A 458280-nucleotide genomic window follows, 5' to 3' on the forward strand; every position below is an offset into this window, starting at 1 on the left:
CGCGTCGAGCGCATGTTCGGAAAGCTCAAACAGCAACGACGCATCGCCACTCGATATGACAAAACCCTTCTCTCGTTCGAGAGCTTCCTAAACCTCGCCGCCACGCGGCTATGGCTGAAGTCTTTTGTCAACGCGGCCTAAAAACCGGCCGCACTGAGTGGTCCGCACCGATTGTTTCTACAAGTCTGCTTCTGGCACCAATACGGTCCGCTGGTGGAACGTGGCGGAACGGGATGGCAGCCGTGGCGGTGTCACGCCTTCCCTGGAACAAGGCCGATAGTGAAACGAGCTGTGAGACCCGGCGGTGCTGTATCAAGGTCAAGCAGTAGTCATTTGATCTGCCCCCTTCTGAGTGGTCCAAAATTGATGATATTTTGGACGACGAAGGAGATATGGAATGCCGAGCAAGAAGCATCGCCCGGAAGAGATTATCGGCAAGCTGCGTGAGGCGGAGGTTGTGCTGGCGCAGGGCGCCACGACCGCCGAGGCGTGCCGTCGGATCGCGATCAGCGAGCAGACCTATTATCGTTGGCGCAAGGAGTATGGCGGCCTGAAGACCGACCAGGCGCGGCGGATGAAGGATCTGGAGAAAGAGAATGCGCGACTTCGTCGTGCGATCTCGGACCTGACACTCGACAAGCTGATCCTGCAGGAGGCCGCCCGGGGAAACTTCTGAGCCCCGCGCGCCGAAGGCGCTGTATCGATCACATCAGAATGATGATGCCGGTGTCCGAACGGCGGCTCTGCCGTGTGCTGGGGCAGCACCGATCGACACAGCGCAAGGCGCCCCGCGGGGTGGATGACGAGGCGGCTCTCACCGAGGATATCATTGCGCTGGCACGGCAATATGGTCGCTATGGCTATCGCCGGGTGACGGCGTTGCTGCGCGATGCGGGGTGGCATGTGAACCGCAAGCGGGTCGAGCGCATCTGGCGCCGCGAGGGGCTCAAAGTACCGCAACGGCAACCGAAGCGCGGCCGCTTGTGGCTGAACGATGGGTCGTGCATCCGGCTGCGGCCGGAATACCCCGGGCACGTCTGGTCCTACGACTTCGTCGAGGGCCGCACCCATGACGGCCGCAAATACCGTATCCTGTCGATCATCGACGAGGCGAGCCGGGAGTGCCTGGCGTTGCCGGTCGCGCGCAAGCTCAGGAGCGATGACGTACTCGCCGCGCTGGCCGACCTGTTCGTCACGCGCGGACCACCCGCGCATATAAGGTCGGACAATGGCCCCGAATTTATCGCCACGGCGGTGCAGCAATGGCTCGCCCAGATCGGCGTGAAAACGCTGTATATCACGCCAGGGAGCCCATGGGAGAATGGCTATTGCGAAAGCTTCAACGGATCACTGCGCGATGAACTGCTCAACGGCGAGATCTTCTACTCGCTCGCCGAGGCCCAGATCCTGATCGAGGCTTGGCGACGACATTACAACACCGTCCGGCCACACAGCTCGCTCGGATACCGACCACCGGCGCCGGAGGCCGTTCCATCGCCAGTGTCGCCCTCCGGTTCCGCTTCGCTCCACCTACGGCCAACACTGGCGATGGAGGCGTCAATGCACTAACAATCCGCACGGACCACTCGGTGGGGGCCGGTCACGATGCGCCATCGTCGAAGCGAGAGACTGAGATGATTACCTTGCACCTCCCAGAAGGAGCAGATTGTATAGCGTGAGTTCTGACGCCGCGCGCTGCAACCGGGGGATTCCTTTGCATGCTCTTTCGGAAGCTGCGCCTGATCCATTTTGAGGCTGGCATTCCCCTTGCGCTAGCGATATTGGCTCGGCTCGCCGACACCGATCCCGCGGCACAGATCCGCGATCGTTCCGCCCTGCACCCGAACAATCTCCACTACTCGCAGCTTAGCGATGTTTTCTTTCAGATGGTGCTTCCTCACCATTCCGTCACTCTCTTAACCAATTCAAAAATAGAAATCGGGCCAATTAGAAGAGTGCAGATCAGCTAACATGCCGGTAGTCGCAGTAGATCAGCGTCACTTTAATTTCGTGGATGTTCTGGTTCATCTCGGTCCTTGGAGCTTGTTTGCTCGGCTTCTCTTAGGTCTAATGATGCTGCTGCTAGACCTATCTGGCCCAACGCTCGCTGTTTCATTGCGATAACAGGACAGAGACTGAAAGGCGATTCCTGAGTTCCGACCGGAATATTTTCGAACGAACATCCTGCAAGACAGCAATAAACCCTAATAAGCCAGGCGCATAGCTAGGTGACACGGTTTGCGACGGGGCTACAAAACGATGGTAGCCGGTCCCCTCTTGCCGAGACGATCGATCGTCTCGGCGTTATTCATCCTATAACCTCGCTTGCCGGGCCGTAGCCTGCATCCTCCGGGATGGTCAGGATATTCTTGCCATCTCGCTGCAAGACCCACGGCAGGACAGGCACGATCGTGCGCGCCTGCGCGCGATCTACGCAGTCCGTAGCACTGTTCGCCTTGGACAACAGTTCCAGGTTCAGTCGGGTCGGGAAAATGACCGTGCGCTCGCCCGATTGCCCCATCTCCAGAGCACGATTTGGTGACAGCCATTCGGCATCTACCGTCTCATAGCCATCGCACGCGGCAATTTGGCGTTCCGGGGCTCGAGCGACGTAGAACCAGGTGTCGAACCGCTTCTTCATGAAGACCGGGGTAATCCACCGGGCAAAATCGGTGAGGCTATCGAGCCGCAAGATCACATCGGACTCCCGGACGACATCGAGGAACGATCTTTCCCCCTGTTCGACTGCCCGGCGGCTGTCCGGGTCACAGGCCCCTTCGAAAGGGCTGCCATCGCGGTTGACCGCCAGCAAAATGCCAGCCTCCTCGTAAGCTTCGCGGATCGCAGCGATCTTTAAAATTCTCTGGGTCGTATCGACCTGATCCCGCCCGTCGCAGTAAGCGGCCCATTCCTCCAGAGAATCATCGGAGTGGGGTTTCCCGCCGGGGAAGACCAGTGCGCCAGATGCGAAGTCTATCTGATGATGTCGCTTCACCATGAGAACCTGAAACTCCGGTTCATCCCGCACCAGCAGCATGGTGGCGGCAGGCACCGCCTCGGCTGGTTTCTGTTCGGTCATTTCCACTCTTCTCCCTTGATGTAGCCAATATCGGTGCCGGGCGGCCGTGATCTAAGCGTTCAACGCGTATGGTCTTATCAGTTCCATCTAGGAATGAGTGCTATTCCCGCGAAAGCCAGAACAATGCCTGCCAGTAACAACGATTGGTCGGCCAGCAATGCGGCAGAGACGATCAATGCGGCGACCACCGGACCCTTGACGGGGGTGCTGCGGTCCTCTTCCCGCGTCAGATGGTTCAGGCTGGCTGGGTCGATGGACACCTGAATCGTACCTGATCGAGCGACCGAGGCAACGTTCTCGATTAGCTCGGGCAGCGATGCCGAGAAATCAAGCAGCCCACTGCGGACCTTGGCCAAATGATCCCGCGCGGCTCCGATCGAAAATCGCTCGGCAAACAATTGCATCACGATCGGCTTCGTTTCTTCGGCGATATTGTAGTCCGGCGCCAAAGAGCGAACGAAGCCTTCTGCGGTCAGCAGGGTGCGCAGCAAAATAGCGAGGTCGGGCGGCAATACGAGGCGATACTCGCGCAACAATCCGAAAACCCGATCGAAGATTGCCGAGAATTCAATCCCCGCAAGAGCTGTGCCGCGAAATTCCTCGATCAGCTCATCCAGATCCATCGCCAATTGCGCGCGGTCCACGAGTGGATTGCCTGCCCAGTCAAGCAGCAGATCGGCCACCTTGTCTATCTGATCGTTCGCGATAGCAAAAATCAGGCGGACGATTTCCTGACGCCGCGCGCCGCTGAGAAAGCCGACCGAGCCGAAATCGATGAAGCCTACCTGGTTCCCTTCCATCCAGAAGACGTTGCCGGGATGCGGGTCGCCATGAAACTCTCCGTTGAGAAGGATCATCCGTAGCACCGCATCGGCATAGCGCTTCGCGAACCGGGCATTATCTCCCTGACCAGTTGCCGGGGGCCGCGACGCAGGCTTTCCGACCAGGGCTTCCTGCACATTGATCGTCATGCCTGTAAGTTGCCAGTGGATCGCGGGGGTCTTCACCCCAAGCATCTCCAGATAACCGCCAATCCGTTCACAAGCGCGTGCTTCTGCCGCCAGGTCCATCTCCCGCGCTAAATTCTTGGCGAATGTCTGGAGGAACTGCACGGGTCGATAGCGGGCAATGTCGCTTGACCGACGCTCGGCGAGGCCCGCGAGCCGTGTCAACAGCCTCATGTCCGCCTCGATCCTGGGCGCCATGCCGGGTCGGCGGACTTTCACGATAGTCTCGCTTCCGTCCAGCAGGGTTGCGACATAAGTCTGCGCGATAGAGGCTGAGGCGATCGGGTTTCTCTCGAAAGCGGCGAATTCACATTCCCAGTCGCTGCCCCAAGCCGATACAATCACCGGTTCGATCTTATCGAACGGCAGCGGTTCCACCTGGTCGTGGAGAGTGCCGAACGCGGAAATCCAGGGTTGTGTAAACAGATCGCTTCTGGTCGCCAGGAGCTGGCCAAGCTTTATTCCGACAGGGCCGACATCGCGCAACAGCGCCACCACCGATGCAGGACGCAAGTCCTCGGTATCTGGCTCCTTCTCCGAAACCGGCATAACGCCAAATAAGCTTCCGAGATTTTTCAGACCGTGCCGGGCGAAAATCTGACCGAGTTCTGCTAGCCGCGTCAGTTCACCGACACTGTTTTCCAGATCATGCTTCATCGGCTTTCTTCGCAAGTGTCAGCCTGCTTCTGATTCTCCGCAACTTTTCGAAGCATCGTACGCAGGAGGTCGATTTCAGGCGCAGACATTTCCTTCCAGAGAATTTCGTGGAGTCGATCAGCCGCTTCGCGCAGTTCTGGCCAGATGGTTCTTACTTGCTCGGTGAGGTGGAGGTTCCAAACTCTTCGATCGTGCGCCGCCCGCTCTCGCTCGATCAAACCTTTTTCAACCAAAACTGCGACAGCCTGTCCTATCGTCGCCGATTCAAGCTCGAGCAGGCGAGAAATCTCGGTCTGTGTTAGCGTAGGTTCCCTCAACAAGGACGCGATGATCCGCCATTGTGTTTGATTGAGGTCGAGCCCCACGATCAGAGCGTCGAACGTCCGCCGAGCGGTCCTGTTCACCTCTTCTAGCAAATATAGAATGTCATCCTTTTCGTTGGGGGCGTAATCACGTATCTCATCTTTCGACATATGCTTATCCATCGCGCTATCTTGGAAGGCTCGCGCAAGCCTGGCGTGTTCATGATCTGCCCCCTTCTGAGTGGTCCAAAATTGATGATATTTTGGACGACGAAGGAGATATAGAATGCCGAGCAAGAAGCATCGCCCGGAAGAGATTATCGGCAAGCTACGTGAGGCGGAGGTTGTGCTTGCGCAGGGCGCTACGACCGCCGAGGCGTGTCGTCGGATCGCGATCAGCGAGCAGACCTATTATCGGTGGCGCAAGGAATATGGCGGCCTGAAGACCGATCAGGCGCGTCGGATGAAGGATCTGGAGAAGGAGAATGCGCGGCTTCGTCGTGCGATCTCGGACCTGACGCTGGACAAGCTGATCCTGCAGGAGGCTGCCCGGGGAAACTTCTGAGCCCCGCACGCCGCAGGCGCTGTATCGACCACATCAGAATGATGATGCCGGTGTCCGAGCGGCGGCTGTGCCGCGTGCTCGGGCAGCACCGATCGACGCAGCGCAAGGCGCCACGCGGGGCGGATGACGAAGCGGCCCTCACTGAGGATATCATCGCACTGGCCCGGCAATATGGTCGTTATGGCTATCGCCGGGTGACGGCGTTGCTACGCGATGCGGGGTGGCATGTGAACCGCAAGCGGGTTGAGCGTATCTGGCGCCGCGAAGGGCTGAAGGTGCCACAAAGGCAGCCGAAGCGCGGGCGTCTGTGGCTGAACGACGGATCGTGCATCCGGCTGCGGCCAGAATATCCCGGCCATGTCTGGTCCTACGACTTCGTCGAGGGCCGGACGCACGATGGTCGCAAATACCGGATCCTGTCGATCATCGACGAGGCGAGCCGGGAGTGCCTGGCGTTGCCGGTGGCGCGTAAGCTCAAGAGCGACGACGTGCTCGCGGCACTGGCCGAGCTGTTCGTCACGCGTGGGCCGCCGGCGCATATCCGGTCGGACAACGGCCCGGAGTTTATCGCGACGGCGGTGCAGCAATGGCTCGCCCAGATCGGCGTGAAGACGCTGTATATCACGCCCGGATCGCCATGGGAGAATGGCTATTGTGAAAGCTTCAACGGATCCCTGCGCGATGAGCTGCTCAACGGCGAGATCTTCTACTCGCTCGCGGAGGCCCGGATCCTGATCGAGGCTTGGCGGCGGCATTACAACACCGTCCGGCCGCACAGCTCGCTGGGATATCGACCACCGGCGCCGGAGGCCGTTCCATCGCCAGTGTCGCCCGCCGGTTCCGCTTCGCTCCACCTGCGGCCAACACTGGCGATGGACGCGTCAATGCACTAACAATCCCAGCGGACCACTCGGTGGGGGCCGGTCAGTTCTCGACACCTTGTTGGCCGGCCTCACGGATGGCGTGCTTGTCGAAGCAGACGGCGAGAAGGTGATGCAGTCCGTCGCCGATCTGACCTCGGCGATGCGATCTGATGTCCTTCACAACGTGCCTCCAACGTCAATGGATATAGCGAGCGCCATTCGCCGAAATTCGAGCCGAATGGAACAACTTGACGATCTCAGTTTCGAGGCGGAGGTTGCGACGAATAAGGAGAACAGCAATGCGCGCTCATAACTGAAGCGTCCCGGGTTTTCCGGAGGCGGTTTCATTTGAGTCATGCGACCATATCGAGGTTCTCTCTGGCTGCATAGTAATTGGCTTCGGCCTCGGCGGGCGGGATATGCCCGATAGGGCCGAACAGCCGGTGATTGTTGAACCAGTCGACCCAGCGCAGGGTTGCCATTTCCACAGCCGATACGCTCGGCCATGATCGCTGTCGCCAGATGACCTCGGCCTTGTAGAGCCCGTTGATCGTCTCGGCCAAGGCGTTGTCGTAGCTGTCGCCAACACTGCCCACCGACGGAACGAGGTTGGCCTCAGCCAGGCGCTGGGTGTAGTTCATGGCCAGATATTGCACGCCCCTGTCACTGTGATGGATCAGGCCGTCATCGGGCCCGGGCCTGCGCGCATGGATCGCCTGCTCGAGGGCATCCAGCACGAAGTTCGCTGTGGCGCTGGTGCTAACCTTCCAGCCCACGATCCTGCGGGCGTAGGCATCGATCACGAAGGCGACGTAGACGAACCCCGCCCAGGTATGCACGTAGGTAAAGTCGACCACCCACAGAGCATTGGGCCGACTGACGCGGAACTCGCGATTGACCTTGTCGAGCGGGCATGGCGTCTTCGGATTGCTGACGGTGGTGACCGTTGTCTTGCCGCGCCGCACGCCTGCCAGCCCCATGGTCCGCATCAGCCGTTCCACGGTACACTTGGCTACCGCGATGCCCTCGCGGCGCAGCTGGTGCCAGACCTTGCGTGAGCCGTAGAGGCCAAAGCTGTTCTCGTGGACACGCTTGATGTCTTCCTTGAGTTCGTCATCGCGTCGCACACGGGCCGGACGCCTGCCGGGATCGGCAAGACGGACGGCATGCTCGTGGTAGGAGGATGGGGCGACCGCCAGTTCGCGGCAGATCGGCTCGATACCCAGTTCCTCGCGGTGAGCGTCGATAAACGACATCACCATTTGCCGTGGCGGTCGAGCTCCGCCTGAGCAAAATATGCGGACGCCTTGCGCAGGATCTCGTTGGCCCGGCGCAACTCCTTCACTTCGCGTTCCAGCGCCTTGACCCGGTCCCGGTCGCTGGCGGCCTGCGCCGCTGGTCCCGCTCGTCGGCCAGCCTCCTCACGGCACCAGCGGCGCAAGGTCTCGGTCGTGCAGCCGACCTTCCCGGCAATCGAGGACATCGCCGCCCACTCCGACGGGTAATCCCCCGGTGCTCCTCCACCATCCGCACCGCGCGATCGCGAAACTCAGGCGAAAACTTGTTCCTTATAGCGCTCATCGTAGCTCCTTCTCACAAATAGGAGCCTCCGGAAAACCCGGGACGCTTCAAACCGTTGGGGGCGTACCTTCAAATGAAAGCAACCCGTGGGTAATTAGTCCTGTCAAGGTGTTGTTCGCCTTCCCTGTGTGTGCCGCGCGATCAGACGGATACAGCGATACTCGAGATCAGCCTGATTGTGATGTGGCGGATCAGCCGACAAAGGCTTGCCGTGCGCGTGAAAAAGCAGTGGGAAAAAAATGTGGCTTGGCGCGAGACCCAGCGCCGCCCCGCAGCGTAAGTGATCCTCCAACTTCACGGCCGGATTGCCACTCTCAATTTCGCGCAGCCACCGAATGCTAATACCGACCCGCGCTGCGAACTGTCGTTGCGAGAGGAATTGACGTCGTCGTTCTCCCTCAATCCGTCGACCTGAAGATTCCTTCAGTTGCGCCAGCAATGCATCGTGACTGGTGGTTACGATTGTCATTTTAATTCCTGCCCGAAATGGCCAAGCATTGACTGCGTTCGGCAGGTGCAATGCTGATCGGCCATCGTGAGCCGGGCAACGGGAACTGCTTGCAAACCGAAAGTTTCGTTCAGCTTGTCGCCAGATTGGGATCACCCGGATCCCGCTCCGTTTAGAAATGGCGCGCTCATCGGCGGACCCGCTTTGCACTCTCCTGCCTGCTATGGGCAGCACGGTGCCCCCTGCCTTGTCCCGCCGCGCCGTAACCGCGATCCACCCTCCACATGAACAGCGGTCAGGGCGCAATGATGTCTTCATGCCCAGTCTCCGCCCCGGTCAATGTCGAATGGCGCACTCCGCGCTGAGGAGGACACATGCTACGCAATTTTGCCGATGATTGCTCTTCGCGCCTTTTGTCCGTCGCAAGCCTTCCGCTGATTGCGGCGTTGTTCAGCATCAGCCCCGCCGCCAATTCCCAGGAAATCGGCGAGAGGATGGCACTGGCAAAAGCTGCTGCCGACGCGGAGCAACAGCTCCACCAGACCTTCACCAATCTCCAGTTCGAGGACTTCGGGCCGGCACCGGTGAAAGGACCGCTCTACCAGGCAAGTGCCGGTGGCCGCATCGTGTACTATGCCCCCGAGAGCGAGCATCTGCTGTTCGCGTCGATCTTCGACAAGAACGGCGTCAACCTGACGGCGCTTGCGCAGGAGGCCGGGGCGGCGAAGCGACTGAAGGCGATCGACACTGCGGTCGCATTCGCTGTCGGCCCCGAGAACGCGCCGACCATCATCGAGTTCACCGATCCCGATTGCCCCTATTGCCGCGCGCTCGACCGCTATTGGGCGGCGAAAGCAGCGGAAGGCAAGCCGGTCCGACGCCTGGTCTTCTTCGTCAGCGGCATCCATCCCGAGGCGGCCGCGAAGGCCGAGCATATTCTCTGCTCATCGGACAAGGAGGCTGCATTCAAGTCTATCTACGCCGGCGCCGCGCCCGCGGTGCTCCGAACTTGCGCCGAGGGCCGCACCAAGGTCGAGGCCCACGCGCGGATTGTCGGCTCGGCCGGTATCACCGGCACGCCGACACTGATCGCCGGCGGCAAGCTGATCTCCGGCTTCCAGCAAGCCGAGATCGAGGCGTTCCTCTCTTCAGCGAAGACCGCCCATGCGCCTCGCTGACGCCTTCCCCTTTTTGGCGGACGCCCGAGCACCGGGAGCATCATCGCTCCCTGCCCGGGCGCACCGGAATGCCGGCGGCGGCGCCCCCATCGGGCCGTCCAGCGCAGTCGTCGGCCGACAGCGATACTCGTCGATGCCGGCAGGCAGGTCAGCGGACAGCCCGACTTTTGAGAAAGTGAGTAATGTGATCAAAAATCTCCGAAACAATGCGCTCTCGGTCGCCAACATCGGCATCCCGGTGCTGCTGCTGTCGATCATCGCCGCGAGCGCGCATGCGTTCACCGCGCCGGTCGCCGGCGACCTCGGTTACGACATCTACGACATCGTCGTGAACCAGGGGGTCAAGGGCCCGCTCGGCTTCGTCGGCGGCGTCGCCGCCTTCCTGTTCGGCGTGTCGCGGCTATTTTCCAACATCATGATCGGCATCCCGACGATCGTGGCGGCGGTCTGCCTGATCAAGGCGGACTCGATCCTCCAGACCTTTGGCATGGTGATCTGACGGCATCGGATTGCAGGCGATCGTTCCGGTTCCACCGTTCGCTTGCAATCCGGTCACCGGGAGGATGGCTCCCGGAAAAAGCCCCGTGGCCAGCGCCTGCGGACGCGGGGTTGTGAAGCAGGAGGAGAAGGGTCGATGGACGAACGCCTGCCCCAGTATCTGCACAAGCCGGTCCAGATCCTCTGGTTCGGATCGGACGAGTTCGTGCTGGTGGTCACGACCATCTTCGTCGCCGTCATCGTCGGCGGTCTGGTCGGCTGGGCGTTCATCGCGGCCCTTCTCCTTTTCCTGCCGTGGAAGCGCGCGCAGCCGCGCGGCTTCCTCGCGCATCTCGCGTGGCGATGGGGAATGCTGCGCTTCCGTCATTATCCGGGTCCGACTCAGACCCGCTTCTACGAATGAGGGCGCCCATGTTTTCGCGTTCCCGCAAAACCGCTCCCGTCGACCCGCTGGTTGGCAAGCCGGCGAGCTTCGGCATCCACCGTTATGTCCAAGGCTCGTCGAACCTGTTCGAGGAGAACCGGCTGCTCAAGTTCGCGATCGTCGGGCTGTTCGGCATCACCGCGGTGCTCGGCGCTGTCATCTACAGCTCCGACCAGAAGCAGCGCACCGTGGTCGTGCCGTTCGGCGCCGGTGGCGATCTCTATGTGACGGGCTCGAAACCGTCAGCCGCCTATATCCGCACGATCACGCGCAACATCGTCGCGCTTGCCGGAACCTATTCGGCCTATTCGGCCGATCGGCAGTTCCAGGAACTGCTCTCGATCGTCCATCCGTCGGCCTACAACAGCATGCGCGACAGCCTGAACAGCATCCTCGACGAGCTTGCCGGCAACCCGACGCTGTCGATCGCAACCTATATCCGCCCCGACCAGCCAGTCCAGTGGACCGACCGCGACATCCTCGTCCCCATCGAGAAGGTGCGGGTCATCGGCGGCGTCATCCGCAAATTCCGCGGCAACCTTCGCATTCGCTACGCCATCGAGAACGGCCGCTTCTGGCTGGTCTCGCTCACCGAGGAGAGTTTTGATGTCCAGGCTCGCTAGGACGGGCGTGGCGCTCATTTGCGCCGCGTCGCTGCTGCCGACTTCCGCATTCGCGCAGGCGATTACCGCGTTACCCGATCAGGTCAGCACGATCCGGCTCTCGAACCGCGACGTCAATCATATCGTCTGCGTCGGCGGCGAGATCGAGGATGTGAAGTTCTCGGCCGAGAAGGCTATCGCCGTCGAGCGCGCTGGCTCGGACGCCTGGATCAAGTTCCTCGTCAAAGAGATCGACGACATGGGGGCGGTCACCCGCACCTATGTGACGACACCGAGCGAGTTCTTCATCTCCTGCAATGGCGCCATCTATCCGCTTCACGCCGAGCCGTCGGATATCCCGGCCCAGACCGTGACTCTCGTACCCGGTCGTCCGCAACGCGCGCGGGCCAACGAGGATTTGCTCGGCCCACTGGTCGAGGAAGAGCGGGCCATCTCGATCAGCCTCGCCATGCTGCAGGACCGCGTGCCGGCGAGCTTCACCGAAGTCGCACCGCGATCAGGCCTTATCACGATCCAGGCTATGCCGTCGGCGACACTCACCGAACGCCGCCAGCTAGAGATCGAAGGATCTGGCCTCTCGGCTTCCGAATATCGCATCACCAGCGACAGCGATGCGGCTCTGGAGGAACGGCAGTTCCTCGACCGTGCGCTCGGCTCCGACATCTTTGCGGTGACGCTCGACCGGCTTTCCCTCAAAGCTGGCGAGAGCGCCCGGCTGGTCGTCATCCGGCGCGGAGATGGACAATGACCGCCGCCCCCGAACAGGAGGCGCTCGACCTCGGCGAGATTGGCCAGCCGCTACCACCTGAATCCGCGCGGCCCGAGCGTGGCCCAGCCCTGCTCGCGCTCAAGGAGCGCTGGGCGAGGATGAACTCGAAGCAGAAGCTACGCGCCAAGCAGCTCGGCGTCGCCGGCGTCGTCGCGCTGCTCGGCACCGGCCTCTACACCGCCAGCACGGGCGGTGATGACAGCAAGCCCGAAGCCCCCGCGGCGACCAAGCTCGACATGGGTGCGGGGCTCCGCGGCGACAGCCTCGAGGTGAAGCTGCGCGGCGACCTCCAGAAGATCCTCGAAGGCCAGTCGCTGCTCGGCGAGCGCGTCGCGGCGATTGAGGAAGGCAAGGTCATCCCCGGCAGCAAACCCGCCTCGTCTCCCGATGGCGATCCGGGGCTGCCGCCCGCGCTGCCCGGCGCCATTCCCGATTACCCGCCGGCGCCCGGCGAAGCCGAAGGCATGGCGGGCGAAATCCCGGCGCCGCCCATGCCGCCTGCCGCTCCCCCTGCCCCGCCCGCACCACCCGTCGAAAAGACGATCGGCGCGATCGGTGCCGCCGTGTCGGCGCCAGGAGCGGTCGCTGCGGCCGACGGGAAGGCCGCGCCAGGTAGCGCTAAAAAAAAGACGCGGACGATCTATTTGCCGCCTGGTTTCATGAAGGCGAGGCTGCTGACCGGGATCGACGCGCTCGCGAGCCGCGATGCGACTTCGAACCCCGAGCCGCTGATTGCCCGCGTCCAGGCGCCCGCGGTCTTGCCCAATGATGTGAAGGCAAACCTCTCGGGATGCTTCGTCATCGGCAACGCGACGGGCAGCCTCGCGAAAGAGCGGGTCGAGGTCCAGCTCGTCTCGCTGTCCTGCGTCGATTTCGACGAACGCTCGGTGGTCGACCAACCGATCAAGGGATTCTTCGTGGACACGGACGGAAAGAAGGGGCTGTCGGGCAAGGTTGTCACGCGCGCCGGGGCGAGCCTTGCCCGCGCGTTCCTGGCCGGCACGATCAGCGGCATCAGCCAGACGGTCGAGAACACCATCGGCGACGTCTCGACGTCAGCGCTTGGGTCGGTGCGGACGCTCGATGCGGGCGACGCCGCCAAGGCTGGGATCGCCGGAGGTCTTTCGAAGTCGTCGGACAAGCTGACGGATTTCTATCTCGATCTCGCGCGCCAGGCCGGTCCGATCGTCGAAGTCGGCGCCGCGAAAGATGTTGTCGTGGTTATCCAGGAGGGCGTTACCCTCGAGATCAAGCCGACGGCCGGAAGCAAATTCTGATTTGGCGGGTTGCCCTGCCGTCCTTTGCGGCGACTGCCGCGAGATCGCGGCCGCCCATGGTCCCTATGACCTGATCATTGCCGGTCCTCCTTATTGCATCACTACCCTCTGCTGGGACAGGCGTGTCGAAGGCCGGCATGCGCTCGCCGCGGCATTGCTCAAGCCCGTAGGCTCGCTTTGGGTCTTCGGTTCGTTACGCTATCTGCTCGCCGACGCTGGCCGTTTCGAAGCAGTGGGGTTGCGTTACGCCCAGGACATCGTCTGGCGCAAAGCCAACGGAACCGGATTTGCAGCCGACCGCTTCAAACGAGTCCACGAGATCATCGTGCAATATTATCGTCACGACGCGCTTTGGAGAGACGTCTACAACGACGTTCAGCGCGTACCAGCGACAACGCGAAACAAATCGGTTCAACTGAGGCGAGCGCGGACGAAACACACCGGGTCAATCGGCGCCGGCGCCTATCATGACGACGGCACGCGGATCATGAAATCGGTGATCGAGATAAACAGCGTGCGCAGCGGCCTCCATCGCACCGAAAAGCCCGTGGCGTTGCTCGCGATCCTTATGCGCACCTCCTGTCCGACTGGCGGTCTCGTCGGCGATTTCTTCGCCGGCTCCGGCGCCGCCGGCGAGGCGGCTGCGTTGACCGGGCGCCGCTATGTCGGCTGCGAGGTCGATCCGCTCATGGCTGCAAAGGCGCGGGCGCGATTGAACGCACTGCATAACCGTCCCTCCTAAGCCGGCAGCAAAAAGAAGGGCCGGCTCACGCCGACCCTGCGAAGTTTTGGGAGAGGATGCCTGAAAGGCATCAGGGATATGGGTATCCTCATTTCATGCTGCAAGTGCGAACAGAAGAAATTCTGACCGGTTAGTTTCGGCCGACGGAAGGGAAGCACGACGCTGCCTCCGACCGGCAGGTTCCTGCCCCTGCCCTTGTTCGCGACCCGGAAACGCGGCCATCCAAAGATTACTAACCCCGGTTCGCGAGCATCCAATCCACAATGATTGGTCGACCCTCGCACGGCCGCTCTCACCCCGCGCCACCGGCGCAAAGGAGGACTCATGATGCATTGCCGCCCACACGATCGCCCCATTCGCAAAGCATGGCTGTCATCCCTCGCTGTCATCCCCACGTTGCTGTCGGGCTGCACGGCGCTCGGATCGGCGATGTCGCCCTACAGTGAGAAGTTCAGCTGCAAGAACGACGATCACGGCCAATGCATCCACCCCGAGAAGGCCTATGAAGATGCGGCGCTGGGCCACGCGTCGCACTCGGACCCGCCGGTCACCCGCGACAAAGCTCTGCTCAAAACGAACTCGCGCGGCGCGGTAGGCCGCGGCCGCGGCGACACCGGCGCCTACGGTAGCTATCGCGACAGCGTCTATCGCGAGCTCCAGGGACTTATCGACGCACCCGATACGCCGATGCTGCGGCCCGCCCAGGCCGTGCGGACGCTGATCCTCCCCTATGCTGATCGCAATCGGCCCGACCGGCTCTACATGCCGCGCTTCGTCTACTCGGTCCTCGAAACCCCCTCCTGGGTGGTCGGCGGCTATCTTGTCCCGCCCGTCTCGGCCGCTACGCGCGCGCCGGTGCTCGAACAGGTGCGCGAGACGCCCGGGACCGAGCCAGCCCCAACGATATCGCTGCCCGCCGAGCTGCGCCCGTGAAGGCGCCCGGGACGCGAACGGGCGGCGGCCTCACCTTTGCCGACCTCCATCGCGGCGTCGCGCGCGACCGTTATTCGGACTTCCTGCCGCTCGTAGCGTGGGTCGAGGAAGAGGAAGCCTTTCTCTGCATCGACGACGGCTGGGGCTATGCCTGGGAACTGACGCCCGCGGCCTATATGTTCGCGCATGTCCACCAAGCCCTTCTCGGTCTGCTCAATATCCAGTTCCCCGAGAACAGCGTCGTCCAGCTCATCAGCTTCGCCGACCCGCTGATCGCGCCCGCGCTCGACCAATATCTCGATCTCAAGACGCGGCCCGATCCGCTGATCCAGGCTTCGGCGCGGCGAACCCATGCCTATCTCAACGAAGGGCGAAATGGTCTCGCCGCGCTTCACGGCATCCCCGTGCGCGATTTCCGGACCTTGCTTGCCGTCAAGACGCGCGCGCCGATGCACAGCGACCTTCGCCGCCAGATCGAGGAGCAGCTTGCCAAGCTCGGTATCCGCCGCCTCGAGCCCGAAGAAATGGTCGCCTTCTATCGGCGCATCTTCAATGGCGTCTTCGACGCCGCGCCCGGCGTCTACGCCACGGCTGCAGCCGCCCACGCGGCGCCGCCGATCCGCAAGCAGATCATCGATGCCGGCCCCGATCTCGCGTTCGATGGTCCGGAAGTCTTTCTCGGCAACCAGGTCGCGCGCTGCCTGACGCCGAAAGCACCGGCGCGGCGCGTCACCGCGGAGCGCGCCAACCGGTTGACAGGCGGGATGCGGGGGAGTGCCGAGGACAGCGACCAGATCGGCGGGCCCTTCCTCTATTGCCTCAACATCCTCTTCGACCATTCGCAGTTCGAGATTCACAAGCGCGCGCAGATCCTCTCGGCGCAGAAAGCCGCGGGAAGCTTCGCGGTCGAGGTCGGCAAGCAGATCGAGGAGATCGGCTGGGTACTCGACGAGGCAGGCAACAGCCGCTTCGTCTCGGTGATGCCCTGCGTCTGGGTGTTCGGCCGCGACCGCCACCAGGCGCGCGAGATGGCCGCGCGCGCGAAGCGCCTCTGGGAAAGCGAGCCGCTCCCCTGGATGGTGCAGGAAGAATCCTACCTCAATCCCATCCTGCTCACCGCGAGCCTGCCGTTCGGCCTCTATCCCGAACGCCGGACGATCAGGATGCTCGAGCGCGATTTCAAGATGCCGGTGAAGGCGACTGCCCTGATGGCGCCGATCCAGACCGATTTCCGCGGCGGCGGCCGCCCTGCCCTGCTCTACACCGGACGCAAGGGCCAGCTCATCACGCTCGATCTCTTCGACCCGCGCATCAACAATTATAATTTCATCGTCGCGGCCGAAAGCGGCGCCGGCAAGAGCTTCCTGCTCAATGACCTTTGCCGCCAATATTTCGCGCAGAACGCGCTGATCCGCATCATCGATATCGGCGGCAGCTACCGCAAGCTCTGCACCCTCTGTTCGGGCCGTTATATCGACGTCGGTGAGGAACGGCTCGTTCTCAACCCCTTCGATCTCGGGCTTGCGCTCGACGGCGAGGACAAGCAGTCGGCGATCGCGATGGCGGTCGCGATCGTCGCCGAGATGGCGAATGCCGCGACGCGCAAGGGTGTCTCGACCTCGGAATGGAACCTTATCAAATCGGCGGTCCAGTGGACGATCGACGAGGGCCATGCCGACGAAGGCATCGATTCCGTCCGTGCGTGGCTCGGCGCCTATCCGCAATTTGCCGCAGCCGACCTCGACCGCGTCGACCATCTGAAGCCAGTCGCCCGCGAACTCGCATTCAACCTGCGCGATTTTGGGTCGGACGGAGCCTATGGGCATTTCTTCAATGGGCCGTCGACCTTCGACATCAGCTCGGACGAGTTCGTCGTGCTCGAACTCGAACGCCTGAAAGCCATACCCGACCTGTTCAACGTGGTCGTGATGGTCGTGATCAACGCGGTGACGCAAGAGCTCTACCTCTCGGCCCGCGATCGCCCGCGATTCGTGATCTGCGACGAAACCGCGCAGTTCATGCCCAACAACCCGGGCCAGGATTTGTCCCGCCTCGCCGAAGCCATCGCCCAGGGCTATCGCCGCGCGCGCAAATATCGGGGCAGTTTCGGTATCATTCTCCAGAGCATGAACGACCTTCTGCTGTTCGGGGGCATCGGCCAGGTGATCCTCGAAAATGCCGCCACCCGGTTCCTGTTGCAGGGATCGACCTACGACAAGGCGGTCGAAAACAAGATCCTCGATTATTCGGGGTTCGTTCTCGACCTCCTGAAGTCGGTTCGCAACAACAAGCCGAACTACAGCGAGGTCTTCATCGACAGTCCGCTCGGGCTCGGCATCGCTCGCATCGTTGTCGATCCCTTCTCGTACTGGATCAACACGTCGGCGCCCGAGGATGTGGCGGCTTTCGAGGCGCTGGTACGCAGCGGTCGTTCGCCGCTCGAAGCCGTGTGCGAACTGGCGGGCGTGGACCCGCGCGAGATTCTCGGCGAGCGGTCGTTGCCAGCCACCGCGCATGAGCACCTGCCATGACGCGGCGCGCGGCTAACGCGGACCAGCTTCGGCTCGATCTGGCCGCCATGCTGCCGTCCGACCGCATGCGCTTCGAGGCAGCTGTCGCGGCGGAGGCCGAGCGTCGTGCCTTCTATTGGCGCTTCCGCCTTGTCGCGATCGAGACGGTGATGATGTCGGGACTGGTGCTGATCGCCGGCCTGCTTGTCGAACAGCCGACGGACATCGTCGTCCAGGCATCCGTGACGGTCGGCATCGCCTGCTTCGCAAGCGGGATGCTGCTGATCTGGCTGTCGAACGTCGCGAGCGGGTTGATGATCCGGTGGCGCGGGCGTCGGCAGCGGTGAACGGCATCTTCTCCAATGCGCCGTCGCCCGGCGTGATCCGGCTCGTGGTCTCAGGGCTCCTCTTCGGCGTGGTGCAGGCCGCAATCCTGCTGGTTGCGCCTGCGAACATGCCTTCCCCTCGGTCGCTGATCATCCTCCTCGGTCTGCTGACCCTAGGCTGCTTCATCGGCGCGGTCATCGGCGAAAGCGCGGTCGATCCGAAGGACAGGTGGAGAAATCGCGGTGGACCATGACGCCCAGCGTATCCGGCTCGCGGCCTTGCAGTTCGGGATGTCGATAGGGCTTGTCGCCGCCGCCGTCTTCATAGGCGCGTCAGCGCATGGTCAGACGTCGATCATTGGCCGGACCTGGCCGATTGCCGAGCCCGACGCCCTCGCCGAGATTGAGGCGCGCGCGGCGCGGCAGCCGCCGAGTATCGCCGAGCGGTTCGGGCCACGAGAAGGCTGGAGCGCTATGAAATCCGCGGCCCTCGGCGTCGCGGCGGTGGATCGGCGGCGCACCGTCATCCCCTTTCATACGCTCGATTTCGAAATTCGCTTGCCCGATGGCAAGCTGCTCTACCCGAAGGGCTACACCTTCAATCCCCTTGCCTATGTATCGTTGCCGCAGCGGCTCGTGGTCGTGCATCCGCGTGATATTGGCTGGGCGATCATGCAAGCCCGTCCGATCGACTGGATATTGCTGGCCGGGGGAGAGACAGCATCGACCGATCCGATCGCGCTCGGTGAGAAGGTGGGACGACCGCTTTTCATCCTCGAAGAGCGTATCAGGGATCGGCTCGGACTGACCGTCGCGCCCGTCATCGTGGAGCAGGTTGGGCAGAAGCTCGAACTGCAGGAGTTCGAGATCGAACGTCGACGTCCGATTAAATAGACCGCGCGCCCTTCGCAACGATTGGCCATTGCTCGCTGCCCAGAGCGGAACAATCTTTCGCGTCCTGGCCTTTTGGCGCTTTCATCCAATCCCGAATCGAACAGAGCGCATAACCCGGCACTGCGACCCAGGAGAGCTCTCCCTCGGCAACGAGGACAGGGATCTTCATCTTGACACCCATTCGGCTTCGGCCGGGTGGGTGTCATTTTTTTGATCGTTATTCGACGAAGTTGGCGAGCTTCTTGAGCATCATATCCATCCCGGCGCGACAATCGCCTTCGCTGATCCCGGACGGAACATCCGCCGCCGCTATCGTAACCTTTGTCCCGTCTTTGACTTGCTCGAGTATGGTCGTGATCGACAATTCTCCCTGCGAGGGAGGGTTTGCGATGTCGAAGCGGACGCTCTCGACGATCCGCTCGTCGGGAAGAATTTCCGCGAACCTGCCGTCGACGACACCGGCAACCTTGCTCGATTCGCTCTCCTCTGGCCCCTCCCGCGATTGCTGAAATGCGATGCGGTAAGCCCCGCCCGGGCGAGAGTCGAAATGTTCGATCTGGGCCGTCACGCCGCTCGGCAGGCGCCACGCCGGAATCGTCTCAGGGTCGAGCATCGTGCGAAATATCGCGCGCGGCTTCGCGAGGATGACGCGGGAGTTCTTGTGAGTCGCCGGGAAGGTCATGACCTTCCCACCTATTGCGACGACAGCCGCGAGAACAAGACATTCCTGCGCCGGCACGCCAATCTCGTGAAATACTAACCAGAGCGACGCGGCTTCCAGGCCGCCGACGATCGATGCGCGCTGGGTGATCACCGCTGAGGCGCCAGTTCGAGCGGATCGTCACTCGTCATTAGTCCGGATAGTTCGCGGGGATTCCCGAAGCCTCCGCCGGCAAATGCGGAACAGCCGCGCCTCTCGTCGGCACGTTCGCGCCCCACCCGTTGTTGCGGGGCGTTCAGACCTGCATTCCTGCCCGCGGATAGGGCCGAGATACCGGCAGATCGCAGGATCGAACACCGCCTTTCCATCTTTCGCTGACCTTCACGCGCCCCGAGCGGCGCAACGGAGATTCTATGCTCGCTCGCTCCGTCCCTTTCGACGCGCCGTCCGGCACCGAGCCGCGCGGCGCGAGCGCGAAGCGGGCGAGACGGTTGAAGTTCGCCGCGCTTGCCGCCGCGCTCCTCGCCGGAATCGCGTTACCTGCAGCGCCCGTCCACGCCTCCAAATGCCCCTCGGACGCGATCTTCAACCCGATCACCAAGGTACGCTGGAACTGCATCTTCCCGATCACGATCGGCGGCGTGCGCGTCGGCAGCTATGACAAGCTCGACAAGGCGCTCGACGCCCAGTCGGCCTCCAGGCCGCTTTGCGCCTGCCGCAAGGGCGCGAGTTTCTGGTTCGGCGTGAAGGTGAGCTTCTGGACGCCCAACCGGATGATCGACGTCGTGACCGAGCCCGGCTGCATGATGGCGCTTGGGCTGGACATCATGCCGACCGGCGGGCGCCTGCAGGGCAGTCAGTCGTCGATCTCGGATGGCACCAACACGACCAAGCTGTTTGCACAGATGCATTATTACCAGGCGCCGGTCTGGAAGATGCTCGACATGTTCACGGACCTTCCTTGCCTCGAAGATGACGGGTTCGACGTTGCGCTGATGACCGAGGTTATGCCGACCTGGCAGTCGGGAACATTGGGTGCGATCATCCAGCCCGAAGGCATCCTCTTCGGTAACCCCGCGGCGGGTCTCGCTTGCATGGCAGACAGCGCGGCCGCCGCCGCCGGCAAGGTCGTCGATCCGCTCTTCTGGTGCATGGGAAGCTGGGGCTCGACCTATCCAGTCGCCGGCGACATCCACATGGGCGACCGGGTCGAGGCCTGGGCAGGGCTGGCCGCGCGCGGCACCTTCATGATGGGCCGCATGGGCGCGCTCACTATTCATTCGGCGGACGGCTGCTCGTTCAAGCCGCAGCCCATCTGGACCAAGAGCCGATACAAGCTCCAACTGATGGAGCCGGTGAAGGGCGGCAAGTGCGTCAACATCGGCCGCCCGGGCGCACTCTGGACCTCGGGCAAGCATGCGCCCGGCAAGGACAACGCCCAGTTCATGCTCTTCGAGAAAGCGATTTGCTGTGCTGGCATCTCGACGCCCTGATGCGGCGCCGGTTCCGGCGCATACCGATCGCCTTGCGCGCAGCCCGGAATCGGCCCGGTCTGCCCGCCACAGCCCTGGTGGCTGCCGGCAGGCGCGCGAGGCGGGGGCGGCGCCCTGCCCCCTCTCCTTGGGCGCCGCTCCACCTTCAGCCGAGGCGGCCACCGAACCTCGGACGGCGGAAAGCTGTGCCTCAACCCCGCTGCGTTCGCAGGTGAAGGCCGTGCTCACCGTCTTCGAAGGCCAGGCGGCGTTTCGGCTCCTCCCGCCCGGATGCGATGATTTCCGGGCGGGAGACCTGTTTCGCGTGGCCCATGGCTCGCGCACCATCGACGGGAATCGCTCGTGACCCCGCGGTTTCTTGCCCTGTTGCCTATCTCGGCCGCGCTCCCCGGCGTGGCGCTGGCCCAGACGATCGAGGACCGTGCGCGCACCGCGGCCGAGGCGTCGCGCTCCAAGAGCAGCGACAGCGAAGCCATCCTCGAAAATTACATCAGCCCCGGCCTCGCCGGGCAGTCCATCGCGACGGTCGACAAGAGCAAGAGCTTCACGCCGAACCTCGCCTGCCAGAAGACGGCGAACTTCCTTGAAATCCTGATCCAGCCTGGCGCGGGCGGCGATATCACTACCGTCCGCATCGCGCGCGACAAGGATATCGACGGCCAATTCGATAGCGTGACGACCTTGCCCGTGCCGGTGTCGGGGATTTGCGCCAACGGCGTGATCTCCTGCCGCCCCGGGAGCTGGAGCGACTGCCGCAGCTTCCAATGGGATGTCGACAGCAGCGGCGACCTCAAGCTCGCCGAAGTCGAGATGCCTGCGCTCGCCGGCTGCTATTGCGTCAACAACAGTTGCGGCGCGAACCTCGTCATGGGCAATCTGCCGTCGGTGCTGAAAGATCTTGGCGGCGGTGCGGTCGGCGCGCTGTCGAGCCACGATCCGCGCAACGGTGTCGCCGACGCACGGGTGAACGGTCCCGTCATTCAATATGTCGGCGCGCAATCGACCGCGTGCAGCCCCGATCCCGCCCTGCCCCAGACGGCCTATCGCGCGAACCCGACCGCAATCCAGGGCGACGCTTTTGCCGCATCGCGGTCGAACAGCCTGTTCCAGTCGCTCGCTGGCTCACCTGCCGGCACGGGCCGTGCCGAGCAGGTCCGGGCCTGCACGATCGAGCGCGAAGTGACCTTCCTGCCGCTCGGTTACGACGATATCGTCTCCGCGTCGGGCTCCATTTATTCGGTTCGCGACTGCGGCGAGGGATGTCGCCGCTATCGCATCATCGGCGACGGCGATTGCAGCGGATCGCCGCCAATCTTCACCGCGCGCTTCGAAGTCAGCGACCCCGCGAAGCTTATATCCGCACAGATCGTCGAGATGGGCGCCGACGACTGGGTCCAGGGCCGCGTCAACGGCCGCATCGTCAGCTCGGCCGGACCGCGCCCCTGGCTGACCACTGGATTGCCTTCTGGCGATTGCCGCACCGACGGCGGCGCGGCGCGCAACTATACGCCTTATGATTTCACGGCCGACCTCCGGGCAGGTCCCGCAACCGTATCGGCGCGCGTGCGGGGCGGGGGCGGCGGCGCGCCGCTCACGACCCAATGGGGTCTCGTCGATGTCGAGATCCGCGTCTCGCCCGGCTGCGAGCCCAGCGAGCGGCTCGTCGACCTGTGCGCGGGCACAGGCGGCGATACGAAGTGCCGCCTCGACAGCGAAAATGTCGACGGCGTCCAGACCTTCCGCAATGGCATCAGCACCGGCCTGAGACCCCTCACCCAAACCCGCCTGTTCGGCACCGGGTCGTGCACCATCCAACTCACCCGCGACTTCTTCCGCCGCGAGCGCAGCTATAAATGCGTCGTCGACACGGGCTCCATGCCCGAGCCCGATCTCAGGCGCGGCGCGTGGATCATCGACCATTCGACCGAGACGATGCTCGCCGACCGCGTGCGCACCGCCGACGGCGGCATGGCGTCGTTGACGCGGCCGTTCGCGCTCCCCGACCGCGGCTCGGTGCCCGCCTGCGAGGCGATCTGCAAGACGCGGGCGCCCAAGGCGAACGCAGACGCCGCGCCCGATGGCGTCGTCGGCGCCAGGCAGACGAACCCGACCGGGTTCGACACCTTCTATCATGTCTGCCGCGCCGACAATGTCTGCCCGGCGGGTCCCGGCGAGACGATCGTCAGCCCCTGCGGCTGTCTCGACGATTTCCCCGAAGCGGTGGTGGTGATGCAGACGGTCCGGCTCGCCGGCGCCGATCTCGCCTGCACGGCGACGGCGCGATGAGCTGGCGCGACATCCCTTGGCCGCACCGGGCCGCGCTGATCCTTTTGCTAGTCCTGGGGCTGGCTATCGGCAGCGCGCTCGCGGCCGCGCCAGCGCACGCCCAGCAGATTTGCGCCGCCGATCTCGACGGCAGCGGCGAGGCCGACGGCCCCGGCGAAACAGCAAGCTGCACCGGAACAGCAAACGGCGGATGGCAATGTCCGCTCGAGCGCGCCTGGTGCGCAGCCGAGCCCGGCGGCGGCTGGTCGTGCCCGCTTGGACCCCAATATGGCTGCGAGACGCCGACGAGCGGCGGCGTTCCGGCCTGCTCGCCGCATAGCTGTATCGATACCGCCGCGAACCCGATCGAGGATGAGCCCGTTATCGACGATCCCGGCGCGCCCGCCGATGGGCCGGTCGATGCCGATGGCAATTGCCTCGGCAATATCGAGATCTTCGCGGGCCGCGCGCTGCGCTGCCGCCCCGCCGGGCTCAAGACCGGCTTCCAGAGCTGCTGCAAGGACAAGGGCAAGATCGTCAAGGACGGCATGGGCTCGTCGCTCGCATCGACCCAGACCAAGATCGCGATCGCCAAGGGCGTGTTCACCGGCGCCAAGGCCGCCTATGCCGCCTTCCAAGCCGGGGCGACAGCGAGCCAGGCGGCGAGCGCGGGCGCCAATGCGATCATCGTCGGCATCGATCCGACCTCGATCGCGATCAGCCTCGCGATCAACGTGATGATCGATTTCCTGCTCACCTCCTGCGACCAGCAAGATATGGAAGTCGGCATGCTGCGCGGCTCGGGCATGTGCGTCGAGATCGGCAGCTATTGCTCGTCGAAGATCCTCGGCATCTGCGTCCAGAAATCGCGCAGCCATTGCTGCTTCAACACCAAGCTCGGCCGCATCATCCAGGAACAGGGCCGTCCGCAACTCAAGTCCTTTGCCGATGGCTGGGGGCCGGTGAAGACGCCGAACTGCCGGGGGTTCACGCCCGAGGAATTCCAGGCGCTCGACTTCAGCCGGATGGACCTGTCCGAATATTACAACGAGATCGAGGCCCGCGCGCAAGCCGACATCCAGATCGACATGAAGGATCGCATCGATGCCTATACGCAGGCCATCGGCCGCTAGGCCGCGCCTTGCCGCGCTGATCGCGCTCGCCGGATGGGCGGGGATGCCCAGCGCCGGGACAGCGCAGGTGTCGCCGGGGACCGAAGAGCCCTCGTCGGCGCGCAGTGAGATCGAACGCGAAGGCAATGCCGCGATGGAACGGCTGCGCGGCGCAATCTCGCGGCCAAAAGTCGAGTCTGTCCACGCTCCATCGGAGCTGCCGGAGCCGACCGAAGCCGAGCGCCGCCGCGCCTTCGAAGCCCTGCGCGGCCACTCCAAGTCTCCGGCAATGGAATCACGTGCGCGCGACGCGCTCAAGGCCGGCAAGGATCGCTTCGCTGCCGAGCGCGAGGCGATGGCGAAGCGGCTCGGCCAGGCGCTCGGCCTCGAAGCGCCCGACATGAAGGCCATCGCCGATGCGGGGCCGGCGCAAGCGACCAAGGGCTGGGTGCCCGTGCTGTTCGTCTCCTCGTCGATGCCGACGGCAACGCTCAGAACCTATGCCGCGCAGGTTGAGAAGGCGCGCGGCGTGATCGCATTTCGCGGCATGCCGGGCGGGATGACCAAGGTGGCGCCGATGGCGAAGCTCACCGCCGAGATGCTGCGGCTCGATCCGGGCTGCGAAGGCCCGGCCTGCGTGATGCGCGACATCCAGGTGATCGTCGACCCGCTGGTCTTCCGCCAGCACGGCGTCGCCCGCGTGCCTGCGCTCGCGATGATCCCGGGCGATCCGGCGCTCCCCTATTGCGAGCGCGAGGACGAGAGTCCGCGCGCTTCCCATGTCGTTTACGGTGACGCGGCGCTCTCCGGCCTGCTCGAAGAAATTGCCCGCCTCGGCGGAAAGGAGGAGGTGCGCGATGCTCAGTCACGCCTGGAAGCTCGGTAAGCGACTTGCCATCGCGCTGAAAGGACTGCCGCGCCGCGCGGCGGTCGCGCTCGGCAGTGAAGGGCTTGGGCAGCCCGCGCGCCCGAACCGGCTATGGAAGGCCTGCGCGATCGTCATTCCCTCGGGCCTTTTCGCCTGCTGGGCGATGGCACAGGTCACTTGGGTCATGTCGCCGTCGATCGACGCCTGGGCCGTGCGCGCCGCGCCGGGGCCGATCGCGAAAGGCGACCTCGTCATGTTCACGCTCTCGCATCCGCTCGCGGGACCAAAACCTGTCAATGTCACCAAGTTCGCGCTCTGCTTTCCCGGCGAGCGCATCAGCCTGATCGAGAAGCCTTCGACCTTCGAACCCAATGCGCTCGACGGCTGGTATTTCTGCGAAGGCAAGCTGCTCGGTATCAGCAAACCGTTCGGGCGAAACGGCCAGCGGCTCGAGCATTGGCGTCCCGACAACGGGCTGATCCTGCCCGGCACCATCTATGTCGGCTCGCACCATCCGAGCGGGTTCGACAGCCGCTATTATGGCCCGGTGCCGATCGGCGAGCTCAAGCGGATGGAGAAGTTGTTGTGATGCGCGCTTCCCTGCTCTCGCTCGTCGCGCTGGCCGTCGGCGTTGCGGTGCCCGCTGCGGCTCAGCTTTCCCGCACGGCTCAGCCCGAACCCAAGCAAGGCTATTGGTGGTATCAGGCCCCGCCGCCTAAGGATGACGATGCGGACCCCGAAGCGCTGGCGAAGCCCCGGATTCCGCCGATGGCAGAGCTTGCGCGCCTAACGCCGCCGAAGATCCGCAAGCTGATCGAGGCGCAGCGCGACTATGCCGCGACCGTGCTCACGATCGATGCCGTCGCCGATTTCTGGCGCTTGCAGGACTTTGCGAGGCGAAAGGCCCGCGCCTTCGCCGGCGTCACCCAGGTCGCGATGCTTCATCACCCCGAACTCAGCGCCAAGTCCGCCAACCCGATGGTCGGGGACGCGCGTGCCACGATGGGGGCCGAGAAGGAGCAGGTCCGGCGGCACTATCTTCGCGGCCAGGCCGGGCAGTTCGCGCTCGTGATGTTCTCGCGCTCGAGCTGCGGATACTGCCGCGTGCAGTGGCCGATCATCGAGCGCTTCCGCGAGGAAACCGGTTGGCAGGTCACGCTGATGGACATCGACCAGCGGCCCGAACTCGCCACGCGGTTCGGGGTCGAGATCACGCCGACGACGATGGTGATCCGCCGCGGCAGCGCCCAGCGCATGGTGATCGCGAGCGGCGTCGAATCCTATCCGAACCTTTCGCAGACCGCTTACCAGGCGGTGCGGCTGCTGCTCGGCGATATCCGGCCCGAGCAATTCCTGACCGGCGCGGGCGAAGAGGACGGCTTCTTCGATGCCCTGTCGGCGGGGCCGGTCTCTGCGACCGATCCCCGCGCACTCGGCGGCGATCTCGTCACCTCGAGCCTCGAACCTCGGCCATGAAGGCGCGCGCCCTCCTCTCGCTGCTCTGCGTCGGCCTCGCCTTGCCGGCGCTCGCGCAGTCCCCTTCGCGCGAGCAGGCGGCGCGCGCCGCGATCCACCCGGTTGCGAGCGCGGCCGAGATGAACGTCTGGCTCGCGCGCGTTCCGGTAACGCGGTCCTTTCCGCCTAACTTCGCCGAGGAGTTGCGCGGCGCGGGCGGCGCCTTCATCGTCGAGATGAGCACGGCGCCGGGCTGCCTCCCCTGCGCCGACCTCTGGCCGAAGCTCCAAGACCTCGGACGCCGTTATGGCTGGCGGGTTCGGGCGCTCGGCGCCGACGAAGCGATGCTGCGCTCGGGTCGGGTCGGCCTCCCCTGGGTCGGGCATCCCGTAGCCTGGGTACGCCCGGTGAAGGACGCGAACCGTATCATCCCGATCGCGGTCGGCACCGACCATAGTCCGAACCTCGCGCGCAATCTTTATCTGTCCGCCAAGATGCTGACTGGGGTGAAACCCGCTGTCGGCGTGCGTGCGCTTTCCAAGTTTACGGGGATCGTCGGGAACAGTCCGGGAGCGCCATCGCAGCGCAGTGCCAAGCCATGAACACTGCCCGCCTATACCTCCGCGAGAAGTGCATGACCGGCGACCACAACCGGCATCACTTCGACGCCATCGGCAAGCGGGTAGCGCTCGCGGCCGGGATAGATCAGCAATCGCTTCGCGGGCGAGAGATCGTCGCAGGCATGATGAAAGCCGCGTTCAAGCTTGGGTTGCAGGCTCCTCTTAATCTCGATTGCCCAAAGCTCGCCGCCAGGAAGCGTCAGCAGCAAATCGATTTCCGCGCCCGCCGCCGTCCGATAGAAATTGGCTTTCGTCCCCTCCGGGGCAGCGGCGATCAGCGTTTCGATGACGAAACCTTCCCAACTTGCCCCCGCGATGGGATGGCCGAGAATATCTTCGTAGGACGAAAGCCCAAGCAGTGTGTGAACGAGTCCGCTGTCGCGGACATAAATGCGCGGCGATTTGACGAGACGCTTGCCTGCGTTGCTGTGCCACGGCTCGAGACGTCGGACCAAGAGAAGATCGACCAGAAGATCGAGATATCCAGCGACCGTCTTGCCGTCGACGCCGAGGCTCCGGGCAAATTCGGCCGCATTGAGAAGGCCGGATTGATGATGTGCGAGCATCGTCCAGAAACGGCGGAGTGTCTCGGCCGCGATGCGGGGACCGAACATTGGAATATCGCGTTCGAGATAGGTGCGGATAAAATCCTGCCGCCATCGCTGGCTTGCCCGATCGCTCGCCGCAAGGAAGCTATCGGGAAATCCGCCGCGTACCCAAAGCCGGTCAATTTGATCATCGCCGACTTCAAGCCCGTCGAGCGGACGCATTTCGAGGTAGCTGATACGTCCGGCGAGACTCTCTCCCGACTGGCGCAGAAGATCGATCGATGCCGAGCCGAGGAGCAGGAAGCGGCCTGTCCTTTGGCCTCTACGCCGACCGGCGTCGATCAGCCCGCGCAAGATCTGGAACAGTCCCGGCAAACGATGGACTTCGTCGAGGATGACCAGCTTGTCCGCATGTCCGGCAAGATAAAGTTCGGGTTCCGCCAGCTTGGCGCGATCCGCATCGGACTCGAGGTCGAGGTAGATCGAGGGTCTGGATTCGCCGATTTCAACCGCGAGCGTGGTCTTGCCGACCTGTCTTGGGCCGATGAGCGCAACAGCTGGCACTTCGGCCAACCTTTCCGCCAGTTCCGTCGAGATACGGCGATCAATCATCCTTGCATTTATGGAGTTCTATTCCAGTTTTGCAAGGTTAATTTGCATAACATGCTGATCATGGCGAACCCGGCCCGAGAGGATTGAAAGGAGCAAGTCATGCCAAAATCCCGCCAGATGATCGCTGCGCTCACTACGCTATCAGCTATGGGAATGGCCGCGCCGGCTCATGCCCAAAGCTGGGCCGAGCATTGGTTCGACAATGTGACCTACACCTCGCCCGGCAGCTTCGAGGATCAGGCGCGCGGCTATGTGACCGCGGGCGGCTTCTCGGGCCGCGTCGACGTCCACAACGATTACCTCATGAGCGTGACGTTGCCGAAAGTGCGCGCCGGCTGCGGCGGGATCGACATGTTCCTCGGCGGCATGTCCTTCCTCGATCCCGAGTATCTCGTCCAGAAGCTGGAAAGCATCCTGCAGGCCGCGCCCGCCGTCGCCTTCCAATATCTCCTCGAAACCCTCGACGAGAAGATGGGCAACATCATCTCAAAGATGGAGGCGGCGACCAACTATCTGAACTCGATCCAAGTCAACGACTGCCGCCTCGCCAACCGCATGGTCCAGATCGCCAAGGGCGACGACAATATGTCAGGGATCATCGAGGAGATGACCGGCTACAAGTCGATCAAGGAAGGCTATGCGAAAAGCTATCAGCAGAGCCGCGAGAAGATCCAGGCGAACCAGAACAATCCGACGGAAGACCTGCGCGACGCGCTCGCCAACTGCCCGCGCGAGGTCACCGACATCTTCCGCACCGGCTCGCTCCTCGCCCATGCCGCCGCGCGGGTCGGCGCGAGCGAATGGACCGGGGTCATGCGCGCCCGGGTCGGCGACGTCTATATGCGCTGGGATGCGACCGACAAGGTGCCGCTCTTCTCGGCGATCCCCGCCTGCCCGCGCCAGGAGACCGAGGGCGTCGAGGATTTCCTGACCGGACGCGTCCGGCGCCGCGCGCTGAACGTGCCGCCGACCGGCGCCGATTGCGGCGTCGACGGACCGGGCCGCGGCGCGCTGATCCTCGCGCGCGAGCGGATGCAGGCGATCGCGACGAAGATCCGCACCCGGGCCGCGCTCACGGCCGAGGAACGCCAGTTCGTCGCCAATGTGAAGACGCTTCCGATCTACCGCATGCTTGAGTGGGGCGTCCGCGAAGGCGTCGAGGATAGCGTGATTGGCGACACCGACGAACTCGTCGCGCTGACCCTCGCCTACCAGATGCTCAACGACCTCACCCGCAGCCTCGACTTCGCGCTGTCGAACGCCGAGCGCGGCGCCGCGGCGGCGGGCGCGGCCGATGCGGGAAATTCCAACATCTGCCAGACGCGCATCCTCACCAAGGGGATCGAGCAGCTCCACGGGCTGCGCGAAGAGGTGCTGCGCCAGCGCGCCCAGATGCGCCAATCCTATATGGCCGCGCTGAACCAGGCGAACCTCTCCGCCAATTACGCCGGTCTCGTCCGCCAGCGCGACCGCGATGCTCGTGATGCCGCGGGCGCCGCGGCCAACCGCTGACCGCCATGCGCGCGCCCTTCCCTTCCACGCTCGCCGCCGCCTTCGCGCTCGTTCCCGCTCCCGCGCTGGCGCTCGAGACGAGCTTCCACACCTATGACGGGTTCAACGAGACGGTCGACGCGTTCCGCCTTGTCTCGATGATTTTCGCCGACCCGCGCTACGAGACGCTGGTGGTGATCATCGCCGTCGCCGGCATCGCGCTCGGCGCGCTCCTCGCGAGCGTGCGCGGCAACGGCATGGGCATCGTCGCCTTCGGCTTCCAGACGCTCGTCGGCATCGGCCTCTTCGTCGGCCTCGTCGCGACGACGGGAACGGTCCATGTCTACGACCGTGTCCGCAATGCCTATCAGCCGGTCGGCGACGTGCCGAACCTGATCGTGCTCGTGGCCGGCGTCACCAACATGATGGAACGCGCGATCGCCGAGACGATCGACGACAATACGCTCGATCCCAATGCCAAGCTCGAGTTCGGCGCCGGCGGGCACAGCTTCGATCTCTTTCTCAATGCCGTATCCCCGCGCGGGCCGATGACCGACAGCTTTCTCGACGCGACGATCAAGGACTATGTCCGCCAATGCTACCCGGTCGCGCGCGTGTCGCCCGCCTATGGCATCGACGACGATCAGCTGTTTAGGACCACCACCGACCTGCCGCAGGCGTTCGCCGCGATGGCGGGGCCGGCGACCTTCAGCACGGTGTTCACCGCCTCCGACAAGGGCGGCACCACGGTGAGCTGCACCGAGGCATGGACGCATATCTCGGACCGCCTCTCCGATCCGGCGCTTTTCGAGGATTATAGCCGGCAGGTGTGCGAACGCACCGGCTATGACATATCGAACGCCGCCCAGCTCCAGCGCTGCCGCTCGAACCTTGGCGCGCTCGGCGACAAGATGCTCGGCACCCCGCTCACGCTCCAGCAACTGATGACCAACATCAACCTCGGTAACGCCGTCGGCGACGTGCTCTTCGAAGACAGCCCCGCGACCGCGGCGCGCGTCATGGCGAACCGCGCCGTCGTCTCGAGCGGGCTTGCCACCATGTCGACCGCGAACGAATGGATGCCGACGATCCGCGCGACCGTCTTCGGCATCATGCTGTTCATGATGCCGATCGCCCTCCTCTTTATCTTGACCCCGATCAACCTGCGCGTCGCGAGCTTCGCGCTCGGCCTCTTCGTGTTCGTCGCCATGTGGGGGGTGATCGACGCCGGCATCTATCAGCTGACCCTCGGCCGCGCGATGGACGTGCTTGCCGAGATGCGTTCGAACCATGTCGCCGCCAATGCCTGGATGCTCGCCCCCGGCTCGGCGATGAAGGCGCTCGCGATCTTCGGGTCGTTCCGCACCGCCGCCGCCGGGCTCGCCGGCGCGTTCGTGTTCACCGTGTTCCGATTCTCCGGAAACGTGTTCACCTCCTTCACCAGCGGCGCGCTCGGCGTCCAGGGCCAGGGCACCGCGGCGGCGACCTCGATCATGACGCACGAAGGCCGCGCGCAGGCGCTCGAGGCGCAATCGTCCGCGACCGGCACGATGGCACGGCGCAGCGCCACATCGAGTTTCGGGGATTTCGGGGAGCGCTCGACGCTCGGCAGCAACCGCGCCTTCGGCGCCGCCGGCGGCTATCTCGCCGATCGGACCCCCGGGGTAGGCGGAACGACGGGCTTCGCACTCGGCGCGACCGATGCCGCACGCGATCTTGGCGGGCTCGCGCCCGCACTCGTCGGCCGCGACCTCACTCATCCCGCGACCGCCGCGGCCGTGCGCGCCAATGCGACGACGGCGGCGATCCATAATTTTGCCGAGAAGGACGCGCTGCGCGGGCTCGGCACGAGCTATTTCGGCGAGGGACAGGCGGGCGAGCGCGCCTTTGCGCGCTTCGCACAGAACATGGTCCAGTGGAAAGCATTCGGCGACACCCGCGCCTATGACATGATGTTCCAGGGCGCGCAGCGGCACTTCGAGCGCAACGGCTATGCGGGGAAGGATGCCGAGCTCAAGGCCTCGACGGTGATCGCGCAGGCGTCGGCCGATCCGACCTTCGCGAAGCTCATCGCCAACACTTTCGACCAGGAGCAGATGCTGCGGAACGATCTGACCGGGGCTGAGGTCAATGTCGGCGCGATGGAAGGGCGGCGCGACTATGCCGGCGATAATGTCGCGGCCGTCGAGCGGCGCAATGTCGCGACCGAGCAGGCGTATCGGACCGGCAGCAATGAAGGCCAGCGCAATGCCGCAGCGATGCTCGGCCTTCCCGTCGACGAAACCGCGCGCCGCATCTCCTTCATCAACACCCTCTCGGGCGAAGCGCGCTCGTCCGCCATCTCCTCCCTCTCCCGCGCCACGGGCCGCAACGAGGCGCAGGTCATGCGCGCCCTCGAAACCTACAACGCCTCGGTCCAGCTCGGCACGGCCGACGGCGCGACCGAACAGGCGGGGCGCGAGGGTACCAGCGTCTATGGCCGCACCCGCGAAGCGGCTGGCTATGATTTTGCCGAGCGGTCGGGCAAGCTGGATGCCCAACGCGAAATTGGTCATTCGGGCGTGCGCGGCGCCGCGCGGATCGGCGAGCAGCGGCGGCAGAGTGATAATTTCGGATTTGCCGAAGGCGCTGCGGCTGCCGGCATGTCGACCCGCGGCGCGGCGCAGCTCGATGCTTTCATCGGGGCGCTCAGCCGCACGGCGGGCAACCAGGTCGACATGGCCGAGGGCGGCGCGGCGGGCATCGCCGATCGCGCACGCAACGAGCGGCTGACGCGTATCGTCGACAATGAGCGGCTGACGCGCATGCAGGGCCTACTGCGCAGCGAGGGCATCAACATGACCAAGCGCGAGCTCGCGATGGCGCAGAATGGCGACCTCAATCTCAATGTATCGCCCGACGTCGCGCGCCAGCTCCGGGCGGCAGGACTCATCAACGACAGCCAATATGGCGCCATCGCCGAAGGCGGCCGCGCACGGTTCAGTTTCGCGGACAATGATCTGCTGGTGTCGAGCAGCACGGGATTCTCGCAATCGGCGCGCAGCGACACCAGCACCAAATATGAGGCCGGCAAGCAGGCCGGACCCGACACGATCGAGAATATGCTGAGCAGCGAACAGGGTCAGGCCATGATGGCGAACTGGCTCAAAGGCGGGTTCGAGATGGATCGCAATGGCGAGTGGCGGCTTAATCCGCAGGTGGCCGATACGCTGCAGCGCGATGTGTCGGCAATCATGGCGCAGACGGGTTGGCAGCGTTCGATATCGCGCTCGGCACAGGATCAGATCACCATGGGAACGACTGTCGGCGGCAACATCGGCGGCAGCGCGCAAAGCAGCGATTATGCTTCCCGTGGCGGTAAGCAAAAAGGCGGTTCACGATCGCAAACCGCGACTTCGGGAAATGTCGGCGGAAGCCTCGGGTTTTCCAGCCGCGACGTCGGGATCAGCAGTGAAAACGCCCAAGCTTCCCTTGATATCGTCAACTATGAAGTTCGCGGGGCGATTTCCGCAGCAGAACGCGCCGCCGCGCGGTCAGAAACTCCCGAAGCGACGTTCACCCGCGAGTTGAACCGACAAGTGCTTGGACAGGAAGGGCTACGGAATCGCTATCTTGGTCAGGCCGATTCCGCGCGAGGTACTGCGGACATCACGGCCCCGATGACGTCGTATGAGCAGTCATCGATCTTGAGCAAAGGCCGGTTCTCGACTGATCTCGCCAACGGTCCATTCGACGGAGATAACAGCGACAAGAAGCGCTAGATTCGCGAGCCGTTGTTGGGACTGAGCGGATTGCCGATATAGATCGTGCCCGAGAACGGATCGTAGATATCGCCTACGGGACGCAAATGGTCTGGGGGATACCGCAGAGTTTCCTGCTCGATCTTGATACGTTCGAGTTCCTCGATTTCCTCATCCGAGAGCGGGTCGCCGGCGAAAGGCCTATCGAGCCACGCGCGCACGAATCCGAACCCCAGTACGAGCAGCGCCGTGAGCGGGAAGAAGAGGGCGGTCAGATAGCCAGCGAAAGCGCTCTCGAAAAACGCCCGCAGGGCCGGGATCTTCAACGACGCCGCCGCCACCGTCCAATATATTGGGATCGCTGCCCACCAGAGCTTGGCATACCACGGGCGCCACAGCCAATCGGCCGCAGCGGGCTGCGGAATTTCAAGCTCCGGGATCGCTGAAGAAGGCGTGTTCTGCATGGCTTACCTCGCGTTCAAATGTAGCATCGACGGCAACGCATGGGAATTCGGAGTGGTGCCGAAATCGAACGAATTACCTCGGGAGCTAAGCGACATGTGCTCCCCTCGCCGATTTCGATTGCACGCTCGCCACGCCCCCTCCCTTCCCTCAGGTTGCAATGGGCTAATTCTTCAGGGCTGGCGCTGCAGCCCTGTTCGCCACGCAATCGTCAAAGATGCACCGAAGAGATGCTCTCCCGCGTGCCGAAAGCGCCACATTTGTTCGGCGCGCATCGTGCGGATCTCGTTGACGTTCGACGATCGCGCGCGCTTCTAGACTTTGGGTCAGCCGAACGGCCGTCGCGATCGAAACGCCGCTCGCATAGCCGAGGCTGGATACGGACAATCGTTTGCTAGCGGCGTCAGCTGAATAAAGCTCGAGCAAGATGATCCAGCTTGCAGGGCTCAGGCTGATTTCCCGGATATAGCGGTCCATTATTCGCCGCTCCATGAGCAGCTCGCGGCAGAAACGCAGTCGGTTGGCTTCGACATCGAAAGTCGGATCATCTTGATGTGCCGCGACATCCGACATTCGCCCAAACCAAGCCTCTGCGCTTTCCGGCGCGAAAAGCCAGATAGGCAGGCGCCGCAGACGAAAGCTGCGGCCCGGCGCCGGTCTTGCAGAGGCTCGAATATTGGTACCACAAAAAACGAGCCTCCCGTTTGCTTGCGGTGATTCCAACGCCCCTTAGGCTGGTCGGTTGATAGACGGCACATAAGATGATAAGCGTATAACCGCTTTAGCGACGATGAGGGAATGTGTGATGGGCGAAGTAACCCGCTGGACGGTGAATGTCGCACCGGAAACCGACATCGATGTCCGAACCTATCTTGCCCAGCGTGGCATGAAGAAGGGCGACCTGTCGCGTTTTATCGAAGAATCGGTGAAATGGCGCCTGCTCGACCTGACGTTGGCGGAGGCCCGTGCCGGTTTCGATGACCTGTCACCGGAGGAGATGGATAGTCTGATAGACGAAGCGGTTGCCGACGCGCGTCGGAACTGACGCATGCGCGTCATTATCGATACCAATGTGCTTGTGAGCGCCCTGTTGCATGAACGGTCGCTGCCCTACCAGCTGATTGCCCTATGGCGTCAGGGCAGGGTCGCGCTGGTCACATCTGCCGAACAATTGGACGAACTTCGGCGCGTCACTCGTTATCCCAAAATCCGCGCCCGGCTGAATCCTGCAGTCGCCGGACGAATGGTCAACGAGTTGAAGGGCGCCGCCATAATGGCACAGGACCTGCCGGACGTCTCCGTCAGCCGCGATCCGTGGGACAATTATCTGCTGGCAATGATCGAAGCGGCGAAACCCGGATATCTGATCACGGGAGACAGGGCCGACTTGCTGAGCCTGGAACGCCATGCCGGAGCACAGATCGTCACAGTACGAGAATTCCTGAAACTGATCACGGGCAACGAACCAGGATTTTAGCTGCCGCCGGCAGCTTTCTTCAGGTCCGCGATATGTGAACCGCAGATCGCCTCGACGATCGCGCGCAATTTCTCGGCCGACGCTGCAAGCGCTTCGAGGTCGGCAGCGCTAATTTCGTAACTGGCAGAGTATCGAGCCTCAACATAAGCGCGTTTCAGCAATTCGAAGCGGCGGCGGTCGATCTTACTGTCGCGAGCCCAGGCTTCAACCAGGCGCGGCTCGCGGTCCTCTGCGAGCGATCGCAGGAACTTGATATTGTGCGAGCGTGGAAAATAGAACGTGTTTGCAAGCAAATAGCACCCGTAAAGCCGCTCAACGGCTTGGTGCAATGCGAATGCAGCTCCCTTTAGCCATCCCCCGTCAAGCATGGCCTTACCAAACTCGAAATCGAACGCTTCCAGTCTGCGCCCGGCTTCCGCAAAATTTGCCGAGAAATACCCCACGGCCATTTCATAGGCATCAACTGGCGTCAGCGGCTTCGGCGTTGCCAAAGGATGGTTCGGCAGGTCGTATAGCATCACGCCATCGCGGATGATATCGACCCAGAAATATTCGCCGCGGCTGAGCGCGCGGTTCACGTCGGCGAGCGTATGGACAATGATGTTCAGCGTCCGTCCGACATCGGGGTCGCGGAGGATCTTGTCCTCGGCGATGTACCAATGGTCGGAGATGTCGGTGAGATCCTCATGGCTGACAACGATCAGCAGGTCGAAATCGGACTGATAGCCATTCTCCGGCTCATCGACCCAATCGTCGCGGGCATAGCTGCCGAACAGGATGATCTTCAGGATCTTGCCGTTGCGTTTGCCAGGCTGTGTCGCGCGCTCGATCGATCGCGCGAACTCCTCCATCAGCACGGCCTTGATGCGTTCGAGTTCGCCCTGCTGCTTTGCCGGAAGGTGGTCGATTTCTGTTTTCATTTTCGCCCTGCGCTTCGGAACTGCCGCAGCCCCTTATGCCGCGGTGTCGTCGCGGAAACGATCCATCTGATGCATGCGTTCGTGAAGGATCGTAACGATGCCCGCAGTTCCGTCGCCGAGCAAACGCCAATAGACATAATGATGTTCGCACTTGCCGTAATAGCCATCAACACCGAATTCAGCCGGAATAGCCCGCCAAAGAAGCTCGCGCCTGGCGATCCGACCAAAACAGTCGAAAAGGCCCCGCACATAGGCTTCTGCCTGCGCATCTCCCCACTTCTCCCGCGTATAGGCATAGATTTCGTCGAGCCGCTGCCCGGCGATCGCGGAAACCCGAAAATTAGCCATCGTCAGTTTCGGCGCGCCCGACCGATCACCGCATCGGCATCGAGAGCCACGAAGTCAGAGTCAGGCGCTGCGAAGGCCCTTTGCAACTCCGCCTTCAAGCGGGCGAATTGCTCCGCTTCCGCGCGTTCCTTATCGCGCCGAATGAGATCACGGACATATTCGCTGACATTCTCATAGGAGCCGTCGTCGCCAACATTGGTCGCCACGAAATCGCTGAGGGCGCCGCCAATACGGACATTCAGGGTCGTTTGTTTGTTCATAAAAACCTCGCGTCCGTCACAATGTAGAGGAATAATATGGACAATCAATCCTGATCATATTGACCCCGGCATAGTCGGATATCTTTCTACCTACTGGCCGCCGCTTCGACGACGGAAATAGACGCATTCGCGAGCCGGTTTGGCAACCGCCTCGAAGCCCGCATCGAGCCAGGCACGTCGATGGGGCGGCTCTACTTCCGAAAACTCTGCCGCTGACCACCAATCGGCACCGAACGCCGCGCGCGGAAGAACCGCGCCAATGATGCTCTCGATGTGCGAAAAGCTGAGCTCGACGCCATCGGCATCGTGGCAAACCCTCCACCGCCTGAGGAAGGCGCCAAGCGCATCATATTTTCCCATGACGCCGTTTCAGGGCGGTGGCGTCTCGAAGTCAAGGGCGCGGCCTTCAATAGCGCCAGATCTGCCACCACGGCGGGGGCGGCGTGGTGATCAGGATATGGACGGCGCGCGCAAACGCCTTCTCGATCTCTTCAATGCCCATGCCGTGTCTTTCGGCCAAATCCTCGTAGCCCGCGTTCTCGAACCGGATCGCAAGAAAGACGGCGCGATCGAACGGCTCCATTCGGCGGATCGCCCGCCGCGCGATCCGCAACCGCTTACTCCCGCTCCCGTTGCTGGACATGATGATCCTCCTGCCAGACCGGCAGCCTGAGCGACCGCCACCACCTTTCTGACTCCCCCCCTTCACTCCCTGCATTCCGAACAAGAAGCGCGCGCATCCCCTTGCTTTTCCGAGTGTCCGGGCACGATGAGGCATGGTCCGGCGGAAGTCTTGCTCTTGGAAAGCAATCGATTATGCTGAACGGGCATCGGGCTGGCAGGCGGCGCGATGCCGGGGCTTGAGAACCCTTTGAGCAAAAACACCTGTTCGCCATCCTGTCCGGGTGGCCGTCGCGTATGTACAAGCCTTCGGGCTAAAGGCGACGGCGCACGCGCCTCAAGTGTGTTCTCAACACCCGGCTTTAGGCCGCCTTTCCTCCCGTCCGGGAAGGCGAGACAATGGATTATGACGAAGAGGCTGCCGAAGCGCGCCGGCGAGCGGAGCCTGCATTTCAGATCGAAATCGATGACTGGGGCAACCAGCATAAGTCTGCGGCTATCGAAGCCATGTATCAAGAGCACCAGCCGCAACTTTCCCGTTTCCTGCGCCGACGGACGAATTCACAGGATGTCGGGGATCTGGTCCAGGAGTGCTTCCAACGCCTTGCCGCAAGCGGCGCGGATATTGTGTCGCGGATCGAAAAGCCCGGAGCCTATTTGGCACGAGCGGCACGCAACCTGCTCATCGAACGTGCCCATGTCGACCGGCGTCGCTTCGCCTCGGCACATCATGAATATGACGATACCGAGCATCCAGGGTCCGACCCCCACGCCGCGCTCGAAGCAAGGGACATGATGCGCCGTGTCGAGGACCGTCTCGAACGCCTGAAACCGAAAACCCGCGACATCTTCCTGATGCACCGGTTCGAGGGTATGTCCTATGCCGAAATTGCGGCTGCAACAGGAATGAGCGAGAAGGGCGTGGAAAAGCAAATCGCCAAGGCCATGACGGCAATCCTTCGCGTAAAAGGTCCGCGGTCATGAGCCGCGAGGTACAAGCGGGAAAATGGTTCGCGCGCATGCGCGCGAGCGATGCGGCGGCTGATCGCGCGAAGTTCGATGCGTGGATGGCCGATCCCGAAAATGCCGCGGCCTATGCCGAGGCGGAAAAGCGCTGGGCGGCTCTCGATGTGAATGTCGCGGGCCGGATCAGGGCGCGTGCGCTGCGCCCTTCCGGATCAAACCGGCTACGCTGGGCAACGGCTTTCCTGCTCGTCGTCATGCTTGCCCTCGGAGGCGCCTGGTATGCCGGGCGTGCCGGGACCGGTCCGCAAATCGCGACCCGGTCCGTCGAGGGCGAAGCCGTTCGGCTGGTCGACGGCACATTGGTTGAACTCCTCGACGGAGCGAAGATCGAGACCAGATTTTCGGAGCGTGACAGGGAGGTCGTCATGACCGGCGGCCGTGCCCGTTTCACCGTAGCGCACGATGCCTCCCGGCCCTTTCGTGTCATCGCCGGGGGATCCGAAATTGTCGCACTCGGCACCATCTTCGAAGTCGATCTGACACGACGCAATCCGAGCGTCCGGCTGGTCAGCGGCTCTGTCGATGTGCGGGCGACAGCGCCCGGCGGACGCACGGTCAGACTGAACCCCGGCGACACGGTCGAGGTACAGGGCGGCGAACCGCTTCATCTGCCGCGCGGCGACGCCGCTCGGTCGACGCCCGACACGGCAATGACGCTACCCGTGGCAAACGTCCAACCGACATCTCGGGTCGTCGCCGACAAGTTGCCGCTCAGCGAGGTCATCGATCAAGCGAACCGGGTGAACAGCAAGTCAATCCGGCTGGCTGACCCCGCGCTCGGATCGCTTGAGGTCACGGGCCGGTTCGATGTCACCGACAGCGCGTCGCTCGCGCGAAAACTCAGCGCGGTTTTCGGACTTTCGGCCCAAGAGAGTGACGGCGCCATCATCCTGTCCCGAAAAAAAACGGGGGGATAATTCAGCCGGCCTCGTCTCGCCCTTCCAGACGGCCATCACGGCCGCGCGGGAGGGAAAGATGAGAGTGAGACTTCTGGCAGCTATCCTGGCTTCGACGGCTGCGACGATTGGGCTTCCAGTGCCCGCCGCCTCGGCTGAGACGGGCCAACAAAGCTATGACATCGCGCCGCAGGATCTGGCGGACGCTTTGCGGCAATATTCCGAACTTTCGGGCCGGGACGTCATCGCCAATTCGGACGTTGTCGCGCGCAAGAAAAGCGCCCGGGTCAGCGGCACCTTCAACGCCGATGCGGCCCTGGCGCAGCTTCTGGCCGGCACCGAACTGGTCGCCGAAAGCGTGGACGGAACGCTCGTTATCCGCGAGGGAAAGGGCGACAGGTTCGCCGAAAGCTCGGCAAATCGCGGGACCGCGCAGAGTGATGACGCGCAGATCATTGTCACCGGTACCCGCATTCGCGGAGCCGGCCCGGTCGGCTCGCCCGTGACGATCGTGGATCGCGATGCGCTTGACCGGAGCGGGCGCACGACGCTCGCCGACTATCTTCAAACCATCCCGCAGAATTTCTCGGGCGGCCCCAGTGAGGCCACATTTGGCGCGACCGCGCGAGGCAATGCGAACACAAATCTCAACTTCGGGTCGGGGATCAATTTGCGCGGTCTTGGCAGCGCCTCTACGCTCACCCTGTTCGACGGCGTTCGCCCGGCCATGGGCGGTGCCTGGGGTGCGTTTACCGATCTCTCCTTGATCCCCTCGTCCGCGATCGACCGTATCGAGATACTGACCGACGGGGCGTCGGCCATTTACGGTTCGGACGCGGTAGCAGGCGTCGTCAATCTTCGCTTCCGCAATCGCTTCGAAGGTGCGGAGACGCGCATGCGAGCCGGGACGGCGGACGGCGATTTCAGCGAGATGCAGATCGCCCAGCTGCTCGGCAAAAAATGGAACAGCGGTCACCTCGTACTCGCCGCCGAATATTACAGCCGCGGCAACCTGCCCGCAACGAAGCGGCGCTTCACCAGCGAAGATCTGCGCCCCGTAGGCGGCCCCGACCTTCGGTCGAATTTCGCCAATCCCGGGACGATCCTTGCCGCCAATGGCCGCGTTTTCGCAATTCCCCCTGGACAGGACGGGCGGGGCCTCACCGCGGCCGATCTGATCGAGGGGAGCTTCAATCGCGCCGACGCGCAGCGGCTCGTCGACATCCTGCCGCGCCAACGCAGCCTCAGCTTCTATGCCTCAGCCGAACAGGAGATCGGGGCGATCACCCTTTTTGCGCGGGGTCTCTATGCGGACAGGCGTTACCGTGTGAACCAGCGCCGGTTCGGACCCGTTCCCGTCACCGTCACGAGCGCCAATCCCTATTATGTCGATCCGATCGGCACCGGTCAGCCGATCACGGTATTCTACGACCCGTCGGCCGATTTCGGTCCCGAGGGCGCGCGCGGTAGAGCGCGCGCCCTCAACCTCTCAGGCGGGGCACGCGCCAATGTTGGCGACTGGTCGCTCGAGATCAGCGGCGGCTACGGCCTGCAGCGCGAGCGCGCCGACGACATCAATATCATCCACATCACGCGCCGCTCCGAGGCGCTCGTATTATCCGACCCGGCAACAGCGCTGAACGTGTTCGGAGACGGCGCGGTCAATGATCCGGCGCTTGTCGGCAGACTTCGCGGCGGCCTTGTCTCGCGGGTGCGCTCGCGAGTCTGGACGGCGGCTCTGCGCGCGGACGGCAGTTTGTTCGATCTTCCCGCCGGCACAGTGAAACTCGCCGCCGGCGCCGAGATTCGCGGCGAACGCCTCGACTATACGTCGGTCTTTGACCTCTTCGGTAACAGCACAACCACCTCGCGCCTGCCCGGGCTTCCGGGCAAGCGCACGGTTCGAGCCCTTTATGGCGAGTTGGTAATTCCCATCTTCGATGCAGGGACGAGCCTCCCGGGTGCGCTGCAGCTGTCGCTCGCCGGACGCCATGAGGATTATTCGGACGTCGGCAGCACGAGCAACCCCAAGCTGGGTCTGCGCTGGACGCCCGTTCGGGGCGTGGTGGTCCGGGCCTCCTATGGCCATTCCTTCAGGGCACCCTTCTTCACCGAACTGGTCGGCGCCGCCAATGCGACCTACCAGCCCGTCTATCTGCCCGATCCTCAATCGCCGACCGGCCAGACGCTGGCGCTCGCGCTACTTGGTTTCCGTCCCGACCTTGGCCCCGAGAAGGCGACGAGCTGGACGGCGGGCGTCGACCTCGAACCCGTCGCCCTGCCGGGGTTGAGGCTTTCAGCCACCTGGTTCGACATTGCCTATCGCGACCGTATCGCGAGCGCCTCCTTCGATATTTTCAACTTCCTCGCACGGCGGGATGTCTATGGCGAGCTTGTCGACGAGACGCCCGACCCGGCGGAGGTCGCTGCCTATTTCGCAAATCCGAACCTCAGAAATCCGCTCGGTGTCCAAGCTTCGGATATCGAGGTCATCGCCGATGCGCGAACTTTCAACCTGTCGCGGGTGACGATCCGCGGCCTGGATTTCGACGCTTCCTACCGCCATTCCATTCCGAATGGCGCGCTCACGCTTTCGCTGGGCGGATCTCGCCTGTTCAGCATCGACCAGCAGGTCACGCGCTCCGCGCCAGCGATCAACGCGGTCGGGACGCTTGGCAATCCCGTGAAGCTCCGCCTGCGCGGTCGCCTCGGCTTCGAGGCGGGGCCCTTCGACGGCGGGCTGTCGCTGCTCCATATGTCGGGTTATCGCAACCAGACCGCGACGCCTGCCGAAAAGGTGAAGAGCTGGACGACATTCGACCTCCAGCTCGGCGCGCGCATCGCTGGCGCTCCAGGTGGGCGAGCCTTCCGCCTGGCACTCAACGTCAACAATCTCTTCGATCGGGACCCGCCTTATGTCCTTTTCAGAACGGCGACCTCGGTACTCGGCTATGACCCCGAGCAGGCGAGCGCTGTAGGGCGAACGATCGCGCTGCAGGGGATCGTAACATGGTGATGCTGGCGGCGGCGATGGCCGCCGCCACGCCGCTCGTCACCGTCGAGGATATTGTGGCGACACGCGACATCAGCGGCGTCACCATATCGCCCGACGGCCGCTGGGCTGCCTATCGTGTGAGCGAGCCTTCGGTGGCCGAAAACCGCGTTGCACTTGGCTGGCATATCGTTGGGGTCAATGGCGGCGACCATCGCCGCGTCGCGGATGGAGGCGCGGCGAGGTTCAGCTTTGCCGGCACGCTGATCGAGAATGCGCCCATATGGGACGCGGATTCGAAAGGCTTCCACTTTCTTGCGATGCAGGACGGCGCGGTCGGCGTGTGGTCGTGGCGCATGGGCGGCAAGGCCCGGCTCGCGATTTCCGATCCTGCCGACATCGTCGATTTCCGGATGGCGGACGATGGTCGCCGCATCATCTATCATGTCGGGGCGACACGAGCCCAAATCGCGGCGGCGGAAAAGCGGGCCTATGATGAGGGGGTGCTCGTTGATCCAACGGTCGATGTCATGCAGCCGTTCGCCGGGGGCGCGATCGTCGACGGGAAGCGCGTCATGCAGCGGCTTCGGGGAGGATGGTTTGAACGCGTGCGCCTCCTCGCGGACACGCCGCCGACGGAAAAATCGGCGATGGTGTGGGGATCGGCCCAGCCCGACTCTCCCGTGCCGCAGACCTCTGCGATCGGGCAACATGTCGTCGCCGGCGACAGCGCGGAGGCCAGAATCGTTCGCGATGGAGGCAAAACCCGCGTCGACGTGTTGCAGCCGGGCCATCCGCCCCTCGAATGCGCTATCGCTGCCTGTGCATCACCCAGGCTCCGCGCGCTTGGCTGGCGCCCCGACGGCAAGGCGCTTTTGCTCTTCGAGGCCAGTCCGGGATCCGAAGAGACAATTTCGTTGTGGCGTCTGAATGGCGAAGCGCCTGAACGGCTCGCGGTCACCGACGGGGCGCCCTTCTCGCCCTTCAATCCCGATCGCTGCGCGATTGGACCCGCCTTCCTTGTCTGCGCCGAAGCCTCAGGCGTCTCGCCGCCGAGGCTTGTTCGCGTCGATTATAGCAGCGGGGCCCGGAAACTCCTGGTCGACCCCAATGCGGACCTGCGGCGCAAGATCGCCACAAAGGCCACGCCCATGTCCTGGTCGATCGCCAGTGGGCAAAAGTTCAGCGGTTTCCTGCTTCGTCCAGCGCACGCTGCGCCGCCCTTCCCGCTCGTGATCCAATATTATCATTGCGACGGTTTCTTGAAGGGCGGCGTCGGCGACGAGATCCCGATGCTGCCCCTCGCGGACTCCGGGATAGCGGTTCTCTGTATCCGAAAGGCTCAGGGCAAATTCTCCAACGCTGAGGAAGAATATGACCTGGCGCTTTCGGGCATCTCCGCCGCAATCGATACGCTCGCCGCAGACGGCATCGTCGATCCACGGCATGTCGGTATTGGCGGCCTCAGTTTCGGATCGCAGGTCGCCCTCTGGGCCATCCGCAAGTCGGATCGCTTCGCCGCCGCGACGCTCTCGTCGGCGCAGTTCGAACCCCATTTCTATTGGGCCACTGCGTTGCCCGGCAGCGGTATGCCCGACACGCTGGCGAACCGATGGGGCCTCGGCGATCCCGACACCGATCCCGAAGGCTGGAACCGGCTTTCCGCGACAAGCGACGCCGCCGGCCTCGACACCCCTCTCCTGATGCAACTACCCGAAGCCGAGGCTCGCCTTGTCATCGAGTTTCACACGCGCCTCAAACGGGCCGGAAAGCCCGCCGAGCTCTTCGTGTTCGCCGACGAGCCTCACATCAAGACCCAGCCGGTGCATCAATTTGCGGTCAATGCGCGCAACCTCGACTGGTATCGCTTCTGGCTGGCCGATTTCGAGGATCCGAACCCTCAAAAGCAGGATCGATATGCGCGTTGGCGCGAATTGCGCGCGGGACATCCCTTGCAACGTCCCGCGCCATAGGTTCGTGCCGGGCGTCCGTTCCCCGGCGGACATCCGGCACGGGCTATTGGCCGCCAGCCGTCGGTGCCCCTGCAACCGAACGCGCCCATCTTTCCATGTCGACGAGTTGCAATATGCGAACATAGTCATTGTCGAGCGCGCCAGCAGGACGCGCGGTCGCGGCGCCAATCGCGTCACAATCAATGATACCCAGCGCCGCCAGCAGTCCCTCCTGCAAAAAGTCGCGCAGATGTGCGCGGTTTCGATCATAGGCCGGCACAAACAGGGATTCGAGTCCGCCCTTCGTTCGGCGCTGTAAAACAAGCGCCGGAAGATCGCCCGCAAACGCCTTGCGCGCTAGTGAGCGATCGTGCCCGCCCGCCGACCATTGCCAGACCGGGACGCCAAGGCCGTATTCGACCAATGGTTGCGAAAGCAGCGGCGCGATCACGGGCACATGAAAAGCGCGGTCATAACCGTCGAGAAAGGGCAGGATGCGCATCAGCATGCCCACATAGGCGCGCTGTCCGTCGCTGGCGGCGGACGCATCGGCAAACCAGGGATGTTCTGGCACCGTCGAAGCATGACGGCTAGCCAGGAACCGCTCATCGCGAGGCCAGGGCGGAGGCCGCTTCAGAAGGCGCCTGATAGCGAAGCGCCATGCTTCGAGCATATGGGTGTTAGTGAGGCGCCCAAGGTCGGAGGCCGCTCGCCAGGCCGCGCCGAGCCCGGCAAAGCGCAGCGCGTCGACTACGGGAGCTGCGGAAATGATATAGCCGAAGAGATTATCGCCGCCGACGCCGGTGAATATCGCGCCCGCACCATAGCCCTCGGCTGCTTCGCATAACCGGATATCGCTCTCGTCGATCAGGCCGAAGCCGCCGGGCCTGACGCGCGGTTCGCCGAGGGCAGCAAGCGGGTCCGGTGGGGCCGCATTCAGCAATATTTCGAGAAGCGCTATGTCGGCGTGATCGGCGACCGCATGGGCGTATCGGCGTTCGTCCCCATCAGGACGCCGCGTCACAAGCGTCACCGCGCGCCACGTCGCACGCGTCCGCGCGAGCGAGGCGGCGACGATCGAGGAATCAAGCCCGCCCGAGAGCTCGAGCTGGACGCGCTCGAACCGCGTCGACCATGCGCCGACCGCTGACATGACGTGTCGGCGGAGCTCGTCGAGCGACGCCTCGACTGGTGGACGCACGGTGAAGGACCATGGCGACCAGGCTTGGCGAACGACCGCGGGCGAACCCATCATGAGTGTTTCGCCGGCGAGAAGCTCGCGCACCATGGCGATCCCGGTTGCCGGACCGCGCAAGATAGGGAAGCGAAGCTGGGCATCGATCGCGGCGGGATCGAGCCTGTCGAGGGAAAGGCCCATCGCCTTGCCAATCTCGAGGTGCGAAAATGCGCAGGCGCCGTCTTCGGCGAAAAAGAGCGCTGGTCCCGTCACCGGCGATCGCAGGACATGGACATCGCCCGCCGGCTCCTTCCAGGCCAGAAGATAATTGCCCCACAAATGTTTGACGGCCCATTCAGCGCCGCGCGCTTCGATTTCACGGGCTTCGTCATCACCGAGCTCATCGCAGGCGCGATTGTCCGAGCGGCGGAACGCCCAGCCAAACAGAAGCGTGTTACCCTTCTTCGAAAACGCTACCGCCGCGTCGCTCAGCAACCGGACATGGGCCAGTCGCGCGACCTCGCGGAGGCTCCCACGGGGTTCAGAATGCGACGCAGCGCGCGCTTCGAAGGCGATGCGCAAAGTCACAGCCTGAAGACCGGTGTGAAACTGAGCACATTCGCCAGCGGATCGGACAACAGATAGTCTTCGGCCTGCACCCAGCAATGCGCGGCGAAAGGATCGAGGCGAACGCCGAAATAGAGGTCGGCGTCGAGGCCCTTTCGCCAGAGGAGGCGCATCAGGGCGAGCGAGTCCGGAACGCAGCTTCGCTGGATCGGGACGTCGGCACGTCGAAGAGCGAAGGCGCGCGCGTGGTCCGCAGTTTCGATCGAAAACTGCCGCCCGACATCCACCGGGCGAGCCCGGCGCCATGCCGCGATACTGCGCTTGATGCCCAATATCCGCAGGCTGGCGCTCGCCTCCAGTTGCGCGCGCAGCGCATGGTGAAATGGAAGATGGGCTGACACACGGGCTTCCGCCTCGAGGACACTTGAGCCGGGCAGCGCAGCCTCCACCGGTTCGAAACCGTTGCTGCCTTCGACCAGCAGCGACCGCCCGCCGGGCCGGGGAAGGCGACGAATTGTGCCTGCATCAATGGTCCCGGCGATCAGGTCCCGCAGAGCCTGGGCGGCCTCGGCCTTGATCAGAAAATAGCGGTTGATGTCGAGGTCGAGCAAAACGGCGCGTTCGCCGATGAAGCCAAAGGAAAGCCCGGGTCGAAGCTGATATGTCATGAGAATGTGGAGGGCGCGGCGATGTGCCGCGCCCTCCCCGGCCTTCAGTCAGCCAGGATGGCCGGAACGAGCCGTTCGAAGCCGCCGATTTCGGCGACGTAGATGAGCGAGCCGCGCGTCTCGATGCTCGCGACGCCCAGTTCCTCGATGCCGTCTTCGACAATGTCATTGCGGTCCATGGGACTCTCCTTCGTCAATGCCGCGGAATTGCGACACGGCCAAGGCTATGCTCCCTCGTTCAAATAGGAATTTTATACGGCTCATATGGGTCGAATATATTCTAGAGCGACTCTTCGCGCGGCCTGAGTTCCGCCACGACGCGGCCCGCGAGAAGGATACGGCGGCGATGGAAACGTGTGATTTTGCTGCGCAAGGCGCTCCAGCGCCCGAAACGAAAATCATCGTCCATCGCGATGATCGCCGCGTCGCTCCGCCGGTCGACGCGTACTTCGGCGGCCCGAAACACATGGCAGCGTTCGATCAAACTCACCGTCGCAAATCGAAGTTCTCGATTAGAGTTGGTCCAGGCGATCGCCCGAAACAGCGCCGCAACCCGCTCGGGATAATCGCCGGCGCCTGAGTCGCTGAACGATCTCTGCGGAATGTGGGGGTCGGGCGGCTGCCCCTCGAGCGCCAGCGCCAGAAGCGACGCGCCCCAGGCATAAAGGTCGTGGAGGTCGGCTTCGGCCAGTATCGGTTGCCGAAACCCTTCGTGACGCCAGGCTTCGAGCAGCCTTTCGCCCGAAAGCCGGTAGAGGGCGTCGCGGACCGGCGTCGGGCTGACGCCAAGCACCCTCGCAAGTTGCGCGGGTTCGAGCCGCTCCCCCGGCGCGAAGTCGCCGCGCATCACCTTCGCCTTGAGCTCGGCATAGACGAGTTCCATCGTCGCGCCGGGACTCATGATCTCGTCCCCGAGGCGACCGCTTGCTGGGACGCGACATGCTGCGCGAGCATGGCGGCTTGATCGGGCCGAAGGGCATCGACCGCCGCGCGCGCGTCCTCGGGGTCGGCATCGAAGAGGACCGACGGGCATTGACCCTCGAAATTGCCGAGATTGGGCCGGTGCTGGACATAGCCGACGAGTTCGGAGATCTCCCTTGGAAAGGATCGCGCGATATGCGGAGGATAGGCCAGCCATTGATTCTCATAGGGCTTGAGCCATCCAAGACAGTAGCTGACAATGATCCCCCGCCGGACAGCTTTGCTATGGTTTGCGCCGGCTCCGTGCAGCGTCGACCCGAGGAAAACGATCGCATCGCCGGGTTCGGCCTCAGCGATGATGGGCGCCTCCCTTGGCTCTTCCACCAGCGCTTCGAGCCCATGGCTGCGCGGCCAGATGATCGTTCCGCCATTTTCTGCAGTGAACGAGGTCAGCGGCCACATGACGTTGACGAGATATTCGACCTCGCCGAGCGCGCCTTGCCACATATCCTGATCGCGATGCGGGAACTGGGCGAGCGCGCCGGGATGAAGCTCGATCGCCTGCGCTAGGTTGAGCTGAATGCGCTCGCACCAATTGCCAAGCGCGATCTCGGCCAATTCGAGTATCGCGCGGTTCATGACGAGGTCCGCCATGTGCGGCGAGCGAATGAGCAGGCGTCCGAAGCGCTTGGTCCTCGCGCCGTAGAAGCCGCCTTCACAGAAGGGTGTGGCAGCATAACGCGAATCGAGGTCGACATTGATACGGCCGAGCAATGACGTTGGCGCGGCGCCCCGGATGATCGCGAAGCCATTGGACATGAGGTCACGGGCCGCGGGCGAGCCTCGACGGTTTATTCCGTATGATGCTGGATTGATGATCATCGCGCCCTCCTCAAGCGGCACGCGCGGCGGGGGCCGCAGCGGACTTGACGGCGATGCCCGCTGCGGCGAGCTTCGCCACCGTGGAGCGATCGATATCGATGCGAAGCGCCACAAGCGCCTGTCCCTGGTGGAGGACCGGCTCGCCAAGCGCGTGGCAATCCCAGCCGAAAGTCTGAATCTGCCGGAACCAGGTATGTTCGGCGACGCCAGTGTAGGTGTGGATGTCGTTCGCGAGGGCATGTTTGGCGAGACCCACGAGGAGCACGTCGCGCGCGATCCGGCGCTGCCGCGCGCCGATCCCCGGCGAGAGACAGAAGCGGGTGATTTCGAAGATGGCTGGCCCCTGAGGGATGGGGCCGGTGACGAGAAAGGGAAAGAGCGCATCGAGCAGCGCGGGCCGCGTGGTTGGCAGCAGACGTGCCGAAGCGAGATGTTCGCCCGCCTCGTCGGTGACGATCAGATAGGTGGCATGGATATCGTCAAAATGATCGACTTCATATTGATCCGCGAGGGCCGGAATGTCCCATTTCAGAAGATCGATGAAGACGCGTTTGCGCGCCGCGAACATCGAACGAAGCGCGATATGTTCGCGGTCCCGGCTATCCTGGTCGATGGTGAGAAGCATGAGATTGTCCCCTTGTTTGAAAAGAGACAATTCAGATGAACCGGGAAATGCGGCCGTGCCATAACACAAAGGGGGGGTGTCAGCCTCGGGCGACATCCCCGAAACAGATCGCGCTGTCGAACAGGGCGCGAATGGCGAGCGCTATCCGCGTCGGCGCGTCATAGGCTGCCCGCGCATTGCGCAAATGCTCGCGCACCGTCTCCTCGCTAATATCGAGCAGCTGCGCGATGACCGAATTGGATTTGCCGCGCGCCGCCCACATCAGACATTCGATCTGCCGATCGGTAAGCTGCGGCCGCTCATCGAGCGAGACGGGATCGCCGAGCCGGCGCGCGGCTTCGAAGACGAACGCCCCGAGGCTTTGCGCAAAGACAAGCGCTTCGGGCGGCATCGATCCGCTATCGGTCCATGCAAAGGATACAGAGCCATGCGCCTCCCCCGGCAAATGCACAGGGACCGTCAGTCCGTCGGCGATGTTGTGACGGCGGGCGCGTTCCAGCACCTCGGCATCTTGAGGTCGCGGCCGATGGAGCGTCATATCGCGCCAGCGAAAACCCGATGTTCGGCGATGACTGAAGCGGTGCACGGGATCCGAGACGCCGAGGCGATTCTCGTCGAACCAATGCGCAAAGCCTTCAGGATAGTTGTGGAGACGGATGCCCTTGTCGGGAGCCGCGAGAAAATCGACATGGTGGCTGATCGCAAACCAGGCGCAGCCCATATGCGAGCAAATCTCGCGGAGGATATCGACGAGCGCGTCCTCGCTATCGACCGCCATGATGTCGTCTTCAAGTTGCCGCGCGGCCTCGATTGTGCGCATTCCGACCCATTGGCGGCACCGGCAGCGTCCTCAAGCCTGACTGCCGGGTGAAGCCCCTGTTTCAGTGCTGCCCCCCAGCCCTCTCAAGCAGGCGAAAGTCCAGCCATGACGCCTGCCGTTGGTCCACCAGCAGCGCGGAACAGGGGCGACGCTATCGGCGGCGCCATATGTTTCAAATATATTCGTCAGTTAGAACCAGATTGGGGATTGTTTCGAAGTCGAAGCACACCGACAATCAAAGGTCACCGCCCGGTCACGGGCAATATCTGTTCGAGGATGGGCTTAATGAAGAAGCCAAATTTCAAAAGCGGCTTGCCTCAATATACAATGTCACGAAACTGACGGGATGGATGGGGCGCAGGAACCTGACGCAGCCGAAGCAAGGCTCTGGGCGCTGCTCACCGACAAGCAGCGCCTGTGCCTCGACCTCGTGCTACAGCGCAAGACGTCGAAGCAGATCGCCCGCGAGCTCGGCATTTCGCGGTACACGGTCGATCAGCGGATATCGGCTGCGCGCAAGACGCTCGCCGCCATCAATCGTGACGATACCGCCATCCGCTATGCCCGGCTGAAGAGCATATGCGATCGGATCGCATATGATCCGGTAGAGCTTCCCATCATGCCCTCCCTCGCGCCATCCGATTTCCCGGACGGCGATCCGGACCATTATCTCGATGTCCGCGAGGGCAAAGGGGCGATGGCCGGATTATCGGGCGAACGCCCACCGTCCGGGACGATCTGGAGGCATGACCATGCACCGACTGCCAAGGCTACAATCATCGCCATCATGCTCATGGTGGTGGTGTTCGCCCTGCTCGGCGGGCTCGGTATTGCAGAGGCGCTGACGCGGCTCATGTCCGGCTAAATCCCTTCATCTTGCCCTACAGCAACAGCCGGAAGCCCTGCTTCTGGCAAAGGAGAAGTCATGTCCGAACATCTCATATCCATTGCCACCAGCTTGCAGCAGCAATTGCCGTCAGCCGAAATCCGGATCGACGATGCCCTCATCGCCGTATCGTCGCTCATGGCGAGCGTGGTCACGGCGCGGCGTGATACCGAAGGCGTGCCGCCCGCCAAGGGGCAGGCGACGATCCAGCGCCTTGCGAAAGCGCAGATGGCACTGATCGACGCCGGCGGCGATGTGCTGCGCGTCCATGGCGAACTGGTCGCCATCGGCCAGGAAACGGCGGGTTATGACCTGCACGAGGAATGCCCGAAGCGGGCAGCCGTCCACCGGCTGCATGCGGTCGCAACGTAAGAATTTGACCGGGGGCCGCGAGAGTGAAACAGATGCGAAATGCGTGTCGCGATCTTCGCCCTGTTCCTGCTCGCGGCTCTTGGCTACGCCGCCTGGCGGGGTGGCGGCCCCGAACGGGTGATGGCGGGGATCGCGGCGACGATGGTCGGATCGGACCTTCTGCTGCACCAGTTCGTTGCGCCCGAATATGCGGTTCTCGACTTCGGGCATTTGCTCATCGATGGTTTCGGCGCCTCCGCGACATTGCTGCTCGCACTTTTCGCCTATCGTTTTTGGCCGATGATCGCGGCCGTTCTCCACATATTGCCGCTGCTGGCCCATTCCAGCCGCGCCCTCAATCTCGCGATGGATCCGGCGGCCTATATGGTCATGCAGGTAGCGGCCTCCTGGGCGGTTCCCCCTCTCCTGTTGTTCGCAACCTGGCGGCACCAAAGACGGCTTCGCACCAACGCCAATTATCCGTCCTGGCACAGCTCATCGCAGCGATTTCTCCGGAAGACAGCGAAGACCTAGCGCGCGCGCTTCTCGAAGAGTTTCACAGCCTCGAGAGGATCTGGGCCCAAACGCCCGAAGCCCTGGCCCGCATTCTCGGCGACCACGCAGCGGTGATCGACCTGCTCCTCTGCACGCGGCGCGCGATGCTCGCATCGATGCGCGGCAGGCTCTATTCGAGGCGGATCGATCTGGACGATGCGAAACTCGGAGACTATCTCATCGCATCCATGGGGTCGCTCGCCGACGAACATCTGCGCATCCTGTTCCTCGATGGGTCGCGCCATCTTATTGCCGATGAATGCCTGCAAAGCGGCAGCCTCGCCCATTTGGCGCTCTATCCGAGGGTCATCTTCCGCCGCGCGCTCGAACTCAATGCCGCCGCGATTCTGCTCGTCCACAATCATCCGAGCGGAAATCCGCATCCGAGCGACGAGGACATCGAAGCAACGCGCCGCCTCGCGGATATCGGACATGCACTCGATATCCGGCTGTCGGGTCATATTGTCGTGACCGCAAACCAGACATCACGGATAATCGTCGATGATACGGCCCGACGCGGCACCTTCTCCTTCACCCTGAAGAGCCCCGATACCGCCGCCGATCGGCGGGCCAAGGCAGAGCTCGTGCTGACCAACGCGCGCATCACGCAGCGTCGCCGCTTTCTGCGCCGACAACTTATTGGCGCCGAATGTCTTTTCGTCGAGCCTGCCTGGGACATGCTGCTCGACCTGTTCATCCACCAGTGCGAAGGCCGGGTGCTCCATCTATATCCCATGTGCGTCGCATCGGGCATCCCGATGAGCAGCGCGCTACGACTCGCCCAAAAGCTCTGCGAAGCAGGCATATTACGGCGGCAGCCCGATACCTTCGACGGGCGACGGAGCATCATGACGATCGAGCCCGAGATTATGCATCGACTCAGCGCCTATTTTGCGGAAGGTGCCGAATAGCCGGCTAGCCCTGCTCCCGGCGCCGCATGTGCGCGCCGGAGACCCGCAAGCCCGGACAATGCAGGTTCGGGTCCGCGGAGGTAAAGCAGCGTTGCAACCACCTCGCCTGGCGCAACCGGAACGTGCCGCACGGCACGACATCACCACTCGCCAAGCTTCCGGAATCTGAGGGATATCGACAAGGGCCAGAACGACGCTTCATGAAAATATTCCGAATATATTCCGGCTATTTTGCATGAACAGCGGTCCGCCTGCAGCCGATTGGCAGGTGGCCAGTGAATATTCGGCGCTTATGCTGTGCGACCGCCGCGCCTTCGCGTGGGAATGGCTGCGGCGAACACCCCGGTATCGCCGCCTATGGGCGGCCCGGGACCGGCTCCCGATCGATGCACCGATAAGGGTCGGTCTGCTTGCCTGGATCGACCCCGCCATTTCCGCACCCGAAGCTCGCCCCATCTGGTCGCCTGACGTCGACCCCAAAGTTCTCCAGACGCGCGCCGGACGCCGCGCGCCTGGTCCCGGCGATAATTTCGATGTCCTCGCGCTCGCCGACTATGTCTCGATCTCGGTCGATCAGGCGAACAGAGAACATTGGCTCATTTCGGACGGTCGCTGGCTGATCCGGCTTATGCACCATGATGGCACCTTGCTCGGCCGATCCACTCTTCTCGTGCATGAGATCGAAGGCGTGGATTCAGCGGCCCCAAAGATCGCGGCGTTGCAACAGTTTCTGGCATTGACGGCGCGCGGCGAAATGCCGGCGTCGCTGCGTCCGCGCGAAAGCCGGGCCGCGCGCTGGATACTCGAGCTACGAACCGCCGATGCGCTGGCCGCGGGCGCATCGCAGAAGAGAATCGCCGAGGTCCTGTTCGGTGAGAGTGTCACGGCGCGTCGTTGGCGAATTGAAAGTGCATCCTACCGCTCGCGCGTCCAGCGGCTAGTGAAGGCCGCGCAGCAGTATCTCGCCGACCCATTCAGCGGGCCGTGGTTCCGCTGAGCCACCCAAGCGCGGGTCATCTCCGCAATATCGGTGTCACCATATCGATCGTCCAAAGCGCCGCCGTAAATGGACTGCGACGCTGTTTGCATATCGCGCCTGCCTCCACCCCGTTGGACTATGATAGACGCCGACCGCTTTCCAATAATCGCCTGTGACGGCCAGCCCGGACAGAAATATCCAGCGCGCGGCCTCGGCGTTGAAGCAGGCATCGTTCTGCAACCATGATCGGACATGATCCTCGGGACGTCCGACGAGTTTGGCGATTTTCGGAACCCACCAGCTGTTGACCTGAAGGGGTCCGAGATCATGTGTGCCATTGCTGTTGGCGACCGCGGCGCCGATCCAGCCGCCCTCCTGATCGCGGAGTCCCCACAGGGTGCGCTCAAGCCAGGCCCTGCCTTTTGAGGCCTTGCGAATGCAGGTGGCGAGTTCGACTTCCTGCTGCGCGTCCGGAGGCTTGGCCGATGCCGTGCTTGCGTACCCGGCAAAGGTTGAAGCCGCGACAATGATGGTCAGCAAACGGCAGACAATAGGGAATTTCATCATGGGGCTCGTCGCTCCGACAATAAAAGGGTGTCGATGTCGATGGGTTCGAACGCCATCGGTCCGACGTGACTTCCGCTCGCTGATCCGCAGTCTTCGTGGTCCGGTCCGGGACCATCGGATTTCATCGATCATGGCCTCCGCGATCGGGTTCCTGGTGGCGCCGCTGTTCGGGTACCGGCTCGGGTGCCGCTTGCTTGCCCGCACCCAATAGCCCGTGCAGATAGTCATCGAATTGGCCTGCCGCACGGTGGGCGCGCCCGGCAAGCCGTTCGGCGAGGCTGGCCGGACGGAACATCTCCGCCCAAGCGCGTTCTCGGTCCGCCCGCCGCTGCGCGCGCTCAGTTCGTGACTGCAACATTGCAGCGCGCTCGCGTTCGATTGCGCCCGGGTGGCGCAGGCTCCGTATTCGGTGGCTGTCGCGCGCGAGGCGCCCCAGCCCCTCCAGCGCCGATGTCTTCTCGCCCGAGTTCGCCTCGAGCTTCCGGACGAGGCGCTCGGGATCCTCGGTCCAGAGCTTGACGCCGAAGCGCGCGCGCGTGATCGCGGTGTAATAATTCTGGGCATTGACGAGGCCCGATCCGAGCGGCGCCAGCACATAGGCGCGGTCGTAGGTTTTCGACTGCGCCGAATAGACGGTCTCGGCATAGCCATGATCCCAGGTGCGATGGAGCGCTAAATCAATAGCTTGCGGCTCGGCCTTGCGATCCCAACGGATTGTCGCGACCGAGCCGTCGATCCGCTCCACGGTCCCACGTTCCGCATTTTTAAGATCGAGCTCCTTCGCTGCCAGGCGCCACTGGATGCGGTCGCCCGCTGCCACGTCGCGTGTGTCCTCCAGAAAGACGGCGACCTCGGATGCCCGTCCCAGCCTCGGGTTCCAGAGAAGCTGACCGCCATTCTCGCCCGCCAGCCGTACCCATTGGCGACCCTTGCTATCGGGCTCGATGCCGGCGACGCGATATTCATGGTCCTTGGCAATTCCGCGCGCTGCGTCATCGCGCGCAAACCGGACGACCTGCCCGCACGAATAGAAGCGGGCGAAGCGTTTCTCCTCGTTGGTCATGCCCGACGATGTGAGGACGGAGTGCCGCAGATCCTCAAGCCCAATTGCGCCTTCCCGTTTCAGCACCTCGCGAATCCGGCTGTTGACGATCAGCCGCGTCGCATTGTCGAGAACGAGAATGTTGGTCGTCTCGCGGGTGCCGGGTTTGAGCCGCGTCCATTCGCCAACCAACGATTCCGCAAGCTTGTCGGCGCGCTGGCCGCTAACCACCTTGTCGAGCGCATCGAGCGACGCGGCATAATCGCCGCGCCGCGCGTTTGCGACGGCAGCCTTCATCGACTTGGTTTCCTGCCGAACCGCGACCTTCAGCCGCGCTGTCGGAAGACCGAGCTGCTGCATGAGCCAGGCGGGTTTTCCCTGCTCGATCGCCCCGGTCTGCTTGTTGTCGCCGAGCAAGATGACGCGGGCGCCCGTGTCGCGGCTGATTTGCAGCACGCGGAGCGCCTGCCGGCTGCCGAGCTGGCCAGCCTCGTCGAGGACGAGCACATGGCGGTCGGTAACGTCATGACCGCCGCCGGCAAGCAGCGCCGCGACGGTTCGCGATTCAATGTCGGCATCGGCGCCGAGCTTGCCCGCTGCCGACGAGGTGGGCGCCAAACCGACGAACGTCCAATCGGGATCGGCGGCCGCCTTCAATTGCTGGACCAGCGTCGATTTGCCCGAGCCCGCAACCCCATCGACGCTGACGACCCGGTCACTCGACAATGCGAGCCAGCTTAGCACCTTGCGCTGATCGTCATTGAGGATGCTGCCCCGAAGCGATCCCTCGATCCGTTCTGGTGAAGCTAAGGGTATAGTGTCGTCGAGACTGAGCGAGATCTGGCCCGAAAGCGCGATCTCGAGGCGCGCGGTACGGCGCGAGGTCCGTCCGCGCGTCAGTACGCCGTCGCCCGTTTGCTCCCTGGTCCGCAGCAGCTTGAACCTTTCTTCATGCGCTTCGAAGAGGGGCCGGACATCTTCGAGCCGCACCTCGCCGACATGCGAGGCGAGCCCGGTCCGAATGAGCCGCCCGAGATTGTTGACGGCCTCGCGCGTCTCGGACTGGCGAAGTCCGTAAAGCGATGCCCGGCTCGCGGTCGCCCGATCGACGCCTATTTCCCGTTCGCCGCGCTCGTCCGCGCGGCTGCGAATTGCGTCGAGAGTTGGAGCGTGCGCCGCGGACCGCACCGACCATTGGCTATGAAGGCCTTCGAGCCCGACCTTCTGCTTCGCGCGGCGGGTTTCGAAGAAGGATCTCGTGCGTGCCGCCTGCCCCTCGAGGCCATGATCCTTGGCGTGGGCGTCGATCTGTTCGGCGCGCCGCGACATGTCGGCGATCATGTCCTGCGGTACGCCGCGTATCTCGAAGAGCCCCCGCCGCGGGTCGAAGTCGATATCATATCCGAGTCCGCGCAGGCGATGCGCGAGATCGTTGCGGTAGATTTGCCCGGCGGTCATCTGCTCGGCGAACATGGCGCGGGTTTCGAGGCTGACCATTTGTTCATCCCCCGCGTGCCGGGTCATGTTGAGAATGACGACATGGGTGTGGAGATGGGGGTCGAGCTCGCGGGAGGCATGTTCGGTGAAGCGCGCGTAGAGAAGCTGGCGGGTCGTCTCGTGGACGATGTCGCCGTTCATGCGGCGGCGAAGCGCGGCATCTTCCTCGATCCAGCCGATCGCAGTACCCACCGCTTTCTCATGGGCTGCAACGATACGCTCGTCGCCCGCGACCAGCGCCATGATCGACACCGATTTCGGCGCGTTGACCGAGAAGTCCCAGCCGGGATGATGCTCGATGGTGCCATGGCGGCGACGGCCGAGATGCTGCTCGCCGACCTTGCCGGCGAGCAGCATCTCGAGCGCCCCGCGCTCGACCGCACCTTCGAGCCCGAGTTCGGTAGCGATCCGCCCGCCCCATGCCGAGGGCTCGTTCCCTCCCTTCGTATAATAGTCGCCGATGGTGTAATAGCGGGCGACATTAGCGGGCGTGCCCCCGAGGCGGCGCGGATGGATCATGCCGGATTCGCGGGACTGCGGCGGCCGCCCGGGCGACCGTGCTGGCGAAGCGAGTGCGTCCACGGCGTGGCGATGATCTCGAGGCGTGCAATCGGCGCATCGGGGTCATGTCCCCCGATACCACCGGCAGGATCGATCGGTGCCTTTCCGTCGCCTTTGTCGCCATCGCCAGCGGTGGCGACCGGACCCAGAGGAAGTTCGGGCGCCGCCGAACCGGCGGCCTGTTTCGGCGGGCGCTTGCGCGTGGCAGGCGGTTTGGATGGAGCAGCGGGAGCAGGCAGCGAAGGGGTCGACACGGTGCGCAGCGGGGGATCGCTCCGCTCGATGAAAGCCTCCGCGGAGGACGGCGTCCGGTTGTAGCGATCGTCGAACCGGATCACCGGCAAGCCGCGGCCGAAGCGCAAGAAGCCTGCAAGGTTCGGCAGGTTCGTGACCTCGGTGTGGAGGACGAGCGGCCGCGTCACCTGGATGCGCGAGAGATTGACCCCGTCGCGCATATCATTGACGCCGTAGCTCATCCCCTCATTGGCTTCGACCTGCTCGACCTGTCCCAGATTCTTCGAGACGAGATCGGCGGTGTCGCCGTCGTTCCCCCGGAGTGCGACCCAGGTCGAGCAATAGCCGGTCACGGCGGCGGCTTCCTCCTGGCCATAGGTTGCTTTCAGCTGCGGATAGGACTGGAACCCCAAAATGCCGCAGCCGCCATATTTGCGGGCGCGGGCGAGAAAATCCGAAAGCGAGGGCAGTTTCTGGAGGCTCGGCAGCTCGTCGATCACGCAATAGAGGCGCCGGGCCTGATCGGGTTCAAGGCTCATGATCGCGCTGATCGCAATGTCGAGCCAGACGGTGATCAGGGGGCGGAGCGACGGAAGCTGGTCGGCCTTGACGGTGATGAAAAGCCAGCTGTCATCCCCCTCGGTGGTCACCCAGTCGCGGATCGAGAGACCATCGTCGGTATCGTCGAGATAGGCGAAGCTGCGCATTACCGAGGCAAGCTCGGCCTGCACCCCCGCCGAGGTCCGCTCGCCTTCCGACGACACAAAGGCCGCCGCATCGGTCCCCGCGACATAGGCGCCGAGGGTCTTCAGCGGCGAACGCACGATGGTCTCGAGGAGCGCCGAGACATAGGTGCGCTTCTCGGCCGCGAGCTTGCGCATGACTGCGACCAGAGTCCCGCGCGCGGCCTTCGACCAGAAGGGGTCGCCATGCTTGTCCGGGATCATCGATTCCGCGATCTGGTCATAATGATAGTCGCGCGGGACATCGACCCAGGGCGACCAGATGGCGGTTCGCTTGTCGAGCGGATTGAGGAGGATGTCCTTCCCGGGCCGGTAGAATTTCTCGACGAAGGTGCCGGCGGTATCATAGACGATCGCGCGCCGGCCCGAGGCGCGGATGCCGGCGAGCATCTTGACGATCATGTTGGTCTTGCCCGTGCCGGGAGCCCCGCAGATCAATATATGTTCGGGCTCGAAAGCAAGCGGAACCTTGACGCCGCCGATCGCGAAACTCCCCTTGCGTTCGCGCCAGAGCGCGCGGCGGATTTGCCAGACGGACCCGAAGCGCGCGCCGCGCAGATATTCGTTCGAACCGAGTCCACGCCCCATCCGGGTAAAATAGAACCAGGCGACGAGGAGCGCGCCGAGCGCGAAGAAACCGGAGAGGATCGCCCCGGTGATGATGTCGCTCTCGAGCGTTTTCAGCGCTTCCTTCATGATCGGCGCGCCGATGAGCAGGTCGGCCGAGGTCCAATATTCACGCCCCTCGGGGCTGCGGAACAGCACCGGGTCGGTGGTCCCTCGCGCCGTATCGGACTTGAACAGGGCCTCGGCATATTTGAGGAGAAGGTAGCGCTGATAATCGCCCGACTTTTCGAGCGCGTACCAGATGGCGCCGATGATCCAGATCGCGGTTCCCGCCATCACGGTCTGGAAGAAGACCTGGGTGGTCATGCGGACATTGTGGACGATAGCTTGGCCGCCGCGCGTCCAGCTTCCGAGGGTGTCGTTGCGAAAGATGCTCATGACATCCGCCCTCCCCCCTGGCGAGCAAGCGCATCGCCGGTCGGCAGCCCCCGTTCGCGGAGCAGCCGGTGGGTGTCCTCCATCCCCTTGGCGAGCGCCCGGGGGTCGCGCGCACCAACGTCCGACGCGAGGATCGCGAGTATCTGGATGACGGTCGAATGAAGTTCATCGAAGCGGGCGTGGAAACCGAAGGGATCGGCGCCATTGAGCTGTTCGAGTGCCTCGCGGATATAAGCGGACGGGGTCATGCCCGCCGCGTCCGCCGAGGCGAGCAGACGATCATAGAGAGCGTCGTCGAGCCGGAGAGATAATTTTGCCAAAGTGATGCTCCAAAAAAGTGGAGCCTTTGGACATGAGGTTGTGAAGCGGCTCGACTATAGCCGCAAAGCTCCAATATTCCAATGGCCTAATGCGTCCGACGCGTCGGGCAGAAGATGGCGCTATGGATCAAGGGGTTAGCGGCGCTGTCGGACAAAGTCCGCCGGTCTTGTCCGACATGTCCGACATATGACGCCCAACGAGGATCTCGCGAATTCGCGCGAAAATCCTCGATTTTGCGGGCCAGAGCGCGGCGCAGCACCCGTGCGTAGGGTGCATTACAAACGCCAACGGCGTGCGTCCGCCCACCGCAGCGACCATGTCGCTGCGCAGCCTCGTGCCGGAAGGCGCGCGGGCTCCCCCGCCAGGGGGATTTCTTCCTTCCCGGCGGCCCGCCGGGCATATTCTCGGGAGACTTGATTCATGGCGTATCCATTCGATAGGAAAGTGCGTGGCGGGCAGACCATCGAAAGGAAGATGGACATGCCCAAGAAGAGTGAACGCGAGCGCCTCGCCGACCTCGAAGCGCGCCAGCGCAAGGTCGCAGACGATGTCGAAAATGCCCGCCGCGCGCTGCGCGGCAAATATGCCGCGATCGTGCCCGAGCTCCCTGTCGAGACGCTCACCGAGCGTGAATTTCGGGAGATCGTCGATCTTGCGATCCGTGCTGGAGGGACTGCATCTGTCGCGGCGCTAAAAGCCCTCTCGGGGATGGCCCCGAACAAATGACGCCCATCCCGAAGGGATGGTCCCAGCGACGAGCACGGCGAAGCCGCGCGCAGGAGGCCGGTGCGCCGCACCGCATCGCCGCCCGACGGGACCGGGCGCTCCCGCGTCCGGTTCCCTGAGGGTGGCGACAGGACGCTCGACATAAAAAAGGGGATCGGTCCGAGCTTGCGCCCGAACCGATCCCCTCGCCTTTCTATGCTCGCACCCGTTCGCGCGGCATATCGTGATGCGGGAGCAGCACCGGGTCTACCCCCGCCGCCCGCAGCACCCGCACGAGCTGCGCCTGCACCCCGGTACCCTCGGCGACCACGGCACCCACCGGCTGCAACCGCGCGATCTGGTCGTTGCGGACGAACCCCGCCCGGTTCCCCCAGCGCGCCTTGTCGATCCCCAGCGCGACCAGCGGCGTCTTCGTTCTTGCTGCCCACGCCGCGGCGATGGCATCGGCGCCCCTGTCCTGCGCGGTGGTCAGCAGCACCATGTCGGGGCGCGCCGCTTTCATCTCCTCAAGCGCCTTGTAGATCGGGCGATGGTCGGCCCAGCGAGCGCCCCCGGAGAAGACCACCAGCGGCCCCGCCGGAAAATGCTGCGCGAGGCGGCGCTGGCGGCGCGCCGCGAGATAATCGGTCCCCGCGATAACCGACGCGGTGCGCTTCGACGATACCAGCGTCGCTTTCGGCGCCGACCACGGACGCCCCGTTTCGGCATGGAAGATGTCCGCTGCATGATCGCGCATGCAGGCTATGGCATCGCTCGCTTCATCGAGCGATTCCAGGAGTTGCTGCTGTTCCTCAAGTTCGACGCCGTGGATCTCGCTGCCGTCGGCCGAGCGCAGCAACTCGCGCACCTCCTGCGCCGCCCGGTCGGACTGTCCGGCGAACTGTCCTGCGACGCGGTGGAAGCTGTGGACGATCCCCCATGCGATCCGTTCGGCCGCGCTTTCGATGCGCGTGTCGCGCAGCACGTCGAACACGGTCGTGATCATCAGTTCGACGGCAAGCTGCACCTGCATCGCATCGGGCATATCGCACGTCAGTTCCTCCTCGCTTTTCCCAAGCTTGCTGCGTTCGAGATCGGTGTCGAAGGCGGCGCTGAAGCTGTCGTTCGCCTCTCCCGTCTCCTCGGCAATAAGTGCGGCGATTTCCGAAAAATCCCTTATGCTGCGTTTGAACGTCGTCATATTGACCTCCTCTAGATTGAGAGGTCATTCCCCCTGCACGGGCGCCGAGCATCGGGGTCAAGGATCGGGCGAAGCCCGACCGCGAAGCGGCGGTGGGGGTCACGATTTTCTCTGGCGGCCACCGCACATGGAAGGAAGAAGCCCCGCGCCCGACCCGCCAGGGAAAATGGTGGGGCCCCGCCGTCCTTGAGGCCGATGCGGTCCCGTGCCACGATAAGAAGACTTGAGAGAGAGGAAGAGGTTTGCGGAGCGGGGGCTCGATGCCCCCGATCCGCAAAGGCTCCCGTTCTTGTACGGCGCGATATGCGAGCACGGCGGTGTGGCTGGTTCGGCGCAGCCTGGGCGGTCAGGACGTGCGGCAAATCCCCTGCAGCAAAAAGAAAAGCCGGCGCGCTTCAGCGCACCGGCTCAGGGAGATCAAAGTGACGGTCGGGCCTATGGCCCGGCCGATGTCAGGCGGCGGCGAACATCGGATCGCCGCGCGCCGCTTTCATCGCGCCATGCGCGGTGGGGCGGCGGACGGCGCTCTCCTTCTCAGGCGCCTGGTCCGTCTTGCGGAAGGCGTGGATCGGGACATTGGCCTGTCGCAGCGTCTGGTAGAGATTGGCCTGCAATCCCGACCCCTCGCAAACCACCGCTTCGACGGGACGAAGTTCGGCGAGCTTTCGGTTGCGGGTGAAGGCGGTCTTACGCCCGGTCCCGTAGAGGCCGAAGGCCACGACGGGTACGCGGGTTTCGGATCGCCCCGCCCACGCTGCAGCGATCGCGTCGGCGCCCTTGCGCTGCCCGGTCGTCACCAGCGTCATATGGGGCACGCGGGCGCGGATCTCGTCGAGCCGCCGCCAAAGCATCTCCCAGTCGTGCCATTGCGCGGGGCCGGAGAAGACTACGACCGGCCCCTGCGGCAGGTAGCGCTCGCGCGCATCGAGTGCCCGTTCGCGCAGGAAGTCCTGCGCCGCGATCTGGCTCGCAGTCGAGGCCGAGGATGCACGCGATCCGCGCGCGGGCGACCAGGGCCAGCCCGACTGGGTGCGATACATTTCGGCGGCATAGTCACGCATGCATTCGATCGCCGCGCGCTGTTCGGCAGTCGATTGGCACAGGAGCTGCTTTTCCTCGAGCTCGCTGTTGAACACCTCGCTCATGTCCATGCGCCGGACCATCTCGCCAACCTCGGCCGCGAGAGCATCCTCGCGGCGCTCGAGTTTCCCGGCGACGAAGTGGAAGCTGTTCACGAACCCCCACGCGATCTCGGCGGAAAGCGGCGCGAGCCTCGTGTCGTTGAAAAGGTCGAAGATCGTCGCGATGATCCCGCCGCATTCGGCCTGCGCCGCGAAGGGTTCGGGCATGTCATGCTCGCCCGGCTCGTCACCGGGTTCGATGATCGAAAGCGGGATGGGATCGCCGAACGATGCCTGGAATTCGGGCGTGGCGATCTGTTCGGCGTAGAGGGCACGAAGGTCTGCAAAGCTGTCAACACTTTGCGCGGAAGAATGAGCGACCATGTTCGGTCTCCTTGGATCGGGCAAGAAAAGAGCCGGGAAGCGCAGCTGCGCCTCCCGGCCCGGTTGCGGCGCCTTCGTCAGCCGAAGGGCACCTCGTCGTCGAGGTCGGCGCCGGCGCCCATCAGCGCGCCGTTCGAGCCCGCCGTGCTCTCGCCGAAGCCGCGGTCCTGCGGCTGCTCGTCATAGCTGCGCGTGCTCGCGCCGAAACCGCCGCCGAACTCGGCACGGACGGTCTCGCGGCGCCACGCGATGGTGTAGCCGCCGTCTTCGGACGGAAACAGAGCCACCGGCAGCGGTTCGGGGAGGCTCGGGTCGTCGATATTGCCCGCGAGGAAAACCTCGCCGGTCTTCTTCGACGCCGCTTCCCACAGCGCCCCGACCTGCACCCAGCGCCGGGCGACGTTGAGCGCCAGCACCTCGTAAACGGGTGCCCGCGGGTTCATGCTCTCGACCTTGCGCAGACCGATGCGCGGGAGGTCGATCGTGCGGGTCGCGATCGAGCCAGTCAGACGATCATTCACATTCCTGATTTCACCGATATTCATGACACTTACTTTCGAATGTCGCGCGCGAACCATTTCCCGGCGACACTCTTCCCGATCCTTCTCTCCTCTGTGGCGCCGCGCCCTCGGCCCACGCCGCTGCCCGCATGCGCGCGCTCACCTCGCCGCCCGCGCCGTGGCGTGCGGAGGCCGAAAGCCGATCACTGCGTCACTGAGAGGACTGGCTGGGTCAGCGGAAAGAAGGGGAGCGATATAGGGGAGGTGGCCTCCCGAACTGACGGGCAGCAATGTCATGAGATAGCAGTGGCGACGTCAGCTCTGCGTGCACCACGCCGCATGGATGCGCGGCGCCCTCACCCCGTCACCCGCCTCGCGTGACCAATGCGGCTCGCGGGCTCTCCGCGCTGCCACGTCGGGTTAATGCGTGGCTTCTGACCGTTGGATATGGCGGTCAGGTAGTTTGTAGGCGCGCACTCGCCGAAGCGAATATTCCGAGCGCAGCCCCGGGTGGCCTTAGCCCCTGAAAATGACGGCACCCCGCGCCCGGAAAACCGGGGTCTGGACGCGGAGCGCCGCCCAGATACGGCCGGGCGGGTCGCGTGCCCGGCCGACTGTTATCGGAATGATGAGACCGGTCCCTTTATCGGCACCAGAGGCCCCTCCACCGACGCGGCCGCCGTTAGGGAAACCTCGCCATTCTCAAAAACAAAACTTTCCTGCAGCCGGGATAGTTTGTCTTTTCCGTACAAGGTTTGCCAATCTGGAGTAATCTTTCCTCTCTATAATTCGGCGTCACTGACCCGGCGCAAAGCACGATCGACCAGCGTGCGCCCCGCACAGCCAAGCTTAACACAGGGTATCCCTGGGCTCCAAAGATACCCGCTTTGGCGTTTCGGGCCGATTGCTATTGGGCGGCTTCTTGGAAAATGCCGAAATGGGCGGACGCCCGGACGGCCGAGCCCGTCCGTTCGGCTTGCGCCGGGGCCGCTTGCGTGGCGGCGGCATCGCGAAGACGGGCCCACGCGCGCGTACCGCAGCTTGCTCATTTGTTCTTTTTATGTTCTCATTGATCCATGATGAGAATCGACCCTGACCGAGTCGCACGCGCACTCCTGGACGCCCCAGGATGGGCGCGCGTCGGCCTCACCGCGCCAACGGAAATCATACGCGAAGCGGCCGCGCAGGAACTGGCGCTGACGATCGCGCGCATCCACGGTGAGACCACGGCCGCCGCCGACGCCGATCAGCTGGTGCTGGCGCTGTGACGTGCAGCATACGAAATCGGGCATTCCGCGGGCCACGCACATTTTCGAGGCGGCCATCTGGCATTATGCGGTGCAGCCCGTTTGCCGCTGCGGTCATCACGCCAAGTTCGATGCGGGACTGCTTTGGTACCGCTTTCACCGCAAAGGCTGGGACGATAATCTTCGCAAGGCGTGCCGCCATTTCTGGTGCCGGCAATGCGCCTGGAGTTCCGGCCGCCGCGTCGAACCGCTCCGCCTCGAAGTGGTCAATTGGGACAAGGACGCGATCTGCATCAAGGAGCGGGTCGACGAACGCGAATGGAAGCGCGCGATCCGCCGCTACCGGAGCTAGGAGCTAGACGATGGAGAGAGATTTCGACGACGTCCTGCAGGGTGTCGGCAAAGGCGGGCACCGGATCATGATCTGGGATGGCCAGGAAGAACGCCAGATCGAGGCGCATTGGGGCCTCCGGTCGCGCGACCCCGAGATCGGACAGATCCCGCTGCTCAAGTCCGAAACCGCGCGGATCGAAAGCCCCTGCCTCATCCTCGCCAACGAGTTCGGCATCAAGCGCGACGGCAAGACGCTCTATGCGGCAAGCCTCGTCACCGACATCCCCTTCTTCTGCATTGCCGGGGTCTGGCAGCGAGGGACGCGCGACTATCTCGATGCCTTCGCGGCGTTGACCGTCCCCGCCTATCCGGACCTTGCGCCGCACAAGGACCGCCATGTGGCGGTCGTCGATCCCGACGATTGGTTCGACTGGATGCAACAGGAGCGCCCGCCGCTGGACATCTTGCGCCCCTTCCCCGAAGGTAGCTTCACGATCACGCCGCCGATCCAGCCCAGTTTCGAGGGGCTGCTCGGCGCCGCCTGAACGGGAGCCGCCGATGTGCAACCAGATCACGCTCAAGGCCTCGGTCGACGAGGTCGCCTCGCATTTCAAGGCGCAGCGCAAGAAGCAGACCAATGCGAGCACCGGTGATGTCTGGAAGGGCGGCACGGGCTTCGTCGTTCGCGAGGTCGCCGGCGAACGCCAGCTCGACGCAATGGTGTGGGGCTTTCCGCGGCATTCCACCAACAAGAAGACCGGCAAGCCCAACAAGCCGACCCACGTCAACAACGCCCGCGACGACAAGCTGATGTCGCCTTACGGCATGTGGCGCGAATGGTTCGTCCAGCCCGGGCATCGCTGCCTCATCCCGATCACCGCCTTCGCCGAAGCCGTTGGGCCCGAAGGGCAAATGACACGCACATGGATCAGCATTGCCGACCAGCCGCTGGCCGCCTGCGCGGGCTTCTGGCGTCCGACCGACGAATGGGGCGACAGCTACACCATGGTGATGGTCGATGCCGTCCCCGAGATGCTCGAGGTCCACGACCGCATGCCCGTTATCCTACATCCCGAAGACCATGAGGCATGGCTGCACGCACCGGCCGAGGAGGCGATGAAGCTCGTCACCCAATATCCCGCCGATCGTCTCGTCATCGATCACACGCCCGAGCTCTGGTACGCGGGTCGTACCAGGAAAAATGCGGCACGCACGGCCGCAACCCTGCTGTGACATCGAAAAACCCGAACCGCGCGACACGCCGGCCCACGCGCACCGCGATCGCCGCTATCATCTTCTCGCTCGCCCTGCCCCCTACCCCGTCGGTCGCACAGGACGTGAGCGGCCCCGCGCGGGTCTCCGACGGCGATACGCTCAACCTCACAGGTATCGTCGTCCGGCTTTACGGGATCGACGCGCCCGAACTGAAGCAGACCTGCACGCGCGGCGACGGTCCCTGGGCCTGCGGCCAGGAAGCGGCCGACAAGCTCGCCGCGATCGTGGAAGGCCAGTCCGTGCGCTGCGAACAGCGCGACATCGACGACTATGGCCGCACCGTCGCGATGTGCCAGGTCGGAATAATCGACCTCTCCGCCGCCGTCGTCGATGCGGGCCTCGCTGTGGCCCTGCCAAAATTCACGGCCGCCTATGTTCCCAATGAAGCAAGAGCGCGTGAGCGCAGACTCGGTCTCTGGAGCGGCGAGTTCCAGATGCCCGCCGACTATCGGGCCGCCAACCCCGCCCCGCGCCAGCCGACCGCGCGCGTGTCAGACGGCCCCCGACCGGCGACGCCGCCTCCAGCATCCAACGCATATTTCCGCAACTGCAAGGAAGCCTGGGCTGCTGGTGCCGCGCCGATATATCGAGGGCAGCCCGGCTATCGCCCCGAGATGGATGGCGATGGCGACGGAATCGCCTGCGAACCTTATCGCCCTCGATAGAAACTCGTGGCCGATTGCGGACAGGCGGCTTTGGATCGTAGCCCCGCCAAAACGGACATATGGTCGCCGACTATCGCGGCGTAAACCACATGCTCTACAGCGATAGCAGAGGCTGGCCGGTTAGAAGTGGTCGGCCTTGCGCCGTCCCTCATAAAAGACAGGCATCGAATTAGGTTCGGCGTTTCGAAGAACGCCCCGCTCTTGCGCCAAACACAACGAGCGTTGCGAATTGCCGACTCGCCCTGCGGACAGGGGTCGATAGGCTGCCGGCATGACCGACAAGACACGCGCGCAACCCGTCCGCCAGAATGAAGGGTTACAGATACACCGCTCGGGCACGCTCGATATACTGACGCTCAACCGTCCCGACAGGCTCAACGCCATCGATCCGCGCATGGCCGATGCGCTGACCTCCTATTTCAGGCAAAAGCGCGACGACGATGATTGCCGCGTGATTGTGCTGCGCGGAGCCGGACGCGCTTTCTGCGCGGGCGTGGATCTGAAGGCAACGAAGGACGCGCCCCCCGACCTTCAATTCGGCAATGCCGGCGTCCGGACCGAACTTGCGATCCAGCGCGCCAATCGCGAATTCATCGTAGAAATGCGCCGCTGTCCTCAGCCGGTCATCGCGCTGCTCCACGGCGCGGTGTGCGGTGCGGGCTTCGCCCTTGCGCTCGCTGCCGACATCCGGATCGCGACCCGCGACGCGCGCATGAACTGCGCCTTCGTTAATGTCGGCCTCGGGGGCTGCGATATCGGCGTCAGTTATCTGCTGCCGCGCCTAGCCGGCGCGTCGATCGCTTCCGAACTGATCCTGACGGGTGACTTCATCGATGCGGAGCGGGCCCATTCGCTGGGCCTCGTGTCGCGGCTGGTCGACGACGCAAGCGCGCTGGAAGACGAAGGGCGCACGATGGCCGACCGGTTGCTCAAGGTTGCACCGACCGCGCTTCGTCTGTCGAAGGAAGCGCTCCGCCATGCGATCGACGCCCCGTCGATCGAGTCCGCCATCGCGATGGAGGATCGCAACCAGGTTCTCTGCGCCCGGACCGAGGATTTTCACGAGGCGATGGCTGCCTTCTTCGAGCGGCGACCCGCCGAATGGCGCGACGCATGATCCGCCCCCGCCGCGCGAGCGATCCGCGTGTCGCGCTCGGCCTTCTTCTCACGGTCTATTGCTTCAACTTCATCGATCGCACGATCATTTCCGTCCTCCAGGAGCCCCTGAAACAGGAGCTGGGGCTGAGCGATACCCAGCTCGGGCTCGTATCCGGCACGGCCTTCGCACTCTTTTACTCGGTACTCGGCGTGCCGATCGCCCGCCTCGCCGAACGCGTCGACCGGCCACGCATCATCGCGGCGGCGCTGGCGATCTGGTCGCTGATGACGATGGTGTGCGGCCTCGCGACGAGCTTCATCCAGCTGTTCCTGTACCGCGTCGGAGTCGGCATCGGCGAAGCCGGCGGCACGCCGCCCGCGCACGCGCTGCTTTCCGATCTCTTTCCGCCCGAGCGGCGCGCGACCGCCATCTCGATCTATTCACTCGGCGTTCCCCTCGGAATATTGTTCGGCGCCGTTGCCGGGGGTGCGCTCGGCGAAGCGCTGGGCTGGCGCGCGACATTCATGCTCGTGGGTGCGCCCGGCCTGATCCTCGCGCTTGTCGTGCTGCTCGTAATCAGGGATCCGCGCACGGCGGGCGCGACGCGGACCGCACCCGCCGCGCCGCCTTCGCTCGGCCGAACGCTGGCGCATCTGGCGGCGCGCCGCGCTTTCGTCCATCTGACGATCGGCATCACCGTCGCCTCGACCGCCGGATACGGCATTCTCGCTTTCACCGCTCCCTTCTTCATGCGGCAGTTCGAGATGGGACTCGCCGCCGCCGGATATACGACCGGTCTGATCTCGGGCCTGGCGGCCGGGGTAGGAACACTTCTCGGCGGCCTCGCCGTCGACCGGGCGATGCGGCGCGATACGCGCTTCGGCGCATGGATTCCGGCGACGGGGCTCGCGCTGGCGGCGCCGCTCTCGATCGTCGCCTATTTGCAGGAGGAACAGACGGTGGCGATAGCATTGCTGCTGGCTTCCGGAATCGCCCAGTTTCTCTATCTCGGCCCGACATATGCCCTTGTTCAATCGCTCGCAAAACCGACGATGCGCGCCACCGCCAGCGCGCTCGTGCTGTTGACCGTCAACCTCGTCGGGCTCGGCATGGGACCCCCGCTCACCGGCTGGCTCAGCGACCATTTCGCGGCGGCGGCCGATAACGCGGATAACGCGGCCTATGGGCTGCGTATCGCACTGGTCCTGACCGCGTCGCTCTTCGTCTGGGGGGCGCTGCACTACCGGCTCGCGGCGCGCTATCTCGCGGCCGATCTGGAACGGGCGGGCTGACCGTTGCCGGTTGCGCAACGCGCGTTGGGAAGTTCGCGATACCTGGTCGTCCGGCAATCCGCCTACCGATTATCGCGATGAGCCAAAGAACGGAAAAGAAGACGGATTCGTTGCCGCAACCGCTGGGCGGGACGATGACCGCGCTGCTCGAAAATGGCGTCCCGGGACTATGCGGGCCGGTGTCGATCAGCCCGCTGGCGGGCGGAAGGTCGAACCCCACGTTCCTGCTCGATGCCGCGAACGGCCGCTATGTGCTGCGCAGCCGTCCGGTGGGAGTCACGTTCCCCTGGGCGCACAGGATCGACCGCGAAGTGCGGATACTGACCGCGCTTGAGGGATCGGATATTCCGGTGCCGCCGGTTCTGCTGCATGTCGACGATCCTTCGCATTTCGGTGCCCCCTTCTATCTGATGCCATTGATCGACGGCGCCGCCGAGGAGGATCCAGCGCTGCCGGCACTTTCGCCCGGGCAGCGCGCATCCGCCTATGAGCAGGCTATCGACATATTGGCACGCCTGCACCGGCTCTCGCCCGGCGCGATTGGCCTTGCCGGGTTCGGATCGTCGGGAGACTATAATCACCGCCAGCTAATGCGATGGTCGGAGCAGGTCGCCGCCGACGGAATAGTCCCGCCAGCGCTGCTCGAACTCGGCAGCCTGCTTTCGCGGATCCTGCCTTCGCAGTCGCGAACGAGCATCGTCCACGGCGACTATCGCTTCGGTAACCTGCTGCTCGCGGACGGCCGGGTAACCGCCGTGCTGGACTGGGAGCTTTCGACACTCGGTGACCCCTTCGCCGACCTCGCCTATTTCCTGCTCGCTTTCGAATTGCCGCACGATAATCCGATTCTGCCGGGTCTAGCGGGACGTTCGCGATCCGGTTCCGGTATTCCCGCGCCAACCGCGCTTGTAGAGCGCTATTGCCGCGCCACGGGCTTCGCGCTGCCCGCCGCCTGGCAAGCCTATCGCGCATTCGCGCTCTATCGCACCGCTGCGATCGCGCACGGCGTGCTGCACCGCAATGCGACCGGTGCCATCGCTCCCGCCATGCTCCGCCAACTCGACGTCATCGCCGAAGCCGGACTCGCCTGCCTCGGCCTCGCCCCGCCCGCAAAAGGATAATGCCTGTGAATTTTGAGTATTCCGACCGCTGCAAGGCGCTTATCGAGCATCTCCAGTCGTTCATGGAGCGCCATGTCTACCCGGCCGAGCGCACCATTTACGATCAGGTCTTTGCACAGCCGGACGATTTTCGCCAATGGCAGCCATTGGAAATCCTCGAAGATCTGAAGGAGAAAGCCCGTGCGGCCGGGCTTTGGAATCTCTTCCTCCCCGAAAGCGAATTCGGCGCGAACCTCGGCAATCTGGACTATGCGCCGCTCGCCGAGATCATGGGCCGATCCTATTGGGCCCCCGAGATATTCAACTGCGACGCACCGAACACCGGCAACATGGAAGTTCTTGTCCGCTACGGCACGGCTGAACAGCAGAAGCAATGGCTGCAGCCGCTGCTCGACGGGACGATCCGGTCGGCCTTCGCGATGACCGAACCCGCCGTCGCCTCATCGGACGCAACCAATATCGGCACGCGTATTCGCCGCGACGGAGACGAATATGTGATTACCGGGCGCAAATGGTGGACCTCGGGCGCCGGCGACCCGCGGTGCAAGATAATGATCGTGATGGGGCAGAATGACCCCGAGAATCCGAACCGCCACGCCCGCCAGTCGATGATCCTCGTGCCGACCGATACACCCGGGGTCCATATCCGGCGCTACCTGCCGATCTTCGGGGTAAGCGACGCCCCGCACGGCCATATGGAAACGATCTTCGACAATGTTCGCGTCCCCGCCGAAAACATGCTGCTCGGCGAAGGCCGCGGGTTCGAAATCGCGCAGGGCCGGCTGGGCCCGGGGCGCATCCATCATTGCATGCGGTTGATCGGGGTCGCCGACCGCGCGCTGGAACGCGCATGCCGCCGCTTGTCGGAGCGCACGACATTCGGCACCCTTATCGCCGACCAGTCGCTCTGGCGCTTCCGCATCGCCGAGGCGCGCTGTCGCATCGAACAGGCGCGACTGATGACGCTGAAGGCGGCGTGGATGATGGACGTCGCGGGCAACAAGGCGGCGAAAGCGGAAATCGCGATGATCAAGATCATCGTCCCGCGCATGGCAGCGGAGATCGTCGACATGGCAATCCAGGCCTTCGGCGGCGGCGGCTTCGCCGATATCCCGCTGACGATGGCTTATGTCTATGCGCGCACGACGCAGGTTGCCGACGGCCCCGACGAGGTCCATTCGAACCAGCTGGCAAGATTCGAGCTTGCCCGCCACGCCGCCGCCGATCCCGCAGCGACCGCCGGCGAAGGCGAGGTGATGGTGGCGCAAGGCCGCGATTATGAACGGCTCGAAAATTGGGCGTTCGGCTGGTGACGCGCCGCCTTCACGGCGCCACCGCCCTCGTGTAGACGGCAGGGAGGGAGGCTTGAGCAGAACCATCCGACGACAGGCACCTCCACTCGAGGCGATCGAAGCCTTCATCCTCGCGACGCGCTCGTCAAGCTTCCGCGACGCGGCTGACCGGCTTGCGCTCAGTCCATCAGCCTTTTCGCGTCGGATTCAGGCGCTCGAAGCCTTTGTCGGCGTGGCGCTGTTTGTGCGCGACAAGGGTTCGGTCACGCTGTCGAAGACCGGCGAACGCTATTTGCGGACGGTCGAGCCCGCGATCGATTCGATCCGCCGCGCGACCGTCGACCTGCAGGCGGAGCGCGGCGGCATGGCGCTCCGCATCGTCGTCCCGCAATCCTTCGCGATCGGCTGGCTCATCCCCAACCTGCCCGATTTCCAGCGCGCGCATCCGGAGGTCAATGTCGAACTGCGCATCGGGCGCGACATCGACGATCTCAGACGGGGGCACGCCGATGCCGCGATCTATGTCGGGCCCGGCGACATCGGATCGATGCCCGCAATCCGCATCGCCCCAATCAACGGCATATTGGTTTCGGCCCCGGAGCTGGCTTCCGGACGGTCGCCGCCGACCCGCCTCGCCGAGCTGCCCGATGTCGACAGGCTCGCCGTTTACCGTCCCGAAGGCCTTTGGGAGCGATGGCTGCGCAATATGAAGTATGACGGCGCGCCGCTGTCGCCGCCGACCTATTTCGAGGCGCAGTTCCTGATGTTCGAAGCGGCGGCGGCCGGACTCGGCGTCGCGATCGTTGCGCCGATCCTCGCGCACCGGCTGCTCGACCAGGGCCGACTCGTTCGGATCGGCGGCTATCAGGCGCCGCTGGGCATCGACTATTATCTGGTCTTCGCCGACGAAGCGGTGCAACGCCGCCCCGACGCCATCAAGTTCCGGAACTGGATCAAGAGCGGACTCGATCGCTTTGTCTGAGCGCCGTCAAACGTTGTTCAGCCGCAGTCCGGGCCGCGGCCACCGTGTGGAAACCACCCGGCCGGTGCCCGAAAGGGTAATATAGGCGGTCCGCATGTCGGGACCGCCGAAGCAGATGTTGGTGGTGAAGACGTCCGGCGTCGGCACGAACTCAACGAATTCCCCGGCGGGCGAGACAACCGAAATGCCCGGCTCGCCGATCGTGGCGACACAAATATTGCCATCTGCCTCGACCGCAAGACTGTCGAAATAGCGAAAGCCCGCGGGACGATGGAGGAAGCGCCCGCCATGACCGAAGAGATTGGGGTACGGCACAATCTCTCCGGGCCCCGATATGTCGAAGGCCCAGAGCTGGCAGGTATAGGTTTCGGCGACATAGAGCGTGCAGCCATCGGGCGAGAGGCCGATTCCGTTCGGGTTTTCGAGCGGAAAGATTACCTCACGGATGAAACTGCCGTCGGCGGCGGCATAGAACACGCCCACCCGATCGCGCTCGCGGTGTCCCGATTTGCCATGATCGGTGAACCAGAAGCCACCATGGCGGTCGAAAACCAGGTCGTTCGGCCCGCGCAGCGGCACGCCCCCCGCCGCGGTGTAAAGCGTCCGGACCTCGCCCGTTTCGGGATCGACGCGCTGGATCGACCCGCCAGCATAATCCGGTGCCGGTCCGACCGGGATGTTGATCGCATAAAGCTCCACGTCGCCGAACGCGAACCCGCCATTGTTGCAGATATAGATGGCGCCGTCGGGCCCGACCGCGGCCCCATTGGGACCGCCCGGCAGCGCGGCGACGATCCGCCGGTCGCCGTCAGGAGCGATGCGCGTCAGGCATTGGCCGCGGATTTCGACTACAAGCAGGCTTCCGTCGGGGAGCACGACAGGCCCTTCGGGGAAGGCGAGACCGTTGGCGACGCATTGAAAGTCATCCATGTCAGTTGTCCTTTTTTGTCGCTGCGTCGCGAAGATCCTTGCGCGACAGCTTGCCCGCCGCCGTGCGCGGGAGCGCTTCGTGGATCTCCAGCCGGGCGGGCAGTTCATGCCGGCCGAGCTTGTCGGCGAGAAACTCGCGCAGTTCGCCAATGTCCAGCGTCTGGCCGGTTCGCAGCGAGACCGCGGCGACCGCCACCTCGCCGCGATAGGCATCGCGCTCACCGTACACCAGCGCCTCGGCCACCGCGGGGTGCTCGTAGATCGCCTCCTCGACGACACGCGGATACACGTTGAAACCCGACGCGATGATCAGATCCTTGCGGCGATCGACGAGATGGACCTGTCCCCCGGCGTCGATAAACCCCATGTCACCCGTCAGCAGGCGCCCCGCTGCGAAGGCCTCTGCGCTTTCTTCGGGGCGGTTCCAATAGCCGGTGATCACATTGGGGCCACAAATCGCTATCTCCCCGACCTCCCCGATCCCCATCGGTTTCCGGTCGGCGTCGAGCGTCAAAATCTCGATCGACGCGCCCGGCAGCGGATGACCGATCGCGCCCGCCTCGCCCGCCGCGCCCTGCCGTCCGAGCGTTCCTGCGCCGCAGGTTTCGGTCATCCCCCAGCCGACGACCGGCGGTTGTCCGACGAGCTCGGCCATGCGCGCGGCAACCTCGCCGGGCAGCGGAGCGCCGCCCGAGACGCAATAGCTGATCGACGCAAGGTCGCCCGCGGCGATGCCCGGTAATTCGAGCAACGCGACGAACATGGTCGGAACCCCGAAAAAGAAGCTCGCTCCGCCATGACGAATGTCGTCGAGCGTCTGCGCCGCGTCGAAGCGGTCGCGCAGCAGGATCGTTTCACCGTTCGCGATCGCGCGCAACAGGACGCCGGCAAGGGCATAGATGTGAAAGAGCGGTAGAACGCCGAGATGACGCTCCTCGCCGCGGCGCCAATTCGAGGTCGCGGCGATCGCCGCATCGAACATCGCGACGGCACTCACGAGATTTCCGTGGGTGATCAGGGCGCCCTTCGGCACGCCCGTCGTCCCTCCAGTATATTGGATAAGCGCAAGGTCGCCGGGCGCGACAACCGCGGCCGGACAGGCGGCCGCCTCCGCGACCATCGCATCGATCGACAGGAACGCTTTCCCGGCAGGTGCAAGCGGATTGCCGCCAGTCCAGTAAGCATCGCTTCCGAGCAGAAGGAGATCGATGAGACCGTCATCAAGCAGCGTCGCCGCCTGGCTGCGAAACGGCTCCTCGTCGAGCGTCGCCAGGATTCTGGCCCCCGTATCGGCCAGCTTGAACCGCAACTCGCGCGCCGCATCGAGCGGGGTCAGGTTGACCACCACCGCGCCGAGGCGCATCGCCGCGAAGAACAGCACAGGATAGTGGGGCGTGTTACGGAAATAGAGCGCGATGACATCGCCCTTCGCGACCCCGCGCGCCGCCAATCCCGCCGCGACGCTGGCGGCCGCCGAGGCGATTTCCCCGAAGCGAATGGCACGGCCGCAAAACTCGATCAGCGCCCGCTCCGCAAAACGATCGCACGCGCCGGAAAACATCGCGCCTACGCTCTGGGCGCCTTCGCAAGCCACAGCGTCCATCAGCTTCATTGCAGTTCCTCCTCACTCTGCCAAACCGGCGACAGGCCCCTCCTATATCGCCGCTCCGCGACTTGACCGTTGCCGAGGCTGCAACGGGATTTGCGTGTCGCGCGCCGCGCCCGCATTGCGATCGGCGCAACGCGGGTCGCGAACCCGTCAATGGCCGCGCCTGCCATTCTCCCCCATCCTTGCGACAGGGCGGATCTCGACGAATCCGCCGCCAAGGGAGACGGATATGAAAAACAGGCTTCTCGCCGGCGCCAGCCTGCTTTTGATGGCCGCACCGGTGCCGGTGCTGGCCCAGAACCCGACCGCGACAACCGAACCCGCAACGCAGGCCGACGATCAACTGAGCGAGATCGTCGTTACGGCGCAAAAGCGTGACCAGAATCTTCAGGATGTCGGCGTCTCGATCGCTGCCTTTACGGGCGATCAGCTAAAGGATCTGGGCGTGACGTCCGCCCAGCAGATTTCGGAATCGGTCTCGGGCGTCCAAGTCTACAGCTATCTCGGCCGCCAGCCGACCTTCGTCATCCGCGGTGTCGGGGTTCAGGATTTTGCGCCGAATGTCGCACCCGCCGCCGCCGTCTATCTCGACGAAGTCTATCTCGGCTCCAACATCCTCACCGGCTTTCAGATTTTCGACACCGACCGCGTCGAGATTTTAAAGGGGCCGCAAGGCACCTTGTTCGGCCGGAATACCACCGGCGGCGCGGTAAGCTATTCTACCCGGCGGCCGACCGATGCCGCGGAGGGCTATGCGGAACTCTCCTATGGGAACTACCGGACGATCACGCTCGACGCGGCGGTCGGCGGCCCCCTGTCGTCCACGCTCAAGGCCCGGATCGCCGGCCGCTACGCCAATCAGGCGAGCGGCTATTATATCAACGACTGGACACCCGCCGACACGGCGTTGCCGCTCAGCCCGCTGTTCTTCAACCCGAAACGCAGGCCGGGCGAGCAGGAAAGCTGGGCGCTCCGCGGGCTGCTCGAATTTGACGACGGCGACGGCGTCGACCTGCTGCTCAATGTCCATGGCGGCGAAACAACCGGCGACGTTCTGCCGCTGACCTCGATTGGCTTCTCTTCGATCCCGGGGGCTGCCCAGCCTTGCGCGGCGACGCCGCTCACCGGCATCCGCGATCCGCGATTCTGCGGCGATGCCTTCGGCTATACCGATCTCGACGGCGATCCCTATCGTGTCCGGGTCGATTTTGTTGGGCGCAACCGCGAGCATAATTACGGCGGTTCGCTGCGCGGCGAGTTCGACCTGGGTGGCGCGATGCTGACCTCGATCACCTCCTATGACGAGGCAGGCAAGCGGGCATTCACCGATACCGACGGCGCGCCGCATCACGAGCTCAACCAGCTCCGCGACACGCAGCTCGAGCAATATTCTCAGGAGTTACGACTGGCTTCCGATGATAGCGGACGAGTCTATTGGATCGCTGGCCTTTATGGCGCGCGCGAAAAGATCGACCTGCGCTTCTTCGGCACGCTGTCGCCGCTGCTCGGCCTCACCAATTTCACCGACCCGGCGCTTGCCAGGCGCGTCGCCGACCAGCTCGAACTCAACTTCGCGCAGGACACATGGAGCGCAGCTGCTTACGCTCACGCCGAATGGAAGGCGACCGACCAGCTCACCCTGATCAGCGGCGTGCGCTACTCCTATGAAAGCAAGGATTTCCGGAGCCGGTCGGAGTGGATTTACAATGACGGGCTGACGCCGGTGCGCGCGCGGGTCAATTTCGGCTCAACCTCCGCCGATGCCGCGGTGGTCGATGACGAAGCTGTCTACAAGAGTTTTTCGGGCAAGATCGGAGTCAATTACAAGCCCTCGGACGCGGTGCTGATCTATGGCAGCGTCAGCCGCGGCTTCAAGAGCGGCGGCTTCGACGGCGACTTCGCCTTCACGCGCCAGCAGCTTCAGCCTTTCGAGGAGGAGACGCTGACGGCTTACGAGGCTGGGATCAAGTCGACCTTGCTCGACCGCCGCCTGTTCCTGAACGGGTCCTTCTATCACTATGATTTCCGCAAACCGCAGGTCCGCGTCGCGCAGGTCGACACCGTTACCGGACTGCCGTTTAACCAGCTACGAAATCTCGCAAAGGCCCGCGTCAACGGACTGGAAATCGACGCCACATTCCGTCCCGTCCGCGGTTTTGACCTGCGCGGAGGCCTCGCATGGATCGACACGCGGATCGACGATCCGGCGCAGCCGGTCTTCGACGGCAACGACCTGCCGCTGGCGTCCAAATTTTCGGCGAACCTCCTTGCCCGCTATCAGTTCGGCGTCGGCGACGGGTGGGATATGGCGATCCAGGTCGACGGCAAATATAATGGCGCCTTCTTCCTCAATGCCGAGAATACGCCCTATCTGAAGGAGCGGTCCTACACGCTGGTCAATGCGCGCATCAGCCTGACGAGCGAACGCGGGTGGGACATCGCGCTCTGGGCACGCAACATCACGAAGGAGAGCTTCGCCGTGCAGAGTTTCGCCCTCTTTGGCGCCTACTCCGTCGCCTATAACGCGCCGCGTACCTATGGCGCGACGCTTCGGCTCGACTGGTGAGCGCCCCCACCGACCCGCCTGCGGGGTTCGCGCGGCACTTTCGCCGCAGCCCCGTGACCGACGCGTGGGAGCCGCTATATTCAAAACGCGACGCCCGTCGCTTTGTAATCGGCTTGCGTGTCGCTGAGGCACATTGCAATGCGCGCGCTATGCTGCACGGCGGTGTGCTGTCGACGCTTTGCGACAATGCCATGGGCATCGCCTGCGCACTCGCGGTCGGCGAAGGGACCAGTCTGGTCACCATCCATCTGTCGGTCGATTTCCTCGGCGCGGCGCGTGCGGGGCAATGGGTCGAGATTGCGGCCGAGTCGACGCAACCGGGCCGGACCATCGCCTTCGCATCGGCCGAAGTAACCGCGGACGGGGCGCTTGCGGGCCGCGCCACCGCCCTGTTCAGGGTGATCACCCGGGACGCGGCATCATCCAGCTAAGAAAAAAGGGAGCCGCCGTTGTGGCGCTCCCCCATTTTCAAACCGGCTTCCCGACTGGGCGAGCCGGCCCCTTCCCTTTGCGGCTATCGTATCTTCGTCCGCAATGTCAGGCCATAGGTGCGCGGTTCGCCCTGCGCTCCAACCAGCGTTGCGCCCTGGAAGGTCGCGGGAATCATCGATCCGATGTAGCGCTGGTCGGCAAGGTTGCGCGCCCATAGCTCGAACGTCCAGCGCTCGTCCGCCGCCCCCAAACCCAAACGGGCGTTGAACAAGGCATAGCCCTTCTGCCCCGACGTCGGCCGGAGCAGGCGTTCGGTCAGCACATCGGACTGATAACGTCCGTCGACCTGCGCGAACGCCCGCAGTTTGCCCGCCGCAACCAGATCATCCCACCCGATCGAGCCGGTGACGACCCATTTCGGCGCGTTGGCGAGTTGCTGCCCGGCGATCGCGACGACATTGGCGGGAGGGCCCGGCGGGATCGCGCCATAGCGTGAGCTCGCATAGGTCACACCCGCCGCCAGTTGCCAGGCCGGCGCCGGCCGCACGCTGGCTTCGAGTTCGAAACCCTTGGCGGTAACGCGCGGGATGTTGGTCGTGATCAGCGCGGCCCCCGTATTGTAGCTGAGCTGATAGTCGGTGAAGCGGGTGTAGAAGAGCGCGCCGTTGACCGTGACCGCGCCGCCCGGCGAGCGGAGTTTCAACCCGGCTTCGTAGTTCGTGGCAAGTTCCGGATCGAAGGCGAGGTCGTCGGCGTCCGGCGCCTTGACCGTGATCGGACGAAAGCCGGCGCGGTCGAGCACGAAGCCGCCCGCCTTGTAGCCGCGGCTGTACGTCGCATAGCCATGGAGCGCGTCGCTGAAATCATAGCTGATCGTCGCGATCCCGGACCATTCCTTCTCGACCTTTCGCGCTGTGTATGATCCGTCGTAGCGCGCGTCGAACAGTTGCAGGCACTGGATGCCCGAGATCGGCGTTGCGCCGGGGGCCGACAGGCCCGCGGCGATCAGCGCCTGGCAGCCGGGATTCAGCGTGTCGACGATATCGACGTCGACGCGTTTGGTCTCGCGCGTGAAGCGAAGGCCGCCAATCAGATCGAGCCGGTCGGTGACGTGCCAGACATTGTGCGTGAATACCGAAATGCTGCGCGACGTCTGGCGGAAATCGTCACGCCCCACGCCCGATCCCTCGGGATAGCTCGCCCCGACCGGCAGACCGGTGTAGAAGGAAATCGGATTAGCCAGCCCTGTCGTCCGCCCGAAGAGCCGGTCGAGGAAGGGTTCGAGGTCGCGGCCGACACGATAGCCATAGCGGCCGAAAGCCTTTTCATGACTGTAGAAGCCGCCGACCATCCAGTCGACCGGCCCCGCTGTCCCGTCGAGGCGAAGTTCCTGCGTGAACGTGTCGAATGCCTGCGCCGCGGCCTTGAAAGGGATGTAGACGAGGTCGGCCTCGGCATAGTCGACCTCGCGCGCCTGATCGTTACGCCAGCGCCGATAGCCGGTGATCGCGGTCAGCTTCGCACCGCCGAGCTCCCAGTTGAGTTCGCCCGACAGGCCCCATTGATCGGTTTCTTCGAGCGAAGCGCGATCTTCTGTCGTCGTTATGGTCAGGTCCCTGCGGCCGATATGGCTGTCGAAACCCATCGCCGCGAAAATGCCGACATAGAGAGGGTCGTTAACGGTGGGCGAATAGGTATCGGGACCCGTCTCGCGCCGATGTCCATAGTCGGCGATGAGCCGGATATCGAGGTCGTCCGCGGGCGTGAGCAGAAGCTGGCCACGCAGCGTCACGCGATTGCGGTTGCGATAGCGCTGGCCGCTGTCGAAATCGCGCAGGAAGCCGTCACGGCGCTGCCAGGCGGCATCGATCCGGAAAGCCGCGGTGTCGGCGATCAGCGTCCCGCCCCCTCCGGCATTCAGCCGGACCATGTCGTAATTGCCATAGGATGCGGCCGCATCAAAGCTCGGCTCGAATTTCGGCGCGAAGGTGATGACGTTGATGAGGCCCGCCGACGTATTTTTTCCGAACAGCGTCCCCTGCGGACCGCGCAGCACCTCGATCCGCTCGATGCCCGGGATGTCGGTCAGGCTGAGATTGGAACGGCTGCGATAGACGCCGTCGACGAAGGTGGCGACCGAGGATTCGAGTCCGGGGTTGATCGCCTCGCTGCCGACGCCGCGAAGACGGATAACGACACCGGCAGAATCGGATGTGGTGCTGGTCAGGTTCAGGCTGGGGGCGAGCGTCATCAGTTCGCGCGTATCGTTGATTCCCGACTTCTGGAGCTGTTCGGACGAAAAGGCCGAAACCGCGATCGGTACGTCCTGCAGATTCTGCGACCTCTTGGTCGCGTTGACGACGATGTCGCCCGATCCGTCGACATTCCCCTCTCCCTGCGCCCATGCCGACGGAGCGAACGCAAGCGTGACGAGCGACAGCCCGCAGCGAAAATTCATTCTCATAAACCCTCCCGATTTTCTTTTGTGGTCAAAAGGATGCAACGACCGCCCTGGTGGGATCGCCATTGCCGAAGCGAATCCGCGCCCAGACGTCGCGAATGGCCTCCGCGCCGCGCACCGCGTCGATCGCGAGCCATTCGCGTGACGCGTCGATGAAATCGCGGGTCGCGCTGGCGAGCGCGGCATCGAAGCCGGCCGGCCCCAGTTCGGCCGCCACGGCGATGATCGCGTCGGGCGCGAAGAAAAAATGCTCGTCGGGGCGGGGCACGGCGGGTTCATCGCGCCCGTGCGTCAGGCCGACGCGGCAGAGATGGACCGGCGGCGACCGCTCGCGCAGGCTGGCGAGCACGGCATCATTCCCGGAAAAATCGATGATCGCGGCCCCCGTGATCGCGGGCAGCGCGCCGTAGGTCGCCACGTCGTCGAAGAAACCAAGATCCGCAACCGCCGCGCGATGGCGTTCGGACGTGAGGCCGATGACCCGCAACCCCGGTCTGTTTCGGCGCAACAGCCAGCCGAGCCCCAGCGCCGTCTTGCTCGACGCGCTGGTGACGATCACCGTGTCGCTCCCCCAAGCTCCGGTCCGCCCGATCAGCCGGTCGAGCAAGAAGGAGGTGATGAACAGCGGACGGATGACCGCCTGCCGTTCTTCGGTACCGGGCGCATGGATCGGGTCGGCATCAACCCGGAAATAGCTGTTATAGGCTGGCGGCAGCGGGCGCCGAGACGGCGCGTTCTCGACGATCAGCCGGGTGTTGACCCGCCCCGGCTCCAGTACCGCCGACGACGCCATCGGCCACAGGCCGTACAGGCGCTCGCCAACCTCGACCGCGGCATGGCGGCTCTCGACGACGGTCGAAAAGCCCCAGGCCGGCACCATGCCCCACGGGTCCGGCCTGGGGAAGAGCGACCAATAGCCCAATCGGTCGCCGAGGAGCGCATAGGTCAGATTATTGGCGCTGAGACTGAAACAATCGATCGCGAGCCGCACAGCCCTGTCTTGCAGCACCGCGGCAGGAGCATCGCGAACCATGACGAGGTCACCGGGAAGCGGCCCGCTGCGATCGACAACGAGGTTGACGGCTTCGGCACTGTGCAATGTCTTTCCCCTGCCCGTTGCCCGTCGTCGCACGACATGGCTTGGCGGGCAGGTTCGCCGCAGACGGGCTGGCAATCAAACGGCCAGAATCGAACGACAATTGCACCGGATGCAATGACCGGCCCGTCGTTCTCCGGCCGGTGTCAGGCGAAGCCGGGTCGACCCGCCTCGATCGATCGCCGCTCAAGCGAGACGCATTGCGCCGCCGGATCGGTGAGCGACGATACGGCGCGCAGATCGACATCGAGCCGCTGCGGAACAAGGTCGAGCAGCGCATATCCGGCATGCGCATTGTCATGGAAGCGGACGTGCGAATTCCTCGCCGCCGCACCATCGAACAGCGCGGCCGGACCACTTCGCGAGGCGAGACAACTTGTCACCACCTCGCTCGCCACGACCTTCGATTGTGGATCGTCGAAGTCGGCGAGGATATTGTTCAGCCAGAAGGAATGGACGTCGCCGCCCAGCACCACGGCGTTGCGAACCGCCGGACGCGACAGGCTCGCAAGCGCGCGCATCCGGGCCGCCTCGTAGCCGTCCCACATGTCGGACCAGCGGGCGTCGGGTCCCTGCGGCAGCGCAAGGCGCGCGAAAAGCGTCTGCTGAGCGATCAGACTCCACCCGGCCGTCTCGCGCATCAGTCCGGCGTCGAGCCAAGCCTCCTGCTGCGCGCCCAGCACCGTCGCAGCGGCGTCATCGACGGCGGCGCAATCCCGCACGACCTGTCCGCCGCGCTTTGTATCCGAACAGGGCTGGATACTGCGATGCTGCCGGGTATCGAGCATATGGACCGTCGCAAGCCGGCCCCAGCGGAACCGACGATAGAGCTGGAGTCCGCCGTTACTGAGCAGGGCCGACGGACGCAGCGGCATATGTTCGAAATAGGCCTGCCAAGCCGCAGCCCGGCGGCGCAGAAAGGCGGTGCGTTCGGCGGTCACACCGCCATGCTCGCCGACATAATCATTTTCGACCTCATGATCGTCGAAGGCGACGATGAAGGGCATCGCGGCGTGCGCTGCGGCGAGATCCGCATCGGTGCGATAGAGAGCGTGGCGAGCGCGATAATCGCCCAGCGTCTGCGGATCGGGCACACCGAACGAACGAACGTCGGGACCGCTTCCGAAGGATTTCTCATAGATATAATCGCCAACCTGCAGCACCGCTTCGACGCCTTGCTCGATCATGTCGCGATAGGCGCTGAACCAGCCATGTTCCCAATGCTGGCACGAAGTGAGCGCAAGGCGAAGCTGCTGCGGATCAGCCGCCATCGTCGCGGTCCGGCCGATGCGGCTGACAGCATCGCCGAGATGGAAGCGATAGAAGAAAGGTCGACCCGGCGGCAACCCCCGCACCTCCAGATGCGCCGCGCCGCCGCGCGCCGCCGGCGCATCGACCCGGCCCGAACGGACGATGCTACGAAAGCCCTCGTCGCTGGCGATTTCATAGCCGAGGCGGGTATCGCCGATTAGCCCCAACGCCCGCGTCCACAGAACGAAACCGTCGGTCGCCGGCTCGCCCGACGCGACGCCAAGGGCAAAGGGGTCGGCAGACAGGTGCGGAACATGATCCGCCGGCGCCGCGCGTGCTGCCGCGAGGAACCGGGTTGCGGCGAGCGATGCCGCCCCGGCGAGAAGCTGGCGCCGCCCGAACATCAGAAGCGCGCCGTCAGCCGGGCATACCAGGTGCGCCCGTTGAGTCCGATCGGCGTTTCCTCGCCGGTCGGAAAGCTCCCGCCGGTCGCGGCGATCGCCAGCACCTGATCGTCGATCGTGTCGGGCCGTGCGTCGAACAGATTCTGGACCCCCAGGCCCACGCGCACGCCATCGAATATCTTGTAGCCCATCGACACATCGACTGTCTCCTTGCCGCCGAAGGTCTGCACTGCGGTCAGCGGCTGCGAGGTGTAGGTACCAAAGGCGGCTACATTGACCCCGACGTCGAAAGCACCGTGCGTCAGACTGCCCTGAAAGGTGAATTTCGACTTCGGCTGCGCCTCGGTCACGAACAGGATCGACTTCATGTTGAGCAGCGGCAGCGCGGGCAGGACCGGGTTGGGCCGCAGCGTGTCGAGCCGGCTCTTGAACCAGCCATAGCCCGCGGTCAGCGACAGTTGCGTGTCGGGGGCCAAGTCCCCCTGCCACCGTGCTGTCAGCTCGACGCCGCGCGTCGTGGTGTCGATCGCGTTGGTGAAGAAGCGGACCTGCTGGAAATTGGTGATACCCGCCGCGGTCAGAATATTCACAACCGCCGCGCCGCCGAGCTGTTCACTGAGCGCGATACGGTCCTTGATCCGGATCCGGAAATAATCAGCGGTAAAGGAAAAACCGTCGATCGGACCGACGACAAGGCCTGCAGTGAAATTGCGCGACCGTTCGGGCTTCAGGTCGCTCGCGCCAAGCGCGCGCGCGACGGGGTCCCCGACCGGCAGCGTCCCGACGGTGACGAGCCGCCCGGCACTGAGCGCGCCCTGCACCGCGCTGAAATACTGCTGCTGCAGCGATGGCGCCTTGAAACCCGTTCCATAAGTCGCGCGGATCGCCGCGCCTTCCATCAGTTCGAGGCGGGAGGTTGCGCGCCAGGTCGTCTTGCCGCCGAAATCGCCATAATCATCGTAGCGGATCGCGCCGCCGAGCAGCAACTGTTCCACCGGCCGCAGTTCGAGATCGAGGAAAGCGGCCCAGGCGTTGCGGCTCTCGTTCGTCGGGTTACGGGGGTTGAACCCCGCAAAACCATCGGCGCCGGTACCGAAATAGGCATTGGGATCGCCGCTTCTGATCTTGTATGATTCATGCCGATACTGTCCCCCTGCCGCGATATTCCCGCCTGCGAGCACGCCGTCGAGCGGCAGCGAGAGCGTGAAGTCGGTGACATATTGGCGATAGGTCACCCCGCCCGAATTAAAGCGGGTCGGGCTGGCGAGGCCCAGCGAGACGTTGGCAGTATCGAAGACGCTGAAATCGGCCTCGTTCGAACCGAAGCTCTGACTGAGATCGGCCTTCAGAGCGCCGATGTCGCCGCGAACACCGACGGTGCCCCCGACGTCCCATATCCGCGGTTCGATGATGGGGAGGAAGCCGTCCGGATAGATCGGTGAAAAGCCCGGGACCCGGAAGCCCGCGCCATTGTTCGAAATCTTGCGCGTCAATGTCCCGAAACCATAGATTTCGGCCGCGTTGCCAAGGGGCAGCGCGGTATCCAATGCGAGGCTCGCAACCGACGCCTTGGGGTCGCCGATGCGATAGGTGACACGGTTGAACCGCTGATCGACGAAGGCACGATTGGTGGGACGTTGCGCACGCGCCGATACGCTGACAGTGAGATGCCCGCCGTCGCCGAGCGCGAGGCCGGCGCTCGCGCTCGCAAGGCCCGTTTCGCCATCTCCTTCCTCGGTGACGCTGCCGAACAACTCGGCGCTCGCGCCGCTGGCGTTGGACTTGAGGATGATATTGACGACCCCGGCGATCGCATCGGACCCATATTGCGCAGCAGCGCCATCGCGCAGGATCTCGATCCGCTCAATCGCGCTTTCGGGGATGGTGTCGAGGTCAACTGCCGCCGACCCGCGTCCGATGCTGTTATTGACGTTCAGAACCGCGTTGGCATGGCGCCGCTTGCCGTTGACGAGCACCAGCGTCTGGTCGGGCGACAGGCCGCGCAACGTGACCGGCTTCGTATTGGCCGCGGTAGCGGTCGTTGCCGCGCGCGCAAAATTGACCGATGGCTGCAGAAAGTTCAACGCACGGCCCAGATCGGGGAAGCCCGTGTCGGCGATCGTGTCACCGCTGACAACATCGACCGGCGCCGACGATTCGAGCGCCGCACGGCCCGACGCGCGCGTTCCGGTAACGATGATCTCGTTGTCGGGGTCCGGACGCGTTTCGGTCTGCGCCTGCGCCGTGCCGCTCGCCAGAATCGCCACCCCCACCGCTGACATCGCATATCTCATCAAAGCTGCCCTCCTGAATTTCGGGCCCAATCTATGAGCGCAGCGGAGCGCAGCGTTATTGCTCAAGCGGAGAGCGGCGTTGCGAGATGCGCAACGCGGCGGCACTTAAACTGTCACGGTGGACGAGTAGCGTTGAGAGTTTCCAGCGCCAGTTTTGAGCCGTTTGGAACAGTGTTTGACGGGCTGTGGTCCTGCTGCCCTCAGGGTAGTAGGGCAAGAAGCCAACGTTCGTGTCGACAAATAATAATGAGGTGATGGCCGATTTCGGACTGACAAGTTTTAGTTCGAAATCGGCGAAAGCTGACGTCGCGATTGCAGCGGCGGTGCGGATCGTGTGAATAAACAGGAACAATGTCTGCTACGCTCGTCATCAAGGAGATTCGGCGCTTTCTCGAGAGCGAGAAGGCCGAGGTGCTCTGCATCAAAGGCCGCTGGGGCGTCGGGAAGACCTATGCCTGGCTTCAGATTCTCGGCGAGACGCAAACCGGCGGCAAACTCCACGCCAAGAAATATTCCTATGTCTCACTCTTCGGACTGAACTCGCTCGACGAGGTCCGGCACGCGATTTTCGAAGGCCGGGTTTCACCGGATAAGGCGATAAGCGGTCCGGATAGCGAAAGCCTCGCCGACCTGTTCGAAGCGGGGAAATCCCTTGTCCGCAAATCGCGAGGCTGGCTCGGCGCCGCGCTCGGCCCCGTCGGTTTTGGCGAGATCGGCAACATGCTCGCGCGTTCGGCCTTTTTTCTCGTGCGCGATCAACTCATCTGCATTGACGATCTCGAACGTGCCGGCGCCGGATTGTCTCCGCGCGACCTGCTGGGACTGATCTCCTTCCTAAAGGAACAGCGCAATTGCCAGATCGTGCTGCTCCTCAACGATGGGGCAATGGGAGATTTGGATCTCGATCAGTTCCAGCGCCTGCTCGAAAAGGTGGTCGACACCGCCGTCATATTCGCGCCCTCGCCGGCCGAGGCCGCGGCAATTGCGATCCCGGGCGATGGCGCGATCAGCGACGAACTCCGCCGGGGCGTGATTACGCTCGGAATCACCAATATCCGGGTGATCAAGAAGATCGAGCGGATCGCGTTGCAACTCGTCGACCTGCTTCCCGGCGCGCCCGAGCGCATAATCTCGCAGGGCATCGTCGCCTGTCTCCTCGGCGGCTGGTCCGTCTATGAGCCGGGCCAGGCACCATCGCTGGAGTTTCTGCTGGGTTATAATTCGCTCCATGCTGCCATGATGGAGCGCGAGAACGGCCCCGACGAGGCGTTCATACGCTGGCGCGACCAACTCTCGAACCTGCCCTACAATGCGAGCGACGATTTCGATGTGGCCATCTTCGATGCCGCCGCGGCGGGCTATTTCGATGCCGAGCGGCTGCGGACGGAAGCGGCGAAGCTACACGAGGAGTTGCAGCGCAACAGCCGCATCAACCCTCTGTCGAAGGCATGGGAACGCTATAGGGAGTCGCTCGTCGAGGATGACGCTTTCGTTATCGACGCCATCGAAAAGGCGGCGCACGAAAGTCTCGCGATTACAGACTCGATCAACATCAATGGCACGATCGCCTTCCTCCGCGAGCAGGGACGCGGACAGCAGGCCGACGCGATTGCCAAGGCCTATGTCGATGCGCAGCCCGAGAATCCCGATTTCTTCAACATTCTCAATCATCATTTCCCGGCCGACCAACCCGCCGATCCGGCGCTCGCCGCGGCGCTCGCGCAGCGGCTCGCGACGTTCCGGGACGAACGCGATCCGAAGGCCGTCATTCTTGACATCGCGCACGGCCGCGCCTGGCAGGATGATGATCTCGCCCTGCTCGCCGGCATTGACGTGGATGCCTATCAGGCGATGTTCGAGGGAACCGAAGGATCCGACCTCTCTCTCCTTGTCCGAACGGCGCTTCAGATGGCGCGTGGCCACGAACATGACCGTCCTGAGATCCGGGCCACGGTAGAACAGGCGCTCGGCCGTATCGCCGCCAAGTCTCCGCTCCGGGCGAGGCGGCTGCGCCAATGGGGGTTCGCGCCGCCAGCGGAAAATTGAGGCAATCCCGACCTTCGTTCAGGCCTGGTTCCATTTGAGCATGGTAAGCCATGACTGGCAGCGAAGCGATTCCGCTTGACAAACGTAATCCTATACATTACAAGCATACAAATGACGTCACCCACCGCCTTTCCCGACTCTGCAACAGAGGACGCCGCCTTGGCGAAGGCGAAGGAAATCGCGGCGTCGCGGCCCAGAGGCGATTCCTCTCGCGAGCCGGTGGCGCACGACCCATCGCATACGGCGGGGTTCGCCAAAGACGTCGCGCGACAATCCGAACCGGCGGAAAGCGCCAAGACAGCGCGCAGCATTCTTCGCGAGATGCTGGGACGGCGCGAGCCGTTGACAGAATCGCAGATGGCGGCGGCGGAAGCTGCCAACTTCGGGTCGCGTCTCCTCATGCCGATGTTCAAGGACCCGCTGGAACGGGCGCGCTCCAGCGCATTCGCCTATACCAAAGCGACCGAACGGATTCACCATATCTGCGATGGTCATAACAGGATGCTGGGGACGTCCGAGGCGCTTCGCCATGTTTGCGACGGACAGCACTCGGCATCGTCGGCGCTGCTTGAGAGGGCGCGCGAGGTTGCCGAAGCCTGCTCGGCTGCAACAAGCATCAAGGGAATGACCCTTTGGTCGACGTCGCTGCAAGCGCCGCCAGAAATGGTCTCATTGTTGGCGCGGTGCAATGCGTCGAACCCGCGTTTACCACTACTGCGTCAAGCCGAGACCCACGGTGTCAGCGGATATCGCTACCTTTGCAAACCGCCGCTTCCAAGCGACGAGACCGCCGCACCGGTCGGTTCGGATGTAGACAATTCCTCCCCCGCAAGTGACGGCAGCAAACCGGCGGAGCTACGCAAGTCGGTTTTTGCCGAACGCGAACAATCCTGGAATGACTTTCGCGAGACCGCGCTGAACGCGGTCGATCCGGCGGCGATCGGCGTGCAGGCGAGGATGGGCGCCCCGCGGGTTTGGTCCATCTATTATCTGAGCAACTTCCTCAATCGCCAGGTCGCCGTCAATCAGACGACCCGCTCGGCGCTGCGCAAGCCGGCGCCGCCGCTTAAGTCGTTCGGCATGATCCAGCGGATGGGTCTAGATCTCCGCCTGACCGAGCGGCTGTTTGACAATGTCCTCGCGCGCATCAGCAAGATGGGCGATCGCTCGGCCGAAACGATCGAAGCATTCGTTCGCGACATTTTCGAACAGGTCGCGCTCGTCATTGGACAGCATCGTCTTGTACGCGCCGTTGCCCGACCGGACGGGCGAAACACATTCGAACGTATCCGAATCTTCGACATCCATACCGGCGTCTCGCCACCTCTAGCCCTGGATCGCCAAGCGCTTTGCCGCGCATCGATCAATCAGGTCCCTGGAGTGAATGAATATGGATATCCCCGACCCGCGCCTTGCGCGCATCTTTACCACCGCCGCGTGTCCCGAACTGCCTTTGCCGGTCGTCCGGAACGCGCACCGCCTTATGCGCCTGCTGACGGCCGCCGCCAGTTGGTCCGACATCGGCGTCTTCACCAAGGTCGCCCTTTTGAAGGACGGCCGGTTCGCCGCGCCGGTTCATGGCCGGTGGGCGATCAGTTTCGAATGGGACGACGAGCTTGACCGCATCGTCAACCCCAGCCTCGAGCGTTTCTAGACCAGGAGTTTTCATGTCGAGCGAAGCCGAAGTTGAGTCCGTCGGCACTGTCTTGCGCAAGCACATTCTCGAAATGGGCGGCGTCAAGCAGGATGAACTCGCTTCGGCGCTCGGCGTTTCGCGCCTGAGCGTCAATGAACTCCTCAATGACAAGCGCGCCGTCACCGCGCCGATGGCGCTCCGCTTGGGTCATGTACTTGGGACGACGCCCGACCTCTGGCTGAACCTGCAGCGCGACGTCGATCTTGCTGCGGCGCGCAAGCGCTTCGGTGCTGAGATCGCAGCACTTGCCATTCTCCGGCAGCCACAAACACAAGAGCAAGTCATCGCGCCCTTCGAGGAGTTGTTTGCGGAAGCCGACGAAACGTAGGCCAAGCGACTCCTCTCGATCAGCATTCCAATTTGGTGCTCAAACAAAACGCTGCACTCTTCACTCTGCAGCCTGCCGCCCTAAGGTACGCCCATGGCCGATTTTGGACTGGCGGGTGGCAGCGGTCGCGTAAAGCGGACGGCTGCGCTCGTAGACGCTTGGCCAGCGACAGGTGACAACGATCCGCCCGGAGCCACATCAACATCGACGCTCTGACTATTCACTATAGCGAGTAAACACCCAGTCCCGGTCGGACACCTTAACTTCGTGATAGGCGGAGCAGGCTTGGTACTGGGCCTCATCGGTAGGCTAGCAGCTGAGAAATCGTCCGAACCCCCAGCCTCAGGATTTGGTAAAGCGTTTGCTGTCCCTGACCATGATTAGCACCGTCGTCGCGGGGCCGGCCACTGTGGCGGACGCTAATTCGGCCGAGGGCGTGCGATTCCACCCCAGCTTCACAAGCGTCGATCCGTCGACGATAATTCCGAACGCGGTTTTGTCGTGTCCCTGACTGCCAGTTTCCAGCGCAGGCACTTCTCGTGAACTGGAATGGGGGTTTTTATATCCTGCTTGTTGGAACAGATACGGAACGCTAAAGGCCGGGGAAAGGAGTTTTGCACGTGGCGACGCTGTTCTTTTCCTATTCCCATCGCGACGAGGCGTTGCGCGACGAGTTGCAGACGCAACTGGCGATGCTCCAACGTCAGGGCATCATCGAGACATGGCATGATCGGAAGATCGAGCCGGGAACCGCGTTCGACAAGGTCATCGGCGCGCATGTCGAAGAGGATGATATCCTTCTCCTTCTCGTGAGCCCTGATTTTCTCGCCTCGGATTATTGCTACGAAGTCGAGATGATGCGCGCCATGGAGCGCCACGAAGCAGGCGAAGCCGTGGTGCTTCCCGTCATTCTACGGGCCTGCGATTGGAAACATGCGCCGTTCGGCAAGCTCCTTGCCGTTCCCACCGATGGCAAGCCGGTGACGCTCTGGCCTGACCGTGACCAGGCATTTCTCGAGGTTGCCAACGCCATTCGCACCGCGGCGGCGTCGCTTGCGCCGCAAATGGCTACACGTGAAAGCCCGGCGATGCGGTCGGTTTTGCCGTCGGGGAGAAGCGCCGTCGTGCCCGAGGCGCCGCGGTCGAGTAATCTGGCACTCGCCAAGACATTTTCCGACCGCGACAAGGATGAGTTCCTGCACCGTGCCTTCGATTATATGGTGCGGTTTTTCGAAACATCGCTCGACGAACTAGGACGGCGCAATCAGGGAATCGAGGGAAGTGTCCGCCGTATCGATGCCGATCGGTTTTTTGCGACGATTTATCGCGATGGCGCGGCGGCGGCGCGCTGCACGATTTTCATGGGCGGCATGCTGGGCCGGGCAATTCATTTCCTCGAAGGCCAGACGAGCGATACCAACAGCTTTAGCGAATGCCTCCATGTCGAGGCCGACGATCAAAGCTGCTTTCTTCGCGCGATGAGTATGAACGTCGGCCGTGACCCCGCCGCGAAGCTCACTTTCGAGGGGGCGTCGGAGATGTTTTGGGCGGCCTTCATCCGGCCGCTGCAGCGCTAGGGAGATCGAGCGATGCTGCGAGGAATTGTCGGCGTCGTTTATCCCGCCGCGCTAAAACCGGGACAATTTTATGTTCGGTCCGATTATGCTGGCGGGCGCTGGCTCGCGCTCTGCGTCGGAGCGGCGGCAGGCGATGGCCGGGCGCCGGATCGCTGGGAACCCGTTTTCGACCGTCCCGATCAGAGCGGGCCGTTTCTTCAGCTTCCAAGTGACAGCGAACCCGTCGCATTGCTGCCCCCTGTGGCCGTGCGCGTGGATCCCGTCGCCGCAGCGGCCAGCCCCTATATCGGGCAGTCTTTCAAGGGGCAACTCCTCGTGGCGGGCCATTCTTGCTTCGTCATCGCTCCGTTCGAGCGCGGGATTGGCCGAGCCACGATCGACCTCGCCAGCGGCATGCAGGCCGCCACATCGCTGCCCGATGGATGGCTCGGCTTTTCGGACTGGTCGTTGGTGGTTGGCGACGGCGACGAGGAAAAAATCCTGATGCGATATGGCGGTTCGGACTGACCCGTGCCCGGTCGTCAGCCGTAGAAAGCGGGGACGGCTCGCGGTTCATTCCGGCGGCCGCCAATAGCGCGCTTCGATAGCGCGCGGTTGCGCATCCGGGGTGTCGAAACGCCGCTCCCTGGCCGAAATGCCCAGGTGGCGGTGAAAGAGCGCGACATAGTCGGGATCGTCGGCGAGATCGGGTGCGAACGCATCGAGCCGCTTGCCGACTTCGATCGTGGCGCCGCCGGTCGAGACCACCGGGATAATCGCGGCCTCTGGCTGAAGCTCCCGGAACAGGTCATATTCGTCGATGATCCCGCTCATGCCGCCGATGAAGACGGCGGCGGCGAAGCGATGCTCGCTGAACATCCGTCGACGCATATGCAGCAAGCTTTGCGCGCGATCGCCGGCGATATCGTCGGTGAGCGTGACATTGCCGAACCGTGCGTTGTCTTGCGGAAACTGGTCTTTGAAATGGCGTGACTGATAGAGCCCGACCCAACGTCCGTAATCGAGGTCCAAGTCTTCGGCGATGACCCAGATCATCGGCGTGATCGCAGGATGGCCGCCCCAGATCAGCGGACGGCGTCCGAGCGTGACATAGACTAGCGCCGAGACCGCGGCGGTAATCGCCACCGTGTCGGCGGTCGCGGCATATTCGGGACCGCGCCGCGGATCGGGGACGCCGGCGGACAGGAAAATTGCGTCCATTTTCAAGCCTCCCATCCTGCCAGTTCCCAACCGGCGTCGGACACCTTGATCGCGCGCACGGCCGCAATCTGTTCGTCGAGCCACTTCAGATGCGCCGTCCAGGCCTGCCGGATTCCAATATGGTCGTAAACGAGCACCGGTATGCCCTGCTGCTCGGCGCGCCGCGCCTTTTCTACCACATCGTTCAAAATTTCAGCGGTCGGGATTCCGACGATCGGATAGGCCCAGACCTTGCGTTGATCGAGCAGGCGCACCGCGATTGCCCGATGCGCGCCGATTCCCTCCACCTCGGCCCCAATCTTCACAATGTCGGCCCTGAGCTTGCCAGTGATCGACATGAAGCGCGCGGCAATGCTCCGGCTGCGCAAATCCTCGACCCGCAGCAAGATCGCATCGGCGGCGGTATCGACGATCGGACCGTCGGAACCCGTCAGTTCGTCAGCATCGAGGTAGACCGTCTCGGCAAGGTCCGTCATGCGGTTCGGCTCGAGCCCTGGCCATATGACACGGAGGACATGGATTTCCTTGGCACGGGCACGGCCAATTTCCTGCCGGGTCCAGCGGCTCTCGAAATAGGTCGGTGTGTCGAGCATGACCATGACATCCGAGTCGACAAGGCGGTGCCACAACACTTCCTGGAAGGGATCGCCGGGTCGAATGTCGTGCGTGTCGAGAAAGACGTCGAACCCGCGTGCCGACAACAGGTCATGGAGTTGCAGCGCTGCGGCGCGCGCCTCGGTACGGCGGTAGCTCACGAAGACACGCCGCTGCTGACGAAGCAGGCCGATGCATTCGAGGAGCGCTGCTGCGAGCTCGCGCATCGGTTCGTCGTCACCCCGCCGGCGAAGCCCGTTCGCCGACTGGAGGAAATCGGGAATGCAGGTGCCAAATTCCTGGGTTGGCCCCACGGTCGGGATCACGGGCGCGCTTTGCGCAACGAGCATCCGCGCCGCTTCGACATCGCTTGCGGGGACGCCCCCGAAATAGGCAGCAACGAAGGCGGCGCGGGGGTTGCGCCCGGCCACGCTAGCGCCGTCGTGAAGGATCAGCTCGCGACCGATTTCTATCCCGAAATCGCCGACGAGCGTGGCAATCGCGCGGACAAGCGCAGCTCGCTCGGCCTCGGTGGGCGAACCGAGAATGGCGAGTTCGTAATGGCTCATTGCGGTCTCTCCTCGCGTCAAAAGGGAACGCATGCCAACCGCATCATTGCGGCGCCTCTGGACGACGGAAGTCCTTTAGATGGCGTTCGGCATAGCCGTCGATATCCCACGCGACGGGATGGATCAGCGCGTTTTTCGGTGGGCGCCGGCGACGGAAAAGATTGAGGCGGCGTGTCGTTCGCTGGGTCTTGTTGTCCCAGCGCTTCTTGGGAAGAAATTCTGCCGGCCACCAATAGAAGGGCATGCGGTGAATTTCAGCCTTCGGCGAGGCGGGCGTGAAATGGCTCCCCTCGCTCTCGCCGAGTATGTCGGCAAGGCGGTCTTTATCGATGCCAAGCCCTTTCGCCGCGGCTTCGTCGGCCATCCAGCGGAGCGAATATTTGCTGAGGCCGGATGCCGATTCGGCATGACCCCCGCCGACGTCGCAATGATCGCCCGGAAACCACATTTCCGCACAATCCTGCCGGGCGTGCGGGCGGAAGCGGTTTGTCCTGAAAAAGGCCCGCTTCTCGTCGAGCGCAATCGCATGCCGGATATGCGCGATATCCGGATTGGCGCCCGTATAGGGTAGCGCCACGGGTGTTCCGATCCAGCCGACCGAACTCACCGTATCCCAAACGCCAACAAAATGGGGCTTGCATTCGGCCATCGAGAGATTGGCCTTGAAACGCCTAGCGAGCGTCATGACCGTGTCGAACGCTGCGCCTTCGGCCCCATTGGCGCGCCAGAACATCTTGATCGCATAGGGTAGAAGCGCCTCGTTGCCGGGCATCGGAACGCCGTAAGTGGAGAGCAGGGCAGCGAGGATACGGACGGTATAGGCGCCGCGGCTGAATCCGAACAGGAAGAGCTGGTCGCCTGGCCGCCAATGGTTCATGATGAACACATAGGCGTCGCGCAGGTCGTCTTTGATCCCATAGCCGAACGCCATGCCCCCAACCCGCGCCAGAAAATTGCCGACGGGAAGCGGGAAACCGGGCGACGCGCGCGTTCCAAGGCCCGGCTGATAATAGACATGCTGCGTCTCGAAGTCCTTTTCGAGTGCGTAGACCAGGCGTGCGACATTGGTTTGGTGTTTTGCCGGCTGGTTCGACGTGCCGTCGCAGCAGACAATGACGTTACGCGGCCGCTTGCCCTCCACAGGCCCTCTCCCTGATTTTCGAGACCGGCACGATAGCTCATGGCCGCGCGCTGCAAAGCGCAATCTTCCCCGATATGCTATTTATCGGTAGCGTGCGCCCGCCCCGGCAATCCTTACCAAAGCCGATGCGATAATGTTTGACAGCCGGGTACGGCCCTCGCACCTTCGAGCATGTTCGGCGTGTCGCGTGTTCGCGCCGCATCGATGCTCGCGCGGCCGTGACGGGAGGGGACATGATCATTCTGGGTCGCGAGGTGGTCAACAGCCTCGTTCTTGGTCCCGACGCTGATGGGCGTCTCGTGCAGGATTCGCCGGTCCGCAGCGACGTCTGGGCGGGCTATGCCGGGGCGCCAGGCGAAGCGCTCGATCTCCTGGTCGAGGCCTATCGCGACACGCCCACCGGGCTTGTCGCGGCGCGCATCGCCGCGCGACTTTACGATACGCCCGAGCGCCCCGGCTTCGGCGACGCCGGCCATCGGCTCGGCTACGGCCTGTCCTTCGTCGAAGGTCTTGTGGCGGCCCGCCTGCGCATCAAGGAACTTGCCTATTCGCTGCTGCCTTTCACCCGCTGGGCACGGTCGCTTGGTCTCGCTGCCGACGATGGTGTCGCAGCGCGCGTGGAGGAGCGCGTCGCGCGGCAACTGCACGAGCTGCGCCGCAGACGCGGTTGGGAAAGCGCGACCATCGAGACGCCTCCCGGGATCGAACGTCTCGCCGCGACGCTGCGCGTGCTGGCATCGCTGCTATGGGCCGAAGGCGCCGAGGCCGCCGACGCTGCCGAAATCGGGACGCCCGCCGACTTTTATCGCCGCGCCGACATTGAGGCGATCGCGGCGCTTGCCGGCGAGATTGGCGAGCATCTGGTGCGGCTGCGCCCCATCGGCCTAGGCAGCGATTATGATATATTCGCGGTATCGCTGAACCGCCCGGTCGAGCTCGCGATCGACCGCTCGGTGCCGGCGATCAAGGGCGACGCGGCCGCGACGCTTTTTTCTGTGAACTGCGAGCGGCTTGCCTGGGCGGTCCTCGACACGGGGATCGATGCGAGCCATCCCGCCTTCAAGGATTTGCGCGATCCGCCAAACAGCCGGGTCGTTGCCACCTATGATTTTACGCAGCTTCGCCGCGCCGTGCTCGTCGATCATCTTTATAATGGCGACATCCTCCGCGACAATGCGCAGTTCCTCGCCGAAAGCAGCGGCCTGCCGCTCGGCTTGGTCATAAAAGATCTGTTATCGCTCGCGCAGGACGCACGCGAGCGTAGGCCCATCGACTGGATGCGCGCCGAGAAATATGTTCTCGAGGCCTCGCCCGGCGTGCCGGCGCACCCGCACGGTACGCATGTCGCGGGGATCATCGGCGGCGGCTGGGATGCGGCCGACTTCGCAGGCGGGGCACCGACTGCGCAGCGCGGGGTGTGTCCCGATATCCGTCTCTATGATTTCCGTGTCGTGACCGGAGGCGGCGGCGATAGCGAATTTGCGCTCGTCGGCGCCTTGCAGTTCATCCGTTATCTCAACGCAAGATCCTATCACACCGAAATTCATGGCGCCAATATCAGCCTCTCGATTCGCCACGATGTGCGTAATTATGCATGCGGCCGAACCCCTGTTTGCGAAGAGGCGAGCAAGCTCGTTGCTTCGGGTGTGGTCGTCGTTGCGGCCGCCGGCAATCACGGCTTTCAAAGTTACCATCTTAGCGATGGCGGCGCGTTCGAATCCTACGCACCGTCGAGTATCACCGACCCGGGCAACGCCGAGGCGGTGATCACCGTCGGTGCAACGCATCGCACCTCGCCCCACAGCTATGGCGTCAGCTTCTTCTCGAGCCGCGGGCCCACGGGCGACGGTCGCCAGAAACCTGATCTGGTCGCGCCCGGGGAGAAAATATGGAGCATGATCCCCGGCCCGAGCGAGGACGCTCTCAGCGGCACGAGCATGGCCGCGCCGCACGTCAGCGGCGCGGCGGCGATGCTGATGGCGCGCAACCCCGAGTTCCTCGGCCGCGCCGCCGAGATCAAGGCGATCCTGTGCGAAAGCTGCACCGATCTCGGACGCGAGCGCAGTTTCCAGGGGGCGGGCATGCTCGATATCTTGCGCGCAATGCAGCGGGTCTAGGGTGGTGAGGTTGCGGTTGCGAAAAGGGAGAGGGGGAAAATATGGAACTCGAGGTCCTGCCTGCCGCCAAGGGCGATTGCCTGCTCCTCCACCATGAGGAGAATGGACATAAGCGCCTGATCCTGATCGACGGCGGTCCCGCTGGCGTTTACAAACAGTCGCTCAAGCCGCGCTTGCTCGAACTACGCAAGGAGCGGATCGCCGAAGGCGCGATCGGCAAGTCCGATCCGCTCGTCATCGACCTCATAATCGTTAGCCACATCGATGATGACCATATCAACGGCATCGAGGCGCTCTTCGACGATATCGCGGCGCAGGGGGGCACGCATAAGCCCGATTTTCGGGTCGATCGCCTGTGGCACAACAGCTTTCTGAGTCTCGTCGACACCAAAAGCGGTGACGTTGCCGCGCTCGCCGGGGCGGGCGATGCCATCATCGCCAGCCTCGGCGCCATAGCGCCCGAGGCCACGAAGGAGGGCGCCGAGGACCTCGGAATGGTGCTTGCGAGCATTGCCCAAGGCTATAATTTGCTTACCCAGGCCAAGGCGCTCGGCATCGCGATTAACCCCGAATTTAAGGGTAAAGCGATCGAGGCGCATAGCGCCGCGCCGCTCGACATCGACGGGCTGTCGATCCGGCTTCTCGGCCCGCGAAAGACCGAACTCGACGCTTTGCGAAAGGATTTCGCAGCCTGGCTCAAGGCGCGGAACAAGGGCCAAGCGACCCCTGCATCGCTGCTCGCGAGCTTCACCGACACGTCGGTCGCCAATTTGTCGAGCATTGTCCTCCTCGTCGAAAAGGAGAAAAAGCGATTCCTTCTCACCGGCGACGCACGCGGCGACAAGATGATGGAAGCGGCCGCAGCCTTCGGTCTCGCCAGCAAGTCGCAACCCTTGTCGGTCAACATTTTCAAGGTGCCGCATCACGGCAGCGACCGAAACAACAGCGCCGAATGCTTTGCGATGTTCCCGGCCGAGCACTACGTCTTTTCGGGCGACGGCAAGCATGAAAATCCCGACCGCGAAACATTCGAATATCTGGCGGTGGCGCGCGCCGGCGCAAAGACGATCGTCGAGCTGACATATCCGCCCGCCGACATCGACAAGGTGCGCGCGCAGGAATGGGAGAAGAAGCACAAGCCCCGCCTGTTCGATCCCGCGACGCAAGGCGTCGCGCCCTATTTGTCGAAACAGAAGAATTTCGTTGTTCGCCATCCGCCGCCCCGCTGATCCTAACATGGAGTCGTAGATGCCCGACAAAAAGCTTCGCGTGATGATATCGAGCCGCTGCAACGACCCGTTTCCCGAGGGCGGGTCGCCGCTCAGCGATTTGCGCCGCGCAGCGAAGCGCGAACTCGAAGCCGTGCGCCTCTTCGGGAAACCGATGTTCGAGGTTTGGATCAACGAGGATGCCCCGCCCGGCGACGCCGCGGGCGATTCGATCGACATTTGCCTCGGTCAGGTCGACGAAGCCGACATCGTCGTTGTGCTGAGCAATGGGAACGCCGGCTGGGCGGCGGGAGCATCGGATATCGGCATCTGCCATGCCGAATTGATGCGCGGCGTGGCAACGACGGCGGGCAAGGTTCGCCTCGTTGCGCTCCCCGACATCGCCGACAATCCTAAAGATCCTTCGCAGATCGCGCGCAATGCGCGGTTCCGAGAGTATCTCCAGACCCAGAACTTCTTTCGTGGCGGTTCGGTACGAACCCGCGACGACGCCCTCGAGCGGATTCGCGAAGCCGTCTTCGACGCAGTTCAATCACTCGCGCGCTTGGGCGTGCGCGAGGCGCGCAAGGGCAAGTTCCACACCGGCGAGGCGCTGCAGTGGAGCAGTCTCAACTTTCGCGATCGCCAGGCGCTAATGGTCGACACGCTCGCCGACTGTTTTGCCGCGCGGCCTGGTGGCAAGCGCGCGGGAAACCGCGTCGAATTACCGGTCGCGGGAAAAGCCGTGCTGTTCGCGGTCCACGCGATCCCGGCGGCTTTAACAATTGCCGCGGCGCGCGAGCTCGTCGGCCAACCGTTTTTACGCGACTTCGAATATGAGGCGGCGCTCGCAGCCGCGGCGGGCCCCGTTCATGTGATCGGTTGCCAGAAAGGTGCCACCGAAAGCCAAGCGATCGCGATGCTTGGCTTTCCCGACGCGACGGTGGTGGCGGCGCCCTTCGGTGTCTATGCCGCCGACCCCCTGCAAAAAGTGCAGTTTCTCTTTCTGCAGAATTGCCGCGACCGAACAACGACCCGCTTTAGCGCCCAACGCTTTTTCGATTGGATCGACCAGTCTGGCGAAGCGGCGGCGCTGCTTGCCTGCGCCCAATCGCGGCGGCGGATCGTCAAAGCCATCGCAGGCGAGCAACCATCAGGCTCTCGTTGATCGCGAGGGGCAAAACGATTGTTCCCCTAAAGCGATGCGATTTCGACGCCATGCTCAGTGTCGCCTGGTTGCCAAGCTTTGAGCCTTCTTCCTTCGGAAAAATTCACCCTTCGATAGAGATCGAGATATTCGTTGCCATGGATTCCCCCTCCGTCCCTAGTCGCGGCGACGAAGATTCGGTCCGATTGCTTGACGCCATCGGCGTAGCCGATTTCCCAAGGGCACCAGCGTGACTTCATGGCATTGGGCGTCGCCAGAAACATGAAATAGGTCGATTGCTTGATCCGTCGCTGGATATTCTCGGCGGTTTTGCGGTTTGGACGCGGCGGCATGTCATGGTCCATCCAGTCGACATAGGCGTCCCAGCCGGCATCATTCAGCAGCTGGACGAAGCCTTTGACATATTGCTCGTCCTTGTGGCTGTGGCAGAGAAAGACAGTCTTGGCGTTTCGGGTCCGCGCTTCCTCGACCATGGCCTTGGTGACATGGACCCGAAAGCGCGTGGAGGCTTCGGTAAGCGTCGACAGATCAATCGCCATTGCTAGCGGCCCGCTGCCTTGGCGGCCGCCTCGATCCATGCGGGCATATTGTGATACCCGTCGTCGCCCACCCAGCTGTAGGTCGGATAGATTTTCGAAAAAGCGGTTTTGATGCCGCCGCGGTCGATGCTCCAGTGGTCGAGCGGATTGCGCCCCGGCACATCGATACCCGTCTGCGGGTCTTTCACGCCGAACAGGTCGATCGCGAGCAGTCCCTTGCCCAGCTCGTAGCTGCGCTTGATCTCGTGCTTGACCCAAGGGCGATCATAGGTCTGGGCACCAAACAGCACAACCGTCACCGACGTGCCCTTGAGCTGCTGCTCGATCCAGTTTTCGATACCGCCCGCGCGCCGCTTCGCTTCCTCGAACTCGGCCTTGTCGTAGAAGGGCTGCGCTTCGCCCTCGGGCCTGACGACCCAGCTCTGCCGAACTTGCTGAATGCGGCGCACATCGCGCGCATAGTGAAAACTGAAAAATACCCGACGTGCCATGTCGCCCCCACTATTTTTACGCGCCACCGAATGACCAGATAGCGATCCGCGTCAGCCTTCAAGGGGCCGATGATAGCGATATGGACCGCTCGCCGACAGCATCAATGGAGCCTTTAAGTCAAATTATATCCGATTGGGAGATAGTTCGGGCGCCGACAATTTCCAGGGATGTCGCTGCGCCCATCCGCGCCAATGCGAAAAAGGGGATGGCGAGACGTTCGACCAGGTCGCCATCATCACATCGATGGATGGAGCCGCCGGCTGCAACATTCAGGCGTCTCGCGCCAAGGACGCGACCAGGGCTCTAGGCCGGTGGCGGCGGCGCCGTCCCCGGGCCGCGTTGCGGCGTCCTGGCCATTCGGTGACGATCTCCTGGCGGGTGGGCCGTCGGCCCCACGCGGCCCGCGCGCAACCGCGCGGCGCTCTTGTCGGCCCTTCCCTCCGTCGTGGCGCTGGGGTAGCGCACAGCCTTGGGCGTGGCCCGGCGCGTCGCAAGCCAGCCTTAGCCGCGCTACGGCCCTTGCCACCCCATCGCGGCTCCGACGGGGCCCCGGCGGCGCGTCCATCGCGCCTCGCTGGCCGCGCCCCTCGGTACATTTGGTCGCGCTGCTAAGCGCTGAAGTGGGACACAAGCATCGAAACCAAAGCTTCGTGTCTCCTCCAGTGAATGGCCGCTTTTGGGAACAGCGTAATCAGGATCTAAACGACCAATATCAGGCGCAAATCGGACGCCGCCGCCATCGCCTCCCCTGCTGTTCTCAAGCCACAGCCCAGACTTGGTTGATCACTTTCGCTGCCAGCGCAATTTTGTTCTCCGGCAGAAACCGCCCGTAATGCTGGGCGACCACATCTGCGGTATCTTGAATTGCATAGCCCGCCTGCTCGTACGATCCGGTTTCTTTGAGGATATGCGTGGCAAGAACATCGCGCACATTATGAGGCCCATGCGGCAACAATCCCTCAATCGCTCCACGCTTGGTATAGGGGTTGAAAATCCCATAGCGCTGAATGGTCAGCCGCCATGCTTCATAGAATGCAGACTGGCTGTATGCGGCTTCTCGGCTGGTGGATTTTACCGTCTTCACAAAGAAGTTGCCGGGATCCGGAGCACCGTTGAGCAGAACCGGGCGATGTATCCGGATATATCTATCAATAAAGCGATAGAGATCTCCAACGTCCGGCAGCAGCAGCCGATACGGCCGCTTCGCGAAGAAAGAGGAATTCGCGTTCTTGAAGGCCGCAGCGGGGATGAGCACCTCCCACCCCTTCTCCTTGGTGCTCCAGCGCAGTTCGCCGCACCTCTGCGCTTCAAGCTGGCGCTCCGACCTCGGAGTCCCGCCACGCGGACAAAGGAGCAGTTCCCGCATGTTTCGTTGTCGGATGCCCAAATGCAGCCCGAGCCGGATCAAGAGCAACGAACGCATGGCTTCGGCTGCCGGACGAGGATAGCGCCCCGCAGACGGCATCAACCGTACAATCTCCTCCGCGATCCGCCGATACTCGCCGATGGGGCTATCCGCCTCCAGCTCGACCATAATCGGTTCGAACGTATCGCGATGGACCTTTGCGACACGCTGAATCTCTTTCGCTCGGACCATGCCGTGAGAGTAGAAGGCCTCGCAAACCCCGTCCCAATCCGATTGCGCAGCTTGGATGTCCGCTTCCGACACCAACCCGGGGATCTGGCGCAGCCTATGCGCCAGATCCGGTCGCTGCCGGAGCCAGCCGGTGTCCGCGCGGGTCATCGCCAACCCAAGCTGCACCATGTTGACTTCCCAGATAGTAAAGAAGCCGCGCCGCCGCTCTCGCCATCTTACGTACCAGTCCCAGACGGCAGGAAAAACCAGCAGAGCGACGCTGAGCTTGGCGAGTGGCACGCCCAAACCAGCGACTGCCCCGTCGGGCGACGCGGCGAGCGCGCCGAATAGCAGTCCAAGATGATCGACTTTTTGAAGCGCGGTCTGCTCATTCCAGACGCCGTTGCGCTGATAACCGATCTCGGTAAGCGTCGCCGTCTTGAATTGAATGAGATGTGCGACTTCCTCCGCCAACGCTCGCGGGGCATCGCGCGATGTCGACACGAGTTCGAGTTCGATGTCATCCAGTTCGCCGAGGTCGAACTCTTCGGCAGGCTCAACCGGGACCTGCGGCCGAATGTTGTTCAGATCCGGGAAGCGAAGCGCATAACGTTGCCGCATGGCCATGGCCTGATAGCGACGATAGTCGGTGGCGCCGGAAATAATGACCTTCCGTACCCAGTCCAAAATCTCGCGGCGCTCGCGAAGGGGGCGCCTGTCAAAATCATTGGGCAGATGCCAGGCCATCCGGCGGCGTTCCGCCACACTCATCTCGCCGAGTTTGGTATGCCCGCTCCCCGCTCGCCCGGTATGCGGAAGCTTGGCGGCGAAGTAACCGGCCGGAAGGCGATAGCGCGTCTCGATGCGGCTCAGAATTTCCAGGCTTGTAACGGATCGCGGTACCTTTGTGCCAGCGACCCAATGCACGATGGTCTTCCGGTCGATACGGTCCTTTGGTCCAATAATCGCTTTATGCAGATGCCACGCGGTGTCGCCGTGCCGCTCCATATGCAGCGCCAGCGCCTCGTGGAATATGTCCCGATCGCCCCACATGGTCGAGTTCGGCTCGGGAAACTCCACGATAGCGCGCGGCTTGGGACCGCGTTTCTTATTTGGTTGGGCCGGGAGCACTGGTGCTTTGGAAATTCGCTTGCGACGGCTCTTGGGAATCATGAAATGGATGCGATCCTGTAATCAGTTACGGCGTGGGGTTGGGCTCCTTACAGGAACAAAATGATTTCGGAAGCTCAATGGGCCGAGTGCGGATGATCGATAGAAGGTGCTTCTATCGATCATAAAATACCGCTATCGTGATCGATAGAAGGGCTCGGTATCGATCATGCAGTGGAATTGGCAACAAGCAGACTGGCCGTCATTCCGTTATTCCCCTTCCCTCCTCCAGGATGTGGAGGCCAGTTTCCTAAAGGGAGCCGGCGTTGTCATCGGCGCACTACATCACGTCGATCAGGAAGCGCGGCAGGGTTTAACGCTGGACCTCATCTCTCAGGAAACGATCGAGAGCTCAGCGATCGAGGGTGAGATTCTGGATCGCGCAAGCGTGCAGTCGTCCCTCGCCCGCCACTTGGGCCTGACTGCTGAAAAACGGCGCGTCGGCAATGCCGAGGCGGGCGCCGCCGAGCTCATGGCGGACCTGTTTCAACGCTACGCAATGCCCTTGAACGACGAGCTTCTGTTCAACTGGCACGCAATGCTGATGAACGGCAGGCGCGATATCGTCGACGTCGGGCGTTATCGAACGCATGAGGATGCGATGCAGATCGTTTCGGGCCCTCTCCATGCGCCGCGCGTCCACTTCGAAGCACCGCCCTCATCTGAGGTCGCGGGGGAGATGAAAGCCTTCATTGCCTGGTTCAACGATAGCGCACCGGACGGGAGGAAGCCGCTCGGCCCCGTCTTGCGCGCTGGCATTGCTCATCTCTGGTTCGAAAGCATCCACCCCTTTGAGGACGGCAATGGACGTATCGGGAGAGCGATCGCGGAAAAGGCTCTCGCGCAAGCCCTGAACGCGCCCACACTGACCGCTCTGGCCAAAACCATCCATCGGCATCGCAAAGACTATTACGCCGCTCTTCATAGAGGGAGCCGCGATCTCGGGATCGACGACTGGTTGAACTGGTTCGGAGCGATCGTGCTGGAAGCGCAGGAACGCACCCTGCTCGAGGTTCGCTTTTTGATCGGAAAGACACGCCTGTTCGACAGCATCCAAGGGCAAATCAACGAACGACAGGAGAAAGCTATCCTACGCATATTCGCGGAAGGCCCTGATGGCTTCACAGGTGGATTGAGTGCTCGCAACTATCAAACGATCACCGGCGCCGCTCCTGCGACGGCTACGCGCGATCTAACAAAGCTGGTCGAGCTCGGAGCGCTTTACCGAACGGGTGAGCATCGCCATGCTCGCTATCACCTCAAGTTCTTGGCTGAGGTCATCTGAAGAACGATTTACCGCACAGGCATTTGGCCATATGTGGCCAATAAATCTGCGACATACGGACAATCTATCCCTATCATTTCAGGCCCTGACCGTGTGAGAAATAACGGGGCCGACGACCTAAAAACCTTTGGCCTGTTTGCCGTTTACGTGTGGGAGGCCCCAACGAAAACGGAAAGAATAAAAAGACACAAGATCAATATTTTAGAAGAACCAATGACTCTTAATCAGCGGGTCCTAGGTTCGAGCCCTAAAAAAAGTGCGTCCACCATTTTTCCTTTGGAAATCGACGGCACCCTCATCGATCGAACCGTGAGCCCGGCTACGAAGTGGGCCAGCCATCCTATAGTGTCCGTCATTGGCCGTATAGCGGACCGGTAACTTTCGGAAGCAAGCTCGAAATAGCGGCTATAACTGCCGAGCCCTACCCGATGCCCGAATTGGCGGCATAGACCGTCCGCATTTAGGGCCATGGCTCATGCATCAGAGCCGGAAGTTCGAGGTTTGCAGCGAGCGCGAAGGGTGAGCAGAAAGCCGATCCACGAGCCGCAATAAAGGGACAAATCGACAGGATAGTCGAGCATGCCGGCGGAGCTGGCTGATGACGTGGGCACTGGACCGGAGCAAATGATCGCCGGCGCCGCTGACGGGTTCGGTGACTTCTTGAGTTTGCGACTGTCTGCGCGTGTGAAAGTTCCCACGCGCGCCATTGCAGTTCCATTCATGTCCCGATCTTCACCGCTACTCTGCGGCGCAGGGGGCCTGCCCAGCCCTTCTGCGGAGACGGCCCGAATCGGGCCCGTCCAATGCTGGCGGGAGGCTGCGGCATTTTTACCGGTTCTTGCGCCCCTCGATCAGTCCGTCAACGAGGCTGGGGTCGGCGAGGGTCGAGGTGTCGCCGAGCGATCCGAAATCATTTTCGGCGATCTTGCGCAGGATGCGGCGCATGATCTTGCCCGAGCGGGTCAGCGAAGCGGATTGGGCAAGCGCCATGTCCCTTGCACAGGACCGCTTCGGCGGCCTGGACATATTGGTCAACAACGCCGGCCTCTTCCTGATGAAATCGCTCGCGGATACCACCCTCGACGATTGGCGGCGCATCCATACCGTCAATGTCGAAGGGGTATTCCTCGGCTGTCGCTATGCGGCCCCTCTTCTCGCGGAACGGGCCAGCCTTTGGGCCGCCGGTGGTTCGATCATAAACCTGTCTTCGGTCGCCGGGCTGATCGGTTCGCCGAACACCAGCTGCTACAATGCGTCCAAGGGCGCCGTTCGCCTGTTCACCAAGGGGGTCGCCATTGAACTCGCCAGCCAAGGCATCCGCGTCAATTCGGTCCACCCCGGCGTCATTGACACGGTGATGGGCAGCGAACTGGTGGCGGGATTCTCCGATCGGCTCGGTGTCGTCGAGAGCGACGCCCGCGTCGCGGTAGGCGGACTGCACCCGCTCGGCCGCTTCGGACGCGATGCCGATGTCGCCGCCGCGGTTGCCTTTCTCGCTTCGGACGACGCCGCTTTCATGACCGGCTCGGAAATGGTCGTCGATGGCGGCATGACGGCCCAATAAGATTCGGCGGCCGGCTCCGCATTGCGGGACCGGCCGTCGACCATCATCATCAGCCAGTCGGTCTTCAGTCGCGATTGACGTCGACAACAGTTCGGCCGCGAATTTCCCCGGCCAGGATACGCGGCGCGCGCTCGATCACATCGGACAGCCCGATCTCCTCGACCATCGCCTCCAGCTTCGCTACGTCGAGATCGGTCGCGAGGCGCGCCCACGCCTCTTCGCGCGCCGCCATCGGCTGCATGACGCTGTCGACGCCCGACAAGGTGATGTCGCGCAGAATGAATGGAAACATCGTCGCGGGAAAGTCGATCCCATGCGCAAGCCCCGTGGCAGCGACCACGCCGCCATAACGAATGCCTGCGATGACATTGACCAGCGTATGACTGCCCGCCGTATCGATGGCGCCCGCCCAGCGCTGCCGCTGCATGGGTTCGCCGGGTGCCGCCAGTTCGGCCCGGTCGAGGATTTCCGCGGCGCCGAGCGATTTCAGATAATCCGCCTCGCTCATCCGGCCCGTTGCGGCGACGACCCGATAGCCGAGCTTGCTGAGCAGCGCGACCGCCACGCCGCCGACGCCGCCGCTCGCCCCGGTGACCAGAATATCGCCATCGTCGGGAAGAACCCCCAGCCTTTCCAGGCGGAGCACGCAAAGCATTGCCGTATATCCCGCTGTGCCGATGGCGGCGGCTTGGAACGGCGAAACATTGTCGGGCAGACGAACCAGCCAGTCGCCTTCCACCCGTACCCGCTGAGCAAGCCCGCCAAGATGGCGCTCGCCAAGACCGAACCCGTTGGCGACAACCCGGTCACCCTGCTGCCATCGCGGGTCCTCGCTATCAGCGACAACTCCCGCAAAATCGATGCCGGGGATCATCGGGAATTTGGTCACGAGCGACCGCTCGCCGGTGATCAACAGTCCGTCCTTATAGTTCATCGTCGAATATTCCACATCGACGACGACGTTGCCAACGGACAAAAGCCCGTCGTCGATCTCACGCAACGCGGCGACATGCTTATCATTTTCGCGCTCGATCAATATCGCTTTGGTCACGAACATTCCTTCTCGTAAGGGTGACGCCGGTCACCCCGGCCGTGGAATTCAAGGTTCGAACCCGATCGCACGCTCGTTCATCGCCATCTGAGCAACGAATGGAATGCCCTCCCCGGCCACACACTTATCCCTTTTCGCCATGGCAGCGATATTCGCGCCGGCGCCAGGCTACCAGTTTTGCCGCAGCCAAACGTCGGACGCGTCGGGGTGAGACCGGAAGAGTAAGAGAAGATCCCAACCGGCAGCTTTTGGGCCGCGTTCGGAAGGCCTGTTACGAGCAAGTTCCAGGCGCCTTGTCGCCGCAGATCCGTCCGACGCCCGCTTTCCGAGATCCGCTTAGGCCATCATCTGAACCGCGAACGCAGCGGCCGGCGACATACAATGAGGGGATGGGCCCCACAGCGTGACACCGACACCATTACGACCTATCTTGTGCCATGCTTAACATGGGCCAGTGCGACACCATGGGGCCGCAGCATATCACCCTGCACATCATCGGAATGTAGCCAACCAGCTCCAGCGGGCAGAGATATTCGCTTTGCCGTTTCACCGTGGTTGACGGCGATGATGAAGCGTTCGGCACCGCGCGCGCGCGTCATGAACTCGACACCGTCGACCGGCGTCATCAAGGGACGCGGCACGGCGGCCTCCGTGATCATCCAACGGGTAAAGCGGCCCTGCCCCTGCTGATCGAGAATGGCGCCAAGGTAGGCGATGCTGCCTCGTCCAACCTTTCGTCGCAGGAGGGCGGGCTGCCCCGAAAGCCAACCCTGATCGCTGCCGAAACGCCCCAGCACCTTAGTGTCGTCGGCGACGGGTTCGAGCACCTCGCCCCATATATGCGCAGTGGTGTCGCCAAATATCGCCGACATTGCAACTGGGCCGTCCAGCGGATAATAATAACCGACACGTCCGCCAAGCGAGGTCCCCAGCGGTCCGGGCTGGCGCATCGGCCACAGTGCGTTGTCGCCGTCCTTCATTCCCGATCGGGGACCGAGGACCAGATGGCCTCCCCGCTCGACATAAGCCTTCAGCCGTTCCGCGGTGTCGCCCGACAAGATATTGAGATTCGGCGCCACGACCAGGCGATAGCCTGCAAGATCCGCGTCGGGCGGAAGTACGTCCACTCGATAGCCATCGTCGGCGAACGGGCGATACCAGTCCGTGATCGTTGCGACGGGATCATAGTCGCGACTGTGCCGCTCCGCCTCGATCGCCCAACGGCTTTCCTGCGAGTAGAGCAGAGCGACCTCGGCTTTCTCGGGCTGCGTATCTTTCAACCACCGTGACATCGCCGCCATTTCGCGTGCCGTCCGCGCAATTTCATCGAAGACCGGCATCGGCTGCCCGTCGGGACCGACAAGCGTACCATGATATTGCTCCTGCCCGTTCAATGCGCTGCGCCACTGCCAGTAGAGGATCGCATCGGCGCCACGGCCGACCGCCTGCCACGCCAGTTCGCGCGTCTGGCCGGGGTCGAGCGATCGATTGAGCGCCCCCCAGTCAACGCGGCCGGGCTGGGTTTCCATGATCCAGAAATTGCGCTGCCTGTACCCACGAACGACGTCATGATGCAGGGCATTCGCGGTCCAGTCAGGACGGCCGTTCGGAACATAATCATCCCATGCGGCGAGATCGAGGCCGCGATGAACAAGATACTGGTCGAAATTATTGTTCCATGCGGTCGAGTTGGTGGTAACGAACTGCCGCCTGTCCGCGTGGGTGCGGATCGCGGCCGCCTGCTCGTCGACATATTCCGCCCAGAGGAAACTGGCGAACCGTTTGAAGTCGAGCAGCAGTGCCGGGTTCTGCGGTCCTTTCGACTTCAGCGGCACTTGATCGAAGCGCTGGTATCGCTGGCTCCAGTAATCGGTCGTCCAGCGCCGATTGAGTTCCTCGACCGTACCATAGCGCGCAGTGAGCCACCTCGCCCACCGTGCCTTCGCCTCGCGATCGAACGAAGGTACGCCAATCTCATTGTCGATCTGCCAACCCACCACGTCAGGGTTGCGCCCGTAACGCCGCGCCATCTCTCCCGCTATGCGCACCGTATAACGGCGATAGGTCGCGCTGGCGAAAGAGAACTGGCGGCGTTCGCCGTGCCCCTCGACGCTACCGTCCTCGTTGACCCGAAGCACGTCGGGATGCGCCTCGGTCAGCCAGACCGGCGGCGCGGCGGTCGGTGTGCCGAGCACGACGCGAATGCCATGGCGCCCGGCAAGCGCCACCGCGCGATCGATCCAGCCGAAATCGAATTCGCCATCGCGCGGTTCGAGCCGCGCCCAGGCGAACTCGCCGAGCCGCACGACCGAAACGCCCGCCCGCCGCATCAATGCGAGGTCCGCTTCCCATTGGCTTTCCGGCCATTGTTCGGGGTACCAGGAAACGCCGATCGAGAGCGGCGCGGCTTCGAAGGGTGCCAGCGTGGGGGCCGTCGTGGACAGTGTCTTCGCATGAAGAGGCTGCGTGGCCGGAAAGGTCAGAAGCACAATCATAACCAGCGCAAGAAATCCGCCCGCGCGCGGCGGAAATGGCTTCGACAATAGCCTCATATTGCCCGATTCCCTTCGCCTTCGATCGTAAAATGTGCTTCGAGTTCGGTTGCCGAACTGCCACCGACGTAAAGCGTGAAACTTCCCGGTTCGACTACCGGCCGGAGATCGTGGTCGAGCAACGCGAAATCGCGCGCGCCGAGCGTGAAACGGACCGGCTTTGTTTCGCCGGGCGCGAGCGCGACGCGAGCGAAACGCTTGAGCGCCTTCAATGGTCGCGTCGTGCTGGCGACATCGTCGCGCAGATAGAGCTGGACGACCTCCTCGACCGCATGCGCGCCCGCATTATGAACGGAAAAGCCTACCTGCAGCACGCCATCCGAAGCCAACCGCTCGCTCGACAACTCCAACCCCGCATAGCGCACCGGCGAATAGCCGAGACCATGTCCGAACGGATAAAGCGGAGTCCACGGCGCATCCACATATTTGGCGCTGTTCCGTTCGCTTTCGCTAGCCGGTCGCCCCGTGCTGCGTCGGTCATAATGGATGGGGATCTGACCCACGGCCCGCGGGAAGCTCATCGGTAGACGACCCGAGGGACTGACGTCGCCGAACAGGATGTCGGCGAGCGCGTGCCCCGCTTCGACGCCCGGATACCAGGCCCATAATATCGCGGGTGCGCGGTGTGCGAGGGTGTTGATGGTGAGCGGTCGGCCGGCGAAGATCACGACCGCGACAGGCTTTTCCAGCGCAAGGATCGTGTCGGCCATCGCCTGTTGGTCGGGCGCGAGGTCGAGCGCGACCCGGCTGCGCGCTTCGCCGCTCTCGTCCCAATGCTCGCCGATGCACAGGACGACGGCGTCGGCGCCGCGCGCGGCGTCCAGCGCCGCATCGCCGCCCGCAGCGCCGAAGATTTTCACCCTCGGGCCGAGCGCCGCCTTCACGCCTTCGAGCGGCGTGATCGCATCGCCGGCGACGCCCGTGGGGGCCCAGCTTCCGAGCATCGAGCGACGATCGTCGGCGAGCGGTCCGATGACCGCCACCGACCGCAGCGCTTTCGATAGAGGCAGGATATTGCCCTCGTTCTGCAACAGCACCATGCTCTTGCGCGCCAGATCGCGCGCGGCAGCACGATGCGCGGGGCGAAGCGTCTGGCGTTTGGCCCGCGCCGGGTTGCAGTTGCGATAGGGGTCGTCGAACAATCCCAGCACCGCCTTGGCCGACAGGATGCGGCGCACCGCCGCGTCGATACGTGCGACATCGACCTTCCCGCGCCGCGCCGCGCCCGGCAACGTATTGACATAGATGCCGCTCACCATGTCGACATCGATGCCCGCCTCCAGCGCGAGGATTCCGGCCGCCTCGTCGTTCGCTGCGACGCCGTGCGCCACGAGTTCGCGGACGCCCGAGTAATCGCTGACGATCAGGCCGTCGAAATGCCAGTCGCCGCGCAGTACGCCCGTCAGGAGATCGCGATTGGCGTGCATCGGTACGCCGTTGACCTCGTTGAACGCGACCATGACACTCGCGGCGCCGGCCGCGATCGCATCCCGGAAGGGAGGATAATAATATTCGGCGAGCCTTCGGTCGGATACATCGGCGACATCATAGTCGCGCCCGCCTTCGGCATCGCCATATGCGACGAAATGCTTGGCCGTCGCCAGCATCGCATCGGGGTCCGACAGACTCCGTCCCTGGAATCCCCGCACACGCGCCTCGGCAAAGCGGCAAGCGAGCTCGACATCCTCGCCCGCGCCTTCGACGACGCGGCCCCATCGCGGATCGCGCGCCATGTCGACCATGGGAGCATAGGTCCAGTGGAGGCCGTTGGCGGTCGCCTCGATCGCCGCGATCCGCGCCGCCGCTTCGGCCGCCGCCAGGTCGAAGCTCGCCGCTTCGCCGATCGGCACTGGAAAGATGGTGCGGAATCCGTGGATCACATCGTCGGCAAAGAGCAGCGGAATGCCGAGACGGGTTTCTTCGACCGCGATCCGCTGGAGGCGCCGGGTCGTTTCGGCGCCATAGACGCTCAGAAACGAGCCGACCCGGCCGGCACGGACATCGGCTTCGCTTCCAGCTGGCACGAAGGGGCCCGTGTCGTTCCGCTCGCCGCGCGCCTGAGCGAGCTGGCCAAGCTTTTCGTCGAGGGTCATGCGGGCCAGCAGCGCGTCCACGTCGGCCGCTGCGATGCGCGGTGCGGCGCGCGCACCGGCGCTCGACAGGATGGCTCCCGCGATCGCGCTCGCCTGCAGGAAATCGCGGCGGCTGACGCAGCCCTGCATATTACGCCCCCGAGCTATTTTACGGCATCTACGGCAGGACGCGTGCCGGTCTCGACCCAGCCTCGCAGCGCTTCCCAAGCCGCGGCCGACTGCTCGGGACTGAAGCCGCAATGTGTGTAGCCTTCGACTCCGCCGACCGGCAGCGGCGCCTTCGTGCCCGGCACCGTATATTGGACGAGCCGCTTTTCATTGCCCGCGGCCTTGACGATACGGCCCAGTGCTTCCGATTGTGCATAAGGGACGAGCGAGTCGATGCGATTGTGGATCGTCACCAACGGGACGCGAAAGCGCCCTGTTGCCTGATGCCAGTGGCGCGCATTGGCGACCGCGCGCGGGTCCGCGACAATGCGCTGGACCTTTGCGTTGAAGGCCGAGGCTTCCTCCGGCGTCATTTCGGGGCTCGCATAGACCTTGCCCATATTGCCATAGATATTGCCGCCGAGCGTCTGGTTGAGGTCATCCATGCCGAGCGTCGCGGTGACCAGCGGAAAGGCGATCGACGCCGGTTCAGGCTCGAACCCGCCGATCGAGGCCACCTGCTTCATGATGCGCGCCTCGCGCCCCGCCGGATTGGCCTGCGCTGCCTGCGCGAGCGCCAGCACGGGCATCGCGATCTGGCCGATCCGGCCCCAGCGAAACGCCTCGCTGGTTGCCGCCTCACCCGCAGGCGGGTCCATCGGCAAGGCCGAACGGGTCAGGTCCTGCTCACCGGGCAGCGCATAGGGCGTGCCTTCGGTGAGCAGATTATAGGCGGCGCGCATGTCGATGAGCTGGCCGAACAGGCTTTCCCATCCGTCGGTGACCCCGCAGGACGACAGTGCACCGGCAAAGGCTTTCGGATATTGTTCGATCAGCGACAGGGTGATGTTGCCGCCCATCGACGTGCCCGCGACCAGAAATCGTTTCGCGCCGAGTTTCGCGAGAAAGTCCCGCAGGCGCAGCGTGTTTTCGGTGGCGGTCTGAACCCCCATTCCGGGCTTGTCATAGGCGCTGTGGCCGGCAGCATATCCGTCGCGATAGGCTTCGAGCAGCACGCCGCTCGCGCCCGTTCCCTTGGCGAGCGGGTCGACCGCGACCGCGACGGGCGTTCCCGGAGTGGAATAGCCGTGGACATAGAGAAGCGCCTCGCGATTCCACTTCGCGGGAATAGCCACCGAGAACTGGTCGCCCGCCAGCTTGCCCGCAAGGATGAAGCCGCCATCGGGTGCAGCAAAGGTAGCGATATCCGTTGCGCCAAGCTTGCGAGCGTCCGCCGCCAGGACCGATTGCGCGGTGGTGAGAGCCGCGGGCTGAAGCTCCTCGGCGGATAGCGCGGCCGGAGTGGCCAGCACGAGAAGCACCGGAATCAGCCGGGCAAAATATCCGCCTCTACTCTTGCTATCCATTCACGCCTCCTGTCGTTATCGCCTCTATATCGGATGCGCCACCTCGGCGCGTTGCAAGCAGTTCGATCGTCACGCCGTTGGTCCATCCAAAACCCGTCTCGGTCGCATATTCGCCGCCCGATCCTGCAGCGCAGGCGACGACGTCATATTTTTCGAGAAGCTGGCCGCTCGCCTCATAATGGGCTCGGACCATCGCGAGCCAGCGCTCTGCGATCTCGTCGGCGAGCGTCATTTCGTCATAGCGGCGCAGACCGATAATCGCGATCCATTGCAGCGGGGCCCAGCCATTGGGAGCATCCCATTGCTGTCCGTTTTCACTTAACGTCGTCATCAATCCGCCCGGGCGGAGCAATCGTTCGAGCGCGACGGCCGTGCTGCGTCCCTGCGCGGCGGATGCAATACCGGCAAAGAGCGGAAAGGCGGCGGCAGCGGTCAATCGATCCGACACGCGGCCGCTGTCGAGATCGAAGTCCGCATAATGACCGCCTAGTGGATTCCATAAATGCGCCGCGACCGCCCGTCCGCGACGCTCGGCGCGCGCAGCAAAATCATACGACAGGTCATTCTCGCCAAGACCGGATGCGGCTTTCGAAATAGCCTGCTCAAGACCGAAAAGCAGGGCGTTGAGATCGACTGGAACTAGCCGGGTGGTGCGAATGCTCGTGAGCGCGCGCGGGTCGGCAAACCAGCGCGAACTGAAGTCCCATCCACTCTCCGCCGCGGCGCGAATGTCGCGCCAAAGCTCACCCCGATTGCGCGCAGGAGCTTCGTCCGCAAGCGCAACATCCTCGCGCCAGCTTTCGTCGCGTGGCCTGTCGCTGTCATCCCAATATCGATTGAGCAGCGCCCCGTCGTCCAGCCTCACGACACGTCGCCCTTCGCCTCCCGGCGCGAGATCCTCGGCGCCCGCCATCCAGAAGCGATGTTCCTTGCGCATCCAGTCCAATCGACGACGGCGGCCTTCGACGCTATCATCGCGCGATAGTGCAGCCATGAGGTGAAAAAAGGGCGGGTGCGACCGGGTCGTGTAATAGCTGCGCGTACCGTTCGGAATATGGCCGATCCGGTCGAGCAGGCTGCCGAAATCGCCGATCATATTCTCGATAAGATCGTAACGGCCCGATCGTGCCAAGCCGAGCATCGTGAAATAGCTGTCCCAGTAATACAGCTCGCGAAAACGGCCGCCGGGAACGACGTAGCTGTGAGGCAGCCATAGTTCCGAAGATCCGGGCGCGGGATTGGCGGACTCGCGGGTCAGGAGCGGCCAAAGCGCCGAGATATGCGCTGCAAGCTCAAGACCATCGGGTGAAGGCGTCGGCAAATCTTGCGGAATATCGAAGTTGGCGAACACGAAGTGCCGGAGGCCTTCGCTCGTTCCCGGTCGCTGTCTTTGCCAGTCGGCAAGGATCGCCGCGGGCGCGCGCAGCGGACGCGCATCGGCGAATGTCTTGGAATCTGGAAAAAGCCCCGTCTCCTGCACCGCAGCGAACAGCGGACCGAACAATTGGGCGGGTGTGTCTGTAACCATCATGCCGTAACCCCCGCGATCCGGCGACGCACAAGCGATAGCGCAAGCGCCACGAGCGCTATGGGTACCAGCAGAAAATAGAAGGCCGCCGCACCCGGGAGCGACTGGAACAGCAATCCGACGACGAACGAGCCAATCGTGCCGCCGAGGGCCGAGAAGATGACAATCAGCCCGATCATTGCGGCGTGCCTGTGTTGCGGCAGCGCACTGAGCGCGACCGAACAGACCGTCGGATAGATAGGCGCGAGAAACAGGCCGATCAGCGGGAAAAGATAGGCGGCGAATGGTGCATTCGCCCATCCCGTATCGGCGCGCGGTCGCACGCCTTCAGCCAATGGCAGCGCAGCGACGACCAGCAGCGCGAGCGCGGCGAGGCAGGCGAGAAGCACCGGCAGCCATGCGACGCGGCGCAGTACGAGCCCCGAAAGCAAGCGCCCGAGCGCGAGCGCTGCGACGAAGATGCTCGACATCTGGACGCTGGTCGTCGCGGGCAGATGAAGGATTTCGCGGTTGAAGGTTGGAAGCCAGGTTCCCACACCCTGTTCGATCAGGACATAAAGAAACAGCGTAGCGAGCACGGCGACGGTGGCGGGCAAGACCGCGAGGGCAAGCATGTCTTTCCATCCCGCTGCAACAGAGGCACTCCGCTTCGCGACCGGCACAGGAGCTTCATCGAGCCGGATGCCGAGCCAGGCGCACGACGTCACGACGCACAGCGCGGCAAGCAGCCAATAGACGCGCAGCCAATCGCCCGCGTCGATGAACCAGCCGAAAATCCACGCGCCAGCGAGGACGCCACCCATGAACACCCCTTCGACGAGTCCGGTGATGCTTGCATGGTCGGCGGGATTGCGCGCTATCAGCCCGATGGTTGAATAGGTTGCAATCTTGGTAATCCCGAACGACAGGCCAGTGAGCACGAATAGCGCCTGCATCGCAATGAAATTCGTCGCGAACGACGCCAGCAGGCAGGCGGTCGCCATCAGCACGAGCACAGCGACCAGCGACCAGCGATAACCGAATGCCGGCACCGCAGCGACAAGAAGGAGAGAGGCGGCGACGACTGACAGGTCCTTGCACGCCTCGAGCGTCGACCCCATCAGCTTGGTCGCGCCGAAATGGGCGATCGACTGGAGAATGACGATGCCGACGCTGTTCATCATCAAGCCGAGCAGCGCATAGGTCAGAGCGAGGGTTATGATTGTGCGTGTTCGCATCAGCGCGCGCGCCGTCCCAGATGCCGATCGAAGAAGGAGGCGATGAGCCCGTAGGCCTCGGTGGACTCAGGCATATCCGGCCAGACGAAGAAGGCGTGCGGTAGCCCGTCGAACAGATGGAGCTCGCTTTCCACGCCCGCCGCCGCAAGACGACGATGCGCGAGCGTCAGCGCGCTCGCGGCGAAATCGCGACCGCCCGCGAGCAGCAGCGTCGGCGGCATCGCCTTCACCTCCGCGTCGGACACCAGCGGATAGGCGGTGGCATCGCCGGGCGCCGCGTCCTGCATATAGGGGAGCGGCAGGACGTCGGGGAGCGCCGGCGCCGCGAGCACCGCGCCGCCGGTGATCGGACCCGCCAGGTAAGGACTGTCGCCCGAATAGGGCGCGCCGGTCCCGCAGAAGGTGCCTATGGCCCCCGGGCGCGACAGTTTTTCACGGCGAATCCACGCCGTCGCCTGCGCCGTGATGACCCCGCCCGCCGAACAGCCGTAGATGCCGATGTTGGCGGCCGGATATTGCCCCAGCAACGCCTTGTAGACGGCGGTCACGTCTTCGGAAGCGGCGGGGTAACGATGTTCGGGCGACAGACGATAATCAACCGTCACCACCCTGATCCCCATCGTCGCGGCGATCGGGATCGCCTCGACCAGCGCCCCGCTGCCCGATCCCCACATGAACGCTCCGCCGTGAACATTGATGAGAACGCGGCCTTTTTGGCTCCCCGCCACGCCGCTCGCCGGCTCGACGACATCGACTGTGACGCCGTTCATTGTCGTACGCCATTCGCGGGTACGGAAATGGCGACGCATCTCGGCGAGCCTGTCATCATTGTAGCGACCATAGAAGGCGCGCTGCCGAGCGACGTCGCCGACGATCTCGGCGGGCGCCGTAGCCTGCTTCATGCGTTCGAGGACCTGCCGCGCCTCCTCGCTGAGCTGGTTCGACGCCGGGAGATTGAACGCCGGAACCGAAGTCTGCGACGCAGCGGGTGAAGCCGCCAGAAGCGCGGCGAGGATCAGTATCTTTCTCATTTTTCCGCTCCCAGACTTGCGATGAAAAACCGCGCCATCACGGCGAAGGCCGCATCGGTTTCGGGCGCGTCGATATAAGCCCAGAAGGCGTGCGGTAGTCCGTCGAACACGATGAGCTTCGCGGGCGAGCCCGCCCCGTCGAGCGCGCGGCAGAAGTCGGCGGTGCCGCTGAGGAGGAAATCGCGCGTGCTCGCGAGGCAGAGCGTCGCCGGCCAGCCGGCGAGGTCCCCGCGTTGCGGCGAGACGAGCGGATCATGCGTCGTCCGCTCTCCTGCATAGAGGCGCGCGAGCGCATCGACGCCGGACGCGTCGGCGAATAGCCCCGCGCTGTCGCCGACCGCCGACAGATCGGCAGCGCCCGAGAAAAAGCCGAGCGCGGCGGGCTGCGGCAGCTTGTCGGCGCGCAATCGCGCGACGAGTTCGGCCGACAGGATCGCGCCCGCCGATGTGCCGTAAACGCCTATCGCTTTCGGATCATGCTCCTTCAATAACGCGCGATAAACGGCGACCGCATCCTCGACCCCGGCGGGAAAGCCGTTTTCGGGCGCGAGACGATAGCGCACCGCGACCACGCGATAGCCGGTGAGCGCCGCCACCGCTGCATTCTCGCTGATGGACCCCGCATCGACGAGGAATCCGCCGCCGTGCAAGTTGAGGAGAACCGGATCCTTGGCAGCGCCCTTCGCCGGCGTGAAAAAACGCACGGGGACACCCGCGATCACGTCGTCCTTCATGGTCACGCCGTAGCGCGCGAGCCGCGGCGCGCCGATCTCCTGCTGGATCGCATCGGCGCGGGCGCGGCGCCCCTCGATCGTCGCGGGTTCTGGCGGTCGTGCGTCGTTCGCCTCCAGCCCCGCGCGCGCCTCGGCGGACAGGAAGGATGGCCACGGCGCCTTGACGAGTTGCGCCGACGCGGCGGGCGCCAGCGCCAGACCCAGAAGAAGCGTCAGCCAGGGTCGTATCATGATCTTGCCCTCACCAGATCGGCATAGAGACGCGCGCTCGGTTTCGGCGTGCGGCGAAAATTTCCGCGATCGACGGCGACCAGCCCGAAATGCTGGGCGTACCCGCGCCGCCATTCGAAATTGTCAAGCAGCGACCAGTGGATATAGCCGAGCACGGGCACGCCTTCCTTTCGCGCCGCATCGAGCGCGTCGATGGCAGCGGGCAGATAGCGGCAGCGCTGCGCGTCATCGGCGGCGGCGATCCCGTTTTCGGTCACGAACACGGGCCGCCCGGTCCGGGCGTGCGCATGACGGACGCTGGCACCGAGGGCCTGCGGATAAAATTCGTCTCCGCTCTGGGTAAGCTCTGCACCGGCGGGCGGCGACAGGACCGCATCGCGTCCGAAGCGCAGCCGCCCATAGGTCTGGACGCCGATGAAATCATCCTCGCGCGCCGCAGCGAGGAAAGGGTCCTCGGCATGGCGGCGATAGGCAGCAATCGCGTTATCGTCACCCTGCGCGTCGGGCAGCGCGAGGCTCAATCCGACAAGCGCGGCGGGATCGTTCGCTTTCCATGCCGCGCGGGCGTTACGGTGTCCGGCAAGCAGCCGTTCGAGGTCGGCGTCGTCGCCGCGCGAGTAGACCCAGACGTCGAACCGTTCCGACCCGGTCGTGCGCGCCGCCGCCGCGAGCATAGCGTCCAGTCCTTCGCGCACCGGATCGGCAAGCGGCGTCGGCGCCCAGCGCCCCATCAACGGCAGATTGGGTTCGTTGAACGTCACCACGTGCCGAGCCAGTCCCGCGAGCCGGCGCCCGACCATGTCGGCGAAATGTGCGAACCGTGAAGGCGCCTCCGCGTCGCTCCAGCCCCCCGCCGCCGCGAACCAGCGCGGCGACGTGAAATGGCTGAGCGTCACGACGGGGGCAAGTCCGGCATCGCAGCAAGCCGCGGCGACGCGCGCATAATGGTCGAGCCAGGCGCGGCTGAACTGACCACGCGCGGGCTCGATCCGCGACCATTCGACCGAAAAGCGATAGGCGTTGAGCCCCAGCGCCTTCACGATCGCAATGTCCTCCTGCCAGCGGTTCAAGCTGTCGCACGCATCCCCCGACGGCACGGCGAAGCGGGTTTCGCGCACTTGCTCGAGCAGCCAAATGTCAGCGGCGACATTGCTGCCCTCGACCTGATGCCCTGCCGTCGCGGTGCCCCACAGAAAAGACGCAGCGGCTCTCAACGGGCGCCGGTTCCGCCAGCGCGCGCGATCGCGCCGAGCCGCTTCGCACTGGGCTTGACCGTGCGTTTGAAGGTCTGACGATCGACGGCCACGAGACCGAATTTCGGGCCGTATCCCGAGAACCACTCGAAATTGTCGAGTAGCGACCAGTGAATATAGCCAAGCACCGGCACCCCATCCTTGCGCGCCGCCTCGACCGAGGCGATCGCTTCCGGGATGAAGCGCTCGCGCTCCGCGTCGTCGGCGGCGTCGATGCCGTTTTCGGTCACCATTACCGGCAAGCCGGTCGCCTCATGCGCGTAGCGCACGACATTGCCGACCGCTGCAGGATACCATTCGCCGCCGCCCGGCCGGCGCGGTACGTCGGCGGGGATTTCGACGTCGCGTTCGGCCCCGACATAGGCACGGCCATAAGTCTGCACGCCGACGAAGTCATCCTTGTCCATCACCGCGAAGAAGGGACCGTAGACGTCTGCGCGCTTGCGCTCGATCGCACTGTTTTCCACGACCGCGACATTGTCGGGAATGGCAAGGCTCAATCCGATCGGAAGGTCGCCGCGCGCCGCGCGGATCGCTTCGCGGCCCTTGACATGCGCGGCAGTGACGCCCGGGATCATCGGCGCCGGATCGCCCGTGTTGAGTAACGAGAAACGGTCGGAACCGCTCGCCTTCGCCGCCGCCGCGACGCAGGCGGCGATGCGATCCATGAAGGCAGGCGGCGGCGGGCTCGCCGACCAGCGCCCGCCCAGCGCCAGATTGGGTTCGTTGAAGGTCAATGCGTGGCTCATCCCCGCCGCCATCGCACGCGCGACCTTGTCGCAATAGCGAGCGAACAAATCGGGTGCATCGCTATTCTCCCACCCTCCCGCCGCCGCGAACCAGCGTGGCGTGGTGAAATGGTTGAAGGTGACGACCGGCGCGAGGCCCTGTTCGCGGCAACGATCGACGATGCGCGCGTAATGATCGAGATAGGCCTGGCTGAACTGTCCCGGTGCGGGCTCGATCCGCGACCATTCGACGGAGAAGCGATATGCGTTGAGCCCCAGCGCCTTCACGATCGCGACGTCCTCGCGCCAACGGTGCAGGCTGTCGCACGCGTCGCCCGACGGTTCGGCAAACACCGTCGGATCGACTTGTTCGAGCAGCCAGATGTCGGCATTGACATTGTTGCCCTCAACCTGATGTCCGGCAGTCGCAGCTCCCCACAGGAATGGCTTCGCGGGTTTCGACGCCGCGCTCACTCGGCCGCTCGCCACCGTCGCGATAGCAGCAGCGCCCAGGCCAAGCATGTGCCGACGATCGAGTGCGAGCCGGTCTTCGGTCACTTTACCGCCTCCGGTCCCGGACGGCGGCCGGTGCGTACCCATGCGCGCATCGCATCGAAGGCATCGGCGTTCTGCTTGGGTGAAAAGCCACAGTGGGTATAGCCGTCGAAGCCCCCGGGCAGCGGCATCTTCGTAGGCGGCACGGCATATTGCGCTATTCGTGCGCCATTACCTGCCGCAGCGACGATCCGCCCCAATCCTTCCGACTGGGAAAAGGGTACCAGCGAGTCGATCGTCTGGTGCACGGTGACCAGCGGAACGCGAAATTTTCCGGTTGGTTCGTGCCATTGCCGCGCATAGGCAATGGCGTGCGGAGCGGCGTTGTAACGCTGCATGCGCCGATTGAAATCGGCTGTCTCCTCCGCGCTCATTTCCGGGGGCGCATAGGTCTTTGAGCCGTTGCCGATCGGCAAACCGCCCATCGTCGCGACGATATCGTCCATACCGAGAACCGCCGCATAAACGGGCGCGCCGATCGCCGCCGGGTCGGGCGCGAAGCCGCCCACTGCCGCGACCTGCCGAATGATCCGCGCCTCGCGCCCGTCAGGCCTCGCCTTGGCCGCCTGGAACAGCGCGAAGATCGGCATCAGGATGCGCATCTTCTGCTGCGCGCGAAAGGCATCCCCGGAGTTCGGGTCGCCCGCAGGCGGCTCAGTCGGCAATCCCGAACGCGTCAGATCATGCGCACCGGGAAGCGCATAGGGCGTTCCTTCGGTCAGAAGATCATAAGCGCCGCGCGTGTCGGCGAGTTGCTGGACGAGCGGCCGCCAGCCCTCGGTCACGCCGCACATCGATACCGCGCCCGCGAACGCCTTCGGATAGAGCTCTATCAGCGCCAGAACGATGCTGCCGCCCATCGATCCGCCGACGGCATAATGCCGCTTCGCACCGAGCCGCGTTGTCAGCGCGTGTAACCGCATCGCGTTCTTGGCGCCGCTTTCGGTCGCAATTCCCGATTTGTCGAACGCCGCGACGCCGACCGCGAGGCCCTCGCCATAAATATGCCGCAGGACGCCGCCGCTTTCGGACGGCGCGGTCGGATCTTCGGGCACCTTCGGGGTCGAATCGGGTGTCGCATACCCCTGCCCGATCAGCACGACCTCGCGGTTCCAGTTCGCCGGAATGGCGAGCACGAAGATACGCCCGTCGAGCTTGCCGTTCACAATCATCCCGCCGTCCGGAGCCGGACGCGTCGTGATGTCGGTCGCCCCCGCGCGGCGCGCCTTGGCGACAAGCGCCGCCTGCGCGGCGTCGGGAACGAAGACGCCCGGCGCAGAGGCGGAGGCGACTGCCTGCCCAGCCTGCGCCGGCCCCGAAAGGCCGATCGCCAGCGCTAGGAAGAAGGGGAAAGCAGATCGCGTCATCGCCGTGCGCTCAGAAACGATAGCGAAGCTGCACGCCATATTGCGCCGGCTCTCCGTAGATCGAGTTGATGAAACCCGAATTATTATAGCCCGGGTTCGCGGTGACGCGATATTCCTTGTCGAAGATGTTGGTGCCATAGATCGCGGCGTCGATGGGCGCACCGAACATGTTGTTCCACTCGAAGCGCAGGTTGACGAGGCCATAGCCCGCGATCGTGTCGAAAGGCTGTGCCTCCGGGGTCACCCGCTGGCTCGACTGGTAGGTCCAGTTGGCGTTGAACGCCATTTCGCCCACGCCCTCGACCGACGGCAGGTCGATCCGTCCGTTGAGACTGAACTTGTGCTTCGGCACGAAGGAGAAGGGGGTACCCGACAGGTCGCGGCTCGGCTGCGCCGCGGTCAACGCCTGTGGGATCGCCGGGATCGCGATCGAGTCATATTCGAGATATTTTGCCGAATTGTAGGAATAGACCGCGCTGAATGTCAGACCGCGCACCGGCACGAGCTGTCCTTCGAACTCGAGCCCCATGACCCGCGCCTTCTTGGCGTTGGTCAATATGTCGGAGCCCGCGATCGATGCGCGCTGGATCACCTGGATGTCGTTGTACCAGGTATAGAAGGCGGATATGTTCGTGCGCGCCCGCGCGTCGCCGCCGAGGTTCCAATCCTTCTTCACGCCGAGTTCGAGATCGGTCACCTGCTCGGGGCGGACCGCGAACAGCGGATGCTCCTCGCCGAGGAACAGCGATACGATCGGGTTGCTGGCACCCGACTTGTAGCCGCGCCGCGACACGGCATAAAGCAATGTATCGGGGTTTGCCTGCCAGTCGAGACCGAGCTGCCAGGTCGGCCCGTCGCTCTTGCCCTTGAACGTCGGTGTTGTGCAGTTCGGATAATAGAGCGTCGGGAAGCCGCCCGCCGCCACCGCCTTGAACGCGTCGTATACGCAAAGATTGGCATTCAGGCCGACCACCTGCGCCGCTTGCGCCGGAGTGATCACCCCGAGCGTGGCAAGCTGGTTGAATATCTGATAGCTTTGCGGATCCTGATAGGCTTGGATGTCGCCGCCGAAACGATCCCAAGTCCAGCGAAAGCCGGCCGTGGCGGTAAGATCGGGGGTCAGCTTATATTGCATCTGCGCATAGACCGCCTTGCTCCGCCCGTCGACATGCGCGGTGGGTTGCAGGCTGAGCGCCGGCGCGAGCGGCGTCGGCAAGCCGAGCGCGGCCTGCAGCGCGGGCGGCAGGATCAGCGGTCCGCCGCCGAGCAGGCCGAGTTGCTGCATCGGGTTGACGGTCTGGAAGGTCAGCGGCGACGGTGTCTTCTGGTCGAGGAAAAAGCCGCCGGCCTGGATGCGCAAGGTGCCATCGTCGTAACGCAGTTGGAGCTCTTCGGTAATCGTGCGGAGATTGTTGTTATAGCTGCCGGGGTAGGCGCCGAGCAGATCGGCGATCGGCAACGGCGTCGAATCGCGATCGGTCGCGCTCGTCGAGCGGGTGCGGGCATAGCTGAAGATATTCTTCAGTGTGAGCGTGTCCGAAAGATCGAACTCCGTATTGTTGAGCGCAAGAAAAGCCTTCGCGACTTCGCGGGTCGGGACGCTGAGCGCCGTCTCGCGCACACCTCGCGCCTGCTGCGCCAGCAGGTAGGGCTGCAGCAGGGCCGCGTAGGGACGTGCCGGATTGACCGCGAGCAGGATGCTGCCGCCGCCATGCTCCTTCACATCGACATAGCTGACCGCAGTATAGCTGCGGATCGTGTCGGTCGGGTTGAACTGCAGCCCGAAGCGCAGGCTGTAGTTGTTGCGGTTGAGATAGTCGAAACCCGTGACGGCATCGCGGACATAGCCATCGCGCTTGTCGAACTGCCCGGCGACGCGAATCGCCAGCACGTCATCGACCAGCGGAATGTTGAGCGCGCCCTGCCCGCTGCGGCGATTATAATTGCCAAGCGTCAAATCAGCATAGCCTTCGACCACGCCCATCTTCGGGCGCGCTGGTTCGAGCAGCACCGCGCCGCCCGTCGTGTTGCGGCCGAACAACGTCCCCTGCGGTCCCTTCAGCACCTGCAGCGAAGCAAGATCGTAGAAGCTGCCCGGTCCGCTGACGCTCGTCGGCACTTCGGCGAAATAGCCGACGACACCCGGGCCGCTCCCGGTCCCCGGTCCCCCATTGCCCCCCATGCCGCGGATCGAATAGGTTTCCTGGTTGCGAGCGACATCACCGAGCACCGACAGTGACGGCGTATAGTTCTGAAGGTCGGTGCCGGTGTTGACCCCCTTCTCGCGCAAGCCGTCCTGACTGAACGCGGTGATCGCGATCGGCACCTGCTGCGCGCGCTCCTCGAAGCGGCGAGCGGTAACAATGATCTCTTCAAGCCCGCCGCCCGCCGAGTCAGCTTGCGGCGCATCCTGCGCTGCGGCCGACGACGGATTGGCAGCGAGTGCCAACGGTGCCACGCCCCAGCAAAGCGACGTCAAAAATTTGCGCGAGATTGCCATCGATCATCCTCCCCATGACGGACCATATCGCCCGTTCGCGCAATTTGATAGGTTTTTATGAAATGCATTTCAATACAAAGTTTCATAATGGCGACTATTGGCGATTGCGCAGGGCCTGCAGCTGCCATATGAACGCAGAATGGCGCAAAAAAGCAGCGATACGACCACGATGCCGCGCACAACCCGGCCGACGATGGACGACGTCGCGCGCATTGCAAAAGTTTCAAAGCCGACGGTGTCACGGGTGTTGAGCGGAAGCCCGCTGGTCAGCGCGGATACACGCGAGCGTGTGCTGGCGGTCGCACGCGAGCAAGGATATGCGCTCAACCGTCATGCCCAGAAATTGCGGCGCGAACGCGCCAATGCGATCGCGGTCGTGCTCGACTTCGGATCGCATCGGCAAGGCGCGATCGGCGACCCTTTCATTTTCGAGTTGCTCGCCGGGATTTCCGAGGCCCTGTCGGTCCGCGATCTCGACCTGCTGCTATCGCCGTCGGGGCTGGACACGATCGACGGCTTTGTCGATCTTTACCAGTCGCGCGGTGCCGACGGCTTCATCGTGCTCGGCCAAGGCGCGCGCGACGCGCTGCTGCAAAAGGTCGCCCGCAAGGATATTCCCATGGTGGTCTGGGGAGCGGTCAATGAAGCGAGCGCCTACTGCGCGGTCGGAAGCGATAACAGCCTTGGAGGACGCCTGGCCGGTGAACGCTTCCTTTTGCATGATCGCCGCCGCTGGCTGTTCGTCGGAAGCCGCCAGCACGAGGAAATCCGCCTGCGCTTTGAAGGGCTGCAGGAAGCAGCCCGCAAAAATTCGGATGTCGAGATCGATGTTCTGTCGATCGAGTCCATGGCTTTTTCCGCGATTCACGACCAGGCCAACGCCTATCTGAAAACCTGTACCGTCCGCCCCGACGCAGTCTTCGCCTTTTCCGATACCGCAGCGATGGCGGTTATCGGCGCTTTCAGCAAAGAGGGGCATTTGACCCCGCGCGACTATTCGCTCGTCGGCTACAACGACATTCCGCCCGCGGCGCATTTTACTCCGTCGATCACGACCATCGCCCAGCAGACCGGAGTCGCAGGCGCGTTACTGGTGGAGAAACTGATGCAAGCGCTGGACGGTAGCAGGCCCCGATCCGCAATGCTACCAACTCAACTTGTCACTCGGCAGACCTAGCTGGCCGGTCGTCATGGCAGCTTTAAAGCGATGGTCCAAATCGGATAAACGACCGGCATCAGGCGCGTAGCTGCCATCCTCGCGGGGGTAAACGAACGACAGCTTATGGGCAGGCCCGCTGATTTCTCGAATGACCGCGATTAGGCGTATTCTGTTGAAAAACTCGGACGACGCACCTCATCCATGCCTCTTCCGTAATAAACATATAATAAGAACCCAATTGGCGATCCAAAGTTATGTAGCAATTAGAAATGTGCTAATATTTTTACTTGTGTCGAGGCGCCCAAAGCCGTGTGGATAGTTTTTCAACAGAATAAGGCGCATTCCCGACCAAATTCCATCGAAGCTCGACGTCTCGACGCTTGGCTTAGGAATCTGACGGACCGACATGCCTCTTGTGACGTCGTTGACCCGACATAAATGGCACCTACACCAAATGTGTGCCCAGGGAATGTCGGCTTCAGGCTACCCAGACCAGCAGATGTTCACCTAGCGGCGGCAATGTCGGAGAGACACGAAATGGCTGAATCGGCTTGCCGGTGCACACGATGAATTGACCACGACCGGTCGCGCCGCGGAGCTGAATCGCAACGGCATAGGCGTGGTCGAACGAGGCGAGCCGCGTCCGAAGGGGTGACAGGGCGGTCATGGATCACTCCGGCTGTGGGGGTAAGGGTAGAAGCGGACGCAAGGTCGCCAGCCTGTCATGGTCCGAATGCTATGCAGCGGTGGGCTCGGTTTCAGGATCAGCGGCTGCCAGATCGATTAGAACCTTGGCGACATCGGCCTTGAGGGTGAGTGTTCGACCCTCGGGGATCAGCCATTGGACATCGTCGCGGAAGGCCGATCGGATCTGTTCCAGAAGCGCCTCGTCCTTTCCGAGGAGGAGCTTGTTCGCCAGGTTACGCGCATCGCGGATGAAATCGTCATGCTGCCTGCCCCAGCTGTCGCTATCGCAATCCTCGTCATAAGTGAAGACCGCATCCTCGATCAGCTGCGCGAGCGCCTGCGGCGTGACGATTGCGCCCTCCCGGACAAAAACATGTGCTTCGCCGATATGGCTGCTCGCGTTCGCGCAGACGAGCATATCGACGGGAAGGCGAAGCGTGGCGGCGGGTTCATCGAGCCCGGCGCAGCGAACTATCGGAACATTAAGGGTGATCGCAGTCACCCAGCCCGATTCAACATGATCGAGCATCTGGTCGTCGTCGGCATAGTGGAACAGTTCGCCCTCCCGTTCGACCGCAAAGGACAGGCGGGGGACGCGCGGAAGCACATCATACCATCGATAGCCGGCAAATTTGTCTTCAGCGAAGACAGGTCGGAAGCCGAGCTTCTCCTCGGTCAACACCTTCGCCGCGCATTGTTCGATATCGGCCTCGTGCCTGGGGATCAGGATCATTGGGACAGCTTCGACGCGCTCGTCCTCGACGTAGGCATTGCCGTCCGCGGTTCGCGGGCGCCATGCACAGAGCCACGGGCTGGCTTCGGGAAGGCCAACGCCGAGCTCGGTAGCGCGCTTCCAGTCCTTGAACGACAGGCGATGTTGGCCTTTGAGCGCGATGGTCCGGAAAATGGCCGCCTGCACTTCAACCCGCAGATCGGCGAGTGCGGCATTCTCGACCATCTCCTTGCGCGCGGGCAAAACGAGCTGGAGCGAGGGCGCGTCGACGATGTCGATCCGGACCGTCCATTTCCGCCGTGCGTCGATTTCCCCGATGGCGGGCATGCGGCAGGGAACCTTGATGCCATGAAAATTGATGCGCGGATCGCTCGCGATGTCATAGGAATCGCTGAAGATTCCGATCCGGCAGCCATGCCACTCTTCGATCCGGCAGGCGCCCTTGAGGAAATCCTCGCGCGGCAAGACTGCGCCCTGAAATTCGACGGGCAACGGGAAATGCTTCGCCGCTGCTTCGACCCGCGATTGGAGATTGGGCAACCATTCGGCGGGCATGGCAATGACGAGCTGTGTGCCTTTGCGGACCTCGTAGGCTTCGACCGTTAGGGGATTTTCGCCCTGCCAACCGTCCTTGGGAAACGTGACCGTCCATCCGGCATTGGCGGCTCTCGAGAAGGATCGCACAGTAACGCGCTTGCCGGCGAGGCTGAACACACCCATTCCGGCAGGGTCTTCCCGCCGTGCGATCTGGTCGCTCCAGTCAGAGCGGCCCAGCGTCACGAAGGCGGCGGGATCATCGATGCCGGTGCCGTCGTCTGCAATAAAGAGGGCTGGATTGCCTTCATGCTCGCCGAGATCGACGGCGATTCGCTGCGCACCGGCACGGCGGGCATTCTGGAACAGCTCGTTGAGAACGTCGGTGATCGTCCCGTTGAAGAGGCGCGACACCTTAGTGATAAGCTGCTCGCCGACGGAAGGGCGGATTTGAGCGGGAAGCGTCATGGGAATACTCCGGTTGCGCGGCAGCCTCATTGCCGCCGCACGTCCCCGCCTCCTTTCCTCCCGGCCGATGACGATCGGTCGCGAGCGATTGAGTGCGGGCGGCTCAGGCTTCAGGCGGAGCGAAGTGCCTTCTCGGCCGCGGTTTCGACATAGATTTGCCGCGCGCGCCCGCGACGCCGTTTCCGGATGCGGCCCTCAGCATAGGCCTCAGCCCATCGTTGCGCCTCGGCGGCACGCGCTCCGGCGGAGCATTCGTCCGCTTGCTCGAAGATCGTATAGGCGAGCGCATATTGCTCGCGTTCCGGAAGCGCGAGCAGCGCCGAGGCGATGGGCAAGGTGCTTTCGTAGAATTCGAGAGCGTGGCGACCGCCGCCATGGTGCATCAGTATGGCGAGCCGGCCCTTGCTACCGATCCCGGTCGGCCTCGCAATCATCACATCGTGCGAGGCATAGGTGACGGCGCCAAAACCATCGGGTTCCGCCGGATAGAAAATGCGGTTATCACGATGGGGAAGCGGGTGCGCGAGAATCTCATATCTGTCGAAGTTCTCGACTTTCCGGATGTCATTATGTCCGATGACCGTCATCGCAGGCCCTTTCTGCTGGGGTGAAGTAACTATGCCCAGGGCAGGCGCCTTGGGCGGCTCGTCGATGACGGCAATCAGGCAGCCCGGAGGCTGTCGCGCTGACGCAGACCGAGGTCGATAGCTGAGAGGCTTGCGAACCCAGGTTCGACGGCATCAAAGATGCCGGTTAGGTCGTCGAGGTCGGCCCAGACGCAGGCGTCGCCCGGATCAGGATCGAGCTGGAAGACGATCGGTAACGAGTCCGCGGTCATCTCCCGGAAGAAGGTGCGAATGATCAGCCACTCGATCCGGCGTCCGACTGCCCCGACGCGCGAGGCAAGCGCCGTCCGCTCGACAGGGCGCATCGCGAGGTAGCGCTCGGGCGCAATGAGCGGAGCGATCCGAATGCAAGCAATACGACCGGCGACCCCGGGCGCGTGAACGGTGCCGGCGCTCGCGATACGCTCCACCGCAACACCCTCGGCCGGAACCAGCGCGCGATAGACATAATGGGGCAGCGCCCCCGCGATGCGGGAACGCGAGACAATGACTTTCATCGACGTTCTCCTCAAGCGACCAGCCGCATCGGCGGCGTTCCGGGTTCGGCGAGGTGCAGTTCGCGCCGGATGCGCGCGGCGAGGCGGTCAGGCTCGAGCAGTTCGCCGACCGCGGCCCAGTGGTTGCGGTCGCCGCAATAATCCTTCCGCCCGGCGACGCGGCGGAACATCACTTCACGGCCGGATCCGATGCCAAGCCGGAGCTGGACATAGATTTCCTCGGTATGAAGGATGATCTCGCCGCTGACGGCAATACCGCCCTTGATCGATCGAAGATCATAGGTGCCGTCCTCCATGCAAAGGGCCTCGGCAAGCCGCTTCAGGGCCTTTCGGCCGTCGCTATGGAAGAGCTTCTTTGCCTGCTCGTCGTAGCTGACACCCCTATGCGCCAGCACCACGAGTGCGGATTTGCCGCGCATGTCGGCGATGCGGTCCAAGCAGGCGCGCCGAAGCGCGGTGTCGCCGCCGCCCGTGGCGCCCGCAACGGCACCGAGATGCCGCGCGAGCAACAGTACTGCGGGATCGGTTTCGTCGGGATTGCCGGCATTTCGGCAATCCTTGATCGCCGCGATCAGCGCGTGGAGACAGGCCGGCAGCGTCGAGAGTGCCGAAGGATCGAGCGCCTGCTGGAAGCGGAACGCGATATCGTATGACATGGGACAGGTTCCTTCTCCGGACGCCTATTGCGCCCGCCCCTGTCCTTCCCTCTCTCCTCCCATTTCGCAGGGATATTGAAGGCACCCCAAGTGCCCGCAGCCGCGATGTTCCACATCTGTCGATCGATGGCGAGCGGGAGGCAAGCGAGCGGGCGCCCCTCGGGCTCGGGTTCGTGCAGTGCACGTCGTGGCGCTGCAATTCATCGCCGAGAGGAGAATTTGCGCAGCCGACGATCGTCCGAATGTGCTAGATTACGTGCCTGCCCAAAATTGCGTCCCGCGGAGAATGACGATGCGCGAACTGGACGAGGAAGAACGCCATCTATTGCGCGCGCTCGATGGCCCGCTTGCGACCGGCGATCTGATCACGATGGTCAGGGATCTCGGCGAAATCCTGCGCAATCGCGGCCATGTGATCCAGGCCAATGTCGCGGAGCTTGCCGCCGATCGGCTGGAAATGCTCGATGCGCGGTCGCAGGCTTAATGGGAATTACGCCAAACATACCAAGGACCGGCTTCACCAGTCATGCTTCGGCAATGCCTCGACGCTGCCAGCGTCGCAGTCGAACAGGATATGGTCGAAGCCATGTGCACGAGCAAATCTCATCGCGGCAAGAAGATCGGCCGGTAGCTTGGCCTGCGCCGGCTCATCCACCTCGCGCGCCGGAACGAACCATCCGTATATGGTACTCGCAACATTGATCGGCCGGTCGGAGGTTGCCGCCGCGCACCATTCATCAAGCATGGCTGCCGTCGCAGTCGACAGATGCGCCGTGGCAATGACGCAATAGTGCCCGGTTTCGGGGCCCAGTGTCTGCATGTCGGCGAGTAGCGGATCGATATGGACGCGGTCAGTCTTGAGATTCTCGCTCGGATGATCATCGAAATAGATGTCCGCGATCGTTTGATCGTCGAGCGTCGCCGGATCGCGCCCATCTTCGATATCGGACCACCACTCGCGGCAATATTCGGCGACTTCCGCCATCAAGGCTTTCTGAGTCAGCGCGGCATAATGGTTGGTGCCATGCTTATGATCGATTGAACCGATGTGGATGTCGAAGCCCCACGGAATCAATCCCCGCGCAAGGCAATCCTCGAACGCAGCGATATCCTCGATCACCGCGGCGCGGGCAGCGTCATCGAGGTCGGCCGGCGTTTCGATGGCGGCACGGGCACGAGCGAGCAGTTGCGCCAAGGCGCGGATGCCAATGTCAGACATGATATAATCCTGTTCGGCTGATGTGAGCCTGCGCCGGCACTCGGCGAACTACGGCGCTTGGGCATGCTGGATCGATCAAATGACAATCGTTTGATCGATCGCGTCGATAACGCAGCGAATATCAGCTGCAGCCATTTCTAGGCGGCGCAGCGCTTCTTTCCGGCAATCACAGCCCTCGCTCGATGCTAGCTCAGCCATGAGAAAGGCAAAGAGCGGATCGCCCAAATCGTGGGTCTCCTCGATGCTTTCGATGTGGGCAAAGTCGCCTTCACCGTATGCGACGGCGCAAATTCGCTGGAATGGATTCAACATCGTCGGAACCGTTTCGGCAATGGTCATGCTCCCAAAGCAAGAAGGGACATGCCGGGCGTCCGGCATTGATCTCGCGAAGTGATGACCTTCACGAAGGATGAGGCCTGTCGGCGCGTGTCGATGACGTCCACGGAAAGGGAGCCTGGGCCGATATTCGTCGCATTCGGTAGCCAGCGACAGCGCCGTTCGCGCCATCGTGGGGACCGATCGACAATCATATCGGCGCGTCGGGATCGTCCATCGGCCTCGCGGTCGCGGCGCGCGAGAGGTCCGGAATGCGCGGGTCGTTGTAAATGCAGTCGAGCGACATCGACAGCGCGTGGTGCTCCGCCCCCTCGGGTGTCGAAGCATCGATCGTATAGACTGCGCTCGCAAAGCAATCGTCGCCGCTGAAAAATGCGACATCGACAAGGTAGGTAGCGACGACGGCGGTTGAGACCGCGCCTCGGCAATGCCTGTCGATGAGGTCCGCGACGCTCGAACGCAGCCCATCGATGTCAGGGTCAAAATCTTTCCACGTCACATCGTTGGGGCATTCGTCGAGGAGATAGTTGGACATGAGGTCCTGCATCGTATCGAGCAAGCGGTAGCGCGCATCGGTCATGGCGGGTCTCCATGGGAAGGAAGCCGCCGGATCGAACGAACCGGCGGCTTCGGACGTCAGTGGGCGGTTTCGAGAAGCTTGCGGGCCTTGCCCTCGACTTCGAGCCGGCTGTCCTGGTTGGTCCTGGTGCGCGCAAAGGCCGTGATGCCCTGCACGAAATCATAGATCGTCTCAGGCGGGCGGCCCTCTTCATTGAGCACCGTCGCGACGATCTTTGCGGTTTCGGCCTTCGAGAAGCCGCGTTTGCGCAGGAACGTCTCGCGGTCCTCATCCTTGCGGGCGACGATGCGCTCGCGCGCGGTCTTGATGCCGCTCAGGAATGGCATCGGCGAAGAGTCCGCGAAATGCTCGAGCGCGGGCGCTGCTTCATGGGCGAAGCGGTTGGCTGCGAATTTCGAGTGGCGGATCTTCACCTCCTCGAAATTCTCGACGCCCCAGAGGTTGCGGTTCATGCACACGGCGCGCAGATAGAAGGTCGCCATGCCGAGCGTCTTCGCGCCGACCTCGGAGTTCCAGCAGTAGAAGCCGCGGAAATAGAGATCGGGATCGCCATTGGGTAGCTTGCCCGCCTCGATCGGGTGCGTGTCATCGACCAGGAAGATGAAGACGTCGCGGTCGGAGGCATAAAGCGTCGTCGTGTCGCGTGTGACGTCGACATAAGGATTATAGTGCATGCTCGACCAGTCGAGCACGCCGGGGACCTTCCACCGCGTTTGCCCGATGCCGTCGCCGGCGATCTTCATCACCGCTTCCACGAGCTCATAATCCCAGATACGGCCATATTCGGGCCCGGTCGCGGCGCGAAGTTCGGTCCGCCCGTCGTCGGTCTGCAGCAGTTTCACCTGCTCGCCGCGGTGCGCGACGAGGCCGTGCTGAAGATTGATGCCGGCAAGCGCAGCCGGAAGCTCGCGAAGATAGGACGCGGGCGCGCCGACGAGGCTGCAAAGCTGTCCGAATGCCCAGTTCGTCGGCGCAACGGGCCGCTCTTCGTCGGGGACCATCAGCGAGAGTCGCTCGGGGCTATCGCTCCGCGCCTCGACACGGATCGCCTTGCTGTCGACGACGCGCGCGGTTGCCCGGTCGGCGCGGGCGCGAACGACATCATAGAGATCGGTCAGCGAGAGGAAGCGCTCGTCGTCGGGACGCGAGAACCATTCGGACGAAACGCGGCCGATGTTGCGGCCGCGGGAGATATCGACGCGATAGGCGCCGCCGACCGGACGGTCGGCAGCGGGGACAAGATTGGTCATGGGAAATCTCCGGCAAGAGTGGAACGTCGAGCCGGACCGAAATCACTGACCGGCTCGCCCCGTTCCCACCCCCTTCCCTCCCGACCGGCAGTCAGATGGCGTGGTGCGCGCTCGTTTGGTCGGTACCGCGCCGGTTCGCCTTGAGCAGCCCTCAGGCGGTGCAGAACGTGACCGTCTTGCCATCGACGCCCATCAGCGAGGCAAGGAAAGACGTGGTCAGCCGAACGGCTTGCCATTCTCCACGAAGGTGTATCCGTTGGCGGTTATCGCCTCATCTACGGCCTGCTCGGACGTCAGATACTCGAATTCGCTTTCGAGGCGCCGATAGAGCCAGCGGGCAAGGTCGCGCAGTGCTTCGATGATGGTTTCTTCCGCGGGGGAACCGAAGGCGATCCCTTCGCGCTCGACCGCGATGTCCATGCAATATTCATGGTAATAGCGACCGCGGTGGCGAATATCGGCGCTGAGCCGGTAGAAATGCTGGCGCTGGATGTAGCGAAGCGCATCGGCGATCTGGTGAAGCCTGGCATCCTGCGGCGCGTAGACCCGGATGGCTTTCGATGATCTGGGCCGATAGGCGTAGCTGCCGGCAAAGCTGGCGCCGTCTCCCTGGCTGGCAAAGCCCGTGAAGAATATCTGCGGCTCTTCGCGCTTTGTGCCTCCGACATGGGAAACCGGGTTGGTGCGAAGCGTGATACCGAGGATGTCGCAGATCGCCTCGAAGTCGCTGAAGACGAAGTCGTACCAGTCATGGTCGAAGGCGCCCTGACGATACCAGTCGCGCGCCTTGTCCTTAGCGCGCTCGTCCAGTTCGTCGAACTGATAGACGGTGATGGGGATGATTTCGGGCATTGCGGAAACCTCTCCGATTGGCGGCGCCGCGGTTCAATCGAACAGCGGCAGGCCCAGTTGAGGCGAAACGCAGCCGAGACCGCAGAGCCCGAGCGGGCACGGTCCATACTTGCCCTCGCGGTCAGCGAGGATGTCGCGCGAGGTGTGAAATTCGACGAATGGCCCGCTATGCCCACTCGGCCGGCGGCAGCCGACACCTACCGCGGCGTGGCAGTTGGGGCAGACAACCTCGAGAATGGGATCGCGGTGCCGGGACATTGTGCAGCCCGGTTTCTGGCAGAGGGCCTAGCCTTTGACGATGTGCGCCATCACGCCGCCTTCGCCACCTTGGCGAACCGCTCATCGACCTCACTGGGCGTGGCGGCGAACACGGTCCAGTCGCCATAGTAGATGCCGTCATATTCGACATAGTCGTCGAAGATGGTCAGGCGCCAATCACAGAGCGGACCCGCGACGTTGGACAATCCGCGTGCGCACCATTCGGCCATGACCGCCGGGAAGAATCGGTCCATGACATCGGGAGCCGCCGCGAACTTGACGTCGCACATATAGGTCGTGTGCACATAGGCGAGCGGGCCGATCACCGGTCCTTCGCTCCCCCAGTCTTCAAGATTTTCGTCGGGATCCTTGCGGCCGTGATAGAGATGCAGGTAGAGTCCGGGCGCCTCCGGGACAGGCGAGGTCGCGTCGGTGTCCCCGGCAGTATCGTGCGGCTCGCCAAGCACGCGCGCCGCAATCCAGTCCCGATAGCCAAGGCGTGTGTCGTCGTTCGCGATCTGGTATTTCCAATCCGCGAGCGGGTGGGCTGGATACTCGGTCCAGGCATCACGTTCCAGGTGAGGCGGGTCGCTCGGCGCGGACTGCCCGAGCGCCGCCGACAAGGCCTCGCTTGTCGAATGCATCTCGATGCGATCCGCGAAGATGGCGCACCAGCCGCCGCCAAACTCGCCCTCGCGAGGTTTGGAGCAGCTTTCCGACCATTCGAAACCGATAGCGGCGCGAAGAAGGGATTCGGCGCAGCACCGATGGATGACCGTTGCGACCGGGTCGGGCTGGAAGGTTGGCGTGCCATAGATATGCGCGATCTGACCGACCCCGTCGATCGACGCAGTTCCCGCCTCGAAACGGGCACCGAAATCGGGAAAATACGCATCGCAGAATATCGTGCCAAGGCCGCTCCACAGATCATCTTCGTCTTCAGGAGGAAAGAGTTCGAGGATTTTCGGGCTTGGCGCCGGTGCGACGATACCGCTCATCATGTCGCTGGCCGCCCCGAATATCTCCTTGAGCAGCGCCAGCTCGGCATCTGTGCAGGCGAAGCTGAAGCTTGCCTCGAGATAATGTTCAGCCATCGCCATTCTCCCGGCACAAGGACGGGCTTTCGCGGGTTCCGATGGACAAGGGCGGCAGAGCGAAATCGCCCGCTTGAAACCAGGCGTTCGCCGCAGCGATCGAACCAAGGTCGTTCAGCTCTCGTTGATTGAGGACGATCTGGTCAGCGTCATTTACCTCGTAGTGTCGGGGCGCCCGATCGCCCGTATGAACCGCGCGCTCGGGTCCGAATGCGCCGGAACACGCGTCCGAGCGCCGAACGAAGGCGATGCCGTGATTGCAGCAGAAGGCTTCGACACATTCGAACTGACCGCCGATCAGTTCATAGGCACAAACCTCCAGGATATGCCCGTCGGCAATATGGGAAAACTCGATCGAATTCCCTTCCCAATCGGCTTTCCCGCCATCGCATTCGATAGCTTCGAGAAGCGCGGGTATCAGATTGCGAGAAATCGTGCCGCCGATCCGGATCATGGCGGATGCCCGGTCTGCCATGGGAACCTCCATCTTCTTGGTGGTCGGCAGACAATTCCGCCGCCACTCCCCGCTCCACCCCCTTCCCTCCTCCGGAGAATTGCTTTCGCGGGGCGAGCATGGAGGCGCGTAGGTTCCGCGTTTGACGAGCCAAGTTCAGCAAGTCCCCCCTCGTCGAGAAGCTCGAATATGGTGCAATCGGTCGGCAAGGTCGCGGGCGGCATGCTCGCCCGGCTTCCAGCACGGGCATCGCGGTGTCGAAACCGTCGACGAACTGCCGGTCGACCTGCCCATAGGCCCGCGACATGACCCTCTCCCTATGAGAGGTTCGATTTCACTGTGGCGGCTCGGCGATGATGGTGCTCAGGATTTCATCGGCCTTTCCCGCCGGGAGGAAGAGCCGGGTCTTGTATGCAATCACCTCGCTGAACGCGCCGCGCGCTTTCAGCCATTCGCGGTCCTGAGGCCGGAAGTCCCGGATCTCGATCCGGCGGCTGTCGTTCACCATCGCCGACACGAGACGTGCGCCGTGCAGCCCAGGGATCAAGGCGCCGTCGCCATGCCGGGCAGCCTCGATCAGTTCGCCAGGCGTGAGCATGATCGAGGAAGTGAGGCCGAAAGCCGATTGCAGCTTCTCGATCGCCCCGGGCATGACGATGCGGCCGAGGATCGACGTCCCCGCCGCGTCGTCGATCCGCCAGACACGAACGTCGTCCTGCGGCAGTTTGTTCCAGACGGGGAGCAGGAGACCCGTTGCGACACTGATCGTCTCGATATCGACCTTGTCGAGCGCCTCGGTCACTTCGGCTTCCCAGAAGCTCTGGAAGCTCTTGCGGTCGATCTCCTCCCAGTGCGTGTGCGCGAGCCCTGCAAGCTGGATGCGGTTCGAACCTGTCGGGCGGACAAGCTCCATCATCTTGACGGGCCTCCCGTCGTCGTCGGTGATCGACCAGGACGGAACGCAAAGGGCGACGCGCCCGGAACGGCTGTTCCGCAGAGACCGGCCATCCGCGGAACCGCCCCAGATCTTGTCAAGGCGCGCCCACCCCGTGACGCGCGGTTTGAGGTGAAGCTCGAGGCGGAGCAGCCGGGTCTCGGCGCCGGATACCGGATCCTCCCTCAGCACCTGCTGCGAGAGCTCGACGATACGCTCGGCGCGGATCGCCTCGACGCCAAGATCAAGCGTGCCGGCCTCGCGAGCGGCGTCGACGCGGGCCTGGATGAGCCCCATATATTCCTCGAAAATGGCATCCTGGGTCGCGATGCGTAGCGCGAGGATGCGGTTCAGCCAGCGCTGGATCGGCGGCAGCTTGTCGAGCAGGGTTCCATTCTCGTCGACGAGCTTCAGGCCCGTGATAATCTGGAACTTCTCGAGACCGATGCTCGCGAGCTTGCCGGCATGGAGCAGATGATACCATTGGGTCAGCGCTTCGCGAGCATAGCTGCTTTCGAGATTATCCGCGGGGTCGAATAGATTCTGGCCGCCGGTCTGACGCTGGCCGCGCGTGAGCGCGCCGAGGGTATCGAGACGGCGCGCGATGGTGCTGATGAAGCGGCGTTCGCCCTTGCAGGTAGTCGTGACCGGCCGGAACACCGGCGGCTTCCACTGGTACGTCCGATGCGTGCGGCCGAGACCCTGGATCGCGATGTCGGCGCGCCAGCCCGGTTCGAGCAGGAAATGGATGCGCCGCTTGTTCGCGGTCGGACAATCCAGGTCGGCGTGATAGGAGCGCCCGGTGCCGCCCGCTTCCGAGAAGACGAGGATCGGCTTGCGTCCTGACATGAAGGCGTCGGTCTCGGCGATATTGGAACTGGCGCTGCGGCGCTCGAGCTTCTGTCGGCCTTGCCCGTCAATGACAACGCGACGGCTGCGGCCAGTGACTTCTGCGACCGCGTCGGTTCCGAAATGCGCGATAAGGAAGTCGAGCGCGGCCGGGACCGGCGGCATCGAACAGAGGCTTTCGACCAGATTATCGCGCGCCTCGACCGCTTCCTGGCAGAGGACAGCATTGCCGTCGCCATCGTGCATCGGCTCGGAGCGCAATGCTCCGTCGGATGAGCGAAAGGCGCGCATCTGACGCGTCGGGAAGGCTGTCTTCAGATAATCGATCAGCGTATCGAGCGGCGAGACGTCGATCGCGAGGTTGGCGCGTTCGTCCGGCGAAAGGCCCGCAAGGCGGCGCTCGAGGATCGCCTCGGCCGTGCTGGTCAATTGCACGACGGCGACATGGCCTGCTGCCAGCTCCTCCTCGATCGAACGAACGACGGTCGGCATTTTCATCGCGATCAGCACTTGGGAGAAGAAGCGCTGCTTGGCGCTCTCGAACCGGCTGAGCGCCGATCCCTTGGCCATGGCATTCATCGTCTCGCCCGACATGCGGTCGACAATGTTCGACGCCTTCAGCACCTCGTCGAGGTTCTGGTGAACGATCGCCCAGGCGTCGGCATAGGCATCGTAGATCTCTATCTGGTCGGGCGTCAGCCGATGCTCGAGCGGGTCATATTCTACGCCGGCGAAACTGAGCGCACGCGCCGTGTAGAGACCCATGGACTTGAGGTCGCGGGCGACGATTTCCATCGCCGCGATACCGCCGTCGGTCATCGCAGCGAGAAAAGCGTCGCGGTTCACGAAGGCCGTGTCGGGCCCCCAAAGCCCGAGCCGCGAGGCATAACTCAGATTCTCGGGCTTGGTGGCGCCGGTGGCCGATTCATAGACCACCCGGGCGCGCGGCAGTGCGTTCTGCAGGCGCACTCCGGCCAATCCCTGTTCAGACCCCTTGGCCTGGCGATATTCGTCTTTGGTGCCCGCCGCATTGCCCATCGAATGGGATTCGTCGAACAGGATCACGCCCTCGAAAGTGCCTTCCGCCCATTGGAGGATCTGCTGGAGACGTGAGCATTGATCGTGACGCTGCGAGCGGAGCGTCGCATAGGTGAGGAAGAGGATGCCGCTCGCCATGCCGATCGACTGCCCAAGCGGAAAGGCATCGAGCGGCTGGATGTCGATCGGAAGGCCGCCGAGCGCGGTCCAGTCGCGGCGCGCGTCTTCAAGGAGCGTCGCGCCCTTCGATATCCAGACGGCGCGGCGGTTGCCGCAGTTCCACTGGTCGCGGATGATAGCGGCGCCCTCGCGGCCCTTGCCGACGCCGGTGCCGTCGCCGATGAAGAAACCCATGCGATAGGCGTGCCCGTCGGCATCCTCGCGGAGTTGGTCGCCCGCCTCGTTGGGCACGAATCGGCCCGGCAGGTCGCGCGAGAAGGCATCGCCAGCATAGATGATCGCTTCGAGTTGGGCGTCGGACAGCGCGCTGCTTGCCCGCTTCTGGAAGAGCGGCCGATATCGCGGGATCGGCGGCAGCACCGACGCCATGGCAAGCGATTCCACGAGATTGTCCGGATGCGGCGTCGCGCCCGGTATATCGATGCGCGCAAGCCGCCAGGGAGCGTAGATGCCGACCGGATCGCCGACCGGAAGCGGCGCGTCGCGAACCGAGTAAGCAAGCGGCTCGGCGCGATCGTCCTTCGCGGCGATCCGCGACGGCGCGATGACCTTGGGGCTCGCGAGCCCGGAAAAGAGCGATGCCGATCCGGATTTGAGCGCCGGACGGAACGGGATCACCGCCGGGGTGGCCGGGGGCGGCTCATCGGACGATCCCAATCGCGGCGGGAGCGCGAGCACGATGGGCAGCGCCGCCTCGATCGAGTCGACGGTGTGGCGTTCGGTCTCGCCGATCCAGCCCTTGTCGAAGACGATCAGCCGAACGGCGATGCCGGTGCCATGCTTGACGTACGGGCGGCCGAGAATGGTGATCTCAACGCGCGGACGTCCGATCTCGGCGACCGAGACATAGCCGCGGGCACCGCTGCCGTCGTGCGCGAATCCCGGCGACATAATCGCAACGCAGCGTCCGCCGTCGGCAAGACGGAGGAGCGCGGAGCGAAGGTGGCGAGCGCCGGCATGGCGATCCTCGCCGCGGCCTTCGCTACGGCTGAAGGGCGGATTGATCAGGACGACGGTCGGACGGACATCCGGCGGCAGCCGGTCGTGAATGAATTCGGCATCGTGTGTGGTGACGTCGCTGTTCGTCACGAGAGCGAGCAGTGCGGCGCGGCAGGCATCGCGTTCGTTGAGCGTTACGGAGGCGCCCGTGGCGATCGCGCGGGCGGCGAGCATGCCGATGCCCGCCGACGGTTCGAGCACATGGTCGTCGGCCGTAATCGCCGCTGCACGTGTCGCTAGCCAGCCCAGCGCGTCTGGCGTGCTGAACTGTTGCATCTCGACTTGATGCTCGCTGCGATAGGTCTGCGTTGGTAGCGCCTTCTCGAATGCAAGAATGGCTGCGAAGGCATCTTCGGGCGGGCAGTCCGGGTTCTGGTCTTCACCGAGCGACAACATGTTCGAAGCCTGCGCCGCTTCGAGCGCATCATAGGCGTCGCGCATCGACCAGTGTCCGTCGGCATCGGATCCGCCGAACGCCTCCGACATGAGCCCTTTGAGCAGCGAACGGGTGACCGAATGCGGGTCGGCGAGCCGGGATTGCAGAGCCCGCGCTACGCCGTGAAGACGCTCGGCCTTTTCCCGGGCGCTGGAATCAGGGGTCTCGGCGAGATTGAGAAGCGGAAGGGTCATGGAAGATCTCCTGAACGGGCTCCGGGGCACCTGCCCCCGCCGCACACAGCCCTCCCCCCTCTCCTCCAGGGTGGAAGGCGGCATGAAAAAGGGGCCGCGACGCGTGGTCACGGCCCCAATCGAGGTCGGCTTTGCCGGGTCAGGCCGCGTCGGCGATCGGTTCGTCCTCGTCGCCATCACCGACCGCTTCGTCGTCGAACGTTATTTCGGCGGCATCAGCAGGCTCCAGGTCGGCATCGTCGTTCGCCAGCGCAGCGACGGGATGCTCGAAGCGCATCGCGTCGGGAAGCCAGGCGAGCGCCTTTTCCTTGACGTCGGCTTCCACGATGATGTTGCCCGCGAAGAGCTGTTCGGCCGAGGATGCAAGGAGATCCTTCTTTGACGCGCCATAGCGTTGGCCGAGTTCGCTGCCGCCAATTTCCGCGAACAGGTCGAGGATCGTCGTCTTGGTGAGCCGCTTGAAGTAATTCTTCGCGGTCGGTCGCCACCAGGCGGCGACATCGATCCCGAGCTTGCAGCCGAGATGGTCGACGAAATCGCTGCCGGTCGTCTTGGCGGGCACGGCGTGGATCGTACGGGCGATCGCCCAACCCAGCCATGCCGCGCGTGCTTCCTCACCAAGCGCACAGAAGGCATCGTAGCGGCCAGTGACACCGGCATCGGGGTCGATCCAGCTCCGATCGAGTCCGGCTTCGAGCTTAGCCCATTCCTCGGCCGCCGTCGTGCCGCTCTCGAACCCGATGACGCGCGACGGCGCCGCATCGGCCCTCAGTTCGCTCGCGAGATCGCTCGCCCCGTAACGCCGCTGCGCGGCATCGACCATCACGAACGTCCCGAGATCGAGCGCGAACCGCGGGTCGCTGGCGACATGGACGCGGAGCAGTTCCGCCTTCATCGTTGCGAGTTCGTCAGCAAGCCGCTGGCTGATCGCGGGTTTGCCTGATGCTCCGCCAGGAGCCGCATCGTCGCGGTCATCGTCCGAGTCATCGGTTTCGCTCATCGCTTCGGGGGTTCGGTAGACCTGATGATGAACCCGGGGCTGGCCATCCTCACCGAGGACGACGAAGGCGAGCGCCGAGGCCTTCTGGTCATCGGACAACACCGGCGGACGATTCTGGATTTCACGGAGTTCGGATTCCAGATCGCGATAACGCTGTTCGTCATCATCGGTGATGCCGTCGTCGCTTTCGTTCGCGGCTTCGCCGATGATGGTCATTTCGGCCTCGATCTCGGCGCAGCGCGCTTCATCCTCTGCCGTGGGTGGCGGAATCTCTCCGCGAACCGGGCTCAGACCGTCAAGCTCGATGTAGGAGACGCGCGTCGTCGGCAGCGCACGGATTTCGCCAAAACCCTCACGTTCGCGGATAGCCTCGGCTTCGACCGCGAGTTTTTCATCCGTCAGCCGGTCGAGTATGTCACCGTCGATCCAGTTTTCGGACGCGCTGTCGGAGAAGAGGTCGGAGTCGATCCGTCCGCCCGCTTCGAGATAAGCTTCGCGGCCGACAAGCAGCGCCTTGGGGTCACCGCCGCGATAGCTGCCGGAGGCGAGCTCGCGCCGGATGGTGTAGACGTCGTCCCCGTAATAGCTGTCCTGATACTGCTCGAACACACGGGCCTGACGAACGGTGTCGGACGTGCTGCCATAGGCCTTGGCGACCTCGAGCGTGATGTCGCCCTTGCGGAGCGCCTCGAAGATCGTCTCGTGAAGATCGGCGAGACGAACGCGCCCGAGCACGAAACGCTCGGTCTTGCCGAACCGCGCGGCAACCTGCGCGGGGGTTTTGCCTTCCTTCTCGATCATATTCTTGAAGGCCGTGCATTCATCGGCGGCGGTCATCGGCAGCTTCTGGTTTTCAGCGAGGCTGAGCTCGATGGCGTTTTTCGCGTCCGGCATCACCATAACCGGCACGCAGAAGTCTTCGGGAAGCTGGCCCTTTTCGATCAGGGCATGAACCCGCGCGAGACGCCGGCCGCCGCCGAAAATGCTGTAGCTGTCCTTCTTGCGTTTTATTGCGGTGCCAATCAGGTTCTGGAGCACGAAGCCGGCTTGGCCGATCATCGCTTCCAGTTCGGCGTCGGCGTCGGAGTCGCTTTCCGTTCGGACATTCAGCGGGGAAGCGACGCAGTTACGCGCAAGCGCGTATACGATCGGATATGTCATAGTCCGTCTCCTGGCGGCGGAGGCCCGACCATCAGGCCACTCGGCGCCGCCAGTCCCCCACCCCCTTCCCTCCTTCCCGTAGGACATCGTTCCAGTCGTTCCGCCCGTGCCACGGCCAGATCGTGCCGATCTGCCGCCCGGGTGCCGTATAGGCCTCGGTTGCAAGCGGCACGGCCAAGCGTCCCGCATTGTCATTGTCGGGGAGCAGGATGAGGCGGTTCACGGATTTCGGGATGGCAACATGGGGGAGGCGTTCATTGCCGAGCGTCGCCCAGACCGGGATGCCGAGCAGAATCATCGCCGAAACCGCTGTCTCGACACCTTCGGCAATCCCAAGCGTCTCGGTGGCGGAAGCGAGCCGAACAGCACCGGCGCAGGGGTTGCCTAGCAGGCGTCGAGGATGGCGAAGGTCGCGTGCACGCCGCCCGCGGGCATCGAGAAAGGTCCTCTGGACGGCGAGCAGACCGGAATCGTCGGTAACGGCGGCGAGCATCGCCGGGCGAAACCGTGCCGCCTTGCCCTTGCCGAGCGGAGTTCGGTCGCAGAAGCGCAAAGAGTCGAGCGCGATGTGAATCGACCGATTGCGTAGGTAGGTCTCGGCGATAGTCCAATTTATCGGCCGTCCGACCCTCCAAAGATCGAAGGCGCGCTTTTGCAGCCATCGGTCGAGCTTGAACTGCTTGGCGATTCCATTGCCCTTTGCGCCCAAGGCATTCGGATCGAGCCGCCGAATGGCGCGCAGCACGTCGCGCGTGTCGCAGCCGGCAAAGCATTTGAACAAGAGTCGGGTGTCGCCAACGCGAACCGATAGGCTCGGCGTTCGGTCATCGTGGGCTGGGCAGCGACACATTCCAGTCGACCCCTGCCAGAAACCGCCAAGGCCCCTGACCAGTGCGGCCCCGGCAGCCTCCAATTCGGAATCATGGAGAGTCGAAAGGACAACAGACATTGGAATTCTCGCAATCAGATCAGACTTCGCTCAAGCTCCCCCTCTCTCCTGCCGTGCTTTTCGCGGCCACCTGGTGACGAAGTCACGCGGCGCGGCGACACCGCTCAACGGCACGATCCTGCCCTGATTATTGTGAGGTGGCGTAGCAACCGGCACGCTTGCGATGGCGAATGCTGCGTTGGAACCGCGCTCGCGACATTGATCCATCCCGAGGACAAGGAAAATGCAGGATCTCGATTTGTCACGGTCCGAAATCGTCTTCATGGAGCCATTGACCGTGCGGATTCCGACCGCAGTCGAACTGACAGGGCTCAGTCGGTCAAGAATCTACGAGTTGATCGTGTCCGGCGACCTTGAGGTCGTCAAAGTCGGCCGGTCCACGCTGGTCCTCTATACGAGCCTCAAGGCCCTGATCGGCCGCTAGGCGGTCGAGGTCGCACTCTTGCCGAAGGCGGGGCGCAGAATTTGCGCCCCATCGCGCAGCTCGTCGAGATAATCGGACCAATGCTGCATCATGCGAACACGTTCGTCCCAATATTCGCCGCGGGTGTAGACCCGGCGCGTCGCATTGGCATCGAGATGTGCCAGTTGCCTTTCGATCGCATCCGGGTGCCACATTCCCATCTGATTGAGGAGAGTGGCGGCCGTCGCGCGGAATCCATGAGCCGTCATCTCCTCACGGCTGTAGCCCAGCCGCCGAAGCGCGGCGCTGACAGTATTCTCCGACATGCAACGGCGGGGCGTCCGAAAGGACGGAAAGAGGTATCTCCCATGGCCGGTAAGGGCGTGGAGCTCTTCGAGCATCGCAAGAACTTGCCGTGACAGGGGGACGCAAAGCGAGCGGCGCATTTTCATCTTTTCTGCCGGGATCGACCAGACGGCATCATGGGAATCAATCTCCGCCCATTCTGCCTGGCGCAGTTCGCCCGGTCTGACGAAAAGATGCGGCGTCAATCGAAGCGCGACCGCGGTGAGCTCGTGACCAGCGTAGCCATCGATCGCGCGGAGCAGCGCGCCGACTTCCTTCGGGGCCGTGATGGCGGCGTGGTGCTTCACCTTCGGAGTGATCAGCGCACCACGGAGATCGGCCGCCAGATCGCGGTCGGCCCTTGCGGTCGCAATGGCGTAGCGGAACACTCGGCTAATCACGCTCCGCATGCGCCGCGCGCTTTCATATCGGCCGTTCGCCTCGACTTTACGGAGAACGGCCAGGATTTCCTGCGCGGTGAGTTTCGATATCGGGCGACTGCCGATCATCGGTTCGGCGATGTCGAGGAGCCATCGCACCTTCCGAAGCGTGACTGGCGCGCGCTCTTCTCGTTCGATTTTCACCAGCCATTCCTCGGCGATCGCCTTGAACGTATTGTCCTGCGCGATCTTCTGGGTGATCCGCGCGACCTTCTTCTCCGCTGCGGGATCAAGCCCGGCGACAAGCTTCTTGCGCGCCTCGTCGCGAAGTTCCCGAGCGGACGCGATGCCGACATCGGGCCACGACCCGAAATACAGCGTCTTTTGCCGTTCGAGATAGCGATAGTTCATTCGCCAGACTTTTGCGCCGCTCGGCCTGACCACGAGGTACAGGGCGTCGGCGTCAGCCATTTTATAGGCTTTTTCCTTGGGCTTAGCGTTCGAAATCTGGATGTGGGTAAGCGACATGATGGTTTCACCTTCGATAGGCTGACCGAAACCATCAAAAACACCATCAAAGCTGATGGTACGCTGATGGTTCCGGCTGGATCAGCCTGGATTCCACTCAGCGAGTCTCATCGAAAAAGCGGTGAGAAACCAGCCGCTTACTGGACGTCCTCGGACATTCCGAGGAGAACAGATGGTGCCCAGAAGAGGACTCGAACCTCCACGACCTTGCGATCGCCAGCACCTGAAGCTGGTGCGTCTACCAATTCCGCCATCTGGGCACGGGGTAGGAGCGGGCGCTTAGCGGGGCGGCCATCGGCTTGTCAACCGCATCGCGCCCACCGGGATGCATTTTATCGTAAAGCGCGGAGTTTCGCGTCGCGTCGCCGCCGTCGCCCCTTGCTCCTCTGCGCGCTTCGCGGCATGGGGAAGGCCATCGGCGCGCCCCGCGCCATCCAGAGAATCGTTACAGGCGGACGCAATGCAGAAAATCGACGGGCAATTGATCACGGTGATGGGAGGCGGCGGCTTCCTTGGCCGCTATGTCGTGCAGCGGCTGCTCGCCCGCGGCGCGCGCGTCCGTATCGCGCAGCGCGAACCTCGCGCCGCGACCTTCCTCAAACCCCTTGGCGGGCTCGGCCAGACGCAGTTCGTTGCGTGCGACATCCGCGATGCCGCGAGCGTGGCGCGCGCGGTGCAGGGCAGCGAGGCTGTCATCAACCTCGTCGGCGCGTTCGACGACGTGCAGGCGGTGCAAGCCGATGGCGCAGGTCATGTCGCGGCGGCGGCGAAGGCGGCGGGCGCGGGTGCGCTCGTTCATGTCTCGGCGATCGGCGCCGACAGCGAAAGCGCCTCGGCCTATGGCCGCAGCAAGGGCGACGGCGAAGCCGCGGTGCGCGCGTCCTTCGCCGATGCCGCGATCCTGCGCCCTTCGATCCTGTTCGGCCGCGAAGACCGGTTTATCAATCGTTTCGCCGCGATGATGCGCCTGTCGCCGGTGATTCCGGTGATCGCGCCCAATGCGAAATTCCAGCCCGTCTATGTCGGCGATGTCGCGGACGCGGTGGTCGCGGCGCTCGATAGCGCCGCGACAGGCAAAATTTACGAGCTTGGCGGGCCGCAGATAGTGTCGATGGGCGAACTGCTCCGCTGGATCGCCGATGCGACCGGACGATCGCCGCTGTTCGTCGATGTTCCGGGCGCCATCGCCTCGGCGCTTGCGACGGGATTCGGCTGGGCGCCGGGCGCGCCGATCACCAAGGATCAGTGGTTGATGCTCCAGCGCGACAATATCGCCGCCGAGGGCGTTCCGGGGCTGGGGAGCCTTGGGATCACGCCGACTTCGCTGGCATCGGTTGCCGACGGCTGGCTGGTGCAATATCGCCGTCACGGCCGCTTCGCCCAAACGGCCTGACACAGATGAACATCTGGCTGACCGCCATCATCCTCGGCATTGTCGAGGGGCTGACCGAATTTCTGCCCGTCTCTTCGACCGGCCACCTGATCCTCGCGACCGAACTGCTGGGCTATGACGCATCGCGCTGGGCGATCTTCAACATCGCGATCCAGCCCGGCGCGATCCTTGCGATCGTCGTCCTGTATCGCAAGCTGTTCTGGGAGATGTTCACCGGCTTTTTCCGGCGCGATCCGGTTGCGATCGCGTTCGTGCGCAACCTTCTGCTCGCCTTTTTTCCTGCTGTCGTCCTCGGCCTCGCCTTTGGCGATTATATCGAACTGCTGCTGGAGAATGCGGTGGTCGTTGCATGGGCGCTCATCATCGGCGGTTTTGCGATCCTGCTCGTCGAGCGCTTTGCGAAGACGCGCGACGTCGGCGGCGTCGCCAATGTCACCGCGCGCCAGTCGATCCTCGTCGGGTTGGTGCAGTGCATCGCGATGATTCCGGGTGTCAGCCGCTCCGGCGCAACGATCCTGGGCGCGATGTCGTTCGGGGTCGATCGCAAGACGGCGGCGGAGTTCAGCTTCTTCCTCGCACTCCCGACGCTGACCGGTGCGACGGTGCTTCAGCTGTTCAAGCACCGCGACGCGATCACGACGAACGACCTTGGCCTGATCGCGATCGGATCGCTTGTCTCCTTCGTCGTCGCCTGGGTTGTGGTCAAGGCCTTCCTCGCCGTCGTCACGCGCTATGGCTTCACGCCCTTTGCCTGGTATCGAATCATCGTCGGCGCTGCGGCACTGATCTGGCTGGGTCTGAGATAGATCCGAATCTGTACTAATTGACGAAAGATAATTGCGCAGAGGCGATTTTCGAAAAAATGACCACCATTTTTGGTAAGTGATATTGTCCTAATTGCCATTTCGTCCGTGACAGAGCCAGAGCGCCCGTGCATTTCCCCTTCCAACGAAGGGGATATTGCATGGCTTCCGAACGCATGCTCCAATTTGTGGGGCGTGAACAATCCTACCCGGACAAGCGCTCCGCGGGCGAACGCGCGCGCGATTTCCGCGAGATCGCCGAGCGCTACGCCGCTCCGCAAGCCGACGCGCAGGCGTCGCGCTGCTCACAATGCGGCGTGCCCTATTGTTCGGTGCATTGCCCGCTGCACAATCACATTCCCGATTGGCTGCGCCTGACCGCCGAGGGGCGGCTGCGCGAAGCCTATGAACTGAGCAACGCGACCTCGACGATGCCGGAGATCTGCGGTCGCATCTGCCCGCAGGATCGCCTGTGCGAAGGCAATTGCGTGATCGAATTTTCGGGCCATGGCGCGGTGACGATCGGGAGCGTCGAAAAATATATCACCGACACCGCCTGGGCCGAAGGCTGGGTCGAGCCGCTCCATGCGGGTCCCGCGACGGGTCAGTCGGTCGGCGTGATCGGCGCGGGCCCCGCCGGACTGACCGCCGCCGAATATCTGCGCGCAGCGGGGCATGAGGTCCATGTCTATGATCGCCACGACCGTGCGGGCGGCCTGCTCACTTATGGCATCCCCGGCTTCAAGCTGGAGAAGGATGTCGTGATGCGCCGCATCGAGCGGCTCGAGCAAGGCGGGATTCATTTCCATCTCGGCTTTTCGGTCGGCGACGACGCGACGCTCGACGAACTGCGCCAGAAGCATGATGCGATCCTGATCGCGACGGGGGTGTACAAGGCACGCGAAATCAACGTGCCCGGCAACGCCGCCGAAGGCGTGATCGCCGCGCTCGACTATCTGGTCGCGTCGAACCGCAAGGGCTTTGGCGATGCCGTTCCGGCCTTCGACGACGGCCGCCTCGATGCGAAGGGCAAGCATGTCGTCGTGATCGGCGGCGGCGACACCGCGATGGACTGCGTCCGCACCGCGATCCGCCAAGGCGCGAACTCGGTGAAATGCCTTTATCGCCGCGACCGCGAAAATATGCCGGGATCACAGCGCGAGGTCGCGAACGCCGAAGAGGAAGGCGTCGAATTCGTGTGGCTTTCCGCCCCCGAAAGCTTCACCGCCGACAAGCATGTGAAAGAGGTCGCGGTCGCGGGAATGCGCCTTGGCGCCCCCGACGCGAGCGGCCGCCGAAGCCCCGAGGTCGACCCCGGCCGCAAATTCGACGTGCCCGCCGACATGGTCATCAAGGCACTGGGCTTCGACCCCGAAGAGCTGCCCAACCTGTTCGGCGCGCCCGACCTCAGCGTCACGCGTTGGGGCACGCTGCGCGTCGATCACCAGACAATGATGACCAGCCTGCCCGGCGTGTTCGCCGCAGGCGACATCGTGCGCGGCGCCAGCCTGGTCGTGTGGGGCATCCGCGATGGCCGCGATGTCAGCGACCAGATGGCAAAGTGGTTGAAGGCGAAAGCGAAAAGCGAAAAGAAGGCAGCATGACCAACAACGAAGGAATTGCATGATGCCGCGTTTCAAAACCCTCCTGCTCGCCGGCGCCGCCGCCATGTTGCCGCTGGGTGCCTTTGCGCACGCTGCGCAGCGGGAAGCCCCCGAAGCCGAAGTGATCGCGGTCGACGAAGACAGCGATACGCCGTTCGACAGCGAGGCTGACGCTGCCAGGGCCAAGGCCAAGATGCAGAAGGAAATGGACGAGGTCATCGCCCTCGTCGAAAAAATGTTCGATATTGAAAGCCTGCCGCCGATCGACCCGGCGCGGCTGTCGCTTGCCGAGCGGACGAGCGCTGCGCTAATCCCGAACGGCAGCATCGAGAAGATGGTCGATAATCTTTACGGCAAGATGTTCGAGACGGTGATGGGCGAGTTCGGCGGTCAGTCGGACCTGATGCTGTCGATCAAAACCGGCGTCGAAAGCGAACAGATCGCTGCGCTCGATGAAGGCACGAAGGCGCAGATCGCCGACCTCTTCGACCCCCATCGCAAGGAACGCGAAGACCAGATCACGCGCGTGATAAGGCCACTGATCAGCGAGGCGCTCGCCGATATGGAACCGCCGATGCGCGCGGGGCTCGCCAAAGCCTATGCCCGCAAGTTTACCGGAGCGCAGCTGGCCGACCTCAACGCCTTTCTTACGACGCCGACGGGCAGTCGCTATGCGAGCGAGTGGATGGCCCTGCAAGCCGACCCCGAAGTCATGGTCGCTATGGTCAAGGCCGTCCCGCCGCTGATCACCAAATTCATCGACCGCGCGCCCGAGATCGAAAAGGATTTCAAGGAACTGCCGAAGGAAAAACAGCTTTCGGACTTCAGCGACAAGGAGCTCGGACAGCTCGCCAAGCTGATGAAGGTCGACGTCAAGGTGCTGAAGGAACAGCGCGACATGTGGAAATCGGACAGCATGGAAGCGACCGAGGCCGCAGCTGCCGACGATTATGCGGCCGATGCCGCCGCCGACGCAGCGGCCGATGCCGCCGACGCCGCTGCGATGGCAGCCGAAGACAGCGAATATGACCGCAGCAACTGGTCCGATGCCGATCGCCAGCGCGTCGAGGAACTCGAGGCTGCCTATCTCGAAGCCGAAGCCGCGGCGGTCGCGAACGCCCGTGCGCGGCTACCGGATTAACAAACATCCGTCACCCCGGCGAAGGCCGGGATCTCGACGGTCAGATGGAAATGCACCGATGAGATCCCGGCCTTCGCCGGGATGACGAGTTGTAGAACATCAGGACAAAGATGATGACCCACTACCCCACCCCCGATCATGCGCGGCTTGCCGAACAGGGCATGTATCGCCCGGACATGGAATCCGATGCCTGCGGCGTCGGCATGGTTGCGGCGACCGACGGCAAGCCCTCGCGCCGCGTCGTCGAGGCGGCGATCGAAGCCTTGCGTGCCGTGTGGCACCGCGGCGCGGTCGATGCCGATGGCATGACCGGGGATGGCGCGGGTATCCACGTCGACCTGCCCGAACGCTTTTTCGACGATGCCATTGCGGCGTCGGGGCACAAGGTGCTCCCCAATCGCCTTGCCGTCGGGATGATCTTCCTGCCGCGCACTGACCTCAATGCGCAGGAGGAATGCCGCACGATCGTCGAGGCCGAGATCATCGACGCGGGCTTCACCATCTACGGCTGGCGGCAGGTTCCCGTCGACGTGTCGGTGATCGGCGACAAGGCGCAGCGGACGCGCCCCGAAATCGAACAGATCATGATCGCGGGACCGCTGCCCGAAGAGCAGTCGATCGACGAATTTGAAAAGCAGCTCTATCTCGTCCGCCGCCGTATCGAGAAAAAGGTGATCGCGGCGCAGGTGGCCGATTTCTATATCTGCAGCCTGTCGGCACGCTCGATCATCTACAAGGGGCTGTTCCTCGCCGAAAGCCTTGCGGACTTCTATCCCGACCTCGCTAACAAGCTCTTTGAAAGCCGCGTCGCGATCTTTCACCAGCGCTATTCGACCAATACCTTTCCCCAATGGTGGCTGGCGCAGCCGTTCCGCACCCTCGCCCATAATGGCGAGATCAATACGATTCGCGGCAACAAGAACTGGATGAAGAGCCACGAGATCAAGATGGCGAGCCTCGCCTTTGGCGAGCATTCGGAAGACATCAAGCCGGTGATCCCCGCCGGCGCATCGGACACTGCCGCGCTCGATGCGGTGTTCGAGACCCTGTGCCGCGCGGGCCGCGATGCGCCGACCGCCAAGCTGATCCTCGTGCCCGAAGCCTGGGCGAGCGACCCCGACGTGCCCGAAGCGCACAAGGCGATGTACTCCTATCTCGCCAGCGTGATGGAGCCGTGGGACGGCCCCGCCGCGCTTGCGATGACCGATGGCCGCTGGGCGGTCGCGGGCATGGACCGCAACGCGCTCCGTCCCCTGCGTTACACGCTGACCGCCGACAATCTTCTCGTGGTAGGCTCCGAAAGCGGTATGGTGCTGCTGCCCGAGGCGAGCGTCCGCAAAAAGGGGCGCCTTGGTCCCGGCCAGATGATCGCGGTCGACCTCGACGAAGGCACGCTCTACGAAGATCGCGCGATCAAGGACCGGATTGCGGGCGCCGCCGACTATGCCTCGCGCGTCAAGGGATTCCGCACGATGGCCGACCTGCCGAAAGGCGGCCGGGCGAGCCTCGCAGCGTGGGACCGCACCGAACTTCTGCGCCGACAGGTGGCCGCGGGCCTGACCATGGAGGACATGGAGCTGATCCTCGCGCCGATGGTCGAGGATGCGAAAGAGGCCGTCGGGTCGATGGGCGACGACACGCCGCTCGCGGTTATCTCCGACAAGCCGCGCCACGTCGCACAATTTTTCCGTCAGAATTTCAGCCAGGTCACTAACCCGCCGATCGACAGTTTGCGCGAGCGGCACGTGATGAGCCTGAAAACGCGCTTTGCGAACCTCGCCAACATCCTCGACGAAAAGGGTCAGAGCGACCACGTCCTCGTGATCGATTCGCCGGTGCTCGTCGGCGACGACTGGGATCGCCTGCGCGCCTATTTCGGCGACGCGGTCGCCGACATCGACTGTACTTTCCCCGTCGGTGGCGACGCCTCGACGCTGCGCGACGCGATCGCGCGGGTGCGACGCGAGGCCGAAGATGCGGTGCGCGCGGGGCGCAGCGAACTGTTCCTTTCCGACCAGAATATCGGCGAGGGCCACGTCGGCATGGCGATGGTGCTCGCGGCCGCGGCGGTCCATACGCACCTCGTGCGCAAGGGACTGCGCAGCTATGCCTCGATCAACGTGCGGTCAGCCGAGGTGCTCGACACCCACGCCTTTGCCGTGCTCATCGGCGTCGGTGCGACCACCGTTCACGCCTATCTGGCCGAAGCGACGATCGCCGACCGCCACGCGCGCGGCCTGTTCGGCAACGAACTGACGCTCGACGATTGCCGCCAGCGTTTCCGCAAGGCGATCGACGACGGGCTGCTCAAAATCCTCGCGAAGATGGGGATCGCGGTGATCTCCTCCTATCGCGGCGGCTATAATTTCGAAGCGGTCGGTCTGTCGCGCGCACTCGTCAACGACCTCTTCCCCGGTATGCCGGCGAAGATTTCGGGCGAAGGCTATCAGTCGCTGTTCATCAACGCGACGGAGAAGCATGAGGCCGCTTTCGACGCGCGCGTCACCACCCTGCCCATCGGCGGCTTCTATCGCCAGCGCGCGGGGGGCGAGGCGCACGCCTATTCGGCGCAGCTCATGCACCTCCTTCAAACCGCAGTCGCGACCGACAGCTATTCGACCTATCTGCAGTTTTCGCGCGGCGTCGCCGACCTGCCGCCCATCTATCTGCGCGACCTGATGGAATTTAACTATCCCGCGCAGGGCGTGCCGCTCGACAGCGTCGAGGCGATCACCGAAATCCGCAAACGCTTTGTTACACCCGGCATGTCGCTCGGCGCGCTGTCGCCGGAGGCGCATGAGACGCTGGCGATCGCGATGAACCGCATCGGCGCCAAGGCGGTATCGGGTGAAGGCGGCGAAGCGAGCGAGCGCTACAAGCCCTATGCCAATGGCGATAACGCCAACAGCAATATCAAGCAGATCGCGAGCGGTCGCTTCGGCGTCACCGCCGAATATCTCGGCGCCTGCGACGAAATCGAGATCAAGGTCGCGCAGGGCGCCAAGCCGGGCGAAGGCGGCCAGCTTCCGGGCTTCAAAGTCACCGAGTTCATCGCGCGGCTGCGCCATGCGACGCCGGGGGTCACGCTGATCAGCCCGCCGCCACACCACGACATTTATTCGATCGAGGATCTGGCGCAGCTCATCTACGACCTGAAGCAGATCAACCCGAAGGCGCGCGTGTGCGTCAAGCTCGTCAGCTCGGCGGGCATCGGCACCGTTGCCGCGGGGGTTGCAAAAGCCCATGCCGACGTCATCCTCGTCGCGGGCAACACCGGCGGCACCGGCGCCTCGCCCCAAACGAGCGTCAAATATGCCGGAACCCCTTGGGAAATGGGGCTGAGCGAAGTCAATCAGGTGCTGACCCTGAATGGCCTGCGCCACCGCATTCGCCTGCGCACCGACGGTGGGCTCAAGACCGGACGCGACATCGTGATCGCCGCGATCCTCGGCGCCGAGGAGTTCGGTATCGGGACGCTCAGCCTCGTCGCGATGGGCTGCATCATGGTGCGCCAGTGCCACAGCAATACCTGCCCGGTCGGCGTGTGCACGCAGGACGAGAAATTGCGGCAGAAGTTCACGGGATCGCCCGAAAAGGTCATCAACCTGATGACCTTCATCGCCGAAGAAGTGCGCGAAATCCTCGCCAAGCTAGGCTGCCGCAGCCTCGACGAGATCATCGGCCGCACCGAGCTGTTGCGCCAGGTCAGCCGCGGCGCCGAGCATCTCGACGACCTCGACCTCAATCCGATTCTTGCCAAGGTCGATGCGCCCGACGAGCAGCGCCGATCGCAGGGACCGCATTTCCGCAATCCGGTGCCCGACAGCCTCGACGCGCAGATCCTGAACGACGCGAAGCCCTTGTTCGAACGCGGCGAACGGATGCAGCTGACCTATAATGTCCGCAACACGCACCGCGCCGTCGGCACGCGCCTGTCGGCCGAGGTGACGGCGCGTTTCGGGATGAAGGGACTCGCCGACGACCATGTTCAGGTCCGCCTGCGCGGGACCGCGGGCCAGTCGCTCGGCGCCTTTCTGTGCCAGGGCATCACGCTCGAAGTGTTCGGCGACGCGAACGACTATGTCGGCAAGGGGCTGTCGGGCGGCCGCATCATCGTGCGCCCGACCGTCTCCAGCCCGCTGGTCAGCCAACATAACAGCATCGTCGGCAACACCGTCCTTTATGGCGCGACCGCGGGCACGCTCCTTGCGGCGGGCCAGGCGGGCGAGCGTTTCGCGGTGCGCAACTCGGGCGCGAATGTCGTCGTCGAGGGCTGCGGCGCGAACGGCTGCGAATATATGACCGGCGGCACCGCGGTCATCCTCGGCCCCGTCGGATCGAATTTCGGCGCGGGGATGACGGGGGGGATGGCCTTTGTGCTCGACACCGACGAGCAGTTCGAGCGCCGCGCCAACGGCGAATCGATCGTCTGGCAGCGGCTCGCAAGCAGCCATTGGGAAAGCGTGCTCAAGCGACTGGTCGAAGACCATGCCAGGGCGACGGGCAGCAAATGGTCGGCGGAGGTTCTGGCCGATTGGGACCGTTGGCGTGGCCGATTCTGGCAGGTCTGTCCGAAGGAAATGCTGAGCCGCCTGACGCACTCGCTGAACGAGGAAATGGCAGAGGTCGTCGCGGCCGAATAGAGGAAACCTCCCTGTCGCGGAGCGATGGGGAGGCGGTAGCGCGCCGCGATGACGGAGGAGCCACTAGCGCGAGGTCGCAGCCCCTCCACCATGTTTCGCATGGTCCCGCTCCCCACGGCGTCGCCGCAGGGAGGATCATCTGTCGCGCCCCTGTTGCGGTTTGTCGCAAGCGTCGGCCACGTTCACCCCAGCGAAAGCGTCCTTCCCCTATGGACATCGCTTCGCTGACCCCCTCGTCCCCCGAAAGGATCGAGCCATGACCCGCCTCGCCCTTATCACCCTCCCCCTGCTCGCTCTTGCGGCGCCGCTGCCCGCGAGCGCCACCGAGATGCAGGGCGCCGTTGCGACGCTCAACGATCCGGTGAAGCAGGAACGGATGGCCGAAACGATCACAGCGATCGTCGGCGCGTTGATGCAGATGCCGGTCGGCCCGCTCGCGAAAGCGGTGGCCGACATCGACCCCGAATCGGGCGCCGCCTATATTCCGCACGACGCGACGCTTGGCGAAGTGGCTGGTCGCGATCCCTATTATGCCGAGCGCATGGGCGACGATGTCCGCGCGACGACGCGGATGGCGGGCCATGCCGCGTCGGCGCTTGCAGCTTATGCCCCTGTCTTGAGGGATATGGCGCGCGATCTTGCCGCCCAGTGGGAATATGAGCGCGACGCCGCGCGACGGTAAACCCTCCTTCGGTCATCCCGGCGCAGGCCGGGATCTCGACCTTGCCTCGTGACGCACCGGCGAGATCCCGGCCTGCGCCGGGATGACGGTGGGTTGTTAGCATAGCCGTTGCGCGCCACGCCCCGCTGCCGCTATGCCGGGAGCATGTGGCAACTCTATCAATTCCCGCTCTGTCCCTTTTCGCGCAAGGTCCGTCTGCTGCTCGGTGAAAAGGGCGTCGGTTATGAATTGGTACGCGAATCGCCGTGGGAACGCCGCGACGAATTTGTCGACCTCAATCCCGCGGGCCGTACGCCGGTTATGGTCGACCAGGCGCGCGGGCAGGTTCTGATCGACAGCATGGCGATCACCGAATATTTCGAGGAAACGGTCGAGGGCAAGGCGATGATCAACGGCACGGCGGCCAACCGCGCCGAAATCCGCCGCCTGACCGCCTGGTTCGACCAGGATTTCTATTATGAAGTGACCGGCCCTCTGCTCTTCGAACGGATGCAGAAGCGCATCGTCCACCGCCAGCCGCCCGACAGCGGCGCGCTGCGCGAGGCGATGAAGGCCGCGAACAACCATCTCGACTATATCGATTATCTGATCGACCATCGCACCTGGCTCGCAGGCGCGACGATGAGCCTCGCCGATCTCGCCGCTGCGGCGCATATTTCGGTCGCCGACTATCTCGGCGGCATCGACTGGACGGGGCACGAGCAGACGAAGGGATGGTATTCGGGCCTCAAATCGCGGCCGAGCTTCCGTCCCTTGCTCGCCGAACGGATGGAGATCGTGACCCCGCCCAAATATTATGAGGACGTAGACTTCTAGCCGCTTGGCCCTCCGATGCCCGCGCAAGCCCCGCTGTCTTCTCCCGCAAGAGGAGAGAGAATCAAGCCGCCTTGCGTAGCTTCGCGAGCTTCTTCAGCACCATTTCGCGCTTCAGCCGCGACAGATGGTCGATGAAGAGGATGCCCTCCAGATGGTCATGCTCATGCTGGATGCACGTCGCCATCAGGCCGGTCATGCGTTCCTTGTGGTGCTTGCCCTCGACATCCTGCCAATCGACCGTGACTTCGGCGGGGCGCGTCACATCGGCATATTGTTCGGGAACCGACAGGCAGCCTTCCTGATAGACGCTGTGCTCCTCCGAAAAGTCGGAGAAGACGGGGTTGATGAACACGCGCGGATCGCGGATCACCTTCTTCCCCTCGGGGTCCTCGGGGTCGTTTTCCTGCAGGTCGATCACGAGGATGCGCTTCGGCACCGCGACCTGGATCGCGGCCAGCCCGATGCCCGGCGCGTCGTACATCGTCTCGAACATATCGTCGACAAGCTGCTTCAGCTCGGCGTCGAACGTCTCGACGGGCTTGGAAATGACGCGCAGCCGCGGGTCCGGCGTCTCGATGATCGGTAGGATGGCCATGGGTGCGAGGTATGGTCGAGGGGGCGCGGGGTCAAGGGGCTGGTGGCGCGTCACATTCGAGGATTAATTCATCGGTTGGGATGACATAGCCACCGAACAGACAGTCTGGTTCACGGCATCCGCCCGCAATTGCCCAATCCACATAGTGGTTTAGATGCTTTCTACCCGCAACCGTCACCTTCCCGTCTGCTCTTTGCAACGTGAATTCAATCATTCTGCTGTCGAACTGGTCGGCTTCACTCTCCAACGACTCCTTGCGCACATAAGCTCGCTGCCAGTTATCGAGATTTCCGACGCAATGATTGGTGGCAAGCTTGCGTTCGAGCTTTGCGATTTCCGCATCGCTCGGCTGAAAATCCGTCGTCGAAGAACAGGCTGAACAAGCAATCAATGTTGCGGTCGCAAAAAGTCTTTTCATCACTTTTTCCCATTAACCAACCGGCCGCCGCGCCCTGAGCGCCTGCGCCAACGTCCCCTCATCGAGATAATCGAGCTCGCCGCCCACGGGCAGGCCGTGCGCGAGCTGCGTCAGCCGCACCGGATAGCCCTCCAGCCGCTCGGCGAGATAATGGGCGGTCGTCTGCCCCTCCAAGGTCGCGTTCATCGCGAGCACGATCTCGTCGATCCCGCCCGCGGCGACGCGCTGGGCGAGGGCGTCGATGCTCAAATCCTGCGGCCGCACACCCTCCAGCGCCGAGAGGCGCCCGCCGAGCACATGATATTTGCCGGGGAACAGCCGCGACTTGTCGAGCGCCCAGAGGTCCGACACCTCCTCGACGACGCACAGGCTGCGCGCGTCGCGGCGCGGATCGGCGCAGATCGCGCACGGGTCCTGCGTGTCGACATTGCCGCAAATGCCGCAGGTGACGAGCCGCTCGGCCACCGTCTGCAGCGCCGCGAGCAGCGGCGCAAAGGCGCTCTCGCGCTTTTTCATCAGATGCAGCACCGCGCGCCGCGCCGACCGCGGACCAAGGCCAGGGAGCCGGGCCAGTTGCTGGACGAGCGCTTCGATTTCGGTGGAGGCCATGACGGGGTGGTAGTGGCGCGCAAGCAGGCGCGCAATATCCCTTCCCTATGTCCTCTTCGTCACCCCGGACTTGATCCGGCGTCCATCTCACATCGGCGCCGGATTGGATGCCGGATCAAGTCCGGCATGACGAAGATGGCGAGCATCGATCTTGCACATCGGCCCGTCGTCCGCCAAAGGCGCAGCCCATGCGCATCGCCTTCATGGGAACGCCGCCCTTTGCGGTTCCGACGCTCGCCGCGCTCCACGCGGCGGGGCATGACGTGGCCGCCGTCTATACCCAACCGCCCCGGCCCGCACAGCGCGGCAAGAAATTGCAGAAGAGCCCGGTGCAGGCCTGGGCCGAAGAGCATGGGCTGCCTGTCCGAACGCCAAGGAGCCTGAAGGGCGAGGAGGCACAGGCCGCCTTTGCGGCGCTCGACCTCGATGTCGCGGTGGTCGCGGCCTATGGCCTGATCCTGCCGCAAGCGATCCTCGATAGCCCGCGCGAGGGCTGCCTCAACGTGCATGGATCGGTCCTGCCGCGCTGGCGCGGCGCCGCGCCGGTGCAGCGCGCGATCCTGGCGGGGGATACCGAAACGGGGGTGACGATCATGCAGATGGACGCGGGGCTCGACACCGGCGCGATGCGGCTCGTCGAAACGACCCCGACCGGGCGCAAGAGCGCGGGGGTTCTGACCGACGAACTTGCCGAGATGGGCGCACTGATGATGCGGCGGGTGCTCAGCGACCTCCACGCCTTTCCGCCCATGCCGCAACCCGACGAGGGGGCGACTTATGCGACCAAGATCGACAAGAGCGAGGCGCGGCTGGATTTCCTGACGAGCGCGGTGCAGGTCGAGCGGCAGGTGCGCGCCTTCAACCCCGCGCCCGGCGCCTTTTTCGAGCTGGAGGGCGAACGCTACAAGATATTGGCGGCGGAGATCGTCCATCCGTCGGAGGCCGTCGCGGGCGCCGCGCCCGGCGTCACGCTCGACGACGCGCTGGTCATCGCCTGCAACCCCGGCGCGATCCGCGCGACGCGCATCCAGCGCCAGGGCAAGCCCGCGATGGATGCCGCCGAACTGCTCCGCGGACGGGCGATTGCAGCGGGGACGCGGCTGGCATGACCACAGCTCCCCTCCGTCGGGGCGGCGTCCGCCCGTGACGCGCTTCGCCCTCACGATCGAGTATGACGGCCGCCCCTATATGGGCTGGCAACGACAGGCGCACGGCCCCAGCGTTCAGCAGGCGATCGAGGAAGCGATCCACCGCTTCACCGCCGAAGAGGTACAGGTGCTCAGCGCCGGGCGCACCGATGCCGGTGTTCATGCCATCGCGATGCGCGCGCATGTCGACATCGAAAAGCCCCTGACCCCGTTCAAGCTGACCGAGGCGTTGAACGCGCAGCTCCGCCCCGCGCCGATCGCGATCATCGGGTGCGAAATCGTTCCCGACGACTGGCACGCGCGCTTCGCCTGCACCGGGCGATCGTATGAATATCGCATCGTCAACCGCCGCGCGCCGCTGACGTGGGACAAGGGACTGGCGTGGCAGGTCGCGCGGCCGCTCGACGTCGATGCGATGCACGCCGCGGCGCAGCAGCTGATCGGCCTCCATGATTTCACGACCTTCCGTTCGGCGCATTGCCAGTCGCAAAGCCCGGTCAAGACGCTCGACAAACTGACCGTCAATCGCCACGGCGAAGAAGTGATTGTCGAGGCCGCCGCGCGCAGCTTCCTCCACCATCAGGTCCGCTCGATGGTCGGATCGCTCACGCTCGTCGGCCATGGAAAGTGGTCGGCGCGCGATTTGAAGGCGGCGCTCGACGCGGCGGACCGGCAGGCGCTGGGGTTGAATGCCCCGCCCGACGGGCTCTATTTCGTGGGTGCGGTGTATCGCTGAACGAAAAAGGGCGGCCCTGCCAGGCCGCCCTTTCCTTCATCGCAGTGGACGCGATCAAGCCTTTTCGGTGTAATAGAGCGGCGCGTGCTCGTTCAGAATCTGCAGGATTTTCGCCTGCGCCGTCTTTTCGTCGCTTTCCTCCATCGCGGCCAGTTCGCGCGCGAGGCGGCTCGACGCCGCTTCGAAAATCTGACGCTCCGAATAGCTTTGCTCGGGCTGGTCGTCGGCGCGGAACAGATCGCGGGTCACTTCGGCGATCGACACCAGGTCGCCCGAATTGATCTTCGCTTCATATTCCTGCGCACGGCGCGACCACATGGTACGCTTCACCTTCGGCTTGGTGGTCAGTACCTGAAGCGCTTCCTTCAGCGTCTTGTCCGACGACAGCTTGCGCATCCCTACGCCCTCGGCCTTGTTGGTCGGGACGCGAAGGGTCATTTTTTCCTTTTCGAAGCGCAGGACATAAAGTTCGAGCTGCATTCCGGCGATTTCGGATTTCTGCAATTCGATGACGCGCCCCACGCCATGTTTCGGATAAACGACATAGTCACCGACTTCGAAGACGAGCGTGCTTGCGGACATTCAAGTTCCTTTCATTGGCCTTGTCGGGTAGGGCGGGCGTCAACAGCATTATATCCGGCCCTCGAATGGAGGGGGACTGGGGCTGGTTGGGCGGCGCTCGCCGGTCAAAGTGACAAGGGATGTGGCTCCATCGGAAACGCCGGACACGCCCCAGCCCGGCAGCGGGAAGAGGCAGAATGTCGGCGTGTTGTTATTAATTATAACAGATTCGCAACAAAATTGCCACCCCTGCACGGAAAAGCGCCATTGCGGCGCCTTGACGGCCCATTGCGTCCGTTTCAGGCTGCAACCGAAACCAAGATAAGGAGCGGATATGAAAGATCAAATCTGGTGGGTCACGGGCGCGTCCTCGGGCATCGGCGCCGCGCTGGCACGCGGCCTCGCGGCGCGCGGGGCGCAGCTGATTTTGTCGGGCCGCAACGTCGCGGCGCTTGAAGCCGTCGCCGACGAATGCGCGGCCGAGACGCTGATCCTGCCCTTCGAGGCGACCGACTATGCGGCGCTGCCCGCGATCGCCCGGCAGGCGTGGGACTGGCGGGGGCGGGTCGACGGGCTGGTCAACAATGCCGGCATCTCGCAGCGCAGCCTGGCGGCCCAAACCGACTTTTCGGTCTATCAGCAGATCGTCGATGTCGACCTGCTCGCACCGATCGCCCTCACCCAACAGCTTTTGCCGCGCATGATCGAAGCAGGCGGCGGTCGGATCGTCGCGATCTCCAGCATCGCGGGTATCGCGGGCGTGCCGCTGCGCAGCGCCTATTCGGCCGCGAAACATGGCCTCATTGGCTATCACGACGCGGTGCGGGCCGAAAATGAACATCTGGGCCTCAAGGTTCTGGTCGTCGCCCCCGGTTCGGTGCGCACCAATGTCAGCCGCAACGCGCTGAACGCCGACGGCAGTGTTCGGGGGACAAGCGACGCCGCGATCGACAACGGCCTGCCGCCGGACAATGCGGCGGCGCAAATCCTCGCCGCGGTCGATGCCGGACAGCGCGAGCTTGTCGTCGCCGAAGGCACCGAGGCCGCGATTGCAGCGCTGCGCCGCAGCGATCCCGACGCGCTGTTCGACCGCATGAGCGCGATGGTGCAAGCGGGCTATGCCGAGGCGATGAAGGCGGGCCGCTCGTCCTGACAGGCGCGATCGCGCCGCCCGCTTCGCGGCGCAAATGCCCATATTCCAGCCAAATAGCTTGATCTGCCCGCATCGAGCGGGCAGTTTCGGGGCGGGGACAACAGGGGGCATTTCGGGAACCTTGCGACTGGACGGCTGGAAATCGATCGCGGCATATTTCGGGCGTGAACGCACGACGGTCATCCGCTGGTCCACCGAACGCGGAATGCCCGTCCACCGTATTCCGGGATCGGCGCGCGGCAGTGTCTATGCGCTGACCGAAGAGCTGGACGCATGGTTGGCCCGGCCGGACGGCGACGATATCAGCGACGCGGGCGTTGCCCCTCCAATCGCAGCTACCAAGGCCACCACCCACCCGTCATCCTCCTGGCGGGCGGTGTCGTTGGCCGTGCTGGTCGCGGCAGCGGGAATCGGCCTCGCCGTTTATGCCTGGCCCGAACCGCCTTCCACGACTTCGATCCCGATGCCGCAGAACGATCAGGCGGCCGCGCTCTATGTCGAAGCGCGCGCCGCCTGGGCGCGGCGCACCCCCGCCGCCCTGACCGATGCGATCGCCAAGCTGGAACGCGTCGTTGCCATGGAGCCCCAATTCGCTCCAGCCTATTCGGCGCTGGCCGACTGCTATCTTCTTGCGCGCGAATTCGGATCGCTCCGCGATGTCGAGGCGTTCGGGCGTGCGCAAGCCGCGGTCGATACAGCGCTGAAGATCAACCCAAGCCACGGCGGGGCCCTGCGCGCACGCGGTTTCCTCGATTATTGGTGGCACGGCGATCGAAACGCGGCGTCGCGATCCTTTCGCCAGTCGCTCGCGGTCGACGGCAAATCGGCGCAAACGCTGTTCTGGTTCGCCAACGCGCTGATCGACAATGGCGATTTCAAGGAAGGATTGCAGCGCTTTACCGAGGCCCAACTGGTCGAACCCGCATCCCCCTCGATCGCGGCCGACCTCGCCTGGGCGCGATGGTCGACGGGCGATGCGGCAGCGGCCAAAGCCGCGCTGCTCGAACTGCGTCGATCCGACGCCAATCTTGCGACGATCGCCGATTATTTGTCGGTCATCGCGCTGGCGAGCGGCGACGTGGAGGGCTTTGTCGCCGAGGTGGAGGCGATGGCGCGCCTGCGCAAAGAAACGGCGCTGACGGCATATGCCGCCGATCTGCGCGCCGCACTGCCCGCGGGTTCGCAGGCGGTATCGGACCGGATCGTCGCCCATGCAGAGACAGAGGTGACATCAGGCGACCGGCGGACGTTGGTGTGGCCCGCATTCGCGGCTTCGGCGACCGGCGATCGCGCGACGCTGATCCGCCTTCTCCGCAAAGCCGAAGCGCGCAGCGAAGTCTGGGGCTCCGCGGGACTCCGGCGGCATATCGCCGGGCGCTGGCAGCGCGATACAGAGGTCGCCAACCTCCTCAAACGCCGCGCGCCACCCTCGCTCGGCGCCACGGAGCGATGATCCGCCACACCCGGCGCGACGATTTTCCGCAAGACGCAACAAGTTGCAACGCTGCGAACCGCACGCGGCAGCCTAGGCTCGTCGTCACATCCGACGCGATCCACAGGAAGGCTCCATCATGCTTGCTCCGTCCCGCTCCGCCCTGCCGCGACGTTTTGTCGCCGGGCTGCTCCTGACCACGACCCTCGCCGGCGCTGCGCCGGTGTTCGCCCAACAGAATATCGTGTGGCGCGGCGATACGAATAGCGATTGGGGCGAAGTCGGAAACTGGGATGTCATCAGCGGCGCGCCGCCGCCGCCCGATCGCGTCCCGCGGGGGGCGGACACGGCCTTTGTCACCCAGAGCGGCGCGCCCAGTCAGCCGGTGATCGGTGCGGGCGATATATTCAGCGTCCGCTCTGTGATCGTCGCGTCCGATTCCGGCCCCGTGTCGCTGACCGTGAACGGGACGCTCGGCCTTGGCGATTCGGGGGCGAGCGGTTCGCTGCGCATAGCAAGCGGGGATTCGCAGCAGGTCGGCACCGTCGTCATCTCCGGCGCGGGCGCGAGCATCGGCCGCGCGGCCGACGCCTTTGGCGCCGCCGACCCACAGCTTCAGATCGGAGACAATCTCTCCAGCGACGGAACGCTGCGGATCGAGAATGGCGGCACCGGCACCTTTGCCACCTTGTGCCTTGCCTGCGGCAACCCGGCCTTTGCAGGGGCGGGGCTGATCGAAGTGACCGGCGCGGGTTCGACGCTGAACCTGACCTCAAGGGCGGCGGGCGTCCGGATCGGCAACGTCAATCCCGGCGGCGGGATCGGGCGGCTGCGCATTCTGGATGGCGGGAGGGTGATCGCCGCAGGCGGCGTCGGCGGCACGCTGGGCCTGGGCAGCAGCATCGAAGTGCGCGGGACCGATGGTGCGGGGGCTGCTTCGCATTTCCAGATCGGGACCAGCCTGGACTTTCGCGGCGCCGTGATCGTGGCCGATGGCGGGCATTTCGAAATGACCGACACCTCTGGCGCCAACATCTTTGGCGACGAGGCGTCGCTGACGCTGACAAACGGCGGGCGCATGGACATATTGACTGTTGCCGCCACGGGCATCGGCCAGCAGACCAACGTGCTGATCACCGGGGCCGGGACTCAGCTCAATCTTGCCAGCACATTGGCAATCAACAGCAGTACGGGCGGCGCCGGTTCGGCCGATTTCGTGATCGCCGATGGCGCAGTGGTCAACGTCAACACCGGCAGCGAAAGCTTTTTGGCATTCGGTGAGGAGCGGCTGCTGAGCGTTACCGGCGCGACGCTGAACATGACCGGCGGCCTGCGAATGAATCGGGGCAATCTGACCGCCACCAATGCCACACTGAATTTCGGTTCGGGCAGGGTAAGCCTGGGAAGCATTTTTGACGGCAACACGCTCTCGCTCTTCAACACCGACATCACCGCCGGACAGATCGCGACGAACGGGTCGAGCGCGGGGATCGGCAATGTCATCAACCTTGGCGGCACCGCGGGCGGCCCGGCGGGCGAGGTCGGCGCCTTCAACGTCGCGGCGATCAGCCTGAACGACGGCATCCTCGGCGCGCCGACGGGGGAGTTCGTGATCAACCATGTGGCGACGAACTATGACATCGCCAGCAACATCAGCGGGACGGACGGCATCATCCGCCACATTGCCGGCGACACGATATTTTCGGGCACCAGCAGCTTCGCGGGGATAACGGCCGTCACCGGCGGCAGCTTGCGGATCAACGGCACCCATGGCGCGGCCGATTCGCTGGTAACAGTCGGCAATGGTGCCGTTCTCGGCGGGTCGGGCACGATCGGCGGCGACCTTCTGATCCGCGATGATGGGCGGCTGGCACCGGGCAACGGGGTCGGGACGCTGCGGATTCGCGGCGGCCTGTCGCTTTCGAGCGGGTCAATCCTCGATTTTGAACTGGGGGCGCCCAATGGCGTGCCGGGTGTCGGGAGCGATCTGATCATCGTCGACGACAACCTGTTCCTCATCGGGACGCTCAACGTCATCGACGCCGGGGGCTTTGGTCCGGGCCTCTACACGCTGATCAGCGTCGCCGCACGCGCGTCGTTTCAGAACCACGGCCTTACCATCGGCGCGGTACCCACAGGATTTCGTGCCGACGACCTGCTGGTGCAGGTGGTCGATCCGAACGGCGAGTCCGACGGGGCGGTGAACTTGCTTGTCGGCACGCCCGACCGCGATTTCATCTTCTGGGACGGCAGCAATACGGGCGCCGACAATGCCATCGCCGGCGGGTCGGGGCGCTGGACGGTCGACGGCACCAACTGGACCGTCGCCGACGGCAGCGCCAACGGCGCCTTTGACCCCGAAGATTTCCTGATCTTTTCCGGAACGCAGCAATTTGGCGGCGGCGACCAGGCGGTCGCGCCGCTGGGGCGTATCGCCGCAGTCGCCGCGCCGTCGAGCGCCGCGGGCACCGTGACCATCGACAATAGCGCGGGCGCGGTCAGCATCGCGAACGGCGTCCAATTTGCAATCCATGGCTATACGGTGACCGGCGATGCGCTGACGCTGGCGCCCGGCGACATCAGCGTACGCGTCGGCGACGGCACCGCCGCCGGCGCCGACTTCGTCGCGACGATCGCGGCGCCGATCACCGGCGGCGGGCGGTTAGTCAAGACCGACCTTGGCACGCTGATCCTGTCGGGCGCGAACGATTATAGCGGCGGCACCGCGGTCAACAGCGGACGATTGCAGGGCGATACGGTGAGCCTGCAGGGCAATTTTTCGGTCGACGGAACGCTGACCTTTGATCAGCGCGCCGACGGCAGCTTTGCGGGCACGATCGACGGGACCGGGCTGATCGAAAAGGAAGCGGCGGGCGTGTTGACCATGACCGGCGACAGCAGCCTGTTTACAGGCACCACCGCGATCAATGCGGGGGCGCTGCGCCTCGACGGCCAGCTTGGCGGCACCCTGCGCGTCAACGATGGCACGCGGCTGGGCGGCATCGGGGGCGCGGGCGTGGTTCAGGTCGCTTCGGGGGGCACGGTGGCGCCGGGCACTGGCATCGGAACGCTGAACGTCGCGGGAATCGCCTTTGACGCAGGGTCGGTATTTGCGGTCGAGTTGAACGACGGCGGCAATGTCGCGGGGATCAACAACGATCATATTCTGTCGAGCGGTCCCGCGTCGATCGCGGGCGGCACGGTTCATGTCGCGCCCGCCAACGGCACCGACAATGGCACCACCTATGCCCCCGGCAGCGTCTATACGATCCTGACCGCGCAGGCGAGGGGCGAAGGCGGCGGCGTCAGCGGCCGCTTTGACAGCGTGACCGACGATTTCGCCTTCCTCGACTTTCTGCTATCCTATGACAGCAGCCATGTGTTCCTGACCTCGCAGCTCGTCAAAACCAGCTTTTGTCTGCCGGGCATGACTTTCAATCAATGTTCCACTGGCGAGGGCGCCTTCTCGCTCGGCGGGGGCGCCCTCTTCAACGCGATTCTGCCGCTGTCGGACGCCGAAGCGCCGGTCGCGCTCGACCAGCTGTCGGGCGAAATCCATGCCTCGGCCAAAAGCGCACTGATCAACGACAGCCGCTTCGTTCGCGAAGCCGCCCTCGACCGCTTGGCAAGCCGTGACGGCCCCGCGCTTTGGGGCCGCGTGCTCGGCAGCGGGGGGCATTGGAGCGGGGACGGAAATGCGGCGCGCCAGGGCCGCGACCATTCGGGCTGGCTGATGGGTGCCGACACGGCGCTGGGCGATGCCGTGCGCGCCGGGGTGATCGGCGGCGTCAGCCGATCGAGCCTGGACGTCGACCGCCGGACGTCGGACGGCCGCGCGGACAGCTGGCACCTCGGCTTCTACGCTGGCGGCCGCTGGGGCGGGCTGAGCCTCCGCGGCGGAGCGGCTATGGCGTGGCACGATGTGCGAACCGATCGCGCCGTGCTGTTCACCGGCTTTTCCGACGCGCTGCGCGGCCGCTACCGCGCGCGAACCGTCCAATATTTTGCCGAAGCCGCCTATCGTTTCGGCGGGGTCGAGCCTTATGCAAATTTCGCACACGTTCGGCATCGCACCGGCCGCTACGCCGAAACGGGCGGCGCCGCAGCGCTGACCGCCACGGGGCGCGACACTGCGAAGGTCAGTTTTTCGACCCTGGGCGTTCGACTGGGCATGGCCGTATCGGATAGCATCCGGCTCGACGGCAATCTGGGATGGCGTCATGCTTTTGGCGCAGATCGCCTGCCACGGACCTTTCACGCCTTTGCGGGCGGCAATACGTTCGAGATCCGCGGCACGCCGATCCGCGACGACAGCGCGGTGATCGACGCCGGGCTGAATGTCCGCCTGTCGGGCAGGGCGCAGCTGGGCGTCAGCTACAACGGCCAGCTCGGCTCTGGCCTTGCGGACCATGGCGGCAGAGCGACGCTTTCGATCCAATTCTGATCGCGGATCGCCAAAAATGAAAAAAGCGGGGACAAGCCCCGCTTTTTTCGTGTCTCCCGATACGACCGGGCTTGGACAAGCCCGGTCGTATCGATTGTATTAACGCTTCGAGAACTGGAAGCTGCGGCGGGCCTTGGCCTTGCCGTATTTCTTACGCTCGACCGCGCGGCTGTCGCGGGTCAGGAAGCCCGCCGCCTTGACCGGGCTGCGCAGCGCCGGTTCGAAGCGGGTAAGCGCCTGGGCAATGCCGTGCAGCACGGCGCCCGCCTGACCCGACAGGCCGCCGCCCTTGACCGTCGCGACGACGTCATACTGGCCAACGCGATCGGTCAGGCCGAAGGGCTGGTTGATGACGAGGCGCAGCGTCGGGCGCGCGAAATAGACTTCCTGATCGCGGCCGTTGACGGTGATCTTGCCCGTGCCGGGCTTGACCCACACGCGCGCGACGGCGTCCTTGCGGCGGCCGGTCGCATAGGCGCGACCCTGCTTGTCGACCTGCTTTTCGCGGAGCGGAGCGGCCGGGGTAGCCGGAGCGACGGTGCCTTCGACGGCGCCGGCGAGATCCTTGAGATCGGTCATGGTCTGTTCGTCAGCCATTATGCACCCACCTTGTTCTTGCGGTTCATCGACGCGATGTCGATCACTTCGGGGTTCTGCCCTTCGTGCGGATGTTCGGCGCCGGCGAAGATACGCAGGTTGCGCATCTGCTGGCGGCCAAGGGGGCCGCGCGGGATCATGCGTTCGACGGCCTTTTCCAGCACGCGCTCGGGGAAACGGCCTTCAAGGATCTTCGCCGGGCTGGTTTCCTTGATGCCGCCGGCATAGCCCGTGTGCTTGTAATAGCGCTTGTCGGCCATCTTCTTGCCGGTGAAGGCCACCTTGTCGGCGTTGATGACGATGACATTGTCACCGCAATCGACGTGCGGCGTGAACGACGGCTTGTGCTTGCCGCGCAGGATGTTGGCGATGATCGTCGCGACGCGGCCCACGACGAGACCGTCGGCGTCGATCAGCACCCATTTCTTTTCGACCGTCGCGGCGTTCGCCGACTGGGTCGTCTTGGTCAGCGCCTTCATGGCACGCTCCTTGACAGATATGGACCGGAGCACGAGCGCCCCGAAACAAAGGGCGCCGCCAATCCGCGATGGACGAGGCGGCGCTTCGGAGCGGGCCAATGACGCCGAACATGCCAAAAGTCAAGCACAGCGCGGCTTTGCTGACGGGTATTATGATACCCTGGACGATCAGGCGGGCGGCTCGATGGCGCGAACGCGCTCTTCGACAAGCGTACGCCCCTCCTCCCCCGTATCGACGAGCCAGCTCTGCCGCTGCTCGCGGACAACCAGCCCGGTCGCGGTATCGACTGTCCAGATATGGTCGGTGGCCAGCGCGCGGTCGGCGCCACCGACCGCCATCGACGCGCGCTCGGTCTTCGCGACGATCCGCGTCGCGCCATCGTGCCGTATCGAGGCATCGGCGCCAGGACGGGAGGGAATTTCGCGCATCGTCGCCGCCAGCAAAGCCCGAATATCGGCGCTCGCCAGCCGGTCGCGTTCGGCAGGCGGCAACGCGGCCACCAGCTTCGCAAGCTGTTGCGCCTCCGCGCGCTTGCCCTCGGCGCCCGCCGCCTCGATCCGTCCCAATGCCCGTTCCCACAGGCGATCGGGATCGATCAGGTCGATCCGGCTACCGTCCACGGCGACCATATAAGCCATGGATTCGTCCACCAGCGGTTCGAGCATCATCGTCAACGCGCGCATAACGGCTGGCGGCGCGTCCGAATCGATCCGCCGGAGCACCGCGTCGAGCCGATAACCGCGCCCCGCGCGCTGCCATTGCAGGTCATAGGTGATCGCAAAGTTGATAAGCGCCCCGTCGCGGCCGATCCGCCGTGTCGTGACGCGATAGCGCATCGGCCGACCGAGCGGCGGCGCGAACTGAATGTCGGAAGCCGAAGCTATCGGCGCTTCGCCTGCGACAGCGGCGGGCAAGGCCGGAGCTGCCAACAGCAAAGCGCCAAGGCTGGCCCCCAGCATCACGCCTCGCGGCGGCCCAGGCGGTGCAGCCCCGCCGCCGCCACGGCGACAAGGATCGCGCCGACGACCTGGTGCATCACCGCGACCCACATCGACACGCCCGACACGACCGTCCAGATACCGAGCAGCATTTGCACGGCGACGACCGCAACCAGATAAGCCGCTTCGCGCCGCGCGCCGCGCCGCGCCAACGCACGCGCAAGCAACAGCAGGACGACGGCGGCGGCCCACGACCACCAGCGGTGGAGGAAGTGGATAAGGAAAGGGTCGTTGGTGAGCGCCAGCCATGCGCCGCCGCTCCAATCGATCCCCTCGGGCACGAAATGATCGTTCATCATCGGCCAGCTGCTCGATACATAGCCGGCGTTCAGTCCGGCGACCCATGCGCCGAGTAGCAGCTGGACGAACAGGATCGCAACCACGCCCATCGCAGCGCCCGTCAACCGCGCCGGCCGCGCGGCCGGATCGCGGGCGAGCGCGCCCAGGTCACGCGCGGTCCATACCAGCCCGGCGAGCAGGAACAGCGCGGTCAGCAGATGCGCCGCAAGGCGATAATGGCTGACGTCGGTGCGATATTCGAGCCCAGATGCCACCATCCACCACCCGATCGCCCCCTGCAAGCCGACAAGCGCGGTCAGCGCGAACAGCCGCCAGCCATAACCCGCGGGAATGACGCGGCGCCAAGCATAAAAGGCAAAGGGAAGGACGAGCGCCATGCCAACAAGGCGGCCCAGAATCCGATGCAGCCACTCCCAGAAAAAGATCGCTTTGAACCCCGCCAGCGTCATGCCGAGGTTGATCTCCTTATATTCGGGAATCTGCTTGTATTTCTCGAACTCCTTGACCCAGTCGGCTTCATTGAGCGGCGGCAACACCCCCGACACGGGGCGCCATTCGGTGATCGAAAGCCCCGATTCGGTCAGCCGGGTGATGCCGCCGACCCCGACCACGACAATTACGAGCAGCGCCACTGCCCACAGCCAGCGCGCCAATGCGCGCGGACGCGCAGCGGTCGAGGGAGACGATGGAGAATGGGCCGGGTCATGGGTCATCGCCGCCCTATCGGCGCTTGTCCGTCGATAGGCAAGAGGCTGGCAAGCGCCGGATGTTCCCGAAATTCATGGTCGCGACAGCCGCCGCTTGATAAGCGGCCCCATGCCGCGCCGCATCCGACCGATCCTTGCCCTTCTCGCGCTCCTTGCGCCGCCGTTCGCCTCCGCAGCGCCGAACGCCGCCCCCTCCCCTTACGCGGCGCTGGCCGCGACCGAAGCACGCGTCGCGGCGATCGGTTTCCGGCTCACCACCGCCAACGCGGCCTGGTGTCCGGTCCGGCAAGCGCAGATGGGCATCATCTGGGGCGACCGCCGCCTCTATGACGAGCAGCAATGGGAATCCGCCCGCGCTGCTTATGAAACCGGCGCGTTCGACACCAGCTTTGTGGCGGCCGCGGCCCCCGGCTCCCCGGCCGGCCGGTCCGGCTTGAAAAAGGGCGACGCGATCGCATGGGTCGACTTCCGACCACTCGATGAGGGAGACGGAAGCGATCCTTTCGGCCGAATTGCGGCGCTGGAGCGGCTGCTGGCGGCGCGAAGTGCCGATGCAAAGATCATGATCGGCTTGACCGACGGACGGACAATTCCGCTCCGCATGGTTCCCGGCTGCGTCAGCGATTTCCGCGTCGAGCCCAAGGAAAAGCCCGGTGCAGTCGCCGACGGACGGTTGGTGCTGATCAATCAGGGCCTCGCCGATTTTACGGCAGACGATAACGAACTTGCCGCCGCCATCGCGCACGAACTCGCGCACAACATCCTCCGCCACCGCGAACGGCTCGACGCAGTGGGGGTCGATCGCGGGCTGGGCAAACAATTCGGACGGAGCGCCCGGCTGTTTCGCCAGACCGAAATCGAGGCCGACCGCCTCTCGGTCTGGCTGCTGGCGGGCGCCGATTATGACCCCGCCGCCGCAGCGCGCTTCTGGTCCAAGTTCGGGCAGCGCAGCGGACGGCCGTTATTTCAGGCCGGCACCCACCCCGGCTGGCGCGACCGCGTCAAGGCGCTGGAGGCCGAAGCCGCCACGATCGCGGCCGCACGCGCGGCCGGCCAACCGCTGCGCCCGCCGCTGGTCGACGCACCGCCGCCCTTGGAATAGGCGGGCAGCCACCCTATTTCGGCGCCATCCCGTTTCCCCTGAAAGGATCGACCCCATGACCCGTGAAACCGCCATTTTCGCCGGAGGCTGCTTCTGGTGCACCGAAGCGGTGTTCCAGTCGCTCGCGGGAGTCGAGGGGGTCGAAAGCGGCTATATCGGCGGAACCGTCGCCAACCCGACCTACAAGCAGGTATGCGGCGGCGACACGGGCCATGCCGAGGCGATCCGCATCACATTCGACCCCGCGGTAATCAGCTATGACGATCTGCTCGACGTGTTTTTCGCAACCCACGATCCGACGCAGCTCAACCGCCAGGGCAATGACGTCGGCACGCAATATCGCAGTGCGATCTTTCCCCTCGATGACGCGCAGGCCGCAGCCGCGCGTGCGGGTATCGAGCGCGCCGCGCCCGAATGGCCGGCGCCGATCGTCACGACGATCGAAAACGCATCCCCATGGTATCCGGCCGAGGATTATCATCAGGCCTATTGGGAGGGCGAGGGCCAGCGCAATCCCTATTGCATGGCCGTGATCCCGCCCAAGCTTGCCAAGCTGCGCAAGGGATTCGCGGCGCGTATTCGCAGCTGATCACGGGCGGCCTCGACTGTTGTATTATGGTCGCACGACGTCAGTTTTCATTGACTTTCCAGTCGTTTTGACTAGCGGACGCGCCTTTGCCGGGGCAGGATGACCCCGAAACGCTGTGGGGGCACTATATAGTGCTGACATCATTGTTGCTGATCGGCGCGGTTTCGACCACGCCCCAGATGGCGGCTCACGCAGCCACGCAGTCGCTCGTCGGGGACGGCGGGACGACACAGGCGGTCAACCGCATGGTGGGGGGGATCGCCAGCTATGCCCGCTGGCCCAGCGGAACGCCCGCAACGAGCCGCCATATGTGCGTCGTCGGCACCCCGCGGCTGGCGCAGCGCATGGCGCCCGACACGCCCGGCCGCGGTTCGATTTCGGTAAGCTATATCGCGGCATCGGCGGTCGATCCCGATTGCGACATATTGTTTCTCGGCCGGATGCCGGTCGCCGACCGGCGCCAGCTGATCGCCTGGGTGCGCGGGCGCCCCGTGCTGACGATCACCGACGACGACGCGGCCTGCGTCTATGGCGCGATGTTCTGCCTCGGCAGCCGTGCGGCGAGCCTCAGCTTCTCGGTCAATCTCGACGCGATCGCGCGCGGCCCGCTGAAGATCGATCCCCGCGTGCTGCGCATCGGGACCGATCAGGAGGGCGCGCGATGAGCGGTCCCGACCAGCGCCGACCCGTCGAACGCATCGGCTCGCGCACCACATTGCAAAAGCTGTTGTCGCGGTTCCATTTCGGAATCACATTGTTCGCGGTGGCGCTTTCGGGGCTGACGATCCTGCTTGCGGGCGTCACTGCGCTTCGCGGTTATGCCGACCGCAACATGGAGTTGGCGGCCCAACTCGGTGCCTATGGCGTCGAGCCCGCGCTCGTCTTCAACGATCCCGTCGCCGCACGCGAAGGGATCGAGCCGTTGACGCGCATCCCCGGCATCGCGCGACTGCGCGTGCTCAACGACGTGGGCAGACCGGTCATCGAATGGAGCTCTCCTGCCGGAGATCCCTCGCCCCTCCTCAGCCGCGCTTTTTTTGCGCGCCCCTTCGCCGTCACCGTCCGGCGCAACGGATCGGCGATCGGCACCGTCGAAGTGTGGGGCGACAGTACCACCTTGATCGATTACGTCCGCCTCGGCCTGCTCGCCGGGCTGGGCTGTTTGCTGATTACCGCATTGGGAACGATCTTCCTTGCGCGCCGATTCGAATATGAGCTGGTCAAGCCACTGGGCGAGATCGCAACCGTCGCGCACGACGTCCGCCTCCACCGCCGCTTCGACAAGCGGGTGAAACCGCTGGGCATCGCCGAACTCGACCGGCTGGGCGGCGATATCAATGCACTGCTCGACGAACTGCAAGGCTGGCAGGGGCATATGGAAAGCGAAAGGGCGATGCTCGCGCACCGCGCATCGCACGATCCGCTGACCGCGCTGCCCAACCGCGCCGCGTTCGACGAACAGCTTGCACTGCGTGTCGGCGCGGCAAAGGCGCAGGGCGGCCGTTTTGCCTTGCTGTTCATCGATGCCGATAATTTCAAGGCGGCGAACGACAATTTCGGCCATGCCGCGGGCGATGCCGTGCTCGTCGCCTTGTCAGCCTGCATCAACGGTACATTGCGCAAGGGCGACTTTGCCGCGCGTATCGGAGGCGACGAGTTTGTCGTCCTCATCGACCCGCTCGAAGCCGACGCCGTCCCCGCCGATCTCGCGAACCGGCTCCGTACCTGCATCGCGGACCCCATCGTGCTGCCCGACGGCGAATCCTATCGCGCGTCGGTCAGCATCGGTGTCGCCATCTATCCCGATGACGGTGGCGACGCCACGGCGCTGCTCACCGCCGCCGACAGCGCCATGTATGTCGAAAAGCTGACCCACCGTTCCCGATAACACTGCGGAGAAACCCCCATGACCGTCGCCGCTATCCAATCACTACGCATTCTGATGCTGACCGCATTCGCCACGCTGCTTACCGCATGCCAAAGCCTGCCCGCGCCCACCGGCTTGTCGGCCGAGCAGGTTGCGGTGCTGAAAGACGAAGGTTTTGTCGAAACCGCGCTGGGTTGGGAACTCAGCATGCCCGAACGGCTGCTGTTCGCAACCAACGAAAGCGTCCTGCCCGCGACGCAGGGAGAGCGGCTGCGCCAGGTCGCCGCACGGCTTGTTTCGGTCGGCATCACAACGGCGCGGATCGAAGGCCACACCGATTCGACCGGAAGCGCGGCCTATAATCTGACGCTGTCCCAAGCCCGCGCGGAAGCCGTGTCCACCCCGATGCGTGCGGGTGGCATGCAGTTTGCCCCCGACCAGATCGTCGGCCGCGGGGAAACATTGCCGCTCTCGAGCAACGACACGCCCGAAGGACGCCAGGACAACCGGCGCGTGGTCGTCATCGTCACGCCGATGCCGGCGTCGCAATAAGGCGCCGCCGGCATCGGCCAGCCCTTTTCCTCTTCCCCGTTCGTCGTTAGGCCCTGCGTTTATGAAACCGATCCGCAAAGCCGTCTTTCCCGTCGCCGGCCTCGGCACGCGCTTCCTGCCCGCGACCAAGGCGATTCCAAAGGAAATGCTGCCGATCGTCGACCGGCCGCTCATCCAATATGCGGTGGACGAGGCGCGCGAGGCCGGGATCGAACAGATGATCTTTGTCACCGGCCGCGGCAAGAGCGCGATCGAGGACCATTTCGACATCGCCTTCGAGCTTGAAAAGACGATGTCCGAACGCGGCAAGGATCTGTCGGTGCTGGCGCCGACACGGCTTGGCCCCGGCAATTGCGCCTATGTCCGTCAGCAGGAGCCGATGGGGCTGGGTCATGCAATATGGTGCGCGCGCGACATCGTGGGCGACGAACCCTTTGCGATCTTCCTGCCCGACGAATTCATGCACGGCACCCCCGGCTGCATGAAGCAGATGGTCGACGCCTATGCGCGCGTCGGCGGCAACCTCATCTCCGTGCTCGAAGTACCGCACGAACAGGTATCGAGCTATGGTGTGATCGCCCCCGGCAAGCGCGACGGCGCACTCACCGAAGTCAAGGGCCTGGTCGAAAAGCCGCCGGTCGACGAAGCGCCGTCAAACCTCATCATCTCGGGCCGCTACATCCTCCAGCCCGAAGTGATGCGGGTGCTCGAACGCCAGGGGAAAGGCGCCGGCGGCGAAATCCAGCTCACCGATGCGATGGCGGCGATGATCGGCGCCCAGCCCTTCCATGCCGTGACCTTCGATGGCGCGCGCTATGACTGCGGATCGAAGGCCGGTTATATCCAGGCCAATCTGGCGGTCGCGCTCGAACGTCCGGACATGGCGGCGGACGTGCGCGCCTTTGCCATCGACCTGCTGAAATAGGCGCGGCGGAGGCGTTGCGCCCCCGCCCGTCCGCCGCTTATTCGCCTTCGATGTTCGGCTTGGGGAAACTGTCCGCGCCCAGCGTCTTGTACAGCACGCCGCCCACGATCCCGCCGACGATCGGCGCAACCCAGAAGAGCCACAATTGCTGGATCGCAAGCCCGCCGACGACAAGCGCGGGCCCGGTGCTGCGCGCCGGATTGACCGAGGTGTTCGTCACCGGGATCGAGATGAGGTGGATCAGCGTCAGCGCCAAACCGATCGCGATCGGGGCAAAGCCCGCAGGCGCACGCCCATCGGTCGACCCCATGATGATCCACAGGAAAAAGGCCGTGAGCACGATCTCGATGAGCACGCCCGACCAGATGTCGAAGCCGCCGGGCGACCCCTCGCCAAAGCCGTTGGCGGCGAGGCCGTTCGTGGCAAGATCATAGGCCGGGCTGCCGCTCGCGATATAAAAGAGCAGAAAGGCGGCGACGATCGCACCCAGCACCTGGGCGACGACATAGAGCGGAATATCGCGCGCGTCGAACCGCCCGCCCGCCCATAGCCCGACCGTCACCGCGGGGTTGAGATGGCATCCCGAAATATGGCCGATCGCATAGGCCATGGTTACAACGGTCAGGCCAAAGGCCAGCGACACACCGAGCAGGCCGATCCCGACATCTGGAAAACCCGCGGCGAGCACCGCACTGCCGCAACCGCCGAATACAAGCCAGAATGTACCGATAAATTCGGCCAAACCCTTTTGGATATTCGTCATGATGACCCTCCTCCCCGCCGGCGGCCCAGACGCCTCCGGCGCCCGGCGATCCTACCAGCGCTGCGCCGCCGGGCAAGCCCTTGCGAAAAGCGGTAAAATCAGGCCGCCGCCACCGCCTCGACGAAGTGACGCGCGCGCCGGTCGAGCGACAGCGCCGCCCCCGAAAGACCCGCCGACAATTGCCCAAGCGCCTGCGCGCCGTCGCCGACCGCGCTCGCGCCGCGGCCGATTTCCTGCACCCGCGTGTCGATCTCGCGACCCGCAACGACGGCTTGTTCGACATAGGATGCAATCGTCAGCGTCGTCGCGCTCTGCCCGTCGACCGCGCGGTCGATCGCATCCGAAAAGCCGTTGGTCGCATCGATCGCGCGTTCGACATCGGCAAAACCCGCCGACACCTGGCCGACAAGGTCGCGGACATGATCAACGTAGCGCGCGATGTCGCCCGCTGCGGCGCGCGTCTGTCCGGCGAGGATCTTGACCTCCGACGCCACGACCGCAAAGCCGCGTCCCGCATCGCCCGCGCGCGCAGCCTCGATCCCTGCGTTGAGCGCGAGCATGTTGGTGCGGCTCGCCATATCGATGATCAGCGCCAGCATCTGTTCGATCGACTGGCTCGCCGTTTTCAGCGCGCTCGCTCGCTCACTCGCTTGCCTGATCTTGTCGTGCGCGTCGCTGCGCACCGTCCGCGCCCTTGTGCTGTCCTCGACGATCCTGGCCATCGTCGCGGCAAGCGCGTGGCCGCGATCGCCCAGATCCTGCAAGCCGGCCAGCGTCTGCGCGGTCGCGCCCGCGACCGTTACCGCATCCCGGCCTGTCTGATGCGCCCGATGCGACAACTCGCCCGCCACCGCCTCGACCTGGCCCGCCATGTCCGACAGGCTGGCGGTCAGCGCCGCAATATCGCGCTGGAACGCGCGTCCCGCATCGTCGATCTGTGTCGCGCGCGCCGCGCGCTCCTGCGCCAGTTCAACCTCGCGCAGCATCGCCAGCCTGGCAAGCTGGCCGCCATCGAGCGTTTCTACGAAGCGCCCATCCCGGACCAGGATCAGATCCTGCCCGTCCGCAGCCTCCGCCGCGATCCGCAAGAGCTCGGTCGTCGATCGTTCGACATCGGCCGTGGGGCATTGTTCGATCATCGATGCAATCGAGCCGCCGATCGTCGGATTCTGCATCAGCGAGAACCAGAATGGGCAGAACAGCAGTTCGCGCACGCGCTGTTCGCGGATCACCCCGACCGGCCGATCGGCCGCATCAACGACGGCAAGCGTGCGCAGGCCGGGATGAGTGCGGAACTGGTCGATCACCTCCGACATATGCGCATCGACCCCGATCGCCGCCGCATGGCCCGACGTTGGCGAAAAGGCGTTGGCGATGGCATTCATGGGGTCGCGAAGCTCCGTCCAGTGGGTATTGGCGCGTCCTACGCCGCCGCAGTAAACAGGAATTTAACCATTTGTTTCAGTGATGTGACACCTGGGCCCCATCGCCCTGCGGTTCACCGCAATGGGCTGTTCAGCTCGAACCGATTATGCGATGGCCACCCGCCGCGAGGAGAGAGATGATGCGTGTCTTGATATTGCCCCTGTTCGTCGCTCCCCTGCTCGCAGGGTGCGTCAGCACCGTAAAGTCGGTCGTCACCGCGCCGGTCAAGGCGGTCGGTCAGGTCGCCGACTGGTCGACGACAAGCCAGGATGAAGCCGACCGCAACCGCGGCCGCGAACTGCGCAAGCGCGAGGAACAGATGGGCAAGCTGTCGCGTCAGCGCGACAAGGCGGCTGAAAAATGCCGCGACGGCGACGAAGAGCAATGCCGCCGCGCCGAAGTGCTCGACCATGAGATCGAAGCATTGATGACGGCGCCGCGATAGGGCTGCGCCGCAGGAAGCATCGTTACCGCACCCGCCGCCCCGTCCACACGACCCGCCCGACGAGCCGGATCGCCGACAGCGGCAGGTCGTCCCAGCTGCGGTAATGCGGATTGTCGCTGATCACCGACACGCGCCCCTGCCCCGGCGCGCGCGCGATGCGTTTCACCATCAGCACATCGTCCATGCGCAGCACATAGATGCCGTCGCGCAGCCGCGCGGCCGCATCGCCGCCGTCGACCAATATGTCGTCGCCATCGTCGAGCGTCGGCGCCATCGAATCGCCTTCGACCCGAATGATGCTGAGCGCACGCGGATCGGCGCCAAGGTCGCGCAGCCATTTGGGATCGAAGGCCACCTCGCCCTCGACCGGCTCGCCATCGATGCTCGCCCCGGCGCCCGCCGATGCGCCGATCGCAAGCTTGGGCACCAGGATCATCCCCGGCCCGCGCCCCCGCGCCGGCGTCGCGACACGCTGCACCGGCCCACCCAGCATCGCTTCGGAGATACCCAGATAGGCAGCGATGCGTGCGCGATCCTGTTCGGCGAGCCGCCGCGGCGAGCCGCGCTTGATATATTGCTGAATATAGGCGGGGTTGCGCCCGATCACCTGCGACAGGCGCGCGTAATCGACGCCCTTTTCGGACAACAGCCGGTCGAGCGCGGCGCGCGGGTCGTGAACGGGGTCGGTCATTGGGCGCTTCGTTCCGCTCCTTCCACTTTCTTCCTAGCAAGCGGATTTTTCCTAGACAAGTAGGAAATTGAGTACCAGATAGGAAATATCCTATTGGACGACTCGTCCGGTTTCGTGGACTCGCAGGGAGGATATGATGGAGCGCAGCCTGTTGCAGCAGATCGAGGCATTTCTGAAGGAAGCGGCGATGCCGCCGACGGTCTTTGGCCGCGCGGCGGTTCGCGATCCGCGGCTTGTCAGCGATCTACGCGGCGGCCGCGAACCCGGCATGCGCATGAAGAATCGCGTGGAACATTTCATGAACAAATGGCGAGCCGAGCACGCCCGCGAGTGCCGTGGAGTCGGGGCGTGATGCGCTGGTCGCCGGCCCGCCCGCCCCGCCCCGGCTGCCCGCACCGTCGCCTGTCGGTGCTATTGGCGCGCGAACTGCCGAAGGCCGTGGTTCCCGCCGCCTCGACCTTCCGCCCCTGGGCCAGCGCGAGCTTTATCGGCGCGCGGCATATCTTTCCCTGCCGGATCGAACCCGCCGCGGGCAGGACGGGAGCGATGCGCGCCGATCTTCAGCAGCGGCTGAGCGTCATCGAATGGCGGCTGCCCGGCCATATTGTCGCAGATGTCGTGGTGGAACGCAGCGACGATCCGCATTCACTCCGCATCGAGATTTTGACCGTAGAGGATTAGCCCGCCGATTGCCGAGTCATGCGCTGCAAGGTGCCGAGCGCGGCTTCGAGCGCGAAGTCGACCTCCGGCTCCTCGTCCTGCATCGCTTCGCCCGTGCCCGGCAACGCCCCCTGGGCGATGGCCATCTGACGGCGCCGCGCCAGCCCCGCCTCGAAACGCGCAACCATCGCACCGAGCGATTTGTCGGCCGGGTCGGGCGTCGGCGGGGGCATCGTGATTTCGGCGGGCTGGAGCCACGGCGGATCGGCGCCGAAGTCCTCTTCGGGCGCCAGGTCGGCCAGAACCAGTTCGGCCTCCTCCTCGCTCGCCGCGCCGCCGGCAAGGAGGGATTCGGGACGCGTGGTATCGAATCCGTCGAGCCCGCCCGCAGGCAGGTCGCGGCCCGCGCGGAGCGGCGGACGCGGCGGATCGTCGGGATGGAGGTCGACGCGGCGGCGCATCGGCGCCGGTGCATCCTCGTCGACGGCTGCGGCGCGGCGATGGAAGGGATTGCGCAACGACGACAGCCCCGCCGCCTCCGGCTTCGCGATCAACAGGGCGACGAAACCCGCGATCAGCGACGCGGCGGCCGCCATGCCAAACGCGAGCGCGAGGCGCCCGCCATTTCCGATTGGCGGAACGAAAAGGTCGGACAGGCGATCGAGATAGAGGTTCCAGCTGATCGCGCTGACCCATGCGAAGGGCATCAACGCGGCGAACAGAAAGGTGAGCGCAGCCGCACCGATCACCGCCGGTATCGCAGGCTGAAGCGCGCGCAGCAGCGCCCCCGCCGTCTTCTTCAACCGGTTTTCACTCGTTTCGTCCATATCGTCCCAAATCCATAGGCCCGCCGGGCCCTTATCGCGTCATACCGGCGGCATCAGTCGCCGCGCAGCAATCGCTGGTAAACCGGCTCATAACGTAAAATGTTTGATGACCAGTTACGATGGTTTTCGACAAAAATACGTGCGACACGCCGCCGATCTGGCCACATATCCCTGTTTTCCAACAATTTGTTAAGCGCATCGGCAATCGCCGGGGGGTCGTCGGGGGCGAAGAGGCAGCCGGTTTCGCCATCCTCGATCAGTTCGCGATGGCCGCCGACGTTCGACGCCGCGACCAGCTTGCCCTGCGCCATTGCCTCAAGCGGTTTCAGCGGCGTGACAAGGTCGGTAAGGCGCATCTTCTTGCGCGGGTAAGCAAGGACGTCGATCAGCGAATAATAACGCTCGACCTCGCCATGCGGCACCCGGCCGACGAAATGAATGTGCGACGACGCGGTCGAAGCCGCGGCCTGCGCCTTGAGCGCCGCTTCCATCGGCCCCCCGCCGACCAATAACAGGCCTGCCTTCGGCTGCGCCGCCACCAGCGCGGGCATCGCGGCGATCAGGTCGTCGATCCCCTCATAGTCGTAAAAGCTGCCGATATAGCCGATCACCGCATCGTCGGCGGCGATCCCCAGCGCAGCGGCAAGCGCATCGTCGCGCGGCGGCGGATCGCCGAACAGGTCCAAATCGACGCCATTGGGCGACACCGTAATCTTGGCAGGGTCGATCCCGCGCGCGATCAGGTCGCCGCGCAGCCCTTCGCAAATCACCGCGACCGCGTCTGCCGATCTGACCGCATGGGTCTCGACCGCTTTGGTGAGCCGGTAGCGCAGGCTCCCTTCGCGCCCGGTGCCATTTCCGACCGCCGCATCCTCCCAGAACGCCCGGATTTCATAGATGACCGGGATGCCTAGCCGCTTGCCGACGCGCAGCGCAGCAAGCCCGTCCAGCACCGGCGAATGGGCATGCAGAACATCGGGCCGCCATTGCTTCGCCAGCGCCTCGATCCGCCTGGCCAGCGCGCCGATTTCGCGCCATTCGCGGATCGGCGAGCGCGCGGACGCGATTGGCGGCGTGCGGTAAAAGGTCAATCCATCGATCGTCTCGCCGTCGGGCCCGGCTTCGGGATGACGCACGCCGGTTACGCCCGCGACCTCCCACCCCTTTGCAACCTGCGCCTTCATCAGTGCGCGGGTACGAAAGGTGTAGCCGCTGTGCGCGGGCAGGCTATGATCAAGAATGTGCAATATGCGGGTCATCGTGCAGGGCTTTGACAGACAAGGCTTAACGCGGCGTCAACCCCGATAGCCTAGGCGGCGTCCGATATGGTCGACAATTTTTCCATTGGTCTGACGCACTTGCTCATGGCGATCGCGCTATGGCGCCTGCTTTATCGCGACGACCTGGATCGCGAGGTGAGCCCGCGCCAGCTGTGGCAGCGCCGCCGCGACGCCGAACGCACCGCCGCGGACACCTCGTCCGATGCGTGACCTCGTCTTCGTCGCTTTCCTGTTCGCCTTCATCGGGGTCGGCTTTCGCAAGCCGTTCCTGTTCATCCTCTGCTTTTGCTACATCGACATCGTCGCACCACAGCGGCTGAGCTATTTCCTGATCAATTCGATTCCGATTTCGCTGATCGTGTTCGGGCTCGCCATCCTCGGCTGGCTGATCGCCGACGACAAAGGCGATACACGGTGGTCGGGTCGGCAAAGCCTGCTCGTCCTGATCCTCGGCTATTGCTGGCTCACGACGATTCAGGCCGATTTTCCGGTCGAGGCCGCCGACAAATGGAGCTGGGTGTGGAAAGCGTTGCTCTGGGCGATCTTCCTTCCGCTGACGCTCCGCACCAAGCTGCGCATAGAAGCGCTCGCGCTCATCATGCTGCTGTCGGCGGCCTCGATCGCGATCGCTGGCGGGATCAAAACCGCGGCGGGCGGTGGCGGTTACGGCACGCTTCAGCTGTTGCTCAACGAAAATTACGGGCTCTACGAAGGGTCGATCATGTCGACCGTCGGCATTGCGATCATCCCGCTGATCCTCTGGTACCGCCGCCACGGCACGATCTTTCCGCCCGACTGGCGCGTCTCGCTCTTTGCCTTCGCGCTGTGTTTCGCGTGCATGTTGCTGCCCGTGGGAACGCAGGCGCGCACCGGGCTTGTCTGCCTCGCGGTGCTCGCCGTCCTGTCGCTGCGCGCGGTCAAGCACCGTTTTCTCTATATCGCCGGGGCGGGGCTGCTCACCGTCGCGGCCATACCCTTTTTGCCGCAAAGCTTCACCGACCGGATGGAAACCATCCGCGACCACCGTGCCGACCAGTCGGCCTCCACCCGCGTCGCGGTGTGGCAGTGGACATGGGAATATGCCAAGGAGAACCCCTTTGGCGGCGGCTTCGAAGCCTATATCCAGAACAGCGTCCGCGTCGAACGGGCGGCGAGCGACTATGATCCCGACGCCCCGCAAGAAGCCGGACCGACGGTGTATGAAGAACATTCGCGCGCCTATCACTCCAGCTATTTCGAGATGCTGGGCGAACAGGGCTATCCGGGGCTCGCGCTCTGGCTGCTGCTCCACGCGATCAGCCTCGCCCGGATGGAGCAGCTCCGCCGCCGCTACCTCAAGACGCGCCGCGCCGAGGAACAATGGATCGCGCCGCTGGCGACCGCGCTCCAGCACGGCCATATCGTCTATATGGTCGGATCCCTGTTCGTCGGCATCGCCTTCCAGCCGTTCATCTATATGATGCTTGCGCTCGAAATCGGCCTGTCGACCTATTGCCGCCGCCGCGAGCTGGAGGCCGGGTGGCGTCCGCTGACCGCGCGCCCGGCTCAGGTCCCCGCGCGCCATGCGGCAGCAAGGCCGCAATAGCATTGCTGCTCGCGGAGCCGGAACCATCGGGCGCCTTGCCGCGCTATTCCTCCATGGCCGCCCCCCGCCTTATCCACGTCGACGACAGCCTGCCCGGCATTACGCGCGAGCGCTCCGCCGACGGCTGGCGGTATCGCGACGCCACGGGAAAGCTGATCCGCGATCGCGACGAGATCGACCGGCTGAACGCGATCGCATTGCCGCCCGCGTACGAGGATGCGTGGTTTTGCCCCGCCGCCAACGGCCATATTCTCGCGACGGGTTATGATGCGCGCGGGCGCAAGCAATATCGCTATCACCCCGAATTTCGCATGGCGCGCGAAGCCGACAAATATGATCGCTGCGCGGCCTTTGGCCACGCGCTGCCGCTGCTCCGCGCGCGGCTCGCCGACGACCTCAGGCGCCGCACGCTCTGCGCCGAACGCGTCGTTGCGGCGGTGGTGCGGCTGCTCGATCTCGCCGCGCTTCGGATCGGCAACGAGCAATATGTCGCCGCGAACAAAAGCTTCGGCGCCACAACGCTCCGCCAGCGCCACGCGCGCCTGTCGGGCCGGACGCTGCGCCTCAGCTATCGCGCCAAAGGCGGCGCAAAGCGCGAGGTGTCGATCAGCGACCGCAGCCTCGCGACCCTGGTGCGAAGGCTGCAGGATCTGCCGGGGCAGCATCTATTCCAATATGAGGATGCAGGCGAGCTTTGCGCGGTCGGATCGGACGAGGTAAACGCCTATATCCGCGCGGCGATGGGGGCGGATTTCAGCGCCAAGCATTTCCGCACCTGGTCGGCGAGCGTGGAGGCTTTCGCCTTTCTTTACGACGCCGACGAACCGCCAACGCTCAAGGCTTTGCTCGAACATGTCGCCGATCGGCTGGGCAACACGCCCGCCATCGCGCGCAAGGCCTATGTCCACCCCGCAATGATCGCTGCGGCGCAACTTCGCGGCGATTTTGCGGGAGCGGTGGGACAGCTGCCGCGCGCGACCAAATATCTTTCGCGTTACGAACGCGGATTTTTGACCTATCTGGAGCAGGTGCCCGACGCGGCCGCGCTGCTCCGCTCCGCCTGACCGTTCCCCGCAACAAGAGGATCGACGTGATTTTTCCGATATTCGCCGCAGCCCCCACCCAGACCGTTCCGAGCGAAGCCGCAAAGGCTGCTGCCGCCCCGGCCGCATCCCTCAGCCCTCTCGATGACCTGCGACACTGGTGGGACGCCAGCATCGCGTGGGTGAACGACCATTGGCTGCAGATCGGCATCGCGATTGCCGCGGGTCTGATCATCTATTTCTTGCTGTCGATGATCCGCACCTTCGCGCTGAAGCGTGCGCAGTCGGCGCCCGGACAATTCACGCTGACCGACATCGTCGGGCGGGTGATCCACAAGACGAAATCGCTGGTGCTTGCGATCATCTCGATCCGGCTCGTTGCAGGTTATGCGCAGCCGCCCGCGCTGGTGATGCAAATCATCCATTTCGCATTCACGGTGGCAGTGGTGATGCAGGCCGCGATCTGGGCGCGCGAAATCGTGCTTGGCCTGATCCAGCGCCGCGCGGCAGAGGGCCACAACGAAACGCTGAGCAATGCGATGGGGATCATTCGCCTGCTGATCAGCGTCGCGCTGTTCGCGGTCGCGGGGATCGTCATCCTCGATAATATGGGGGTCAATGTCACCGGCCTGGTCGCCGGCCTCGGCATCGGCGGCATCGCGATCGGCCTTGCCGCACAAGGCATTTTTTCCGACCTTTTCGCCTCGCTCTCGATCATCTTCGACCGGCCCTTCCGCGTCGGCGAGACGATCAAATATGATAACAGCATCGCGACGGTCGAAAAGATCGGGCTCAAGAGCACGCATCTGCGATCGATCAACGGCGAGCTGCTGGTGATCTCGAACACCAATCTGCTTGGCAAGGAGATCACCAACTACGCCAATCTGCACCGCCGCCGTGTCCAATATGCCATCGGCGTCGTCTATCAGACCACGCCCGAAATGCTGCGCGCGCTCCCCGCACTGCTCAAGGCACAAGTGGAAGGCGAAGGACATGAATTCGTGCGATCGAGCTTCATCGGGTTCGGCGCCTCCAGCCTCGATTTCGAGCTGGTCGTCGATGTCCACAGCGACGATTATAACGAAGTCATCGCCGCGCGGACCGAGATCGGCATTCGCCTGTTCGAAGAGATGACCGCCGCTGGATACGACTTTGCCTATCCGACCCAGACGACCTTCACCGCCGCCCCCGACGGGACGATGATTCTGCCCTATGCCGAAAGCGTCACGATGAAGACGCCCAAGCTCGCCAAGAACTGACGCTACGGCGGCGCGGGCGCGGGGCTTGGCCCTTGTGCAATGCGGCAAGAGAGGCCTAGAACGCGCCCCGAACCAGAAATTGAGGGGATCGAAAATGGCCACCATCACGCCGCAGGAGCTGCAAACCAGGGTCGGAGAGCATCTCGGCACGTCCGAGTGGGTGCTCGTCGATCAGGAGATGATCAACAAGTTCGCCGACGCGACGGGCGATCATCAGTTCATCCATATCGACGAGGAAAAGGCGAAGCTGACGCCCTTCGGCGGGACGATCGCGCACGGCTTCCTGACGCTTTCGCTGATCCCGATGCTGGGCGCGCGTACCGACGGGCCGAAGATCGAAGGCGTCAAGATGGGCGTCAACTATGGCGGCAACAAGGTGCGTTTCCTTGCCCCCGTCCGTTCGGGCAAGCGCGTTCGCAGCCATGTCAAACTGCTCGAACTCGACGAAAAGCGTCCCGGACAGTGGCAGCAGACCAACGAGATCACCGTCGAGATCGAGGACGAGGAAAAGCCCGCACTGATCGCCGAGTGGATTACGCAATTCTTCGTCTGAACAGGATTTGACCGGCGGACCTCCCCCGAAAAGACAACCGGAACCAAAAAGAAGGATCAACATCATGCGTGACGCAGTCATCGTTTCCACCGCCCGTACGCCGCTGACCAAAGCGGCGCGCGGTTCGTTCAACAACACCACTTCGCCGACGCTCGGCGCTTATTCGGTCGCCGCCGCGGTCGAGCGCGCCGGGGTCGAGGGCGGCGAGATCGACGACGTCCTGTTCGGCGCCGCGATGCAGCAGGGATCGCAGACGATGAACGTCGCGCGCCTGATCGGCCTTCGCGCCGGCCTGCCGGTGACGGTCCCCGGAATGTCGATCGACCGCCAGTGCTCGTCGGGCCTGATGACGATCGCGACCGCCGCGAAGCAGATCATCGTCGACCGCCAGGACGTCGTGGTCGCCGGCGGCGTCGAAAGCATCTCGAAAGTCAGCGGCAGCGGCAAGACTTTCTTCGAGGCCGACCAGGAATTGCTGGCCATGCACAAGGACATCTACATGCCGATGATCGGCACGGCGGAGGTCGTTGCGAAGCGCTATAATATCAGCCGCGAGGCGCAGGACGAATATTCGCTCCAGTCGCAGCAGCGCACGGCCGCCGCGCAGGCCGCGGGCAAGTTCACCGACGAGATCGTCCCCTGCAAGGCGACGATGGCGATCGTCGACAAGGAGACGAAGGAAGTTTCCTACAAGGATGTCGTCGCCGACCGCGACGAATGCAACCGTCCCGACACCACGCTCGAAGGGCTGGCCAGCCTCAAGCCGGTGATGGGCGAAGGCCATACGATCACCGCGGGTAACGCCAGCCAGCTGGCGGATGGGTCCTCGGCCTGCGTCGTGATGGAAGCGAAGCTCGCCGAAAAGCGCGGCCTGACCCCGCTCGGCCGCTATGTCGGCATGGCGGTGGCCGGCACCGAGCCCGACGAAATGGGGATCGGACCCGTTTTCGCCATCCCCAGGCTGCTCGAACGCTTCGAGCTCAAGATGGACGACATCGGCCTTTGGGAACTCAACGAGGCGTTCGCCGTGCAGGTGCTCTATTGCCGCGACAAGCTGGGCATTCCCGACGAGCTCTTGAACGTCAACGGCGGCTCGATCTCGATCGGCCACCCCTTCGGCATGACGGGCGCGCGCTGCGTCGGCCACGCGCTGATCGAGGGCAAGCGCCGCGGCGTCAAATATGCCGTCGTCACCATGTGCATCGGCGGCGGCCAAGGCGCGGCAGGTTTGTTCGAGGTCTTCTGATTTGCGCCTGGATAAACCGCGTATCGAGCCGGTCGATCTGGACCGGCTCGATACCGACCAGCGCGCCGCGCTCGAACCCTTCCTTGCTTCCGACGGCGGCAAGGTCGGGGGCGGCAAGATTCTCAACATCTTCCGCACGCTGGCCCATGCGCCAAAGGCGCTCACCGCCTTTCTCGGCTGGGGCAATTATATCCTGTCGCGCCGCAATGCGCTTTCACCCCGCGACCGCGAACTTGTCATTCTGCGCACCGGCTATAACTGCCGTTCGGGCTATGAATGGACCCAGCACAAGCGGATCGGGCTCGATTGCGGCCTGACCGACGAGGAGATCGCGCGGATCAAGGCCGGACCCGACGCTGCGGGTTGGAGCGACCTCGACGCGGCGATGCTGCGCGCGACCGACGAGCTTTGCACCGACCATTTCGTCACCGACGCCAGTTGGGCCGCGCTCGCGCCGCTTGGCGACAAGGGCCGCATGGACCTGGTGATGACGGTCGGGCAATATACGCAGGTATCGATGATCCTGAACAGCTTTGGCATTCAGGTCGAGGAAGGATGGGAGGTCGACCCCGATCTCAGAACCTGATGGCGAGAGGAGAGAGACATGAGCAGCATCGGCATCATCGCGACCCTGCGCGTGCAGCCCGGCAAGGAAGAAGCCTTTGAAGGCGTCTTCGCCGAACTGGCCGCCGCGGTGAGCGCAAACGAAACGGGCAACAGCTATTACAGGCTTTTTCGCACCGAGGAAGCGGGCGCCTACAAGGTCATGGAATGCTATGACAGCGAAGCCGCAGTCGAAGCCCATCGCGCGTCGGACCATTTCCGCACGCTGGGCGCCAAGCTCGGCCCTTGCCTTGCCGGAGCGCCGGAAATCGAGCGGTTAACGGCGGCTTGAGAGGTGGTTGCGGACGGCTGGTTCGGGTGATGGCGCCCCCCTTCCATCGTCATCCCGGCCTTCGCCGGGATGACGAATAATGGAAGGTCTGGAATCCACCCAAAAGCCGACGGCGCGCCCCCTTCACCCCACCTCGGCAATCTCCCCCGCCCGGTCGCCCAGCACATAGCGCGGCCCGGCGCCGCGCTGCGCCGCCTTATCCTCGCGGTTGTAGAGCCCGCATTTCTTCAGGGACAGGCAGCCGCAGCCGATGCACTGGTCGAGCAGTCCCCGTGTGCGCGTCAGCGCCGTGATCTGCGCGTCGATCCGCGCGCGCAGCCCGGTGCTGATCCGCGTCCAGTCGGTGGCATTGGGCGTCCGGCCCGCGGGTAATCGGGCAAGCTCGTCGCCGATCTCCTCAAGGCTCAGTCCCATCTGCTGCGCGATCAGGATGAATGACACGCGGCGGATGTCGGCGCGCAGGAATCGTCGCTGTCCGCCTCGGGTGCGCAGCGCTTCTATGAGCCCCTTCGCTTCGTAAAAACGGATCGCCGATACCGCGACGCCGGTGCGCGCGGCCAGCTCGCCGATCGAAATCAGGTCGGTGCGGTGCATGGGCATGTCCTTTCCGTTTCCGTCGCCATGTCGAATAGCCTTGATCTAAACCTGACTTCAGCTTTCATAAACCGCCGCGTCAATCCGAATCAGGAGTTTCCAAGTGACGCACCCCTTCATCGAACATGTGAATCTGACCGTCAGCGACCCCGATCGTACGGCCGCCATTCTGTCGGCGATCTTCGGCTGGCACGAGCGCTGGCGCGGCCCCGCGCGCGACGGTGGGCGCACGATCCATCTGGGCAGCGATACCGCCTATATCGCGCTCTACACCGGCCCCGACGGCGAGCATGAGGGCGCACGCTATCCGAAAGGCGAGCCGCTTAACCATGTCGGCGTGCAGGTCGATGACCTCGACGCGATCGAAATGCGCGTGAAGGCGGTCGGACTCACGCCCTTCAATCACGCCGACTACGAACCCGGCCGCCGCTTCTATTTCTTCGACCCCGACGGCATCGAATATGAAATCGTCAGCTATGCCGAGCCGCGGCAGCGCTGAGCCGGGCAACATTGGCGCACGTGCCGCGTTGGTTGATCATTGAGGGGGCCGAAAGGAGCCATTCGATGAGCAACGACATCAAGCAGCAATTCTGGAAAGCGCTGGCCGACAGTCCCAATCTGATGGTGGGCGCGACGGGTGAGCGCGACCATCATATCCCGATGCGGGCGCAACTCGACAAGGACGCGAACAGCGCCTTCTGGTTCTTCACCGCGACCGACAACCGGCTTGCGGGCGGCGGCCCGGCGATGGCGCAATTCGCCTCGAAGGATCACGACCTCTTTGCCTGCATATCGGGCACGCTGCGCCGCGAAACCGACCGCGCTGTACTCGACAAGCTCTGGAATAACGGCGTCGCGGCCTGGTATCCGGGCGGCAAGGACGATCCGAAGCTGCTGCTGCTTCGCTTTGACCTGGACGACGCCGAAATCTGGACCGCCGATCCGGGGATCAAGGGCCTGTTCAAACTTGCGACCGGAATGACGATGAAGGAAGGCGAGCTGGGCCAGCATGGCACGGTGGCCCTTTAGACCGGTCGACGCGCTCCGATCCCTATCCCACCGGCGGCCCGATCCGCCCCTCGCGAAACTCGAAGCCGTCCTCGCGGTCGCGCGCCAGCAGCGCGGGGCCGTCGAGATCGACCCAGCGCGCGCGCTGGGCAAGCACAAAGGCAGGGGCGATGGCGAGGCTGGTCGAGAGCATACAGCCGACCATGATCGCGAGCCCCGCCGCGTCCGCCGCATCGGCGATACGCAGCGCCTCGGTCAACCCGCCCGCCTTGTCGAGCTTGATATTCACACCATCGTAAAAGGGACCGATGCGCGCCACATCGGCCGCGGTCTGGCAGCTTTCGTCGGCCACGAAGGGAATCGACGCATAGATGGGATCGAGCAGCGCGTCGGCGCCGACCGGCACCGGCTGCTCGATCATTTCCACGCCCATATCGGCGAGCGCCTCTGCCTCTTCCAACAGATCGACCTGCCCCCAGCTTTCGTTGGCGTCGACAATCAGCCGCGCATTGGGCGCGCCCTTGCGCACCCCGGCGACGCGCAACCGATCGCCCTCGCCCGTCAGCTTGATCTTGAGGAGATGATAGCCGTCGGCTTCCGCCGTTGCCGCCTGTTCGGCCATCGCGCCCGGTGTGCCGAGCGAGATGGTGAAGGCGGTCGTCCGCGCGGTCGGCGCACCGTCGCAGCCGGCAAGCTGCCAGAGCCTGAGGCCGCGCTGCCGCGCCTCCAGATCCCATAGCGCGCAATCGAGCGCGTTGCGCGCCGCGCCGGGTGCCATGATTTCCTGTATCGCCGCGCGCGCCTCCACCGCGTCCATGTCGGCGATATGTCCGGCGGCGAGCAATATCTGGTCGCGGCACGCCGCCGCGTCTTCGCCCAGATAATAAAGCGGCGTTCCCTCGCCGCGCCCGACCGCGTCCCCATCGCCGCTGGCGCCTGCGATTTCGGCGACGACGACATCGACATGATCCTTGGCGCCGCGGCTGATGACGAACGATCCCGCGACCGGCCAGCGTTCGACGCGCGCACTTTTCAGTTGGATAGCCATGCCCGGACGTTAATGAACGATGCGATGAGCGGCAAATCCCTTTCGGAACGCATCGCCGATCTTGGCCGCCGTCTGGCGGTCGAGGCGCATGCCGCCTGGCTCGCCGCCCGCGATCCGCGCGTGCCATGGTTCGCACGGCTGCTCGCGGTCGCCGTTGCCGCCTATGCGCTGTCGCCCATCGACCTCATCCCCGATTTTATCCCCGTACTTGGCTGGATCGACGACCTTATCATTCTGCCGCTCGGCCTGCTGGCCGTGCGGCGGCTCATCGCGGCGCCGCTGTGGGCCGAATTGCAAGCAACCGCCCAAGCGGCCAGCGAGCGGCCGTCGAGCCGCGCGGGCATGGTCGTTATCCTGCTCTTATGGGCCGTTCTGCTTACCATCGTCTATTGGGCGGTGCGCACGTCCCCGCTGCACTAAATTTGCTATTTACTTCGTGATTCCGGCGAAGGCCGGAATCTCGCCGTTGTGTTTGAACGGAAGGGCGAGATCGTGTTTCAGAGTCACGTGCCTCTGAACACCCTTCGCCGGGATGACGATTCAGGCGGGGTCGATCCCCAGCACTGAATCCGCTTGCCCCACCCTTTTCCATCCTTACATATCGGCGCACGATAATTTCTTTCCGGATAATGAGGATCGCCTTGCCATGCCCGCCAAACGCCTGTCCGCGCCGCTCGCGCTGGTCGCCCTTGCCATGACGCCCGCCGCTGCACAGGCAGCCGATGCCGCCGCCGCATCGGCCCCCGCGCCCAGGCTCGCCTATCCCGACACCGCGCGCGGTGACACGGTCGATCCGCAGTTCGGCGTCGATGTTGCCGACCCCTATCGCTGGCTGGAGGACGACGTTCGCGTCAATCCAAAGGTCGCAGCGTGGGTGGCAGCGCAGAACAAGGTTACGGACGCCTATCTCGACACGCTACCCGGCCGCGAGAGTTTCAAGGCGCGGATGACCGAGCTTTATAATTACGAACGCTTCGGCCTGCCCACCAAGGCGGGCACGCGCTATTTCTACACGCGCAACGACGGGCTCCAGCCGCAGTCGGTTCTCTATGTTCGCGAGGGACTGAAGGGCGAGGGCCGCATTCTGATCGACCCGAATCTGTGGGCAAAAGACGGCGCGACCGCGCTCGCCGAATGGGAGCCGTCGGAGGACGGCAGGCATCTTCTCTATTCGGTGCAGGACGGCGGCACCGACTGGCGCATCGTGCGCGTCAAGGATGTCGCGACGGGCCAGGACCTCCCCGACGAGGTGCGCTGGGTGAAGTTTTCGGCGCTCGACTGGGCGAAGGACGGCAGCGGCTTTTTCTATTCGCGCTTCCCCGAACCCGAAGAGGGCGAGGCGTTTCAGTCGCTCAACGAAAATCACAGCGTCTATTTTCACAAGCTCGGCACGCCGCAGAGCGAAGATGTGCTGATCCACGCGACGCCCGACAAGCCAAAGCTCAACAATAGCGCGATCGTCACCGACGACGGCCGCTATCTGCTCGTCGTCGCATCCGAAGGGACCGACGAGCGTTATGGTTTGACGCTGCACCCGCTCGATAAGCCGGGTGCCAAGCCGATCACTCTCGTCGACGATTTTGCAAACAACTGGGAATATGTGACCAACGCGGGAACGCGCTTCACCTTCGTGACCAACAAGGGTGCGCCGCGCGGCCGGCTTGTGTCGTTCGACATCGGCAAGCCGGACAAGCTTACCGAACTTGTTGCCGAAAATGCGGCCACGCTGGTCGGCGCGTCGCGCGTCGGCGACCGGATCATCCTCTCGTACCTCGGCGATGCCAAGTCAGAGGCGCGGATGGTGTCGTTGGACGGCAAGGCGATCGCAACCATCAACCTTGCCGACATCGGTTCGGCATCGGGTTTCGGCGGCAAGTCGAGCGATCCAGAAACCTTTTATGCCTTTTCGAGCTATGCGCGGCCGACGACCATCTATCGCTTCGACACGCAAAGCGGGGCGAGCGAGATTTTCGCCGAACCCAAGCTGACCTTCGAACCCGACCAATTTTCGGTCGAACAGCGCTTTTACAAGTCGAAGGACGGCACCGAAGTGCCGATGTTCGTCGTGATGAAAAAAGGGCTCGACCGCAGCAAGGGATCGCCGACGCTGCTGTACGGCTACGGCGGGTTCAACGTCTCGCTGACGCCGGGCTTTTCGCCGACGCGGCTCGCGTGGGTCGACAAGGGCGGCGTGCTCGCGATCGCGAACCTGCGCGGCGGCGGTGAATATGGCAAGGCGTGGCACGACGCAGGCCGCCTTGCGAACAAGCAGAATGTCTTCGACGACTTTATCGCGGCGGGCGAATATCTGATCGCCGAAGGGATCGCGGGCAAGGGCCAGTTGGCGATCGAGGGCGGCTCGAACGGCGGTCTGCTGGTCGGCGCCGTGACCAACCAGCGCCCCGACCTGTTTGCGGCCGCTCTGCCCGCGGTCGGCGTGATGGACATGCTGCGCTTCGACCGCTTCACCGCCGGGCGATACTGGGTCGACGATTATGGTCACCCCTCGAAAGAGGCCGATTTCAAGAATCTGCTCGGCTATTCACCCTATCATAATATCCGCAGCGGGATGTCCTATCCCGCCGTGCTGGTGACAACTGCCGACACCGACGACCGCGTCGTGCCGGGGCACAGCTTCAAATATACCGCCGCGTTGCAACATGCCGAGGCAGGCGACAGGCCGCACCTCATCCGCATCGAAACGCGCGCGGGCCATGGCAGCGGCAAGCCGACCGACAAGATCATTGCCGAAGCCGCCGACAAATATGCCTTTGCCGCGAAATGGACCGGGCTGGACGTCGAATAGGATGAGCTATGCGCTATCCTTTGCGGCGACCGACCCTGCCGAACGCTGGGCCGAGGCGGGCGAAGCCGCCGCGGCGCTCGTCGCGGGCGAGCGCGACGGGATCGCCAATATGGCGAATGTCGCGGCGCTGATCTGGCAGGCGATTCCCGACCTCAACTGGGCGGGCTTTTATCGCTTCGACGGCGAGGAACTTGTGCTCGGCCCCTTTCAGGGCAAGGCCGCGTGCATCCGCATCCCGCTCGACAAGGGGGTGTGCGGCGCCGCCGCGCGCCTTCGCGCCACCCAACGCGTCGAGGACGTCCATGCCTTTCCCGGCCATATCGCGTGCGACGCCGACAGCCGCAGCGAACTTGTCGTGCCGGTGATCGCGAACGACCGGCTGATCGGCGTGCTCGACCTCGACAGCCCACTGCCCGCGCGCTTCACCGCCGCCGATCAGGCTGGGGCGGAGGCGCTGGTCGCCCGGATCGCCGGAGCATTGGCGTGACCGGAAGACGGCGCTAGCGCGTCGAACGCTCCGCCACGTATTCGTATACACAGCGCCAACCGGCTTGCCCTGCCCGCCCGACGCTGCAACACCCGATGCCAAGCAGGCCATAGACGGCCCATCGGGGAGAGACGTATGGACAAGCCGCGGCAGGGCTTTGCCGGCCTGTGGAACATCAGCTTCGGCTTTTTCGGCATCCAGATCGGCTTCGCGCTGCAAAATGCGAACATGAGCCGCATCTTTCAGTCGCTCGGCGAGGATATCGAGCGGCTGCCGGGCCTGTGGATCGCCGCGCCGCTGACCGGGCTGCTTGTCCAGCCGATCGTCGGACATCTGAGCGACAGGACCTGGCTCGGCCGGCTCGGGCGCCGCCGTCCCTATTTTCTTGCCGGCGCAGTCCTTGCCGCGATCGCGCTGTTCGCGATGCCCGAAAGCCCCGCCATCTGGTTCGCGGCGGCGATGCTGTGGTTGCTCGACGCCTCGCTCAACATTTCGATGGAACCGTTCCGCGCCTTTGTCGGCGACATGCTGCGCAAGGACCAGCACAGCGCCGGCTATGCCGTGCAAACCGCCTTTATCGGCGCCGGCGCGGTCGTCGGATCGCTGTTTCCCGCGGCGATGGAAGCGATGGGGGTCGCCAATGTCGCACCGCCGGGGCAGATTCCCGACACGGTCAAATATGCCTTCTGGTTCGGCGGCGCGGCGCTGTTCCTGTCGGTGCTTTGGACGATAGTGACGACGCGCGAATATGATCCGGCGACGATGGCGCGCTTTGCCGCGAGCGAACTCGCAGCCCCGGCGCCGCCCGCAGCGGACCTCGCCGGGCGGGGGTTCGGCAGCGCCTTCGCATGGATTGCGGCGGGAATCGCGGTTGCGGCGGTCCAGCAGCATTTCGCGCTGCTGCGCGAGGTGCTGCTGCTCGGCGCGCTGCTCGCCGGATACGGGCTGGCGCGCATCGCCGCAACGCTGCTGGCGCGTCGCGGGCGGACCGCCAACATGCTGGCGAGCATCATCGGCGATTTCGCCGGGATGCCGCCATTGATGAAGCGGCTCGCACTCGTGCAATTTTTCAGCTGGTCGGCGCTGTTCATCATGTGGATCAACACGACCCCGATCGTCGCCCAATATCATTATGGCGCGGTCGATGCGGCGAGCGCCGACTATCAGGCGGCGGCCAACTGGGTCGGCGAATTGTTCGCCGTTTATAATGGCGTGGCCGCGGTGGCCGCGCTGACGCTGCTGCCCTGGCTGTCGCGGCGAATGGGACAGGCGCAAACGCACATGATCGGCCTTGCCTGCGGCGCGATCGGCTTCGCCAGCTTTTTCGTGCTGCGCGACCCCGCACTGCTCGTCGTCAGCGAAGTCTTCATCGGCATCTTCTGGGCCTCGGTGCTCGCCATGCCCTATGCCATCCTCGCCTCCAGCCTGCCGCAGGCAAAGCTCGGCATCTACATGGGGTTGTTCAACGTCTTTGTCGTGATCCCGCAATTGCTCGTTGCGTCGCTGATGGGGTCGGTGATGCAGGCATTTTTCCCTGGCGAGCCCATATACACCATGGCCTTCGCGGCGGTGACGCTGCTGCTTGCGCTCGCCGCCATGACGCGCATCGTCCCGATGCTGACCGCGCCGCGCAATGGCTAGGGCTGCTCGGCGTCGCGGCCCTCCGTATAGAGCGCAAGCGCCCTTGGGACATTGACTATTTGGGACGGTCCCCCCCCGCCTGCCGAACGATTGGCCGGGGGTTGTCATCCTGTTGACTGCGAATTGACGCACGTTTGTCCCCGAACTGACGGCTGCGCGTCAGAATATTCGCCTAGCTGCCCGCCCACCGAAGCTTTTTTCAGGGGGGTTTTCCAGCATGTCGTTCCACAGCCGCCATATCCTTATCGTCGGGGCCGGCCTTGCCGCGATCGCTGTCGCTTCGCCGGCCATCGCCGCCGATGCGGGCGAGGCGGCCGAAGCCGCTACCATCGTCGTCACGGGATCGCGCACCAGCTACAACAACGCCGCAGCGACCGAAACGATGATCGCCGAGCAGCCGCCGCTGGTATCGGTGCTCGGCGTCATCGACACGCTGCCTGGCGTTCAGGTTCAGGAAGGCGACGCCTTCGGTTTCGACGATTGGTCGACCACCGTGGCGGTGCGCGGGTTCCAGACCAATTTGAACCAGCAACAGGTTGGCATCACCGTGGACGGGCTGCCCAATGGCGGATCGGGTTATGGCGGCGGGTCGAAAGCCAATCGCTTTATCGACACGATGAACCTGCGCACCGTCGAAGTGGCAAAAGATACGGCCGACATCGGTTCGCTGTCGAACGAGGCGCTGGGCGGCACACTGAATTTCGTCACCTCCGATCCGCTCGACGAGATGCGCCTCCGCGTGTCGGGATCGGTCGGCGATTTCGAGGCGAGCCGCATCTATGCCCGGTTCGATACGGGGTCGGTGCTGGATGGCCAGGCACGCGCCTGGTTCTCCTATTCGCGGCAGGAGGCGACCGACTGGATCGAGGGGTCGGCGCAGAACCGGCGCGAAAATTTCGCGGCCAAGTTCGTCCTCGACACGCCGGTACGGATCACCGGCTATGCCAGCTATGACGATGCGCACGAGGATAATTACGATCAGGTCTATTCGGCCGAGCAGTTCCGGCTGCTTCCTGAAACCGATGGGCTCGTCGGCGTGTGGACCGGCATCCCCTATCAGGACCAGGCCTATCGCCGCGCCTGGTCGACGCTCCGCAAGAATGTCTTCGCCTATCTGAAGGCCGAAACGACAATCGCCGACGCGCTCGATCTGCGCGCGTCGTTCTATTATCACGATATGCAGGGGCGCGGCGACTGGGTACCGCAATATGTCGCCAATGTGATCGCAGACGGCACGGGCAATCCCGAAAGCGAACTGGCGGGCGGTCTTGCGAAGGGGGGTGCGCCGGCGGGGCTCATCTATTTTGTCGATGCCAATGGCGTGGCGCTAAGCCCGATCGCGGGCTGCACCGGGTCGCTTCCCTATCCTTATGGCGGGACGACCAACCCGGTTTACGACCCCGCCTGCTACGCGCCGGGCGCGATCGGCGCGCAATCCTATCGTCACACCCATTACCGCAAGGACCGCATCGGCGGTACGGCCGAGGCCGCGTGGACCGCGAATTTCGGCGCAGGCCAGAACAAGCTCCGCGGCGGCATCTGGTACGAGGATACGCACCGCAGCGAATGGCGCGACTGGCACAATGTCGTCGACACGGGCGTCGGCCCCGACTTCGATCCCGCGCCCTATTGGATCCAGTACAGCCGCAAATATCCGCAGGACACGTTCAAATGGTATGTCGAGGACAGCCTGACGTTCGGGCCGGTCACGGTCAATGTCGGCGCGAAGCAGTTCATCAACAATATCGACCGCATCGACCTGTTCGGCGAAACGCCGAACGCGCGCATCGAATCGAAGTCCGACGTCCTCTTTTCGGGCGGCATCCAGATCGAACCGGTGGCGGGGCTCAACCTGTTCGGCGGCTATGCCGAAAATTTCAAGGCGCTGAGCGACGCCGTGCTCGAGTTCAGCAACGCCGACTTTTCCGAACTCCAGCCCGAAACCGCCGAGAACTGGGAAGCGGGCGTCCGCTATCAGAGCCGGGCGTTCAACGCGTCGGCGACCTGGTTCAAAAGCAAATTTTCGAACCAGGTAATCTTCGTGTCCAATTCGACCGAAGCCGGCAATGATTATCTCGGCGAAGGCGACGGCAAATTCTTCAACGCCGGCGGCATCGATTCGCAGGGTTTCGAACTGCTCGCCAACGTCCGCCCGGCGCAGGGCCTGAACCTCTACGCCGCCTATACCTATATCGATGCCAAATATCGCGGCACGGGCAATGCCGTGCTCGACGCGGAACAGGGCGTTACGCCGGGCAACCGCGTCACGGGCATCCCCAAGGATATGTGGGTGCTGTCGGGCCATTATGAAACGGGCCCGTTCCGCATCGGACTGACCGGCAAATATACCGGCGACCGCTTCGTCACCGCCGACAACAGCTGGGAAGCGAAGCATTATTTCCTGACCGATTTCAGTGTCGGGATGCGGGGCGAGGCGCTCACCGACTGGCTGCAGGCGCTCGATTTCAGCCTGACGATCAACAATCTGACCGACGAAGATTATCTGGGCGGCATTTCGGGCAATGCGGCGTGGATCGGCGCACCGCGCTCGATGATCTTCACCGTGACGGCCGATTTCTGATTGTGAACGAAGGCGGGCGGCGGGGCCCGATCGCCCCTCCGCCCGCCGCGGCGACCAACGCATAGAAACAACAAGGGTATCAGAGCATGACGAGCCGTCTCCACCGCGCGGACATCTCGCGCCGCGCCCTGCTTTCGGGCATGGCGGGCGGGGCGACGCTTTTCACGATGCCGCGCGGACTGCAGGCCCGTGTCACGCCCGCCAACCCGACCTTCCGTCACGGCGTCGCGAGCGGCGACCCCGACGCGACCAGCCTTGTCTTGTGGACGCATGTGACGACGGCGGGCCGCGCCGATGTCGCATGGGAATTGAGCACGACGCCGGATTTCAAACGCATCCTGCAATCGGGCACAACGGCGACCGATGCCGAGCGCGACCATACGGTCAAGCTGCTCGCGCGCGGGCTGACGCCCGGCGGGGTTTATTACTACCGCTTCCGGTTGGGCGAGGCGTTTTCACCCGTGGGCCGCGCGCGGACCCTACCTGACGGTCGGCTCGACCGGCTGGGCATCGCGCTCGCGTCCTGCTCCAACTTCGCTTTCGGTTTTTTCAACGCCTATGATGCGATCGCCCGGGACTCGAGCGTCGATTTCGTGCTGCATACGGGCGACTATATCTATGAATATGGCGGCGTCGACAGCTGGGGCGCTACGGTCGCTCGCAGCATCGGGCGCGTCCATGCACCGGGGCACGAAATCGTCTCGCTCACCGACTATCGGACGCGGCACGCGCAGTATAAGACCGACAAGGGCGCGCAGGCGATGCACGCGAACCATACGCTGCTCGCGTGCTGGGACGACCATGAAAGCACAAACAACCCCTGGACGGGTGGCGCGCAGAATCACCAGCCCGCGACCGAAGGCGACTGGGCCGCGCGCCGCTCGGCGTCGATCCGCGCCTATTATGAGTGGATGCCGGTGCGCGAACCCGAATGGCTGGATCGGCCCGGGCGCACGCGCGCCCAGTTCTGGCGCGCCTATCGCTTCGGCGATCTCGCGCTGCTCCACACGCTCGAAACGCGCCACACCGGGCGGGCGCAGCAGGTCGAATATGCCGATCATGTCGCCGCGATCACCGACGCAGCGACGGCGGCGCGCTTTCGCCGCGACGTGCTGGGCGCCCCCGGTCGCGCGATGCTGTCGGCCGAGCTCGAAACCGATCTGGAGAAGGCGCTTGCGCAGTCGGTCGCCGAAACGCAGCCGTGGCGGATCATCGGTTCGCCGATGGTCATTGCGCGCGTCGACGTGCCCGATGTCGCCGCGCTCGGTATCCTTCCCGACCCCTTCGCCAAACTCGCCGCCGCCGCGCCTGCCGAACGCGTAAAGCTTGCCGCCGACCCCGCTGTCGCGCTGGCGTGGAAGGGACGCTACAACCTGCCGGACTATACCGATGCCTGGGGCGGCTACCCCTGGGCGCGCGAGCGGCTCTATGCGCTGTCGCAACGCGCGGGAGCGGGCGATCTCGTGTTCCTGTCGGGCGACAGCCACAGCTTCTGGGCCAATCGCCTTGCCGATGCGGCGGGGCGCCCCGCGGGGATCGAGTTCGGGACAGCAGGCATATCGTCGCCCGGCGACTTCGTCGAAAGCGGCTTCGGCGATGCCACGTCGCGCGCGCTGGACGCGGCCTATGCCGCGCATATCCCGGAGGTCGCGTGGACCGACAATATGCACCAGGGATATGTCCGCATCGAATTCGGCCGCTATCGCGGTCTCGCGACCTTCATCGCCGTCGACACCGTGCTTTCCACCGATTATCGAACAACGGTTCTGAAAACCGTGCCCTTCGCGCGACGGGGTGAACAGATCGAATTGGGGCAGCCGCATTCTGCAGGCCCATGAGCAGCATAGCGCCATCGCGCCGGGCAACCCGATGTTGCTGAGAATGTTGCGTAAGCTTGCCGAACATGCGCTGAATGTGTTTGCGCTCCGTTCGTCAACGCGGCCTCAATCGCTCGGGCCTGTTGCGGGGTAGCTCACCTCATTTGGTGGGTTCGCCCCAGCGTTCCCGATACCATGATCCGCTGGGCGAAAATGGTGACCCCGGCGTGATTCGAACACGCGACATTCGGTTTAGAAGACCGATGCTCTATCCAGCTGAGCTACGGGGCCCCAATATAGTTCGCTACACGGTTCGCTGGAGGACCGGCAACGGCTAACCTGCAACACTCCCATCCCTTTCGCGGCCCAGACCCTTCGCTTTGAAAGCGGCTGCTCTATCCGGCGGAGCTACGGGCGTGCAGAGCCGGTGACGACGTCCGCGCGAATAGCGTGGTTTGCGCGGGCTGCAAAGCAGGTTAAGCAACGCGTCGATGACCGACACGCCCTCCCCGCCAACGCCGCCCGTCCCGACGAGCGCGTCGAGCGTTCGCCATTTTCGGTATTACGACCTGCTGATGGCGGCCTTTGTCGCGATCCTGCTCTTGTCGAACATCATCGGCGCGTCAAAGCCGAGCTATATCCTCTTGCCGGGCGGCAGCGAATGGGCGTTCGGCGCCGGGGTTCTGTTCTTTCCGGTCAGCTACATCATCGGCGACGTCCTCACCGAAGTTTATGGCTATGCGCGCGCACGGCGGGTGATCTGGACGGGCTTTGCCGCGCTTGCCTTCATGGCCTTCATGGCATGGGCCGTCGTCTCGCTGCCGCCCGCGGACGGCTGGCCGGGGCAGGAATCCTATGAATTTGTGTTCGGCAACAGCTGGCGCATCGTCCTCGCCTCGATGACCGCCTTTTGGGCGGGCGAGTTCGCCAATGCCTATGTGCTGGCGCGCATGAAGCTATGGACCGGGGGACGGTTTCTGTGGATGCGCACGATCGGATCAACGGTCGTCGGCCAGGGTCTGGACAGCCTGATATTCTACCCCCTCGCCTTTTACGGCCTTGCCGGCTGGCCGCCCGAGCAGCTTTATCAGGTCGTCTTGTCGCAATGGCTGATCAAGACTGTGTGGGAAGCGGCGCTGACGCCGGTAACCTATCTGGTCGTTGGCGCGTTGAAACGGCGCGAAGGCATCGACGTCTTTGACGAGGGTACCGATTTCACACCGTTCCGAGCCGGGATTTGACCGAATGACATTGATTCAACTGGCCGCATTGTTTCAGGAACAGAAGCTGTGGTTCGTCACGACCAGCGAACTCAGCAAGGACGCCCTGCATATCTATTTCGGGCTCGCGCTCTTCCTTGTCGTGCGCTTTGCGTGGCGCTGGCGTGGCGGGTGGTTCGTTGCCTGGCTCGCGGTGCTGGCGATGGCGCTGGGCGGCGAGTGGCTCGACATTGTGAACGAAACGCGGAACAGCGCGCTGCAACCCGACGCGGCGCACTGGCACGACATAAGAAACACGATATTCTGGCCGACCGTGCTGGCGCTGGTCGGCCGCTGGTTTCCGCGTGGCGAGCGCATCGCCGCCGGCGCGGAGAAGCGGCAGCGTTCAGGCGATTACGCCGAGCGCAGCCTCGAACAGACGTAACCCGTCGGTGCCGCCGTGCGCGCGATCAATCGCGCGTTCGGGATGCGGCATCATGCCGAGCACATTGCCCGCACTGCTGAGCACGCCCGCAATGTCGCGCGCCGAGCCGTTGACGGCATCGAGGTAACGAAAGGCGACACGTCCCTCGCCCTCGATCCGGTCGAGCGTTTCGGCGTCGGCAAAATAATTGCCGTCGTGATGCGCGACGGGAATGGCAATCTCCTCGCCCGCGCTGTAGCCCGCGGTGAACAGCGACTGGCTATTCTCGACCTTCAGCGGCACGGTGCGGCAGACGAAGTTGAGGCCCGCGTTGCGCATCAGCGCACCGGGAAGAAGGCCCGCCTCGGTCAACACCTGAAAACCGTTGCAGATACCGAGAATCGGGACGCCGCGCGCCGCCGCATCGGACACTGCACGAAGGATCGGCGAGCGCGCCGCCATCGCGCCCGAGCGGAGATAGTCGCCATAGGAAAAGCCGCCAGGAAGCGCGACAAAATCGGTGCCCTGCGGCAGATCGGTCTCGCGGTGCCAGACCATCGCGGGCGCGCGTCCGGTGACGGCCTCTAGCGCGACCGCCATGTCGCGGTCGCAGTTGGAGCCGGGAAAGACGATAACGGCGGTCTTCATGGGGCAGGCTCCTTGTCGGCGCTCAAGCGCGTTCGATGCGATAGTTTTCGATCACCGTGTTGGCGAGCAGCTTGGCGCACATCGCGTCGAGATCGGCGTCGCTCGTCCCATCGGCGACATCGAGTTCGATGAAGCGGCCCGCGCGTACATCGCTGACGCCGTCAAAGCCCAGCCCCTCGAGCGCGTGATGGATCGCCTTGCCCTGCGGGTCGAGTACCCCCGGCTTGAGCGTCACATAGACATTGACTTTCATCGGGCGGACCTTTGTTCTGGAAGGGCGTGAAGATGCGCGCGCCTATGCCCGCGAATCGCCTGCCGGGCAAGGGCCGTGCCCGTGAAAAATGCGCGTCTTCGGATTGCGAACCACTCGCATCTTTCTTCTTGCGAATCTGTCGCACTATCCCTAAATCGGGATTGTTGAGAAGGATTCGCACATGGTCGTCTGTGTCTGCAACGCAATAAGGGAAAGCCAGCTGCGCGACGTCGCGCGGAATGGCGGATTGCGGTGCGCCAAGGCGGCTTATGCGCAATTGGGTCGCAAACCCAAATGCGGCCAGTGCCTGTCATTCGCTCGCAATATCATCAGCGACGCCACCGCAGCCGCCTGATCTTCCGCAGTTTTCTGCCATTTTCACCCTTGGCCTGATGGGGTCGGGGGCGGTATAATGCCGCCACTCCCTACCCCAAGAAAATGACAGGACTGAATATCATGAAGGGCGACGAAAAGGTCATCGATTTCCTCAACGAAGCGCTGAAGAACGAGCTGACCGCGATCAACCAATATTGGCTGCACTACCGTATGCTCGACAATTGGGGCGTCGCGCGGCTTGCGCATTTTGAGCGCGAGGAATCGATCGACGAGATGAAACATGCCGACAAGCTGGCGGACCGCATTCTCTTTCTGGGCGGCCTGCCCAATTTCCAGCTGCTCGGGCGGTTGCGCGTCGGCGAAACGGTCGAAGAAATATTGAAGGCCGATCTTGCGCTCGAAGAGGAAGCGATCCCGCTGCTCAAGGATGCGATCGCGCATTCGGAAAGCGTGCGCGACTATGTCAGCCGTGACCTGTTCGCCGACATCCTCGAAAGCGAAGAACATCATGTCGACGAACTGGAAAAGCAGTTCGAGATGATCGAACGCATGGGTATCGAAAATTATATCCAGCTCCAGTCGAAGCCCGCGGGCGACGATTGATCCGCATCCGTCATCCCGGCGAAGGCCGGGATCTCGCCGGTGCGGTCAACCGTCAGGGTGAGATCGTGTTTCAGAGTCACGTGCCTCTGAACACCCTGCGCCGGGATGACGATATGAAAGCTGATTTTCAGGGGCGCTTTCGAGCGCCTCATTTTTTGCTTGTCTTTGCGACTAATTCTCAATAGCACAGTCGGGCAGTCCCCTCCTGCCGGCCGCTGCACCTTCAAGCTGCGTCAAGGCGGCCGGCATCTTTTTTCCGCTGAGGAGGCAGCAGACCGGCGGACTGCTTCGCTCCGGGAGAGACCAATCATGCAAAGCAGCACGCTGATCCGCCAACTGACCAAACAGCCGCTGGTGCGCGATCTGTCGGTCGAGGCGGCGCAGACGGTACTCGCGCTGCGCTATTCGATCCTCTGCCGCCGGGGCGGCCGCGACCCCATGCCCGAACTCGAACGGCGCTGGGGCAATATTCTGGCGGCGCGCCGGTTCCGGCTGGTCGTCGAAGCCGTGGCGCATATCTGGCCCGACCCCTTTGCCGTCGCCCCGCCCTGCTGCCCGCGGCTGAGCTTCGACGAGGCGCTGCTCGCCGCGACCGTCGGCGCCGCGGTGTGCGGCGATCGCGTCGGGTTCGATTTGCTCACCGCCGAAATGCTGGGCAGCGACGCACGCGAAATGCTGTTCACCGCGCTCGAAAACTTCATCCGGGCGCGGGCGCCGGGGCAGGTCTAGGCGGCCACCGCTTGCAGCGACAGCGACAGCCATTTTTTTGGAGGAATGCCGGTTATTGAAGGGATTGTGCGGCGGCCGTATCGACCGCTCCGCCCCCAAGCCGCCTGACCTATCAGGCATGAGCCGCGCCGCTTTGGCTTCGGTGCAACCCAGTCCTATATCTGCCGCAACGACGGAGCAACGCATGGCCGGGCAAAGCCAGTATCAGCTTTTCGAAACCGCCGCCGGGGTCGCGGCAATCGGCTGGTCGGGAGCCGCCGTCACCGCGTTGCGATTGCCCGCGCCAGCCGCATCCGAAACCGAGCGGGCGCTCCGGCGGCGCCTGCCCGATGCGGCTCGCGCCGAACCACCGGCACACATCGCCGCGGTGATCGACGCCGCGATCCACTATTTCGACGGCAAGCAGGTCGAATTTTTCGCGGTGCCGATCGACCTTGGCGAGCAGCCGTCTTTCTTTGTCGGCGTCTATGACCATGTCCGCACGCTCCGCTGGGGCGAAACAACGACCTATGGCGCCGTCGCACGGAGGCTCGGCGTGGGACCCGAACAGTCTCGTACGGTGGGGCAGGCGATGGCGGCCAATCCCTTACCGCTGATCATTCCCTGCCACCGGGTCATGGCGGCGGGCGGCATGATCGGAGGCTTTTCGGCACCGGGCGGTGCCTTGTCGAAGGCGCATATGCTGCGGCTCGAAGGCGTGGCTCTCGCGCCGGTCCAGCAGGGGTTCGACTTCTAGGCCGCGACGATTTCCTCGTTGCCGCTCGCCGCGGCCTCCAGCAGCCGCCTTTCCAGCGTCTTCACGCGCGCGGCGCTGTCGATCTTGTCGCCGATCAGGTCGGTAATGTAAAAAGTATCGACCGCCCGCTCGCCATAGGTGGCGACGTGCGCGCTGTGCACCGTCACCTTCGACTGGAACAGCGCATAGGCGAGTTGGTTCAGAAGCGCCGGGCGATCCTGCGCGTTGACCTCGATCACCGTGAAGCGATTCGACGCCTTGTTGTCGACGAAAACGCTGGGGGCGATACGGAACGCCTCGGCGCGGGTGCGCGGCAGCGCGCGCGCCTCCAGCTTCGGGAGCAGTTTCTGCCGGTTGGCGAGCGCGTCCTCGATCGCACGGGTGAGGCGCGCGATCTGCCCCGGCTCGTCGAACGGACGGCCGATCGGGTCCTGAACAAGGAAATTGTCGAGCGCGAGGCCGTCGCGCGTCGTGTGAATGCGCGCGTCGATGATGTTGCCGCCGGCGAGGTGAATGCCCCCCGCGATGCGATAAAAGAGCCCCGGATGGTCGGCGGCGAGTACCATCACCAGCGTCGCGCCGCGATCGTCGTCGGGGACCGCGGCGATGTGCAGCGGCGCGTCGCCCGCCTGGCGGATATGGACAAGGTTCGCGGCGATGACCTCGACCGGCTCGGCGATCCAATAGCTTTCGGGCAGACGCCGCGCGACCTTGTCGAAGCTTTTCCGGTCGAAACCGAATTGCGCCGCGACGGCTTCCTTCTTGCTCGCGATCCGCTGTTCGCGCCCGCGCTGCTTGTGGCCGAGGCGCAGCACTTCCTCGGCGGCGTCGAACAGTTCGGACAGCAATTGCCGTTTCCAGCTGTTCCACACGCCGGGGCCGACCGCGCGGATGTCGACGACGGTGAGGACGAGCAGCAGCCGCAGCCGTTCGGGGCTTTGCACGACCTGCGCGAAATCGAGGATCGTCTTGAAATCGGCGAGGTCGCGCTTGAACGCCGTCGCCGACATGAGCAGGTGATAGCGCACGAGCCACGAGACGGTTTCGGTCTCCGCCTCGCTCAAACCCAGCCGCGGGCATACCCGTAAAGCGAGTTCGGCGCCGAGCACGCTATGATCGCCACCGCGCCCCTTGGCGATGTCGTGGAGGAGCACCGCGACATAGATGACGCGCCGCGAATGGATCTGATCCATGATCGCGGTCGACAGCGGATGATCTTCCTTGAGGCGCCCCTGCTCGATCTCGGCCAGCAGGCCGATCGCGCGGATCGTATGTTCGTCGACCGTATAATGGTGATACATGTCGAACTGCATCTGTGCGACGACGCGGCCGAAATCCGGAACGAACCGCCCGAACACCCCCGCCTCGTTCATCCAGCGCAGCACCGTTTCGGGGTCGCGCGGGCTGGTCAGCACATCGACGAAAAGTTCGTTGGCGCGCGCATTGCGGCGCACCCCTTCGGTCTCGATCAGCTTGGCGTCGTGGCGTGCCTGCCGCATCGCCTGCGGATGGATTTCGAGCCCATGCTTGTCGGCGAGCGCAAAAATCTCGATCAGCCGCACCGGGTCGGCCGCGAAAAAATCGCTCGACGGCAACGCCAGGCGGCCGCGGTCGAGGACGAAGCCGTGAAGCTTGCCCGGCCGCCGCCGGATCGAGGGGAGGAAGCGGCGCCCGCGCGCCGCCATCTGATCGTCGAGATGCGCGAGGAAGGTGCCGGTCAGGTCGCCGACGCTCTTCGCATGGAGGAAATAGAGCTGCATGAAGCGCTCGACCGCGCTCTTGCCCGGCCGGTCGGCGAATTTCATCCGGTTCGCGATCTCGCGCTGGAAATCGAAGGTCAGCCGGTCCTCGGCCCGGCCCGCGAGAATATGAAGGTGGCAGCGCACCGCGAGCAGGAAATTTTCGGCGCGCGCGAATTGCTTGAGCTCGCGCGCCGACATCAACCCCGCATCGACCAGTTCGGGCACCGTGCGCACGCGGTGGATGAACTTGCCGATCCAGAAGAGCGTGTGAAGATCGCGCAGACCGCCCTTGCCCTCCTTCACATTCGGTTCGACCACATAGCGCGAATCGCCCATCCGCTTGTGCCGTTCGTCGCGTTCGGCAAGCTTTTCGGCGACAAAAGCGCGCGCATTGCCTGCGACGACCTCGGCATCGAAGCGCGCCGACGCCGAATCGTAAAGGTCGCGGTCGCCCCAGATGAAACGTCCTTCGAGCAAAGCCGTGCGGATCGTGAGGTCGTCCTTTGCCGCGCGCACCATCTCGTCCAATGAGCGGCTCGAATGGCCGACCTTCAGCCCCAGGTCCCACAGCGTATAGAGCTGCGCCTCGATCACCTGTTCGGTCCAGCTCGTCTGCTTGAACGGCGTCAGGAAGCCGATGTCGATGTCGCTGTGCGGCGCCATTTCGCCGCGACCATAACCGCCGACCGCGATCAGCGTGATCCGCTCGCCCGCCGAACGGTTGTTTGCCGGATAAAGATGCTGGACGATGAAATCGTGGCTGAGCCGAACGATCTGGTCGATCAGAAAGGCGGTCGCCTGCGCCGCGACGCGCCCCGACGAGGGATGATCGTGCAGGCGGCGTTCGACCTCGGCGCGGCCCGCTTCGAGCGCGCTTTTCAGCAGATCGACCATCGCGCGGCGCCGCTTGCCGGTGTCGCTGCTTGCGGCGGCGATCGCATCGAGCTCGCCCGCGAGCGCGCGGCGATTGATGATCGCGCGGCGCTGGTCGAGATTGGCGAACAACTCGCTCATGCCTCGTCCGCCAGCAGCTGTTTGAGCGCATAGAGCGCGTCGAGCGCCTCGCGCGGGGCGAGCGCGTCGGGATCGATCGCCGCGAGCGCAGCGCGCAGCGCGTCGGTCGCGGCGGCGGGGGCTTCGGCGAGCGTTGCGGCGAAGAGCGGCAGGTCGTCGAGCCCCGCGGCGAGCCCGCCGGTCTTCTCGCGCCCGGCCTCGAGCTTCGCGAGCACGGCTTCGGCGCGCTTGACGACGCCCGCGGGAACGCCCGCGAGGCGCGCGACCGCAAGGCCGTAGCTGCGATCGGCGGGACCTGCTGCGACTTCGTGGAGCAGGACAAGATCGCCCTGCCATTCGCGCGCGCGGACATGGTGGAGCGAAAGCGCATCGAGGCTTTCGGCGAGGCGCGTGAGTTCGTGATAGTGCGTGGCAAAAAGGCAGCGGCAGCGATTGACCTCATGCACCGCCTCGACCACCGACCAGGCGAGCGCCAGCCCGTCGTAGGTCGAGGTGCCGCGCCCGACCTCATCCAATATAACAAAGCTGTCGGGCGTCGCTTGCGCAAGGATCGCGGCGGTTTCGACCATTTCGACCATGAAGGTCGAGCGCCCGCGTGCGAGATTGTCGCTGGCGCCGACACGGCTGAACAGCCGGTCGACGAGGCCGAGCTTCGCGGCCGCCGCCGGGACGAACGCGCCCGCCTGCGCGAGCACGACGATCAGCGCATTCTGGCGAAGAAAGGTTGATTTACCGCCCATATTCGGGCCCGTCACCAGCCAGAGCCGGTCGGTTTCGGAGAGCGCGACATCGTTGGGAACAAAGCGTTCGCCCGATTTCGCGAGCGCCGCCTCGACGACCGGATGGCGCCCGCCGGCGACGTCGAGGCACGGCGTATCGGCAAGCTCGGGGCGGCACCAATTGTGACTCATCGCATGGTCGGCGAGCGCCGCTGCGACATCAAGGCGCGCCAGCACGTCGCACGAGGCGGCGATCGCCTCGCGCCGCTGGATCGCGGCGTCCGTCAAGGCCTCGAGATGCGCGGCCTCGGCGGCGACCGCGTGGACGCCCGCCTGCGTGACGCGGCTCGCGGCTTCATGGAGATCGGACGAGTTGAAACGCACCGCCCCGGCAAGCGTCTGCCGGTGGGTGAAGCCCGAATCGGGCGTCATCAGCGCGTCCGCGTGCTTCGCGGGCACCTCGACATGATAGCCGAGCACGCCATTGTGGCGGATCTTCAAAGAGGCGATGCCGGTCCGCTCGCGATACTCTGCCTCCAATGCCGCAATCGCCTTGCGTCCGTCGCGCGCGGTTTCGCGCAGCGCGTCGAGCGCATGGTCATAGCCTTCGGCGATATAGCCGCCCTGCGCCGCGTCGACCGGCGGCGATTCGACAAGCGCGCGGGTCAGTTCGTCGACGAACACGCCATGGCCGTCGAGCCCCGGCAGCAGGCGGGCGAGCAAAGGCGGCAGGTCGGCACGGCGCGCAAGATGTTCGCGCAGGCGCCGCGCGCCGCCCAGCGCATCGCGGAGCTGCGCAAGATCGCGCGGCCCGCCGCGCCCCGCGACGAGGCGCCCGAGCGCGCGCCCCGCGTCGGGCAGCGCACGAAGCGCCGCGCGGAGCTCGCCGCGCCACAGTGCATCGCGCGCGAGCGCGTCGACGAGGTCGAGCCGGTCGAGAATCGCCGCCCGGTCGGTGAGCGGGCTGGCGAGATCGTCGGCGAGCAGGCGCGCACCCGCCGCCGTCACCGTGCGGTCGATCGTCCCCAGCAAACTGCCCTCGCGCGTTCCGGCCATCGTCCGGATCAGTTCGAGGCTCTCGCGCGTCGCGGCGTCGATCGCCATGCGATCCGACGCGCGGTGGCGCAGCGGCGGCTGGAGAAAGGTCGGCGACCCCGTTCCGACATGGTCGAGATAGGCGACAAGCGCGCCCATCGCGGCGATTTCGCTGCGCGAAAATGCGCCGAACCCGTCGAGCGTCCGGACGCCGAAAAAGCTTTCGAGCCGCGTCTGCGCAGCCGCGCTCGCAAAGTCCGACGGCGGGCGGCGCACGATCTGGCGCGCCGCGGCGATCGGCAGGTCGTCGGCGCTTTCGCTCAGCAAAAGCTCTGACGGCGCAAGTCGCGCCAGTTCGGCATCGACCGCCTGCGCGGGGATCGCCACCACTTCGAAGCGCCCGGTCGAAATATCGGCGGCGGCGATCGCCACCTCGCCCTCGCTCCCGACCCGCGCCAGCGCGGCAAGCCGGTTCGCGCTGCGCCCTTCGAGCAGGCTTTCCTCGGTCAGCGTTCCCGCCGTCACGAACCGCACGATGTCGCGCGCGACAAGCGCCTTCGACCCGCCGCGCGCCTTCGCCTCTGCCGGCGTTTCGACCTGTTCGGCAATCGCGACGCGGTGGCCGGCGCGGATCAGCCGGGCAAGATAGGATTCGGCGGCGTGGACCGGCACCCCGCACATCGGCACCGGCTGTCCGCCATGTTCGCCGCGCGAGGTGAGCGCGATGTCGAGCGTCGCCGCCGCCGCCTTGGCATCGTCGAAGAACAGCTCGAAAAAGTCGCCCATGCGGTAAAAGAGCAGGCAATCGCCCGCCTTGTCCTTCAGCGACCAATATTGCGCCATCATCGGCGTTGCGCCGGGCATCGCGGCGTTGCTGTTGGCGGGTTTGGGAGCGGTGGCGGGCATCGCCCCCTGCTTAGTGATTGGGGGCCGCATGGCAAGGACGGAGGGCAAGAGCGAAGAAATGACCGGCTGGGCGCTCCATGACCTTATTCGTCATCCCGGCGGAAGACCGTGGTGGCGGATCAAGTCATGTTCGCTCCGCCGCCTTTGCGGAAATAGGGCCGGAAAAACATATAGAGGCCGGAGAACATCAGCAGGAAAAGCGGCGGCAACGGCAGGTAATAGACCCACTCGGCCGGTTGCTGCCCCGCGCCGAGCATCGCGAAGATCGCGATGACGATCGCGGTGAAGAGAATCGACACCCAGCGGTGAAACTGCCGGACCCAAAGACTCCAGTTCATAATATTCTCCCTGCCTGATCAATCGAGCGTAGCGACCACCTTTTCCAGATTTTCGAGATGGATCTTCCAGCCGCTCTGGGCGCCGCCGAAGGCCTGCTTCTGGTCGGGGCGGAAACCGACCTGTTCCATACGAAGCAACGTCCCTGCCGCGGTGGGTTCGAGCGCGAAGGTAATGGTGCTGTCGAGACGGTACGCCGGATCGTCGTGTGCGTGATTCCAGCTATAAGAGAGGCTCCGCCCCGGATCGACGTCCAGAATTTCGCAATCGACATGGCCCCAGTCGCCGCTGAGTTGGAAACGATGGCCGAGGTCGAGCGCGAAATCATTCTTCATCAGCCATTCCTCGACCAGATGCTGCGTCGTCAACGCGCGCCAGATTTTTTCGGGCGGATGCGGAATTTCGCGCTCCACGGTCACGCGGCGCACATCGGTGTCGGTCATTGATCCATCCTTTTCAGCAAATCTTCGAGGTCGTCGAACCGCGCTTCCCAGAAGCGGTTCATGCGCCCGGTCCAGTCGACAAGCGGCGCGAGCGCGCGCTGCTGCGCACGGTAATGCGTCTGGCGGCCCTCGTGCCGATCGCGCACCAGCCCCGCCTGTTTGAGCACGCCGAGATGTTTCGAAACCGCGGGCTGCGAAATACCGGCGCCTGCGGTGAGAGCACCAACCGTCGCCTCGCCATCAAGACAAAGCCGTTCGAACAAGGCGCGGCGCGTCGGATCGGCGAGCGCCTTGAACAATATGTCGGTGGGCGACTCCATTAATCCATAACTCCTCAGTTATGGATAATTCATAACCATCCAGTTATGAGTGTCAAGCGATGTCGAACCTCCGCTTGCCGCGCATCGCGGTCATGCTGTGCGTCGCTTTCAGCAGAGGCGAATGCGCGCGGATCGTTTCGACGCTGTGCCAGTTCGCGGTCACGCGCTCGCGCGTCAGCCGCACGGTCACATAGCCGCGGTCTTCGGTATTCGCCCATTTGAGCTGCGGCGACGAACGGCGAAGCGCGGCGACGCGCACCGCGTTGCCGACGCCCCGGATATGGCTTTCCAATCCCGGCGACGTGACGCTGTGTCCCGCGATCTCGATGCCCGCCGCACGGCCGTCCTCTTCGAGATCGAACGCCCAGGCGTTGTGCGTGTCGCCGGTGAGCGTGACGAGGTCGGCGTCGGCGCGCTGCGCGGCGGCGAGCAGGCGCGAACGCGCCGCAGGATAGCCGTCCCACGCATCGAGGTTGAGCGGCAGTCCCGCCTTCGCCGCCAACTGCCCCGTTTCGACGCGGCGGCGGGCATAGTCGGGCTGGTCGCCCGCGAACCAGTCGCGGGTTTCGGGCGGGGTGAAAACGCTGCCCATCACCACCTGCTGCGCGCAGACCTGCCAGCGTGTTCCCGCCCTGGACGAGCGCGCGAAGCCGTCGAACAGCCATTTTTCCTGTTCGGCGCCGAGCATCTGGCGCGCCGGATCGCGATAGTCGGTCTCGGCAAAGGCCTTGAGCCGCGCCGCCGGATCGCCGGCACCGGCAATGATCTCGCCGATCTCGAACTGCCGGTCGCGGCCGGTGACGCGCGTTTCGGGGAGGAAAATCGTCGCGAGGTCGCCGACCTGATAGTCGCGCCAGCGCGTGTCGGCGACCGGCATCCATTCGCGGTAAGCGCGTTCGGCCGCGGCCATGCGGACGGTCCAGTCGCCCTCGCCCGCATTGTGGTTCTGGGCCCCTCCCTTCCACGCATCGTTGGTGAATTCATGGTCGTCCCATTGGGCGATCATCGGGAAATGCGCGTGCAGCCGCTGAAGGTCGGGATCGGCGCGATAGGAAGCGTAGCGCAGGCGATAGTCGGCGAGGCTGACCATCTCGTGCGTCGGCTGGATGTCGCGGCCGGGCAGCGCCTGCTCCGCCGAGGGATAGTTGCCGACCGGATATTCATAGAGATAGTCGCCCGCATGGACGACAAGGTCGATATCCTGCCGCGCCGCAGCATGGGCATAGGCGTTGAACCAGCCGAAGGGCAGGTTCGAGCATGAAAAGAGAGCAAGGGTAAAGGCGCTCGTCGGCCCGGCGGGAAGCGTTCGCGTGCGTCCCGTGATCGACTTCGTCCCGTCGGGTGCAACGAAGCGATAATAATACCAACGCCCCGCTTCCAGCCCGTCCACCGTGATTTTCGCGACATGATCGCGCTCGCCCATCGCCGTCACGCTGCCACCCCCGGCGATGCGCGCAAAATCGGCGCTTTCGGAAAGTTCGGCGGTGAGGCGCGTGTCGTTGGCGGCGGCGTAGCGTGTCCAGAGCAGCACCGAATGCGCGCCGGGTTCGCCGCTCGCGACGCCGTGGGTAAAGCCTTGCGCCATCGCCGCCCGCGCCGCGCCGGGCAGCGCCAGCGCCGCCAGCCCTGCGGTGCCCAGCTGGATCAGCAGGCGCCGGTCGATCTCTCCCCATGTCGCGTGCATCGCTATCCTCCTTCATGCCGGGAATGTCGGTTGCGGATATGTGCGCGCCGATTGTTACAGCATTTGCTATCCGCTGACCCCAAGCGCGAGCAGCAACAGCATGAACCAGATCACGGCGAACAGGCTGAAAAAGAGCAGCAGATTGGCGCGAACGAAGGCGCCGAAACGCGACGAGCGATAGGCACCGCGAAGCTGGCGATACATGTGGAAAGGCACATAGAGCATCGCGAAAAAGATCGCGGCCTCCCCGAAAATCGTCAGGTTCAATAGCCGCACGACGACAAACAGCAACAGCATGAACGAGATCGAATAGGTTACGAAAACGAAATGGTCGTAGGTGTGAAAGCGGCGGCTGAAGGGATAGAGCAGCCACATGAAAGGCAGCGAAAGCGGGATCAGCGCCCATGCGAATTTATAGGCGTTCGCCTGAAGCTTGTAGAGCACGAGCGCGGGGTTCGCGAACGCCTTTTTGAGGCCCTCGTCGATGATCGGGATGCCGGTGTCGACCTTGTTGCGCGAGATGAAATCGGCGCTCGTTGCGACCTGGTCGCGCGGATCGTCGAGCACGGGCGGGCCCGCGGCACGGTCGGCAACGCGTTCGTTCCGGCTGCGCGCGCGCGCGACACCAAGATAAGCGGCGCTCTGTTGGAGTACCGCGCGTTCGGATTCGAGCGCGCGGCGCCGGTTGTCCGCAAGGCCGGTTTTCGCGAGCGCGGCGTCGATCCGGTCGACTTCCATCTGGATGCTGTCCTTGATCGCCGTGGTGCGCGTCTGCTCGTCGGCCGCCTTGCTCAGCGCCGATCCGAAATCGCCGCCGCTGCCGATCATCGCGAGCACAGCATAGGTCAGGAAAACCGCGAACAGGAACAGCGCAAGCGGCGAAATGAAGCGCGCGCGCTCGCCGTGGATATAGCGGCGCGTCAGGTCGCCCGGCCGCCACGCAAGCAGCGGCAGCGTGTTCCAGATCTTGCCTTCGAAATGGAAGATCGCGTGGACGAGATCGTGGCCGATCGCGCCGAAGCTGCGATGAACATCGGCGCGCTGCCCGCAATGGTGGCAATGCGAACCGGCCAGGGTCGTCCCACAGTTGAGACAGCGCATCGGCGTCGCGCGGCCCACGGCCTCGCCATGGCGCGGTTCGACCGTGCGTGCCGCAAGACCCGCCGTCACGGCGTTCCCGATACCCTCGATATCCCCTGTCATGGCGCCCTGCCTAAAGCCGCGAGCGGCGCGGTGCAACGGGGCTTTCGGCAGGCACGCGAAACATGATAGGGCCGCGCCATGAACATTGAAACGCTCTCCGCCCCGCCCCTGCCCAGCGACGTCGCCGCGCTGATCGCCGACATGGGTACGCGCGCGCGCGCCGCCGCAAAACGGCTGGCGCTGACCCCGACGGCCGACAAGGCCTCGGCTCTGAAGGCGGCAGCAGGGTCGATCCGCGCGGAGGCAACGGCGATTCTGGCAGCGAATGCCAAGGATATGGCGGCCGGGCAAACCAACGGCCTGTCGGGCGCGATGCTCGACCGCCTGCGGCTCGACGAGGGCCGGCTTTCGGGCATCGCCGACGCGATCGAGGCGGTGGCCGCGCTGCCCGATCCGGTGGGAAGCGCCATCGACCACATCACCCGCCCCAACGGGCTGGCGCTCAGCCGCGTGCGCGTGCCGCTCGGCGTCGTCGGCATCATCTATGAAAGCCGCCCCAATGTCACCGCCGACGCGGCCGCGCTGGGGCTGATGTCGGGCAATGCCGTGATCTTGCGCGGCGGCAGCGAGGCCGCCCAGTCGAACCGCGCGATCCATGCGGCCTTTGCTGCGGGGCTGGTCGATGCCGGCCTGCCCGCCGACGCGGTGCAGCTTGTCCCCACGCAGGACCGTGCGGCGGTCGGCGCGATGCTGCGCGCGCAGGGCGTCATCGACATCATCGTTCCGCGCGGCGGCAAGGGACTCGTCGCGCGCGTGCAGGACGAGGCGCGCGTACCCGTGCTCGCGCACCTCGACGGGATCAACCATCTTTACATCGACGGCGCCGCAGATCCGGCGAAGGCAATCGAACTCGCGGTCAACGCCAAGATGCGCCGCACCGGCATTTGCGGGGCGACCGAAACGATCCTGATCGACCGCGCCTATCCCGCTCCGCTCGCGATCATCGACGCGCTGATCGCCGCAGGCTGCGAAGTGCGCGGCGACAAGGGCATCGCGGCGCTGAGCCCGCATGTCGAACCCGCCAGCGCCGGCGACTGGGATACCGAATATCTCGACGCGATCGTTTCGATCGGACAGGTCGACGGCCTTTCAGGCGCGCTCGCGCATATCGACGCGCATTCGAGCAAGCACACCGACGCGATCGTCACCGAGGACGCGGCGACTGCCGAACAATTTCTGTCCGGTGTCGACAGCGCCATCGTGATGCACAATGCCTCGACGCAATTCGCCGACGGCGGCGAATTCGGGCTTGGCGCGGAAATCGGTATCGCGACGGGCCGGCTGCACGCGCGCGGGCCGGTCGCGCTCGAGGGGCTGACGACCTACAAATGGCTGGTTCGCGGCACAGGACAGACTCGGCCGTGACCGACCATATCCGTTTGTGGCGCCCGGTCGGACCCGATGAATTGTCGCTCATCGCGAGAAGCGGAATGAAGGAGTTTCCGCCGCGCTTGCCAGAACAACCCATCTTCTATCCAGTCACGACGTTCGATTATGCCGTGAAGATCGCACGAGATTGGAACGTCCCGGCGTCCGGATCGGGGTTCGTGACCGAATTTGACGTATCGGCAGACTATCTGGGCAACTATCCCATCGAACAGGCTGGCGGACGCGAGCATGAGGAATACTGGATTCCTGCCGAGGATCTGCCGAAATTTAATCGGGCGATCATTGGCCATATCCGGGTGGTGAAATCCTTTCCCGAATGATCCCCACCGGCCTCCTCGGCGGCAGCTTCAATCCGGCGCATGGTGGACATCGCGCGATCAGCTGCAACGCGATCGACGCGCTCGAGCTGGACGAGTTGTGGTGGCTGGTATCGCCGGGCAATCCCCTGAAGCCCAAGGCAGGCATGGCACCGCTTCCCGCACGGCTCGCCTCGGCGCAGCGCATGGCGCGGCGCGCACCGATCCGCGCCACCGCGATCGAGGCCCAGCTGGGCACGCGCTACACGGTCGATACGCTTAAAAAACTCGTCCGGCGTTACCCGAACCGCCGGTTCATCTGGATCATGGGCGCCGACAATCTGGTCCAGTTGCCCCAATGGCGCGATTGGCGGGAGATTGCGCGATTGATGCCGATTGCGGTTGTCGCGCGTCCGGGCTATAATGGCCGTGCCCATGCAAGACGTGCGATGGGATGGCTGCGGCGCTTTGTCCGGCCCGCAGGCCAGAAAAAGCATTGGACAGACTGGAGACCGCCCGCCCTCGTGTTTCTGCGATTTTCGCCCGATGTGCGATCCGCGACTGCGATACGGCAGGCCAACCCCCGCTGGTTCGAACGCTATGAAGGCCGCGCGCTGCGCGACCCGATTACGCGCTCGCGGCTTTCGGGACCGACCAAGAAAGGACGCATTTGATCTCCGCCACCCAGGGGGCCGCGCCCGGCGCCGCCCCTGCCAACGACAGCGTGGACGCGCTCCACGCGCTGATCCTCCACCAGCTCGACGAGGATCAGGCCCAGGAAACCATCTCGATCCCGCTTGCCGGCAAGAGCAGCATCGCCGACCATATGGTGATCGCCAGCGGCCGGTCGACGCGCCACGTGTCGGCGATCGCCGAAAAACTGGCGCAGCGGATCAAACAGGAAGCGGGCCGCAGCGTCCGCGTCGAAGGACTGCCCAACGCCGACTGGGTGCTGATCGACGCGGGCGACGTCATCGTCCACCTTTTCCGCCCCGAGGTGCGCAGCTTCTATAACCTGGAGCGCATGTGGTCGTTCGGCGACGCGCCGCCGGTTGCGGCCGCGAATTGACCTGAATCCGTGAGCGCCGGTGACGCGACGCCCGTGGAGACGCGTCCAACTTTAACGCCCGAAGACTTCGAGGAGCGGGCCACCTATGTCGATTCCGGCTGGTGGCTGACCGGCGAAGGCTTGATCCATACACCATCGGTGATGAACATCCCCGGCTGGAATCTCTACGGCCATTCCGGCAATGCGCAGCTCACTGAAGCGCAGCGGGTTCTGATGATGTGGGCAGACCTGGTTGGCCAAGTCGCAAACGGTGGTTTCGAGCAATTCATATCCAATTATACGGAAACGCTAGCGCTGGCGCATCGGCTCATCCCAAAACTGGAATGGCCCGAACTGTTCGAACGCTTCGATCCCGCTTTCCGTGAGCAGGCTGGAGATCCGGCGAACCCCCAGCCCGTCGATTTAAGCCCATGGGGGTGGGAAGCCGACGAACCGGGAGCCCATCGAGCCCATATGCTGGACAGCCTCGCGCGCAACAAAACGCGATGGCGGCCATGGGCGCGGCGGCGCGAAATCGCCCTGTACGATCAATTGTCCGACACAATTTTGCAGACCTTGTACAATAGGGCGGTGTCGAACGGCGAAATACAGCCTGTAGAAAAGCATCAGGTAGAATATGAGCCACCTTCCTGTGTGGCAGCGGATGCTTTCGACACATGGTTTTACCTCGACAGCACGCGTCAGGAATCGCGGCATTATGTCGGCTCCTATATTCGCGCGCACCGCGATCAATTGTGCCGAATAGACGGCTGATATGTTGCTGCACATCATCGCGCGCGGGCGCATCGGGCGCTCTCCCGAGGCCGAGCTGGTCGAGCGTTACATGAAGCGCGTGAGTTGGGCGCAGAAGATGTCGGAGCTTCCCGATACTGGCGGGCGGATGCCTGCGGCGGCCGATAACAGCCGTACCATCCTGCTCGACGAGGGCGGCGAGCAGATGTCGTCGCTCGAATTTGCGCGGCTCCTCGAAACATGGCGCGACAGCGGTGTGCGCGAGGCGCGCTTCTGCCTGGGCGCGGCCGACGGCTTTACACCGCAAGAGCGCGAGGGCGCCGACAAGGTCATCGCCTTTGGCCGCGCGACCTGGCCGCATTTGATGGCGCGCGCGATGCTGGCCGAACAATTGTGGCGCGCCACCAGCATCATCGCCGGACACCCCTATCACCGCGAGGGGCGCCAGTGAGGCGCGCGCTGTTCGCGCTTCCCGCGGCCGCCGCGCTGGCCGGCGGTGCCGTTGCGCTGGCCCAAAGCGACCTGTTCGACCCGGGGACGATTGCCGCGCGCGAGCGGATGCAATTGGTCGATGCCAAGGAACAGTCGGCGGCGGCGATGGCGCGCAGCGCGCTGCTCGAAAAACAGGCGGCGGCCGCCACGAGCGAGGCCGACCGGCTGAAAAAGCGCAGCGCAGCGCTCGCCGCGCGCATCCAGTCGGCCGAAGCCGACATCAGCGCGGGCGAAGCGCGCGTCGCGCTGGTCACGCGCCGCCTGTCGGCGCGCCGGGCGCGTCTGGCGGAACAACAACAGCCTTTGCTCGAACTGACCGCATCGCTCCAGCAACTCAGCCGCCAGCCGCCCGTGAGCGTGCTCGCGCAGCCCGGATCGCTGCGCGACATGGTCCATGCGCGCGCGGTGATCGACGCCGCGATGCCGGTGATCGCAGAGCGCACCGCGGGGGTGCGCCGCGAACTCACGCTGCTCGATACCGCGCGGCGGCAGCAGGCGATCGCGCTCGACGCGCTGGCGGCGAGCAAGGCACAGCTTGCCAACCGCCGCGCCGCGCTGACGCGGCTGGAAAATGAAGGGCGGCTGCGATCGCGCGAATTGATGAGCAGCGCGCGGCTGGAGGCGGATCGCGCGTTGGGATTGGGCGAAAAGGCGCGCGACATTGTCGAGCTGATGGATGCGCTGGAAGCCGATGGACTGGTGCGCGCCGAACTCGCGGCGCTGGCAGGGCCGCTGCCGCGCCCGCGCAATCCCTCGGCGGGCGCCACCGGGCCCATCGCCCCGCCGGCGGCGCGCGAGACCGGATTGACCGCCAGCGTCTACCGCCTGCCCGTGGTCGGACGCATTGTCACCGGACTGGGCGAGGTCAATGAAAGCGGCGTTCGGTCGCGCGGCATCACCATTGCGGCCCATCCCGGCGGGCAGGTCGTTGCGCCGGCCCCCGGCCGCGTCAGCTTTGCGGGCGATTATCGCGGCTATGGCAAGATCGCCATCATCGACCATGGCGGCGGCTGGATCTCGCTGCTCGCGGGGATGATCGCGCTTTCCACGGGGGTCGGCGACACGGTGGACGCCGGCACGCCGGTCGGCCGTGCGGGATCGGACGACAGCCGCATCACGGTCGAGCTGCGCCGCGCCGGGCGGCCGGTCGACATTGTCGCGATGATCGGTTGATCGCGGGCGTTCCATCGGCCATTCGGCCGACGTTCCATATCGGGATAGCGCGCTTGACCGCCGCCAAAATGCGTAGGATGATCGCGCGCCGGGGATTATAAGGCGTGGTTTATCTCGCCTGAGCGAAAGACTGTGATGACCGACTCGAACACCACCGCCGCCCGCCCGTCCGCCTCGCCGCGCCGCCGCTTTGCGCTGTGGCAGGGTGCCGCTGCGCTTTCGACGCTGGCGCTGGTGCCGCTCGCGACGGGCGCAATGGCCAGCGTCGATTCGAAAACGCAGCAGGAAATCGCGCGTTTCATGGACGTCTATCTGGAAGTGAAGGCGAACTATGTCGAACCCGTCGACGATGCGAAGCTGGTCGAGGGCGCGATCAACGGGATGCTCGCCAGCCTCGACCCGCATTCGGGCTATCTCGACGCGCACGGCTTTTCCACGCTGCGGACCCAGACCGACGGCGAATATGGCGGCCTCGGCCTGTCGGTCACGATGGAGGACGGCGTCGTCAAGGTCATCGCGCCGACCGCCGACACGCCCGCCGACCGTGCGGGGATCAAGGCGGGCGATTATATCACCCATATCAACAAGGAACTGATCTTTGGCCTGACGCTCGACGAAGCGGTCGAGCAGATGCGCGGCCGTCCGGGCACGCCGATCGAGATCACTATCGTCCGCGAGGGCCAGGACAAGCCGATGGAACTGTCGCTGACGCGCGAGATCATCGACCTGAAACCCGTCAAATGGGAAGTCAGCGGCGATGTCGGCGTGCTGACCGTCACCAGCTTTTCGGCCGACGCGACGACCGACCTCAAGGCCGCGATGATGGCGGTCGAAAAGTCGCTCGGCAAAAAGCCGCGCGGGTGGGTGCTCGACCTGCGCTCGAACCCCGGCGGGCTGCTCGACGAAGCCGTGGGGATCAGCGACCTGTTTCTCGAGCGCGGTGAGATCGTTTCGCAGCGCGGGCGCAAGAAGGGCGACATCGAACGCTATTTCGCCGAACCCGGCGATCTGGCGGGCGGGGCGCCGGTGATCGTGCTGATCGACGCGGGCTCAGCCTCGGCTTCCGAAATCGTCGCCGGCGCGTTGCAGGACCAGCATCGCGCGGTCGTGATGGGCGAACGCAGCTTTGGCAAGGGATCGGTGCAGACGGTCCTGCCGCTGAGCGACACCACCGCTTTGCGGCTGACCACCGCGCGCTATTACACGCCATCGGGCCGCAGCGTGCAGGAAGGCGGGATCGAGCCCGACATCCGCGTGCCGCAACTCAGCGACCCCGACTATGCCTCGCGCCCCAAGTTCCGCGAAAGCGACCTGCGCCGCCACCTGATCAACGAAAAGAAGGTCGACAACGGCCTCATCGAAAAGGATGAAAAGGCCGATCCCCGCTTCACCGCCACCGCGGCCGAACTGAAAGCCAAGGGGATCGAGGATTTCCAGCTTCACTATGCGCTGCAGACGATCGGGCGGATCGGTCCGGGAACGCCGCGCATGGCGGCGGCGGCCAAGCCTGCGCCGAAACCGGCACGGCGCAACTAATCGGCTGCCTGCCATGCCCTTCCTTTCGTCATCCCGGCGAAGGCCGGGATCTCGCCGGTTCGGCAAAACGATAGGGTGAGATCGTGTTTCAGAGTCACGTGCCTCTGAACACCCTTCGCCGGGATGACGATGCAATTCAGGATCAGTTTGATGTTCGGATCGCGCCTCTCTGCCCCGCTCGTTGCTCTTGCGGCGCCGCTGCTTCTCTATGGCGGTGCGCTCGTATCCCAATTCGGCTTCGGCCTTCATCCCTGCGAAATGTGCTATTGGCAGCGCTGGCCGCACCAGGCCGCGATCGTGCTGGCGCTGCTCGCGCTGTTGCTGCGGCGGAGCGACAAGGCGATGCGCGCGCTGACGCTGCTCGCGGCCGTCGCGATTGCCGTCAGCGGCGCGATCGGGATTTTCCACGCCGGGGTCGAATATGGCTTTTGGGAAGGCGTCACGACCTGCGCAACGGGCGCCGGCGGCCCGGTGACGCTCGAATCGATTATGGACGCGCCGCTCGTCCGCTGCGACGCGGTCCAATGGTCGCTGTTCGGCATCTCGCTCGCCGGTTTCAACGCGATCTTCTCGCTCGCGGCGGCCGCGCTTGTCTTGACCTTGCTGCGCGCCAAGCGCACATCAGCGGCATGACTGAGGAAAAGCCCGGCGGAACCCAGACTGGCAGGCGCACCGCATCGATGATCCGCGTCGATCAGGCGGGCGAATATGGCGCGACGCGCATCTACGCCGGTCAGCTCGCGGTGATGGGCGACCGGCATCCGATGGCGCGCGAGATCGCGCATATGGCCGAGCAGGAAGAGCGGCATCGCCAATTTTTCGACGCGATGGTCGCGCGCCGCGGTGTGCGCCCCACCGCGCTTCAGCCCGTCTGGAATGTCGCCGGATTTGCTCTGGGCGCGATCACCGCCGCGATGGGCCCGCGCGCGGCCATGGCGTGCACCGCCGCGGTCGAGACCGAGATCGACCGGCATTACCGGCAGCAACTCGACGAATTGGGGGACAGCGACCCCGAACTTAGCGACGCGGTCGCCGATTTCCGGGCCGAGGAGCTGGAACATAAGCAGGCGGCGCTGGCCGCGGGCGCCGAAAGCGCCCCCGGCTATCCGTTGCTGAGTGCCGCGATCCGCACCGGTTGCCGTGCAGCCATCGCGCTCTCGAAACGTATCTGATACAAAAGGCCGCGCGTCGTTCATGGCCGATGCAGGGTCGCGATGCCAAGCCGTGCCGAAATGAAAAAGGAATATCCGATGGCCCGCCTCCCCCTTTTCGCGCTAATCCTTGCCGGAAGCGCTGCCGCTCTGCCCGTCGTGGCGCAGGAAGCCACGGCCGAGGCCGAAAAGATCAATCAGGTCATCGTGTACGGCGACGACAAGTGCGAAGCGTCGAGCGCCGACGAGATCGTCGTGTGCAACCGGCTGCCCGAAAGCGAGCGCTATCGCGTTCCGCCGATGCTTCGCGGCAATCCGCTCGACCCGCGTAACGAGGCATGGGCGAACAAGGTCGTCGCATTGGAGCGCGTCGGCCGCTTTGGCACCGACAGCTGCTCGCCCGTCGGACTGGGCGGCTTTACCGGCTGCACGCAGGCGCTGCTGGCAGGCGCGCGCGCCGAGCGGCAGGCCGCGGACAAGACCGACTGGCAAGCGATGATCGCCGACGAACGCGCGAAGCGTCTTGCCGGTATCGACGCCGCCGCCGCCGAGGTGGAGGCCGCGGTCGTCGCCGAGGAACGCGCGCTGGCCGAGCGGCAGAAGGCGGCCGAGGAGCTCGAACGGCAGGCCAGCGGCCTCGCCCCCGCCCCGACCACGCCCGACGAAGCCGACGCCGCGCCGCTGCCGACGCCGCCGCAGCCGTAATCCACTTATTGTCATCCCGGCGAAGGCCGGGATCTCGACGGTGCTTGATGACGCGGCGATGAGATCCCGGCCTTCGCCGGGATGACGGCTACCTTAATCTTAATTCAATAGATATTGCTTCCAGAAGAGCAGCGACGCCCAGAACTGATAGTCGGCATTTTCCTTCTTCGCGAAGCCATGCCCTTCGTTCGTACCGACAAGGTGCCAGGCGCTGCCGCCATTTTGGCGCACCGCCGCGACGATCTGGTCGGCCTCCGACGCCGGGACACGCGGATCGTTGGCGCCTGTGACGACAAAAAGCGGCTTTTTGATCTCCGCAACGCGGGTGAGCGGCGAAATCTCGATCAGCTTGGCGCGCTGATCGGGCACGCGCTCGTCGCCATATTCGACGCGGCGCAGGTCGCGGCGATAATCCTGCGTGTTTTCAAGGAATGTCACAAAATTCGAGATGGCGACGACGCACAGATTCGCGCGCAGCTTGTCGGCATAGTGGATCGCCGCCGCGTAGCACATATAGCCGCCATAGCTTCCACCCGTCAGTCCGAAACGCGCCGCGTCGAGTGTGTCGTCCTTTGCCAGCCGGTCAAGGAAGGCCCCCATGTCCTTGACGCTGTCTTCGCGCTTGAACGGCCCGTTGTCGAGGCTGACGAATCTTTTGCCATAGCCGGTCGAGCCGCGAACATTCGGGTAGAAGAGCGCGATCCCCAGTTCGTTCAGCAGATAGTTGTTGCGCCCCATGAAGCCAGGGCGCGACTGTCCCTCCGGCCCGCCGTGAACGCTCATGATCAGCGGCCGCTTGCCGGGGAATTTCGCGGGATCGGGGCGATAGAGGAAACCCGACACCTTCAGCCCGTCAAAGCTTTTGACCTTCACCAGTTCAGGCTCGACATTCTTGGTGACGTCGAGCCCGCCGGTCTCGCTTTCGGTCCAGCGCGTCACCGCGAGCGTGCGCGGGTCGATGCTGTAGGCGTCGGCCGCGCTGCGCGCCGAGGTGAAGGTGACGCCAATCTCGCCCCACGGCGCGATGGCGACGCCGCCGATGATACCGGCGGGAAGCGTGTCGACGGTGCGCACCGTCCCGCTGTTGGGATCGAACAGGCGCAGCTTGCTCATCCCCGCTTCGTTGACGACATAGGTAAGGAAGCTGCCGTCTTCCGCAATGTCAAAGCTGGAAACGTCCCATTTTTCGGCGGGCCCGCGCGGGGTGAATTTGCCGCTGGCGGGGTCGATCGTGCCCAGCCGCTGGAAATCGCTGCCTTCATCGCTCGTGGCCCAGATGGTGCCGTCGGGAGCGATCGACGCGCCGCCCAGCGAAACCTGCTTCCGATGGTCGCCGATCGGCGTCAATTTGCCGCTGGCGATGTCGAGCCGGAACAGGTCCGATTTCTGGACCGAAGTATATTTGCCGACCAGCGCCCAGCTTTTGTCCGGAGAAAAGCCCGCGACGAACCAGCCGCCCCCGGCGACCTCGGCCACCAGCCGCGCCGATGCCGGGTCGCGCGGGTTCATGATATAGATGTCGTTGTCGCGGCCGTTGCGGCGCGTCGAGGTATAGGCGACCAGTTCGCCGTCCTTGCTCCAGGCGTTCAGGCTGTTGCGGCTCTTGCCGTCGGTCAACAGCTCCAGCCGCCCGTCCTTCATCGCATAGATCTGATAGAATTCGTTGCCGCCGATATCTTTCTGAACCAGCATGATGTCGCCGGTCCGGGGCGCCCAGGTCGCGCCCGCAACGGGCTCGGCTTCGAAGGTCATCTGCTTGCGCGCGCCCATCGGCACCGCGACGCGGTGGATTTGCGATGTGTTGCCAAAGCGGGTGGAGATCAGCATCGATTTGTCGACCGGGTGCCATCCGGCGAAACCCGCGCCGCGATTTTCCATATAGGGCCGCGTCGCCGCGGGCAGTTCGGCCGGCACGTCGGGCACGCCGTCGGCGATCAGCGCGGCGGGCCTGGGCTCGATGGCGGGCGGGGCCGCTTCTTCCGCGAGGGCGGGCGCAAGCGGCAAGGCAATCGCCGCCAAGGTGGCAAGATAACGCATCGATGATTTCCCCTGTGCTGAAAAGCGCGTAGCAGGATAGACGCTAGCGGCCGCATGATCGGATGCAAGGTTTCGACGGAAACCGCTTTGGAATCGACGAGCAGCGTCGGAAAGCTCTGTTGCCAAGCTTTTCCAGCCAGTTGGCGCCATATCTGTAGCGATTTGATGCTCCGACGCGATTTCGTGCCGATTCCGCGACGAAATGAGCAAGAATTTTAACGAATCACTGCCAACCTGTCTTGACTTGGGAATTTTTGGGGCAAATCGTGGCGTTTCTGGGAATCGCCGGCCGGGGAGGCTGACAAGATGGCATCGACGTTCGGACCGCGCCTTTGGCGCCGCTCGACTGCAAGTGTTCCGCCCGCGCGGAGCCTGGGCCGCCGAATGACCTGGCACGCCGCCGCCGCCCTCCTCGTTTTCGCCGCCATCCAGATCTGGCTCGTTACCAGCGCGGTCGCCGCCGGCGCCCCCTCCGCCTTCACCGTCGTGGCGCTGGTCATGCTGCTCGCGCTCGCGCTTCCCGTCGCGCGTTCGACCGAACGCCGCTGGTATCACCTCAGCCGTCAGGCGCTGGCGAGCTGGGGGCTTCACGCCCGCTTCCGCCGCGATGTCCGCCGCCTGTGGATCGCCGCGCTGACCCTGCCCTTCCTGTGGATCAGCGGGGCGATGGCCGCCACCGACGCGATCGCCGCGATCATCGGCTGAACCGTCGCTTTAGATTTTGACGCCCTGCCGCGCGCCGTATAGGGCGCGGACATGCTCACCGTTTCCGAAGCCCTCGACCGCGCGCAGATGCTCTGCGACGCCGCGACCAAGGCGGGCGCCGACGCCGCCGATGCGCTTTATTATTGCAACGCCGCCACCTCGGTGACGATGCGGCTCGGCGCGCTGGAGGACGTCGAACGGTCGGAGGGGCAGGATATTTCGCTGCGCGCCTTTGTCGGAGACCGCAGCGCGAGCGTTTCGACCGCCGACATGGACGCCGGCGAGCTGGCCAAGCTGGTCGAACGTTGCGTCGCGATGGCACGCGAGGCACCCGAAGACCCCTATGCGGGCCTTGCTCCCGAGGAATTGCTGTTCAAGGGCCCGGTGCCCGATCTCGACCTTGACGATGCGAGCGAGGCCGACCCGGCGGCGCTGCGCGAGGTCGCGTTGGCCGTCGAGGACACCGCACGCGCGATTCCCGGCGTCACCAACAGCGAAGGCGGCAGCGCAAGCCACAGCCGCACGCGCTTTGCGCTCGCCACCAGCCATGGCTTTGCAGGCGGCTACGGGGCGAGCGGCCACAGCCTGTCGGCAAGCGTCATCGCGGGCGAAGGCGCGGCGATGCAGCGCGACTATGCCTGGCACAGTGCGCATCATCTGACCGATCTTGAAAGCCCCACCGAGATCGGCGCGCGTGCCGGTGCCCGCGCGGTTGCGCGGCTCAATCCCGGCAAGGCACCGAACGCAAAGCTGCCCGTCTTTTTCGATCCCCGGGTCAGCGGCGGCATCATCGGCCATCTGCTCGCCGCGATCGCCGGTCCCGCGATCGCGCGCGGGACAAGCTTCCTGCTCGGCAAGGAAAAGGACAAGCTCTTCGACAGCAGCATCCTTATCCGCGACGAACCGCACCGACTGCGCGGATTGCGCAGCCGCGCCTTCGACGGCGAAGGGCTACCGACCGCGGCGCGCGACATCGTCGTGGACGGCAAGATCACGGGCTGGCTGCTCGACAGCGCATCGGCAAGGCAGCTCGGGCTGACACCCACCGGCCATGCCAGCCGCGGAGGCGGCGCGTCGGGCGTTGCGGCAAGCAACCTTCATCTCGCTGCCGGCACGCAGAGCCCCGCCGAACTGATGGCCGATGTGGGCGAGGGCGTCTATATTACCGAACTGATCGGCCATGGCGTGAACCCGGTGACGGGCGACTACAGCCGCGGCGCATCGGGTTTTCTGATCCGCGATGGCGTGGTCGCCGGCCCGATCGCCGAATTCACCGTCGCGGGCAATCTGGTCGATATGTTTGCTGCGCTGGTTCCGGCGAGCGACCTGCATTTCCGCCACGCGACCAACGCGCCGACCCTGCGTATCGACGGCATGACCGTCGCGTCGAGCTGAGGGCAGCGCACCCGTGCCCGGCCGCAACCTCGAAGCCGTGATCGCCGCGACGCGCGAGGTTGGCGACATGGCGATGGCGCGCTGGCGCGGCGAAGGCAAGGCCGTCAACGTCTGGAACAAGTCGCACGACAACCCCGTCAGCGACGTCGACCTTGCAGTCGACGCTCGGTTGAAGGCGGTGCTCGGCGCAATGGTGCCGGAGGCGGGCTGGCTGTCCGAAGAGACGGCCGACAATAAGGAGCGGCTTTCGCGCCGCGCGATGTGGTGCGTCGATCCGATCGACGGCACGCGCGATTTCATCCGCGGTCGCCCCGGCTGGGCGGTGTCGGTCGCGCTGGTTGTCGACGGCTCACCCGAACTCGGCGTACTCTATGCCCCCGCGCTCGACGAATTATGGGTTGCGCAAAAGGGCAAGGGCGCGACCTTGAACGGCGACAGCTTGCGCGCCAGCCGCCGGATGATCTTCGACGGCGCCCGCGTGCCCGCCGACAGCCTGCCCAAGATCGACCGCGACCTGATCATGGTCACAAAACCCAACAGCATCGCGCTGCGCATGGCGCTGGTCGCCGACGATCGCGCCGATCTGGTCGCAACCTTGCGCTGGGGGTTCGAATGGGACGTCGCCGCCGCCGCGCTGATCGCGACCGAAGCGGGGGCGGCGGTGAGCGATGCGTTCGGCGATCCGCTCATGTTCAACACGCCGCGCGCGCAGGCGTTCGGCGTGATCGCATGCGCACCCGGCATTCACCGCGCCGTCGTTGGCCGGCTGCACGATCGCGCGGTCGCGCTGACGACGCCGTCCTGACGCGAACAGCCGGGATAGTCAGCGTGTCGGCCTTGGGGTGGTTTCTCGACCTTTCTTTATCCGTCATCCCGGCGAAGGCCGGGATCTCGTCGGTGCAATAAACCGTTAGGGTGAGATCCCGGCCTTCGCCGGGATGACGATGAGAGAAGGTCGTGTTTCGATCGCTAGCGGTCATCGCGACAACCCCGATCATCGAGAACCCGACCGGTCCGGTCCCAGACCGCCCGCCTCTCTCTCGCCATGCCGCGCGAAGTCGCCGCGCGCCGGTGCAGTTCCCCGCGCTTCGCTTGACTTTCTGTACGACTCAGCTTAGTTGCCCATCCATTCCGACAGCCTGACCGGACGGCGAAGCGCAGCGGCGCATTCGTGGTCCGTTTTTTGCGTTGGAAAACAGACGCTTTGAGATGGGGTCGTTGCCAGCGGCCCTGTGGAGCAGGAGAAAGTTACCAATGGCACGTATCGCGGGCGTCAATCTGCCCACCAACAAGCGCGTGATCATCGCGCTCACCTACATCCACGGCATCGGCCGCAAGACCGCCGTAGACATCGCCGACAAGCTGGGCATCGACCACAGCCGCCGCGTGCAGGATCTGTCGGACGCCGAAGTGCTTCAGATTCGTGAAACGATCGACGCCGACCACACGGTCGAAGGCGATCTTCGCCGCAACACGGCGATGAACATCAAGCGCCTGATGGACCTCGCCTGCTATCGCGGCCTGCGCCATCGCAAGGGCCTGCCGGTCCGCGGCCAGCGCACGCACACCAATGCGCGCACCCGCAAGGGCAAGGCCAAGCCGATCGCTGGCAAGAAGAAGTAAGCCGGTTTTTCCGCGCCGGTGGCCGCCTTCATGGCGCCCTAGCCCCGGCCCGCTTCAGGATTAGGTAGGATAGATCACAATGGCTCGTGAACCGCAGCGCCTTCGTCGGCGCGAACGCAAGAATATCTCGTCGGGTGTGGCCCACGTCAACGCGACCTTCAACAACACGATGATCACCATCACCGACGCACAGGGCAATGCGATTGCCTGGTCGAGCGCCGGCATGATGGGTTTCAAGGGCAGCCGCAAGTCGACCCCTTATGCGGCGCAGGTCTGCGCCGAAGACGCCGGCAAGAAGGCCGCCGAACACGGCGTCCGTACGCTGGAAGTCGAAGTCAAGGGCCCCGGCGCGGGCCGTGAATCGGCACTCCGCGCGCTGCAGGCGGTGGGTTTTCACATCACCTCGATCCGTGACGTGACGCCGATCCCGCACAATGGCGTCCGCCCGGCCAAGCGCCGCCGCGTCTGATGCCTTTTCGGGCGCGTTCGGCCGGAACGTCGCCCGTACCAAATCTCTCGCTGGACCGGTAGCCGACCCCTGCCCGTCCCGCCACTAGCAAAGGGAAGTCCATGACTGTCAACATCCGGAACTGGCAGGAATTGAAGAAGCCCAGCAACCTGGAAATCAAGGCCGGCGGCGACGGCAAGCGCAAGGCGACCTTCGTTGCCGAACCGCTTGAACGTGGTTTCGGCCTGACGCTGGGCAATGCGCTGCGCCGCGTGCTGCTCTCGTCGCTCCAGGGCGCGGCGATCACCTCGATCAAGATCGAAAATGTGCTGCACGAGTTTTCGAGCCTTGCCGGCGTTCGCGAAGACGTCACCGACATCGTGCTCAACGTCAAGCAGATCGCGCTCAAGATGGAAGGCGAAGGTCCGAAGCGGCTCCAGCTTTCGGCGACCGGTCCCGCGACCGTCAAGGCCGGCGACATCATGGTGTCGGGCGACATCAAGGTGATGAACCCGAACCATGTCATCTGCCACCTCGACGAAGGTGCGACGCTGAACATGGAACTCGTCGCCGATACCGGCAAGGGCTATGTCCCCGCGACCGCCAACCGCCCGGCCGACGCGCCGATCGGCCTGATCCCGGTCGACTCGCTCTATTCGCCCGTCCGTCAGGTCGCCTACAAGGTCGACAATGCGCGCATCGGGCAGGAACTCGACTATGACAAGCTGAACCTGACCGTCGAAACCGACGGCACGGTGACGCCCGAGGACGCCGTCGCTTACGCCGCGCGCATCCTGCAGGATCAGCTCCAGGTCTTCGTCCACTTCGAAGAAGCGATGAACGACAGCGGCCTGATCGGCATGGCGGCCCCGAGCCAGGCCAGCGACGAGTCCGACGTCAACCAGCTCAACCGCTTCCTCCTGAAGAAGGTCGACGAACTCGAACTGTCGGTCCGCTCGGCCAACTGCCTCAAGAACGACAATATCATCTATATCGGCGATCTGGTTCAGAAGACCGAGGCCGAGATGCTCCGCACGCCGAACTTCGGCCGCAAGTCCCTGAACGAAATCAAGGAAGTGCTGTCGTCGATGGGTCTGCGCCTGGGCATGGATATCCCCGGCTGGCCGCCGGAAAATATCGAGGAAATGGCCAAGAAGCTCGAACAGGAGCTGCTGGGTTAATAGCACGCCGCCCCCGCGACGGCGGGGGCCGCCTGCACCCTTAACGCTATGCCTCCAGCGGCCCCCGCCTTCGCGGGGGCGACGGGGCGGGAAATGGGTCGGCCCTTTAATCGACCTGGCTTGGGGTTCCGTCAAACGGCCCCTCTGACAAACGAAGGATGAAATCATGCGTCATAAATCGGGTGGCCGGAAGCTGCAGCGCACGAGCGCGCACCGCACCGCAATGTTCCGCAACATGTCGGCCTCGCTCATCAAGCATGAGCAGATCACCACCACCGTCGCCAAGGCGAAGGAACTGCGCCCCTATGTTGAAAAGCTGGTGACGCTGGCAAAGCGCGGCGGGCTTGCCAATCGCCGTCTTGCGCAGAGCCGCCTGATGGACGACACGCAGCTCAAGAAGCTGTTCGACGTCCTCGCCGAACGCTACAAAGACCGCAACGGTGGCTACACCCGCATCATCAAGGCGGGCATCCGCGCCTCGGACGCGGCGCCGATCGCGATCATCGAATTCGTCGACCGCGACGTCGATGCCAAGGGCCAGGATTCGGGCCCGGTGATGACCGACGAGGAACTGGAAGAAGCGTAAGCCGCATTTCGCGCAATACAGGATCAAGGGCGGCGTCCGGTTGGACGGCCGCCCTTTTTCTTTTGGCGGGGCGGCGGCTTTGTGTGGGAAGCGGTCATTACCGAAGAACAGTGATCGGTTGCGCGGCACCCGGACCGGGCAGGATAGCGAACTGCTGGTAGCCGCCGCCTCCAAGTGCCAGCAGTTCGATGCGGTAGACCTGACCGACGCTTAGCGATTGGGCTTTGACCTTGACCGCCATCTTGGAGGGCGATGCGCCGTATCCAAGTTCGCGCAAGTTCCTACCATTGTAGTCGATGCTGCCCAGTTCCCACACAACCGGCTGACCGTCTGAGAGCTGCCTGACCCACAGATGTTGAACTGGGACCGGGGCACTTCCGGCAAACCAACCACTCTTGGCGAACCGAAATACAATGTGGCTGCCCTGCGTTAGCACATCCACCGTATAGGCAATGCTACAACTGCCGAGTGCGAACATCATGATTCCGCAGAGTGCAATCCTGCACAAGCCAACGCATGCCATCCAGTGAGAGTGCACCGTTTCTCAATGATCTGCAATGGCTCGAAGCCGGTCGTTCCTAATGGCAGGAACCGGTTATCAGCGGACTGCAGCGCGCACCTCAAAAAAGGAAAACCGGCGCAGATCGCTCCGCGCCGGTTTCCCTCGGTTAATTTGTTGATGGGCGCAAAGCGTCAGGCGACGCGGCGCACCTCATTACCTTCGTCGTCGATGTCGCGCAGCACATAGCCGCGTCCCCAGACCGTCTCGATGTAATTTTCGCCGCCGCAGGCCAGCGCGAGTTTCTTGCGCAGCTTGCAGATGAAGACGTCGATGATCTTGAGTTCGGGCTCGTCCATCCCGCCGTAAAGGTGATTCAGGAACATTTCCTTGGTCAGCGTCGTGCCTTTGCGCAGGCTCAGCAGTTCGAGCATCTGATATTCCTTGCCGGTCAGATGCACGCGGATGCTGTCGACCTCGACCGTCTTGGTATCGAGATTGACTGCGAGCTTGCCCGTCTTGATGACGCTCTGGCTATGCCCCTTGGAGCGGCGGACGACCGCATGGATGCGGGCGACCAGCTCGTCGCGGTGGAACGGCTTGGTCACATAATCGTCGGCGCCGAAGCCGAACGAGCGCACCTTCGAATCCATTTCCGAAATGCCCGACAGGATCAGCACCGGCGTCTGCACCTTGGCGGTGCGGAGTTTCTTGAGCACGTCATAGCCGTGCATGTCGGGCAGGTTCAGGTCGAGCAGGATGATGTCGTAATCATAGAGCTTACCCAGATCGAGGCCCTCTTCGCCCAGATCGGTGGTGTAAACATTGAAGCCCTCGGTCGTGAGCATCGTGTCGATCGCTTTCGCGGTCGTCGGCTCGTCCTCGATCAGCAGTACGCGCATTGGGCACCCCTTGACTGTTTCCACGATGATCCCGCGAACCGATCGCATGACCATCAAGGATGTCACCGACCAACCCCCGTTGCAGGACTGCCGGAACATTAACCATGAAAGCAATGAAGGGAAAAGGTTAATTTTGATTTAACCCGCGGAAATCCACGAGTCGCGCCCTTTGTGCAACAGTCGCGCGCGCCCGTTCAGCGCGTCCGAAGCGCGGCATAATGCGCATTCGCGCCGCTGCACGAGCGTTTGAGCGTGTCGACCAGATGGTCCGAAAAGGCCCGGACACGCGCGGGACGCAGCCGCGATGGCGGTGACAAAAGATGCAGGTGCGACTGCGGCAGCGACCAATCGGTCAGGATCGGGACGACAGTGCCCGCCGCGAGTTCGTCGGCGGCGATGAAGTCGGGCAGCACCGCGATGCCGCCGCCCGCGACGATCATCGGCACCATCACATCGCCATTGTTCGCGAACAGGGGGCCGGTCGGGAGCACCGTCGCCTCTTCGCCCTGGCGCGAGAAATGCAGGGGCATCGCGCGCTCGCGGTGGCCATAGCCGATCAGCCGATGCCGCGCGAGATCGAGCGGATGACGCGGCGTACCATGTTTTTCCAGATAGGCGGGGCTGACGATCACCGACGCCGCGACGGGCGCGATCGTCCGGGCAAGCAGGCTGGAATCGGCGAGCGCCGCGATGCGCAGCGTCAGATCGATACCCTCGGCAATCGGGTCGTTGCGCGCGTCGCTGAGCAGCAGATCGATCTCGACCGCGGGATGGCGATCGAGAAAGGTCGCCAGCACGGGCCCCAACACCTTGATCCCGAAGCTCATCGGCGCGGCGAGGCGGATCGGCCCCACAAGGTCAAGGCGGTCGCCGCGCGCCGCTTCGGTCGCCGCGGTCGCCGCCGCCACCATCGCACGCGCCTCCCCCAGCAGCCCCTCTCCCGCGGTCGAAACCGCGACAACGCGCGAACTGCGATGAAGCAAGGTGATGCCGAGCGAGCTTTCGAGCCGCGTTACCGCTTTCGACACGCTGGCCTTCGAGAGACCCAGCGCGGCGGCGGCGGCAGTAAAGCTGCCATTGTCGGCCACGGCGACGAAACAGGCCCAGCCTTCATAATCGGGAAGCGCCATCGAATACCTCAATATTGGAAACAATGGATTTCCATCTACGCTATTTCAGAAACGATCCAAAGCCCTATTTTGTCCCCAACGACTGAACGCCACCAGGCATTCGCGCCCGGACGGCGACAGAGAAAGGACAGGCCAATGATCGACATTCGCAAATTCGACACGCTGGGCCACGCCGACCACGGCTGGCTCGATGCCCGCCATCATTTTTCCTTCGCGAATTATCACGACCCCGATCGCATGGGTTGGGGTGCGCTGCGCGTCTGGAATGACGACCGCATCGCGGCGCACCCGGGTTTCCGCCCCCATCCGCACCGCGACATGGAAATCATCACCTATGTCCGCACCGGCGCGATCAGTCATCGTGATTCGATGGGAAATGCCGGCCGCACTGCTGCGGGCGACGTTCAGGTGATGAGCGCGGGGACCGGCGTAACGCACAGCGAGTTCAACCTTGAGGATGAGGAAACGACGCTGTTCCAGATCTGGATCATTCCCGATCAGACGGGCGGCAATCCCGGCTGGGGTGCGCGCCAGTTCCCCAAGGCCGATCGTTCGGGGGCGTTCGTCACCCTGGCCAGCGGGATCGAGGGCGATGCAGACGCCTTGCCGATCCGCGCCAATGCCCGTGTGGCGGCAGCAACGGTGAACGCCGGGGAAAGCGTGTCCTATGACCTCGAAGACGGGCGCCACGCCTATCTGGTTTCGGCCAACGGGCGCATCCGCGTCAACGGCCAGGCAGCCGACCCGCGCGACGGCATCGCGCTCCGCGATGTCGGAACGATCACCGTCGAGGCGCTCGACGACGCCGAGCTGGTGCTCGTCGACAGCCTCTAAGGCGCGTTTTCGGGCCGCCCCTCCCCCCTCCCTGAAGGCGGCGGTCCACCAGGTGCCGCGAGTTCCCCCGGCTCGCGGCACCCCCTCTCCCCTCTTGATTTCAAGCCAAAGGAGCGATCAAATGTCCCATATTCTTCGCATCGATACCTCGGCCCGCTACAGCGGCTCGACCACGCGCCAGCTCACCGATCAACTCGTCACGCGTCTTGTCGAACAAGGCTATGGCGCTGCGGTCACGACCCGCGATCTCGCACGCACCCCGCCCGCGCTGCTGACCGAAGGCTGGGTTGGCGCCAATTTCACCGACGATGCCGACCGCAGCGACGAACAGCGCGCGACGCTCGCCAGCTCGGATGAACTTATCGCCGAGCTTGAAGCCGCCGACACGATCGTCATCGGCGTGCCCGTCTATAATTTCGCGATCCCCGCCGCGCTCAAGGCGTGGGTGGACCTGATCGCCCGCGCGCGCCGCACCTTCCGCTACACCGAGGCGGGACCGGAAGGATTACTGAAGGGCAAGAAGGCCTTTCTGGTGGTCGCGTCGGGCGGCGTTCCCGTCGGCAGCGACTATGATTTCGCTACCGGCTATCTGCGCCACGTGCTCGGTTTCGTCGGCATCACCGACGTGCAGATCATCGCCGCCGACCAGCAGATGATGGACGGCGGGGCCATCTCCCGCGCGACGTCGGCGATCGAGGCCCTGCAACAGGCGGCCTGATTGCCGTCGCCAACGAAAAAGGGGCGGCCCATCGCGGCCGCCCCATTCCTTATCGCGATCGGGCGCGAGTGCCCGTCCTATTTGAGTTTGCCGCGATTGGCATAGAGCAGCGCCGCGATCACCGCCGCCGACCCGATGCCCAGCCCCGCGGCGGCCGCGGTTTTCCATCCGCGCTTCGCCTTGCCCGCCTCCATGTCGGCGGCTTCGGCAGCGTCAGCCGCCTCGCGCTGCTGTTGCAGCTCGCGCGCGGCGCGCAGCACTTCATTTTCCTCTTGGTCGTCGTCGTAAGGCGGCGGGGCTTGGTCGGTCATGTTGCTCTATCGTCCTTGTATCAGGCGAGTGCCTGTTCGACAGGCACATAATCGGTTCCGATCGCTTCCGCTACGGCTTCGAACGTCACCTTACCATTCCATACGTTCAAACCCTGCAAAAGATGCGGATCGCGGCGCAAGGCCTCTTTCCAGCCAAGGTCGGCGATGCGCAGCGCGTGCGGCAGCGTGACGTTGTTGAGCGCATAGGTGCTGGTGCGCGCGACCGCGCCGGGCATGTTCGCGACGGCGTAATGAACGATGCCGTCGACCACATAGGTCGGGTCAGCGTGCGTGGTCGGATGGCTTGTCTCGAAACAGCCGCCCTGGTCGATCGCGACGTCGACGAGGACCGAACCCAGCCGCATCGTGCCGAGCATGTCGCGATTGACGAGCTTGGGTGCCTCGGCGCCGGGGATCAGCACCGCGCCGATGACGAGATCGGCCTCCGCAACGCATTCAGCGAGGTTCGCACGGTTGGAGAAGCGCGTCTTGGCACGCGATTCAAAGAAGGTGCCGACGCGCTCGAGCACTTCGGGATCGCGGTCGAGGATGGTGACGTCGGCGCCGAGCCCCGCCGCCATCTGCGCCGCATTGAAGCCGACGACGCCGCCGCCGATCACGCACACCTTGCCCGGTGCGACGCCGGGAACGCCGCCGAGCAGCACGCCGCGCCCGCCATGCGCCTTTTCGAGCGCGGTCGCGCCGGCCTGGATCGACATCCGCCCCGCGACCTGGCTCATCGGTTTGAGGAGCGGCAGGCCGCCGTGCGGGCTGGTGACGGTTTCATAGGCGATGCACACCGCGCCCGATTTCATCAGATCGCGCGTCTGATCGGGATCGGGCGCAAGGTGGAGATAGGTGTAGAGGATTTGACCTTCGCGCAGCATCGCGCGCTCGACCGGCTGCGGCTCCTTGACCTTCACGACCATGTCGGCGGCCGCGAAAATCTCTTCGGCGGTCTGCACGATCTCGGCCCCGGCCTCTTCATAATAGCGGTCGTGCGCACCGATGCCCTCGCCCGCACCGGTCTGCACCAGCACGCGGTGGCCGTGCACGGCCAGTTCGCGCGCGCTTTCGGGGGTCAGGCCGACCCGATATTCGTGATTCTTGATTTCCTTGGGGGTGCCGATGATCATCTTCGCTCTCCAGACTATACGCGCTCGCGGCGCGCCGGGGCCGACGCGCGGAGCCTTCGGACAAGAATAGCAGCAAAGCGCCGCGAGGTGCTTGCATATGATCCTTTGCTTCGCCACAATCGTGCAAGATTTTGGCGTCATATTCGGATTTTACGCACAATGATTGATCGGATCGATGCAAAGCTGCTTCACCTGTTGCAGCGCGAGGGACCAAAACCCGCGGCCGAGCTTGGTGAAATTGTCGGGCTTTCGCCATCGGCCTGTCACCGGCGCATCCGCGCGCTGGAGGCGGCAGGGATAATCACCGGCTATGCCGCGCGGCTTTCGCCCGACCGCATCGGCCTCGGGCTCGACGTCTTTGTCGACATCAGCCTCACCTCACAAAGCGAAGAGGCGCTGACCGCGTTCGAGAGTGCGGTCAAAAGCTTCGACGAGATATTGGAGTGCCAGCTATTGTCCGGCGCATCCGATTATCGCCTTCGCGTCGCGGCGCGCAGCGTCGCCGATTTCGACAGGCTGCACCGCCACTGCCTGTCACGCCTGCCCGGCGTTGCGGCGATGCACAGCGCCTTCGCACTGCGTACGATCAAGGCATTTGAGGGCTATCCGGTGTCGACGGCCAGTTAACCGTCAATTTACCAGTTTCACCGCATATCCCGTTCACCAGTTTCGTGGGACGCAAGCGGATAGAAATCCGCGCGGCTTCGGATCGATTAGGGATGGGATCATGGTGAAGGAAAATCCGATTCACAAACAACAGATCGACCCGATTTTGATGTCGGAACGCTTTCCCTATTATGATCTCGACGGGCAGCTCGCCGCGAATGCGGCCGAGGTTCATGCGATCGTCGCCGGGCGCGAGGAAGCGATCGGGCGCGCCTATTGGGACGCCTTCAATGCGCTTCCCGGAATCGAGCGGCGGGTCGAGGGCGATCTTTACGAAAGCTATGTCCGCGGCAGTGCGCGTCACACATGGGCCAAATATGCCGACGCCGCGGGGCAGGAGGTCGCAACGATCGCGTGCCAGAATGCGCATATGGCGCGGCGCGTGAAGCTGCCGCTCGCCTCGGTGATGTCGTGCATCGCCGAAAGCCAGCGACTGACGATCGAATATGTGGTCGAGGCGTGTATTGGCGACGGCGAACGGCTGGTACGGCTCACCAGCGCGATCAACCGGCTCGCGCTGCTCGAACTCGACATCATGCAGCGTTATGCCAACAAGCTCGACCGCGCGGTCTTTTCGAGCGAACGGCAGGCACTCGCGGGCGATTTCGACCGATCGATCGCCTCGCTAGTCCAGGATACCGAAGGGGTACGCGAACAGCTCGCCAAACAGGCCGCCTCGGCCGATCAGGCCGCGAAGGGCATGATCGCCAAAACAAGCGAGGTCGCCGCGGCGTCCGAACAATCGGCGATGGCGATGCGCGAAGCCGCATCGACCGCCGCAGGACTGATCCGCGCGATCGAAGACGCCCGCAGCGAGGTCGAGGCGTCGGCAAGCGTCGCAACGCGCGCATCCGAACAGGCCGGCGAAGCCGTGGCGATGTCGGAAGCGCTCTCTCATCACGCCGAGTCCATCGAGTCGATATTGGGCCTGATCCGCGAGATCGCCGGGCAGACGAACCTGCTGGCATTGAACGCCACGATCGAGGCGGCGCGCGCAGGCGACTCGGGCCGCGGCTTTGCCGTGGTCGCGCAGGAGGTAAAAAGCCTCGCCAATGAAACCGCGCGCGCGACCGACGACATTGCCGGAAAGATCGCCGCGATCCAGCAGGCGACGCGCGGATCGGTGAGCGCCAACCAATCGATTCAGGCAACAATCGACGAGGTGCAAAGGTCGGCGCAGCGCATCCGCGACGCGATGGACGCTCAGGCGCAAACGGTCACGTCGATCACCGCTGCGGTCGACGAAACCGCGCTCGCCGCCGATTCGATGTCGTCGACGATCGCGAGCATCCGCAATGATTCGGGCATGGTCGCGACCGAAATCAGCGTGTTGAGTCAGGAATTCACCAAGATGGGCGGGCGGCTCCAGCAACTCGAACAGGCCGCGAGCGAGTTCAGCCGCCGCGTGGCGTAAGGTCACATATTTCATCGTCATCCCGGCGAAGGCCGGGATCTCGCCGTTGCGTATGATTGCGAGGGTCAGATCCCGGCCTTCGCCGGGATGACGGTTGGGCCTGCGCCAACTTGGCAAGCCCTGCCCCGCTGCCTAAAGCCGCATCATGCAAACCCACATTCTGATCACCGGCGCGAGCCGCGGAATCGGCGCGGCGATTGCCGAAGCGCTGACCACCAACGCAACGAAGGTCGTGGCGTTGTCGAGCGCCGACGGCGACCTTGCCGACCCGACCACCCCCGACCGGCTTTGGCAGTCGAGCCTCGACCGGCTGGGCGGCCGCATCGACGTGCTGGTCAATAACGCCGGGGTGTTCGAGGCGAACCCCATCGACGACAGCGATGCCGACTGGCTCGCGAACTGGAATCGCACAATCCAGGTCAATCTGACTGCCAGCGCCCAGCTTTGCCGCCACGCCGTGCGGCACTGGCAGAATCGCAAATCGGCGGGCCGCCTCGTCAATATCGCGAGCCGCGCAGCCTATCGCGGCGACAGCCCCGCGCACTGGCACTATGCGGCCGCAAAGGCGGGCGTGGTCGCGATGACCAAGACGATCGCGCGCGCCTATGCCAAGGACGGCATCCTCGCCTTTGCCATCTGCCCCGGCTTTACGATGACGGGCATGGCCGACGAATATCTGGAAAGCCGCGGCGGCGACAAATTGCTCGCCGATATTCCGCTGGGCCGGGTCGCGATGCCCGATGAAGTGGGCGAGATGGCGCGCTGGTGCGCGACCCAGGCACCCGCGTCGATGACGGGCGCGGTGCTCGACGTCAATGGCGCCAGCTATGTACGCTGACCGATGAGCTGGATCGTCTCGCTCCCCTGCACGCGCGACGAGGCGGAGGCGCTGTCGGGCGAGATCCCCGAACTCGACGCAATGCCCGAGGCGCCCGTCGTCGTGACGCGCGAGATCGACGAGGATGCAGGGTTGTGGCAGCTCGACGCCTATATGGACAACAAGCCCGGCGCGGCGCTGCTGAAACTGCTCCAATCCTTCGTGCCGAGCGCGAAAGGCGCCAAACCGGCCGTCGAAGAACTTCCCGAAGAGGATTGGGTGACGCTGAGTCAGCAGGGGCTCGAACCCGTGCAGGCGGGACGCTTTTTCGTCCATACGAGCAGCCATTCGGGCCGCGTGCCCGCGGGCACCACATCCTTTTTGATCGACGCGAGCCAGGCGTTCGGGACCGGCGGTCACGACACCACCGCGGGCTGCCTTGCGATGCTCGACCGGCTGGCGCGACAGGGCGCGAGCCCACGCAACATCGCCGACATCGGTACCGGCACCGGGTTGCTCGCCTTTGCCGCCATGTCGCTGTGGCCGCGCGCACGCACGATCGCTTCGGACATCGACCCCGCGAGTATCTTTGTCACACGCGATAATGCCGCGATCAACGGCGTGCCGCTGGGGCGCAGCAGCGGGCGGCTGGCCCTCGCCATCGCGCCGGGGACCGACCATCCGGCGATCCGCCACCGCGCGCCCTATGACCTTGTTATCGCGAACATCCTTGCCGGGCCGCTCATCACCCTTGCCCCCGATATCGCCGCGGCGACGGCGCCCGCCGGCCATGCGATTCTGGCCGGGCTGATCGCGCGCCAGATGGACCCAGTGCTCGCCGCCTATCGCGCGCAGGGCTTCCGCCTCGCCGCGCGCGGGGGCAGCACCGAATGGCCGTGCCTGATGCTCGTCAAGCGCCGCCGTTACGGGTGGCGCCGCAAGCAACGCGCGCTGCACCGTGCAAGCCCGTCGGACGCCAGTTTCGGAAGCTGGTAGCACCATCCCTCCCGCAAGCGGGACGGACGGCAAAGGTGGTCATGCTTTCGCCGCCGCATATTCCTGCGTTCCGCGCGTAATCACGGCGTCCTCCGGCAATATGTCGGCGATCGGGATCGGCGGCAGCGCCGCATTGGCGGCATAAAGCGGTGCGAAATCGGTGTTGACCGTCGTGTCGAGCAACTGCTCTAGGCTGTCGATGACGAAATAATTCTGCTGGAAATCGTCGATCCGGTAATCGGTACGCATCACACGGGCGAGGTCGAAGCCGATGCGGTTGGGGCTGTCGCTATCGAGCGCGAAAACGCTCTCGGCAAAGGACGACACGATGCCCGCGCCATAGATGCGAAGCCCCCCCGCCTCGCGGATCAGGCCAAATTCGACCGTATACCAGTAAAGCCGCGCGAGCTGTTTCAGCGCGTCGAATTTGAGGCTGCGGAGGCCCCCTTCGCCATAGGCGACCATATAATCGGCGAACACGGGGTCGGCGAGCATCGGGACATGGCCGAAAACGTCGTGGAAAACGTCGGGTTCCTGCAGATAGTCGAGCTGATCGGGGGTGCGAATGAAATTGCCCGCGGGAAAGCGCCGGTTCGCGAGATGGTCGAAGAAGACATCGTCGGGGACGAGCCCGGGCACCGCGACGACCTGCCACCCCGTTGCCGCCATCAGCCGCGCGTTGAGCTCATCATAATCGGGAATGCCCGGCTTTTCGAGCCGCAAGACGTCGATCCCGCGCAGAAAAGCCTCCGACGCGCGGCCGGGCAGCATCTCCGACTGGCGCGCAAAAAGGCGGTCCCACATCGCATGTTCGGCGGAGGTGAAGGCATCCCAATTTTGCGGAATCGTCCAGTCGGCCGCGGCGCCCGGCGGCGGCGTATCGTGGACATGGGTAAACTGGCTTTCCATGGGACCGCTTCTATCATAAATATGGTTTCAAGTGAAACTTCATTCGCCGATTGCGACAAGCTGCGTCGCCAGCCGCTCGACCTCCGCGCGGTCGTGGCTGACATAAAGGATCGGAAGCCGGAGTTCGTCGCGGATGCGTTCGATCACCGCCATGATGTCGGCGCGGCGCGCGACATCGAGCGACGAGAGCGGTTCGTCCATCAGCAGGATTTCGGGTCCACTCAGCAAGGCGCGCCCGATCGCGACGCGCTGTGCCTCGCCGCCCGACAGGCTGTGTGGCCAGCGGTCGAGCAGCGACGCGATGCCAAGAAAGGCCACTGCTTCGTCCAGCGTCATCCAGCGGTTCACAGGCGGCGCAAGATCGTGGCCGTAAAGGAGGTTGGCGCGCACGCGCTTGTGCGGGAATAATCGGCCGTCCTGAAAGACATAGCCGACGCGACGCGCCTCGGGCGGCAGGTCGACGCCGTCGCCGAACAATGTCCGGTCGCCGATGCGGATATGGCCGCGATCGGGCCGGAGCAGCCCCGCAACCATCGCGAGTATGCTCGTCTTGCCCGCGCCCGACGGGCCGAAGAGTGCAGTCAGCCCCGGACCCGCGGTGAAGCGCGCGGCGACAGTGCGATCGCCGCGCCGCTTTTCGACGTCGATGTCAATCGCCATGGCGCAGGCTTTCGCGGTGGCTGCGGCGCACGAGCCATTCGGAGAGAATGAGCGCGCCGAGCGAGAGGGCGACCGAGAGCAGCGCGAGCCGCGTCACCATCGTCTCGCCGCCCGGCACCTGCAACGCCGAATAGATTGCGAGCGGCAGGGTGCGCGTTTCGCCGGGGATGTTCGAGACGAAGGTGATTGTCGCCCCGAACTCGCCGATCGAGCGAGCGAAGCCCAGCACCAGCGCGGCGAGAATGCCAGGTAGCGCGAGCGGCAGGCTGACCGTCCGAAAGGCGTGCCAGCGCCCCGCGCCCAACGTCCGCGCCGCGCCCTCGAGCCGCCGGTCGACCCCCTCGATCGACAGCCGCATCGCACGCACCATCAGCGGCAGCGCCATGATCGCGGCCGCGAGTGCGGCGCCCGTCCAGCGGAACATCAAGGTCACGCCGAACCAGCTTTCGAGCCAGCGGCCGACCGGGCCGAACGGGCTGAAGGTGATCAGCAGCAACCAGCCGGTGACGACCGGCGGGACAACGAGCGGCAGATGGACGAGCCCGTCGAGAACCACGCGCCCCGGAAAGCGATACCGCGCGAGCACCCAGGCGAGGCCGAAGGCAAGGGGAAGCGTCGCGAGCACCGCGACGCCGCCGACCTTCAGCGACAGCGCGACGATCCCCCATTCTTCGGATGACAGCATCAGGGGGCCCCGAAGCCGTGACGGGCGAAGATGGCGCGCGCCTGCTTCGAGAACAGGAAGGCGCGGAAACCCGCGGCATCGCTGTGCCGCGACACCTTCAGTTGCGCGATCGGGTAACGGATCGGCGGATGGGACGAGGCGGGAAAGGTGGCGACGACGCGCACGGCCTTCGACGCGCGCGCATCGGTGGCATAGACGACGCCAAGCGGCGCTGCGCCGCGTTCGACGAGCGCCAGCGCGGCGCGGACATTTTCGGCGGGCGCGATTCTGGCCGCGACGCCCGGCCACACGCCAAGCCGGATGAGCGCCACCTTCGCATATTTGCCCGCGGGGACTGCGTCGGGATCGGCGAGCGCGAGGCGCCCGGAGCCGAGCGCCCTGGCGAGCGGGAAATCCCGTGTCGGGGTGAGGCGGATCTTGCTCGCCGCCGGGGCAATGAGCACGAGCCGGTTGCCGAGCAATGTCGCGCGCGTACCCGCGCGCAGCAACCCGGCCTTGGCAACCGCATCCATCCACGGCTCGTCGGCCGAGAGGAAGAGGTCGGCGGGAGCGCCGGCCATCACCTGCCGCGCGAGGGCCGACGAGGCGGCGAAGGAGAGGGTCGGTCGGGCGTGGCCCTTCGCGGCCCAGGCATCGGCGGCTTCGGTCAGCGATTCCTGCAAACTCGCCGCCGCGAGCACCACGGGGCCGCGTTCCCGCGCCGCGGCGGCTGATACCGGCGACAGCGCGAAGAGCAGAGCAAACAGGGTCAGGATGCGGGCCATCGGCAAAGCTATAGCGCCCTCACCCACCCGGCGATAGCGGCGCGCACAGTCGAATGCGCCCATAGCCGCGGGTGATGACGCCGCGCGTTTCCAATTCGCGGAGCGCGGCGCCGAGCGTGACCCGCGACACGCCAAGCAGGTCGGCGAGCTGCTGCTGCGTCGCGGCGACCGTGCAGCCGTCGGGAGCGTCGGCGGCCATCGCCGCAAGCAGGCGCAACAACCGCTCGGCGGTGGGGAGCCGCCGCTCGGCATCGATGATGTCGAGCGACACCGCGAGCTGGCGCCCGAGGCTGCGCAGCAGCAGTTCGGCCCAGCCGACATCCTCCTGCATCAACCGGCGCAGCAACGCCCGGTCGATCGCGATCAGGCGCGCAGGACCGCTGGCGATCGCATCGACCTGCCGCTCCATGCCGGTGAAAAAGGCAAGTTCGCCGAAAATGTCGCCAGGACCGAGCACCGCAAAGGCGGTGAAGGCGCCGTCCTCGGCATAGCGGCCGACGAGGACATGCCCCTCCACCACCGCCCAGAAACTGTTACCCGGATCGCCCTGATGCTGGACGAACTGGCCGTCGGCGAACAGGCGCGGCGGACGCACCGCGAGCAGGCGGTCCCGCTCGGCATCGGCAAGGCGTGTGCGCTCGGCAAGCGCCAATTGATAACTTCTTTGCATTTATACTGCCGCTTTTGCGGCACGATGCGCCCAAAGACAAGCGGCAAGGCCGCAATGGGAGAATGGCGATGCACCTAACCTCGGCCCAATCGAGTGCGATCGTTGCGGCAATCTTTCTTGGCTTCTGCCTGATCGAGCTTGTCCGCACGCGCCTGTTTGCGAAGGACGAACAGTCGCGTAACGACGGAATCGTCGAAATCGTCAGCACCTTCATGCTGCTGATCGTCACCCAGCCGACGATCCTGCTGGCTGTCGGCGCGCTCGGTCGCCGTTTCTTTCCCGAATATGAAGGCGCGCTCGCGAATGCGCCTTTCCTCGCCGCGCTCGCGCTGTTCCTCGTTTTCGAGGATATGATGCAATATTGGTGGCACCGCGCGAGCCACAGCTTCGCCTGGCTCTACAACCTCCACCGCGCGCACCACAATGCCCGCTATATGAGCGTGCGGCTCGTCTATCGGAACAACATCATCTATTATGCGATGATGCCCAGCATCTGGTTCGCGGGCCTCCTCGTCTACCTCGGCCTCGGCTGGTTCTATGCCGGCTATCTGATCGTCAAGATGGCGGTGATCATCGGCGCGCACAGCGACGTCGCGTGGGATGCGCCGCTTTATCGCATCAAGGCGCTGTCGCCGATCATGTGGGTGGTCGAACGCACGATCAGCACGCCCGCGACGCACCACGCGCACCACGGCCGTCACGCCGACGACCCGGCGGTGAACTACAAGGGCAATTTCGGGAATCTGCTCTTCTTCTGGGACGTGCTGTTCGGTACCGCCAAGATCACGCGCCGTTACCCGCAAAGCTATGGCGTCGAAAATCTGCCGCCCGCGACGCTCGGTCAACAACTGCTGTGGCCGATCTTCCCCGAAAACAAGAATATGGACGCGGTCATCCCTGGCGCTACCCCTGCCACCGGGCCCGATCCGCGTCCCCTCGCCGCGCGGTAGTCCTTTCGACCTCGCAGGCGCGCGGCCCGGCATCTTGGGAGAGGGATTGCCGGGCCGCTTTGCTTCAGCCTGGTACGTAAGCGGCTCCCAGCCAGCGTGCGAAGCACGATCCGCACCCCCCCTCCACGTAGCCGAGGCCCCTAGAAGCGCGCGCGGATGCCGGCGGAAACCGCGCGGCGCTCGGCGGGGTAATAGATCGCCGACATGTCGGTGACGGTGATCGCCGCGCTGATGTCGCCGATCGCCTTTTTGCCCGTGATGTTGCGGACATCGACAAAGGCGTCGATGCCGTCGGCGATCGTCGCGCCGCCGGTCACGCCGATCAGCGCATAGCCGGGTGTCGAGACGCGATTGTGGTAGTCGGCGAAGGGCCCGTCGGGCATCCATTCCAGATTGGGCGCGATGTGCAGCGCATCGGACCCGATGCGCAGCTCGGCGCGATAGACGTGGCGCGGCACGACCGGCAGGCGGTTATCGCCATAGTCGGCGTCGGCGCGAAAGCGGAAGCTGCTGTAGGTATAGACCTGCCGCAGCCGCAGCCAGTCGGTCGCATCGAATTGCAACGCCGCCTCAATGCCCTCGTGCCGCGTGCGCCCGGCGTTGAAGGTTGACGCCGGAATCGTGGGGCCGATGTCGAATTGCAGCAATTCGCCCTTGATGTCGCTGCGATAGAGGCTGAGATCCCAGCTCACGGCCCCCGCACGCCCGCGCGTGCCGACTTCTGCGGTCCACGCGCGCTGCGGATCGAGCGGGACGAAATTCGCAATCTGCGCCAGCTCGTTGAAGCCTGGAAATTCGACCGAGCGACTGTAGTTCGCGTAAAATTGCATCCCTGCGGCAGGCTCGAACAACAGCCCGATCTTGGGCGAAAAGGCGTCGAAGTCGGCGCGCGCGATCGTGCCGTCCTGCACCGGGGCGGCGCTGTTGCGGTTGATGCGCTGTTTGCGCTTTCCGTCGGCATAGATGCCGCCCGCAATCAACGACAGCGTATCGACCGGCTTCACGCGCACTTCACCGTACAATGTCGCGGCGCGCGCATCGAGGTCGGCGTCGAACGTCAACGCCCCGCGCCTCCCCGCCAGATTGACGAAGCGTCTGGATTTGATGTCGCCGACGCGCAGCTCGCCGCCCAGTGTCGCCTCGATCCTGTCGCCCGCATAGTCGAAGCGGAAATAGCCGCCGCGGTCGACGCCATCCTGGTCGATGACCTGAAAAATCGGGTGATAGAGCGTCTTTGCGTTCAGGAAAGCGCCGACGTCGAGCGTGACCGCGCCCCAGTCGAAGCGCGTTCGGTTCTGCAGGCGCAGCGAATCGATGTCGCGCGCATGATCGCCCGCCACGCTATTCGGATTGGCCATGCGCGGTGTGCTGAGCGCCTGCGTTCGCGTCAGCGCCCCCGGTATCTCCTGATTGATATTGTTGAAGCTGACATAGACGCGGCTCGACACGACATCGCCGAACTGCATCCCGGCATTGCCGTGGAAACGAAAGCTCCGCCGCTTCACATGGTCGCGGTCGCCGTCGGACGTATCGGCGCTCACCGCGCCCCACGCATCGACGCGGTCCCCGGCCACGCCCGCCGACACCAGCCCGCGAAAACTGTCGAAGCTGCCTGCGTCGCCGCGCAGATAGAGGCCGTCGGCCGTGCGCCCCGTAGGGGTTACGCCATTAATTGCGCCGCCGAGCGTTCCCGATCCGAAACGCAGCGCGTTCGATCCGCGATAAACCTCGAGATGGTCGAAGAAGATCGGCTCAAGCTCCTGGAAATCACCATTGTCGTCGGCAAGATTGATCGGCACGCCGTCCTGCAGCAGCGTCAGCCCGCGCATGTGGAAACCGCGCGATAGTCCCGATCCGCGGATCGAAATGCGCACCTCCTGCCCGTAGCGCGGCTGTAGGTAGACGCCGGGGGAAAAGGCGAGCGTGTCGCGCAGGGACATGATCGACTTGTCGGCATAATCCTGATGGCTGACGACGTCGGCGCCGCCTGCTGTCCTCGCCACGCGCGCTTCGGCTTCGTTGGTGAGCTCGGGGGCAGTGACGATGATGGTCGAATCGGCGTCTTCGGCTTGCGCGGGCATGGCGGCGATAGCGGCGGCGAGCGCCAGCAGGGGCGCCGCGCGATAGGCGAATTTTGTCATTGAAATTTCTTCCCTGGATACAGGCATGGGGCCGCGCGGTCGCGCGACAGCTCAAACTGTCATCCCGGCGAAGGCCGGGATCTTCACGGTGCGTCAGGACGCAAGGTCAAGACCCCGGCCTTCGCCGGGGTGACGGTTTTATGCCGGGGAAGGTGGTCCGGTGCTCGGCGGAAGCGGCGAGGCGATGCCCGGCGCAAAGCCGAGCGAAGGCGAAGCCACCGGTGCGACCCCGGTAGCCAGCGGAGCGGCAGCGAGCACGGGCAGAGGGGGGACGATCGGCGCGTTAGCGAGCGCGCCCCACGGGCAATGTCCTTGCACCTCGCCCGCATCGTGGCTCCCGGCCTTTTCGATCGGGATCGTCATCGTCCCGCCGGGATTGGCGGGGTCCGAACAGATGCGTACGGTGATCGAACCGCCGGCATCGCTCTCGATCATCCAGCCCGGCGCAACAAGTATTCGCGCCGCAAGCGCCAGCATCAGCGGCGCGAGCAGCAAAAAGCCGGGACGGCGAAAGGCGGCGAGAATGCCCACGCGCCGCGCCTTAGGGTGCGGCCGGACGGCTGGCAAGCGGGCAAAATGACCCAGGTTCCGCTTCGCACGTCAAGGATGGCTCCTTCCCGCAGTACGTCCGTGGCGAGCGGGGCCGCGGCCCGATTGCCTATCGATGCAGGGCGACATTCACCCCGCCGCTTCGACAATCTTCGCCCACTCCGCTTCGTCGATCACCTTGATCCCGAGCGCTGCCGCCTGCTTGAGCTTCGATCCCGCCCCCGGCCCCGCGACCACCAGGTCGGTCTTGGCGCTCACCGATCCCGCAGCCTTGGCGCCCAGCGCTTCGGCCTGCGCCTTCGCTTCGTCGCGGCTCATCGTTTCCAGCTTGCCGGTGAACACGACCGTCATCCCCGACACCTCGCTGTCACGCGTTTCGACCACGTACGGAGGCGGCGACACTTCGGAGAGCAGATCGTCCCACAGCGCACGGTTGTGCGGTTCGTGGAAGAAATCACCCAGCGCTTCGGCGACCGCCGGGCCGATGCCGTCGGCGCGCACGTCGAGGATCGCCCTGATCGCCTCCATCCGGCGCGCGAGATATTTGCCGTCCGACTCATCTTCGCCCTGCGGATTGGCATCAAGCCAGCCGCGAATGCCCGCGGCGGCTTCGGGAAGCCGCGCAATGTCGCCAAGCCCTTTCAGGAGGTCGCGCGCGGTCACTGCGCCGATGTGACGAATGCCGAGCCCGAAGAGCAGGCGCGCGGCATCGGGCGACCGCTTTGCCTCGATCGCGGCGAGAAGATTGTCGACCGACTTTTCTTTCCACCCCTCGCGCGCGAGCAGCTCGCCCCGATGAGTCTTGAGCCGGAAGATATCGGCCGGCCCCTTGTCGAGCCAACCGAGGTCCAGAAACTCCGCGATGCTCTTTTCGCCCAGCCCTTCGATGTCGAGCGCACCGCGGCTGACGAAATGGCGGAGGCGCTCGAATTTCTGGGCGTTGCAGATGAGGCCGCCGGTACAGCGCACGTCGACCTCGCCCTCCTCGGCGACCGCCTCGCTGCCGCATACCGGGCAATGGTCGGGGAAATGATAGGGCGCGCGATCTTCGTCGCGGGTCAGATTCTCGACGACTTGCGGGATCACGTCGCCCGCGCGCTGGATGACGACGCGGTCGCCGGGGCGCACGCCCAGCCGCCCGATCTCGTCGCGGTTGTGGAGCGTGACGTTCGACACAACCACCCCGCCGACGGTGACGGGGGTGAGCCGCCCGACAGGGGTGAGCTTGCCGGTGCGGCCGACCTGGATGTCGATCGCTTCCAATGTCGTCTGCGCGCGTTCGGCGGGGAATTTATGCGCGACAGCCCATCTTGGAGCCTTGGCGACGAAACCCAGCCTCTGCTGCCAGTCGAGGCGATCGACCTTATAGACGACGCCGTCGATGTCATAGGGCAGATCGGCGCGTTCGGCCTCGATCGTCCGATAGTGCGCGAGCACGGCCTCGACGCTGTCGAAGCGTCGGAGGAAGGGCGACACCGCGACGCCCCAGCCGGCAATCGCCTGCATCACGCCGAATTGCGTGTCGGCGGGCAGCGCGCTCACCTCGCCCCAGCCATGCGCGAGGAAGCGCAGCGGGCGCGAGGCGGTGACGCTCGCATCCTTCTGGCGCAGCGATCCCGCGGCCGCGTTGCGCGGGTTCGCGAACTGGCGCGCCTTGTCGCGATCGTCGGCCTCGGCGAGCAGCCGCGCGTTGAGTGCGGCGAAGTCGGCTTTTGCCATATAAACCTCGCCGCGCACCTCGAAGATGTCGGGGACCGCGCCGGTCAACTCCTGCGGAATGTCGGCGATGGCGCGAACATTGGCGGTGACATCCTCCCCCACGCTGCCGTCGCCGCGCGTCGCAGCCTGTACCAGCCGCCCCTGTTCGTAGCGCAGCGAACAGGACAGGCCATCGATCTTGTCCTCGGCGGTGAGCGCGACCGCCTCGCTTGCGTCGAGATTGAGGAACCGGCGGACGCGCGCCGCAAATTCCGCCACGTCCTCGGCGCTGAACGCATTGTCGAGGCTCATCATCCGCTGCGCGTGGGTGATTTTCGCGAGCGGAGAGGTCTCCACCGCCGCCCCCACCAACCTGTTCGGACTGTCGGCGCGGACCAGATGCGGAAAAGCGCTTTCGATGGCATTGTTGCGGCGGACGAGCGCATCATAGTCGGCGTCCGAAATCTCCGGCGCGTCCTCGGCGTGATAGCGCTTGTTATGATAGGCAATCTGCCGCGCGAGCCGCATCAGCTCGTTGGCGGCGTCGGCCTCGGTCAGCGATTCAATCTCGGTCGTCAAAGCCCCTCCCCTTCAGGGGAGGGGTTGGGGTGGGGCCATCGGTCAACGCAGCCTTCGAGTTTTACGCGCAGATATTCCAGCACCCCGTCCATATTTGTCAGCACATCCTCATTCGTCACGCGAACCACCGCAATGCCTTGATTCAGCAAAATCTTGTCCCTTTTAGCATCTACGTCTGCGATGTGGGTATCGCCGTCTATCTCCACCGTCAGATTTTTCTGCGGGCAGAAGAAATCGGCGATGTACGGACCGACGATCGCTTGGCGGCGGAATTTATGGCCGCCCAATTTGGCACCCGAAAGATGGCGCCACAGCCGCTTCTCTGCTTCGGTTGGTTGACGGCGCATTTTGTGTGCATAGCTAAGCAGAGTTTCGTTGCGTTTGGTACGACTCATACCCCCACCCCAACCCCTCCCCTGAAGGGGAGGGGCTTGATTCATCGCATCGGCCTGAACTCGGCGCGAGTGCCTAATCCGGCGATCAGCGGACGGGCCTTTTTGATTGCAGCTTGCACCGCGGGCAATTGCAACGACGCAGCGTGCGAAGCCTGGGTGTCCCACAGCTCGACGATCCAGATCGCGTCGGCGTTCGCGCTATCCTCGCCGATCAGATAGCCCATATTGCCCGGCATCTCATCCGTTCCTTCGGCCAGAATCGCGGCCAGCGCCGTCCGCTCGCCGGGCCGGGCGATCATCTGGCCGATCAGCCCATATTCGGGAATAACCTCTTCCATCACCGCCTCCAGAGCCACAACTTTACGACCCGGCAGAACCATCGCCGCCATTGCCAGCATCGCCGTCAGATGCGCGCGCCGGTCGATCATCGTGCAATCACCAGCACATACACCTGTCGCCGGACGCGAAAGCCCAGCGTTTCATACAGGCCGATCGCACCCGCATTATCGGCATAGCTGTGCAGGAAAGGCGTCTCGCCGCGCGTCACCATCGCGCGCATGACATGACCGATCAGCGCGCGCGCCAGCCCGCGACCGCGGCAATCGGCCCAGGTCGCAACCCCGCTGACCTCGGCCATGCCGGGCATCAGCATCCTTTGTCCCGCCATCGCGAGCAGGCGGCCCTCGTCGCGGACGCCAAAAAAGGGGCCGTAGCGGTGCGTCGCCGGGCCCCACGGCCCCGGCCTGGCATGATCGGCGAGCGCCGCCATTTCAGGGGCGTCGGCATCGGTCAGCAGCGCGATGGGCGGTTCGTCACCGCGCGGCTGCGGCGGCGCGCCGCCATCGGCGACCATCTGCGCCAGCACCGCGCGCTTCACCTCGCGCACGCCTGGCGGCACCGGCCAGGGCTCGCCCTCGACGATCCAGAGCTCGCCATCGGCGGGAACCAGCGCGGCAAGCGCCGCCTGCGCCTCGGCGCCAGTGTCGGCCGCCACGCCGAACACGCCATAGCCGCGGTCGATCCGGAACGCAGCCGGGCCGCCCTCGGCCAGATCGGCCTGCCGCCCGGTGAGCATCGACCAAATCGGGCGGTCGAGGGGGTGGGTCGCCGGGGCATCAGCCATGTTCCATCGCCAGTGCTTCGGTCGGCAGAATGCGCACACCCTCGAACGCATGGTCGGCGTAGGGGCCATCGGGATCGACCCAATGCAGGAACAGGTGCGCCGACCAGCGGTTGGGGTTGGGCTGCATCCGTCCGTGCAGCCGGTGAACGCCTTGGTAGAGGACGGCATCGCCAGGCAGCATTGGCACCGACCCATAAGCCTCGTCGCCGAAATCGGGATCGGCGCGTTGGCGGGGGCTTTCAATGTGCCGCGATCCGACTTCGAGCGGCCACGGCTTGCCGTCACTTGCCGCGAGCAGGAGCGACAAGCTGTGTTCGCAGGCGTAGCGGTCCGAATGAATGCGGCAGACGTCGCCTTGGCGATACATACGAAAATAGCAGTAGGTCGGCCGGAGGGCGTGCCCAACGAGCGCGCTGATTGCCGGAGTCATGCCCCAGAGGAAGGTCGAGAGCGGCATATATTGCATGCCGTAAATCTCGATCGCTTCGGTCGCCAGCAAATCATGCTTGCGTTTCAGTTGCTCGAACGGAACCCCGCCGCTGACAAGGTCGGTCTTGAGCGCGGTGAGCAGCGCGTGAGTCACCTCGGTCGAAATAAAGCCAGGGAGGCCCAGATAACCATCCCGCCGATAGTGTTGCGCCCGATCCATCATATCGTCTCCAACAACCGCTCGGCCTGCGCCCGCGCTTCGTCGGTGACTTCGGTTCCCGACAACATCCGTGCAATCTCCTCGCGGCGGCCGGCGTCGTCGAGCGCGCGGACGCTGGTGCGCGTCACCGTTCCCTGGCTCGATTTGGCGATGATGAAATGGGCAGCACCTTTCGCGGCGACTTGCGGGCTGTGCGTCACCGCGAGCAACTGCTTGCCCGCACCCGCCAGGCGCGCCAGCCGTTCGCCGATCGCGCTCGCGACGGCCCCGCCGACGCCGCGGTCGATTTCGTCGAAGATGATCGTTTCGGCGCCGCCCTCTTCGGCGAGCGCAACCTTGAGCGCGAGGATGAACCGCGACAGTTCGCCGCCCGATGCAATCTTGGCAAGCGGCGCGAACGGCGCGCCGGGGTTGGTCGAAATCAGAAATTCGACGCGATCGATACCCTCCGGCCCCCAGCGCTCGGCGGGAAGCCGTTCGATCAGCGTCCGGAATCGCGCAGCGTCGAGTTTGAGAGGGACGAGTTCGCCCGCCACCGCCGCGTCGAGCCGCGCCGCAGCCTTTGCGCGCTGATCGGACAATAAGGTCGCGGCATGCGTATAGGCCGCCGCGGTTTCGGCGACCGCCGCTTCGAGCTTCGCCAGCCCGGCGCTGCCGCCCTCGATCGCGTCGAGCCGCGCCGCCAGATCGCCCGCCAGATCGGCCAGTTCGTCGGGCTGGCACCCGTGTTTGCGCGCCATCGCGCGCAATTCGAACAGCCGCGTTTCGGTCGCTTCCAGCCGCTCGGGATCATATTCCATCGTGCGTGCCGCTTCATTGAGCTTGGTTTCGGCCTCGTCGGCTTCGATGATCGCACGGTCGAGCGCCGCGAGAGCCTCGGCGAGCAGGGGATGATCACCCGCGAACCGGTCGAGCCGCCGCGCCGCGCCGCGCAGCAGCGCCGGCCCACCCGCGCTGCCGTCAAACGCGTCCATGATCGCGGCGAGCTCCCCCGCGAGCCGCTCGCCCTTCTGCATCGCCGCGCGTGCCTCGGCGAGTTCGGCTTCCTCGCCTGCCTGGGGAGCCAGCGCCTGCAATTCGGCGACGCAATGCTCCAGCCACTCGCGGTCGCGCTCCGCTTCCGAAATCGCGGCCTGCGCGGCGGCAAGCCTTGCCTCGGCGGCGCGCCACGCCGCATGGGCGGCGGCGACCGCACCGCTGTCGGCGCGCGCATAGGCGTCGAGCAGCGCGCGGTGTCCCGCGGGCGCGAGCAGTCCGCGGTCGTCGTGCTGGCCATGGATTTCGACCAGATGCCCGCCGACCTCACGCAGCAGCGCCGCCGAACAGGGCTGGTCGTTCAAAAAGGCGCGGCTGCCGCCGTCGGCCTTCAAGGTGCGGCGGACAAGCAAGGGTTCGCCCGGCTCGACCTCGACCTCATTCTCGGCGAGCAAGGCTGCAAGCGCGCTGTTCGCTGCGGGCGCGGCGAAGCTCGCCGTCACCTGCGCCTTGTCGGCGCCCTGCCGCACCAGTGCGCTGTCGGCGCGCGCACCCAGCGCCAACCCCAGCGCGTCGAGCAGGATCGACTTACCCGCGCCCGTCTCGCCCGTCAGCACGCCCAGCCCGGCCTCGAAATCGAGGTCGAGCCGTTCGATCAGCACGACATTGGCGATGGACAATGCGGTCAGCACGCGCCGTCCTTACCGCAGAACAAAGACGGAATCTATTTGGTAGTGCAGCACGTCGCCCCTGCGAAGGCAGGGGCCGCAGTCGGCCTTGCCCTTCATCGCTGCATAAACCCTCCAGCGGCCCCCGCCTTCGCGGGGGCGACGTCCGGGCATCACGCGCTCGGCGCGTGCCGCTGCATCAGCTTATAGGCGCGCTGATACCATTCGTTGCCGGGATAGTTCGCGCCGAGCACCGCGGCGGATTTCTTCGCTTCTTCCGGAATGCCGAGCGCGAGGTAGGATTCGGTCAGGCGATAGAGCGCCTCGGGCGCGTGGCTGGTCGTCTGATATTTGTCGACCACCTCGCGGAAACGGATCGATGCCGCGAGCCAGTTCGAGCTGCGCTGATAAAAGCGGCCGATTTCCATCTCCTTGCCCGCAAGATGATCCTGCACCAGGTCGATCTTCAGCCGCGCGTCGGCGGCATAGCGGCTGTCGGGATAGCGGCGGACGATCTCGCCCAGCGCGGCCTGCGCCTGCTGCGTGATTCGCTGGTCGCGCGTGACGTCGCTGATCTGCTCATAATAGCTGAGCGCGATCAGATAATAGGCATAGGGCGCATCCTTGTTGCCCGGATGGATCGCCAGGAACCGCTGCGCCGCCTCGATCGCCGGCGTATATTCGCGGTCCATATAATAGCTGAAAGAGCTCATCAGCTGCGCGCGGCGTGCCCAGGGCGAATAGGGGTGCTGGCGCTCGACCTCGTCGAACAAGGCGGCGGCGATACCATATTGGCGGCGGTCGAGCCGGTCCTGCGCGGCGCGGTACAGCGTGTTCACGTCGCGCGCGACATAGCGCGTGTCCTGCTTGACCCCGCCACCCCCGGCGCAGGCCGCCAGCATGGGCGTCATCAGGAATGCGGCGGCGAGCAGGCGCGTCGTGGCGCGGATCGAGGAACGCTGAGTCATGCGCGCGGTATAGCCACAGCGCGGATGAACGCAAAATAAATGATGGACGCCAGGGCGCAACTTCCGATGCGTCACCCCGCCTTGACGACGCAGCCCGCTTCGGCGCCCGCCGGCGCGGGCACGCGGCGCGCCGTCTGGATCGTCACGTGCGGGTCGAGGATCTGTCCGACCATCACCCCTTCGCCCGCGGTCGGGGAGATAGGCGCATTGAAAATCGCCGCCGCGACATCGGCCCCCGCGACGATTTCGCCGAACACGGCAAAACCCGCTCCGTCGCCGCCGGGCGCATCGGCGTCAAAGCCCTTGATGTCGGACAGCAACAGGAAAAAATCGGTCGTCGCATCGCCCGGGTTGAGCCGCGCCATCGACAGCGCGCCCTTGCAATTGGTGAGGCCGGTCGCGGTCGTGGGTTCGTGCGCGATCGGCGGGAAATTCTTGCCCGCATCGCCGCGATTGCCCGCCTGGATCAGCTGGCTCGCGGGACCCCAGCTTTTGGTCGAGCGATAGAATTTGAACCCGTCCATCCGTTTCGTATCGACATAGCGGAGGAAATTGGCCGCCGTGATTGGCGCGCGCTTGTCCTCGATCCGCACGGTGATGGTTCCCAGGTCGGTCTTGAGCGCGACATGGGGCCGCGTGTCGACCTCGACCGCCGGGGGCACGGGCGCGGGTATGGCGGGGACGGGGGGCGGCAATTGCGTCGCCTGCGGCGGCGCGGCGGGCGACTGGACGGCGGCGAGCAGGGCGGTGACGAGGTTCAGCATGGCGCCCACCATAGCCGCAACCGCCGCGCCGATGCGAGTGCTTTCCCATCCGATGGCTGCGGGCGAAGCTGTCCGGTTGGAAAAACACGCCGACCACGCTAGGCCCTGCACGGTCAGGAGAGCCCCGTCGATGTCCGATCCGTCCGATCACGACACCCCCACCCCATCCGCGCCATCCGCCTCCTCGCCATCGGCGGTCGGATCGCACCTGCTGCGCTATCTGCCTTTCATCACGATCGCGCATTTCCTGATCGGCCTGCCCGCGCTCATCGCTTCGCTCGCCCTCGCCTATTTCGCCTTTGTTCAGGCCGACGCGACGCAAAAGATGCAGACCGGCGGCGTGATGCCCTTCGTCACTTTCGGGACCAGCAACGGCGACGAGCAGGGCAATCAGGATATTGCGCTGTCGCTGACGAACAATGGCGTCGGACCGGCCATCCTCGGCCCCATCGAAATCCGTTATGAAGGGAAGCCGATCGCCACCCCGCTCGACCTGCTGGAAAAATGCTGCACGGATCGAGAACCGCGTGGGCTGCGCTTCTCCACTTCGCCCTCGACCGGGATCGCGGTGCGGCCCGGCGAAACGGTCGAATTTATCAGCTTTCCGCGCACGCCCACGACCGAGACGGTTTGGCAAGCGCTCAACAAGGAGCGATGGAAGCTCAAGGTTCGCGCCTGTTATTGCTCGATTTACAACGACTGCTGGGTCACCGAGGGGATGCAGGGGCTGCCCCGACCGGTGAACAAATGTCCGGCCGACTGGACGCTCTATCGGGAAAACGCCGGAAACCGGATCGCCGGGGTCGACGAACAATAATTCAACCAAATGGTTGACAATTAAAAGACGAGCGCCATATTCAACCCCATGGTTGAACATGATTCGCATACGCTCGACACCGTTTTTCACGCGCTAGGCGACGCGACGCGGCGCGCGATGCTTCGCGAACTTGCCGACGGCGAGCGCAGCGTCGGCGAACTCGCCGAACCCTTCGCCATGTCGCTGGCGGCGGCGTCCAAACATATCAAGGTGCTTGAAAAGGCCGGACTCGTCCGCCGCGACGTTCGCGGACGCACGCATATGTGCAGCCTCGACCCCGTGCCGCTGATGCGCGCCGACCAGTGGATCGCGATCTACCGCCGCTTCTGGACCGACCGCCTCGACCTGCTCGAAAATATCCTGCGCGCCGACGACGCGGCAACGCCGCCGCCTCCGAAAGCCCCCCTCCCCCGAAACAAAGGAGAATGACGATGACGACGATGCTTGACGAAGACCGCTACGGCCTGCTCACCGAACCCGCGACGCTGACGATCGCGCGCCTGCTGCCGGGCCCCGTCGAGCGCGTCTGGGCCTATCTGACCGACGAGGATTTGCGCCGCCAGTGGCTCGCCGCGGGCGCCATGGAGGAAAAGGTCGGCGCACCGGTCGAACTCGTGTGGCGCAACGACGAACTCACCGATCCGCCGGGCATCCGCCCCGACGGTTTCGGCGACGAACACCGGATGCTGTGCGAGGTTACGGCGATCGACCCGCCGCGCCTCTTGTCGATCAGCTGGGGCAGCACCGGCGGCGTGACCTTCATGCTGGAGGAGCGGGGCGCCGACGTCCTGCTCACCATCGTGCACAAGCGGATCGAGGACCGCGATATATTGCTGAATGTCAGCGCGGGGTGGCACGCGCATCTCGACGTGCTCGAAGCGCGCGTGCGCGAGACACCGGCGGCGCCGCACTGGGACAATTGGGTGCAGCTGCGCGAAGCCTATGCCGAACGGCTGTTCGGCTGACCGGCGACGCCAGCACGGGAAAGGGGCTGCGCGAGCGGCCCCTTTTTTGCGTCACGCGCCGCGTCAGATCGTGCCGCGAACACCCAGGAAGAATCGCCGCCCCAGATAATCATATTGCGTCCCGAATGCCGGCGCCTGCCCGATCACCGGCGGCGTTGCGGTAACGACGGTCGAAACGCGCGGCGGCGGCGTGTCGAACAGATTGGCGACGCCCAGCGTGATGCGGAAGCGGTCGGCGACGTCGCGGCTCAGCGACAGCGCGTGATAAAAGGTCGCGGGCACGCTGACATCGGGGCAGAAACGCCCGCCGGGGCGGAAGGCAGAGCTGCGGCACGGGTCGCCGCCCTGCGCGCGGAGCAGATCCTCCTTGTTCGATGCCGCGCCGGTGACGTCGAGCCCGTAAAAGAGCGTCCAGCTGCCCTTCCTCCAGCCAAGATTGAAATCGCCGACCCATTTCGGATTGCCGATCTTGCCATTGTCGTCGATCTCGGTGCCGGGGAAGAGCGCGACCTTGTCCTCCACCTGCCAGGTCATCTGCGCGCGGAAGGCCAGCGAGCCGAGGTTGCCGAGCTCCTGATCGAGCGCGAGCGACAGGTCCACGCCGCGACCCTGCTGGCGGCTGATGTTGACATAGCGGTCGGTGACACTCGCGACGCTTTGCGCGTTCGGCCCCGCGGCGACGCGCGTGAACAGTCCGCACAGCGGTTCGTCGGCAGCGTCGGAATCATAGCATCCGCGCAGGATGTTGCCCGCGCCGAGCAGGGTGATCTCTTGCCTAACCTTGATGTCGAAATAATCGACCGCGAGGCGCGCCTTCATCCCGCCCCACAGCGCGCCCGACAGATCGGGGGTCAGGATGACCGACACCGTCTTTGCGGTCGAGCTTTCGGGCTTGAGCCGCCCGATACCGCCGCCCGACACGATCGTCGCGGGCGCGATACCACCGGCGTAATCGGGCGCGATGCCGTCGGCGGCGCAATTGTCGAAGATGCGCTGGCTGATCGCCCCCATCGCCAGCCGCGCCGCGGTCTGGATGCACGGGTCGATCGCCTGCTGGCCAAGGAACCCGGTCTGATCCTGAAGGAACAGTTCGAACAGCGCGGGCGCGCGGAATGAGGTCCCCCAGGTGCCGCGCAGGCGCAGCCAGCCGGTCACGGCCCAGTCGGCGCCGACCTTCCACGTCGTATCGCTGAAATGATCCTCTACACCGTCGCGGCGCGTCGCCTCGACGTGGGTGTAGCGCGCCGCGCCCGACAGCGTCAGCCGTTCGATCATCGGCACGCCTTCGAGCAAGGGCACTTCGACTTCGCCAAAGACTTCCTTCGCGACGGTGCGGCCAGCGGTGATGCCCGAGGTGGTGAAATTGGCGACATTGCCCGTCAGCGTCGCTTCGCCCGGCGTGTCGTCGATTTCGTCGCGCCGGATATTCACGCCGACCGCGACACCGACCGGCCCCGCAGGCAGGTTCAGCAGCTTGCCCGTCAGCAACGCTTCGGCCGACGTCTGTTTGAACAAGGTCCGCCCCGTGTCGCGCCCCATCAGAAACGCGCGCTCGGCGGGGGTGAAGTCGCCGCGGAGGACGCGCGGGTCGGTGAAGTCGATGTCGATACACTCGGCGCCGCGGATCGCGGTCGTGGTGCCGGCGCACGATCGCGTGCGCAGCGTCTGCGATGCGATCGCATCCTGATAGATTACATCCTGCGTGTAACGGGCGTCCGATCGACTGTGCTGACCGTGAACATCCCATTTCCACGCTTGGCCGAAATCGCCGCGCAACCCGAAGACCCCGCGATAATAATCGACGTCGGCGCGGCTTTCCGACTTCACAAGCACGCGCGGCCGGAGGATCAGATTGCCGCCGAACTCGGCGTTGAACGGATCGCCAAGGTCGGCCGGGCTGCAGTTGAACTGCGTCGGATCGCACAGAAACTGCGGCAGGAAGGACGCGCCGGTGAACTGGTCGATCTCGATCCGCTGGAACCCGTTGTTGTGCGACTTGCGGTTGCTGAACAGGAACTCGCCATAGGCGACGATGCCGCCCGTCACCTCATAGGCACCGTCGGCAAAGGCGCTCACGCGGCTGACGGCGGAAAACACGTCCGAATCCTGCTCGACCGGCTCGAACTGGTTGAGCGCGCCCGTCGAAGGGCCGTCGAAATTGACCCCGAAGAAGTCGGCCGGGCCGAACACGCCGATGGGGTTATAGGCGTTGATCGGGATGCCGACGCCCGCAAACTCGGCGCCATATTGGCCGGCAAAGATCGCCTGCCCGTTCGGCGCGATGAGGCCGGGGCCAAAGGTCGGAAATCCGTTCTGATCGACCCCCGAAAAATCGCCGAAGACGATCGCATTGCCCAAGGTGCTGCTGCACGCCGGGGCACCGGTGCGGAAATCGATGATGTCGGCGCGGCTGCCGTCGGCCTCGCGCTTCAGATACTCTTCCGAACAGAAAAGGAAGCCGCGGTCGCGCCGCGTCAGATTCTGCTGGCGGAACAGGTCGACCGTCGCAAAGAAATGCCCGCGGTCGAACTTTTTGCCGAAACTCGCATCGACGCCATAGCTTTCGCCGCCGCCATGCTCGGTGATCGACGAGAAACCCCCGCCCTCGAACCCGTCGAGGTCATCGCGGGTCAAAATGTTGACCACGCCCGCAACCGCATCGGACCCATAGATCGACGAGGCGCCGGTTTTCAGAAGCTGGGCCTCCCGCACCACCGACAGCGGCAGCACGTTGAGGTCGAAGGGTGCGACCGATCCGCGAATGCCCGCGGGCCCCGCGCGGCGGCCGTTGATCAGCACGAGGGTGCGTTCAGCCCCCAGCCCGCGCAGCGACAGCGACTGCACATCATTGCCGCCGTTCGCGACAAAGCGGTTCGAAATCGCCGAGGTGATCTGGATCGACCCTTGCGCCGCGGGCGCCGATCGCAGCATGTCGGCGAGCTGGACTTGCCCCTGCAACTTCGCGGTATCGGGGTCGATGATCTGGATCGGGTCGGCGCTCGTAAATTCGCTCTTCGCGATACGCGACCCGGTGACGACGATCATGTCGCCATCCTCTTGTGCCATCGCCGGATTCGCCGTCAAAGCGAGCGCCGAAGCCGTTGCGGCCAAAACCACCTGGGAGCGGGTGCCCATCATTACCATCCTTGTCCGACTGAAATCGATATCGCCCCCCGGCGCGCCCGACCTTATGCCCAAGGCGTTTCAATATGGTTGACGGCGCAGTAATTTTTGGGCGGCGCTTGCCCACGCTGGCCGCGCGCGGTACCACGCCCGCGAAAGGATCGTCGTGATGAGCAAGGCAATGGGCGACACGCTGGGGCGACTTGAACAGGTCATCCACGACCGGATTGCCGCGGGCGAGGCCGAACTCTCCTATGTGGCGAGCCTCGCCGCGAAGGGGCGCGGCAAGATCGCGCAGAAACTCGGAGAAGAGGCAGTCGAGGCGGTGATCGCCGCGGTGAGCGAAGACGATCCCGAATTGATCGGCGAGGCGAGCGATCTCATCTTTCACCTGTCGATTCTGCTCGCCGAACGCGGCCTCACCTGGGACGCGATCGCCGCCGAACTCGACCGCCGCCACGGCACCTCGGGCCACGCCGAAAAAGCCAGCCGCGCGTGAGGGGTCTATCGACCAGAACCAGCCTGCCTTTGCATATTCGTCATCCCGGCGAAGGCCGGGATCTCACCCTGTCGCCAAGACCCACCGGCGAGATCCCGGCCTTCGCCGGGATGACGTAAGAAAGGAGGGAACAATCATGCCGATCGACGCCACCCTGCCCTATGACGACAGCAATATCTTCGCGCGCATCCTGCGCGGCGAGCTTCCGTCCAAGACCGTCTACGAGGACGAGTTTGCGCTCGCCTTTCACGACATCAATCCGCAGGCGCCGCTCCACATTCTCGTCATTCCCAAGGGCGCCTATGTCAGCTGGGACGATTTCTCCGAACGCGGCAGCGACGCCGAAATCGCCGGTTTCGTTCGCGCGGTGGGGCAGGTCGCGCGCGACGCGGGGCTCGTCGTCCCCGGCTATCGCCTGCTCGCCAATGTCGGCCCCGACAGCCATCAGGAGGTGCCGCACCTCCATGTCCATATCTTTGCGGGGCAAAAGCTCGGGCCGATGCTCGCACGCTGACCGCGCGCCGATCCCTTTTTCGCACGTCTGTGATCGCCGTCACAGCCCGGCCGCGATCGTCGATTAAGCGTGCGCGAAGTGCGGTGGCGGGTGGACTCATCCCCTTCTTTCCAGCAGGATAGACGTGCGGGCCAGCGAGGGGGAGGCGGTGTGATGACGATCGAATGGCGCAAGCTGGGCAGCTGGCTGGGGAGCCGCACGAAACTGGCGCTGATCGTCCCGCTGACGCTCGCGATGGCCGCGACCGCCGCCGATACCGTGCCGCAGGTCACGCTCGCGACTCCGGGTAGCAGCGGCACCGGCGAAGGCACGATCACCCGCTTCACGCTGCGCTTTTCCGAAGACATGGTCGCGCTCGGCGATCCGCGCGCCACCGCCCCGGCGACCAACGACTGCAAGCGCCCGTCGACCGGCCGCTGGGTCGACACGCGCACCTGGGTGCTCGAATTCGACAAACCGCTTCCCGGCGGGCTGCGCTGCCATGTCGAGCTGCGCCAGGGCCTCGTCACGGCGCGCGGCGTCGCCGTCACCGGCAACGACCGCTTCGCGATCGACACCGGTGGCCCCTCCGCGCGCGCGGTGCTCGCGGGCGGGATCGACGGCGGGATCGAGGAGGAACAGGTCTTCCTCGTCGCCACCAACGTCGCCGCCGACCGCGCCTCGGTCGGCCGCTACGGCTATTGCGCGGTCGACGGGATCGGCGAGAAAATCCCGCTCGACGTTCTGCCGCGCGCGACCGCGACAGAGATTTTGACGGGCCTTGGCGACGGCAATTGGTCGCGCCAATCCTTTGCCTATGACGCCGGGTTGCCGCTGCATATGCCCGCAGCGGGCGCGGATCGTGAGGCGCTGCTCGACCGCATCGTCCCCGTCAAATGCCGCCGCCCGCTGCCGCCGGGACGCGACATGGCGCTCGTCTGGGACGCGCGCATCGCGCAGGCGGGGGTGCCCGGCCGCACCGCGGGACGCGACCAGCGCTTCGACTATGACGTGCGCCCTGCCTTCACCGCCAAAATGTCGTGCAGCCGCGTCAACCCGCAGGCGGGGTGCAACCCGATCAAGGATGTCACGCTGCGCTTCACCGCGCCCGTCGCGCGCGACACCGCGCTCGCGGCGAAGCTCACCACCGCCGATGGCAAGACGATCGCAGCCAAGGTCGATGACGATGACCGAAATGACACCTATCTGACGCAGGTGCGCTTTGCGGGTCCGCTGCCGCAGAATGTCGATGCCACGCTGATCCTGCCTGGCGGTGTCACCGACCAGAGCGGCCGCGCGCTGCTCAACGCCGCCAATTTCCCGCTTAAATTCCACATCGACCGAACGCCGCCGCTGGTCAAATTCGCCGCAGAGTTCGGCATTTTGGAAGCGAGCGAGGGCGGCGTGCTGCCCGTCACCGTGCGCGGAGTCGAAGCCTCGCTCGTCCAGAAGAACCTCAAAATGCCAGCCGCGACGCTGCGTGTCGGCGACGACGATGCCGCGGTCGCGCGCTGGCTCCGCCGCGTCGAGGATGCCGACGACAGCGACTATCGCGAGGAAAAGGACGCCCGCGGCAAAGAGATCACGGTCAATTACACGGGCACCAAATCGGTTTTCGCGGGGGCCCCCTCGGGCGGCGAGCGTCGCGACATGCAGCTCACCCCGCCCGCGGGCGGCAAGGCGTTCGAAGTCGTGGGAATCCCGCTCGCCGAAAAGGGGTTCCACGTCGTCGAGATAGCCAGCCCCGAGCTTGGCGCCGCGCTGCTTGGCCGCAAGACGACGCGCTATGTCGCGACGGCCGCGCTCGTCACCGACATGGCGGTGCATTTCAAATGGGGCCGCGAAGGCTCGCTCGCGTGGGTGACGTCGCTCGCGAGCGGCCAGCCCGTCGCGGGCGCCGAAATCCGCGTCACCGACAGCTGTACCGGCCGCCTGCTTGCGCGCGGCACCGCCGACAAGGCGGGGCGCCTCGCCTTCCCATCGGGCCTGCCGCAGCCCGAAACCTACTCGAACTGCGAAAAGGACGCCGACCCCGCGCACAGCGAAGGCCATGCGCTGATGGTCAGCGCGCGGTCGGGCGACGATTTCAGCTTCACCCTCACCGACTGGGGCGACGGCATCCGCCCCTATGATTTCGACCTGCCCTATGGCTGGTCGGAGCGCGAGGACATCCTCCACACAATCTTCGACCGCGCGCTCGTGAAAGCGGGCGAGACGGTGCATATGAAGCATGTGCTGCGCCGCCCCGTCGGGCTCGGCTTTCGCACCCCCGAAGCGATGGCGGGCAAGCTTCGCCTCGTCCACCGCGGGTCGGACACCGAGTTCGAGATGCCTTTCGCGATTCCCGCGGGCGGCAGCGGCGAAACCATCTGGAACGTCCCCGCCTCGGCACCGATGGGCGATTATGAGCTCGTCTTCGTCACGAAGGACAAAAAGGGCGAGGACGACAGCATCTGGACCGGCCAGAGCGTGCGCGTCGACGAATATCGGCTGCCGACGATGAAGGCAGCGATCACCGGGCCGAAGGGATGGCTCGTGCGCCCCGCCACGGTGCCGATCAATCTCTTCGTCGGATATTTGTCGGGCGGCCCCGCCCCCGGCATCCCGGTCGAGCTGCGTACCAATTTCCGCGCCGCCTGGTCGCCGCCAGAGGATTATCGCGACTGGGATTTCGACGGCCGCCCGGTGAAAGAAGGCATCGTCCAGCTCGACGACAGCGGCGAGGAGCCCGGCGGCGAGCTGCCGCTCGCGCGCTCGGTACCGCTGACGCTCGGCGCCGACGGCACCGCGCGCACCGACGTCGTGGTCGATCAGCCGATCACCGAGCCGACGATGATGGCCGCCGAAATGGATTATGAGGATGCCAATGGCGAAACTTTGACGTCGAGCCGCCGCATCACCCTCTATCCCTCTGCCGTGCGCCTCGGGCTCAAGACCGATGGCTGGATGATGCGCGACGACGACCTGCGCCTCAACTTCATCGCGCTCGACTTGGACGGCAAGCCGATCCGCGGCCAGCGCGTCAATGTCGCGCTCTACAGCCGCCAGATCATCACCGCGCGGCGGCGCCTGATCGGCGGCTTCTACGCCTATGACAACCAGATGCGCACGACCAGGCTCACCGCCGACTGCGCCGCGACGACCGACGCGCTCGGCCGCGCAAGCTGCGCGATGGCACCGGGCGTTTCGGGCGAAGTCACCGTCGTTGCGACCACAACCGATGCCGACGGCAATGAAGCGCGCGCTGTGCGCTCGGTCTGGCTTGCGGGAGACGACGACTGGTGGTTCGGCGGCGACAATGGCGACCGCATGGACGTGATCGCCGAACAGCCGCGCTACGCCGCCGGCGACACCGCGCGTTTCCAGGTGCGGATGCCGTTCCGCGAGGCGACCGCGCTCGTCACCGTCGAACGCGAAGGCGTGCTGTCCAGCTTCGTCGTGCCCTTGAAAGGCACCAACCCCGTCGTAAAGGTCAAGCTGCCCGCAACCTACGCTCCCGATGTCTATGTCTCGGTGATGGCGGTGCGCGGACGTGTGACAGGCCAGGAAAGCTGGTTCCGCAAGATGAAGCGCGCGGTCGGCTTCAAGATCGAGACCAGCGAGGGCGCGCCGCCCACCGCGCTGGTCGATCTGGCCAAGCCCGCCTATCGCCTGGGCATCGCGCGTATCAAGGTCGGCTGGGAAGGGCATCGGCTCGGCGTCAAAGTGAAGGCCGACAAGGAAAAATATGCGGTGCGCGAAACGGCAAAGGTCGGCATCGAGGTCAAGACCCCCGACGGCAAGGCGCCCCGAAATGCCGACGTCGCCTTCGCCGCGGTCGACGAGGCGCTGCTCCAGCTCGCGCCCAATGAAAGCTGGGACATCCTCTCGGCGATGATGGGACAGCGCACGCTCGACGTGCTCACCTCGACCGCGCAGATGCAGGTTGTGGGTAAACGCCACTATGGCCGCAAGGCATTGGAGCCTGGTGGCGGCGGCGGCGGCGATCTCAGCGGGCTGACGCGCGAGGATTTCCGCCCCGTGCTTTTGTGGAAGGGCCATGTTCCGCTCGACGCCAAGGGCCGCGCGAGCATCGACGTGCCGCTCAGCGACAATCTGTCGGGTTTCCGCCTCGTCGCGATCGCGACCGACGGATCGCAATTTTTCGGCACCGGCGAAACGAGCGTCCGCACCGTGCAGGATCTCGGCGTTTTCGCCGGGCTGCCCGAACTCGTCCGCACCGGCGATGCCTACGACGCGCGCTTCACGCTCCGCAACGGGACCGACAAGGCGATGGAGGTCACGGCTACGGCGACCCTGACGCCCGCGATCGCAACCGCACCGCCGCTCACCGTCACCATCCCCGCCGGCGGAGCCGTGCCGGTGAGCTGGCAGATGACGGCGCCCGATAAGGCGGGGCCGATCGAATGGACGGTCGAAGCCGCAACCAAAGACGGCAAGGCGCGCGACCGGCTGGTCTTTGAACAGGTCGTCGAACCCGCGGTGCCCGTCGAAACCTGGGCCGCCAGCCTGTTCCGCGTCGGCCCCAACACGACCTTGCCGATCGCGGTGCCCGCGGGCGCGCTGCCCGGCGGATATGTCGATGTCGCGCTCGCGGGCACGCTCGCGCCGCCGCTCGCCGGGGTGCGCGACTATATGAGCGCCTATCCCTACACCTGTTTCGAGCAGCAAACGTCGCGCGCGATCGCGCTCGGCGACCTCGGGCGGTGGCAGGCGCTGGCGGGTGCGATGCCAACCCATCTCGATGACGACGGGCTGCTCCGCTACTGGCCGAACGAACGCCTCACCGGTTCGATCGAGCTTACCGCCTATGTGCTCGGCATAACCGCGGCGAACGGCTTTGCCATTCCCGAAGCCTCGCGCGCCAGAATGGTCGCCGCGCTGCAAGCGGTGGTCGAAGGCCGACTGACGCGCCGCGGCTATGGCCCGTGGGATATTCGTCCCGTCCGCATTGCCGCGCTCGCCGCGCTCGCACGCGCCGATGCGTCGAACGCGCGCCTCGTCGCCGCGATCGACATGGCGCCCGGTGAAATGGCAACGGGCACGCTCGCCGACTGGCTTGTCGCGATCGAGCGGACGCCGGGGGTACGGGGTGCCGCCGCGCTGCGCACCGCGGCCGAAGCGGAGCTTCGCAAGCGCCTCGTCTACGAAGGCACGCGCCTCGACCTTGTCGACGATGCACGCGCGCCGTGGTGGATGATGGTCAGCGGCGACGAAATGGCGATCAAGACGCTCGAAGCCGTGCTCGGCCGCAAGGGCTGGGAAGATGACGCGGGCAAGCTGATGGTCGGCGTCGCGCAGCGCCAGCGCAAGGGGCATTGGGACACGACCCCGGCGAATGCGTGGGGCGCCGTCACCGTCCGCCGCTTTGCCGAGCTGTATCCGGCGAGCGCGATCACCGGCGTCACCACCATCGGCCTTGCGGGCGAGACGGCCGCGCAAAGCTGGCCGCTTCCGGCCGAAGCCCCCTCGCCGCTCCGCGTCGCGCTCAACGCCGCGACGATGACCCTCAACCATCAGGGCGGCGGCGCGCCCTGGGCAACCGTCAGCGTGAAGGCGGCCGTGCCGCTCAAGGAGCCACTGAACGCGGGCTACCGGATCAAGCGCTCGGTCAGTATCGTGAAGGCCGCGAACAAGGACCGGCTGACGCGCGGCGATGTGATCAAGGTGCGGATCGAGGTCGTCGCGGCGGCGGGGCGGACGTGGGTGGTGGTTAACGATCCGATCGCGCCCGGCGCCACGATCGTCGGCAACCTCGGCGGCCAGTCCGAAATGCTGGCGAGCCAGGCGGGCGGATCGGGTGCGCAGCCGAGCTATGTCGAACGCGGCAAAGACAGCTGGCGCGGCTATTTCGGCTGGATGCCTGCGGGCACGCACGCGGTCGAATATGTCGTGCGCCTCAATGGCTCGGGCCGCTTCACCCTGCCGCCAACGCGCGTTGAGGCGATGTATTCGCCCGCGATCCGCGGTCAGTGGCCCAATGCGCCGGTAACGGTGGCGAGCGTGGGATCGTGATGGAAAGCTATCGGCCCTGTTCCCGTTCGTGTCGAGCGAAGTCGAGACACCCCGAAAGCGTGAGCAACGGCGGAGCATCTGGACTTCGCTCGATGCGGACGGGCAAAATGGACCGGGCATTTCGGCCATGAGCTCCTCATATGAGACCGTCATCCCGGCGCAGGCCGGGATCTCGACGGCGCAAGCGGACGCCATGATGAGATCCCGGCCTTCGCCGGGATAACGGAAAGTGGATAATCGACTTCCCGTGCGCCGCCTCCGCGACGCCCTCGCGTGGTTCGCCCTCGCCGCGCTCATCCTCACCACCATTGCGCACCTGCTCACCCGCCCCCCCGCGATGCCCGCCTTCGCCGCAGTCCGCGCCAACTGGCAACCCAGCGAAGCGTGGCTCTACGACCGCGACGGCCGCCTGCTCGACAGCGAGCGCGTGGATTTTCAGCGCCGCCGCCTCGCGTGGGTGCCGCTAAAGGACATCAGCCCCGCCGTCCGCACCGCCGTCGTGCGCGCCGAGGACCGCCGCTTCTGGTCGCACGGCGGGGTCGACTGGCTCGCGGTGGGAAGCGCGATCCGCGCGCGATTGACGCGCGAGAGCGGCAACAGCTCGCGCGGCGCCTCGACGCTCGCGATGCAGCTCGCCGCCTTCCTCGACCCCGGCCTCGCGCAGCCGGGGCAGCGCGACTGGCGCGCCAAGCTGCGCCAGATGCGCGCCGCGCAGCACCTCGCCGACGCCTGGACGCACGAACAGATGCTCGAAGCCTATCTGAATCTCGTGCCCCTGCGCGGCGAAGCCCAGGGCATCGGCGCGGGTGCGGCGAGCCTGTTCGGCAAGGCCCCCGCCGAGATGAACCGCATCGACGCCGCGCTCTTCGCCGGACTTCTGCCCAACCCCGGCGCGGGCATCGACGCGCTCGCCCGCCGCGCGTGCCGTATCGCGGGGGCCAGCGATTGCGCGGCGATCCGCACCGCCGCCGCGACGCTCGTTTCGGGCGAGCACGCCGCGCGCGCCGACCCCGGCCTGGCGCCCCACCTCGCCGTGCGCCTGCTCGACAAGCCCGGCAAGCGCGTCACCACCACAATCGACCGCCGCATCCAGAGCGCGGCGATCGTCGCGCTGCGCCGCCAGCTTGCCGGGCTGGGGTCGGATCGGGTGCGCGACGGCGCGGTCGTCGTGCTCGACAATGAAAGCGGCGATGTGCTCGCCTATGTCGGCGGCGTCGGTCTCAAATCGACCGCAGCGTCGGTCGACGGCGCCAACGCGCGGCGACAGGCGGGATCGACCTTGAAACCGCATCTCTATGCGCAGGTGATCGAACATGGCTGGCTCACCGCAGCGTCGATCCTCGACGACAGCCCGGTGCAGCTCGACACCGCGTCCGGTCTCTATGTCCCCAAAAACTACGACCGCAGTTTCAAGGGGCCGGTCAGCGTGCGCCATGCACTCGCCGCCTCGCTCAACGTCCCCGCGGTCCGCGCGCTCGTCATCGACGACGTCCAGCAATTCCGCGACCGCCTGTGGGCACTCGGCTATCACGGCCTTGTCGAGGACGGCGAATATTATGGCTTCAGCCTCGCGCTGGGATCGGCCGAGGTGTCGCTGGTCGAACAGGCCAATGCGTTCCGCACCCTGGCCAATCAGGGCCGCCACGCCCCCGTCCATTTCATGCGCAGCGAAAAGACAGAGCGCGCGCGGCAGGTCGTAAGCCCCGCCGCCGCCTTCATCGTCGGCGACATTCTCGCCGACGCGTCCGCGCGCGCCGATGCTTTCGGCGCCGACAGCGCGCTCCGCCTTCCCTTCTGGGCGGCGGCCAAGACGGGCACGTCAAAGGGTATGCGCGACAACTGGTGCATCGGCTGGTCGGACCGCTTCACCGTCGCGGTGTGGGTCGGCAATCTGGAGGGCGATTCGATGCGGGCCGTGTCGGGCACGTCGGGGGCCGCACCCGTGTGGCGCGACGTGATGCTCGCGCTCCACGCGGGCAATCCCGGCAAGGCGCCTGCCATGCCCGACGGCGTCGAAGCGCGGCGGATCAACCTGCCCGGCACGCGCGAGCCGCCGCGCCGCGAATATTTCGTTCGCGGCACCGCGCAAAGTGAAATGGCCGCCGCGCCCGCACTCGCGCGCCGCCCACGGATCACCAGCCCGGTCAGCGGCAGCGTCTATGCGCTCGATCCCGACATTCCGCTGGACCGTCAGCGGCTGGCGGTCACGGTCAGCGGGTCGGTCGCGGGATACCGTCTGCTTCTGGACAAAAAACCGCTCGGCGATGCGGATGCGGGCGCGCAGATCATGCCGCGCCCCGGCAGTCATATGCTCGCGCTGGTCGACCCCGGCGGGCGGACGATTGACCGCATACGCTTCACCGTACGATGAACTGTGTGTCACATGTCTGAAATTAAGTTGCGCTGACGTGCGGAGCGGTTAGTCTGCCCCGCCAGGAGAGGCCCGCGCCGGGCCCCAAAGGGGACTATTACATGATATTTGGTCGCGTCAAACCGCTCGACGCCATCTTGGCCACTGCCGAGAAAAAGTCGCTGCACCGATCGCTCGGTGCGTTCCAGCTCACCATGCTCGGTATCGGCGCCATTATCGGCACCGGCATTTTCGTGCTGACGGCCGAAGCCGCGCAAAAGGCGGGGCCGGGCATGATGTGGAGCTTCGTGATCGCGGGGCTCGTCTGCGTCGTCGCGGCGCTCTGCTATTCCGAACTCGCGTCGATGGTGCCCGTTTCGGGGAGCGCCTATACCTATACCTATGCCGTGATGGGCGAACTGCTCGCCTGGACCGTGGGCTGGGCATTGATCCTCGAATATGCGGTCGCCGCCTCGGCGGTGTCGGTCGGCTGGTCGGGCTATTTTGTCGGGCTATTGGCGAATGCTGGGATAAACCTGCCGATGGAGCTGACCGTCGGGCCCTATGCGGGCGGCCTTGTCAACCTGCCGGCGCTGGTGATCGCACTGCTCGTCACCTGGCTTTTGATGATCGGAACGACGGAAAGCGCGCGCGTCAATGCCGTGCTCGTGGTCATCAAGGTCACTGCACTCACGCTGTTCATCGTGCTGACGCTGCCGATGATGAAGGGCCAGAATTTCGACCCCTTCATGCCGAACGGCTGGTTCGGCCAGATGGCGGGGCTCGGTGCGGTCGGCGCCGCGGCGTCGATCTTCTTCGCCTATGTGGGCTTCGACGCGGTTTCGACCGCCGCCGAAGAAACCAAGAATCCGCAGCGGAATGTGCCGATCGGGCTGATCGCATCGCTGGGCATTTGCACCATCTTCTATCTGCTCGTCGCTGCCGGTGCGATCGGCACCATGGGGGCGCAGCCGGTTTCGGGCGCCGCGGGCGAAATCCTCTCGCCGGGTTCGACCGCGCTCGCCGAACGCTGTGCCTCGCTCGCCGCGCTGGGTCAGGAACCGCTCGTTTGTTCGCGCGAGGCGCTGGCGCATGTGCTGCGTGAAATCGGCTATCCGGCGATCGGCAATGCCATTGGCATCGCCGCCTTCCTTGCGCTGCCGTCGGTGATCCTGATCATGCTCTTCGGCCAGACGCGCATTTTCTTTGTGATGGCGCGCGACGGCCTGCTTCCCGAAAAGCTCGCGACGATCCACCCCAGGTGGAAAACGCCGCACGTCGTCACCATGATCACCGGCGTCGCGGTGGCCTGCTTCGCCGCCTTCCTGCCGGTGGGCAAGCTTGCCGACATTTCGAACTCGGGCACGCTCTTCGCCTTCTTCATGGTGGCGATCGCGGTGCTCGCGCTGCGCGTCAAGGATCCCGGCCGCCACCGCCCCTTCCGCACGCCGCTGGTGTGGGTCATCGCGCCGCTCGCGATCCTCGGCACGCTCGGCCTCTACCTCAACCTGCCGTTCGACGCGAAGATGGTGCTGCCCGTGTGGGGAGCGATCGGGCTCGTGCTCTATTTCCTTTATGGCTATCGCAAGAGCCACGTCGGCCGCGGCATCATCGAGGTGCACGAGGACGACCCCGATGCGCCGCCGCAGCCGGTCCCGCCGGTCCCGTCGCTCGACTGAGGCGCATGATGACAAGGGAAAGGGGGCTTCGGCCCCCTTTCTTTTGCCGGTCAGAAGGGCGCGCGCGGTGCGGTTCCGGGACGGGTGAACAGCTTGCCGCGTTCGGCCCAGATCACCAGCAGCAAGCCCACGACACCGGCAATCAGAAAGGCCATGGCGAGCGGCAGGGTGGTGCCGTCATATTGCTGGCCGATCGCCGCCCCCGCGATGGCGGCGAGCAAGGTCTTGGCAAAGCTTTGGTAGGAGGAGGCAATGCCCGCCATCTGGCCGAAATCCTCCATTGCGATCGACCCGAAATTGCTGCCGATAAAACCGATCAGCCCGACATTGACCATCATCAGCAGCGTGAACATCCACAAGGTCTCGCCGCCGCTGAGCGCAGCCACAATCTGCGCGAGCGCGACCGCCATATAGACGAACACCGCGGTCTGCGAGACGCGGCGCGCGCCAAAACGCTCGACGATCGCGGCGTTGGAAAAATTGGCGATGGCTATGCCGATCGCCACGACCGCGAACACCAGCGGGAACATCGCGCGCGCGTCGAACACCTCGCCGATGATCTGCTCGCTGCTGTTGAGATAGCCATAGAGCGCGCCCTGCATCAGCCCCGACGCCAGCATATAGCCGGCGGCGCGGCGATGGCGCGTGACCACGCCCCAACCCGCCACCATCGTCCGCCAGTCGAGCGGCCGCACATTGGCGGGCTCGAGCGTTTCCGGCAGGCGCCGAAGCCACAGCAGCATCACGCCGCCCATCGCGGCGAGCACAATGAAGATGGCGCGCCAGTTGGCGACCGCGACAATCCCCGCCCCGATCGCGGGCGCGATGATCGGTACGATCATAAAGACCAGAAAAATCAGCGACAGCCGCCTGGCCATCGCGTCGCCCGCAAACAGGTCGCGGATCACCGCCACGACCACTACGCCGAGCGCCGCCGAAACCGCGCCGTGCCCGAACCGCAGCACGAGCATGAGCGGAAAGCTTGTCGCAAGCCCGCAGCCGACCGAAAAGGCGATATAGGCAAAGAGCGCCGGCACCAGCACGCCCTTGCGCCCGAACCGGTCGGCAAGCGGGCCATAAAATAGCGAGCCCACACCGATCCCCAGGAGATAGGTGGAGATGATATATTGGCGGTCGTTCGCCACCGCCACGCCAAGCCCGTCGCCCATCGCCGGCAGCGCAGGCAGCATCGAATCGATCGCGAGCGCGTTCAGCGCCATCACCATCGCCATCATGAAAACCATTTCGCGGTCGCCGGGCATGCGGGACCGTTGGGGGGAGTCGGTCATTTTATGCATGGCGGCGGATATGGGCCTGCTCGACCGCTTTGGATAGCCCCGACGTCAGAATTTGTCGGGCCACAATGCTATTCAACGAAAAGGGCCGCCCTGCCAGTGCGGCAAGGCGGCCCCTCTTTGGTTCGGAGGCGGATCAACCCTGGCGCGTGCCGGTCATCGCCATCGACCCGAAGGCACCCGCCTTGATCGTGCCGGTCAGCGCGTCGCCGTCGATCGTCGCTTCGCATTCGAGCGTCATCGGCATCGGCACCTTCATGTTCATGGTCCAGGTCAACTTGTTCCCGTCGACCTTGCCGTTTTCGACGTCGAGCGAACCCATCGCCCCGGCGTTCTGGCCGGTGAAGCTGTCGCCGTCGCTCTTGACGGTGAAGACCGATTTCTGGTCGCCCATCGGCGACTTGGTGACGCAATCATAGCTGCCATCGACTTGGGACATATGCGCTCTCCTTACTGAAACTGATGTTAGTTAGCGGGAGACACCGTTTCCACGGGTAGACCCAATCCGTCAAGCTGCGGTTTCACCACCGCTGCATCGCCGACGACGACATAGACAAGGTCATCGACGCTGAAGGTCGCGCGCGCCGCAGCGTCGATCTCTTCGGCGGTCATCGCCTCATAGGTCGCCGCGAGCGTTTCATAATAATCGTCCGCGCGGCCGAACTTGGCGATCGCGCGTAGCCCGCCGAGCACGTCACCCGACGTTTCGAAACTGCCGGGAAGCTCGCGCACATTGCCGTTGATCGTGCGCTCCAGCTCTTCGGCGGTCACCCCCTTGTCGGCAAGGAACGCGCGAAGGTCGCTTTGCAGCTCCTTGATCGAATCGCCGGTGCGATCGGCCTGCACCGGCGCCGCCGCGACCCACGACAGCCGGTCCTTGTCGGCCGAGATGCGCGTGCGCACACCGTACGACCAGCCCTTCGTCTCGCGCAGGTTCATGTTGAAGCGCGACAGGAAATTGCCGCCGAAAATATCGTTCGCCGCGCGCAGCACCTCCAGCTCGTCGCCGCCTTTCGCGTCGATCACACGGCCCGCCAGGATCACCGACTGCGGCGATTTGGGCCGATCGACGAGCAGAATGCGCGGCTCGGGCTTTGGAATCGCGATTTCGAAATGCTTGGTCGGTTTCGGCGTCGCGGGCACCTTCCAGTTGCCGAACGCGGCGTCGAGCTGGCGCGTCACCTCTTTCAGCGTCGTGTCGCCGACGACAAAGATCGTCGCGAGGTCCGGGCGCACCCACGTCGAATGAAAGTCCGCGAGTTGTTCGCGCGTCGCGCCCGCCACCGACTTCGCATTGCCGAGGCCCGATGGCGGGATGCCATAGGGATGCTCGGCCCCGTACAGCACGGGCGCCAGCACACGCGAGGCGATCGCATTGGGATTGTTGAGTTCGGCCTTCAATCGGTTGAGCTGCTGCGCCCGCACCCGTTCCAGCTCCTTCGCGTCGAACGCGGGGTTGCGGATATAGTCGGCGAGCAGCGCCAGCGACGGCGCCAGATTGGGTTTCAGCGCGAACAGGCTGAAAATCGTCTCGTCGGCGTTCGCCGATCCGTCGATCTGCGCGCCAAGCCGTTCCTTCGCCTCGGCAAAGGCGATCGAATCGAGCTTTGTCGTACCTTCGTCCATCAGGCTCAGCATCAGCGACTGGGTGCCGAGCGCGCTGCGCGGGTCGGCGGCATAGCCCGCGTCGAAGCTGACCGCGACATTGACCGTCGGCACCGCACTGCGCTTTGCGAAGACGACCTCGATCCCGTTCTTGAGCTTCGCGCGCTCGATCGCAGGGAAATCGAGCGCCTTGAGCCCGGCTACCTCCGGAAGCTGCGAGCGGTCGGCGATCGATGTGCCGAGGCCCCTATCGGGGCCCACGTCACCGAGTGCCGGGTTCCAATAGCGGTCGGGCGCGACCGCTGCCGCGGCCTTGCCCGCCGTCACGGCACCGCCGCGATTCTCGCCGCCTTCGGTGCGCTCCCCGGGGGTATAGGTCAGCGAGAAGGCCGGGCGCGACAGCCACTTATTCGCCGCCGCCTTCACCGCTTCGGGCGTTGCCTTCGCCAACCGGTCGAGCTCGACCTTGTAATAGCCGGGATCGTTCGAATAGAGCGCGCCCTCCGCAAGCGCGACCGCCTTGCCGCCAAAGCCGCCTACCGATTCAAGCCCGGCGATCGCCGTGCCGAGATAGCTTGCCGCGGCGCGCTGCAACTCGTCGGCTGTCGGGCCGGTGGCGAGGAACGACGCGATTTCCTGGTCCAGCCGCTGCGCCACGACGGCGGGTTCGACGCCGTCCTTCACATCGGCCTGAACAAGCAGAATGCCCGCATCCTCGAACGGCTGGGCATAGGCCGACACGCTGACCGCCACCGGATCCTTGCGGACCATCGCATTGTCGAGCCGCGACGACGACAGGCCGCCGAGCACACTCATCGCCATTTGCAGCGGTACGGATTCGGGGTCATTGAGTCCGGGGATCGCCCACATGCGATAAATGCGCGTTGTGGGGATGAGGTCCTTGACCTCCTTGGCGAGCGGCGCGGGCAGCGTCGGAACCGACACGGCCGGGGACTTGACCTCGGGGCCGCGGGGGATGTCGCCGAACCAATGCTCGACCTTTGCCTTTGCCGTCGCGACGTCGATGTCGCCGGCCAGCACCAGCACGGCATTGTTGGGGCCATAATTATCGGTGAACCATTTTTTCACATCGTCGAGGCTCGCCGAATTAAGGTCGGCCATCGAACCGATGGTGCTGTGGTGATAAGGGTGCCCCTTGGGAAAGAGATTCTCGAAAATCTCGTAGCGTAGCAGGCCATAGGGATTGTTATCGCCCTGGCGCTTTTCATTCTGGACGACGCCGCGCTGATTATCGAGCTTTTCCTGCGTCACCGCGCCGAGCAGATGCCCCATGCGGTCGCTTTCCAGAAACAGCGCACGGTCGAGCGCGCCCGTCGGCACCGTTTCGAAATAATTGGTGCGGTCAAGAAAGGTGGTGCCGTTGAAATCGGTCGCGCCGACCTGCTGCAATGGTTCGAAAAAATCGCCCGGCGCGTTTTCCGATCCGTTGAACATCAGATGTTCGAACAAATGGGCGAACCCCGTCTTGCCCTTCGGCTCATGCTTCGATCCGACGCGGTACCACACCGACACCGCGACGACCGGCGCCTTGCGATCCTCGTGCACGATGACGCGCAGGCCGTTATCGAGGGTGAAGGCCTGATACGGAATGTCGACCGCCTTCACGAGGTCGGCGACCGGCGCCGGATCGGCCGCCTTGGCAAATGCGGGCGCCGGCGCGACGAGCGATGTCGACAGGGTAAGAGCGAGAGTGAAACGGCGAAAGCGAGCCATGAAAATCCCCTGGGTCAAGGCGCGCAGGCAGGGCCTGCGGAATATGGGGTGCCGAACGGCACTGTATCAATGGTCTAGGACAGCGCCCGGCGCCTTTCAAGGCCGATAGAAACGCGCCCCGCTCGCCCGCAGCATCGCGGGGTCGAACAGCACCGGTTTCAACCGGTGGCGCACGAACAGCGGCGCCTGGTCGTTATAGTGCGGGCTGTCGGGGCGCGTTGTCGCCGCACCGAAAGGCTGGATCGATTCGGACCGGACCCGCCCGGCCCGATCCCATGTCACGAACATGATGAAGCTGTCGCCGTGGCGGACCTTCAGCCGCCCGTCGGGTTCCGCGTCCCATAGCGTCGACGCGCGCACCGTGTCGTTGCCGCCGTCGAGCGGCAGGTCGATCCGGTTCGGCCCCTCGCCATGGCGGAGCCGCAGCACTGTGCCGAGCTTCGGATCGAGCCCGCCGAAATGCTCCTGCAGATGCGCGACGGTTTCGCTCAGCACCTCGCGCGGGTCGGGTGCGGCGCGGCGTTGATAGTGCCGCCCGTTCGCCGGGCGCAGCACCATCAGCGCCAGCGCGTCGCCCTTGCCCTTGCCATCGAGATTCCAGTCCCATTTGCGCAGCAGCGCCTGCGCGTCGGCAAGCGCCGGGTCCCCCTTGGTATCGAGCGCAAGCAGCCGGTCGATCCACGCCTTCGCATAACCGGTACGCGAATAGGCGGTGTCATATTTGATCGCCTTCAGCCGCGCCTCGTCGATCTGTCCCGACGACTCGAACAACTCGATCAGCCGCACCGCGCGGTTCGTCATGTCGTCCTCGACCCCGAGCAGGGGCGAAAAGGCCGCCGCGTCGAGTTCGTCGCCCGGCCCTGCGGCGACCCACGGCGTGTTGTTCGCGTTCATCACATAGCCCGAACGCGGATTGACGAGCGCCGGCACCCGATCGAACGGCAACGTCTTGGTCCAGACCGCCGCCGACGTGTCGCCGGGCAGCACGCCGCGCCAATTATACCCCGCAGGCCGATCGGGAAACATCGCATTATAGAAAAGGCCGATATTGCCCCTCGCATCGGCATAGACGAAATTGGTGGCCGGAACGCCCTGCCCCGCCATCGCCGCGCGCCACTCGGCAAAATCCCTGGCCTTGTTCAGCCGGTAATATTGCGTCACCATCGCCGCCTGGTCCTGCCCGGCATAACGGATGGCGAAAGCACCGCGATCATTCTTCACGACCGGACCGTGGACCGAGCGATAGACGGTGCGCGGCACCGGGAGGACGAAGGGCCCGAATTTGACCTTGAGCCAGACGCGCTCTTTTTCGAGCGGGCGCCACGCGCCGTCGAAGCGGTAATTCTCGCCGCTTTCATCCAGCACAAGCTTGTAGACATCGATGAGGTCGGGGCGGTTCACCGTGTTGGTCCAGCCCAGATATTTGTTGTGCCCAAGGAAGGGATAGGGCGATCCGGGGAAGTTGGCGCCCGCGAAATCCCAGCCCTCCTCGCTATGCACGACCAGTTCGTACCAGGCGACGCCGCCCGTCCACGGCTGGTGCGAATTGGAAACGAGCCGCGTCGCGCCATCGGTCGAGCGCGCGGGAGCGACCGCCATCGCATTCGATCCATTGTCGGCCGGGTCGCGACCAACCGGCGTCAGTTCGCGCGGAACCAGCTTGCCCGTGGCATCGAGCGCGGGACCGCCCTCGCGCCCGATGGGCTTGCCCTCGACAAGCGATCCGAGCACCGAATCGAGGCCGAAGAAAAAGGGCGAGCGCAGTACGAAACCCGCGACGACATCCTCGCCCGTCACCGGGAACAGGCCCGACAGCCGTACCTCGTCCGGATGCTTGTCGGCATAATGGTTGAGTCCCGCGGCATAGGCGGTGAACAGCGTGCGCACATCGGCGGGTAGCCGGGGCCAGTCGCGCGCCGTCGTCGCGCGTATATCGAGCAGCGCAGCCGCATAATCGACCTTTGCGCCATCCTCGCCCAGCATCGCGCCCGCGCGCCCGCGCGTCATCGCCAGCACTTCCTGAAGCGTCGAAAAATCATCCTCGGCGTGCGCGTAAGCGACGCCATAGGCGACGTCGGCGTCGGTCTTGCCAAAGATGTGCGGCACGCCGAATCCGTCGCGGGCGATGCGGACATCGGCGGGCTTGAATGCGGGCGCCGCCGTTGCCTCGGTCGTCAATGGTTCCCAGACGGCCAGCGAGACGGCGGTAAGCGCCAACAGCAACAGAAATCCCAGAAAAGTCCGTCGCAGCATCGCCGATCCCTTCGCTTTCGCTCTCGCGGCATCTGTGGCGGTCATGTCGTTCGATGGCAAGCCGCTGTCGTTCGTCGAGCCGGATTTGCGGACAGGTGAACGGTGGCTATGCAGGTCACAGCTCATCAAGCAACGGGGAACATCATCCATGCGCATGAAAACACTGCTTCTTTCGGCCTGCCTTTCGCTCGTCCTTGCGCCCGGCGCGATGGCGCAGGGCGTCGCCGGGTCGGGGGTCGCGCCGGCAACCGCGACGAACAGCGCCGAACGCGCGATCGGTTTCGCCTCGCAGGCGCCGGCGGGCGCCGCGCTCGTTATCGTGATGACCGACGCGACGCTGCCGCCGCTCGACGGCGCCCAGCTCACCACGGCCGAGCGCCAGGCGGTCGAAGCCGCGATCGCGGCCGCAAGCTTCGAGGGCAAGGCGGGATCGACGCTGTCGCTGCGCGGCATCGGCGCGCATCCGCGCATCCTGCTCGTCGGCGCTGGGCCGGTGCCTTCCTCGCTTGCGCTAGCCGAAGCGGGCGGCAAGGCGGCACAGGAGATGAAGGATGAGGCGCATCCTGTTGCCATCGCGGGCGCCTTTGGCGACGCCTCGGCCGCCGAGGTCGCTTATGGCTACACGCTCGGCCAGTATCGCTTCGACCGTTACAAGACGGTCGACCGCAAGGCCCCGCCCGCCGCTCCCGTCACGCTCGTCGGCGCCAATCCTTCGGCCGCCGAAGCCGCTTTTGCGGCGCGCTGGCAGCCGCTCGCCGATGGTGTGCGCCTGTCGCGCGATCTCGCCAACGAACCCGCCAACGTCATCTACCCCGAAAGCTTCGTCGCGCGTGTGCGCACGGCGTTTGCGGGCGTTCCGGGGGTGAGCATCGAGGTGCTCGACGAAGCGGCGATGCGGCGGCTGGGCATGGGAACGATCGTCGGCGTCGGCCAGGGTAGCCCGCGCGGATCGCGGCTGCTCGCCGTGCGCTATCGCGGCGCGGGCGCACCCGCCGCTCCGACGGCCTTTATCGGCAAGGGCATCACCTTCGATTCGGGGGGCATCTCGCTGAAGCCGGGCACGGGCATGTGGAATATGAAAGGCGATATGTCGGGCGCTGCATCGGTCGTTGGCGCCGCGCTGTCGCTCGCCAAGTCCAGGGCGCCCGTCCACATCGTGGCGGTCGCGGCACTCGCCGAAAACATGCCCGACGGCAACGCCCAGCGCCCCGGCGATGTCGTACGCACGCTGTCGGGCAAGACGATCGAAATGCTGAACAGCGATGCCGAAGGCCGTCTCGTCCTTGCCGACGCCAATGAATATATCGCGCGCGAATATAAGCCGCGGGCGATCGTCAATATCGCGACGCTCACCGGGTCGATCGTCGGCGCGCTCGACGATCAATATGCCGGCCTTTTTTCGCGCGACGAAAATCTCGCCGCCGCGCTGCTCGCTGCCGGCACCGCGAGCGGCGAGGAATTGTGGCGGATGCCGCTGCACAAAAATTACGCCGACAAGATGAAGTCCGACATCGCCGACATTCGCAACATCGCGTCGGGCCAAGGTCCGGGTGCCAGCCTCGGCGCTCATTTCATCGGCTTTTTCGTCGCAGACGATATGCCGTGGGCGCACCTCGACATCGCGGGCGTCAACCGCAGCGAGTCGGCAAGCCCGCTCGTGCCCAAGGGGATGACGGGCTTTGGTGTCCGCCTGCTCGACCAGTTCGCGCGGGGCGGGGCGTAGGTGAACCCTTCCCTCATCCGTCACCCCGACGGAGGCCGGGGTCTCGACCGAGCGTCCAAACGCGGCGGCGAGATCCCGGCCTCCGCCGCGATGACGATCAGGGAGGGATAGGGCCACGCACCCCTTGTGTTGCCAAAAAGCAACACTATCTTCGCCGATAAGAAAGGGGCTTATCCTATATGAACCTCGAAAAATTCACCGACCGCGCCAAGGGCTTTCTGCAGGCGGCGCAGACGATCGCGATCCGTATGAACCACCAGCGGATTTCGCCCGAACATATTGCGAAGGCGCTGCTCGAAGACAATCAGGGCATGGCCGCGGGACTGATCGCGAACAGCGGCGGCGACACGGCGCGCGCGGTGCAAGGCATCGACGCCCTTCTCGCCAAAGTTCCCGCGGTGTCGGGGTCGGGCGCCCAGGCGACGCCGGGGCTCGACAACGACGCGGTGCGCCTGCTCGACCAGGCCGAACAGGTCGCCGCAAAGGCGGGCAGCGAATATGTCGCGGTCCAGAATATCCTGCTGGCCATGGTGCTGGCGCCGAGCACGCCGGTGGGCAAGGCCCTTGCCGATGCGGACGTCAGGCCCGAGGCGCTCAACGCCGCGATCGCCAAGCTGACCGGCGGCCGCACCGCCGACACCGCCTCCGCCGAAGACCGGTACGACGCGCTGCAAAAATTCGCCCGCGATCTCACCGAGGTCGCGCGCGAGGGCAAGCTCGATCCGGTCATCGGCCGCGACGAGGAAATCCGCCGCACCGTGCAGATCCTCGCGCGCCGTACCAAGAATAATCCAGTGCTGATCGGCGAAACCGGTGTCGGCAAGACCGCGATCGCCGAGGGGCTCGCGCTGCGCATCGTCAACGGCGATGTCCCCGACAGCCTGAAGGACCGCCGCCTGCTCGCGCTCGACATGGGCGCGCTGATCGCGGGCGCCAAATATCGCGGCGAGTTCGAGGAGCGGCTGAAAGGCGTGCTCGACGATGTGAAATCCGCCGAGGGCGAAATCATCCTCTTCATCGACGAGATGCACACGCTCGTCGGCGCGGGAAAATCCGAAGGCGCAATGGACGCCTCGAACCTTTTGAAGCCCGCGCTGGCGCGCGGCGAACTCCACTGCATCGGCGCGACAACGCTCGACGAATATCGCAAGCATGTCGAAAAGGACCCCGCGCTCCAGCGGCGCTTCCAGCCGGTGTTCGTCGGTGAGCCGACGGTCGAGGATTCGATCTCGATCCTGCGCGGCATCAAGGAAAAATATGAGCTGCACCACGGCGTGCGCATCACCGACGGGGCGATCGTCGCCGCGGCGACGCTGTCGAACCGCTATATCTCCGACCGTTTCCTGCCCGACAAGGCGATCGACCTGATGGACGAGGCGGCGAGCCGTATCCGCATGGAGGTCGAATCGAAGCCCGAGGAGATCGAGACGCTCGATCGCCGCATCATCCAGATGAAGATCGAGGAATCGGCGCTCGGCAAGGAAAGCGACGCCGCCTCGAAGGACCGGCTCGCCGCGCTCCAGGCCGAGCTTGCGAATCTCGAACAACAGTCGGCCGAACTGACGCAGAAGTGGCAGGCGGAGAAGGACAAGATCCACGCCGAGGCGAAGATCAAGGAAGAGCTCGACGCCGCGCGCTCGGCGCTCGACCAGGCGCAGCGCGCGGGCGATCTCGCAAAGGCGGGGGAGCTGTCCTACGGCACCATTCCGGGCCTGGAAAAACGGCTCGCGGAGGCCGAGGCCGCGTCGGGCAACGCCATGCTGCGCGAAGAAGTCACCGCCGACGACATCGCCGCGGTGGTGAGCCGCTGGACCGGCATCCCCGTCGACCGGATGATGGAGGGCGAGCGCGAGAAGCTGCTCGGCATGGAAGAAACGCTGGGAAAGCGCGTCATCGGTCAGGACGAGGCGGTGCGCGCCGTGTCTACCGCGGTGCGCCGCGCGCGCGCGGGGCTTCAGGACCCCAATCGCCCGGTCGGCAGCTTCCTCTTCCTCGGCCCCACGGGCGTCGGCAAGACCGAGCTCACCAAGGCGCTCGCGCGCTTTCTGTTCGACGACGACAATGCGATGGTCCGCATCGACATGTCCGAATATATGGAAAAGCACAGCGTTGCGCGGCTCGTCGGTGCGCCGCCGGGCTATGTCGGTTATGAGGAGGGCGGTACGCTCACCGAAGCGGTGCGCCGCCGCCCCTATCAGGTCGTCCTGTTCGACGAGGTCGAAAAGGCGCATGGCGACGTGTTCAACATCCTGCTTCAGGTGCTCGACGACGGGCGCCTCACCGACGGGCAAGGGCGCACGGTCGACTTCACCAACACGCTGATCATTCTGACCTCGAACCTCGGCAGCCAGGCGATCGCCGCGCTCCCCGACGACGCGCCGGTGGAACAGGCCGAACCTGCGGTGATGGAAGTGGTTCGCAGCCATTTCCGGCCCGAATTCCTGAACCGGTTGGACGAGATCGTGCTGTTCCACCGTCTCGCGCAGCAGCATATGGGCGGCATCGTCGACATCCAGGTGGCGCGCGTGCAGAAACTGCTCGACGACCGCAAGGTCACGCTCGACCTCACCGATGCGGCGCGCAACTGGCTCGGCCGCGTCGGTTATGATCCCGTCTATGGCGCGCGGCCGCTGAAGCGCGCCGTTCAGAAATATCTGCAAGACCCGCTTGCCGATCTGATCCTGAAAGGCGAGGTCAGGGATGGGTCGACGATCAGAGTTGACGAAGGCGACGGCGGACTGGTGTTGTCCGCCGCCTGAAACCGCGTCGGGAGCCTCTGATAATCGTCAGTTGCTACTGTTGACGGGTGCGCGCGTCATCGCCTCGGCGGTGTCGCGCGCATTCTGGTTCCCCTCGGCCCACGCCTGCTTCCACTGTTCGTTGGTGCGGCACACGCGCGCCTTCTTCACCCAAGAACCGATCTCCTCGATCTTTCGGCACTTGATATAATAGGGATGGGTCATCGCCAATCCATCATTATAGGCCTTGATCTCGGCATTGGTCATCTCCGACGGCGCCCGCGCCGGGGGTGCCCGTTCGGAGTTCGCTTCGGCTGCGGGTGCCGACGCGGCGGCAAGCAGCGCAATGGCCATGAAATTCAGCATCCGAATATCCCTTCCCATTCGATCCGCGATCGACGGATCAGTTCGAGCTACCTGCCTTGCTCGTCATCGCCTCGGCCGTGTCGCGCGCGGCCTGATTGCCTTTCGCGCTGACTTCCTTCCACTGCTTGTTGGTGTGGCAAACGCGGTTCTTCTTCACCAGCGAGCCGACCTCGAGCGTCTTGCGGCATTTGATATAGGCAGGATCGGTGGCGAGCAGCCCCTCGTTATGCGCCTTGATCTCGGTCGGTGTCATCGCCGATGGCGCCTTGGCGGGCTCGGGCTGAGCGAAGGCTTGGGCGGTGGAGGCCGACAGCAGGCCGGCGAAGACGAAAACGGCAGATGCAATCCGGGTCATATGATATCTCCTGTCGCGGGTCTTCCCGCAGGATCAGGCAGGCTATCTTATTGGCGATGCGCCCTTTCGCAAGCCCCAATCGAACCCGCAACGACCCTAACGCGGCACCGCATAGCCCGACGCATCGGCCGATGCGAAATAGCGCAACAGCAGCTCGCGTTCTCCAGCAGTCATGTGCGGGTTCCAGACGTCGAAGATCAAAACCGCGCGCAGCTCGTCGCTCTCGTTCCACGCCTCATGCTCGATCGTGTCGTCGAAGGCGAAGGCGACGCCCTCTTGCCACTGGCGCGTCTCTCCGCCCACCCGAAAACCGCAGCCCGGGGGAACGATCAGCGGCAGATGCACGATCGCGCGCGTGTTGGTCACGCCCGTGTGCGGCGGGATGCGCGTGTGCGGTTTCAGTATCGAGAAGAAGGCGCTTGGCGCCCGGCCGGGAATGCGCGCACCCGGAACCGCGGCAAGTGCCGCCGCCGTCGCTGGACAGCGATCGAGGACGAGCTGGTTGGGTTCGCCATATTCCCACAGGAAACAGGCGCCCCAGTCGAGCTGGTTGTCGAGCGGCGACCAGAGGCTTTCGGGCGACCCCGGCTCCATCCGGACGTAGGGCCTTAACGCTTCCCCCGGATCGGCGAGCAGCGCCTGCAACTCGGAACGGATCGCGTCGGTTTGCGACTCGATCTGGGCGAACCAGGGGAAATGCCCGCGATCGAAAAACTCGTCGGCGGGCAGAAAGGGGTAATACACCCCTGCGCATTCGTTATGATAGATACGACGGCGGCCCAGCGCGCTTGCGACGAATGCTTCGCCGCGTCGGGCCTCGGTTTCGGACAAATCGCCGCGCATGTCTTCGAACGCCGCCGATGCGGCCGTGAACATCGCACCCGTCGCCTGGGTGACGAAATCTTGCCCATGCGCCAGCAGCGGTACAAGCGGCGGCGGCACAGGGTCCAGCTGCCCGCCCAAGGCGACCGCCGCGCTCCATGCGGCAAGCGCCTGCCCCATCTCACCGCGCATTTCGTGGCGTTCGCCCTTGCGCACCCACGCGATCAGGTCGCGGCGATCAATGGCCAGCGCAGCATCGAGCGCCGCCAGTTCCCCCAGATCGTCGCCCAGCGCGCGCCGGGCCGAAGCCAGGTTACGCTGCAAGGCTCCCGAATGTGGGTCGGCGGAGATCGCCTCGGCAAAATGCCTCGCTGCCGAAGCATGGTCGCCCGCCTGCAGGGCCGCGATGCCGCGCCGATTGGCTTCGACCGCTAAAGTGGGAGGAGATGCGCTGGCCATGCCCATGCTTGCCATCGCCAACGCCAATCGGCAAGGTCGATCGATGCCCGCTCCGCCCTCTGTGTCCGCCGTCGTCGATGATGCCACCTGGCTCGCACATCGTTACGATCCCGGTCATGACGCCTTTCACTTTCGCTCGGTCACGCGCCCGGCGCGTATGGCCGTCCCCTTCCTCACCGATCAACATTTGGGCGAGGCGGCCGAGCCGCTGGTGCTCCGCCGTACCGATTGCGCGGCGGCGGTTCAGGGGCGGCAGGCGCCGCTCCATTTCCTCTTCCATTCGGCCTATTGCGCCTCGACGATGCTCGCACACGCGTTCGACCGGCCGGGCGTTGCAACGTCGCTGTCAGAGCCCGTTCTCCTTAACGACATGATCGGGTGGCGGCGTCGCGGGGCGGATGCGCGAATGCATGGCCGCGTGATGGACGACGCGCTCGCCCTGCTCGGGCGGAGTTTCACGGCGCAGGAGGCTGTGGTCGTCAAACCCTCGAACATCTTCAACCCGCTCGCGCGGGGCGCGCTGATGTTGCGACCGCAAGCACGCGCGATCCTGCTTCACGCGCCGCTACGCGACTTCCTGCTCTCGGTTGCGCGAAAGGGATTGTGGTGCCGCCTTTGGTGCCGCGAGCTTCTGGAAAATTACCTCGCCGACGGCTTCGTACGGCTTGCGTTCGAGCCGCGCGACTATTTTCGCCAGTCCGACCTGCAAGTCGCGGCGATCGGCTGGCTGGCGCAGCAGCAGGCCTTTGCCGCGCTGCTGGACTGGGCGCCCGACCGGATTGCGTCGCTCGACAGCAGGGCGCTGACCGGCGATCCGGTCGCAGCAGTCGCCGCGGCGACCACCCATTTCGGTCTCGCGGCCGACGAGACCCAAATAGCCGCACATCCGGCGTTGGGACGCAACAGCAAGTCGGGCGCAGCTTTCGCTCCCGGTGAACGACAGCGCGACCTCGCCGCGGCCGAAAGCGCGTATGGGGACGAAGTGTCGCAGGTTTTCGACTGGGCCGCGGCGGTCGCGGAACAGGCAGGCATCCCGCTCACCCTGCCCGGTGCATTGCGGTAACCCTTCCACCGGCCGTCACCGCGCCAACGTAGAAACGCGCGGCCGGTTTCGGCCGAAAAGCAGCCACATCTATCATCGTCATCCCGGACTTGATCCGGGACGACGAATCGGGGGAGCGAAACCGCAGCTCTCCGCCCCTGAACGGCCAATTCATCGACCGCTCAGCCGCATAGAAAAAGGGGCGGACATTGCTGTCCGCCCCCAATTCTTGCCAAAGCCTGGGTTCGATTAGAACTTCAGCTTCGCCGACACCGCATAGCGGCGACCCAGCGCGTCGTAGGTCGACGGATAGGTGTTGCCGCTGTTGTAGGTGGTCGCACCGATGGTGTTGCCCAGCAGCGGCGGCTTGTTGTCGAGCAGATTCTGCACCGTCGCCGTGAACACCAGATTCTCGCTGACGTTGAACCGCGCCGTCAGGTCGAAATAGCTCTGCGCCTTGACCTTGCGGAACTGCGGATCGACGACGCAACCGTTCGGATCGGTACCCGTCGGGTCCGGACAGCCGGTGGTCGGGCTCGTGCCGGCAGCAACCGCGGCGGCGATGTCGTCGGCCAGCTGTTGCGGTTCGAACGAAACGCCATCAATCCAGCGCCACAGCAGCGAAACGTCGACGGTGTCGAAGCCCAGCGTGAAGCGGTTCGAGAACTGGAACTCCGGCTGGATCGAGCCGGTGAACGAGCAGTTCACGCTATAGTAGCCGACGCATTCGCGGTTGAGCGAATCCGGGTTGGCAACATTGGCGTTGAACTTCGAGCTGTTCGTCCAGTTACCGACGAACGACCAGGCGAGGTTCGCGAAGCCAAGGTCGGTGTTCCAGTTCATCAACAGGTCAATACCGTCGGTGAACAGGCGGCCCTGGTTGTTCGTCAGGCCGAACAGGCCCGGCGTGATCGACGGGTCGCCGTCAAGACCACCGGTGATCGGGTTACGACGGATCGACGTACAGGCCGGGTTGGTTGCGCTCGATGCCGACAGACCGTCGAAACAGGCGGCAATGATGTCGCCCGGCAGCGGCGTGCCCAACACGTCAGTGATCTTGATGTTGTAATAGTCGACCGACATGTTGAAGCGCGGCAGGAAGTCCGGCTGCCACACGACACCCACCGTCCAGGTGTTCGCCTTTTCGGGCTGGAGGTTCAGGTTGCCGCCGACCGTGATGTTGGCCTGCGCCGCGGTCGGGTTGGTGATCGAACCGATGGTTCCGACCGGAGCGCCCTGCGCGATACAGACCGCGCGCAGGTTGGCATCGGTCGTCGGCGCCGAACCGGCGCAGGGATCGATGCCGAGGTTGGTGAGGCCAACCGTCTGCGGCGTGAACAGCTCGCCGATGTTCGGCGCGCGGACCGCGCGGCTGTAGTTACCGCGGAACTTGACGCCCGCGCCCGGTTCCCAGCTGCCGCCGGCTTTCCAGGTCCAGGTGTCGTAACCGCCGGCGCCGCGGATGCTGTAATCCGAATAACGCACACCGGCTTCGAGGGTCAGGCTTTCAAAGAAAGGCTTGTCCTCGATCAGCGGCGCGACGATTTCGGCATAAGCTTCATAGACGTCATAGGCGCCGTCGATGTCCGGAGCCGCGCCGCCTGCACCGCCGAGTTCACCCGGGGTCTTGGCGAGCAGATCCGACGCCTGCTGCGCGGTATATTTGCGATATTCGCCGCCCAGCGCGAAGCCGATCGGCTGCACCGCGCCCGGCGAGGCGAAGCCGAGGTCGCCCGACACGATCGCACGGACCTGCGCCAGCGAGGTGCGGTTAACGGTCGTGCTGTTTTCCGACAGATAATTGGCCATTTCGGGCGTGATCGAGCCTTCGGGACCGAACAGGTTGACCGGAACGCAGTTGGCGTTGCCGCTCTGGCACGTCACGCCGTCGTTCGACAGCGCGGCTTCGCGGAAGCGCGACTGCAGCGTGTAGTTCTGAATCGTCTGGATATTTTCCGATTCGCCATAGGCACCCTCGACGCTCCAGTCGATCGTGTCGGTGATGCCGCCACGGACGCCGACGCGATAGTCGAAGAAGGTCGTCTGATAGTCGCTGATGCGCGGGCCAACCTCGGGCGTACGACGGTTCAGGGTGACGGCGGGGTTCGGATTGTAACCTTCACCGGCTGAAATCACGCCATCGTTATTGACGTCGAAAGCAACAAAACCGCCCTGCCCGATCTCGCGATAGTTGGGATCCGACCGGCCCGTCGCAGTTGCGGCGGCGGCGCATTCAGCCGGCGTGAAGCGAGCCGTGTAAATGTCCGGACGCGGGTTGACGTCGAAAGCACAGAATTGGTTACGCAACGTCGCGGGCAGGAAGGGGTTGTTGAGGTTGATCGGCACCGTGCCGCCGAACGAACCCGAAGGCGCGATGATCGTCGAAACGGTGTTCTTCGAGAACATGCCGCGCGTGTAGACTTCGACCGAGTCCGACACTTCATAATTGGCCTGAGCGTAAATGTTGAAGCGCTCAAACGGCGTCTGGAAGATGTTGAACGGGTTGAAGTTATAGGTTGCGAAAGTGCCGACACCCGCACCTGCCGCGTTGACCTGGCGAAGACCACCGTTGGTAGCACCGCCGGGGTTGGCGACATAGATGGGGCGGCCATCGGCGTCATAATTGCCGGTGAAGACCGATTCGGGGGTCGTATTCGGCGTACCGGCGGCGGTCAGCGGACGAGTGCCCGCAAAGCGCGACGGAACCGAAGTGCCCGAACCGATGAAGGTGTTCGAATAGCTGTCGAGCGTGTTTTCCGAGAAGGACCGCGCGCCCTGATAGACGGGGTCAGCTTGCTGATAGCCGATGCTCAGCACCGCGTTGCCGCGGCCGTCGTCGAAGTTCGCACCGATCGTCGCGTCGACGCGGAAGATGTGGCCGTCGCCGCGTTCGGTAATCTGGTTCGAAGCGGTGACTTCAAGGCCCGCGAAGTCGCGCTTGGTGACGAAGTTGACGACACCGGTGATGGCGTCGGCACCATAGGTGGTCACCGCGGCGCCGGTCAGCGCGTCGACGCGCTCGATAAGCGCGAGCGGAATATTGTTGAGGTCGACGCGGCCGTTAACGTCCGACGGCGCGACGCGGTTGCCGTTGATCAGGACGATGTTGCGGATCGAGCCGAGACCGCGAAGGTCGACGTACGACGCACCGCCGTTGCCGTTGTTGACCGCCGAACCGATGTTGGCGACAACGCCGGGCAGTTCGCGCAGAACTTCTTCTGCGACGTTCGATTGCTTGAGCTCGATCGTGTCGGCGGTCGTGACGTTAACCGGCGTCGACTGTTCGAGATTCGGATTACGGATCAGCGTACCGGTGACGACGATTTCGCTGTTGCCGGTGGCGCCTTCCGCGGCGTCCTGCGCATAGGCAGGAGCCGAAACCAGGGCGACGCTCATCACGAGCGGCGCGGCACCCAGTTTCAGCTTGGAATAGTGGGTTTTCTTCACAGTGCAGTCCCTTGCTACTGGTGGATTGAATTACCCGGACCCCTGATGCGGCGACGCAAAGCCGACGCGCGCAGATGCCCCGATAGCGTGCGGGATGACCCCTCGTTCAGCTTGAGTAAAGGAAATTTGCCCCGCTAACGGCCGTTTCGCGGCGCATTGTGACGTATTTGCAACAGACTTGGGATGCCACGACACACATCGCGCGACGATGCCGCATCCTGCGACATTTTGTTTCACTGGTTACGATTTCACAATGATGCCGCCGTCGCGGCGAGCGGCTCAACCACCCATCGGGCCGGCAAGCTTTCCGGGGTCGAGGCGCGCGCCCTGCCAGCTCAGTCCCCAGTGCATATGCGGACCCGTCGCGCGTCCGGTGCGGCCGACCGTACCGAGCTGCTGCCCCTGCACGACACGGTCGCCTGCTTTCACGTCGAGCCGCTGGCAATGGAGGAACGCGCTCGACAGCCCCATGCCATGATCGACGATGAGCAGATGCCCCTCGAGCGTGAAAGGCGCATCGGCGGCGAGCGTCACGACCCCGTCGGCGGGCGCGAGAAAGGGCGTTCCGGCGGGAACCGCGATGTCGGTGCCGCTGTGATAGGGGCCCGGCTTTCCCTGATAGACGCGCTGCGCCCCGAAAAAGCCCGACAGGCGCCCGGTCACGGGCCAGCGGAACGTCTGCCGCCAGCCGTCCGCGTCGACTTGTTTCGCACGCGCCGCCGCGATCTGCGCAAGTTCGGCGGGACGGCGGCGCGCAAAGTCGGCGTCGCTCGACGCGTTGCCGCGGTAGGGCGCGTTGATATGTTCGAGCCGCCAGCGGCCGGGGGCGACCGCGATCGAGCGATTGATGCGCGCGCCATCGGCGAAGGTCGCGGTCAACTCGGCCTCCGCCCCCGCATCGCGGTCGAAACCGAGCAGGAAGACGCCATCGGGCGCCACCGGAACCGGCTTGCCGTCGAGAGTCAGGCTGCGCACGCCCGGCGACACGCGCCCGGTAATGGCAGCGCCCTGTTCGGCGGTGCCGGACAGCGTGACTTCATGGCGGACAGGTGGAGGCGGCGGCACCGGCGTAGGGGCTGGTGCCGCGACGGGCGGGGGCGCAGGCCGACTTTCGGATTCGGTCGCCGGAACGCAGCCTGTCGTCGCCAGCAGCGCGCAGATCGCGCCGCACCGCCAATCGAACGCGGCCCTCATGCGCCGCGCGCAGCGTCCAGTTCGGCCTGTACCGACAGCGCGGCGCTTGCATAGGCTTCCTGCCGCGCGACCGACCAGTATCGAAGCTCGTCAAGCCCGATCGGCACACCCGTCACCGCGCACAGCACATGATCGCCGGGCGCCAGCACGCGAAACCCATTGGGGCCATATTGGAGGCGGGCGAGGCGGTTGCTGCTGGCGATCAACATGATTCTGCGTCCATTCGGCGGGAAAGATAAAGCGGGACTATAGCAGCATCGCCCGCGCGGACCACCCCCGCGCGCTCAGAACAGCTCGCCCTGTCCCGCTTTGGGCGCGGATCGCGGCCCCTTGCGCGCGGCGCGCGGCGCAGAAGGCGCCGGGGCGGGGTCGCCCCCCTCCCCTGACGCCGCGGCCACCGGCACCTCGCCATCGGCGAACTGGAGCTGGAGGTGCCCGGCCGCCCGCGCCCTCGCCGCGCTCGCGACAATCGCGCCGCTGCTGTCGCGCACCATCGCGTAACCGCGCGCGAGCAATGCCCGCGGATCGAGCGACGCGAGCAGCCGCCCCAGCCCTTCGAGCTTTGCCCGGTCGCGGTCCCACGCGCGCGCGAGCAAGGGAGGCCGCAACGCCGCACCGCGCGACGCCAACCGCTCGCCCAGCACCGTCAGCCGCTGGCGCTGCCCGCGATCGAGCCGGTCGCCCGCATCGTCGAGCCGCTGGCGCTGCGGCGCGTAGAGCGCGTCGCGTTTGGGCAGGTGCCGCGCAAGCGCCGCCAGCCGCTCGCCGCCCAGCGCCTGCGCCCGGTTCGCCGCGCCGATCATCCGCCCGCCCCAGGTCGCGAGCTGGGCGAGCAGCTCGGAACGCACCGGCACGGCCATCTCCGCCGCCGCGGTGGGGGTTGGTGCGCGCCGGTCGGCGGCATAGTCGGCGAGCGTCACGTCGGTTTCGTGCCCCACCGCGCTGATCGTCGGGATGCGGCAATCGGCGATCGCCCGCACGACCACTTCTTCGTTGAACGCCCACAGATCCTCGATCGAGCCGCCGCCGCGCGCGACGATGACCAGGTCGGGGCGCGGCACCGGTCCGCCCGTATCGAGCGCGTCGAAGCCGCGGATTGCCTTCGCCACCTGCGCCGCCGCGCCATCGCCCTGCACCAGCACGGGCCAGACGATCACATGCGTCGGGCAACGGTCGGCAAGGCGGTGGAGAATGTCGCGGATCACCGCCCCGGTCGGCGAGGTCACGACGCCGATCGTGCGCGGCAGATAGGGAAGCGGCTGCTTCCGGTCGCGGTCGAACAGCCCTTCGCCGCCCAGCCGCGCCTTCAATTTTTCGAAGAGCAGCATCAGTGCGCCTTCGCCCGCGACCTCCAGGCTTTCGACGACCAGCTGATATTTGGAGCGGCCGGGGTAAGTGGTGAGTTTGCCGGTCGCGATCACCTCGATCCCGTCCTCGGGCCGAAAGGCCAGCCGCGCCGCCTGCCCCTTCCACATCACCATGTCGATCAGCGCATTATCGTCCTTCAGCGCTGCGTAAAAATGCCCCGACGCCGCGCGCTTGGCGCCCGACAGCTCACCGCGCACGCGCACGCGCGCGAAACCATCCTCGACCGTGCGCTTGATCGCCGCCGACAATTGGCTGACCGACAGCGGCGGCACATTGTCCCCCGGCGCCTCCTCGGCTAACAGCCGCGCGTCGGTGCCATCGTCGGACGCCTCATCGGGAAAAGGAACTGCCATGAATATCCTGCTCATCGGATCGGGGGGCCGCGAACATGCGCTGGCATGGCAACTGGCACAATCGCCCAGCTGCGCCAAGCTCTATGCCGCACCGGGCAACCCGGGAATCGAACTCCACGCCGAATGCGTGCCGATCGCCGCCGACGATCTGGACGGGCTGATCGCCTTTGTCCGCGCGCATGGCATTGATTTCGTCGTCGTCGGACCCGAAGCGCCGCTGGTGGCGGGCCTTGCCGACCGGCTGCGCGACATCGGCATACCCACATTCGGTCCCTCGGCCGCCGCCGCGCGGCTCGAAGGATCGAAGGGTTTTACCAAGGATTTGTGTGCGCGCGCCGCGATCCCCACCGCCGCCTATGTTCGCTGCACGAGCGCCGAGGAGGCGCTGTCCGCGCTCGAGGGTTTCGCGATTCCCGTGGTCATCAAGGCCGACGGCCTCGCCGCGGGCAAGGGCGTGATCATCGCCGAAACGCGCGCCGATGCCGAAGCCGCGATCGCCGATATGTTCGCGGGCGCCTTTGGCGGGGCGGGCGCCGAAGTGGTGATCGAGGAATTTATGACGGGCGAGGAAGCGAGCTTCTTTGCCCTGTCCGACGGCAAGGATGTAATCGCCTTTGGCAGCGCGCAGGACCACAAGCGCGTGGGCGACGGCGACACCGGACCCAATACCGGTGGCATGGGCGCCTACAGCCCCGCTCCCGTCCTCACCCCCGAACTCGAAACCGCGGTGATGGATCGCATCATTCGCCCGACGGTGACGACGCTCGCCGCCGACGGCACGCCCTATGTCGGTGTGCTGTTCGCCGGGCTGATGCTCACCGGCGAAGGCCCGAAACTGATCGAATATAATTGCCGCTTCGGCGATCCCGAATGCCAGGTGCTGATGATGCGGTTCAAGGGCGACCTCGCCGCGCTGCTCCACGCCGCGGCAACAGGCGCGCTCGCGGCGGCCGACACGCCGGCCTTTGCGCATGATTATGCGCTCACCGTCGTGATGGCGGCCCGGGGCTATCCCGGCACGCCCGAAAAGGGCGGCGCGATCCGCCGCATCGCCGATGCCGAAGCAGGCGGCGTGCGCGTCTTTCACGCCGGAACCGCGCGCGAGGAGCGTACGCTTGTCGTCGCGGGCGGGCGCGTGCTCAACGTCACCGCGACGGGAAAGACCGTCACCGAGGCACAGGGGCACGCTTATTCGGCGGTGGACAAGCTCGACTTTCCGAGCGGCTTCTGCCGCCGCGACATCGGCTGGCGTGAGGTCGCGCGCGAGGCCGAATGAGGCGCTGGACGCGCCGCGCACCACGGCATAGGCTGGACCAAAACAGCGAGCGGAGAAATATATGATCTGGCTTCAGGAAAACTGGATGATCGCGGTCGTCGGCCTGGTCGTGGCCGTCGTGTTGCTATGGTGGCTGTTCGGCCGCGCCAAACCCGCCGAGATCGCCCCGCCGACCGCAGAGCCCGTCAAACCCGCAAAGCCGCTCGAACCGGTGAGGCCCGAGATCGTCGCGGCCGAACCCGCGCGCTTCAAGCCTGTGGAACCCAAGCTGCAACCTCCCGCGCCCCCTGCCCCCTTGCCCGCGGACACGGCGCCGCCCCCGGCGACGGCACCCGCCCCAACGCCCGCCGCCGAAGCGCAGCCGCCCAAACCGGCGACCAAGCCCAAAGCCGCCGCCAAGCCGACGGCAAAGAAAACGGCGCCAGCCAAGGAACCCGCCAAGGCCACGGCCAAAAAGGCGGCCGCCAAGCCAGCCGCCGACGCAGCGGCGATCCCGTCTGAACCGACGGTGCCCCCGCCCCCAGCGCCCGCTGCCCCGGCGACCAAGGCCGATAATCTGCAACTTTTGAAGGGCGTCGGCCCCAAGCTTGTCGTGCTGCTCAACAGCCTCGGCGTCACCAGTTTTCGCCAGATCGCCGAGTGGACCGACGCCGATGTCGCGCGGGTCGACGCGCAGCTCGGCGCCTTTCAGGGCCGCATCGCGCGTGACAATCTGATCGATCAGGCCGGCTATCTCGCCCGCGGCGACAAGGCCGGGTTCGAGGCGAAATACGGCGCGCTGGGCGGGGAGCTTTAGGCCCGCGGGCGCTTCAACGCTGAAGGCGCTGCCAACGGCACAGATGACGGGGGGCCTCGCGAACCGCCCCCCGGTTGGCGCCTTTGCATGGCCGTGGAGGCGATCAAATCTTACGCGTGTTGCTTTCGATCAGCTTCGTCGCCTCGGCAATGGCCTTGGCCGTGCTCAGCTTTCCGTCCTGCACCTCGTCGGCGATTTCGAGCAGGCGGCCACTGATCACCGTGCCCGTGTCGGCTTTTTCGTCGATCGCGATCCCGCCCTTGGCCGCGGCCACGCGCTCCCACGCTGCACGCACCGCCGCCCAATAATCCTTGGTCGCGGTCCAATAATCGTCGGCGGCCTTCACGTCATATTGATCATATTTCAGATAGGTGTTGAGGACATATTCCTGGACGATCGGCACCAGCTTGCCGTCCTTTGCCCCCATTTTCGTATTATCCTGCCAGTGGATCCAGCCGTCGGGGGTCGGCTGGTGGCGGTTGATCGCATAATAGCGGTCGTAAACGGGGTTGCGGACGGCGTCGCGGCGCGCGAGCGGGCGCCACGTCCAGTTGGAACGCCAACGACGGATACCCGCCTGCGTCTCGAACTGGCCCCAGCCGCCGTAGCGCGGACTGTCATCGACCTGGTAAACGGTCTGCGACCAGCGGCCGGTACGCATCCGTTCGGGCACATCTTCCCACACCCACTGGCCCTTGTCCGAATAGACAAGCACGCGCGCGGGTTCATATTCCCAATCCTGCCGCCAATGCTTGATGATATGCGTCTGCCCCTCATGCTCGATGACGAGCAGATGCTGCAGCATGATCTTGCGCCCCGTGTCCTCGATCACGCGCACGACCTCGTTGCCGCCCGACCTTTTGGGATCGAGCTTTTCATAATCGGCATCCCAGCGCGTCGATTCCTGCATGTTGAAGCTGACGCGGTAGTTACCCGCCATCGCAAGGATGTCGGCGCGATCCTGTTCAAAGCTGGCTGCGGCCGTTTCGGCCGCGATCGGGGGGTGCGCCGATGCGGCGACAGGCAATGCGGCGGAAAGCAGCAAGCCCGCGATGATTACGATCTTTTTCATGGTGCAGTCCTTCGTCCGGTTCAGAAACGGAAGCTCAGCGAAGCCGATGCGTTACGGCCGGGCTGGGTATAGGCGTCGGTGACGGTCGAATTGGCGGCGAGCCCGCGCGCATCGCTCCACCACGCATATTTCTTGTCGAAAATGTTGAAGACACCGGCGCGCAGCATCAGCCCATCGACGATCCGCACAAAGGCGGTCGCGTCGAGGATGGTGAAAGCGCCCGGGCGATAACATTCGGCCGCTGTGCAGGCACCGACGGCGCGCGATGCTTCCTTGCGCGCGCTGTGCGTCATCACGATCTGGCCACCGAAGCGGCCGCTTTGCGGTTCGCGATAACCGGCGCCGACAACCAGCTTCAGCGGATCGATCGACGCCAGCGGAACGCGCGTTCCGTCGGGCTGGACCTCGTCGCCCTTGGCGTAGGAAAGGGCGAGCGTCGTATACAGGCCGGACGACGCCCGCCCCTCGAACCGCGCTTCGGCGCCCTTGACGCGCGCACGGTCGAGATTGACGAACTGGAAGAGGATGGGATCGGCGATGGTGCCGGTGCCACCGACCTGTTCCTGGCTGATGAAATCCTTGTAGCGCGCCGAAAAGGCGGTGACGTCGAGGCTGACATGGTCGCTGCCGAAGCGCACGCCGCCCTCGAAACTTTCGCTGCGTTCGGGGCCAAGGTCGGGGTTCGGCAGCGTGCGGTAGGAGAAAAAGGGCGAGGTCAGATTTTCAAAGAACTGGTTGACCTGCCCCGGTTCGGGCGCCTTGAAACCCGTCGCATAATTGGCGAACAGCCGCACCTGGTCGGTGATTTTCACCACCGCGCCGATCTTGGGCGACAGGCGCGAACCGTCCTGCCCTGCGCCCGCAAAGGCCGGCAGCAGCGGATCGTCCTGCGGCGAGAGATCGTACCAATCGAAGCGCAGCGCGGGATAGAGCATCAGCCGCCCATCGGCGATCGCGATCTCGTCGCCGACGAACAGCCCGCCACGCGTGAAGTCGGTGACCGGGAAAGCGCGCGTCGGATAGACTTCGCCCGCGGGCGGGACCGTCCCGTCGCGCACACCGCGCTGGCGCGTCTTGCTGATGTCGCCGCCGAAAACGAGCCGGTGGGTGATCGCGCCGGTCGCAAAGTCGGCGCGGGCGTCGGCCGCCGCACCGAAGACACGGTTTTCAAAGCTGTTGAGGCGGGTGCGATCGGCGGCGGGCGTCCGATCTTCCTCGGTATATTGCCGGTCCTCGCCGTCCTGCCAGTAAAGTGCGACGCGCGCAAAATCGATCGCGCCTTCGCCTTCCCAGCTCCAGTCGAACGAGACGCGCTTGCGCTCCCCCGTGTCCCAGCCTTCGAGCCGGTCGACCGTACCCGCAAGACCCGCGCCGAGCCCCGACAGCGCGTTGGTGTAAAGCCGCGTGTCCAGATATTCGCCCGTCAGGCGCAGCTTGTGACCGTTTGCGGGGTCATAGACGATCCGCCCCAGCGCGGCGTTCGAGCGGCCATCCTGCGGATTGGGCCGGGTCCGCGTCGCCCCCGCCCCACCCACATCGCCCTTGTTATCGAGTTCCTGATAATCGCGGCGCGTATAGGCGGCCATCAGCGACCAGTCGCCGCTCCGTCCTGCCAGAACGGCGGTTTCGGAAAATTCCTTGTCGGCGCTGGCATAAGCGGCACGAACGAGGCCGCCGACGCCATTTCCTCCCTTCAGAAAGTCGGTCGGGTCGGCGGTGATAAAGCTGACCGCGCCCGCCAGCCCGTCGCTGCCATAGAGCGCCGACGAGGGGCCGCGCAGGATCTCCACCGATTTGATGAGGCCAAGGTCGACATAGTCGCCGCGTCCCGACGCCTGGGCGCCAAAGCTGAAACCATCGGGAACGCGCACGCCGTCGACCTGGATCAGGACGCGGTTGCCGCCGATGCCGCGGATGTTGAAGCTGTCGTTGCCCGCGCGCCCCGTCGCGCCGAGCGCGGCGCCAAAGCGCGCCGGCTGGCGCTGCACGCTCACGCCGGGTTCAAAGCGGACAAGGTCGCGAATATCGGTGACAAGCTCGTCGGCGATCTGCTCGGCGGTTTTGATCGATACCGTCACCGGTACATCCTCGATCTTCGCCTCGGTGCGCGTCGCGGTGACGACAATCTGGTTTTTGCGCGCCAGCCAGTAAGCTCCATCGTCATCCTGCGCCATTGCGGGCGAAACGGTCGCCACGAGCGCGAACCCGGTGGCACCGCCCGCAAGAAGACGGGACAGGAGCGATGAACGGCGGCTGGTCAATTTTCTTCCCCTATTAGCTTGCGATTGATTCGCAATAGCGGCGCTTTACGGGGTCAAAAATCGCGGGTCAACATGATATTGCGACTCGTTCGCGAAAAGTCTCGGCCGACCAGAAGCATTGCGGGGCGGGCGCCGGATCATTCAGGGCGTTTCCGTTTCAGGCCGCTGAGCCCGGCAGACGTTCGGCTGCCCCACTCTCAATGGTCCCCGGACGGATGACGGGAGGCACACGCTGGCGGCCTGGCTTCGCGATCATCCGGACCGAGCAGGTGAGGGATTAAAGTGCGTCCGCTCGCCATCCCAAGGGCGACAAAAAAGGGGCCGCCTTGCGGCGGCCCCTCTCTCATATTCGGTGCCGAAGAACTCAGTCCTTCAGGAAGTCGGGCACATGGCCCTGGTCTTCCGGACCTTCGCTGCGCTCGCGACGCGGACCGCGATCGCCATCACGCCGCGGGCCCCGGTCGCGGCCGCCGCGGCCCCGATCACCACGGCCTTCGCCGTCGCGACGCGGTCCACGGTCGCCGCGCGGTTCGCGCGCCGGGCGGGTGTCTTCGAGTTCTTCGCCGGTTTCCTGATCGACGACGCGCATCGACAGGCGGACCTTGCCGCGCGGGTCGATCTCGAGCACCTTGACCTTGACTTCCTGGCCTTCGCTCAGGACGTCGGCGACCTTCTCGACGCGCTCATTCTTGATTTCGCTGACGTGGACGAGACCGTCCTTGCCGCCCATGAAATTCACGAACGCACCGAAATCGACGAGATTGACGACCTTGCCGTCATAGATTTTGCCGACTTCGGCTTCCTCGACGATGCCCGCAATCCACTTGCGCGCGGCTTCGATCTGCTCGAGGTCGCTCGACGATATCTTGATGAGGCCTTCGTCGTCGATGTCGACCTTGGCGCCGGTGGTCGCGACGATCTCGCGGATCACCTTGCCGCCGGTGCCGATGACGTCGCGGATCTTCGCCTTGTCGATCTGCATCGTTTCGATGCGCGGCGCGTGCGCCGACAGCTCGGTGCGGGCTTCGCCCAGCGCCTTTGCCATTTCGCCGAGGATGTGCGCGCGGCCTTCCTTCGCCTGGTTCAAAGCGGCTTCAAAGATTTCGCGCGTAATGCCCGCAATCTTGATGTCCATCTGCATCGTCGTGATGCCTTCGGAGGTGCCCGCAACCTTGAAGTCCATGTCGCCGAGATGATCTTCATCGCCCAGAATGTCCGACAGGATCGCATAATCCTTGCCTTCGAGGATCAGCCCCATCGCGATGCCCGACACGGGGCGCTTGATCGGCACGCCGGCATCCATCATCGCCAGGCTGCCGCCGCACACCGACGCCATCGACGACGAACCGTTCGATTCGGTGATGTCGCTGGTCAGGCGGATCGTATAGGGAAACTCGTCCTTCGTCGGCAGCACGGGGTGCAGCGCGCGCCACGCGAGCTTGCCGTGACCGACTTCGCGGCGGCCCGGCGCGCCGAAGCGGCCGACTTCACCGACCGAATAGGGCGGGAAGTTATAGTGCAGCATGAAATGCTGGTACGACAGGCCGTTGAGGCCGTCGATCATCTGCTCTGCATCCTTGGTGCCGAGCGTGCAGGTCGCGATCGTCTGCGTCTCGCCACGCGTGAACAGCGCCGAACCGTGCGCGCGGGGCAGGAAGTGCGTTTCGGCGACGATCGGACGAATCTGCGTCGTCGTGCGGCCGTCGATGCGCTTGCCGTCCTTCAGGATCGCGCCACGGACGATTTCGGCTTCGAGCTTCTTGGTGAGCTTGATGCCGGCCATCACCTGCTGCGGGTCGAGCCCGTCGGCGGTGAACTGTTCCTTCGCCTTGGCGCGCGCTTCGTTGAGCGCGTTCGAGCGCGCCGACTTGTCGGTCAGCTTGTAGGCGGCAGCGATGTCCTTGCCGATCAGCTTCTTGATCTTGTCCTTGAGCGCGGCATTGTCATCCGAGGGAGCGATTTCCCACGGGTCCTTTGCGGCCTGTTCGGCGAGGCTGATGATCGCCTTCACGACTTCCTTACAGGCATCATGCGCGAACATGACGGCGCCGAGCATCACCTCTTCCGACAGCTCGTTTGCTTCGGATTCGACCATCATCACTGCGTCGTGCGTCGCGGCGACAACCAGGTCGAGGTCGCCTTCGGCAACCTGTTCGTCGGTCGGGTTGAGGATATATTCGCCGTCGACATAGCCGACGCGCGCGGCGCCGATCGGACCCATGAAGGGCACGCCCGAAATGGTGAGCGCAGCCGACGCCGCGACCATCGCGAGGATGTCGGGCTCGTTATGGCCGTCATAGCTCAGAACCTGGGCAATGGCGTTGATTTCGTTATAGAAACCTTCGGGGAACAGCGGGCGGATCGGACGGTCGATCAGGCGGGAAACCAGCGTTTCCTTTTCGGTCGCGCCGCGTTCGCGCTTGAAGAAACCGCCCGGGATGCGTCCGGCGGCCGAATATTTTTCCTGATAATGGACGGTGAGCGGGAAGAAGTCCTGCCCGTCCTTCACCGACTTCGCGGCGGTCACGGCGCACAGGACGACCGTTTCGCCCAGCGTCGCCATCACGGCGCCGTCGGCCTGGCGGGCAACCTTGCCCGTTTCGAGCGTCAGCGTTTCACCGCCCCACTCGATCGATACTTTTTTCACGTCAAACATGTGGTTTCCTTCGCCCGCCGGGCCCTATGCCGGGCGGGGCCTCTAGTTCCCGGCAGTCCGGCCGGGGGCGGTTCAGGGCGTCGGTCTGCCCCATGGCGGTCCCGCCGGATGCGGGAGCGGCCCTGCGGTCCGGCGAAATATCCGCGGGACCAATATGACAGCGGCCCCGGAAGTCCGGGGCCGCCAGAAACTCTTATTTGCGAAGACCCAGCTTCGCGATCAGCGCCTGATAGCGGCCCTCGTCCTTCTTGCGAAGATAGTCGAGGAGGCTGCGGCGCTTGTTGACCATCATCAACAGGCCGCGGCGGCTGTGGTTGTCCTTGTGGTGCGCCTTGAAATGCTCGGTCAGCGTGTTGATGCGGTCGGTCAGGATCGCAACCTGGACTTCCGGCGAACCGGTGTCGCCCTTTTCGCGGGCATTGTCCTTGATGACTTCGGCTTTGCGCTCGGCGGTAATCGACATAATCTTTCTTCCTCGAACATCGTGACTTACAGATTGAAGCCCCGCACGACCTTCAGCGTTCCCGCCAAAGCCTCGATCAAGGCAACGGGCCGGTTTTCGGCGTCGCGTCCCCAATAGAGCCCGTCGTGCGTGCTAACCCCGGTCCAGACGCGACCCTGACGGATCGCCCCTGCCGCTTCCGGGGAAAGGTCAAGAGCCGGGATGTCGACCAGCCCTGCCTCCAGCGGCAGAATAATCTCTGATTGCGCGGCGCCTTGGCCGAATGCGTTCAATTTGTCCAGCGAAATCGCCTGTTCGAGCGTGAACGGCCCCGCTTTGGTGCGGCGAAGCATGATGACATGACCGACGCTCCCCACCGCGCGCGCGATGTCTCGCGCGAGGCTGCGGATATAAGTACCCTTGGAGACATGGGCGGTGAGGGTGATTTCCTCAAGCCCCTCGCTTGCCCCACCATCGCCACCCCGGCGAAGCCTGTCCTGAGCGCCTGCAACGCAGTCGAAAGGGCCGGGATGACGGACGGTGAGAGAATAAACCGTCACCCCCCGCGCCTTCATCTCGACGTCTTCGCCCTTGCGCGCCCGGTCATATGCCCGCTCGCCATCAATCTTGATCGCCGAATAGGCGGGCGGCACCTGCTCGATCGCCCCCGTGAAGCGCGGCAGCACCGCCGCGACTTCGGCGAGCGTCGGCCGCACATCGCTCGTCGCGACAATCGCGCCCTCGGCATCGAGTCCGGCGGTCTCGGCCCCGAAAGCGATAGTGAAGTCATAGGTCTTCGACGCGTCGAGCATCCGCCCGCACAGCTTCGTCGCCTCGCCGAGCGCGATCGGCAGCACGCCCGACGCCAGCGGGTCGAGCGTGCCGCCATGGCCGACCTTCACCTTTCCCAGCCCCGCCTCGCGGCAGACGCGCTTCACCGCACCCACCGCCTGCGTCGATCCGAGCCCCACGGGTTTGTCGAATATGATCCAGCCGTTCATCGCCGGCGCGCTATGCCCGCCGGGCGGCGCTTGTCAATTTGCCGCGGGCTTTTCGCCCATGATGTCCTTTGCCTTGTCGCGCTTCGACGGCGGCGGCGCCGATGTCACAAAGGACGAGAGCGGACAGCGTTCGCCGCGCACGACGATCGACGCGAATTTGTCGAGCCGACCCGCTCCGCGCGTTTCGACGCCGATCGCCTGCGCGAAATCGAGGTCGCGGCAAAAGCCCGCGAACGTGCCATAATACCATTCGCCGCGGCGCCCTTCGATCCAGATGCCGCGATCGCGATCGGCCCGCCAGTTACGGATCGTGCTGTCGCTGGGAAAGAGGATGCTCGATTCGACGCCGAGTTGGCGTGGCTCTTGAGCGGGCTCGGTAGCCGCCGCTGCCGAAAGGGGAAGCAGCATGGCGGCCAGGGAGAGTGCGAGATTCCGTTTCATGTTCAATCTTTCTGCTGCCCCACCCGGCATGGGATGGGCGCGCTAGCAGATCGAGTCTGAACTAGGGCTGACCTCCCCCACGCGCACCTTCGGCTCCCCCACCCGTCATCCCGGCCTTCGCCGGGATGACGGATTGAAGGTGTGCCGCCCACTCCTCCGCCAGCAGCGACCAGAGCCCCGTATCGCGAACATGGCCGGTCCAGGTGATGCGTTCCGCCAGCAGCACGCCTTCCTTGGTACAGCCGAGCTTGGCGACCGCTGCCTGGCTTCGCCCGTTGCGTTCGTCGATCCGAAATTCGATGCGGCGGATGCCGACCGCGAAAGCATGATCGATCATCAGCTGCTTGATCCGGCTGTTGAGGCCGGTGCCGCGCACGGCGGGATGGAGATAGCTGTTGCCCAGTTCGACCGTCTGCGCCGACACGTCGGGGCGCAGCCAGGCGGTCATGCCGACCAGCCGCTCGCCATCGAAGATCGCATAGGGCATCCGGCTTCCCTGGCCGATCAGCGCGGTGAAACTCGCATCGAAATGCTGCGGATCATAGCTGGTCGAATAGATGGGCCAGATGTCGGCGTCAGCGGCGCAGGCGGCGCGCAGTGCATCGCGGTGCGTTTCGCCGAGCGTCGCGAGCCGCAGGTCGCCATCAGCAAGCTCGACATAGAGCCGGTCAAGCATCGCCCGCCGCCGCGCGCCTTTTGGCCATGAAATGCCGTCGGCACATCGCGATATAGCGGTCATTGCCGCCAATCTCCGTCTGCGCGCCCTCGACCACCGCACGGCCCTGCTCGTCGACGCGCAGATTCATCGTCGCCTTGCGTCCGCATTCGCACACGGCCTTGAGTTCGACGAGCGCGTCGGCGAGCCCGAGCAGCGCTGCCGATCCGGGGAACAGGTTCGCCGCGAAATCGGTGCGCAGGCCATAGCAGAGCACGGGAATATTCGCCTCATCGGCAAGGCGGGCGAGCTGCAACACCTGTTCGCGCGACAGGAACTGCGCCTCGTCGACAAGCACACAGGCGAGCGGGCGCTGTGCATTTTCGGCATTGACCGCTGCCCACAAATCGCTGTCGGGATCGAATTTATGCGCCTCGGCCATCAGCCCGATACGGCTCGTCACCTGCCCCGCCCCGTAACGATCGTCGAGCGCCGCGGTCCAAAGCATTGTTTCCATACCGCGTTCGCGATAGTTGAAGTCCGCCTGGAGCAACGTGGTCGATTTGCCTGCGTTCATGCTGGCATAGTAAAAGTAGAGCTTGGCCATGCCCCGGCTATAGACCGCACCGCGCCAACGACAAGACGATCGAATAAGGGATTAGGGATGACCGACAGTACCACCGCCGCCACGCCGCCGCAAAAGGGCGTGCTGGGATGGATCGAACGGGTGGGCAACCGCCTGCCCGACCCGGTCGTGCTGTTTCTGTGGCTCGTCGGCATGCTTGTTGTCATTTCGGCGATTGCATCGGCTGCGGGCTGGTCGGCGCTGCACCCGACCGAGATCGATCCCGAAACCGGGCGGCAGAAAGTCATCGCCGCGACCAGCCTCCTCAGCGCCGACAATATCGCGCGGCTGTGGGTCGAAATGCCCGCGACCTTCACCCATTTCCATCCGCTCGGCTATGTCCTCGTCGTCATGCTCGGCGCGGGCGTCGCCGAACGCAGCGGCCTGTTCGGCACCGCGATGCGCGCGAGCGTGCGCGGCGCGCCGAAGTGGCTTCTGACCCCGCTCGTCGCCTTTGTCGCGATGATGGGCAATCTTGCCGCCGATGCCGCCTATGTCGTCCTGATCCCGCTCGCGGCGGTGATTTATCACGCCGCCGGGCGCCATCCCGTCGCCGGGATCGCCGCGGCGTTCGCGGGCGTGTCGGGGGGCTTTTCGGCCAATCTGCTCCCCGGCCAGCTCGACGCGCTGCTCTTCGGCATTACCGAGGCGGCGGTCGAAACCGTGTTTGGCGACTGGCAGGCGAATATCGCGGGCAACTGGTATTTCATCGCCGTGATGCTCTTCATCTTCCTGCCCGTCATCTGGTACGTCACCGACCGGATCATCGAACCACGGCTCGGCACCTATGTCCCCGCCGGGCTGGCGGCGAAGGGCGACATCGGCGAACAGGACCGTCCGCTGAACGACGGTGAGCGCAAGGGACTGCGCCACGCGGGGCTGGCCATCCTCTTCGTCATCGGTCTGTGGCTGCTCTTCACGCTAGGGCCGGGCACGCCCCTGATCGCCGAGGATGGGCCGCCCGAAGGCCGTTTCACGCCCTTCTACCAGTCGCTCGTCGCGGGCTTTTTCCTGCTCTTCCTGCTCGCCGGCTGGGCCTATGGCCGCGCCACCGGCGTCGTCGGCAACCACCGCGACCTCGTCAAGATGATGAGCGAGTCGATGGGCGACATGGCCTATTATCTCGTGCTCGCCTTTGCCGCGGCGCACTTCGTCGCGATGTTCGCCTGGTCGAACCTCGGCCTCATCCTGGCCGTTCACGGCGCGGACGGGCTGAAGGCGATGGACCTGCCCGCGCCCGTGCTGCTCGCCGCGATCGTCCTGCTCACCGCGGCGCTCAATCTCTTCGTCGGATCGGCGAGCGCGAAATGGGCACTGCTCGCGCCGGTCCTCGTGCCGATGCTGATGCTGCTCGGCATCAGCGCCGAAATGACGACAGCGGCCTATCGCGTCGGCGACGGATCGACGAACATCATCACCCCGCTGATGGTCTATTTCCCGCTGATCCTGATTTTCTGCCAGCGCTGGCAGCCGAATTTCGGGCTGGGCAGCCTCGCCGCGACGATGCTGCCCTATTCGATCGGACTGCTCGTCAGCGGCACGGCGCTGGTGATCGGCTGGGTCGCGCTCGACCTGCCGCTCGGGCCGGGCGCGAGCGTGCATATCCCGGTGCCGACCACGGCGCCCTGACCGCATCGGCTTGACTCGCCGTTCCCCACTGCCATGCTGCACCCAAAGACGCAGCATTTTGAGTGGGGAGGGCTGCCATGCGGTTGATGCCGGTGACCGATGCGATGTTTCTGTGGGGGGAAAGTCGCGAGATGCCGATGCATATCGGCGGCATCAACCTCTATACGCTGCCCGAGGGGGTCGACGAGACCGAATGGCTCAACGACCAGCTGGCATTGCTCCGCCAGTCCGAAGGACTCCGGCGACCGTTCAGCGAGGTGCTGAAACTCACTCCCTTCGGCCAATATGGCCCGATCCGCCTTGTCCCCGATCGCGACATCGACATGCACTATCATGTCCGCGCCGCCGCTTTGCCGAAACCGGGGCGCTATCGCGAGATGTTTGAGCTGGCCTCGCGGCTGCACTCGGGGCTGCTCGACCGCACGCGCCCGCTCTGGGAAATCACGCTGATCTCGGGACTACCCAACCGGCAGATCGCGACCTTCAAAAAGGTCCATCACGCGTTGATGGACGGCGCGGCGAGCATTCATTTCTATAATTCGATGTTTTCCGCCGACCCTGAGGAACGCCGAGCGGCTTCGCCGCTGTCGGTCGAGGCCTATGAGGCGTATAAGCGCCGCTTTCCCCCGCCCAAAAAGCCGCCGCGTCCCGACCTCACCGACATCAAGGCGATCGGCGATTTCCTCAAAGACCAATGGGGCAACAGCGTCGGCGTGACCAAGGCGATGAATCAATATCTCGCCGCAATGTTCGGTATCGGCGGCGACGGGCTGGTCACGCCCTTTGCCGGGGTGCCGCGCACCAGTTTCAACCGCAACATCACCGGCGCGCGGCGCTTCGTCGCGCAAAGCTGGTCGCTGGAGCGCGTGCGCGCGATGGGCAAGGCCTATGACGGGACGATCAACGACGCGGTGCTCGGCATGTGCGCGGGGGCGATGCGCAAATATCTTCAATCGCTGAACGAATTGCCCGACAAACCGCTGAAAGCCATGGCGCCCGTGTCGATCCGGCCGAAGGACGACGTCGATTCGGGCAATTCGGTCGCGTCGGTTACGGCCAATCTTGCGACGCATATCGACGATCCGGCGAGCCGCATGGCAGCGATCCAGGAATCGATGAACTCGGCAAAGGCGCAGCTGCGCGCGATGACCGCGCAGCAGATCCAGCTTTACACCGCGATTACCAGTTTCCCGATGATGCTCACCGCGCTCACCCGCACCGCCGACAAATTCCCTGCCTATTCGGCGACAATCTCCAACGTCCCCGGCCCGCGCGAGCAGATGTATTGGAACGGCGCGCGCCTCGACGGCATGTATCCTGCAAGCATCCCCGTCGACGGCATGGCGATGAACATCACCCAGGTGTCGAATTTCAAGAATATCGACTTCGGCATCACCGCGTGCCGCCGCAGCGTCCCGCACGCACAGCGGATGATCGACTATCTGGAGGACGCGCTGGTCGAGCTGGAAACGGCGGCGGGGATCAAGAAAGCGAAATAGCCCCGCCGCTCCGGGTCAGAAATCGACCTGTGTTCGCAGGCCGAAGGTATCGGCCGTATAATCGCGATCGCCCGTTGCCGTCGCGACGCGCGCATCGTCGATCCACAATTTGCCGTAATTGGCAGAAATGCGGATATAGTCGATCGGCGCCCAGACGAGCCCGATCAGCGCCGTCTGCTGGCGTCCGCCGACGATGCCACTGTCATTGAGGTCGAGGTGATCGTACCGGGCGTTGACCTGGAACGCCCCGATACCGCCCGCGGTGATGGGCTTCGAGGGCTTCAGCCGGTCGAACCCGCCGTCCTTGTATCCGCGGCGGTCACCCGGCGTCAGCACCACGCCGACCTCGGCATAGCCGCCGAAGAAGGTCGGATCGGCGGCGCCGGTGCGGTTGACGCGGTGCCAATAGGCTTCACCCGCGGCGTGGAACGGCCCCGCGATCACCGCGCCTTCCAGCCCGATGCCGCGCTCGCTCGCCACATCGAGCTGCCCGGTATCGACGAGCCGAACGTCGGTGGTGTGCGCAAAGGGCCGCGCGCGATAGCGGCCGAGCGCCGCCGGGTCGTTGGGGTCGCGCCAATGGCCCGATGCCGCAAGGTGCAGCTGTGCATCGCCGAGCTTGGGCATCCACACGATACGCCCATCGAGGCTGACGGCATTGTTTTTGTCGTCGAGCAGATCATTGGCATTGTCACCGAACACCCCCGCCTGCAGCAGCAGGTCGCCGCCCTTATACTGCGCCGACAGGCCGACGCGGCGTTCGAACCCGAACGCCTGCGCAAAGGCGGCGCGCTCCATGAAGCTGGTGAAAAGGTCGCTCGTCATTTCGTCGAGCGACCAGAAGGGTTTGATCTGACCCGCCGTGACCGTCAGCGGGCCCGTGCCATAGCTCAGATACACGTCGGTAAGCTCGACCGAGCTGTTCGCGACATCGGCCTCCACGCGATAGGCAAAGCCGCCGGGGATCTTGCCATCGACGCCCAGATAGATGCGGCGGAATTCGGTTTTCAGGCCGCCGCGCGCGCCCGTGACCCCGGCAGGCGTGTCGACCGCGGCCAGATCGAGCTGCATGCGTCCGCGCGGCTTGAAGCTCCAGCCGTCGGCGGTCTTGATTTCGGGAGCACCTTTCCAGCTGATTTCGCTCGCGGGCTTGGCCGTGACCGAAGGCGTTGCGGCTGGCGTCGGGGCGGCAGGCGTCGGCTGCGCGGTCGCGGCGTCGAGCCGCGATTCGAGCGTCGCGACCTGCGCCTTCAGCGCGGCAAGTTCGGCGCGGAGCGCGGCGGCTTCGTCGGCCGTCATCGCCTGCGCGCGCGCCGCCGTGGGAAGGCATAGGGTCGAGGTTGCCAGCAAGGCAGCGGTGAAAGTGTGACGCATGGGCGCGGAAGCTCCGTGGCGAAAGGGTTACAAACTGGCGGCGCTGTTATGACGCATAAGTGACAGGCGCGCGTCATTTAGATGACATTTATGTTGCATCGGACATTTTTCCTGCCCCCTTGTCAGCGGGGCGCGAGCGGCTAAGGACGTTCCAGTTTTTTCGGGCAACCTTTATGCGAAGGGCCCTTTGCGGGAGACCATCATGACGATCAATTTTGACGGCCGCGTGGCCATTGTCACCGGCGCGGGCGGCGGACTGGGCCGCGCCTATGCCCTCGAACTCGCGCGCCGCGGCGCGAAGGTCGTGGTCAACGACCTTGGCGGTGCGCGCGACGGCACCGGCCATTCGGACGCCGCCTTGCAGGTGGTCGAGGAAATCCGCGCCGCGGGCGGCACCGCCATGTCCAACGGCGGCAGCGTCACCGAATACGAGCAGATGGCCGAAATGGTCGCACGCGCGAAAGAGGAATGGGGCGGCGTCCACATCCTGATCAACAACGCCGGCATCCTGCGCGACAAAAGCTTTGCCAAGATGGACCCCGCCGATTTCGACCTGGTGGTCAAGGTTCACCTGCTCGGCAGCGCCAACGTCACCAAGGCGTGCTGGGACATCATGCGCGAACAGGCCTATGGCCGCATCCTGATGACAGCATCGTCGACCGGCCTCTATGGCAATTTCGGTCAGGCCAATTATGGCGCGGCGAAGCTGGGACTCGCGGGGCTCACCAAGACGCTCCACCTCGAAGGCGCGAAATATAATATCCGCTGCAACACCATCTCGCCGGTCGCGGGCACGCGGATGACCGAGGACATCTTCCCCGCCGAGCTGTTCGAAAAATTCACCCCCGAAAATGTCGTTCCCGCCGCGCTCTATCTCGTCAGCGAGGACGCACCGACGAACATGATCGTCGGCGCGGGCGCAGGGGCGTTCCACGCCGCCTATGTCACCATGACGCCCGGCGTCGCGCTGCCCGAAGGCGAACGCACGCCCGAAGGCGTTGCGGCGGCGTGGGACAAGATCATCGACCGCGCGGGCGAAACCGTCCCGCAATCGGGCAGCGAGCAGTCGATGAACGTGATGAAGGCGCTGATGGCGCTGGGGTGAGCCAATCCAGATCGTCATCCCGGCGAAGGTCGGGATCTCGCCGCCGCGTGGGAATGCGAGGTTGAGATCCCGGCCTTCGCCGGGATGACGGCGCGAGCGCTGCACCGTATTGACACAGCAATACAGTTCTGGAATAATCGCCGCGGGGCAAGGGGATCGGACAGAAGGACGACCCCGATGTATAGTGAAAGCGACCTGCAAGCCGCGGTCGATGCAAAGATATTGACGCCGGAGGCCGTGGCGGCCTTCCGCGGCCACATTGCATCGGTGCGCGCCGCCCCCGGAGCGGATGAAGAATCCTTCCGCCTTATCACCGGCTTCAACGATATTTTCGTCAGCATCGCGGCGGTGATCCTGCTCGTCGCGGTCGGCTGGATCGGCGCGTCGATCCATACCGCGCTCGGCGGCGCCTTCGTCGCCGGCTCGGCATGGTTGCTCGCCGAATATTTCACGCGGAAGCGCCGCATGGCGCTGCCCAGCATCGTCCTCGTCCTTGCCTTTTCGGGCGGCGTCTTCGCGGCGATGGTCGGTTTCCTCGTCCGGCATGGCGAGGATATTTTCGGCAGCAGCCCCAGCGAAACCGTTGGCGCAATCCTCGTCGGCGCCATGGCGCTGATCACCGCGGCGGCGACCTGGGCCCATTGGAAGCGCTTCATGGTGCCGATCACCGTCGCCGCCGGCACCGCTGCGCTCGCCGCGACCGCGGTAGCGCTCGTGCTGGCGATCACCGGAATGCCCAGCCCCGACGGCACCCTGCCGATGGTGCTGGTGCTGATCGCCGGGTTCGGCGTCTTCACGCTGGCAATGTGGTGGGACAAGAGCGACCGCCTGCGCCAGACGCGGCGCAGCGACGTCGCCTTCTGGCTCCACCTGCTCGCCGCACCGATGATCGCGCATCCCATCTTTCACCTGCTCGGCGTGACCGAGGGGGATAATATCGGCAGCGGCGCCGCGGTGATGGTCGTCGCCATTTACGTGCTGTTCGGGCTGATCGCGCTCGCGATCGACCGCCGCGCGCTGCTCGTCTCCGCGCTCGCTTATGTGCTGTTCGCATTGACACAGCTCTTCAACCAGTTCGGCGCGGTCGAGCTCAACGTCGCGCTCACCGCCTTCGTCATCGGTTCGGCGTTGCTGCTTCTCTCGGCCTTCTGGCAGAATGCGCGGGCGACGGTCGTGGGGTTGCTGCCGGCCAACATCGCCGGCCAGCTGCCGGCGACGACGCGGGCCGTGCAGGCCTAACGCTGCCGTCATCCCGGCGAACACCGGGGTCTCGCCTTCATCGCCATGACGTGAAGTTGAGATCCCGGCCTTCGCCGGGATGACGGCGTGGGGGCGCCGTCAGTCCCCCACCAGCTTCATCAACTTGCGTTCGACGGGGGCGAGTATGTTCGACAGCTCGTCGCCGCGTTTCAAAATCGCCCCCGCTTCGGACACCAGCGCCCACATGCCCTGGCGGTTCCGCAGCGCGGGACGCTTTTCGATGCGATATTCGGGGCGTTCGGCGGCGCGGCGAAAGGCCGAAAAGATCGCGGCGTCGCGGTGGAAATCCATCGCATAGTCGCGCCAATGTCCCGCCGCGACCATGCGGCCATAAAGATCCAGGATACGCATCAGTTCGGGGCGCTCGAAACCGGTCTGGAGCGGCACCGTCCGGCCAGCGAACGGCAGGGGCGTGACCGTTCCCATCAGGCGCTTTTACGCCCTCCCTTGCGCCGCGGCGTCTGTTCATTATCGACCTCGCGCTCGGCGATCAGCGCGGCGAGCTGTTTCTGCATCTGTTCGAGCTGGCATTGCAGCAGTTCGACCTTTTGCGTCGCGGGATCGAAATTTTCGCTGCACGGCGTACCATAGGGCACAAATTCGCGCGCATATTCGGTGGCGTCGAGCAGGGTCGAACGCGCCGGAATGCCGACCATCACCGCGCCCTCGGGCACATCCTTCGTCACCACCGCATTGGCGCCGACGCGAGCGCGCGCGCTAACGGTGACAGGGCCCAATATCTGCGCGCCCGATCCGACGATGACATCGTCGGACAGCGTCGGGTGGCGCTTGCCGCCGATGCCGTTCGCGGGATCGGTCCCGCCCAGCGTCACGCCCTGATAGATAGAGACATTGTCGCCGATCTCCGCCGTCTCGCCGATCACCACGCCGAAACCATGGTCGATGAACAGATGGCGGCCGATCGACGCGCCCGGATGGATGTCGATCGCGGTCAGAAAGCGCGACAGGTGATTGACGAAGCGCGCAAGGAAGAACAGCCGCGCCTCGAAAAGCCAGTGCGCGACGCGGTGCATCCCGACCGCGAGCAGCCCCGGATAGAGCAAAATTTCCCAGCGCGACCGCGGCGCAGGGTCGCGCGCCTTGATCGAATCGAGATAGGCGATCAGCCCGTTGAACATCCTTATGTCCCCTGCGACCCTATTTCTGTACCGCGCAAGATAGATGTTCGTCGGCGGCATTTCCACCCCCGGCGGCATTTATTCGATCAACATCCCAGCAAGCCGATGCGCAAGAGCAGCAATCCCTCGCGCCGCAAATGCCGCGCGCCATTGCGCCGGGCGACCGCCGCAGCCCAACGGTCGAGCATCCGCAGCGCGCGGCTGCCGCCCAATTCGCGGCGTGCCGGGGCGCCGACGTGCCTGGCTTTGTGAAGAAGCACGCGCGTTTCGTCTTCGCCGTCGACGACCCCGGCGCCCCACAGCAGCCCCCAGCGCCGGCCACCCGCGACGGTGCCGCCCGACAGCGCGAACAACTGCCCCCCGAACGCTTCGGACGCCGCGCACCGCTCGGCATCGCTTTCGGCGAGCAGCATCGCTTCGGCCGCGTCGACGAGCGCGTCGAGCCCGCCCTGCCCGCCCCAGCTTGCCTGCAATTCGGCGAGCAGCGGTTCGCCCTTCGGCAAGGCTGCGGGGTCGGCCGCGATCATCGCCGCCATATCGCGCCACCACGCCAGCTTGATTTGCCCGATCAACGGCTCGCGCGCGTCGAGCAACAGCTTGGTCAGGCGCGCGGCGAGGCCCCACAGCGCCGCCATCGCCGCGCGCCGCTCGCGCGGGACCGCGACCATGACGCGCGGATCGCGCATGTCGGGGTAATTGCTGGTTTCGAGGTCGGCGTTCACGCGCCGCTCGGTATCACCACAGCTTCGTCATTGCGACCCCGGCGAAAGCCATGTGAAGCAATCCAGAGCGGTTTACGCCACCCTGGATTGCTTCGTCGTTCCGCTCCTCGCAATGACGAAGGGGCTTATGCGCGATTGAGGACCGCCTTCACCGCCTTCACTACCCGCGGCGTATCGACGAGCGCAGCCTTCTCCAGATTGTTGGCATAGGGCAGCGGCACATCCTCGTTGCACACGCGCATCACGGGTGCGTCAAGGTCGTCGAAGCCATGCTCCATCGCGACCATCGCGATTTCGCTGGCGATCGAACAGACGGGCCAGCCTTCCTCGACAACGACAAGGTGGTTCGTTTTCTTGAGGCTGGCGAGCACCGTCGCCGTATCGAGCGGGCGCAGCGTGCGAAGGTCGATCACCTCGGCGTCGATCCCCTCGCCCGCCAGTTGGTCGGCGGCTTCGAGCGCAAGCCCGACGCCGATCGAATAGCTGACGACGGTGACGTCGCTGCCCTGCCGCATGACCCGCGCCTTGCCGATCGGCAGCACATGATCGTCGAGGTCGGGCACGTCGAAGCTGCGGCCATAGAGCAACTCGTTTTCCAGGAAGACGACGGGGTCCTCGGTGCGGATCGCCGCCTTCATCAGCCCCTTGGCGTCGGCGGCGTCATAGGGCGCTATCACGATCAGGCCGGGGACGCTGGCGTACCAGGGCCCGTAATTCTGGCTGTGCTGTGCGCCAACGCGCGCGGCGGCGCCGTTGGGGCCGCGAAAGACGATCGGACAGCGCATCTGGCCACCCGACATATAGTTGGTCTTGGCCGCCGAGTTGATGATGTGGTCGATCGCCTGCATCGCGAAGTTGAAGGTCATAAATTCGATGATCGGCCTGAGCCCGCCCATCGCCGCGCCCGCGCCGAGTCCCGCGAAACCATATTCGGTGATCGGCGTATCGACGACACGCTCGGCACCGAATTCCTGGAGCAGCCCCTGCGTGACTTTGTAGGCGCCCTGATATTCGGCGACTTCCTCGCCCATCACGAAAACGCGGTCGTCCTTACGCATTTCCTCGGCCATCGCATCGCGCAAGGCTTCGCGGACGGTGAGCTTGACCATTGCGGTGCCCTCGGGGATCGCAGGGTCGGCGGCGCGTTCGATCGCGGCGGGTTTTTCGACCTTCTCCGTTGTCCCAGCGGAAGCTGGGACCGCTGGCGTGGGAGCGGCTTCGATAGCCGCCCCAGCTTCCGCTGGGGCGACGTTCTTGGCAGGCGTCGCTGCCTCCTCACCCTCGCCCGTAATCGTCGCGATCACGGTGCCGACCTTCACATTGTCGGTGCCTTCGGCGACCAGAATCTGGCCGATCGTGCCTTCGTCGACCGCTTCAAATTCCATCGTCGCCTTGTCGGTTTCGATCTCGGCGAGGATGTCGCCCGATTTGACTTCGTCGCCTTCCTTGACGAGCCATTTGGCGAGCGTGCCTTCTTCCATCGTCGGCGACAGCGCCGGCATCTTCAGTTCGATGGCCATCTCAATATTGCTCCACCAGCACGTCGGTATAAAGTTCGGACAGGTCGGGTTCGGGCGCGCTTTCGGCAAAGTCGGCCGATTCGGCGACGATCGCACGGATTTCCTTGTCGATATCCTTGATCTTGTCCTCGCCGATTCCGGCGTCGGTCATCAGCTTCTTCAGATGCTCGATCGCGTCCGACTTGTCGCGAACCGCCTGCACTTCCTCGCGGCTGCGATATTTGGCGGGGTCGGACATCGAATGGCCGCGATAGCGATAGGTTTTGAGTTCCATCAGCACCGGACCCTTGCCCGCGCGCACCCATTCGAGCGCCGCCTCGGCCGCGCCACGCACCGCGAGGACGTCCATGCCGTCGACCTGCATACCGGGGATACGGAAACTTTCGCCGCGACGGTAAAGCTGGTCTTCGGCCGACGCGCGGTTGACCGACGTGCCCATGGCATATTGGTTATTCTCGATCACGAAGATGATCGGCAGCTTCCAGAGCTCGGCCATGTTGAAGCTCTCGTACACCTGGCCCTGGTTCGCGGCGCCGTCGCCGAAATAGGCCATGGCGACGCCGCCGTCGCCGCGGTATTTATGCGCAAAGGCAAGGCCGGTGCCGAGCGACACCTGCGCGCCGACGATGCCGTGGCCCCCATAGAATTTATGCTCGACGCTGAACATGTGCATCGAGCCGCCCTTGCCCTTGGAAATGCCCGCGGCACGGCCCGTGAGTTCGGCCATGATGACCTTGGGATCGATGCCGTACGCGAGCATGTGGCCATGGTCGCGGTATCCGGTGATCACGCTGTCCTTGTCACCGTCGAGCGCCGACTGGAGGCCGACCGCCACGGCTTCCTGGCCGATATAAAGGTGGCAGAAACCGCCGATCAGGCCGAGGCCGTAAAGCTGCCCCGCCTTTTCCTCGAAGCGGCGGATGAGCAGCATCTCGCGGTAGAATTTCTCCAGCTCCTCCGGCGTCGCGTCATAGGGGACGGGATCGCGCGGCTGTTCACGATTGGAAGAGGGGGCTGGGGTGGAAGCGACTTTTTTTGGCGCGGCAGTCTTACGCGCGGGTGCTTTGGCCAAGGCGGATTTCCTTTGCGATTAGCCGTTACGGCAAGGCCCCTATAGGAGCGCCGCACCCGGTTTGGCAACGCCTGCCATGGCGGCAGTCAGGGCCGCCTTACGTATGCAGCAGCCATGCAGCAAAAGGCCGTTATTGCGAACGTAGCGAAGCAATCCAGAGCGGTTTAGGGTGGCTCTGGATTATGCTTCGCTCGCGCAGAGCGCGAGTTTATCCTGAGCGCCTGCAAGGCAGTAAGGGCTCGCAATGACGACGAGGGGCGTTACTCCGCCTCGGGCTCCATCGGAATGATCACCTCGTCGGGGTGATAGGCGCCGAGTTTCGAGCGCACATATTCCTCCGCCAGATCGGGATCGACGCGCCGCTGGTCGAGCAGGTTGACGCGGTTCTGAAGCTCGCGTTCCTTCTTCGCCAGTTCGTTCAGCACGACGCGCTGCTTCTCGACCGACTGGCTGTAATCGCCCCACGCATAGAGGCCAGTCGGCCCGAAAATCGCATAGCCGAGCATCGCCAGCACCGCGATCACCGCAAGCGCGGGACCGGTCGCGCGGCTCATGGATTTGCGGAATTTATGGCGCTGCGTCATCGCCGCCCTTGAATCACAGGCGATTCAAGGCGTCAAGGCGCCAGCGCGGACTTATCCCCGCTTTGCGATCAACCGAAAATCGCGGCGCCCGGATAGCGCGCCATGTCGCCCAACTCTTCCTCGATACGAATGAGCTGGTTGTATTTCGCGAGCCGGTCCGACCGCGCGAGGCTGCCGGTCTTGATCTGGCCGCAGTTGGTTGCGACCGCGAGGTCGGCGATCGTCGAATCCTCGGTTTCGCCCGAACGGTGCGACATCACCGCAGTGTAGCGCGCGCGGTGCGCCATATCGACCGCATCCAATGTTTCCGACAGCGTGCCGATCTGGTTGACCTTGACGAGCAGCGAGTTGGCAAGGCCGTCCTTGATCCCCTGTTCGAGCCGCGCGGGGTTGGTGACGAACAGATCGTCGCCGACGAGCTGGCACCTGTCGCCGATCAGGTCGGTGAGCGCCTTCCAGCCGGCGAAGTCATCTTCGCTCATCCCGTCCTCGATCGACTTGATCGGGTAATCGTTCACCAGCGCCGCAAGATATTCGGCCATCTGTTCGGGGGTCAGCGACAGGCTTTCGCCGCTGATTTCATATTTGCCATTTTTGAAAAATTCGGTCGCGGCGCAGTCGAGCGCGAGCACGACGTCGCTACCGAGCTTGAAGCCCGCCTGATCGACCGACGCGGCGATGAAGTCGAGCGCGTCGCGCGTTGAGGCGAGGTTGGGTGCGAAACCGCCCTCGTCGCCGACCGCGGTGGCAAGCCCCTTTTGCGACAGCCCCTTTTTCAGCGTGTGGAAGATTTCGCTGCCCCAGCGCACGGCCTCGGCGATGCTGCCGGCGCCGACGGGCATGATCATGAACTCCTGCACGTCGATCGGATTGTCGGCATGTTCGCCGCCGTTGATGATGTTCATCATCGGCACGGGCAGGGTGCGCGCCGACACGCCGCCGACATAGCGATAGAGCGGCAGGCCGCGCGCGTCGGCGGCGGCCTTCGCGGCGGCCAGGCTGACGCCGAGGATCGCGTTGGCGCCGAGACGGCTTTTGTTCGCCGTGCCGTCGAGGTCGATCATCGCCATGTCGATCTCGCGCTGGTCCTCGGCATCGAGGCCGATCAGCGCTTCGGCGATGTCGCCGTTCACCGCGGCGACCGCCTGGGTCACGCCCTTGCCCAGATAGCGCGCCTTGTCGCCGTCGCGAAGTTCAACGGCTTCATGCGCGCCGGTCGAAGCGCCCGAAGGAACCGCGGCACGGCCAAAGCTGCCGTCTTCGAGGAGCACATCGACTTCGACGGTCGGATTGCCGCGGCTGTCGAGGATTTCGCGGCCGTGGATGTCGATGATGGCGGTCATGGATGTCGTCCCTGCTGACGGCCGGATGCGGCCGGGTGGATAAGGCGCCCGCCTGTTATCGGCGCCTTTCCGCTAGTGCAACTGCTGCGTAGGAATTTTGCGCGCCTATGGAACCAATGGGCGCCGCTTGCTATATATCTTGCAGGACCAAAAAAGGATGCCCGCCCGCGCGGCGCCCGACACGACAGAAGAGGACAGATTAATGGCAAAAGCCGCTACTCCCGCGACCAAGAAGGCCGCAGCGCCCCGTCCCAAGGCCCCCGCAAAGGCTGCCGCCACCAAGGCCGCGCCCGCGCGCAAGCCCGCGTCGGTGAAGGCTGCGAAAGACCATCCGATCCGCGATCAGCTCGCCGCGACGCGCGACACGATCAAGTCCGAAGCGTCGAAAAAGGCGGCCTCGCTGAAGGAAGAAGCTGCGACGCTGAAGAAACAGGCATCGGCATCGGCGCGCGACGCCGCGACGAAGGGCAAGGACAAGGCGGCCGAGGCCGTCGGCAGCCTTGCCAAGCTGCTCGAAGACAGCGCGGGCACGGTCGACAGCAAGTTCGGCAAACAATATGGCGACTATGCGCGTTCGGCCGCATCGACGGTCGCCGGCCTCGCCTCGACGCTCGACAAGAAGGATCTCGACGAACTCGCCGCATCGACGCGCGACATGGTCAAGAAGAACCCCGCGATCGCGGTCGGCGCCGCGACGGTGATCGGCTTCGTGCTCGCCCGGATGCTCAAGGGCGGCTCGAACGATTGATCGGACGTTGGCATCCTCCGATCCCGAAACTCCCGCGCCCGACGGGCGCAGCTTTGACGGCATAAGCCACGGCTATGCGCCGGGCGGACGTCCGGCGACAAGCGAGCCCGTGCCGCTCGACCAGATCGCCCGCGACGTCGTCGAAAATCTGTCGGCGACGGCACAGGCCGAACTGGCGCTGATCGAGGCGCGCGGCGAACTCGCGCTGCACGGGGCAACGTGGAGCGCCGCATGGGGCGCGGTTGCCGCCTGCGCGCTCGGCGTCGCGATGCTGGCGCTGGCCTTCGGGGCGATCCTCGCGCTGGCGCCGCACACCGGTCCGTTCGTGGCGACGCTGATCGTCGTCGCGGCGCTCTTGCTGATCGCGGCGCTCGCCGGCTGGCGCGCGCGGCGCGCCTATGGCGACATCCGCACCGCGTTGCGGCGCGATCTGGAACAGGAAGGGATCGACGACTGATGCCGCGCACGCGCAACCGCCTGATCGCCGCCGCGCGCCGCTCGATGCTCCAGCGCGCCGAGCTTCACCGGCGGCTCGACATCGCCAAGGCGGCGCTCCGTCCCGCGGCGCTGGTCGACCGCGGCAAATATCGCGTGCGCACGAAGCTCGACGACGCCGCCCATGCCGTGCGGCAGGAATTTCGCGACAATCGCTGGCCGATCGCCCTCGCCGCCGCGGCCGGGATCGCCTGGTTGATGCGCGAACCGATCAAGGAACATGCGCCCAAAGTGGCGCGCAAGGTGCAGGATATGGCGACCGCGCTCGCCGATCATTTTCGCGCCGGCCCGGCGTCCGAAGATGATGATGAACCAGTGGAGGAAGATGATGAAGCCGCTCAGTGAAACCGCGCGTGATGCGCGTACAAAAGCGAGTGAACTTGCGGAGAAAACCGCCGAAAATGCCCGGCTGACCGCCGAGGCGGCAAAGGCGCGCATTCAGGATGGCTATGGCCGCGCACGCGCCGCGACCGGAGATCTGGCTGCGCGCGCCAGCGAACAGGCCGACGCGGCGCGCGAAGCCGCGGGCGAAGCCTATGCCAAGGGCAAGGTGCAGGCGAAGCGCGCCGGCGGCAAGCTCAAGGACGTTGCCGAAAAGCAGCCGCTGGCGCTGGTGGCCGGTGCGGTGGCGATCGGCGCGCTCCTCGGCTCCTTGTTGCCCAAGGGTCGGTCGGGCGACGAATGACCATGCTTGCGGGAGAGGAAAAGCGCTGTTAGGGGGCGCCGCTTCTCCCCCACCAGCGGTACGCCGCAAGGAAAGCAGCCATGAGCAAATTGCACCTCGTGTTCGGCGGACGGGTCAGCGATCCGCAGGGTCTCGACTTCGTCGACCTCAACAACCTCGACGTCGTCGGCCTCTATCCCGACTATAAGGCCGCCGAAAAGGCGTGGCGCGCCGCGGCGCAGCGCACCGTCGACGACGCCGAAATGAAATATGTCGTCGTCCACCTGCACAAGCTGTTGCAGCCCGACGCGGAGTAATCGCCGACAAGGCGATTAATCCGCGTCGCCCCCGCGAAGGCGGGGGCCGCAGGAGCCCTGGTCCTGCATCGCTGCGTAAACCCGGCAGCGGCCCCCGCCTTCGCGGGGGCGACGTTTAATTAACGGAAATTGTCGGCGTAAGCCTGGATCTTCAGCTTGCGCACGGGCGTCGGCATCACCTCTGTATCGATACCGTATTTTTCGGCATAGGCAACCGCCGCTTCACGGCTCGGAAAGCCGAGGCGAAGCTGGCGCTGCGTGTCGCCGCTGCCAGCCCAGCCCATCAGCGGGTCGGCCTTGCGCGCTTCGGCGGGCGCAAATTCCAGCATCCAGCGCTCGGAGCCCGCACGCCCCGACTGCATCGCATTTTTGGGCTTCTGGTAGATACGCGCTTTCATCGGACAGTCCCTGATCGGATAAGATTGCCGACGCCTTAGCGCCAAGCTGTCCTTGCGAAAAGAGGCCTATTGCGCATCGCGCCGCGCCTGCGCCGCTTTGGTCATCAGCGTCGGGCGCGCGCTTGCGGGATCGTCGGGCCAGCTGTGCTTGGGATAACGGCCGCGCATCTCGCGCGCGACATCGTGCCAGCTGCCGCTCCAGAAAGAGGCAAGATCGCGCGTCGTCTGGATCGGCCGGTGCGCGGGCGAGGTCAGCGCCAGGATCAGCGGCACCGGCGGATCGCCGACGCACGGATGGCGCGACTGCCCGAACATCTCCTGCACCCGCACGCTCACCGTCGGGCCGCCGTCGGCGCCATAATCGATCGGATGCCGACTGCCGGCCGGGGTCAGATAATCGGCGGGCGCATGTTTTTCGAGCAATTGCCGCGCCGGCCAGTCGAGCATCGCCATCAGCGCATCGCAAAGCTTGCGATCGCCGATGTCGCGCAGCCCGCGGCAATCGGCGAGCAGGGGTTCGAGCCAGATTTCCAGGCTGTCGCCAAGCGCATTGGTCGAAAGCGCGTCGAGCGCGGCAAAGGATGCACGCTGGCGCAGCGCCTGCGCCGCCGGTCCCCAGGCGATCAGGCCCAGCCCTTTGTCGCGTACCGCCGCCATGCGGACAGCGATGTCGTCAGCCGCATTTTCGTGCCGCGCCGCCTGCCCGCTGGTCAACGCGATCGCGCCGAGCCGCCGTTCGCGGCGATGATCGACGCGGTCGCTCGCGCTGTCGTATCGGCTCGCCGAATGCTGGACGATACGATCGGCGAACAAAGCTTCGATTTCGGCCGCGTCGGTCGGCGCCGCCGCAAGGATGCGCACGCCCGCGGCATGCCCCTGCGCATCGGCGATCGCCAGCCATTCGCTCCCGGCGAGCGGGTCGAGCGGATCGAGACGATAGGCGCGGCCGCCGACGCTCAGATAATCGCCGCGCTGCCCCGCGCGTTGCCGCGCGACCCGGTCGGGCCAGGCGGCGGCGACCCACCCCCCGATCGAACGCGGCGGCGCGTCGACAGCCTCCGCCGCCAGCCGTTCCGATATGTCGGCAAGCCGCCGCGCAAGGCGGAACGCACCTTCGGACCGCTGATCGCGCTGTCCGCGCCAGCGTGCCAGCCGCGCCTCGACATCGACGCCGCGCCCGCCGAGCCCCGGTTCGGTGAGCAGCACCGCGAGCCGTCCTGCCAGCTCGGCCTCGCCCGCGCGCGCCGCGTCGAGCAGCATATGCGCGAGCGGGACGGGCAGCGGGATCGCCGCGAGCGCCTTGCCATGCGCCGTGATCCGGCCGTCCGCGCTCAAAGCCCCGATGGCGACAAGCCGCGACTTGGCTTCGGATATGGCCGCGGGCGACGGCGGATCGAGCCAGCCCAGCTGGCGCGGGTCGACGATACCCCAACTCGCGCAGTCGAGCACCACGGGCATCAAGTCGCTTTCGTGAATCTCGGGCGGGTCGAACGGCGGCATCCCCGCGGTCGCCGCGGCTTCCCACAGGCGATAGGCGACGCCCGGCCCCTGCCGTGCCGCGCGGCCCGCGCGCTGCGTCGCCGACGCCTGGCTCGCGCGTTCGGTGACGAGCCGCGAAATGCCCGCCGCCTTGTCGAAGCGCGGTCGCCGCGACAGGCCGGCGTCGACGACGATCCGTACGCCCTCGATCGTCAGGCTGGTCTCGGCAATGCTCGTCGCGAGGATCAGCTTGCGCCGCCCGCCGGGATCGCGGACGAGCGCCTTGCGCTGCAATGCCGGGTCGATCTGGCCGTGCAGCCGGTGGACCGCGAGCGGCAGGCGCGCATCTTCGGCCGCGCTTGCCGCGCGCTCGATGTCTGCCGCGCCGGGGAGAAAGACGAGGATGTCGCCCTCGGCTTCGTCGGCGAGCGCCTGCCGCACGGCCGCGAGCACCGACGCTTCCAGCCGATCCTCGGCGCGTCGGCCGATATGGCGCAGGTCGAGCGGAAAGATCTTGCCCTCGCTCTTCACCACCGGCGCGTCGCCGAGCAGCGCGCCGAAGCGCGCGCCGTCGAGCGTCGCCGACATGGCGACGAGGCGCAGGTCGTCGCGTAGCCCCTGCTGTGCGTCGATGGCGAGCGCGAGTGCAAAATCGCCGTCGAGGCTGCGCTCGTGAACCTCGTCGAACAGCACCGCCGACACGCCCGAAAGCTCGGGATCGGCAAGGATGCGGTTGCGGAAAAGGCCCGGCGTCATCACCAGGAGGCGCGTCGCCGCCGACTGCTTGCTGTCGAGCCGCGTCGCATAGCCGACGCGGCCGCCGACCGCCTCGCCCAGCTCCTCGGCGATGCGTTCGGCGGCGGCGCGCGCCGCCAGCCTTCGCGGCGAGAGCAGCCACACCGCGCCGCGGCACCACGGCTGGTCGAGTATCGCCGGCGCGACGCGCGTGGTCTTGCCCGCGCCGGGCGGCGCCACAACGACGGCATTGGGCTTGAGCAGCAACGCCGCCATGATGTCGGGCAGCACCGCATCGATCGGCAGCGGCGTGGTCGTCATACGCGCGCCGCGGGATTGCCCAGGTCGATGTTGAGCCGATAGGCCGCGGCGGCGAGTCGCCCGACCTGTTCGGCTGTCACCTCGGTGGCCTCGGTCATCACCAGATTGCCGAGTTCATATTTGCCACTCGCCTTGATCCGCGGTTCGAGTTCGCGCAGCCGTTTGCCACGCCAGAAGCCCAGCAATACGCGCTGTTCCTCGGCGCGGATCAGGATGCACGGACCATTGGCCATGAAGACCAGATTGGTCCATTTGATCGTTTCGTCAAAGGCGGCTGCGCGCATGACAGCGGCGCGGAGCATCGTGCAACGCTCAAGCTGCCAGCCGGACAGCGCGGCGATATAGGCGTCGGGGCTTTCGGCCGCTGGACCCATCATCGGCATTTGCCGCTCCGTTTGAAAAAACCCTGTTCCCCCGCGAAGGCGGCGGCCCATCACCGGACGATTCTATTTCGCACCGCCGGAAGATGGGTCCCCGCCTTCGCGGGGACACAGGGATATAGACAATAGATGAAAAACACTAATAAGCGCGCGCGACGGCGAAGGCGACCGCTTCGGTCAGGGCCGATTTCGCCTGGCTGGCCCTGAAGCCCCCGATCGCGTCGACCGCGCGCTGGCCATAATGGCGCGCGCGCGCCAGCGTGTCGGCAACCGCGTCGTGCTTCATCAGCAAGCCCTTGGCGTGGGCCAGGTCCGCGTCCGAAATCCTGTGGCCGGTGATCGCCTGCTTCCAGAATTCGCGTTCTTCGGCATTCCCGCGCGCATAGGCAAGGATCACCGGCAGCGTGACCTTGCCGTCGCGGAAGTCGTCGCCGACCCCCTTCCCCATCGTCTCGGCGTCCGAAACATAATCGATCGCATCGTCGACCAGCTGGAAGGCGATGCCCAGGTTGCGGCCATAGGCGTCGAGCGCGGCTTCGGTGGCTTCGTCGCGTTCGGCAACGACTGCGGCAATCCTGCACGCCGCGGCGAACAATTCAGCGGTCTTCGCGTTGATGATCGAAAGATACTGATCCTCGCTCGTTTCGATCCGCCGCTGCGCCGACAGCTGATTGACCTCGCCTTCCGCAATCACCGCCGACGCGCGGCTCAATATCTTGAGCACTTTCAGCGAGCCATCCTCGACCATCACCTCGAACGCGCGGCTGAACAGGAAATCGCCGACGAGCACCGATGCACTGTTGCCCCAGATGAGGTTCGCGGTCTTGCGCCCGCGGCGGAGATCCGATTTGTCGACGACATCGTCGTGCAGCAGCGTCGCGGTGTGGATGAACTCGACGGCCGCCGCCAATTTGCAATGGCGGCGCCCCGGATAATCGAGCAGCTGGCCGCACGCCAAGGTCAGCATCGGACGCATCCGTTTGCCGCCGCCCGCGATCAGATGCCCCGCGAGTTCGGGGATCAGCGGCACTTCGGACTGCATCCGGTCGAGGATGACCGCATTCACCTCGTTCATATCGGCGGCGACGAGCGCCATCATCGGGTCGAGCGAGGGCGGCCTTTGCCCATGCAGCTGGTGGATTTCGGCAGTCATATCGCCGCGACCCTTGGCGGCGCGGGCACGAATTTGCAACGACTTTCGGCTTGCCAGCGCCCCCCCGCCGGTGCCAAGCGGGCCCGGCAGAAAAGGAACCGCGCATGGACAACCAGCTGAGCCGTTACCGCCAGAGCATCGACAATATCGACGCGGCGCTCGTCTATATGCTTGCCGAACGCTTCAAAGTGACCAAGGCGGTCGGCGAGCTGAAAGCGCGCGAAGGCTTGCCCCCCGCCGACCCCGGCCGCGAGGAACGGCAGATCGAGCGGCTGCGTGCGCTGGCGCGCGACGCCGACCTCGACCCCGAATTCAGCGAGAAATTCCTGCGCTTCATCATCGACGAGGTGATCCGCCACCATCAGCAGGCAAAACGCGATCAAGGCGCATGAGCATGGACCATCCGATCTTCGCGCGCTGGCCCGCCGCGCACCCGGACCGCCTTCAGCTTTTCTCCGCGCCGACGCCCAATGGCGTGAAAGTCGGCATCATGCTCGAAGAGACGGGCATTGCCTATGAACCGCACCGCATCGACATCATGGCGAATGAAAGCCATGACCCCGCCTTTCTCGCGCTCAATCCCAATGGCAAGATTCCCGCGATCTACGATCCGCACGGACCGGGCGGCCAACCCCTTGCCCTGTTCGAATCGGGCGCAATCCTGATCTATCTGGCCGATAAAGGCGGGCAGTTCCTCTCGCCCGACCCCGCGGCGCGCTATGAGACGATCCAGTGGGTGATGTGGCAGATGGGCGGCGTCGGGCCGATGTTCGGCCAGCTCGGCTTTTTCCACAAATTCGCGGGGCGGGACTATGAAGACAAGCGACCGCGCGACCGCTACGCCGCCGAATCGGCGCGGCTGCTCGGCGTGCTCGACGGGCGGCTGGCAGGCCGCCAATGGGTGATGGGCGACGATTACAGCATCGCCGACATCTCGCTGCTCGGCTGGGTGCGCAACCTGATCGGCTTTTACGACGCCGCCGAAATCGTCGGCTTCGATCGCTTCGCGCATGTGCAGCGCTGGCTGGGCGCCGGACTGGCGCGGCCGGGCGTGCAGCGCGGGCTGGAGGTTACGGCAGGCTGAGCGCGGGGACACCCGAACGTCAGTCCATACTCCATCGTCATCCCGGCGAAGGCCGGGATGACGGGGTACGCCCAACCGTCCACTTTACCTTCATGCCCCACCCCTACCGGGCAAACAGCCGCCTCAACCAGTCATCAACCGTCGCGGTCGCCGGATAGGCGGGATCGCCCAGACTGCGGTTGATCTCTGCATGACCTTTCAGCCCCTCGCCCGGAAAGCTGCCGTGCTCGACGCGGGTTCCGCCCTTTTCGAGCGCGTCGCCGAGCGCCTTCGCCTGCCGCACGCCATCGGCGCGCTGGACATAGAGGAGCAGGAACGCCCGCGCATTGGGCGCCGCCGCCTGCCGCGTCGGCGACAGGGCGTTCTGCCGCGCAGGGTCGCTGCCGAACGCCTGGGCATAGGTTTTCCGCATGATCGGCGGCCCTTCCTGCATCTGGGCCGCGACATCATACGCGGCGCCGTCGATCGGGATCACCCCGGCAATGTCGGCAAAGGAGAGCCCCGCGCCGCGCAGATAATGTTCGTCGGTGCCGACGAGCGCCACCAGATGCGCGCCCGCGCTGTGCCCCATCAACACGATGCGGCGCCGGTCGACGCCGAGGCTACCCGCACGGTCGATCAACGCCTTCACCGCATAGGCGACATCGCTCGCCTGCTCCTCGACGGTCGCGGCGGGGACGAGCCGATAGTTGATCGAGGCAAAGGCATAGCCCTGCCCCGGATAATGCACCGCCTTGAAGCGCCCGGTCGCATTATCCTTGTCGCCGCGCTTCCACCCGCCGCCGTGGACAAAGACGACGAGCGGCGCGGCGCCGCCCGCCCCCTTTGCGCGCCAGATGTCGAGCGACTGGAGCGGATCGCGGCCATAGGCGATCGTCTCGCTGCCCGGCACCTTCGGCGCCTTGTCGCCCCCCATCCGTTCGGCCAGCCGGTCGCGAATCCGCTCGCGCATCGTCTCGCGCGCAACCGCAAAGGGGCCGGGGATCGCAACGCTGCCGATCGCAAAGGCCAACAGCCCCAGCCATCCCGCCCACCGACGTCCATTCATCGATCGTCTCCTGTGCTTCCTGCCGCTGCAGCTAGGCTGCAATTGTCGCAATTTCATGCCGCCCGCGGCTTGTATCCGCGCGCAAATCCGCTAAGGCCGCGCCGGGCCGAAATGGCCGCACTCAGCAGGACAGCATCATGGCAAATGTTACCGTCATCGGGTCGCAGTGGGGCGACGAGGGCAAGGGCAAGATCGTCGACTGGCTCGCCAGCCGCGCCGACGCCGTGGTCCGGTTCCAGGGCGGGCACAACGCCGGGCATACGCTCGTCGTTGGCGAACAGGTGTACAAGCTGTCGCTGCTCCCTTCGGGCATCGTCACCGGCACGCTGTCGATCATCGGCAACGGCGTCGTGCTCGACCCGTGGGCGCTGCGCGACGAAATCACCAAGCTGCGCGGCCAAGGGGTCGAAATCAACGCCGACAATTTCGCGATCGCCGACAATTGCGCGCTCATCCTGCCCTTTCACCGCGACCTCGACGGCTTGCGCGAAACCGCCGCGGGCGCGGGCAAGATCGGCACCACCGGGCGCGGCATCGGCCCGGCTTATGAAGACAAGGTCGGCCGCCGCGCGATCCGCGTCTGCGACCTTGCGCATCTCGACAAGCTCGAACCGCAACTCGACCGCCTGACCGCGCACCACGATGCGCTGCGCGCCGGTTTCGGCGAGCCGCCGATTGACCGCGAACGGCTGGTCGCCGACCTTAAGGAAATCGCCGATTACGTCCTTGAATATGCGCAGCCGGTGTGGAAACGGCTGAAAAAGGTCCGCAAGGCCGGCGCGCGCATCCTGTTCGAAGGCGCGCAGGGTGTGCTGCTCGACATCGACCATGGCACCTATCCCTTCGTCACCAGCTCGAACACGGTGAGCGGCACCGCGGCGGCGGGTTCGGGTCTCGGCCCTTCGGCGGTCGGTTTCGTGCTCGGCATCGCCAAAGCCTATACGACGCGCGTGGGCAGCGGCCCCTTCCCGACCGAGCTCGACGATGAAACCGGCCAGCGGCTCGGCGAGCGCGGCCATGAATTCGGCACCGTCACAGGGCGCAAGCGCCGCTGCGGCTGGTTCGACGCGGTGCTGGTGCGGCAAAGCTGCGCGGTGTCGGGCGTCACCGGCATTGCGCTGACCAAGCTCGACGTGCTCGACGGCTTCGACAAGGTCCGCATCTGCACCGGCTATCGCCTGCGCGGAAAGATCCTCGACTATTTCCCGGCGCATGCCGCCGATCAGGCCGAAGTCGAGCCGATCTACGAGGAAATGGACGGCTGGCACGAATCGACCGCGGGCGCACGCAGCTATGCCGACCTGCCGGCGCAGGCGATCAAATATATCCAGCGCGTCCAGGAACTTATCGAAACGCCGATCGCGCTCGTTTCGACCAGCCCCGAACGCGAAGACACGATCCTGATCCGCGACCCGTTCAGCGATTGATCCTTGCCGAAATAGAAGGAATTCCTTATATGAGCAATTATGAGGCGCTGGCTGCCTTTTGCTCGGAAGGAATCGATGCAGGCGTCGAACTGGAACGCCTCGGCGACGACCAGTTGCGATACTGGATCAACTTTCTGGGCAAGATCACGTCGCGCCAACAGGATTACCGCAGCAATTCCATTTATCTGGAATGGAATGGGATTCCGATCTTCTGCGCTGGTACCGGCGATATTCTGGTCGTTTATGCAGTCGAAGAGGAAACGGACGGGACGATGGTTGCAACGATCCTGCTGGCAGGCCGTAAAGCGCCGTCCAACATATCGCTTCCCGCCGAAGCTTTGTGGACGACAGATCAAATGCGGCACGAAGTGGAGCGGCGCGCGCGGATACATTTCCCCGGATGAAGGGCAAATCGTAGAAGCTGTTCCGTAAGGAGAATTGGTCATGTCAAAAGCTGACCCGGCGACCCGCCGATCGATCGCCGACCTGGTGGACAAGGTCGCCAAGATGCCAACGCCGCCCGGCGAGCGTCCGATCGATGGTGACACGTATCGCGCTGGAGCGTTGGTTCGCAAGATGCGCCGGATGCGGGCGCTTACCCAAAAGCAGCTGGCCGAGCGACTGGGCGTCAGCCAGGCGCGCGTCAGCGAGATCGAAACCGGCATCGGTGTCCAGGGGCTGACCTGGGCCTTGATGGAACGGATCGCGCGGGCCTGCGAAATGGGGTTTTTCGTTCAGCCCAATGACGATGCACATCTGATCGATGCCTACACGCTCGAACAGCATGGGAAGGTCATCGCCGACGAAGATGACCGCGGCGTCGCCTATGGCTGACGGCCTGCTGCTGGCCAAGGAGGCGTTTGGTTTTGGGGGCGCGATCCTGCTCGCCGTTCCGTGGCTGCGCGACTATCGGCGCCGCAAAGACGCCCGCAGCATTGCCCGCGTCGAAGGGCGCGGAACCATGCAACGAATCCTCGCCCGGCTGAAAGCCGAGGATCAGGCCTGGTTCAATGCACCAAAACGCATCGATGGCCTGTGCGCGACCTGGGGGCTAATATTGATCGCCGCCTCCTTTCTTATCGGCATTTTGACGAACCTGCGTTAGCGCAGTCGGTCGAGAGGAGACCCATGGCCCGCAACATCCTTATCCTTTACGGCAGTTACCGCCGCGACCGGCAGGGGATCAAGCTGGCGCGCTGGCTGGTCGATGCGATCGCCGCGCGCGGCGACAGCGCCGAACTGATCGACGCCAAGGCGGTCGACCTGCCGATGCTCGACCGGATGTACAAGGAATATCCGAAAGGCGAGGCCCCGCCCGCGATGGAGGCACTGGCGGGCAAGATCCGCAGTGCCGACGGCTTCGTATTTGTCACCGGCGAATATAATTGGGGGCCGCAGCCCGGCCTTAAAAATCTGACCGACCATTATCTGGAGGAATGGTTCTGGCGCCCCGCGGCCATCGCCTGTTATTCGGCTGGCCCCTTTGCCGGAGTGCGCGCGATGATGGGGTGGCGCGACACGCTGGGCGAAATGGGCATGGCGGTGATCAGCTCGATCCTGCCCGTTGGCCGCATCGGCGGTGCGTTCGACGGCGACGGCAAGCCGACCGGCGACGAGGGCGCACGGCTTGAGAAAGCCTTTCCCCGCTTTGCCGACGACCTCAACTGGTGGATCGACGCCGCCAAGGCGCAGCGCGCAAAGGTCGATCCGCCCTACTGAGTCGTCATTGCGAGGAGCGAAGCGATGAGGATATTGAGATTTAACCCGACTTCAACTCGGCCTTAAGCCGCAGGCTGGCGCGCCAGAAGAAAAACGCCGGGATCAGGCCCAGCCACGCCGCTCCATAGAGCACATAGCGCACGCTTTCCTGGCCATAGGCGGGCGCGAGCGCGTCGGACAGCACGCCGAACAGGAATGGCCCGAAACCCAGGCCGATCAGATTCTGTCCGAACAGCATGATCGACGCGGCGACCGCGCGCGCCTGGGGCCGCACCAGCCCCTGCACACAACCATAGGCGGGGCCGTAATAGGCCGTATTGAGCACCGTCGGCACGATGAGCAGCGCAACCGCGACGATCCAATTGTCCATATAATAGCCGAGGAACAGGATCGGCGCACCGACCGCCATCCCATAGGCGGGAAAGGTCAGGATATGCTTCTTGTCGCGTTTGCCGAACACGTCGGCCATCTTGCCGCCGAGCCAGGTGCCGAGCACTCCGGCGAGCCCGAGCACGACCGCCATCGACAGCCCCGCCTCGGTCGTCGAGAGACCGTGGCTGCGGATGAAGAAGCTGATCGTCCAAAGCGCCTTTCCATAGCCAAGAAAGGCCGTGACCGACGCGGCGATGAGGATGAAGACGAAGGCGCGCGAAGCGAAGATTTCCTTGAGCGCCGCACCGGTCGACAATTGCGCCGGCGCTGCCGCCACAGCTTCCGCAGGGCGCAGATGACGCGGTTCGCGCAGGACAAACAGGATGAAGAGCGCGAGCAGCAATCCCGGCAACCCGACGAGCATCAAGGCGACGCGCCAGCCGTAAAGATCGTTCACGATGCCGCCGATGATCAATCCGAGCAGCGAACCGATCGGCACGCCCATGCCGTAAAAGGCGATCGCCGACGAACGCTTCTCCGCCGGTACGCTGTCGGTGATCAGCGAATGCGCCGCAGGGGTGCAGCCCGCCTCACCCACGCCGACGCCGATGCGCGCGAAGAGAAGTTGCACGAAATTCTGGGCGAGGCCGCACACCGCGGTCATCGCCGACCAGACGGCGAGCGCAGCGGCGATCAGCCGGACGCGGTTCGTCCCGTCCTTGTCGGCATAGCGGGCAATCGGAATGCCGAGCAGCGCGTAAAAGACGGCGAAGGCCGGGCCCGCGAGCAGGCCCAGTTCGGTATCGGACAGGCCAAGGTCGCCCTTGATCGGTTCGGCGAGGATATTGACGATCTGGCGATCGAGAAAATTGAAAATATAGACGACCAGCAAAACCCACAGCATCGTCCGGGTACGCGCGGCGGCGCTGTCGGCGGCAGGCGACCCAGCGCCCGCGGCAAACGCAGCTTTTTCGTTCATCATTCTCTCCCGGACGCGGACGGTGCAGATGGGGGATGCCGCTGTCAATGCCGCTGCGGCGCGCCGAAAAACGGCGCACGCAATTGCCGCTACGGCTGCCAGCCTTCATTCCCTGTAAAAAAAAATCCCGATCGCATCCGCGCGCCTCTCCCGCCGCCGCCGGAGGCTAACTGGAGCGACGCCGATGTGCTGCCGGCGAGCTATTTCTATGAGCAGGCGAAGGGGAAGCGGGTGACGCCGACGTTTCGAGTGCGTGTGGGGTGCTGATTGTTGAAGCTATGTCCGTTGACGCCCGAAAGCCGCCCTCAACTCTATCGTCATCCCGGCGAAGGGTGTTCAGAGGCACGTGACTCTGAAACACGATCTCGCCGGTGCGGCAAAACGACAGGGCGAGATCCCGGCCTTCGCCGGGATGACGGATAAGGGAAGGTTGGGAAACCACCCCAACCCGGACGTCCGAAAAACCTGTCCTACATTGCCCGGCTGTGCCAGGCTTCGTCCCGCTTCTTTCAATCGACGGACAGAAGGTCGCTACCCCGCATTTTACGTGGGCCGCCGCCGTGCGCGGCATATCCATCGGGCTGGTGAATCGGAAGCTGCACAAGGCTGACTTTTACTGACCTTTGGAATGATGTGCCCCCTCGATCACCGACCGCGCTCAGAGGCGCTCCTGCCGCTTGCGCCAGCCCATTTCCTCGAGCTCCAGCAATTCCATCGGCACGTGGATCGTCCGCGTCGCAAGCCTGACCTCGACGAGGAAGAGCAGCAGCGACGCGAGCAGCAGCAGCATCGCCAGCGCGAACACCCACGCCGCCGCAGCGCCAAGGTTGAAGCCGACGAACGCCTGCGCGAACAAGAGCGCGACGAGCAGGCAGACGACGATCCCGCACGCCACCGCCGCGGCGATCGAATTGTTGATGATGTCCATCCGCCGGTCGACGACGCGCAGCTCGGCGACGAGCCGTTCATGCTCGCGCCCCTCGGTCGCGCCCCATTGTTCGATCAGCACGCGCGACCGGTCGACCACCCGCGCGAGCCGTCCGGTGAAGACGTTGAGCAGGCTGCCGGTCGCCACCAGCAGGAAAACTGGCGCGACCGACAGCTGGATGATCTCCGCAATGGCCCCAAGGCCGGCGGCGGTGGACATCAGCCCCCGCCACCCGCGGCGACCGACGGCGTGTTCACGCCGTGCATCGACAGGAATTTGCGGACGTTGCGCGCGGCCTGGCGAATGCGCTGTTCATTCTCGACCATTGCGATGCGAACATAGCCCTCGCCATCCTCGCCATAGCCGACCCCCGGCGCGACCGCGACCTTGGCGTGGGTCAGCAGCTGCTTTGAAAACTCCAGGCTGCCCATCTCCTTGAGAGCGGGCGGCAGCGGCGCCCAAGCGAACATCGAGGCGGGCGGGCTCGGAATCTCCCAGCCGGCGCGGCCAAAGCTTTCGACCATCACGTCGCGGCGCTTCTGGTAAAGCTCGCGGTTCTTGGCGACGATGTCCTGCGGCCCGTTGAGCGCGGCGCACGCCGCAGCCTGGATCGGGGTAAAGGCGCCATAGTCGAGATAGGATTTCACGCGCGTCATCGCGGCGATCAGCCTTTTGTTGCCGACGGCAAAGCCCATGCGCCACCCCGCCATCGAATAGGTTTTCGACATCGAGGTGAATTCGATCGCGACGTCCTTCGCCCCCGGCACCTGCAGGATCGAAGGGGTCGGGTTGCCGTCGTAATAAAGCTCCGAATAGGCAAGGTCGGACAGGACCCAGACCTTGTTCTCCTTCGCCCAGGCGACGAGGCGTTCGTAGAAAGCAAGGTCGACCGCTTCGGCGGTGGGGTTCGACGGATAGTTGACGACAAGGATCGACGGGCGCGGCACGGTAAAGGCCATCGCGCGGTCGAGCGCGCGCCAGTAATTCTCATCCGGGGTCGTCGGCACGCTGCGGATCGTCGCGCCCGCGATGATGAAACCGAAGGTGTGAATGGGATAGCTGGGATTCGGCGCGAGCACGACGTCGCCGGGACCCGTGATCGCGGTCGCAAGGCTCGCGAGCCCCTCCTTCGACCCCATCGTCACCACCACCTCGGTTTCGGGATCGAGATCGACGTTGAAACGGCGGCCGTAATAATTGGCCTGTGCGCGACGAAGCCCCGGAATGCCCTTCGATTGCGAATAGCCGTGCGCGTCGGGCTTGCGCGCGACTTCGCACAGTTTGTCGATCACATGATCGGGCGGCGGCAGGTCGGGGTTGCCCATCCCCAGGTCGATGATGTCTTCTCCCGCGGCACGCGCGGCCGCTCGCATCGCATTCACTTCGGCGATGACATAAGGCGGCAGGCGCTTGATGCGATAGAATTCATCTTCGGACATGGGAAACTAGAACAACTCCTTTACGTGTGCGTTTACATTGACGCGAGCGGCAACCTCGCCAGCCGCATCGCGGCTTGTTATAGGGATTCTGACGGCACTGACCAGCAGGAACGAGCATGACCGATATGGGTGAGGACAAGAACGGCGGCACGATCAATTCCTTTATGCCGTCGCCCGAGGACATGCAGCATTGGGCGAGCGTCATGGGCCGGGCGCAGCAGATGATGCTTGAATATGCGCTGGGCCAGGCGACGGGGGGAAAGGGCGCCGCAAACGGCCTGTTCGATCCGGCTAGCTGGCTCCAGAGCCCCACGACGCAACTGTGGGCCGAACAATCGGCGAAGATGTGGGAACAGGGCGCCGCCTTCTGGACCTCGCTCGCGACGCTCCAGCCCGCCTTCGCAGCGGATACCGACGCGCCAAAGGACAAGCGCTTCGCCGACCCCGAATGGACGGCGAACCCGGTCTTTGCGTTGATCCGCCAGACCTATGGCCTGCTCACCGACCAGCTTCTTGCGACCACGCGGTCGATGCAGGGGCTCGACGAGCAGGCCCGCGCCAAGCTGGAGTTCGCGGCAAAGAATGTCGCGGAGGCGCTGTCGCCCACGAACCTCGCGATCACCAATCCCGAAGTGCTGAAGCGCGCGGTGGAAACGCGGGGGGAAAGTTTGCTCAAGGGGCTGCAACATATGCTCGCCGACCTGGCGCGCGGGCAGCTCAGCCATGTCGATCCCGAAGCGTTCGAGGTCGGGGTCAATATCGCGACCACGCCGGGCAAGGTCATCCACGAGACCGATCTCTATCAGCTCATCCAATATGATCCGGCAACGAAGGACGTGTTCGCCGTCCCGCTCGTGATCTTTCCGCCGTGGATCAACCGCTTCTATATCCTCGATCTCAATCCCGCCAAAAGCTTTGTCAAATGGGCCACCGAACAGGGGCTGACCGTGTTCATGGTGTCGTGGAAATCGGCCGATGCGTCGATGAGCGAGATCGTCTGGGACGATTATGTCGCGGCCCAGGTCGACGCGATCGACACGGCGCGCGACCTGCTCGATGTGCCGCACGTCCACACGATCGGTTATTGCGTCGCGGGGACGACGCTCGCCGCCACGCTCGCGATGCTTGCCGCGCGCGGTGAGGCCGACAAGGTCAAATCGGCAACCTTCTTTACCGCGCAGGTCGATTTCGAGCTGGCGGGCGACCTCAAGATGTTCGTCGACGAAAACTATCTGGCGCTGCTTCAGCAGCTTTCGGCGTCCGGCTATCTCGACGGGCGCTATATGGCCGCCACCTTCAACAGCCTGCGCGGGCGCGATCTCATCTGGAACTATGTCGTGAGCAATTACCTGCTCGGCAACGACTATCCCCCCTTCGACCTGCTCTATTGGAACGGCGACACGACGAACCTTCCCGCCAAATGGCACCGCCAATATCTGACCGATCTGTACCGCGACAACCGGCTGGTGATTCCCAACAGCCTGTCGGTATGCGGCACCCCGGTCGACCTTCGGAAGATCAGGACCCCCGCCTATATCCAGGCGGGGCGCGAGGATCATATCGCGCCGCTGTCCAGCGTGTGGCGGCTGATGCACCACCTGTCGGGGCCCAAGACCTTCCTGCTCGCCGGGTCGGGACACATCGCCGGCGTGGTCAATCCGCCCGCCGCGGGCAAGTATCAATATTGGACCGGCGACAATGACGCCGCCAGCCTGGAAGAATTTGAAGCTGGCGCGCGCGAGACCAAGGGCAGCTGGTGGCCGCACTGGATCGACTGGATCGCGGCACAGGCGAAGGAAAAAACACCGGCCAAGGGCGCGCGGCTGCCCGGCAAGGGACGGCGCAAAGCCATCGAGGACGCACCCGGACGCTACGTCAAACTGCGGTAATATCCGGCGCCTATCCTGACGGCGGGCCGGAGTTTTCGATTTTTTGTGCACTGCACAAATTTTCTCTTGAAATCGCCGATCCACTCCTATATTGTGCAGTGCAACATAAAGGAGTTGTCCCGATGGCTACCAAGATGGATAGTGCCGAAAAGGCTTTCGAAGCCGCGACGCTGGAAACCGCCGCCAAGCCGGTGGCTGCTCCTGCCGCCCCGGCTCCGGCCGCGGCGCCCGTAACGACCAAGCCGGTGAAGGCAAAAGCCAAGCCGGCTGCCAAAAAGGCTGCCGCTCCCAAAGCAGCCGCCAAAAAAGCCGCCCCTGCGAAGGCGGCCGCGAAGAAAATTGCCCCCAAGGCCGCGCCGAAGCAGGTCGCTGCCACTGCCAGCAAAGGATTCAAGACCATGAACGATACCGTCAAAAAGTTCGCCGACGAAGCCAAGACCCGCGCCGAAGCCCTGACCGCCGATTTCAACGAAAAGGCGAAGGAAGCCATGGCCAAGAGCAGCAAGCTCGCCGAGGAAGCCGTCGAATTCAACAAGGCGAACCTCGAAGCGCTCGTCGAATCGGGCAAGATCGCTGCCAAGGGCATGGAAACGCTCGGCCAGGAAGGCGTTGCTTTCGCCCGCAAGAGCTTTGAAGACACGACCGCCGCGCTGAAGGGCTATACCGCCGTCAAGTCGCCGACCGAATTCTTCAAGCTCTATGCCGAAAACAGCAAGAAGGCCTTTGACGCCGCCGTTGCGCAGACCTCGAAGACCAGCGAACTGGTCGTCAAGCTGACCAACGACAGCTTCGCGCCGATCTCGAACCGCGTTTCGGTCATCACCTCGAAGATGAAGGCGGCCTAAGCGCTTTCACCTTCCTGTCGTCGGCGCGGTCATTCCCCTCCCTCCCCGTCCGCGCCGACGCCCCCAAGGCCGCCCGCTTCCCCCCGAAGCGGGCGGTTCTTGTTTGCCGGTACGCCGCGGTGCGTGAAAAGGGGTTAATGCGGCACCGCACCCCTTGCGATTCCGGCCCGGCTTGCGATATTCCCCCTGATGATGCTTCCCGCTTCGATCCCTCATGTCGTCCGCGCAATGGCGGACAAAGACGACGACGCGGGCGCGCCCGGCGTCGGCATTGCGACGCGAACGCGCGCCAAGCCCAAAAAGCCGTCGATGTACAAGGTGCTGCTGCTCAACGACGATTATACGCCGATGGAATTCGTCGTGATGGTGCTGCAACGCTTTTTCAACATGGATATCGAACAGGCGACGCAGGTGATGCTGCACGTCCACCAGCAGGGCGTGGGCGTTTGCGGCGTCTTCAGCTATGAAGTTGCCGAAACCAAGGTCAATCAGGTAATGGACGCGGCGCGGCAGAACCAGCACCCGCTGCAATGCACGCTGGAAAAGGCTTGATCTAGCTCGTACGCGCCGCCTGCTCGGCGCTCAGCGCAGGCGACGCTTCGCCTTTCAAATCGCCATAGCCCAGCACCGCGCCGCAACCCGGACACACGGTCGCCGTGCCGACATCGGCACCGCAGGTGCGGTGAATATATCGCATTGCTGGGCCGCCCCCCGTCTCACCCTCGCGATATGCCCAACGCTCGGCCCAACCCCGCATCGCATAGAGCACCCCGAACAGATCCTTGCCCTTGTCGGTCAGCCGATACTCGTGGCGCGGCGGGCGATCCTGATAGGGGCGGCGCGCCACAACTCCTTCCTCCTCCAGCATCCTGAGCCGCGCCGACACGAGCTGCGGGCCCAGCCGCGTGCTCGCCGTGATCGCCTCGAACCGCCGCCGCCCGAAAAACAGGTCGCGCAGGATCAGCAGCACCGCGCGGTCGCCCAGAATTTCGGCCGAGCGCCCGACGGGGCAGAAAGTGTCCGACAGGTCGGCGCGTTTGGGCATCGGCAATGACTCTCATAAAATCGCTTGTCACTATGATTATCATAGTTACTATCGGGTGCAAGAGGAGATTCGCTGATGCCCCATCCCGCCGCCGTCATTATCGGCGCAGGCGACGCAACCGGCGGCGCGATAGCCCGGGCCTTTGCCGCCGAAGGCCTGGTCGCCTGCGTCAACCGCCGCCCCCGCAATGGCGAGCAGCTGGAAGCGCTGGCCCAATCGATCCGCGACGCGGGGCATCGGGCGCGCGCCTATCCCGCCGACGCCCGCGACGAGGAAGCAATGATCGCGCTGTTCGATCAGGTCGAAGCCGAGGTCGGCCCGGTCGAGGTCGCGGTTTTCAACATCGGCGCCAATGTGAATTTCCCGATCACCGAAACGACGCTGCGCGTTTACACGAAAGTCTGGGAAATGGCGTGCCTCGGCGGTTTCCTGATGGGGCGCGAGGCGGCAAAGCATATGACGCCGCGCGGTCGCGGCACAATCATCTTCACCGGGGCTACGGCCAGCTTGCGCGGGGGTCCGGGCTACGCCGCCTTTTCGGGCGCGAAGGGGGCGCTGCGGATGCTCGCGCAGTCGATGGCGCGCGAACTGGGGCCGCAGGGCATCCATGTCGCGCACACCGTGATCGACGGGGCGATCGATACCGACTTCATCCGGGGCCGCCACCCCGATTTCGACCATGCAAAGGCGCAGGATCTCGTTCTGAATCCCGAGGCCATCGCCGCCAATTATGTGATGCTCCACAAACAGCCGAGGAGCGCGTGGACCCACGAACTCGACCTTCGCCCCTGGGGAGAAAAATGGTGACGAAAAACCTCGAACTCATCTTCGATTTCGGCAGCCCCAACGCCTATCTGGCGATGAAGGCACTGCCGGACCTGCTCGACCGAACGGGCGCCGAACTGGTCATCACCCCCTGTCTGCTGGGCGGCATTTTCAAGGCGACAGGCAATAAGGCGCCGATGATCCAATATGCCGATGCTCCGGCGAAACTGGCCTATGAGCATTTGGAGATGCGGCGCTTTATCGAACGCCACGGCCTGACGCGCTTTCGCCTGAACCCGCATTTTCCGGTCAACACGCTGACGATCATGCGCGGCGCGATCGTCGCCGAAGACGAAGGCCATCTGGACGAATATGTCGATGCGGTGAACCGCGCAATGTGGGAAGAAGGGCTCAAGATGGACGATGCCGACGTCATTTCCACCTTCCTCTCGGCCAATGGTTTCGACGGCCCCGCGCTGCTCGCGCGGGCACAGGAAGCGGAGATCAAGGCCCGGCTTGCCGCCAACACCGAAGACGCGGTAGCGCGCGGTGTCTTCGGCATCCCGACCTTCTTTGTCGGCGACGAGATGTTTTTCGGCAAGGATCGGCTGCATCAGGTCGAAGAGGCGCTGGGCAGTTAAAAAATGAGGGGACCAGTCATATTTCGGTGAATCCCAACCATTCCCTTATTCGTCATCCCGGCGAAGGCCGGGATCTCTTCCTGTCGGAATGACGCGTCGGCGAGATCCCGGCCTTCGCCGGGATGACGATCGAATATAGGTCGGCCTTCGGCCCTCTTGCGGCGCCACCCCCACCGCTTCGCTTGCACGGCCCCGTGCATCCGCTAAAGACCCTGCATGGATCAAATCGTCATTCGCGGCGGCCAGCGACTCTCCGGCCGCATTCCCATTTCCGGTGCCAAAAACGCGGCGCTCACGCTGCTGCCCTGCGCGCTTCTGACCGACGAGCCGCTGACCTTGCGCAACCTGCCGCGGCTCGCCGATGTCGACGGGTTCGGGCATTTGCTCAACCAGCTTGGCTGTTCGACGACGATCGAGGGATCGCGGCCCGAGGATTTCGGGCGCGTGATGACCGCGCGCGCAACGACACTGACCTCGACCGTCGCGCCCTATGACATCGTCCGCAAGATGCGCGCGTCGATCCTCGTGCTCGGCCCGCTGCTCGCGCGCGCGGGCGAGGCGACGGTGTCGCTGCCCGGCGGCTGCGCGATCGGCAACCGCCCGATCGACCTGCATTTGAAAGCGCTGGAGGCGTTCGGTGCCGAGATCGAGCTGGCGTCGGGCTATGTGAAGGCCGTTGCCCCCGGCGGCCGCCTCGCGGGCGGCAAATTCACCTTCCCCGTCGTGTCGGTCGGCGCGACCGAAAATGCCGTCATGGCGGCGGTGCTCGCCAAGGGCACCTGCGTGCTCGAAAATGCAGCGCGCGAGCCCGAGATCGTCGACCTGTGCAACTGTCTGGTCGCGATGGGCGCGCATATCGAAGGCATCGGCACCGAAACGCTGACGATCGAAGGGGTCGACCGGCTGCACGGCGCGACCTATCGGGTGATGGCCGACCGGATCGAGGCGGGCAGCTATGCCTGCGCCGCGGTGATTACCGAGGGCGATGTGGAGCTGATCGGTGCCAAGGCGTCGGAAATGGAAGCCACGCTGTCCGGCCTGCGCGACGCGGGCGCGACCGTCGAAGAAACCAAGGGCGGCATCCGCGTCGCCATGTCGGGCCGCGCAGAACCGGTGACGCTGTCGACCGCGCCCTACCCGGGCTTTGCGACCGACATGCAGGCACAGTTCATGGCGATGGCGACGCTGGGCAAAGGCGCATCGCTGTTCACCGAAACGATTTTCGAGAACCGCTATATGCATGTTCCCGAACTCGCGCGCATGGGATGCGACATCCAGGTCAAGGGCCGCACCGCGGTCGTGCGCGGCGTCGACCATCTGGTTGGCGCGCCGGTGATGGCGACCGACCTTCGCGCGTCGATGAGCCTGATCATCGCGGGGCTGGCGGCGCAGGGCGAAACGCAGGTCAACCGCGTCTACCACCTCGATCGCGGTTATGAGCGACTGGAGGAAAAGCTCCAGGCCGTCGGCGCCGACATCGAGCGGATCAGCGCGGGCTAAGCCGCTCGGCGCGGCCATAGGTGCCGCCTGTACGGCCTTTGATCCAGTCGCCGAGCAGCTTCAAATAGCCGTCGGTGATGCGCGTCGCGCGGCGGCTGCCATCGGCGGCGGTCGTATATTCGAACATGCCGTGGTCGGTGTCGGGGAAGAGATAGACGTCGACCGTCTTGCCCTCGCTCGCAAGTCCTAGCAGCGCGCCCCGCGTCGTTTCAATCGGCGCCTCTCGATCCTCGCCCGCGAGCACCCACAGCAAGGGGGCATCGAGCTTTCGCAGCGCAGCGACCGCATCATAATCCCAGATCAGTTCGAGATTGTCGAAGCGCGCGCGCCCGACGCGGCGCAGTTCGTCGTTCGACATGCGCGCGATCACCCCGCTATGTTCGCCCTCGATCCTCGCCGTCCACGCCAGGCCGGCCATCTCGCGCCGCACGGCATCAAGGGCATCATAACCCTCGGTGAAGTTCGACAGCAGCAGCGCCGCCGTCGCCTCCGAAAGCCGGCCGACCAGCGCCTCGGCATCCTTTCCCAGCCCCGCCGCGCGCACTTCGGACACCATCTGCTCGCGATCCTCCTCGATCGGCGATGCGACAAGCCCGAACCCGACCGCCACGAAATCGGCAGGCGTCAGCGTCGCCGCGCGCGGCGCAACCCAGCCGCCCTGGCTGCCGCCGAAGAACCCCGCACGCCCGGTGCGTCCGGGCAGCATCGAACGCGCCTTATCGAGCGCCGCGGCGGCATCGCTCGCAAGCAGCTCGAAATTCTGAGTATATTCGCCCTCCGACGCGCCGGTGCCACGCTTGTCATAAACAAAGACCGAAATCCCCTGCGCGGCCATCGCATAGCCATAGAGGCCGCCGATCGGCGAGGAGCGTTCGGAGCCGTGAACCATGACGACGAGCGGCCGCTGCGGGTCGTCACCCGGCGGCTCTATCAACACCCCGTTGAGCCGGCTTCCCACGCTGGCAAAGGTCGCCGGGGTTTCGCGAAAGGCGATCGGTTTCCACGCCTGACCCTGCACGTCGATGCTTGCCGCACCACAGCGCAGCGGCGCCGCCGGATCGGAGGTCGCCCCACGCCGACCGTCGCGAAACTGATAACGCAGCGCGGGCGCCGCTACCGCGGGCGAAGGAACCAGCACGACAAAATCGCCATCGGGGGCGGCGTAAGTCGCGGGGTGGCAGGCCGGCTGCGCCCACGCGGGCACCGACAGGAACACGGCAAGAAATGCGAGCGCGGGGGGAAGAATCTTCATGACACCGTGTTATCTATACAACACAGCTAGCGCAACACCCTATGGCCCCTCGTCACCCGGCTTGACCGGCAGCGAAACCATATTGCCGCTGACCGACGGTTTATCCGGACGCTTGACCACCGCGATCACCAACCCGACGAGCGCAATCGCTCCCCCCGCGATCGAGAGCATCGCCCAGCGATACCCCTCAAAGGCGGTCGAGATGCCCATGGCGATAATCGGGATCAATACGCTCGACCACGCCGCTTGACCCGGCCCGACCGCGCGAATGACGTTGAAATAGAGCGGAAAGGTCACGGCGCTCGCGATGATGCCGAGATAGAGGACGCCGCCCAGATAGGTGGCGGTCGGCTCGATCACCGGCGGCCCGGTGGTGATCCACGCATAGCCGCCGTCGGCGAGCGCGCCGAACGCCATCGCCCACGCGATCATCACGACCATCGGCTGCGCGCGCGCGATCGTCGTCCCCTGCATCACGTTGGCGGTCGACGCGCTCAGAACACCCGCAAGCGTCAACGCGGTACCGATCAGCACCTCGCGCGCGCCCACAGCTGCGGCGCGATATTCCTGCGCGATCATCAGCGCGACACCGACGATGGCGATCCCCGCGCCGGCGAGAAACCGCCCTTCGAGCGGCGTCTTCAGAAACGCGCGCCCCAGCAGCGTGTTAGGGACGATCAGCAGCGCGAACAGCACGGCGACGAGGCCGGAGGTGATATGCTGTTCGGCGCGATAGACAAAATTGAAGTTGATCGTGAACTGGGCGATGCCGAGTACCGCGGCAAAGATCAAAGCCCTGGGTTCCAGCCACAATTTTTCCCGCCGCACCGCGGCGAAGGCGAACATCGCCGCGGCCGCAACCGCGAAGCGATACGTCACCGACCAGCTGGGCGGCACGATGCCGAGCTGTCCCTTGATGACAATCCACGTCGACCCCCAGATCAGCGTCACCAGCGCAAAGGGCAGCAGCACCCGCGGGCTCAGCAGGGTCGGCGGAGTAGCGGTCACAGCGCGCGGATCGCAGCGGCGAGCGGCGCGACCGCCGCGGCGTCCTGATCCCAGCTGACGACCAGGCGTGCCGCGCCCTCGCCCCAATCATAGAAATCGAATCCCGCCCTGCGCAGCCCCGCGGCTTCGCTGGCCGTCAGGCGGACAAACAGTTCATTGGCCTCGACCGGGTACATCAGCCGATTACCGCACGCTTCGGCAAGCCGGGCCGCGCCCGAATTGGCCGCACGCGCATTGGCGAGCCACAGATCGTCCGTCAGCATCGCGCGGATCTGCGCCGCAACGAAGCGCCCCTTGCTGAGCAGGTGCCCCCCGCGCTTCTTGAGCTCGCGCACCCCAGCCCCGCCGCTCTCGCCGAAAAAGACGATCGCCTCGGCCATCATCGCGCCATTTTTGGTAAAACCGAACGACAGCGCGTCGACCCCGGCGCGCCACGTGGCATCGGCGGGCGCGCAGCCCAGAAAGGCGACCGCATTGGCGAATCGCGCACCGTCCATATGGAGCTTCAGCCCCTTGCTGCGTGCAATCTCGCTGATCTCGGCGACTTCGTCCGGCCGCCACGCGAGTCCATATTCGGTCGCGTTGGTGATGCTGACCGCGGCGGGCTGGACCTGATGCACATCCTGCCGGATTCCCGCGATCCGCGCCTTCAGCGCCGCGGTGTCGATCTTGGCGCCTTGGCCAGGAAGCGGCATCAGCGTGGCGCCGCCCGAATAAAAGGTCGGCGCGCCGCATTCGTCGACTTCGATATGGGCTTCCTCGTAGCAGAGAATCCCCTGCCACGGTCTGACGAAGTGCGCGAGGATGATGCTGTTCGCCGCTGTGCCGGTCGATACCCAGACAACCTCGCATTCGGTTTCGAACAGGTCCGAAAAGGCCGCGTCGAGCGACCGGCTGATGGCATCCCCGTCATAAGCCGTATCGACGTGGTTGGCGGCAACCAGCGCGTCCATTACTGCGGGATGGACGGTGGCGGCATTGTCGGAGAAAAATCGGGTCGCTGTCATGCCCCGCGCCTTAGCGCAGGTCGGAGCCGCTTGCTAACGCTTCCTTTTCTTGCGTTCGCCCTGCCACGGCCGACGCCGGCTGCCGTCAGTCGCGGGCACGTCGGTAGATGTTCTTGCCGATCGAGCGGGAGCGCCGCACGAAGTATGGACCGGGGAGAATCCAACGCCGCTGAACACCATAGCCGCCAACCAGCAGCGCCCAGCGCGGCAGGACGATCCAGCACGGTCGCCATTCATCGCCAGCGATCTCGGAACCTTGCTTTTCGAGCATGGGCCATCATCCACCCTGTGGTTGCCCCCCCGAAATCAGTTCATAGTCTATCCTGCCCGATCATGGCAGCGCGGCGCGCGCAGGTCAGCCCAAAAGACGCCCGGCGAGCCGCAGATTCGTGGTTCGCCGGCGCTTTGGTGACTGGGAGCATCGAACCGAGACCGCGCGCCGCCCACCTCGCTGATGCAAGCGCGGCGCCGCGGTCTCATCCGCCCTGCTTTGCCAGCAGTTTCAGCCGCAGGGCGTTCAATTTGATGAAGCCTGCCGCGTCCTTCTGGTCGTAGGCGCCGGCGTCGTCCTCAAAGGTCACATGGCGCTCGCTGTACAGGCTGAACGGAGATTTGCGGCCGACGACGCTGGCACTGCCCTTGTAGAGCTTGAGGCGGACGGTGCCCTTCACATTGGCCTGGCTATGGTCGATCGCCGCCTGCAGCATCTCGCGCTCGGGCGCGAACCAGAAGCCGTTGTAGATGAGCTCGGCATATTTCGGCATCAGCTCGTCCTTGAGGTGCGCCGCGCCGCGATCGAGCGTGATGCTTTCGATGCCGCGATGCGCGCGCGCATAAATCTCGCCGCCCGGCGTTTCGTACATGCCGCGCGATTTCATGCCGACGAAGCGATTTTCGACAAGGTCGAGGCGGCCGATGCCATGCTTGCGGCCAAGGTCGTTCAAGGCCGCGAGCAACGTCGCCGGCGACATCGCCTGCCCGTTAAGCGCGACGCCGTCGCCGCGCTCGAAATCGATCGTGATATATTCGGGCGTGTCGGGCGCGTCCTCGGGATTGACCGTGCGCGAATAGACATAGTCGGGCGTCTCTTCCCACGGGTCCTCGAGCACCTTGCCCTCCGACGAGGTGTGGAGCAGGTTCGCGTCGGTGCTGAACGGGCTTTCGCCGCGCTTGTCCTTCGGCACCGGAATCTGGTGCTTTTCGGCCCAGGCGATGAGCGCGGTGCGGCTCGTCAGGTCCCAATCGCGCCACGGCGCGATCACCTTGATGTCGGGGTTGAGCGCATAGGCGCTGAGTTCGAAACGCACCTGGTCATTGCCCTTGCCGGTCGCGCCATGCGCGACGGCGTCGGCGCCCGTTTCCCTCGCAATTTCGACCAGCCGCTTCGAAATCAGCGGCCGCCCGATCGACGTGCCGAGCAGATAATCGCCCTCATACCGCGCATTGGCGCGCATCATCGGGAAGACGAAGTCGCGCACGAACTCCTCGCGCAGATCGTCGATATAGATATGCTCGGGCTTGATCCCCATCAGCTCGGCCTTGGCGCGCGCGGGCTCCAGCTCCTCGCCCTGCCCCAGATCGGCGGTGAAAGTGACGACCTCACAGCCATAGGTGACTTGCAGCCATTTCAGGATGACGCTGGTGTCGAGACCGCCCGAATAGGCGAGGACAACGCGTTTGATGGAATCGGACATGGCTGCACCTTGATCGTGTGGGATGACGCGGGCGCGGCTAGCAGTCCTTCCCCCACGACGCAACGCCTGCCAGCAAAGAGAAATCGCCGCCATGGCTGCAGAACGGAACACGCATTTCCTGCGACTTGGCAGCACCCCGAGACACGCCGTTCAAAGCCAAAGACTTGACGCACATCTCATCTTCCGGAAACTGCCGCAATGCGAACTCCTTACCTTTCGGCTTGGGCCCTGCCGCTGTTGGCGGCTTGCTTGTTTGCAGCTCCCGCCGCTGCCGCCCCAGCGGCGAAAGTCTGGCAACCATCGGGACCGACAAATCTCCATCAACAACCCGAATACTGTACGCTCTCGCGCAGCTTTGTTCTCGGCGAAGAGACGATTCTTCTCCAGTTCCGGTCAGGCTTCTCGCTCGCGACGTATCAAACGACGCTGGCCAGCCTGACGGCATTGGATAAGGGTCGGTCGGGCAAGGTCGAGCTAACACTCGCCGGACAGGATATGACCGGAGATTTCGATGCGCAGGCTGGCCGTGTGCCGGGCCGCAATGAACGCTTTCTCCATTGGTATTCGCATGATTTTTACCTTCCCGGCATGGTGTCGGAAGATCAGATATTTCGCATTTCCAACGGAAGTCTGACCCTCGATCTGCATTGGACTGGCGCGGGCGAGGCCTTTCGCCAGTTTGCGCGATGTCAGGATGCGACGCTCGCTGTGTTGGGGATGGATGTTGCGGCCATGCGCGCGATTCCTGCCGCGCCCAAGCCAGCCAATTTTCCGGGCATGTGGGCGACCAGCAACGACTATCCGCCCGCAGCACGCCGGGCCCGAATGGAAGGGGAAGTCGATTTCCTGTTGACCGTCGGACCGGACGGCGCCGTCGCCGATTGCCGCATCGTGCGGTCAAGCGGACATCAGGACCTCGACCAGCGGACATGTTCTCTGTTGCGGCAGCGCGCGAAATTCGCGCCGGCGCGCGGCGCCGATGGTGAAATGGTGACCGGCTATTACCTTAATCGGCTTCGCTGGAAATTGCCCCATTGATCATCCTTGCCCGCCACATATGGCTTGGCGGCCCGCGCAGGCCTCGTTAGTGTCAAAAGATACTACATCTCATCCACGGGGAGTTTCATGCGCCTGACCCTTGCTTTCGCTTCCGTCGCCGCGGCCGCCTTTGCCGCCGCCACGCCCGCTGCCGCCGAAGAAGGCATGTGGACCTTTGACGCGGTGCCGACCGACGCGATCAAGGCGGCCTATGGCTGGGCGCCCGACCAGAAATGGCTCGACCATACGCGCGCGTCGGCGGTGCGGCTGACCGGGGGCTGTTCGGCATCCTTTGTGTCGCCCGACGGGCTGATCCTGACCAACCATCATTGCGTCGTCGGCTGCCTGCAAAATCTGTCGAGCGCCGACAATGATCTGGTCGCAGGCGGGTTCAACGCCGCCGATCGCGCCCGCGAGCTGAAATGCCCCGGCCAGCAGGCCGAGGTCGTCACGTCGATCACCGATGTTACCGGAGAGATTTCGAAGGCGATCGGCAGCCTGACCGGCGAAGCGCTGGTCAAGGCGCGCGACGCGCGGATCGCAGAGATCGAGGCGGCGGGCTGCACCGACCGCGAAAAGACACGCTGCCAGGTCGTCATCCTGTTCGGCGGCGGCCAGTACAAGCTCTATCAATATCGCAAATACAGCGATGTCCGCATTGCCTGGGCGCCCGAATTTCAGGCCGCCTTCTTTGGCGGCGATCCCGACAATTTCAACTTTCCGCGCTATGCGATGGATGCGGCGTTCCTGCGCGCCTATGAAGGCGGCAAGCCCGCCGCGACGCCAACGCATCTGAAATGGAACCCGCGCGCGCCGCAGGAAGGCGAAATCACCTTCGTCGTCGGCAACCCCGGATCGACCCAGCGCCTGCTGACCGAAGCACAGCGCAGCTTTGAACGCACTGAGCGCCTGCCGCTCACCCTGCTTCTGCTCTCCGAATATCGCGGGCGGCTGATCGCCAAGATGGAGGAAAGCCCCGAAAAGGCGCGCGAAGGCGGCGACGAGCTGTTCGGGGTCGAAAACAGCTTCAAGGCGCGGTCTGGCCAGCTTCGCGCGCTGAACGATGCGGCCTTCACCGCCAAGCTCGCGGCCGAAGAGGCGGCGCTGCGCCAGCGCGTCAAGGGCAATGCCGAAATCGGCGATCCCTGGACCGAGATCGAGGCCGCGGTCGCGACCCGCCGCAACCATTATCTCGACAGCAGCTTCCTCGAACGCGGCCCGGCGTCCTTCTCGACCCTCGCGGGCTATGCCCAGACGCTGGTGCGCGCCGCCGCCGAACGCGCGAAACCCAACAGCGAACGGCTGCCGGGCTATACCGATTCGGCGCTGCCGCTGACCGAAAAGCGGCTGACCGACGCGGTGCCGACCTATGGCTGGATGGAAGAATTGGGCGTCAGCTTCTGGGCCAGCAAGGCGCGCGAATATCTGGGCACCGACAATGGCGACATGCAGGCGCTGCTGGGCAAGGAAAGCCCCGAGGCGCTGGCCAAGCGGCTGGTCGAGGGCACGAAGCTGGCCGACCCCGCCTATCGCAAGCAGTTGTGGGAAGGCGGCGCGGCGGCGATCGCGGCGTCGGACGACCCGATGATCCGGTTTTTCGTGAAGCTCGACCCGCGTTCGCGCGCGATCAAGGCGGCGTTCGACCGCGATTATGACGCCCCGGTCACCGCGGCGCAGGCGCGGCTCGCGAAGGCGCGCTTCGCCGCCTATGGCGACGCGCTCTATCCCGACGCGACCTTTACGCTGCGCCTGTCCTATGGCCGGGTGCAGGGATGGGCCGAACGCGGCAAGCCGGTTCCCGCCACGACGGTGATGGGCGGCACCTATGACCGCGCGACGGGGCAGCTTCCCTACAAGCTGGCCGACGGCTTCGTGAAGGCAGAGGCGCGGATCGACAAGAATGCCGTTTATGACTTTGTGTCGACCAACGACATCATCGGCGGCAATTCGGGATCGCCCGTGATCGCGCGCGACGGCAGCGTCATCGGCACCGCGTTCGACGGCAATATCCATTCCCTGGGCGGCTCTTTCGGTTATGATGGAAGTCTTAATCGCACCGTCTCGGTTTCGACGGGTGCGATTCAACAGGCGCTGGACGTGATCTGGCCCGCCCCCGCGCTGTCGGCCGAACTGAACGGCGGAAAGCGCCGCAAGCGGTAAGGCGCGCGTCCCGCGAACGCCCCGGATGGGCGAAGGGGGATGCGATGGCAAAGGCCGAACTCAAGACCAGGGCGACCGAAGTTTCGGTCGCCGACTTCATCGCCGCCGTGCCCGACGCGCGGCGGCGCGAGGAAGCGGCGGAGGTCGACGCGATCCTCCGCCGCGTCACCGGGCTGGAGCCGAAGATGTGGGGTCCCTCCATCATCGGCTATGGCAGCTATGACTATGTCTATGACAGCGGCCGGTCGGGAACGATGTGCCGCGCCGGTTTCAGCCCGCGCAAGGCGGCGATGACCCTCTATCTGATGGGCAATTATTGCGGCCGGCAGGCAGAGGCCGACGCGCTGTTCGCGCGGCTCGGCAAACATAAGAGGGGCAAGGCCTGCCTGTATATCAACAAGCTGTCCGATGTGAATGCAGACGCACTCGAACAATTGGTCGCGCTCGACTGGGCGACGATGAATGCGCGCTATCCCGAAGGCGAGGTCGGCTAGCCTCCTCCCCCCTATGCTGCCGCCCGGCCCGCCGTGCCGGACAGCCAAGGGACGATCGCCGCCATTGCGCGGGCGACATATTCCTCCTTCTCGCCCACCGGCGCGACATAGTGCATCGCCGCTTCGGCATCGGCGCGCGAGGCGCCGCGCGCGATCATCCAGCTTGCCAGATATTGCGACGCCAGACAGCCGCCCGCGGTCGCGACATTGCCATGCGCGATGAAGGGCGCGTCGATGACCGTCACCCCCGCCTCGATCACCCAGGGCTTTGTCGTGAGGTCGGTGCAGGCGGGAAGCGCGCCGATCAGCCCCAGCTTCGCCAGCAGCAAGGTGCCCGAACATTGGGCGCCGATGATCTGGCGCGCGGGGTCGAGCCGGATGCGGTTCAGCAGCGCGGCGTCGGCGGCAATGTCGCGGGTATAAATGCCGCTGCCGATCAGCACGGCGTCGGCTTCGCCCGCAAATTCCAGCGGCTTTTGTGCCTCGACCGTGACGCCGTTCATCGACGTCACCCGCGCGGCTGGCGCGGTGATATGGGCGGCCCAGCCCTTTACCTTCATGCGGTTGAGGATCGCGGCGGCGATGAAGCTGTCCAGTTCGTTGAACCCTTCAAATGTCAAAACCGCAATCTGCATGTTCGCTTCCTGTAGGCTGTGGAAGGCCGGTCTTTAGGCGAGAGCGGCCCCGGATCAAGTCCGGGTGACGATGGGATCGCCCTGGTTCAGCATGGCCCGATAGCGAGCCTCCGCCGCCGCCATATAATCGCGGGTGAGCGGCAGTGCGTGGCGGCTGCGCGCGAACTGGACCTGATAATTGCCCATGCCGCCGCTTTCGAACGCCGCGGTCGCGCCGGCGAGGTAAAAGGTCCACATGCGGAAAAACCGCTCGTCCATCATCGCGACGATGTCACCGCGATGCGCGAGCGTGCGGGCATACCATTGGCGCAGCGTCAGCGCATAATGAAGCCGCAGCGTTTCGACGTCGGTGACGATCAGCCGGCTTTTCTCGCTGGCCGCCAGCGTCTCGCTGAGCGCCGGAATATAGCCGCCGGGGAAAATATATTTGCGCGTGAAGGCGTCGGTCGAGCCGGGACGCCCGAAGCGCCCGATCGTGTGGAGCAGCATCACTCCGTCGGCGGTCATCAGATTGGCGGCGGCGCGAAAGAAGGTGTCGAAATTGCGCGCGCCGACATGCTCGAACATGCCAACCGACACGATGCGGTCGAACGCACCCGGCTCGCGCGCCGCGAGGTCGCGATAATCGACCAGTTCAAAGGTCACACGGTCAGCCAGCCCCTCCGCCGCCGCGCGCTGCCGTGCCAGCGCCAGCTGTTCCTCAGACAGGGTGATGCCGTGAACGCGGACGTCGGCAAGCTTGGCCAGCGTGATCGCCATGCCGCCCCAGCCGCAGCCGATGTCGAGCACGCGCTGCCCCGGCGCGAGCGCAAGCTTGGCCGCGATATGCGCCTTTTTCGCCGCCTGCGCTTCCTCCAGCGTCATGTCCGCGCGCGGCCAGTAGGCGCAGCTATATTGCATGTCGCTGTCGAGGAAGAGGCGGTAGAGGTCGTTGCCGATGTCGTAATGATGCGCGACATTGGCGCGCGAGCGGCCGCGACGATTGATCGAATTGATCCGCGTCTTCGCCCAGTCGAGCGCTCGCCCGGCGGGCCCGCGATCCTTGAGCTTGCTGCCGCGGTCCCACGGCGTGTTCATCCGCAGGAGCTGAATCAGCTCCATGATATCGCCCTGTTCGATCTGCATGTCGCCGTCCATGAAGGCTTCGGCGGCGCCAAGGCGCGGGTCGAGGATGATGCGGCGCATCCCCTTGGCACTGGCGAAGCGCAGGACAACTTCCGGAAAACCCGGCGCGGGTTCGCCGAACAGCTCCTGCGTGCCGTCGGGCGCGATAACGGTCAGACGCCCGTGGCGGATGACGCGCGAGAGAAAGGGACGAAGGATCGACATGGCGGGGGAGAGCCTCCTCTATATCGGGTGCGATTCCAATCAGATCCCCGCATACCATTCATAATCGACACGGTCCTCCCAATATCCGCCCTTGCCCGCGCCGATCCCGTCGAGACTGGCGACGGCCTCTATTCCGGTCAGATATTTGGCATGTTTATAGCCAAGCTGGCGCTCGATCCGCAGGCGCAGCGGCGCGCCATTGGCGATCGGCAGCACTTCGCCATTCAGCGCCCAGGCAAGGATGGTCTGCGGGTGCAGCGCGTCGACCATGTCGCAGCTTTCATAATAAAGATCATCACCGATCCGGTCGGCGCAGCGAAAGACGATGTAGCGCGCGCTGTCGCGCACCCCGGCCGCCGCCAGGACGCGCGCCAGGGGCACGCCCGTCCACTCGCCGATCGCGCTCCACCCTTCGACACAGTCGTGACGCGTGATCTGTGTGCGCTGCGGCATCGCGCGAATGTCGGCGAGCGACAATGACAATGGCCGCGCCACCAGTCCCGTCACCGCAATGCGCCAGTCGGCGAACCCGCGCGCGGCGTGCGCGGCATAGGCTTCGCCGGGCGGCAGGCTTGTCCCGTTCGAGCGGAACACCGGCGACAGGTCGGCGCGCGTGAACTCGCGCGCCAGCGCATTGCGGTCCATCAATGCGCGCTGGCTGGCGCGGTTCATCTCTTCGCCCATCGACAATATCTTGCGCACTGCGGGTGCGTCGTTGATCGCATCGCACGCGCCGAGCAGCGGCAGTGCCGCAGCGAGCCCGCCCGCGCGGACGATGAGCTCGCGGCGCGGCATCATCACCCTGCTCATTTCGCTTTCTCCGCGGGCAGGCGGAACCAGCCCGTCACCATCGATCGCAGCTCGTTTACCGGGCCCGCGAGCAGCACCATGACGATATGAACGAGGAAGAAAGCGACAAGCGCCCAAGCGAGGATGAAGTGGAGCGAGCGTGCCGACTGGCGCCCGCCGAACAGGTCGAGCAGCCACGGTGCCGCCGCATTGATTCCCGGCGACATGGTCAGCCCCGTCGCGATCATCAGCGGCAACAGGACGAAGACGACGCCGATATAACTCAGCTTCTGGAGGATATTATACCGCGCCGCCGCCTCACCCTTCGGAAAACGGAGCCGTGCATGGTCCCGAATATCCTGCCAGATATGGCGCGGCGACCATTCGTGACGGCGGACATGCAGGTCCTTTTTCAGATGGCCGCCGATCACCGTCCACAGCATGTAGAGCGTCAGGCTGATCGCGAGCACCCAGGCAAAGAACAGGTGCCAGCGCCGCCCGTCGGCCAGGCTGTAGCGCGTCGGGATCGTCGCCCAGCCGGGAAAGGCCCAGGTCTTTTCCACGCCCGCCGCATCGGTCCAGCGACCCAGCACCCCGGTCGTATCGAAACGCGCGCTGCCGATCCGCAAATAGCCCGTATCCGCCGTCGATCCGATCGCGAGCCAGGCGGGATCGCTGTTCGCGCCATAATCGCCCCAGTAAAGCCGCGGGTGCGCGTTGAAGATCATCAGTCCGCTCATCAGCAGGACGAGCAGGGTGACGGCGTTCACCCAATGCCAGATGCGCGTCGGCAGCCGGTGGCGATAGACGCGTTCCGGCTGGCGCGGGGATGACGGATCGGGGGTGGAAGCGTCGGGCTCGGCCATATCTTCCCTTCGCTCCTTCACCCCGTCCGGTTACGCCGCGACCTCCGCGACATATTCCTCGCGATAGCGGTTGCGCAGGCTGACCTTGTCGATCTTTTCGCTGCCCAGCTTGGGCAGCGCATCGCTCGCCATCCAGATGCGACAGGGTATCTTATAGGGCGCCAGCCGTGCCTTCAGAAATTCGGTCAGCGCATCGGCATCGACCTCGCTGCCCGGCGCCATCCACACGACCGCGCCGACCACTTCGCCCAGCCGTTCGTCGGGAAGGCCGAACACCGCGCATTCGCTGGCGTCGGGATGCTCGTAGATCGCGGCCTCGACCTCCTGACAGCTGATATTCTCGCCCCCGCGGATGATGATGTCCTTCTTGCGGTCGACGATGAACAAATAGCCGTCTTCGTCGAGATAGCCGAGGTCGCCGGAGCGGAAATAGCCATTGGAAAAAAAAGCCGCCTTGGTCGCTGCTTCATTGTTCCAATAGCCTTCGAAATTGGCGACCGAACGGATGCACACTTCGCCCACGCTGCCCTGCGGCAGGTCATTGCCCTCATCATCGAGGATCGCGAGATCGACGAGCGGCTTCGACGCCGGGCCGGTCGAAAGCGGCTTTTCGAGATAATTTTCGTTGAGGTTGCCACAACCGACTGCGTTGGTTTCGGTGAGGCCATAGCCGAGCAGCGGCTTGCCCCCGCCCATCCCTTCGGCGATGCGCTTCACATGTTCGGGCGGGCGCGGGGCGCCGCCCGCGGCAAAGCTTTTGCACGTCGACAGATCATATTTCGACCGGTTGGGATGGACGAGCATTTCGTAACTCATCAGCGGCACGCCGACGAAATAATTGACCTGCTCGTCCTGGATCAGCCGCATCGCCTCTTCGGCATTCCATTTGGGCATCAGCACCAGCTTGCGGCCCAACGCCACACTTTGCATGAAAACGGGGATTTCGGCGGTGACGTGGAACAAGGGCGTGCACACCAGCGTCGCGGGTTGCAGGTCGGACATCTGGCCATCCTCGGTCAGCAGATGCACGATCGTCGCGGTCTGGGTGATATAGTTGAATATCCCCTGCACCACCGCCTGATGCCGCGAATAGGCCCCTTTCGACTGGCCGGTCGAGCCCGAGGTGAAGAGGATGGTCGCCAGATCGTCGCCGTTCAGCGAAGGCAGTACCGTGTCGGGGCCGCCGCCCGCCGAGGTGATCGGCGCGGTCGCCTCTGCGATCGGGCGGGTGATGTCGAGCGTTATGACCTGCGCGCCATGCTCGACCTCTGCCAGCCGCGCCGCGCGCTGCGGATCGGCGATGACCAGCTTTGCCTCGCTATCGGCGATCCCGGCGGCCAGTTCGCCGCCCTGCCACCAGCCGTTGAGCAGCGTGGCGCAGCCGCCCGCCATCAATATGCCGAGATAGGTGACGCACCATGCGTTGGCGTTGCGCATCGCAAGTGCGACGCGGTCGCCGCGCTCGACGCCATGGCCGTCGACGAGCCCCGCCGCCACGGCACGCGCGGCGGCATAGACCTGTTTGAAGCTCAGCCGCTCCTCGCCCTCGACCAGAAAGGTCGCATCGCCATGTTGCGCACAAAAATAGGCGACATAGTCGGCGAGATTCGTCGGCGCATTGGTAATGAAGGGAAGCTCGCGCCCAAAGCGTTCGACGGACCCGACCTGGATCGGTCCGCCCGGACCGGTGATCAGATTATAGGCGGCTTCCAGGCGCAAATCGAGCGCTGATGGCATCGTGTATCTCTCCTCTTGGTCTCGCTCGCCTTACCCCTTATGGGGAGGCCTCTCCTGGGGAAGGATCGCGCGACAATATGTTTCTTTTTGCAACCTTGGCCGAAGCAACGCAATATCTTAACTTTGAAGATATGATGGGCCCGAACAGCGAGATCGCGTTCAGCGTCTTTGGCCTGCCGATCCGCTGGTATGCGCTGGCCTATCTCGCCGGGATTTTCGTCGGTTACTGGTATTTGCTGAAACTGATCGCGCAGCCCGGCGCCCCGATGGCGCGGCGCCACGCCGACGACATGATCTTCTATGCCATGCTCGGCATCATCCTCGGCGGGCGGCTTGGCTATGTACTCTTCTATAATCTCGGCGCCTATCTGGCCGACCCGCTGTCGATCTTTAAATTGTGGGACGGCGGCATGTCGCTCCATGGCGGCGTCGTCGGCGTGCTCATCGCAATCTGGTATGTGACGCGGAAGGACAAGCTCAGCTTTCTGCGCTTTTGCGACTATATCGCGTGCGTCGTCCCCTTCGGCCTCTTTTTCGGCCGCCTCGCCAATTTCGTGAACGGCGAATTGTGGGGCCGCGCGACAACCGTACCGTGGGCGATCGTCTTTCCGGACAGCGGCACGATGGACCCGCGCCACCCGAGCCAGCTTTACGAAGCCGGGCTCGAAGGCCTGCTGATGATGGCGATCCTCGCCTTTTTCTTCTGGCGCACCGATGCGCGCTACAAGCCGGGTTTCCTGTTCGGCATGGCGGCGATCATCTATGGGCTCAGCCGCTTCGCCGTCGAGTTCGTGCGCGAACCCGATATCCAGCTCGGCACGCTCCCGTGGGGACTGACGATGGGGCAGACGCTGACCGTCCCGATGCTGGTCGCCGGCGTCTGGCTGGTCGCGACGTCAAAAGCGCGCCGGCAGCGAGTGGAGCCGATCGCCGGGCCCGATGCCATTGCCTGACGGACCTCCGACGCCTGCGCAGCTGATCGGGGACATCGCGGCGGCGCGGCCGGTGACGGTCGCCGATTATATGGCGGCGGCGAACAGCCATTATTATGCGACGCGCGACCCCCTCGGCGCCGCTGGCGATTTCACCACCGCGCCCGAGATCAGCCAGATGTTCGGCGAGATGATCGGCATCTGGATCGCCGACCTGTGGACGCGCGCCGGCCGCCCCGCCTTCCGCTATGTCGAACTCGGTCCCGGCCGCGGTACGCTCGCCGCCGATGCGCTGCGCACGATGGCGCGCTTCGGCTGCCATCCCCTGGGCATCGACCTTGTCGAAACGAGCCCGGCGCTTCGCGCCGCCCAGCTCGTCCGCCTTCCCGCCGCCGTGCACCACGACGAAATCGATGCGCTGGCACAGGATGTGCCCCTGCTGATCGTCGCCAACGAGTTTTTCGACGCCCTGCCCATCCATCAATATATCCGCACGCCCGACGGCTGGCGCGAACGCATCATCCTATGCCGTGACGGGGTCTTGTCGGCGGTCGCGGGCGATGTCCCGGCCGAAGCGGCCATCGCCCCCGCGCTGCGGGACGAGGCCGAAGGAACGATTGTCGAAACGATGCCTGCCGCCGCCGCGATCATGCAGCGCTGCGCATTCCGTCTCGCGCGGCAGGGCGGCGCCATGCTGGCGATCGATTACGGGTATAGCGGCCCTGCGGCGGGCGACACGTTGCAGGCGGTAAAGGCGCACCGCTTCGCCAACACCTTCGCCGATCCGGGCGAGGTCGATCTGACCGCGCATGTCGATTTTTCGGTCCTCGCCCATGCCGCGCGCGCGGGCGGCGTCGCCGTCGCGGGACCGGTCGGCCAGGGCGCGTGGCTCAAGCGCATGGGGATCGACGCCCGGCTGGAGGCGCTTGCCGCGGCCGCCCCCACCCGCGCCGCCGAACTGCGCGGCCAGCGCGACCGGCTGGTGAACGCCGATGCCATGGGCGACCTGTTCAAAGCGATCGCCTTCACCCCCCACCACTGGCCCGCCCCCGCCGGGTTTGCAGGAGAAACGCAATGACCGCCATTCAAATGGCCGAAGCCGCCGACGCCGAAGCCATCAGCCACTTTGCCGAGGCATCGTTCAAGCATACATTCGCCCATCTTTACGACCCCGCCGATCTTTCGGCGTTCCTTGCCGACTGGAATCCCCCTGCCCGCATTCGCGCCCAGATTGCCGACCCCGGCTACGCCCTTGCGCTGGTGCGCGGCGATGGCGGTTCGATCGCGGGTTTCATCAAGATGGGACCGGTCGATTTCGACCTCCCCTCCGATCAACCGCGCGACGATGCGGTCGAGCTTCACCAGCTTTACGTTGCCGAAAGCGCGAAGGGCACCGGCGTTGCCAGGGCGCTCATGGACTGGGGCATCGCCTGGGCGCGGGCGCGCGCATCGACCCTCTATCTGTCGGTCTTTGTCGACAACGACCGCGCGCAGGCCTTCTACCGCCGCTACGGCTTCTACGATGTCGGCCGCAACGCCTTCCGCGTCGGCAATCACATCGACGAGGACCGCTTCTTCCGGCTCGATCTATGACCACGCCCTTCGTCACCGCACCGACGCTGGACGGGATCGCGCACGGCTTCTTTGGACGCCGCGGCGGCGTCTCCACGGGTGACCTCGCCTCGCTCAACTGCGGCCTTGGATCGGGCGACGACCCGGCGTTGATCGACGAGAACCGGCGGCGCGTCGCCGCGGCCGTGCTCCCCGGCGCGGCGCTGACCGGGCTCTATCAGGTTCACGGCAATCGCTGCATCCTTGTCGATGAATGCAGCGACCTTGCCGCGCGGCCCGAAGCCGACGCGCTCGCGACGCGCACGCCCGGCATATTGCTCGGCATATTGACCGCCGATTGCGTGCCGGTGCTCTTTGCCGACCGCTCGGCCGGCGTCGTGGGCGCCGCCCACGCCGGGTGGAAAGGTGCGCTCGCCGGCGTCACCGATGCCACGCTGGACGCCATGGAAAGCATCGGGGCCGACCGCGCCCATATCGTTGCCGCGATCGGGCCGTGCATCGGCCGTGCATCCTATGAGGTCGACGATACCTTCGTGCAGCGCCTCGTCGCCGACGATCCTGCGAACGAGCGCTTCTTCGCTGCGGGCAAGCCGGGCCATGCGATGTTCGACATCGCCGCTTATGTCGCCGCGCGCCTCGCCGCCGCGGGGATCGCGCGAATTGCCATCGGTGGGCAGGATACCTATGCCTTGCCCCAGGATTATTTCAGCTATCGCCGCGCGTGCCACAAAGGGGAAAACACCTATGGCCGCCAATTGTCGGTGATCGGGTTGGCAAAATAGCCGACATCCAATAGCCGTCATCCCGGCGAAGGCCGGGATCTCGACCTGGCACGATAGGGCACCGATGAGATTCCGGCCTTCGCCGGGATGACGAATTAAGATGGAAACGGGGGAGCAATGACGCGCACACGCTGGTTGGGATTGGTCGGCGGGCTCGTCGTTTTCTGCCTCATGCTCCTCGCTCCCGCGCCTGCGGGGATGGAACTGACCGCCTGGCGCGTCGCCGCGCTGACCGTGCTGATGGCGATCTGGTGGATGACCGAGGCGCTGCCGCTCACCGTCACCGCGCTTCTCCCTTTCCTGACCGTTCCCGCCTTCGGCGTGATGGACGCCAACGCCATCGCGAAGGAATATTATTCGCCGATCCTGTTCCTGATCCTCGGCGGCGCCTTTCTCGCGCTCGCGATCGAGCGGGTCGGACTGCACCGGCGGCTCGCGCTGGCGCTCCTGAAGCGCGCGCCGCAGACCGCATCGGGCCTGCTCTTTGCCTTCATGGCGGCAACCGCGCTGCTCAGCATGTTCATCTCGAACACCTCGACGACGCTCATCATGATCCCGATCGCCCTCGCCGTCGTGCGCGCGGGCGGCGTGCAGGAGGGGGAGACGAACGGCTTTGCGGGCGCAGTGATGATGGGCATCGCCTTTGCCGCGTCGATCGGGGGGCTCGGCACGCTCGTCGGCAGCCCCACCAACGCCATCGCCGCGGGGCTCATCGAAAAGGCGCTCGGCCTGCGGATCGCCTTCCTCGACTGGGCGATCTATGGCGTGCCGGTCGTGCTACTCTCGGTGCCCGTCGCGATGCTCGCCGTCGCGCGCGTCCAGCGGCTTGCCGACCATCGCTTCGACGGCACCGCCGCCGCGACGGCGCTTGGCAATCAGGCGATCTGGTCGACCGCCGAGCGCCGCGTCGTCCCCATCTTCCTTGCCGTTGTGGCCGCCTGGATGGCGCAGCCCTGGCTCGAACCCTTGCTGCCCGACGGCGCGCTGACCGATGGAACGATTGCGGTCGCGGGCAGCCTTCTGCTCTTCGTCCTGCCCGACGGCACCGGCCGCCCGCTTCTCCTCTGGAAAGAAGCGGACCGCGCACCGTGGGGCGTGATCATGATGTTCGGCGGCGGCCTCGCGCTCGCCGCCGCGATCACGTCGAGCGGGCTTGCCGCCTGGCTCGGCGCGGTGCTGGCACCGCTTGGCAATATGCCGACGATATTGCTCGCCGCCATCATCGTCGCGCTCACCATCCTCGTCACCGAATTTGCGAGCAATGTCGCGACTGCGAGCGGTATCATGCCCGTGCTCGCCGCGCTGATCGCCGCGACCGGCGCCGACCCGATCCTGCTCGCGCTGCCCGTCGCCATGGCCGCGAGCTGGGGCTTCATGCTGCCTTCGGGTACCGGCCCCAATGCCCTCGCCTGGGCGACCGGGCATATCGCCCTGCCGCGCATATTGAAGGCCGGGCTGGCGGTCGATGTCTGCGGCGTTCCGCTGTTGATCGGCACCGTCTGGGCGATTGCGGCGATCGCCTGATCGCTTGTGCAATATAGTTTCAAACGAAACCGCGCGCGCTATAAGAGCGCCAACATTCAAGGAGCATCCCATGGCCATGCGCGGCAAACCCAAGACGAACAGCAAGAAGATCGGCGACAAGGACCTCAATCCCGCGACGCTGATGATGGGGCTCGGCTATGATCCGGTGCTGTCCGAAGGGTCGCTGAAACCGCCGATCTTTCTCACCTCGACCTTTGCCTTTGAAAGCGCGGCGGCGGGCAAGCGATTCTTCGAACATATCACGGGCAAACGCGCGGGACCGGCGGACGGCCTTGTCTATTCGCGTTTCAACGGGCCCAATCAGGAAATTCTCGAGGACCGCCTCTCGGTATGGGACGGCGCCGACGACAGCCTGGTGTTTTCCAGCGGCATGTCGGCGATCGCGACGCTGCTGCTCGCGCTCGTCGGCCAGAATGACGTGATCGTTCACTCGGGCCCGCTCTATGCGGCGACCGAAACGCTGATCGCGCGCATCCTGTCGCGCTTCGGCGTCAGCTTCGTCGACTTTCCGGCAGGCGCGACGCGCGACGACATCGACGTGGTTCTGGCCCGCGCCCAGTCGCTCGCAAACCAAAAGGGCGGCAAGGTCGCGCTCGTCTATCTCGAAAGCCCCGCCAACCCGACCAACGCGCTCGTCGATGTCGAGGCGGTGCGCGACGCGCGCGACGCAGCCTTTCCCGGCGAGCAGAAACCCGCGATCGCGATCGACAACACCTTTTTGGGACCGCTGTGGCAAAAACCGCTCCACCAGGGCGCCGAACTCGTCGTCTACAGCCTCACCAAATATGCTGGCGGCCATTCGGACCTCGTTGCGGGCGGCGTGTCGGGCGATCAGGCGCTGATCGACGCGATCCGCCCGATGCGCAACACGATCGGCACGATCTGCGACCCCAACACCGCGTGGATGCTGCTGCGCAGCCTCGAAACGCTCGAGCTGCGCATGAGCCGCGCGGGCGAGAATGCGCTGAAGGTCTGCACCTTCCTGCGCGATCATCCCAAGGTCGAGGGGCTCGGTTATCTGGGCTTCATTCAGGACGCGCGGCAAAAGGATATTTTCGACCGCCATTGCACCGGTGCGGGATCGACCTTTTCGCTGTTCATCAAGGGCGGCGAGGAAGAAAGCTTCCGCTTCCTCGACGCGCTCAAGATCGCGAAGCTTGCGGTCAGCCTTGGCGGCACCGAAACGCTCGCGAGCCATCCCGCCGCGATGACGCATTTGTCGGTCCCCGACGCACGCAAGAAAGCGCTGGGCATCACCGACAATCTGGTGCGCGTGTCGATCGGCATCGAGGACGCCGACGACCTGATCGCCGACTTCGCGCAGGCGCTGGAGGCGGTGTAGCGCGCACTGCTCGAGCGGCATGGCTGGCAACGACCGGAAGCCGCTCCCAACTCTATCGTCATCCCGGCGCAGGCCGGGATGACGGACCTGAAGATGTCCGCTCCCCACCCCAATCCGGACACCCACGAAAAAAGCGCTGTCCTACATTACCCGGCTGTGCCAGCCTCTGTCTCAGCTCTTTCAATATGTGGCAAAAGCGCCTGCCGCTCGGCGTGGGATGCAGGCACCAAGCGCGCGGCCTGCTACCCGCGGGCGGGAGACAGCCGACCGGGGACTGCACAAGGCTGACCTTTGCTGACCTTTGGACGGATTGCGCGGGGTTGTGTCGACCGCTCCCCAACTCAAAACCGCCCTTCACCGCAGCGCAGTCAACGGCCCCCCTGTTTGCGCGCCCGCCAGTCGATCACCTGCCACCCCATCTTCGGCGCAAGGTGCCGCAATCCCCGCGAGGGCGTCGTCGCCACCGCTTCGTCGGCGAAGTGCAGCATCGGATGGTCGGACACATGATCCGAATAGGCGCGGATATGCGCGTCCTCGCGCGTGATGGCGTTGTCGGCAAGCCAGCCCGAAATGCGCGCGAACTTGGCGTCGCCATAGCAATTGTCGCCCGCAAGCCGCGCATGAATATGATCGGCACCGTCGGGTTCGTCGAGCCGCGTCGCGAGCACATCGTCGATCCCCAGCCGCCGCGCAATCGCATCGACGTACAGATGGAAGGAAGCGGTCGCGAGCAGCAGGCGATAGCCCGCCGCGCGATCGGCGGCAATCTGGTCGAGCGCAGCCGGGTGCACGCCGCGCGCCACGACCTTGTCGGCATAGCTTTCGGCGAGCGGGGCGATTTCGGCACGGCGGAAGCGCTTGCCGACGAGCAGGCGCAAATTGATCGCTTTCAGCCGCGCGCGGTCGATCAGGCGCAGCGCATAGGCCGCACCCGCAATTCCGACCAGCGGAAGCAGCAGCAGCCGCCAAGGCTGGCGCCGCCGCGCAACATGGATCAGGAACCCGCTGTAAGTCCCTGAATGCGTTATCGTCCGGTCCATGTCATAGATGGCGACGCGGTGCGCGTAAGAGGGTATCGGCGAGGCAGGCGGGTCGTCCATGCTCTCTCTTTAGAATGCAGCAGCGCGGTCGCCAAGCAATCCCGCCACCCGCCATGGATTCGCTTGCCGTGCCCCGGCAAATAATCCAATGTCCCCCGCACGATGGTGGCCAGAGCGGATTTCGAACATAGCGAGGGGAGCGGGGGCGCCGAGATTCGCTTTACCGGCCGCCTGACACTGGCGCGCCTTGGCGACCTGCCGGCGCGGATCGAGGCGCTCGGCCCGATCGCAACGCTCGACCTGTCGGCAATCGACCGGATCGATACGGTCGGTGCGTGGGTCGTGACGCGCACCGCCGCCGAACATGGCGCGAAAATCACCGGTGCCAGTACGGACGCCCAGCGCCTGCTCGACGCACTCGCGAGCGACAAGAGCGAATATCGCGTCCACCGCGACCGGCGCCCGGCATGGGTGCGGATGCTCGAACAGGTTGGCGATGCCAGCGTCGCGATCTGGCACGAGCTGCTCGGCATCGTCGGATTTTTCGGCGCAATGATCGTCGCGCTATTCAACCAGATCCGCGCGCGGCGGCGACTGCGCTGGAACGCCATCGTGACGCGGTTCCAGACGGTCGGCGTCGACGCGCTACCGATCATCGGGCTGATGAGTTTCCTGATCGGCATCGTCATCGCGCAGCAGGGCGCGGTCCAGCTTGAACAATTCGGGCTGGAGGTGTTCACCATCAACCTTGTCGGGCGGGCGTCGATCCGCGAACTCGGCCTCCTGATGACCGCGATCATGGTTGCGGGGCGCTCCGGCAGCGCCTTTGCCGCGCAGATCGGCACGATGAAGCTGACCGAAGAGGTCGATGCAATGCGCACGATCGGCGTCTCGCCGATGGAGGCGATCGTGCTGCCCCGCATCGCCGCCTCGACGATCACCATGCCGCTGCTCGGCTTCTATGCCAGCCTGTGCGCAATCGCGGGGGGCGGCGCCTTTGTCTGGATCGGGCTCGACATCCCGCCGCTCACCTATATCCAGCGGCTGCGCGAAATCATCCCGATGACCGATTTCTACATCATGCTGATCAAGGCGCCGGTGTTCGGCATATTGATCGGCGTCACCGGCTGTTACGAAGGGATGCAGGTGCGCCAGAACGCCGAAGAGGTCGGCCAGCGCACGACGTCGGCGGTCGTCGCCGCCATATTCCTGGTCATCGTGCTCGACGCCCTTTTTGCGGTTTTTTTCTCGTCCCTCGGGTGGAATTGATGGCCGAGGAGCAGGAAACCGAAATCCGCGAGGAACTCGCCGCCGCCGACGCGGTGCGTCCCGAGAAGTTCGATCGCGCGATCTGCATCCGCGGGCTTCGCAACCAGTTCGGCGACGCCGTGATTCACGACGGGCTCGACCTCGACGTCTATTCGGGCGAGATATTGGGCGTGGTCGGCGGTTCGGGGACGGGCAAGTCGGTGCTCATGCGCTCGATCATCGGCCTGCAAACCCCGACGGCGGGCGAGATCGAGGTCTATGGCAAGACGCTCGACACCATCGCCGACGAAGAGGAATCGCGCGACCTCCGCCGCCGCTGGGGCGTGATGTTTCAGGGCGGGGCGCTCTTTTCAACGCTGAGTGTTGCCGAGAATATCCAGGTTCCCCTGCGCGAATTCTACCCCCGGCTCGACGCAAAGCTGCTCGACGAGATTGCGGCCTACAAGGTCCAGATGGTCGGCCTGCCGCCCGACGCGGGACCCAAATATCCCGCCGAGCTTTCGGGCGGGATGGTCAAGCGCGCCGGCCTGGCCCGCGCGCTGGCGCTCGACCCCGCGCTGCTTTTCCTCGACGAGCCGACCGCGGGCCTCGACCCGATCGGCGCCGCCAAGTTCGACGAGCTGATCCGCGAGCTTGCCGACACGATGGGGCTCACCGTCTTCCTCATCACGCACGACCTCGACACGCTCTATGCGACGTGCGACCGCGTCGCCGTGCTCGCCGAAAAAAAGGTGATCGCGGTCGGCACTATCCCCGAACTGCTTGCCACCGAGCATCCCTGGATACAGGATTATTTCAACGGACCCCGCGGCCGCGCCGCAGCGAGCGGGAACCAAAGCGCCGCCGCGCGATAGGATAGCTGATGGAAACTCGTTCGAACAACGTCCTCGTCGGGGCCTTTGTCCTTCTCTTCACCGCCGCGCTCGCCTTTTTCGTCGTCTGGCTGGCGAACGACAGCGGCGGCGCAAAGCGCGAATATGACATCTTCTTCAAACAATCGGTCGATGGGCTGAACAAGGGCGCACAGGTGCAATTCTCCGGCGTCCCCGCGGGACAGGTGCGCGAAATCGCGCTGTGGCCCGACGATCCGCAATTCGTGCGCGTGCGCATCGAAGTGAATGAAAATGTCCCGGTGTTGCAGGGCACGACCGCGGCGCTCGAAGGCGTGGGCTTTACCGGCGTCTCGCAGATCGCGCTCGACGGCGCGGTGAAGGGCGCGCCCCCGATCACCGACAGGGGGCCGGCGGGCAAGCCGGTGATCCCAACGCGCGTCGGCGGGCTGGGCGAAATCCTCAATACGGCGCCGCAGTTGCTGCAACGCCTCTCGACGCTCACCGAGCGGCTCGCCGAGCTTGCCGACGACCGCAACCAGCAAAGCTTCGCCAATATCCTCGACAATGTCGAGGCGACGACCGCGACGCTGGCGCGCAACGGCCCCGCGCTCGAACGCGCGCTCGCGGATACGCGTATCGCGATCCAGCAGGCGGGTCAGGCGGCCGAACAGATCGGAAGCCTCGCGGCAGCGACGCAGGGGACGATCGACCGCAACGTCGACCCCGCGATGCGCAACCTTCGCGATACGCTCGCGTCCGCAAACAAGTCGATGCAGACGCTCGAAAGCGCGATCGCCGACGCCCGCCCCGGCCTCAAGACGTTCAGCGAGACGACGATACCCGAAGCCAATGCGTTGATCCGTGACCTTCGCCGCACCTCCGCCTCGCTCTCCAGCCTCACCGACAAGCTGGACCAGCAAGGCGCCGGCGCGGTGATCGCGGGCAGCAAGCTTCCCGATTACAAGGAATGAGGACCGCCATGATTCGCCGCATCCGTACACCGCTGCTCGCGCTTGCCGGCGCGGCCACCCTGTCGGCCTGCTTCAGCCTGGGCGGCAAACCGCCGCCCTTCCTGCTCACGCTCGATCCCGAAGCGGCGCCCGCGGCCGGCAGCGCGCGCACCGCGGCCGACGCCTCGACGCTGACGATCCTGATCCCGACCGCGCCCCAAAAGCTGCGAACGACGCGTATCCCGGTGCAGCAGGACGACGCCAGCGTCGCCTATGTCAAGGAAGCGCAGTGGGTCGAGGCGCCGCAGCGCCTGTTCCAGCGGCTCGTGTCCGAAACCGTCGCCGCGCGCACGTCGCGCGTCGTGCTCGACGAGGGGCAATATCTGACCGCGCCGGGTGAACAGCTCGCGGGGCAGCTCATGGAGTTCGGCGTCGATGCGCGGTCGAACGAGGCGCTCGTCGTCTATCAGGCGATGCTTGTGTCGGCGGGCGGCAAGACCGTCACCCAGCGGCGGTTCGAGGCGCGCGAGGCGATCGGCGGCAAGGTCGAGGCCAAGCCGGTGGGCGAGGCGCTGACGCGTGCCGCCAACCGTGTCGCCGTCGACGTCGCCGGATGGCTCGGCGAATAGAAATTCGTCCCTCCGCCGTAGCGATTTCGATTACGTCTGACGTAATCGCACCGGAGCGCATGGCGCGCTAAATCCGCTTCATCGGACGATGGAGGGACAGATGGACAGACGCCAGATGATTTCGGCCGCCGCGCTCGCCGCGATGGGGACGATGACGCTCGCGCCGGGACGTGCCGCCGCCGCGACATCGGCGAAGCGTGCAGCCGAAAGCTTTGTCGCCGCCAAGGATGGAACGTCGCTCTTCGTCCGCGACTGGGGCGCGGGTCAGCCGGTGCTGTTCCTGTCGGGCTGGGCGCTCCCGTCCGATTTCTGGGGTTATCAGATGCTCGGCCTCGCGCGTAAAGGCTATCGCGCCATCGCCTATGACCGCCGCGGGCACGGGCGATCGGCCGATCCGGGGCGCGGCTACGACCATGACACGCTCGCCGACGATCTGGCGTCGGTGATCGGTTCGCTCGGGATCGAGAACGCAACGATCGTCGCGCATTCGATGGGCGGGACCGAGGTGGCGCGCTATTTCGCACGCCACGGCGGGCGCGGCATTGCGCGCGTCGTGCTGGTCGGAACGATCACGCCCTTTCTGATGAAAAGCCCCGACAATCCGGCGGGTGTCGACCCCGCGGCGCTCGCCGGGGGTGCGGCGCTGCTCGCGCGCGACTTCCCCGCGTGGATCGCCGCCAACACGCCGCCCTTCTTCACGTCCGACACGTCACCCTCGATGGTCCGCTGGGGACAGGATATGATGATGTCGACGTCGCTGCTGGGCGCGGCGCAGCTTGCCGCGGCGAATTTCGCGACCGATTTTCGCCCCGACGTGCGGAAAATCGGCGTGCCGACGCTGCTGATCCACGGCGACCGCGATGTCTCGGCGCCGCTGGCGCTCACCGCCCGGGCGACCGCCGCCTTGCTGCCGCAAGCGACGCTCCACGTTTACGAGGGGGCGCCGCACGGCCTGCCGCTCACCCATGTCGAGCGGTTGACCGCCGATCTGCTCGGCTTCGTTGCCGCGCGCTGACGGGCTTGCCATGGCGCCCGGCGCGGTCTATCGGCCCCGGCGCGCACGGCCTCTTTCGGGTTTCCGGCCCGCGCCTTTCCGACGAGCCCGCCGACTTGAAAGGACGTGCCCGTGGGGTGGATCATCCTCGCCATCGCCGTTTTCACCGAAATCTGCTGGGCCCTCAGCCTGAAATGGGCCGCGACGCTCGGTACGTGGCAGGCGTCGATCGTGCCGATCGCGCTCAGCTTTCTCAACATGGCGCTGCTCGCCTTTGCCATGCGCGAAATCTCGGCGGGTACGGCCTATGCCATCTGGACCGGGCTCGGCGCGGTCGGCGTGATCATCGGCGGCACGATCCTGTTCGGCGAAAAGGTGAGTCTGGTGCAGGCCGGGTTCATGGCGCTGATCGTCATCGGGGTCGTGGGGACCAAGCTGTTCGCTGCCAATTAAGCGGCTTGGGCGGGTTGCAGCCGGAATACGACATCCCTTCTACCGTCATCCCGGCGCAGGCCGGGATCTCACCCTCTGTTTTTTACGTGCCGACGAGATCCCGGCCTGCGCCGGGATGACGGCTAAACTGATGGCGAGAATCCTCCACCCCCTACCCCAGCAGGCTCTTCGACGCCTGTTCGGTGACGTCGCGCGACAGGCCGGGCTGCGCCAGGATGCGCTCAAGCTCGGCCTTCATCAGCGCCTGCCGCGCCTCGTCGAAGCGTTTCCAGCGGCCAAGCGGCGGGATCATCCGCGCCGCGGTCTGGGGGTTTTTCGGATCGAGCGCAATGACCAGGTCGGCGATCAGCCGGTATCCGGCCCCGTCGGCACGGTGGAACGCCGCCTGATTGCCCGTGAACGCGCCATAGAGCGATCGCACGCGATTGGGGTTCGTCAGCGTGAAGTCGGGGTGCTCGGCCAACGCGCGCACGGCGTCGACCGTGTCGGGGCGAAGCGACCAGGCCTGCACCTGGAACCATTTGTCGAGCACGAGCGGGTTGTCGCGATAACGCTGGTAAAAAATGTCCAGCGCGTGCGCGCGTTCGTCGCTGTCGCCATGCGCCAGCGTCGCGAGCGCCGCCTGCCGCTCGGTCATCCCGTCCGCGTCCGAAAATATCCCGAAGGCCAGCGCCGGGACGTCGTCCATCCCCGTCGCGGCGAGATAGGCAAGCGCGACGCCGCGCAGCCGCCGCCCGCCCTTGGCCGCGGGCGACAGGTCGGTCGCGGGCGGCGCCGGAGCGTTCAGGATCGCGCGCCATTCGCCTTCCAGCGCGGCGCCGATCTCCGCCTGCAGCGCCAGCCGTTCGCGGCGGATCGCATCGGGATCGACCGTCACCATCTGGTCGCCGATGAACGCTTCGTTCGGCAGCAGCACCGCTTCGGTAACAAAGGCGGGATCGTCGGCGCGCGCCGCAAGCGTGCCCGCGACCGCGTCGATCACCGCCTGCCGTCCGCGCGCATCGCCCGACACCGCAGCGACGAGCGTATCGAGCATCAGCTGCTGCAACGCCTCATAGCGCGCGAAGGGATCGTCGTCATGCGCCGCGAGCCACGCAAGCTCGCCCTCGTCGCGCGCGAAGTCGACGATCACCGGCGCTGAAAAGCCGCGGTTGATCGACAGTACCGGCCGGCTGCGATGCCGGCCCAGCGGGACAGCCATTTCGGCGGCATCCAGCAGCACCAACTGCTCGGCTTCGTCGCCAGCACCGCCATCGCGGCCGAACGCCTTGATCCTGAGCGGGATCAGCATCGGCGCCTTGTCGGGTTGGCCGGGCGTCGGGGGCACCGATTGCGTCAGATGCAATATGCGCTCGCCCGTCGCCTCGTCGGTGTCGATGCGCGCGGTGACGCGCGGCGTACCCGCCTGTCCGTACCAGAGGCGGAACTGGGCTAGGTCAATCCCCGCGCCCTCCTCGATCGCGCGCACAAAATCCTCGCACGTCGCGGCCTCGCCGTCGTGGCGCTCGAAATACAGGTCGGTGCCCTTGCGGAAACGCTCGGGCCCCACCATCGTCGCCATCATGCGGATGATCTCGGCACCCTTGTTATAGACGGTCGCGGTATAGAAGTTGCTGATTTCCTGATAGCTGTCGGGACGGATCGGATGCGCCAGCGGCCCTGCATCCTCGGGGAATTGCGCGGCGCGGAGCAGGCGGACATCCTCGATCCGCTTGACCGCGGCCGATCCCATGTCGGCGGAAAAACATTGGTCGCGGTAAACAGTGAAACCTTCCTTCAGGCTCAATTGGAACCAGTCGCGGCAGGTGACGCGGTTGCCCGACCAGTTGTGGAAATATTCGTGCGCGACGACGCCCTCGACCCCGTCATAATCCATGTCGGTCGCCGTGTCAGGATCGGCCAGGATATAGCGGGTGTTGAAGATGTTGAGGCCCTTGTTTTCCATCGCCCCCATGTTGAAGTCGCCCACCGCCACGATGTTGAACAGGTCGAGATCATATTCGCGGCCATAAACCGCCTCGTCCCACTTCATGCTGTTCTTGAGCGCCTGCATCGCATGGCCCGTGCGGGCCTCGTCGCCCGCGCGGACCCAGATGCCCAGCTCGACTTCACGCCCCGACATGGTGACGAAACTGTCGCGATTGACGACCAGGTCGCCTGCAACCAGGGCGAAGAGATAGGAAGGCTTGGGCCATGGATCTTCCCACAAGGCCCAGTGCGTCCCGCCGCCGCCCTCACCGCGGCCGATGCAATTGCCGTTCGACAGCAGGATGGGGAAAAGCGCCTTGTCCCCGGTCATGCGCACCTTGTAGCGGCTCAGCACATCGGGTCGGTCGGGGTGAAAGGTGATGCGGCGGAATCCCTCGGCCTCGCACTGCGTGCACAGCATGTTGTTCGAAGCATAAAGGCCCATCAGCTGCGTGTTCGTTGCAGGGTTGATGACCGTATCGACCTCGACCGTCGCCGCCGCGCGGTCGCCCAGGTCGACGACCAGGTCGCTGCCGTCCATTCGCCAGTCGTTCCACGCTTCGCCATCGACGCGCACCGCCGCGGGGGTCAGACCGTCGCCGCGCAGCACCAGCGGCGCGGGCGTATCGGCGTGGCGTACAACCGCCAGCGCGGCGCTCACCCGCGTCTCGTCGACGCCCAGCGCGAAATCGAGCGCCACGTCGGGAACTTGCCACTCGGGCGCGCGATAGTCGCCGCGGTGGATGGTGACGGGAACGGCGGGCGTGGAAGAGGCGTCGGTCATCCCTCCGGTCTAGGCACCGCGCGGCGAACGCGCAATAAGAGGCGCGATGGCAAAGATGCTGATTTTCGGAATGGGCTATGCGGCGGAGCATCTCGCCGCGCGGCTCGGCGCGCGCGGGTGGGACGTGACGGGAACGACGCGGGACGGACGCGGCGGCACGATTAGTTTCGACGACGAAGCGGCCGTGCTCGCCGCGCTGCGCGGCGCCACGCATATCCTGTCGTCGGTCCCGCCCGCCGAAGGGCATGATCCGGTGCTCGCCCGCTATGGCGACGCCATCGCCCTCGCCCCCGCGATCTGGACGGGTTATTTGTCCTCGACCGGGGTTTATGGCGACACCGGGGGCGCGTGGGTCGACGAAAGCGCGTCGGTCAGGGGCCGCCGCGCGGCCCGCAACGCTGCCGACGCGGCGTGGCAGGCATTGCGGAGCGACGTCCGCGTTTTTCGCCTGCCGGGCATCTATGGTCCGGGCCGTTCGATCCTCGAGCGTATCGCCGAAGCGCGCGCGCACCGGATCGCCCTGCCCGACCAGGTGTTCAGCCGCATCCATGTGGACGATATTGCCGGAGGCGTGCTCGCGTCGTTCCGGGGGCCGGCGGGGGCGTATAATCTTGCCGACGACGAACCCTGCCATCAGAACCGTCTGGTCGAATGGGGGTGCGCGCTGCTCGGTGCGCCGCTCCCGCCGCTCCAAACGCTCGACGAAGCGGGCCTGTCGGCGGCCGCGCGGGCCTTCTATGCCGAGAACCGCCGCGTCGCGAACGGGCGGGCAAAGCGCCGGCTGGGGTGGGCACCCCGCTATCCAAGCTTTCGCGAGGGGCTTGCGGCCTGCCGCTAAGGGATCAGATCAACACATCCACGGTGTGGATCGCCACCCCCACCAACCCGCCGACCAGCGTGCCGTTGATGCGGATATATTGCAGGTCGTCGCCAACCGCATTTTCCAGCCGGTCGGTGATCGTCTTGGCATCCCAGCCGCGGATCGTGTCGGAAACGAGCTTCAGCGCCGCCTCGCCATAGCTGTCGACCATGCCGACGACCGCACGCCGCGCATAGCGGTTGAGCGTGCGCTTGATATGCGCGTCCTCGCCCAGCATCGTGCCGAATTGCGTCACCAGTTCGCCGATGCGTCCCGCGAGCATCGTGTCGGGGTTGCGCGCGGCCTTCAGCAATGCACTGCGCCCCTGTTCCCACAATCCGTCGAGCCAGCGTTTCACCGCCTTGTTTTCGAGCAGCTCGTCGCGCACGCGCGCAACCTTCGCCTTCACTTCGGGGTCGTGCTGCAGGTCCAGCGCCATTTTGGCGAGCCCCTCCTCGACGCGGAGGCGCAGGGGATGCGTTTCATCGACCGCCATTTCGCTCAATAGCTTTGACAGCCCGGCGACAATGCGGTTCGAAATACTCTCGTCCAGCCCGGTGAAGCGCACGATCGCGTTGCTGTTGTCGTGGACCATCTGGTGAATCAGATGCTCGTTGAGTTCCAGCGTCTTCGACCCCCATTTGACCATCGCGTCGAGCAGCGGCTGATGCCGCCCTTCGGCGAGCGCGGCCTGAAGCGCCTGTCCCAGCAGCGGCGCGACATCGAGTTCGCGCAGCCGGTCCGCGATCGCCGATTTGACCATGCCGCCAAGGCGTTGCTGGTCGAGCGCGCCCAGCCCGTCGGCGATGATCCGCGACGCGCCGAGCCGCAGGCGTCCGCCGCCCTCGGCGGGTTCGGACAGAAATTTGCCGACCGCGCCCGCGACATCGACCGCCACCATCTTGCGCGCGATCAGCCGCGGCAGCAGAAAGTTGGTAAGCAGGAAGCGCGCGAGCGTATCGCCGATACGGTTCTTGTTACGCGGGACGATGGACGTATGCGGAATCGGCAGTCCCATCGGATGCCGGAACAGCGCCGTGACGGCGAACCAGTCGGCAAGCCCGCCGACCATCGCTGCCTCGGCAAATGCGCGGATAAAGCCGATCGCGGGGTGCACGTCCTGATAGGTCTTGGCGCCGACAAAGACGATCGCCATCACGACAAGCATCCCCGTGGCAAGGATGCGGATGTTGGAGGGTCGCGCCGCGATGGCGACGCCGATCGGCCGGCGGGAAGCGAGGTCGGTCATGCAAACCAAATGGCGAAACGCGGCAAAGGTTGCAACCGGCGCGCGCCCTCGCCGCGCCGGTCCTTGTTCACGTCATTCGGCCGGTTCGGGCGTCGGCGCGCCATGCGGCCGCGTGTCGTCGCCGGGTCTATAGGTCAGCAGGTTGCGCGAGAAGAAGCCGCCGAGACGCTTTTCGATGCTGTCGGCCAGGCTGAAGCCTGCGGGCACGATCAGCAGGGTCAGCACCGTCGACAGGATAAGGCCGCCGATCACGACGACGCCCATCGGGGCGCGCCACGCGCCATCGCCCGACAGCGAGAGCGCGGTGGGCACCATGCCCGCGACCATCGCCACCGTGGTCATCACGATCGGTTGCGCGCGCTTGCGCCCCGCGTCCATCAACGCCGCGGTCTTGCCGATGCCCTTGTCCATTTCCTCGATCGCGAAATCGATCAGCAGGATCGAGTTTTTCGCAACAATGCCCAGCAGCATCAGCAGGCCGATGAACACCGGCATCGACACCTCCATGCCCGTGACGAGCAGCCCGAGCAGCCCGCCCAATGGCGCGAGCAGCAGCGACGACATGTTGACGAGCGGCGACAGGAAACGGCGATAGAGCAGCACGAGCGTCGCAAAGACCAGCAACAGCCCCGACACGACCGCGACCATGAAATTGGTCATCATTTCGGCCTGCCACTTGGCGTCGCCCTGGATCACCTTGCGGATGCCCTGGGGCATGTTGGCGATTGAGGGCAGTTTATCGATCTTCTTCTGCGCATCGCCCGTAACCAGCCCCGGCGCCAGGTCGGCGCCGATCACGATACGCCGCGTCTGATTATAGCGGCGCAGTTCGGTCGGACCGGCGCCAAAGCCGATCTCGGCGACCGATTTCAGCGGCACGGTGGTTCCGCGCGACGTCGGCACCGGCAGATTCTCGATCGTTGCGAGGCTGCGCCGCGAATCTTCGGACAGCAGCACGCGGATCGGGATCTGACGATCGGACAGCGAAAATTTCGCTGCATTCTGGTCGATGTCGCCCAGCGTCGCGATGCGGATCGTCTGGCTGAGCGCGGCGGTCGTCACGCCGAGTTCGGCGGCAAGGTCCATGCGCGGGTTGACGATGATTTCGGGGCGCGGAATGTCGCCTTCGACCCGCGGCGCACGCAATTCCTTGAGGCGGCTCATCTCGGCGACGATCTTGCGCGCATGGCGATCAAGCGCCACCGGATCGTCACCGCCGATGATGAAGGTGATGTCGCGGCCCGAAAAGCCGCCCGACTGGCTCTGGAAATTGACGCGCGCGTCGGGGATCGCCGCCATCTTCGGCTGCAGCTTGCGCTCCCATTCGACGCTCGTGACCGGCCGGTCCTTCTTCAGCGTCAGAAAGGCGTTACCCCCGCCGACGTTGACGTCGTAAAAGGCATTTTCGACCACCGGGTCCTCGCGCAGGATCGTGTTGATCTGGTCCGCGATCGTTTCGCTCTGCGCCAGCGTCGATCCGGGCGGCAGCTCGTAACGAATCTGGCTGTAGTCGCTGTTCATCGTCGGCTGAAACTGCTTGGGCAGGACCATGAACAGCCCGATGCTCGATGCAAAGGCCAGGATGCCGATGCCGACGATCCACACACGATGGTCGCGCATCCGCGCACCGGCGCGCTGGACCATATATTTCGCCCAGCTGGTAAACGCCGCGCCGCGCATACCAGCACTATGGGCAATTGCGCCGAGCAGAATTGCAAGCAGGCTGGTCAGCAGGAAGACCATGACCGCCGAAAGCGGCGTCATCAGCAGGAAATGGAGCGCCGGGTTGGGCGCATCCTGTCCCGGCGGGACCGGCTGGAAATATTGGAAGATCATCGCCAGCACCGCGAGCCCGGCTGCCGCAAACGGCACGATGAAGAACATCGGCCGCGTCGAAAAGGCTTCGTAACGTGCCTTGGCGATCTTCTGCTTGGAACTGTCGAGCGTCCAGCCCAGCAGCCGCTCATAGCGGTCGATCCACGGCCCGTTGGCATGATCCTGCTCGCCCTGCGCCGACAGGAAATAGGCGGCGATCATCGGCGTGATCATGCGCGCCACCGCCAGGCTCATCAGCACCGCGAACACGACGGTCATGCCGAACTGGATGAAGAATTGCCCCGACACGCCCGGCATCAGCGCGACCGGCAGGAACACCGCGACGATCGACATCGTCGTCGCGACCACCGCAAGGCCGATCTCGTCGGCGGCATCAATTGACGCCTGATAGGCGGTCTTGCCCATGCGCATGTGCCGCACGATATTCTCGATCTCGACGATCGCGTCATCGACGAGCACGCCCGCAACCAGGCTGAGCGCGAGCAGCGACAGGCCGTTCAACGAAAAGCCCATCATCTCCATGAACCAGAAGGTCGGGATGGCCGACAGCGGAATCGCGAGCGCGCTGATCAGCGTCGCGCGCCAGTCGCGCAGGAACAGGAAAACGACGACGACCGCCAGCACCGCGCCCTCGATCATCGCGGCCATCGAGCTGCGATATTGTTCCTTGGTATATTCGGTGCGCGTGAAGAGGATCTTGAAATCGACCTTGGGGTTGTTTTTCTTGATCTGCTCCAGCTTCTTCATCGTCTCGTCGTGGACGGTGACGTCCGACGCGCCCTTCGCTTTCTCGATCGAGAAGCTCAGCACCTGACGCCCCTTGATCTTCGCGAGGTTGCGCTGTTCGGCGTATCCGTCCGTCACCTTCGCGACGTCGGCCAGGCGGATCGTGCGGCCATTGCCGATCGAGATGCGCGTTTCGCCCAGCTGAAAGGCGCTGCCCGCGTTGCCGAGTACCCGCACCGCCTGTTCGCTTCCCGCAATCTCGGTCCGGCCGCCCGCCGCGTTCACATTCACCTGGCGCAGCTGCTGGTTCACCTGGCTCGCGGTCAGGCCATAGCTTTGCATCCGCGCAGGATCGAGGATCACGCGAATCTCGCGATCGACGCCGCCCGACCGCCTCACCTGGCTCATGCCCGGGATCGAGAGCAATTCCTTCGCCACCGTATTGTCGACGAACCAGGACAGCTGTTCCAGCGTCATGTCGGTCGCTTCGACGGCGAAATAGGTGATCGGGCCGCCGGCGATGTCGACCCGCACGACCTGCGGCTCCAATATCCCGTCGGGCAGATCGCTGCGGATCTGCTGAACGGCCTGGTTGACGTCGTTATAGGCGCGGTCGATCGGCGTGCCGATCGCGAACTGTACAAAGGTCCGGCTGCTCCCCTCGCTGACATAGGACGACATTTCGTCGACGCCGCTCACGCCGCGAATCGCCGCCTCTACGCGCTGGGTAACCTGCGTCTCGAGCTCGGTCGGCGCCGCACCGGGCTGGCTGACAATCACCTGCACCGCCGGAAATTCGACGTCGGGCTGATCGTTGACGTCCATCCGGTTGAAGCTGACAAGCCCCGCAAGCAGCAACAATATGAACAGGACGATTGGCGGCACCGGATTGCGAATGCACCACGCGGAAATGTTGCGGAAACTCATGACTCAGGCGCCCTTGTGCAAATACGATGCCGATGAGGCGATTATTATTGCGAAGATTTCTGCATCACCGGCTTCACCTTGTCGCCGACGTTGAGGAAGGCGCCGGCCAGCGTCACCACTCGCTCGTTGCCCGCAAGCCCCGACGAAATCGACACACCGGCGTCGCTGACCGTGCCGACCTTGACCGGCTTGCGCTCGATCTTGTCGTCCTTGCCGACGATCAACACATAATTGCCCTCGGGCCCGCTCTGGACCGCGCTTTCGGGAAGCAGCGGCGCCTCGGCGGTACCGGCGATCAGGCGCGCGTCCGCGAAACCGCCGGGACGCAGCACCGATGAATAGGGAATGGCGATACGTACAGTACCCTGGCGCGTATTCATGTCGACGACTGGCGACACCTGCCAGACCTGTCCGGCAATCTGCACATCGGTCCCCACCGGCGTCACCGTCGCGCGCGTGCCGACACGCACCCGCGCCAGGTCGGCTTCGGCCATCTGCGCCAGCATTTCCATCTCGCCGCCGCGCGCCATGCGGAACAGGACCCCGCTGCCCGCGCCGACAATCTGTCCGGGTTCGACCTGGCGCGTCAGCACCAGACCCGCCGCGGGCGCGATGATGTTGAGCCGCGCGTTGCGCGCCGTGGCTTCGGCATATTGCGCCTGTGCGACGCGAACGCGCGCGTTGGCAGCATCGCGCGTCGCGCGCTTGCGGTCCATATCGGCCTTCGAAATGAAGCCGCGGGAAACGAGGGCCTCGGCGCGTTCGAGTTCGGCCTGCGCGAGGCTCGCATCGGCCTGCGCGACGCGGATTTGTGCCGCGAGGCTGGCCGCCTGCTGCGACTGGACCGAACGATCGATCACCGCAAGCGTCTGGCCCGCACCGACCCATTGGCCGGGCTCGACGAGCACGCGCTCGACCTGCCCGCCTTCGCCCGCGACGCCGACGGGCATCTCGCGGCGCGCCGCGATCGTCCCGTTCGCGGCGATCGCCGCCTCGACCGACACGCGGCCGGGCACAACCACCGTCACGTTCGGCACCGCGGCCTGCTGCCCACCGGCATCGGCCGCCGCGCCCTTCCCGCCGGAGAAGGCATAATAGGCAGCCGCGAGCGCCAGCACGATCAGCACGACGGCGACGATCAGCCGCGTGCGCTTGCGCCGGCTGTCGTCGGCCTGTTCGTAAAAGCTTTGCGTCCCCGCCAGGCTGTCCATCGAATCCACTTTCCGTTCGTAGTTCACGCCGAAATCCCTCCCTGGCATCGCGCGGCGTCGACACGGCGCACGCAGGCGCCCGTCCCCAAAAGACCCGCACGGCAGGACCAAACCTCTTTCGAGGTGTATTACCTAATTAAATCACCACATGCAATAGGCGATGCGTCGTCGCGCCCATGCCCCCCGGCGCGCGCTCCATAATATGAACTTCGCGTAATTTCCAGTGGTTGCGCACACGAAAAAGGGCGGCGCGCCCCTTGGGCGGCCACCCTCTTTCATCGCCAGCCGCAAAGCAGCCGGGCTATGCGGGCGGGATCAGCGCACGCGCCCGCGTCGGATCAGATTCACGACGGCGAGCAGGATAATCGCCCCGATAAAGGCGGTGAGCAAGGTCATCGGGTCAAAGGCATCGCCGCGCAGATGTCCGCCGCCAAGAAAGCTGCCGAACAGAAAGCGGCCGAGGATCGACCCAACGCAACCGACGATGATGTTGAGGAAGATGCCCTGCTGGGCGTCGGTGCGCATCACGATGCTGGCGAGCCAGCCGATGATGCCGCCCATGACGATAGCGATAATCCAGGTAAGCATATGATAACCCCCTATGATCTGTGGCCGCCCGGCTTTGCAGGCTGCTTGTTGGTAACGCAATTATCTGAAATCACCTAGCGGAATGGCGAAGGCGCGCGCCGGCACGCCCGCGCCACACATGATGGTCAGCGTACGCTGCCCCGCCGGATCAGGTTGATAATGCCCAGAAGCACGACCGCGCCGATAAAGGCCCAGAGCAGGCCGATCGGGCTGAAGGTGTCGAGGCTGGCACCCATGCCGAAAAAGCTGCCGAGGAAATTGCCGAGGAACGCGCCCACGATGCCGACCACGACATTGAGGATGATTCCCTGCTGCGCATCGGTGCGCATGACGATGCTGGCCAGCCAGCCGATGATGCCGCCGACGATCAAAGTAACGATCAAACCAATCATGATATATCCCTTCCCTGAACCGGCCAGAGCCCTGACGGCCTCCGGCCTCAACTGGAACGCTCCGCCGCGGCGAAGGCTCGCGTGGGCGATGGACAAACAATGCCGAAAGGGATCGAAAGGTTCCCGGCCGGCCCATCGGGGCGCGGCCGGGAAAAGGGGGATCGGTTCCTTAAGCGGAACGTCTCCGGGTCGCAGGGCCCGATTAGGCAGCCCGATTTGACCGCGGTGTGACGATCATCACACATCCCGAAAAAAATGGGGTGAAGCGCGCGGTACTCTTCGCTTGGACAGGTGCCGCCAGGCGCAGCCACGAAAAGCGCGCATACGAAATGGGGGCCGGCATCGCTGCCAACCCCCACTATCCGGTTCTGTTCCGCGCGCCCCGCCCCGCTTCATCCCGGTCCGCTTCTCTTGCGATCAGCAGCCCGCAAAACGACGCGTTGCGATGCACGCCGGCACAATCCGGCGACGGTTTGGTCGGCCCCCTTTCGGGGGCCGGCCTCACCTGAAAAGCCCTTCATCATCTCGTCCCGCGCTTCTGCCGAAACAGCTGCGCTTCAAAAGCGATGGACTGCTTTTCATATGCCTGATCGGGTTCGCATCAACTCGTGGGAATCGCTACGTTCCGTGATCAAGCCATCGGTCGATTTCCTCGTAAAACCAATCCGTTCTCTTCCGGCTAGTCTTGCAACCACCCTTAATGTCCCGGCGGTCCGACGCCTCTGTCGTCCGATGATTTAAAGCTGTCACGAACGCTTTTCGTCGCCAACAAAAAAACGACCTGAACGCCGTTTGGGGGGGCCGTAATTGTGGATAAGTCCGGCATTAGCAACAAGCGGATTCATGGGCGCATTTTTGTAACAAGGATGCAACATAATGCCATGCAAAGGGGGGGATGCTCGCGCCAATTCCGCTCGAACAGATGCAGGAATGTTTTCAGGAGGCGAGCGACTCGACTCGCCGATATGTGGTCGGGTCGAGACTTGCCTGGGCGTGGGTGAGTATGGCGTCTTTCATTTCAAGGATCGCCTTGTGCCGCGCCTGACTGGCGGCAGCCGGGAGCAGCCCCTTCAATATTCTGCAAAAATGTACGACGGCAACATCGTTGCGCGCGACCGTCGGCATGGCAGTACCCAGCCCGCGTTGCAGATAATGATCGAACCCGTCGGGAAGCGGCCATATCCGGTCGGAGCCGTGCCCAGTCCCTTCGGGCCCCTCGTCGAGGTTGCGCTGGGCCAGTTCGGCGGTAGCCGCCCCCAGCCAATCCAGCGCCGTGATCGCCGTGAAGGGATCGTTTATCCCCGGCGAAAGCGCGCGCAGTGCGATCTCCACAAGCTCGTCGATCAGATAGTCGGGGTCTTGTTCCGCCGTGCGATGCCCGCCTATCGCAAAACAATTCCGAAGCTCGCCCTGCCCCTCATCGTCGAGCGCGACGCCGTCCCACTCCAGCAGCGGAACGACCGGATGGACAAAATCGCCGGGCCGCCGTGCAAGCGCGATACGCCCGCCCTTTTTCGCCGCAAATCGGTTGAGGGCATCGAAATCTACTATCCGAATATAGCCAGGGGCGGGTGCGAATACGCTTTGCCCATCGAATGCGGGCCGATCCGGTTCGCGCACGCCGGGGTCGGGAAATCGACGTTCAAGGTCGGACAACAGGCGGCGGCCGATCCGTTCGATCACGGAATTGATACGGATGCTGGCGGGAATGTGGTTCAGGAGAAAAACCAGGGCCGCGATCGAGACAAGCGTGAGCCCGAAGACGACCAAAAGCGAAAGTTGGGGGACAAAAGCCTGAACCGATGGTGCGCCTGCCGCGATCGGCGACACGGCCTGCTCGGTCTCGCTCCGCACCACGCGCAGCAACATCAGGCTGTATACGAAGGTCGCGATGAAGATTCCAAGCGACAGCTGATTTCCGCGATCCTCCATGAAGTTGGTCAATATGCGCGGACCATAGGTGCCAGACGCATAAGCAACGGCCGCGATCGTGATCGAAAAAATTGTCGCGGCGATGCCGATCATTGATGCGGCGATCAGCGCGAGCAAGCTCCGTGCGCCCTCGGGACTCGGCGGAGCGAGGAATCCGAGGCGCTCCAATGTTTCCGCGACGCCGATCCGATCGATCCAGATTGTCCCGTAAGCGAGCAGTAGCGCCGCCAGCGTGAAGAGTGCGGGGTAGAACCAATAGCTCGCCTGTATCGTCCGCCATAGCGAACGAAGCCCCGCGATCATCGAATTGCCCCCGCCAGGTCGGCCGCCTCGCGACTCACGCGCGCCCCAGGTCGCCCTTGCCGACCGTTCCCGACGCCATTTCGAGCATCCGGTCGAGGCTCTTGCGCGCCGCAAGGCGAAGCTCCTCGTCCATCTCGATCCGCGGTTCCAGGTCGCGGAGCGCGAGGTAGAGCTTTTCCATCGTGTTGAGCGCCATATAGGGGCAGATGTTGCAGTTGCAGTTGCCGTCGGCGCCCGGCGCACCGATGAAATTCTTTTCGGGCAGCGCCTTTTCCATCTGGTGGATGATGTGCGGTTCGGTCGCGACGATCAGCGTGTCGCCGGGGAAGCTTTTGGCGAATTGCAGGATGCCGCTGGTCGATCCGACATAATCGGCATGGTCGACGATGTGCGGCGGGCATTCGGGATGCGCCGCGACCGGCGCGCCCGGATGCTGCGCCTTCAGCTTCAAAAGCTCGGTCTCGCTGAACGCTTCGTGGACGATGCACACGCCCGGCCACAGCAGCATGTCGCGCCCGAACTTGCGGTTCATATAGCCGCCCAGGTGACGATCGGGGCCGAAGATGATCTTCTGATCCTCGGGGATCTGGCTGATGATCGTCTCCGCGCTCGACGAGGTGACGATGATGTCGCTCAGGGCCTTCACCGCCGCCGAACAGTTGATGTAGGTCAGCGCGATATGGTCGGGATGCGCTTCGCGAAAGCGCTTGAACTGTTCGGGGGGGCAGCTGTCCTCCAGGCTGCATCCCGCGTCCATGTCGGGCAGCACAACGATCTTTTCGGGGCTCAGTATCTTTGCCGTCTCGGCCATGAACTTGACGCCGCAAAAGGCGATGACCTCTGCATCCGTGTCCGCGGCCTTGCGCGATAATTCCAGCGAATCACCGACAAAATCGGCCAGATCCTGTATCTCCGGCTTTTGATAATAATGCGCGAGGATAACGGCGTTGCGTTCCTTGCGCAGGCGGTCAATTTCGGCACGCAGATCGAGGCCCGAAAGGGACTCGCGGATGGGAGCAGTCATGGCGTTTCCTTATATGGCTTTGCCTTGACCACCACCCCTACACGCTGCCCCCCGGCAGGGCAATTCGCGGCATCAGTCGGTCAGGGCCGCCGCCAGCGCGATGACGGGCGGCGTCATCGACAGGATATAGATGGTGAGGCGAACCGCGATGACAATCGCTGCGACCGCCTTTGTCGCCGGATGGATGCGCCCCAGCGTGCGGCGATCGTAAAGCGCGACGATGCCGACGACGGCAAGCTGCATCAGGCAGATCGGAATGTCGAACCAGCCGATCATCAGCGGCATCGGCAAGATGCGACCGAGCGCGGGCTCGAGGATGAGGATCGTTGCGCCGATCATCAGCCGCCGGTGCCAATCGGTCGTCCGCCGACGCCGGATCGCCCACGCGACCATCGCGCCGAACACCAGCGACTCGATCACCGTCAGCGCGAGAAAATGAGCTGGCGTAAAGAAGGGTGGAAAGCGATGGAGCATCAGCGACGCGATGCCGGTAAAGATGCCAAGCGCCACGATCGTGATCGCGAGCAGTCCGCCGATCCGGCCAAGCTGGCGATGCCGCGCCTGGTCGCCACGCGCGGCAAGCATGGGCTGCGCGATCAGCAACGCAAGCCATGCGAGCATGATCACGCCGTGAAGATGCACCCAGACGGGCGCAGCGATAGGATCGACGAACCCGCGTAGCGCGAATTGCAGAAAACCGACGACGATGAAGACCGCGAGCCCGATCGCCATGCGGTGCCAGAAAAGCTCGGCGCGCGCAGCGCCCCCTGCCGTGGTGGCCATGCCCGTTCCCCCTGCCCGACCGGGCGCGAGAATAGCGAAACCCCAAGATATGCGGAAGCGGGAAATTACCCAGCCGGGGCACCGGCGAACCGTGCCGTCACCGTCGCGTCGATCCCCGCGGCCTTGAGCGGCATGGCAAAGCTCTGCTCGATCGCCGTACGGGCCGCCCCTTCGGCCAGCCGCATCGGCGTCGCACCCCGCGCCTGCTTGATCAGTTCTTCCTGCGCCGCCTTGCGGTTCGCGGCATCAAGCGAGGCTTCGGCATCGGTCAGGGTCAGCAATATCTCGCCATCGCGATATTCGCTGATCGCGTCGATGTCGATTTCCGGGCCGGCCAGACGCAGCGGCGGCAGCGTGACGGTCAGCGCATTGGTCGCGCCGTCCCAGTCGAGATCGGACTGCTTCAGCTTGCCGAGATCGAGTTCGTAACGCACCGTGCCCGGCATGATCAGCGTCTTCTTCGCGCTCAGCCCCAGCCGGCTTTGTGTCGATGTCACCACCGCGACATAGCGCGCGGTGAAGGGGACGAGGATATTCTGCTCCCGAAGTCCCTGCAGGCTCGCGGCCACAACCGTTTGCGGATCATAACCGCTCTGCCAGTCGGTCCAGGCGCGCCAGCCGAAAAAGAGCGCGAGCGCCAGAACCGCGACGATCGCGGCGCGAAACAACCCCCGGCTCATGCGACCAGTCTCCAGCACTCGTCCTCGCGCGCCACCCGGCCGCGCGCTTCGAGGTCGATAAGATGCGCGAGCACCGAACGCCCGGCGGCGCCGGTCAGCCGCGGGTCCAGTCCCTTGTACATATGCTTGACCATATCGGGAATCACGCACGTACCTCGTTCGAGTTCCCGCAATATCTGCCGCTCGCGCTGTTTGCGGTGCCCCAGCATCCCGCGGACGAGCTGGCGCGGCTTCGTCACTGCCGGCCCGTGGGCGGGATAATAGACGCGATCGTCACGATCATAGAGCTTCGACAGGCTGGCCATATAGGCGGCCATGTCGCCGTCGGGCGGACTGACGACGCTGGTAGACCAGGCCATGACATGATCGCCGGTGAACAGCGCCCCGGTTTCGACGAGCGCGAAACAAAGATGGTTCGACGTATGCCCCGGCGTCGTGACCGCCTCGATCGTCCAGCCCTCGCCGGTAATCCTTTCGCCGTCGTTCAGCACGCGGTCGGGCGCATAATCGGGGTCGAAAGCCGAATCGGCGCGCGGCCCGTCGTCGGAAAGCGCCAGCGGCGCACAGCCGATGATCGGCGCGCCGGTCGCAGCTTTCAGCGGTGCGGCGGCGGGGCTGTGATCGCGGTGCGTGTGGGTGCAGAGGATGGCGGCGACGCGCTGCCCCTCGACCGCCCGTAAAATCGCGTCGACATGGCCGGTTCCGTTGGCGTCCGGCGGATCGCCGATGCTCATGCCCGACCCGGTCGGGCCGGGATCGATCACCGCGACATCGCGCCCGGCACCGACGATCCAGGTCTGGGTTCCGGTGAAGGTGTAGGGCGACGGATTGGGCGCGAGCACGCGCCGCACCAGCGGCTCATGCTGCTCGCACTCGCCGGCGCGGATGCTGTCGGGCCAAGGCTTCTCTTCGCTCATGCCACCCATGTGGCATCGCATGGGCGCGAGGAAAAGGGCGGACGCGAAAAAGGGAGCGGGACGGACCGCTCCCTTTCCCCGCCCCTGACGCCGGCCCACCGGGGAGCAAGGCCGACGGCGAAGAGCGTTAGGGCGTTTCCTTTTCGACCTCGGCGATCGCTCGATCGATGTCGGCGATCGCCTCTGCGCGCACATCGGCGTCCAGGCCGGTCGTTGCGGCCGAGCGAGCAAAGCTGTCGCGCGCATCCTTCAGCGCCTTGAGCTTGATCTTGGAAAGATCGCTGCAGCTCATCACGACGACGCGGCTGCGCGTTCCGCCCTTGCGTTCGTCGCGATCGACCAGCGCGGCGGGTTTCTTGCCCGAACCGCAATTGGCAAAGGCAAACGCCCGCCCGTCGACCGCCGCCAGCGCCTGCGGCGGGATCGGGGGAACCGGGGGAGCCGGCGGAATGGTGAAACTGAACCGCCGCTTGCCGCGTGCGGCCAGCGTGTCGGCGATTTTTTCGGCCTTGCGTCCGCTGACCCCCTGTTCCTTCAGGGCCGTCAGAATCTCTTCGCGCGACAGGCTGCCCGGCATGTTGAATTCGACCGTCTCGGTCCGCCCCTTGCCCTCCGTGCCATCGCGATGTTCGCCGTCGTGGCGGATGACGCTATGCGATACGATGCGCTTTTGCTTCTTGTCGTCCGTGCCGTCGCCCGCGACCTTTCGGACGAAAAGGACATGGGCGGCGCCATCGCCTGCCTCGGGCGGCGCGGGCGGCGCCGGGGGAGCGGGCGGCGCACTGTCGACCGGTTCGGGCGGGAGCGGCGCCTCAGGCGGCGGCGGCGGAACCAGCTCGGCATCCTGCACGCTTGCGGTCGCGGCGGGAACCAGCGTGGCGGTGGTCGCGAGGACCGCCAGCGCGGTGGTGCCGACCAGCAGCCGCCCGGCCAGCCCGCGACGCCTCGAAATATCCTGCTTCGTCAACATGGTGAGCCTCTCCTGCAGATTGTCATGCACGGCCATCGGCGCGGCGAGCGAAAGGCGCGATCCCATCGCCGCCTTGGCAATGGCGGTGGCATATTGGGCCGTTCGTTCGGCGCGCGGTTGCGGCCCGGCCATGGTCAGGACGCGCGCATCGCAGGCCGCCTCCTGGTCGAAACGAAAGGCGCGGATGGCACGCCAGGCAAAAGGATTGAACCATTGCGCGGCGAGCAGCAGCAGCGCCGCCGCATTGGCCCAAAGATCGCCGTGACGATGGTGCGCCAGTTCATGGTCGATCGCCAGCGCCCGCTCGCTCGCGGCGTAACGGCCGAAAAAGTCGAGCGGCACCGCGACGCAGCGGCGCAGCAGGCCAAAGGCCACCGGGCCATCGACCGCGTCGCTCATCACCAGCCGGATCGATCCGATCGGTTCCAGTTCGACCGCCCCGTGCAGCACCTGGTCCAGAAAACGGCGGTGCGCCGCCATCGCCGCGACCAGTACGGCAACGAACCCGACCACCCATGCCGTGAAAAGAAAAGGCAGCAGATCGGGAAGCGTCCATAGCGGCTCCGCCGCAGCTGGAGCAACGTCGACAACCTCGGCGAGGACAGACTGATGCACTGCCTCCATCGCCGTCGGCTCGATCGCCGGGACCGGCGGCACCGGGTCGGCGAAGGGCAGCGGCGGCAGGAACAGGCGCAGCGCCGGAACCAGCCACAGCATATAGGCAAGGCGCGGCCCGAAGTGACGCGCAAAGGGTTTGCGGATCATGAGAACCGCGGCGACGAGAAGGCCGGTGGTGACGAGCGTGTCGGCCCAAGCCTGAAGCAGCATGGCGCCGGTCATGACTTGAGCCTCCGCAGCAGCGCCTCGATCTCGGCAATGTCGGCGTCGCTCAACGCCTCGCGTTCGGCGAGATGCGCGATCAGCGGGCTGACGCGGCCGCCGAAGAGCCGGTCGACAAAGCGCTGCGATTCCTCGCCGACCGTGTCGGCGCGCTCGATCGCGGGGCTGTAGAGATAGCGGCGGCCATCAGCCTCGGCCGTCACGGCGCCCTTCTGGACAAGCCGCGCAAGCAGCGTCTTGACCGTCGCCTGCGTCCAGCCGTTCGCCTCGCCGACGCGCTGCGCCAGTTCGGCCGCGGTCTGCGGGGATTCGTCCCACAGCGCCGCAAGCACCTGCATCTCCGATTCGCTTGCTCGTTCTGCCATCCGGACCCCTCCCATTGGCACCGCCATCTAAGATGCGACTACAAATGTAGTCAATGGCCTGAACGCTGGCTGAACAAAAATGAACAGCAATCGATACGCGCTTCTGTCGGAATTTTTGACAGACTGGGGTACCGGTAGGAAATTGCTAACCAGTACCTCGCACCGAAATCCGGGCCAACGCCGATCTGGCACGGCAATTGTATGGTTTTTCACGTTCCCGAGTGTTCCGCTCAAATGGAGCGGTGGGGGGCATCGGTCTGGTCCCTGATGCCCCCTGCCCCCACTCCGGAATCCCCACTTACCCCCGACGCAGACGGGGGGCGGAGCGGCCGACAGGCCCCGCCCCCCGGATGCTTTTTCCCGAACGCGGGAACAGCGTCGTTCATCGCGCGTTCCGATCAGCGGTTTATGGTCACATCCGTTGCCCACGGACAAAGAGATCAAGGGAGCATCGACGTGAAACAGATCTTCGCCGCCACACTTCTCGCCGCCTTGGCATTGCCCGTCGGCACCGCTTATGCCGATCCGCCGCCCTGGGCGCCCGCGCACGGCAAGCGTGCAAAGGATCGCGCCATCTACGACAGCTATGGGCGCTATTACGAACCCCGCCGCCTGTCGCGCGGCGACCGCATCTGGCGCGGCGATGACGGTCGCTATCATTGCCGCCGCGACAACGGCACGACCGGGCTGATCATCGGCGGCGCTGTCGGCGCGCTCGTCGGCCGCGAACTTGACGGCGGCCGCGACCGCACGGTGGGCACGATCATCGGCGCTGCGGGCGGCGCACTGTTGGGGCGCGCAATCGACCGCGGCGAACTGCGCTGCCGCTGACACCGAATAATCATAGGGGGCGGTGAAACGCCCTCACCGCCCCCGATCATTTACACAGCGTCTATTCGGCGCGCGTCGGAATCCCGTCCATCAATGTGTGAAGCTCGCCCGCTTCCCACATTTCCATCATAATGTCCGATCCGCCGACGAACTCGCCCTTCACATACAGTGGGGGGATCGTCGGCCAGTCCGAAAATTCCTTGATACCTTGGCGGATCTCCATGTCCTGGAGCACGTCCACGGTTTCATATTCGATGCCCAGCCGGTCGAGCATCGCGATCGCGCGCGACGAAAAGCCGCACTGCGGGAACAGCGGCGTGCCCTTCATGAACAGCAGGACGGGATGGTCGGCGACCAGCTTTGCAATGCGGTCGTGAGTGGCAGGGTCGCTCATGGTCAGTCTCCGGGGGCGCAGCGCGCCGAAAAATTTGCGTCTCGTCCCTATGAAGGAACGGCGGTCGTCAATTGCAAGGCATGAAGTTCGCCGCCCATGCGCCCGCCAAGCGCCGCATAGACCGCCTTGTGCTGCGCAACGCGGGTCATGCCGCGAAAGCTTTCGCTCACCACATGCGCGGCATAATGGTCATTGTCGCCGGCGAGGTCGGTGATCGTCACCGCCGCGTCCGGAAACGCCGCCTCGATCATCGCCTTCAAATCATCCTCGCGCATACCCATTGCGGCGGCCTTAATTCTGGCTGTCGATGAACTGGCGGCGCGCCTCGGCGGTTTTTTCGTTCAGCATCGCCCGGATTTCGGCGTCGCTGATCTCGACGCTCGCCGCGGTCAGGTCGCCCGCAAGCTTGCGGATCACGTCCTCGTCGCCCGCTTCCTCGAAATCGGCCTGGACGACCGCCTTGGCATAGGCGTCGGTCTCTTCGGCGGTCAGCCCCATGCGTTCGGCGGCCCATTCGCCGAGCAACCGGTTGCGCCGCGCGGTAATGCGGAACTGCACCTCCTGGTCGCGCGCAAATTGCGTTTCAAATGCCCGTTCACGATCGTCGAATGCGCTCATCATATCCTCGCGGTTAAACCCTTCTCTGGCAGATAGGTGGCCTGTCCCTTTGGCGCAAGCCGCCTGTGCGGCAGATCACTTCCCTTTCGGTTACGAAGGGTTTAGGGTCGCCCCAAGGGAATGGGTCGCGCCACAGCAGTGATGTTCGCACCGTACCGGCATTGCGTCGGGACGGAGGTTTGAGCGTGGGTTTGGGGGATTGTGATGGCCGTTCGACGTTGGCACGGGCTATCGGCACTCGCGGCCGTAGCCTCGATCGCGCCCGGAGGCGCTTTTGCGCAGCCGGTCGACCCGACACTCCGCGACAGTTTTTCGATCGGTTCCGAAGGCGGTTCGCTGTGCGAAGTGCAGGCGACGGTTCGCGACGATGTCGTCAAGGGCATGTTCGATCGCGCCTGGACGGTCGTGTGTCGCGATACGAGCCAACCCGTCGGCACCATTCGCATATTGCGCGCCGGCGCCGACGAGGCGCGGAGCCGTGTCGAACGCGCGCGCGCGGATCGCGTGGCGTGCGCAGCCGATGGACGCTGCCATTTGCGCGGCAGCGATCTGGCGTGGACGACGCGGATCGAGGCCCAGGGAAAGGATGTCTATTCGGCCGAAGGGATGGAAGCCTATGCCGATGCGCTGAACATCGCGCTTGAATCGGTGCGGCAGCGCCGTGTCGTCCCCGGCGTGATCCGCGTCGCGACAACCTCGGTCGGCGGCGACGACGGTTTTGCCCGCACCCTCGCCGGGGCGATCGACATCGACAAGGCGCTGGCCGAAGGGTATCGCCGCAACCACAGCGGCGATTATGCCGAGGCGGCCGAATTTTTCGACGCGCTGTCGCGCCGCGCGGCGGACGAACCGGCCGCGCCAGGCATCGACGCGACCGAATTTACGCTCAACCGCGCGCTGCAACGCTCGAACCTTGGCGAGTTCGCCGAGGCCGAACGCCTGTTCGCCGAGGTGGAAGCGATTCCGACGAGCGATCCCGTTCAACTGCGCCTGCGGCGGAATTTCCGGGCCATCCACGCGCTCAACCAACGCGACTTCGACACCGCCGCCGTGCGGCTGCAAACGCCGATCCCGCCGCTAGCCGCCGGCGTGACGGCCATCGACGGCGCGGTAACGCTGGCGCCCGAAATCGTGGCCGGGGTCAACAGCGGCGACGACGCCCGGCTGGTGCAGGGGGGCGACCGCGAGCGGCTGTCGCCGACCGAAAGGGCGCAGCTAATCGACGCGCAGGCGGTCCACCTGCTCGGCACGGTAGAGCGGCTGCGCGGCAATGCCGCCGCGGCAAAAAATGCGCAGATCAAAGGGCTGACCAACGCATTGGCGGTCCGCGAGGGGCGCGTGACGTCGATCATCCGCCTGCGTTCGCAAATGCTGGGCGAACTGGCGATGGCCGAAGAAGCGCTGGGCGACAGCGCCGCGGCCGATGCGCGGTTCCGCGAATCGGTCGATCTGCTCGCGGTCGAATATCCCGAAACCACGGCGCTTGCCTCGGCGCGTGCGCGTTACGCCGCCTTTCTGACCCGGCAGGGGCAGGAGGACAAGGCGATGGGCATTTATCGCGAGGTCGTCACTGCACTCGCCGAAACCAAGCGTTCGACCGCGGGCATGGCGAACATGATGGCCCCCTATTACCGGATGCTCGCCGCCCGCGCGGCATCGGATCCCGTCGCGGTGCAGGATTTCTTTGTCGCCAGCCAGCTTCAGATTCGTCCCGGCGTTGCCGATACGCAGGCCGTGCTCGCGCGCGAACTGTCGAGCGGCAGCGACGAGGGCGCGCGGCTGTTCCGCCAGGCAACGACGCTGAACCGCGACATCGAGCGCGCACGGATCGAGGATGCGCGCCTTGCGCAGCTGCCGCAATCGTCCGACATCGCGGCGCAGCGCGCCGACATCCGCATCCAGCTCGACAATCTGGCCTTTCAGCAGGCCGAAACCATCGCCAGCCTGTCGGCTTTTCCGCAATATCGTGTCGTCGAGCCAGGCAAACTCGACCTCGCCGAACTGCAAGGGGTGCTGCGAGGCGACGAAGCCTATTTGAAGATGCTCGTCGTCGGCGACAGCGTCTATGCGATGCTCGTCGAACCCGCCGGCGCACAGCTCTGGAAATCGGACATCAGCGCTGCGGGCCTCGAAAATGCGGTCGACACGATCCGCTCGACGATCTCGATCGTCGAAAATGGCCGCCGCGTCACCTATCCCTTCGACGCCGCGACCGCGCACCGCCTCTATGGCCAGCTTTTCGGTCCGGTTGCCGCGCGGCTGCCCGCGGTGCCGCACCTCATCTTCGAACCCGACGGCGCGATGCTGCGGCTGCCGGTCAACCTGCTCATCACCGCCGATACCGGGCTCGCGGCCTATGAACAGCGCGTGCTCGATCCCGAAGCCGATCCGTTCGATATGCGCCAGATCGCGTGGCTGGGCCGCGCCACCCGTCCCAGCACTGCGGTGTCGGCGCTCGCGTTTCGCAACGCGCGCCAGGCGGCCCCCTCCAAGGCTGCGAATCAATATTTCGGCCTGGGCGAAAACGCGCCGATCGGTGATCGGCTGCCTTCGCTCGGCACGCGCGGTGCCGGGGGCAACGCAGCGGGCGGGATGGACGCCGATTGCCTGTGGGACGCCGGACAATGGGCACGCCCGATCTCCGCCGACGAGCTCGTCACCGCGCGCAACGCGATGGGACGCGCCGCGGGCACCTTGCTCACCGGCGGCGCCTTTACCGATACCGCGGTCAAGTCCCGCGCCGACCTTTCCGACTATCGCATCATCCATTTTGCGACGCACGGCCTCGTTACCGCGCCGCGCCCTGCCTGCCCGGCGCGTCCGGCGCTCGTCACCTCTTTCGGCGGCCAGGAATCGGACGGTCTTTTGACCTTTCAGGAAATCTTCGACCTCAAGATCGATGCCGACCTGGTCATCCTGTCGGCCTGCGACACCGCAGGCGCGGCAAGCGTTGCCGTCACGCGCGAGGCCGGGCTGTCGGGCGGCGGCAATGCGCTGGACGGACTGGTGCGCAGCTTCATCGGCGCGGGCGGCCGCTCGGTGATCGCAAGCCACTGGCCGGCGCCCGACGATTTCGATGCGACCCAGCGGCTGATCGGGGGACTGTTTGCTGCCGGGACAGGGGCCAGCGTCGCCGACGCGCTGTGGGGCACGCAGCAACGGCTGATGGACGACCAGAAGACGTCGCACCCCTATTATTGGGCGGGGTTCGCGATCATCGGCGATGGCGCGCAGCCGCTGCTTCGTGGAGCGGAGACCGCACAGCAAGGACCGGCGGCCGCGCGCGCCGCTCGCTGAACCGATGAACGCGCCCGAAACCCAGCTTCGTGCCGCCGACGCGGCTGCGGCGGGCGAGCCGGATGACCGCCCGCCCGCGGTGCCGCTGCGCAAGCAGGTGCGCCGGCTGGTCATGCAACTTGGCCCGTCGCGCATGGCGGCGACGATCCTGTTCCTGGTCGTCGCGGTGCTGATCGCACGGTTCAGCTGGCAGATGCCGCTGATCGACGCCGCCGAGCGCGCCCTGTACGATGCGCGCGCGACGCTGATGGCGCCCAAGGCCCGGCAGGACCCGCGCATCCTGCTCGTCACCTATAATGACGAGACGCTGTTCAACACGGGCATCCGATCGCCGCTCGATCGCTCGCTGCTTACCGCCGCGCTCGCCAACATCGACCAGATGGGGGCCAAGGCGATCGGCATCGATATCGCGTTCGATTCGCCGCGTCCCGACGACGAGGCGCTGAAGACGCAGCTGCGCGCGATGCAGACGCCGACCTGGCTCGCCTATGCCGAACAGGCGAGCAATCCGAACACCATCTTCTACGAACAGCAGAAATTCCTCGAAGCCTTCATCGCCGACGTGGCGACCGCCAACACCCGGGCGACGAGCGTATTGTTCCGCACCGACGACGACAGCGTCATCCGCAAATGGCCCGACCGGCCGCCGGGGTTGCCGCCCTTGATGTCGAACGCGCTCGCCCCCGTCGACAAGGCCCATGCCGAATATCAGGGCGCGATCCGCTTCCTTGTTCCCGCCCGCGCGGGGAACGGCCAGGTCGAACCGGTGTTCGCCAACATTCCCATCGACACCTTTGCGCTGCCGATGGATGGCGACATGCGCGCCGGCTTTTCGGATCTGGTGAAGGATCGTTATGTCCTGATCGGCGGCGACATCATCGACAATGATCAGTTCAACACACCACTCAGCCGCTTTCCCGACGCCATCACGGGCGAACATGAAACGATGATCGGGCTCGAAGTCCACGCGCATATGCTGGCGCAGCAACTCGACGGCGCATGGGCGCGGCCGCTGTCGTCATGGTCGCTTTGGATGCTCGCGCTTCTCGTCGTACTGGCCGGCGGCCTCACCAGCCTGATCGACCTGCGCGCGCGCTGGGTCGCGCTCGCCTTCGTGGGCCAGATGACCTTTTTCGTCGCCTTTCCCTTCTGGTTGCAGGGCCGCGGGGTGGATACGACGACGCTGCCGACCTTTGGCTGGGCGGTCGGCTGGCTGTTCGGCTATGCCGCCGTCGGCACCGCGGCGCGCACGATCGGGTCGCGTCAGCGCGCCTTTGCGCAGTCGGCGCTGGGCAAATATCTGCCCGCCGATGTCGCGGCGCAGATCCTGCGCGATCCCGACCAGCTTTCGCTCCACGGCGAACGGCGCAATATCTTCTGCGTCTTCACCGACCTCGAAGGATTCACCAAATTGAGCCATGCGGTGACGCCGGAAACGGTCGCGCGCCTGCTCAACGAATATCTCGACCGCCTCTCCGACATCGTGCTCGACCACGGCGGCACCATCGACAAATTTGTCGGCGACGCCGTCGTCGCCTTTTGGGGCGCCCCGATCAGCCGCCCGGATGACGGGGAAAAGGCTGCGGCCGCGGCGCTCGCCATGTATCAGGCGGGCGAAAAATTCCGCGTCGATCTGGCCGCCGAGGACATTCCGCCCATCGGCATGACCCGCGTGGGGCTGCACGTCGGCGACGCGATCGTCGGCAATTTCGGCGGCGAAGGCCGCATTCAATATACGGCGCTCGGCGACAGCATGAATACCGCCTCGCGGCTTGAGGCCGCCAACAAGAGCCTGAAGACCGGCGTGCTCATCTCGGCCGAAGCGGCGGCGAGGTCGGGCCGCGGCGATCTGGTGCCGATGGGCCGCGTGACGCTGCGCGGCCGCGCGCAGCCCGTCGACGTCTTCACCCCGCGTCCCGATCTTGCGGCGGACCAGCGTACGCGCATTGCCGCGCTGGTCGCTGCGCACGCCGCGGGCGACGAAGACCGCCGTGTGACGCTGGCCACAGCCCTGGCCGAAGAAATGGGGCAGGATGCCGCCATCCTGTTCCTGATCGAACGCCTGAATCAGACGAAAAGAGGAGAAAGCTATGTCCTTTCCTGACTTCCGGACGCGCCGCCTTGGCCTTGCCGCCGCCGCTGCCGTCTCCGCGCTGGCGATGGTCGGCACCGCTGCCGCGCAGTCGATGGTCGTCCGCTCGACCGGCCCGTCGGCGAGCAAATATCCGACCGGCGCGAAGCTCAAAGCGTCCGACCGGCTCACCCTCGTCGCGGGCGACCGCGTCGTGCTGATGCAATCGGGCAAGACGCGGACGCTTTCGGGGCCCGGTACCTTCAGCGCCACCGGCAGCGTTCAGGCGAGCCAGTCGCTCGGCAGCAATGTCTCGCGAATGCTCGCCAAGGGTCCATCGGTCCGCTCGCGCGGCGGATTTTCGCGGGGACCCGACGATCCGATGCCGGCCGAACTTCGCGCGCCCAACCTGTGGCTGCTCGATTATCGCCAGGGCGGCACCTTCTGCGTCGCCGATCCCGCGACGTTGATGCTCTGGCGCCCCAATATGGAGGGCGATACCGCGCTCGAGATCGAGGGAGGCGGCAAGAAGGCGACGATCGCGATTGTTGCCGGCGCCAATTTTCGCAAATGGCCGACCGACACGCTGCCGGTGCAATATGGCGTCGATTATCGCCTGTCGGGCGCGGGTCTCCGTCAGCCGGTCACGGTGCGCTTTGCCGCGATGGAAACGGTCCCCGAAACCGTCGAGGCGTCGGTCGACACGCTGATGGCCAAGGGCTGTACGCCGCAGCTCGACCGCCTGGTCGATACAATGTCCGAAGCCGAGGGCGGCCAGGGGTGAAAAGGATGGACGGGGCGGCCATTGTCGTCGTCCTATCCATCTGATAATCAAGCAGGGAAAACCGCCGGTCGCGTGGCGGACATTCCTTGGGTCGAAATTCGTGCTGCCGGACGCCGGCCGCACCGGTTGAATTGGCGCACCGCGACCGTTGCGGCGCGCCCGAACGCAAGGGGTGGTGATGGCCGTGTCGGGGGATGTGCGACAATATCGGATTGGCGGGAAGCGACGCCTTCGCCGCGTGCTCATCGGCTCGGCGGGGCTGATCGCTGGGGCATTGCCTGCCGCCGCGTTCGCCCAGGCGACACCGCAGGTTCCGACGCGCGAAGAAATCCAGCGTCCGCCGCTCGCGCCCGCGGTGCAACCCGGCGAACGGATCGTCGCCCTCGACGACGAGATCGAACGCGCCCCCTGCCCGCTTGCCGCACCCGAATTTGCCAATATCCGCTTCACGCTCCGCGCCGTCGAATTTTCCAGCGTCGAGGGCATCGACCCGGCGCTGCTCGCGCCCAGCTGGTCCGACCGCGTCGGACAGGAGCTGCCGATCGCTGCTGTGTGCGACATTCGCGACCGCGCGGCGACCGCGCTGCGCGCGCGGGGCTATCTGGCGGCCGTGCGCGTCCCCGCGCAGACGATCGACGACGGCATTGTCCGGCTCGACATTCTGGCCGCGCGGATGACGCGCGTGGAAGTGCGCGGCGATGCCGGGGCCAACGAACGGCTGCTGCAACGCTATTTGGCGCGGCTCGACGACGCGCCGGTGTTCAATATCGCCGATGCCGAGCGCTATCTGCTGCTTGCGGGCGACATTCCGGGGATGGACGCGCGGCTGACGCTGCGGCCCGGCGGCGCGGCGGGCGAGGTTGTCGGCGAAGTGACGGTGAGCCGCACCCCCGTCACCTTCGATTTCAACGCCCAGAATTTCGGGTCGCGCGACGTCGGGCGCTGGGGCGGCAATGTCCGCGCGCGCTTCGCCGGGCTGACCGGCATGGGCGACCTCACGACGCTCAGCTTTTATTCGACCCCCGATTTCGACGAGCAGAAGGTGGTGCAAATCGGCCACGAGCTACGCGTCGGCGGCGAAGGGTTGCGGCTCGGCGCCAGCTATACCTATGCCTGGACGCGCCCCGACCTCACCGGGCTGTCGATCAAGTCGGATACCCAGATCGTCGGCCTCTTCGCATCCTACCCGCTTGTTCTCACGCAGGCACGGCGAGTGACGATCGGCGGCGGACTCGACTTCATCGATCAGGACATCGGCGTCGCGGGCATCCCGCTCAACGAGGATCGGCTGCGCGTTCTGTCGCTGCGCGCCGATGCCAGCTGGGTCGATCCCGACTCGATTACCGGCCGCAGCGGTTATAGCGCCAGCGAACCGCGCTGGTCGCTGAGCAGCTCGCTCGAAGCGCGAAAAGGCATCTCCGCGCTTGGCGCAAGCGACGATTGCGGTCCCGGCGGCACGGCCTGTTTCCTGCCTGGCGCGGTGCCGCTGACGCGTATCGAGGGCCAGCCCGACGCCTTCCTCGTCCGCGCGCAGGCGCTCGCCGAGTGGCGCCCTGCCAAGACATTCACCCTGTCGGCGGCGCCGCGCGCACAGTGGGCGAACGATCCGCTACTGGCCTATGAGGAATTTTCGGGCGGCAATTTCACTGTCGGGCGCGGTTTCGACCCCGGCACGGTGATCGGCGACAGCGGCGTCGCGGTGGCGCTGGAGGCACGCTATGGCTCGTTCGTTCCCGCCAATGTCAAAGCCTTTGCCATCCAGCCCTTCGTTTTTTTCGACGCCGCCTGGGTTTGGAACAAGGATGCGGTGTTCGACGGGCTCGATCCGCAGAAACTCTATTCTGCCGGCGGCGGCGTGCGCGTCGCCTATGGCGATGTCGCGCGGCTCGACGTGACGCTCGCGGTGCCGCTCAACCGCGGCGGATTGCTGACCGAGCGGCCCGACCCGCGGCTGCTCGTCTCGCTTACTACTCAGTTCGGCATCAGGGCGCGCTGAGCCATGACCTATGCATCGAGGACGACTGCCATGCGTTCCACCGCCACCCCCTCGCCCCGCCGCGGCCGCAAACGGCACCTGCTGACGAGCTGCGCCGTCGCGGGCGGCTTGATCGCGCTGGCGCAGGGCGGCGTGGCACTGGCACAGGTCGCAGGTACAGGCGCGTTCGTTACCGGCGGGGGCGGAAGTTCGATCGTCGACAATCCGGGCACAAACACCACGACGGTCACGCTCGGCACCAGCCAGAGCGTCATCAACTGGGTGCCGACCGATAACGCGCCCACGGGCGGCACGATCGACATCCTGCCCGCGGGCGCGAACTGGGAATTCATCGGCAACGGCGACTATACGGTGCTCAACCGCTTCGTCGACGGGTCGGGCGGCGCGCTCAGCCGCCAGATCGCGCTCAACGGAACGGTCAATTCCTATATCGGCTCGCCGAACGGACCGCGCGGCGGAAATATATGGTTCTACAACGCCGGTGGCATATTGATCGGCGCCAGCGGGGTGATCAACGTCGGCAGCCTGATGCTGACGACGAACGACATCGACACGAGCGGCGGCCTGTTCGGTCCCGGCGGCACCATCCGCCTTGCCGGCGCATCGGGCAGCACGTCCGCGATCACCGTCAACGGCGCGATCAACGCCAATCATGGCGGCAGTCCGGGCAGTTCCTATGTCGCACTGGTCGCACCGCGGGTTGTCCAGGCCGGCGCTGTGCGCGTCGACGGATCGGCCGCCTATGTTGCCGCCGAGCAGGCGAATATTCGCATCAACGGCGGGCTGTTCGACATCGACGTCACCGTCGGGGCAGAGGGCGGAACGGCGATCAGCCACACGGGAACGACCACCGGCCCCGCGCACCTCGACTCCAACGGCAACCAGAGCCGCGTCTATATGGTCGCGATTCCGAAAAATGACGCGGTGACGATGCTGGTCGGCGGCGCGATCGGTTATGACGACGCAGTCTCGGCACAGGTCGATCCCGACGGCGCGGTGCGATTGTCGGCGGGCTATAATATCGTCGGCGGCGAAATCGCCGATACGCCGACAAACGCCACTGCCGCGAACATCACCGCGACCGACACGCTGTTCCGCAGCGACACGGTGGCGCGCGCCAGCGGCACCTTTGCCGCCGGACCGGCGCAGACCCTGCCCGGATCGCCGCCGCCCCTGTCATCCGCCGGCCAGTTTTTTGTCGAGGGCAACGGCAGCTTTACCGGCGACGCGGGCGCGTCGCTCATCCTCGGCGCGGGGCAGCAGGCCGGCGCCACGGGCGGCTTCACCCTCCAATCGGGCGGCACCGCCGCCGCCGCGGGCAATGCGGCGATCAATGTCACCGGCGGCACGCTCACCGCAGGATCGCTGAGCGTGCTCGCGTCGGGCACCCCCGATGCCGTGACCGGCGATGCACTGGGCGGCACCGCCAGCCTGACGATCACCGGCGGCAGCGTCAGCACATCGGGTGTCACGGTCGAGGCCGACGGGATCGCCGATCTGGGATCGAACGGTTCGACGGGCGACGGACGCGGCGGCAGTGCCAGCATCACGGTCAGCAACGCCGGCAGCAGCCTTATCGCGGGCAATGTCTTCATCAACGCGCGCGGCAGCGGCGATGCGAGTTTTGTCAGCGGCCCACCCGCGATCAACGGCGACGGCATCGGCGGCAACGCGGCTTTGACGATCACCGACGGCGGCAGCGTCGGACCCGTCGCGCTGCTGTCGCTCAACGCCACCGGGACCGGCGGCATCGGCCTCACCCAATCGGGCGACGGTATCGGCGGCACGGCGCGCATATCGGTCACGGGCGCCAACACCTTCCTGTCGGCCACGCAGACCTTCGTACAGGCGGGCGGCGACGGCGGCGGCAGTCTCGGCTCCTTCGAGTCACTGAATGGCGGCGCGGGGATCGGGGGCATCGCCGAAATCGCGATCGACACCGATGCGGCCTCGACCATTTCCCTCGGCGCGGTTCTCGCGTCGGCGCTCGCGCGCGGCGGCAATGCCAGCGGCGGTGAAAATACGATCGGGGGCAATGCCACGGGCGGCGACGCGGCGCTGACCGTCGATGGCGGCGTCACCGCACAAACGACCTCGATCGCCCTCAACGGTTCGGCGCTCGCGGGCAGCGCGCTCAGCACCAGCGGGACGACCGGCCAGACGGGCGATACCGCCGCGGGCGACGTCGTCTTGGCGGCAACCAACGGCTCGACAATCGCCAGCAGCAGCTTCGTCAACCTCTTCGCAGTCGGCATGGGAATATCCGGCGAAAACTTCGGCACAGGTGCCGGAGGAAGCGTGGCTGTCAGCGCGACCGCTGGCGGTACGATCAGCGCGGCGAACACGCTGCTCGTTCAGGCCATGGGCGGAAGCATGTCGAGCGCAATCGTCCGAAATGCAGGCGACGGCACCGGCGGAGATGTCGACCTCAACGCCGACGGCGGAACGATTCGGGCCGATATCTTCGAAATTGACGTCAGCGGCTCGACCGTCAACGTCACCGATACCGGCGGCGTTGCGCAGGGCGGGACGATCGACCTGTTCGCCCGCAGCGGAGGGCAGATCGTCGCGCTGCTCGACGCCGCCAATATTTTCAACGCGAGCGCGCGGTCGGGGGTCAGCAACGCGGGCACCGCGGCGACGGGCGGCACCATCCAGATGATCGCCAACGCCGGCACGATCGACCTCGGCGTCGGTGCCTCGGTCTCGGCCGATGGCACGGCGGGCGGCGCAGCGGTGCCCGGCGCGAACAATCCGACGGGCCGGGGCGGTACGATACTTCTGCGCACTGAAGCGGAAAGCTCCGGCAGCAGCCGGATCGACGCGGGGGACCTGGTGGCAACGGCCGATGGCCGGACGGAGCCCGATGTGGAAAGCTTTCCGGGCCTGCCGTTCGACACGGCGGGCAATGGTCAGGGCGGCGCGGCGCGCCTCGAGGTGCAGGGCGGCAGCTTTACCGGCGGCGTGATCGAATTATCGGCGGCGGGGTTCGGCGGCGGCACCGGCGCAAACAGCGCCACCGGCACGGGCGGCACGGCCAGCTTTACCCAGACGGGCGGCGCGGTGTCGTTCGGCGATATGCGGATAAGCGCCGACGGCATCGGTGGCATCGCGGAGGGTACATCGGGTACCGGTGTCGGCGGGACCGCGACGATCGACCTCAGCGGCGGCACGATAACCGGCGCCGATATTTTGGCGACGGCGAACGGCATCGGCGGCGATGGGCTGTCGGGCAACGACGACGATCCGGCGAATATCATTCCCGGCGGCGCGGGCGGACAGGGCCGCGGCGGCACGGCAACGATCAGCATCTCCGGAACCGTGCTGGTCGACGCCAGCGTGATTCAGGCGAACGCCCACGGAAGCGGTGGGCGCGGCGGCGACTTTTTCAACTTCTCGAGCTTTGCCGGCGCTCCAGGCACGCCCGGCAACGGTGCCGAAGGGATTGGCGGCAACGCCACAATCGGTGTCACCGGCGGCTCGACCACCGCGAGCAGTCTGGTCGCCGATGCGTCGGGGTTCGGCGGCAATGGCGGCGAAAGCTTCTTTTCGAGCAGCGGCAGCCCCGCAACAGGCATCGGCGTTGGTGGCACCGGGGGCAATGGCCGCGGCGGCACGGCAACGATCGCGCTCGAAACAGCGATTGCCGGCGTCGGCGCCGCAGGCAGCATTGCCGCCGGAAGGGGCGGCTCCGGCGGGGTGCACAATGTCGGCGGCACGGGCGGCGACGGTTTCGGCGGCGTTGCGCAAACGATTGTCACGGGATTCGACGCGGGCGAGCTCGCCATCACGATCGACTCGACCGGTCTCGGCGGCAACGGCGGCGACGGCAATGACGGCGATGGGGGCAACGGCGGGAACGGCACGGGCGGCACCTCGCGGATGCTGGCCAATGGGGCCGGCGCCGGCGTGACTGCACTCGAAACCAATTTTATTACCGGCGGAATCGGCGGCGATGGCGGCGCAGGCAATTTGGACTTCAATTCCTTCCCGGCGGTCGCGCCCGATGGCGGCGATGGCGGCGACGGGATTGGCGGCGCGATCGAGATCGCGGCGAGCGACGGAGCGACCGTCGCGCTGGGCCTCGGCAGCGCGCCCAGCGTCAATCTGGGCAGCAGCGGCGCAGGCGGCACGGGCGGAACGGGGGCGGACAGCAGCTTCGGCGTCGGCAATCAGGCAGGCTCCGGCGGCGACGGCGGCAGCGGCACGGGCGGCGCCGTCCGGCTGATCGCCACCGGCGGAACGATCACATCGAACGGCGAGGCTGTCGGCATCACGGCGGCCGGGATCCAGGGCAACGGCGGCGCCGGCGGGATCGGCGTCGGCGGCGGCACCGATGGCAGTTCGGGCATCGCCGGGCTGACGGCGGGTGGCCGCGTCGACATCGAAGCGGCCATCGGCACGGCCGGTCCGGGCCAGATCGACCTTGGCGCGACAACCATCGACGCGAGCGGCGACACCGCGGGGCGCATCGAATTGCGCACCGATAGCGGCGACATCAGTTTCGCGGGACTGACGGCGCAGGCCTTTGGCCTTGCGGCGCCGACGAACAACGACACCGACACCGCGGCGACGGGCATCTTCGTCGCCCCCGCGGGCGGCACGATCAGCAGCCAGGGCGATGTGACCTTCGCGACCGACGGCTCGGTCGGTGTTTATGGCCGGTCGAACGGCACTCTCGACGTCGACGGGTCGTTGACGATCGATGCTGGCGACCAGATCGACCTGCGCCACGATCTGCGCGAAGGCACGGCGCCGACGCTGCGCGCGACGGGCGATGTCGCCATGACCGCGGCGACGAGTATTGGCGGCACCACGGGCAGTCTTGCCGCCGCCGATGGCCTATTGTCGCTGACCGTCACGGGGCCGGCCGGCACGATCGCGGTCGACGGGCTTGCGGGCGGCTCGATCCTCCTCTCCACCCCCGGAGCAGCGACCGTCGAACATGCCGAGGCGGTGGGCGACTTCGCTGCCAGCGCAGGCAGCTTTGCGACCGGTCTCAACTCGATCATCACCGGCGGCAATATCGACATCGTGTCGCCAGGCGCGGTCGACCTCGGCAATTCAAGCGCGGGCGGCTTCGTCCAGGTGTCGGGGCAGTCGATCGCCTTCAACGGCGTCGACGCGGGCCTCAGCGTCAGCCTGTCGGCCAATGGGACGGCTCCGGGGGCGGAAGGTATCAGCGGCGGGTCGATTGCGGCCGGCGGCGACATCTCGCTCGTCGCGAACAGTGTGACGCTGACCGGCACGGTGACGGGCGACGCCTCCTTCGTCGCCTTTGGCACAGGCGGAGCGGTGTCGGTGAACAGCGCCGATGTCGCGGGCACGATTTCGATCTTCGCAGCCGACGACCTTTCGGGCGCCTTCGTCGCCGGCGGCGACATTTTCCTCAATTCGGATGCCAATATCATCGCGTCGGCACAGGCGAACGGCGGCTATGTCGATCCCAACGGGATCCCCACCGAGGGTAATTTGTTCGTTATCGCTGCGGGCGATGCGACGCTGACGAACAGCGCCGCCACGCGGATGTTCGGCGTCAGCGTGGGCGGCGCCGCGTCGATCGACGGCGGCACCGCAGGCGAGGACATGCTCGTGCTCGCAGGCACGACCGCCAGCCTCACCAATGTTGCCGCGGGCGACGACATCGCGGTCCAGGCCCCCGGCAACATCATCCTGGACAGCGTCGCAACGACGGGTGCCGGGCCCGACACGCACGTCCTTGGCCTCTCGTCGGCGTCGGGCATCCCGATCTTCACGATCACGGCGCAGGCTGCCGACGGCGCCGACATCGCCATTGCATCGACGACAGGCTCGATCAACGCCGCGGCGCTGTCGGCGGGGGACGACATCCTGCTAGACGCCGCCAACAACATCGCCGTAGATGGCGCGACGACGCTCGGCCTCGGCACCACGGGCGGCGACAGCAGCCTGCGTACCCAAGGCGGCGCCACAACGCTCGCCGCCGTCGCGGCGTTCAGCGACGTCGTCGTCGATGCCGCGGGCCTGGCCAACATGGCCGGACCCGTCAATGCCGGACGCGACATCGCCATCACAGCGCAAGATGTCGCCATCGCCGCGCTGACCGATCCCGGCGGCGGCGCGGCGCCGACGCTGGGCGCCAACGGGAATCTCGCCATCGACTCGGCGGCGGGGATTTCCGGCGGCGGCGTCCGCGCGCTCGGCGATGTGACAATGAACGCAGCCACAGCGATCGACGTAACGCTGGTCGAAGGGCAGAATGTCGCACTGAACGGCGCCACCGGCATTGCGGTGGACATGCTCGGCGCGCTGAGCTCGACCAGCCTCGACAGCAGCGATGGCAACATCGACATTGCGTCGCTGTTCGCGTCGGGCCCGATCGACGCCAGCGCCAATGCGATCCGCATCGAAGGCGGCGGCGACATGATCTTTCAATCGCTCGCAACCGATGTCGGCGACGCCTTCGTTCGTGCAAGCGGCGACCTGTCGATCGGCAGCGGCAGTGTTGCCGGGACGGCCGACCTCGCCACGCAGGGCGAGGCGATGACGATCGCCGCACTGACCGCCGCCGATGCGATCCTTGCCAGCAACGGCGGCTTTCTGAATCTCGCCGCGGTGACGGTCGCCGGCGATCTCGAGGCCTCTGCGCTTTCGTCGCTGACCATTGGCGGCATCGTCACGGGTCTGACGATTTCGCTGGCCTCTGCCGACATTACGATCGACGCCGCGGGCCGCGTCGGCACAGCGGGCGTGACCACGGCGCTGTCGGTCGCCAACAATAACAGCGACAATCAGACCTTTATCGGCGGAGCGCCGGGGAGCAGTGTTTCCGGCTATCATCTCGACGCCGGCGAACTCAGCCGCCTGTTCGGCACGCAGATCGAGGTCTTTGCGCCCGAGGTCGCATCGGTGGGGGGAACCTCGGTCGGATCGTCCGCGCCGCCCGACGTCATCGTCGACAGCTTCACGCTCGCCGGCGGTACGCCTGGCTCGAATCTCGGCGCGAACGGCGCGCTGACCATCCGCACGCCGGGCAAAATGCGCGTCATCGGCAATGTCGAACTCACCGGGCTGACCGACGCCAATGCGCTGAACCTGATCGCGAATGACGCGCTGGAGGTCATATTGGGCCAGGGCAGTGTCCGTCTCGTCAACGGCGCCGATCCGGCGGGACAGCTCAACATGGTGTCGGAGGACATCATCGTCGCCACCGCCGGAGCGATTGCCGATGTCGGCGCGGCGACCACGACCGATGCGATCAACGCGCGGCTCGCCGAAAATGACGGAGTCGTCCTGGACGAAGGTGCCCTCTTCGCGCGCGGCATACGCGCCGAAGTCATCGGCGGTTTTTACGTTCAGAACAGCGGCTCTGGCACCGACCTTGCCGCGCGCCGCGGACTGACCTTCGGCGCGGGCGGGCTGGACGTTGTGACCGGGGGGACGCCGCGAATCGTGATAAACGGAGTGCATCTGGGTGCGAGCGGACAAGTGACCGGCCTCGATGCGCTTCGGCTCGTGACCGTCAACGGGGCCGCCCCCGCGGCGGGCAGCTATGATCCGCGATCGACCGTCAACGGCTGCCTTCTCTCCAACCCGAGCATCTGCTTGCGGCCGGGATTCGACACCGGCACCGGCTTCCCGGTTCAGGACGTGATCGAGGAAGAGGTCGACGCCGACGAGGACGGCTCCCGCGCGCGCAACGACCTGTCGCAGGCGCTGATCACCATGCGCGACGTCGATCCGCTCCGCGGCGAACCGCTGGTCGACGATCCCGTGACCGGCGCGGGCAACGACGATCTGTGGACACCGCCCGCCCAGTGAAGCGCGTTTCGGTTGACGCCGACCGACGGATCAAGGCATGGGCGGCGGCATGACCGACGCCCCCGCCCGCCCCCTTTCGGCCGTGCCGCTCAAGCTGTTCAACAGCCTGACGCGCCGTCTCGAAACCTTCGCGCCCGTCCATCCCGGCGTTCCTGGCGATCCGGCGAACCCGCCGGAGGCGCGCGTCTATAGCTGCGGCCCGACCGTCTATAACTACCCGCATATCGGCAATATGCGCGCCTATGTCTTTGCCGACACGCTGGGGCGCACGCTGTCGTACAAGGGTTACAAGCTCACCCATGTCATCAACATCACCGACGTCGGCCATCTGACCGACGACGCCGACGCGGGCGAGGACAAGCTGGAAAAAGCGGCCGCCGAAAAGGCGCAGTCAATCTGGGACATCGCGCGCCATTATACCGAGGCCTATTGGGCCGACGTCAAAGCCCTCAATATCCGCCAGCCAGCGCACTGGTCGATCGCAACCGACTATGTCCCGCAGATGATCGAATTTGCGAAGACGATCGCCGATAAACATTGCTACGAACTCGACAGCGGCCTTTATTTCGACACCTCGACCGTCGCCGATTACGGCCGCCTCGCGCGCCATGCGACCGATGAAGGCGAAAGCCGCATCGACCCCGTCGACGGCAAACGCCACCCCGCCGATTTCGCGATCTGGCGCAAGACGCCGCCGGGTGAAAAGCGCCAGATGGAATGGGATTCGCCATGGGGTCGTGGCGCGCCCGGCTGGCACCTCGAATGTTCGGTGATGTCGGAGGCCTTGCTCGGCTTCCCCTTCGACATCCACACGGGCGGCATCGACCATCGCGAGATCCACCACCCGAACGAGATCGCGCAGAACCAGGCACACAGCTGCTCGGCCGACAGTGGCGCGCGCATCTGGATGCACAATAATTTCCTCGTCGAACGCTCGGGCAAGATGTCGAAGAGCGCGGGCGAGTTCCTGCGCCTGCAACTGCTCATCGACAAGGGCTATCACCCGCTCGCCTATCGGCTGATGTGCCTGCAGGCGCATTATCGGTCCGAACTTGAATTTTCGTGGGAGGGGTTGGGTGCGGCGCTGACGCGGTTGAAGCGCATGTACAAAGCTGTCGAAGTGCAAATGTGGAAGGAGTTTCAAAAGACTGGAACGGCTGTTGCTTCCCCGGCTCACTTCGAACCAATACCGCGCGAAAAGTGGAGCGAAACGGAGGCACTCGGCTATCTCCAAGATTTCGACGAGGCAATCTCAGACGATCTGAATACACCGAAAGCTCTGCTGGTGATCGAAACGGTTCTGGCCGATCCTACAATTAGTAACGAGCTCCGCTGGCATTTCATCGCTACGCTCGATCAGGTTCTTGGGCTCGACCTGCTCCAAAATGGGCGTGCGGACCTACGCATACGACCAAAAGCGGCCACCATCGACGAACAAGAAATTTCTGAGCTACTTGAAGCCCGGCAGCTTGCACGTGAGCAGAAAAATTTCGTGCAAGCGGACGAGGTGCGAAACATCCTACTGACCCACGGCGTCGAAGTGATGGACGGCGACCCGCTCGGCTGGGACTGGCGGCTGGGAGCTTAAACGAACCTCGCAATCCGTTCGTGTCGAGCGAAGTCGAGACACCCGGAAAGAATGCGCTAAACGATAGGCATCTCGACTTCGCTCGATGCGAACGGGAATGGGAGAGCTAAACGATGACCAAAACCATCACCGTCCTGTCGGGCCTGATCCGGCCGCTCGTCGAAAGCCGCCTGCCCGACTGGGTCGAACCGCGCTTCTTCGCGTCGAAAGACGAGGCGATGGACCTCGCGCCACACGCCGAGATCGGCTGGTTCGACATGTATGACAAGAAGGACATGGCCGCCGCCATCACCGCCGCGACGAAGATGAAATGGCTGAATTCGATCTACGCCGGGGTCGACGGGATGCCGCTCGACCTCTTGGCCGAACGCGGCACGATCGTTACCAATGGTGCCGGAATCAACGCGATCACCATCGCCGAATATGTCGTGATGGGGATGCTCACCATCGCCAAGGGATACCGCGAGGTCGTGCGCGCGCAGGAGCGCCGCGAATGGCTCACCGATTCGCCGGGCAAGATCGAACTCTTCGGATCGAAAGCACTGCTGCTCGGCTATGGCGCGATCGGCAAACTCATCGAAGAAAGGCTGAGGGCCTTTGCGGTCGAGGTGACGGTCGTTCGCCGCACGCCCGGCGCGAACTCGCTGACGCCGGACCAGTGGCGGGCAAGGCTCGGTGACTTCGACTGGGTGATACTGGCCGTTCCCGCGACCCCCGAAACCGACAATATGATCGGCGCGGCCGAACTTGCCGCGATGAAACCCAGCGCAACGCTGATCAATATCGCACGCGGCAGCGTCGTCGATCAGGAGGCGCTCGTCGCCGCGCTCGATACGCAGCAGATCGCGTCGGCTTTCCTCGACGTCACCACGCCCGAGCCGCTGCCCGAAGATAATCCGTTGTGGAGCCTCGACAACGCGCACATCACCATGCACCTTTCGGGCCGCGCGCAGGACAAGATGTTCGCCCGATCGGCAGAGCGCTTCCTCGAAAATCTGGATCGATGGAAGAAGGGCGAGCCCCTGGAGCCGCGCGTCGATTTGTCGCTGGGCTATTAGGCCAACCCCGCCCCGACACGCTTGCGCTGCCGCCTCTTGACCGATTAGGTCAATTGTCCTAATCGTCTCGCCAGTTCAACAGGCGGGTTCCATCATGGCGTCAAAATCCACGCGCGACCGTATCGTCGAGGAAGCCGATGCGCTCTTTTATCGCGTCGGGTTCGAGGCGACCTCTTTTCACGCGATTGCGAGCGGTGTCGGCATCTCGCGCGGAAATTTCTATCATCATTTCAAAAGCAAGGATGCGATCCTCGACGCTGTGATCGCCTGCCGCGCAGAGGCCACGCGCGAAATGCTCGCGCGCTGGGAAACCGAAGGCCGCGGTGCGCGTGAACAGCTGCTTTGCTTCATCCACATCCTTGTCGCTAATCGCGCCGACATCATGGGTCATGGGTGTCCCGTGGGCACGCTCACCAACGAGCTTGCCAAGGCCGACCATCCGGCGAGGGAAAGTGCGGCGGACATATTCGCCCTGTTTCGCGAATGGCTGGCCCAGCGCTTTGAGGTTCTGGGCGCCAAAGATCGGGCCGACGAATATGCGCTGCACCTGCTCGCCTGGTCACAAGGCGTTGCGACGCTCGCTGCCGCCTTTCGCGACGAATTCTTCATCGACCGCGAGATCGCCGCAATCACCGCCTGGCTCGACAAGGCCATCGGCTTTTCTCCCTACAGCCATTGAGGGTTCGATGTTCATCGCCTTTCTGACCTTTGCCGACAATCGAGCCGCCGCGCCCGATCACCTCGCCGCGCATAACCGTTGGATCGAGCAGGGCTTTGCCGACGGCTGCTTCCTCGCCGTCGGCAAACTCCTGCCCGCTTCGGGGGGCGCCATTTTCGCCGAGGCGCCGAGCCGCGCGGAATTCGAGCGGCGCATCGCAGCCGACCCGTTCGTCGCGCACAATGTTGTCGCGGCGGAGATACGGGAAATCGACATCTGGCGCACCGGCGATGGGCTGGACGGCCTGAAGCGCGCGGCGTGACGACCACCGTTCCCGGTCCCGATGGCCGGCCGCGCTGCGGCTGGTGCGCCGCCGCGCCCGAATTTTTCGACTATCACGACCGCGAATGGGGCTTCGCTGTCACCGACGACATTCGCTTGTTTGAAAAGCTGTGCCTCGAAGGCTTCCAGTCAGGGCTGAGCTGGCGCACCATTCTTGCCAAGCGCGACAATTTCCGTTCTGCCTTTGCCGGCTTTGATTTTCGGCGCGTTGCCCGGTTCGACAAGAGCGATATCGAGCGCCTGCTCGGCGACGCAGGCATCGTGCGTCACCGCGGGAAAATCGAGGCGACAATCCATAATGCCCACCGCGCGTGCGACCTTGTCGCGCAGGAAGGCTCGCTTGCGGCATTTGTCTGGCGATATGTCGAAGCCGATCCCTCCGAGCGGCCGCAACGCCGATCGACTTCGCCCGCGTCGCTCGCCTTGTCTTCCGACCTCAAAAAGCGCGGCTGGAAATTTGTCGGGCCAACGACGACATATGCTTTCATGCAGGCAATGGGGCTGGTCAACGACCATGCCGCGGAATGCGTGATGCGCGTCACCGCCGAGGCACAAAGGCAGGACGTGTTGGCGCGCTTATAGCGGGGTTCGACCGTTATTGACGGGGTTCTTCCAGCGCCGCGCGAATCTCCGCCAGCCCGTCGCGGACCGCATCGAGCTTTGCCTGACCCAGATGCGTGGCAATGCGCGCCTCCGCCGCAAGACTGAGCCGGGTCAAGGCCGCGATCGCATCGTGGCCGCGAGGGGTCAGCACCACCAGCTTTGCCCGGCCGTCGGTAGGGTCGGGCCGAATCTCCACATAATCCAGCTTGGCGAGCGCGTCGGTGAGGTAGGCCATGCTCTGCTTGGTCATGTCCGCGCGCACCGCCAGATCGACGATACGCGACCCCGCGGCATCAAGGTGACGCAGGACATTGGAGTGCGACGGACGCAGATCGACGAACCCCTCTTGCGCCGCGGCAAGATAGATCTCCTCGCGCAGCTTGTCGTAAATTGCTCGGCACAGCTGGGCGAGACGCGCGCCGTCGACGGGATGAATGTCGGTCATAAAAGGAGTCTTGCATAAGACAGTCTCTCTGTCTATAAACCAGAAAGACAGATTAACTGACTAATGGGCCTGACTATGAATATGATCGAACGAAATCTTGCCGTGGCGCACGAACATATCGCCAACGAAGGGCTGGACCCCGCATCGGTGATGACCCTCTATACCGACGATATCGTGCTGGAGGTGCCTGGCCGGGGCCTAAGGTTCGATACAAAGGCGGCGATCGAGGCCAATTACCGGCGCATGTTTTCCGCTCTCGCCGATGTCGGAATCACCCCGCTCGACCGCTTTGCTACCGAAACGCGCGTCGTCGACGACATGATCGTCCGATTCCGGCTGGTTGCCGAGGGCATGGACAATGCGCCGTTGCCCATCGGGTCGCACGTCGAATTGCGACTGCTCCATGTCTTTCATATGGAAAAGGGCAAGATCGCGCGCGAGATCGTCCACGAACAATGGACCAGGCTCGACTAGGGTGAGCACCCCCGGCAGCATTACGCAGGGCGCTCGGCCTTCAGCTCGCGGACCAGCGGCTGCAACTTCTCGTCATATTTCGCCAGCATCGTGTGGGCGCCGGCATGGTCGTAAAAGCTGACCAATTCGCGCCCGTTCCACCGGTGGAGCGCATAGGCGGGGTCTTCGGCGACGATCATCGGCCGGTCGTCGGGATGGTCCTCGTCGATCGGCCTTAAGTCCAGCGATACTTGCGGTGCGGTCGATGAACAGATGGCGACCGTGCGCCCCTCCCACGCCACCGTCACACTGCGATGCAAATGGCCACAGATCAGCCCGCGGACCTGGGGGTGTCGTCGCACGACGTCGGTAAATGTCGCGACCCAGGGTTCGTCGGGATGGGTGTTCATCCACTCGATTCCGCTTTCGACGGGCGGATGGTGCATGACGATATAGGTCGGCTTGGCCGGGTCCTTTACCAGTTCGGCGTCGAGCCACGCCGCGCGCGCCGCACAAAAGGCGCCGCCGTGACGCCCCTCCTCCAACGTGTCGATCGTGACGAGGCGCAGCTCGGGAAGCTCGATCGCATATTGCACGAAACCGTTGCCATCGTCGAAGCCGGGAAAGCGCGCATGAAAATTGTCGCGCAGGTCGTGATTGCCGACGCTCGGCCACACCGGAAAGGGGCAGCGCGAAAAGGCCGTGGCGAGGCGGCGATAGCTGTCCGCGTCGCCGCGATCGGTGATGTCGCCGGTCGCAAGCAACAGGTCGGGGCGGTTCGGCCCCTCGATCAGCACGTCGAGCACCTCGTCGAGGCGCTTGCGGTTATATTCGGCCGGATTGTCCGGATCGAACCCGATATGAATATCGGTGATCTGGGCGATCAGCATATCCGTCCCCTGCTGTCACCGGCTGCCCCGGTCCCGATCGTTCACCCGCCCCGTCTTGCCCCATGCAAGAGGGGTGTGCGCCACGTCACATCATAAAGGCCGCGCGGAACGCCACCTGTGATCGCGCTCACACTCGGAATAGCATCGGCGCGTTTATTTGTGGTTGCCGCGCGGTTAAGCTTTCGCTGACGCGCAGGCGTCCACGGTTGGCCGCCGTCGGCATGATATTCGTGGCACATGGCGCATGGCGATTCGGTCGCGGTTTCGACCTTGACCAGCCGCGCCCCGTCCCCGCCCACATGGCAATCGCGGCACTGGCGGATGCCGGGGATAAGCAGGTCTCTCGACGCCTTCGACGCCGGGGCCGCGGTATGGCAGTCGGCGCATGCCGTTTCCTTGTGCGCGTCATGGTCGAACCAGCCCTTTTGCAAATAGCGCGGAGTCTGGTTCACCGCAGCAATGCGCCAGCCATTGCCCATTTGGGGGGCAAAGATCGTGTGGCAGTCATAACAAGCCCCGCCTTTGGAAAAGACCGCGCGTACCGCATCCTGCGCCCGGCGCGGACGCACCGCAACCTCGTTGAAATAGATGTTATAGACCTGCCCCTCGGCATAGGCGCCCGGCCGCCGCCGCTGCATTCCGCCGAGCTGGAGCGGGCGGCTCGGCGGCGTCGAGCGGTAATAAGCGGTAAGGTCGGCGACGACCTGATCGGGCTCGCCATGGCGCAAGGTGCGCGTCACGCCGCCGACGGTCTCGAACGCGAGGCTGTGGCACATTGCGCAGTCGCGTTCCATCTCGACCGGCTTCACGCGCACGCCGTCGGCCTCGACGCGGTGGCAGTTTTCGCATTCGAGCTTTTGCCCGAAATCATAACGCCCGCGGAAACTGGCGGCCATCCGCGCAACCCCTCCGGTGCTCTGCAAGTGCAGGTCATGCGGGAATTTGAGGCCGTTATAGTCAACCACCCCCTTCGCCAGCGTCGTGCGCACCGGATTGCCGCCCGCCGCCGGGCGTACCAGCGGTCGGAATTCGGGGTGGCCCGTGCCGAAATCGGCAGCGTCGGCCAGCATGGTCGGATGCCCCGCCGCCTTCAACCGCGCCGACATACCATCGTGGCAATCGGCGCAGAATGTCTGCGGCGTCGCCGCCATCGGCCCCGCGCCTTCATGTTCGGTATGGCAATCGACGCAGCGGCCCTGCGGCTTGTTGAAGGTCTTGGCAAATCCCGCCAATATCCGCTCACCCATCCCCGGCGGGTGCCGCGCCGCGAGCAGCATCGCCGTCGGCGCGTTCGCGTGCGCCATGCTCATCGCCTTATGCTCGCCGGTGTGGCAATTGACGCACGCGGTATCGGTTACGGCAACGAACGGCTCGATATGGCACGACTGGCAGTCGTTTTTCAGATTGGCGTGTGCGCTTGACAGCGGGCCCGACAGCCAGGCGCTGTCGGCGTGATAACCGTCCGGGCGTTCATCGACATTTTTATAGCTGTACCACGCCCAGATCGGCCCGATCAGGAAGGCGAGCAGCATCGCGGCGGCAAAGACCCACGCCCCCAGCCGCTTGCCGGGCATCACGCCCTGCAGCGAAAAGGCCTTCGCCTCGTCGACGTCCTTCGACGATTGCGACAGCTCGTCGATGCGCTCGACGAGCAGAATGATCTTTTCCTCCTCGCGCGCGATGGTCAGCCGGTGCCCGCCGAAACGCAGCTCGCCCCCTGCGGCGCTGTCGATGTCGGCGACCGTTTCGGTCCGGCCGTTGAGGTCGAACCCCAGCCCTTCGCGCGCGGTCACGCGCACGGTGCGCCCGTCACCGCTCTCGATCGTCGCATGGTGTGGATTGACCGCAAGGTCGGCGACATGGACCGCATTCCCCGCATCGCGGCCGAGCGTGATCGTTTCGCCGGGCAGCGGCTGATCACGAATGATCTGCTTGCCCGTCTTGGTCGTCGCAATACGGCGCAGGATAAAGCTCATATCCGCCGCCTCACCAGTAAAAGAAAACGCTGACGATATGCGCCGACAGCGCCGCGATCAGCGCAAAGGTCAGCGGCACATGCACATAGAGCCATATTTCGAGCAGCGCTCGAATCCGGAGGTGCTGGCGCAACCGCGCGAGTGCCGCCTCCTTCTGCTGGAGCAGCCTGACGACCTTTTCGCGCGCCTCCGCATCGCTGCTGCCGGGCAGGCGGAGCGCGCGCAGTGCTGCCGCGGTCGCGCAATTCGGATAGCGTCCGCGCAGCCGCGCGGCGATCCCGCCCGCGAACGGATCTTCGCCCAGCGCCGCGAGCACCGGGGCGGTATCCTCGGGCGTCAACGGCTGCGCCGCGCTGTGCAGCTGGCGGTCAAAGGCGCGGATCGCCTCAAGCATCTGCATCTGCGTCATCTGCTCGCGATTATTCGACAGCGCCTGCGGTAGCGTCGCATAGACGATCACGCCATAAAGGCCGGACAGGATCACCAGCATCATCAGCGCCCAGGCAAGCGTGTGGACGTTCCAGCCGAGCTGGAATCCGGTGTGCCAGGTACCGACGACGATCAGGCTCAAGCCCAGATAGACATGCGCCGAGGTCCAGGCTTTCAGCGACCAGTGATCGCGCGTCATCTTGCGCTTGCGATAACCGAGTGCGGTGAGCCACAGAATCAGCCCCGCCCCGATCGTGCCGAGCGTATAGCCGTACCAGCTCCCCCCATTATGCCGCGGCGTCACGTCGACCAGCGCGTAGGACAGAATGACCAGCAGACAGAGTCCGCCCGAAATCTTCGCCCAGCGGAAACCCGCATAGCGAAGGAACCCCTCGTGCCGCCGCTCGCGCACCCGTTCGGTCTGCGTCGCCCGCGCGCGGCGGCGTTTGAACAAGGTCGCCATCAGCCCGCATCCTCTTCGAGCCGCGCGATCGACAGAAACTCCTCGGGCGACACGCGGATCGCGGCGCCCGTCGGGCACGCCCGCACACACGCGGGGCCCCCCGATATGCCTTTGCACATGTCGCATTTGACCGCGATCTTCTTGGGCTTTTCGTCGCCCAGCTGCTTCTTGGTCCATTTGGGCGACGGTTCGCCCGGCCCCGGTCCCTTGCCGAGCAGCAGCCAGCTCAGCAGGCCCGGTTTCGGGGGCGGCGCCGCCTCCATGCGGATCACGCCATAGGGGCAGTTGCGCATGCAATTGCCGCAGCCGATGCAGCCCGGCTCCATGAACACTTCGCCGTCGGGTCCGCGGTGGATCACATTCGGCGGGCAATCCGCCATGCAGTGCGGATGTTCGCAATGGCGGCAGCTTGTCGGCACATGAAGATGCGCGAACGTCTTCCCCGCCTCGCGGTCGAGCCGCGACAATCCTTCATGGCTGTCGGCGCACGCCTTTTCGCAATTGTCGCAGCCGACGCACAGATTTTCGTCGATCAGCAGCGCATCGGTCGCCTCCCCCAGCCCCTCCTTCATGATGAAGCTTGCCGTATCCGAATAAAGGTCGACCGCGCTCGAATAGCTCGCCTTGCGCGATTCGATGAAATTGTTGCGCGTGATGCGCTCGGCCGCCGCCGCCTCGGTCGCGGCGCGGACCTGCGGCCGCGCCGCGAGCATCTGGCGGAAACCCTCGCCCTTCAGCTTGATAATCTCGCTGCCGACTGCTGCCTTGACCGTCGCGGTGCGCTTGCCGCCGCCGAGCACCGCCATCTCTCCGAAAAAACTGCCGGCGGGCAGATAGGAGAGGAAGATCGGCTTGCCGCCAATATCCTTCTCGACCACCATCGAACCCGAACGGATGACATAGATGTCGTCGCCTTCGTCGCCCTCTTCGAGCACGACCTTGCCCGCGGGGACGCGGATGACCTCGGCATCGTCCAGCACGGGTTCGAGGTCGGCGGGGGTGAGCCCGCCCTTGAATATCTGGAGCAATTGCCGCTCGAGCGAGATGCGGTTGATCGCGCGTTTGGCCCCCGGCACCGACCCCATCAGCTTGAGCGCGGCGGTGCGCGACACCTCGACAAAGATGCTGTCCTCGCCCGCGCGGATCGTCGCCCCCCGCTTGCGGCCAGAGATCAGTCCGACCTCGCCGAAAATAGACCCCTGTTCGATCGGGACCGTAATATCCGGTCCGACTTCGACCTCGGCAAACCCGTCGGCAATGGCGAACAGCGACGATCCGGGCTCGCCCTTTTCGAACACCACATCGCCCTTGCGGTAAAAGGCGACCTTCGAATCGAGCATGAATTCGCGCATCTGCAGCGGCGACACATCGGCAAAGATGCGCACGCGCTCGCGCAGATATTCCAGCCACTCGCTCACCGATTTCTTCTGCGGAAGATCGGCAAAGATCGCTGCCAGGTCCTTTTCGTCCGCGGGCGTCAGGCTGGTATTGCCGTTGATGAACTCGACGACGTCATAGCCCTGGTTCATGCAATGCTTGATCAGCGGATAACCGGCGAGCGCGCCGATCACGAAGATGCCGGGGACGGTCGATTCAAAGGTGGGCGAAAGCTTCGGAAAAGCCTCGCGGTCCGGCCCGGTGAACTCGATCCCCATCGACTCGACAAAGCCGCGCGGCGCGACCGACCCCAGCCGCGCGACGATTATGTCGCACGGGATGGTCTCGTCGCCGTCGGGGGTTTCAAGCGTCAGGAAACCCGGCTCGACCCTTTTGGGCTGCGTCTCGGTGCGGATGCTCATCAGCCCGTTTTCGCCCGCTTCCATCATATCGGAGACATTTTTCGCTTTCGCGCGCGCAAAATCCTTCGAGCGGTTAAGGATCGTAACGCTGTTCTCCAGCGCCTCTTCGGCAACGCCCAGCGCATTTTCTATCCCCGCGTCGCCCGATCCGACGACGGTGATATGCTTGTCCTTGAAATCTTCGGGGTCGTCGACCTGATAGATGATATGCGGCAGGTCGTATCCCTCGCAACGCAACCGGTTCGGATTGCCCTGCGTACCGATCGCCAGCACGATCGTTTCGGCGTGGTAGACTTCGCCTTTCGCCGTCTTGATCGCGAAGCCGCCCTTCGCGCCCGTCACCTCGGTGACTTCGGCGTGATAGGCGACATTGACCTTGTTGTTCGCCGCATCCTCGTCCCAATTGCCGAGGATATGTTCGCGCGCACCCTCGGCAAAACGGCAATCGGAGCGCAGGTCGAGCCGTTCGGGCGTCGCGAGCACCCGCTTGCCCTTCTGATATTTGAAGATGGTGTCGGAAAGATGATCGGTTTTTTCGAGCAGGACGTGGCTCATGCCCAATTGCCCCGCACGCGACGCCGCGCTGAGCCCGGCGGGCCCCGATCCGATGATCGCGACCTTGACGCGATCCAGCGGGGCCGGTTCGTTCATGCGCGCGCGCTTTCGCGGCCCAAGGGCCTGTCCACAATCAAGACGCTGGCGAACGCGTGCTCGGGCATCCCATTCCCCCCAATCGCTTACCCCTAAGCGACCAAAAACTCTGGATGCGACCCGGATTTATGTCCTGTCGTCAAGCTATGCCCTTGAATGCGGGAAAAGGTCAACCGGCGACGCGGCGATTCCCACTGCTGCGAGCCGTTCGCAATCTTTGACGATCAGAAGACGCGAACGACCGAAACCAAATCTTAATTCAGTCGTCATCCCGGCGAAGGCCGGGATCGCGGATACGGGAGGGCAACGCCCCACTCCAAAACGACCACCAATCAGGCCAGCTCGAACATCGCCGCGATACGCTCCGACGGCGTCGGCTCGAACCGCGACCAGCCGTCGGGGCCGAGCTTTTCAAGCGGGCGGAAGCGCGCCTTGTACGCCATGCGCGCCGACCCTTCGATCCAGTAGCCGAGATAGACATAGGGTAGCCCCGCCTTCCCCGCGCGCAGAACATGGTCGGCGATGATGAAAGTGCCCAGCCCCTCACGCATCGGATGGTGCGCGTCGAAGAAGCTGTAGATCATCGACAGCCCATCGCCCTGCCGGTCGGTCAGGCAGCATCCGACGAGCCGCCCTTTGCTGCCGTCGACGGTAGGCTCGCGATATTCGACCATATAGGAATCGACGGGGGTTTGTTCGACCATGTCGGCGAAATCCTGCTCGTCCATGTCGGCCATGCCGCCCTCGGGGTGGCGCGAGGCGAGATAGGAACGGAGCAGCGCATATTGTTCTTCGGTTGCCCACGGCTTGCACGCCGTGACGATCAGGTCGCCGTTGCGGCGCAGATTGCGCTTCTGCGAATTGCTCGGCGCAAATTCGTTCGCGCAGACGCGTACCGACACGCACGCCGAACAATCGGCGCAGCTCGGGCGATAGGCGACCGACTGGCTGCGACGAAAGCCGATCCGGCCGAGCGCGTCGTTAAGCTCGCTCGCATTATTGCCGCTCAGCTCGGTAAACACCTTCCGCTCGGTCTTTCCCGCCAGATAGGGGCAAGGTGCGGGGCTCGTCACGAAGAAGCGCGGAAAACGGAACGGTGCGGACACGCGGATTGGACCTCCGAAATGGTGTTGCAGAGCCCCCCGACGCGGGCCCGACACACTCTCTGCACCAACTATGACGCGCGGCGTCAATGGTGCAAAGAGCGTTTACCATCTTACTCCGTCCCGAACTGAATCAACGGGAAAATTTTGTGAATCGGCCGATAACTTTTGTGCCGGACTGAATCACAATCCGTCGTTCGCTCCCACTCGTCACCCCGGCGAAGGCCGGCATCTCGCCGGTGCGATAGATCAACAGGGTGAGATCCCGGCCTTCGCCGGGATGACGGATAAAATGCGAGCAAAACTCAGCTATAGCCGCGCAGCTCGTCGCCGGTCAGCGTCGCCACGTGCAGCACGTTCGTCGACCCCGGCGTGCCGAAGGGAACCCCTGCCATCATCACCAGCTTCGCGCCTGCCTTGCCGATTCCGTGGCGCAGCGCCATGCGCTTGCCCTTCGCGATCATCTCTTCGAAACTGCCGATGTCCTTCGTCGGCACGGCATGGGCACCCCACAGCAGCCCCATGCGCCGCGCTGCCTCTTTCTTCGGCGTCAGCACGAGCAGGGGCGCGCCCGGCCGCTCGCGCGCGACGCGGCGCGCGGTCGACCCCGAAAAGGTGAAGCAGATGATCGCGTCGGCGCCGATCGTTCCCGTGATCGCCCCCGCCGCCTCGGCCAGTGCATCGGCCGTTGTCGCATCGGGCGCGGTTTCGGTGAAGTGGAGGCGGCGGAAATAGTCGGGATCGCCCTCGACCGAACGCGCGATCGAATCCATCATTGTCACCGCCTCAACCGGCCAGGCGCCCGCCGCCGTTTCGGCCGACAGCATGATCGCATCGGCGCCGTCATAGATGGCGGTCGCGACGTCGCTGACCTCGGCGCGCGTCGGCGAGGGAGAGACAATCATCGATTCAAGCATCTGCGTCGCGACGACGACGGGCTTGCCCATCCGCCGCGCGGCCGCGACGATCCGCTTTTGCAGCGGCGGCACCGCTTCGGGCGGCAGCTCGACGCCCAGATCGCCGCGCGCGACCATCGCCGCGTCGGCGATCTCGAGTATCTCCTCCAGCCGCTGTACCCCTGAAGGCTTTTCGAACTTGACGAGCAACGCCGCCTTGCCGCCAATCAGGCGCCGCGCCTCGGCGACATCCTCCGGGCGCTGCACGAACGACAGCGCGATCCAGTCGACCCCCTGTTCGAGGGCGAAGGTCAGGTCCTTGCGATCCTTTTCCGTGAGCGCGGCGAGCGGCACGACCACGTCGGGCACATTGACGCCCTTGCGGTCCGAAATCCTGCCTCCGACCTCCACGACCGTCTCGATCCGGTCCGCCGCCACATCTTTCACGCGGAGCACCAATTTGCCATCGTCGATGAGCAGCCGGGTATCGGGTTCGAGCGCGGCGAACAGTTCGGGGTGCGGCAGGTGGACGCGGCCCGCATCGCCCGGCGCCTTGTCGGTGTCGAGAACGAAGAGCTGGCCCTTCGCAAGCTCGGCAGGACCATCCTTGAACGTCCCAACGCGCAGCTTCGGACCCTGCAGATCGACGAGGATCGTCGTCGGGCGCCCGGTCTCCTTTTCCAGCGCGCGGATCGCGGCGATCACCTTTGCGTGTCCCGCATGGTCGCCATGGCTCATATTGACGCGGAAAGCATCGGCGCCCGCGCGGTGCAGCGCCGCAATCATATCGGGATTGGCGCTCGCGGGGCCAAGGGTCGCCAGAATGCGCACCTTGCGCTGGCGGGGGGTAAAGCTCTGGGCCACAAATGCTCCGGAAGGCTGCGATGTAACTGGCGCTTGCCTAAGCGCGTTGCCCCCGCCTAGGCAAGCCGCGTATAGCTATTCAACCACTCGGCCGAAGGAAATTTCCATGTCCTGCAGCGACGATCAGACAGCCCCCGATGCGGCGCTCGATACGCTCGATGACGCGGTCGCCGCCGCTGCGTTCCGCCGCCTCGTCCGCCTGCTCCAGCATCGCCACGACGCCGCCAACATCGACCTGATGGGGCTAGCGGGTTTCTGTCGCAATTGTCTGGGCGACTGGATCGCCGAGGCCGGTGACATGGACAAGGAGACGGGCCGCGCAATCGTCCACGGCATGCCGACCGCGGAGTGGAAAGCACGCTTTCACATCGCCGCAACGCCCGAACAGCTTGCACGGATGGAAGAAAGCATGGCGAAGAATCCCTGACGCCGCTAATCGGGCGCCGAGGCGATTCTCGTCCCATCACCTTTCATCCTAAGCGGAGTATATAATGAGCGAAGCCACCGTGTCCGACGAACAACTGCGCCTCTTCATCGAGCGCGTCGAGCGTCTGGAAGAAGAGAAAAAAGGCATCGCCGACGATATCCGCGACACCTATAACGAAGCCAAGAGCAACGGTTACGATCCCAAGATCATGCGCCAGATCGTCCGCCTCAGGAAAATGCCGGTCCACGACCGCAAGGAAATGGAAGCGATCCTCGACGTTTACAAGTCGGCGCTCGGCATCGACTGACGCCTTCCCCGCAGCCAGCAGGAGAGTGACGATGTTCAGCACCACGACCCCCACGATCGAAGGCCGCCCGGTCCGCGAATATCTGGGCATCGTCACCGGCGAGGTAATCGTCGGCGCCAACCTGTTCCGCGATCTTTTTGCTTCGATCACCGACATCGTCGGTGGCCGTTCGGGCAAATATGAGGACGTCCTCGCCCGCGCGCGCAAGGAAGCGATAGGGGAGATGGAGGCCGAGGCCGCACGCCTTGGCGGCGACGCGGTGCTCGGTGTCGACCTTGATTATGAAGTGCTGGGCCAGAACGGTTCGATGCTGATGGTCAGCGCGTCGGGAACAGCGGTGATGCTGGGGTGAGCGCCGGTATCCGGCCCGCAACAAGGGGCGATGCCGCGCGTTGCGCCGAGATTTACGCGCCCTATGTCACCGACACGTGGGTCAGTTTTGAACACTGCCCGCCTGACGCGGCGGAAGTAGCGCGCCGGATAGAGCAATATGGGACCAGCCATGGCTGGCTGGTCGCCGAGGTCGAGGGGAAAATTGCGGGGTACGCCTATGGCTCCCCGCACCGAACGCGCGAAGCCTACGCGACCTCCGCAGATGTCGCGATCTATCTCGACGCGGCCTTTGCGCGCGCGGGAATTGGGCGGCGGCTTTACGAGGCGCTGTTTCCGATTCTGAAGAAACGCAATATCCATGCGGTCTTTGCGGGCATTGCCCTGCCGAACGATGCCAGCATCGGCCTGCATCAAGCGATGGGCTTCACGCCGGTCGGAATCTACCGCGAGGTCGGCTGGAAAATGGGCGGCTGGCGCGATGTCGGGTGGTGGCAGCGGTTGCTTTGACGATCGGTCCTGATGTAAGCGCGCGCAGTTCCTCCCAGCCGCAGAGAAGAGAGCCATGGCCGGCCATAGTAAATTCAAGAACATCATGCACCGCAAGGGCGCGCAGGACAAAAAGCGCAGCGCCCTTTTTTCGAAACTCAGCCGCGAAATCACCGTCGCGGCGAAAATGGGTCTGCCCGATCCCGACGCGAACGCGCGCCTGCGCGCCGCCGTGAACGCCGCCAAGGCCCAGTCGATGCCCAAAGACAATATCCAGCGCGCGATCGACAAGGCGAGCGGCGGCGAAGGCGATAATTACGAGGAAATCCGCTACGAAGGCTATGGCCCCGGCGGCGTGTCGCTGATCGTCGAGGCGCTGACCGACAATCGCAACCGCACCGCAACCAATGTGCGCACCGCCTTCAGCAAGAATGGCGGCAATCTCGGTACCTCGGGCAGCGTCAGCCACGGTTTCGACCGCCTCGGCCTCATCAGCTATCCGGAGGGCGCGGGCGATGCCGACACGGTGTTCGAAGCCGCGCTCGACGCCGGCGCCGACGATGTCGAATCGTCCGAGGACGGCCACGACATCTGGACCAGCGTTGATTCGCTGCACGAAGTCGCGAAAGCACTCGAAGCCAAGCTCGGCGAGGCCGAAGGCGTCAAGCTCGCCTGGCGCCCCACGCTCAAGAGCGAAATCGCCGACGAAAGCGTCGCGCAGACGCTGTTCAAGCTGATCGACACGCTCGACGACGACGACGATGTCCAGACCGTATGGGGCAATTATGAAATCCCCGACGCGGTGATGGAAAAGCTTGGCTAAACGCCAAAACCCGTTCGCGTCGAGCCCCTCGGCTGCCTTGACAGGCGCTCGGGATAAACTTCCACCCGAGGTGGAGGTCGAGATGCCTATAGGTCGTGCGCGCCTTCGGGGTGTCTCGACTCCGCTCGACACGAACGGCCCAACATGATCATCCTCGGCCTCGACCCTTCGCTCAGCTGCACCGGCTGGGGCATCATCCGCGCCGAGGGCAGCCGCCTGACCCACATCGCCAACGGCCAGGTCAAGACCGACGCCAAGGCGCCCCTGCCCGACCGGCTCGCCCATCTCGACACCGTCCTCGCCGCCGTCATCGCCGACCATGCACCGGTCAGCGCGGCGGTCGAGGAGGTGTTCGTCAACGACAATCCGCAATCGACGCTGAAACTCGCCCACGCACGCGGCGTCGCCCTCCTCGCCTGCGCGCGCGGCGGGCTACCCGTCGCCGAATATGCCCCGCGCCTCGTCAAGAAGGCGATCGTCGGCACCGGCGGCGCGGCGAAGGAACAGGTGCAGGCGATGCTGCGCGTGCTACTGCCGGGCGCGAGGGTCGCGGGGCCGGATGCAGCGGACGCACTGGCGGTCGCGATCTGTCATGCGAACCATCGCCCGCGCCTCTAAACATCGTCGCCCCGGACTTGATCCGGGGTCCATAGGGACGGCGCGGGAAAGGATTCCGGATCAAGTCCGGAATGACGAAGCAGGGAAACTGTTCCCTTTTCATTCTCCCCGCGCTAGGCAGGCAAGATGATCGCGAAACTCACCGGACGGCTCGACAGCAGCGGCGCTGGCCATGCGGTGATCGACGTCGGCGGCGTCGGCTATCTGGTCGAAGCATCGGCGCGCACGCTCGACGCCCTGGGGCCCGTCGGCGGCGACGTCACCATCCACACCGAAATGCTCGTCGGCGAGGATTTCCTCCGCCTCTTGGGCTTCGCCAAGGCCGAGGAACGCGACTGGTTCCGCCTGCTTACCAGCGTGCAGGGCGTCGGCGCGAAGGTCGCGCTCGCGATCCTCTCGGCGCTGGAGATCGGCGACCTGCAACGAGCGCTCGCCAGTGGCGACGCCGCGATGATCGCGCGCGCCAACGGCGTCGGCCCGAAGCTGGCGCAGCGCATCGCGCATGAACTCAAGGACAAGGCGGGCGCGCTCGGCGGCATCGCGGGTTCGAGTCCGGCCAGGGGCACCCCATCAGGACCGCTGGGCGATGCAGTCGCCGCGCTCACCGGCCTTGGCTTCAAACCCGGCGAAGCGAGCGCTGCTGTGGCGGCAGCGAGCGAGGAATTGGGCGCGGGGGCAAGCCTCGACGCACTGGTGCGCGCGGCGCTGAAGAAGGCGGCGAAATAGCATGATTGGCTTATCGGAGATTTTCGCTGCTCTTCTCGGCGCAATTGCCGCTGGCGGTTTTCAGATGGTATCTGAGAGACGCAATCGAAACCAGCGTCGCGAGGCCGTTTTGACGGCGATTTGCAGTGAAGTGGACGCCATTTGTCGCCTTATTAGGCATCAAGAGTACCTTCCCGCATTGATCGAAATTGGAAACAGGATTCGTGGAGGAACTTGGCAAGGCGAAAGCTACGTCATTGACATCAGAATGAACTACTTTTCCGTTTTTGAAGGATTGTCCAATGACTTGGGCCTTCTACAGCCCCGCCAACTTTGCAAGATCGTCAATTTCTATGCCTATTGCAAATCGGTCATCGATAGCACCCGTCCGGATGGCCCGTTCGCTAACGCCGAAGTCACTGATGAACACGCAGGGAACATGCTCGCCGTTGAGAACCTTTTGAAGGCTATCACCAACCTTGGCGACGAAATTGTCCAATTTCCAGAACAACCGCTGTTCCACCCTGAGGACCTAACGCCTCCTCCCGCATTGGGTGCCGGTTGATGGTCTCCGACACTCAAATCGCTCACCCCTCCCGCCATGCCGCCTGCCGCTGCGGCGAAATCCGCCTCATCTGCGCCGGCGAACCGATCCGCGTGTCGGTGTGCCATTGCCGTGAGTGCAAGGCGCGGAGCGGGAGCGCCTTTGCGGCGCAGGTGCGCTTTCCGGCCGAGCAAGTCCGCATTGAGGGCGAGGCGAGCGCGAAGATGTGGCAATATACCGGCGACAGCGGCAACACCGCCGACTTCTTTTTCTGCGGCACCTGCGGCTCGGGCGTCTGGTACCGCGCGCGGCCCTATCGTGACGCCTATGCAATACCGCTCGGCAATTTCGAGCCCGGACACGGCTACGTTCCCGAATATTCGGTCTATGAGGAACACAAGGAGCCTTGGGTTTCGATCACCGGCGAGGGGATCGACCATTATGATTGACCGCTTCTTCCCCGTCACCCTGAACTTGTTTCAGGGTCCATGGCCGGCCCTTTCGTTCGGCGCCGCGCTGGATGAGAGTTCCGGCCATGGATGCTGAAACAAGTTCAGCATGACGAAGTTTATGGGTATCGCGACTTAGTGACCGACCTCACCACCCCCATGCGCATCCCCGAGGACGCTGACGCCGCGCTGCGACCCAAATCGCTTGCCGAATTTGTCGGGCAGGCGGCGGCGCGCGAGAATCTGCGGATTTTTGTCGAGGCGGCGAAGGCGCGGGGCGATGCGCTCGACCATGTGCTCTTCTTTGGGCCACCGGGGCTGGGCAAGACGACGCTGGCGCAGATCGTCGCCAAGGAACTCGGGGTCGGGTTCCGCTCGACGTCGGGGCCCGTGATCGCGAAGGCGGGCGACCTTGCCGCGCTGCTCACCAATCTGGAGGACGGCGACGTCCTGTTCATCGACGAAATCCACCGCCTGTCGCCCGCGGTCGAGGAAATCCTCTATCCGGCGATGGAAGATCGCGCACTCGACATCATGATCGGCGAAGGACCGTCGGCGCGCAGTGTGCGCATCGACCTGCCCAAATTCACGCTGGTCGGCGCGACGACGCGGCAAGGCCTGCTGACGACGCCGCTCCGCGACCGATTCGGCATTCCGGTACGGCTCAATTTTTATACCCATGCCGAGCTGGAGCAGGTCATCACCCGTGCCGCGCGGCTGCTGTCGCTGCCGATCGCGCCCGACGGTGCGCTTGAAATCGCGCGGCGCGCACGGGGGACGCCGCGGATCGCGGGTCGTCTGCTCCGCCGGGTGCGCGATTTCGCGACCGTCGCCGGACATGCGATCGTCGACGCGGGGGCCGCCGACGCCGCGCTCAACCGGCTGGAGGTCGATGCGCTGGGGCTCGACGCGATGGACCGGCGGTATCTTTCGATGATTGCCGATATTTACGGCGGGGGTCCGGTCGGCGTCGAAACGCTCGCGGCGGGGCTTTCGGAACCGCGCGATACGATCGAGGATGTGATCGAACCCTATCTGCTCCAGATCGGCCTCATCGCGCGCACCGCGCGCGGCCGGACGTTGAACGCAAGCGCCTGGAAACACCTGGGCCTAACGCCGCCCGCCGGCGCGCAGGACGGGTTGTTCGATCAGAGCAAATAGGCAGAAAAGCTGCGTCAGCCTCCACCAACCGGCCCCCGGCCGCGACGAAGCGTTTATCAGGGCTTTGCGACGAGTCGAAGCGCGGCTATCGGTCGGGGCGATGGTAAACGCCCCGCCCCCCTTTGTCCCCGGCGCCTTTGTGGGCCCCGAACATCATTTCCGGGCGCGCGTCTATTTCGAGGACACCGACCTTTCGGGCATCGTTTATCACGCCAATTATCTGCGCTATATGGAGCGCGCCCGTTCGGACATGCTGCGGCTTGCCGGGATCGACCAGCGCGGCGCGATGGACGGCGGCGAAGGCGCGTGGGCTGTGACCGACCTTGCGATCAAATATCTGCGCCCGGCAAAGCTCGACGACGATCTGCTCGTTGTGAGCAAGGTCGAGGCGGTGCGCGGCGCGAGCGTCGTGATCGCGCAGCGCATCCTTCGCACAGCTGATACGTTAAGCGGCGAGACATCGACCCCGGCGATACTGACCGACGGACGGGTCACGGCCGCTTTCCTTTCCCCCACCGGGCGGCCGCGGCGCCAGCCCGCGGGCTGGGCGGAACGCTTCACCGCGATCATGAATGGAGACGACATCCCTTGCTAGACAATATCTCGCTGGCCGCCGACGCGGCGACCCTCTCCCCCGTCGCGCTGTTCCTTCAGGCCGACATCATCGTGAAGGCGGTGATGATCGGCCTGCTCGCCGCCTCCATCTATGTCTGGGCGGTGATTTTCACCCACGGCCGCGGGGTGGGCAAGCTGATGAGCGCGTCGGAGCGGTTCGAACGCGACTTCTGGCGCGCCGACAATATCGACCGCTTCTTCGACAAAAATGGCAATGAAGAACTTCCGAGCGCGAAGGTGCTGAGCGCAGGAATCAGCGAATGGCGCCGGTCGACCAAAGGCAAGGTGATCGACCGCGAGGGCACGCGCGAACGGCTGGGCATCGCGATGAACAGCGCGATCGCGGGCGAGGTCGACCGGCTGGCCGAGAAAATCGGGACGCTAGCCACCATCGGTTCGGTCGCTCCTTTCGTGGGCCTGTTCGGCACCGTGTGGGGCATCATGCGCAGCTTCACCGCAATCGCGGCAGAGAATAACAGCAGCCTTGCGGTCGTGGCCCCCGGCATCGCCGAAGCCTTGTTCGCAACCGCGATCGGCCTGTTCGCCGCCATCCCTGCCGTGATCGCCTACAACGCCTTTTCGCAGCGGCTGAACCGGCTCGAATCGCGGCTCGGGCGCTTTGCCGACGGGCTGCACGCGACGTTCAGCCGCGAGCTGGAGGTCGAGGCCTGATGGCGATGACCGGCCCTTCGGGCGGCGCCAGCGGTCGGCGCGGGCGCGGCCAGCGCCGCGCGCCGATGTCCGAAATCAACGTGACGCCGCTCGTCGACGTGATGCTGGTGCTGCTGATCATCTTCATGATCACCGCGCCGTTGCTCGCCTCCGCCGTCCCGATCGACCTGCCCGAAAGCCGCGCCAAGCCGGTCGAGACCGAGGAACAGGAGCCCGTCCAGCTGTCGATCAATGCCGACGATACCATCTATATCGGCGAGGAGGCGGTGCCGGAGGCGGAGCTTCCCGCGCGGCTCGACGCGATCGCGCGCGCGATGGAGGACGGCGAGCGGCCGCGCCAGATCATGCTGCGCGCCGACAAGGGGCTCGACTATGGCCGGGTCATGCGCGTGATGGGCGAGCTTAACCGCGCGGGGCTGACGCGCATCGCGCTGGTGACGACGGGCGCCGAAGCGTCCGAAGCGACTCCCCCACGCGTGGCCGACGCGGCGCTCACCGACGGTTCAGAAAGCGGGCAATAGGCAGGCATCATGGCCGACGCTGGCGCAAATCGGGGGGATGAAAAGCGTGGCTTTGCCGCCGCGGTGGCGGCGCATGTCGTCATCATCGGCCTGCTCTCGGTCCAGTGGACCGCGGGCGATCGCCGCTTCGACAATCCCCCGATGGAGGTCGACCTGATCGCCGAGACCGCGGTTCAGTCGACCGCGCCGGTGATCGCCGACACGCCCCCCGCCGCGCGGCTGGGCGAAGAGGATATGCTCGACATTGCCGCACCCGAGCCGGTGCCCGCGCCGCCACTGCCCGAACCCGTCGTGCGCCCGACCCCAGCGCCGACGCCCAAGCAGGTCGCGCGGCCCAGAACAGCGCCGCCGAAACAGCCGCCAGCCGCCGAAAAGGCGCAGCCCAAGGCCGCGCCGAAGGCTCCGCCCGCGAAGGACCGCCCCGCGCGACCGACCGGACGGCTCGACGGCATCGCCGAAGGGCTTTCGAAATCGCAGCCCAAATCGCCACCCAGCACAGGTGCACCTGCGGCGGCAACGGCGGCCGAGATCCGCCGTTCGATCGACGTGAGTATCAAGGCCGCGATTCGCCCGCGCTGGGACAGTTGCCGCGTTTCGGGCGTCGATGTCGATCAACTCAAAACCGTCGTCAAATTCCGCCTGACGACCACGGGCGCACTCGCAGGCTTCACCAGCGTCACGACCACGGGCGAGAATGACAGCAACCGCTTCCAGATCCCGCGCCACCAGGAATGCGCCAAACGCGCGGTCGAACTCGCCGCGCCCTTCGACCTGCCCGAAGAAAATTACAGCTTCTGGCAGAATTACACGCTCGATTTCATCAAGAGGTAAGAGACATGCTCCTGCGTCCGATCGGCCTTTCGCTCGCCTTGCTGCTGACCAGTGCATCGGTGCTGGCACAGACCGCCCCCGCCCCGCCCGCCGTCACGCAAACCGAACCGCGCGAAACGATCGAAGGCACGCTGTCGCAGGAACGCACGGTCGTCGGCATCCCGCCCTTCGCCACCGCGTCGGTTCAGACCGTCGCGGGACTCCGCACCGACGCGCTCGGCCGCCAGCTTGCCGAAATCATCGCCGCCGACCTTGAACGCAGCGGCTTGTTCGAACCGATCGGGCCGAACGGCGTTCGCGCAATCACCCGCGCCGAGGTGCAGGCGCCGCGGTTTGGCGAGTGGCAGGCGCGCGGCGCCGAAAATGTCGTCCACGGCTTCGTCGACGCCGGATCGAACGGCAGCCTGATCGTCGGCTGCTATCTCTATGACACCGCGCTCGGCAGCGAATTGGTGCGCAAGGGGTTCGAGATTCAGCCCGCCGACTGGCGCCGCGCCGCGCATAAATGCGCCGACGCCATCTATTCGCGCCTGTCGGGCGAAGCGCCCTTCTTCGACAGCCGCGTCGCCTATATCGCCGAAAGCGGACCCAAAGGGAACCGCATCAAGCGGCTCGCGATCATGGATTCCGATGGCGGCAACCATCGTTTCATCACCAATGGCCAGGCGCTCGCGATCAGCCCGCGCTTTTCGCCCGACTATAAAAAGATCGTCTATGTCAGCTATTTGAACGATCGCGTCCGCGTCTTCATCTATGACGTTGCGGCGGGGACGCAGAAACTGGTGACGGAAAGCGGCAACGCGACTTTTGCGCCGCGCTGGTCGCCCGACGGAACGCAGATCCTCTATTCGATGGCGGTTGGCGGCAACACCGATATTTACCGCATTTCGGCGAACGGCGGCACGCCGGTGCGGCTGACCACCGCGCCGGGCATCGACGTCGGCGGCAGTTTTTCGCCCGACGGGCGCAAGATTGTCTTCGAAAGCGATCGGTCAGGAACCCAGCAGCTCTATACGATGAATATCGACGGGTCGAACCAGCAGCGGATCAGCTTTGGCGGGGGCCGCTACGCCACGCCCGAATGGTCGCCGCGCGGCGACCTCATCGCCTTCACGCGGATGGGCGGGGGTGAGTTCCGCATCGGCGTGATGACGCCGTCGGGGGGCGGGGTGCGGATGCTGACGAACAGCTGGCAGGACGAAGCGCCGACATGGTCGCCCAACGGCCGCGTCATCCAGTTTTTTCGCACCACGCCGGGACGCGAAGGCAAATCGAGTCTGTGGCAGGTCGACCTGACCGGCGTGAACCTGCGCCGCCTGCCGACGCCGCAGGACGGCTCGGATCCGAGCTGGGGCCCGGTTCTGCCTTGACAAAAGCGGAACCAAACGGCCCCAGTCGGGTTCCCCGATCACGTCGCAACGTCGTAAAACCGTTCGTTCGAGATAATTTCTTCACCATGGAAAAAGGACAGAAGACATGACGATACGCAAAAGCACCGCGATGATCGCGGCGATCACCATGCTTGCTGTCGGTGCCTGCGCAAAAAAGGCCCCAGACACGCTGCCCCCCGCCCCCGAAGGCACCGGGACCGACACGGGCGTCGATACGGGCACCGGCATCGTGCCGGGATCGCAGGAAGACTTCGTTGCAAACGTCGCCTCCGACCGCATCTTTTTCGGGTTCGATCAATATAATGTCGATGCCGAAGATCAGGCGACGCTGCGCAGCCAGGCGCAGTGGCTGCAACGCAACCCGGCGGTTCGCGTCACGCTGGAAGGTCATGCCGACGAACGCGGTACGCGCGATTATAATATCGCCCTTGGCGAACGCCGCGCCAATGCGGCGAAAAATTATCTGGCATCACTCGGCATTGATCCGTCGCGGATCAATGTCATCAGCTATGGCAAGGAACGTCCGGCCGCGGTCGGGTCGAACGAAGAGGCCTGGGCGCAGAACCGCCGCGCAGTGACCGTCGTTATCGGCCGATAAGCAGCCATAGCGGCACCGCGGCAAACGCCGCGCCGCACAGGAACAGACCGAAGGGGACCGGCCGCTCGGCAAGCGGCCGGTCCTCATTTTTCCGGGCCACAAGCGCCCACAGGATTCCGCCCAGACTGGCGAGCAGCAGCAGCAGCGGCAAGGGTTGCCAGCCGAGCCAGGCCCCCGTCGCGGCGACCAGCTTGGGATCGCCGCCGCCCATGCCATCCCTGCCCCGCGCCCGGCGATAAAGCCACGCAAGAAACGCCAGGAGGGCGCCGCCGGCGATCGCCCCGATCCAGCGGTCGATCAGCGACGTGCCGAGCATCGGCCCCGCAAGCAGCAGTCCCGCCACCGCGACGACGAGCGTGAGCCGGTCGGGCAGCCAGAAATGGCGCGCGTCTAGCAGCGCGAGCGGGAGCAAAAGCCAACCGAACAGCGCCCACAGCCAACCCGCCGTGCCGGGAAGCAGGGCCAGCGCCCCCGCCCCGGTCAGCGCCGAGGCCAGTTCGACGCGCCCGTGAAACGGATCGATCGCAGCACCGCACGTACGGCACCGTCCGCGCGCGATCATGGCCGACAGGATGGGCACAAGATCGCGCGCGTCCAGCCGCCGGCTGCAACCGTCGCATCGCGAACGACCCAGCACCGATCGCCCCGCGGGCCAGCGAAGCACCAGCGTTGCGATAAAGCTGCCAAACAGCAACCCGGTCAGTCCGGCAAGCAGGATGCCCGTCCCGAAGGGCAAGGCATCGAGAATCGGCACGTCAGAAGCGGCCCGACGTCGTCAGCACGAACCCGCCCGCTCCTGCCCGGAAACCCATTGCGGCAAGCGCTGCGGCCATCGCCGGATCGCGATCGACATTAATCGCAAGCCGCGCGCGCCACGCCCCCTTGCCATCGAAGTCCAGCGTCAGCCGCTCCATCCCCGATTGGCTGGCCAGCGCCGCTTCGGCGCGCCCGCCCACGCAGCGGAGCGGCCCCGAAAGGCCGCGCGACAGGTCGAGTCCCGCGATGGGCGCGGCGACCATCAACCGCACACGGCCGCTGGCGCGCGCGCACTTGCCCGCATTGTCGAAGCGTACCGTCGCACCTTCAAAATGGAGGGTGTCGACCGGAATCGCACCGAGCCCGCCCGCCATCGCGCTCGTCCCGCTGACGTCCGACAGGCCGCGCGGATCGCTGCCGTGCAGCCGTCCCGCGAGCGCACCGAGCCGGTCGTCGCTGCGTTCGAATGCCAGCTCGGTCTCGCCGGTGAGCAATGCCAGCGGCGACAGGCTGGCGCGCAGCGTGCCGAGCGGCAGCGCACCGAGGCGCGCGTCGACAAGTTCGGCCGACCAGACCGATCCGCGCACCGCGCGCGCCGACACGCCCGCATCGCTGGCGCCCGACCAGCCAAGCGCGAGCCGCATCGGAAAGGTGGCAACCAGCAGGACGAGCGCAAGCAGCGCGCCCGCCGCGATGATCCAGCGCCGCCGCGCGCTCATCGCCCGGTCTTTCGAAGGTCGGCGGTCATCCCGACGGTGCCGTCGGCAGCGGGGGTGATCGTCAACTGGTCGATCACGAAGCCTTGGGCTTCGAGCGATGCGAGCCAGTCGGTGAGCACCGGCGCCCTTGCCGCCGCGACCGCAATCGCGGCCTGCCGGGTGCCGCGTGCTTCGTTGCGATCGAGGGTCAACCCGATCTCACTCGCGGATTGTTGCAGAAACTGGTCGATAGCCCCCGCATCGACATTGGCCGCAACCGTATTGGCGGGCCGTGTCCCGATGAGCGCGATCTTCGCCGCCACCCGTCCCTCCCGCTCGATCGCGGCGCGGTGGCGGTTTTCCAGATCGATAAAGGCGGCCGCTACCGGACGCCCCAGTCCCCAGGCGAGCACACCGAACGCCAACACCGCGGCGATACCGACCAGCCAGCGTTCGCGCGCCGACAACCCCGCCCACCAATGTTTCAGCCTGTCGGTCATGGCACCGCCCGGATCGTGATGTTGGCCATTTGCTGCCCGTCGGTCCCCGCCATCGGCTGCGCCGTGATGCGATAGCCGCGCGCCTGCAATGCCAGCAAAACCTGGTTGATATCATCGACGCGCGGCGCCGCGAGCGTCGTCGTCAGCGTACCGTCGGTGCGGTGCGACAGTGTTTTGAGCGATACGCCCGGCGCATCGCGCATCGCATCATAGAGCGCCGCGGCCGGAACCGAAAAGGCGAGCGGTCCGCCCCCCGCTGCGGCCAGCCGGCGGTCGATTTCGGTTTCGGCGGTGCCGGCATCGGATGCGGTCACGCCGACCTTCTTCGCCATCGCCACCACCGCCTTGTCGGCGCGGCTGGTGTCGGCCGTCAGGCGCAGTGCATGAATCGCCGGGATAGCGATGCTGACGGCGACGAGCGCAATCGCCAGCCGCTTTGCGAGCCGCAGCATCGCGGGGTCGACCGCCCAGCGGCGCTTTGGTTTCCATGCGCCGCTCAAAAGGTCGAGCGGCGGCGCCGCGAGCGTGAGCAGCAGCGCCTCGCGCATCGTTTCTGCATCGAGCGGCGTAACATTCAGTCCCCCCGCGATCAGCGGGTCCAGTTCGGGATCGGACGCCCAGGCGCGGTCGGCCGACCGGATGATCCGTTCGCCGCCGAGCTCGGCCGCCCACAGGCTGTCGGCTTCGGGGGGCGGCACGGCGGCCGCGGCCGGAATGATCGCCGCAGCGCTCAGACCTCGCGCCGTCAGCCAAGCAGTCCACGCGGTCATCGCAGCGTGCGTCGTTGCCGCCACCGGCACGGCTTGCCCCGCGCTCGCGGGTTGCCCAGCGACCACGTGCAACGAAGCGGCGTCGCCCAGACTGTCCTTCAGCGCATCGATCCGGGCCGCGGCGGCGGCTTGGGCGGGCGCCGCATCGGGATAGCGGAGCCAGCGGAGCGGCACATCCGCCGCGGGTGCCAGCGCGACCACCCGATCCTCGACGCCGTCGTCGCACGGCCTTTCCCAATCGGACACCCAGCCGTCGTCCTGCCCGCTGTCGACGACGATACCGTCTTCGATGCGCATCCACGCGGCAGGCGCGGAATCGTCGCTCGCTATCGCCGCCGCCGGGGGCAGCCAGATCAACAGGGCGCGCGTCACGTCAGTCGCCCTCACCCCAATCGCGACGTACGATCACGGGCGACGCCATGCCTGCCGACGGCGCGCTGCCATTGGCGTCGATGAGTGAAACTGCCGTCAAAAACCCGTCCCCCATCGTCACATTCGTCGTCAGCGTCAGCCAGCGGCTCGTCACCGCGGCCTGCTCGGCCACATCGGTCGGCGGCTTGCGGCGATCGAACGCCGGCGCCTCCCAGAATCGCACGCTGCTGCCATAGCCGCCCGCAGGCCGCGCGGCTAGCGCCGCCCGCGCCGTCGCAAGGTCGATCTCGCCCGGCCACAGCATCGCGACGAGCGGCGCCTGCGCGAGCGCGAGCGTGTTGACGTTGAGCTTGACCGGGTCGGTCGAGGGCAATGCACAAATCCAGGGGGTCAGCCGCGCATAGATTTTGGCGTCGACTCCGCGCACCGCGCGCAGTTCGCTGACGTGCGCCATCGTGCGGTTCGCGGGCAGATAGGCTTCCGGCAGGGAACGATAGACATTATCCTCGGCGCCCAGCCGTCCCTCGTTGCTATCGCTGTCGATCCAGTCGGCCGCGGCCCCCGCAATCGCCTGCGCCTCGCCATCCTCGATGCCGAGCAACCTCATCAGCTCGGCAAACTGGCGCTGCGCCCCCGCGCGCTGCGTAAAACGACCCGGCACGGTTTCGGCGACCAGGCTGTTGAGATTGAAACAATTATTGGCGTCGGTGAGCTTGGCCCGCCCCTCTCCGCCGGGCAGCGGCAGCACGAAATCGCGCCCCAGCCAGTCGCCGGCCAGCGTGAGTTTCGCCGGGTCGCGCCCGACAAGGTCGGCGACGCGGCCAAGCGCGATCTGTTCGGCGGCAAAGCTGTAGGCGCGCCCCTGATCGACCGTCGCCGCGCTGCCCGCGATCCGCGTCGCGAGCGTCAACCGGTCAAGCGCTGTCGCCGCGATCACCGCCATCACGGCGACGAGCAACAACACGCTGAGCAGCGCGGCGCCGCGCTCCCCCCGCGAACCGATCATGGCTCCCCTCCCCCGATCGCGGGCGGCGGGAGCAGCGTCGGCGCGGTGAGGAACAGCATCGTCAACGGCTCACGGCCGCTGCGACCGATCCGTACCTCTACCGCGCGCGGCAGGCGGTCGCCGGGTTCGGACGTCCACACGTCGCTCCAGTTTCCGGCCTCGTCGCGATAGCGCACCTGCGCCGACGCCACGTCATCCAGCAGACGATCGCCCTCGCCCAGCGTCGTGCCGTCGAGCATCGGCTGCGTCGCGCGCCGCCATTCGCCGCCAACAAGCGCATAGCCGACCCGCTCGACCGCCGGCCGCGGGCTGCCGTCGAGCGCAGGAGCGCCCGCGTGGACAAAGGCAAAGCCGCTCGCGGTGCCAAGGAACGCCGGTACGGCCTCGCCCGCCGCGCCGCGCGTCGGCCGCTGCACGGCCTGCGCCAGATCGTTCGCCATTACCGCGCGCACGCGGTTCATGCCGCTCATCCCCTTCAGCCGCTCCTGCACCGCGTCCTGCGTGTCGATGCTGCTGCGAAGCAGCCCGACGCCCATCGCCGCGATCGCCGCGAACAGCGACAGCGCGACGAGCATCTCGACGAGGGTGAAGCCGTGATCGTCTTTCATCGCGCGGGCCGGATGATTGTCAGTGCCGCCTGTCCGCTCCCGCTCTCGGGACGGACGATCAGGTCGATGCGCAGCAGCCCGGCGTCGGCGGTCTTTGTCACGCGCTGGTCGATACGCCAGTTGCGCCCGGCATTGGCAACGCCGATGGCGCTGTTGCCGATTACCGGCGGCGCGGGGTCGGTCCACAGCTCGACCGCGCGGTTTTGCGCGACGATGCCCGCAGCGGTACTGACATCGAGGTCGCCGGCGGTGCGCACCGCATAGGCATCGAGCCGTACCAGCGTCAGCGCCGCGATGCTGATGATGCTGAGCGCCACCAGCATTTCCAGCAGTGTGAAACCGTGCTCGCCGCGATGCGACATGTCAGCGGCCACGGCTGATCTCTCCCGTCGCCGACACGCGCACGCTCTCGCGCGCGTCGCCGCCCGACAGCAGCAGCGCCTGCGGTGTCGGACTGGTCCCCACGCGGTCGAACAGGATGCGTGCCGCGCCCTGCCCGCCGCCCGCCGAGAAGCGGACATCGGCGGGCCAGTTGCGCTGTTCAAAGGGTCGGCCGGGAAGCGGCTGCCATTCGCCCGCGATGCGGCGTTCAAAGCCATAGCCTGACGGAGAAAAATGGACGGCGACGCTGCGGCCCTCGATCACCGCGACGTCGCGCGCGGCGGCGAGGCGTGCGGCAAGCCGGTCGGCCTCGCTGCGCACGCTGCGCTCCTCGCCGGGAATCGTCAGCACCACCGCGGTCGCCGCGAGCGCGAGGATCGCGAGCACGATCATCAATTCGACCAGCGTAAATCCGTTGGTTTCAGGCGGCGCGCCGGTTTCAGCTGTCGCTGCGAATATCCGCATTGTCGTCGGTCCCGCCGGGGGCGCCGTCGGCGCCGAGCGACCAGACGTCGAACGCCTTGCCGTTCGGCCCCGGCGCCTGATAATTATAGGGGCGCCCCCACGGATCTTCGGGCAGCTTCTTGATATAGCCGCCGCGGCGATAGCGTTCGGGCTGCGCAAGGGCGGGCGGCGCGGTGACGAGCGCATTCAGCCCATCGGTGGAGGCCGGATAGGTCAGATTGTCGAGCCGATATTGTTCGAGCGCAGTTTCGAGCGTCGCGATGTCGGCCTTTGCCTTCGTCACCATCGCGCGGTCCTGGCTGGGCAGGACATTGATCATCACGACCGTCGTGAGCAGGCCGATGATGAAGATGACGACCATCAGTTCGGTCAGGGTAAAGCCGCGCTCGCCCCTTTTTCGGCGGCGCTGGGCCGGCGGGCGGCCCACGCCCGAAAAGGAAGTGTCGAGCATCAGGCGGAGAATAAGCTGCATCAGCGACATTTATTACAGTCCGGCTAGATTCTGCAACTGAAGGATCGGTAGCAGAATGGCGAGAATGATGAGGGCGACGCACGACCCCATAACGACAATTATGACAGGTTCGAGAAGCGCCATCGACGCGGCGGTGAAGCGGTCGAACTCGCGTTCCAGATAATCGGCCGCGCGCTCGAGCATCACCTCGAGCCGTCCGGCGCTTTCGCCGCTCGCGGTCATATAGACGAGCAGCGGCGGAAACACGCCGGCATCGCGCAGCGCCGCCGACAGGCTGCCGCCCGCGCGCACCTGATCGACGAGTCCCGCGGTCGCGCCGCCAAGCGCGGCGTTGCGGATCGTCGGCAGGGTCAGCCGCAGCCCTTCGACCAGCGGCAGGCGGCTCGACACCATCGTCGCCAGCGTGCGGGCAAAGCGCGCCGCATAAAGATCGCGAAGCAGGCGGCCGAGCAGCGGCAAGCGCAAGAGCCGCGCGTCGACGCGCGCCTTGAATGCCGGTCGCCGCATCGCCGCCGCCCAGCCAAACGCTACGACGGCCATCAGCAGCGCGATGAGCCACCACCAGTTCGCCGCGAAGCTCGATATGCCGATCACCGCGCGGGTCAGAAAGGGCAATTGCTGGCCGGTGTCGGTGAATTGTTCGACGACGCGCGGAACGACAAAGATCATCAGCGCCGCGACAACGCCGATCGCAACAATGGCGAGCACGATGGGATAGGCGAGCGCGGCGATCAGCTTGCCGCGCACCTCGGCCTGGCGTTCGAGCAGGTCGGCGAGCCGCGCGAGGATGACCGTCAGGCTGCCCGTCGTTTCGCCCGCCGCGACCATCGCGCGATAGAGCGGCGGAAAACTCGCCGGTTGGCGCCCCATTGCATCAGCAAGGCGGCGCCCTTCGAGCAGCCCGGCGTGGACGTCGCCGATGACCGCGCGCGCGCTTTCGGCCTCGCTCTGGCGGGTCAGGGTGCGCAGCGCCTCTTCGAGCGGCGCGACCTCGGCGAGCGTGGCGAGCTGGCGCGTGAACAGCGCGAGTTCCTTGCGGCCAAGCCGGTCCTTGCGAAAGGCAAGTAGCGAACGCCCCGACGCAGGTTTCGCACCGGCTTCCTCGACCGCAACGATATGGAATTTGCGGGCGATCAGGTCGGCGCGCGCGGCATCGTCGTTCGCGGCAGTCAGCCGCCCCCTGCGCTCGCGGCCGGCGGGATCGATCGCCACATAGCGATAATCAGGCATCGACATCCTCGCGCCGAGCGATGCGGATCGCTTCCTCGGCGGTCGTCAGCCCCTTGGCGACCATCGCCCGCGCCGCCGAGGCGAGCGTCGGCGATTTGAGGAACGCATGTTTGGCGATCATCGCTTCGTCGCCGCCGGCGTAGATATAGCGGCGCACGGTTTCGTCGACCTTGATCGCCTCGAACACGCCAACGCGGCCCTTGAAGCCGGTGCCGCCGCACGCGTCGCAGCCCTTGGGACGCCAGATGACCGTACCGATGTCGAGCCCCAGCATCGCTGCAACGCTGTTGTCGGCCTGAAGCGGCTCGCGGCAGTTCTCGCAAAGCTTGCGCACCAGCCGCTGCGCGATGACCGCGCGCAGCGTCGAGGCGAGCAGGAAGGGTTCGACCTTCAGATCTTTCAGGCGCGTGATCGCGCCCACCGCATCGTTGGTGTGGACGGTGGACAGCACGAGGTGGCCGGTGAGCGAAGCCTGCACCGCAATGTCGGCGGTTTCGCGGTCGCGGATTTCGCCGACCATCACGACATCGGGGTCCTGGCGCAGAATCGCGCGCAGGCCTGCCGCAAAGTCGAGTCCCACCTTGCTGTTCACCTGCGTCTGTCCGACGCCGTCGACGGCATATTCGACGGGGTCTTCGACGGTCAGGATATTGCGCTGGCCGTCGTTCAATTGCTTGAGCGCCGCATAAAGCGTCGTCGTCTTGCCCGATCCGGTGGGGCCGGTGACGAGGATGATGCCATTGGGTTCGGCCAAGGCTTCGCGCAATATCTGGTCGGCGGCGCCCGACAGGCCGAGGACATCGAAATCAATCCCGGCGGCCTCCTTGTCGAGGATACGCATCACGACGCGCTCGCCCGCGCGGCTCGGCAAGGTCGACACGCGGACGTCGACCGCCTTGCCCGCGAGCGTCAGCCCGATGCGCCCGTCCTGCGGCACGCGGCGTTCGGCAATGTCGAGCCGCGCCATCACCTTGATGCGGCTGACGACCACGGGCGCGACATGCGGCGGCATCCGCAAATGTTCGCGCAGCACGCCATCGGCGCGCATCCGCACGACAAGCCCGCTTTCATAGGGTTCGATGTGGATGTCGCTGACCCCCTGCCGCACCGCTTCGGCGATGATCGCGTTGATCAGGCGGATCGCCGGCGCATCGTCGGCGCTGTCGAGCAGGTCTTCGGCGCTGGGGATGCCGAGGTCGAGGCCGTCGCCGCCGACCGACCCGGCCATTGCCGCCGCCGAACTGTCGACGGCATAATGGTCGGACAGCAGCCGGTCGAAATCGGCCGCGCTGGCGGTTTCGACCCGCAGCGGCTGCGCCAGATAGCGCTTCACCTCGATCAGCACCGCTGGATCGCTGCCTTCGCGCAGGGTCGCCCGCCACACGCCGTCGTCGCCCGGCGCGATCACGACGCCGTGCGCGCGGGCAAAGCCATAGGGGATGTCGACCGGCGCCGCTGCGGGCGCGGCCGGGTCGCTGTCGCTCACGGATAATCTCCGGCGGGGGGCGCGGGGGCCTGGGAAATCGACGGCGGCACGTCGGTCTGGATCACCGCGCCGCCTTCGCCGCGCAGCGCAGGCAGGTTGACCGGGCCGACGGTCACATCGTCTGCGGTCGGCGGCGACGGCGGGGTCGCCCCCATATAATCGCGCACCAGCGTATCGATCGCGGGTTCGACGTCGGGATTGCGTTCGAGCTGGAAATTGCGGACGTAGCCATAGCGGCGGGCGGTGAGCGCGGCATTGTCTTCGCGGCTTTTGAGGATCGTCGGACGGATGAAGACCATCAAATTGGTTTTCGACCGCGTGCGACTGCGCGATTTGAACAATTCACCGAGCAGGGGAATATCGCTCAGAAGCGGAATGCGCTCGATCGTCCGGCGCTCGTCGTCGTTGAGCAGGCCACCGATGGCGAGGATTTCGCCGTCGTCGACGGTCAGCACTGTTTCAAACGCACGCTTGTTGAGGATGAGGTCGCTGTTGCGCGACGACACGGGACCGGCGACGCTCGACACTTCCTGGCGCAGAAACATCTTCACTTCGCCCGCACCGTTGACCTGCGGCGTCACCTCCAGCTTGATGCCGACTTCTTCGCGCTGGACGGTGCGAAAGGCATTTTCGAAATTGTCGCCCAGCTTTTCGCCGGTCGTGATCGGGACATCCTGCCCGACAAGGAATTTCGCCGCCTGATTGTCCAGCGTGACGATGTGCGGCGTCGCGAGCAGGTTCGACGTCGTGTCCGATTTCACCGCGTTGATGATCGCGCCAAAGATCGTGTTCTTGCCGATGTCACCGGCAAAGCCCGCAAAGCCGCCGGTTGCCGACAGCAGCTGCGCCGCCGCGGCTTCCTGCAGCGCGTCGCCCAGCGCGCTTGTCGTCTGGGTGACGACGGTGGTGCCATCGGTCGTCGTCGTTTCCTCGCTGATCCGCGTCGAGGCATAGGCGCCGCCGAGGGTAAGGATATTGGGCGAGGCGTTGCTGTAGCTCGTCGCGACGAAGGGGATATTCTTGCCGCCGAGCAGGAACTGAACGCCGAGGCGCTTGGCCGCGTCGTCGCCGATTTCGACGACGATCGCCTCGACCAGCACCTGCTGGCGCCGCGCGTCGAGCTGGCGGATCAGCTCGCCCAGCATCCGCTGCACCTCGCTGTTCGCCGCCACGATGATCGCATTGGCGCCTTCATAGCGGGTGACGATCGCCGGGCCGCGCGTCGAAATGCTGCCACTACCGCCCGCGCCGGTCGACGCGGGCGCAGACGTCGCAGCCGCGGCGGGCGCCGCGCCGCCGCCCGACCCGCTCGACGAGGCCGACGCGGGCGGCAACCCAGCTTTCTGAGCAGGGTCGCTGCCCCCGCCGATCAGCTGCTGGAGCGTCGGCAGCAAGGTTTCGGCATTGGCATGTTCGAGCCAGTAAACGCGCAGTTCAGTGCCGCCCGCCGCCTTGGCATCAAGGTCGTTCGCCATTGCGACGAAGCGCGTGACGAGCGCCTGGTCGCCGCGCAGTGCGATCGCGTTGCTGCTGTCGATCGGCACGATCGCAACGGGTGCCCGCGCGCCCTCGCCCGCCGCCGGAACGAGCGCCTGAAGCGCCGCGGCGATTTCGCGCGCGCCGGCGTTCTTCAGCGTGACGATCTGGCTGGTCGAACTGTCACGGTCGATACTTGCGGCGAGCGATCGGATGCGGCGGATGTTGTCGGCAAAATCGGCAACAACCAGGCTGTTGGCGTTGCGGTTCGCGGTGAGCGATCCCTGCGCGCTGACCAGCGGGCGCAATGTTTCGACCGCCGCGACGGCGTCGATATGGCGCAGGCGGATGATCTCGGTGACGAACTGGTTTTGCGCTGCGCCGCCGCTGCCGATGCGGCCGGGCTGCGCCGCGGCGCCGTCGATCGGCTGGACGCGGTAGCTGCCGTTCGGCCCCGGCACCGCGACGAGCCCGTTCGAACGCAAGGTCGCAAGGAAAATCTCGAAATACTCGCTGCGCGACAGCGGCCGGTCGGTGACGACCGACACCTTGCCATTGACGCGCCCGTCGATCACGAAAGTGCGCCCGGTGATCCGCGCTGCGTCCTGGATGAAGGCGCGGATGTCGGCGTCGCGGACGTTCAGCGTATATTGGGCGACCGCCGCAGTCGGCGTAGCGGACACGAGCGCGGCGGCAAGCATGAGGGAAAGTTTGAAGCGCATAATCTCTATTTCGACAGAAAGATGGCGACGGGCACGACGCTGGCGCCGCGTTCGACTTCGAGCGCGATGCGCGCGCCCGGCGTGAGCTGGTTGGCGAGTGCGGCGGCGTCGCTCGCCGACCCGATCGGGCGGCCGCCGACCGACCGGATGACATCGCCGGGCCGGAGGCCTGCGGCGCGGAATGTCGCGCCGTCGCCCTGGGGTTGGACGACGAGGCCGGTGACGCGGCCATTTTCGGTGCGCGGTGCAAAGCCGATCCCGGCCTTGATCGCCGCCGCCGTCAGTTCGCCGTTCGGTGCGCCGCCGGACGCCGGGGTCGCGCCGATTTCGGGTGTCGGCGCGGGCAAAGCCGGAGCCGTACCTGCGACGGGCGCGCCGCCGCTCTGGTCAAGGAACAGGCTCTCGCGCGCGCCGCCGCGGTCGAGCAGCACATGGTCGAAGGCGACCCCCGCAAGTTTCAGCCCCGGCGCGATTTCGTCGCCGACGGCATAGCTTGTCTGCACGCCGTCCTCGCCCGCAATGATCGCCGATCCGCCGCCGGTCGCTTCGTTGAGGTTTATGCCGAACAAGGTCAGTCCGGCCGATGTGACGGTGGCCGTCGCCGGCCCCTGCGCCGCGCCGCGGAAAAAGGGATCGAGGCTGGCAAAGAGCGCGCGCCGTTCCGCAGGCGACGCGATCGCCGCTGTCTGCGGCTGCCAAGCGCCAAGCGGCGATACCGGCGTGAGCAGCACCCACAGAAGCCGCACAGCCTGCGCGATGAGCAGCGCGCCAAGCAGACCAACCAGAAATTGCGGCCAGATGGGGCGCGGAGACCGGCCGCCGACACGGAGCCACGACGGCAACGCACGCGGCAACCGAACGGCCGATCGGGACATCAGCGTTGCCATGAATTCTTCCCTGTCCCCCAACTGAAAGGCTGCGCCTGCGAATCGCCTAGGAGCGAACGGTGACAATCAGTTGACGGGAAGATTACAGTTTTTTGTCAGCCGGGCGAGTCCGCTGCGGCGGGTGGGGCGAGGAAGCCCTCCCCTTCAGGGGAGGGCAGCGAGACTTGGCAGCTTGCTGCCTAGTCGCAGCGGGTGGGGGCCAGCGGCCTTGCGCCACGCCGCAAGCCCCCACCCCAACCCCTCCCCTGAAGGGGAGGGGCTAGAATGCGTCAGAATTTCAGCGACGCGCTGAGCGAGAAGGTCCGCCCCAGCTTGTAGCGGTTGAAGAAGATGCGATTGTCGCCCGCTTCCTGCACTTCCTTATAGGTACGGCCCGTCAGGTTGCGCGCCTCGAGCTTCAGCTCGATTTCCTTGTTGAGCAGATTAATCCCCTGCCGCGCGACGAAATCGACCGAAATTCCCGGCTTTTCCTTGAGGTCGGGCTGACCCGACGGGCCGCGGCTGGTGACGCGCGGGCTGGCATAGGTGATGAGGAAGGTCTGCTGCGACAGCTTGTCCTGATCCTCCAGCCCGATCTGGACATTGACCAGATGGTCCGACTGGCCGGTCATCGGTGCGCCATCGATGAAGAAGTTGCTTGCGTCCTGCACCACGCCGTTGATCACGGTCGTATCGCCCGCGCCAACCTTAATTTCCGACTTGGTATAGGTATAGTTGCCGATGAAAACGAGGCGGCGGCTCTGCCAGAAAGGCGCATCCGACATCGTATCGAGCGGGACATATTTCTGCACCTCGAACTCGGCACCATAAAGCGTCGCCTTGGGCGCGTTGGCATAGCTGCTGTTGACCGACGAGTCCGAGATCGAGGTATAGGTTTCGATGGGATTGTCGATCGACTTGTAGAAGCCCGCGACGGTCAGGCGCTGATCCTTGTCGAAATACCATTCGTAGCGCGCCTCGGCGTTCCACAGTTCGCTGTCGGTCAGCGACGGATTGCCGCGGAACAGGCGGTTCGAGTCGGGATCCTGGTAGACCTGCGCGACGAGTTCGCGAAACTGCGGGCGCGCGATCGTCTTCGACCCGTTGACGCGCAACTGCATATCGGGCGCGACTTCCCACGTCAGCGTGATCGCCGGCAACCAATAATCATTATCGAGGTTGGTCTCTGCGATCGCCGACGATCCGGTGTTGAACAGGTCGACCGGCACCACCGTCTGCCTGGCATCTTCATAGCGAACCCCCGCATTCACGTTGATCCCGGCCGCCAGCTCGGCCTGCAGCTGCACATAGCCGGCGTGCGTCCGGAGCTTTGCATCGAACGCCGCGGTGCCGTCCTGCGCCGAGGTTTCAAGGAGTGAAATATCGTAGAGCTGGATCGTCGCATCCGACAGCAGATAATCGGGCCGCAATTGCTGGACCGAAATCGGCAGGTTCGATGCGCGGAACTGGAAGGTCCGGCGTTCGGAGATGCGGTGCGTATCGCTATAGGCATAGCCGACGGTTGCGGAGATTCGCGGCGCAATTTCGTACGACAGGTCGGCGCCGCCCGACCACAGGTCTTCATTGAGGTCCGAAAAGGCGATCGTCGCATCGCCGCGGTTGCCGCCGAGATCGTTGACGAACTTGTCGCCCACCGGATCGCCGGGCTGGTTGGTACGGACATAGGTAAAGCCGCGTTCATAGGGCGCTTCGCGCTGCGAATTGGCGTAGCCGCCGCGCAGGTCGAGCTGGAAACGGTCGAAATCGAGCTCGGCGACCAATTGCGTGTTGATCAGCTGGCGCTCGTACCACGCCGTATCCTGCTTCATGATATCCCGGTCCGACTGGTTGGCGTCGGTGCCGAGCGCAAGGCGCGCCTGCTTCAATGTGTCGCGGATGTAAAGGTTGGTCCAGCGGAGCTTGTGATCGCCAAGCTCGAGCCCGAAACCGAGCAACCCGTTCACCACGACGCGATTGTCGGTGATCACGCGGTTATAGCTCGTCTGCGGATCGCCCGAGAGGTCGGCGTTGACCGATGTTTGCTGCAACGTGTCGCGCGTGCGCCACTTGTTGCTGATCCCCGCCGTGGCGATGATGCCGAGTTCGCCGCCCGCAAGCTGGATGGTGGTGCCGCCGGTGATCCCCGCCGACCAGTTGACCGGGATATGATCATTCCGTTGCAGCAGCGTCGTTTCGGCGTTCACCAGCTCCATCTGGATCGCTTCGAGATCGTCCTGGCTGAAATCGGCGCCATCGAGGATCGGCTTGCCGCTTTTCAGCGCGGCCTTCAACAGCGGCGGAACGTCGCGCGTCCCGTCATCGAACCCCGTCCAGTCGCTGTCGCTGCCATAATAGGTATAGCCAAGCTCGTTGGTCGTCTCGCTGTCCCAGCCGATGCCGCCCGAAAAGGTCAGAAAAGTCTCCCGCGGGGTCGCCTTGGTCGTGAGGTTGATCACGCCGCCGCCGAATTCGCCGGGGAAGTTCACCGAAAAGCTTTTTTGAACGAGCGTCGAATCGATGACGTTGGTGGGGAAGATGTCGAGCGGAACGACGCGCTTCAGCGGCTCGGGGCTCGGCAGCGGCGAGCCGTTCAAAAGCGCGAGCGAATAACGGTCGCCGAGGCCGCGGACATAGACGAAGCCGCCGCCGACGACCGACAGGCCGGTGACGCGCTGGAGCGAACCCGAAATATCGCCTTCGCCGGTGCGCGCGATGTCCGCCGACGACAGCGCCGAAACGACTTCGGGCGTCGCGCGGACGATATTGGGGGTGTAGCGGCCGGTGACGACGATTTCCTGATCGGCGCCGCCGGGGATCGAAATATCGGCGTCTTCTTCAGGCGCCGTGTCATCGGGGGCCGCTTCGTCGGCGGCGAGCGGCGTATCGGCAGCGGGTTCGACGCTGGCGTCCTGTGCAAGCGCGGCGGGCGCGACGAGCGCGGAACTGAGGAGAAGCAGGCTGGCGAAGATCGGCCGCTTGGTCATGGTGAAAGTCCCCAAGGAATATGCAGGAAGGGAGCGGGCCAGCCCGTCAGGCGTGCCCGCTCCCCGATTGGATCGCGAGCGATCAGGTCGTCGGGATGGCGTTGCAGTTGCCGCTCGACGTACCGAAGTCCGCGGTCGCCGAGTTGCAGGTCCAGCCCTGATACCAAGTGTCGTTGGCGTCGCGGACGGCGCCGACATAGGCGGTGGTGTCAAAGAAGGCGTTGATCGTCTTGGCGTCGAACGGGGTGAAGCCCGTCTCGGTTGCGCCGTTGATGAACAGGCTGGTCAGGCTGGGCGTATAATCGAAGCGATTGTTCGTCCCGGCGTTGAAAATCGCCTGGACTTCTGCATCGGTCACCGCCGGGCTGCCGCCGCCGCGGAAGGGGCGCGAGGCGCTGCACTTCGCCGATACCGAGAAGAAGCGCGGCGGCCCCTGTTCGTCGGTTCCGCTCGTCTGCGTCGTCGACGTACTGTCGATGCGGAAGCACGAGGTGTCGGTCGTCAGCAACCCGTTCGCGAAGGTAAAGTCCGCGCCGCCGCGAATACGGATGGCGGCGGCATTGCTGTTCGTCGCGTTGCGGTGGATGAAGGTGAAGTTCGAGATGGCGACATTCTGGCGCGGCGACGCTTGTTCATTGCCGTCCGAGTCGATTTCCATCATCGAATCGCCGACGGTGCCGCCGGCGCGGCCGATCGCGATCGCATATTGGATGTTGCCCTTGTAACCGACGTCGGTATCGAAGCTGTCATCCTCGGCGCCGGTGACGATCATATGCTTGAAGTTCGGGCGGCCGCCGAAAACTTCCATGCCGTCGTCCGAGCTGTTGTGAATCTGGATATGGTCGAACTGGGTGCCCGAACCGACACCCGACGGGGTCAGACCCTGCAACTCCTTGTCGGCGCTGAGGACAAAGCCCGAATAGCGGATCTGGACATAGGACATGCGACCCGAATTGTCGGCCGGCTGCGCGCCGCCATAAAGCGCGTTCGACGTGCCTTCGGTATCGCGTTCGCAGGCAACGGTACCTTCGGCGGCACCCGGCGCCAGACAGTCGGTGACCGGCGCGCGGCCGAGCAGGACGACGCCGCCCCACAGCTGCGACGTGTCGTCACCCGCCGAACCAACGACGTTGCCGCGGCCGGTGAAGATGATCGGCTGCGTCGGGGTGCCGACGGCGTCGATCTTGTTGCCGCGGTTGACGACCAGATAGGACACACCCGTCGAACCGAAGATGACGACGCCCGGATCGATCGTCAGCGTCGCAACGGTGTTGGTGCTCGCAGCGCCCTGGTCGGTGCCGACATCGACGCGGCCGGGCAGCGAATAGATGACGCCCGCGACCTTGGGGATCGCCGTCGTCGCGGTGAAGCGCGCGGGGAAACCACAGTTGCGCCATTCGCCGCCGGGGCCCGAAATGGTACCAAGGTTGGACAGCTGATCGGGGCCGGCGATCGTCGGGCAGTTCGCGGCCGGCGTCACACCCGTGGGGGTGGGGGTCGGCGTCGGCGTGGGGGTCGGCGTCGGGGTCGGCGCGGGAATGACGATCACGCCTTCGCCCGGCGACGCGACGCCATCGGCGCCGCACGCCGCAAGGATGGAACAGGCCACGCCGCTGAGCATGACCAAACGAATGCGTGCGAAAGCCGCCATGAAAATCTCCGTTCCGGTGTGCGCCCCAAAACTCGTTGAGCAACGCCCCTGATGACAAATATGCCGAGTGCGAGCGAAACTGCGCCTCGCCCCCGGTGACGCCGCCACTAGGGTGATTCGATGACGGTCTGACGCCAGAGCGATGACAGTTCGGAGACTCTTTGGAGTCGGTTCAATGACAGGCGCAGCAAGGCTGAACCCCGCGCGCTCGCAATCGCCAAAATAAAAGCAACGAAGCTCGCTTGCATCGCCGGGCAAGCTTTGCTAGGCGCCCGCTCCTACCTGGTGCCGGACCCGTCCGGACCATCATGATGTGCGGTCGTGGCGGAACTGGTAGACGCGCAACGTTGAGGTCGTTGTGGCCGAAAGGCCGTGGAAGTTCGAGTCTTCTCGACCGCACCATCATCGCCCATTCGGGCCCCAATTCATTCTTTCGACGCCATGACGAATGCGGTCGCGCAGCGCCGCGCGCGTGATTGAGCGACGCTTATCGGCCCGCGTCGATCGGCCCGGCGGAGGGGCCGGCGTCGTCGCCCGCAAGCCGTTTCATCGCGGCGCGCGTCGGCTCGTCGGCAGGGAACCATAATTCCATGCGCAGCGAGGCCAGCGTCACGTCCTGTGGCAGCGCAAAGACGCTCTGGATCGTGAAAAAGCGCATCACCCCCCGCGGCGTGTCGAAAACCAGGTTGAGATAGGGGTCGGCGGATGGTGCGGCAGCCTGCGCGGGGCGCGGGCCAAAACGCTGGATCATCGACGCTTCCACCCGATCGGCGCGCGGTTCGAGCGCGGGACGCACCCATTGTTCGCGGCGCAGCTGGTCCAGAAGCGCGCCCCCGCCGATCCAGGGATCGCGCATGTAGCAGAACAAGCCGCCGGGGTGGATCAGCGCGTCGATCATGCTGAACCCCAGCGCCAGATCGTCAATGTCCGCGACGAAATCGGGCAGATTCAGCCGCATCAGCCGGCGCGCGCTGCAGTTCGTCAGATGCGCCTGCCAGTCGGCATCGAAAACGAGGCCCGGAAAAGGCTCGTGCAGGTCGAGCGTGCGATCGAGCGCCGCGATCGCCTGGCCAAGCCGCGGATCGCCCGGCGACACGTCGGGTGACGCCGGCGCATAGCCAGCGGCCAGCAGAACCGCGTTGCGCAGCGAAGGCGGCGCTTCCGTTTCGCACAGCCACGCCTCGATCAGATCGCGGCTGGGCCGCGAGCGGCCGCTTTCGACAAAGCTGACGTGCCGCTGCGACACGTTCATGCGCAGCGACAGTTCGAGCTGCGCAATGCCCGATCGTTCGCGAATGGCCTTCAGCATGGGTCCGAGGCGGCTGGTCATGGTGGCCGCCTATGTCGTGCAACAGACGCGTCGGTCGACTACCTCACAGGTAGGCGTAATAATGTTTGGCACGACGCTGGCAAAATTGCCGCTTCCCAACTAGCTTCCCCGGCCACGTCCCGACAGACGATGAAGTGCAGCGCCATGGCAACCTCGCTTTCCCCCGCCGCCGACCGTCCTTGTGCGACCGGCTTTCCTGCCCTCTTGCGGCAGCACCGCAAACGCGACGGGCGTTCGCAAATGAACCTCGCACTCGACATGGGCATTTCGCCACGCCATCTCGGCTTTCTCGAAAAAGGGCGGGCCCGGCCCAGCGCGGCGATGGTTGCGCGCCTGTCGAATGCGCTTGCGCTTGCGCCGGCGGATCGGAACGCGATGCTGCTTGCAGCAGGATATGCTCCCGAAATCGCTCCCGCGACCGCGGCCGGTACAGCGTCGCTGGGGCTGAGCGCATTTGAAACGGCGCTGGCGATCGCCAGCGCCAGCGGAGCCGCGGCGGCGGTCGACATCGCCGCCCGTTTTCTCGAAGCGCTGGGTATCGCCCATTTCATGACCGGTACGCTGCGGCGCGGCGCAAATGGATGGGAAGTCACCCGCGACGCCGACGGCCGGCCCGCGATCGGCTGGCTGCGCCACAATGAAGTGAACGGGTATCGCAACCATGACTATCTGGTTCGCGCCACAGCCGCGGCATCGACCGGCTTTTTCTGGAGCGATATTCCGCGCGCCATCCTGTCGCCGCTTCAGCGCCGCATTCTCGACGAGGCGGGCGACTTCCAGATCGCCAACGGCTTCGTCATGCCGGTTCAGCTGAGCGACGGGTCGGTGCGCGCGCTGACATCCTGGGCAGGGCCGGTCGACACCGACCTTGCGACCCGCACTGCCGTCGGCCTCGTGTCCTCCGCGCTGCTCGATCGTCTGGCACGGCCAAGTACCGCGATGCTGCCGGTTAACGATCCGGTCTGTCTCGATCCCGCGGACCGCGACATATTGGCTTTTCTTGCGGCAGGCTGTTCGGTCGCGGGCATCGCGCAAAAAATCTCGCTTGCCGAAAAGGATGTCGATCGGCGGCTGCGCCGCGCGACGGTCGCAATGGGCTGTTCGAGCCCGGCGATGGCGGCGTGCCGCGCCACCGCGCTCGACCTCATCTAGGGTCAGGACCTGACGGGAACACACAATAGGCTTTTCTGTCCCGCGCCGCTCGTCCTAGGGTGAATGGGCCGTCACGCCTTTCAGGAGATCCGTCGTTGAGCGTCGCCAGCATTGCCCTTCCCCGCATCCTGCGCATCGGTGCCGGCGCGTCGAACCAGCTGGCCGAGGTGCTGACCGCGCTCGGCCTGTCCCGCCCGCTGATCGTCACCGACGGCTGGCTCTTGAACAGCGGCCGCGTCGAGGAACTGAGCGGCGGACTGGCGCGCGAAGGGATCGCCGCGCGCGTCTTTGCGGAGACCGTCCCCGACCCCACCATCGCCTCGATCGATGCCGGGGTCGCGTTTCTGAAGGCGGGCGCGCATGATTGCGTCGTCGGATTCGGCGGCGGCAGCCCGATCGACAGTGCCAAGGCGATCGCGCTCCTCGCCCTCCACGGCGGCGCGATGGCCGATTACAAGGCGCCACATGTCCAGGATGCGCCTGGCCTACCCGTCATCGCCATCCCGACCACCGCGGGCACGGGGTCAGAGGCGACACGCTTCACGATCATCACCGACGAGGCGACCGACGAAAAAATGCTCTGCCCTGGCCTCGCCTACCTGCCGGTCGCCGCGCTGGTCGATTATGAGCTGACCTTTACGAAGCCCAGGCGGCTCACCGCCGATACGGGCATTGATTCGCTCACCCACGCGATCGAGGCCTATGTCTCGCGCCGCGCCAATCCGTTCAGCGACGGGATGGCTTTGCTCGCGATGCGCGCGATCGCCCCCAATCTGCGCCGCGTGTGCGCCGACCCGATGGACGCCGCGGCGCGCGAGGCGATGATGCTCGGCGCGACGCAGGCAGGGATCGCCTTTTCGAACAGCTCGGTCGCACTCGTCCACGGAATGAGCCGCCCGATCGGCGCGCATTTCCATGTCCCCCACGGGCTGTCGAACGCGATGCTGCTGCCCGCGGTCACCGCCTGGTCGGCGCCCGCCGCGCTTTCCCGCTACGCCGACTGCGCGCGCGCCATGGGCGTCGCCGACGAAACCGAAGGCGATCAGGCGGCGGTGGTGCGCCTGGTCGACGAGCTGGCGGCACTCAACCGCGAACTCGACGTGCCGGGGCCCGCGGCGTGGGGCATCGACGCCGCGCGTTGGGAGGCCCTTGTGCCGACGATGTGTACGCAAGCGGCGGCATCGGGGTCGCCCGCGAACAATCCGCGCATTCCCGACACCGACGAAATGGCGATGCTTTATGCAAAGATCTGGGCGAGTTAAGCGCGGCCGTTCATCGCCGGGTAAGCCTCGCCCTGCTTAAGCGCCCGCGCCCCGTCGCCCGCTCTCCCACGTCTCGATGTCGGGGGCGGGGCATATTCCCCTAAAGTCCCAGCAGCCGCTTGGCGTTGCCCGAGAGGATTTTCGCGCGCTCGGCTTCGGTGAGGTCCAGCTTGTCGAAAGCCTCGAGCGTCTTTGCCAGCGAAATCTGCGGGTGGTCCGACGCGATCAGCACCTGGTCGATGCCAACGTTGCGGATCGTCCAGACATATTCGGCCTCGATCGGCGAATCGGCGGCCAGGATAACGCTTGCCGAAATGTCGAAATAGATATTGTCGGCGAACAGCCCGTCGGCCGTGCGCGCGAGCGCCAATATGTTCCAGAAGCGGAAACCCAGCCCGCCCATATGCGCAAAGATGAACCTGGTCTTCGGCGCCGCGAGCGCCAGGTTGAACAGCTTTTCATTGTCGGCGGGCACGATGCTGGCGTTGTCGAGCAGCACGGTCATGCCCGCCGCGCCCGCATGTTTGACGAGCGCCAGCACGCGCGGATCGGCGGCGTCGAACCCCTGCGTGTGCGGGTGGATCTTGAGCAGCCGGACCCCCCGTGCTGCAACGCGCGTCACCTCGGCGAGCGCGGCGTCGCCGTCATAGGGGTGGACGGTCGCGATCGGGACCATGTCCGGATTTTTTTCAGCCAGCGCGATCAGCGCGTCGTTGCGCCTGACGATGTCGGCGGGGTTGCCCGCGCGGGCCTGATTGGGGCCGCCGAACCACATGGCGCCGAAGCGCTCGACCGACAGCCCCGCGGCCTTCAACCCGGCGCGATATTCGGACAGCGACACCTCGCCGTTCCACAGATGGACATGCGTGTCGACGACACGCTCCTTCGCCACGGCGGAAGCAGGCGGCATCAACAGGGCGAGCGAGAAGAGCAGCGCGCGCATTATTCCCCCAAAAGGATCGAATAAAGCGTCCGCTTGCCACAAGGATGCGGCGGCGCCAATTACCTCGTGACCGCGTGCGCGCGTTCGCGGTTCAATTCGTCCAATAGATATAGTCCTGGCCGTCCTGCCAGGGCGCATCAAGCGGGACATCGATACGCACCGGCCCCTCGACCAGCCCCGGCCAGATCGGCGCCGCCATGCCCTTGTTCTGCGCGTCGATCATCGCGCGCAGCGCGGCAACACGCTCCGGCTCGCGCGCGGCCAGATCGCTGCGCTCGGTCGGATCGACGGCCAGATTATAGAGCCGCGCCTTGGCGGGCCGTTTCGTCACCTGCAATTTCCAGTCGCCCGCGCGCACCGCGCGATAATCGCCCGATCGCCAGAACATCGCCGGACGTTTGGCGGGGCCGGCCAATATATCCTCGCTGTCGATCGTCCGGTCGGCGGGCAGTGCCGCCCCCGCTGCCGCCGCGATCGTTGCGAAAATATCCAGATGGCCGGTCACATCGGCGCGCCGGGTGCCGGGCGCGATGCGCGCCGGCCAGCGCATGAACAGGGGCGCGCGGATGCCGCCTTCGAAAAAGGTCGCTTTCCAACCGCGGAAGGGCGCATTGATCTGTGGCATACCATTGTACCACGCGCCGCCATTGTCGCTGGTGAAGATGACGAGCGTATTGTCGTCGATTCCCGCCGCTTTCAGCTTGGCCATCACGTCGCCGATCCGCCGGTCCATCTGTGCGATCATCGCGCCGTAAACGCGGGTCTTATGATCCTTGATGGCGGCCAGCCGGTCATAATCGGCGCGCGTCGCCTGCAGCGGCGTGTGCGGCGCGTTGAAGGCGAGGTACATGAAGAAGGGACGGTTGCGGTTCGCCTCGATCGCCTTGATCGCCTCGTCGGCGAAATAGTCGGTCATATGTCCCTTGGGCTGGAAACGCCGACTGCCATTGAAGGTGACGGCGTGGCGGAGATTCGCCCAGATGAAGCGATCGATCGGATCCCACGGCAGCTTGGCGTTGACGCTGTCGGGATCATCCTCGGGCAGAAACATCGCCGCGCCGGCCAGCAGCGCCAAACTTTCGTCGAAACCCTGCGCCTGTGGTTGTAATTCGGGGGCCTCGCCCAGATGCCATTTGCCGATGTGGATCGTGTGATAGCCCGCCGCCTTCACCGCCTCGGCAATCGTCACTTCGCCCGCAGGCACGCCCATTTCGGGATAGGGCGGGATGTCCGGCGTCACCAGTTCGTCGTGAAAGATCGCGCGGTGCGGCCCGACCCCTTCGCCATGCGCCATATTTTCGGCAAACTCGATCGGCACCGCGGTAAATTCGAAGCCGAAACGCGTCGGATAGCGCCCCGTCATCATCGCCGCGCGCGAGGGCGAACAGGTCGCATTGGCCGCATAGGCCGTGGCGAAATTCACCCCCTCGCGTGCCAGTGCGTCGATATTCGGCGTCTTGACGATCCCGCCCGCGACACCGCCGCCGTTCAGGCTGATGTCATTATATCCCAGATCGTCGGCGACGATCAGGATGACATTCGGCGGCCGCTGGCCCGCCGGTGCCTGCGCCGGTCCCTGCTGCCACGCAATTTCACGGTTCGGCTGCACGGGATCCTGCCAGTCCTGCACGATCCCCGGGATTCGGTATTTATTTTCGTCATAGGCCCAATAGCCGCCGACCGCGGCGAGCGCCGCAACGCCCAACATCGCCCACCGCTTTGCCATATCCATCCCTCTCCCGCGCCACTTCGGCTTGCCCCAAAACTATTGGCACTATATGTGTCATTATATTGGCCGCAACGCAAGATTATTTGACCACGGCGCCAAGCTGGGCCAGCGAGGATGCGATGACGACAGGGGTGAGGAAATCGGACGCGCCGCAACCCGGCACCAAAGCCATCGACGGCCGCCGCGCGCGCAGCCGGACGAGCCACAAGCGCATCGTCGAGGCGATGATGGAGCTGATCGTGGCGGGCGACCTGGCGCCGAGCGCCGCGCGCGTCGCCGAAGAAGCGGGTATCGGCCTGCGCACCGTATTTCGCCATTTCGACGATATGGACGCGCTCTATTCGGAGATCACCGCGACCGTGACCGAACGCGTGATGCCGATCGTCATGGCCCCTTATCCCGACCAGCCGTGGCGTGCCAATGTCCGCGAGCTTGTTCGCCGCCGCATCCGCGTCTTTGAAGCGACGCTGCCCTTTCGCCTTGCGGCGAATATCAAACGCTATCAGTCGCCCTTTCTGATGGGGCAGTATAGCCGCGTCGTGATGCTCGAACGCGACCTCATCCTGCGGCTGCTTCCCGGCCATGTGCTCGCCGACCGCATCGCGGTTGAAGCGCTGTGCGTGGCGCTGTCCTTTCACAGCTGGCGCACGCTGCGCCACGACCAGAGCCTGTCGGCCGAGGAAGCAGGCGAGGTGCTGGCGCAGATGGTCGAGGCGCTGCTCGCGACGATCCCCGACGCGGGCTGACGCTATCGCGCCGCGGCGTTGCGGCGGCGGCGCAGACCCCACACCAGCGCCGCCAGCACCAGCAAAATGCCGCCCGCCCACAGGCCAAGGCGAAGGAGCCGTTCGCGACCCCGCTGTTCAAAGGCATAGCGGTTGATCTGTTCATCGGCGCTATAGCCTGCGGGCATGTCGAGCACGCCATTCGCCTTCGCATAGGCGCGATAGTCGGCACGCATCGCGGCAAAGCGATCGGGCATCGCCGCCGCCAGGTCGCGCGTCTCGCCGGGATCGGTCTTAAGGTCGTAGAGCCGCCAGCGCCCGTCGCCCGTCGGCGGCAGATTGCGCACCAGCTTGTAATCGCCGCGGAACAGCGCGGCATTGCCCGACAGCTCATAACCCAGCGGCGCATCGCCATGGACGCTGCCGGGCGCGCCCTTCAGCATCGCGACCAGGCTGCGCCCCGTCACCGGCTCGACCGCGCGGCCTTGCCACTCGCCCCGATGCAGCGGCACCCCCGCCAGCTCGGCGAGCGTCGGCAACAGGTCGGTGACATGCGCCAGCCCGTCGTGGATACCGCCCGCGCGAATCGCGCCGCGCCCCGGCCAGGCAATGATCAGCGGGACGCGCAGTCCGCCTTCGGCCGCGCTGAACTTGTAACCGGCCAGCGGCGATGCCGCCGCACTTGCCCAGCCCGGCCCGATGGCGGAGAAGCTTCCCCGGCGGCCGATGTTCGCGGTTTCAAGGTCATATTGCATGGCCAGAAACAGGCGATTGCGCAGGCTGGCAAAGGGATTGGTCGGCTCGGCGCCGTTGTCCGACAGGAAGACGAAGATCGTGTTGTCATAATCGCCTGTGGCCTTCAAATGCGCAACGAGCCGCCCGATTTCGCGATCCATCGCGGTCGCCATCGCGGCATAGGCCTGCATCACGCGCACCGCCGCAGCGCGTTCGTCGGCGTCCAGCGTTTGCCAGTCGCGCGTCGTCGGCATCGTCACCATCGGCGCACCTGCGGGCACGATACCAAGCGCCGCCGCGCGCGCCGCCCGCGCCTGCCGCAGCGCGGTCCATCCATCCTTGTACATCGCCGCATAGCGCGCAATGTCGCTGTCGGGCGCCTGTATCGGGATATGGTTGGCCAGGAAGTTGATCGAGGCGAGAAAGGGTTTGCCGCTCGCCCGGCCGTCGTCGATATAGTCGATCATGCGCTCGACGACGAAGCGCGACGAATAATAATCTTTGGGCAGGGTTGCCGGTTTGCCGTTCTCGGTCCAGTTCGCCTTGTCGTAGAGGCCCTCGATCGGGCGCTGCTCGAAATTGTCGGCGCCGGCATCGGCGAGGCTGAACGCCCGGTCGAAACCGCGCACATGGGGCAGGCGCGTGGCGTCGCTGCCCAGATGCCATTTGCCGGTCAGATAGGTGCGGTAGCCCGCCGCTTTCAAAAGCTCCGCGATTGTCACGACGCGGTGGTTCATCACCGTGTCGTATCCGGGCTTGCCGCGATGTTCGTCGGGAATCGTCTCGGGCATATTGCCCAGTCCCGCGCGATGGTTCATCACCCCCGTCATCAGCATCGCGCGCGTCGGCGAACAGGAACCCGCGACGTGAAAGTTCGAAAAGCGCATCCCCGCCTTGGCCAGCGCATCGATATGCGGCGTCGCGATTTCGGAACCAAAGGCGCCGACGTCCGAAAAACCCCAGTCGTCGGCAAGCAGGATCACGATATTGGGTTGGTCGGCCGGTGGTTTCGCGCCCTGCGCCTGCGCGGGCATGATCGCCGCGAAGCAGACGGCAAAAGCCATACCGGCTGCGATGATGGCAGCACGCCGGGACTCACCCATGCGACGCGGCCTGGTGGTCCTCCTGCGCACTGCCATCACTCCCACCCCCACGGGATATGGCATTTACTATGCCAATATCCCGACGAGTCAATGCGGAGCGATGTTCGGGCTCGCCCCTCTATCGCTCGCGATAATCGGGGGCGCGCTTTTCGAGGAAGGCAGCCAGCGCCTCCTTATGATCTTCGGTCGCCGACAGGATCACCTGCTGCCGGTCCTCGATCGCCATCGCGGCATCAAGGCTCTGCGCATCGATGTTCAGGTTCAGCGCCTGTTTCGACAGGCGGAGGCCGTGAGGGCTCGTCGCGAGCATCTCGTCGGCGAGAGCAAGGCCGCGATCGAGCAGCGCCTCTTCGGCAACGATCTCGCTGATCAGCCCCGCCGACAGCGCACGCTCCGCGTCGATGAAGCGACCGGTCAGGATCATTTCGGACGCAAGACTCGCGCCCACCAGCCGCGGCAGAAAATAGCTCGACGCCATGTCGCAGCCGCCAAGACCGATGCGGATATAGGCGGCATTGCAGCGGAAGGACGGCGCCGCGTAACGCACATCCGACGCGAGCAGCAGCGACAGCCCGCCGCCCGCCGCCGCGCCATGGGCCAGCGCGACGATCGGCTGCGGACAGGCGCGCATCTTGCGATAGATATTGCCGATACGGGTTTGTGTGCGCAGTGTGCGGAGGACGGGCGTTTCGTCGCTCGTGCGATCCTCCTGAATGTCGAGCCCCGCGCAAAAACCGCGCCCCGCCCCGCGCAGGATTACGACGCGGATATCGGGACGCTCTGCAAGCCCGCCGAAATAATCGTTGAGCGCGTCGACCAGTTCCTCGTTCAGCGCATTCAGCCGCTCCGGCCGGTCGAGCGTCGCGATCTCAACCGCGCCGCGCGCTTCGACCCGCAGCACGCTCACAACGTCTGGCCGTCGTCGACGGTGATCACACTGCCCGTGATGCCGAGCGCGGCGTCCGAGCAGAGCATTAGCAAGGGCGCGTGGAGATCGCTCGGCGGACGCATCCGCTGGCGGGGAAACGCCTTGATCATTGCGGCGCCGACCTCGCCATCAAAGAGTTCGGCGGTCATTTCGGATTCGAAATAACCCGGCTGGATCACGTTGACGCTGATCCCGCGGCGCGCCCATTCGCGCGCCAGCGCCTTGCCGAGATGGCGCACCGCCGCCTTGGTCGCGCCATAAACCGAAGTCGCGGGAAAGACTTTTTCGGCGGTGATCGATCCGATGAGGACGATACGGCCATGTTGCTTTTCGCGGCTGCCCGCCTTGTCGAGCCGCTTCGCGCCCTCCGTCGCGGTCAAAAAGACGCCGCGGACATTGGCGGCGAGCAGGAAATCGACCTCGTCGACCGACAGCCCCATCGCCATCTTTTCGGTCGCGACGCCGGCATTGGCAACAATGGTATCGACGGTGCCGAAAGCGGCCTCGGCCGCGTCATATGCCGCCTTGGTCGACGCTTCGTCGGTGACGTCCATGCTGACTGCGATCGCTTGCCCGCCCGTGGCCTCGATCGCGGCGACCTGTTCGGCGAGCTTGTCGGCACGGCGCGCGGCGAGCACGACCTTTGCCCCTGCGGCGGCAAGCGCCTTGGCAAACCCCGCACCCAGCCCCGACGAGGCCCCCGTCACCAGCGCGACGCGCCCTGTCAGATCGAATTTCGGTTGCTCAGCCATGCGCCTCCCTTTCCTTAGCATTCTCAGCCTTGGCGCTGATTGACGTTTACGTCAACTGTTGGTCCATCGCCCGAAAAGCCGCGACAAGGGGTTGACGAACATCATTTGTTCCCTTATTGTTCTCACCGTGCACAACCAACCTCATCCCCCGCCGCAGCCGCCAAGTGCGGCGGGCGGGGGATAAAGGGGCCGTCCTGTCTTCGGATCATTTCGGATCGGGCCGCACGACAAAACGGTCGCGCTCTTCGACCGGGACATGGCCCTGGATAAGGTGTCGGCTCGCATAGACGTCCTCGACCAGTTCGATTGCAAATCTTTCTTCGTCACGGCGCCGGGTTTCGGCCATGATGTCGGCGATTGCCGTGGCGTCGACCTCCAGCACGCGCAGCGCCTCTTCGGCCATCGTCAGCGCAGATTCGAAGGTTTCGCGAATCTGGAAATCGGCGCCCGCGCGGATCAGTTCGGCGGCATGTTCGCGGTCGAACGCGCGCGCCAGAACCGGCGTATGCGCAAATTCGCCCTTCAGCAGTTCGACGATCTTCAACGTCGCTTCGCGGTCGTCGGTGGCGACGATGACCAGCCGCGCCTTGTGCGCGCCCGCGGCGTGCAGAATGTCGAGCCGCGTTCCGTCGCCATAATAGACTTTGAACCCGAATCCCTTGGATTCGCGGATCGCGACCGTATCGGTATCGATCAGCGAGATCGAACAGCCATTGGCGAACAGCGGCTGGCTGACGATCTGGCCGAAGCGGCCGAACCCGATCATCAGCACATGCGCGCTCAGATCGTCGGCGACGTCGAGGCCGTCGGTCGAATCGCTTTCGCGCGGCATCAGGCGATCGTGCAGGATGACCATCACGGGTGTCAGCACCATCGACACGATGATGATCGCCGTCAGGATCGCATTGCTTGTCGCGTCGATGATCCCGACGCCCGCCGCCGCCGCATAGAGGACAAAGGCGAATTCGCCGCCCTGCGCCATCAGCACCGCGCGCTCGATCCCCTCCGCATGGCTGCTTTTGAACAGTCGCGCGGTGCCATAGATGACCGCCATCTTGAGCAGAATATAGGCGGCGACCGAAACCGCGATCAGTCCAGCATTGGCAGCGACGATATCAAGGTCAAGCGCCATCCCCACGCCCAGAAAAAAAAGACCGAGCAGGATACCGCGAAACGGCTCGACATCGGCTTCAAGCTGGTGACGGAAGGAGGATTCGGAGAGGAGCACGCCGGCCAGGAACGCGCCCATCGCCATCGACAGCCCCGCCAGCTGCATCGCGAGCGCGGCACCGAGCACGACGAGCAGCGCCGCCGCGGTCATCACTTCGCGCGCCTTGGCGCGGCCGAGCAGGCGGAACATCGGGTCGAGCAGATAGCGGCCGGCCAGGATCAACCCGGCGATCGCCGCAAGCCCGATCGCGACCGCAACCAGCCGGTCGGTCGTCGACACGGCTTCGCCCCCCGGCGCGAGAAAGGCGGTGAGCGCGAGCAGCGGCACGATCGCCAGATCCTCGAGCAGCAGGATCGCGATAATCCGCCGCCCTTTGGGCATCCCCAATGCGCGCCGTTCCTCCAGCATCTGCATCACGATCGCGGTCGAGGTGAGGACGAAGCCCGTCCCCGCGACAAAGCTCGCCGCTGCCGGATAACCAAGCGCAATCCCGACCCATACGAGCAGCGCGATCGCGAGCCCGACCTGCACCAGCCCCAGGCCGAAAATTTCGCCGCGCATCGCCCATAACCGCGACGGCTGCATCTCCAGCCCGATCACGAACAGGAACATGACGACGCCCAGTTCGGCGACGTGGAGAATCGTCTGCGCGTCGGAAAAGAGCCCAGCGCCGAACGGCCCGATTGCCAGCCCCGCAGCAAGATAACCGAGCACCGACCCCAGCCCCAGCCGCTTGAACAGCGGAACCGAAATCACCGCCGCGCCGAGCAGGATGACGATCGGGACCAGGTCGAACCCGTGCGCCGCCGCCTCGGCGGCCTGATGTGCTGTTTCCGCGGCCATTATGTGTCCCCTTGCTGCCGGTTGCAACCAGCCCGCAAGTCGTCGCCAAGTCAAGGTTGGGCAAGGGCGTGGGGCAAGCGTTATCCCATGGCCGTGATCATAGCTGATCGCGCCGCCATGCCCATCGTTTCGATCACCGCATCGCAGGCGATGCGGGCGACGCAGGTGCGTAAGTCGGGCGCCCCGGTGCGGCGATCCCATACAATACGCTTGCCCTCGACCACGATAAACCGCCATCAAGGACAAGGGGGCAAATGGGGGGCAATCGCGATGACGGCACCGTTCGGGTACGGACAGCTCAAATTTCTGAAGGCCTTGACCGAGGCCCTTTTCGACGGCGTGCCGATGGCGATCACGCCCGACCAGGTCGTTGCGAACATCGCCGAACTGTTCGGCAAGGTCGGCGGCACCAAGCTGAAAGAGATGCGCACCTCGCTGATCGCGACCGAAATCGCGCTCGGCCCGCTATTCGCCGAGGCCGATGTCGCCACGCGTGTCGATCGTATAGCCGACCGGCTGCGCGACAGCCGTGTCGACCTGTTTCAGGATATGGGGCGGCTGCGCGGGATCGTTTATGCCTGTTATTACGGCCACTGGCTGCCCGGCGATCAGGACGCCAATGTCGCGAACCCCGTTCATCGCCAGATCGGCTTTGCGCTCCCCAAATTCCGCGCGCGCGGGCCGGGCGATATCCCGATCGCGCCCGTTACGGGCCGCGAGATCGACTCCGCGCATATCCTGAACGCCGACAGCGTCGCGGACGAATATGACGTGATTGTCGTTGGATCGGGTGCGGGGGGCGCGGTCGCCGCCTATAATATCGCCGCGCAGGGTTATAAGGTCTTGATCGTCGAGGCGGGACCTTTCTATCCCAGCCATGCGATCACCCATCACGAACTCGACATGATCGCCAATCTTTACAAGCATGGCGCGGTCCAGACGACGACCAACCGCGATTTCGTGGTGTTTCAGGGCCGCTGCGTCGGCGGGTCGTCGACGATCAACAACGGAATCTGCCTGCGCGTCAACGAACCCGGCCGCACGCATCCCGACGCGCAGGACGTGCTGGCCAAATGGGCGAGCATCGGCGCGCCGATCGACCGCGCCGCCTTTCATGCAAGCTATGACGCGGTGCAGGCGATGCTCGGCATCGCCCGTATCGAACCGCGCAGCGGCCGCCACAACGGCCCGCACCTGATGAACGGCTGGCGCGCCTATGCCGCTACCTCGGCCGACCCCAGGGACGCGCGCGCGGTCGCCGACTGGTTCGACAAGAATTTCGGACCGCCGAACACGCCCAATGCCTGCGCCTATTGCGGCTATTGCAATTCGGGCTGCGCCTATGGCCGCCGCATGGGCGTCGCGCAGACCTATTTGCCCAGCGCGTGCCGCGACCATGGCGCGCGCATCCTGCCAGACACCAAGGTCAAGGAAATCCTGTGGCAGACCGCGATCGACGGACGGCGCGAGGCCGAGGCCGTGAGGCTTGTCCTCCCCGATGGATCGAACCGCCTCGTCCGCGCGCGCGTCGGCGTCGTCGTCGCGGCGGGGACGATCGCCTCGTCGAAGCTGCTGGGTCGCAGCGACATCGACGGCACCGGCTATCAGGTGTCGTTGAACGTCGCCTCGCCCGTCGTCGCGCTGATGCCCGAGGGCGCGGGCGGCGATGCGTGGGACGAGGACCAGATGTCGAGCTACGTTGATTGCGGCGACTTCCTGCTCGAAAGCCATTTCCAGCCGCCGATGTCGATGGCGTCGCTGATGCCCGGCTGGTTTGCGGATCACGCCGCGCGCATGAAAAATTATGGCCGCGTCCATTCGGCGGGCATCCTCTTCCCCGCCGACCGGCGCGGACAGATCAAGGACGGCAAGCTCAAGTTCCGCCTCGATACGAGTGACGACCTACCGCTGCTCCGGCGCGCGATGGCGACGCTGACCAAGGTGCATTTCGCTGCAGGCGCGATCGAATGCTATCCCGCGCTGGCCAAGGGGCAGACGGTGACGCCGGACATGGACATCGACACGTTTTTCGATGCCGCGATCCGCGAACAGGACGATGTCACGCTGTCGAGCAGCCACCCGCACGGCGGCAATGCGATGAACAAAGACGCGCGGCACGGCATCGTCGACCTGGACTGCCGAGTCCATGGCACAACCAACGTGCTCGTCACCGACGCGAGCGTCTTTCCCAGCTGCATCCGCGTCAACGCCCAATGGACGACGATGGCGATGGCGCATTATGCGACGGCGCGCGGCGATCCCTTTCGCTAGGGTCAGGACCCTAGGCCGAACTTAAACCCCCGCCGTCATCTCGGCGAAGGCCGGGATGACGAGTTGAAAGTCGCGCCGGCCTTCGACAATCTCTGAGCGACCGGCTATGGGGGCGCCCGATGACCGTCACCGTCGCCGCCCTTTATCGCTTTGCCGCCTTCGACAACCCCGCCGCGTTGCGCCAGCCGCTGCTCGAACGCTGCGCTGCGGAGGGTGTAAAGGGCACGTTGCTGCTCGCGCGCGAAGGGATCAACGGCACGATTGCGGGGACCGAAGCGGGCATTTCAGCCGTACTCGATCATAT

Annotated in this window: 422 protein-coding genes, 3 tRNA genes, 1 pseudogene and 1 other annotated feature (1 of these 427 only partly in view); of the genes and pseudogenes, 215 read left to right on the plus strand and 211 right to left on the minus strand. The window is 64.9% G+C overall.

The features are described from left to right. The 3 genes from RIA72_RS10580 to RIA72_RS10590 all read left to right on the plus strand — a co-directional run. On the plus strand, positions 1–141 hold a 141-nt coding region (locus tag RIA72_RS10580; RefSeq protein WP_350032812.1), incomplete at its 5' end, for a transposase. Positions 142–397: 256 nt separating this feature from the next. Beyond that, positions 398–1569, plus strand: a protein-coding gene (locus RIA72_RS10585) for an IS3 family transposase (protein ID WP_350032143.1) whose coding sequence is annotated in 2 segments (ribosomal slippage) — positions 398–662 and positions 662–1569 — 1173 coding nt in all. Because the reading frame shifts where the segments join, the coding sequence is not laid out codon by codon here. 149 nt (positions 1570–1718) lie between these two features. Beyond that, entirely contained in the window at positions 1719–1970 is a 252-nt protein-coding gene (locus RIA72_RS10590; RefSeq protein ID WP_067182347.1) for a hypothetical protein, read from the plus strand. 338 nt (positions 1971–2308) lie between these two features. Here RIA72_RS10590 and RIA72_RS10595 read toward each other — a convergent pair whose 3' ends face one another. The 3 genes from RIA72_RS10595 to RIA72_RS10605 form a co-directional block, all read right to left on the minus strand. Further along, complete coding sequence (locus RIA72_RS10595; RefSeq protein WP_067182344.1) at positions 2309–3079, minus strand: NUDIX hydrolase; 771 nt, start codon at positions 3077–3079, stop codon at positions 2309–2311. A 77-nt stretch (positions 3080–3156) separates the two neighbouring features. Further along, positions 3157–4743 carry an ABC1 kinase family protein gene (locus RIA72_RS10600; protein ID WP_067182342.1) on the minus strand — a complete coding sequence of 529 codons (1587 nt, stop codon included), beginning with the start codon at positions 4741–4743 and terminating at the stop codon, positions 3157–3159. After that, positions 4740–5228, minus strand: coding sequence for a MarR family winged helix-turn-helix transcriptional regulator (locus tag RIA72_RS10605; RefSeq protein ID WP_350032144.1), 489 nt, complete (start codon positions 5226–5228; stop codon positions 4740–4742). Before RIA72_RS10605 ends, RIA72_RS10600 begins: the two co-directional genes overlap by 4 nt. A 103-nt stretch (positions 5229–5331) precedes the next feature. Between RIA72_RS10605 and RIA72_RS10610 the strand changes: the two genes are divergently transcribed. Beyond that, positions 5332–6503, plus strand: a protein-coding gene (locus tag RIA72_RS10610; RefSeq protein WP_095387322.1) for an IS3 family transposase whose coding sequence is annotated in 2 segments (ribosomal slippage) — positions 5332–5596 and positions 5596–6503 — 1173 coding nt in all. Because the reading frame shifts where the segments join, the coding sequence is not laid out codon by codon here. A gap of 323 nt (positions 6504–6826) precedes the next feature. Here the strand turns inward: RIA72_RS10610 and RIA72_RS10615 are convergent. Continuing rightward, a pseudogene (locus tag RIA72_RS10615) lies at positions 6827–8054 on the minus strand (IS3 family transposase). Next, positions 7660–7774 (minus strand) — a sequence feature (AL1L pseudoknot). (Overlaps the previous pseudogene by 115 nt.) Before the next feature lie 103 nt (positions 8055–8157). Next, complete coding sequence (locus RIA72_RS10620; protein WP_120694225.1) at positions 8158–8523, minus strand: helix-turn-helix domain-containing protein; 366 nt, start codon at positions 8521–8523, stop codon at positions 8158–8160. 353 nt (positions 8524–8876) lie between these two features. Between RIA72_RS10620 and RIA72_RS10625 the strand changes: the two genes are divergently transcribed. The 12 genes from RIA72_RS10625 to RIA72_RS10680 all read left to right on the plus strand — a co-directional run bounded on the left by RIA72_RS10625 (position 8877) and on the right by RIA72_RS10680 (position 18676). Beyond that, entirely contained in the window at positions 8877–9680 is an 804-nt protein-coding gene (locus RIA72_RS10625) for a DsbC family protein (protein ID WP_082813415.1), read from the plus strand. A gap of 184 nt (positions 9681–9864) precedes the next feature. Then, positions 9865–10179: a hypothetical protein gene (locus RIA72_RS10630; protein WP_062770222.1), complete on the plus strand. Its 315-nt coding sequence runs from the start codon at positions 9865–9867 to the stop codon at positions 10177–10179. Positions 10180–10314: 135 nt separating this feature from the next. Beyond that, positions 10315–10581, plus strand: coding sequence for a type IV conjugative transfer system protein TraL (locus RIA72_RS10635; RefSeq protein ID WP_054588706.1), 267 nt, complete (start codon positions 10315–10317; stop codon positions 10579–10581). Between the two features lie 8 nt (positions 10582–10589). Continuing rightward, positions 10590–11225: a TraE/TraK family type IV conjugative transfer system protein gene (locus RIA72_RS10640; protein WP_062770225.1), complete on the plus strand. Its 636-nt coding sequence runs from the start codon at positions 10590–10592 to the stop codon at positions 11223–11225. Beyond that, positions 11209–11973, plus strand: coding sequence for a type-F conjugative transfer system secretin TraK (locus RIA72_RS10645; protein ID WP_062770228.1), 765 nt, complete (start codon positions 11209–11211; stop codon positions 11971–11973). The genes RIA72_RS10640 and RIA72_RS10645 overlap by 17 nt, the downstream gene beginning before the upstream one ends. Beyond that, positions 11970–13271: a TraB/VirB10 family protein gene (locus RIA72_RS10650; RefSeq protein WP_082813416.1), complete on the plus strand. Its 1302-nt coding sequence runs from the start codon at positions 11970–11972 to the stop codon at positions 13269–13271. The genes RIA72_RS10645 and RIA72_RS10650 overlap by 4 nt, the downstream gene beginning before the upstream one ends. Before the next feature lies 1 nt (position 13272). Further along, positions 13273–14013: a DNA-methyltransferase gene (locus tag RIA72_RS10655; protein WP_294027722.1), complete on the plus strand. Its 741-nt coding sequence runs from the start codon at positions 13273–13275 to the stop codon at positions 14011–14013. Positions 14014–14337: 324 nt separating this feature from the next. Continuing rightward, the gene (locus tag RIA72_RS10660) at positions 14338–14946 is read left to right on the plus strand and encodes a TraV family lipoprotein (RefSeq protein WP_246553339.1); all 609 of its coding nucleotides are present in this window, start codon (positions 14338–14340) and stop codon (positions 14944–14946) included. After that, positions 14943–17477, plus strand: a complete 2535-nt coding sequence (locus RIA72_RS10665) for a TraC family protein (RefSeq protein WP_062770234.1) — start codon at positions 14943–14945, stop codon at positions 17475–17477. Before RIA72_RS10660 ends, RIA72_RS10665 begins: the two co-directional genes overlap by 4 nt. Further along, positions 17474–17803, plus strand: a complete 330-nt coding sequence (locus tag RIA72_RS10670; protein ID WP_062770237.1) for a hypothetical protein — start codon at positions 17474–17476, stop codon at positions 17801–17803. The genes RIA72_RS10665 and RIA72_RS10670 overlap by 4 nt, the downstream gene beginning before the upstream one ends. Then, the gene (locus tag RIA72_RS10675; protein ID WP_162928323.1) at positions 17800–18036 is read left to right on the plus strand and encodes a hypothetical protein; all 237 of its coding nucleotides are present in this window, start codon (positions 17800–17802) and stop codon (positions 18034–18036) included. The genes RIA72_RS10670 and RIA72_RS10675 overlap by 4 nt, the downstream gene beginning before the upstream one ends. 37 nt (positions 18037–18073) lie before the next feature. Further along, the gene (locus RIA72_RS10680) at positions 18074–18676 is read left to right on the plus strand and encodes a hypothetical protein (protein WP_062770330.1); all 603 of its coding nucleotides are present in this window, start codon (positions 18074–18076) and stop codon (positions 18674–18676) included. 217 nt (positions 18677–18893) lie between these two features. Here RIA72_RS10680 and RIA72_RS10685 read toward each other — a convergent pair whose 3' ends face one another. After that, positions 18894–19490 carry an SRPBCC domain-containing protein gene (locus RIA72_RS10685; RefSeq protein ID WP_062770243.1) on the minus strand — a complete coding sequence of 199 codons (597 nt, stop codon included), beginning with the start codon at positions 19488–19490 and terminating at the stop codon, positions 18894–18896. Positions 19491–19750: 260 nt separating this feature from the next. Here RIA72_RS10685 and RIA72_RS10690 point away from each other — a divergent pair, with 260 nt between their 5' ends. The 7 genes from RIA72_RS10690 to RIA72_RS10720 all read left to right on the plus strand — a co-directional run bounded on the left by RIA72_RS10690 (position 19751) and on the right by RIA72_RS10720 (position 27132). Further along, a complete protein-coding gene (locus tag RIA72_RS10690) occupies positions 19751–20830 on the plus strand; it encodes a TraU family protein (RefSeq protein ID WP_082813418.1) in 1080 nt (359 codons plus the stop codon). Positions 20831–21172: 342 nt separating this feature from the next. Continuing rightward, complete coding sequence (locus tag RIA72_RS10695; RefSeq protein ID WP_294027726.1) at positions 21173–23116, plus strand: hypothetical protein; 1944 nt, start codon at positions 21173–21175, stop codon at positions 23114–23116. Next, entirely contained in the window at positions 23113–24228 is a 1116-nt protein-coding gene (traN, locus tag RIA72_RS10700; RefSeq protein WP_062770246.1) for a conjugal transfer protein TraN, read from the plus strand. The genes RIA72_RS10695 and traN overlap by 4 nt, the downstream gene beginning before the upstream one ends. Positions 24229–24361: 133 nt before the next feature. After that, complete coding sequence (locus RIA72_RS10705) at positions 24362–25093, plus strand: type-F conjugative transfer system pilin assembly protein TrbC (protein WP_294027729.1); 732 nt, start codon at positions 24362–24364, stop codon at positions 25091–25093. Continuing rightward, positions 25065–25664, plus strand: coding sequence for a S26 family signal peptidase (locus RIA72_RS10710; protein WP_062770252.1), 600 nt, complete (start codon positions 25065–25067; stop codon positions 25662–25664). The genes RIA72_RS10705 and RIA72_RS10710 overlap by 29 nt, the downstream gene beginning before the upstream one ends. Further along, a complete protein-coding gene (locus RIA72_RS10715) occupies positions 25664–26551 on the plus strand; it encodes a conjugal transfer protein TraF (RefSeq protein WP_215353381.1) in 888 nt (295 codons plus the stop codon). Before RIA72_RS10710 ends, RIA72_RS10715 begins: the two co-directional genes overlap by 1 nt. Next, positions 26548–27132, plus strand: coding sequence for a thioredoxin domain-containing protein (locus RIA72_RS10720; RefSeq protein ID WP_062770264.1), 585 nt, complete (start codon positions 26548–26550; stop codon positions 27130–27132). Before RIA72_RS10715 ends, RIA72_RS10720 begins: the two co-directional genes overlap by 4 nt. Before the next feature lie 11 nt (positions 27133–27143). On the opposite strand, the gene RIA72_RS10725 is transcribed toward RIA72_RS10720, so the two are convergent. Continuing rightward, positions 27144–28310 (minus strand): ATP-binding protein, encoded by a 1167-nt coding sequence (locus RIA72_RS10725; RefSeq protein ID WP_294027735.1) that lies wholly within the window; start codon positions 28308–28310, stop codon positions 27144–27146. 99 nt (positions 28311–28409) lie between these two features. On the opposite strand from RIA72_RS10725, the gene RIA72_RS10730 reads away from it, so the two are divergent. Then, positions 28410–29822, plus strand: coding sequence for a conjugal transfer protein TraH (locus tag RIA72_RS10730; RefSeq protein WP_294027737.1), 1413 nt, complete (start codon positions 28410–28412; stop codon positions 29820–29822). A gap of 5 nt (positions 29823–29827) precedes the next feature. Then, positions 29828–33562, plus strand: coding sequence for a conjugal transfer protein TraG N-terminal domain-containing protein (locus RIA72_RS10735; RefSeq protein ID WP_294027739.1), 3735 nt, complete (start codon positions 29828–29830; stop codon positions 33560–33562). Here RIA72_RS10735 and RIA72_RS10740 read toward each other — a convergent pair. Together RIA72_RS10740 and RIA72_RS10745 are read right to left on the minus strand one after the other, a co-directional pair. Next, the gene (locus RIA72_RS10740; RefSeq protein WP_215353384.1) at positions 33559–34005 is read right to left on the minus strand and encodes a hypothetical protein; all 447 of its coding nucleotides are present in this window, start codon (positions 34003–34005) and stop codon (positions 33559–33561) included. The genes RIA72_RS10735 and RIA72_RS10740 overlap by 4 nt on opposite strands. Positions 34006–34168: 163 nt before the next feature. Next, the gene (locus RIA72_RS10745) at positions 34169–34480 is read right to left on the minus strand and encodes a MarR family winged helix-turn-helix transcriptional regulator (protein ID WP_350032145.1); all 312 of its coding nucleotides are present in this window, start codon (positions 34478–34480) and stop codon (positions 34169–34171) included. A gap of 328 nt (positions 34481–34808) precedes the next feature. Here RIA72_RS10745 and RIA72_RS10750 point away from each other — a divergent pair, with 328 nt between their 5' ends. Together RIA72_RS10750 and RIA72_RS10755 are read left to right on the plus strand one after the other, a co-directional pair. Further along, the gene (locus RIA72_RS10750) at positions 34809–35048 is read left to right on the plus strand and encodes a ribbon-helix-helix domain-containing protein (protein ID WP_172594965.1); all 240 of its coding nucleotides are present in this window, start codon (positions 34809–34811) and stop codon (positions 35046–35048) included. Between the two features lie 3 nt (positions 35049–35051). Beyond that, entirely contained in the window at positions 35052–35480 is a 429-nt protein-coding gene (locus tag RIA72_RS10755) for a putative toxin-antitoxin system toxin component, PIN family (protein ID WP_215353385.1), read from the plus strand. Here RIA72_RS10755 and RIA72_RS10760 read toward each other — a convergent pair. The 5 genes from RIA72_RS10760 to RIA72_RS10775 all read right to left on the minus strand — a co-directional run bounded on the left by RIA72_RS10760 (position 35477) and on the right by RIA72_RS10775 (position 37621). After that, positions 35477–36400 carry a HEPN domain-containing protein gene (locus RIA72_RS10760; RefSeq protein WP_120218831.1) on the minus strand — a complete coding sequence of 308 codons (924 nt, stop codon included), beginning with the start codon at positions 36398–36400 and terminating at the stop codon, positions 35477–35479. The genes RIA72_RS10755 and RIA72_RS10760 overlap by 4 nt on opposite strands. A 33-nt stretch (positions 36401–36433) precedes the next feature. Next, a complete protein-coding gene (locus RIA72_RS10765) occupies positions 36434–36748 on the minus strand; it encodes a type II toxin-antitoxin system RelE/ParE family toxin (RefSeq protein WP_120218830.1) in 315 nt (104 codons plus the stop codon). Between the two features lie 2 nt (positions 36749–36750). Further along, positions 36751–37008 carry a ribbon-helix-helix domain-containing protein gene (locus RIA72_RS10770; protein ID WP_215353386.1) on the minus strand — a complete coding sequence of 86 codons (258 nt, stop codon included), beginning with the start codon at positions 37006–37008 and terminating at the stop codon, positions 36751–36753. A gap of 90 nt (positions 37009–37098) precedes the next feature. Next, complete coding sequence (locus RIA72_RS17480; RefSeq protein ID WP_215353387.1) at positions 37099–37368, minus strand: DUF7662 domain-containing protein; 270 nt, start codon at positions 37366–37368, stop codon at positions 37099–37101. A gap of 46 nt (positions 37369–37414) precedes the next feature. Beyond that, positions 37415–37621 carry an RNA polymerase subunit sigma gene (locus RIA72_RS10775; RefSeq protein ID WP_120218827.1) on the minus strand — a complete coding sequence of 69 codons (207 nt, stop codon included), beginning with the start codon at positions 37619–37621 and terminating at the stop codon, positions 37415–37417. A gap of 407 nt (positions 37622–38028) precedes the next feature. Between RIA72_RS10775 and RIA72_RS10780 the strand changes: the two genes are divergently transcribed. The 4 genes from RIA72_RS10780 to RIA72_RS10795 all read left to right on the plus strand — a co-directional run bounded on the left by RIA72_RS10780 (position 38029) and on the right by RIA72_RS10795 (position 44516). Continuing rightward, positions 38029–38613 carry an RNA polymerase sigma factor gene (locus tag RIA72_RS10780; protein ID WP_120218826.1) on the plus strand — a complete coding sequence of 195 codons (585 nt, stop codon included), beginning with the start codon at positions 38029–38031 and terminating at the stop codon, positions 38611–38613. Beyond that, positions 38610–39572: a FecR family protein gene (locus RIA72_RS10785; RefSeq protein WP_120218825.1), complete on the plus strand. Its 963-nt coding sequence runs from the start codon at positions 38610–38612 to the stop codon at positions 39570–39572. Before RIA72_RS10780 ends, RIA72_RS10785 begins: the two co-directional genes overlap by 4 nt. A gap of 64 nt (positions 39573–39636) precedes the next feature. After that, positions 39637–42567: a TonB-dependent receptor domain-containing protein gene (locus tag RIA72_RS10790; protein WP_162928325.1), complete on the plus strand. Its 2931-nt coding sequence runs from the start codon at positions 39637–39639 to the stop codon at positions 42565–42567. Continuing rightward, positions 42561–44516 (plus strand): Atxe2 family lasso peptide isopeptidase, encoded by a 1956-nt coding sequence (locus RIA72_RS10795; RefSeq protein WP_062770306.1) that lies wholly within the window; start codon positions 42561–42563, stop codon positions 44514–44516. The genes RIA72_RS10790 and RIA72_RS10795 overlap by 7 nt, the downstream gene beginning before the upstream one ends. Positions 44517–44559: 43 nt before the next feature. On the opposite strand, the gene RIA72_RS10800 is transcribed toward RIA72_RS10795, so the two are convergent. Beyond that, complete coding sequence (locus RIA72_RS10800; RefSeq protein ID WP_350032146.1) at positions 44560–45696, minus strand: asparagine synthase-related protein; 1137 nt, start codon at positions 45694–45696, stop codon at positions 44560–44562. A gap of 24 nt (positions 45697–45720) precedes the next feature. Here RIA72_RS10800 and RIA72_RS10805 point away from each other — a divergent pair, with 24 nt between their 5' ends. Beyond that, positions 45721–46317 carry a hypothetical protein gene (locus RIA72_RS10805; RefSeq protein ID WP_218017003.1) on the plus strand — a complete coding sequence of 199 codons (597 nt, stop codon included), beginning with the start codon at positions 45721–45723 and terminating at the stop codon, positions 46315–46317. Here the strand turns inward: RIA72_RS10805 and RIA72_RS10810 are convergent. The 6 genes from RIA72_RS10810 to RIA72_RS10835 all read right to left on the minus strand — a co-directional run bounded on the left by RIA72_RS10810 (position 46257) and on the right by RIA72_RS10835 (position 50155). After that, a complete protein-coding gene (locus RIA72_RS10810; protein WP_062770312.1) occupies positions 46257–46907 on the minus strand; it encodes a lasso peptide biosynthesis B2 protein in 651 nt (216 codons plus the stop codon). The genes RIA72_RS10805 and RIA72_RS10810 overlap by 61 nt on opposite strands. Before the next feature lie 44 nt (positions 46908–46951). After that, complete coding sequence (locus tag RIA72_RS10815) at positions 46952–47086, minus strand: hypothetical protein (RefSeq protein ID WP_255266016.1); 135 nt, start codon at positions 47084–47086, stop codon at positions 46952–46954. A 101-nt stretch (positions 47087–47187) separates the two neighbouring features. Then, positions 47188–47808 (minus strand): GntR family transcriptional regulator, encoded by a 621-nt coding sequence (locus RIA72_RS10820; RefSeq protein WP_062770315.1) that lies wholly within the window; start codon positions 47806–47808, stop codon positions 47188–47190. Beyond that, complete coding sequence (locus tag RIA72_RS10825; RefSeq protein WP_215353388.1) at positions 47805–48647, minus strand: phytanoyl-CoA dioxygenase family protein; 843 nt, start codon at positions 48645–48647, stop codon at positions 47805–47807. The genes RIA72_RS10820 and RIA72_RS10825 overlap by 4 nt, the downstream gene beginning before the upstream one ends. A 73-nt stretch (positions 48648–48720) precedes the next feature. Continuing rightward, positions 48721–49335: an acyl-homoserine-lactone synthase gene (locus RIA72_RS10830; protein ID WP_215353470.1), complete on the minus strand. Its 615-nt coding sequence runs from the start codon at positions 49333–49335 to the stop codon at positions 48721–48723. Between the two features lie 79 nt (positions 49336–49414). Continuing rightward, positions 49415–50155 carry a LuxR family transcriptional regulator gene (locus RIA72_RS10835; protein WP_062769491.1) on the minus strand — a complete coding sequence of 247 codons (741 nt, stop codon included), beginning with the start codon at positions 50153–50155 and terminating at the stop codon, positions 49415–49417. 346 nt (positions 50156–50501) lie between these two features. On the opposite strand from RIA72_RS10835, the gene RIA72_RS10840 reads away from it, so the two are divergent. From RIA72_RS10840 to RIA72_RS10855, 4 genes are all read left to right on the plus strand, one after another. Continuing rightward, the gene (locus RIA72_RS10840) at positions 50502–51020 is read left to right on the plus strand and encodes a helix-turn-helix domain-containing protein (RefSeq protein ID WP_062769488.1); all 519 of its coding nucleotides are present in this window, start codon (positions 50502–50504) and stop codon (positions 51018–51020) included. A 60-nt stretch (positions 51021–51080) separates the two neighbouring features. Then, complete coding sequence (locus RIA72_RS10845) at positions 51081–51413, plus strand: hypothetical protein (protein ID WP_062769485.1); 333 nt, start codon at positions 51081–51083, stop codon at positions 51411–51413. Between the two features lie 272 nt (positions 51414–51685). After that, a complete protein-coding gene (locus RIA72_RS10850; RefSeq protein ID WP_215353390.1) occupies positions 51686–52858 on the plus strand; it encodes a JAB domain-containing protein in 1173 nt (390 codons plus the stop codon). A 235-nt stretch (positions 52859–53093) separates the two neighbouring features. Beyond that, the gene (locus RIA72_RS10855; protein ID WP_062769479.1) at positions 53094–53855 is read left to right on the plus strand and encodes a DNA -binding domain-containing protein; all 762 of its coding nucleotides are present in this window, start codon (positions 53094–53096) and stop codon (positions 53853–53855) included. A gap of 36 nt (positions 53856–53891) precedes the next feature. Here RIA72_RS10855 and RIA72_RS10860 read toward each other — a convergent pair whose 3' ends face one another. The 4 genes from RIA72_RS10860 to RIA72_RS10875 are packed head-to-tail and all read right to left on the minus strand — an operon-like array spanning position 53892 to position 59806. Then, positions 53892–54536 (minus strand): lytic transglycosylase domain-containing protein, encoded by a 645-nt coding sequence (locus RIA72_RS10860; RefSeq protein WP_322787082.1) that lies wholly within the window; start codon positions 54534–54536, stop codon positions 53892–53894. Further along, on the minus strand, positions 54526–57462 hold the full coding sequence (gene mobF / locus RIA72_RS10865; protein ID WP_062769515.1) for a MobF family relaxase: 2937 nt from the start codon (positions 57460–57462) through the stop codon (positions 54526–54528). The genes RIA72_RS10860 and mobF overlap by 11 nt, the downstream gene beginning before the upstream one ends. Continuing rightward, positions 57459–59486: a type IV secretion system DNA-binding domain-containing protein gene (locus RIA72_RS10870; protein ID WP_082813374.1), complete on the minus strand. Its 2028-nt coding sequence runs from the start codon at positions 59484–59486 to the stop codon at positions 57459–57461. Before RIA72_RS10870 ends, mobF begins: the two co-directional genes overlap by 4 nt. Next, positions 59483–59806, minus strand: coding sequence for a YlcI/YnfO family protein (locus tag RIA72_RS10875; RefSeq protein WP_062769473.1), 324 nt, complete (start codon positions 59804–59806; stop codon positions 59483–59485). The genes RIA72_RS10870 and RIA72_RS10875 overlap by 4 nt, the downstream gene beginning before the upstream one ends. A gap of 481 nt (positions 59807–60287) precedes the next feature. On the opposite strand from RIA72_RS10875, the gene RIA72_RS10880 reads away from it, so the two are divergent. Continuing rightward, a complete protein-coding gene (locus RIA72_RS10880) occupies positions 60288–60533 on the plus strand; it encodes a hypothetical protein (protein WP_058804246.1) in 246 nt (81 codons plus the stop codon). A gap of 193 nt (positions 60534–60726) precedes the next feature. Here the strand turns inward: RIA72_RS10880 and RIA72_RS10885 are convergent, their stop codons facing one another. The 3 genes from RIA72_RS10885 to RIA72_RS10895 form a co-directional block, all read right to left on the minus strand. After that, the gene (locus RIA72_RS10885; protein ID WP_058804219.1) at positions 60727–61713 is read right to left on the minus strand and encodes an SLOG family protein; all 987 of its coding nucleotides are present in this window, start codon (positions 61711–61713) and stop codon (positions 60727–60729) included. A gap of 452 nt (positions 61714–62165) precedes the next feature. Further along, positions 62166–63218, minus strand: coding sequence for a DUF2493 domain-containing protein (locus tag RIA72_RS10890; protein ID WP_058804218.1), 1053 nt, complete (start codon positions 63216–63218; stop codon positions 62166–62168). A 77-nt stretch (positions 63219–63295) separates the two neighbouring features. Next, complete coding sequence (locus RIA72_RS10895) at positions 63296–63763, minus strand: DUF736 domain-containing protein (protein WP_058804217.1); 468 nt, start codon at positions 63761–63763, stop codon at positions 63296–63298. 1034 nt (positions 63764–64797) lie between these two features. Here RIA72_RS10895 and RIA72_RS10900 point away from each other — a divergent pair. The 10 genes from RIA72_RS10900 to RIA72_RS10945 all read left to right on the plus strand — a co-directional run bounded on the left by RIA72_RS10900 (position 64798) and on the right by RIA72_RS10945 (position 73024). Further along, the gene (locus RIA72_RS10900) at positions 64798–64986 is read left to right on the plus strand and encodes a DUF6771 family protein (RefSeq protein ID WP_232003473.1); all 189 of its coding nucleotides are present in this window, start codon (positions 64798–64800) and stop codon (positions 64984–64986) included. 1 nt (position 64987) lies between these two features. After that, positions 64988–65317 (plus strand): hypothetical protein, encoded by a 330-nt coding sequence (locus RIA72_RS10905; protein WP_058804215.1) that lies wholly within the window; start codon positions 64988–64990, stop codon positions 65315–65317. A gap of 10 nt (positions 65318–65327) precedes the next feature. Continuing rightward, positions 65328–65843, plus strand: coding sequence for an SOS response-associated peptidase family protein (locus RIA72_RS10910; protein ID WP_215353391.1), 516 nt, complete (start codon positions 65328–65330; stop codon positions 65841–65843). Between the two features lie 13 nt (positions 65844–65856). After that, positions 65857–66531 carry an SOS response-associated peptidase gene (locus RIA72_RS10915; RefSeq protein WP_062769464.1) on the plus strand — a complete coding sequence of 225 codons (675 nt, stop codon included), beginning with the start codon at positions 65857–65859 and terminating at the stop codon, positions 66529–66531. Continuing rightward, on the plus strand, positions 66528–67238 hold the full coding sequence (locus RIA72_RS10920) for a thermonuclease family protein (RefSeq protein WP_255265978.1): 711 nt from the start codon (positions 66528–66530) through the stop codon (positions 67236–67238). Before RIA72_RS10915 ends, RIA72_RS10920 begins: the two co-directional genes overlap by 4 nt. 271 nt (positions 67239–67509) lie before the next feature. Then, positions 67510–68355, plus strand: coding sequence for an enoyl-CoA hydratase/isomerase family protein (locus RIA72_RS10925; RefSeq protein WP_215353392.1), 846 nt, complete (start codon positions 67510–67512; stop codon positions 68353–68355). Beyond that, complete coding sequence (locus tag RIA72_RS10930; RefSeq protein WP_215353393.1) at positions 68352–69629, plus strand: spinster family MFS transporter; 1278 nt, start codon at positions 68352–68354, stop codon at positions 69627–69629. Before RIA72_RS10925 ends, RIA72_RS10930 begins: the two co-directional genes overlap by 4 nt. Before the next feature lie 77 nt (positions 69630–69706). Further along, positions 69707–70750: a phosphotransferase family protein gene (locus tag RIA72_RS10935; protein ID WP_215353394.1), complete on the plus strand. Its 1044-nt coding sequence runs from the start codon at positions 69707–69709 to the stop codon at positions 70748–70750. Then, on the plus strand, positions 70750–72063 hold the full coding sequence (locus RIA72_RS10940; RefSeq protein ID WP_246553343.1) for an acyl-CoA dehydrogenase family protein: 1314 nt from the start codon (positions 70750–70752) through the stop codon (positions 72061–72063). Before RIA72_RS10935 ends, RIA72_RS10940 begins: the two co-directional genes overlap by 1 nt. A 52-nt stretch (positions 72064–72115) precedes the next feature. After that, a complete protein-coding gene (locus tag RIA72_RS10945) occupies positions 72116–73024 on the plus strand; it encodes a LysR substrate-binding domain-containing protein (RefSeq protein ID WP_215353396.1) in 909 nt (302 codons plus the stop codon). Positions 73025–73030: 6 nt separating this feature from the next. Here the strand turns inward: RIA72_RS10945 and RIA72_RS10950 are convergent, their stop codons facing one another. Both RIA72_RS10950 and RIA72_RS10955 read right to left on the minus strand, forming a co-directional pair. Then, the gene (locus RIA72_RS10950; protein ID WP_215353397.1) at positions 73031–73954 is read right to left on the minus strand and encodes an SMP-30/gluconolactonase/LRE family protein; all 924 of its coding nucleotides are present in this window, start codon (positions 73952–73954) and stop codon (positions 73031–73033) included. Between the two features lies 1 nt (position 73955). Continuing rightward, positions 73956–75566 (minus strand): AMP-binding protein, encoded by a 1611-nt coding sequence (locus RIA72_RS10955; protein WP_215353398.1) that lies wholly within the window; start codon positions 75564–75566, stop codon positions 73956–73958. Positions 75567–75792: 226 nt separating this feature from the next. On the opposite strand from RIA72_RS10955, the gene RIA72_RS10960 reads away from it, so the two are divergent. Next, on the plus strand, positions 75793–78129 hold the full coding sequence (locus tag RIA72_RS10960) for a TonB-dependent receptor (protein WP_215353399.1): 2337 nt from the start codon (positions 75793–75795) through the stop codon (positions 78127–78129). Positions 78130–78182: 53 nt separating this feature from the next. Continuing rightward, entirely contained in the window at positions 78183–78560 is a 378-nt protein-coding gene (locus RIA72_RS10965; protein WP_215353400.1) for a PaaI family thioesterase, read from the plus strand. A gap of 83 nt (positions 78561–78643) precedes the next feature. On the opposite strand, the gene RIA72_RS10970 is transcribed toward RIA72_RS10965, so the two are convergent. The 5 genes from RIA72_RS10970 to RIA72_RS10990 form a co-directional block, all read right to left on the minus strand. Beyond that, positions 78644–81025 carry a TonB-dependent receptor gene (locus tag RIA72_RS10970; protein WP_215353401.1) on the minus strand — a complete coding sequence of 794 codons (2382 nt, stop codon included), beginning with the start codon at positions 81023–81025 and terminating at the stop codon, positions 78644–78646. Between the two features lie 25 nt (positions 81026–81050). Further along, on the minus strand, positions 81051–82121 hold the full coding sequence (locus RIA72_RS10975) for a DUF2855 family protein (protein WP_215353402.1): 1071 nt from the start codon (positions 82119–82121) through the stop codon (positions 81051–81053). 143 nt (positions 82122–82264) lie between these two features. Next, positions 82265–83773, minus strand: coding sequence for an alkaline phosphatase D family protein (locus RIA72_RS10980; RefSeq protein WP_215353403.1), 1509 nt, complete (start codon positions 83771–83773; stop codon positions 82265–82267). Next, positions 83773–86067: a TonB-dependent receptor plug domain-containing protein gene (locus RIA72_RS10985; protein WP_294027776.1), complete on the minus strand. Its 2295-nt coding sequence runs from the start codon at positions 86065–86067 to the stop codon at positions 83773–83775. Before RIA72_RS10985 ends, RIA72_RS10980 begins: the two co-directional genes overlap by 1 nt. 55 nt (positions 86068–86122) lie before the next feature. Then, entirely contained in the window at positions 86123–86419 is a 297-nt protein-coding gene (locus RIA72_RS10990) for a hypothetical protein (RefSeq protein ID WP_215353405.1), read from the minus strand. On the opposite strand from RIA72_RS10990, the gene RIA72_RS10995 reads away from it, so the two are divergent. From RIA72_RS10995 to RIA72_RS11015, 5 genes are all read left to right on the plus strand, one after another. Then, positions 86419–88113 (plus strand): hypothetical protein, encoded by a 1695-nt coding sequence (locus tag RIA72_RS10995; protein ID WP_215353406.1) that lies wholly within the window; start codon positions 86419–86421, stop codon positions 88111–88113. The two genes, RIA72_RS10990 and RIA72_RS10995, sit on opposite strands and share 1 nt — an antisense overlap. A 111-nt stretch (positions 88114–88224) precedes the next feature. Next, the gene (locus tag RIA72_RS11000) at positions 88225–89733 is read left to right on the plus strand and encodes a hypothetical protein (RefSeq protein WP_215353407.1); all 1509 of its coding nucleotides are present in this window, start codon (positions 88225–88227) and stop codon (positions 89731–89733) included. A gap of 47 nt (positions 89734–89780) precedes the next feature. After that, positions 89781–90137, plus strand: coding sequence for a HigA family addiction module antitoxin (locus tag RIA72_RS11005; protein WP_215353408.1), 357 nt, complete (start codon positions 89781–89783; stop codon positions 90135–90137). A gap of 620 nt (positions 90138–90757) precedes the next feature. After that, entirely contained in the window at positions 90758–91714 is a 957-nt protein-coding gene (locus RIA72_RS11010) for a toll/interleukin-1 receptor domain-containing protein (protein WP_215353409.1), read from the plus strand. 12 nt (positions 91715–91726) lie between these two features. Next, positions 91727–92221, plus strand: a complete 495-nt coding sequence (locus RIA72_RS11015; RefSeq protein ID WP_215353410.1) for a hypothetical protein — start codon at positions 91727–91729, stop codon at positions 92219–92221. A gap of 45 nt (positions 92222–92266) precedes the next feature. Here the strand turns inward: RIA72_RS11015 and thcA are convergent, their stop codons facing one another. From thcA to RIA72_RS11030, 3 genes are read right to left on the minus strand one after another with little or no spacing between them, the layout of a single operon-like run. After that, positions 92267–92914 (minus strand): Thoeris type III anti-phage system protein ThcA, encoded by a 648-nt coding sequence (thcA, locus tag RIA72_RS11020; RefSeq protein WP_215353411.1) that lies wholly within the window; start codon positions 92912–92914, stop codon positions 92267–92269. A 2-nt stretch (positions 92915–92916) separates the two neighbouring features. Beyond that, the gene (gene thcB4, locus RIA72_RS11025) at positions 92917–94077 is read right to left on the minus strand and encodes a Thoeris type III anti-phage system protein ThcB4 (protein ID WP_215353412.1); all 1161 of its coding nucleotides are present in this window, start codon (positions 94075–94077) and stop codon (positions 92917–92919) included. 43 nt (positions 94078–94120) lie between these two features. Next, positions 94121–95218 (minus strand): T6SS phospholipase effector Tle1-like catalytic domain-containing protein, encoded by a 1098-nt coding sequence (locus RIA72_RS11030; protein WP_215353413.1) that lies wholly within the window; start codon positions 95216–95218, stop codon positions 94121–94123. Between the two features lie 233 nt (positions 95219–95451). On the opposite strand from RIA72_RS11030, the gene RIA72_RS11035 reads away from it, so the two are divergent. From RIA72_RS11035 to RIA72_RS11045, 3 genes are read left to right on the plus strand one after another with little or no spacing between them, the layout of a single operon-like run. Further along, positions 95452–97335, plus strand: coding sequence for a S8 family serine peptidase (locus RIA72_RS11035; protein ID WP_294027781.1), 1884 nt, complete (start codon positions 95452–95454; stop codon positions 97333–97335). Positions 97336–97376: 41 nt separating this feature from the next. Then, complete coding sequence (locus tag RIA72_RS11040; protein WP_215353415.1) at positions 97377–98564, plus strand: ComEC/Rec2 family competence protein; 1188 nt, start codon at positions 97377–97379, stop codon at positions 98562–98564. A gap of 19 nt (positions 98565–98583) precedes the next feature. Then, positions 98584–99711, plus strand: a complete 1128-nt coding sequence (locus tag RIA72_RS11045) for a hypothetical protein (protein WP_294027783.1) — start codon at positions 98584–98586, stop codon at positions 99709–99711. A gap of 26 nt (positions 99712–99737) precedes the next feature. Here RIA72_RS11045 and RIA72_RS11050 read toward each other — a convergent pair whose 3' ends face one another. The 3 genes from RIA72_RS11050 to RIA72_RS11060 all read right to left on the minus strand — a co-directional run bounded on the left by RIA72_RS11050 (position 99738) and on the right by RIA72_RS11060 (position 103491). Further along, the gene (locus RIA72_RS11050; protein ID WP_215353417.1) at positions 99738–100250 is read right to left on the minus strand and encodes a toll/interleukin-1 receptor domain-containing protein; all 513 of its coding nucleotides are present in this window, start codon (positions 100248–100250) and stop codon (positions 99738–99740) included. Between the two features lie 2 nt (positions 100251–100252). Next, the gene (locus RIA72_RS11055; RefSeq protein WP_215353418.1) at positions 100253–100741 is read right to left on the minus strand and encodes a TIR domain-containing protein; all 489 of its coding nucleotides are present in this window, start codon (positions 100739–100741) and stop codon (positions 100253–100255) included. Between the two features lie 758 nt (positions 100742–101499). Then, positions 101500–103491, minus strand: coding sequence for a hypothetical protein (locus RIA72_RS11060; RefSeq protein WP_058804211.1), 1992 nt, complete (start codon positions 103489–103491; stop codon positions 101500–101502). A gap of 166 nt (positions 103492–103657) precedes the next feature. Here RIA72_RS11060 and RIA72_RS11065 point away from each other — a divergent pair, with 166 nt between their 5' ends. After that, complete coding sequence (locus tag RIA72_RS11065) at positions 103658–104773, plus strand: Fic family protein (RefSeq protein WP_054588728.1); 1116 nt, start codon at positions 103658–103660, stop codon at positions 104771–104773. An 828-nt stretch (positions 104774–105601) separates the two neighbouring features. On the opposite strand, the gene RIA72_RS11070 is transcribed toward RIA72_RS11065, so the two are convergent. Continuing rightward, complete coding sequence (locus RIA72_RS11070; protein WP_158500099.1) at positions 105602–105763, minus strand: hypothetical protein; 162 nt, start codon at positions 105761–105763, stop codon at positions 105602–105604. Between RIA72_RS11070 and RIA72_RS11075 the strand changes: the two genes are divergently transcribed. Beyond that, positions 105762–106337, plus strand: a complete 576-nt coding sequence (locus RIA72_RS11075) for an SDR family NAD(P)-dependent oxidoreductase (RefSeq protein ID WP_054588729.1) — start codon at positions 105762–105764, stop codon at positions 106335–106337. The two genes, RIA72_RS11070 and RIA72_RS11075, sit on opposite strands and share 2 nt — an antisense overlap. A gap of 64 nt (positions 106338–106401) precedes the next feature. Here the strand turns inward: RIA72_RS11075 and acuI are convergent, their stop codons facing one another. The 12 genes from acuI to RIA72_RS11135 all read right to left on the minus strand — a co-directional run bounded on the left by acuI (position 106402) and on the right by RIA72_RS11135 (position 124691). Next, positions 106402–107388 (minus strand): acrylyl-CoA reductase (NADPH), encoded by a 987-nt coding sequence (gene acuI / locus RIA72_RS11080; RefSeq protein ID WP_054590310.1) that lies wholly within the window; start codon positions 107386–107388, stop codon positions 106402–106404. 425 nt (positions 107389–107813) lie between these two features. After that, complete coding sequence (locus RIA72_RS11085) at positions 107814–109883, minus strand: beta-galactosidase (protein ID WP_158500100.1); 2070 nt, start codon at positions 109881–109883, stop codon at positions 107814–107816. A 53-nt stretch (positions 109884–109936) separates the two neighbouring features. Continuing rightward, positions 109937–112162: a glycoside hydrolase family 3 N-terminal domain-containing protein gene (locus RIA72_RS11090; RefSeq protein ID WP_215353421.1), complete on the minus strand. Its 2226-nt coding sequence runs from the start codon at positions 112160–112162 to the stop codon at positions 109937–109939. A gap of 14 nt (positions 112163–112176) precedes the next feature. Then, complete coding sequence (locus tag RIA72_RS11095) at positions 112177–113547, minus strand: alpha/beta hydrolase (protein WP_054588731.1); 1371 nt, start codon at positions 113545–113547, stop codon at positions 112177–112179. Further along, the gene (gene treA, locus RIA72_RS11100) at positions 113540–115078 is read right to left on the minus strand and encodes an alpha,alpha-trehalase TreA (protein ID WP_054588732.1); all 1539 of its coding nucleotides are present in this window, start codon (positions 115076–115078) and stop codon (positions 113540–113542) included. Before treA ends, RIA72_RS11095 begins: the two co-directional genes overlap by 8 nt. After that, positions 115075–116292 (minus strand): MFS transporter, encoded by a 1218-nt coding sequence (locus RIA72_RS11105; protein WP_234715578.1) that lies wholly within the window; start codon positions 116290–116292, stop codon positions 115075–115077. Before RIA72_RS11105 ends, treA begins: the two co-directional genes overlap by 4 nt. Beyond that, positions 116292–117323, minus strand: coding sequence for an alpha/beta hydrolase (locus RIA72_RS11110; RefSeq protein WP_054588734.1), 1032 nt, complete (start codon positions 117321–117323; stop codon positions 116292–116294). The genes RIA72_RS11105 and RIA72_RS11110 overlap by 1 nt, the downstream gene beginning before the upstream one ends. Continuing rightward, positions 117320–118288: an alpha/beta hydrolase gene (locus RIA72_RS11115; protein WP_054588735.1), complete on the minus strand. Its 969-nt coding sequence runs from the start codon at positions 118286–118288 to the stop codon at positions 117320–117322. Before RIA72_RS11115 ends, RIA72_RS11110 begins: the two co-directional genes overlap by 4 nt. Then, the gene (locus RIA72_RS11120) at positions 118285–119502 is read right to left on the minus strand and encodes a glycoside hydrolase family 1 protein (protein ID WP_201022964.1); all 1218 of its coding nucleotides are present in this window, start codon (positions 119500–119502) and stop codon (positions 118285–118287) included. Before RIA72_RS11120 ends, RIA72_RS11115 begins: the two co-directional genes overlap by 4 nt. Then, a complete protein-coding gene (locus tag RIA72_RS11125; protein WP_234715579.1) occupies positions 119499–120827 on the minus strand; it encodes a glycoside hydrolase family 1 protein in 1329 nt (442 codons plus the stop codon). The genes RIA72_RS11120 and RIA72_RS11125 overlap by 4 nt, the downstream gene beginning before the upstream one ends. Further along, a complete protein-coding gene (locus RIA72_RS11130; protein ID WP_149037677.1) occupies positions 120824–122191 on the minus strand; it encodes an alpha/beta fold hydrolase in 1368 nt (455 codons plus the stop codon). The genes RIA72_RS11125 and RIA72_RS11130 overlap by 4 nt, the downstream gene beginning before the upstream one ends. 10 nt (positions 122192–122201) lie before the next feature. Further along, positions 122202–124691 carry a TonB-dependent receptor gene (locus tag RIA72_RS11135; RefSeq protein ID WP_082665233.1) on the minus strand — a complete coding sequence of 830 codons (2490 nt, stop codon included), beginning with the start codon at positions 124689–124691 and terminating at the stop codon, positions 122202–122204. Positions 124692–124830: 139 nt separating this feature from the next. Between RIA72_RS11135 and RIA72_RS11140 the strand changes: the two genes are divergently transcribed. Beyond that, positions 124831–125868, plus strand: coding sequence for a LacI family DNA-binding transcriptional regulator (locus RIA72_RS11140; protein WP_235588039.1), 1038 nt, complete (start codon positions 124831–124833; stop codon positions 125866–125868). Between the two features lie 460 nt (positions 125869–126328). Here the strand turns inward: RIA72_RS11140 and RIA72_RS11145 are convergent, their stop codons facing one another. From RIA72_RS11145 to RIA72_RS11165, 5 genes are all read right to left on the minus strand, one after another. Next, complete coding sequence (locus RIA72_RS11145; RefSeq protein WP_082665232.1) at positions 126329–126517, minus strand: hypothetical protein; 189 nt, start codon at positions 126515–126517, stop codon at positions 126329–126331. 69 nt (positions 126518–126586) lie between these two features. Further along, positions 126587–128272: an ATP-binding protein gene (locus RIA72_RS11150; RefSeq protein WP_294027798.1), complete on the minus strand. Its 1686-nt coding sequence runs from the start codon at positions 128270–128272 to the stop codon at positions 126587–126589. Between the two features lie 110 nt (positions 128273–128382). Continuing rightward, a complete protein-coding gene (locus RIA72_RS11155; protein WP_054588738.1) occupies positions 128383–128859 on the minus strand; it encodes a hypothetical protein in 477 nt (158 codons plus the stop codon). Between the two features lie 74 nt (positions 128860–128933). Next, the gene (locus RIA72_RS11160) at positions 128934–129395 is read right to left on the minus strand and encodes a hypothetical protein (protein ID WP_054588739.1); all 462 of its coding nucleotides are present in this window, start codon (positions 129393–129395) and stop codon (positions 128934–128936) included. Between the two features lie 11 nt (positions 129396–129406). Further along, the gene (locus RIA72_RS11165; protein WP_054588740.1) at positions 129407–130051 is read right to left on the minus strand and encodes a hypothetical protein; all 645 of its coding nucleotides are present in this window, start codon (positions 130049–130051) and stop codon (positions 129407–129409) included. A gap of 292 nt (positions 130052–130343) precedes the next feature. On the opposite strand from RIA72_RS11165, the gene RIA72_RS11170 reads away from it, so the two are divergent. Then, positions 130344–130535 (plus strand): hypothetical protein, encoded by a 192-nt coding sequence (locus RIA72_RS11170; RefSeq protein ID WP_054588741.1) that lies wholly within the window; start codon positions 130344–130346, stop codon positions 130533–130535. A gap of 33 nt (positions 130536–130568) precedes the next feature. On the opposite strand, the gene RIA72_RS11175 is transcribed toward RIA72_RS11170, so the two are convergent. From RIA72_RS11175 to RIA72_RS11220, 11 genes are all read right to left on the minus strand, one after another. Further along, positions 130569–131246, minus strand: coding sequence for a DUF5983 family protein (locus RIA72_RS11175; RefSeq protein WP_246553349.1), 678 nt, complete (start codon positions 131244–131246; stop codon positions 130569–130571). Positions 131247–131345: 99 nt separating this feature from the next. Beyond that, a complete protein-coding gene (locus tag RIA72_RS11180) occupies positions 131346–131609 on the minus strand; it encodes a hypothetical protein (RefSeq protein WP_058804208.1) in 264 nt (87 codons plus the stop codon). Positions 131610–131796: 187 nt separating this feature from the next. Further along, positions 131797–132186 carry a hypothetical protein gene (locus RIA72_RS11185; RefSeq protein WP_350032147.1) on the minus strand — a complete coding sequence of 130 codons (390 nt, stop codon included), beginning with the start codon at positions 132184–132186 and terminating at the stop codon, positions 131797–131799. Between the two features lie 56 nt (positions 132187–132242). Then, positions 132243–133436 (minus strand): DUF932 domain-containing protein, encoded by a 1194-nt coding sequence (locus tag RIA72_RS11190; RefSeq protein WP_215353423.1) that lies wholly within the window; start codon positions 133434–133436, stop codon positions 132243–132245. A gap of 216 nt (positions 133437–133652) precedes the next feature. Next, a complete protein-coding gene (locus tag RIA72_RS11195) occupies positions 133653–134288 on the minus strand; it encodes a DUF8835 domain-containing pootine (protein ID WP_054588744.1) in 636 nt (211 codons plus the stop codon). 33 nt (positions 134289–134321) lie between these two features. Beyond that, the gene (locus tag RIA72_RS17485) at positions 134322–134546 is read right to left on the minus strand and encodes a zinc finger domain-containing protein (protein WP_420496811.1); all 225 of its coding nucleotides are present in this window, start codon (positions 134544–134546) and stop codon (positions 134322–134324) included. 50 nt (positions 134547–134596) lie between these two features. Next, positions 134597–135640, minus strand: coding sequence for a hypothetical protein (locus tag RIA72_RS11200; RefSeq protein WP_054588745.1), 1044 nt, complete (start codon positions 135638–135640; stop codon positions 134597–134599). Continuing rightward, positions 135633–136115: a hypothetical protein gene (locus tag RIA72_RS11205; RefSeq protein WP_054588746.1), complete on the minus strand. Its 483-nt coding sequence runs from the start codon at positions 136113–136115 to the stop codon at positions 135633–135635. Before RIA72_RS11205 ends, RIA72_RS11200 begins: the two co-directional genes overlap by 8 nt. Positions 136116–136428: 313 nt before the next feature. After that, positions 136429–140724: a strawberry notch-like NTP hydrolase domain-containing protein gene (locus tag RIA72_RS11210; RefSeq protein ID WP_058804206.1), complete on the minus strand. Its 4296-nt coding sequence runs from the start codon at positions 140722–140724 to the stop codon at positions 136429–136431. A 139-nt stretch (positions 140725–140863) separates the two neighbouring features. Beyond that, positions 140864–142885 (minus strand): ParB/RepB/Spo0J family partition protein, encoded by a 2022-nt coding sequence (locus tag RIA72_RS11215; RefSeq protein WP_054588748.1) that lies wholly within the window; start codon positions 142883–142885, stop codon positions 140864–140866. 31 nt (positions 142886–142916) lie between these two features. Continuing rightward, the gene (locus RIA72_RS11220) at positions 142917–143630 is read right to left on the minus strand and encodes a DUF7146 domain-containing protein (RefSeq protein ID WP_235588038.1); all 714 of its coding nucleotides are present in this window, start codon (positions 143628–143630) and stop codon (positions 142917–142919) included. Positions 143631–144057: 427 nt separating this feature from the next. Between RIA72_RS11220 and RIA72_RS11225 the strand changes: the two genes are divergently transcribed. Then, positions 144058–144258: a MerR family transcriptional regulator gene (locus RIA72_RS11225; protein WP_054588750.1), complete on the plus strand. Its 201-nt coding sequence runs from the start codon at positions 144058–144060 to the stop codon at positions 144256–144258. On the opposite strand, the gene RIA72_RS11230 is transcribed toward RIA72_RS11225, so the two are convergent. Together RIA72_RS11230 and RIA72_RS11235 are read right to left on the minus strand one after the other, a co-directional pair. After that, positions 144255–145490 carry a tyrosine-type recombinase/integrase gene (locus tag RIA72_RS11230; RefSeq protein WP_054588751.1) on the minus strand — a complete coding sequence of 412 codons (1236 nt, stop codon included), beginning with the start codon at positions 145488–145490 and terminating at the stop codon, positions 144255–144257. The two genes, RIA72_RS11225 and RIA72_RS11230, sit on opposite strands and share 4 nt — an antisense overlap. Before the next feature lie 173 nt (positions 145491–145663). Continuing rightward, positions 145664–145750: transfer RNA gene (locus RIA72_RS11235), tRNA-Leu, on the minus strand. Positions 145751–145950: 200 nt separating this feature from the next. On the opposite strand from RIA72_RS11235, the gene RIA72_RS11240 reads away from it, so the two are divergent. The 7 genes from RIA72_RS11240 (at position 145951) to RIA72_RS11270 (ending at position 156572) form a co-directional block, all read left to right on the plus strand. Next, the gene (locus tag RIA72_RS11240) at positions 145951–146883 is read left to right on the plus strand and encodes a complex I NDUFA9 subunit family protein (RefSeq protein WP_350032148.1); all 933 of its coding nucleotides are present in this window, start codon (positions 145951–145953) and stop codon (positions 146881–146883) included. 5 nt (positions 146884–146888) lie between these two features. After that, the gene (locus RIA72_RS11245; RefSeq protein WP_350032149.1) at positions 146889–147689 is read left to right on the plus strand and encodes an undecaprenyl-diphosphate phosphatase; all 801 of its coding nucleotides are present in this window, start codon (positions 146889–146891) and stop codon (positions 147687–147689) included. 158 nt (positions 147690–147847) lie between these two features. Then, positions 147848–149290 (plus strand): NAD(P)-dependent oxidoreductase, encoded by a 1443-nt coding sequence (locus RIA72_RS11250; RefSeq protein ID WP_350032150.1) that lies wholly within the window; start codon positions 147848–147850, stop codon positions 149288–149290. Positions 149291–149312: 22 nt separating this feature from the next. Continuing rightward, positions 149313–150431 (plus strand): DUF2059 domain-containing protein, encoded by a 1119-nt coding sequence (locus RIA72_RS11255; protein ID WP_350032151.1) that lies wholly within the window; start codon positions 149313–149315, stop codon positions 150429–150431. Positions 150432–150541: 110 nt separating this feature from the next. Further along, a complete protein-coding gene (gene gltB / locus RIA72_RS11260; RefSeq protein WP_350032152.1) occupies positions 150542–155074 on the plus strand; it encodes a glutamate synthase large subunit in 4533 nt (1510 codons plus the stop codon). Positions 155075–155330: 256 nt separating this feature from the next. Next, on the plus strand, positions 155331–155756 hold the full coding sequence (locus RIA72_RS11265) for a hypothetical protein (RefSeq protein WP_350032153.1): 426 nt from the start codon (positions 155331–155333) through the stop codon (positions 155754–155756). A gap of 144 nt (positions 155757–155900) precedes the next feature. After that, the gene (locus RIA72_RS11270) at positions 155901–156572 is read left to right on the plus strand and encodes a glutathione S-transferase family protein (RefSeq protein ID WP_350032813.1); all 672 of its coding nucleotides are present in this window, start codon (positions 155901–155903) and stop codon (positions 156570–156572) included. A gap of 61 nt (positions 156573–156633) precedes the next feature. Here RIA72_RS11270 and def read toward each other — a convergent pair whose 3' ends face one another. From def to recR, 3 genes are read right to left on the minus strand one after another with little or no spacing between them, the layout of a single operon-like run. Beyond that, entirely contained in the window at positions 156634–157167 is a 534-nt protein-coding gene (gene def / locus RIA72_RS11275; protein WP_350032154.1) for a peptide deformylase, read from the minus strand. Between the two features lie 31 nt (positions 157168–157198). Then, positions 157199–157585, minus strand: coding sequence for a hypothetical protein (locus RIA72_RS11280; RefSeq protein ID WP_350032155.1), 387 nt, complete (start codon positions 157583–157585; stop codon positions 157199–157201). A gap of 12 nt (positions 157586–157597) precedes the next feature. Beyond that, entirely contained in the window at positions 157598–158194 is a 597-nt protein-coding gene (gene recR / locus RIA72_RS11285) for a recombination mediator RecR (protein WP_350032156.1), read from the minus strand. A gap of 188 nt (positions 158195–158382) precedes the next feature. Here recR and fmt point away from each other — a divergent pair, with 188 nt between their 5' ends. After that, complete coding sequence (fmt, locus tag RIA72_RS11290; protein WP_350032157.1) at positions 158383–159303, plus strand: methionyl-tRNA formyltransferase; 921 nt, start codon at positions 158383–158385, stop codon at positions 159301–159303. 34 nt (positions 159304–159337) lie between these two features. Further along, a complete protein-coding gene (truA, locus tag RIA72_RS11295) occupies positions 159338–160078 on the plus strand; it encodes a tRNA pseudouridine(38-40) synthase TruA (protein ID WP_350032158.1) in 741 nt (246 codons plus the stop codon). Positions 160079–160132: 54 nt separating this feature from the next. Here the strand turns inward: truA and RIA72_RS11300 are convergent, their stop codons facing one another. Next, complete coding sequence (locus RIA72_RS11300) at positions 160133–160660, minus strand: CarD family transcriptional regulator (protein ID WP_350032159.1); 528 nt, start codon at positions 160658–160660, stop codon at positions 160133–160135. Positions 160661–160973: 313 nt separating this feature from the next. Between RIA72_RS11300 and RIA72_RS11305 the strand changes: the two genes are divergently transcribed. The 3 genes from RIA72_RS11305 (at position 160974) to RIA72_RS11315 (ending at position 167668) form a co-directional block, all read left to right on the plus strand. Further along, on the plus strand, positions 160974–161792 hold the full coding sequence (locus tag RIA72_RS11305; RefSeq protein ID WP_350032160.1) for an SDR family NAD(P)-dependent oxidoreductase: 819 nt from the start codon (positions 160974–160976) through the stop codon (positions 161790–161792). Between the two features lie 58 nt (positions 161793–161850). Next, positions 161851–163245 (plus strand): tetratricopeptide repeat protein, encoded by a 1395-nt coding sequence (locus RIA72_RS11310; RefSeq protein ID WP_350032161.1) that lies wholly within the window; start codon positions 161851–161853, stop codon positions 163243–163245. Positions 163246–163363: 118 nt separating this feature from the next. Next, complete coding sequence (locus RIA72_RS11315) at positions 163364–167668, plus strand: autotransporter domain-containing protein (protein ID WP_350032162.1); 4305 nt, start codon at positions 163364–163366, stop codon at positions 167666–167668. A gap of 99 nt (positions 167669–167767) precedes the next feature. Here the strand turns inward: RIA72_RS11315 and rpsI are convergent, their stop codons facing one another. The 4 genes from rpsI to RIA72_RS11335 all read right to left on the minus strand — a co-directional run bounded on the left by rpsI (position 167768) and on the right by RIA72_RS11335 (position 170756). Continuing rightward, complete coding sequence (rpsI, locus tag RIA72_RS11320; protein WP_350032163.1) at positions 167768–168265, minus strand: 30S ribosomal protein S9; 498 nt, start codon at positions 168263–168265, stop codon at positions 167768–167770. Continuing rightward, positions 168265–168744 (minus strand): 50S ribosomal protein L13, encoded by a 480-nt coding sequence (rplM, locus tag RIA72_RS11325; RefSeq protein ID WP_350032164.1) that lies wholly within the window; start codon positions 168742–168744, stop codon positions 168265–168267. Before rplM ends, rpsI begins: the two co-directional genes overlap by 1 nt. A gap of 168 nt (positions 168745–168912) precedes the next feature. Next, on the minus strand, positions 168913–169674 hold the full coding sequence (locus RIA72_RS11330) for a hypothetical protein (RefSeq protein WP_350032165.1): 762 nt from the start codon (positions 169672–169674) through the stop codon (positions 168913–168915). A gap of 29 nt (positions 169675–169703) precedes the next feature. After that, on the minus strand, positions 169704–170756 hold the full coding sequence (locus RIA72_RS11335; RefSeq protein ID WP_350032166.1) for a COX15/CtaA family protein: 1053 nt from the start codon (positions 170754–170756) through the stop codon (positions 169704–169706). 103 nt (positions 170757–170859) lie between these two features. On the opposite strand from RIA72_RS11335, the gene RIA72_RS11340 reads away from it, so the two are divergent. From RIA72_RS11340 to galU, 6 genes are all read left to right on the plus strand, one after another. Then, the gene (locus RIA72_RS11340; RefSeq protein ID WP_350032167.1) at positions 170860–171852 is read left to right on the plus strand and encodes a M48 family metallopeptidase; all 993 of its coding nucleotides are present in this window, start codon (positions 170860–170862) and stop codon (positions 171850–171852) included. A 55-nt stretch (positions 171853–171907) separates the two neighbouring features. Then, positions 171908–172441 carry a peptide-methionine (S)-S-oxide reductase MsrA gene (msrA, locus tag RIA72_RS11345; RefSeq protein WP_350032168.1) on the plus strand — a complete coding sequence of 178 codons (534 nt, stop codon included), beginning with the start codon at positions 171908–171910 and terminating at the stop codon, positions 172439–172441. A 131-nt stretch (positions 172442–172572) separates the two neighbouring features. Beyond that, positions 172573–173106, plus strand: coding sequence for a regulatory sequestration protein YfiR (yfiR, locus tag RIA72_RS11350; protein WP_350032169.1), 534 nt, complete (start codon positions 172573–172575; stop codon positions 173104–173106). Then, entirely contained in the window at positions 173103–174329 is a 1227-nt protein-coding gene (gene dgcN, locus RIA72_RS11355) for a diguanylate cyclase DgcN/YfiN (protein WP_350032170.1), read from the plus strand. Before yfiR ends, dgcN begins: the two co-directional genes overlap by 4 nt. 18 nt (positions 174330–174347) lie before the next feature. Continuing rightward, a complete protein-coding gene (gene yfiB / locus RIA72_RS11360; protein WP_350032171.1) occupies positions 174348–174860 on the plus strand; it encodes an outer membrane lipoprotein YfiB in 513 nt (170 codons plus the stop codon). Positions 174861–174921: 61 nt separating this feature from the next. Beyond that, positions 174922–175785 carry a UTP--glucose-1-phosphate uridylyltransferase GalU gene (gene galU / locus RIA72_RS11365; protein ID WP_350032172.1) on the plus strand — a complete coding sequence of 288 codons (864 nt, stop codon included), beginning with the start codon at positions 174922–174924 and terminating at the stop codon, positions 175783–175785. 37 nt (positions 175786–175822) lie between these two features. Here galU and aqpZ read toward each other — a convergent pair whose 3' ends face one another. Together aqpZ and RIA72_RS11375 are read right to left on the minus strand one after the other, a co-directional pair. Continuing rightward, positions 175823–176548, minus strand: coding sequence for an aquaporin Z (aqpZ, locus tag RIA72_RS11370; protein WP_350032173.1), 726 nt, complete (start codon positions 176546–176548; stop codon positions 175823–175825). Between the two features lie 98 nt (positions 176549–176646). Continuing rightward, on the minus strand, positions 176647–177933 hold the full coding sequence (locus tag RIA72_RS11375) for a methyl-accepting chemotaxis protein (protein WP_350032174.1): 1287 nt from the start codon (positions 177931–177933) through the stop codon (positions 176647–176649). Between the two features lie 176 nt (positions 177934–178109). On the opposite strand from RIA72_RS11375, the gene RIA72_RS11380 reads away from it, so the two are divergent. Next, complete coding sequence (locus RIA72_RS11380; protein ID WP_350032175.1) at positions 178110–178418, plus strand: hypothetical protein; 309 nt, start codon at positions 178110–178112, stop codon at positions 178416–178418. Positions 178419–178440: 22 nt separating this feature from the next. Here RIA72_RS11380 and RIA72_RS11385 read toward each other — a convergent pair whose 3' ends face one another. After that, positions 178441–179109: a S24 family peptidase gene (locus RIA72_RS11385; RefSeq protein ID WP_350032176.1), complete on the minus strand. Its 669-nt coding sequence runs from the start codon at positions 179107–179109 to the stop codon at positions 178441–178443. Positions 179110–179245: 136 nt separating this feature from the next. Between RIA72_RS11385 and RIA72_RS11390 the strand changes: the two genes are divergently transcribed. Next, complete coding sequence (locus RIA72_RS11390; RefSeq protein WP_350032177.1) at positions 179246–179461, plus strand: hypothetical protein; 216 nt, start codon at positions 179246–179248, stop codon at positions 179459–179461. Next, a complete protein-coding gene (locus RIA72_RS11395; RefSeq protein ID WP_350032814.1) occupies positions 179461–179790 on the plus strand; it encodes a hypothetical protein in 330 nt (109 codons plus the stop codon). Before RIA72_RS11390 ends, RIA72_RS11395 begins: the two co-directional genes overlap by 1 nt. Here the strand turns inward: RIA72_RS11395 and RIA72_RS11400 are convergent. Together RIA72_RS11400 and RIA72_RS11405 are read right to left on the minus strand one after the other, a co-directional pair. Continuing rightward, positions 179787–180596, minus strand: coding sequence for a hypothetical protein (locus RIA72_RS11400; protein WP_350032178.1), 810 nt, complete (start codon positions 180594–180596; stop codon positions 179787–179789). The genes RIA72_RS11395 and RIA72_RS11400 overlap by 4 nt on opposite strands. 53 nt (positions 180597–180649) lie before the next feature. After that, positions 180650–181855: a TIGR04063 family PEP-CTERM/XrtA system glycosyltransferase gene (locus RIA72_RS11405; RefSeq protein WP_350032179.1), complete on the minus strand. Its 1206-nt coding sequence runs from the start codon at positions 181853–181855 to the stop codon at positions 180650–180652. A 66-nt stretch (positions 181856–181921) separates the two neighbouring features. On the opposite strand from RIA72_RS11405, the gene RIA72_RS11410 reads away from it, so the two are divergent. The 8 genes from RIA72_RS11410 to RIA72_RS11445 all read left to right on the plus strand — a co-directional run bounded on the left by RIA72_RS11410 (position 181922) and on the right by RIA72_RS11445 (position 188457). Next, the gene (locus RIA72_RS11410; protein WP_350032180.1) at positions 181922–182086 is read left to right on the plus strand and encodes a hypothetical protein; all 165 of its coding nucleotides are present in this window, start codon (positions 181922–181924) and stop codon (positions 182084–182086) included. Then, the gene (locus RIA72_RS11415) at positions 182079–183461 is read left to right on the plus strand and encodes a putative O-glycosylation ligase, exosortase A system-associated (RefSeq protein ID WP_350032181.1); all 1383 of its coding nucleotides are present in this window, start codon (positions 182079–182081) and stop codon (positions 183459–183461) included. The genes RIA72_RS11410 and RIA72_RS11415 overlap by 8 nt, the downstream gene beginning before the upstream one ends. Before the next feature lie 53 nt (positions 183462–183514). Next, positions 183515–184525 carry a DNA topoisomerase IB gene (locus RIA72_RS11420; protein WP_350032182.1) on the plus strand — a complete coding sequence of 337 codons (1011 nt, stop codon included), beginning with the start codon at positions 183515–183517 and terminating at the stop codon, positions 184523–184525. A 128-nt stretch (positions 184526–184653) separates the two neighbouring features. Beyond that, positions 184654–185763, plus strand: coding sequence for a mechanosensitive ion channel family protein (locus RIA72_RS11425; protein ID WP_502957963.1), 1110 nt, complete (start codon positions 184654–184656; stop codon positions 185761–185763). 94 nt (positions 185764–185857) lie between these two features. After that, positions 185858–186316 (plus strand): MaoC family dehydratase, encoded by a 459-nt coding sequence (locus tag RIA72_RS11430; protein ID WP_350032184.1) that lies wholly within the window; start codon positions 185858–185860, stop codon positions 186314–186316. A 64-nt stretch (positions 186317–186380) separates the two neighbouring features. Next, positions 186381–187562: an acetyl-CoA C-acyltransferase gene (locus RIA72_RS11435; RefSeq protein WP_350032185.1), complete on the plus strand. Its 1182-nt coding sequence runs from the start codon at positions 186381–186383 to the stop codon at positions 187560–187562. A gap of 1 nt (position 187563) precedes the next feature. Next, positions 187564–188148 carry a carboxymuconolactone decarboxylase family protein gene (locus RIA72_RS11440; RefSeq protein WP_350032186.1) on the plus strand — a complete coding sequence of 195 codons (585 nt, stop codon included), beginning with the start codon at positions 187564–187566 and terminating at the stop codon, positions 188146–188148. Positions 188149–188166: 18 nt separating this feature from the next. Continuing rightward, positions 188167–188457, plus strand: coding sequence for a putative quinol monooxygenase (locus RIA72_RS11445; protein WP_350032187.1), 291 nt, complete (start codon positions 188167–188169; stop codon positions 188455–188457). A gap of 123 nt (positions 188458–188580) precedes the next feature. Here the strand turns inward: RIA72_RS11445 and soxR are convergent, their stop codons facing one another. After that, positions 188581–189051 carry a redox-sensitive transcriptional activator SoxR gene (soxR, locus tag RIA72_RS11450; RefSeq protein ID WP_350032188.1) on the minus strand — a complete coding sequence of 157 codons (471 nt, stop codon included), beginning with the start codon at positions 189049–189051 and terminating at the stop codon, positions 188581–188583. A gap of 103 nt (positions 189052–189154) precedes the next feature. Here soxR and RIA72_RS11455 point away from each other — a divergent pair, with 103 nt between their 5' ends. After that, positions 189155–189550: a VOC family protein gene (locus RIA72_RS11455; RefSeq protein WP_350032189.1), complete on the plus strand. Its 396-nt coding sequence runs from the start codon at positions 189155–189157 to the stop codon at positions 189548–189550. Positions 189551–189615: 65 nt separating this feature from the next. Continuing rightward, positions 189616–190080, plus strand: a complete 465-nt coding sequence (locus RIA72_RS11460; RefSeq protein WP_350032190.1) for a pyridoxamine 5'-phosphate oxidase family protein — start codon at positions 189616–189618, stop codon at positions 190078–190080. 22 nt (positions 190081–190102) lie between these two features. Here the strand turns inward: RIA72_RS11460 and RIA72_RS11465 are convergent, their stop codons facing one another. Continuing rightward, positions 190103–191107 carry a dipeptide epimerase gene (locus RIA72_RS11465; protein ID WP_350032191.1) on the minus strand — a complete coding sequence of 335 codons (1005 nt, stop codon included), beginning with the start codon at positions 191105–191107 and terminating at the stop codon, positions 190103–190105. Positions 191108–191131: 24 nt separating this feature from the next. On the opposite strand from RIA72_RS11465, the gene RIA72_RS11470 reads away from it, so the two are divergent. From RIA72_RS11470 to RIA72_RS11495, 6 genes are all read left to right on the plus strand, one after another. Beyond that, a complete protein-coding gene (locus RIA72_RS11470) occupies positions 191132–191527 on the plus strand; it encodes a YkvA family protein (protein ID WP_350032192.1) in 396 nt (131 codons plus the stop codon). Positions 191528–191753: 226 nt separating this feature from the next. Further along, a complete protein-coding gene (locus RIA72_RS11475) occupies positions 191754–193913 on the plus strand; it encodes a prolyl oligopeptidase family serine peptidase (protein ID WP_350032193.1) in 2160 nt (719 codons plus the stop codon). A gap of 1 nt (position 193914) precedes the next feature. Continuing rightward, on the plus strand, positions 193915–194400 hold the full coding sequence (gene msrC, locus RIA72_RS11480; RefSeq protein WP_350032194.1) for a free L-methionine (R)-S-oxide reductase MsrC: 486 nt from the start codon (positions 193915–193917) through the stop codon (positions 194398–194400). A gap of 135 nt (positions 194401–194535) precedes the next feature. After that, positions 194536–196041, plus strand: a complete 1506-nt coding sequence (locus RIA72_RS11485; protein WP_350032195.1) for an MFS transporter — start codon at positions 194536–194538, stop codon at positions 196039–196041. 217 nt (positions 196042–196258) lie between these two features. Next, positions 196259–198622: a TonB-dependent receptor gene (locus RIA72_RS11490; RefSeq protein WP_350032196.1), complete on the plus strand. Its 2364-nt coding sequence runs from the start codon at positions 196259–196261 to the stop codon at positions 198620–198622. A gap of 86 nt (positions 198623–198708) precedes the next feature. Further along, positions 198709–200460: an alkaline phosphatase D family protein gene (locus RIA72_RS11495; RefSeq protein WP_350032197.1), complete on the plus strand. Its 1752-nt coding sequence runs from the start codon at positions 198709–198711 to the stop codon at positions 200458–200460. A gap of 193 nt (positions 200461–200653) precedes the next feature. Here the strand turns inward: RIA72_RS11495 and RIA72_RS11500 are convergent. Next, a tRNA-Arg gene (locus RIA72_RS11500) sits at positions 200654–200730 on the minus strand. Between the two features lie 200 nt (positions 200731–200930). Between RIA72_RS11500 and RIA72_RS11505 the strand changes: the two genes are divergently transcribed. Further along, on the plus strand, positions 200931–201680 hold the full coding sequence (locus RIA72_RS11505) for a queuosine precursor transporter (protein ID WP_350032198.1): 750 nt from the start codon (positions 200931–200933) through the stop codon (positions 201678–201680). Positions 201681–201684: 4 nt separating this feature from the next. Next, a complete protein-coding gene (locus RIA72_RS11510; RefSeq protein WP_350032199.1) occupies positions 201685–202083 on the plus strand; it encodes a hypothetical protein in 399 nt (132 codons plus the stop codon). On the opposite strand, the gene purQ is transcribed toward RIA72_RS11510, so the two are convergent. Next, entirely contained in the window at positions 202045–202710 is a 666-nt protein-coding gene (purQ, locus tag RIA72_RS11515; RefSeq protein ID WP_350032200.1) for a phosphoribosylformylglycinamidine synthase subunit PurQ, read from the minus strand. The two genes, RIA72_RS11510 and purQ, sit on opposite strands and share 39 nt — an antisense overlap. 22 nt (positions 202711–202732) lie before the next feature. Beyond that, entirely contained in the window at positions 202733–202963 is a 231-nt protein-coding gene (gene purS, locus RIA72_RS11520; protein WP_350032201.1) for a phosphoribosylformylglycinamidine synthase subunit PurS, read from the minus strand. Between the two features lie 181 nt (positions 202964–203144). Here purS and RIA72_RS11525 point away from each other — a divergent pair, with 181 nt between their 5' ends. The 4 genes from RIA72_RS11525 to RIA72_RS11540 all read left to right on the plus strand — a co-directional run bounded on the left by RIA72_RS11525 (position 203145) and on the right by RIA72_RS11540 (position 205367). After that, a complete protein-coding gene (locus RIA72_RS11525) occupies positions 203145–203318 on the plus strand; it encodes a (2Fe-2S)-binding protein (protein ID WP_120219178.1) in 174 nt (57 codons plus the stop codon). 101 nt (positions 203319–203419) lie between these two features. Then, positions 203420–203902 (plus strand): bacterioferritin, encoded by a 483-nt coding sequence (gene bfr, locus RIA72_RS11530; protein WP_011540899.1) that lies wholly within the window; start codon positions 203420–203422, stop codon positions 203900–203902. Between the two features lie 309 nt (positions 203903–204211). Beyond that, positions 204212–204631 (plus strand): addiction module antidote protein, encoded by a 420-nt coding sequence (locus tag RIA72_RS11535; RefSeq protein ID WP_350032202.1) that lies wholly within the window; start codon positions 204212–204214, stop codon positions 204629–204631. 184 nt (positions 204632–204815) lie between these two features. Then, the gene (locus RIA72_RS11540) at positions 204816–205367 is read left to right on the plus strand and encodes a methylated-DNA--[protein]-cysteine S-methyltransferase (protein WP_350032203.1); all 552 of its coding nucleotides are present in this window, start codon (positions 204816–204818) and stop codon (positions 205365–205367) included. Here RIA72_RS11540 and RIA72_RS11545 read toward each other — a convergent pair. From RIA72_RS11545 to RIA72_RS11575, 7 genes are all read right to left on the minus strand, one after another. Beyond that, positions 205364–208123, minus strand: coding sequence for a [protein-PII] uridylyltransferase (locus RIA72_RS11545; RefSeq protein ID WP_350032204.1), 2760 nt, complete (start codon positions 208121–208123; stop codon positions 205364–205366). The genes RIA72_RS11540 and RIA72_RS11545 overlap by 4 nt on opposite strands. Continuing rightward, on the minus strand, positions 208120–210783 hold the full coding sequence (mutS, locus tag RIA72_RS11550; protein WP_350032205.1) for a DNA mismatch repair protein MutS: 2664 nt from the start codon (positions 210781–210783) through the stop codon (positions 208120–208122). Before mutS ends, RIA72_RS11545 begins: the two co-directional genes overlap by 4 nt. 119 nt (positions 210784–210902) lie before the next feature. After that, positions 210903–211121: a hypothetical protein gene (locus RIA72_RS11555; protein ID WP_350032206.1), complete on the minus strand. Its 219-nt coding sequence runs from the start codon at positions 211119–211121 to the stop codon at positions 210903–210905. Positions 211122–211139: 18 nt separating this feature from the next. Further along, complete coding sequence (locus tag RIA72_RS11560; RefSeq protein ID WP_350032207.1) at positions 211140–211562, minus strand: SRPBCC family protein; 423 nt, start codon at positions 211560–211562, stop codon at positions 211140–211142. Then, positions 211559–211882, minus strand: a complete 324-nt coding sequence (locus RIA72_RS11565) for an ArsR/SmtB family transcription factor (protein WP_350032208.1) — start codon at positions 211880–211882, stop codon at positions 211559–211561. Before RIA72_RS11565 ends, RIA72_RS11560 begins: the two co-directional genes overlap by 4 nt. Positions 211883–211934: 52 nt before the next feature. After that, positions 211935–213566: an alkaline phosphatase D family protein gene (locus RIA72_RS11570; RefSeq protein ID WP_350032209.1), complete on the minus strand. Its 1632-nt coding sequence runs from the start codon at positions 213564–213566 to the stop codon at positions 211935–211937. A gap of 66 nt (positions 213567–213632) precedes the next feature. Then, on the minus strand, positions 213633–214769 hold the full coding sequence (locus tag RIA72_RS11575) for a DUF3667 domain-containing protein (protein ID WP_350032210.1): 1137 nt from the start codon (positions 214767–214769) through the stop codon (positions 213633–213635). Positions 214770–214847: 78 nt separating this feature from the next. Here RIA72_RS11575 and RIA72_RS11580 point away from each other — a divergent pair, with 78 nt between their 5' ends. From RIA72_RS11580 to RIA72_RS11630, 11 genes are all read left to right on the plus strand, one after another. Further along, positions 214848–216134: a glutamate-5-semialdehyde dehydrogenase gene (locus RIA72_RS11580; protein ID WP_350032211.1), complete on the plus strand. Its 1287-nt coding sequence runs from the start codon at positions 214848–214850 to the stop codon at positions 216132–216134. Further along, entirely contained in the window at positions 216131–216478 is a 348-nt protein-coding gene (locus RIA72_RS11585) for a hypothetical protein (protein WP_350032212.1), read from the plus strand. Before RIA72_RS11580 ends, RIA72_RS11585 begins: the two co-directional genes overlap by 4 nt. Next, positions 216475–217128 carry a nicotinate-nucleotide adenylyltransferase gene (locus tag RIA72_RS11590; RefSeq protein ID WP_350032213.1) on the plus strand — a complete coding sequence of 218 codons (654 nt, stop codon included), beginning with the start codon at positions 216475–216477 and terminating at the stop codon, positions 217126–217128. The genes RIA72_RS11585 and RIA72_RS11590 overlap by 4 nt, the downstream gene beginning before the upstream one ends. Continuing rightward, positions 217125–217523 (plus strand): ribosome silencing factor, encoded by a 399-nt coding sequence (gene rsfS, locus RIA72_RS11595; RefSeq protein ID WP_179494247.1) that lies wholly within the window; start codon positions 217125–217127, stop codon positions 217521–217523. Before RIA72_RS11590 ends, rsfS begins: the two co-directional genes overlap by 4 nt. Before the next feature lie 9 nt (positions 217524–217532). Beyond that, the gene (locus RIA72_RS11600) at positions 217533–218276 is read left to right on the plus strand and encodes a DMP19 family protein (protein WP_350032214.1); all 744 of its coding nucleotides are present in this window, start codon (positions 217533–217535) and stop codon (positions 218274–218276) included. Between the two features lies 1 nt (position 218277). Then, positions 218278–218706 (plus strand): 23S rRNA (pseudouridine(1915)-N(3))-methyltransferase RlmH, encoded by a 429-nt coding sequence (locus RIA72_RS11605; protein ID WP_350032215.1) that lies wholly within the window; start codon positions 218278–218280, stop codon positions 218704–218706. Next, positions 218703–219920, plus strand: a complete 1218-nt coding sequence (locus RIA72_RS11610; protein ID WP_350032216.1) for a murein hydrolase activator EnvC family protein — start codon at positions 218703–218705, stop codon at positions 219918–219920. The genes RIA72_RS11605 and RIA72_RS11610 overlap by 4 nt, the downstream gene beginning before the upstream one ends. Before the next feature lie 135 nt (positions 219921–220055). Beyond that, positions 220056–221456, plus strand: coding sequence for a S41 family peptidase (locus RIA72_RS11615; RefSeq protein ID WP_350032217.1), 1401 nt, complete (start codon positions 220056–220058; stop codon positions 221454–221456). A gap of 150 nt (positions 221457–221606) precedes the next feature. Further along, positions 221607–222089 (plus strand): disulfide bond formation protein B, encoded by a 483-nt coding sequence (locus tag RIA72_RS11620; protein WP_350032218.1) that lies wholly within the window; start codon positions 221607–221609, stop codon positions 222087–222089. Next, positions 222086–222628 carry a demethoxyubiquinone hydroxylase family protein gene (locus tag RIA72_RS11625; protein ID WP_350032219.1) on the plus strand — a complete coding sequence of 181 codons (543 nt, stop codon included), beginning with the start codon at positions 222086–222088 and terminating at the stop codon, positions 222626–222628. The genes RIA72_RS11620 and RIA72_RS11625 overlap by 4 nt, the downstream gene beginning before the upstream one ends. 78 nt (positions 222629–222706) lie before the next feature. Beyond that, complete coding sequence (locus tag RIA72_RS11630) at positions 222707–223312, plus strand: hypothetical protein (RefSeq protein WP_350032220.1); 606 nt, start codon at positions 222707–222709, stop codon at positions 223310–223312. A 99-nt stretch (positions 223313–223411) separates the two neighbouring features. Here the strand turns inward: RIA72_RS11630 and RIA72_RS11635 are convergent, their stop codons facing one another. Continuing rightward, positions 223412–225349: a S9 family peptidase gene (locus RIA72_RS11635; protein ID WP_350032221.1), complete on the minus strand. Its 1938-nt coding sequence runs from the start codon at positions 225347–225349 to the stop codon at positions 223412–223414. 384 nt (positions 225350–225733) lie between these two features. On the opposite strand from RIA72_RS11635, the gene RIA72_RS11640 reads away from it, so the two are divergent. The 7 genes from RIA72_RS11640 (at position 225734) to rplQ (ending at position 231287) form a co-directional block, all read left to right on the plus strand. Further along, positions 225734–226054 carry a hypothetical protein gene (locus RIA72_RS11640; protein WP_350032222.1) on the plus strand — a complete coding sequence of 107 codons (321 nt, stop codon included), beginning with the start codon at positions 225734–225736 and terminating at the stop codon, positions 226052–226054. A 51-nt stretch (positions 226055–226105) separates the two neighbouring features. Further along, on the plus strand, positions 226106–227449 hold the full coding sequence (locus RIA72_RS11645) for a TldD/PmbA family protein (RefSeq protein ID WP_350032223.1): 1344 nt from the start codon (positions 226106–226108) through the stop codon (positions 227447–227449). A 13-nt stretch (positions 227450–227462) separates the two neighbouring features. Continuing rightward, positions 227463–228254, plus strand: a complete 792-nt coding sequence (locus RIA72_RS11650; RefSeq protein ID WP_350032224.1) for an inositol monophosphatase family protein — start codon at positions 227463–227465, stop codon at positions 228252–228254. A 449-nt stretch (positions 228255–228703) separates the two neighbouring features. Next, the gene (gene rpsM / locus RIA72_RS11655; RefSeq protein WP_120219119.1) at positions 228704–229072 is read left to right on the plus strand and encodes a 30S ribosomal protein S13; all 369 of its coding nucleotides are present in this window, start codon (positions 228704–228706) and stop codon (positions 229070–229072) included. A 79-nt stretch (positions 229073–229151) separates the two neighbouring features. Beyond that, positions 229152–229541: a 30S ribosomal protein S11 gene (gene rpsK, locus RIA72_RS11660; RefSeq protein ID WP_003040416.1), complete on the plus strand. Its 390-nt coding sequence runs from the start codon at positions 229152–229154 to the stop codon at positions 229539–229541. Positions 229542–229642: 101 nt separating this feature from the next. Further along, positions 229643–230701: a DNA-directed RNA polymerase subunit alpha gene (locus RIA72_RS11665; protein ID WP_350032225.1), complete on the plus strand. Its 1059-nt coding sequence runs from the start codon at positions 229643–229645 to the stop codon at positions 230699–230701. A 166-nt stretch (positions 230702–230867) separates the two neighbouring features. Continuing rightward, positions 230868–231287 (plus strand): 50S ribosomal protein L17, encoded by a 420-nt coding sequence (gene rplQ / locus RIA72_RS11670; RefSeq protein ID WP_350032226.1) that lies wholly within the window; start codon positions 230868–230870, stop codon positions 231285–231287. A gap of 97 nt (positions 231288–231384) precedes the next feature. Here rplQ and RIA72_RS11675 read toward each other — a convergent pair whose 3' ends face one another. From RIA72_RS11675 to RIA72_RS11685, 3 genes are all read right to left on the minus strand, one after another. Beyond that, a complete protein-coding gene (locus RIA72_RS11675; RefSeq protein WP_350032227.1) occupies positions 231385–231768 on the minus strand; it encodes a hypothetical protein in 384 nt (127 codons plus the stop codon). Between the two features lie 212 nt (positions 231769–231980). Continuing rightward, complete coding sequence (gene ctrA / locus RIA72_RS11680) at positions 231981–232688, minus strand: response regulator transcription factor CtrA (protein ID WP_037557325.1); 708 nt, start codon at positions 232686–232688, stop codon at positions 231981–231983. A 194-nt stretch (positions 232689–232882) separates the two neighbouring features. Next, the gene (locus tag RIA72_RS11685) at positions 232883–233818 is read right to left on the minus strand and encodes a LysR family transcriptional regulator (RefSeq protein WP_350032228.1); all 936 of its coding nucleotides are present in this window, start codon (positions 233816–233818) and stop codon (positions 232883–232885) included. A gap of 135 nt (positions 233819–233953) precedes the next feature. On the opposite strand from RIA72_RS11685, the gene RIA72_RS11690 reads away from it, so the two are divergent. Continuing rightward, on the plus strand, positions 233954–234652 hold the full coding sequence (locus tag RIA72_RS11690) for a pirin family protein (RefSeq protein WP_350032229.1): 699 nt from the start codon (positions 233954–233956) through the stop codon (positions 234650–234652). Positions 234653–234773: 121 nt separating this feature from the next. Beyond that, positions 234774–235370, plus strand: a complete 597-nt coding sequence (locus tag RIA72_RS11695) for an FMN-dependent NADH-azoreductase (RefSeq protein ID WP_350032230.1) — start codon at positions 234774–234776, stop codon at positions 235368–235370. Positions 235371–235447: 77 nt separating this feature from the next. On the opposite strand, the gene RIA72_RS11700 is transcribed toward RIA72_RS11695, so the two are convergent. Both RIA72_RS11700 and ald read right to left on the minus strand, forming a co-directional pair. Continuing rightward, positions 235448–235681 carry a hypothetical protein gene (locus tag RIA72_RS11700; RefSeq protein WP_350032231.1) on the minus strand — a complete coding sequence of 78 codons (234 nt, stop codon included), beginning with the start codon at positions 235679–235681 and terminating at the stop codon, positions 235448–235450. 20 nt (positions 235682–235701) lie between these two features. Then, positions 235702–236817 (minus strand): alanine dehydrogenase, encoded by a 1116-nt coding sequence (gene ald / locus RIA72_RS11705; RefSeq protein WP_350032232.1) that lies wholly within the window; start codon positions 236815–236817, stop codon positions 235702–235704. 159 nt (positions 236818–236976) lie between these two features. On the opposite strand from ald, the gene RIA72_RS11710 reads away from it, so the two are divergent. The 4 genes from RIA72_RS11710 (at position 236977) to RIA72_RS11725 (ending at position 240710) form a co-directional block, all read left to right on the plus strand. Beyond that, the gene (locus RIA72_RS11710) at positions 236977–237444 is read left to right on the plus strand and encodes an Lrp/AsnC family transcriptional regulator (RefSeq protein WP_350032233.1); all 468 of its coding nucleotides are present in this window, start codon (positions 236977–236979) and stop codon (positions 237442–237444) included. Between the two features lie 100 nt (positions 237445–237544). Continuing rightward, a complete protein-coding gene (locus RIA72_RS11715; protein ID WP_350032234.1) occupies positions 237545–238897 on the plus strand; it encodes a methyl-accepting chemotaxis protein in 1353 nt (450 codons plus the stop codon). A 145-nt stretch (positions 238898–239042) separates the two neighbouring features. After that, positions 239043–239735 carry an SDR family NAD(P)-dependent oxidoreductase gene (locus tag RIA72_RS11720; RefSeq protein ID WP_350032235.1) on the plus strand — a complete coding sequence of 231 codons (693 nt, stop codon included), beginning with the start codon at positions 239043–239045 and terminating at the stop codon, positions 239733–239735. 3 nt (positions 239736–239738) lie between these two features. Continuing rightward, positions 239739–240710 (plus strand): 50S ribosomal protein L11 methyltransferase, encoded by a 972-nt coding sequence (locus RIA72_RS11725; protein WP_350032236.1) that lies wholly within the window; start codon positions 239739–239741, stop codon positions 240708–240710. Between the two features lie 39 nt (positions 240711–240749). Here the strand turns inward: RIA72_RS11725 and phhA are convergent, their stop codons facing one another. From phhA to RIA72_RS11750, 5 genes are read right to left on the minus strand one after another with little or no spacing between them, the layout of a single operon-like run. Further along, entirely contained in the window at positions 240750–241619 is an 870-nt protein-coding gene (gene phhA, locus RIA72_RS11730; RefSeq protein ID WP_350032237.1) for a phenylalanine 4-monooxygenase, read from the minus strand. A gap of 39 nt (positions 241620–241658) precedes the next feature. Continuing rightward, positions 241659–242279: a molybdenum ABC transporter ATP-binding protein gene (locus RIA72_RS11735; protein WP_350032238.1), complete on the minus strand. Its 621-nt coding sequence runs from the start codon at positions 242277–242279 to the stop codon at positions 241659–241661. Further along, complete coding sequence (gene modB, locus RIA72_RS11740; RefSeq protein ID WP_350032239.1) at positions 242269–242964, minus strand: molybdate ABC transporter permease subunit; 696 nt, start codon at positions 242962–242964, stop codon at positions 242269–242271. Before modB ends, RIA72_RS11735 begins: the two co-directional genes overlap by 11 nt. Further along, positions 242964–243728, minus strand: coding sequence for a molybdate ABC transporter substrate-binding protein (gene modA / locus RIA72_RS11745; RefSeq protein WP_350032240.1), 765 nt, complete (start codon positions 243726–243728; stop codon positions 242964–242966). The genes modB and modA overlap by 1 nt, the downstream gene beginning before the upstream one ends. A gap of 19 nt (positions 243729–243747) precedes the next feature. Further along, on the minus strand, positions 243748–244398 hold the full coding sequence (locus RIA72_RS11750; protein ID WP_350032241.1) for a Crp/Fnr family transcriptional regulator: 651 nt from the start codon (positions 244396–244398) through the stop codon (positions 243748–243750). Between the two features lie 68 nt (positions 244399–244466). On the opposite strand from RIA72_RS11750, the gene RIA72_RS11755 reads away from it, so the two are divergent. After that, complete coding sequence (locus RIA72_RS11755) at positions 244467–245348, plus strand: sterol desaturase family protein (protein WP_350032242.1); 882 nt, start codon at positions 244467–244469, stop codon at positions 245346–245348. 140 nt (positions 245349–245488) lie between these two features. On the opposite strand, the gene RIA72_RS11760 is transcribed toward RIA72_RS11755, so the two are convergent. The 10 genes from RIA72_RS11760 to RIA72_RS11805 form a co-directional block, all read right to left on the minus strand. Next, positions 245489–247489, minus strand: a complete 2001-nt coding sequence (locus RIA72_RS11760) for a TonB-dependent receptor family protein (RefSeq protein WP_350032243.1) — start codon at positions 247487–247489, stop codon at positions 245489–245491. Positions 247490–247627: 138 nt separating this feature from the next. Then, positions 247628–248020: a DUF2946 family protein gene (locus RIA72_RS11765; protein WP_350032244.1), complete on the minus strand. Its 393-nt coding sequence runs from the start codon at positions 248018–248020 to the stop codon at positions 247628–247630. A gap of 147 nt (positions 248021–248167) precedes the next feature. Continuing rightward, entirely contained in the window at positions 248168–250264 is a 2097-nt protein-coding gene (ligA, locus tag RIA72_RS11770; protein ID WP_502957964.1) for an NAD-dependent DNA ligase LigA, read from the minus strand. 47 nt (positions 250265–250311) lie between these two features. Next, complete coding sequence (locus RIA72_RS11775) at positions 250312–250710, minus strand: endonuclease domain-containing protein (protein ID WP_350032246.1); 399 nt, start codon at positions 250708–250710, stop codon at positions 250312–250314. Positions 250711–250751: 41 nt separating this feature from the next. Next, complete coding sequence (locus RIA72_RS11780; RefSeq protein ID WP_502957952.1) at positions 250752–251138, minus strand: putative quinol monooxygenase; 387 nt, start codon at positions 251136–251138, stop codon at positions 250752–250754. Beyond that, a complete protein-coding gene (locus tag RIA72_RS11785) occupies positions 251135–251833 on the minus strand; it encodes a GNAT family N-acetyltransferase (RefSeq protein WP_350032247.1) in 699 nt (232 codons plus the stop codon). The genes RIA72_RS11780 and RIA72_RS11785 overlap by 4 nt, the downstream gene beginning before the upstream one ends. After that, complete coding sequence (locus RIA72_RS11790; RefSeq protein ID WP_350032248.1) at positions 251826–252482, minus strand: hypothetical protein; 657 nt, start codon at positions 252480–252482, stop codon at positions 251826–251828. The genes RIA72_RS11785 and RIA72_RS11790 overlap by 8 nt, the downstream gene beginning before the upstream one ends. Beyond that, complete coding sequence (recN, locus tag RIA72_RS11795) at positions 252482–254149, minus strand: DNA repair protein RecN (protein WP_350032249.1); 1668 nt, start codon at positions 254147–254149, stop codon at positions 252482–252484. The genes RIA72_RS11790 and recN overlap by 1 nt, the downstream gene beginning before the upstream one ends. Before the next feature lie 149 nt (positions 254150–254298). Next, on the minus strand, positions 254299–255093 hold the full coding sequence (locus RIA72_RS11800; RefSeq protein WP_350032250.1) for an outer membrane protein assembly factor BamD: 795 nt from the start codon (positions 255091–255093) through the stop codon (positions 254299–254301). A 71-nt stretch (positions 255094–255164) separates the two neighbouring features. Beyond that, on the minus strand, positions 255165–255857 hold the full coding sequence (locus RIA72_RS11805; RefSeq protein WP_350032251.1) for a peptidylprolyl isomerase: 693 nt from the start codon (positions 255855–255857) through the stop codon (positions 255165–255167). A gap of 130 nt (positions 255858–255987) precedes the next feature. Here RIA72_RS11805 and RIA72_RS11810 point away from each other — a divergent pair, with 130 nt between their 5' ends. Genes RIA72_RS11810 through RIA72_RS11820 form a run of 3 tightly spaced genes read left to right on the plus strand, consistent with a single transcriptional unit; the run spans position 255988 to position 257639 of the window. Continuing rightward, a complete protein-coding gene (locus RIA72_RS11810) occupies positions 255988–256674 on the plus strand; it encodes a hypothetical protein (RefSeq protein ID WP_350032252.1) in 687 nt (228 codons plus the stop codon). Positions 256675–256722: 48 nt separating this feature from the next. Next, positions 256723–257103, plus strand: coding sequence for an ArsR/SmtB family transcription factor (locus RIA72_RS11815; RefSeq protein ID WP_350032253.1), 381 nt, complete (start codon positions 256723–256725; stop codon positions 257101–257103). 2 nt (positions 257104–257105) lie between these two features. Next, a complete protein-coding gene (locus RIA72_RS11820; protein WP_350032254.1) occupies positions 257106–257639 on the plus strand; it encodes an SRPBCC family protein in 534 nt (177 codons plus the stop codon). Between the two features lie 63 nt (positions 257640–257702). Here RIA72_RS11820 and RIA72_RS11825 read toward each other — a convergent pair whose 3' ends face one another. Further along, complete coding sequence (locus RIA72_RS11825) at positions 257703–260774, minus strand: TonB-dependent receptor domain-containing protein (RefSeq protein WP_350032255.1); 3072 nt, start codon at positions 260772–260774, stop codon at positions 257703–257705. Positions 260775–260931: 157 nt separating this feature from the next. On the opposite strand from RIA72_RS11825, the gene RIA72_RS11830 reads away from it, so the two are divergent. The 5 genes from RIA72_RS11830 to RIA72_RS11850 all read left to right on the plus strand — a co-directional run bounded on the left by RIA72_RS11830 (position 260932) and on the right by RIA72_RS11850 (position 271798). Further along, complete coding sequence (locus RIA72_RS11830) at positions 260932–261261, plus strand: phosphoribosyl-ATP diphosphatase (RefSeq protein WP_350032256.1); 330 nt, start codon at positions 260932–260934, stop codon at positions 261259–261261. Positions 261262–261397: 136 nt separating this feature from the next. Beyond that, positions 261398–261775: a histidine triad nucleotide-binding protein gene (locus RIA72_RS11835; protein ID WP_350032257.1), complete on the plus strand. Its 378-nt coding sequence runs from the start codon at positions 261398–261400 to the stop codon at positions 261773–261775. 153 nt (positions 261776–261928) lie between these two features. Next, positions 261929–267769 carry an alpha-2-macroglobulin family protein gene (locus RIA72_RS11840; protein ID WP_350032258.1) on the plus strand — a complete coding sequence of 1947 codons (5841 nt, stop codon included), beginning with the start codon at positions 261929–261931 and terminating at the stop codon, positions 267767–267769. Between the two features lie 229 nt (positions 267770–267998). Next, positions 267999–270140 (plus strand): penicillin-binding protein 1C, encoded by a 2142-nt coding sequence (gene pbpC, locus RIA72_RS11845; protein WP_350032259.1) that lies wholly within the window; start codon positions 267999–268001, stop codon positions 270138–270140. 101 nt (positions 270141–270241) lie between these two features. Beyond that, the gene (locus tag RIA72_RS11850; RefSeq protein WP_350032260.1) at positions 270242–271798 is read left to right on the plus strand and encodes an amino acid permease; all 1557 of its coding nucleotides are present in this window, start codon (positions 270242–270244) and stop codon (positions 271796–271798) included. A 50-nt stretch (positions 271799–271848) separates the two neighbouring features. On the opposite strand, the gene RIA72_RS11855 is transcribed toward RIA72_RS11850, so the two are convergent. The 4 genes from RIA72_RS11855 to RIA72_RS11870 all read right to left on the minus strand — a co-directional run bounded on the left by RIA72_RS11855 (position 271849) and on the right by RIA72_RS11870 (position 278685). After that, positions 271849–273060 (minus strand): multidrug effflux MFS transporter, encoded by a 1212-nt coding sequence (locus RIA72_RS11855; RefSeq protein ID WP_350032261.1) that lies wholly within the window; start codon positions 273058–273060, stop codon positions 271849–271851. A gap of 169 nt (positions 273061–273229) precedes the next feature. Continuing rightward, on the minus strand, positions 273230–273532 hold the full coding sequence (locus tag RIA72_RS11860) for a hypothetical protein (RefSeq protein WP_338426851.1): 303 nt from the start codon (positions 273530–273532) through the stop codon (positions 273230–273232). A 26-nt stretch (positions 273533–273558) separates the two neighbouring features. Further along, positions 273559–276432: a M16 family metallopeptidase gene (locus RIA72_RS11865; RefSeq protein ID WP_350032262.1), complete on the minus strand. Its 2874-nt coding sequence runs from the start codon at positions 276430–276432 to the stop codon at positions 273559–273561. 96 nt (positions 276433–276528) lie between these two features. Next, complete coding sequence (locus RIA72_RS11870; protein WP_350032263.1) at positions 276529–278685, minus strand: acylase; 2157 nt, start codon at positions 278683–278685, stop codon at positions 276529–276531. A 148-nt stretch (positions 278686–278833) separates the two neighbouring features. Here RIA72_RS11870 and RIA72_RS11875 point away from each other — a divergent pair, with 148 nt between their 5' ends. Together RIA72_RS11875 and clpB are read left to right on the plus strand one after the other, a co-directional pair. Then, complete coding sequence (locus RIA72_RS11875; protein WP_350032264.1) at positions 278834–280408, plus strand: leucyl aminopeptidase; 1575 nt, start codon at positions 278834–278836, stop codon at positions 280406–280408. A gap of 179 nt (positions 280409–280587) precedes the next feature. Further along, positions 280588–283167, plus strand: coding sequence for an ATP-dependent chaperone ClpB (gene clpB, locus RIA72_RS11880; protein WP_350032265.1), 2580 nt, complete (start codon positions 280588–280590; stop codon positions 283165–283167). Between the two features lie 27 nt (positions 283168–283194). Here the strand turns inward: clpB and RIA72_RS11885 are convergent, their stop codons facing one another. The 3 genes from RIA72_RS11885 to RIA72_RS11895 form a co-directional block, all read right to left on the minus strand. After that, entirely contained in the window at positions 283195–283512 is a 318-nt protein-coding gene (locus RIA72_RS11885; RefSeq protein WP_350032266.1) for a hypothetical protein, read from the minus strand. Positions 283513–283549: 37 nt separating this feature from the next. Then, positions 283550–283867 (minus strand): hypothetical protein, encoded by a 318-nt coding sequence (locus RIA72_RS11890; RefSeq protein WP_350032267.1) that lies wholly within the window; start codon positions 283865–283867, stop codon positions 283550–283552. A 96-nt stretch (positions 283868–283963) separates the two neighbouring features. Further along, complete coding sequence (locus tag RIA72_RS11895) at positions 283964–285148, minus strand: aspartyl/asparaginyl beta-hydroxylase domain-containing protein (protein WP_350032268.1); 1185 nt, start codon at positions 285146–285148, stop codon at positions 283964–283966. Between RIA72_RS11895 and RIA72_RS11900 the strand changes: the two genes are divergently transcribed. Further along, positions 285147–286211: a hypothetical protein gene (locus RIA72_RS11900; protein ID WP_350032269.1), complete on the plus strand. Its 1065-nt coding sequence runs from the start codon at positions 285147–285149 to the stop codon at positions 286209–286211. The genes RIA72_RS11895 and RIA72_RS11900 overlap by 2 nt on opposite strands. A gap of 228 nt (positions 286212–286439) precedes the next feature. Here the strand turns inward: RIA72_RS11900 and RIA72_RS11905 are convergent, their stop codons facing one another. The 4 genes from RIA72_RS11905 to xseA form a co-directional block, all read right to left on the minus strand. Next, complete coding sequence (locus tag RIA72_RS11905; protein ID WP_350032270.1) at positions 286440–289637, minus strand: TonB-dependent receptor domain-containing protein; 3198 nt, start codon at positions 289635–289637, stop codon at positions 286440–286442. A 279-nt stretch (positions 289638–289916) separates the two neighbouring features. Then, a complete protein-coding gene (locus tag RIA72_RS11910) occupies positions 289917–290831 on the minus strand; it encodes a peptidoglycan DD-metalloendopeptidase family protein (protein WP_350032271.1) in 915 nt (304 codons plus the stop codon). Next, a complete protein-coding gene (locus RIA72_RS11915; protein WP_350032272.1) occupies positions 290828–291040 on the minus strand; it encodes a DUF2093 domain-containing protein in 213 nt (70 codons plus the stop codon). The genes RIA72_RS11910 and RIA72_RS11915 overlap by 4 nt, the downstream gene beginning before the upstream one ends. Positions 291041–291115: 75 nt before the next feature. Continuing rightward, a complete protein-coding gene (xseA, locus tag RIA72_RS11920; RefSeq protein ID WP_350032273.1) occupies positions 291116–292552 on the minus strand; it encodes an exodeoxyribonuclease VII large subunit in 1437 nt (478 codons plus the stop codon). On the opposite strand from xseA, the gene purD reads away from it, so the two are divergent. Together purD and RIA72_RS11930 are read left to right on the plus strand one after the other, a co-directional pair. Continuing rightward, positions 292551–293828 carry a phosphoribosylamine--glycine ligase gene (purD, locus tag RIA72_RS11925; protein ID WP_350032274.1) on the plus strand — a complete coding sequence of 426 codons (1278 nt, stop codon included), beginning with the start codon at positions 292551–292553 and terminating at the stop codon, positions 293826–293828. The two genes, xseA and purD, sit on opposite strands and share 2 nt — an antisense overlap. Positions 293829–293889: 61 nt before the next feature. Next, entirely contained in the window at positions 293890–294624 is a 735-nt protein-coding gene (locus RIA72_RS11930; protein WP_350032275.1) for a helix-hairpin-helix domain-containing protein, read from the plus strand. A gap of 103 nt (positions 294625–294727) precedes the next feature. Here the strand turns inward: RIA72_RS11930 and RIA72_RS11935 are convergent, their stop codons facing one another. The 8 genes from RIA72_RS11935 to RIA72_RS11970 all read right to left on the minus strand — a co-directional run bounded on the left by RIA72_RS11935 (position 294728) and on the right by RIA72_RS11970 (position 303759). Beyond that, positions 294728–295696, minus strand: coding sequence for a DUF6607 family protein (locus tag RIA72_RS11935; RefSeq protein WP_350032276.1), 969 nt, complete (start codon positions 295694–295696; stop codon positions 294728–294730). A 20-nt stretch (positions 295697–295716) separates the two neighbouring features. Beyond that, positions 295717–297957 (minus strand): TonB-dependent hemoglobin/transferrin/lactoferrin family receptor, encoded by a 2241-nt coding sequence (locus tag RIA72_RS11940; protein WP_350032277.1) that lies wholly within the window; start codon positions 297955–297957, stop codon positions 295717–295719. Positions 297958–298321: 364 nt separating this feature from the next. Beyond that, the gene (gene pnp, locus RIA72_RS11945) at positions 298322–300613 is read right to left on the minus strand and encodes a polyribonucleotide nucleotidyltransferase (RefSeq protein ID WP_350032278.1); all 2292 of its coding nucleotides are present in this window, start codon (positions 300611–300613) and stop codon (positions 298322–298324) included. A gap of 193 nt (positions 300614–300806) precedes the next feature. Continuing rightward, a complete protein-coding gene (gene rpsO, locus RIA72_RS11950) occupies positions 300807–301076 on the minus strand; it encodes a 30S ribosomal protein S15 (protein ID WP_136173326.1) in 270 nt (89 codons plus the stop codon). A 26-nt stretch (positions 301077–301102) separates the two neighbouring features. After that, on the minus strand, positions 301103–302056 hold the full coding sequence (gene truB, locus RIA72_RS11955) for a tRNA pseudouridine(55) synthase TruB (protein ID WP_350032279.1): 954 nt from the start codon (positions 302054–302056) through the stop codon (positions 301103–301105). 33 nt (positions 302057–302089) lie between these two features. Further along, the gene (locus RIA72_RS11960) at positions 302090–302497 is read right to left on the minus strand and encodes a DUF6491 family protein (protein WP_350032280.1); all 408 of its coding nucleotides are present in this window, start codon (positions 302495–302497) and stop codon (positions 302090–302092) included. Between the two features lie 61 nt (positions 302498–302558). Then, positions 302559–303173, minus strand: a complete 615-nt coding sequence (locus tag RIA72_RS11965) for a GNAT family N-acetyltransferase (RefSeq protein ID WP_350032281.1) — start codon at positions 303171–303173, stop codon at positions 302559–302561. Further along, positions 303166–303759 (minus strand): thymidine kinase, encoded by a 594-nt coding sequence (locus RIA72_RS11970; RefSeq protein ID WP_350032282.1) that lies wholly within the window; start codon positions 303757–303759, stop codon positions 303166–303168. The genes RIA72_RS11965 and RIA72_RS11970 overlap by 8 nt, the downstream gene beginning before the upstream one ends. Before the next feature lie 57 nt (positions 303760–303816). Between RIA72_RS11970 and RIA72_RS11975 the strand changes: the two genes are divergently transcribed. Further along, positions 303817–305406 carry an AbgT family transporter gene (locus RIA72_RS11975; RefSeq protein WP_350032283.1) on the plus strand — a complete coding sequence of 530 codons (1590 nt, stop codon included), beginning with the start codon at positions 303817–303819 and terminating at the stop codon, positions 305404–305406. 77 nt (positions 305407–305483) lie between these two features. Next, a complete protein-coding gene (locus tag RIA72_RS11980; RefSeq protein WP_350032284.1) occupies positions 305484–306905 on the plus strand; it encodes a WS/DGAT/MGAT family O-acyltransferase in 1422 nt (473 codons plus the stop codon). A gap of 15 nt (positions 306906–306920) precedes the next feature. On the opposite strand, the gene RIA72_RS11985 is transcribed toward RIA72_RS11980, so the two are convergent. Next, entirely contained in the window at positions 306921–308279 is a 1359-nt protein-coding gene (locus RIA72_RS11985) for an OprO/OprP family phosphate-selective porin (RefSeq protein ID WP_350032285.1), read from the minus strand. A gap of 202 nt (positions 308280–308481) precedes the next feature. Here RIA72_RS11985 and RIA72_RS11990 point away from each other — a divergent pair, with 202 nt between their 5' ends. Beyond that, positions 308482–309384 (plus strand): SDR family oxidoreductase, encoded by a 903-nt coding sequence (locus RIA72_RS11990; protein WP_350032286.1) that lies wholly within the window; start codon positions 308482–308484, stop codon positions 309382–309384. A 177-nt stretch (positions 309385–309561) separates the two neighbouring features. Continuing rightward, a complete protein-coding gene (locus RIA72_RS11995) occupies positions 309562–310623 on the plus strand; it encodes a hypothetical protein (protein ID WP_350032287.1) in 1062 nt (353 codons plus the stop codon). A gap of 99 nt (positions 310624–310722) precedes the next feature. Here RIA72_RS11995 and RIA72_RS12000 read toward each other — a convergent pair whose 3' ends face one another. The 7 genes from RIA72_RS12000 to eno form a co-directional block, all read right to left on the minus strand. Beyond that, positions 310723–311070: a DUF2794 domain-containing protein gene (locus RIA72_RS12000; protein WP_350032288.1), complete on the minus strand. Its 348-nt coding sequence runs from the start codon at positions 311068–311070 to the stop codon at positions 310723–310725. Further along, a complete protein-coding gene (cysE, locus tag RIA72_RS12005) occupies positions 311070–311783 on the minus strand; it encodes a serine O-acetyltransferase (RefSeq protein WP_350032289.1) in 714 nt (237 codons plus the stop codon). The genes RIA72_RS12000 and cysE overlap by 1 nt, the downstream gene beginning before the upstream one ends. Before the next feature lie 86 nt (positions 311784–311869). Beyond that, positions 311870–312505 carry a hypothetical protein gene (locus tag RIA72_RS12010; RefSeq protein WP_350032290.1) on the minus strand — a complete coding sequence of 212 codons (636 nt, stop codon included), beginning with the start codon at positions 312503–312505 and terminating at the stop codon, positions 311870–311872. A 125-nt stretch (positions 312506–312630) separates the two neighbouring features. Beyond that, positions 312631–314025 (minus strand): pyruvate dehydrogenase complex E1 component subunit beta, encoded by a 1395-nt coding sequence (locus RIA72_RS12015; protein WP_350032291.1) that lies wholly within the window; start codon positions 314023–314025, stop codon positions 312631–312633. Between the two features lies 1 nt (position 314026). Then, positions 314027–315097 (minus strand): pyruvate dehydrogenase (acetyl-transferring) E1 component subunit alpha, encoded by a 1071-nt coding sequence (gene pdhA, locus RIA72_RS12020; RefSeq protein WP_350032292.1) that lies wholly within the window; start codon positions 315095–315097, stop codon positions 314027–314029. Positions 315098–315357: 260 nt separating this feature from the next. Continuing rightward, positions 315358–315681: an FtsB family cell division protein gene (locus RIA72_RS12025; RefSeq protein ID WP_350032293.1), complete on the minus strand. Its 324-nt coding sequence runs from the start codon at positions 315679–315681 to the stop codon at positions 315358–315360. 68 nt (positions 315682–315749) lie between these two features. Further along, a complete protein-coding gene (eno, locus tag RIA72_RS12030; protein WP_350032294.1) occupies positions 315750–317024 on the minus strand; it encodes a phosphopyruvate hydratase in 1275 nt (424 codons plus the stop codon). 202 nt (positions 317025–317226) lie between these two features. Here eno and RIA72_RS12035 point away from each other — a divergent pair, with 202 nt between their 5' ends. The 5 genes from RIA72_RS12035 (at position 317227) to RIA72_RS12055 (ending at position 319248) form a co-directional block, all read left to right on the plus strand. Next, positions 317227–317772 (plus strand): hypothetical protein, encoded by a 546-nt coding sequence (locus RIA72_RS12035; protein WP_350032295.1) that lies wholly within the window; start codon positions 317227–317229, stop codon positions 317770–317772. A gap of 7 nt (positions 317773–317779) precedes the next feature. Next, the gene (locus RIA72_RS12040; protein ID WP_350032296.1) at positions 317780–318229 is read left to right on the plus strand and encodes a phage holin family protein; all 450 of its coding nucleotides are present in this window, start codon (positions 317780–317782) and stop codon (positions 318227–318229) included. After that, a complete protein-coding gene (locus tag RIA72_RS12045; protein ID WP_350032297.1) occupies positions 318229–318612 on the plus strand; it encodes a hypothetical protein in 384 nt (127 codons plus the stop codon). The genes RIA72_RS12040 and RIA72_RS12045 overlap by 1 nt, the downstream gene beginning before the upstream one ends. Then, complete coding sequence (locus RIA72_RS12050; protein WP_350032298.1) at positions 318596–318952, plus strand: hypothetical protein; 357 nt, start codon at positions 318596–318598, stop codon at positions 318950–318952. The genes RIA72_RS12045 and RIA72_RS12050 overlap by 17 nt, the downstream gene beginning before the upstream one ends. Before the next feature lie 80 nt (positions 318953–319032). Further along, positions 319033–319248 carry a DUF4170 domain-containing protein gene (locus RIA72_RS12055; RefSeq protein ID WP_350032299.1) on the plus strand — a complete coding sequence of 72 codons (216 nt, stop codon included), beginning with the start codon at positions 319033–319035 and terminating at the stop codon, positions 319246–319248. Between the two features lie 119 nt (positions 319249–319367). Here RIA72_RS12055 and RIA72_RS12060 read toward each other — a convergent pair whose 3' ends face one another. The 4 genes from RIA72_RS12060 to RIA72_RS12075 all read right to left on the minus strand — a co-directional run bounded on the left by RIA72_RS12060 (position 319368) and on the right by RIA72_RS12075 (position 323714). After that, on the minus strand, positions 319368–319646 hold the full coding sequence (locus RIA72_RS12060; RefSeq protein WP_350032300.1) for an ETC complex I subunit: 279 nt from the start codon (positions 319644–319646) through the stop codon (positions 319368–319370). 66 nt (positions 319647–319712) lie between these two features. Next, positions 319713–322181: an ATP-dependent helicase HrpB gene (gene hrpB, locus RIA72_RS12065; RefSeq protein ID WP_350032301.1), complete on the minus strand. Its 2469-nt coding sequence runs from the start codon at positions 322179–322181 to the stop codon at positions 319713–319715. Further along, complete coding sequence (locus tag RIA72_RS12070; RefSeq protein ID WP_350032302.1) at positions 322178–322564, minus strand: DUF1801 domain-containing protein; 387 nt, start codon at positions 322562–322564, stop codon at positions 322178–322180. The genes hrpB and RIA72_RS12070 overlap by 4 nt, the downstream gene beginning before the upstream one ends. Positions 322565–322700: 136 nt before the next feature. Further along, positions 322701–323714 carry a polyprenyl synthetase family protein gene (locus tag RIA72_RS12075; protein ID WP_350032303.1) on the minus strand — a complete coding sequence of 338 codons (1014 nt, stop codon included), beginning with the start codon at positions 323712–323714 and terminating at the stop codon, positions 322701–322703. Positions 323715–323818: 104 nt separating this feature from the next. On the opposite strand from RIA72_RS12075, the gene RIA72_RS12080 reads away from it, so the two are divergent. Further along, the gene (locus tag RIA72_RS12080; RefSeq protein WP_350032304.1) at positions 323819–324106 is read left to right on the plus strand and encodes a chorismate mutase; all 288 of its coding nucleotides are present in this window, start codon (positions 323819–323821) and stop codon (positions 324104–324106) included. Next, entirely contained in the window at positions 324103–324798 is a 696-nt protein-coding gene (locus RIA72_RS12085; RefSeq protein WP_350032305.1) for a glutathione S-transferase N-terminal domain-containing protein, read from the plus strand. The genes RIA72_RS12080 and RIA72_RS12085 overlap by 4 nt, the downstream gene beginning before the upstream one ends. A 103-nt stretch (positions 324799–324901) precedes the next feature. On the opposite strand, the gene RIA72_RS12090 is transcribed toward RIA72_RS12085, so the two are convergent. Next, the gene (locus tag RIA72_RS12090; protein WP_350032306.1) at positions 324902–325846 is read right to left on the minus strand and encodes an alpha/beta hydrolase; all 945 of its coding nucleotides are present in this window, start codon (positions 325844–325846) and stop codon (positions 324902–324904) included. A gap of 137 nt (positions 325847–325983) precedes the next feature. On the opposite strand from RIA72_RS12090, the gene RIA72_RS12095 reads away from it, so the two are divergent. From RIA72_RS12095 to RIA72_RS12115, 5 genes are read left to right on the plus strand one after another with little or no spacing between them, the layout of a single operon-like run. Next, a complete protein-coding gene (locus RIA72_RS12095) occupies positions 325984–327273 on the plus strand; it encodes an adenylosuccinate synthase (protein ID WP_350032307.1) in 1290 nt (429 codons plus the stop codon). A 29-nt stretch (positions 327274–327302) separates the two neighbouring features. Continuing rightward, complete coding sequence (locus tag RIA72_RS12100; protein ID WP_350032308.1) at positions 327303–327677, plus strand: hypothetical protein; 375 nt, start codon at positions 327303–327305, stop codon at positions 327675–327677. 40 nt (positions 327678–327717) lie between these two features. Further along, positions 327718–328107, plus strand: a complete 390-nt coding sequence (locus RIA72_RS12105) for a helix-turn-helix domain-containing protein (protein ID WP_350032309.1) — start codon at positions 327718–327720, stop codon at positions 328105–328107. Beyond that, on the plus strand, positions 328100–328378 hold the full coding sequence (locus RIA72_RS12110) for a hypothetical protein (protein ID WP_350032310.1): 279 nt from the start codon (positions 328100–328102) through the stop codon (positions 328376–328378). The genes RIA72_RS12105 and RIA72_RS12110 overlap by 8 nt, the downstream gene beginning before the upstream one ends. Before the next feature lie 23 nt (positions 328379–328401). Then, entirely contained in the window at positions 328402–328992 is a 591-nt protein-coding gene (locus RIA72_RS12115; protein WP_350032311.1) for an NADPH-dependent FMN reductase, read from the plus strand. Positions 328993–329032: 40 nt separating this feature from the next. Here RIA72_RS12115 and RIA72_RS12120 read toward each other — a convergent pair whose 3' ends face one another. From RIA72_RS12120 to RIA72_RS12130, 3 genes are all read right to left on the minus strand, one after another. Then, the gene (locus RIA72_RS12120; protein WP_350032312.1) at positions 329033–330343 is read right to left on the minus strand and encodes a spinster family MFS transporter; all 1311 of its coding nucleotides are present in this window, start codon (positions 330341–330343) and stop codon (positions 329033–329035) included. Between the two features lie 658 nt (positions 330344–331001). Next, positions 331002–331490, minus strand: coding sequence for a DUF2721 domain-containing protein (locus RIA72_RS12125; protein WP_350032313.1), 489 nt, complete (start codon positions 331488–331490; stop codon positions 331002–331004). After that, positions 331490–332710 (minus strand): LL-diaminopimelate aminotransferase, encoded by a 1221-nt coding sequence (locus RIA72_RS12130; RefSeq protein WP_350032314.1) that lies wholly within the window; start codon positions 332708–332710, stop codon positions 331490–331492. The genes RIA72_RS12125 and RIA72_RS12130 overlap by 1 nt, the downstream gene beginning before the upstream one ends. A gap of 116 nt (positions 332711–332826) precedes the next feature. Here RIA72_RS12130 and RIA72_RS12135 point away from each other — a divergent pair, with 116 nt between their 5' ends. The 3 genes from RIA72_RS12135 (at position 332827) to clpS (ending at position 335996) form a co-directional block, all read left to right on the plus strand. Then, entirely contained in the window at positions 332827–334599 is a 1773-nt protein-coding gene (locus RIA72_RS12135; RefSeq protein WP_350032315.1) for a PHA/PHB synthase family protein, read from the plus strand. A gap of 488 nt (positions 334600–335087) precedes the next feature. Beyond that, a complete protein-coding gene (locus tag RIA72_RS12140; protein WP_350032816.1) occupies positions 335088–335444 on the plus strand; it encodes a phasin family protein in 357 nt (118 codons plus the stop codon). 189 nt (positions 335445–335633) lie between these two features. Continuing rightward, positions 335634–335996: an ATP-dependent Clp protease adapter ClpS gene (gene clpS / locus RIA72_RS12145; RefSeq protein ID WP_502957953.1), complete on the plus strand. Its 363-nt coding sequence runs from the start codon at positions 335634–335636 to the stop codon at positions 335994–335996. A 1-nt stretch (position 335997) separates the two neighbouring features. Here the strand turns inward: clpS and RIA72_RS12150 are convergent, their stop codons facing one another. Beyond that, complete coding sequence (locus tag RIA72_RS12150) at positions 335998–336489, minus strand: winged helix-turn-helix transcriptional regulator (protein WP_350032317.1); 492 nt, start codon at positions 336487–336489, stop codon at positions 335998–336000. A 75-nt stretch (positions 336490–336564) separates the two neighbouring features. On the opposite strand from RIA72_RS12150, the gene RIA72_RS12155 reads away from it, so the two are divergent. From RIA72_RS12155 to murA, 3 genes are all read left to right on the plus strand, one after another. Continuing rightward, positions 336565–337296: an SDR family oxidoreductase gene (locus tag RIA72_RS12155; protein WP_350032319.1), complete on the plus strand. Its 732-nt coding sequence runs from the start codon at positions 336565–336567 to the stop codon at positions 337294–337296. Further along, complete coding sequence (locus RIA72_RS12160) at positions 337290–337895, plus strand: 2-hydroxychromene-2-carboxylate isomerase (protein ID WP_350032320.1); 606 nt, start codon at positions 337290–337292, stop codon at positions 337893–337895. The genes RIA72_RS12155 and RIA72_RS12160 overlap by 7 nt, the downstream gene beginning before the upstream one ends. A gap of 216 nt (positions 337896–338111) precedes the next feature. Then, positions 338112–339395, plus strand: coding sequence for a UDP-N-acetylglucosamine 1-carboxyvinyltransferase (gene murA, locus RIA72_RS12165; protein ID WP_350032321.1), 1284 nt, complete (start codon positions 338112–338114; stop codon positions 339393–339395). Here the strand turns inward: murA and RIA72_RS12170 are convergent. The 5 genes from RIA72_RS12170 to RIA72_RS12190 all read right to left on the minus strand — a co-directional run bounded on the left by RIA72_RS12170 (position 339382) and on the right by RIA72_RS12190 (position 344356). Then, positions 339382–340647 (minus strand): alpha/beta hydrolase family protein, encoded by a 1266-nt coding sequence (locus RIA72_RS12170; protein WP_350032322.1) that lies wholly within the window; start codon positions 340645–340647, stop codon positions 339382–339384. The genes murA and RIA72_RS12170 overlap by 14 nt on opposite strands. Positions 340648–340686: 39 nt before the next feature. Beyond that, entirely contained in the window at positions 340687–341655 is a 969-nt protein-coding gene (locus tag RIA72_RS12175) for a DMT family transporter (protein ID WP_350032323.1), read from the minus strand. Beyond that, positions 341652–342662 (minus strand): threonine aldolase family protein, encoded by a 1011-nt coding sequence (locus tag RIA72_RS12180; protein WP_350032324.1) that lies wholly within the window; start codon positions 342660–342662, stop codon positions 341652–341654. Before RIA72_RS12180 ends, RIA72_RS12175 begins: the two co-directional genes overlap by 4 nt. Positions 342663–342747: 85 nt before the next feature. After that, on the minus strand, positions 342748–342933 hold the full coding sequence (locus RIA72_RS12185; protein ID WP_350032325.1) for a hypothetical protein: 186 nt from the start codon (positions 342931–342933) through the stop codon (positions 342748–342750). Between the two features lie 205 nt (positions 342934–343138). Continuing rightward, on the minus strand, positions 343139–344356 hold the full coding sequence (locus tag RIA72_RS12190) for an argininosuccinate synthase (RefSeq protein WP_350032326.1): 1218 nt from the start codon (positions 344354–344356) through the stop codon (positions 343139–343141). A 198-nt stretch (positions 344357–344554) separates the two neighbouring features. On the opposite strand from RIA72_RS12190, the gene RIA72_RS12195 reads away from it, so the two are divergent. From RIA72_RS12195 to RIA72_RS12205, 3 genes are all read left to right on the plus strand, one after another. Beyond that, entirely contained in the window at positions 344555–345394 is an 840-nt protein-coding gene (locus tag RIA72_RS12195; RefSeq protein WP_350032327.1) for an energy transducer TonB, read from the plus strand. A gap of 87 nt (positions 345395–345481) precedes the next feature. Further along, complete coding sequence (locus tag RIA72_RS12200; protein WP_350032328.1) at positions 345482–347554, plus strand: S46 family peptidase; 2073 nt, start codon at positions 345482–345484, stop codon at positions 347552–347554. A gap of 44 nt (positions 347555–347598) precedes the next feature. After that, entirely contained in the window at positions 347599–348048 is a 450-nt protein-coding gene (locus tag RIA72_RS12205; RefSeq protein WP_350032329.1) for a DUF1801 domain-containing protein, read from the plus strand. A gap of 11 nt (positions 348049–348059) precedes the next feature. On the opposite strand, the gene RIA72_RS12210 is transcribed toward RIA72_RS12205, so the two are convergent. From RIA72_RS12210 to RIA72_RS12230, 5 genes are read right to left on the minus strand one after another with little or no spacing between them, the layout of a single operon-like run. Beyond that, positions 348060–348683 carry a DJ-1/PfpI family protein gene (locus RIA72_RS12210; protein WP_350032330.1) on the minus strand — a complete coding sequence of 208 codons (624 nt, stop codon included), beginning with the start codon at positions 348681–348683 and terminating at the stop codon, positions 348060–348062. Between the two features lie 54 nt (positions 348684–348737). Continuing rightward, a complete protein-coding gene (locus RIA72_RS12215; RefSeq protein WP_350032331.1) occupies positions 348738–350012 on the minus strand; it encodes a class I SAM-dependent methyltransferase in 1275 nt (424 codons plus the stop codon). A 39-nt stretch (positions 350013–350051) separates the two neighbouring features. After that, positions 350052–350810, minus strand: a complete 759-nt coding sequence (locus tag RIA72_RS12220) for a molybdopterin-binding protein (RefSeq protein ID WP_350032332.1) — start codon at positions 350808–350810, stop codon at positions 350052–350054. Between the two features lie 8 nt (positions 350811–350818). Continuing rightward, complete coding sequence (locus tag RIA72_RS12225; RefSeq protein ID WP_350032333.1) at positions 350819–351667, minus strand: cytochrome b/b6 domain-containing protein; 849 nt, start codon at positions 351665–351667, stop codon at positions 350819–350821. 30 nt (positions 351668–351697) lie between these two features. After that, positions 351698–353404, minus strand: a complete 1707-nt coding sequence (locus tag RIA72_RS12230; protein WP_350032334.1) for a class I adenylate-forming enzyme family protein — start codon at positions 353402–353404, stop codon at positions 351698–351700. A 77-nt stretch (positions 353405–353481) separates the two neighbouring features. Between RIA72_RS12230 and lgt the strand changes: the two genes are divergently transcribed. The 6 genes from lgt to RIA72_RS12260 all read left to right on the plus strand — a co-directional run bounded on the left by lgt (position 353482) and on the right by RIA72_RS12260 (position 359577). After that, positions 353482–354357, plus strand: coding sequence for a prolipoprotein diacylglyceryl transferase (gene lgt, locus RIA72_RS12235; protein WP_350032335.1), 876 nt, complete (start codon positions 353482–353484; stop codon positions 354355–354357). Then, positions 354344–355414, plus strand: a complete 1071-nt coding sequence (locus RIA72_RS12240) for a class I SAM-dependent methyltransferase (RefSeq protein WP_350032336.1) — start codon at positions 354344–354346, stop codon at positions 355412–355414. Before lgt ends, RIA72_RS12240 begins: the two co-directional genes overlap by 14 nt. Further along, positions 355411–355929: a GNAT family N-acetyltransferase gene (locus RIA72_RS12245; protein ID WP_350032337.1), complete on the plus strand. Its 519-nt coding sequence runs from the start codon at positions 355411–355413 to the stop codon at positions 355927–355929. The genes RIA72_RS12240 and RIA72_RS12245 overlap by 4 nt, the downstream gene beginning before the upstream one ends. Then, the gene (gene pgeF, locus RIA72_RS12250; RefSeq protein WP_350032338.1) at positions 355926–356690 is read left to right on the plus strand and encodes a peptidoglycan editing factor PgeF; all 765 of its coding nucleotides are present in this window, start codon (positions 355926–355928) and stop codon (positions 356688–356690) included. The genes RIA72_RS12245 and pgeF overlap by 4 nt, the downstream gene beginning before the upstream one ends. A gap of 117 nt (positions 356691–356807) precedes the next feature. Then, positions 356808–358214 carry an SLC13 family permease gene (locus tag RIA72_RS12255; RefSeq protein WP_350032339.1) on the plus strand — a complete coding sequence of 469 codons (1407 nt, stop codon included), beginning with the start codon at positions 356808–356810 and terminating at the stop codon, positions 358212–358214. A 70-nt stretch (positions 358215–358284) separates the two neighbouring features. Continuing rightward, positions 358285–359577, plus strand: coding sequence for a cystathionine gamma-synthase family protein (locus RIA72_RS12260; protein WP_350032340.1), 1293 nt, complete (start codon positions 358285–358287; stop codon positions 359575–359577). A gap of 368 nt (positions 359578–359945) precedes the next feature. Here the strand turns inward: RIA72_RS12260 and RIA72_RS12265 are convergent, their stop codons facing one another. Beyond that, entirely contained in the window at positions 359946–360677 is a 732-nt protein-coding gene (locus RIA72_RS12265; protein WP_350032341.1) for an HAD family hydrolase, read from the minus strand. 102 nt (positions 360678–360779) lie between these two features. Between RIA72_RS12265 and RIA72_RS12270 the strand changes: the two genes are divergently transcribed. From RIA72_RS12270 to RIA72_RS12295, 6 genes are all read left to right on the plus strand, one after another. Continuing rightward, a complete protein-coding gene (locus RIA72_RS12270) occupies positions 360780–361886 on the plus strand; it encodes an ABC transporter permease (RefSeq protein ID WP_350032342.1) in 1107 nt (368 codons plus the stop codon). Then, on the plus strand, positions 361886–362740 hold the full coding sequence (locus RIA72_RS12275) for an ABC transporter ATP-binding protein (protein ID WP_350032343.1): 855 nt from the start codon (positions 361886–361888) through the stop codon (positions 362738–362740). The genes RIA72_RS12270 and RIA72_RS12275 overlap by 1 nt, the downstream gene beginning before the upstream one ends. A gap of 8 nt (positions 362741–362748) precedes the next feature. Then, entirely contained in the window at positions 362749–363690 is a 942-nt protein-coding gene (locus RIA72_RS12280) for an MlaD family protein (protein WP_350032344.1), read from the plus strand. Between the two features lie 8 nt (positions 363691–363698). Further along, positions 363699–364298 carry an ABC-type transport auxiliary lipoprotein family protein gene (locus RIA72_RS12285; RefSeq protein WP_350032345.1) on the plus strand — a complete coding sequence of 200 codons (600 nt, stop codon included), beginning with the start codon at positions 363699–363701 and terminating at the stop codon, positions 364296–364298. 100 nt (positions 364299–364398) lie between these two features. After that, the gene (locus RIA72_RS12290) at positions 364399–365313 is read left to right on the plus strand and encodes an alpha/beta fold hydrolase (protein WP_350032346.1); all 915 of its coding nucleotides are present in this window, start codon (positions 364399–364401) and stop codon (positions 365311–365313) included. Positions 365314–365424: 111 nt separating this feature from the next. After that, positions 365425–365745: a DMT family transporter gene (locus RIA72_RS12295; protein ID WP_350032347.1), complete on the plus strand. Its 321-nt coding sequence runs from the start codon at positions 365425–365427 to the stop codon at positions 365743–365745. A 151-nt stretch (positions 365746–365896) separates the two neighbouring features. Here the strand turns inward: RIA72_RS12295 and pepN are convergent, their stop codons facing one another. Continuing rightward, positions 365897–368497 carry an aminopeptidase N gene (gene pepN / locus RIA72_RS12300; RefSeq protein WP_350032348.1) on the minus strand — a complete coding sequence of 867 codons (2601 nt, stop codon included), beginning with the start codon at positions 368495–368497 and terminating at the stop codon, positions 365897–365899. A 46-nt stretch (positions 368498–368543) separates the two neighbouring features. Here pepN and RIA72_RS12305 point away from each other — a divergent pair, with 46 nt between their 5' ends. Further along, positions 368544–369335: a Rossmann-fold NAD(P)-binding domain-containing protein gene (locus RIA72_RS12305; protein WP_350032349.1), complete on the plus strand. Its 792-nt coding sequence runs from the start codon at positions 368544–368546 to the stop codon at positions 369333–369335. A gap of 4 nt (positions 369336–369339) precedes the next feature. On the opposite strand, the gene RIA72_RS12310 is transcribed toward RIA72_RS12305, so the two are convergent. The 12 genes from RIA72_RS12310 to RIA72_RS12365 all read right to left on the minus strand — a co-directional run bounded on the left by RIA72_RS12310 (position 369340) and on the right by RIA72_RS12365 (position 384099). After that, positions 369340–370605 carry a DUF445 domain-containing protein gene (locus tag RIA72_RS12310; protein WP_350032350.1) on the minus strand — a complete coding sequence of 422 codons (1266 nt, stop codon included), beginning with the start codon at positions 370603–370605 and terminating at the stop codon, positions 369340–369342. Between the two features lie 72 nt (positions 370606–370677). Beyond that, on the minus strand, positions 370678–374094 hold the full coding sequence (locus tag RIA72_RS12315; protein ID WP_350032351.1) for an efflux RND transporter permease subunit: 3417 nt from the start codon (positions 374092–374094) through the stop codon (positions 370678–370680). 44 nt (positions 374095–374138) lie between these two features. Further along, on the minus strand, positions 374139–375305 hold the full coding sequence (locus tag RIA72_RS12320; RefSeq protein ID WP_350032817.1) for an efflux RND transporter periplasmic adaptor subunit: 1167 nt from the start codon (positions 375303–375305) through the stop codon (positions 374139–374141). Between the two features lie 315 nt (positions 375306–375620). Then, positions 375621–375893, minus strand: coding sequence for a GlsB/YeaQ/YmgE family stress response membrane protein (locus tag RIA72_RS12325; protein WP_350032352.1), 273 nt, complete (start codon positions 375891–375893; stop codon positions 375621–375623). 125 nt (positions 375894–376018) lie between these two features. After that, the gene (locus RIA72_RS12330) at positions 376019–376282 is read right to left on the minus strand and encodes a GlsB/YeaQ/YmgE family stress response membrane protein (protein ID WP_063132299.1); all 264 of its coding nucleotides are present in this window, start codon (positions 376280–376282) and stop codon (positions 376019–376021) included. Positions 376283–377221: 939 nt separating this feature from the next. Further along, complete coding sequence (locus RIA72_RS12335; RefSeq protein ID WP_350032353.1) at positions 377222–378520, minus strand: DUF2254 domain-containing protein; 1299 nt, start codon at positions 378518–378520, stop codon at positions 377222–377224. Positions 378521–378554: 34 nt separating this feature from the next. Then, positions 378555–379544 carry a quinolinate synthase NadA gene (gene nadA / locus RIA72_RS12340; protein WP_350032354.1) on the minus strand — a complete coding sequence of 330 codons (990 nt, stop codon included), beginning with the start codon at positions 379542–379544 and terminating at the stop codon, positions 378555–378557. A 72-nt stretch (positions 379545–379616) separates the two neighbouring features. After that, positions 379617–380327, minus strand: coding sequence for a DUF2306 domain-containing protein (locus tag RIA72_RS12345; protein ID WP_350032355.1), 711 nt, complete (start codon positions 380325–380327; stop codon positions 379617–379619). 65 nt (positions 380328–380392) lie between these two features. After that, the gene (locus RIA72_RS12350; protein WP_350032356.1) at positions 380393–381007 is read right to left on the minus strand and encodes a DUF4230 domain-containing protein; all 615 of its coding nucleotides are present in this window, start codon (positions 381005–381007) and stop codon (positions 380393–380395) included. After that, on the minus strand, positions 381004–381924 hold the full coding sequence (locus tag RIA72_RS12355) for an MBL fold metallo-hydrolase (protein WP_350032357.1): 921 nt from the start codon (positions 381922–381924) through the stop codon (positions 381004–381006). The genes RIA72_RS12350 and RIA72_RS12355 overlap by 4 nt, the downstream gene beginning before the upstream one ends. A 127-nt stretch (positions 381925–382051) precedes the next feature. Continuing rightward, positions 382052–383734 carry a M56 family metallopeptidase gene (locus tag RIA72_RS12360; protein WP_350032358.1) on the minus strand — a complete coding sequence of 561 codons (1683 nt, stop codon included), beginning with the start codon at positions 383732–383734 and terminating at the stop codon, positions 382052–382054. Further along, on the minus strand, positions 383731–384099 hold the full coding sequence (locus RIA72_RS12365; protein WP_350032359.1) for a BlaI/MecI/CopY family transcriptional regulator: 369 nt from the start codon (positions 384097–384099) through the stop codon (positions 383731–383733). Before RIA72_RS12365 ends, RIA72_RS12360 begins: the two co-directional genes overlap by 4 nt. Before the next feature lie 456 nt (positions 384100–384555). On the opposite strand from RIA72_RS12365, the gene RIA72_RS12370 reads away from it, so the two are divergent. Next, entirely contained in the window at positions 384556–384930 is a 375-nt protein-coding gene (locus RIA72_RS12370; protein WP_350032360.1) for a glycine zipper 2TM domain-containing protein, read from the plus strand. A 61-nt stretch (positions 384931–384991) separates the two neighbouring features. On the opposite strand, the gene grxD is transcribed toward RIA72_RS12370, so the two are convergent. Genes grxD through RIA72_RS12385 form a run of 3 tightly spaced genes read right to left on the minus strand, consistent with a single transcriptional unit; the run spans position 384992 to position 385942 of the window. Then, a complete protein-coding gene (gene grxD / locus RIA72_RS12375) occupies positions 384992–385324 on the minus strand; it encodes a Grx4 family monothiol glutaredoxin (RefSeq protein ID WP_350032361.1) in 333 nt (110 codons plus the stop codon). Between the two features lie 47 nt (positions 385325–385371). After that, positions 385372–385605, minus strand: coding sequence for a BolA/IbaG family iron-sulfur metabolism protein (locus RIA72_RS12380; protein ID WP_350032362.1), 234 nt, complete (start codon positions 385603–385605; stop codon positions 385372–385374). A gap of 10 nt (positions 385606–385615) precedes the next feature. After that, positions 385616–385942 (minus strand): DUF1476 domain-containing protein, encoded by a 327-nt coding sequence (locus RIA72_RS12385; RefSeq protein ID WP_350032363.1) that lies wholly within the window; start codon positions 385940–385942, stop codon positions 385616–385618. A 204-nt stretch (positions 385943–386146) separates the two neighbouring features. Between RIA72_RS12385 and RIA72_RS12390 the strand changes: the two genes are divergently transcribed. From RIA72_RS12390 to RIA72_RS12435, 10 genes are all read left to right on the plus strand, one after another. Further along, on the plus strand, positions 386147–389239 hold the full coding sequence (locus tag RIA72_RS12390; protein ID WP_350032364.1) for a CHAT domain-containing protein: 3093 nt from the start codon (positions 386147–386149) through the stop codon (positions 389237–389239). Between the two features lie 4 nt (positions 389240–389243). Beyond that, a complete protein-coding gene (locus RIA72_RS12395; RefSeq protein WP_502957965.1) occupies positions 389244–391343 on the plus strand; it encodes a CHASE2 domain-containing protein in 2100 nt (699 codons plus the stop codon). Then, positions 391330–392094 (plus strand): hypothetical protein, encoded by a 765-nt coding sequence (locus tag RIA72_RS12400; RefSeq protein WP_350032366.1) that lies wholly within the window; start codon positions 391330–391332, stop codon positions 392092–392094. Before RIA72_RS12395 ends, RIA72_RS12400 begins: the two co-directional genes overlap by 14 nt. A gap of 178 nt (positions 392095–392272) precedes the next feature. Then, on the plus strand, positions 392273–394090 hold the full coding sequence (locus RIA72_RS12405) for a ShlB/FhaC/HecB family hemolysin secretion/activation protein (protein ID WP_350032367.1): 1818 nt from the start codon (positions 392273–392275) through the stop codon (positions 394088–394090). Positions 394091–394120: 30 nt separating this feature from the next. After that, positions 394121–401890, plus strand: a complete 7770-nt coding sequence (locus RIA72_RS12410; protein WP_350032368.1) for a hypothetical protein — start codon at positions 394121–394123, stop codon at positions 401888–401890. Positions 401891–401939: 49 nt separating this feature from the next. After that, positions 401940–403478: a cysteine--tRNA ligase gene (gene cysS, locus RIA72_RS12415; RefSeq protein ID WP_350032369.1), complete on the plus strand. Its 1539-nt coding sequence runs from the start codon at positions 401940–401942 to the stop codon at positions 403476–403478. A gap of 113 nt (positions 403479–403591) precedes the next feature. Then, positions 403592–404536 (plus strand): D-2-hydroxyacid dehydrogenase, encoded by a 945-nt coding sequence (locus RIA72_RS12420; RefSeq protein WP_350032370.1) that lies wholly within the window; start codon positions 403592–403594, stop codon positions 404534–404536. A gap of 94 nt (positions 404537–404630) precedes the next feature. Then, positions 404631–405215, plus strand: coding sequence for a TetR/AcrR family transcriptional regulator (locus tag RIA72_RS12425; protein ID WP_350032371.1), 585 nt, complete (start codon positions 404631–404633; stop codon positions 405213–405215). Between the two features lie 7 nt (positions 405216–405222). Further along, on the plus strand, positions 405223–405516 hold the full coding sequence (locus tag RIA72_RS12430) for a YciI family protein (protein WP_350032372.1): 294 nt from the start codon (positions 405223–405225) through the stop codon (positions 405514–405516). After that, positions 405513–406118 carry a DNA-3-methyladenine glycosylase I gene (locus tag RIA72_RS12435; protein ID WP_350032373.1) on the plus strand — a complete coding sequence of 202 codons (606 nt, stop codon included), beginning with the start codon at positions 405513–405515 and terminating at the stop codon, positions 406116–406118. Before RIA72_RS12430 ends, RIA72_RS12435 begins: the two co-directional genes overlap by 4 nt. Before the next feature lie 13 nt (positions 406119–406131). Here the strand turns inward: RIA72_RS12435 and RIA72_RS12440 are convergent, their stop codons facing one another. Beyond that, positions 406132–406584, minus strand: coding sequence for a MarR family winged helix-turn-helix transcriptional regulator (locus tag RIA72_RS12440; protein ID WP_350032374.1), 453 nt, complete (start codon positions 406582–406584; stop codon positions 406132–406134). A 75-nt stretch (positions 406585–406659) separates the two neighbouring features. Between RIA72_RS12440 and RIA72_RS12445 the strand changes: the two genes are divergently transcribed. Beyond that, complete coding sequence (locus RIA72_RS12445; protein WP_350032375.1) at positions 406660–407058, plus strand: nuclear transport factor 2 family protein; 399 nt, start codon at positions 406660–406662, stop codon at positions 407056–407058. A gap of 20 nt (positions 407059–407078) precedes the next feature. Here RIA72_RS12445 and RIA72_RS12450 read toward each other — a convergent pair whose 3' ends face one another. The 6 genes from RIA72_RS12450 to pyk all read right to left on the minus strand — a co-directional run bounded on the left by RIA72_RS12450 (position 407079) and on the right by pyk (position 416108). Beyond that, a complete protein-coding gene (locus RIA72_RS12450) occupies positions 407079–407927 on the minus strand; it encodes a metallophosphoesterase (protein ID WP_350032376.1) in 849 nt (282 codons plus the stop codon). Positions 407928–407968: 41 nt separating this feature from the next. Further along, a complete protein-coding gene (locus tag RIA72_RS12455) occupies positions 407969–409903 on the minus strand; it encodes a cytochrome C (protein ID WP_350032377.1) in 1935 nt (644 codons plus the stop codon). A gap of 10 nt (positions 409904–409913) precedes the next feature. Further along, positions 409914–410795 carry a hypothetical protein gene (locus tag RIA72_RS12460; protein ID WP_350032378.1) on the minus strand — a complete coding sequence of 294 codons (882 nt, stop codon included), beginning with the start codon at positions 410793–410795 and terminating at the stop codon, positions 409914–409916. Beyond that, positions 410795–413245 carry a cyclic nucleotide-binding domain-containing protein gene (locus tag RIA72_RS12465; protein ID WP_350032379.1) on the minus strand — a complete coding sequence of 817 codons (2451 nt, stop codon included), beginning with the start codon at positions 413243–413245 and terminating at the stop codon, positions 410795–410797. Before RIA72_RS12465 ends, RIA72_RS12460 begins: the two co-directional genes overlap by 1 nt. 332 nt (positions 413246–413577) lie before the next feature. Then, a complete protein-coding gene (locus RIA72_RS12470) occupies positions 413578–414351 on the minus strand; it encodes an arginyltransferase (RefSeq protein WP_350032380.1) in 774 nt (257 codons plus the stop codon). Between the two features lie 302 nt (positions 414352–414653). Continuing rightward, complete coding sequence (gene pyk / locus RIA72_RS12475) at positions 414654–416108, minus strand: pyruvate kinase (protein WP_350032381.1); 1455 nt, start codon at positions 416106–416108, stop codon at positions 414654–414656. A 106-nt stretch (positions 416109–416214) separates the two neighbouring features. Here pyk and RIA72_RS12480 point away from each other — a divergent pair, with 106 nt between their 5' ends. The 16 genes from RIA72_RS12480 to pal all read left to right on the plus strand — a co-directional run bounded on the left by RIA72_RS12480 (position 416215) and on the right by pal (position 426589). Further along, positions 416215–416535, plus strand: a complete 321-nt coding sequence (locus RIA72_RS12480) for a DUF1244 domain-containing protein (RefSeq protein WP_350032382.1) — start codon at positions 416215–416217, stop codon at positions 416533–416535. A gap of 64 nt (positions 416536–416599) precedes the next feature. Then, positions 416600–416842, plus strand: a complete 243-nt coding sequence (locus RIA72_RS12485) for a DUF2312 domain-containing protein (RefSeq protein WP_350032383.1) — start codon at positions 416600–416602, stop codon at positions 416840–416842. Between the two features lie 31 nt (positions 416843–416873). Further along, entirely contained in the window at positions 416874–417194 is a 321-nt protein-coding gene (locus tag RIA72_RS12490) for a YbjQ family protein (protein ID WP_350032384.1), read from the plus strand. Next, positions 417191–417682 carry an arsinothricin resistance N-acetyltransferase ArsN1 family B gene (locus RIA72_RS12495; RefSeq protein ID WP_350032385.1) on the plus strand — a complete coding sequence of 164 codons (492 nt, stop codon included), beginning with the start codon at positions 417191–417193 and terminating at the stop codon, positions 417680–417682. Before RIA72_RS12490 ends, RIA72_RS12495 begins: the two co-directional genes overlap by 4 nt. A 55-nt stretch (positions 417683–417737) precedes the next feature. Then, positions 417738–418484 carry a YebC/PmpR family DNA-binding transcriptional regulator gene (locus RIA72_RS12500; protein ID WP_350032386.1) on the plus strand — a complete coding sequence of 249 codons (747 nt, stop codon included), beginning with the start codon at positions 417738–417740 and terminating at the stop codon, positions 418482–418484. A 144-nt stretch (positions 418485–418628) separates the two neighbouring features. Beyond that, positions 418629–419102 (plus strand): crossover junction endodeoxyribonuclease RuvC, encoded by a 474-nt coding sequence (gene ruvC, locus RIA72_RS12505; protein WP_350032387.1) that lies wholly within the window; start codon positions 418629–418631, stop codon positions 419100–419102. A 126-nt stretch (positions 419103–419228) separates the two neighbouring features. Continuing rightward, complete coding sequence (gene ruvA, locus RIA72_RS12510; RefSeq protein WP_350032388.1) at positions 419229–419828, plus strand: Holliday junction branch migration protein RuvA; 600 nt, start codon at positions 419229–419231, stop codon at positions 419826–419828. 1 nt (position 419829) lies between these two features. Next, complete coding sequence (locus RIA72_RS12515; protein ID WP_350032389.1) at positions 419830–420372, plus strand: hypothetical protein; 543 nt, start codon at positions 419830–419832, stop codon at positions 420370–420372. Then, positions 420372–420800: a GFA family protein gene (locus RIA72_RS12520; protein ID WP_350032390.1), complete on the plus strand. Its 429-nt coding sequence runs from the start codon at positions 420372–420374 to the stop codon at positions 420798–420800. The genes RIA72_RS12515 and RIA72_RS12520 overlap by 1 nt, the downstream gene beginning before the upstream one ends. A 159-nt stretch (positions 420801–420959) precedes the next feature. After that, positions 420960–421961 carry a Holliday junction branch migration DNA helicase RuvB gene (ruvB, locus tag RIA72_RS12525; RefSeq protein ID WP_350032818.1) on the plus strand — a complete coding sequence of 334 codons (1002 nt, stop codon included), beginning with the start codon at positions 420960–420962 and terminating at the stop codon, positions 421959–421961. 100 nt (positions 421962–422061) lie between these two features. Continuing rightward, a complete protein-coding gene (locus tag RIA72_RS12530) occupies positions 422062–422556 on the plus strand; it encodes a YbgC/FadM family acyl-CoA thioesterase (RefSeq protein ID WP_350032391.1) in 495 nt (164 codons plus the stop codon). Then, the gene (gene tolQ, locus RIA72_RS12535) at positions 422550–423248 is read left to right on the plus strand and encodes a protein TolQ (RefSeq protein WP_350032392.1); all 699 of its coding nucleotides are present in this window, start codon (positions 422550–422552) and stop codon (positions 423246–423248) included. Before RIA72_RS12530 ends, tolQ begins: the two co-directional genes overlap by 7 nt. Beyond that, positions 423248–423769 (plus strand): protein TolR, encoded by a 522-nt coding sequence (gene tolR / locus RIA72_RS12540; RefSeq protein ID WP_350032393.1) that lies wholly within the window; start codon positions 423248–423250, stop codon positions 423767–423769. Before tolQ ends, tolR begins: the two co-directional genes overlap by 1 nt. Before the next feature lie 9 nt (positions 423770–423778). Continuing rightward, entirely contained in the window at positions 423779–424600 is an 822-nt protein-coding gene (gene tolA / locus RIA72_RS12545; RefSeq protein ID WP_350032394.1) for a cell envelope integrity protein TolA, read from the plus strand. 5 nt (positions 424601–424605) lie between these two features. Beyond that, a complete protein-coding gene (tolB, locus tag RIA72_RS12550; protein WP_350032395.1) occupies positions 424606–425970 on the plus strand; it encodes a Tol-Pal system beta propeller repeat protein TolB in 1365 nt (454 codons plus the stop codon). A 106-nt stretch (positions 425971–426076) separates the two neighbouring features. Beyond that, positions 426077–426589, plus strand: a complete 513-nt coding sequence (pal, locus tag RIA72_RS12555) for a peptidoglycan-associated lipoprotein Pal (protein ID WP_502957954.1) — start codon at positions 426077–426079, stop codon at positions 426587–426589. On the opposite strand, the gene RIA72_RS12560 is transcribed toward pal, so the two are convergent. The 15 genes from RIA72_RS12560 to RIA72_RS12630 all read right to left on the minus strand — a co-directional run bounded on the left by RIA72_RS12560 (position 426576) and on the right by RIA72_RS12630 (position 443032). Then, positions 426576–427337, minus strand: a complete 762-nt coding sequence (locus tag RIA72_RS12560; RefSeq protein ID WP_502957966.1) for a prepilin peptidase — start codon at positions 427335–427337, stop codon at positions 426576–426578. The two genes, pal and RIA72_RS12560, sit on opposite strands and share 14 nt — an antisense overlap. Positions 427338–427344: 7 nt before the next feature. Next, positions 427345–428064 carry a type II secretion system protein N gene (gene gspN, locus RIA72_RS12565; RefSeq protein ID WP_350032397.1) on the minus strand — a complete coding sequence of 240 codons (720 nt, stop codon included), beginning with the start codon at positions 428062–428064 and terminating at the stop codon, positions 427345–427347. Beyond that, complete coding sequence (locus RIA72_RS12570) at positions 428061–428543, minus strand: type II secretion system protein M (RefSeq protein ID WP_350032398.1); 483 nt, start codon at positions 428541–428543, stop codon at positions 428061–428063. The genes gspN and RIA72_RS12570 overlap by 4 nt, the downstream gene beginning before the upstream one ends. Next, positions 428540–429685, minus strand: coding sequence for a type II secretion system protein GspL (gspL, locus tag RIA72_RS12575; protein ID WP_350032399.1), 1146 nt, complete (start codon positions 429683–429685; stop codon positions 428540–428542). Before gspL ends, RIA72_RS12570 begins: the two co-directional genes overlap by 4 nt. Before the next feature lies 1 nt (position 429686). Next, entirely contained in the window at positions 429687–430691 is a 1005-nt protein-coding gene (gene gspK / locus RIA72_RS12580) for a type II secretion system minor pseudopilin GspK (protein ID WP_350032400.1), read from the minus strand. Then, a complete protein-coding gene (gspJ, locus tag RIA72_RS12585) occupies positions 430688–431299 on the minus strand; it encodes a type II secretion system minor pseudopilin GspJ (RefSeq protein ID WP_350032401.1) in 612 nt (203 codons plus the stop codon). Before gspJ ends, gspK begins: the two co-directional genes overlap by 4 nt. After that, on the minus strand, positions 431296–431673 hold the full coding sequence (gene gspI, locus RIA72_RS12590; protein ID WP_350032402.1) for a type II secretion system minor pseudopilin GspI: 378 nt from the start codon (positions 431671–431673) through the stop codon (positions 431296–431298). The genes gspJ and gspI overlap by 4 nt, the downstream gene beginning before the upstream one ends. Then, on the minus strand, positions 431663–432145 hold the full coding sequence (locus tag RIA72_RS12595) for a GspH/FimT family pseudopilin (protein ID WP_350032403.1): 483 nt from the start codon (positions 432143–432145) through the stop codon (positions 431663–431665). Before RIA72_RS12595 ends, gspI begins: the two co-directional genes overlap by 11 nt. Continuing rightward, positions 432120–432596 (minus strand): type II secretion system major pseudopilin GspG, encoded by a 477-nt coding sequence (gene gspG, locus RIA72_RS12600; RefSeq protein ID WP_502957967.1) that lies wholly within the window; start codon positions 432594–432596, stop codon positions 432120–432122. Before gspG ends, RIA72_RS12595 begins: the two co-directional genes overlap by 26 nt. Before the next feature lie 33 nt (positions 432597–432629). Next, complete coding sequence (gspF, locus tag RIA72_RS12605) at positions 432630–433847, minus strand: type II secretion system inner membrane protein GspF (protein ID WP_350032405.1); 1218 nt, start codon at positions 433845–433847, stop codon at positions 432630–432632. Further along, positions 433840–435333 carry a GspE/PulE family protein gene (locus tag RIA72_RS12610; protein ID WP_350032406.1) on the minus strand — a complete coding sequence of 498 codons (1494 nt, stop codon included), beginning with the start codon at positions 435331–435333 and terminating at the stop codon, positions 433840–433842. Before RIA72_RS12610 ends, gspF begins: the two co-directional genes overlap by 8 nt. Continuing rightward, positions 435330–437531, minus strand: a complete 2202-nt coding sequence (gene gspD, locus RIA72_RS12615) for a type II secretion system secretin GspD (protein ID WP_350032407.1) — start codon at positions 437529–437531, stop codon at positions 435330–435332. Before gspD ends, RIA72_RS12610 begins: the two co-directional genes overlap by 4 nt. A 5-nt stretch (positions 437532–437536) precedes the next feature. Further along, positions 437537–438418: a type II secretion system protein N gene (locus RIA72_RS12620; protein ID WP_350032408.1), complete on the minus strand. Its 882-nt coding sequence runs from the start codon at positions 438416–438418 to the stop codon at positions 437537–437539. Positions 438419–438687: 269 nt separating this feature from the next. Further along, the gene (locus RIA72_RS12625) at positions 438688–441381 is read right to left on the minus strand and encodes a TonB-dependent receptor domain-containing protein (RefSeq protein WP_350032409.1); all 2694 of its coding nucleotides are present in this window, start codon (positions 441379–441381) and stop codon (positions 438688–438690) included. An 82-nt stretch (positions 441382–441463) separates the two neighbouring features. Further along, positions 441464–443032, minus strand: coding sequence for a beta-helix domain-containing protein (locus RIA72_RS12630; protein WP_350032410.1), 1569 nt, complete (start codon positions 443030–443032; stop codon positions 441464–441466). Between the two features lie 315 nt (positions 443033–443347). Here RIA72_RS12630 and RIA72_RS12635 point away from each other — a divergent pair. After that, positions 443348–443434 (plus strand) — tRNA-Leu (locus tag RIA72_RS12635). Positions 443435–443519: 85 nt separating this feature from the next. On the opposite strand, the gene RIA72_RS12640 is transcribed toward RIA72_RS12635, so the two are convergent. Continuing rightward, positions 443520–444362 (minus strand): MmyB family transcriptional regulator, encoded by an 843-nt coding sequence (locus RIA72_RS12640; RefSeq protein WP_350032411.1) that lies wholly within the window; start codon positions 444360–444362, stop codon positions 443520–443522. A gap of 144 nt (positions 444363–444506) precedes the next feature. On the opposite strand from RIA72_RS12640, the gene RIA72_RS12645 reads away from it, so the two are divergent. Next, positions 444507–445514 (plus strand): autoinducer binding domain-containing protein, encoded by a 1008-nt coding sequence (locus RIA72_RS12645; RefSeq protein WP_350032412.1) that lies wholly within the window; start codon positions 444507–444509, stop codon positions 445512–445514. A gap of 95 nt (positions 445515–445609) precedes the next feature. Then, complete coding sequence (locus RIA72_RS12650; protein ID WP_350032413.1) at positions 445610–446776, plus strand: iron-containing alcohol dehydrogenase; 1167 nt, start codon at positions 445610–445612, stop codon at positions 446774–446776. A 100-nt stretch (positions 446777–446876) separates the two neighbouring features. On the opposite strand, the gene RIA72_RS12655 is transcribed toward RIA72_RS12650, so the two are convergent. Together RIA72_RS12655 and RIA72_RS12660 are read right to left on the minus strand one after the other, a co-directional pair. After that, positions 446877–447719, minus strand: coding sequence for an amidohydrolase family protein (locus RIA72_RS12655; protein WP_350032414.1), 843 nt, complete (start codon positions 447717–447719; stop codon positions 446877–446879). 91 nt (positions 447720–447810) lie between these two features. Then, complete coding sequence (locus tag RIA72_RS12660; RefSeq protein WP_350032415.1) at positions 447811–449445, minus strand: sulfatase-like hydrolase/transferase; 1635 nt, start codon at positions 449443–449445, stop codon at positions 447811–447813. 86 nt (positions 449446–449531) lie between these two features. Here RIA72_RS12660 and RIA72_RS12665 point away from each other — a divergent pair, with 86 nt between their 5' ends. Continuing rightward, positions 449532–450194 carry a TetR/AcrR family transcriptional regulator gene (locus RIA72_RS12665; protein WP_350032416.1) on the plus strand — a complete coding sequence of 221 codons (663 nt, stop codon included), beginning with the start codon at positions 449532–449534 and terminating at the stop codon, positions 450192–450194. 2 nt (positions 450195–450196) lie between these two features. Here RIA72_RS12665 and RIA72_RS12670 read toward each other — a convergent pair whose 3' ends face one another. From RIA72_RS12670 to RIA72_RS12685, 4 genes are all read right to left on the minus strand, one after another. Further along, entirely contained in the window at positions 450197–451972 is a 1776-nt protein-coding gene (locus RIA72_RS12670; RefSeq protein ID WP_350032417.1) for an arylsulfatase, read from the minus strand. A gap of 157 nt (positions 451973–452129) precedes the next feature. Continuing rightward, on the minus strand, positions 452130–452918 hold the full coding sequence (locus tag RIA72_RS12675; protein ID WP_350032418.1) for an enoyl-CoA hydratase/isomerase family protein: 789 nt from the start codon (positions 452916–452918) through the stop codon (positions 452130–452132). Next, a complete protein-coding gene (locus tag RIA72_RS12680; RefSeq protein WP_350032419.1) occupies positions 452915–453691 on the minus strand; it encodes an SDR family NAD(P)-dependent oxidoreductase in 777 nt (258 codons plus the stop codon). The genes RIA72_RS12675 and RIA72_RS12680 overlap by 4 nt, the downstream gene beginning before the upstream one ends. Positions 453692–453896: 205 nt before the next feature. Beyond that, positions 453897–455705 carry a monovalent cation:proton antiporter-2 (CPA2) family protein gene (locus RIA72_RS12685; protein ID WP_350032420.1) on the minus strand — a complete coding sequence of 603 codons (1809 nt, stop codon included), beginning with the start codon at positions 455703–455705 and terminating at the stop codon, positions 453897–453899. A gap of 270 nt (positions 455706–455975) precedes the next feature. Here RIA72_RS12685 and RIA72_RS12690 point away from each other — a divergent pair, with 270 nt between their 5' ends. Next, on the plus strand, positions 455976–457976 hold the full coding sequence (locus RIA72_RS12690; RefSeq protein WP_350032421.1) for an FAD-dependent oxidoreductase: 2001 nt from the start codon (positions 455976–455978) through the stop codon (positions 457974–457976). Positions 457977–458095: 119 nt separating this feature from the next. Next, a protein-coding gene (gene trhO, locus RIA72_RS12695) for an oxygen-dependent tRNA uridine(34) hydroxylase TrhO (RefSeq protein ID WP_350032422.1) crosses the window boundary here: on the plus strand, positions 458096–458280 show its 5' end (the start). The gene runs 544 nt beyond the window's last position; 185 of the gene's 729 nt are visible here — the first part of the coding sequence; it begins with the start codon at positions 458096–458098; its stop codon lies off the right edge, out of view.

It is taken from the genome of Sphingopyxis sp., from assembly GCF_040216815.1.
In the GTDB taxonomy this organism is placed as follows: Bacteria; Pseudomonadota; Alphaproteobacteria; order Sphingomonadales; family Sphingomonadaceae; genus Sphingopyxis.

Excerpts from the sequence above, each read along its gene's own strand:
- RIA72_RS10590 (WP_067182347.1), top strand. The coding sequence starts at position 1,719 with ATGCTCTTTCGGAAGCTGCGCCTGATCCATTTTGAGGCTGGCATTCCC.
- RIA72_RS10595 (WP_067182344.1), bottom strand. The coding sequence starts at position 3,079 with ATGACCGAACAGAAACCAGCCGAGGCGGTGCCTGCCGCCACCATGCTG.
- RIA72_RS10600 (WP_067182342.1), bottom strand. The coding sequence starts at position 4,743 with ATGAAGCATGATCTGGAAAACAGTGTCGGTGAACTGACGCGGCTAGCA.
- RIA72_RS10605 (WP_350032144.1), bottom strand. The coding sequence starts at position 5,228 with ATGGATAAGCATATGTCGAAAGATGAGATACGTGATTACGCCCCCAAC.
- RIA72_RS10620 (WP_120694225.1), bottom strand. The coding sequence starts at position 8,523 with ATGACAATCGTAACCACCAGTCACGATGCATTGCTGGCGCAACTGAAG.
- RIA72_RS10625 (WP_082813415.1), top strand. The coding sequence starts at position 8,877 with ATGCTACGCAATTTTGCCGATGATTGCTCTTCGCGCCTTTTGTCCGTC.
- RIA72_RS10635 (WP_054588706.1), top strand. The coding sequence starts at position 10,315 with ATGGACGAACGCCTGCCCCAGTATCTGCACAAGCCGGTCCAGATCCTC.
- RIA72_RS10640 (WP_062770225.1), top strand. The coding sequence starts at position 10,590 with ATGTTTTCGCGTTCCCGCAAAACCGCTCCCGTCGACCCGCTGGTTGGC.
- RIA72_RS10645 (WP_062770228.1), top strand. The coding sequence starts at position 11,209 with ATGTCCAGGCTCGCTAGGACGGGCGTGGCGCTCATTTGCGCCGCGTCG.
- RIA72_RS10650 (WP_082813416.1), top strand. The coding sequence starts at position 11,970 with ATGACCGCCGCCCCCGAACAGGAGGCGCTCGACCTCGGCGAGATTGGC.
- RIA72_RS10660 (WP_246553339.1), top strand. The coding sequence starts at position 14,338 with ATGATGCATTGCCGCCCACACGATCGCCCCATTCGCAAAGCATGGCTG.
- RIA72_RS10670 (WP_062770237.1), top strand. The coding sequence starts at position 17,474 with ATGACGCGGCGCGCGGCTAACGCGGACCAGCTTCGGCTCGATCTGGCC.
- RIA72_RS10680 (WP_062770330.1), top strand. The coding sequence starts at position 18,074 with ATGTCGATAGGGCTTGTCGCCGCCGCCGTCTTCATAGGCGCGTCAGCG.
- RIA72_RS10690 (WP_082813418.1), top strand. The coding sequence starts at position 19,751 with ATGCTCGCTCGCTCCGTCCCTTTCGACGCGCCGTCCGGCACCGAGCCG.
- traN (WP_062770246.1), top strand. The coding sequence starts at position 23,113 with ATGAGCTGGCGCGACATCCCTTGGCCGCACCGGGCCGCGCTGATCCTT.
- RIA72_RS10705 (WP_294027729.1), top strand. The coding sequence starts at position 24,362 with ATGGAACGGCTGCGCGGCGCAATCTCGCGGCCAAAAGTCGAGTCTGTC.
- RIA72_RS10710 (WP_062770252.1), top strand. The coding sequence starts at position 25,065 with ATGCTCAGTCACGCCTGGAAGCTCGGTAAGCGACTTGCCATCGCGCTG.
- RIA72_RS10715 (WP_215353381.1), top strand. The coding sequence starts at position 25,664 with ATGCGCGCTTCCCTGCTCTCGCTCGTCGCGCTGGCCGTCGGCGTTGCG.
- RIA72_RS10720 (WP_062770264.1), top strand. The coding sequence starts at position 26,548 with ATGAAGGCGCGCGCCCTCCTCTCGCTGCTCTGCGTCGGCCTCGCCTTG.
- RIA72_RS10725 (WP_294027735.1), bottom strand. The coding sequence starts at position 28,310 with ATGATTGATCGCCGTATCTCGACGGAACTGGCGGAAAGGTTGGCCGAA.
- RIA72_RS10730 (WP_294027737.1), top strand. The coding sequence starts at position 28,410 with ATGCCAAAATCCCGCCAGATGATCGCTGCGCTCACTACGCTATCAGCT.
- RIA72_RS10735 (WP_294027739.1), top strand. The coding sequence starts at position 29,828 with ATGCGCGCGCCCTTCCCTTCCACGCTCGCCGCCGCCTTCGCGCTCGTT.
- RIA72_RS10740 (WP_215353384.1), bottom strand. The coding sequence starts at position 34,005 with ATGCAGAACACGCCTTCTTCAGCGATCCCGGAGCTTGAAATTCCGCAG.
- RIA72_RS10745 (WP_350032145.1), bottom strand. The coding sequence starts at position 34,480 with ATGGACCGCTATATCCGGGAAATCAGCCTGAGCCCTGCAAGCTGGATC.
- RIA72_RS10750 (WP_172594965.1), top strand. The coding sequence starts at position 34,809 with ATGGGCGAAGTAACCCGCTGGACGGTGAATGTCGCACCGGAAACCGAC.
- RIA72_RS10755 (WP_215353385.1), top strand. The coding sequence starts at position 35,052 with ATGCGCGTCATTATCGATACCAATGTGCTTGTGAGCGCCCTGTTGCAT.
- RIA72_RS10760 (WP_120218831.1), bottom strand. The coding sequence starts at position 36,400 with ATGAAAACAGAAATCGACCACCTTCCGGCAAAGCAGCAGGGCGAACTC.
- RIA72_RS10765 (WP_120218830.1), bottom strand. The coding sequence starts at position 36,748 with ATGGCTAATTTTCGGGTTTCCGCGATCGCCGGGCAGCGGCTCGACGAA.
- RIA72_RS10770 (WP_215353386.1), bottom strand. The coding sequence starts at position 37,008 with ATGAACAAACAAACGACCCTGAATGTCCGTATTGGCGGCGCCCTCAGC.
- RIA72_RS17480 (WP_215353387.1), bottom strand. The coding sequence starts at position 37,368 with ATGGGAAAATATGATGCGCTTGGCGCCTTCCTCAGGCGGTGGAGGGTT.
- RIA72_RS10780 (WP_120218826.1), top strand. The coding sequence starts at position 38,029 with ATGGATTATGACGAAGAGGCTGCCGAAGCGCGCCGGCGAGCGGAGCCT.
- RIA72_RS10785 (WP_120218825.1), top strand. The coding sequence starts at position 38,610 with ATGAGCCGCGAGGTACAAGCGGGAAAATGGTTCGCGCGCATGCGCGCG.
- RIA72_RS10795 (WP_062770306.1), top strand. The coding sequence starts at position 42,561 with ATGGTGATGCTGGCGGCGGCGATGGCCGCCGCCACGCCGCTCGTCACC.
- RIA72_RS10810 (WP_062770312.1), bottom strand. The coding sequence starts at position 46,907 with ATGACATATCAGCTTCGACCCGGGCTTTCCTTTGGCTTCATCGGCGAA.
- RIA72_RS10815 (WP_255266016.1), bottom strand. The coding sequence starts at position 47,086 with ATGGACCGCAATGACATTGTCGAAGACGGCATCGAGGAACTGGGCGTC.
- RIA72_RS10820 (WP_062770315.1), bottom strand. The coding sequence starts at position 47,808 with ATGAGTCCCGGCGCGACGATGGAACTCGTCTATGCCGAGCTCAAGGCG.
- RIA72_RS10825 (WP_215353388.1), bottom strand. The coding sequence starts at position 48,647 with ATGTCCAATGGCTTCGCGATCATCCGGGGCGCCGCGCCAACGTCATTG.
- RIA72_RS10830 (WP_215353470.1), bottom strand. The coding sequence starts at position 49,335 with ATGCTTCTCACCATCGACCAGGATAGCCGGGACCGCGAACATATCGCG.
- RIA72_RS10835 (WP_062769491.1), bottom strand. The coding sequence starts at position 50,155 with ATGCGCACAATCGAGGCCGCGCGGCAACTTGAAGACGACATCATGGCG.
- RIA72_RS10840 (WP_062769488.1), top strand. The coding sequence starts at position 50,502 with ATGGATGGGGCGCAGGAACCTGACGCAGCCGAAGCAAGGCTCTGGGCG.
- RIA72_RS10845 (WP_062769485.1), top strand. The coding sequence starts at position 51,081 with ATGTCCGAACATCTCATATCCATTGCCACCAGCTTGCAGCAGCAATTG.
- RIA72_RS10855 (WP_062769479.1), top strand. The coding sequence starts at position 53,094 with ATGAACAGCGGTCCGCCTGCAGCCGATTGGCAGGTGGCCAGTGAATAT.
- RIA72_RS10860 (WP_322787082.1), bottom strand. The coding sequence starts at position 54,536 with ATGATCGATGAAATCCGATGGTCCCGGACCGGACCACGAAGACTGCGG.
- mobF (WP_062769515.1), bottom strand. The coding sequence starts at position 57,462 with ATGATCCATCCGCGCCGCCTCGGGGGCACGCCCGCTAATGTCGCCCGC.
- RIA72_RS10870 (WP_082813374.1), bottom strand. The coding sequence starts at position 59,486 with ATGAGCATCTTTCGCAACGACACCCTCGGAAGCTGGACGCGCGGCGGC.
- RIA72_RS10880 (WP_058804246.1), top strand. The coding sequence starts at position 60,288 with ATGCCCAAGAAGAGTGAACGCGAGCGCCTCGCCGACCTCGAAGCGCGC.
- RIA72_RS10885 (WP_058804219.1), bottom strand. The coding sequence starts at position 61,713 with ATGACGACGTTCAAACGCAGCATAAGGGATTTTTCGGAAATCGCCGCA.
- RIA72_RS10890 (WP_058804218.1), bottom strand. The coding sequence starts at position 63,218 with ATGGTCGCTCATTCTTCCGCGCAAAGTGTTGACAGCTTTGCAGACCTT.
- RIA72_RS10895 (WP_058804217.1), bottom strand. The coding sequence starts at position 63,763 with ATGAATATCGGTGAAATCAGGAATGTGAATGATCGTCTGACTGGCTCG.
- RIA72_RS10900 (WP_232003473.1), top strand. The coding sequence starts at position 64,798 with ATGAGAATCGACCCTGACCGAGTCGCACGCGCACTCCTGGACGCCCCA.
- RIA72_RS10910 (WP_215353391.1), top strand. The coding sequence starts at position 65,328 with ATGGAGAGAGATTTCGACGACGTCCTGCAGGGTGTCGGCAAAGGCGGG.
- RIA72_RS10915 (WP_062769464.1), top strand. The coding sequence starts at position 65,857 with ATGTGCAACCAGATCACGCTCAAGGCCTCGGTCGACGAGGTCGCCTCG.
- RIA72_RS10925 (WP_215353392.1), top strand. The coding sequence starts at position 67,510 with ATGACCGACAAGACACGCGCGCAACCCGTCCGCCAGAATGAAGGGTTA.
- RIA72_RS10930 (WP_215353393.1), top strand. The coding sequence starts at position 68,352 with ATGATCCGCCCCCGCCGCGCGAGCGATCCGCGTGTCGCGCTCGGCCTT.
- RIA72_RS10935 (WP_215353394.1), top strand. The coding sequence starts at position 69,707 with ATGAGCCAAAGAACGGAAAAGAAGACGGATTCGTTGCCGCAACCGCTG.
- RIA72_RS10940 (WP_246553343.1), top strand. The coding sequence starts at position 70,750 with ATGCCTGTGAATTTTGAGTATTCCGACCGCTGCAAGGCGCTTATCGAG.
- RIA72_RS10950 (WP_215353397.1), bottom strand. The coding sequence starts at position 73,954 with ATGGATGACTTTCAATGCGTCGCCAACGGTCTCGCCTTCCCCGAAGGG.
- RIA72_RS10955 (WP_215353398.1), bottom strand. The coding sequence starts at position 75,566 with ATGAAGCTGATGGACGCTGTGGCTTGCGAAGGCGCCCAGAGCGTAGGC.
- RIA72_RS10960 (WP_215353399.1), top strand. The coding sequence starts at position 75,793 with ATGAAAAACAGGCTTCTCGCCGGCGCCAGCCTGCTTTTGATGGCCGCA.
- RIA72_RS10970 (WP_215353401.1), bottom strand. The coding sequence starts at position 81,025 with ATGAGAATGAATTTTCGCTGCGGGCTGTCGCTCGTCACGCTTGCGTTC.
- RIA72_RS10980 (WP_215353403.1), bottom strand. The coding sequence starts at position 83,773 with ATGTTCGGGCGGCGCCAGCTTCTCGCCGGGGCGGCATCGCTCGCCGCA.
- RIA72_RS10985 (WP_294027776.1), bottom strand. The coding sequence starts at position 86,067 with ATGAGATATGCGATGTCAGCGGTGGGGGTGGCGATTCTGGCGAGCGGC.
- RIA72_RS10995 (WP_215353406.1), top strand. The coding sequence starts at position 86,419 with ATGTCTGCTACGCTCGTCATCAAGGAGATTCGGCGCTTTCTCGAGAGC.
- RIA72_RS11000 (WP_215353407.1), top strand. The coding sequence starts at position 88,225 with ATGACGTCACCCACCGCCTTTCCCGACTCTGCAACAGAGGACGCCGCC.
- RIA72_RS11005 (WP_215353408.1), top strand. The coding sequence starts at position 89,781 with ATGTCGAGCGAAGCCGAAGTTGAGTCCGTCGGCACTGTCTTGCGCAAG.
- RIA72_RS11015 (WP_215353410.1), top strand. The coding sequence starts at position 91,727 with ATGCTGCGAGGAATTGTCGGCGTCGTTTATCCCGCCGCGCTAAAACCG.
- thcA (WP_215353411.1), bottom strand. The coding sequence starts at position 92,914 with ATGGACGCAATTTTCCTGTCCGCCGGCGTCCCCGATCCGCGGCGCGGT.
- thcB4 (WP_215353412.1), bottom strand. The coding sequence starts at position 94,077 with ATGAGCCATTACGAACTCGCCATTCTCGGTTCGCCCACCGAGGCCGAG.
- RIA72_RS11035 (WP_294027781.1), top strand. The coding sequence starts at position 95,452 with ATGATCATTCTGGGTCGCGAGGTGGTCAACAGCCTCGTTCTTGGTCCC.
- RIA72_RS11040 (WP_215353415.1), top strand. The coding sequence starts at position 97,377 with ATGGAACTCGAGGTCCTGCCTGCCGCCAAGGGCGATTGCCTGCTCCTC.
- RIA72_RS11045 (WP_294027783.1), top strand. The coding sequence starts at position 98,584 with ATGCCCGACAAAAAGCTTCGCGTGATGATATCGAGCCGCTGCAACGAC.
- RIA72_RS11050 (WP_215353417.1), bottom strand. The coding sequence starts at position 100,250 with ATGGCGATTGATCTGTCGACGCTTACCGAAGCCTCCACGCGCTTTCGG.
- RIA72_RS11055 (WP_215353418.1), bottom strand. The coding sequence starts at position 100,741 with ATGGCACGTCGGGTATTTTTCAGTTTTCACTATGCGCGCGATGTGCGC.
- RIA72_RS11060 (WP_058804211.1), bottom strand. The coding sequence starts at position 103,491 with ATGATTCCCAAGAGCCGTCGCAAGCGAATTTCCAAAGCACCAGTGCTC.
- RIA72_RS11065 (WP_054588728.1), top strand. The coding sequence starts at position 103,658 with ATGCAGTGGAATTGGCAACAAGCAGACTGGCCGTCATTCCGTTATTCC.
- RIA72_RS11075 (WP_054588729.1), top strand. The coding sequence starts at position 105,762 with ATGTCCCTTGCACAGGACCGCTTCGGCGGCCTGGACATATTGGTCAAC.
- RIA72_RS11070 (WP_158500099.1), bottom strand. The coding sequence starts at position 105,763 with ATGGCGCTTGCCCAATCCGCTTCGCTGACCCGCTCGGGCAAGATCATG.
- RIA72_RS11085 (WP_158500100.1), bottom strand. The coding sequence starts at position 109,883 with ATGATTGTGCTTCTGACCTTTCCGGCCACGCAGCCTCTTCATGCGAAG.
- RIA72_RS11090 (WP_215353421.1), bottom strand. The coding sequence starts at position 112,162 with ATGCAGGGCTGCGTCAGCCGCCGCGATTTCCTGCAGGCGAGCGCGATC.
- RIA72_RS11095 (WP_054588731.1), bottom strand. The coding sequence starts at position 113,547 with ATGGATAGCAAGAGTAGAGGCGGATATTTTGCCCGGCTGATTCCGGTG.
- treA (WP_054588732.1), bottom strand. The coding sequence starts at position 115,078 with ATGATGGTTACAGACACACCCGCCCAATTGTTCGGTCCGCTGTTCGCT.
- RIA72_RS11105 (WP_234715578.1), bottom strand. The coding sequence starts at position 116,292 with ATGCGAACACGCACAATCATAACCCTCGCTCTGACCTATGCGCTGCTC.
- RIA72_RS11110 (WP_054588734.1), bottom strand. The coding sequence starts at position 117,323 with ATGAGAAAGATACTGATCCTCGCCGCGCTTCTGGCGGCTTCACCCGCT.
- RIA72_RS11115 (WP_054588735.1), bottom strand. The coding sequence starts at position 118,288 with ATGATACGACCCTGGCTGACGCTTCTTCTGGGTCTGGCGCTGGCGCCC.
- RIA72_RS11130 (WP_149037677.1), bottom strand. The coding sequence starts at position 122,191 with ATGACGCGATCTGCTTTCCCCTTCTTCCTAGCGCTGGCGATCGGCCTT.
- RIA72_RS11135 (WP_082665233.1), bottom strand. The coding sequence starts at position 124,691 with ATGGCAATCTCGCGCAAATTTTTGACGTCGCTTTGCTGGGGCGTGGCA.
- RIA72_RS11140 (WP_235588039.1), top strand. The coding sequence starts at position 124,831 with ATGGCGCAAAAAAGCAGCGATACGACCACGATGCCGCGCACAACCCGG.
- RIA72_RS11145 (WP_082665232.1), bottom strand. The coding sequence starts at position 126,517 with ATGACCGCCCTGTCACCCCTTCGGACGCGGCTCGCCTCGTTCGACCAC.
- RIA72_RS11150 (WP_294027798.1), bottom strand. The coding sequence starts at position 128,272 with ATGACGCTTCCCGCTCAAATCCGCCCTTCCGTCGGCGAGCAGCTTATC.
- RIA72_RS11155 (WP_054588738.1), bottom strand. The coding sequence starts at position 128,859 with ATGACGGTCATCGGACATAATGACATCCGGAAAGTCGAGAACTTCGAC.
- RIA72_RS11160 (WP_054588739.1), bottom strand. The coding sequence starts at position 129,395 with ATGAAAGTCATTGTCTCGCGTTCCCGCATCGCGGGGGCGCTGCCCCAT.
- RIA72_RS11165 (WP_054588740.1), bottom strand. The coding sequence starts at position 130,051 with ATGTCATACGATATCGCGTTCCGCTTCCAGCAGGCGCTCGATCCTTCG.
- RIA72_RS11170 (WP_054588741.1), top strand. The coding sequence starts at position 130,344 with ATGCGCGAACTGGACGAGGAAGAACGCCATCTATTGCGCGCGCTCGAT.
- RIA72_RS11180 (WP_058804208.1), bottom strand. The coding sequence starts at position 131,609 with ATGACCATTGCCGAAACGGTTCCGACGATGTTGAATCCATTCCAGCGA.
- RIA72_RS11185 (WP_350032147.1), bottom strand. The coding sequence starts at position 132,186 with ATGACCGATGCGCGCTACCGCTTGCTCGATACGATGCAGGACCTCATG.
- RIA72_RS11190 (WP_215353423.1), bottom strand. The coding sequence starts at position 133,436 with ATGACCAATCTTGTCCCCGCTGCCGACCGTCCGGTCGGCGGCGCCTAT.
- RIA72_RS11195 (WP_054588744.1), bottom strand. The coding sequence starts at position 134,288 with ATGCCCGAAATCATCCCCATCACCGTCTATCAGTTCGACGAACTGGAC.
- RIA72_RS17485 (WP_420496811.1), bottom strand. The coding sequence starts at position 134,546 with ATGTCCCGGCACCGCGATCCCATTCTCGAGGTTGTCTGCCCCAACTGC.
- RIA72_RS11200 (WP_054588745.1), bottom strand. The coding sequence starts at position 135,640 with ATGGCTGAACATTATCTCGAGGCAAGCTTCAGCTTCGCCTGCACAGAT.
- RIA72_RS11205 (WP_054588746.1), bottom strand. The coding sequence starts at position 136,115 with ATGGCAGACCGGGCATCCGCCATGATCCGGATCGGCGGCACGATTTCT.
- RIA72_RS11210 (WP_058804206.1), bottom strand. The coding sequence starts at position 140,724 with ATGACCCTTCCGCTTCTCAATCTCGCCGAGACCCCTGATTCCAGCGCC.
- RIA72_RS11215 (WP_054588748.1), bottom strand. The coding sequence starts at position 142,885 with ATGACATATCCGATCGTATACGCGCTTGCGCGTAACTGCGTCGCTTCC.
- RIA72_RS11225 (WP_054588750.1), top strand. The coding sequence starts at position 144,058 with ATGCAGGATCTCGATTTGTCACGGTCCGAAATCGTCTTCATGGAGCCA.
- RIA72_RS11230 (WP_054588751.1), bottom strand. The coding sequence starts at position 145,490 with ATGTCGCTTACCCACATCCAGATTTCGAACGCTAAGCCCAAGGAAAAA.
- RIA72_RS11240 (WP_350032148.1), top strand. The coding sequence starts at position 145,951 with ATGCAGAAAATCGACGGGCAATTGATCACGGTGATGGGAGGCGGCGGC.
- RIA72_RS11245 (WP_350032149.1), top strand. The coding sequence starts at position 146,889 with ATGAACATCTGGCTGACCGCCATCATCCTCGGCATTGTCGAGGGGCTG.
- RIA72_RS11250 (WP_350032150.1), top strand. The coding sequence starts at position 147,848 with ATGGCTTCCGAACGCATGCTCCAATTTGTGGGGCGTGAACAATCCTAC.
- RIA72_RS11255 (WP_350032151.1), top strand. The coding sequence starts at position 149,313 with ATGCCGCGTTTCAAAACCCTCCTGCTCGCCGGCGCCGCCGCCATGTTG.
- gltB (WP_350032152.1), top strand. The coding sequence starts at position 150,542 with ATGATGACCCACTACCCCACCCCCGATCATGCGCGGCTTGCCGAACAG.
- RIA72_RS11265 (WP_350032153.1), top strand. The coding sequence starts at position 155,331 with ATGACCCGCCTCGCCCTTATCACCCTCCCCCTGCTCGCTCTTGCGGCG.
- RIA72_RS11270 (WP_350032813.1), top strand. The coding sequence starts at position 155,901 with ATGTGGCAACTCTATCAATTCCCGCTCTGTCCCTTTTCGCGCAAGGTC.
- def (WP_350032154.1), bottom strand. The coding sequence starts at position 157,167 with ATGGCCATCCTACCGATCATCGAGACGCCGGACCCGCGGCTGCGCGTC.
- RIA72_RS11280 (WP_350032155.1), bottom strand. The coding sequence starts at position 157,585 with ATGAAAAGACTTTTTGCGACCGCAACATTGATTGCTTGTTCAGCCTGT.
- recR (WP_350032156.1), bottom strand. The coding sequence starts at position 158,194 with ATGGCCTCCACCGAAATCGAAGCGCTCGTCCAGCAACTGGCCCGGCTC.
- fmt (WP_350032157.1), top strand. The coding sequence starts at position 158,383 with ATGCGCATCGCCTTCATGGGAACGCCGCCCTTTGCGGTTCCGACGCTC.
- RIA72_RS11300 (WP_350032159.1), bottom strand. The coding sequence starts at position 160,660 with ATGTCCGCAAGCACGCTCGTCTTCGAAGTCGGTGACTATGTCGTTTAT.
- RIA72_RS11305 (WP_350032160.1), top strand. The coding sequence starts at position 160,974 with ATGAAAGATCAAATCTGGTGGGTCACGGGCGCGTCCTCGGGCATCGGC.
- RIA72_RS11315 (WP_350032162.1), top strand. The coding sequence starts at position 163,364 with ATGCTTGCTCCGTCCCGCTCCGCCCTGCCGCGACGTTTTGTCGCCGGG.
- rpsI (WP_350032163.1), bottom strand. The coding sequence starts at position 168,265 with ATGGCTGACGAACAGACCATGACCGATCTCAAGGATCTCGCCGGCGCC.
- rplM (WP_350032164.1), bottom strand. The coding sequence starts at position 168,744 with ATGAAGGCGCTGACCAAGACGACCCAGTCGGCGAACGCCGCGACGGTC.
- RIA72_RS11335 (WP_350032166.1), bottom strand. The coding sequence starts at position 170,756 with ATGACCCATGACCCGGCCCATTCTCCATCGTCTCCCTCGACCGCTGCG.
- RIA72_RS11340 (WP_350032167.1), top strand. The coding sequence starts at position 170,860 with ATGCCGCGCCGCATCCGACCGATCCTTGCCCTTCTCGCGCTCCTTGCG.
- msrA (WP_350032168.1), top strand. The coding sequence starts at position 171,908 with ATGACCCGTGAAACCGCCATTTTCGCCGGAGGCTGCTTCTGGTGCACC.
- dgcN (WP_350032170.1), top strand. The coding sequence starts at position 173,103 with ATGAGCGGTCCCGACCAGCGCCGACCCGTCGAACGCATCGGCTCGCGC.
- yfiB (WP_350032171.1), top strand. The coding sequence starts at position 174,348 with ATGACCGTCGCCGCTATCCAATCACTACGCATTCTGATGCTGACCGCA.
- galU (WP_350032172.1), top strand. The coding sequence starts at position 174,922 with ATGAAACCGATCCGCAAAGCCGTCTTTCCCGTCGCCGGCCTCGGCACG.
- aqpZ (WP_350032173.1), bottom strand. The coding sequence starts at position 176,548 with ATGACGAATATCCAAAAGGGTTTGGCCGAATTTATCGGTACATTCTGG.
- RIA72_RS11375 (WP_350032174.1), bottom strand. The coding sequence starts at position 177,933 with ATGAATGCCATCGCCAACGCCTTTTCGCCAACGTCGGGCCATGCGGCG.
- RIA72_RS11380 (WP_350032175.1), top strand. The coding sequence starts at position 178,110 with ATGATGCGTGTCTTGATATTGCCCCTGTTCGTCGCTCCCCTGCTCGCA.
- RIA72_RS11385 (WP_350032176.1), bottom strand. The coding sequence starts at position 179,109 with ATGACCGACCCCGTTCACGACCCGCGCGCCGCGCTCGACCGGCTGTTG.
- RIA72_RS11390 (WP_350032177.1), top strand. The coding sequence starts at position 179,246 with ATGGAGCGCAGCCTGTTGCAGCAGATCGAGGCATTTCTGAAGGAAGCG.
- RIA72_RS11395 (WP_350032814.1), top strand. The coding sequence starts at position 179,461 with ATGCGCTGGTCGCCGGCCCGCCCGCCCCGCCCCGGCTGCCCGCACCGT.
- RIA72_RS11400 (WP_350032178.1), bottom strand. The coding sequence starts at position 180,596 with ATGGACGAAACGAGTGAAAACCGGTTGAAGAAGACGGCGGGGGCGCTG.
- RIA72_RS11405 (WP_350032179.1), bottom strand. The coding sequence starts at position 181,855 with ATGACCCGCATATTGCACATTCTTGATCATAGCCTGCCCGCGCACAGC.
- RIA72_RS11410 (WP_350032180.1), top strand. The coding sequence starts at position 181,922 with ATGGTCGACAATTTTTCCATTGGTCTGACGCACTTGCTCATGGCGATC.
- RIA72_RS11415 (WP_350032181.1), top strand. The coding sequence starts at position 182,079 with ATGCGTGACCTCGTCTTCGTCGCTTTCCTGTTCGCCTTCATCGGGGTC.
- RIA72_RS11420 (WP_350032182.1), top strand. The coding sequence starts at position 183,515 with ATGGCCGCCCCCCGCCTTATCCACGTCGACGACAGCCTGCCCGGCATT.
- RIA72_RS11430 (WP_350032184.1), top strand. The coding sequence starts at position 185,858 with ATGGCCACCATCACGCCGCAGGAGCTGCAAACCAGGGTCGGAGAGCAT.
- RIA72_RS11435 (WP_350032185.1), top strand. The coding sequence starts at position 186,381 with ATGCGTGACGCAGTCATCGTTTCCACCGCCCGTACGCCGCTGACCAAA.
- RIA72_RS11445 (WP_350032187.1), top strand. The coding sequence starts at position 188,167 with ATGAGCAGCATCGGCATCATCGCGACCCTGCGCGTGCAGCCCGGCAAG.
- soxR (WP_350032188.1), bottom strand. The coding sequence starts at position 189,051 with ATGCACCGCACCGACCTGATTTCGATCGGCGAGCTGGCCGCGCGCACC.
- RIA72_RS11460 (WP_350032190.1), top strand. The coding sequence starts at position 189,616 with ATGAGCAACGACATCAAGCAGCAATTCTGGAAAGCGCTGGCCGACAGT.
- RIA72_RS11465 (WP_350032191.1), bottom strand. The coding sequence starts at position 191,107 with ATGGCTATCCAACTGAAAAGTGCGCGCGTCGAACGCTGGCCGGTCGCG.
- RIA72_RS11470 (WP_350032192.1), top strand. The coding sequence starts at position 191,132 with ATGAGCGGCAAATCCCTTTCGGAACGCATCGCCGATCTTGGCCGCCGT.
- RIA72_RS11475 (WP_350032193.1), top strand. The coding sequence starts at position 191,754 with ATGCCCGCCAAACGCCTGTCCGCGCCGCTCGCGCTGGTCGCCCTTGCC.
- msrC (WP_350032194.1), top strand. The coding sequence starts at position 193,915 with ATGAGCTATGCGCTATCCTTTGCGGCGACCGACCCTGCCGAACGCTGG.
- RIA72_RS11485 (WP_350032195.1), top strand. The coding sequence starts at position 194,536 with ATGGACAAGCCGCGGCAGGGCTTTGCCGGCCTGTGGAACATCAGCTTC.
- RIA72_RS11490 (WP_350032196.1), top strand. The coding sequence starts at position 196,259 with ATGTCGTTCCACAGCCGCCATATCCTTATCGTCGGGGCCGGCCTTGCC.
- RIA72_RS11495 (WP_350032197.1), top strand. The coding sequence starts at position 198,709 with ATGACGAGCCGTCTCCACCGCGCGGACATCTCGCGCCGCGCCCTGCTT.
- RIA72_RS11505 (WP_350032198.1), top strand. The coding sequence starts at position 200,931 with ATGACCGACACGCCCTCCCCGCCAACGCCGCCCGTCCCGACGAGCGCG.
- RIA72_RS11510 (WP_350032199.1), top strand. The coding sequence starts at position 201,685 with ATGACATTGATTCAACTGGCCGCATTGTTTCAGGAACAGAAGCTGTGG.
- purQ (WP_350032200.1), bottom strand. The coding sequence starts at position 202,710 with ATGAAGACCGCCGTTATCGTCTTTCCCGGCTCCAACTGCGACCGCGAC.
- purS (WP_350032201.1), bottom strand. The coding sequence starts at position 202,963 with ATGAAAGTCAATGTCTATGTGACGCTCAAGCCGGGGGTACTCGACCCG.
- RIA72_RS11525 (WP_120219178.1), top strand. The coding sequence starts at position 203,145 with ATGGTCGTCTGTGTCTGCAACGCAATAAGGGAAAGCCAGCTGCGCGAC.
- bfr (WP_011540899.1), top strand. The coding sequence starts at position 203,420 with ATGAAGGGCGACGAAAAGGTCATCGATTTCCTCAACGAAGCGCTGAAG.
- RIA72_RS11535 (WP_350032202.1), top strand. The coding sequence starts at position 204,212 with ATGCAAAGCAGCACGCTGATCCGCCAACTGACCAAACAGCCGCTGGTG.
- RIA72_RS11540 (WP_350032203.1), top strand. The coding sequence starts at position 204,816 with ATGGCCGGGCAAAGCCAGTATCAGCTTTTCGAAACCGCCGCCGGGGTC.
- RIA72_RS11545 (WP_350032204.1), bottom strand. The coding sequence starts at position 208,123 with ATGAGCGAGTTGTTCGCCAATCTCGACCAGCGCCGCGCGATCATCAAT.
- mutS (WP_350032205.1), bottom strand. The coding sequence starts at position 210,783 with ATGCCCGCCACCGCTCCCAAACCCGCCAACAGCAACGCCGCGATGCCC.
- RIA72_RS11555 (WP_350032206.1), bottom strand. The coding sequence starts at position 211,121 with ATGAACTGGAGTCTTTGGGTCCGGCAGTTTCACCGCTGGGTGTCGATT.
- RIA72_RS11560 (WP_350032207.1), bottom strand. The coding sequence starts at position 211,562 with ATGACCGACACCGATGTGCGCCGCGTGACCGTGGAGCGCGAAATTCCG.
- RIA72_RS11565 (WP_350032208.1), bottom strand. The coding sequence starts at position 211,882 with ATGGAGTCGCCCACCGACATATTGTTCAAGGCGCTCGCCGATCCGACG.
- RIA72_RS11570 (WP_350032209.1), bottom strand. The coding sequence starts at position 213,566 with ATGCACGCGACATGGGGAGAGATCGACCGGCGCCTGCTGATCCAGCTG.
- RIA72_RS11575 (WP_350032210.1), bottom strand. The coding sequence starts at position 214,769 with ATGACAGGGGATATCGAGGGTATCGGGAACGCCGTGACGGCGGGTCTT.
- RIA72_RS11580 (WP_350032211.1), top strand. The coding sequence starts at position 214,848 with ATGAACATTGAAACGCTCTCCGCCCCGCCCCTGCCCAGCGACGTCGCC.
- RIA72_RS11590 (WP_350032213.1), top strand. The coding sequence starts at position 216,475 with ATGATCCCCACCGGCCTCCTCGGCGGCAGCTTCAATCCGGCGCATGGT.
- RIA72_RS11605 (WP_350032215.1), top strand. The coding sequence starts at position 218,278 with ATGTTGCTGCACATCATCGCGCGCGGGCGCATCGGGCGCTCTCCCGAG.
- RIA72_RS11615 (WP_350032217.1), top strand. The coding sequence starts at position 220,056 with ATGACCGACTCGAACACCACCGCCGCCCGCCCGTCCGCCTCGCCGCGC.
- RIA72_RS11620 (WP_350032218.1), top strand. The coding sequence starts at position 221,607 with ATGTTCGGATCGCGCCTCTCTGCCCCGCTCGTTGCTCTTGCGGCGCCG.
- RIA72_RS11625 (WP_350032219.1), top strand. The coding sequence starts at position 222,086 with ATGACTGAGGAAAAGCCCGGCGGAACCCAGACTGGCAGGCGCACCGCA.
- RIA72_RS11630 (WP_350032220.1), top strand. The coding sequence starts at position 222,707 with ATGGCCCGCCTCCCCCTTTTCGCGCTAATCCTTGCCGGAAGCGCTGCC.
- RIA72_RS11635 (WP_350032221.1), bottom strand. The coding sequence starts at position 225,349 with ATGCGTTATCTTGCCACCTTGGCGGCGATTGCCTTGCCGCTTGCGCCC.
- RIA72_RS11640 (WP_350032222.1), top strand. The coding sequence starts at position 225,734 with ATGACCTGGCACGCCGCCGCCGCCCTCCTCGTTTTCGCCGCCATCCAG.
- RIA72_RS11645 (WP_350032223.1), top strand. The coding sequence starts at position 226,106 with ATGCTCACCGTTTCCGAAGCCCTCGACCGCGCGCAGATGCTCTGCGAC.
- rpsM (WP_120219119.1), top strand. The coding sequence starts at position 228,704 with ATGGCACGTATCGCGGGCGTCAATCTGCCCACCAACAAGCGCGTGATC.
- rpsK (WP_003040416.1), top strand. The coding sequence starts at position 229,152 with ATGGCTCGTGAACCGCAGCGCCTTCGTCGGCGCGAACGCAAGAATATC.
- RIA72_RS11665 (WP_350032225.1), top strand. The coding sequence starts at position 229,643 with ATGACTGTCAACATCCGGAACTGGCAGGAATTGAAGAAGCCCAGCAAC.
- rplQ (WP_350032226.1), top strand. The coding sequence starts at position 230,868 with ATGCGTCATAAATCGGGTGGCCGGAAGCTGCAGCGCACGAGCGCGCAC.
- RIA72_RS11675 (WP_350032227.1), bottom strand. The coding sequence starts at position 231,768 with ATGATGTTCGCACTCGGCAGTTGTAGCATTGCCTATACGGTGGATGTG.
- ctrA (WP_037557325.1), bottom strand. The coding sequence starts at position 232,688 with ATGCGCGTACTGCTGATCGAGGACGAGCCGACGACCGCGAAAGCGATC.
- RIA72_RS11685 (WP_350032228.1), bottom strand. The coding sequence starts at position 233,818 with ATGGCGCTTCCCGATTATGAAGGCTGGGCCTGTTTCGTCGCCGTGGCC.
- RIA72_RS11690 (WP_350032229.1), top strand. The coding sequence starts at position 233,954 with ATGATCGACATTCGCAAATTCGACACGCTGGGCCACGCCGACCACGGC.
- RIA72_RS11695 (WP_350032230.1), top strand. The coding sequence starts at position 234,774 with ATGTCCCATATTCTTCGCATCGATACCTCGGCCCGCTACAGCGGCTCG.
- RIA72_RS11700 (WP_350032231.1), bottom strand. The coding sequence starts at position 235,681 with ATGACCGACCAAGCCCCGCCGCCTTACGACGACGACCAAGAGGAAAAT.
- ald (WP_350032232.1), bottom strand. The coding sequence starts at position 236,817 with ATGATCATCGGCACCCCCAAGGAAATCAAGAATCACGAATATCGGGTC.
- RIA72_RS11710 (WP_350032233.1), top strand. The coding sequence starts at position 236,977 with ATGATTGATCGGATCGATGCAAAGCTGCTTCACCTGTTGCAGCGCGAG.
- RIA72_RS11715 (WP_350032234.1), top strand. The coding sequence starts at position 237,545 with ATGGTGAAGGAAAATCCGATTCACAAACAACAGATCGACCCGATTTTG.
- RIA72_RS11720 (WP_350032235.1), top strand. The coding sequence starts at position 239,043 with ATGCAAACCCACATTCTGATCACCGGCGCGAGCCGCGGAATCGGCGCG.
- RIA72_RS11725 (WP_350032236.1), top strand. The coding sequence starts at position 239,739 with ATGAGCTGGATCGTCTCGCTCCCCTGCACGCGCGACGAGGCGGAGGCG.
- phhA (WP_350032237.1), bottom strand. The coding sequence starts at position 241,619 with ATGGAAAGCCAGTTTACCCATGTCCACGATACGCCGCCGCCGGGCGCC.
- RIA72_RS11735 (WP_350032238.1), bottom strand. The coding sequence starts at position 242,279 with ATGGCGATTGACATCGACGTCGAAAAGCGGCGCGGCGATCGCACTGTC.
- modB (WP_350032239.1), bottom strand. The coding sequence starts at position 242,964 with ATGCTGTCATCCGAAGAATGGGGGATCGTCGCGCTGTCGCTGAAGGTC.
- modA (WP_350032240.1), bottom strand. The coding sequence starts at position 243,728 with ATGGCCCGCATCCTGACCCTGTTTGCTCTGCTCTTCGCGCTGTCGCCG.
- RIA72_RS11750 (WP_350032241.1), bottom strand. The coding sequence starts at position 244,398 with ATGCAAAGAAGTTATCAATTGGCGCTTGCCGAGCGCACACGCCTTGCC.
- RIA72_RS11755 (WP_350032242.1), top strand. The coding sequence starts at position 244,467 with ATGCACCTAACCTCGGCCCAATCGAGTGCGATCGTTGCGGCAATCTTT.
- RIA72_RS11760 (WP_350032243.1), bottom strand. The coding sequence starts at position 247,489 with ATGACAAAATTCGCCTATCGCGCGGCGCCCCTGCTGGCGCTCGCCGCC.
- ligA (WP_502957964.1), bottom strand. The coding sequence starts at position 250,264 with ATGCGGCTCGCGCGGCAGATTGCCTATCATAACAAGCGCTATCACGCC.
- RIA72_RS11775 (WP_350032246.1), bottom strand. The coding sequence starts at position 250,710 with ATGAGTCGTACCAAACGCAACGAAACTCTGCTTAGCTATGCACACAAA.
- RIA72_RS11780 (WP_502957952.1), bottom strand. The coding sequence starts at position 251,138 with ATGATCGACCGGCGCGCGCATCTGACGGCGATGCTGGCAATGGCGGCG.
- RIA72_RS11785 (WP_350032247.1), bottom strand. The coding sequence starts at position 251,833 with ATGGCTGATGCCCCGGCGACCCACCCCCTCGACCGCCCGATTTGGTCG.
- RIA72_RS11790 (WP_350032248.1), bottom strand. The coding sequence starts at position 252,482 with ATGGATCGGGCGCAACACTATCGGCGGGATGGTTATCTGGGCCTCCCT.
- RIA72_RS11800 (WP_350032250.1), bottom strand. The coding sequence starts at position 255,093 with ATGACTCAGCGTTCCTCGATCCGCGCCACGACGCGCCTGCTCGCCGCC.
- RIA72_RS11805 (WP_350032251.1), bottom strand. The coding sequence starts at position 255,857 with ATGCTGAACCTCGTCACCGCCCTGCTCGCCGCCGTCCAGTCGCCCGCC.
- RIA72_RS11810 (WP_350032252.1), top strand. The coding sequence starts at position 255,988 with ATGTCCGATCCGTCCGATCACGACACCCCCACCCCATCCGCGCCATCC.
- RIA72_RS11815 (WP_350032253.1), top strand. The coding sequence starts at position 256,723 with ATGGTTGAACATGATTCGCATACGCTCGACACCGTTTTTCACGCGCTA.
- RIA72_RS11820 (WP_350032254.1), top strand. The coding sequence starts at position 257,106 with ATGACGACGATGCTTGACGAAGACCGCTACGGCCTGCTCACCGAACCC.
- RIA72_RS11825 (WP_350032255.1), bottom strand. The coding sequence starts at position 260,774 with ATGGGCACCCGCTCCCAGGTGGTTTTGGCCGCAACGGCTTCGGCGCTC.
- RIA72_RS11830 (WP_350032256.1), top strand. The coding sequence starts at position 260,932 with ATGAGCAAGGCAATGGGCGACACGCTGGGGCGACTTGAACAGGTCATC.
- RIA72_RS11835 (WP_350032257.1), top strand. The coding sequence starts at position 261,398 with ATGCCGATCGACGCCACCCTGCCCTATGACGACAGCAATATCTTCGCG.
- RIA72_RS11840 (WP_350032258.1), top strand. The coding sequence starts at position 261,929 with ATGACGATCGAATGGCGCAAGCTGGGCAGCTGGCTGGGGAGCCGCACG.
- RIA72_RS11850 (WP_350032260.1), top strand. The coding sequence starts at position 270,242 with ATGATATTTGGTCGCGTCAAACCGCTCGACGCCATCTTGGCCACTGCC.
- RIA72_RS11855 (WP_350032261.1), bottom strand. The coding sequence starts at position 273,060 with ATGCCCGGCGACCGCGAAATGGTTTTCATGATGGCGATGGTGATGGCG.
- RIA72_RS11860 (WP_338426851.1), bottom strand. The coding sequence starts at position 273,532 with ATGTCCCAAGTCGATGGCAGCTATGATTGCGTCACCAAGTCGCCGATG.
- RIA72_RS11865 (WP_350032262.1), bottom strand. The coding sequence starts at position 276,432 with ATGGCTCGCTTTCGCCGTTTCACTCTCGCTCTTACCCTGTCGACATCG.
- RIA72_RS11870 (WP_350032263.1), bottom strand. The coding sequence starts at position 278,685 with ATGCTGCGACGGACTTTTCTGGGATTTCTGTTGCTGTTGGCGCTTACC.
- RIA72_RS11875 (WP_350032264.1), top strand. The coding sequence starts at position 278,834 with ATGCGCATGAAAACACTGCTTCTTTCGGCCTGCCTTTCGCTCGTCCTT.
- clpB (WP_350032265.1), top strand. The coding sequence starts at position 280,588 with ATGAACCTCGAAAAATTCACCGACCGCGCCAAGGGCTTTCTGCAGGCG.
- RIA72_RS11885 (WP_350032266.1), bottom strand. The coding sequence starts at position 283,512 with ATGCTGAATTTCATGGCCATTGCGCTGCTTGCCGCCGCGTCGGCACCC.
- RIA72_RS11890 (WP_350032267.1), bottom strand. The coding sequence starts at position 283,867 with ATGACCCGGATTGCATCTGCCGTTTTCGTCTTCGCCGGCCTGCTGTCG.
- RIA72_RS11900 (WP_350032269.1), top strand. The coding sequence starts at position 285,147 with ATGCCCATGCTTGCCATCGCCAACGCCAATCGGCAAGGTCGATCGATG.
- RIA72_RS11895 (WP_350032268.1), bottom strand. The coding sequence starts at position 285,148 with ATGGCCAGCGCATCTCCTCCCACTTTAGCGGTCGAAGCCAATCGGCGC.
- RIA72_RS11910 (WP_350032271.1), bottom strand. The coding sequence starts at position 290,831 with ATGAGGGCCGCGTTCGATTGGCGGTGCGGCGCGATCTGCGCGCTGCTG.
- RIA72_RS11915 (WP_350032272.1), bottom strand. The coding sequence starts at position 291,040 with ATGTTGATCGCCAGCAGCAACCGCCTCGCCCGCCTCCAATATGGCCCC.
- purD (WP_350032274.1), top strand. The coding sequence starts at position 292,551 with ATGAATATCCTGCTCATCGGATCGGGGGGCCGCGAACATGCGCTGGCA.
- xseA (WP_350032273.1), bottom strand. The coding sequence starts at position 292,552 with ATGGCAGTTCCTTTTCCCGATGAGGCGTCCGACGATGGCACCGACGCG.
- RIA72_RS11930 (WP_350032275.1), top strand. The coding sequence starts at position 293,890 with ATGATCTGGCTTCAGGAAAACTGGATGATCGCGGTCGTCGGCCTGGTC.
- RIA72_RS11935 (WP_350032276.1), bottom strand. The coding sequence starts at position 295,696 with ATGAAAAAGATCGTAATCATCGCGGGCTTGCTGCTTTCCGCCGCATTG.
- pnp (WP_350032278.1), bottom strand. The coding sequence starts at position 300,613 with ATGTTTGACGTGAAAAAAGTATCGATCGAGTGGGGCGGTGAAACGCTG.
- rpsO (WP_136173326.1), bottom strand. The coding sequence starts at position 301,076 with ATGTCGATTACCGCCGAGCGCAAAGCCGAAGTCATCAAGGACAATGCC.
- truB (WP_350032279.1), bottom strand. The coding sequence starts at position 302,056 with ATGAACGGCTGGATCATATTCGACAAACCCGTGGGGCTCGGATCGACG.
- RIA72_RS11960 (WP_350032280.1), bottom strand. The coding sequence starts at position 302,497 with ATGAAACGGAATCTCGCACTCTCCCTGGCCGCCATGCTGCTTCCCCTT.
- RIA72_RS11965 (WP_350032281.1), bottom strand. The coding sequence starts at position 303,173 with ATGCTTGACCGGCTCTATGTCGAGCTTGCTGATGGCGACCTGCGGCTC.
- RIA72_RS11970 (WP_350032282.1), bottom strand. The coding sequence starts at position 303,759 with ATGGCCAAGCTCTACTTTTACTATGCCAGCATGAACGCAGGCAAATCG.
- RIA72_RS11975 (WP_350032283.1), top strand. The coding sequence starts at position 303,817 with ATGACCGACAGTACCACCGCCGCCACGCCGCCGCAAAAGGGCGTGCTG.
- RIA72_RS11980 (WP_350032284.1), top strand. The coding sequence starts at position 305,484 with ATGCGGTTGATGCCGGTGACCGATGCGATGTTTCTGTGGGGGGAAAGT.
- RIA72_RS11985 (WP_350032285.1), bottom strand. The coding sequence starts at position 308,279 with ATGCGTCACACTTTCACCGCTGCCTTGCTGGCAACCTCGACCCTATGC.
- RIA72_RS11990 (WP_350032286.1), top strand. The coding sequence starts at position 308,482 with ATGACGATCAATTTTGACGGCCGCGTGGCCATTGTCACCGGCGCGGGC.
- RIA72_RS11995 (WP_350032287.1), top strand. The coding sequence starts at position 309,562 with ATGTATAGTGAAAGCGACCTGCAAGCCGCGGTCGATGCAAAGATATTG.
- RIA72_RS12000 (WP_350032288.1), bottom strand. The coding sequence starts at position 311,070 with ATGGGAACGGTCACGCCCCTGCCGTTCGCTGGCCGGACGGTGCCGCTC.
- cysE (WP_350032289.1), bottom strand. The coding sequence starts at position 311,783 with ATGTTCAACGGGCTGATCGCCTATCTCGATTCGATCAAGGCGCGCGAC.
- RIA72_RS12015 (WP_350032291.1), bottom strand. The coding sequence starts at position 314,025 with ATGGCCATCGAACTGAAGATGCCGGCGCTGTCGCCGACGATGGAAGAA.
- RIA72_RS12025 (WP_350032293.1), bottom strand. The coding sequence starts at position 315,681 with ATGACGCAGCGCCATAAATTCCGCAAATCCATGAGCCGCGCGACCGGT.
- eno (WP_350032294.1), bottom strand. The coding sequence starts at position 317,024 with ATGACCGCCATCATCGACATCCACGGCCGCGAAATCCTCGACAGCCGC.
- RIA72_RS12035 (WP_350032295.1), top strand. The coding sequence starts at position 317,227 with ATGGCAAAAGCCGCTACTCCCGCGACCAAGAAGGCCGCAGCGCCCCGT.
- RIA72_RS12045 (WP_350032297.1), top strand. The coding sequence starts at position 318,229 with ATGCCGCGCACGCGCAACCGCCTGATCGCCGCCGCGCGCCGCTCGATG.
- RIA72_RS12050 (WP_350032298.1), top strand. The coding sequence starts at position 318,596 with ATGAAGCCGCTCAGTGAAACCGCGCGTGATGCGCGTACAAAAGCGAGT.
- RIA72_RS12055 (WP_350032299.1), top strand. The coding sequence starts at position 319,033 with ATGAGCAAATTGCACCTCGTGTTCGGCGGACGGGTCAGCGATCCGCAG.
- RIA72_RS12060 (WP_350032300.1), bottom strand. The coding sequence starts at position 319,646 with ATGAAAGCGCGTATCTACCAGAAGCCCAAAAATGCGATGCAGTCGGGG.
- hrpB (WP_350032301.1), bottom strand. The coding sequence starts at position 322,181 with ATGACGACCACGCCGCTGCCGATCGATGCGGTGCTGCCCGACATCATG.
- RIA72_RS12070 (WP_350032302.1), bottom strand. The coding sequence starts at position 322,564 with ATGCCGATGATGGGTCCAGCGGCCGAAAGCCCCGACGCCTATATCGCC.
- RIA72_RS12075 (WP_350032303.1), bottom strand. The coding sequence starts at position 323,714 with ATGACTGCCGAAATCCACCAGCTGCATGGGCAAAGGCCGCCCTCGCTC.
- RIA72_RS12080 (WP_350032304.1), top strand. The coding sequence starts at position 323,819 with ATGGACAACCAGCTGAGCCGTTACCGCCAGAGCATCGACAATATCGAC.
- RIA72_RS12085 (WP_350032305.1), top strand. The coding sequence starts at position 324,103 with ATGAGCATGGACCATCCGATCTTCGCGCGCTGGCCCGCCGCGCACCCG.
- RIA72_RS12090 (WP_350032306.1), bottom strand. The coding sequence starts at position 325,846 with ATGAATGGACGTCGGTGGGCGGGATGGCTGGGGCTGTTGGCCTTTGCG.
- RIA72_RS12095 (WP_350032307.1), top strand. The coding sequence starts at position 325,984 with ATGGCAAATGTTACCGTCATCGGGTCGCAGTGGGGCGACGAGGGCAAG.
- RIA72_RS12100 (WP_350032308.1), top strand. The coding sequence starts at position 327,303 with ATGAGCAATTATGAGGCGCTGGCTGCCTTTTGCTCGGAAGGAATCGAT.
- RIA72_RS12105 (WP_350032309.1), top strand. The coding sequence starts at position 327,718 with ATGTCAAAAGCTGACCCGGCGACCCGCCGATCGATCGCCGACCTGGTG.
- RIA72_RS12110 (WP_350032310.1), top strand. The coding sequence starts at position 328,100 with ATGGCTGACGGCCTGCTGCTGGCCAAGGAGGCGTTTGGTTTTGGGGGC.
- RIA72_RS12115 (WP_350032311.1), top strand. The coding sequence starts at position 328,402 with ATGGCCCGCAACATCCTTATCCTTTACGGCAGTTACCGCCGCGACCGG.
- RIA72_RS12120 (WP_350032312.1), bottom strand. The coding sequence starts at position 330,343 with ATGAACGAAAAAGCTGCGTTTGCCGCGGGCGCTGGGTCGCCTGCCGCC.
- RIA72_RS12125 (WP_350032313.1), bottom strand. The coding sequence starts at position 331,490 with ATGTCCACCGCCGCCGGCCTTGGGGCCATTGCGGAGATCATCCAGCTG.
- RIA72_RS12130 (WP_350032314.1), bottom strand. The coding sequence starts at position 332,710 with ATGTCCGAAGATGAATTCTATCGCATCAAGCGCCTGCCGCCTTATGTC.
- RIA72_RS12135 (WP_350032315.1), top strand. The coding sequence starts at position 332,827 with ATGACCGATATGGGTGAGGACAAGAACGGCGGCACGATCAATTCCTTT.
- RIA72_RS12140 (WP_350032816.1), top strand. The coding sequence starts at position 335,088 with ATGGCCAAGAGCAGCAAGCTCGCCGAGGAAGCCGTCGAATTCAACAAG.
- clpS (WP_502957953.1), top strand. The coding sequence starts at position 335,634 with ATGATGCTTCCCGCTTCGATCCCTCATGTCGTCCGCGCAATGGCGGAC.
- RIA72_RS12150 (WP_350032317.1), bottom strand. The coding sequence starts at position 336,489 with ATGCCCAAACGCGCCGACCTGTCGGACACTTTCTGCCCCGTCGGGCGC.
- RIA72_RS12155 (WP_350032319.1), top strand. The coding sequence starts at position 336,565 with ATGCCCCATCCCGCCGCCGTCATTATCGGCGCAGGCGACGCAACCGGC.
- RIA72_RS12160 (WP_350032320.1), top strand. The coding sequence starts at position 337,290 with ATGGTGACGAAAAACCTCGAACTCATCTTCGATTTCGGCAGCCCCAAC.
- murA (WP_350032321.1), top strand. The coding sequence starts at position 338,112 with ATGGATCAAATCGTCATTCGCGGCGGCCAGCGACTCTCCGGCCGCATT.
- RIA72_RS12170 (WP_350032322.1), bottom strand. The coding sequence starts at position 340,647 with ATGAAGATTCTTCCCCCCGCGCTCGCATTTCTTGCCGTGTTCCTGTCG.
- RIA72_RS12180 (WP_350032324.1), bottom strand. The coding sequence starts at position 342,662 with ATGACAGCGACCCGATTTTTCTCCGACAATGCCGCCACCGTCCATCCC.
- RIA72_RS12185 (WP_350032325.1), bottom strand. The coding sequence starts at position 342,933 with ATGCTCGAAAAGCAAGGTTCCGAGATCGCTGGCGATGAATGGCGACCG.
- RIA72_RS12190 (WP_350032326.1), bottom strand. The coding sequence starts at position 344,356 with ATGTCCGATTCCATCAAACGCGTTGTCCTCGCCTATTCGGGCGGTCTC.
- RIA72_RS12195 (WP_350032327.1), top strand. The coding sequence starts at position 344,555 with ATGCGAACTCCTTACCTTTCGGCTTGGGCCCTGCCGCTGTTGGCGGCT.
- RIA72_RS12200 (WP_350032328.1), top strand. The coding sequence starts at position 345,482 with ATGCGCCTGACCCTTGCTTTCGCTTCCGTCGCCGCGGCCGCCTTTGCC.
- RIA72_RS12205 (WP_350032329.1), top strand. The coding sequence starts at position 347,599 with ATGGCAAAGGCCGAACTCAAGACCAGGGCGACCGAAGTTTCGGTCGCC.
- RIA72_RS12210 (WP_350032330.1), bottom strand. The coding sequence starts at position 348,683 with ATGCAGATTGCGGTTTTGACATTTGAAGGGTTCAACGAACTGGACAGC.
- RIA72_RS12215 (WP_350032331.1), bottom strand. The coding sequence starts at position 350,012 with ATGTCGATCCTTCGTCCCTTTCTCTCGCGCGTCATCCGCCACGGGCGT.
- RIA72_RS12220 (WP_350032332.1), bottom strand. The coding sequence starts at position 350,810 with ATGATGCCGCGCCGCGAGCTCATCGTCCGCGCGGGCGGGCTCGCTGCG.
- RIA72_RS12225 (WP_350032333.1), bottom strand. The coding sequence starts at position 351,667 with ATGGCCGAGCCCGACGCTTCCACCCCCGATCCGTCATCCCCGCGCCAG.
- RIA72_RS12230 (WP_350032334.1), bottom strand. The coding sequence starts at position 353,404 with ATGCCATCAGCGCTCGATTTGCGCCTGGAAGCCGCCTATAATCTGATC.
- lgt (WP_350032335.1), top strand. The coding sequence starts at position 353,482 with ATGTTTCTTTTTGCAACCTTGGCCGAAGCAACGCAATATCTTAACTTT.
- RIA72_RS12240 (WP_350032336.1), top strand. The coding sequence starts at position 354,344 with ATGCCATTGCCTGACGGACCTCCGACGCCTGCGCAGCTGATCGGGGAC.
- RIA72_RS12245 (WP_350032337.1), top strand. The coding sequence starts at position 355,411 with ATGACCGCCATTCAAATGGCCGAAGCCGCCGACGCCGAAGCCATCAGC.
- pgeF (WP_350032338.1), top strand. The coding sequence starts at position 355,926 with ATGACCACGCCCTTCGTCACCGCACCGACGCTGGACGGGATCGCGCAC.
- RIA72_RS12255 (WP_350032339.1), top strand. The coding sequence starts at position 356,808 with ATGACGCGCACACGCTGGTTGGGATTGGTCGGCGGGCTCGTCGTTTTC.
- RIA72_RS12260 (WP_350032340.1), top strand. The coding sequence starts at position 358,285 with ATGGCCATGCGCGGCAAACCCAAGACGAACAGCAAGAAGATCGGCGAC.
- RIA72_RS12265 (WP_350032341.1), bottom strand. The coding sequence starts at position 360,677 with ATGGACGACCCGCCTGCCTCGCCGATACCCTCTTACGCGCACCGCGTC.
- RIA72_RS12270 (WP_350032342.1), top strand. The coding sequence starts at position 360,780 with ATGGTGGCCAGAGCGGATTTCGAACATAGCGAGGGGAGCGGGGGCGCC.
- RIA72_RS12275 (WP_350032343.1), top strand. The coding sequence starts at position 361,886 with ATGGCCGAGGAGCAGGAAACCGAAATCCGCGAGGAACTCGCCGCCGCC.
- RIA72_RS12280 (WP_350032344.1), top strand. The coding sequence starts at position 362,749 with ATGGAAACTCGTTCGAACAACGTCCTCGTCGGGGCCTTTGTCCTTCTC.
- RIA72_RS12285 (WP_350032345.1), top strand. The coding sequence starts at position 363,699 with ATGATTCGCCGCATCCGTACACCGCTGCTCGCGCTTGCCGGCGCGGCC.
- RIA72_RS12290 (WP_350032346.1), top strand. The coding sequence starts at position 364,399 with ATGGACAGACGCCAGATGATTTCGGCCGCCGCGCTCGCCGCGATGGGG.
- pepN (WP_350032348.1), bottom strand. The coding sequence starts at position 368,497 with ATGACCGACGCCTCTTCCACGCCCGCCGTTCCCGTCACCATCCACCGC.
- RIA72_RS12305 (WP_350032349.1), top strand. The coding sequence starts at position 368,544 with ATGGCAAAGATGCTGATTTTCGGAATGGGCTATGCGGCGGAGCATCTC.
- RIA72_RS12310 (WP_350032350.1), bottom strand. The coding sequence starts at position 370,605 with ATGACCGACCTCGCTTCCCGCCGGCCGATCGGCGTCGCCATCGCGGCG.
- RIA72_RS12315 (WP_350032351.1), bottom strand. The coding sequence starts at position 374,094 with ATGAGTTTCCGCAACATTTCCGCGTGGTGCATTCGCAATCCGGTGCCG.
- RIA72_RS12320 (WP_350032817.1), bottom strand. The coding sequence starts at position 375,305 with ATGGACAGCCTGGCGGGGACGCAAAGCTTTTACGAACAGGCCGACGAC.
- RIA72_RS12325 (WP_350032352.1), bottom strand. The coding sequence starts at position 375,893 with ATGCTTACCTGGATTATCGCTATCGTCATGGGCGGCATCATCGGCTGG.
- RIA72_RS12335 (WP_350032353.1), bottom strand. The coding sequence starts at position 378,520 with ATGATCGCGGGGCTTCGTTCGCTATGGCGGACGATACAGGCGAGCTAT.
- nadA (WP_350032354.1), bottom strand. The coding sequence starts at position 379,544 with ATGACTGCTCCCATCCGCGAGTCCCTTTCGGGCCTCGATCTGCGTGCC.
- RIA72_RS12345 (WP_350032355.1), bottom strand. The coding sequence starts at position 380,327 with ATGGCCACCACGGCAGGGGGCGCTGCGCGCGCCGAGCTTTTCTGGCAC.
- RIA72_RS12350 (WP_350032356.1), bottom strand. The coding sequence starts at position 381,007 with ATGAGCCGGGGGTTGTTTCGCGCCGCGATCGTCGCGGTTCTGGCGCTC.
- RIA72_RS12355 (WP_350032357.1), bottom strand. The coding sequence starts at position 381,924 with ATGAGCGAAGAGAAGCCTTGGCCCGACAGCATCCGCGCCGGCGAGTGC.
- RIA72_RS12360 (WP_350032358.1), bottom strand. The coding sequence starts at position 383,734 with ATGACCGGCGCCATGCTGCTTCAGGCTTGGGCCGACACGCTCGTCACC.
- RIA72_RS12365 (WP_350032359.1), bottom strand. The coding sequence starts at position 384,099 with ATGGCAGAACGAGCAAGCGAATCGGAGATGCAGGTGCTTGCGGCGCTG.
- grxD (WP_350032361.1), bottom strand. The coding sequence starts at position 385,324 with ATGAGCGACCCTGCCACTCACGACCGCATTGCAAAGCTGGTCGCCGAC.
- RIA72_RS12380 (WP_350032362.1), bottom strand. The coding sequence starts at position 385,605 with ATGGGTATGCGCGAGGATGATTTGAAGGCGATGATCGAGGCGGCGTTT.
- RIA72_RS12385 (WP_350032363.1), bottom strand. The coding sequence starts at position 385,942 with ATGAGCGCATTCGACGATCGTGAACGGGCATTTGAAACGCAATTTGCG.
- RIA72_RS12390 (WP_350032364.1), top strand. The coding sequence starts at position 386,147 with ATGGCCGTTCGACGTTGGCACGGGCTATCGGCACTCGCGGCCGTAGCC.
- RIA72_RS12395 (WP_502957965.1), top strand. The coding sequence starts at position 389,244 with ATGAACGCGCCCGAAACCCAGCTTCGTGCCGCCGACGCGGCTGCGGCG.
- RIA72_RS12400 (WP_350032366.1), top strand. The coding sequence starts at position 391,330 with ATGTCCTTTCCTGACTTCCGGACGCGCCGCCTTGGCCTTGCCGCCGCC.
- RIA72_RS12405 (WP_350032367.1), top strand. The coding sequence starts at position 392,273 with ATGGCCGTGTCGGGGGATGTGCGACAATATCGGATTGGCGGGAAGCGA.
- RIA72_RS12410 (WP_350032368.1), top strand. The coding sequence starts at position 394,121 with ATGCGTTCCACCGCCACCCCCTCGCCCCGCCGCGGCCGCAAACGGCAC.
- cysS (WP_350032369.1), top strand. The coding sequence starts at position 401,940 with ATGACCGACGCCCCCGCCCGCCCCCTTTCGGCCGTGCCGCTCAAGCTG.
- RIA72_RS12420 (WP_350032370.1), top strand. The coding sequence starts at position 403,592 with ATGACCAAAACCATCACCGTCCTGTCGGGCCTGATCCGGCCGCTCGTC.
- RIA72_RS12425 (WP_350032371.1), top strand. The coding sequence starts at position 404,631 with ATGGCGTCAAAATCCACGCGCGACCGTATCGTCGAGGAAGCCGATGCG.
- RIA72_RS12430 (WP_350032372.1), top strand. The coding sequence starts at position 405,223 with ATGTTCATCGCCTTTCTGACCTTTGCCGACAATCGAGCCGCCGCGCCC.
- RIA72_RS12440 (WP_350032374.1), bottom strand. The coding sequence starts at position 406,584 with ATGACCGACATTCATCCCGTCGACGGCGCGCGTCTCGCCCAGCTGTGC.
- RIA72_RS12445 (WP_350032375.1), top strand. The coding sequence starts at position 406,660 with ATGAATATGATCGAACGAAATCTTGCCGTGGCGCACGAACATATCGCC.
- RIA72_RS12450 (WP_350032376.1), bottom strand. The coding sequence starts at position 407,927 with ATGCTGATCGCCCAGATCACCGATATTCATATCGGGTTCGATCCGGAC.
- RIA72_RS12455 (WP_350032377.1), bottom strand. The coding sequence starts at position 409,903 with ATGAGCTTTATCCTGCGCCGTATTGCGACGACCAAGACGGGCAAGCAG.
- RIA72_RS12460 (WP_350032378.1), bottom strand. The coding sequence starts at position 410,795 with ATGGCGACCTTGTTCAAACGCCGCCGCGCGCGGGCGACGCAGACCGAA.
- RIA72_RS12465 (WP_350032379.1), bottom strand. The coding sequence starts at position 413,245 with ATGAACGAACCGGCCCCGCTGGATCGCGTCAAGGTCGCGATCATCGGA.
- RIA72_RS12480 (WP_350032382.1), top strand. The coding sequence starts at position 416,215 with ATGTCCTGCAGCGACGATCAGACAGCCCCCGATGCGGCGCTCGATACG.
- RIA72_RS12485 (WP_350032383.1), top strand. The coding sequence starts at position 416,600 with ATGAGCGAAGCCACCGTGTCCGACGAACAACTGCGCCTCTTCATCGAG.
- RIA72_RS12490 (WP_350032384.1), top strand. The coding sequence starts at position 416,874 with ATGTTCAGCACCACGACCCCCACGATCGAAGGCCGCCCGGTCCGCGAA.
- RIA72_RS12500 (WP_350032386.1), top strand. The coding sequence starts at position 417,738 with ATGGCCGGCCATAGTAAATTCAAGAACATCATGCACCGCAAGGGCGCG.
- ruvC (WP_350032387.1), top strand. The coding sequence starts at position 418,629 with ATGATCATCCTCGGCCTCGACCCTTCGCTCAGCTGCACCGGCTGGGGC.
- ruvA (WP_350032388.1), top strand. The coding sequence starts at position 419,229 with ATGATCGCGAAACTCACCGGACGGCTCGACAGCAGCGGCGCTGGCCAT.
- RIA72_RS12515 (WP_350032389.1), top strand. The coding sequence starts at position 419,830 with ATGATTGGCTTATCGGAGATTTTCGCTGCTCTTCTCGGCGCAATTGCC.
- RIA72_RS12520 (WP_350032390.1), top strand. The coding sequence starts at position 420,372 with ATGGTCTCCGACACTCAAATCGCTCACCCCTCCCGCCATGCCGCCTGC.
- ruvB (WP_350032818.1), top strand. The coding sequence starts at position 420,960 with ATGCGCATCCCCGAGGACGCTGACGCCGCGCTGCGACCCAAATCGCTT.
- RIA72_RS12530 (WP_350032391.1), top strand. The coding sequence starts at position 422,062 with ATGGTAAACGCCCCGCCCCCCTTTGTCCCCGGCGCCTTTGTGGGCCCC.
- tolR (WP_350032393.1), top strand. The coding sequence starts at position 423,248 with ATGGCGATGACCGGCCCTTCGGGCGGCGCCAGCGGTCGGCGCGGGCGC.
- tolA (WP_350032394.1), top strand. The coding sequence starts at position 423,779 with ATGGCCGACGCTGGCGCAAATCGGGGGGATGAAAAGCGTGGCTTTGCC.
- tolB (WP_350032395.1), top strand. The coding sequence starts at position 424,606 with ATGCTCCTGCGTCCGATCGGCCTTTCGCTCGCCTTGCTGCTGACCAGT.
- pal (WP_502957954.1), top strand. The coding sequence starts at position 426,077 with ATGACGATACGCAAAAGCACCGCGATGATCGCGGCGATCACCATGCTT.
- gspN (WP_350032397.1), bottom strand. The coding sequence starts at position 428,064 with ATGAGCGCGCGGCGGCGCTGGATCATCGCGGCGGGCGCGCTGCTTGCG.
- RIA72_RS12570 (WP_350032398.1), bottom strand. The coding sequence starts at position 428,543 with ATGACCGACAGGCTGAAACATTGGTGGGCGGGGTTGTCGGCGCGCGAA.
- gspK (WP_350032400.1), bottom strand. The coding sequence starts at position 430,691 with ATGATCGGTTCGCGGGGGGAGCGCGGCGCCGCGCTGCTCAGCGTGTTG.
- gspJ (WP_350032401.1), bottom strand. The coding sequence starts at position 431,299 with ATGAAAGACGATCACGGCTTCACCCTCGTCGAGATGCTCGTCGCGCTG.
- RIA72_RS12595 (WP_350032403.1), bottom strand. The coding sequence starts at position 432,145 with ATGCGGATATTCGCAGCGACAGCTGAAACCGGCGCGCCGCCTGAAACC.
- gspG (WP_502957967.1), bottom strand. The coding sequence starts at position 432,596 with ATGCTCGACACTTCCTTTTCGGGCGTGGGCCGCCCGCCGGCCCAGCGC.
- gspF (WP_350032405.1), bottom strand. The coding sequence starts at position 433,847 with ATGCCTGATTATCGCTATGTGGCGATCGATCCCGCCGGCCGCGAGCGC.
- gspD (WP_350032407.1), bottom strand. The coding sequence starts at position 437,531 with ATGCGCTTCAAACTTTCCCTCATGCTTGCCGCCGCGCTCGTGTCCGCT.
- RIA72_RS12620 (WP_350032408.1), bottom strand. The coding sequence starts at position 438,418 with ATGGCAACGCTGATGTCCCGATCGGCCGTTCGGTTGCCGCGTGCGTTG.
- RIA72_RS12625 (WP_350032409.1), bottom strand. The coding sequence starts at position 441,381 with ATGACCAAGCGGCCGATCTTCGCCAGCCTGCTTCTCCTCAGTTCCGCG.
- RIA72_RS12630 (WP_350032410.1), bottom strand. The coding sequence starts at position 443,032 with ATGGCGGCTTTCGCACGCATTCGTTTGGTCATGCTCAGCGGCGTGGCC.
- RIA72_RS12640 (WP_350032411.1), bottom strand. The coding sequence starts at position 444,362 with ATGACCAGCCGCCTCGGACCCATGCTGAAGGCCATTCGCGAACGATCG.
- RIA72_RS12645 (WP_350032412.1), top strand. The coding sequence starts at position 444,507 with ATGGCAACCTCGCTTTCCCCCGCCGCCGACCGTCCTTGTGCGACCGGC.
- RIA72_RS12655 (WP_350032414.1), bottom strand. The coding sequence starts at position 447,719 with ATGCGCGCGCTGCTCTTCTCGCTCGCCCTGTTGATGCCGCCTGCTTCC.
- RIA72_RS12660 (WP_350032415.1), bottom strand. The coding sequence starts at position 449,445 with ATGGCAAAGCGGTGGGCGATGTTGGGCGTTGCGGCGCTCGCCGCGGTC.
- RIA72_RS12670 (WP_350032417.1), bottom strand. The coding sequence starts at position 451,972 with ATGGCTTTTGCCGTCTGCTTCGCGGCGATCATGCCCGCGCAGGCGCAG.
- RIA72_RS12680 (WP_350032419.1), bottom strand. The coding sequence starts at position 453,691 with ATGGCTGAGCAACCGAAATTCGATCTGACAGGGCGCGTCGCGCTGGTG.
- RIA72_RS12685 (WP_350032420.1), bottom strand. The coding sequence starts at position 455,705 with ATGGCCGCGGAAACAGCACATCAGGCCGCCGAGGCGGCGGCGCACGGG.
- RIA72_RS12690 (WP_350032421.1), top strand. The coding sequence starts at position 455,976 with ATGACGGCACCGTTCGGGTACGGACAGCTCAAATTTCTGAAGGCCTTG.